Source organism: Flavobacterium fluviale (genome assembly GCF_003312915.1).
In the GTDB taxonomy this organism is placed as follows: Bacteria; Bacteroidota; Bacteroidia; order Flavobacteriales; family Flavobacteriaceae; genus Flavobacterium; species Flavobacterium fluviale.
Map to the genome: position 1 here is coordinate 4210018 of NZ_CP030261.1, position 461373 is coordinate 4671390.

At 33.9% G+C, this 461373-nt stretch carries 386 protein-coding genes, 8 tRNA genes, 3 rRNA genes, 3 other RNA genes and 1 riboswitch (2 of these 401 cut by a window edge); of the genes, 210 read left to right on the forward strand and 190 right to left on the reverse strand.

What is annotated here, in order from left to right:
• Positions 1-422, forward strand: the end of a protein-coding gene (locus tag HYN86_RS18165) for a gluzincin family metallopeptidase (RefSeq protein WP_113679997.1). The gene continues 2329 nt to the left of window position 1, outside the view; 422 of the gene's 2751 nt are visible here — the last part of the coding sequence; its start codon lies off the left edge, out of view; its stop codon occupies positions 420-422.
• 188 nt (positions 423-610) lie between these two features.
• The gene (locus HYN86_RS18170; protein WP_113679331.1) at positions 611-3022 is read left to right on the forward strand and encodes an alpha-ketoacid dehydrogenase subunit alpha/beta; all 2412 of its coding nucleotides are present in this window, start codon (positions 611-613) and stop codon (positions 3020-3022) included.
• A gap of 217 nt (positions 3023-3239) precedes the next feature.
• Here HYN86_RS18170 and kdsB read toward each other — a convergent pair whose 3' ends face one another.
• From kdsB to HYN86_RS18185, 3 genes are all read right to left on the reverse strand, one after another.
• Positions 3240-3974, reverse strand: a complete 735-nt coding sequence (gene kdsB, locus HYN86_RS18175) for a 3-deoxy-manno-octulosonate cytidylyltransferase (protein ID WP_113679332.1) — start codon at positions 3972-3974, stop codon at positions 3240-3242.
• A gap of 107 nt (positions 3975-4081) precedes the next feature.
• On the reverse strand, positions 4082-4912 hold the full coding sequence (gene ygiD / locus HYN86_RS18180; RefSeq protein ID WP_113679333.1) for a 4,5-DOPA-extradiol-dioxygenase: 831 nt from the start codon (positions 4910-4912) through the stop codon (positions 4082-4084).
• 84 nt (positions 4913-4996) lie between these two features.
• Positions 4997-6406 (reverse strand): ATP-dependent DNA helicase, encoded by a 1410-nt coding sequence (locus HYN86_RS18185; protein WP_113679334.1) that lies wholly within the window; start codon positions 6404-6406, stop codon positions 4997-4999.
• 307 nt (positions 6407-6713) lie between these two features.
• On the opposite strand from HYN86_RS18185, the gene HYN86_RS18190 reads away from it, so the two are divergent.
• From HYN86_RS18190 to HYN86_RS18200, 3 genes are all read left to right on the forward strand, one after another.
• Positions 6714-7535 (forward strand): DUF3822 family protein, encoded by an 822-nt coding sequence (locus tag HYN86_RS18190; RefSeq protein WP_113679335.1) that lies wholly within the window; start codon positions 6714-6716, stop codon positions 7533-7535.
• Positions 7532-8137 (forward strand): RsmD family RNA methyltransferase, encoded by a 606-nt coding sequence (locus tag HYN86_RS18195; RefSeq protein ID WP_057116432.1) that lies wholly within the window; start codon positions 7532-7534, stop codon positions 8135-8137. Before HYN86_RS18190 ends, HYN86_RS18195 begins: the two co-directional genes overlap by 4 nt.
• Before the next feature lie 155 nt (positions 8138-8292).
• A complete protein-coding gene (locus HYN86_RS18200) occupies positions 8293-8721 on the forward strand; it encodes a hypothetical protein (RefSeq protein ID WP_113679336.1) in 429 nt (142 codons plus the stop codon).
• A 47-nt stretch (positions 8722-8768) separates the two neighbouring features.
• Here the strand turns inward: HYN86_RS18200 and HYN86_RS18205 are convergent, their stop codons facing one another.
• Entirely contained in the window at positions 8769-9332 is a 564-nt protein-coding gene (locus tag HYN86_RS18205; RefSeq protein ID WP_162789400.1) for a hypothetical protein, read from the reverse strand.
• Between the two features lie 201 nt (positions 9333-9533).
• Entirely contained in the window at positions 9534-11648 is a 2115-nt protein-coding gene (locus tag HYN86_RS18210) for an outer membrane beta-barrel family protein (RefSeq protein ID WP_113679338.1), read from the reverse strand.
• 292 nt (positions 11649-11940) lie between these two features.
• Here HYN86_RS18210 and HYN86_RS18215 point away from each other — a divergent pair, with 292 nt between their 5' ends.
• Both HYN86_RS18215 and HYN86_RS18220 read left to right on the forward strand, forming a co-directional pair.
• Complete coding sequence (locus HYN86_RS18215; RefSeq protein WP_113679339.1) at positions 11941-13299, forward strand: sensor histidine kinase; 1359 nt, start codon at positions 11941-11943, stop codon at positions 13297-13299.
• A gap of 10 nt (positions 13300-13309) precedes the next feature.
• Positions 13310-13999 (forward strand): response regulator transcription factor, encoded by a 690-nt coding sequence (locus HYN86_RS18220; protein WP_113679340.1) that lies wholly within the window; start codon positions 13310-13312, stop codon positions 13997-13999.
• A gap of 32 nt (positions 14000-14031) precedes the next feature.
• On the opposite strand, the gene HYN86_RS18225 is transcribed toward HYN86_RS18220, so the two are convergent.
• Entirely contained in the window at positions 14032-14580 is a 549-nt protein-coding gene (locus tag HYN86_RS18225; RefSeq protein ID WP_113679341.1) for a hypothetical protein, read from the reverse strand.
• Between the two features lie 180 nt (positions 14581-14760).
• On the opposite strand from HYN86_RS18225, the gene HYN86_RS18230 reads away from it, so the two are divergent.
• The gene (locus tag HYN86_RS18230) at positions 14761-14955 is read left to right on the forward strand and encodes a hypothetical protein (protein ID WP_055096600.1); all 195 of its coding nucleotides are present in this window, start codon (positions 14761-14763) and stop codon (positions 14953-14955) included.
• A 97-nt stretch (positions 14956-15052) separates the two neighbouring features.
• Here HYN86_RS18230 and HYN86_RS18235 read toward each other — a convergent pair whose 3' ends face one another.
• Entirely contained in the window at positions 15053-16303 is a 1251-nt protein-coding gene (locus HYN86_RS18235) for a cation:dicarboxylate symporter family transporter (RefSeq protein ID WP_113679342.1), read from the reverse strand.
• A gap of 31 nt (positions 16304-16334) precedes the next feature.
• Positions 16335-16677, reverse strand: an RNA gene (rnpB, locus tag HYN86_RS18240) — RNase P RNA component class A.
• Between the two features lie 124 nt (positions 16678-16801).
• Here rnpB and HYN86_RS18245 point away from each other — a divergent pair.
• Positions 16802-17095: an SH3 domain-containing protein gene (locus tag HYN86_RS18245; protein ID WP_113679343.1), complete on the forward strand. Its 294-nt coding sequence runs from the start codon at positions 16802-16804 to the stop codon at positions 17093-17095.
• 194 nt (positions 17096-17289) lie between these two features.
• On the opposite strand, the gene HYN86_RS18250 is transcribed toward HYN86_RS18245, so the two are convergent.
• The 3 genes from HYN86_RS18250 to HYN86_RS18260 all read right to left on the reverse strand — a co-directional run bounded on the left by HYN86_RS18250 (position 17290) and on the right by HYN86_RS18260 (position 19415).
• Positions 17290-17661 carry a LysM peptidoglycan-binding domain-containing protein gene (locus HYN86_RS18250; RefSeq protein WP_113679344.1) on the reverse strand — a complete coding sequence of 124 codons (372 nt, stop codon included), beginning with the start codon at positions 17659-17661 and terminating at the stop codon, positions 17290-17292.
• A gap of 6 nt (positions 17662-17667) precedes the next feature.
• On the reverse strand, positions 17668-18147 hold the full coding sequence (locus tag HYN86_RS18255; RefSeq protein WP_113679345.1) for a BON domain-containing protein: 480 nt from the start codon (positions 18145-18147) through the stop codon (positions 17668-17670).
• Positions 18148-18266: 119 nt separating this feature from the next.
• A complete protein-coding gene (locus tag HYN86_RS18260; RefSeq protein WP_113679346.1) occupies positions 18267-19415 on the reverse strand; it encodes a DUF1963 domain-containing protein in 1149 nt (382 codons plus the stop codon).
• 220 nt (positions 19416-19635) lie between these two features.
• Between HYN86_RS18260 and dnaX the strand changes: the two genes are divergently transcribed.
• Together dnaX and HYN86_RS18270 are read left to right on the forward strand one after the other, a co-directional pair.
• Entirely contained in the window at positions 19636-20721 is a 1086-nt protein-coding gene (dnaX, locus tag HYN86_RS18265; RefSeq protein ID WP_113679347.1) for a DNA polymerase III subunit gamma/tau, read from the forward strand.
• A gap of 275 nt (positions 20722-20996) precedes the next feature.
• Positions 20997-21413, forward strand: coding sequence for a DNA polymerase III subunit gamma/tau (locus HYN86_RS18270; protein WP_113679348.1), 417 nt, complete (start codon positions 20997-20999; stop codon positions 21411-21413).
• A 15-nt stretch (positions 21414-21428) separates the two neighbouring features.
• Here the strand turns inward: HYN86_RS18270 and HYN86_RS18275 are convergent, their stop codons facing one another.
• The 5 genes from HYN86_RS18275 to HYN86_RS18295 form a co-directional block, all read right to left on the reverse strand.
• Positions 21429-22007, reverse strand: coding sequence for an NAD(P)H-dependent oxidoreductase (locus HYN86_RS18275; protein ID WP_113679349.1), 579 nt, complete (start codon positions 22005-22007; stop codon positions 21429-21431).
• A 206-nt stretch (positions 22008-22213) separates the two neighbouring features.
• Positions 22214-22774, reverse strand: coding sequence for a Crp/Fnr family transcriptional regulator (locus tag HYN86_RS18280; RefSeq protein WP_113679350.1), 561 nt, complete (start codon positions 22772-22774; stop codon positions 22214-22216).
• 99 nt (positions 22775-22873) lie between these two features.
• Entirely contained in the window at positions 22874-23764 is an 891-nt protein-coding gene (locus HYN86_RS18285; RefSeq protein WP_113679351.1) for a Ppx/GppA phosphatase family protein, read from the reverse strand.
• Positions 23765-23798: 34 nt separating this feature from the next.
• Positions 23799-25877, reverse strand: a complete 2079-nt coding sequence (gene ppk1, locus HYN86_RS18290) for a polyphosphate kinase 1 (RefSeq protein WP_162789401.1) — start codon at positions 25875-25877, stop codon at positions 23799-23801.
• Between the two features lie 5 nt (positions 25878-25882).
• Positions 25883-26368 carry a SixA phosphatase family protein gene (locus HYN86_RS18295; RefSeq protein WP_113679353.1) on the reverse strand — a complete coding sequence of 162 codons (486 nt, stop codon included), beginning with the start codon at positions 26366-26368 and terminating at the stop codon, positions 25883-25885.
• A gap of 497 nt (positions 26369-26865) precedes the next feature.
• Between HYN86_RS18295 and HYN86_RS18300 the strand changes: the two genes are divergently transcribed.
• The 4 genes from HYN86_RS18300 to HYN86_RS18315 all read left to right on the forward strand — a co-directional run bounded on the left by HYN86_RS18300 (position 26866) and on the right by HYN86_RS18315 (position 37227).
• Complete coding sequence (locus tag HYN86_RS18300; protein WP_113679354.1) at positions 26866-27417, forward strand: carbonic anhydrase; 552 nt, start codon at positions 26866-26868, stop codon at positions 27415-27417.
• A 16-nt stretch (positions 27418-27433) separates the two neighbouring features.
• Entirely contained in the window at positions 27434-34222 is a 6789-nt protein-coding gene (locus HYN86_RS18305) for a T9SS type B sorting domain-containing protein (protein ID WP_113679355.1), read from the forward strand.
• A gap of 141 nt (positions 34223-34363) precedes the next feature.
• Complete coding sequence (locus tag HYN86_RS18310; protein WP_113679356.1) at positions 34364-35272, forward strand: PorP/SprF family type IX secretion system membrane protein; 909 nt, start codon at positions 34364-34366, stop codon at positions 35270-35272.
• 11 nt (positions 35273-35283) lie between these two features.
• Positions 35284-37227, forward strand: a complete 1944-nt coding sequence (locus HYN86_RS18315) for an OmpA family protein (RefSeq protein ID WP_113679357.1) — start codon at positions 35284-35286, stop codon at positions 37225-37227.
• Between the two features lie 121 nt (positions 37228-37348).
• On the opposite strand, the gene HYN86_RS18320 is transcribed toward HYN86_RS18315, so the two are convergent.
• The 6 genes from HYN86_RS18320 to pyrR all read right to left on the reverse strand — a co-directional run bounded on the left by HYN86_RS18320 (position 37349) and on the right by pyrR (position 41889).
• On the reverse strand, positions 37349-37852 hold the full coding sequence (locus tag HYN86_RS18320) for a CAP domain-containing protein (protein WP_205334618.1): 504 nt from the start codon (positions 37850-37852) through the stop codon (positions 37349-37351).
• 173 nt (positions 37853-38025) lie between these two features.
• Positions 38026-38670, reverse strand: a complete 645-nt coding sequence (gene pdxH, locus HYN86_RS18325; RefSeq protein WP_113679358.1) for a pyridoxamine 5'-phosphate oxidase — start codon at positions 38668-38670, stop codon at positions 38026-38028.
• A 173-nt stretch (positions 38671-38843) separates the two neighbouring features.
• Positions 38844-39749: a ribonuclease Z gene (locus tag HYN86_RS18330; RefSeq protein ID WP_113679359.1), complete on the reverse strand. Its 906-nt coding sequence runs from the start codon at positions 39747-39749 to the stop codon at positions 38844-38846.
• 105 nt (positions 39750-39854) lie between these two features.
• Complete coding sequence (locus HYN86_RS18335) at positions 39855-40187, reverse strand: ribonuclease Z (RefSeq protein WP_113679360.1); 333 nt, start codon at positions 40185-40187, stop codon at positions 39855-39857.
• Positions 40188-40313: 126 nt separating this feature from the next.
• Entirely contained in the window at positions 40314-41240 is a 927-nt protein-coding gene (locus HYN86_RS18340; RefSeq protein ID WP_029273654.1) for an aspartate carbamoyltransferase catalytic subunit, read from the reverse strand.
• 109 nt (positions 41241-41349) lie between these two features.
• Positions 41350-41889, reverse strand: coding sequence for a bifunctional pyr operon transcriptional regulator/uracil phosphoribosyltransferase PyrR (pyrR, locus tag HYN86_RS18345; protein ID WP_057116460.1), 540 nt, complete (start codon positions 41887-41889; stop codon positions 41350-41352).
• Between the two features lie 236 nt (positions 41890-42125).
• Here pyrR and HYN86_RS18350 point away from each other — a divergent pair, with 236 nt between their 5' ends.
• The 3 genes from HYN86_RS18350 to HYN86_RS21090 all read left to right on the forward strand — a co-directional run bounded on the left by HYN86_RS18350 (position 42126) and on the right by HYN86_RS21090 (position 43830).
• Positions 42126-42443: a hypothetical protein gene (locus tag HYN86_RS18350; protein ID WP_113679361.1), complete on the forward strand. Its 318-nt coding sequence runs from the start codon at positions 42126-42128 to the stop codon at positions 42441-42443.
• Positions 42440-43138 (forward strand): hypothetical protein, encoded by a 699-nt coding sequence (locus HYN86_RS18355; protein WP_113679362.1) that lies wholly within the window; start codon positions 42440-42442, stop codon positions 43136-43138. Before HYN86_RS18350 ends, HYN86_RS18355 begins: the two co-directional genes overlap by 4 nt.
• 518 nt (positions 43139-43656) lie before the next feature.
• Positions 43657-43830: a hypothetical protein gene (locus tag HYN86_RS21090; RefSeq protein ID WP_166669280.1), complete on the forward strand. Its 174-nt coding sequence runs from the start codon at positions 43657-43659 to the stop codon at positions 43828-43830.
• 225 nt (positions 43831-44055) lie between these two features.
• On the opposite strand, the gene HYN86_RS18360 is transcribed toward HYN86_RS21090, so the two are convergent.
• From HYN86_RS18360 to HYN86_RS18395, 8 genes are all read right to left on the reverse strand, one after another.
• Entirely contained in the window at positions 44056-45675 is a 1620-nt protein-coding gene (locus tag HYN86_RS18360) for an ABC-F family ATP-binding cassette domain-containing protein (RefSeq protein ID WP_113679363.1), read from the reverse strand.
• Positions 45676-45998: 323 nt separating this feature from the next.
• Positions 45999-46772 carry a TlpA family protein disulfide reductase gene (locus tag HYN86_RS18365; protein WP_113679364.1) on the reverse strand — a complete coding sequence of 258 codons (774 nt, stop codon included), beginning with the start codon at positions 46770-46772 and terminating at the stop codon, positions 45999-46001.
• 218 nt (positions 46773-46990) lie between these two features.
• Positions 46991-47662, reverse strand: coding sequence for a DUF3592 domain-containing protein (locus HYN86_RS18370; RefSeq protein ID WP_162789402.1), 672 nt, complete (start codon positions 47660-47662; stop codon positions 46991-46993).
• Positions 47663-47949: 287 nt separating this feature from the next.
• On the reverse strand, positions 47950-52692 hold the full coding sequence (gene chiA, locus HYN86_RS18375; protein WP_113679366.1) for a T9SS-translocated chitinase ChiA: 4743 nt from the start codon (positions 52690-52692) through the stop codon (positions 47950-47952).
• Between the two features lie 474 nt (positions 52693-53166).
• On the reverse strand, positions 53167-55233 hold the full coding sequence (locus HYN86_RS18380; protein WP_113679367.1) for a beta-N-acetylhexosaminidase: 2067 nt from the start codon (positions 55231-55233) through the stop codon (positions 53167-53169).
• A gap of 152 nt (positions 55234-55385) precedes the next feature.
• Entirely contained in the window at positions 55386-57323 is a 1938-nt protein-coding gene (nagB, locus tag HYN86_RS18385) for a glucosamine-6-phosphate deaminase (RefSeq protein WP_113679368.1), read from the reverse strand.
• A 100-nt stretch (positions 57324-57423) separates the two neighbouring features.
• Positions 57424-58992, reverse strand: coding sequence for a RagB/SusD family nutrient uptake outer membrane protein (locus HYN86_RS18390; RefSeq protein ID WP_113679369.1), 1569 nt, complete (start codon positions 58990-58992; stop codon positions 57424-57426).
• A 10-nt stretch (positions 58993-59002) separates the two neighbouring features.
• The gene (locus tag HYN86_RS18395) at positions 59003-62041 is read right to left on the reverse strand and encodes a SusC/RagA family TonB-linked outer membrane protein (RefSeq protein ID WP_113679370.1); all 3039 of its coding nucleotides are present in this window, start codon (positions 62039-62041) and stop codon (positions 59003-59005) included.
• A 275-nt stretch (positions 62042-62316) separates the two neighbouring features.
• Here HYN86_RS18395 and HYN86_RS18400 point away from each other — a divergent pair, with 275 nt between their 5' ends.
• From HYN86_RS18400 to HYN86_RS18410, 3 genes are all read left to right on the forward strand, one after another.
• Positions 62317-63369: a sensor histidine kinase gene (locus HYN86_RS18400; protein WP_113679371.1), complete on the forward strand. Its 1053-nt coding sequence runs from the start codon at positions 62317-62319 to the stop codon at positions 63367-63369.
• Entirely contained in the window at positions 63359-64060 is a 702-nt protein-coding gene (locus HYN86_RS18405) for a LytR/AlgR family response regulator transcription factor (protein ID WP_113679372.1), read from the forward strand. Before HYN86_RS18400 ends, HYN86_RS18405 begins: the two co-directional genes overlap by 11 nt.
• A gap of 173 nt (positions 64061-64233) precedes the next feature.
• Complete coding sequence (locus HYN86_RS18410; RefSeq protein ID WP_113679373.1) at positions 64234-65703, forward strand: MFS transporter; 1470 nt, start codon at positions 64234-64236, stop codon at positions 65701-65703.
• A 138-nt stretch (positions 65704-65841) separates the two neighbouring features.
• On the opposite strand, the gene HYN86_RS18415 is transcribed toward HYN86_RS18410, so the two are convergent.
• From HYN86_RS18415 to ffs, 5 genes are all read right to left on the reverse strand, one after another.
• Positions 65842-66336, reverse strand: coding sequence for a hypothetical protein (locus HYN86_RS18415; protein ID WP_113679374.1), 495 nt, complete (start codon positions 66334-66336; stop codon positions 65842-65844).
• A gap of 90 nt (positions 66337-66426) precedes the next feature.
• The gene (gene fsa / locus HYN86_RS18420) at positions 66427-67083 is read right to left on the reverse strand and encodes a fructose-6-phosphate aldolase (protein WP_057116476.1); all 657 of its coding nucleotides are present in this window, start codon (positions 67081-67083) and stop codon (positions 66427-66429) included.
• A gap of 306 nt (positions 67084-67389) precedes the next feature.
• Positions 67390-67596, reverse strand: coding sequence for an ATP synthase subunit B family protein (locus tag HYN86_RS18425; RefSeq protein WP_113679375.1), 207 nt, complete (start codon positions 67594-67596; stop codon positions 67390-67392).
• Positions 67597-67600: 4 nt separating this feature from the next.
• A complete protein-coding gene (locus HYN86_RS18430; RefSeq protein ID WP_113679376.1) occupies positions 67601-68404 on the reverse strand; it encodes an SDR family oxidoreductase in 804 nt (267 codons plus the stop codon).
• Positions 68405-68556: 152 nt separating this feature from the next.
• An RNA gene (ffs, locus tag HYN86_RS18435) (signal recognition particle sRNA small type) lies at positions 68557-68654 on the reverse strand.
• Between the two features lie 88 nt (positions 68655-68742).
• On the opposite strand from ffs, the gene HYN86_RS18440 reads away from it, so the two are divergent.
• Positions 68743-69792 carry a glutaminyl-peptide cyclotransferase gene (locus tag HYN86_RS18440; RefSeq protein WP_113679377.1) on the forward strand — a complete coding sequence of 350 codons (1050 nt, stop codon included), beginning with the start codon at positions 68743-68745 and terminating at the stop codon, positions 69790-69792.
• Between the two features lie 92 nt (positions 69793-69884).
• A complete protein-coding gene (hutI, locus tag HYN86_RS18445; RefSeq protein WP_113679378.1) occupies positions 69885-71120 on the forward strand; it encodes an imidazolonepropionase in 1236 nt (411 codons plus the stop codon).
• 176 nt (positions 71121-71296) lie between these two features.
• On the opposite strand, the gene HYN86_RS18450 is transcribed toward hutI, so the two are convergent.
• Entirely contained in the window at positions 71297-72175 is an 879-nt protein-coding gene (locus tag HYN86_RS18450) for a hypothetical protein (protein WP_095954360.1), read from the reverse strand.
• Between the two features lie 98 nt (positions 72176-72273).
• Between HYN86_RS18450 and HYN86_RS18455 the strand changes: the two genes are divergently transcribed.
• Both HYN86_RS18455 and HYN86_RS18460 read left to right on the forward strand, forming a co-directional pair.
• Positions 72274-73311, forward strand: coding sequence for a formimidoylglutamase (locus tag HYN86_RS18455; protein WP_113679379.1), 1038 nt, complete (start codon positions 72274-72276; stop codon positions 73309-73311).
• A 135-nt stretch (positions 73312-73446) separates the two neighbouring features.
• Complete coding sequence (locus tag HYN86_RS18460) at positions 73447-74697, forward strand: DEAD/DEAH box helicase (protein ID WP_113679380.1); 1251 nt, start codon at positions 73447-73449, stop codon at positions 74695-74697.
• Here the strand turns inward: HYN86_RS18460 and HYN86_RS18465 are convergent.
• From HYN86_RS18465 to aroC, 3 genes are all read right to left on the reverse strand, one after another.
• The gene (locus tag HYN86_RS18465; RefSeq protein WP_113679381.1) at positions 74694-76877 is read right to left on the reverse strand and encodes a response regulator; all 2184 of its coding nucleotides are present in this window, start codon (positions 76875-76877) and stop codon (positions 74694-74696) included. The two genes, HYN86_RS18460 and HYN86_RS18465, sit on opposite strands and share 4 nt — an antisense overlap.
• A gap of 136 nt (positions 76878-77013) precedes the next feature.
• Positions 77014-78276, reverse strand: coding sequence for a dicarboxylate/amino acid:cation symporter (locus HYN86_RS18470; protein WP_113679382.1), 1263 nt, complete (start codon positions 78274-78276; stop codon positions 77014-77016).
• A 52-nt stretch (positions 78277-78328) separates the two neighbouring features.
• Positions 78329-79387: a chorismate synthase gene (gene aroC, locus HYN86_RS18475; RefSeq protein ID WP_113679383.1), complete on the reverse strand. Its 1059-nt coding sequence runs from the start codon at positions 79385-79387 to the stop codon at positions 78329-78331.
• Positions 79388-79575: 188 nt separating this feature from the next.
• Between aroC and HYN86_RS18480 the strand changes: the two genes are divergently transcribed.
• Positions 79576-80397, forward strand: coding sequence for a UDP-2,3-diacylglucosamine diphosphatase (locus HYN86_RS18480; protein ID WP_113679384.1), 822 nt, complete (start codon positions 79576-79578; stop codon positions 80395-80397).
• 140 nt (positions 80398-80537) lie between these two features.
• A complete protein-coding gene (locus HYN86_RS18485; RefSeq protein WP_057116488.1) occupies positions 80538-81035 on the forward strand; it encodes a hypothetical protein in 498 nt (165 codons plus the stop codon).
• A 276-nt stretch (positions 81036-81311) separates the two neighbouring features.
• Here the strand turns inward: HYN86_RS18485 and HYN86_RS18490 are convergent, their stop codons facing one another.
• The 7 genes from HYN86_RS18490 to HYN86_RS18525 all read right to left on the reverse strand — a co-directional run bounded on the left by HYN86_RS18490 (position 81312) and on the right by HYN86_RS18525 (position 88321).
• Positions 81312-81734, reverse strand: a complete 423-nt coding sequence (locus HYN86_RS18490) for a protease complex subunit PrcB family protein (protein ID WP_113679385.1) — start codon at positions 81732-81734, stop codon at positions 81312-81314.
• Positions 81735-81750: 16 nt separating this feature from the next.
• Entirely contained in the window at positions 81751-82896 is a 1146-nt protein-coding gene (gene bshA / locus HYN86_RS18495) for an N-acetyl-alpha-D-glucosaminyl L-malate synthase BshA (RefSeq protein WP_113679386.1), read from the reverse strand.
• A gap of 417 nt (positions 82897-83313) precedes the next feature.
• Positions 83314-83796, reverse strand: coding sequence for a hypothetical protein (locus tag HYN86_RS18505; protein WP_057116491.1), 483 nt, complete (start codon positions 83794-83796; stop codon positions 83314-83316).
• Between the two features lie 123 nt (positions 83797-83919).
• Positions 83920-84711, reverse strand: coding sequence for a (Fe-S)-binding protein (locus HYN86_RS18510; RefSeq protein ID WP_113679388.1), 792 nt, complete (start codon positions 84709-84711; stop codon positions 83920-83922).
• Between the two features lie 128 nt (positions 84712-84839).
• On the reverse strand, positions 84840-86174 hold the full coding sequence (locus HYN86_RS18515; RefSeq protein WP_113679389.1) for a (Fe-S)-binding protein: 1335 nt from the start codon (positions 86172-86174) through the stop codon (positions 84840-84842).
• Between the two features lie 6 nt (positions 86175-86180).
• Positions 86181-87146 (reverse strand): MlaD family protein, encoded by a 966-nt coding sequence (locus HYN86_RS18520; RefSeq protein WP_113679390.1) that lies wholly within the window; start codon positions 87144-87146, stop codon positions 86181-86183.
• A 50-nt stretch (positions 87147-87196) separates the two neighbouring features.
• The gene (locus tag HYN86_RS18525; protein WP_113679999.1) at positions 87197-88321 is read right to left on the reverse strand and encodes an N-acetylmuramoyl-L-alanine amidase family protein; all 1125 of its coding nucleotides are present in this window, start codon (positions 88319-88321) and stop codon (positions 87197-87199) included.
• Between the two features lie 82 nt (positions 88322-88403).
• On the opposite strand from HYN86_RS18525, the gene HYN86_RS18530 reads away from it, so the two are divergent.
• The gene (locus HYN86_RS18530) at positions 88404-91100 is read left to right on the forward strand and encodes a putative LPS assembly protein LptD (RefSeq protein ID WP_205334619.1); all 2697 of its coding nucleotides are present in this window, start codon (positions 88404-88406) and stop codon (positions 91098-91100) included.
• 28 nt (positions 91101-91128) lie between these two features.
• The gene (locus HYN86_RS18535) at positions 91129-91509 is read left to right on the forward strand and encodes a RidA family protein (RefSeq protein WP_113680000.1); all 381 of its coding nucleotides are present in this window, start codon (positions 91129-91131) and stop codon (positions 91507-91509) included.
• Here HYN86_RS18535 and HYN86_RS18540 read toward each other — a convergent pair.
• The 5 genes from HYN86_RS18540 to HYN86_RS18560 form a co-directional block, all read right to left on the reverse strand.
• The gene (locus HYN86_RS18540; protein ID WP_095954421.1) at positions 91490-91864 is read right to left on the reverse strand and encodes a methylglyoxal synthase; all 375 of its coding nucleotides are present in this window, start codon (positions 91862-91864) and stop codon (positions 91490-91492) included. The genes HYN86_RS18535 and HYN86_RS18540 overlap by 20 nt on opposite strands.
• Before the next feature lie 10 nt (positions 91865-91874).
• Entirely contained in the window at positions 91875-92726 is an 852-nt protein-coding gene (locus HYN86_RS18545) for an N-acetylglucosamine kinase (protein ID WP_113679392.1), read from the reverse strand.
• Between the two features lie 130 nt (positions 92727-92856).
• Positions 92857-93861 carry a type I glyceraldehyde-3-phosphate dehydrogenase gene (gene gap, locus HYN86_RS18550; protein WP_113679393.1) on the reverse strand — a complete coding sequence of 335 codons (1005 nt, stop codon included), beginning with the start codon at positions 93859-93861 and terminating at the stop codon, positions 92857-92859.
• Between the two features lie 93 nt (positions 93862-93954).
• Positions 93955-94941, reverse strand: coding sequence for a 6-phosphofructokinase (pfkA, locus tag HYN86_RS18555; protein ID WP_113679394.1), 987 nt, complete (start codon positions 94939-94941; stop codon positions 93955-93957).
• Positions 94942-95250: 309 nt separating this feature from the next.
• Positions 95251-99765: a translocation/assembly module TamB domain-containing protein gene (locus tag HYN86_RS18560; protein ID WP_230406469.1), complete on the reverse strand. Its 4515-nt coding sequence runs from the start codon at positions 99763-99765 to the stop codon at positions 95251-95253.
• 200 nt (positions 99766-99965) lie between these two features.
• Between HYN86_RS18560 and tsaD the strand changes: the two genes are divergently transcribed.
• From tsaD to HYN86_RS18600, 8 genes are all read left to right on the forward strand, one after another.
• Complete coding sequence (tsaD, locus tag HYN86_RS18565) at positions 99966-100988, forward strand: tRNA (adenosine(37)-N6)-threonylcarbamoyltransferase complex transferase subunit TsaD (RefSeq protein WP_113679395.1); 1023 nt, start codon at positions 99966-99968, stop codon at positions 100986-100988.
• Between the two features lie 2 nt (positions 100989-100990).
• Positions 100991-101695 carry a 16S rRNA (uracil(1498)-N(3))-methyltransferase gene (locus HYN86_RS18570; RefSeq protein ID WP_113679396.1) on the forward strand — a complete coding sequence of 235 codons (705 nt, stop codon included), beginning with the start codon at positions 100991-100993 and terminating at the stop codon, positions 101693-101695.
• A 149-nt stretch (positions 101696-101844) separates the two neighbouring features.
• The gene (locus HYN86_RS18575) at positions 101845-102483 is read left to right on the forward strand and encodes a DUF4159 domain-containing protein (RefSeq protein ID WP_113679397.1); all 639 of its coding nucleotides are present in this window, start codon (positions 101845-101847) and stop codon (positions 102481-102483) included.
• A 10-nt stretch (positions 102484-102493) separates the two neighbouring features.
• The gene (locus HYN86_RS18580) at positions 102494-102991 is read left to right on the forward strand and encodes a TrmH family RNA methyltransferase (protein ID WP_113680002.1); all 498 of its coding nucleotides are present in this window, start codon (positions 102494-102496) and stop codon (positions 102989-102991) included.
• Between the two features lie 300 nt (positions 102992-103291).
• Positions 103292-104251, forward strand: a complete 960-nt coding sequence (locus tag HYN86_RS18585) for a zinc metalloprotease (RefSeq protein WP_113679398.1) — start codon at positions 103292-103294, stop codon at positions 104249-104251.
• Between the two features lie 107 nt (positions 104252-104358).
• Complete coding sequence (locus tag HYN86_RS18590) at positions 104359-105450, forward strand: AI-2E family transporter (RefSeq protein WP_113679399.1); 1092 nt, start codon at positions 104359-104361, stop codon at positions 105448-105450.
• Between the two features lie 2 nt (positions 105451-105452).
• Positions 105453-106634 (forward strand): class I SAM-dependent methyltransferase, encoded by a 1182-nt coding sequence (locus HYN86_RS18595; protein WP_113679400.1) that lies wholly within the window; start codon positions 105453-105455, stop codon positions 106632-106634.
• Positions 106635-106639: 5 nt separating this feature from the next.
• Entirely contained in the window at positions 106640-107206 is a 567-nt protein-coding gene (locus HYN86_RS18600; protein WP_113679401.1) for a hypothetical protein, read from the forward strand.
• Here the strand turns inward: HYN86_RS18600 and HYN86_RS18605 are convergent, their stop codons facing one another.
• The gene (locus tag HYN86_RS18605) at positions 107207-107854 is read right to left on the reverse strand and encodes a M15 family metallopeptidase (protein ID WP_113679402.1); all 648 of its coding nucleotides are present in this window, start codon (positions 107852-107854) and stop codon (positions 107207-107209) included.
• A gap of 191 nt (positions 107855-108045) precedes the next feature.
• On the opposite strand from HYN86_RS18605, the gene HYN86_RS18610 reads away from it, so the two are divergent.
• A complete protein-coding gene (locus tag HYN86_RS18610; protein ID WP_113679403.1) occupies positions 108046-108561 on the forward strand; it encodes a hypothetical protein in 516 nt (171 codons plus the stop codon).
• Between the two features lie 121 nt (positions 108562-108682).
• Here the strand turns inward: HYN86_RS18610 and HYN86_RS18615 are convergent, their stop codons facing one another.
• Positions 108683-109786: a fatty acid desaturase family protein gene (locus HYN86_RS18615; RefSeq protein WP_113679404.1), complete on the reverse strand. Its 1104-nt coding sequence runs from the start codon at positions 109784-109786 to the stop codon at positions 108683-108685.
• 163 nt (positions 109787-109949) lie between these two features.
• The gene (locus HYN86_RS18620; RefSeq protein WP_113679405.1) at positions 109950-110279 is read right to left on the reverse strand and encodes a helix-turn-helix domain-containing protein; all 330 of its coding nucleotides are present in this window, start codon (positions 110277-110279) and stop codon (positions 109950-109952) included.
• A 122-nt stretch (positions 110280-110401) separates the two neighbouring features.
• Here HYN86_RS18620 and HYN86_RS18625 point away from each other — a divergent pair, with 122 nt between their 5' ends.
• Entirely contained in the window at positions 110402-110671 is a 270-nt protein-coding gene (locus tag HYN86_RS18625) for a hypothetical protein (protein ID WP_113679406.1), read from the forward strand.
• 12 nt (positions 110672-110683) lie between these two features.
• Complete coding sequence (locus HYN86_RS18630) at positions 110684-110890, forward strand: hypothetical protein (protein WP_113679407.1); 207 nt, start codon at positions 110684-110686, stop codon at positions 110888-110890.
• A 33-nt stretch (positions 110891-110923) separates the two neighbouring features.
• Here HYN86_RS18630 and HYN86_RS18635 read toward each other — a convergent pair whose 3' ends face one another.
• Positions 110924-111745 carry a phospholipase A gene (locus HYN86_RS18635; RefSeq protein ID WP_113679408.1) on the reverse strand — a complete coding sequence of 274 codons (822 nt, stop codon included), beginning with the start codon at positions 111743-111745 and terminating at the stop codon, positions 110924-110926.
• Positions 111746-112020: 275 nt separating this feature from the next.
• On the opposite strand from HYN86_RS18635, the gene HYN86_RS18640 reads away from it, so the two are divergent.
• Complete coding sequence (locus HYN86_RS18640) at positions 112021-112599, forward strand: hypothetical protein (protein ID WP_113679409.1); 579 nt, start codon at positions 112021-112023, stop codon at positions 112597-112599.
• A 3-nt stretch (positions 112600-112602) separates the two neighbouring features.
• Entirely contained in the window at positions 112603-114723 is a 2121-nt protein-coding gene (locus tag HYN86_RS18645; protein ID WP_113679410.1) for a cation:proton antiporter, read from the forward strand.
• 56 nt (positions 114724-114779) lie between these two features.
• Here the strand turns inward: HYN86_RS18645 and HYN86_RS18650 are convergent.
• The 26 genes from HYN86_RS18650 to HYN86_RS18775 all read right to left on the reverse strand — a co-directional run bounded on the left by HYN86_RS18650 (position 114780) and on the right by HYN86_RS18775 (position 140514).
• A tRNA-OTHER gene (locus HYN86_RS18650) sits at positions 114780-114853 on the reverse strand.
• 22 nt (positions 114854-114875) lie between these two features.
• On the reverse strand, positions 114876-115328 hold the full coding sequence (locus HYN86_RS18655) for a hypothetical protein (protein WP_113679411.1): 453 nt from the start codon (positions 115326-115328) through the stop codon (positions 114876-114878).
• 430 nt (positions 115329-115758) lie between these two features.
• Entirely contained in the window at positions 115759-115962 is a 204-nt protein-coding gene (locus tag HYN86_RS18660; protein ID WP_113679412.1) for a hypothetical protein, read from the reverse strand.
• Between the two features lie 69 nt (positions 115963-116031).
• Positions 116032-117432, reverse strand: a complete 1401-nt coding sequence (locus tag HYN86_RS18665) for an exopolysaccharide biosynthesis polyprenyl glycosylphosphotransferase (protein WP_113679413.1) — start codon at positions 117430-117432, stop codon at positions 116032-116034.
• Positions 117416-117838: a VanZ family protein gene (locus HYN86_RS18670; protein ID WP_113679414.1), complete on the reverse strand. Its 423-nt coding sequence runs from the start codon at positions 117836-117838 to the stop codon at positions 117416-117418. Before HYN86_RS18670 ends, HYN86_RS18665 begins: the two co-directional genes overlap by 17 nt.
• A 26-nt stretch (positions 117839-117864) precedes the next feature.
• A complete protein-coding gene (locus tag HYN86_RS18675) occupies positions 117865-120204 on the reverse strand; it encodes an exopolysaccharide transport family protein (RefSeq protein ID WP_113679415.1) in 2340 nt (779 codons plus the stop codon).
• A gap of 100 nt (positions 120205-120304) precedes the next feature.
• Entirely contained in the window at positions 120305-121000 is a 696-nt protein-coding gene (locus HYN86_RS18680; protein WP_162789403.1) for a polysaccharide biosynthesis/export family protein, read from the reverse strand.
• A 187-nt stretch (positions 121001-121187) separates the two neighbouring features.
• Positions 121188-121934, reverse strand: a complete 747-nt coding sequence (locus HYN86_RS18685) for a glycosyltransferase family 2 protein (protein WP_113679417.1) — start codon at positions 121932-121934, stop codon at positions 121188-121190.
• Positions 121935-122171: 237 nt separating this feature from the next.
• Positions 122172-123116: a UDP-glucuronic acid decarboxylase family protein gene (locus HYN86_RS18690; RefSeq protein WP_205334620.1), complete on the reverse strand. Its 945-nt coding sequence runs from the start codon at positions 123114-123116 to the stop codon at positions 122172-122174.
• A 2-nt stretch (positions 123117-123118) separates the two neighbouring features.
• Positions 123119-123943 (reverse strand): glycosyltransferase family 2 protein, encoded by an 825-nt coding sequence (locus HYN86_RS18695; RefSeq protein WP_113679419.1) that lies wholly within the window; start codon positions 123941-123943, stop codon positions 123119-123121.
• Positions 123936-124496 carry a DapH/DapD/GlmU-related protein gene (locus HYN86_RS18700; protein WP_113679420.1) on the reverse strand — a complete coding sequence of 187 codons (561 nt, stop codon included), beginning with the start codon at positions 124494-124496 and terminating at the stop codon, positions 123936-123938. Before HYN86_RS18700 ends, HYN86_RS18695 begins: the two co-directional genes overlap by 8 nt.
• Positions 124489-125592, reverse strand: a complete 1104-nt coding sequence (locus HYN86_RS18705) for a glycosyltransferase family 4 protein (RefSeq protein ID WP_113679421.1) — start codon at positions 125590-125592, stop codon at positions 124489-124491. Before HYN86_RS18705 ends, HYN86_RS18700 begins: the two co-directional genes overlap by 8 nt.
• Positions 125593-125595: 3 nt before the next feature.
• On the reverse strand, positions 125596-126669 hold the full coding sequence (locus tag HYN86_RS18710; protein WP_113679422.1) for a glycosyltransferase: 1074 nt from the start codon (positions 126667-126669) through the stop codon (positions 125596-125598).
• Positions 126666-127838 carry a glycosyltransferase gene (locus HYN86_RS18715; RefSeq protein WP_162789404.1) on the reverse strand — a complete coding sequence of 391 codons (1173 nt, stop codon included), beginning with the start codon at positions 127836-127838 and terminating at the stop codon, positions 126666-126668. The genes HYN86_RS18710 and HYN86_RS18715 overlap by 4 nt, the downstream gene beginning before the upstream one ends.
• Positions 127835-129133: a hypothetical protein gene (locus HYN86_RS18720; protein ID WP_113679424.1), complete on the reverse strand. Its 1299-nt coding sequence runs from the start codon at positions 129131-129133 to the stop codon at positions 127835-127837. Before HYN86_RS18720 ends, HYN86_RS18715 begins: the two co-directional genes overlap by 4 nt.
• 16 nt (positions 129134-129149) lie before the next feature.
• Positions 129150-130382 (reverse strand): glycosyltransferase family 4 protein, encoded by a 1233-nt coding sequence (locus HYN86_RS18725; protein WP_113679425.1) that lies wholly within the window; start codon positions 130380-130382, stop codon positions 129150-129152.
• On the reverse strand, positions 130379-131461 hold the full coding sequence (locus HYN86_RS18730) for a glycosyltransferase (protein WP_113679426.1): 1083 nt from the start codon (positions 131459-131461) through the stop codon (positions 130379-130381). Before HYN86_RS18730 ends, HYN86_RS18725 begins: the two co-directional genes overlap by 4 nt.
• Entirely contained in the window at positions 131458-132435 is a 978-nt protein-coding gene (locus HYN86_RS18735) for an exostosin domain-containing protein (protein WP_113679427.1), read from the reverse strand. Before HYN86_RS18735 ends, HYN86_RS18730 begins: the two co-directional genes overlap by 4 nt.
• A gap of 59 nt (positions 132436-132494) precedes the next feature.
• Complete coding sequence (locus HYN86_RS18740; protein ID WP_113679428.1) at positions 132495-133466, reverse strand: hypothetical protein; 972 nt, start codon at positions 133464-133466, stop codon at positions 132495-132497.
• Between the two features lie 3 nt (positions 133467-133469).
• Complete coding sequence (locus HYN86_RS18745) at positions 133470-134042, reverse strand: acyltransferase (protein ID WP_113679429.1); 573 nt, start codon at positions 134040-134042, stop codon at positions 133470-133472.
• Complete coding sequence (locus tag HYN86_RS18750) at positions 134035-135330, reverse strand: MATE family efflux transporter (RefSeq protein WP_230406394.1); 1296 nt, start codon at positions 135328-135330, stop codon at positions 134035-134037. Before HYN86_RS18750 ends, HYN86_RS18745 begins: the two co-directional genes overlap by 8 nt.
• A gap of 51 nt (positions 135331-135381) precedes the next feature.
• Positions 135382-136794 carry a UDP-glucose 6-dehydrogenase gene (locus HYN86_RS18755; RefSeq protein WP_113679430.1) on the reverse strand — a complete coding sequence of 471 codons (1413 nt, stop codon included), beginning with the start codon at positions 136792-136794 and terminating at the stop codon, positions 135382-135384.
• Between the two features lie 56 nt (positions 136795-136850).
• Positions 136851-137975 (reverse strand): GDP-mannose 4,6-dehydratase, encoded by a 1125-nt coding sequence (gene gmd, locus HYN86_RS18760; RefSeq protein WP_113679431.1) that lies wholly within the window; start codon positions 137973-137975, stop codon positions 136851-136853.
• A gap of 105 nt (positions 137976-138080) precedes the next feature.
• Positions 138081-139034, reverse strand: coding sequence for a GDP-L-fucose synthase family protein (locus HYN86_RS18765; RefSeq protein ID WP_113679432.1), 954 nt, complete (start codon positions 139032-139034; stop codon positions 138081-138083).
• 54 nt (positions 139035-139088) lie between these two features.
• Positions 139089-140090 carry a mannose-1-phosphate guanylyltransferase gene (locus HYN86_RS18770; protein ID WP_113679433.1) on the reverse strand — a complete coding sequence of 334 codons (1002 nt, stop codon included), beginning with the start codon at positions 140088-140090 and terminating at the stop codon, positions 139089-139091.
• Positions 140080-140514, reverse strand: coding sequence for an adenylyltransferase/cytidyltransferase family protein (locus tag HYN86_RS18775; RefSeq protein ID WP_113679434.1), 435 nt, complete (start codon positions 140512-140514; stop codon positions 140080-140082). Before HYN86_RS18775 ends, HYN86_RS18770 begins: the two co-directional genes overlap by 11 nt.
• A 606-nt stretch (positions 140515-141120) precedes the next feature.
• Here HYN86_RS18775 and HYN86_RS18780 point away from each other — a divergent pair.
• A complete protein-coding gene (locus tag HYN86_RS18780) occupies positions 141121-141591 on the forward strand; it encodes a UpxY family transcription antiterminator (RefSeq protein WP_113679435.1) in 471 nt (156 codons plus the stop codon).
• 85 nt (positions 141592-141676) lie between these two features.
• Here the strand turns inward: HYN86_RS18780 and HYN86_RS18785 are convergent, their stop codons facing one another.
• The 5 genes from HYN86_RS18785 to HYN86_RS18805 form a co-directional block, all read right to left on the reverse strand.
• Positions 141677-141880, reverse strand: coding sequence for a helix-turn-helix domain-containing protein (locus HYN86_RS18785; protein ID WP_113679436.1), 204 nt, complete (start codon positions 141878-141880; stop codon positions 141677-141679).
• Positions 141881-141957: 77 nt separating this feature from the next.
• Positions 141958-142188: a helix-turn-helix transcriptional regulator gene (locus HYN86_RS18790; RefSeq protein ID WP_091492892.1), complete on the reverse strand. Its 231-nt coding sequence runs from the start codon at positions 142186-142188 to the stop codon at positions 141958-141960.
• Between the two features lie 576 nt (positions 142189-142764).
• Positions 142765-144948: a hypothetical protein gene (locus HYN86_RS18795; protein WP_113679437.1), complete on the reverse strand. Its 2184-nt coding sequence runs from the start codon at positions 144946-144948 to the stop codon at positions 142765-142767.
• Positions 144945-145598 carry a hypothetical protein gene (locus HYN86_RS18800; protein WP_162789405.1) on the reverse strand — a complete coding sequence of 218 codons (654 nt, stop codon included), beginning with the start codon at positions 145596-145598 and terminating at the stop codon, positions 144945-144947. The genes HYN86_RS18795 and HYN86_RS18800 overlap by 4 nt, the downstream gene beginning before the upstream one ends.
• Positions 145599-145686: 88 nt before the next feature.
• Positions 145687-146112, reverse strand: a complete 426-nt coding sequence (locus tag HYN86_RS18805) for a T9SS type A sorting domain-containing protein (protein ID WP_162789406.1) — start codon at positions 146110-146112, stop codon at positions 145687-145689.
• A 1009-nt stretch (positions 146113-147121) separates the two neighbouring features.
• Here HYN86_RS18805 and HYN86_RS18810 point away from each other — a divergent pair.
• The 3 genes from HYN86_RS18810 to HYN86_RS18820 all read left to right on the forward strand — a co-directional run bounded on the left by HYN86_RS18810 (position 147122) and on the right by HYN86_RS18820 (position 157298).
• Positions 147122-152437, forward strand: coding sequence for a polyketide synthase (locus HYN86_RS18810; protein ID WP_113679440.1), 5316 nt, complete (start codon positions 147122-147124; stop codon positions 152435-152437).
• A gap of 81 nt (positions 152438-152518) precedes the next feature.
• Positions 152519-156520 carry a non-ribosomal peptide synthetase gene (locus HYN86_RS18815; protein WP_113679441.1) on the forward strand — a complete coding sequence of 1334 codons (4002 nt, stop codon included), beginning with the start codon at positions 152519-152521 and terminating at the stop codon, positions 156518-156520.
• Positions 156507-157298, forward strand: coding sequence for a 4'-phosphopantetheinyl transferase family protein (locus HYN86_RS18820; protein WP_162789407.1), 792 nt, complete (start codon positions 156507-156509; stop codon positions 157296-157298). Before HYN86_RS18815 ends, HYN86_RS18820 begins: the two co-directional genes overlap by 14 nt.
• A 93-nt stretch (positions 157299-157391) precedes the next feature.
• Here HYN86_RS18820 and rrf read toward each other — a convergent pair.
• The 7 genes from rrf to HYN86_RS18850 form a co-directional block, all read right to left on the reverse strand.
• Positions 157392-157501 (reverse strand): 5S ribosomal RNA (gene rrf / locus HYN86_RS18825).
• A 167-nt stretch (positions 157502-157668) separates the two neighbouring features.
• Positions 157669-160552, reverse strand: a 23S ribosomal RNA gene (locus HYN86_RS18830).
• Between the two features lie 158 nt (positions 160553-160710).
• Positions 160711-160784 (reverse strand) — tRNA-Ala (locus HYN86_RS18835).
• 17 nt (positions 160785-160801) lie between these two features.
• On the reverse strand, positions 160802-160924 hold the full coding sequence (locus tag HYN86_RS21245; protein WP_262512120.1) for a hypothetical protein: 123 nt from the start codon (positions 160922-160924) through the stop codon (positions 160802-160804).
• Between the two features lie 25 nt (positions 160925-160949).
• Positions 160950-161023 (reverse strand) — tRNA-Ile (locus HYN86_RS18840).
• Positions 161024-161147: 124 nt separating this feature from the next.
• A 16S ribosomal RNA gene (locus HYN86_RS18845) occupies positions 161148-162661 on the reverse strand.
• Together the 16S, 23S and 5S rRNA genes with 2 tRNA genes alongside form the textbook arrangement of a ribosomal RNA operon.
• Positions 162662-163627: 966 nt before the next feature.
• Positions 163628-165091, reverse strand: a complete 1464-nt coding sequence (locus HYN86_RS18850) for a M28 family peptidase (protein ID WP_113679443.1) — start codon at positions 165089-165091, stop codon at positions 163628-163630.
• A gap of 341 nt (positions 165092-165432) precedes the next feature.
• On the opposite strand from HYN86_RS18850, the gene HYN86_RS18855 reads away from it, so the two are divergent.
• The 7 genes from HYN86_RS18855 to HYN86_RS18885 all read left to right on the forward strand — a co-directional run bounded on the left by HYN86_RS18855 (position 165433) and on the right by HYN86_RS18885 (position 178396).
• A complete protein-coding gene (locus HYN86_RS18855; RefSeq protein WP_113679444.1) occupies positions 165433-166020 on the forward strand; it encodes an RNA polymerase sigma factor in 588 nt (195 codons plus the stop codon).
• Positions 166021-166262: 242 nt separating this feature from the next.
• The gene (locus HYN86_RS18860; protein WP_113679445.1) at positions 166263-167306 is read left to right on the forward strand and encodes a FecR family protein; all 1044 of its coding nucleotides are present in this window, start codon (positions 166263-166265) and stop codon (positions 167304-167306) included.
• 285 nt (positions 167307-167591) lie between these two features.
• Positions 167592-170900, forward strand: a complete 3309-nt coding sequence (locus tag HYN86_RS18865) for a TonB-dependent receptor (protein WP_162789408.1) — start codon at positions 167592-167594, stop codon at positions 170898-170900.
• Positions 170901-170911: 11 nt separating this feature from the next.
• The gene (locus HYN86_RS18870; RefSeq protein ID WP_113679447.1) at positions 170912-172279 is read left to right on the forward strand and encodes a RagB/SusD family nutrient uptake outer membrane protein; all 1368 of its coding nucleotides are present in this window, start codon (positions 170912-170914) and stop codon (positions 172277-172279) included.
• Positions 172280-172344: 65 nt separating this feature from the next.
• Entirely contained in the window at positions 172345-173292 is a 948-nt protein-coding gene (locus HYN86_RS18875) for an ABC transporter ATP-binding protein (protein WP_113679448.1), read from the forward strand.
• 11 nt (positions 173293-173303) lie between these two features.
• Entirely contained in the window at positions 173304-175571 is a 2268-nt protein-coding gene (locus HYN86_RS18880; RefSeq protein WP_113679449.1) for a Gldg family protein, read from the forward strand.
• Between the two features lie 11 nt (positions 175572-175582).
• Positions 175583-178396 (forward strand): M16 family metallopeptidase, encoded by a 2814-nt coding sequence (locus HYN86_RS18885; protein WP_113679450.1) that lies wholly within the window; start codon positions 175583-175585, stop codon positions 178394-178396.
• 227 nt (positions 178397-178623) lie between these two features.
• On the opposite strand, the gene HYN86_RS18890 is transcribed toward HYN86_RS18885, so the two are convergent.
• From HYN86_RS18890 to HYN86_RS18900, 3 genes are all read right to left on the reverse strand, one after another.
• Positions 178624-178697 (reverse strand) — tRNA-Arg (locus HYN86_RS18890).
• A 29-nt stretch (positions 178698-178726) separates the two neighbouring features.
• Positions 178727-178804 (reverse strand) — tRNA-Pro (locus HYN86_RS18895).
• A 15-nt stretch (positions 178805-178819) separates the two neighbouring features.
• A tRNA-Ser gene (locus HYN86_RS18900) sits at positions 178820-178903 on the reverse strand.
• 237 nt (positions 178904-179140) lie between these two features.
• Between HYN86_RS18900 and HYN86_RS18905 the strand changes: the two genes are divergently transcribed.
• Positions 179141-180319, forward strand: a complete 1179-nt coding sequence (locus tag HYN86_RS18905) for an acetyl-CoA C-acyltransferase (protein ID WP_113679451.1) — start codon at positions 179141-179143, stop codon at positions 180317-180319.
• A 70-nt stretch (positions 180320-180389) separates the two neighbouring features.
• On the forward strand, positions 180390-181151 hold the full coding sequence (locus HYN86_RS18910) for a C40 family peptidase (protein WP_057116556.1): 762 nt from the start codon (positions 180390-180392) through the stop codon (positions 181149-181151).
• An 85-nt stretch (positions 181152-181236) separates the two neighbouring features.
• Here the strand turns inward: HYN86_RS18910 and HYN86_RS18915 are convergent, their stop codons facing one another.
• Positions 181237-182082 (reverse strand): AraC family transcriptional regulator, encoded by an 846-nt coding sequence (locus HYN86_RS18915; RefSeq protein ID WP_113679452.1) that lies wholly within the window; start codon positions 182080-182082, stop codon positions 181237-181239.
• Positions 182083-182202: 120 nt separating this feature from the next.
• Between HYN86_RS18915 and HYN86_RS18920 the strand changes: the two genes are divergently transcribed.
• The 3 genes from HYN86_RS18920 to HYN86_RS18930 all read left to right on the forward strand — a co-directional run bounded on the left by HYN86_RS18920 (position 182203) and on the right by HYN86_RS18930 (position 184493).
• Positions 182203-183189, forward strand: coding sequence for an aldo/keto reductase (locus HYN86_RS18920; protein ID WP_113679453.1), 987 nt, complete (start codon positions 182203-182205; stop codon positions 183187-183189).
• Positions 183190-183606: 417 nt separating this feature from the next.
• Complete coding sequence (locus HYN86_RS18925; RefSeq protein ID WP_113679454.1) at positions 183607-184212, forward strand: NAD(P)H-dependent oxidoreductase; 606 nt, start codon at positions 183607-183609, stop codon at positions 184210-184212.
• Between the two features lie 2 nt (positions 184213-184214).
• Positions 184215-184493 (forward strand): putative quinol monooxygenase, encoded by a 279-nt coding sequence (locus tag HYN86_RS18930; protein WP_113679455.1) that lies wholly within the window; start codon positions 184215-184217, stop codon positions 184491-184493.
• Between the two features lie 39 nt (positions 184494-184532).
• Here the strand turns inward: HYN86_RS18930 and HYN86_RS18935 are convergent, their stop codons facing one another.
• Complete coding sequence (locus tag HYN86_RS18935) at positions 184533-185750, reverse strand: dipeptidase (RefSeq protein ID WP_113679456.1); 1218 nt, start codon at positions 185748-185750, stop codon at positions 184533-184535.
• Positions 185751-185879: 129 nt separating this feature from the next.
• Positions 185880-186587: a class I SAM-dependent methyltransferase gene (locus tag HYN86_RS18940; RefSeq protein WP_113679457.1), complete on the reverse strand. Its 708-nt coding sequence runs from the start codon at positions 186585-186587 to the stop codon at positions 185880-185882.
• A 204-nt stretch (positions 186588-186791) separates the two neighbouring features.
• Here HYN86_RS18940 and HYN86_RS18945 point away from each other — a divergent pair, with 204 nt between their 5' ends.
• Together HYN86_RS18945 and HYN86_RS18950 are read left to right on the forward strand one after the other, a co-directional pair.
• On the forward strand, positions 186792-187673 hold the full coding sequence (locus HYN86_RS18945; RefSeq protein ID WP_113679458.1) for a LysR family transcriptional regulator: 882 nt from the start codon (positions 186792-186794) through the stop codon (positions 187671-187673).
• A gap of 227 nt (positions 187674-187900) precedes the next feature.
• Positions 187901-189184: a DUF2130 domain-containing protein gene (locus tag HYN86_RS18950; RefSeq protein WP_113680004.1), complete on the forward strand. Its 1284-nt coding sequence runs from the start codon at positions 187901-187903 to the stop codon at positions 189182-189184.
• Positions 189185-189226: 42 nt separating this feature from the next.
• Here HYN86_RS18950 and HYN86_RS18955 read toward each other — a convergent pair whose 3' ends face one another.
• Entirely contained in the window at positions 189227-189658 is a 432-nt protein-coding gene (locus HYN86_RS18955) for an META domain-containing protein (protein WP_113679459.1), read from the reverse strand.
• A gap of 110 nt (positions 189659-189768) precedes the next feature.
• Positions 189769-190545, reverse strand: a complete 777-nt coding sequence (locus tag HYN86_RS18960) for an META domain-containing protein (protein ID WP_113679460.1) — start codon at positions 190543-190545, stop codon at positions 189769-189771.
• 269 nt (positions 190546-190814) lie between these two features.
• Between HYN86_RS18960 and nirB the strand changes: the two genes are divergently transcribed.
• The 8 genes from nirB to HYN86_RS19000 all read left to right on the forward strand — a co-directional run bounded on the left by nirB (position 190815) and on the right by HYN86_RS19000 (position 201056).
• A complete protein-coding gene (nirB, locus tag HYN86_RS18965; RefSeq protein ID WP_113679461.1) occupies positions 190815-193328 on the forward strand; it encodes a nitrite reductase large subunit NirB in 2514 nt (837 codons plus the stop codon).
• A gap of 283 nt (positions 193329-193611) precedes the next feature.
• Positions 193612-193989 (forward strand): nitrite reductase small subunit NirD, encoded by a 378-nt coding sequence (gene nirD / locus HYN86_RS18970; protein ID WP_113679462.1) that lies wholly within the window; start codon positions 193612-193614, stop codon positions 193987-193989.
• A gap of 226 nt (positions 193990-194215) precedes the next feature.
• Positions 194216-194800, forward strand: coding sequence for a DUF4202 domain-containing protein (locus HYN86_RS18975; protein ID WP_113679463.1), 585 nt, complete (start codon positions 194216-194218; stop codon positions 194798-194800).
• A 9-nt stretch (positions 194801-194809) separates the two neighbouring features.
• Entirely contained in the window at positions 194810-196618 is a 1809-nt protein-coding gene (locus HYN86_RS18980) for a PAS domain-containing sensor histidine kinase (RefSeq protein ID WP_113679464.1), read from the forward strand.
• A 335-nt stretch (positions 196619-196953) separates the two neighbouring features.
• Entirely contained in the window at positions 196954-197613 is a 660-nt protein-coding gene (locus HYN86_RS18985) for a response regulator transcription factor (protein ID WP_113679465.1), read from the forward strand.
• A gap of 98 nt (positions 197614-197711) precedes the next feature.
• Complete coding sequence (locus tag HYN86_RS18990) at positions 197712-199196, forward strand: MFS transporter (RefSeq protein WP_113679466.1); 1485 nt, start codon at positions 197712-197714, stop codon at positions 199194-199196.
• Between the two features lie 96 nt (positions 199197-199292).
• A complete protein-coding gene (locus HYN86_RS18995; RefSeq protein ID WP_113679467.1) occupies positions 199293-200552 on the forward strand; it encodes an alginate export family protein in 1260 nt (419 codons plus the stop codon).
• A 138-nt stretch (positions 200553-200690) separates the two neighbouring features.
• Positions 200691-201056 carry a hypothetical protein gene (locus tag HYN86_RS19000; RefSeq protein WP_113679468.1) on the forward strand — a complete coding sequence of 122 codons (366 nt, stop codon included), beginning with the start codon at positions 200691-200693 and terminating at the stop codon, positions 201054-201056.
• 288 nt (positions 201057-201344) lie between these two features.
• Here the strand turns inward: HYN86_RS19000 and HYN86_RS19005 are convergent, their stop codons facing one another.
• Positions 201345-202049, reverse strand: coding sequence for a Crp/Fnr family transcriptional regulator (locus HYN86_RS19005; RefSeq protein ID WP_113679469.1), 705 nt, complete (start codon positions 202047-202049; stop codon positions 201345-201347).
• 180 nt (positions 202050-202229) lie between these two features.
• On the opposite strand from HYN86_RS19005, the gene HYN86_RS19010 reads away from it, so the two are divergent.
• The 3 genes from HYN86_RS19010 (at position 202230) to HYN86_RS19020 (ending at position 208025) form a co-directional block, all read left to right on the forward strand.
• Entirely contained in the window at positions 202230-205745 is a 3516-nt protein-coding gene (locus HYN86_RS19010) for a nitrate reductase (RefSeq protein ID WP_113679470.1), read from the forward strand.
• Between the two features lie 131 nt (positions 205746-205876).
• The gene (locus HYN86_RS19015) at positions 205877-207307 is read left to right on the forward strand and encodes a rubredoxin domain-containing protein (RefSeq protein ID WP_113679471.1); all 1431 of its coding nucleotides are present in this window, start codon (positions 205877-205879) and stop codon (positions 207305-207307) included.
• Between the two features lie 139 nt (positions 207308-207446).
• Positions 207447-208025, forward strand: a complete 579-nt coding sequence (locus HYN86_RS19020) for a hypothetical protein (RefSeq protein WP_113679472.1) — start codon at positions 207447-207449, stop codon at positions 208023-208025.
• Positions 208026-208211: 186 nt separating this feature from the next.
• Here HYN86_RS19020 and moaA read toward each other — a convergent pair whose 3' ends face one another.
• From moaA to HYN86_RS19060, 8 genes are all read right to left on the reverse strand, one after another.
• Positions 208212-209219 (reverse strand): GTP 3',8-cyclase MoaA, encoded by a 1008-nt coding sequence (gene moaA / locus HYN86_RS19025; protein WP_113679473.1) that lies wholly within the window; start codon positions 209217-209219, stop codon positions 208212-208214.
• On the reverse strand, positions 209206-210120 hold the full coding sequence (gene moaCB, locus HYN86_RS19030) for a bifunctional molybdenum cofactor biosynthesis protein MoaC/MoaB (RefSeq protein ID WP_113679474.1): 915 nt from the start codon (positions 210118-210120) through the stop codon (positions 209206-209208). The genes moaA and moaCB overlap by 14 nt, the downstream gene beginning before the upstream one ends.
• Entirely contained in the window at positions 210120-210551 is a 432-nt protein-coding gene (locus HYN86_RS19035; RefSeq protein WP_113679475.1) for a molybdenum cofactor biosynthesis protein MoaE, read from the reverse strand. Before HYN86_RS19035 ends, moaCB begins: the two co-directional genes overlap by 1 nt.
• Positions 210552-210714: 163 nt before the next feature.
• Positions 210715-211782, reverse strand: coding sequence for a HesA/MoeB/ThiF family protein (gene moeB / locus HYN86_RS19040; RefSeq protein WP_113679476.1), 1068 nt, complete (start codon positions 211780-211782; stop codon positions 210715-210717).
• Positions 211783-211788: 6 nt separating this feature from the next.
• A complete protein-coding gene (locus HYN86_RS19045) occupies positions 211789-212028 on the reverse strand; it encodes a MoaD/ThiS family protein (protein ID WP_113679477.1) in 240 nt (79 codons plus the stop codon).
• Between the two features lie 2 nt (positions 212029-212030).
• Complete coding sequence (gene cobA / locus HYN86_RS19050) at positions 212031-212819, reverse strand: uroporphyrinogen-III C-methyltransferase (RefSeq protein ID WP_113679478.1); 789 nt, start codon at positions 212817-212819, stop codon at positions 212031-212033.
• A gap of 5 nt (positions 212820-212824) precedes the next feature.
• Positions 212825-213397 (reverse strand): molybdenum cofactor guanylyltransferase, encoded by a 573-nt coding sequence (locus HYN86_RS19055; RefSeq protein ID WP_113679479.1) that lies wholly within the window; start codon positions 213395-213397, stop codon positions 212825-212827.
• Positions 213398-213723: 326 nt separating this feature from the next.
• Positions 213724-214896 (reverse strand): molybdopterin molybdotransferase MoeA, encoded by a 1173-nt coding sequence (locus HYN86_RS19060; protein ID WP_113679480.1) that lies wholly within the window; start codon positions 214894-214896, stop codon positions 213724-213726.
• Between the two features lie 923 nt (positions 214897-215819).
• Here HYN86_RS19060 and HYN86_RS19070 point away from each other — a divergent pair.
• The 10 genes from HYN86_RS19070 to HYN86_RS19115 all read left to right on the forward strand — a co-directional run bounded on the left by HYN86_RS19070 (position 215820) and on the right by HYN86_RS19115 (position 234803).
• Positions 215820-218951 carry a SusC/RagA family TonB-linked outer membrane protein gene (locus tag HYN86_RS19070; protein WP_113679482.1) on the forward strand — a complete coding sequence of 1044 codons (3132 nt, stop codon included), beginning with the start codon at positions 215820-215822 and terminating at the stop codon, positions 218949-218951.
• 16 nt (positions 218952-218967) lie between these two features.
• On the forward strand, positions 218968-220440 hold the full coding sequence (locus HYN86_RS19075) for a RagB/SusD family nutrient uptake outer membrane protein (RefSeq protein WP_113679483.1): 1473 nt from the start codon (positions 218968-218970) through the stop codon (positions 220438-220440).
• A 292-nt stretch (positions 220441-220732) separates the two neighbouring features.
• Complete coding sequence (locus HYN86_RS19080) at positions 220733-222646, forward strand: arylsulfatase (protein WP_113679484.1); 1914 nt, start codon at positions 220733-220735, stop codon at positions 222644-222646.
• A gap of 257 nt (positions 222647-222903) precedes the next feature.
• Positions 222904-223962, forward strand: a complete 1059-nt coding sequence (locus HYN86_RS19085; protein ID WP_113679485.1) for a sterol desaturase family protein — start codon at positions 222904-222906, stop codon at positions 223960-223962.
• 9 nt (positions 223963-223971) lie between these two features.
• On the forward strand, positions 223972-224688 hold the full coding sequence (locus HYN86_RS19090; RefSeq protein ID WP_113679486.1) for a thioredoxin domain-containing protein: 717 nt from the start codon (positions 223972-223974) through the stop codon (positions 224686-224688).
• 43 nt (positions 224689-224731) lie between these two features.
• Positions 224732-226354 carry a sulfatase-like hydrolase/transferase gene (locus tag HYN86_RS19095; protein ID WP_113679487.1) on the forward strand — a complete coding sequence of 541 codons (1623 nt, stop codon included), beginning with the start codon at positions 224732-224734 and terminating at the stop codon, positions 226352-226354.
• 116 nt (positions 226355-226470) lie between these two features.
• On the forward strand, positions 226471-227733 hold the full coding sequence (locus HYN86_RS19100) for a YeiH family protein (RefSeq protein ID WP_113679488.1): 1263 nt from the start codon (positions 226471-226473) through the stop codon (positions 227731-227733).
• 702 nt (positions 227734-228435) lie between these two features.
• Positions 228436-231483: a SusC/RagA family TonB-linked outer membrane protein gene (locus tag HYN86_RS19105; RefSeq protein WP_113679489.1), complete on the forward strand. Its 3048-nt coding sequence runs from the start codon at positions 228436-228438 to the stop codon at positions 231481-231483.
• Between the two features lie 10 nt (positions 231484-231493).
• Positions 231494-232942 (forward strand): RagB/SusD family nutrient uptake outer membrane protein, encoded by a 1449-nt coding sequence (locus HYN86_RS19110; protein ID WP_113679490.1) that lies wholly within the window; start codon positions 231494-231496, stop codon positions 232940-232942.
• Between the two features lie 208 nt (positions 232943-233150).
• On the forward strand, positions 233151-234803 hold the full coding sequence (locus HYN86_RS19115) for an arylsulfatase (RefSeq protein ID WP_113679491.1): 1653 nt from the start codon (positions 233151-233153) through the stop codon (positions 234801-234803).
• 135 nt (positions 234804-234938) lie between these two features.
• Here HYN86_RS19115 and rocD read toward each other — a convergent pair whose 3' ends face one another.
• A complete protein-coding gene (gene rocD / locus HYN86_RS19120) occupies positions 234939-236189 on the reverse strand; it encodes an ornithine--oxo-acid transaminase (RefSeq protein ID WP_113679492.1) in 1251 nt (416 codons plus the stop codon).
• Between the two features lie 223 nt (positions 236190-236412).
• Between rocD and HYN86_RS19125 the strand changes: the two genes are divergently transcribed.
• The 4 genes from HYN86_RS19125 (at position 236413) to HYN86_RS19140 (ending at position 239819) form a co-directional block, all read left to right on the forward strand.
• Positions 236413-236865 carry an Lrp/AsnC family transcriptional regulator gene (locus HYN86_RS19125; RefSeq protein ID WP_057116602.1) on the forward strand — a complete coding sequence of 151 codons (453 nt, stop codon included), beginning with the start codon at positions 236413-236415 and terminating at the stop codon, positions 236863-236865.
• A 110-nt stretch (positions 236866-236975) separates the two neighbouring features.
• On the forward strand, positions 236976-237749 hold the full coding sequence (locus HYN86_RS19130) for a dienelactone hydrolase family protein (protein ID WP_113679493.1): 774 nt from the start codon (positions 236976-236978) through the stop codon (positions 237747-237749).
• 45 nt (positions 237750-237794) lie between these two features.
• Positions 237795-238793, forward strand: coding sequence for a DUF3667 domain-containing protein (locus tag HYN86_RS19135; protein ID WP_113679494.1), 999 nt, complete (start codon positions 237795-237797; stop codon positions 238791-238793).
• Between the two features lie 9 nt (positions 238794-238802).
• On the forward strand, positions 238803-239819 hold the full coding sequence (locus tag HYN86_RS19140; RefSeq protein ID WP_113679495.1) for a M28 family peptidase: 1017 nt from the start codon (positions 238803-238805) through the stop codon (positions 239817-239819).
• A 226-nt stretch (positions 239820-240045) separates the two neighbouring features.
• On the opposite strand, the gene rho is transcribed toward HYN86_RS19140, so the two are convergent.
• A complete protein-coding gene (rho, locus tag HYN86_RS19145; RefSeq protein ID WP_113679496.1) occupies positions 240046-241869 on the reverse strand; it encodes a transcription termination factor Rho in 1824 nt (607 codons plus the stop codon).
• A gap of 183 nt (positions 241870-242052) precedes the next feature.
• Here rho and HYN86_RS19150 point away from each other — a divergent pair, with 183 nt between their 5' ends.
• The 3 genes from HYN86_RS19150 (at position 242053) to HYN86_RS19160 (ending at position 244179) form a co-directional block, all read left to right on the forward strand.
• Complete coding sequence (locus HYN86_RS19150; RefSeq protein WP_113679497.1) at positions 242053-242463, forward strand: DUF4293 domain-containing protein; 411 nt, start codon at positions 242053-242055, stop codon at positions 242461-242463.
• 124 nt (positions 242464-242587) lie between these two features.
• A complete protein-coding gene (locus HYN86_RS19155) occupies positions 242588-243247 on the forward strand; it encodes a response regulator (RefSeq protein WP_113679498.1) in 660 nt (219 codons plus the stop codon).
• Between the two features lie 11 nt (positions 243248-243258).
• Complete coding sequence (locus tag HYN86_RS19160; RefSeq protein ID WP_113679499.1) at positions 243259-244179, forward strand: sensor histidine kinase; 921 nt, start codon at positions 243259-243261, stop codon at positions 244177-244179.
• 2 nt (positions 244180-244181) lie between these two features.
• On the opposite strand, the gene HYN86_RS19165 is transcribed toward HYN86_RS19160, so the two are convergent.
• Entirely contained in the window at positions 244182-244676 is a 495-nt protein-coding gene (locus HYN86_RS19165) for a metallophosphoesterase family protein (protein WP_113679500.1), read from the reverse strand.
• A 342-nt stretch (positions 244677-245018) separates the two neighbouring features.
• Here HYN86_RS19165 and truA point away from each other — a divergent pair, with 342 nt between their 5' ends.
• From truA to HYN86_RS19360, 37 genes are all read left to right on the forward strand, one after another.
• Entirely contained in the window at positions 245019-245753 is a 735-nt protein-coding gene (truA, locus tag HYN86_RS19170; protein WP_113679501.1) for a tRNA pseudouridine(38-40) synthase TruA, read from the forward strand.
• 88 nt (positions 245754-245841) lie between these two features.
• On the forward strand, positions 245842-247596 hold the full coding sequence (locus tag HYN86_RS19175) for an ABC transporter ATP-binding protein (RefSeq protein ID WP_113679502.1): 1755 nt from the start codon (positions 245842-245844) through the stop codon (positions 247594-247596).
• 346 nt (positions 247597-247942) lie between these two features.
• Entirely contained in the window at positions 247943-248527 is a 585-nt protein-coding gene (locus HYN86_RS19180; RefSeq protein ID WP_113679503.1) for an NUMOD4 domain-containing protein, read from the forward strand.
• A 600-nt stretch (positions 248528-249127) separates the two neighbouring features.
• Positions 249128-250516 carry a dihydrolipoyl dehydrogenase gene (lpdA, locus tag HYN86_RS19190; protein WP_113679505.1) on the forward strand — a complete coding sequence of 463 codons (1389 nt, stop codon included), beginning with the start codon at positions 249128-249130 and terminating at the stop codon, positions 250514-250516.
• A gap of 196 nt (positions 250517-250712) precedes the next feature.
• On the forward strand, positions 250713-251303 hold the full coding sequence (locus HYN86_RS19195; protein ID WP_113679506.1) for a hypothetical protein: 591 nt from the start codon (positions 250713-250715) through the stop codon (positions 251301-251303).
• 246 nt (positions 251304-251549) lie between these two features.
• On the forward strand, positions 251550-252428 hold the full coding sequence (locus HYN86_RS19200; RefSeq protein WP_113679507.1) for an AraC family transcriptional regulator: 879 nt from the start codon (positions 251550-251552) through the stop codon (positions 252426-252428).
• A gap of 72 nt (positions 252429-252500) precedes the next feature.
• On the forward strand, positions 252501-253343 hold the full coding sequence (locus tag HYN86_RS19205) for a Rossmann-fold NAD(P)-binding domain-containing protein (RefSeq protein ID WP_113679508.1): 843 nt from the start codon (positions 252501-252503) through the stop codon (positions 253341-253343).
• A 9-nt stretch (positions 253344-253352) separates the two neighbouring features.
• A complete protein-coding gene (locus HYN86_RS19210) occupies positions 253353-253592 on the forward strand; it encodes a DUF5367 family protein (protein WP_113679509.1) in 240 nt (79 codons plus the stop codon).
• An 85-nt stretch (positions 253593-253677) separates the two neighbouring features.
• A complete protein-coding gene (locus tag HYN86_RS19215; protein ID WP_113680005.1) occupies positions 253678-254427 on the forward strand; it encodes a DUF2314 domain-containing protein in 750 nt (249 codons plus the stop codon).
• 146 nt (positions 254428-254573) lie between these two features.
• Entirely contained in the window at positions 254574-255065 is a 492-nt protein-coding gene (locus HYN86_RS19220) for a TPM domain-containing protein (RefSeq protein WP_113679510.1), read from the forward strand.
• A 110-nt stretch (positions 255066-255175) separates the two neighbouring features.
• The gene (locus tag HYN86_RS19225) at positions 255176-255823 is read left to right on the forward strand and encodes a suppressor of fused domain protein (RefSeq protein ID WP_113679511.1); all 648 of its coding nucleotides are present in this window, start codon (positions 255176-255178) and stop codon (positions 255821-255823) included.
• Positions 255824-255949: 126 nt separating this feature from the next.
• Entirely contained in the window at positions 255950-256849 is a 900-nt protein-coding gene (locus tag HYN86_RS19230) for an arginase family protein (RefSeq protein WP_113680006.1), read from the forward strand.
• Between the two features lie 42 nt (positions 256850-256891).
• Complete coding sequence (locus HYN86_RS19235; RefSeq protein WP_113679512.1) at positions 256892-259243, forward strand: hypothetical protein; 2352 nt, start codon at positions 256892-256894, stop codon at positions 259241-259243.
• A gap of 7 nt (positions 259244-259250) precedes the next feature.
• The gene (locus HYN86_RS19240; RefSeq protein ID WP_113679513.1) at positions 259251-259682 is read left to right on the forward strand and encodes a GNAT family N-acetyltransferase; all 432 of its coding nucleotides are present in this window, start codon (positions 259251-259253) and stop codon (positions 259680-259682) included.
• An 18-nt stretch (positions 259683-259700) separates the two neighbouring features.
• Positions 259701-260102, forward strand: a complete 402-nt coding sequence (locus HYN86_RS19245) for a DUF1801 domain-containing protein (protein WP_113679514.1) — start codon at positions 259701-259703, stop codon at positions 260100-260102.
• A gap of 114 nt (positions 260103-260216) precedes the next feature.
• Positions 260217-260600, forward strand: a complete 384-nt coding sequence (locus HYN86_RS19250; RefSeq protein WP_113679515.1) for a YdeI/OmpD-associated family protein — start codon at positions 260217-260219, stop codon at positions 260598-260600.
• Between the two features lie 179 nt (positions 260601-260779).
• On the forward strand, positions 260780-261460 hold the full coding sequence (locus HYN86_RS19255) for a DUF4919 domain-containing protein (protein WP_230406395.1): 681 nt from the start codon (positions 260780-260782) through the stop codon (positions 261458-261460).
• A 281-nt stretch (positions 261461-261741) separates the two neighbouring features.
• Entirely contained in the window at positions 261742-262284 is a 543-nt protein-coding gene (locus HYN86_RS19260; protein WP_113679516.1) for a DUF2975 domain-containing protein, read from the forward strand.
• A 10-nt stretch (positions 262285-262294) separates the two neighbouring features.
• Complete coding sequence (locus HYN86_RS19265; protein WP_057116634.1) at positions 262295-262501, forward strand: helix-turn-helix domain-containing protein; 207 nt, start codon at positions 262295-262297, stop codon at positions 262499-262501.
• Positions 262502-262584: 83 nt separating this feature from the next.
• Positions 262585-263181, forward strand: a complete 597-nt coding sequence (locus HYN86_RS19270) for an NAD(P)H-dependent oxidoreductase (protein ID WP_113679517.1) — start codon at positions 262585-262587, stop codon at positions 263179-263181.
• Between the two features lie 23 nt (positions 263182-263204).
• Positions 263205-263669: a heme-copper oxidase family protein gene (locus HYN86_RS19275; protein WP_113679518.1), complete on the forward strand. Its 465-nt coding sequence runs from the start codon at positions 263205-263207 to the stop codon at positions 263667-263669.
• 141 nt (positions 263670-263810) lie between these two features.
• A complete protein-coding gene (locus tag HYN86_RS19280; RefSeq protein WP_113679519.1) occupies positions 263811-264296 on the forward strand; it encodes an SRPBCC family protein in 486 nt (161 codons plus the stop codon).
• Between the two features lie 102 nt (positions 264297-264398).
• The gene (locus tag HYN86_RS19285; RefSeq protein ID WP_113679520.1) at positions 264399-265295 is read left to right on the forward strand and encodes an NmrA family NAD(P)-binding protein; all 897 of its coding nucleotides are present in this window, start codon (positions 264399-264401) and stop codon (positions 265293-265295) included.
• A gap of 12 nt (positions 265296-265307) precedes the next feature.
• Positions 265308-266222 carry a helix-turn-helix domain-containing protein gene (locus HYN86_RS19290; protein ID WP_113679521.1) on the forward strand — a complete coding sequence of 305 codons (915 nt, stop codon included), beginning with the start codon at positions 265308-265310 and terminating at the stop codon, positions 266220-266222.
• Between the two features lie 57 nt (positions 266223-266279).
• Complete coding sequence (locus HYN86_RS19295; protein WP_113679522.1) at positions 266280-266492, forward strand: ArsR family transcriptional regulator; 213 nt, start codon at positions 266280-266282, stop codon at positions 266490-266492.
• 83 nt (positions 266493-266575) lie between these two features.
• Entirely contained in the window at positions 266576-267274 is a 699-nt protein-coding gene (locus HYN86_RS19300; RefSeq protein WP_113679523.1) for a hypothetical protein, read from the forward strand.
• Between the two features lie 49 nt (positions 267275-267323).
• Complete coding sequence (locus HYN86_RS19305) at positions 267324-267692, forward strand: nuclear transport factor 2 family protein (RefSeq protein WP_113679524.1); 369 nt, start codon at positions 267324-267326, stop codon at positions 267690-267692.
• A gap of 154 nt (positions 267693-267846) precedes the next feature.
• Entirely contained in the window at positions 267847-268896 is a 1050-nt protein-coding gene (locus HYN86_RS19310; protein WP_113679525.1) for a serine hydrolase domain-containing protein, read from the forward strand.
• A gap of 2 nt (positions 268897-268898) precedes the next feature.
• Positions 268899-269321 (forward strand): DUF1801 domain-containing protein, encoded by a 423-nt coding sequence (locus HYN86_RS19315; RefSeq protein ID WP_113679526.1) that lies wholly within the window; start codon positions 268899-268901, stop codon positions 269319-269321.
• Between the two features lies 1 nt (position 269322).
• Entirely contained in the window at positions 269323-270426 is a 1104-nt protein-coding gene (locus HYN86_RS19320) for an MBL fold metallo-hydrolase (RefSeq protein WP_113679527.1), read from the forward strand.
• 243 nt (positions 270427-270669) lie between these two features.
• Entirely contained in the window at positions 270670-271794 is a 1125-nt protein-coding gene (locus tag HYN86_RS19330) for a lactonase family protein (RefSeq protein ID WP_113679529.1), read from the forward strand.
• A gap of 66 nt (positions 271795-271860) precedes the next feature.
• Positions 271861-272385: a GNAT family N-acetyltransferase gene (locus HYN86_RS19335; protein WP_113679530.1), complete on the forward strand. Its 525-nt coding sequence runs from the start codon at positions 271861-271863 to the stop codon at positions 272383-272385.
• Between the two features lie 94 nt (positions 272386-272479).
• The gene (locus HYN86_RS19340; protein WP_113679531.1) at positions 272480-273040 is read left to right on the forward strand and encodes an LOG family protein; all 561 of its coding nucleotides are present in this window, start codon (positions 272480-272482) and stop codon (positions 273038-273040) included.
• 182 nt (positions 273041-273222) lie between these two features.
• Positions 273223-273690 (forward strand): SRPBCC family protein, encoded by a 468-nt coding sequence (locus HYN86_RS19345; protein WP_113679532.1) that lies wholly within the window; start codon positions 273223-273225, stop codon positions 273688-273690.
• 100 nt (positions 273691-273790) lie between these two features.
• Positions 273791-274159, forward strand: coding sequence for an iron chaperone (locus HYN86_RS19350; RefSeq protein ID WP_113679533.1), 369 nt, complete (start codon positions 273791-273793; stop codon positions 274157-274159).
• A 37-nt stretch (positions 274160-274196) separates the two neighbouring features.
• On the forward strand, positions 274197-275096 hold the full coding sequence (locus HYN86_RS19355; protein WP_113679534.1) for a TlpA family protein disulfide reductase: 900 nt from the start codon (positions 274197-274199) through the stop codon (positions 275094-275096).
• Between the two features lie 9 nt (positions 275097-275105).
• Entirely contained in the window at positions 275106-275789 is a 684-nt protein-coding gene (locus tag HYN86_RS19360) for a 2'-5' RNA ligase family protein (protein ID WP_113679535.1), read from the forward strand.
• Positions 275790-275848: 59 nt separating this feature from the next.
• Here the strand turns inward: HYN86_RS19360 and HYN86_RS19365 are convergent, their stop codons facing one another.
• From HYN86_RS19365 to HYN86_RS19375, 3 genes are read right to left on the reverse strand one after another with little or no spacing between them, the layout of a single operon-like run.
• Complete coding sequence (locus HYN86_RS19365; RefSeq protein ID WP_113679536.1) at positions 275849-276211, reverse strand: VOC family protein; 363 nt, start codon at positions 276209-276211, stop codon at positions 275849-275851.
• A 4-nt stretch (positions 276212-276215) separates the two neighbouring features.
• Positions 276216-276686 (reverse strand): DUF4348 domain-containing protein, encoded by a 471-nt coding sequence (locus HYN86_RS19370; RefSeq protein ID WP_113679537.1) that lies wholly within the window; start codon positions 276684-276686, stop codon positions 276216-276218.
• Positions 276687-276692: 6 nt separating this feature from the next.
• Positions 276693-278840 carry a cation:proton antiporter gene (locus tag HYN86_RS19375; protein WP_113679538.1) on the reverse strand — a complete coding sequence of 716 codons (2148 nt, stop codon included), beginning with the start codon at positions 278838-278840 and terminating at the stop codon, positions 276693-276695.
• A gap of 301 nt (positions 278841-279141) precedes the next feature.
• Here HYN86_RS19375 and HYN86_RS19380 point away from each other — a divergent pair, with 301 nt between their 5' ends.
• The 8 genes from HYN86_RS19380 to ypfJ all read left to right on the forward strand — a co-directional run bounded on the left by HYN86_RS19380 (position 279142) and on the right by ypfJ (position 291102).
• Complete coding sequence (locus HYN86_RS19380; protein WP_113679539.1) at positions 279142-280569, forward strand: L-serine ammonia-lyase; 1428 nt, start codon at positions 279142-279144, stop codon at positions 280567-280569.
• A gap of 122 nt (positions 280570-280691) precedes the next feature.
• Entirely contained in the window at positions 280692-281882 is a 1191-nt protein-coding gene (locus tag HYN86_RS19385) for an SH3 domain-containing protein (protein ID WP_113680008.1), read from the forward strand.
• 50 nt (positions 281883-281932) lie between these two features.
• A complete protein-coding gene (gene panB / locus HYN86_RS19390; protein ID WP_113679540.1) occupies positions 281933-282751 on the forward strand; it encodes a 3-methyl-2-oxobutanoate hydroxymethyltransferase in 819 nt (272 codons plus the stop codon).
• Positions 282752-282926: 175 nt separating this feature from the next.
• Positions 282927-283616, forward strand: a complete 690-nt coding sequence (locus HYN86_RS19395) for an RluA family pseudouridine synthase (protein ID WP_162789409.1) — start codon at positions 282927-282929, stop codon at positions 283614-283616.
• A gap of 76 nt (positions 283617-283692) precedes the next feature.
• The gene (locus HYN86_RS19400) at positions 283693-285021 is read left to right on the forward strand and encodes an aldehyde dehydrogenase (protein WP_113679541.1); all 1329 of its coding nucleotides are present in this window, start codon (positions 283693-283695) and stop codon (positions 285019-285021) included.
• 118 nt (positions 285022-285139) lie between these two features.
• Positions 285140-285931, forward strand: a complete 792-nt coding sequence (locus tag HYN86_RS19405; RefSeq protein ID WP_113679542.1) for a hypothetical protein — start codon at positions 285140-285142, stop codon at positions 285929-285931.
• Between the two features lie 90 nt (positions 285932-286021).
• Positions 286022-290074, forward strand: coding sequence for a PAS domain S-box protein (locus HYN86_RS19410; RefSeq protein ID WP_113679543.1), 4053 nt, complete (start codon positions 286022-286024; stop codon positions 290072-290074).
• A 179-nt stretch (positions 290075-290253) separates the two neighbouring features.
• Positions 290254-291102: a KPN_02809 family neutral zinc metallopeptidase gene (gene ypfJ / locus HYN86_RS19415; protein ID WP_113679544.1), complete on the forward strand. Its 849-nt coding sequence runs from the start codon at positions 290254-290256 to the stop codon at positions 291100-291102.
• 212 nt (positions 291103-291314) lie between these two features.
• Here ypfJ and HYN86_RS19420 read toward each other — a convergent pair.
• From HYN86_RS19420 to HYN86_RS19435, 4 genes are all read right to left on the reverse strand, one after another.
• Positions 291315-291388 (reverse strand) — tRNA-His (locus HYN86_RS19420).
• Between the two features lie 66 nt (positions 291389-291454).
• A complete protein-coding gene (gene bshB1 / locus HYN86_RS19425; protein WP_113680010.1) occupies positions 291455-292171 on the reverse strand; it encodes a bacillithiol biosynthesis deacetylase BshB1 in 717 nt (238 codons plus the stop codon).
• A gap of 86 nt (positions 292172-292257) precedes the next feature.
• Positions 292258-293325, reverse strand: a complete 1068-nt coding sequence (locus tag HYN86_RS19430) for a chorismate-binding protein (RefSeq protein WP_113679545.1) — start codon at positions 293323-293325, stop codon at positions 292258-292260.
• A 2-nt stretch (positions 293326-293327) separates the two neighbouring features.
• Positions 293328-293759: a PaaI family thioesterase gene (locus HYN86_RS19435; RefSeq protein WP_057117009.1), complete on the reverse strand. Its 432-nt coding sequence runs from the start codon at positions 293757-293759 to the stop codon at positions 293328-293330.
• 272 nt (positions 293760-294031) lie between these two features.
• On the opposite strand from HYN86_RS19435, the gene HYN86_RS19440 reads away from it, so the two are divergent.
• A complete protein-coding gene (locus HYN86_RS19440) occupies positions 294032-295540 on the forward strand; it encodes a hypothetical protein (RefSeq protein ID WP_113679546.1) in 1509 nt (502 codons plus the stop codon).
• A 444-nt stretch (positions 295541-295984) separates the two neighbouring features.
• Positions 295985-299638: a phosphoribosylformylglycinamidine synthase gene (gene purL, locus HYN86_RS19445; protein WP_113679547.1), complete on the forward strand. Its 3654-nt coding sequence runs from the start codon at positions 295985-295987 to the stop codon at positions 299636-299638.
• Between the two features lie 167 nt (positions 299639-299805).
• On the opposite strand, the gene HYN86_RS19450 is transcribed toward purL, so the two are convergent.
• Positions 299806-300087: a hypothetical protein gene (locus HYN86_RS19450; RefSeq protein WP_113679548.1), complete on the reverse strand. Its 282-nt coding sequence runs from the start codon at positions 300085-300087 to the stop codon at positions 299806-299808.
• 341 nt (positions 300088-300428) lie between these two features.
• On the opposite strand from HYN86_RS19450, the gene HYN86_RS19455 reads away from it, so the two are divergent.
• Together HYN86_RS19455 and HYN86_RS19460 are read left to right on the forward strand one after the other, a co-directional pair.
• Entirely contained in the window at positions 300429-300863 is a 435-nt protein-coding gene (locus tag HYN86_RS19455; protein WP_113679549.1) for a hypothetical protein, read from the forward strand.
• A gap of 178 nt (positions 300864-301041) precedes the next feature.
• Positions 301042-302820: an AMP-dependent synthetase/ligase gene (locus HYN86_RS19460; RefSeq protein ID WP_113679550.1), complete on the forward strand. Its 1779-nt coding sequence runs from the start codon at positions 301042-301044 to the stop codon at positions 302818-302820.
• Between the two features lie 54 nt (positions 302821-302874).
• Here HYN86_RS19460 and HYN86_RS19465 read toward each other — a convergent pair whose 3' ends face one another.
• The 10 genes from HYN86_RS19465 to HYN86_RS21025 form a co-directional block, all read right to left on the reverse strand.
• Positions 302875-303420 (reverse strand): 3'-5' exonuclease, encoded by a 546-nt coding sequence (locus HYN86_RS19465; protein WP_113679551.1) that lies wholly within the window; start codon positions 303418-303420, stop codon positions 302875-302877.
• Positions 303421-303570: 150 nt separating this feature from the next.
• Positions 303571-304074, reverse strand: coding sequence for a hypothetical protein (locus tag HYN86_RS19470; protein ID WP_113679552.1), 504 nt, complete (start codon positions 304072-304074; stop codon positions 303571-303573).
• 1309 nt (positions 304075-305383) lie between these two features.
• Positions 305384-305653 (reverse strand): hypothetical protein, encoded by a 270-nt coding sequence (locus HYN86_RS19475; protein ID WP_113679553.1) that lies wholly within the window; start codon positions 305651-305653, stop codon positions 305384-305386.
• A gap of 227 nt (positions 305654-305880) precedes the next feature.
• Entirely contained in the window at positions 305881-307692 is a 1812-nt protein-coding gene (locus HYN86_RS19480) for an AAA family ATPase (RefSeq protein WP_113679554.1), read from the reverse strand.
• Between the two features lies 1 nt (position 307693).
• Complete coding sequence (locus tag HYN86_RS19485; RefSeq protein ID WP_113679555.1) at positions 307694-308164, reverse strand: ABC-three component system middle component 2; 471 nt, start codon at positions 308162-308164, stop codon at positions 307694-307696.
• Positions 308157-309209 (reverse strand): ABC-three component system protein, encoded by a 1053-nt coding sequence (locus HYN86_RS19490; protein ID WP_113679556.1) that lies wholly within the window; start codon positions 309207-309209, stop codon positions 308157-308159. The genes HYN86_RS19485 and HYN86_RS19490 overlap by 8 nt, the downstream gene beginning before the upstream one ends.
• A gap of 216 nt (positions 309210-309425) precedes the next feature.
• Positions 309426-310226 (reverse strand): TatD family hydrolase, encoded by an 801-nt coding sequence (locus tag HYN86_RS19495; protein WP_113679557.1) that lies wholly within the window; start codon positions 310224-310226, stop codon positions 309426-309428.
• A 376-nt stretch (positions 310227-310602) separates the two neighbouring features.
• The gene (locus HYN86_RS19500; protein WP_113680011.1) at positions 310603-312024 is read right to left on the reverse strand and encodes an RtcB family protein; all 1422 of its coding nucleotides are present in this window, start codon (positions 312022-312024) and stop codon (positions 310603-310605) included.
• A 403-nt stretch (positions 312025-312427) separates the two neighbouring features.
• On the reverse strand, positions 312428-314668 hold the full coding sequence (locus HYN86_RS19505; RefSeq protein ID WP_113679558.1) for a hypothetical protein: 2241 nt from the start codon (positions 314666-314668) through the stop codon (positions 312428-312430).
• A gap of 248 nt (positions 314669-314916) precedes the next feature.
• Positions 314917-315033: transfer RNA gene (locus tag HYN86_RS21025), tRNA-OTHER, on the reverse strand.
• 286 nt (positions 315034-315319) lie between these two features.
• On the opposite strand from HYN86_RS21025, the gene HYN86_RS19510 reads away from it, so the two are divergent.
• The 8 genes from HYN86_RS19510 to HYN86_RS19545 all read left to right on the forward strand — a co-directional run bounded on the left by HYN86_RS19510 (position 315320) and on the right by HYN86_RS19545 (position 325193).
• A complete protein-coding gene (locus HYN86_RS19510) occupies positions 315320-315934 on the forward strand; it encodes an HD domain-containing protein (protein ID WP_113679559.1) in 615 nt (204 codons plus the stop codon).
• A 108-nt stretch (positions 315935-316042) separates the two neighbouring features.
• Positions 316043-317080 carry a helix-turn-helix transcriptional regulator gene (locus tag HYN86_RS19515; protein ID WP_113679560.1) on the forward strand — a complete coding sequence of 346 codons (1038 nt, stop codon included), beginning with the start codon at positions 316043-316045 and terminating at the stop codon, positions 317078-317080.
• A gap of 221 nt (positions 317081-317301) precedes the next feature.
• Entirely contained in the window at positions 317302-317760 is a 459-nt protein-coding gene (locus HYN86_RS19520) for a MarR family winged helix-turn-helix transcriptional regulator (RefSeq protein WP_113679561.1), read from the forward strand.
• 52 nt (positions 317761-317812) lie between these two features.
• Positions 317813-320203: a 3-hydroxyacyl-CoA dehydrogenase/enoyl-CoA hydratase family protein gene (locus HYN86_RS19525; RefSeq protein ID WP_113679562.1), complete on the forward strand. Its 2391-nt coding sequence runs from the start codon at positions 317813-317815 to the stop codon at positions 320201-320203.
• A 49-nt stretch (positions 320204-320252) separates the two neighbouring features.
• Positions 320253-320606, forward strand: a complete 354-nt coding sequence (locus HYN86_RS19530; protein WP_113679563.1) for a four helix bundle protein — start codon at positions 320253-320255, stop codon at positions 320604-320606.
• Between the two features lie 58 nt (positions 320607-320664).
• Positions 320665-321846: a thiolase family protein gene (locus HYN86_RS19535; protein ID WP_113679564.1), complete on the forward strand. Its 1182-nt coding sequence runs from the start codon at positions 320665-320667 to the stop codon at positions 321844-321846.
• Between the two features lie 233 nt (positions 321847-322079).
• Positions 322080-323885 carry an acyl-CoA dehydrogenase family protein gene (locus HYN86_RS19540; RefSeq protein WP_113679565.1) on the forward strand — a complete coding sequence of 602 codons (1806 nt, stop codon included), beginning with the start codon at positions 322080-322082 and terminating at the stop codon, positions 323883-323885.
• Positions 323886-324098: 213 nt separating this feature from the next.
• Positions 324099-325193: a glycoside hydrolase family 18 protein gene (locus tag HYN86_RS19545; protein ID WP_113679566.1), complete on the forward strand. Its 1095-nt coding sequence runs from the start codon at positions 324099-324101 to the stop codon at positions 325191-325193.
• A 64-nt stretch (positions 325194-325257) separates the two neighbouring features.
• Here HYN86_RS19545 and HYN86_RS19550 read toward each other — a convergent pair whose 3' ends face one another.
• The 3 genes from HYN86_RS19550 to HYN86_RS19560 form a co-directional block, all read right to left on the reverse strand.
• The gene (locus HYN86_RS19550; protein ID WP_113679567.1) at positions 325258-325743 is read right to left on the reverse strand and encodes a hypothetical protein; all 486 of its coding nucleotides are present in this window, start codon (positions 325741-325743) and stop codon (positions 325258-325260) included.
• 75 nt (positions 325744-325818) lie between these two features.
• Entirely contained in the window at positions 325819-326346 is a 528-nt protein-coding gene (locus HYN86_RS19555; RefSeq protein ID WP_113679568.1) for a DUF4251 domain-containing protein, read from the reverse strand.
• Positions 326347-326350: 4 nt separating this feature from the next.
• Positions 326351-326788: an META domain-containing protein gene (locus tag HYN86_RS19560; protein ID WP_113679569.1), complete on the reverse strand. Its 438-nt coding sequence runs from the start codon at positions 326786-326788 to the stop codon at positions 326351-326353.
• A 214-nt stretch (positions 326789-327002) separates the two neighbouring features.
• Between HYN86_RS19560 and HYN86_RS19565 the strand changes: the two genes are divergently transcribed.
• Positions 327003-327530 (forward strand): superoxide dismutase family protein, encoded by a 528-nt coding sequence (locus HYN86_RS19565; RefSeq protein ID WP_113679570.1) that lies wholly within the window; start codon positions 327003-327005, stop codon positions 327528-327530.
• 109 nt (positions 327531-327639) lie between these two features.
• Positions 327640-328842: an LETM1-related biofilm-associated protein gene (locus HYN86_RS19570; RefSeq protein ID WP_113679571.1), complete on the forward strand. Its 1203-nt coding sequence runs from the start codon at positions 327640-327642 to the stop codon at positions 328840-328842.
• Positions 328843-328873: 31 nt separating this feature from the next.
• On the opposite strand, the gene can is transcribed toward HYN86_RS19570, so the two are convergent.
• The 4 genes from can to HYN86_RS19590 form a co-directional block, all read right to left on the reverse strand.
• Positions 328874-329512, reverse strand: a complete 639-nt coding sequence (gene can / locus HYN86_RS19575; protein ID WP_113679572.1) for a carbonate dehydratase — start codon at positions 329510-329512, stop codon at positions 328874-328876.
• Positions 329513-329624: 112 nt separating this feature from the next.
• Entirely contained in the window at positions 329625-331271 is a 1647-nt protein-coding gene (locus HYN86_RS19580) for a SulP family inorganic anion transporter (protein WP_113679573.1), read from the reverse strand.
• An 82-nt stretch (positions 331272-331353) separates the two neighbouring features.
• Positions 331354-331635 carry a hypothetical protein gene (locus HYN86_RS19585; protein ID WP_230406396.1) on the reverse strand — a complete coding sequence of 94 codons (282 nt, stop codon included), beginning with the start codon at positions 331633-331635 and terminating at the stop codon, positions 331354-331356.
• A 122-nt stretch (positions 331636-331757) separates the two neighbouring features.
• Positions 331758-332237, reverse strand: coding sequence for a Dps family protein (locus HYN86_RS19590; protein ID WP_113679575.1), 480 nt, complete (start codon positions 332235-332237; stop codon positions 331758-331760).
• 107 nt (positions 332238-332344) lie between these two features.
• Here HYN86_RS19590 and HYN86_RS19595 point away from each other — a divergent pair, with 107 nt between their 5' ends.
• The gene (locus HYN86_RS19595) at positions 332345-333289 is read left to right on the forward strand and encodes a LysR substrate-binding domain-containing protein (RefSeq protein ID WP_113679576.1); all 945 of its coding nucleotides are present in this window, start codon (positions 332345-332347) and stop codon (positions 333287-333289) included.
• Positions 333290-333318: 29 nt separating this feature from the next.
• On the opposite strand, the gene HYN86_RS19600 is transcribed toward HYN86_RS19595, so the two are convergent.
• Positions 333319-333516, reverse strand: a complete 198-nt coding sequence (locus tag HYN86_RS19600; RefSeq protein ID WP_073416676.1) for a hypothetical protein — start codon at positions 333514-333516, stop codon at positions 333319-333321.
• Positions 333517-333681: 165 nt separating this feature from the next.
• On the reverse strand, positions 333682-334344 hold the full coding sequence (gene mnmD, locus HYN86_RS19605) for a tRNA (5-methylaminomethyl-2-thiouridine)(34)-methyltransferase MnmD (protein ID WP_113679577.1): 663 nt from the start codon (positions 334342-334344) through the stop codon (positions 333682-333684).
• Positions 334345-334649: 305 nt separating this feature from the next.
• On the opposite strand from mnmD, the gene HYN86_RS19610 reads away from it, so the two are divergent.
• Entirely contained in the window at positions 334650-335720 is a 1071-nt protein-coding gene (locus HYN86_RS19610) for a branched-chain amino acid aminotransferase (protein WP_113679578.1), read from the forward strand.
• Positions 335721-335945: 225 nt separating this feature from the next.
• On the opposite strand, the gene HYN86_RS19615 is transcribed toward HYN86_RS19610, so the two are convergent.
• Positions 335946-336326 carry a pyrophosphohydrolase domain-containing protein gene (locus HYN86_RS19615; RefSeq protein WP_113679579.1) on the reverse strand — a complete coding sequence of 127 codons (381 nt, stop codon included), beginning with the start codon at positions 336324-336326 and terminating at the stop codon, positions 335946-335948.
• A gap of 453 nt (positions 336327-336779) precedes the next feature.
• Between HYN86_RS19615 and HYN86_RS19625 the strand changes: the two genes are divergently transcribed.
• From HYN86_RS19625 to HYN86_RS19640, 4 genes are all read left to right on the forward strand, one after another.
• A complete protein-coding gene (locus HYN86_RS19625) occupies positions 336780-337967 on the forward strand; it encodes an SRPBCC family protein (protein ID WP_113679580.1) in 1188 nt (395 codons plus the stop codon).
• Positions 337968-338041: 74 nt separating this feature from the next.
• A complete protein-coding gene (locus tag HYN86_RS19630) occupies positions 338042-338584 on the forward strand; it encodes an RNA polymerase sigma factor (RefSeq protein ID WP_113679581.1) in 543 nt (180 codons plus the stop codon).
• A 33-nt stretch (positions 338585-338617) separates the two neighbouring features.
• Positions 338618-339031 carry a hypothetical protein gene (locus HYN86_RS19635; RefSeq protein ID WP_113679582.1) on the forward strand — a complete coding sequence of 138 codons (414 nt, stop codon included), beginning with the start codon at positions 338618-338620 and terminating at the stop codon, positions 339029-339031.
• A gap of 35 nt (positions 339032-339066) precedes the next feature.
• A complete protein-coding gene (locus HYN86_RS19640) occupies positions 339067-339525 on the forward strand; it encodes a sensor of ECF-type sigma factor (protein WP_113679583.1) in 459 nt (152 codons plus the stop codon).
• Between the two features lie 73 nt (positions 339526-339598).
• Here HYN86_RS19640 and HYN86_RS19645 read toward each other — a convergent pair whose 3' ends face one another.
• Positions 339599-340660, reverse strand: coding sequence for a beta propeller repeat protein (locus tag HYN86_RS19645; protein WP_113679584.1), 1062 nt, complete (start codon positions 340658-340660; stop codon positions 339599-339601).
• A gap of 111 nt (positions 340661-340771) precedes the next feature.
• On the opposite strand from HYN86_RS19645, the gene HYN86_RS19650 reads away from it, so the two are divergent.
• The 4 genes from HYN86_RS19650 (at position 340772) to HYN86_RS19665 (ending at position 346191) form a co-directional block, all read left to right on the forward strand.
• A complete protein-coding gene (locus HYN86_RS19650) occupies positions 340772-341290 on the forward strand; it encodes a hypothetical protein (RefSeq protein ID WP_113679585.1) in 519 nt (172 codons plus the stop codon).
• Positions 341291-341402: 112 nt separating this feature from the next.
• Positions 341403-342734, forward strand: a complete 1332-nt coding sequence (locus HYN86_RS19655) for a hypothetical protein (protein WP_113679586.1) — start codon at positions 341403-341405, stop codon at positions 342732-342734.
• Between the two features lie 131 nt (positions 342735-342865).
• Positions 342866-344839, forward strand: a complete 1974-nt coding sequence (locus HYN86_RS19660; RefSeq protein WP_113679587.1) for a KUP/HAK/KT family potassium transporter — start codon at positions 342866-342868, stop codon at positions 344837-344839.
• A gap of 137 nt (positions 344840-344976) precedes the next feature.
• Positions 344977-346191: an RsmB/NOP family class I SAM-dependent RNA methyltransferase gene (locus HYN86_RS19665; RefSeq protein ID WP_113679588.1), complete on the forward strand. Its 1215-nt coding sequence runs from the start codon at positions 344977-344979 to the stop codon at positions 346189-346191.
• Between the two features lie 212 nt (positions 346192-346403).
• Here the strand turns inward: HYN86_RS19665 and HYN86_RS19670 are convergent, their stop codons facing one another.
• Entirely contained in the window at positions 346404-347447 is a 1044-nt protein-coding gene (locus HYN86_RS19670) for an AMP-binding protein (protein WP_113679589.1), read from the reverse strand.
• A 4-nt stretch (positions 347448-347451) separates the two neighbouring features.
• A complete protein-coding gene (locus HYN86_RS19675; protein WP_113679590.1) occupies positions 347452-348384 on the reverse strand; it encodes a CPBP family intramembrane glutamic endopeptidase in 933 nt (310 codons plus the stop codon).
• Positions 348385-348498: 114 nt separating this feature from the next.
• On the opposite strand from HYN86_RS19675, the gene HYN86_RS19680 reads away from it, so the two are divergent.
• Entirely contained in the window at positions 348499-348843 is a 345-nt protein-coding gene (locus HYN86_RS19680; protein ID WP_113679591.1) for an arsenate reductase family protein, read from the forward strand.
• An 89-nt stretch (positions 348844-348932) separates the two neighbouring features.
• On the forward strand, positions 348933-351380 hold the full coding sequence (locus tag HYN86_RS19685; protein WP_113679592.1) for an outer membrane beta-barrel family protein: 2448 nt from the start codon (positions 348933-348935) through the stop codon (positions 351378-351380).
• A gap of 256 nt (positions 351381-351636) precedes the next feature.
• Here HYN86_RS19685 and HYN86_RS19690 read toward each other — a convergent pair whose 3' ends face one another.
• The gene (locus HYN86_RS19690; RefSeq protein WP_057116719.1) at positions 351637-351816 is read right to left on the reverse strand and encodes a hypothetical protein; all 180 of its coding nucleotides are present in this window, start codon (positions 351814-351816) and stop codon (positions 351637-351639) included.
• A 341-nt stretch (positions 351817-352157) separates the two neighbouring features.
• Here HYN86_RS19690 and fumC point away from each other — a divergent pair, with 341 nt between their 5' ends.
• Positions 352158-353543, forward strand: coding sequence for a class II fumarate hydratase (fumC, locus tag HYN86_RS19695; protein WP_113679593.1), 1386 nt, complete (start codon positions 352158-352160; stop codon positions 353541-353543).
• Positions 353544-353687: 144 nt separating this feature from the next.
• On the opposite strand, the gene HYN86_RS19700 is transcribed toward fumC, so the two are convergent.
• Entirely contained in the window at positions 353688-354890 is a 1203-nt protein-coding gene (locus tag HYN86_RS19700; protein WP_113679594.1) for an NAD(P)-dependent oxidoreductase, read from the reverse strand.
• 240 nt (positions 354891-355130) lie between these two features.
• On the opposite strand from HYN86_RS19700, the gene HYN86_RS19705 reads away from it, so the two are divergent.
• From HYN86_RS19705 to HYN86_RS19725, 5 genes are all read left to right on the forward strand, one after another.
• Positions 355131-356333: a serine hydrolase domain-containing protein gene (locus tag HYN86_RS19705; RefSeq protein WP_113679595.1), complete on the forward strand. Its 1203-nt coding sequence runs from the start codon at positions 355131-355133 to the stop codon at positions 356331-356333.
• 189 nt (positions 356334-356522) lie between these two features.
• Positions 356523-356920: a transfer-messenger RNA gene (ssrA, locus tag HYN86_RS19710) on the forward strand.
• A 247-nt stretch (positions 356921-357167) separates the two neighbouring features.
• A complete protein-coding gene (locus HYN86_RS19715; protein ID WP_113679596.1) occupies positions 357168-357560 on the forward strand; it encodes a Rid family hydrolase in 393 nt (130 codons plus the stop codon).
• Positions 357561-357819: 259 nt separating this feature from the next.
• Positions 357820-359487: an ATP-dependent nuclease gene (locus HYN86_RS19720; RefSeq protein WP_113679597.1), complete on the forward strand. Its 1668-nt coding sequence runs from the start codon at positions 357820-357822 to the stop codon at positions 359485-359487.
• Positions 359488-359850: 363 nt separating this feature from the next.
• Entirely contained in the window at positions 359851-360138 is a 288-nt protein-coding gene (locus tag HYN86_RS19725; protein ID WP_162789410.1) for a hypothetical protein, read from the forward strand.
• Positions 360139-360264: 126 nt separating this feature from the next.
• Here the strand turns inward: HYN86_RS19725 and HYN86_RS19730 are convergent, their stop codons facing one another.
• The 11 genes from HYN86_RS19730 to HYN86_RS19780 all read right to left on the reverse strand — a co-directional run bounded on the left by HYN86_RS19730 (position 360265) and on the right by HYN86_RS19780 (position 376578).
• Positions 360265-360786 carry a DUF3347 domain-containing protein gene (locus HYN86_RS19730; protein WP_113679599.1) on the reverse strand — a complete coding sequence of 174 codons (522 nt, stop codon included), beginning with the start codon at positions 360784-360786 and terminating at the stop codon, positions 360265-360267.
• A complete protein-coding gene (locus tag HYN86_RS19735) occupies positions 360783-363224 on the reverse strand; it encodes a zinc-dependent metalloprotease (RefSeq protein ID WP_113679600.1) in 2442 nt (813 codons plus the stop codon). The genes HYN86_RS19730 and HYN86_RS19735 overlap by 4 nt, the downstream gene beginning before the upstream one ends.
• A 5-nt stretch (positions 363225-363229) precedes the next feature.
• A complete protein-coding gene (locus HYN86_RS19740) occupies positions 363230-364654 on the reverse strand; it encodes a RagB/SusD family nutrient uptake outer membrane protein (RefSeq protein ID WP_113679601.1) in 1425 nt (474 codons plus the stop codon).
• Positions 364655-364658: 4 nt separating this feature from the next.
• Positions 364659-368306: a SusC/RagA family TonB-linked outer membrane protein gene (locus HYN86_RS19745; protein WP_113679602.1), complete on the reverse strand. Its 3648-nt coding sequence runs from the start codon at positions 368304-368306 to the stop codon at positions 364659-364661.
• 132 nt (positions 368307-368438) lie between these two features.
• On the reverse strand, positions 368439-369578 hold the full coding sequence (locus HYN86_RS19750) for a FecR family protein (protein WP_113679603.1): 1140 nt from the start codon (positions 369576-369578) through the stop codon (positions 368439-368441).
• A gap of 194 nt (positions 369579-369772) precedes the next feature.
• Positions 369773-370342, reverse strand: a complete 570-nt coding sequence (locus HYN86_RS19755; protein ID WP_113680012.1) for an RNA polymerase sigma factor — start codon at positions 370340-370342, stop codon at positions 369773-369775.
• 143 nt (positions 370343-370485) lie between these two features.
• Positions 370486-370725: a hypothetical protein gene (locus HYN86_RS19760; protein WP_113679604.1), complete on the reverse strand. Its 240-nt coding sequence runs from the start codon at positions 370723-370725 to the stop codon at positions 370486-370488.
• A gap of 287 nt (positions 370726-371012) precedes the next feature.
• Positions 371013-372485, reverse strand: a complete 1473-nt coding sequence (locus HYN86_RS19765) for an aminotransferase class V-fold PLP-dependent enzyme (RefSeq protein ID WP_113679605.1) — start codon at positions 372483-372485, stop codon at positions 371013-371015.
• 96 nt (positions 372486-372581) lie between these two features.
• Entirely contained in the window at positions 372582-373571 is a 990-nt protein-coding gene (locus tag HYN86_RS19770; protein WP_113679606.1) for a TlpA disulfide reductase family protein, read from the reverse strand.
• Positions 373572-373819: 248 nt separating this feature from the next.
• A riboswitch (SAM riboswitch) is annotated at positions 373820-373919 on the reverse strand.
• Positions 373920-374185: 266 nt separating this feature from the next.
• Positions 374186-374536, reverse strand: a complete 351-nt coding sequence (locus HYN86_RS19775) for a hypothetical protein (RefSeq protein ID WP_113679607.1) — start codon at positions 374534-374536, stop codon at positions 374186-374188.
• A gap of 179 nt (positions 374537-374715) precedes the next feature.
• On the reverse strand, positions 374716-376578 hold the full coding sequence (locus HYN86_RS19780) for a TonB-dependent receptor plug domain-containing protein (protein ID WP_113679608.1): 1863 nt from the start codon (positions 376576-376578) through the stop codon (positions 374716-374718).
• A 67-nt stretch (positions 376579-376645) separates the two neighbouring features.
• Here HYN86_RS19780 and HYN86_RS19785 point away from each other — a divergent pair, with 67 nt between their 5' ends.
• From HYN86_RS19785 to ligD, 3 genes are all read left to right on the forward strand, one after another.
• On the forward strand, positions 376646-378139 hold the full coding sequence (locus HYN86_RS19785; RefSeq protein WP_113679609.1) for an aminotransferase-like domain-containing protein: 1494 nt from the start codon (positions 376646-376648) through the stop codon (positions 378137-378139).
• Positions 378140-378288: 149 nt separating this feature from the next.
• Positions 378289-378744 (forward strand): hypothetical protein, encoded by a 456-nt coding sequence (locus HYN86_RS19790; protein WP_113679610.1) that lies wholly within the window; start codon positions 378289-378291, stop codon positions 378742-378744.
• 8 nt (positions 378745-378752) lie between these two features.
• Positions 378753-381314, forward strand: a complete 2562-nt coding sequence (gene ligD / locus HYN86_RS19795; RefSeq protein WP_113679611.1) for a DNA ligase D — start codon at positions 378753-378755, stop codon at positions 381312-381314.
• Here ligD and ku read toward each other — a convergent pair.
• From ku to HYN86_RS19850, 11 genes are all read right to left on the reverse strand, one after another.
• On the reverse strand, positions 381311-382090 hold the full coding sequence (gene ku, locus HYN86_RS19800; protein ID WP_113679612.1) for a non-homologous end joining protein Ku: 780 nt from the start codon (positions 382088-382090) through the stop codon (positions 381311-381313). The genes ligD and ku overlap by 4 nt on opposite strands.
• Positions 382091-382427: 337 nt before the next feature.
• Entirely contained in the window at positions 382428-383240 is an 813-nt protein-coding gene (gene metQ / locus HYN86_RS19805) for a methionine ABC transporter substrate-binding lipoprotein MetQ (protein WP_113679613.1), read from the reverse strand.
• 45 nt (positions 383241-383285) lie between these two features.
• A complete protein-coding gene (locus HYN86_RS19810) occupies positions 383286-383939 on the reverse strand; it encodes a methionine ABC transporter permease MetI (protein ID WP_113679614.1) in 654 nt (217 codons plus the stop codon).
• A complete protein-coding gene (gene metN, locus HYN86_RS19815; protein WP_113679615.1) occupies positions 383932-384963 on the reverse strand; it encodes a methionine ABC transporter ATP-binding protein MetN in 1032 nt (343 codons plus the stop codon). Before metN ends, HYN86_RS19810 begins: the two co-directional genes overlap by 8 nt.
• 352 nt (positions 384964-385315) lie before the next feature.
• Positions 385316-386320, reverse strand: a complete 1005-nt coding sequence (locus tag HYN86_RS19820) for an NHL repeat-containing protein (RefSeq protein ID WP_230406397.1) — start codon at positions 386318-386320, stop codon at positions 385316-385318.
• Positions 386321-386334: 14 nt separating this feature from the next.
• Complete coding sequence (locus tag HYN86_RS19825; RefSeq protein ID WP_113679617.1) at positions 386335-387549, reverse strand: hypothetical protein; 1215 nt, start codon at positions 387547-387549, stop codon at positions 386335-386337.
• A gap of 165 nt (positions 387550-387714) precedes the next feature.
• Positions 387715-388833 (reverse strand): N-acetylglucosamine-6-phosphate deacetylase, encoded by a 1119-nt coding sequence (gene nagA, locus HYN86_RS19830; protein ID WP_113679618.1) that lies wholly within the window; start codon positions 388831-388833, stop codon positions 387715-387717.
• A gap of 162 nt (positions 388834-388995) precedes the next feature.
• Positions 388996-390393, reverse strand: coding sequence for a TolC family protein (locus HYN86_RS19835; RefSeq protein ID WP_113680013.1), 1398 nt, complete (start codon positions 390391-390393; stop codon positions 388996-388998).
• 1 nt (position 390394) lies between these two features.
• Positions 390395-391747: an HlyD family secretion protein gene (locus tag HYN86_RS19840; protein ID WP_113679619.1), complete on the reverse strand. Its 1353-nt coding sequence runs from the start codon at positions 391745-391747 to the stop codon at positions 390395-390397.
• Positions 391748-391749: 2 nt separating this feature from the next.
• Entirely contained in the window at positions 391750-393405 is a 1656-nt protein-coding gene (locus tag HYN86_RS19845) for a peptidase domain-containing ABC transporter (protein ID WP_113679620.1), read from the reverse strand.
• A gap of 102 nt (positions 393406-393507) precedes the next feature.
• The gene (locus HYN86_RS19850; RefSeq protein ID WP_113679621.1) at positions 393508-393912 is read right to left on the reverse strand and encodes a hypothetical protein; all 405 of its coding nucleotides are present in this window, start codon (positions 393910-393912) and stop codon (positions 393508-393510) included.
• A 444-nt stretch (positions 393913-394356) separates the two neighbouring features.
• Here HYN86_RS19850 and HYN86_RS19855 point away from each other — a divergent pair, with 444 nt between their 5' ends.
• Together HYN86_RS19855 and pdxR are read left to right on the forward strand one after the other, a co-directional pair.
• Complete coding sequence (locus HYN86_RS19855) at positions 394357-394815, forward strand: DUF1810 domain-containing protein (protein WP_113679622.1); 459 nt, start codon at positions 394357-394359, stop codon at positions 394813-394815.
• 204 nt (positions 394816-395019) lie between these two features.
• Complete coding sequence (gene pdxR, locus HYN86_RS19860) at positions 395020-396432, forward strand: MocR-like pyridoxine biosynthesis transcription factor PdxR (protein WP_113679623.1); 1413 nt, start codon at positions 395020-395022, stop codon at positions 396430-396432.
• Between the two features lie 117 nt (positions 396433-396549).
• On the opposite strand, the gene HYN86_RS19865 is transcribed toward pdxR, so the two are convergent.
• Positions 396550-396813: a DUF2024 family protein gene (locus HYN86_RS19865; protein WP_113679624.1), complete on the reverse strand. Its 264-nt coding sequence runs from the start codon at positions 396811-396813 to the stop codon at positions 396550-396552.
• A 146-nt stretch (positions 396814-396959) separates the two neighbouring features.
• Between HYN86_RS19865 and HYN86_RS19870 the strand changes: the two genes are divergently transcribed.
• Together HYN86_RS19870 and HYN86_RS19875 are read left to right on the forward strand one after the other, a co-directional pair.
• Positions 396960-397691, forward strand: a complete 732-nt coding sequence (locus HYN86_RS19870; protein ID WP_113679625.1) for a YggS family pyridoxal phosphate-dependent enzyme — start codon at positions 396960-396962, stop codon at positions 397689-397691.
• Positions 397692-397721: 30 nt separating this feature from the next.
• Positions 397722-398426 carry an AAA family ATPase gene (locus HYN86_RS19875; RefSeq protein WP_113679626.1) on the forward strand — a complete coding sequence of 235 codons (705 nt, stop codon included), beginning with the start codon at positions 397722-397724 and terminating at the stop codon, positions 398424-398426.
• 296 nt (positions 398427-398722) lie between these two features.
• On the opposite strand, the gene HYN86_RS19880 is transcribed toward HYN86_RS19875, so the two are convergent.
• Complete coding sequence (locus tag HYN86_RS19880) at positions 398723-400168, reverse strand: glycosyltransferase (RefSeq protein ID WP_113679627.1); 1446 nt, start codon at positions 400166-400168, stop codon at positions 398723-398725.
• Between the two features lie 533 nt (positions 400169-400701).
• Between HYN86_RS19880 and HYN86_RS19885 the strand changes: the two genes are divergently transcribed.
• Together HYN86_RS19885 and HYN86_RS19890 are read left to right on the forward strand one after the other, a co-directional pair.
• Positions 400702-401148, forward strand: coding sequence for a response regulator (locus HYN86_RS19885; RefSeq protein WP_113679628.1), 447 nt, complete (start codon positions 400702-400704; stop codon positions 401146-401148).
• Positions 401149-401160: 12 nt separating this feature from the next.
• A complete protein-coding gene (locus HYN86_RS19890; RefSeq protein ID WP_113679629.1) occupies positions 401161-405570 on the forward strand; it encodes a PAS domain S-box protein in 4410 nt (1469 codons plus the stop codon).
• Positions 405571-405650: 80 nt separating this feature from the next.
• On the opposite strand, the gene HYN86_RS19895 is transcribed toward HYN86_RS19890, so the two are convergent.
• Both HYN86_RS19895 and HYN86_RS19900 read right to left on the reverse strand, forming a co-directional pair.
• Positions 405651-406067 carry a lipocalin family protein gene (locus tag HYN86_RS19895; protein WP_113679630.1) on the reverse strand — a complete coding sequence of 139 codons (417 nt, stop codon included), beginning with the start codon at positions 406065-406067 and terminating at the stop codon, positions 405651-405653.
• A 114-nt stretch (positions 406068-406181) separates the two neighbouring features.
• Positions 406182-407120, reverse strand: a complete 939-nt coding sequence (locus tag HYN86_RS19900) for a hypothetical protein (RefSeq protein WP_113679631.1) — start codon at positions 407118-407120, stop codon at positions 406182-406184.
• A 368-nt stretch (positions 407121-407488) separates the two neighbouring features.
• Between HYN86_RS19900 and HYN86_RS19905 the strand changes: the two genes are divergently transcribed.
• The 7 genes from HYN86_RS19905 (at position 407489) to HYN86_RS19935 (ending at position 413573) form a co-directional block, all read left to right on the forward strand.
• On the forward strand, positions 407489-407668 hold the full coding sequence (locus tag HYN86_RS19905) for a hypothetical protein (protein WP_113679632.1): 180 nt from the start codon (positions 407489-407491) through the stop codon (positions 407666-407668).
• Positions 407669-407962: 294 nt separating this feature from the next.
• Positions 407963-409426: a tetratricopeptide repeat-containing sensor histidine kinase gene (locus HYN86_RS19910; protein ID WP_317048539.1), complete on the forward strand. Its 1464-nt coding sequence runs from the start codon at positions 407963-407965 to the stop codon at positions 409424-409426.
• A 6-nt stretch (positions 409427-409432) separates the two neighbouring features.
• Positions 409433-410101, forward strand: a complete 669-nt coding sequence (locus HYN86_RS19915) for a response regulator (protein WP_113679634.1) — start codon at positions 409433-409435, stop codon at positions 410099-410101.
• Between the two features lie 138 nt (positions 410102-410239).
• Complete coding sequence (locus HYN86_RS19920) at positions 410240-411295, forward strand: type I restriction endonuclease (protein ID WP_113679635.1); 1056 nt, start codon at positions 410240-410242, stop codon at positions 411293-411295.
• An 84-nt stretch (positions 411296-411379) separates the two neighbouring features.
• Positions 411380-411790 carry a hypothetical protein gene (locus HYN86_RS19925; RefSeq protein WP_113679636.1) on the forward strand — a complete coding sequence of 137 codons (411 nt, stop codon included), beginning with the start codon at positions 411380-411382 and terminating at the stop codon, positions 411788-411790.
• 9 nt (positions 411791-411799) lie between these two features.
• Positions 411800-412009 carry a hypothetical protein gene (locus HYN86_RS19930; protein WP_113679637.1) on the forward strand — a complete coding sequence of 70 codons (210 nt, stop codon included), beginning with the start codon at positions 411800-411802 and terminating at the stop codon, positions 412007-412009.
• A 211-nt stretch (positions 412010-412220) separates the two neighbouring features.
• Positions 412221-413573: a GH1 family beta-glucosidase gene (locus HYN86_RS19935; protein WP_113679638.1), complete on the forward strand. Its 1353-nt coding sequence runs from the start codon at positions 412221-412223 to the stop codon at positions 413571-413573.
• An 80-nt stretch (positions 413574-413653) separates the two neighbouring features.
• Here HYN86_RS19935 and HYN86_RS19940 read toward each other — a convergent pair whose 3' ends face one another.
• Positions 413654-414019, reverse strand: coding sequence for a hypothetical protein (locus HYN86_RS19940; RefSeq protein ID WP_113679639.1), 366 nt, complete (start codon positions 414017-414019; stop codon positions 413654-413656).
• 1019 nt (positions 414020-415038) lie between these two features.
• Between HYN86_RS19940 and HYN86_RS19945 the strand changes: the two genes are divergently transcribed.
• Entirely contained in the window at positions 415039-415224 is a 186-nt protein-coding gene (locus tag HYN86_RS19945) for a hypothetical protein (protein ID WP_113679640.1), read from the forward strand.
• 254 nt (positions 415225-415478) lie between these two features.
• Positions 415479-416996, forward strand: a complete 1518-nt coding sequence (locus tag HYN86_RS19950) for a tetratricopeptide repeat-containing sensor histidine kinase (RefSeq protein ID WP_317048540.1) — start codon at positions 415479-415481, stop codon at positions 416994-416996.
• Between the two features lie 285 nt (positions 416997-417281).
• Here HYN86_RS19950 and HYN86_RS19955 read toward each other — a convergent pair whose 3' ends face one another.
• The 5 genes from HYN86_RS19955 to HYN86_RS19975 form a co-directional block, all read right to left on the reverse strand.
• Complete coding sequence (locus HYN86_RS19955) at positions 417282-418733, reverse strand: TolC family protein (protein ID WP_113679642.1); 1452 nt, start codon at positions 418731-418733, stop codon at positions 417282-417284.
• On the reverse strand, positions 418726-421893 hold the full coding sequence (locus HYN86_RS19960) for an efflux RND transporter permease subunit (RefSeq protein ID WP_113679643.1): 3168 nt from the start codon (positions 421891-421893) through the stop codon (positions 418726-418728). The genes HYN86_RS19955 and HYN86_RS19960 overlap by 8 nt, the downstream gene beginning before the upstream one ends.
• Positions 421894-422009: 116 nt before the next feature.
• On the reverse strand, positions 422010-423092 hold the full coding sequence (locus HYN86_RS19965) for an efflux RND transporter periplasmic adaptor subunit (RefSeq protein ID WP_113679644.1): 1083 nt from the start codon (positions 423090-423092) through the stop codon (positions 422010-422012).
• A gap of 181 nt (positions 423093-423273) precedes the next feature.
• Positions 423274-423654, reverse strand: a complete 381-nt coding sequence (locus HYN86_RS19970; protein ID WP_113680014.1) for a hypothetical protein — start codon at positions 423652-423654, stop codon at positions 423274-423276.
• A 154-nt stretch (positions 423655-423808) separates the two neighbouring features.
• On the reverse strand, positions 423809-424213 hold the full coding sequence (locus HYN86_RS19975) for a GNAT family N-acetyltransferase (RefSeq protein ID WP_113679645.1): 405 nt from the start codon (positions 424211-424213) through the stop codon (positions 423809-423811).
• 175 nt (positions 424214-424388) lie between these two features.
• Between HYN86_RS19975 and HYN86_RS19980 the strand changes: the two genes are divergently transcribed.
• Complete coding sequence (locus tag HYN86_RS19980; protein ID WP_113679646.1) at positions 424389-424952, forward strand: outer membrane beta-barrel protein; 564 nt, start codon at positions 424389-424391, stop codon at positions 424950-424952.
• Positions 424953-424995: 43 nt separating this feature from the next.
• On the opposite strand, the gene HYN86_RS19985 is transcribed toward HYN86_RS19980, so the two are convergent.
• The 4 genes from HYN86_RS19985 to HYN86_RS20000 all read right to left on the reverse strand — a co-directional run bounded on the left by HYN86_RS19985 (position 424996) and on the right by HYN86_RS20000 (position 429924).
• The gene (locus HYN86_RS19985; RefSeq protein WP_113679647.1) at positions 424996-425610 is read right to left on the reverse strand and encodes an outer membrane protein assembly factor BamD; all 615 of its coding nucleotides are present in this window, start codon (positions 425608-425610) and stop codon (positions 424996-424998) included.
• A gap of 152 nt (positions 425611-425762) precedes the next feature.
• On the reverse strand, positions 425763-427640 hold the full coding sequence (locus HYN86_RS19990; RefSeq protein WP_113679648.1) for a M1 family metallopeptidase: 1878 nt from the start codon (positions 427638-427640) through the stop codon (positions 425763-425765).
• A gap of 319 nt (positions 427641-427959) precedes the next feature.
• The gene (locus HYN86_RS19995; protein ID WP_113679649.1) at positions 427960-429540 is read right to left on the reverse strand and encodes an NADP-dependent glyceraldehyde-3-phosphate dehydrogenase; all 1581 of its coding nucleotides are present in this window, start codon (positions 429538-429540) and stop codon (positions 427960-427962) included.
• Between the two features lie 72 nt (positions 429541-429612).
• Complete coding sequence (locus HYN86_RS20000) at positions 429613-429924, reverse strand: rhodanese-like domain-containing protein (protein WP_091491996.1); 312 nt, start codon at positions 429922-429924, stop codon at positions 429613-429615.
• Positions 429925-430299: 375 nt separating this feature from the next.
• On the opposite strand from HYN86_RS20000, the gene HYN86_RS20005 reads away from it, so the two are divergent.
• Both HYN86_RS20005 and HYN86_RS20010 read left to right on the forward strand, forming a co-directional pair.
• Positions 430300-430941: a Crp/Fnr family transcriptional regulator gene (locus HYN86_RS20005; protein ID WP_113679650.1), complete on the forward strand. Its 642-nt coding sequence runs from the start codon at positions 430300-430302 to the stop codon at positions 430939-430941.
• A gap of 295 nt (positions 430942-431236) precedes the next feature.
• Complete coding sequence (locus HYN86_RS20010) at positions 431237-432022, forward strand: sulfite exporter TauE/SafE family protein (RefSeq protein WP_113679651.1); 786 nt, start codon at positions 431237-431239, stop codon at positions 432020-432022.
• 131 nt (positions 432023-432153) lie between these two features.
• On the opposite strand, the gene HYN86_RS20015 is transcribed toward HYN86_RS20010, so the two are convergent.
• The 6 genes from HYN86_RS20015 to HYN86_RS20040 all read right to left on the reverse strand — a co-directional run bounded on the left by HYN86_RS20015 (position 432154) and on the right by HYN86_RS20040 (position 437521).
• Positions 432154-432540, reverse strand: coding sequence for a helix-turn-helix transcriptional regulator (locus tag HYN86_RS20015; RefSeq protein WP_113680015.1), 387 nt, complete (start codon positions 432538-432540; stop codon positions 432154-432156).
• A gap of 232 nt (positions 432541-432772) precedes the next feature.
• On the reverse strand, positions 432773-433177 hold the full coding sequence (locus tag HYN86_RS20020; RefSeq protein ID WP_113679652.1) for a hypothetical protein: 405 nt from the start codon (positions 433175-433177) through the stop codon (positions 432773-432775).
• A 478-nt stretch (positions 433178-433655) separates the two neighbouring features.
• Positions 433656-434162: a hypothetical protein gene (locus HYN86_RS20025; protein WP_162789411.1), complete on the reverse strand. Its 507-nt coding sequence runs from the start codon at positions 434160-434162 to the stop codon at positions 433656-433658.
• A 23-nt stretch (positions 434163-434185) separates the two neighbouring features.
• Positions 434186-435262: a cytochrome d ubiquinol oxidase subunit II gene (cydB, locus tag HYN86_RS20030; protein WP_113679654.1), complete on the reverse strand. Its 1077-nt coding sequence runs from the start codon at positions 435260-435262 to the stop codon at positions 434186-434188.
• A 2-nt stretch (positions 435263-435264) separates the two neighbouring features.
• Complete coding sequence (locus HYN86_RS20035; RefSeq protein WP_113679655.1) at positions 435265-436611, reverse strand: cytochrome ubiquinol oxidase subunit I; 1347 nt, start codon at positions 436609-436611, stop codon at positions 435265-435267.
• 319 nt (positions 436612-436930) lie between these two features.
• The gene (locus HYN86_RS20040) at positions 436931-437521 is read right to left on the reverse strand and encodes an HD domain-containing protein (RefSeq protein ID WP_113680016.1); all 591 of its coding nucleotides are present in this window, start codon (positions 437519-437521) and stop codon (positions 436931-436933) included.
• Positions 437522-437729: 208 nt separating this feature from the next.
• Between HYN86_RS20040 and HYN86_RS20045 the strand changes: the two genes are divergently transcribed.
• The 7 genes from HYN86_RS20045 (at position 437730) to HYN86_RS20080 (ending at position 444662) form a co-directional block, all read left to right on the forward strand.
• Positions 437730-439145: an MBL fold metallo-hydrolase gene (locus tag HYN86_RS20045; protein ID WP_113679656.1), complete on the forward strand. Its 1416-nt coding sequence runs from the start codon at positions 437730-437732 to the stop codon at positions 439143-439145.
• Between the two features lie 95 nt (positions 439146-439240).
• Positions 439241-439804: a YeeE/YedE family protein gene (locus tag HYN86_RS20050; protein WP_113679657.1), complete on the forward strand. Its 564-nt coding sequence runs from the start codon at positions 439241-439243 to the stop codon at positions 439802-439804.
• Between the two features lie 10 nt (positions 439805-439814).
• Entirely contained in the window at positions 439815-440294 is a 480-nt protein-coding gene (locus tag HYN86_RS20055; protein ID WP_113679658.1) for a DUF6691 family protein, read from the forward strand.
• 794 nt (positions 440295-441088) lie between these two features.
• A complete protein-coding gene (locus HYN86_RS20065; RefSeq protein WP_113679660.1) occupies positions 441089-442672 on the forward strand; it encodes a glycerol-3-phosphate dehydrogenase/oxidase in 1584 nt (527 codons plus the stop codon).
• 280 nt (positions 442673-442952) lie between these two features.
• Positions 442953-443411: a MarR family winged helix-turn-helix transcriptional regulator gene (locus HYN86_RS20070; RefSeq protein ID WP_057116786.1), complete on the forward strand. Its 459-nt coding sequence runs from the start codon at positions 442953-442955 to the stop codon at positions 443409-443411.
• Positions 443412-443423: 12 nt separating this feature from the next.
• A complete protein-coding gene (locus HYN86_RS20075; RefSeq protein ID WP_113679661.1) occupies positions 443424-444056 on the forward strand; it encodes an NAD(P)H-dependent oxidoreductase in 633 nt (210 codons plus the stop codon).
• Between the two features lie 39 nt (positions 444057-444095).
• Entirely contained in the window at positions 444096-444662 is a 567-nt protein-coding gene (locus HYN86_RS20080) for a YceI family protein (protein ID WP_113679662.1), read from the forward strand.
• A 141-nt stretch (positions 444663-444803) separates the two neighbouring features.
• On the opposite strand, the gene HYN86_RS20085 is transcribed toward HYN86_RS20080, so the two are convergent.
• Entirely contained in the window at positions 444804-445052 is a 249-nt protein-coding gene (locus HYN86_RS20085) for a hypothetical protein (RefSeq protein WP_230406398.1), read from the reverse strand.
• Positions 445043-445279, reverse strand: a complete 237-nt coding sequence (locus HYN86_RS20090; RefSeq protein WP_113679663.1) for a hypothetical protein — start codon at positions 445277-445279, stop codon at positions 445043-445045. Before HYN86_RS20090 ends, HYN86_RS20085 begins: the two co-directional genes overlap by 10 nt.
• A 230-nt stretch (positions 445280-445509) precedes the next feature.
• On the opposite strand from HYN86_RS20090, the gene HYN86_RS20095 reads away from it, so the two are divergent.
• The 17 genes from HYN86_RS20095 to HYN86_RS20175 form a co-directional block, all read left to right on the forward strand.
• A complete protein-coding gene (locus tag HYN86_RS20095; RefSeq protein ID WP_113679664.1) occupies positions 445510-446790 on the forward strand; it encodes a hypothetical protein in 1281 nt (426 codons plus the stop codon).
• A 298-nt stretch (positions 446791-447088) separates the two neighbouring features.
• Complete coding sequence (locus HYN86_RS20100) at positions 447089-448489, forward strand: anthranilate synthase component I family protein (RefSeq protein WP_113679665.1); 1401 nt, start codon at positions 447089-447091, stop codon at positions 448487-448489.
• 91 nt (positions 448490-448580) lie between these two features.
• Positions 448581-449024: a hypothetical protein gene (locus HYN86_RS20105; RefSeq protein ID WP_113679666.1), complete on the forward strand. Its 444-nt coding sequence runs from the start codon at positions 448581-448583 to the stop codon at positions 449022-449024.
• 83 nt (positions 449025-449107) lie between these two features.
• Positions 449108-449674 (forward strand): anthranilate synthase component II, encoded by a 567-nt coding sequence (locus HYN86_RS20110; protein WP_113679667.1) that lies wholly within the window; start codon positions 449108-449110, stop codon positions 449672-449674.
• A 103-nt stretch (positions 449675-449777) separates the two neighbouring features.
• A complete protein-coding gene (gene trpD / locus HYN86_RS20115; RefSeq protein WP_113679668.1) occupies positions 449778-450770 on the forward strand; it encodes an anthranilate phosphoribosyltransferase in 993 nt (330 codons plus the stop codon).
• Positions 450771-450783: 13 nt separating this feature from the next.
• Positions 450784-451152 carry a four helix bundle protein gene (locus HYN86_RS20120; RefSeq protein WP_113679669.1) on the forward strand — a complete coding sequence of 123 codons (369 nt, stop codon included), beginning with the start codon at positions 450784-450786 and terminating at the stop codon, positions 451150-451152.
• Positions 451153-451213: 61 nt separating this feature from the next.
• On the forward strand, positions 451214-451993 hold the full coding sequence (gene trpC, locus HYN86_RS20125) for an indole-3-glycerol phosphate synthase TrpC (RefSeq protein WP_113679670.1): 780 nt from the start codon (positions 451214-451216) through the stop codon (positions 451991-451993).
• An 85-nt stretch (positions 451994-452078) separates the two neighbouring features.
• Positions 452079-452711, forward strand: coding sequence for a phosphoribosylanthranilate isomerase (locus HYN86_RS20130; RefSeq protein WP_113679671.1), 633 nt, complete (start codon positions 452079-452081; stop codon positions 452709-452711).
• Between the two features lie 12 nt (positions 452712-452723).
• Entirely contained in the window at positions 452724-453905 is a 1182-nt protein-coding gene (gene trpB, locus HYN86_RS20135) for a tryptophan synthase subunit beta (protein WP_113679672.1), read from the forward strand.
• 70 nt (positions 453906-453975) lie between these two features.
• The gene (locus tag HYN86_RS20140; protein WP_113679673.1) at positions 453976-454296 is read left to right on the forward strand and encodes a gamma-glutamylcyclotransferase family protein; all 321 of its coding nucleotides are present in this window, start codon (positions 453976-453978) and stop codon (positions 454294-454296) included.
• Positions 454297-454303: 7 nt separating this feature from the next.
• Positions 454304-455041, forward strand: a complete 738-nt coding sequence (locus HYN86_RS20145; RefSeq protein WP_113679674.1) for a carbon-nitrogen hydrolase family protein — start codon at positions 454304-454306, stop codon at positions 455039-455041.
• A gap of 100 nt (positions 455042-455141) precedes the next feature.
• Positions 455142-455903 carry a tryptophan synthase subunit alpha gene (trpA, locus tag HYN86_RS20150; protein WP_113679675.1) on the forward strand — a complete coding sequence of 254 codons (762 nt, stop codon included), beginning with the start codon at positions 455142-455144 and terminating at the stop codon, positions 455901-455903.
• Between the two features lie 47 nt (positions 455904-455950).
• Positions 455951-457633, forward strand: a complete 1683-nt coding sequence (locus HYN86_RS20155) for a M1 family metallopeptidase (protein WP_113679676.1) — start codon at positions 455951-455953, stop codon at positions 457631-457633.
• Positions 457634-457764: 131 nt separating this feature from the next.
• Positions 457765-458394, forward strand: coding sequence for a TetR/AcrR family transcriptional regulator (locus tag HYN86_RS20160; RefSeq protein ID WP_113679677.1), 630 nt, complete (start codon positions 457765-457767; stop codon positions 458392-458394).
• Positions 458384-459703: a TolC family protein gene (locus HYN86_RS20165; protein ID WP_113679678.1), complete on the forward strand. Its 1320-nt coding sequence runs from the start codon at positions 458384-458386 to the stop codon at positions 459701-459703. Before HYN86_RS20160 ends, HYN86_RS20165 begins: the two co-directional genes overlap by 11 nt.
• Before the next feature lie 12 nt (positions 459704-459715).
• Positions 459716-460795 (forward strand): HlyD family secretion protein, encoded by a 1080-nt coding sequence (locus HYN86_RS20170; protein ID WP_113679679.1) that lies wholly within the window; start codon positions 459716-459718, stop codon positions 460793-460795.
• A 3-nt stretch (positions 460796-460798) separates the two neighbouring features.
• Positions 460799-461373, forward strand: the 5' portion of a protein-coding gene (locus tag HYN86_RS20175; protein ID WP_113679680.1) for an MDR family MFS transporter. Its footprint extends 1015 nt past the window's final position; 575 of the gene's 1590 nt are visible here — the first part of the coding sequence; its start codon is at positions 460799-460801; its stop codon lies off the right edge, out of view.

Below are 461373 nucleotides of genomic sequence, written 5' to 3' on the forward strand. Positions count from 1 at the left end.
TTAGCTTTGGTTTAGACCGTCCAACGGATTATTTATTTGATTATAATCTGTTTGGAAGATCTGAAACAACAGGTTTCTTTAGTCAGCAGTACGTAATTGCAGAAGGTGGTTTTAAATCACAATTAGAACCTGCATTTGCCAATCAATGGATGACCACTTTAAATGCCAGTTATGCCGTTTGGAACTGGATTGAACTTTATGGCGACATTGGTTTTTTAAAAAATAAACATCAAAAAGAGTATTTTGCCTATGATACCGGAGTACGTTTAAATCTAGTTCCTGACTATTTTGAACTTTATTTTCCAGTCTATTCAAATAACGGATGGGAAATTACACAAACGAAATACAATGAAAAAATACGATTTATTATCACTTTTTCGCCAAAAACTTTAGTTACTCTTTTTACCCGAAAATGGTTTTAATCGAATAAATTTTAAACAAAAACTTGCGAAATTATCAATAATTACAAATTTTAAATAGAAATAGCATAAAAAAAATACGTAGTTTTTTGATTTTAAATACAAATAATTAAATTATATTTAGTTTAAAGAATTATGATTATTGATTGTTTTTAAGTAATTTCGCGACATAAACATGACCCTACAAGATTATGATAAAAGAAAAAAACAATACTACACTGACATTTGAAGATTTCAAAACTGAGGTATTGAATGACTATAGAATTGCTGTAACAAGCCGTGAATGTAGTCTTTTAGGTCGAAAAGAAGTATTAACAGGAAAGGCTAAATTTGGAATTTTTGGCGACGGAAAAGAAGTTCCGCAGCTAGCAATGGCAAAAGCTTTTAAAAATGGTGATTTCCGTTCTGGATACTATCGCGATCAAACTTTTATGATGGCTATTGGCGAGCTGGATGCCAAACAGTTTTTTGCTGGTTTATATGGTCATACCGATTTGGCTTATGATCCAATGTCTGCGGGAAGACAAATGGGCGGACACTTTGTAACGCATAGTTTAAACGAAGACGGTTCTTGGAAAGACTTAACAAAACAAAAAAATTCAAGCTCAGATATATCTCCAACTGCAGGACAAATGCCACGATTATTGGGATTGGCACAGGCTTCTAAAATCTATAGAAATGTTGACGGAATTACTACCAAAGACAAATTTTCTGTAAATGGAAATGAAGTTGCCTGGGGAACTATTGGTAATGCAAGTACTTCTGAAGGTTTGTTTTTTGAAACAATAAACGCTGCAGGAGTTTTACAGGTTCCGATGGTCATGAGTGTTTGGGATGATGAATACGGAATTTCTGTTCACGCCAGACATCAAACTACTAAAGAAAATATTTCTGAAATATTAAAAGGATATCAACGCGACGAAGATGCTAAAGGTTATGAAATCTTTAGAGTTAAAGGCTGGGATTATGCTGAATTAGTTTCAACATACGAAAGAGCTGGAGCAATTGCACGCGAAGAACATATTCCGGTTTTAATTCACGTAAACGAATTAACGCAGCCACAAGGCCACTCTACTTCTGGTTCTCACGAACGTTACAAAAACGCGGAAAGACTGGCTTGGGAAAAGGATTTTGACTGTATTCGTCAAATGCGTTTATGGATGATTGCTATTAATATTGCTTCTCCAGAAGAATTGGCAGAACTTGATTTTGAATTAAAGAAAGAGGTTCTTGAAGCTAAAAAAGAGGCTTGGAATTCTTTCATCAACCCAATTATAGAAGATCAAAAAAATCTTCTTAGTTTATTGGAACAAATTGCCGAAGCAAGTATTAATCATAAAGATAGAATCAGAAAGTTAATTTCTGAACTAGGCGCAATTAAAGCTCCTTTAAAAAAGGAATTATTGGTTTACGCTAGAAAGATTCTTCGTTTTATTGAAGTTCCAAACAGCAAATTGCTTTTATCGGAGTGGATTACAAATTTCATTACAGAAACACAGACAAGATTTAGCAGTAATCTGCATTCTGAATCTTCTCAAAATGTATTTTCTGTAGAAAAAGTGCTTCCTAAATATGCTGAAAATGCTAAACCAGATTTGGACGGAAGAATGATTCTGCGTGATAACTTTGATGCTTTATTTTCTAAATATCCAGAAACTTTAATTTTTGGTGAAGATGTTGGAAACATTGGCGACGTAAATCAAGGTTTAGAAGGCATGCAGGAAAAATACGGAGAACTTCGTGTTGCCGATGTCGGAATTCGTGAAGCAACTATTATCGGACAGGGAATTGGAATGGCTTTGAGAGGTTTACGTCCAATTGCTGAAATTCAATATTTAGATTATTTATTGTACGCTATTCAGATCATGAGTGACGATTTAGCTACTTTACAATATAGAACTGTTGGAAAACAAAAAGCACCATTAATCATTAGAACCCGCGGACACCGTTTGGAAGGAATCTGGCATTCTGGTTCTCCAATGGGAATGATTATCAATGCGATTCGTGGTATTCACGTTTTGGTTCCAAGAGATATGACCCAGGCCGCAGGGTTTTACAATACACTTTTAGAGTGCGACGAACCTGCTTTGGTAATTGAATGTTTAAATGGTTACCGCTTAAAAGAAAAAACACCTCTGAATTTTGGTGAATTTAAAACGCCGATTGGTGTCGTAGAAACCTTAAAAGAAGGTGCTGATATTACTTTAGTTTCTTACGGATCAACTTTAAGACTGGTGCAGCAGGCAGCTAACGAATTATTGGATTTAGGAATTGACTGCGAAGTTATTGATGTTCAATCTCTACTTCCGTTTGATATTAATAAAGATATTGTAAAAAGTATCGCTAAAACAAATCGTCTTTTAGTAATCGATGAAGATGTTCCTGGAGGAGCTTCGGCTTACATTTTACAGCAGATTTTAGAAGAGCAGGATGCTTATAAATACCTAGACAGTAAACCACAGACTCTAGCAGCAAAAGCACACAGACCAGCTTACGGAACTGATGGCGATTATTTCTCTAAACCTTCTGCTGAAGATATTTTTGAGAAAGTATATGATATGATGCATGAAGTTAATCCTTCTAAGTTTCCTAGTTTATACTAAGATTTAGAATGTTTTAGATAATAAAAAAAGCTCCAAAATTTTGGAGCTTTTTTATGTTTTTACCCAAAGTGATCACACTGTTTTGTCATTTCGACGAAGGAGAAATCTCCGCGAGAAACTCCACAATTTTAATCAATCTTTGTCGAGCTACTTACGGAGATTTCTCCTTCGTCGAAATGACAAGATTGTGGATATCTAATTTAAATTACCAAATTAATTAAATATCCTTCAACATTGCTCGAGCTCTTTCCAAATCCTCTGCAGTATCAATCCCAATACCGACATGAGTCGTTTCGACCATTTTAATGCGTTTTCCGAACTCTAAATATCGTAACTGCTCTAGTTTCTCTGAAGCTTCTAAAGATTTCATAGGAAGGCTGTAGAAATCTAATAAGGCCTGCTTTCTAAAAGCATAGATCCCGATATGCTGAAAATATCGTACTCCAACATTTTTCTCTCTCGGATATGGAATCACCGAACGAGAAAAATACAAGGCAAACTGCGATTGGTCTACGACAACTTTTACATGGTTCGGATTATTGATTTCATCTTCATTGGTTATTTCCCGCATTAGCGAAGCTAAATCAATCTTTTTATCTGTATCATTTTCAAAAACAGATAAAACTTGTGCCAAAGGTTCTGCTTCTGTAAAAGGCTCGTCGCCTTGAACATTCACCACAATATCAACATCCAGATCTGCAATTGCTTCCGCAATTCGGTCGCTTCCAGATTCGTGCTCCTTGATGCTCATAATCGCTTTTCCGCCATTTGAAACTATTTCATCAAAAATCAAATCAGAATCGGTTACAACAAAAACATCATCGAATAAGTTTGTTGCAACTGCCGCTTCATAAGTTCTTAAAATCACAGTTTTTCCTCCTAAATCCTGCATTAATTTTGCAGGAAAACGAGTTGAAGCATATCGGGCTGGAATTACCGCTATTATTTTCATTTTTCTATTTTTAAATTTATTTTTTCTCTGCGAATCTTTGTGACACTTTGCGTTATAACTTTACCACAGAGATACACAGAGTTTTCACAGAGATTCTCAAAGTTTTTTTACATCAATTTTACTGAAGTCATACTTAATGAACCTGCCAGTAATTTATCATTAAATAAACTCAATTCTTCTGATTTTTCTTTTAAACCTAAAGTGTACAGTAAAGGTAAATAATGTTCTGGTGTTGGAACTGCCAATTGAATGGCTTTATTCAATTTTTCAAAATCAATTAAAGGTTGGAAATTTCCATCAAGCAAATAATTGTTTACAGTTTCACGAGCTTCAATTGCCCAATCGTAACCGTAATTGTCTTTATCAAAATTTCTGAAATCGACCATTCTAAGATTGTGGACAATATTGCCACTTCCGATAATTAAAACGCCTTTATATCGCAATGCCTGTAATTTCTTAGCCAATTCAAAATGATACTGACCCGATTTGGTATAATCGATACTTAACTGAATTACAGGAACATCTGCATTCGGATACAAATGTTTAATCACACTCCACGCACCGTGATCTAAACCCCAATGTTCGTCTAATTCGACCATTACAGGATCTAAGATTTTCTGTGTTTCAACCGCTAGTTCGGGACTTCCTTTTGCGGGATACTGCACATCAAAAAGTGCCTGCGGAAAACCTCCAAAATCATGAATGGTTCTTGGCATTTCCATTGCTGTAACTTTCGTTCCTTTTGTAAACCAATGCGCAGAAACGCATAAGATTGCATTTGGCTGCGGCAATGTCTTAGCCAAATCACGAAAACCCGCCACAAACTGATTTTCCTCAATTGCATTCATCGGACTTCCGTGTCCCAAAAACAAAACTGGCATTTTATCAGTATTCGAAAACTTTGATGAAATGGAATGTAAATCGTTTAATGTTGTCATTGCTATATAATTTCAAACACCAATTTCACAGATTTACACAAATTGTTTTTTATTTAATTCGTGCTAATTCGTGAAATTCGTGTTTTATTCTTCAAAATTCTCGTCTTTAAATCCTATCAAATATAACTTATTTTTAGCACGTGTCATCGCCGTGTAAAGCCATCGTATGTAATCGCGGTCGATTCCGTTTGGCAAAAAAGGCTGTTCGATAAAAACGGTGTTCCACTGTCCACCTTGCGATTTATGACAGGTTATCGCGTAGGAAAATTTAACCTGTAATCCGTTGAAATATTCGTTTTCTTTTACCTTTTGAAAACGCTTGTATTTTGTAGATTCATCCTCGTAATCTTTCATTACTTCTTCGTACAAACGATTTGATTCTTCGTAAGTTAAAGATGGAGATTCACTTTTTAAAGTATCTAATATCAAAACCGTTTCAAAAGGTTTTTGATCAGGATAATCGACCATTCTTATTTTTACTTTCGCAAAAGTAAATCCGTACAATTCTTTAATTCCGAATAACTCCAAAACTTCGATAATATCTCCGTTAGCAATAAATCCAGCTTCATCTGTTTCTTTCAGCCAGAAATAATTGTTTTTTACCACCATCAAGAAATCTCCAACCGAAAGTTCGCTTTCTTTAAATAAAATTCGGCTTCTGATTTGCTCATTGTATTGATTGGCTCGTTTATTAGAACGAACAATAAAAGCAGTATCCTCAATGCTATAATTGCTATAGGCGGTATTAATCGCATCTTGGATATCGTAACCGTCTGTTAAACGAACAATATCTTTAAACTTCTTTACATTAAATCGGAACTCGGTTATAAAACTTTCTTTCAGCAATTCACGTAATTCTGTGGCGTTGTATAAAATTCCAGAGCTTTCTTCCTGACGCATTACTTCGTCTAGTTCGATATGCTCAATTTCTTTATCGTAATGAATTCCTAATGTCTGAATATCAAGTGCTGGACTAATATCTAAGTTTACCGGAGGAAGCTGCGCCGTATCTCCCAAAAGAATCATTTTACAATTATTTCCAGAATAGACATAATTAATTAAATCGTCCAGAAGTGAACCGCTGTCTAATGTGCTGTCTGAAATCATAGAGGCTTCATCGACGATAAAAATGGTGTTTTTATGTTTGTTTACCTGCTTGGTAAAAGCCACTCCTCCACCCGATGATTTTTTAGGAAAATATATTTTTTTATGAATCGTAAACGCTGGTGTATTTGAATAATTTGCAATTACTTTTGCGGCGCGTCCAGTTGGTGCCAGCAAAACAAACTTTTTATTAATATCTCCTAAATTATTGACAATAGTAGAGATTACCGTAGTCTTTCCCGTTCCAGCATATCCTTTCAAAACGAAAATGGTGTCGTTTTGAGGTTCCGTCAAAAAAATTGCAATTTTCTGAAAAAAAATATCCTGTTTGTGAGTTGGAGCAAAAGGAAATCGTTTTTGTAAAATACCGTAAAACAGTGCAGAATTCATAAAATAAAGTTGAAAGACAAAGATCGGTTTTTTAAATGGCAATGGCAAAATTCAAATTTTAAATTCCAAAATCAAATTCCAAATTCCAAACTTTTAAATTCAAAAATGCAGAATCCCTAAATAATCAGAAACAAACACTACAACTTATTCTATTTCAAATAAATAAACTTTTTCTTAACCTTAGATTAAAGGTTAATTCCATTTGTTTTTTGAAATTGCAGTTATAATTGTTCCTTTTTAATTTGTAAGTTTGTGGTCGCTTAAATTCTTTCTTGATTTAAAACAGGTAACGAATTGTAAATCAACTATGTCATTACAAAACACTAACATTACTTCAAAAAATTACAAAAAACTTTCTATTCAGGTTTCTCTGACTGGATTTTCATATTGCTGTTTTGATACTTTAAATAATGTCATTACATCGTTTAAAGAAATTCAATTTGATAATTCGAATAAATCAAGAAAAATTGAGGATTTATTTGCTGATGCATTTAAGAATAATCCTGAATTAAAAAACACGTACGATGAAGTAATGGTTATTCATACCAACAATCTTTCAACTTTTGTTCCGACTGCTTTGTTTGATGAAAATTATTTGGGAAGTTATCTTCAATACACTACAAAAGTATTTGAAACTGACTTTTTTACTTTTGATGAAATTTCTAATTATCAAATGAATGCTGTTTATATTCCGTATGTGAATATCAATAACTTCCTGATTGATAATGTTGGATCTTTTGACTACAAACATGCGAATAGTATTTTGGTCGAAAAGATTTTGGATAATTCCCGTAATAATGACGATAAGAAGATGATTGTGAATTTCAATCCGGAATATTTCGAAATCATTGTGGTTCAAAATCAGAAGCTTTTATTGTTTAATTCTTTTGAATACAATACTCCGGAAGATTTTATCTATTACATTCTATTTACTGCAGAACAATTGAGTCTGAATCCAGAAAGTTTTCCATTAGAATTATTGGGAACCATATCAGACAATGATCCGTTCTATGCTATTGCATACAAATATATCCGTCATATTTCTTTTCTAGACGTTACAACACTGCAGGAAAAGAACAATTTCACAACTGCTCAAAATCAAAAACATTATATCTTATTTCAATCATGAGAATCATTTCAGGAAAATACAAAGGACGCAGAATTTTTCCGCCAAAAAATCTACCTGTAAGACCAACTACTGATATGAGTAAAGAAGCATTGTTTAATGTTTTGAATAATCATTTTAGTTTTGACAGCTTAAAGGTTCTGGATTTATTTTCGGGAACAGGTAACATCAGTTATGAATTCGCTTCACGCGGAAGCGCGCCAATTACATCTGTTGACGGTGATTTCGGCTGTGTGAAATTCATCAAACAAATTTCATCAGAATATGATTTTGATATTGCTGCGACTAAAAGTGATGTTTTTAAATTTCTGGAAAACTGCAAAACTACCTACGATATTATTTTTGCCGATCCGCCATACGGATTGGATCAGGCTACTTTCGAAAAAGTTGTTTTAACGGTTTTTGAAAAAGGTTTACTAGAAGATGATGGCATGATGATTATCGAGCATTCAAAGTATACTAAAATGGATCATTTGAGTAATTTTTCTTTTCAAAAAAGTTACGGCGGTTCGTTTTTTAGTTTCTTCGAACTAAATTCAACCGATGATGATGAAGAATTACCACACGACAGCTCTAAAAAAGATACTGAAGAAGACGAAGGATAGTTTTCTTTTTAAGATATAGAAACCCCTTGTAATAATCTTTACAAGGGGTTTTTTATGCTTTTTTGAGACTTAAAAATTGTCTTAAACTATTACAGTTAAATCTTTTAAAGGCAATTCTATAAATCTGCGCTTCCTTTATTTGCAAAAATATCTTTATGAAAAAGCTACTTTCACTATTTACATTTATTGTTTTATGTTCATGTTCAGAGGACTATTATGAAAACACTGATGGATATTATCAGCCTTCAAGCTACATTAATCCACCAGTTTGGATTCAAGGTACATGGAAAGATGATAAAGATCGAATAATCGAATTTACTGAAGATGAATTGTACTACGGTTATCCATTGCTGCCATATAAATCTGTAAGCAGTGAAATACTTGATTATGAAAGATATTATCAGACAGAATATAATGAATACCGAGATGCAAATGTTCAAGAGGCAGAGTTAATAGATTACTACAGCATAAAGTATAATGCTGTAAATGCTCCAAGCAAGAAATTCAGATTTATTAAATTATCAGAAACAAAAATTGAATCTACGGATTTGATGCCTGGAATTTATATTAGACAAAATTATTAAAGTAAATCCCATGAAAATATGGGGCTGTATTTTTATGATTTTGTTTTTTATTCCTTTCGCTTCTTAACTCCAAAATTAAAAGAAACTCCAAATCCAAAATTGTTTACACTGCTATAATGCATATTATCTTGAGGCATTTTTTTAAACGCTTTATTAAAATTTAATCGACTAAAACTTCCAGTTAAAGCTATCGAATTAGTATTATTTTCAGAAAGAAAAAATTCGTACCCCATTTCTACTCCGAAGTAACACTGCCAGGCAGGACGACTTCGACTTTGTTGAAAAGAATTGGAAGGATAATGGTAATCTGTACTGGTGAAATCTTCTGTTGCCACAATTCGTGCTACATTTAATTTAGGCATTATAAAATAGTTAACCACACTTCTTCCATCAGATAAATCTCCTAAAAATAAATTGTAAATCTTACAGCCTAAAGCAGTATTTACTGCAAATCCTTTTGTTGACATCGTTTGTAAAACATAATTATCAAAATCATAATGTTGCTGCGTTTTACCCTCTGAAATTATGTAACTAGCGGAAAGTTGAAGTGCTACTAAAGGATCTTCGTCATCAAAATCTCCGTAGTCAATTCCTGCCTGTATTTCTCGCATTATCCCAGACATTTTACTTTTGGGATAGTGGAAATAATTTCCAAAAACTCTCATTTCTTGAGCATTAGCATTATAAAAGGATAACACTATCAAGATAAAATAAACAGCAATTCTTAATTTATTAAATTTCATTATTTGTGTATTTAATTTTTACATCAAATACACAAACATCATTCCAAAAGAAAGAATTAACTTACAAATCTAACGAATCCTGCTCTCATTTTCATTCACACTTTTTTCTTTAAATTCACTTTCTTTTATTTTTCCAAAAGAATAACGAAGTGTAATAGAAACTTCATTCGCATCAACCAGATATCTCGCTCTAGATCCTATGTCATTGATTGTAAATCTCTCTGTATAAATCGTATTTTTAAAAATATCATTATAGCTTAAAGTACAATTCCAGTTTTTACCGAAAGATTTTGCGAGAGACATATCAAAAATCAACTTTGCATTTCGTTCAAAAACACCTTCTTTTTGTTTCGTTGCTCCCCAAAAAGACAGAACGAATGTAAAATCTTTTGGGAGTTTGAAAGTATTGTTAGAGTAATAATATAAATAAGGTTTGGACGAATTGAATAATGCTTTTTCATCTTCAATTTTGTTTTTAGTAAAAACTAAAGAGTTTGTGTTCGTCCAAAATTTATAAGTAAAAGGCAGTGTCAACTCAATATTAAATCCTGATTCCTTTTGGAAATTTTTCTCCGTAAAAGTCAGCACATTATTTTGATTATCAAAAACAAAATCTTGATACACAGGATTTTTATTTTTGTATAAGGTCAGTTTTATAAACTTGTCATGATACTGAAAAACTGTTGAAATAACATCCATAAATGTCGGTCCTAAATTGATATTGCTTCCATAAATAAAGTACGGATTTATGTAAGCTGCAATCATACTTAAAGAAGAATAGTTGGGTCTCGAAATGCTTTTCGAATAATCTACACTTACACTTTTTGTACTGTCTATTGAAAACGATAATTGTGCCTTAGGAAAAAGATTGGTATAGTTTTTATCAATTAAAAAAGCATCATCTGTGCTGTATTTCCCGCTGACATTGGTGTTTTCAACTCTAAGTCCAACCGAGAATGTTGCTTTTTTAATTTTTCCAGAAAGCTGGGAATATGCTGCTAAATTGGCTTCTTTAAAGTTATAGTCAAAAGTGGTGTTTTCATTTTGATCATAATCAAAGACATCATAATTAGATTTAGATTTTGCGGCAGAATAAAGTCCGCCGTATTCTAAATTCATTTCGTTTTTAAACTTTTTTTCTAAATCAATTCTTCCCGAAAAAGCATCAACATTAAATTTTTGATCACGGTTTTGAGATAATTCTAATTCGGTTTCATTATAATTATTTTCAACCAAACTCCACAAATGCTGATTGAAATTGGAATACTGAAAACCTGCCAAAAGCTTGGTATCAATTGCTTTTATTTTTTTTGAATAATTGATAAATGAATTGATAAAATTCTTTTTACTCGAATTATCACTTAGAGTAAAAACATTATTTTGATCATTTTGATTTTGGTTGAAGGTAAAAGTATTAATATCAAAAGTATCGTTTCGAAGATTAGAATTTATATTGACCGAAACATAATCTTCTTCGTTTATTTTGTAAAACAAACCACCTCCAAAAATATACTGTTTGACGTTTGAATTGGCCGTTACATCATAATTAGAAATAATATCGGCTTGCGGAATCTGGTAAGCAATACTGTGATTTTCCCAAGGATTACGGCAATTGTAACTGAGATTGGCTTTCCATTCTAGTTTATCTTTTTTAAAACTAGAATTAAAACCCAAATAGTTATTGTAATGTTTCTTAAAAGATGCGGTTTCGGAAATTTCCGTTTTAAAGCTATCTTTTTTACTCAATTTTCTGGTAATCAAAATTACGGCACGTCCCTCAGCTTCATATTTTGAAGACGGATTTTGAATGATTTCAATCGTTTTGATATCAGCGACAGCCAAAGCATTCAACTCATTTATTCCCACTCTTTGATTGTCGATATAAATAAGCGGATTTCCCTTGCCTACAATCGAAATTCTTTCACGATTTGGATTTACCTGAACCAAAGGAAGTCTGGAAAGCAAATCAACAGGATTGGGAATTGCGCTGTAAATTGAGTTGGCAACATCCACTTTTATGTTTCCGTTTGAATTGGTAAAAGTCTTTTTGTTTTGAGTAATCACAACTTCATTTAGTTTTTGCGAAAGAGAATCTTTAGGAATTTCATTTTGCGCGTTTGCTATAAAAGAAAGGCAAAAAAGCATGAACGCAACTAAAAGTTTTAACGGCAGGTAAATATTCATTTTTGAAATAAAAGTTTTGGTTAATGACAATGCAAAAGTGCTTTGAAAAACCAATTCCGAAAGTTAATTGAAGGTTAATGCGGGGTTAATCTCCAGATTGTCTTATAAAAGCATTATTTTTGAATCGAGAAATGGCATATAGATTTTATAGGTTGGTATGCATAAGTTTCTCGCAGATCTTGCAGATAGAGCAGATTTAATATACTTGGAGATAACTTTATCTGCAAAATCTGTTAATCTGCGAGAAAAAACCAAATAATTAAGTATAAATCAATTTGATCAGCGTGCTGTAATGAAGCAAAGAATCAATTTATTAATCGCATTTTCTGTCGTGGCATTAATCGTTTTAATGACGGTACAATGCTATTTGGTAAAAACCGCTTATGAATATAAAGTGGCGCAGTTTCATACGCAGATTAAAAATGAAATTGCACAGATTAGTAATAATTACAGCGATATTGATTCGGCATTGGTTGCTAGAAAAGAAGCACTTTATAAAAATCTGTCTGAGAATTATCTTAAAGGAAAAAAATCCAAACTGGATATTAAAAACGGGATTTTAGAAAATAAATTCCAAAATGCGTTAACACAGAAAATTAAACGAAAATTTGAAAGGGATTTACCTAATTTCGAAATTGATTTTGCGATTGTTCTCAATAAATTCATACTCTACAAAAACGCTGCAAAAGTCGATACCATTTTCTCTGAAAAACCTTTTATCCAAAATAAATTATATGGTAATCTGACTTCGTTAAACCATGCTTTTTTGGTGAGAAGTTATGTTGGAACCACAAACGGAAACTTTGATAATCAAGAATATAAATTATTGACAGAAGATTCGATGTACGTCTCGGTTATCGATTGGGAAATGATTATTTTAAGACGAATGACATTTATTTTGGTTTTGTCTTTATTATCGATTCTCACGCTGATCACACTTTTTGTAATTGCGCTAAAAGCATTAATTAAACAGAAAAAAGTCAGCGATGTTAAAACCGATTTTATCAATAATATCACACACGAACTCAAAACGCCGTTGGCAACTTTAGGCATTTCAACAAAAATTCTGGAACAGAAAAACATTCGTGACAACGATGAAAATTTCAATGCAATTGTCAATACGATTTCGCGTCAGAACAATCGCCTTCAAAGTTTGATTGATCAGGTTATGGCGAATTCTCTGGCAGAAAATGAATTGGAATTACAAAAAGAAAAAATCGAAACCGAAGATTTTTTGCTTTCTATTGTAAATGATTTTAAAATTACATTTCCAAAAATCACTCTAAAAACCGATTTTCAAACGCAGAAAACTATTTTAGTTTTAGATAAATTCCACTTGACAACTGCTTTTTTGAATGTGTTGGAAAATGCCGTAAAATATGGTTCCAGCACGATTACTATTAAAACAAGAATAGTCGAAAATCAGTTTGCAGTCAGCATTGAAGATGATGGAATTGGAATTGCTAAAAACAAACAATCACTACTCTTTGACAAATTCTATCGTGTAGAACAAGGAAACCTTCATAATACAAAAGGTTTAGGATTAGGTTTGTATTATGTTTCTCAAATTATAAAAGCGCATCAGGGCTCTGTTAATATTGTGAGTGAATTAGGAAAAGGAACGCAGTTTACTATTTTATTAAAAGTTTAATTACCTTATTTTGAAAAAATTACTTTTAGCTGAAGACGATTTTGATTTTGCAGCAATTTTAAAACAATATTTAGAACTGCATCAATTTGAAGTAGTCTGGGCAGAAAATGGAGAAATAGCTTTAGAGTATTTCAAAAACCAGACTTTTGATATTTGTGTTTTTGATGTGATGATGCCTAAATTGGACGGATTTTCATTGGCCGAAAAAATAATTACAATCAATCCTGAAATTCCATTTATATTCCTGACGGCAAGAAAGTTAAAAGAAGACAAAATAATTGGATTAAAATTAGGTGCAGATGATTATATCGTAAAACCTTTTGAAGTCGATGAACTCGTTCTCCGCTTGCAGAATATCCTTAAAAGAATCGAACAAAAAAGAAGTTTGGAAGGAAATAATATTATTGAAATTGGCTCTTATATTTTTGACAATGAAAGATTAACACTCAACAATAAAAATCACGTACAGCAACTTACAGAGAAAGAAGCTTCTCTAATTGAATATTTGTATCTCAACCATAATCAGTTATTAAAGAGAGATCAAATTTTAATGTCTGTATGGAAAAAAGACGACTATTTCTCAGGCCGAAGCATGGATGTTTTTATCAGCAGACTTAGAAAATATTTCAATTCAGATCCAAAGATAAAAATAGAAAGTGTTCGTAATATTGGCTTAGAATTTAAAATAGAAAAACCTTGACGTCTCAAGGTTTTCTTTGTTTTATTTGAGAACTATTTTCCAATAACCCATCCTAAAGTAAAGTTTCCAATAGGAGCAAATTCAGTATCAAATTTGTCAAAATTTACACCCGCTCCTAAATGTATCTCGATATTGAATCGTCCCTTATACGTACGCTGCAATCCCCAAAGCGGCGCTATTGTAAAAGAAGAAACGTATTCTCCATACTTTTCGTTTGTCGAAAAAGATTTAAAATTATAATAGGCAGACGCCGCTATAAAATTACCAGAATTATGGGCTGTTCTTTTTCCTTTTGAAGCCCTCTTCTCTAAATTGTAATAGTGACGAAACTGCTCATTAATCATAGGAAAAAAATAAAAATTTCCTTCATCATAATAACTATTGTAACGATAACCTAATCCCAGACTAGCTTCAGAATATAAAGTATTTTTGGCTGAAAAACCATGTTCGTAAACAAAACCTGGAAATACTAAATTAACTTTAAATTGATTTTTTTCGACACTTATTGGAGTGTCATCCTGTGCATGGATTGCATTAAAAGAAATAATAAATAAGATTGCTAAGAGGTAATTTTTCTTCATTGTTTATCAATTGGTTAGTGGAGACAAAAATAGCAATTAAACTATGCAAAACTCGAAAGTTTTGTTTTATTTTCTTACAACTTTTCGGCTTATAATCATATAATCTTTCATCAAGAATTGTATAACAAAAATTATCTATTTCGATTATATATTTGGTAAGAACTTTTAAATCTAACAATCATGAACCTAAAAAGATTTTTCGGAGGATTATTGACAATCCTAGGAATAGTAGGACTTATATATACTGCGGTAATTTTCGCAGGCACGTCTGGAGAAACCAGAGATATCAAATCATTAATTATCTACGGTATACTAGGAATCGTTTTTTTTATGTCAGGAATCAGTTTGGTTCGTGCGACAAAAGACGAAGCTTAGTTTTCTTTTAAAGCAGCAAAGGTTCAGAGGTGCAAAGGTTCAAAGGCTTTAAAAACTTTGTGCCTTTGTAACTCTGAACCTTTGAACCTTAAAAAGGCTACTCTTCTAAAACTGGATCGAGATCCAATTCTGTAAAATCTCTTTCAGTTTTCGAAATTACAATTGTAGCAACTGTATTTCCTATAAGATTGGTGATCGCACGTGCTTCACTCATAAATTTATCAACTCCCAATAAAAAGGCCAAACCTTCAACGGGAATTTTATGAAGCGCCGTTAATGTAGATGCTAGAACAATAAATCCGCTTCCAGTAACTCCTGCAGCGCCTTTTGATGTAATCATTAGAATTCCGATGACAGTGAGGATTTCAAAAAAACTCAAATGTACATCGTAGAGCTGCGCTAAGAAAATTACTGACATTGAAAGATAAATCGAAGTTCCATCAAGATTGAAAGAATATCCAGTTGGAATTACTAATCCTACAACCGATTTACTGCACCCCATTCTTTCTAGTTTTACCATAATACTCGGCAAAGCAGCTTCTGATGAGGAAGTTCCTAAAACCAGTAAAAGTTCTTCTTTTATATATTTTAAAATCGAAAGAATACTGATTTTGTAGTATCGCAGGATACTTCCTAAAATTAAAAATACAAAAAGCGCCATAGTTAAATACACACAAAGCATTAATTTCCCAAGCGGAATTAAAGTTTCTAATCCGAATTTTCCAATTGTGTATGCCATCCCGCCAAATGCACCAATTGGCGCTAAATACATTACATATTTTAAACAGGTAAAAACAACTTTGGAAAAACGCTCTAAGACCAGAATAGTTTGTTCTCTTTTTTTATAAAAGTTCAGGACAATTCCACAAATAATTGCTGCCAGCAAAACCTGCAGCGTAAAATTGGAAAAGAAAAACTGAAGCCACGAAAAGTTCTCTGCACTGGCATTTGTATATTGACTTGCATCTCCTAGAGTCAATCCCGATTTATCAATTTTTCCCGGTTGAAATAAATAAGCAACAGCAACGCCAATTGCCAAAGCGACTGTAGAAACAACTTCAAAATATGCAAGGGCTTTAATACCAATTCGACCCACTTTCTTTAAATTTCCCATTCCAGAAATTCCCAAAACAATCGTCAGGAAAATAATCGGACCGATAAAAAGCTTGATAAGATCAACGAATCTTTTGCCCAAAACTTCCATTTTCATACCATTTTCCGGCGAAAAATGTCCGAGCAGGATACCCGCGATAATTGCAATTAAAACCCAAAAAGTCAAATTGGTAATTACAGCACGGAAAAGATTTTTCTTAGTTTTGGAAGAGGGATTTGGAGTAGAAATATTCATGAAGCAGGTTTAGATAGTTTCACAAATATATAAAAAATGCAGACCTATAAGCCGGATTCTGTTCTTGTCTCATTTTGCAGCGAGACAATACCTTATCATTTATCTAGATTCCGAATTACTTCGGAACTCAAGCTACCTACCCTTCAGCAACGGACGAGAAGCCCTTAAATGCTGATATACTTGGTATTTCACCGCATAGAGTTTACCTGTTTTCACTACAGCATTACCTGTACATACTTTCTGCTGCACTTGTCCTAATCCCGATCCCGAGACTTCGGGACGAGACCGACGGGTGTTACCCGCTATGCTTCTCTGTGGTGTCCGGACTTTCCTCCCTCCCAATAAATTGGAACGACGATAAGGCGGTCTGCGCGGCAAAAGTACAATTTTATCACTTAACTATATTGGTTTTAAATTTCCGATTTTATGAGTTTTAGCATAACTTTTTAATTTTAAAATAGTTATCTTTAAAAATCTATAATTTTAAATTCAGTTATCATGAAAAGAATGTATCATTACGCAACTGTCTCAAAGGCTTTAGATCAATTGAATGAAAAAGGATTTACCTGCGATTTTAATCGAAATGCAGACATGATTAAAAAGAATCCTGAGAAATTTGAAATTGTTCATGTGTATCGATACGAAGGGGAATCAGACCCTGCGGATGAGGCAGTTGTATACGGAATTAAATCTACGAGTGGTAAAAAGGGCGTGTATGTAGCTGGCTTTTCAGCCGATTCAGATCAGGAAACAGCTAAATTTTTATTTGATTTAAGTATTAGAGGAAGGTAATTGTATTGAACTTAGTCATTTCGACGAAAAACAAATCACGCTAAAAATACTGTAAAGTTTAAATGCGATTTCTCTTTCGTCGAAGTGACATAAAATGAAGAAGTTTGTCTGAAGATAATTTGACTTTAGAATAGCATAACACATAAAAAAAGCCCGTCTATAAAACGGACTTTTAAACAGCAGCGTAAATTAATTTATGCCGTTGGTATTTTCAATTTCCAACCAGGCTGAATCAAGTCTGGATTTGAAATAACATCTTTATTAGCTTCAAAGATGGTTTGCCATGAAACTCCAAATTCTTTTCCGATTTTCGAAAGAGAATCTCCGCTTTTCACCGTATAATCTGTTGTTGCTCCTTCCGCAACTTCGATATTCATTACAACATCTGCCGATCTGTAATCTGGATCTATTTTATTATAAGCATCCCACAGTTTTTCTTTATCTGCCGCCGATTTTGCTTTACCATCAATGTACAAAACATTATCTTGTTCTCTTACCTGCAAATTGGCAATTCCTAATTCTCCCGCCAAATCTGTCACATCTCTATATTTATCTTGTAAACTCATCATGACTTATTTAATGATTAATTTGTTATCAACTTTTTTGGGTTTCAATTCCTGAATGCTTTGCATTAAAGGCTGTAGTTTATCTCTTTTAATTTCTCCAGAAAGTGTTACAACGCCTCCTACAACCGTAGCACTTACTCCATCATAAGCATCTACCACTTTATGAATGGATTTATCTAGCTCTGTATCCGGATTAATGACAACGGCTTCTGCTGCAGGTTCTTGATTGGCTCTCGCAATTTCGCAGGTGTTTACTACAGATTTTACACCCTTAGTTGCTCTTACACTTTTTTCAATATTTTTTTTGAAGATTTCGTCGTCGCAGGTTCCTGTTATTGTCGCCACTCCGTCATGTACTGTAACTTGTATATTTGGCGTGTCGCTTAATTTTTCGCTGATTGCTTTTTCTATATCTGCATCTTTAGGTGCGCATGCCGCAAGTGAAACAAAAAGACCGATTCCCAATAAAATTGATTTGATTTTCATAATAATAATGTTTTAATAATTAACTATCTAAAATTAAACACTTTAAAAACTAAAACATTATAGGATATACAGATGGGTTTTATATTTTTTCCAGTAAGAATAAAAGTATATAACTACGATTAAGAACAATCCCAGTAACTTTCAATACTTTTTTCTCCACAATGAGTACATATATAATAGTAAATATTTCCAGCATCTCCAATCATAATTCCAAGATCAGCCTTCTTAGGAAAATCACTTGAGAGTTGAAATAAAAACTCTTTAATTCTTCCACAATTACACTTTGGATAATAAGATGATTGTGTAAAACTCGGATACCCTCCAATTTTTGTGTAAGATTTAGTAACATATTTTTCTATGCTCTCATCTAATAAACTTTCTTTTAAATTACTATCAAGCTTTGCCCAATCAGTACTCTTATAATCATCAAATTTTGGATAATCAGAAGTTACTAAAGACTTTAAATAACAATCGGGAACCTCTGGTTCTATAAGATCTCCCACATTTTTAAGTTTTATTAACACTTTATTTTTTTTGCAGTCTACTTTTGAGTAATAATGAAACATCTTTTGATCATAACGATCAGAAAAGGACTCATTACAATTATAATTAGGACAGCGAAAAAGTTGAAAAATATTAGCATCTACAGGAAAATAAAATTCCGGAAAATCTTTCTTATAAAGTTGAAAAACAAAATTTAAAGAACTTTTACAAATATCACATTTTGGATATTCTGAAAAAGATTCCATATTTGGATATCCTCCAAATTTACTTTCTTTCCAACTTATTTCACGGTGCAGGTTACGTGACTGTAGCAAAACTGTACTTTTTTTATATTTTTCTATTATAGCGTACATAGAATCTTTACTTACAATTTTATTAGATTCGACGGATTGATTTGTCAGTTGGTAATCTTGATAAAGTGAAATCTCAGACGAATCCGACAATTCAGCTTGAAATTTTGTGTAATAATTTGTTCCATAAAGAATTACAGCAAGTAAAGGAAAAATTAGAATCTTCGTAAGATATCGTACGCGTTCTCTATTTACATTTTTATTATGACTTTCGAACATAGAAGTCTGATTCTTTATTAGTAAATGAACTAATATCCCAATCATTAAAATCAAAACTCCTAAAATAACATGGTAAAAAGTTACTGCCATACCAAGACCATGATTCATTTTATAATCATAAATCCAATAGACCAGTAGTAATATTGATACAAATCGAATTGTTTCAGTAAGCTTTATTATTTCTTTGCCTTCCATTAATTTTTAAAATTTATCTGGCAACAAAAATAGTAAACTTTTTACTACAAAAAATGTGTTTGTAATTTTTAGATTAAAGTTCAACTATCACTTTTTTAAGAAAAAACACCCTTACTAACTCAAACTCAATCCACTTAAAAAACCTTTAAAAGTTTTATGATTTTCAGATTTGTGATTTGGTAATTTTCAGCCTATATTTGCTATCGAATAAAAACAGAATATGGAACAATTTGTAGTATCGGCTCGTAAATACCGCCCGCAGACCTTTAAGGATGTTGTGGGGCAAAAAGCCATTACCAACACTTTGTTGAATGCTATTGACAGCAATCACCTTGCTTCTGCCCTTTTGTTCACCGGACCTCGTGGAGTTGGAAAAACTACCTGCGCACGTATTTTGGCCCGTAAAATAAACCAGCCTGGATATGACGATCCGAATGAAGATTTTGCTTTTAACGTTTTTGAGTTAGATGCTGCTTCAAACAACTCGGTTGATGACATTCGAAGCTTGATTGATCAGGTTCGAATCCCGCCGCAAACTGGACAGTACAAAGTATATATTATTGACGAGGTTCATATGTTGTCTTCGGCTGCTTTTAATGCTTTTCTTAAAACATTAGAAGAACCGCCAAAACATGCTATTTTCATTTTAGCGACAACAGAAAAACATAAAATCATCCCGACGATTTTATCGCGCTGCCAGATTTTTGATTTCAAAAGAATTACGGTAAAAGACGCTAAGGAACATTTGGCTGAAGTTGCTAAAAGTCAGGGAATCAATTTTGAAGACGATGCACTGCACATTATTGCTCAAAAAGCAGACGGTGCAATGCGTGACGCTTTATCTATTTTTGACCGTGTAGTTTCGTACTGCGGTACAAATTTAACACGTCAGGCTGTAACTGAAAACCTAAACGTTTTAGATTACGAAACCTACATTTCGATTACCGATTTGATTTTAGAAAATAAAATTCCAGATCTTTTAATTGCATACAACGATATTCTGGCAAAAGGTTTTGACGGACATCATTTTATTGCTGGATTAGCTTCGCATTTTAGAGATTTATTAGTCAGCAAAACTCCTTCAACTATTGCTTTATTAGAAGTTGGGGAACAAGCACAACAAATGTACGCTGTTCAATCTCAAAAATGTTCTCAAGAATTTTTATTGAAAGGAATTGACATTGCAAATGACTGCGATTTAAAATACAAATTGAGTCAGAATCAGCGCCTTTTGGTTGAATTATGTTTGATGCAATTGGCCTCTATCAACTTTGATGGAGAAAAAAAAAAGTTGAGCAATTCATAATTCCGCCTACTTATTATAAAAATGGAAGCTTCTCGATAACTGAAGTTAAAACTCCAAATTTAAAATCCCAAATTCCAAATACGGAAGGAAAAATCAATATTAGTGCCAATCAAAATGGCAGTGAAAACGATAATTCTAACGTTCAGAAAACTGAAACTATTACGCCAGCAGCGGAAGCTCCGAAAGTTCAAACCCCAGAAGCTCCAAAAACTGAAAACAGTAATACCCCAAAAGTTTCTGCATTTTCTCTGGCAAGTATCCGCAAGAAAAAAGAATTGGAGGCAAGCAGTAAATCTTACGTAAAGCCTTCGTCTGTACTGCCTACTGAGGAATTTACAGAAACTGAAATGTTATTGCATTGGAATAAATATGCGGAACGTTTGGGTCAAAAAGGTTTCAAGATTATGGAATCTATCCTATTGATCAACGATCCTGTTTTGGACGGAACAAGAATTCTTTATGAACTGCCAAATGAAGGTTCAAAACTGGAATTTGAGAGTCAGATTAATGGATTATTAGGGCATTTAAAAGGACATTTACATAATCACGATATTACAATTGAAGTGATCGTAAATGAAAAAGTAGAAGCTAAAAGAAGTTATAATAATCAGGACCGCTACAATCGTTTTGTAGAAATCAATCCAAACATTGAACTTTTGCGTTCTACATTTGGATTAGATTTAAAAGATTAATTTTATTGTTTCTACTTACAGATTTCGAACTCCGAAATTATAAACTTTTTCAAGCCATTTTTTTCTCTGCTTTTCTTCAGAACCTTTTATAATTCCGATATAGCTGACTTTTACTGGACTTACTCCACAAAATTCTAAAGTTGATTTTTTAAGCTGATTCACACTTGGTCTTCCGTACAAAAATCTATAGTACCAGCTCGGCTGATCTAAAGTTGTAATAATGTGCGCTGTTTTACCTTTTAGTAATTTATCCCACCAAACCGAATTTTCTCTGTACTGAAAAGCCATTCTAGGAAGAAATAATCGATCGATAAAACCTTTTGTAATAGCGGGGAGTCCGCCCCACCAAACGGGATGTACCCAAACCAAATGATCTGCTCTTTTGATTTTCTCCCAAGATTCTACTAAATCCGGTTCTAACTCGGTTCGTTTTTGGTAACCAAATTTTAAATTGGGATTAAAGTTTAGAGATGCAACTGTAATGCTTTCTATTATAACACCAGAAGTTTCGGCACCTTTTTTATAGGATTCTGCAATGCCAAAATTAAAGCTGTCAGGGTTTGGATGTCCGTTTATAATCAGTATTTTTTTCATAAAGTTCTTTTTTCAAAAATACTATTCGAATTATTTCTTCTACTGGACAAATGTCCTGAAAGCGCCTCAAATTACTCATTTAATTTTTCTCGCAGATTTTGGAGATCAAGCAGATTTTTAGGACTGTTAGAGATTTCGAAAATTTTTATCTGAATAAAAGATTGAAAATTTGCTTAATCTGCAAGATGTGAATGAAACAAAAAAAATTATATCGCCGCTTTCCTGATTCGGCTTAAATGTCTTGGAGTTACTCCTAAATAGGAGGCCAAATATTGCAACGGAATTAACTCAAGATATTTTTTCTGATTTTTATAAAGCTCTTCATAACGTTGTGCTCCAGATAATTTCTGAAAAGAAATCATTCTCCTTTGAAGGTTCACAAACTCTATTTCTGTTAGCTTCCTTCCTGTTTCCTGCCAATTGAATCCTGACTTATATAATTCTTCTAGTCCTTTTCGATCTAGAACCTGTACTTCTGTATCTACTAAAGCCTGAATACTTTCTTCTGCCATTCGTTCTGTTATAAAACTTGCAAAAGAAGCCATAAATTCATTTTCAAAGGCAAAACAGTTGGTGATTTCATCACCTTTATGGTTTAAAAAAAAGGAACGTAAAATTCCTTTTTTTATAAACACTATTTCATTACAAACTTGATTTTCAGTCAATAAAAGTTCTCCTTTTTTAAGAGTACGAAAAGTTATTAAATCATCTAAAAGATTCAATTCTTCTAGAGAAAAATCTTGAATGGATTGAAAAACAGATTTCATTGTTTCGTTTTGCTGTGGATTGCACAAATTTTATCGAATTATTTTTTAAATTTTTTGATCTTAAAATGATTGTCAATTCAAGAAAGTCGCGGCAGAAAATTAAATTTTTCCGTAATACATTGCTTTCACTATTCCATCAGAAAGTCCGATTTTAGGAACGTAAATCTGGCGCGCTCCACTCCACTTCATCGCATTTAGGTAAATACGCGTTGCATGAATAATAACGTCGGCACGATCGGAGTTCAGACCTAATTCGGCAATTCTTTGCTCGTAAGACAATGAATTTAAGAACGCATATTGTGAATTAATGTAAATGTAAGAAAGCGGTTTTTCTTGCTGCTTTCCAGACATTTTAAATAATTTATTGATGTTTCCTCCAGAACCAATCAAAGTAACTTCCTCGTATCCAGCCGTATTTGTTCTGATCCACTTTTCGATTTCGTCCCAAACCACATCATGAACCATGTTGTTCAGCAAACGAACTGTTCCTGCTTTAAAAGACCTTGAGTTTATCATTTTTCCATCAGAAAATAATGTGAACTCCGTGCTTCCGCCTCCAACATCTACAAAAAGATAGGTTTCGTCTGTTTTTAATAAATGATGTAAATCTGTAGAAGCAATAATCGCTGCTTCTTTTTTACCATCGATAATTTCGATTTTAATGTCGGCTTTTTTCTTAATCAAAGCCACAACTTCTTTTGCGTTATAAGCTTCGCGCATCGCTGAAGTTGCAAATGCCATGTAACGTTCAACTTTATGTACTTTCATCAAAAGATTAAATGCTTTCATAGCATCAACCATTCGATCTATATTTTCGGGTGAAATTTCTCCAACTGTAAAGGCATCTTGTCCCAAACGAATTGGGACACGAACAAGGGAACTTTTGTTAAACTGCGGTTCTTTGCCATCTTGTTCTACAACGTTGGATATCAGAAGCCTCATGGCATTTGAACCGATATCTATCGCTGCAAATTTCCTAATGTTAATCATGCTCAATTTATGATTTTTGAAATTGGTTTTATTATTAATTTACTTTTTGAGGAACCTCTTCTAACATTGCAATCTTATTCTGATAATATTTATAGGTCTCAAATTGTGCTCTAAATGGGGCATGATGGTTCTTAGGCTTATATTTATTATCTAATTTGTATGAATGATATCTCACTTTCACATTTCCTTTCCAGGCAATGTTGAAATTGTCAATTAGTTCTTTCTTAATTTCAAGGTCGTAAATTGGACAGGTAACCTCAACTCTTCCGTCCAGATTTCTAGTCATAAAATCGGCTGAAGAAATATAAACTTCGGTTAAACCTGCGTTTCCAAAAATGTAAACTCTTGAATGTTCTAAGTAATTATCGACAATACTTATGGCTTCGATATTTTCGCTCATTCCAGGGATTCCGGGAATCAACGAACAGATTCCTCTTACCTGAAGCTGGATTTTTACTCCGGCGTTACTTGCTTCGTATAATTTATCGATCATTTTAAAATCAGATAAACTATTCATTTTTAATTTTATATGTGTCTTTCTACCAGCCAGCGCATGAAGAATTTCACGATCAATCAGTTTTATAAATTTAGTTCTTGTATAATGCGGCGAAACGATTAAATGTTTGTAGCGATGTACTCGATAATTAATATCAAAAAACTCAAATATTTTTGATGTGTCTTTTAAGATTCCCTGATGACAAGTTAAAAGTGTTACGTCTGTATAAATTTTAGCAGTCGACTCGTTGAAGTTTCCTGTTGAAATAAAGCCGTAACGGCGGTTTTTACCTTCTTCTGCTCTTTCGATAACACAAATTTTACTGTGTACTTTAAGACCTTTAATTCCAAAGATAAGTTCGATACCCTCTGTCTGCATTTGTTCTGCATACGAAATATTCGAAGCTTCATCAAAACGCGCCTGAAGCTCAATCTGCACCACAACTCTTTTACCATTTTTGGCAGCATTAATTAAAGAACTAATAATCTGTGAGTTCTTTGCCAAACGATATAAAGTAATTTTGATGCTTGTTACTTTTGGATCTAAAGCTGCTTCACGTAAAAATTTGGTCAAATAAGAAAAAGACTGATAGGGTGCGTGTACCAAATAATCTTTTTTACTGATTTTTTCCAGAATGCTTCCGTCTAAACTTAGTCCAGGCACGGGAAGCGGTTCATTTGGCTTATATAATAAATCAAATCTTCCCAAATTAGGGAAACTCATATAATCACGACGGTTATGGTATCTTCCACCCGGAATTATACTATCCGTTTCTACAATTTTCATTTTATCTAAGAAGAAACGCAGTGTATCTTCTTCGATCAAACTATCGTAAATAAAACGTACTGGTTCTCCAATTCGGCGGTCTTTTACAGATGTGGCGATTTTTTCGAGCATACTTTTACTCAAGTCACTGTCGATGTCTAATTGTGCATCACGAGTAATTTTGATCATATGGGCCGAAACGCTCTTGTAATCAAATATATTAAAGATGTTTTTTAGCTTGAAACGAATTACATCATCAATTAAAATCACATATTGTTTTTCATCATCAGAAGGAAGAACCACAAATCGATTTATGTTTTTTGGAATCTCGATTAAAGCATAACGAACCTCATCGTTTTTAAGTTCCAAACGAACTGCCAAATAACCTAATGTGTCTTTTAAAATAGGAAAAACTGCTAAATCATTCAAAATGATTGTTACCAGCTCAGGACTTAGTTTTTGCGTAAAAAAGTCTTTTAAAAAACATTCTTGTTTTGGCGTAATCTGATCTTCATTAATAATAAAAATATTTTCGGCTTCAAGCTCTGCTTCAATATTTCCTAAAATACGCAAACTTTCAGACTGCTGCTGAATTACGATTTCGGTAATATCTTTAATTAATTGCTGCGCAGAAACACCGCCTAAATACTTTTCGCCAGAAATACCAGAGAGACTTAATCTTCGAATGGCTGCATACCTAACTCTAAAGAATTCATCTAAATTGTTTGAAAAAATCCCAACAAAACGCAGTCGGTCTAAAAGTGGCACCGTGTTATCTGCTGCTTCTTGAAGCACTCTTGCATTAAACGCCAGCCAGCTTTTTTCTCTATCGATATATTTCTGTTCGTACACTGTAATTATTTTAAATCTTTGGGGAAAATAGTTTTATGTGTTTTGCCTTTGTCGATCGTGTTCCAGCTTTCGGCATCAAATTGCAGCGATACAAAGCCGGATGTTGGAACATTTTCTATAAAAACATCCCCAAATTTATTAACAAAATTTGTAATAGCCTCGTTATGTCCGAAAAGAATAACGCTTTCAAAACTATTATCACACGATTTGATAACTTTTTCGAGTTGTTTTTCATCAAAAGTATAAAGGTCATCCTTAAAAACGATGCTTTCTAGAGGATATGAAATATTTTGTGCAAAGATTAAAGCAGTTTCCGAAGCCCTTGCAGCGGTACTGCTCCACATTATGTAGGTTTTAGGAAGATAATCTGAAATATTTAATGAAACATCATGCGCATCTAAGATTCCTCTTTTCATCAAAGGACGATCGAAATCTTTTAATGGTGCTTCCCAACTTGATTTAGCATGACGTATTAAAATGAGATTTTTCATAAATAATAAATTTAAAAACCTGACCTGCAGGCTTATATTTTAATTAAGTTCTAATTTACAAAAGATATTTTAAACCTTTTCTATTTTTTATTTCTGTTAACACTTAATCTAAATTTTAACAAGAATTGATAGTTCTTATATCACTAACTATAAGAATATATATAGAACTCAAAATTTTTCATTTTATGTACTTAGTCTATGAAATAAGTATTTGATCGATATTATCAATATCTGTAAAATTTTAACTAAATATTTGATTATTAATATATTACAATATTTCAAAACAAGCTTTTTTAATGAAAAAAGCAGAAAAATCAATCGAAAAAAACTAAAGATTCATACTTAAAAAAGTGTTTTTTGACGCTGTTTTTTTTATAAAAAGAACACTTTAACGAGTTTTTAGGTTAGTTACAGACAAAAAAAATCAAAAATAAACCTAGCCTATAACTTTGATTCTGTTAAAATACTATTAATACTTCAAAACAAAATCCTAAGTTATGATAACTAAATCTAATCTTGCAAAAGCGGTAAAATTTGTCAATAATTGTAAGTTTATTTTTTCCTTCAAAAAGAACATTTTTCAAAAAAATATATTTTTTGTATTGTTTTTTTTAGTCACAAATTTTTTATCTGCTCAAACTCAAAATGTAGATTCATATTTAACAAGTTTAGAAAATTCGGGACAGAGTTCTACGCTTAATCATCTCAACCATTTGCTTTATGATTTACAATCTGCTGTATATGCAAACTCGGGTGAAATAAAAATTTATGACAGCCAGCCAACTGCTTTATTTACAGATATTAATTCAATCAATAGTCTTAACAATTCTGTTTCTTTAAAAACTGATATCGAAATAGCAACGATCAAAATTGAAAAATCTTCAGATTTTAATCAATCGATTGATCTGAATTCTTTCTCTGGTTTTGAAAAATTAAAATACATTTTCATCATTTCGGAAATTGAAACGAACCCTTCTGTTTTCAATAATCTGATTAAAAATAATACTTCAAAATATATTCTTCTTTACAAAATTTCTATAGGCCAATAATTTAAAAGCTATTACTATGAAAAAAATCTACTCTCCTTTTACTGCAGTTTTTTACATCTTATTGATGCTGGTTATTGGTATTAATACGGGAAACTCGCAAGTTATTAAACCGTTTAAAGAAAGAACTTCATCCTATTCTCCTGCTAAAACTATTTATAAAATTAAAGGGGATTTTACCATGATAGGAAATACTAATTTGACATTGCAGAATTATGATGTGAAAAGAACCAATGGAACAAATGCAATGGTTTATATAGATAAGGACAATGATTCTCAAACCTTTAATTCTTCTTCTGCAACTTTAGATTTATTAAATGACAGCGGTACAAAATTAACAAGCTGTTATAACATCGTTTATGCAGGTTTGTACTGGACAGGCAGAGTTTCAGACGCTGGCACGAGTCCCAATTCTTTTTCGGTTACAAAAAATGGTGTCACTAAAACTTTAGATAAGAGAAAAATTTTATTTAAAGGACCTGGTGACAGTTCTTATGATGAATTTACCGCAACGGATATTTACTTCCCAACTAATGCTGATAATAATATGTTTACGGCTTATGCTGAAGTGACGGATTATGTGAGAGCAAATGGCGTTGGAGAATATTTTGCTGGTAATATTGCCGCAACTGAGGGATCAAACGGCGGCTCTGTGGGAAAATATGCAGGATGGGGCTTGGTAGTTATCTACGAAAACTCTAATATGAAAAATAGGGACATTACTGTTTTTGACGGCCATGCTTATATACAAAATCAGACCAATTACACTTATGGGTTTGCTGTTTCCGGCTTTAACTCTGTTGCTTCTGGACCAGTGGGAATTAAACTGGGTATTATGGCAGGTGAAGGTGATGTAAATTATACTGAGGATTATTTTCAGATTCAAAAATTAGATTCCAACCAGTTTTTGAGTTTAAGCAGACCTGGCAATTCTCCCACTAATTTCTTTAATTCCTCTATCAATACGGGAGGAAATGCACGAAATCCAAATTTGGTCAATAATACGGGAATTGACATCAGCATGTTTAATCTTCCAAATGAGAATAAAGATATTATTGGAAACAATCAAACTTCTACTGGTTTTAGATATGGATCTGCTATTGATAGTTATGTGATTTTTTCAATCGTAATGGCGGTTGATGCTTATGTTCCAGAGATTGAAGGTGTTCTTACGGCTACTACAATTGTTGGAAATCCAGCAGGCTCAGGTCCGTACACTGTTTTGCCTGGTCAGGAAATGGGTTATAAAATAGAAATAAAAAATAAAGGTTCTGAAGCCATTAAGAATAGTAAGCTTGTTATTCCAATTCCCTACAATGCTTCATTTGTAGAAGGAAGTTTAGCTAAAACAGTGAATTTCAATCCCCCTCCAACTCCAAACGCGTTGACTTATGAGCCTACACTTGGGGCAAATGGCTCTATAGTCTGGGATCTTGGTACATTACCACTGCCTTCCGCACCTAATACGGTTTTAGCAGAATTAACATTCAAATTAAAATCTACGGAGAACTGCGCTTTGCTTAAAAATTCTAACTGCAGTAATATAATTCAAGTAAATGGTTTATTAAGCGGACAAGGTAAAAATTCGACTGTAACGGTTAGCGACAAACCTTTAATTTTAGGTTATACAACATCTGGAAACTGTATTGGAACATCAATCTCTGCACCGCTTGAAATGACTATTAATTCTACCAATTATACTAGTGTCAATTGCCAGACTACCTCGCCTACAATTGCTTTTACGTTCTGCAACAGTGCCTCGACAATTCCTATTACCGATGTAACAGGCTCATTTCCTCCGGGTTCAACATTTTACAATGCCTATCCAGTTGCGGCGGGAACAACTACAGAATATACTATTAACAATCCATTCCCTGCAACAGCCGGAACATCAACTTATTACGCGATTCCTCCCGGAGCTTCTAGTGGATGTTACTTTCAATTTACGATTAACATTGAAAGTATTAGCACAATGCCAACGGTAACAAATCCTGTAAATTATTGTGTTGGCGATGCAGCAGTTCCATTAACTGCAGCTCCAAGTAAACCGGAATATGCATTATACTATTACCAAACTGCGACCTCAACAGGACAGCAAACATTAACTCCTTCTACTGCTGTTTCAGGACAATTTACATATTATGTCGCTGAAGGAAAAACCAATGCTTGCATAGGTCCTAAAAAAGCAATTGTAGTCAATATCAATTCAAAACCAACCCTAACTATAACCAATCCTCTTCCTATTTGTGCGCCAGCAACGTGTGTAGATTTATCTGCTGCAAATATTACTGCTGGCAGCACATCAGGATTGACTTATACGTATTGGACTGACGCTGATGCAACAATTCCCTATACAAATTTTAACGCGGCTCTTCCTGGAACTTATTACATAAAAGGAGCAAATGCCTCTAACTGTTATGATATACAACCCGTTGTAGTTACCAAAAGTACTGTTTCCGTTACGGAGTTAACAGCTTCACATGTAGATGTAAAATGTTTTAACGAATCTACTGGATCAATTACTGTAAATAATGCTTCTGGAGGAGTGGCTCCATACACTTATTCATGGAAAAAGAATGGTTCTGTTTACGGAGGTAATTCCCAAACATTAGATAATTTAGGATTTGGAAATTATGAAGCTACAGCAACCGACGCTAATGGCTGTCAGGGAGCAGTAACAATCTTTATTGCACAGCCAAGCACAGCTTTAACTTTAGGAGTTTCTTCTAAAACAGATGTTTTATGTTTTGGAGAAAGTACTGGATCTGTAATCGCAGGAACAATTACAAATGCTGTGGGAACAGTAACGTATTCTTGGAAAAACAAGGCAGATATTGAAGTAGGAACAACTGCTTATCTATCTAATCTTCCAGCGGGAACTTACACTTTAACTGTAACAGATTCTTGTTCTTCTCAATCTAACTCAGTTACAATCGGACAACCAAGCGCTGCTTTAACTTTGGGAGTTTCTTCTAAAACAGATGTTTTATGTTTTGGAGAAAGTACTGGATCTGTAACCTCGGGAACAATTACAAATGCTGTGGGAACAGTAACGTATTCTTGGAAAAACAGTGCAGATATTGAAGTAGGAACAACTGCTTCTGTATCCAATCTTCCAGCGGGAAATTATACTTTAACGGTAACAGATTCTTGTTCTTCTCAATCTAATTCCGTTACAATCGATCAGCCAATTGCTGCTTTAACTTTAGGAGTTTCTTCTAAAACAGATGTTTTATGTTTTGGAGAAAGTACTGGATCTGTGACAGCAGGAACAATTACAAATGCTGTGGGCACAGTAACGTATTCTTGGAAAGACAGTGCAAATGTTGAAGTAGGAACAACAGCTTCTGTATCCAATCTTCCAGCGGGAAATTATACTTTAACGGTAACAGATTCTTGTTCTTCTCAATCTAATTCCGTTACAATCGATCAGCCAATTGCTGCTTTAACTTTAGGAGTTTCTTCTAAAACAGATGTTTTATGTTTTGGAGAAAGTACTGGATCTGTAACCGCAGGAACAATTAAAAATGCTGTGGGCACAGTAACGTATTCTTGGAAAGACAGTGCAAATGTTGAAGTAGGAACAATAGCTTCTGTATCCAATCTTCCAGCGGGAAACTATACTTTAACGGTAATAGATTCTTGTTCTTCTCAATCTAATTCCGTTACAATCGGACAACCTCAAAATTCATTAAGTGCAGTAAAAACACAAATAAATATTACTTGTGGTGGCGGAAATAACGGTTCTGCCACTGTTAACGTTTCTGGAGGAATTGAGGGATATACTTATACATGGAGTACAATTCCTGTGCAGACAAATGCAACTGCAATTGACCTTACTGCCGGAGACTACACTGTTAGTATTACAGATGTCAATGGATGCCAGCTTTCTGAATCATTTACTATTATAGACGGAGATTCTGTATTACCAGTTATCAATCCGTTACCGCAGGCTACTACTATAAATTGTCCAGCAACGCCTGTTTTTGAACAAGCAACCGCTTCTGATAATAATGGAACTATTTCTTCTCTTACCTTTATGGATACTATTACACCAGGAAATTGTGCTGGATCATATACAACTACAAGAACTTGGACAGCAAAAGACTCTTGTGGCAATATTTCACTTCCTGTAAGCCAAACCATAATTGTTCAGGATAATACAGCGCCAGTTTGGACAACGGCGTTAGGAACTTTAGATAAAACTATTGAATGCAGTAATACAGCAGCTTTAGCAGCGGCGCAAACTTTATTTCCAACCGCCTCTGATTCTTGTGATGCTGATGTAACAAACATTATAAAAGTAAGCGGTCCGTTTACAGCTTCTGCAGATTGTGGAAATGCCGGAACTTATACCAATACTTGGACTGTAAGAGATGATTGCGGTAATATTTCTGATACTTTCACACAAATAATTACCATTCAAGATACAACTTCACCAGTCTTTACTGGTAATCTTCCCGCAGACATGGAGGTGTCTTGTAATGCCGTTCCTGAACCAGCAGAAATGCAAGCTTCAGATAATTGTAATGGAAATTTACCAATAGTATTCTCAGAAGTAAAATCTAATATTCAAAATGGATGTGCTTCTAACTACACTTTAACGCGCACATGGAAAACCAGCGACTGCAGCGGAAACACAGCATCATATACTCAAATTATTACGGTAAAAGATACAACAGCTCCAAATGGAACAGCTCCTGCAAATGTAAATAACTTAGCAAGTATAGATTTGATTCCTGTTGGAAGTCCAGCAGATATTAAGGATGCAGTTGATAATTGCAGTTCTACTGTAAATATAAGTGTATCAGACACTACTACTGAATGCGATGGAAATATTTCAATCTTAACGAGAACCTATACTTTAACAGATTGCGCAGGAAATAGCACGCAGTTAGTTCAGACCTTCACCGTAAATTGTAAAGTTAAAAAAGTAATTATGGCAAATGATGACAATGCAGGTCCCATTGCCGGCGTAAATCATACCACCGTTAATGTTTTAAATGTATTTTCAAACGACACTCTTGAAGGTAATGCGATAAAATCAACTGATGTAATACTTACAACTGCAACACCTAATAATTATTTACAATTAAATCCTGATGGTTCCGTAGATGTATTACCCAATGCGCCAGTAGGAACATTGACTCTCGTGTATCAAATTTGCGAAACAGAACAGCCAGATAATTGTGATACTGCGACTGTTACAATTATAATTGAAGCGCCAAAAATGACTGTTACTGCAACACCTATATGTGTTAACGATGTCCCTTACATTGATTATGTAGTTACACCAATAAACTTTACGCCTGTGAGCGGTTTAACAATTGCTTGGGCAGACAGCAGTAATAATGTTATTACAACCATGACCAATTTACCATTAAATGGTCGTGTATTGTGGCCTGGAGCAGTTGTCGACGGATCTGGAAAAGGTATTGACTGGCCGGGATGGATTTTTGAAAACAATAGATGGATTCAAGGTGCTGATGGATTTGAAAAATTACGCCCTTCAGTTAATTTGACATTATCTTTAAATCCGAGTGAAACTATTACTATTAATTACCCGCCTGCTGATCCATATTGTACCGCAAGACCAACATTTTCAATTGTGGCTAGTGACGATAATCCAGCACCCATTACAGCGCCTGGAGCAGTTAAAAATATTATAAATGTGCTGAATAATGACACTTTAAACAATAATACTGCAACTCTTACAGATGTCACATTAACCCTTGTAACACCAGACCCAAAAGGAATTTTAACATTAAACTTGGACGGTTTTGTAGATGTTGCAGCTAATGCAGCTGCGGGAACTTATAGCTTAACCTATCAAATTTGCGAAAAAGCTGATTTCGGAAACTGTGATACAGCAATTGTAACAGTAACGGTTTTAAATCCTCCTACTGCTTCTCCTACTCCTGTTATTGCTAATGATGATAGTTATATTAATATAGGATGTAATACTTTCGGAGTTGTTGGTAATGTTTTAACCAATGATTTTAAAGGTACAAGTCCTGCAACGTTACAAGTAGTAAACTTTACACTTACTACAGATGATAATACTAAACCAAATCCAAATATTACAATTGACGGCTCCGGGAATGTCACTGTTTCCAGTTTAACACCAGCGGGAACTTACACTTACAGCTATAGAATTTGCGACAAATTGAGTTCTGAGAATTGCGATAGTGCATTAATAACTATTTCTGTGGTTCCAAATGGTATTACAGAAATTAAAGATACAGCATGTAACGACGATTCAACGTTAATTGACTTGACGACTTTACTTCCTGAAGGCAGTCCAATTACAGGAAATTGGATTGATAGAAATAATACCAACAGCCTTCAGGGAAGTGTATTTAATCCCTTTGGTTTAACTCTTGGCAATTATTCTTTTGAATATATAATAGCTGATGAAAAATGTCCAAGAAGCATCATTTTAAATATGGAAGTAAATGATGATTGTAGAGTACTAGCCTGCGGGAATATTATAGCTCACAATGCATTTTCTCCAAATGGCGACGGAATGAACGATATTTTTAAAATTGATAATATTGAAGATTTAACCTGTTATCCAGAAAATAGAGTTGAAATCTATAATCGCTGGGGAGTTTTAGTTTTTGAAACCGAAAACTATAATAACACAACCAATATGTTTGACGGGACATCTAGAGGCAGAACGACAGTAAAGCAGTCTGACGGATTACCAACGGGAACTTATTTCTATATCATTAATTACAAATCTTTGGATGGAAACAATAATGTTCAAGACAATAAATTGGATGGTTACTTATACCTATCTAAATAGAAAAATGCTTAAAAAATCACAAACAACTCAATTTCAACATATTAACAAAATAATTTAAAAAAAATTATTAATTTTGAATAAAATAACTAATTGATTTACAATGCCTTAAAATCAGTAGTCCTAACAAAACAAATATCTACTATGAGAACAAAATTATTTTTCTTCATTCTGTTAGTTACATATATGGGGCATGCGCAGCAAGATGCGCAGTTTACTCAATATATGTATAATACGATAAACATAAATCCTGCTTATGCTGGTTCTCGCGGTGTATTAAGCATATTTGCTTTACATCGAGATCAGTGGGTTGGATTAGATGGTGCTCCAAAAACCAATACAATTTCAATTAACACCCCCATCAACAATAGCAATATTGGACTTGGAGTATCTTTAGTTAATGATAAAATTGGTCCTACAAATGAAAATCAATTTTCTGTAGATCTCTCTTACACCATACCAACCTCGGAAACATGGAAACTTTCTTTCGGTATAAAGGGTACAGCAGATATTTTTAATCTAGACATAACGAAATTAAATCCTGAAAACCAAGGTGATCCACAATTTCAAAATCTAGATAATGATTTTTCTCCCAACATTGGCGCGGGTATTTACTGGCATTCTGACAAGGCTTACATCGGTTTATCTGTGCCAAATTTCATTCAAACCAATCGCTATGATGACAACGATGTGGCTATTTATAAAGACAAGATCAATTATTATTTAATGGGAGGATATATTTTCGATTTTTCTCAAGAAGTAAAATTTAAACCTGCAGTTTTAACTAAAATGGTTGAAGGCGCTCCCCTCCAGGTTGATGTATCAGCAAACTTTTTGTTCTTTGAAAAACTTACCCTCGGGGTTGCGTATAGATGGGACGCCGCAGTAAGTGCAATGGCAGGATTTCAAATTACTGATGGATTATATATTGGTTATGGATATGATAATGAAACGACCAATTTAAGAAACTACAATTCTGGTTCGCATGAAATTTTTCTGCGCTATGAATTCTTCAAAAACAATAGTAAAATGACAACCCCACGTTTCTTCTAAAAAAAAGTATCATGAAAAACTTTACATTACTTTTCCTTACTTTAATAAGTGTTTTTTCATTCAGCAGTTATGCACAGCAGTCAAAAATAAATTCGGGTGACAAAAAATACGATAGTTATGCCTACGTTGACGCCATTAAAACCTATGAAAAAGTCGCCAATAAAGGGTATAAATCTGAAGATATGTTTAAAAAATTAGGCAACTCGTATTATTTTAATTCAGATTTTGAAGGTGCAGCCAAATGGTATGGTGAATTATTTGCGATGAATACTGTTGTTGAACCGGAATATTATTATCGATATGCTCAATCTCTCAAATCTACTGGAGATATTGCTAAGGCAAATAAAATTTTTGATGAATTTAATACGAAATCAAAAAACGATAATAGAGTCAAGCTTTATAAAAATGATGTCAATTATCTGGACCAGATTAAAGCAAATTCTGGAAGATATAAAATTGAAGATGCTGGAATAAACAGCAAATATTCAGATTATGGAACTTTTGTTTACGATAATAAAATCTATTTTGCCTCGGCGCGAGATACTGGAAATTTTTCGCAGCGCAAACATAGATGGACAGGAGAATATTTTACCAATATTTATAACGCTGATCTTGATCCTGAGACTGGAAAAGCAGCAAAAGTTAATAAGTTTAAATCTGCTATCAATACAAAATTCCATGAAGCTTCTCCAGTATTTACTAAAGATGGAAAAACGGTCTACTTTACAAGAAATAATTTCATTGACGGAAAAAAAGGAAAAGATGATCATAAAATTACCCTAATCAAAATTTACAAAGCCACATTAGACGAAAAAAATAAATGGACTAACATTACCGAACTTCCTTTTAATAGTGATAATTACAGTGTAGGACATCCCGCTTTAAGTCCAGATGAAAAAACGTTATATTTTTCTTCTGATATGCCGGGTTCAATTGGACAATCAGACTTGTATAAAGTGAGCATTAATCCTAATGGCGGTTATGGAACTCCAGAAAACCTAGGAAATACAATCAATACAGAAGGAAAAGAAACTTATCCCTATGTAACAAATGAGAATGAAATCTATTTTTCATCAGACGGGCATCCAGGATTAGGAGGTTTAGATGTTTTTACTGCTAACATTGAAGAAAATGGAACAATCAGTAATGTGCAAAATGTTGGAGCAGATATTAATTCGCCGCAAGATGATTTCGCCTACATTATAGATCCAGTTTCTAGAAGAGGCTATTTCAGCTCTAATAAAGACGGCGGCCAAGGTTCTGATGATATTTATAAGTTCCTTGAAACTAACAGATTAAAATGTATTCAAGAACTCGAAGGTATAATAACTGATGCCGAAACAGGAATAATTCTTCCGGGAGCAACAATCACTTTATTTGACAATCAGATGGCCATCAAAAATTCAACTGTTTCTGACGGTTCTGGAAAATACTCTTTTCCTGTAGAATGCGGCAAAACTTATAATGTAAGGGCTGAAAAACCAGAATACACTACAAAAGAAGTAAGTGTGGCTATTGCTAAAACAACTGGCAAAACTACTTTACCTATTTCTTTAGAAAAATCAACCTGTAAAGTTACTGTCGGTGATGACCTCGGAAAATGCTTTGGTATTAAAATGATTTATTTTGATTTGAATAAATTTAATATAAGAACAGAAGCTGCTTTAGATTTGGAGAAAATTTTGGTTGTTTTAAACGATAATCCAACTATGAAGCTTGATATCCGCTCGCACACCGATAGTAGAGCAACGCATCAATATAATGAAGTTTTATCTGAGAGAAGAGCAAAATCAACTATTAAATGGCTAATTAAAAACGGCGTAGCTCCAAATAGATTAACCGGCAAAGGATATGGCGAAACACAGCTTGTTAATCAATGTGCAGACGGCGTAAAATGTACCGAACAAGAACACCAAGCCAATAGAAGAAGTGAATTTATTATAACCGCATTATAATAAAACTTATACGAACAAAAAAGCTGTCAAAAATTGACAGCTTTTTTGTTTAAAATTAAAAAGTCGTTGCAATTCAAAGAATTACAACGACCTCTAAAAAACCAACCTGTTCAATATTCGATTAAATTCTAACAAAAATGTTAGTGTAATATTTTTTACCTGTAGCTGCATCTGTAGTGACAGCTAATCCAAAGTGAGTAAAATCTCCTTCTATATTTTCTTTGTGCCCTGCGCTGTCCAGCCACGCTCTCAAAGCTGCTTCGGGAGTTTTATAGTTGTAGGCAACGTTCTCACCAACTTTTTTAGCTCCCAAAACATCTGTGAGATTTTTAGATCTTTCTGTAAAATCATTATGGTTCACGACATTGTTTTCGATCATATATTTATTATGTTCTTCACATTTATAAGAGATATGATTAATTATTTCCAAAGCATTTAAACCAATACTAACACGATATTCGTTTATTAACTTCATGGTTTGCAATTCTGTATCGTTGTATGTGTAACTGGTAACAAGCGTTTTTATCGGAGTATTATTCACGCTTCCTTCGGCAGTATCGGCAGAACATGAGTTCATTGCGATTAGAATCGCAATGAACAACATGATGCGCATAATCTTTTTCATAATCAACAGCATTTTAGCGGTTTAAAGTAAATGTTGGGGCAAATCCTTTAAATTTATTTTTGAATAATTATCGTCTGATTTCTTTACCAAACATATTCAATTTACCGTTAAACTACAAAAATAATCGACGAACTACACCTGATTTTTTATTTTATCTGTAAAAAACTTACAAATCAAGAAGAAAGTCGATCAATCTTCCATGAAAAATCAGATTGACTCGTATAGCGTATTCTGTCATGCAGTCGGTTCGCCCTTCCCTGCCAAAATTCAACTTGCAGAGGCGTAACTAAATAGCCGCCCCAATTATCTGGTCGTGGAATTGCTTTTCCTTCAAATTCTGATTCTAGTTTTTTCAAGTTTTCTTCCAAAAAAGTTCTGGACGGAATCACTTCACTTTGATTAGATACGATCGCTCCGAGTTTACTTCCTTCAGGACGTGAATCAAAATAATTATCGGAAATAATTTCAGAAGTCTTTTGTGCAATTCCTTTAATGATTACCTGACGTTCCATTTCCTGCCAGAAAAAAGACAAACAAACATTCGGATTCGCTTCTATCGCTTTTCCTTTTTCGGAATTATAATTGGTATAAAATATAAATCCTTCTTCAGAAAATTTCTTGAGCAAAACAACACGCGATTTTGGAAATCCGTCTAAACCAATTGTCGAAACGGTCATAGCATTCACTTCTCCGCTTCCGCCGAAATCTTCCACTTCATGAAACCATCTGTTAAAAAGATTAATAGGATCTTCTGGAATATTAGTTTCCAGTAATTCGCTTTTTTCGTAGGATCTTCTATAATTACTTAAATCATTCATAGTTTTTGATTTTAGTTTATTTTGTTTCAGGTTTCAGGTTTCAGGTTTCAAGTTTCAGGTTTGTCAGGCTGAGCGAAGTCAAAGTCATTTTTCCTAATGTGCTTTTATGTGAAATCCGTTGTTCGCGTTCCTAAACTTAGTATCTTAATACCCCAGTCCCTTAGAACCTTAGCCTAAAATTCAAAACTCACTCCATCATTACCCAAAAGTACATTTGGAAAAATGGTTTCAGCCTCTTCTTTAAAACGCTCAATTCCGTCATAACGTGTCGAATAATGACCTAAAACTAAATGTTTTACATTGGCTTTCAAAGCAATACTTGCCGCTTCTTTTGCTGTAGAATGTAATGTTTTTAAAGCTAAAGGCGCTTCAGATTCTAAAAATGTAGATTCATGGTATAAGACATCAGTATTCTCAATAATCGGAATTACATCTTCGTTATAAACTGTGTCTGAGCAGAAAGCGTAGCTTTTTGGCGGTTCAGGATCAAAGGTAAGTTTTTTATTTTCAATTACGGTTCCGTCATCTAGAGTAACATTACCGCCGTTTTTTATCTTTTGATAATAAGCGACATGAACGTTATAATGTTGAACAGCTTCAACATTCAGCTTTCGTTCTGCAGGTTTTTCTTGAAATAAAAATCCGTTGGTATAAACGCGGTGTTTCAGCGGAATTGTTTTTACAATGACTTTTTTATCTTCAAAAATAACTTCACTTTCTTTTGATTCCAATTCATGGAAAAAAAGACTGTAAGTTGTCCACGATTCTGTTAATTTTAGTTGCAGCAGAATAAGTTCTTTAATTCCTTTTGGCCCGTAAACATGCAGATCTGTTGTTCTTCCTAAAAGGGAAAAAGTCGAAATCGTACCGATCAACCCATAAAGATGATCTCCATGAAGATGCGAGATAAAAATGTGATTAATCTTAGAGAATTTAATCTTATTTTTTCGAAGCTGAACCTGAGTTCCTTCTCCGCAATCAATTAAAAACAAACGGTTTCTAATTTCTAAAACCTGAGAAGTCGGGTTAGTAAGCGTTCTGGGAGTTGCGGCATAACAGCCAAGTATAGTCAACTTCATTTTAGATTGTTGATTTTAGATTTTAGATTGATGAAATATTTTAGAATTGATAAAAGCATTTTAGATTCAGTAACAATCTAAAATCTAAAGTCTAAAATCTGAAATCTAAAATCCTAGGTCTCTTTCGATTTCTTCCATTTCAATAATATCATGTGCTTCCAAAAGAGAAGGAACCACAAGCAATTTATCTGAAATAGCATTAAAATCAAGATCTGAAGCAACAATTACGAAAGATTTTTTTGCTTTTTTGTGAGCTTTAGAAAGCGGTAAAAAAGCTTTTAAATCATTTTCTGACAGCTTAGAATCTGATGATAAATCGATTATAATATTATGTTTTTCAAAGGTTTTAAATTGCTGCGTTACTTTTTCCAAGAAAGCATTTACATCTCCTTGTGTATCTTTAATAGTAACGGTATGTCCTTTTTGATCTACTTTCATTTTATAATTTGTGGGGGCTTATATTTATTATGCTAATTTAGTAAGTTTTTTTTAGTTTCATGTTTCATGTTTCATGTTTTGTCGTTGTGGTAGACAAACATGAAACATGAAACATGAAACTAATAATTACTGAATCTTAGAAGCCAGCAAATAAATAACCGCCATTCTAATCGCAACACCATTCTCCACCTGATTTAAGATAACAGAATGATCAGAATCTGCAACTTCAGATGTAATCTCTACTCCTCTGTTGATTGGTCCTGGGTGCATGATTACGATTTCTTTTCCAAGAGAATCTAGGAGCGGCTTATCAACTCCGTACTGCTGTGCGTATTCGCGTGTCGATGGAAAGAAATTCACATCCATACGTTCATTTTGAACTCTAAGCATATTCGCAACATCGCACCATTCTAAGGCTTTTCTTAAATTTGGTTCAACTGTAACACCAAGAGATTCTATATATCGTGGAATCAGCGTTTTTGGTCCGCAAACTTTAACTTCTGCGCCTTGCATCTGCAAAGCATATATGTTGGATAAAGCAACTCTCGAATGCAGAATATCTCCAACTATCACTACTTTTTTCCCTGCAACATCGCCTAATTTTTCTCTAATAGAATAACTGTCTAATAAAGCCTGAGTTGGATGTTCGTGCGCACCGTCTCCCGCGTTTACGATACTCGCTTTGACATTTTTAGATAAAAAATAAGCCGCTCCGGGATTGGAGTGGCGCATTACAACCATATCAACTTTCATCGAAAGGATATTATTTACAGTATCAATTAAAGTTTCTCCTTTTTTAACCGACGACTGTGCTGCAGAAAAACTAATAACATCTGCAGAAAGACGTTTCTGCGCTAATTCAAAGGAAAGTTTGGTTCTGGTACTGTTTTCGAAGAAAATATTGGCAATGGTAATATCTCGTAATGAAGGAACTTTTTTAATCGGTCTATTAATGACTTCTTTAAAATGATCTGCCGTTTCAAAAATCAGGTTAATATCATTCTCGTTGATATATTTGATTCCTAATAAATGATTTACGCTTAATTCTTTCATTTTTATTGTTTATTTGTTTATTCGTTGAATTGTTTAATCGTTTTTTCTTTTTCAAATCGTTTAATCGGTCTTGCTGCCGATTAAACAATTAACCGGTTAACCGATTAAACTAATTCGTTACTAAGTGAACAACATCTTCACCATCATTTTCTTTCCAGCTCACTTTTACTTTTTCGCCATTAATAGCATCTACCTGACGGCCTCTATAATCGGGCTGAATTGGTAAATTACGGCTGAAACGTCTGTCTATTAAAACTAATAATTCGATTTCTGAAGGTCTTCCAAAAGATTGAATCGCTGTTAAAGCAGAACGAATGCTTCTTCCCGTAAACAATACATCATCAATAAAAATGACTTTTTTGTCTTCGACTATAAAATTGATTTGAGTTTTGTTGGCTTCAAGCGGTTTATCAGTACGACGGAAATCATCTCTAAAAAAAGTAATGTCCAGATATCCCAAAGAAATTTCAGGAACCTTGTATTCGTCTTCTAATATTTGTTTTAAACGTTCAGCTAAAAAAACACCTCTTGGCTGAATTCCCACTAAGATAGTATCGGAGAAATCAAGATGTTTTTCGATTAACTGACAAGCCAAACGATGGAGTATGATAGTAACTTCTTTTGAATTAAGTAATACTTTTTGGCTCATAAGTAATTGTAATGTTTGGTTTGCAAATATACGGAATCTGATTTTATTTGTTGGGGTGTTGAACCGAGAAAAAAATTATTAACAAAACTAAATTTTTTTGGAACTATTTTACTTATTTGTAGGTAATTTATAGTTTAAATTATACTTTAGCACAATAACCATTGAATTTAAAGCTCATTTAATTTGTTTGTTTTTTTTTAGAAAAAACAACTTATTTTGACTAAATATTAAGCCATATGGCAAGAAGTAGAAGAGGAAATTTTAATTTTCAAGAAATATTTGAAGAACATCCAATTAAGGCATGTTTAGGATGTTTCATTACTGGAGTTGGCATCACTTATACAATACTTGTATTTTTTTACGATAATAAAATTCAAAATATTAAAGATAGATATGATGATAAAATTGAGTTTTTAGAAAAAACTCATGCGCAAGATTTAGAAATTAAAGAAATCAAGTTAACAAAAGAGGAAGGAACAAAGTATTATCTAAATATTGAACCTAACAGTAAACTTGCGAGAGATGTAGAAAATTTAATTGAGAATAAAAAATGAAAAATACAGCTAAAAATTTTCTCATATTAATTCTCCTCCTTGTACTTGGAATTGCTTGTACCATAATTTTTGTAGAATTTAATGAGAATAAAGATTTATCAAAAGAAATAAATATCAACAAAAGGGAAAACGATAGTATTCAGAAAAAATTACTATCAAAAAATGAAGAATTAATTTATCTCTTAAAAATCAATCAAAAAGAGATATACTCACTTAAAGGCATGTCTACAGACAGAAATATTGATGGTATATTATTAGGTAACAAATCAATATCTCTAGAAGAATTAATTGATATTGCAAACAAATATCAAAATGAAAAAAACAAGCTTCAAGTTAGAGTAAAAAATGATAGTTCAACAATTCAATATTATATAAAACTATTGAATCAACTGGAAAAAGATAAAGTTTTAAAAAGTGATAAAAAAGGCACAATTACATATACCAACAATATTGACAGCTTATATAAGATGAAGACACTTGAACTTAGCAAAGTAAAAGTTGAACTTCAAGCAAAAAATACACTCTTAAACTTAATTAAGAAAAAATATGAAATAGATACTGAGATTGAATATGGAGAAGGAATTTACACTGCAAAATTGTTAAACACAAAAAAGCTTGATTCGGCACTTTGGATATTTCCATATTACAAACATAAAATAAAGACTAATAAGAAAGGAGAGACCGTTATTAGATAAATAATGGCGATAGAACATATATGTATGTATATATAACTTAAATATTTACAAAAAACTTGAAAAAATGTTTAAGATAAAAAACATATTCTTACTAGACAGCTTTGGAGCATTTCTTTCAACTCTTCTACTTTATTTTATCCTTCGAAATTTCAACGAATTTTTCGGTTTGTCTAAAGATGTTTTCGAATGCCTTTCTTTAATTGCCTTGATTTTTTTTTATTTATTCAATCAGTTGCTATTTTTTTGTCAAGCGAAATTGGAAATCGCTTTTAAAAATAATCTGTACAGCCAATATTCTTTATTGTCTTTTGACATTAAGCATAGTCTTATATAATTATGAAACAATTTCAATATATGGCATTGCTTACTTTCTAGCAGAAATAGCTGTAATTATTGGTCTTGTCTATTTTGAAATGAAATTTATAAAATCAAAATCCTAAAACATTTCCGAAAAATTCTATAACACATTTCCACGATTGTTGAAGTAATTTTATTATTGAACTTAAAAACTCAACATCATGCAAAATAAAATACTAAGATTGTTAATGGTATTCGTTATACTATTTTCATTTACAAGCTGCGAACTAGTAGGAGACATTTTTAAAGCCGGAATGGGATTCGGGATATTTATCGTAATTTTCATTGTTGCGATTATTATTTGGATTTTCGCTAAAATGTTCGGCCGTAAATAGTCTTAAATAAAAAATTAAAAAATCCCAAATTCCAAATTAAACTTGGAGTTTGGGATTTTTTTATAAGTGTAGAACAAAGCCAATCTTTGTTGAGCTTCTCGCGAAGATTTCTCCCTTCGATCGAAATGACAAAAATGAGTAAATCAATTTTATACTTTATCTTTTATCAAAGTTCCCAAAGTCAAAAATTGGAATTTGGGATTTTCATGATTGGAATTTAAAAAATTAAAGATTGTACATCTTTTTTCTTTGTTCCTGAATTTTTTCATCATCAAGATATTCATCAAATGTCATGTAACGATCGATAACTCCGTTTGGTGTCAACTCTACGATTCTGTTACCAACAGTCTGCGCAAACTCGTGGTCATGAGTTGTAAAAATTACAGAACCTTTAAAATTTTTCAATGAGTTGTTGAAAGCTGTAATAGATTCTAGATCTAAGTGGTTTGTTGGTTCGTCCAGCATTAAAACGTTTGCACGTTCCATCATCATTCTTGACAACATACAGCGTACTTTTTCTCCTCCAGATAAAACTCTAGACGTTTTTAAAGCTTCTTCTCCAGAGAAAATCATTTTTCCTAAGAAACCACGAATGAAAACCTCATCACGCTCTTCCTCTGTTTTCGCATATTGGCGTAACCAATCTACTAAAGTCAAATCGTTTTCGAAAAACTTATGGTTTTCAGCTGGCAGATAAGCTTGGTTTGTTGTAATTCCCCAATCGAAAGTTCCAGAATCTGCTTTTTGTTCGTTGTTTAAGATTTCGTAGAAAGCTGTTGTTGCACGTGAATCTTTAGAGAAAAGAACGATTTTATCGCCTTTCGCCATATTCAGGTTAATATCTTTAAATAAAACTTCTCCATCTACCGAAGCAGACAAGTTTTCTACATTTAAGATTTGATCTCCAGCTTCACGATCCTGATCAAAAATAATCGCTGGATAACGACGGCTTGATGGTTTAATTTCTGAAATATTCAATTTAGAAATCATTTTTTTACGAGAAGTTGCTTGTTTCGATTTCGCAACGTTTGCACTAAAACGACGAATAAATTCTTCCAACTCTTGTTTCTTCTCTTCTGCTTTTTTGTTTTGCTGTGCACGTTGTTTTGCCGCTAATTGGCTAGACTCGTACCAGAAGGTATAGTTTCCTGAGTAGTGATTAATTTTTCCGAAATCAATATCAGAAATATGTGTACAAACCGCATCTAAAAAGTGACGGTCGTGAGATACAACGATTACAGTGTTTTCGTAGTTTGCCAAGAAGTTTTCTAACCAAGCGATTGTCTCGAAATCCAAATCGTTGGTAGGCTCATCCATAATCAGTAAGTCAGGATTTCCGAAAAGTGCCTGCGCCAAAAGCACACGAACTTTCATTTTTCCTTCCATATCGCCCATTAAAGTATAATGATCTGCTTCTGTGATACCTAAGTTAGATAACATCGCTGCTGCATCAGAATCGGCGTTCCATCCGTTCATTTCTTCAAATTGAACTTGAAGCTCCCCTATTCTGTCTGCATTTTTATCGTTGTAGTCTAAATAAAGTTCATCCATTTCTTTTTTAACAGCGTACAGCACTTTATTTCCCATTAAAACGGTTTCCAAAACAGTATGTTCGTCGAACATGTTGTGGTTCTGGTTTAAAACCGACATACGTTTTCCTGGCTCTAAATGAATGTGGCCAGAAGTTGGGTCCATATCCCCTGAAATAATTTTAAGAAATGTAGATTTTCCAGCACCATTGGCTCCAATAACGCCGTAAATATTTCCGTGAGTGAAAGTGGTATTTACTTCGTCAAACAAAATTCGTTTGCCAAATTGAACTGATAAATTATTGACTGTTAACATGAATGTCTTTTTAATTAATTTGGTGCAAAAGTACGGAAAAAGGTTCAGAGTTGCAAAGATGCAAAGGTTCAAAGTTTTTTATGCTGATGATGGGTTCTCGCAGAGGCGCAGAGTTTTGTTTTACCAATCTGATTACTACATAATCTTGTCATTTCGAGGAACGAGAAATCTCCACAAGAAACTCCGTCCCTATAATTTCTAATCTTTGTCGAGCTACTTGTGGAGATTTCTCGTTCCTCGAAATGACAAAAATGAGGTTACTTTGCCATAAAACTTTGCGACTTCGCTCCCGATAGCTATCGGGATTGCGAGATTAATTTAACTTACAGCTTGCTTTCTTTCGCCAAAGCAACTTCTAAACTTTCAAAATTCGGAAGTACTTTAGAAATTAAACCTTCTTTATTGAGAATAAAATGTGTTGGGAATGAATTTAGCTGTAAAGCTTCATTCATATACACTTTCATATCTGGAATTACTGAATAAGACAATGGTTTTCTAGCCAAAAATATTTTTAATTGCTCTGCTGAATCTTCGGCTAAACTCATAAAAATAATATCTTTTCGATCTTTGTATTCTTCTACCAATTTATTGACTTGCGGAAATTCTTTTATACAAGGTGTACAATGAATGTACCAGCATTTTATCACGATAATTTTTCCTTTCATGGATTCATTGGAAACCAAATTTCCTTCTAAATCTTTAAATGAAAATTTTGGAAAAGCTGTTCCTTCCATCTTGTAGTTTTTGTAAGCATCAAAACCAATTTGATTGATGGTTGCTTTTATACTCGTATCTGTCTTTGGCAGAATTTTGAACAACTTATAATAATAAACCGCATCTTCTGATTTTAATCGAATTGGAATAAAATTTCCATTTGCTAATTGATTTAAAAAAGCTTCTTTAGAAATTTCTTTAGAAGAAGAATCAAGAGCTGTAAAATCTCTTGAAAGCATTATATTTTTATTTTGATAAACTGACCATTCCGTATAACTTTTCTGAATTTGAATGGGATCAACTTCGGGATTTCCTAATTTGGTTTGACTGAAGGAGGAAGTAAAAATTAAAAATGCTATGATAATGGTAATGGATTTCTTCATGAAGTTTTTATGCGATAATTCTAAAGTCAAAAGTACTGATTTTTTTTCATGCAGTCATTTGTCCTTGCGAAGAACGAAGCAATCTCATTTGGTAAATTAATTGTTAGTGCGATTGGTTCATTCCTTGCAAAGACTTACTTTAAGATTACCTTAAACCATAAAAAAACCTGGCAGCAAAATTGCCAGGTTTAATAAAAAAGTTTTAATTATAAGCAAAACTATGAGTTCAAAAATGAAATATCCATTAAATATTTTTTTTGATTTTGCGGATGTAGTATAACTATTATGTTTTTACTTTTAATAAAACCTGTAGGGTCTATTAAAATTTTAGTACTTTTAAAAACTCTGACCTTATTTGTATTAGGATCTTGATAAGTAGTACAAATTTGATAGAGTAGCTTTCCAGTTATTATGTGAGTACGTGTTCGTTTAACAGAATCAAATTGTGTTATAATACGAGTTCCGTTTTCAAAAATATATTTTGCTTTCTTTTGGCCGAGATGAAAAACTAAAAGCATTATAAAAAAAAGAAAACCAAAAGAACTCATAAATATTGGCAGACCAAATGCTGAAGTGTATTTTTTAATATTTGCTTCTTGTGGATTGGCCGGATCATAAATAATCTCGAAACTTTTTTCATTAATTGGATTTCCACTATTATATGAAGGCACAAATTTAATTTTTTCCCCTTTTTTTGTTTTGAAAGAAATTATTGGATGATAATATATGTTTAGGTTGTTCGTTGATTTAAAGGATCCAACAACTGTACCTTCAGTTGTGACTGCTCTTTCTAAAAAGGTCTTTTTATCTAAATAAATATAAAAGGCGCCTATTAACAAGGCTAAACCTATTGTAAATAAAATGTATTTGAAAATAGCTGCAGATTTCACTTCCTTAAATTTCTGCAAAAATAGTGGGCATAAATAATACGTTAACCACCTAAAAGTCTTTTTAGTATTAAAATAAGACATGTTTTAATTCAGACATTTATTTTAATTCAAAAAAAACCTGGCAACAAAAATTGCCAGGTTCATAATGCGCTACTTGAGGCAAAAACCAAATAACAAATTACCTCAATTCACAGCATTTAAGAAATAAAAATTAGGTTAAAAAATAAATAACCAAACTCAATTTTAACCGTCCCAATTTTCTATTTCTAAATTTTCAATCATTTTTATTAGTTTAAAAAGTTCATCACTTTTAAAGACTTTTTGTGACCCGATTTATCTGTTACTATCACAACAAAAATTTGTTTACTAGCAAAACTTGGACTACTAAGTAGCACTTCTTTGTTGTTTTGAATGTTTCTATGACTTGTAACAGTCTGTCCTATTGTATTAAATACATCAACTTGAGTAATATCTCCTGTTTCGTTTGCTACTGATAAGGTATTGTTTTTAAAATAAGCTACTGTCGCATTACTTTCAGCCGAAATATCTTCCACCGCTAATGTTTTTGCTGCCTGCGATGCGAAATAAGCCGCGTAAGCATTTGAGAATTGATATCCTGTACCGCAAGCTGCATCCCAGTTAATAGACCATGTCATTACTCCTCTCATATCTGGATATGGACCACCTTTTAAAGTGTATGTTCTTCCTGAGAAAGTTGTTCCGAATCTTAAATAATTAAAGGCTTGAATTCCTTTTTCTGGTGTTAAATATCCTCCTGCGGGAGCTGCAGGAGCACATGCTGGAATTGCAATTACAACTTTCGACGCTGGTAACGGCGGGAAATAAAACCCTGTAGAAGCTACATTAAATCCTTTCATTAGCATATCTGACATTGAAACTAAGAAATCTGGAGTTGCCTGAGAATAGGCTGCATTGTCTAAGGCAAGAACAGATCCTGTATTATACAATTGAACCATTAATAAATCTAGTTCGTTTCGTAAGTTGTGAATTACCGGAAGGAATGAACCCGCTCCATCTGAATAAACTGAGTATCCTACTTGTACATAGAAAGTTTCTGGCGCAGATGTTAATATAAATCCGCTTCCGTAACTTGATTTTAATTCTTTGAAAGCGTCTACAATATTTTTCAATTTTGGATAAGCTGAAATTGCCGAGTAAGAGAAATCTTTTAAAGCCCCTGCTCCAAAATTCATTGATCCACCTTCGAAATCAATATCAACTCCGTCAAAATTATATTGATCTACAATTGCTTTTAATCCGTTTACGAAAATATTTTTCTGAGCTACGGTCTGCAATTCTACGTGACCATTTTGTCCTCCGATAGAAACAATTACCGGAATTCCTTTGTCTCTCAAAAACTTAATATCATTTTTTAATAACTGCGGATTGAAAACTCCGTTTGTCATATATCTTGGCTCATTTACGACCAAGATTGGTGTGTAACCATCTCTGTTTTGAGTTTCGATAAACGAATAAACCACAACATTAAATTTTTTATCTCCTAATTGATTGAAGTATAAAAATGGAGCACTTGTATTATCCCATCCGTGAGCATAACCTACAATTACTTTTGCTGGTAATGGATTAAATGATGATGTTGAATTTGTAATAGTAAGTGCTTGACTAAACGTTTTTATACCTCCAGCATTATCTGCAGCTGTCACTACGATTGAATATGCTTTATAGGTATTTGGAGTAAAAGTGTAATTGTATGCACTTCCTGTTCCTTTTGTCATAGCATACGAAGTTCCATCAATACTGATCGAAACTGTTGAAATTGTTCCGTCTGCATCAGTAGCATTTAAACTTATTGGAATAGCTTGAAATCCAGAAGGCTGATTTATTGATGTCGATGCAGGTGTTACCCAAGTAATTACAGGAGCTGCATTTGGACAGTTTGCACCTGAACAAGTTAATGTAAAACTGTATGTTTTTGAATCTGTTGTTCCGTTTGCAGCCGTAGCTGTAACAGTTAGTGTATGACTTTGCGAAAACTGATTTGATGCCGGTGCCCAAATAGATGTATAAGTCCCTGAAGAATTAGTCGTACTCAAGGTTTGTCCATCTAAACTAAATACAACAGATGAGATTGTAGTGGCATCTGCAGCACTTAACCCAACACTTGCAACAAAATTAATCGATGATCCTAAATTTATAGCAATCGTCGAAGCTGTTGGCGCTGTAATAGCAACCACAGGCTTAGTCGCAACCACCGCTTGTGTATTGAAATTATAAACTGTCGGAGTAGTCGGAACAGCAAAGCTGGCTAAGTTATTTGGAAAATAAGCTACTTCTCCATTTTGCCATGAATTTAATTTCAAACTTAAAACCTGTGTATAACCCGCTACAACTGAATTATCAAATGTATAATTTCCTGATGCATCTGTTGTTGCTAGAACACTTTTCCAGTTATGAGTATTGTCTGTCCATGGTAAAACCAATTCAACTTTAGCATTTGCTACTGGAGTTGAACCATTTTTTACGTTCCCACTAATTAAGTTTACAGCCGCAGCTAATGCTGATTTAGCCGTTGAATTTGTATTGAAATTGTAAACCGTTGGATTGGCAGGAACAGGGAAGTTTGCAAGATTATTTGGAAAATAATTTACTTCACCATTTTCCCACGTATTTAATTTTAAGCTTGTAATAGTGTTATATCCTGCTACAACCGAATTATCAAAACTATATTTTCCTTGTGCATCTGTTGTTGCAATGACACTTTTCCAGTTGTGTGTATTGTCTGTCCAAGGTAAAACTAATTCTACTTTGGCACCAGCAACCGGAGTTGTTCCATTTTTAACTGTTCCGCTAATTTTATTTGTTCCAACTACCACTGCATCTTGAGAGAAGTTTAATGTTTTATTGGCGTTCAAATTAGAATAAACTGTAGAAGCCGGCGTATATGTTTGACCTGTTAAAGCTGCGGTTACAGTATAATTTCCGCCTGACGGTAAACTGAGTGAATAAACTCCGCTTGCATTTGTAATCGCTGCATAACTTCCTCCTGTAAAAGAAGCAGTAACAGTTACGCCAGAAACTGGAGTTGTATTATTTAAAACAGTTCCGCTTACGGTATAATTAACAACTGCTGCCCCTTGCGTGAAATTCAACGTTTTGTTTGCGTCGATCGCATTATAAACTGTTGAAGCCGGAGCATAAGAGAATCCAGTTTTTGCAGCTGTAACGGTGAAGTTAAGACCTGCTGTTAAACCTGCGATGCTGTAAACGCCGCTTGCATTTGAAACTGCTGTTAGTGTTGTACTTCCTGAAACTGCAGAAACTGTTACGCCAGAAACTGGAGTTGTTCCATTGAGAACTGTTCCGCTAACTGTATATATTGGCTGCGTTCCGTTAATAACTACTGCAGTTTGATTAACTGTAACGTTTGTTAAACTTACTGGAGTAAAAGTATAAGTAGCTTTTAAAGCTGTTACTGTATAGTTTTGTCCAGAAGTTAGGTTGTTGAATGTAAAATTTCCTCCTGTAGAAACCACAGTTTGAATAACGGTATTACTTGCATTACGCAATTCAACCGTAACATCTGGAATTAAAGCTGATCCGTTTTTTACAGAACCAGAGATACTTACTGTTCCAGTAACAATGCTTCCGAAAGAGGTATCAACCTGTGTTAATAAGGAATTTGGAACTGAACCTCTCGTATCTTGAGATAATTCCCAAACCATACCTCCAGCTAAATTTTTGGATTTAATATACTGTACTTTTAAATCCATTGACTGCTTATCTTCGTAAGAGATAAACTGTTTTAAAGTCGAATTGTACAAATAAGGAACTTTGGTTGTATTATCAAAATAACGTACCCATCCTGCTGAAGCCGCAACCGGAGTAACTAACATAGTATTTGGATCTAAATAAGGATGTGAATTCGTAACCGGATTTCCGACTAAATCACAGATTTCTATACTTCCTGATTTTTCGCACGCTGCAGGACCATCCCAAGTACCTGTTGGATTTTGCGGATTTGTACATCCTGAAACTATATATCTAGGCGCAGAAACAAACAATCCTGGTAAATTAGGGTTAGTGCCATTATTGGCCACATTATCAAATTTTTTCCCGTAGAAAGGAAGTCCCATAATTAATTTATTCGCAGGAAAACCAACTACATTTAAATATTGGTTTGTTAATTCATCTAATGATTCTGACTGCGTTGCGCCATAAAGCGGATCGTTTGTGTTTCCGCTTGAATAAAGAGGTGCATTATAGCATGTTTTATCAAACCAGTTGCCGCCAAAATCATATCCGAAATACGTAATATAATCGCAGTACGTAGAAATATCTTCTGTCATTCCGTATTGAGATCTGTTTGCTGGACCTAAATATTGCTGCGCTACTTTTCTAACATTGTTTCCAGCAGCAATTGTAACTAGTTTGTTAGGCATTGCCTGACGCATCGCTTTTAATAAGTATACCAAATTTTTGTTGTCATCAGGACTGTATTTTTGCGGAGGAATTGGAGCTCCGTTAATTACTTCAGTACCATCTGTTCCTCCAGATAGAGGATATTCCCAATCGATGTCAAAACCATCAATAAAAGGATAGGTAACAATAAAGTTTGCCATATCTGCAGCCAGAGCTGCTCTTGCTACGGGACTTGCAGCAATTGGAGAAAGATCCTGGCCTTTTGTCCAACCTCCAACAGAAATTAAAATTTTTAAATGAGGATACTTTTGCTTCAGCTTCATAAGGTCATAAAAATTACCTTTAACAGGAGCGTCCCACGGAATTCCACCTTCCATATGCTCAAAATCGGCATAGGTATCCAAGCATTGTAATTTTGTATTCTCAGGATGGGCAGGATCATAACTTGTGCCATAAAAAGAATAATTCAAATGCGTCAATTTACTTCCATCAATTTTCGGAATATTAAAATCCCTAGCATAGATAGACCATTGTGCATAATATCCCACTACTTTTTTTCCGTGAGCTGGTTGTGCCAACGCAAGCATGGGAAACAGTAACAAAAAGAGCAATCTGTAATAATGTTTCATAGTTAATAAATATTTGATTAATAGAAAATAAATAATTGGGCCGCAGACTTTAAAAAATCTGGGTTTCGCTCAACTGCAGGTTGGAAGGCTGCTGTCGACTGGAAATAAACTCAAATTACATTCTATAGATAAATATTACTATTACCGATTTTTTCATAATCAATAGCAAATAGTAGTGATTGATATTTATTTATAATTTTTAAAAAATTAATATTAAATACAAATGATAAATTTGGGACGACTCATCAATCTATACTCTTCTTTTTGTCATGTTTTTTATTCTTTTTATTTGGTTTTTTTAAAGGTTAATACTCTATTATCGGTTATTTTTTTATACTTAGTTAAGATTTAATATAGATTTGAAAATTCTAATTTGTAATTACCTCTGCCAATAATTATGACAGAGATAATCACCACTCTTAAAAAAACATTAGCAGCTTTAAAAACGTACTAAATACTAATTCAAATCCAACTTTAAATTAATTTCTTCAAACTCTCATAAACAGACAGTTCAACATCTGCATGATCTTTTGTGTTGCATTGTTCTATTAAACCTTTTAAATCTGATGCCTTTAATGTCGATTTATTATCTAAAACCAATAACAATTCTTGTGACGCATCATTTAACTTTTTTGACAAAGGCAGTAATGGCTGTACTAATGGAGCATTTGCACTTAGTTTTGTCAGCTCTTGATGTACTGCAATCCATTTTGTGAAATAGGCTGCTACTTTGGCTTTATTATCTGCCGATTTATTTGCTAAATATTGATTTACTACAGCATTGAACGCTAATGCATCTTTCGCATCTGGCCCGCATGCATCTGCAAATAATGTAAATGGAGAATACATTTGATATTCTGTTCCGCCTTTGTTACGAGTATACCCTTTTAACGGTTCACTCACATTTGAAAATTCTTCAAGCGCTTTAATATCTTGATTATTGGCAATATTTCTTAAAATCACATCCTTATTTCTAATATGTGTAAGTCCTAGTTCTTCTAATCTGAAAGAAACCGATTCTAAACGTTTACGCATATTTTCTACATCTACAACATCTTCTGCCGACCAAAGTCTTTCTGCAATTGCAGCTGTTCTTGGCCAAAGTCTAGAGTCTATTGTTGTAGAGGTTACCAATTCTGTCCACATTGTAGCTTCTCCGCCAAGGATTCGTGCTTTTTCTTCGGCAGTTAAATTTGCTCCTTTTGGCATCGGATCATTTAAATAATGACTTGCAATTGGATACATCAAATCGATATAATACCCATTTGATAAAACAGTTTTATATCCTTTTTTTACAGCGTCTACCAACGATTGTCCGGCTGCCATTCCTTCGTTTGGACCTCTCCAAGAATGTACAATAGCTTCTTTAGACAAATCTTTGGTTAAAATTTCTTCCCAGCCCATTAACTGTTTTCCGTGTTTCTTCAACATTGGAGCCAGCTGCATTGTAAAATAAGTCTGTAATTCGTGATTGGTTTTTAAGTTGTGCTTCTTTTTAAATTCTTGGATTTTAGGATTTGCATCCCAATCTTTTCCTTCGTTTTCATCTCCGCCAATATGGAAATAAGCACCAGGAAATAAGGGACAAACCTCATCAAAAACGCCGCTTAAAATTTGATATGTTTTAGGATTTGAAGGATCTAATGTCGGTGAAAAAATACCCGCATTTCTTTCAATTCCATAGGTAGCGATTGCTGTACCTTGAATATTTTTTTCGGATGTTCCTCCTGTTAAAGTAATTACTTTACTTCCTATTTCTGGATAAGCTGTTAAAATAGCCGATCCGTGACCAGGAACATCTATTTCTGGAACTATTAAAATACCACGCTCATCTGCGTATTTTACGATATTTTTAATTTCCTCTTGTGTGTAATAAAGTCCATCCGACGCTAATTCGATAAACTTTGTATACTTTTTCATTTCGATTCGCCAGCCTTGATCATCAACCAAATGCCAGTGAAAAACATTCATTTTCATAGCCGCCAAAGCATCAATATTTCTTTTGATAACATCAACTGGCTGAAAATGTCTTGAAGCATCTATCATTAAACCTCTCCAAGTAAATCTTGGAAAATCTGAAATTTTTGAAGCTGGAAAGTAAAATGAAGTTGAACTGTTTTGGAGCATCTGCAATAATGTTTCAAGACCGTGCAAAGCTCCCAAATCGCTTGAAGCATTTAGGGTAATTTTATTTGACGTAATATCTAAGTGATAACTTTCGTCTTCATACAAACCAATTTTACCGCTTTTTGTACAATTGATCTGCAATTCGGCATTCGGAACTTCATTTAATTTGGCAATAAAACCTTGTTCAAAAAATATACCTGTTCTACCATCTAAACGGCGCAAAAAACGAGTTACTCCACCAAAAATTCTTGGATTTGGATTTCCTGTAATGTTAACTTTAAAATTTTTAGTTAAAGTAAAATTACCTTCATTAATAACAACATTCTGAGGCCAAGGCATAAGATTGAGCTGCTCTTTCTGAATTTGAGCTCCTACTGATATACCTGCAAATAATAGTACAAATAGATATTTCATTTTTCTTTTTTTTTGGTTGGATAGTTTTTAAAGTATCCTAAATTTATTAAAAAAAACAAAACTCAGACAGATTTCTGCATTACCTCACTTTTGCGATGAGACCAATCTGAATTTTGTCATTTGATTCATTTTTAAATGAATCGGAAAAAATTTTAGTAATCAAAACGTTTAAAAGCTTCTATTGCTTCATATTCAGCCAAACCTAATTCATCGTATAATATGGCTGTATTTTTGTTTCGATCTTCTGCTCTAACCCAGAATTCCCTAGAATCATTTCCTTGAAACATAACCCTGTCTTTTTGAGACTGATGATATAAAATCGCATGACGTTTTAATAAAACTTCTGAAGGGCTTAATGGAACAGCCATGTCAATTTCATGAATATCCCATTCGTGCCAAGCTCCTCTGTAAAGCCATAACCAGCAATCGTCCATGTAAGGCTCAGGTTTAAGTTCTTTTAATGCAGCGAATATCGCATTTAAACACACCTCATGTGTTCCGTGCGGATCTGCAAGATCTCCGGCAGCAAACACTTGATGCGGTTTTATTGTAGCAATAATATCTTTTACAATGGCAATATCTTCTGGACCTAAGGGATTCTTCTTAACTTGTCCAGTTTCATAAAAAGGAAGATCTAAAAAGTGCGTATTCTCATCCTTCAATCCAATATATCTTGTTGCAGCATAAGATTCTCTTCTTCGAATAAGTCCTTTTAATTTTCTAACTTCAAGAGAATCAATTTGATTTTCTGATTTGTTGTTTAAAAATTTAATTACTTCTTTAAAATTGATATCAGAATCACCTTTACCAATAAAATCACTGGCAACTTCTGCGAATTTTAATGCTTCGTCATCTGTAACAGCAATATTTCCAGAAGTTTGATACACAACATGAACATCGTGTCCCTGCTTGATTAATTTTGAGAATGTTCCTCCCATAGAAATTACATCATCATCTGGATGCGGGCTGAAAAGAATTATTCTCTTTTTTGCCGGATTTGCTCTTTCGGGACGATGCGAGTCATCTGTGTTTGGTTTTCCCCCAGGCCATCCAGTAATAGTGTGCTGCAAAATATTAAACATATTAATGTTCATATCATAAGCAGAACCTTCCTGCGCCAAAAGATCAGACATTCCGTTATTATTGTAATCACGGTCTGTCAATTTTAAAATAGATTGTTTTGTTTTTTGACACAACCAAACAATCGCTTTACTTTTTAATTCAGGTGTCCAAAGGCATTCTCCAACTAACCAAGGCGTCTTGAAACGGGTTAATTCTGAAGCTGCAGACTGATCTAAAACGAAAGTTGCGTTTGGATGATTTTGTAAAAATGTTGCTGGAACTTCTGAACTGATATCTCCTTGAATAGTTCTCTTAATGATATCGGCTTTGTTTTGTCCCCATGCCATCAAAACAATACGTTTTGATCTCATAATGGTTGAAACTCCCATTGTAATGGCACGTTTCGGTACATTGTCAATACCGTTAAAAGCTGATGAAGCATCTACTCTCGTGATATGATCGAGTGTAATAATTCGGGTTCCAGAATTGATATGCGAACCAGGCTCATTAAAGCCAACATGCCCTGTACGTCCAATTCCTAAAAGTTGAAAATCAAGACCGCCGGCATTTTTAATATTCATTTCATAATCGATACAATATTGATTGATTTCATCAATAGAAACTGTACCGTCTGGAATATTAATATTTTCAGGTTTGATATCAATATGATTAAAAAGATGCTGATGCATGAAATAATGATAGCTCTGATTGTTCTCTTTAGTCATTGGATAATATTCATCCAGATTAAAAGTGATTACATTGCTAAAACTTAGGCCTTCTTCTCTATGCATTCTCACTAGTTCCTCATAAACTTTAATAGGCGAAGAACCTGTAGCAAGACCTAAAACGCAAGCTTTATTTTTTTCCTGCTTAGATCTGATTAACTGCGCAATTTCCTGTGCCACAATTGTAGAAGCTTCTATAGAACTTTTGAATATTTCGTTATGAATTTTCTCAAAACGAGTTTCTTCAAACTTTCCAGCGCTTTTGTAACTGATATCAGGTTTTATTTCTAAAGCACCTTTCATTTCTTTTCTTTTTTTGTAGTAATTACCATTTTGGTTTAAGAATGGTATAGACAGCTTTCGCCACCTATACCATACTACTAACCAAACTCAATATTTTTTTTTAGAAGTTTGCTTTATCAACATCCCACCAAAGTCTTGTAGCTCCGTTATCTGGACCGCCAAGTACAGCTACACCAGATTCCACTCCTTTAGGGTTGTTTGTAGCTTCAGACTGTGCAAACGGTAATCTTCTAACACCTAACTCAGTACTGATAATTCCGCCGCTTTTGTTATTGGTAATTCTAAATAATTTTGGATAACCTGTTCTTCTATATTCTGACCAAGCTTCTTGACCATCAGGATATGTAGCAATCCATTTTTGTGTGATAATTTTTTCTAAATTGATTTCATTTGTTGCTCCCCAAGCCACAGTTACTTTAGAAACTGCTGGTGCATTATTTGCAGCATTTACTGGATCAACATAATCTTTTGCAACTTTTACATTATCTGCAATATAAGCCGCTGCTCCTTCTACTCCATTTTGATCAAAAGATGCTTTGATACCAGCTTCATACAAATCTTTAGCTGCACCATCCATATTCCATCCTCTTAGAGCACCTTCTGCTCTTAAGAAATAAACCTCCGCTGTAGACATCCAAGTAACTTCTCCAGTTTTTGTTCTAGCTCCAGTTCTCGAAAAATTCGCATAAGTCGACGGTGTCGGATACACAATTCCTGTTCTAACCCCTCTGTATTCTCCTGGAACTTGAGTTGAAGGTTCCCAATATTTGGCTAAACGAGGATCATCATACCCTACTAAAATAGACTCCATATCGGCTCCCATTGATAAACCTACCCAAACGTGGCTCATTACATCAATAACATTTAGATCTAATGGAGATTTAATTTTGATTAAATCGTTATTAATTTTGAATACTCCTATAGAGTGGCTTACTGCTTTTTCTGCTTCTGTTTTAGCTAAAGCTGGGTCAACTTTAGAAATTCGCATTGCTAATCTCAAACGTAATGAATTTGCATATTTAACCCACTGTTCGTAGCTTCCTCCATAATTAGACTGATCTGTTTCCGTAAATTTAGAAACTTCTCCACTAGCTACTCTTGTAGTTAAGTCTGCAACAGCAAAATCTAAATCTTTAAACATCTGTGTGTAAATTTGCTGCTGAGAATCGTAAGTAGCTAAACCTTCTCCTCCAAATTTAGAATATACTGCAGGTCCATACATATCCGTAATACGCTGCATAGTTGCAACTTTGATAATTAGCGACCACGCATAAAACTGATCGTACTTTCCTTTTGCTCTTTGTTCTACTTTAAATAAATTAGCAATAATATTTACGTAGGCATCATCCCATGCATAAGTATTCCAGCCTGGATTCAAGTTGTAACTATGATTATTTATACCCCCAAATTCATTTGGAGAAGTCATGTACCCAGACCATCCATCAGCCTGTAAACTTTGCTGCAATTGGTACTGCCAAGTAACATCTGATATGTAAAGTCTTGTAAATGCTGGTTTAATTAAACCTTTAATGTTATTAAAATTTTGCTCTAAATCTGGTGTCGTTGCTCCCACGGGATTTTGATTCATCTCGTCAAAATTATCTGTACAACTAATAGCTGTCAGAAGCGAGAAGCATATCGCTGTTCTTTTTATTATATTTAATGTCATGATAGTAAGATTAGAATGTTAAGTTTAAATTAAGACCGATACTTCTTGTTGACGGCATTCCGAATACATCAACACCTTGTAAACCTTCACCTGTACTTAGTGCCACATTTGGATCAAATGGAGCATCTTTATAAATAAAGAATAAATTTCTAGCAATTAAAGAGATTGATGCAGTTTGAACAAACGGTAATGTTGCTTTATTGAATGTATATCCAATAGATACCTCTCTAACACTAACATTTGTAGCATCATAGATGTATTGACTGCTTACTCCATTTCTTCCTGCAGTATTACTGTAATATTCGTAAGGATCCATTGAAGTTACAGGAGTTCCATCGCTTGCTTTAACACCATTGATATTTACCACACCAGCATTTCTAGCGTCACCTGTTGCTTTCGAAACACCGTTAAAATCATTGATTGCTTGTGTTAAACTAAGAACTTCACCTCCAAAACGACCGTCAAGTAAAACGTTAGCCGTAAAAGCACCAATTTTGAATGTATTAGACCAGCCTAACATAAAATCAGGATTTGCGTTTCCTATTTCTGTCCAATCTGTTCTTTGTAATGTATTATCGTCATTAACTAAAATTCTACCTTGGGCATCTCTCTTGAAGTCATATCCTTCGATTACACCAAACGGTCTTCCTTCAATTAATGAATATCTGTATGAGTTAGAACCTGGATCTGTAAGAATAATTCTTCCCCCTGTAGATTCTGATGGAATATCATTTACCCTGCTTTTGTTTTGTGAGTAGTTAATTCTTGATTCCCAATTGAATTTTTCACCTCTAACAATATCTGCAAACAAAACAACTTCAAAACCTTTGTTAGAAATACTACCTGCATTAATAGCATAGTTAGTATAACCATTAGGATTTGTAGATTCTGCCGGAACTTGAAGAAATTGATTTTTAGTATCTGAAGTATAATAAGACACTTCAAAACCTAATCTATTATTAAACATTCTCCATTCTGTACCAATTTCCAATTCAGATTTTAACTCGTTTTTTAAACTTGCACCTGGTTTTGGTCCAACAGGAGGATTTACAAGATTTCCAGCTACAATTCCAGATGTCGGACTTGTAATCGTAGAAGCAATATCGTTACCAACTTGAGCAAAAGTTGCACGAACTTTACCATAGTTTATAAATTCTGGCATTGCAGCCATTTCACTAAGAATAGCAGTTGCTCCAACAGACGGATAAAAATATCCTGGACTATCAGTGTTAGCAAGTGTAGAAGACCAATCGTTTCTTCCTGCAAGATCTAAGAATAAATAATCTTTGTAACCAAAAGTTGTTGCAGCAAATACAGATTGAACTTCTCTCTCTGCACCAGTTTGAACATTTCCATTATTATTTACAAAATTTCCTAAAGTAAAAATATTATCATAAACAAGACCTCCGCCAATTCCTGAATCAACAGTTAATCCATTAGCTCTAGAGTGATTTATACTTGTACCAAGTGTTCCATTAAAGCTAAAATTTTCAGAAAATTTAGTATTAAATAAAGCAATTAAGTCTGCATAATTTTGAGTACCAATTAAATTAGCATTTATATATCTTCCTGTTGGATGTACCAAAGAACTAGCAGAACTTCCGTACATTCCTTTTTGGAAATTACTTTCGTTTCTGTTATAGCTGTATCTTGATGTTAAATGAAACCATTCAGCTATTTTATAATCTAAAGCGATAGAACCTGTAAAGAAATTATTTGTATCTACAGATTTTTGTCTGTTAATCTGCCAATAAGGGTTTTCATTGCTTTCGTTTACAGCAGCGAAACCAGGATAATTTTGCTGCATCATGTTTTTAACAGGATCAAAAACTTCGAAAGTTTTTAAGTCGTTCAAAGTAAATGCTCTTGGGTGACTGTAAACACCAGCGATTGGGTTAAAGTACAAACCGTTTGTTGGTCTGTTATTAATGGTCTGCTTAACATAATTTGCAGTTACAGCAACACTTAATTTATCATTAAAAAATTTACTTGTCTGACGAATTCCAAAGTTATTTTTCTTTAGGTGATTACCTGGCACAATACCATTAGAATCTGTGTTCGCATAACTTAAAGCAGTTGATGCACCTTCTGTAGCTTTTGAAAAAGTCATAGATGTAATTTGAGTATTACCAACTTCAAAAAAGTCTTTGATGTCTTTATCGCCTTCTACTTTTTGTTTTGCGCCCCAAGATCTTGGATCTCCTGCGTTAGAAGTATAATCCGATTGAAATTCAGGAAGATAAGCCACACTTTCAAAAGTTGTTACTGAATTTACATTGAAAGACTCTGAACCAGCTTTTACTTTTTTAGAAGATAATAAAATTACTCCATTTGCTCCCTGAGAACCATATAAAACAGAAGCAGCAGCACCTTTAAGAACTGTCATTCCTTCATAATCATCTGGATTTATTAATGAAACAACATCTCCACCATCTTTATTACCACCATTTAAATCTCCAAAAGTTCCATTTGGCTGTCCAGCTCCTCCATTATACAACGGAATACCATCAATTACATATAATGGCTGATTATTTACAAAAGAAGAATTACCACGAATAACAACTTTTGTTGTTCCACCTGCTCCAGAAGAACTTCTCGTTACTGCAACACCGGCAATTTTACCAGCTACAGTATTAATTAAGTTGGCATCTTTAACACGAGTTAATTCCTCTCCTTTAAGCTCTTGCGCAGCATATGCCAAAGATTTTCTTGATTTTTTAATACCTAAAGAAGTTACAACAACCTCGTTTAATGCATTTGACGCTCCTTGAACCAATTTTACATTAATAGTTGCAGCATCTCCTACAACAATCGTCTGAGTTTCCAGCCCTACATACGTAAAAACTAAAGTCTGACCTTTTTGAGCTTCAATTGTGTACAATCCATCAAAATCGGTAGTAGTTCCCTTTTGACCTCCTTGTACTGCAACAGAAGCTCCTGGTAATGGCATACCATCAGAATCTGTAATCACACCCTTGACACTTTTTACTTGTGCAAGCGAAACCTGCGCCGTAAAAACAATCATAAAGATTAAGAAAATTTTTTTCATGTTTATTTTATTTTGTTAGTTATGAGGTAAAATTATTCTTAAGGCTTTGTTAAAAAAAATAAATTAAACCAACGACAACAAAATTTAAACGAACGACATAAATCATTCAATAATACGCTTTACGAAAACGTTCTAATTAGAAAATAAAACATCGATATGCTTTTTTTATGAAATTTTATTCAAAAAAATTGTCGCTTTGCAGTTAATTGTTTAAAGTTGCACAATATTAGAGTATTGTTAAGAAAAACTAAGAAACGCAAATAACTTAAAACCAATTGAAAGAAATTAGAAAAGTTAAATTTGATATTAAACTGCAAAATCATATTTGGTTTTGGGGAGTCTATTTTACATTAAATTTTTTACGATGGGGAGCTTACTTTAATGATTATCCTTATGCCTTCAAATCAAACTTAATTGAATTTTCGTTAGTCATTCCTTTAGTTTATTTGAACTTATTTGTACTGGTGCCGCGGTATGTATTAAAACAGAAATATATAACCTATACCATTTTGCTTTTAGTAAGTTTGTTTGCAATTTACTTACTCAAAACAGCACTAACGTATTATATCATATCCGAAAACATTTGGCCGGAAGCAAACAGAGAATATCATCCGTTTGAAATCAATCATATTGTAGCAGTTTGTATTGGAGAATTATATGTTCTTGCAATGGCTTCTTCAGTTTACCTAACGCTTACTTGGTTAAAAGAGCGGGAAAGAAACAGATCGCTACGAGAAAATCAATTTAAGATAAAACTTAAGTATCTTGAAAATCAGATTCAGCCGCATTTCTTCTTTAATACTTTAAATAATTTATACGCGTTATCATTAGAATCTTCTAAGAAAGTTCCTGATGTAATTATCAAGCTTTCCAATTTAATGGAATATGTTTTGTATGATGTTAAAGGAACTAAGTTTGTCCCGTTAATAAAAGAAATCGACTATATCCAGAATTATATTGAAATCGAAAAACTTCGTTTTGAAAACGTAGAAGTAACCATGAATTTAGAGTCCAATATTGAAGATGTTGTTGTACCGCCGCTTATTTTCATTTCACTTGTAGAAAATGCTTTTAAACATGGAGGCGTCAATAACAAAAACCTAAAGATTAAGATCAACTGCAAAGTTATCGACAACAAAATTCTGGATTTTGAAATCTTAAATAATTTTGTAATTTCACAAAATCATAATCCGAAAAGAGGGATTGGTTTAGTAAATACAAAAAAGAGATTAAAACTTATTTATAAAAACAATTTTAGTCTTAAACACAAAACCAAACTAAATTTCTACATAATCAGATTACAAATACCTACTCATAATGAAGATTAAATGCGTGTTAATTGATGATGAGCCTTTAGCAATCAAAGTGCTGCAAAATTATTTTACTAATTTTACAGATTTTGAAGTTATAGGAACATTCAACAACTCTTTAGAGGCGCTGGATTTTATCAACAGCACCCCTGTTGATGCCGTCTTTTTAGATATCAACATGCCAATGATGACGGGTTTTGAACTTATAAGTCTTATAGAGAATAAAACCAAAGTCATCATAACAACCGCCTTTAGAGAATTTGCAGCTGAGAGTTATGATTTAGATGTTTTAGATTATTTAGTAAAACCTATTCCACTTCCGAGATTTATTAAATGTATCAACAAAATCACAACCGAATACAATCTCAAAAACAACATTAAAATTGAAACCACAAAAGGTGATTCTCATATTTTTATCAAAGTCGATAAAAAAATGATGAAAATTAATATTGAAGAAATTTTGTTTGTTGAAGGGATGAAAGAATATATAAAAGTAGTCACACCCGATAAAACGTATATTACACATAAATCTCTTACATCCTTGTCTGAGGAATTACCGGCAGACCGCTTTCTTAGAATACATAAATCTTATGTAATTGCTTTAAATAAGGTCAAATCTATAGAAGGAAACCGTGTTCAAATACAATCCTATAACATTCCGATAGGCAGAAACTACAGTAAAGAGGTTAAAAATAAAATTTTAGAGTAAATATATTTATGAATTACATTTTCTAAACAGGTTAAAATTAACACTTTGTTGAAAAAAGAGTGTCGTTGGTATAAATTTAACATTATTTATACCTTTTTATTTTTTTTTGATAATCCTAACAAATATATTTACGGTCTTCAAAAAACAATAAAATAAAAATTAACCTTATTATTATGAGTTCAGAAAATGTGCAAACCAAATGGGGGCAGTTTATCTCGTTGATAATCGTGTTCTTCTTTTGGGGTTTTGTTGGTTCTGCCAATGACATCCTGATTCCAGTATTCAAAAAAGTATTCACTTTATCTCAAGTACAATCACAATTAGTTGCTTGGGCATTTTATGCTGCATACTTCGTAGGATCTATTATTTTCTTTTTAGTATCCTTGAAAATGGACGTTTTACAAAAATTCGGATATAAAAAAACCCTTTCAGCTGGTTTACTCCTTTCAGCAGTAGGATCATTTTTATTCATTCCAGCTGCAACAATGGAAAGTTTCCCATTCTTCTTAACAGCTTTATTTACTGTAGGTTTAGGATTCTCAATACAACAAATTGTTGCTAATCCATTAGCAATTAAAATGGGAAGCCCAGCAACTGGAGCACACCGTTTAACATTAGCTGGAGGTATTAACTCATTCGGAACAACAATTGGGGCCATCCTTTTAGGAATTGCTTTATTTGGAATGGGAGATAATAAAAACACTACTCTTTCATTAGAAGACATCAAATTACCTTTCATCATTCTTGGTTTAGCATTTATTGTCGTAGCCGTTTTTATGAACTTCTCTAAAATCGAAGATCCTGAAAAAGAAGAAGTTGAAGTAGTAAAAACAGCACACGAAAAATTCAACATATTAGATTACCCACAACTATATTTAGGAATGTTAGGAATCTTTATTTATGTTGGAACTGAGGTTACTATCATTAGTAATTTACCAGCTTTACTTCATACTACAGAATTCGGAAACGTGCTAGAAGATGCCATTGCTCCATTTATTGCCCTGTACTGGGGAAGTTTAATGATTGGCCGTTGGAATGGTGGAGTTAACGTTTTCAACACTTCAAATCTTGTAAACACAGCATTAAAATTTATCGTTCCAGCTTTAGCATTTGGAGTAATTATTGGAGCAAATATCTTTGCTGCCCATGATGTTTCTTCATTCTACATTTACCCAATCTGGATTTTATTATTTATCGCAGTAAGTTTTGTAGGAGGTAAAAATGCAGGGAAAACTTTAATGCTTTTCGGAATCTCAGGTTTATTAATGATGATCTTAGGATTAGTATGGCCAAACCCAGAAATTGCTAAATTCTTCTTCATCTCAGGAGGTTTATTCTTGTCTATCATGTGGCCATCAATCTTCGATTTAGCCATTGCAGGTTTAGGAAAAAATACAGGAAAAGCATCTTCTTTCTTAATCATGATGATTCTTGGAGGTGGTGTAATTCCATTGGTTCAAGGAAGTATTTGCGACTTTGACATTTCTCATCCAGGAGGAATCTTCGGAATTACATGGACACATTTCTCATATATCGTTCCGCTTTTAGGTTTTGCTTATTTAGGTTTCTACGGCTACTACTGCCCTATCATACTGAAAAAACAAGGTATCAACCACGTTGAAGGTGGCGGCGGAGGACACTAAACTTTATAAAAATCCAAATTTTTTAAATTCCAAATTCCAATTTATAGTAATTGGGATTTGGAATTTTTATTTTAACCAATAGTAATCGACATTAATAACCTCAAAGCCTTAGCATCTTAGACCCTTAGTCCCTTAATTTCACTTTGCATTAATAATATCGCTAAGATTCTTTTTAAAAACAGCTTTATTTTCAGCCGTTAAGGAATAAACAACATCTTTATCTGCATGAACTATTACTTTGTTGATATCTGCCTTTAAAAGAGCTTCTGGGTCTTTTATTTTCAATGTGCATGCACCGTCAAAAAAACCGTCATCTTCAATAATCTTTCTGGCTTCAATAACAGATCCATCACTCAGAACTGCTGAAATAGTCATTTCTTTATTTAAGGTTTTTGAATAAAAACCATCCATAACCAAAAGCAACCTGTAACTATTCTTCATTTCGGGACCTTTAAACTCATGTCTCGTAATATTATAGCGAAGGCCTTTAGCGAGGGTTTGAAATTTCACAGAAGAATCCAACTCGTAAGTTGCGACGTCGCCTGCATCATTTACAGAAGTAATAACTTTTGCCTGAGCATTTACTGAAAAGCTAGCTGCAAAAAAAGACAACAATATCAATATAACTTTCATATTCAACTATTTAAGGTTCATATAAAAGTAAAAAAAATCGTCTCTTCTCGTTAGAAAAAAGACGATTTTAATTTTATAAGTATCTGAGAATTATTTATTTCCCTTCTCAAAGTCAGCTACGAACTGCGCTAAACCGATATCCGTTAAAGGATGTTTCAACAATCCGTAAATTGCAGAAAGAGGTCCAGTCATAACATCAGCACCAATTTTTGCACAATTTACAATATGCATTGTATGACGTACAGAAGCTGCTAAAATTTGAGTCTCGTAACCGTAGTTATCATAAACTTCTCTAATTTCCTGAATCAAATTCAATCCATCAGTAGAAATATCATCCAAACGACCAACAAACGGAGAAACATAAGTCGCACCAGCTTTAGCAGCTAAAAGCGCTTGCCCTACAGAGAAAACAAGAGTTACGTTTGTTTTAATTCCTTTATCAGAAAAATATTTTGCCGCCATAACACCTTCCTTAGTCATAGGAAGTTTTACAACAATTTGGTCATGTAATTCAGCCAGCTCCTCACCTTCTTTAACCATTCCGTCAAAATCAAGGGCATTAACTTCAGCACTTACATCACCTTCTACAAGATTGCAAATATCAACATAATGCTTTAAAATGTTGTTTTTTCCGGTAATACCTTCTTTTGCCATCAAAGATGGGTTAGTTGTTACACCATCCAAAACACCTAAAGCTTGTGCTTCTTTAATTTGAGCTAAATTAGCTGTGTCAATAAAAAATTTCATAATTTATATTATTTAAATTGTGTTGATTAACTGGGCGTGACCATATTTTAAAAAGACGCGCTCAACAAGATGCTTATGAGCGCCTTTTTTAAATCTGACTGGATTATCCACTCCGACTCTGCGGATCAGCTTCTATCCCTCACGCAAATTCAGCTGCAAAATTACGAAATCAATACCAATAACAATTTCAAAAACCAAATCAATTTGCAAATTTCATTAAAATTCACAAAATAAACTGCAAACAATAAATTTACTTAATTTTAAAAATCTGGCTTAAAGTTTCAAGTTCGGCTAAAACGCAATCTTTTATAAATTCCCCGAAGAATTTTTTCGGTTTAATTCTTTCAATTCATCTCTAATTTCTTCCAGAACCTTTAGAGTGTCTTCTTTATAAACTTCAGAATTATTAATCTTATCACTTAAAGCACTTAAAATCCTGCGAATTACAAACCAAATAAACAGAAAAATTAAAATAGTAAAAATAGTAGGCAAAAACTCTGAAATCTTATCCATAGTGTTACAATTTATAATGATTCATTAACATTTTTTCATACATCTTATCTGGAAGAGCGCGTTTTAAAACGATCGAAAACTTCTGCATAAAAGCTCCTACTTTATAATGCACGTTTGGCTTTTTAGTTTGAATAATTTTGTAAACCGCTTCAGCCATTTCATTCGGATTACTCCCTGCGTCAACATGATCATTCATTGTTGCCAAAACATCTCCGTAAACTTTTTCGTAAGCAGAATCTTTAATAAGTGGCGCATGATAACGGCCAGCTGCAATATTTGTAGCAAAATCTCCAGGCGCAACATTGGTAATTTCAATTCCAAAAGATTTAACTTCCATTCTTAAAGCTTCAGTAATCAATTCCAAAGCCCCTTTTGATGCCGAATAAACACTTCTGTAAGGAAGTCCCATGTAACCAGCAATAGAAGTAATATTTATAATAAGTCCTGAATTCTGTTTACGCATTTGCGGTAAAGCAGCTTTCATTACTTCGATCGGTCCAAAAAAATTAGTCTCAAAATTATTTCGGATTTCCTCCGTCGGAATTTCTTCTAAAGGCCCTGTAATTCCAACTCCAGCATTATTTATAACAATATCTAATCTACCAGAAGTTTCAATAATTTTAGAAACTGCTTTCTGAATAGAATCAGAATTTCGTACATCTAAAGCCACCAAAGGGAAAACTGAATTTAAAACTTTCTCAGGATTTCTGCTGGTTCCATACACAACGAAACCTTTTTGATGTAAAAATTCACCAATAGATTTTCCAATCCCTGATGATCCTCCGGTAATTAAAACGACTTTATTCATTTTGAAAAGTTATGAGTTTTGAGTTATAAGTTATGAGTTGGTTCATTGAGGTAAATTTTCAACCTCTAACTAATAACTTTTAACTTTACGAAGTCCCAAAAATAAAAAAATCCTCCTGATAAGGAAGATTACAAATTAAATTTATTCTAAAAAAATGGCAAGCGACCTACATCGCACCGCTCAACCACGTACCCTTGCTATGTTCCCATCCTGGGGGAGTCTGCAGGAGCTGGTCGTGTAGGACTTGCCGGTGCAAATATACAACCTTTTTATATTTTTGCAAGACCTTTGTTGCTATAAAAATATCGTTGTATATTGGCTTATTCAAATTTTAAACTATGAAAAAATATAACTTCCTAACTTTCATTTTATTAGGAATCACATTAATTGGATGTGGAGACACAAAAAAAGGTGAAAATTCTTTGTTTACGATCGACGATTCTGCTTTTCCGGCTCATTTAACGCAAAAAGAAGCGCTTACAATCGGAATTTTAAACCCAAATTCGAAAGAAATTGACAGCGTTGCTTACTTCATAAATGATCAAAAAGTTGGAACTAAAAAAGGTGCTGAAGAATTTAGATATGAATTGCTAGATCAAAAATTAGGTTATCAATACCTAAAAGCTACTGTTTATTTTGGCGGAGACTCTTCTGATGCAACTAAAAGAATTGAAGTAGTTTCAGATGTTGAACCAAAACTATTAAAATACAAAATCGTAAATACTTTTCCACACGATACTACAGCATTTACAGAAGGTTTAGAATTTCATGACGGAAGACTTTTTGAAAGTACAGGACAAAAAGAAGATTCATATTTTAGAGAAGTTGATTATAAAACTGGAAAAGTAATCAAACAAGTGGATCTTCCTAAAGAATATTTTGGAGAAGGAATCACTTTTTTCAACGGTAAAATCTACCAGTTGTCATGGCAGGAAAAAACTGGTTTTATTTATGATGCCAATACTTTTAAGCTAGAAAAAACCTTTAAATACGATAAAGATATCGAAGGCTGGGGAATGGCGCACGACGATAAATACATTTATCACTCGGACGGAACGGAGAAAATCTGGAAAATGGATCCTGCTAATCAAAAGTTGATTGACTATATCAATGTATATTCTGGTGCTGCAAAAATTAAAGCAATTAATGAGTTAGAACTAATCAACGGAAAATTCTATGCAAATGTTTGGCAGAAAGATGCAATTGCTGTTGTAAATCCGACTTCTGGAGCTGTTGAAGGAATATTAAATCTTTCAGATTTACGTAAATCATTAAAAGCTAAAAATGCTGAAGTTTTAAATGGTATTGCTTACAATCCTGCTACTAAAACAATTTTCGTTACAGGTAAATATTGGGATAAAATGTTCGAAATTACAGTTTCGGAATAATTAACAGACAAAAATCAAAAACACAAATTTCACAGATTACACTAATTATTAGTGATAATTTGTGAAATTTGTGTTTTATAACATTTCATTTAATGATCACTTTAATCACAAACATACAAGAACTGCTGCAAGTCCGTGAAACCTCAATTAGTAAAGTTTCAGGTTCTGAAATGGCTAAACTTCCAACAATTAAAAACGCTTTTTTAGTATTAAAAAACAATTTAATTGAAGATTTCGGCTCAATGGATAATCTCCCGAAAATAAATGCCGACAAAACAATTGATGCCGCCGGAAAAGTAGTTCTTCCTTCTTGGTGCGACAGCCACACGCATATTGTTTACGCAGGAAATCGCGAACAAGAATTTGTGGACCGCATTAACGGACTTTCGTATGAAGAAATAGCAAATCGCGGAGGCGGTATTTTAAATTCGGCTAAAAAACTCAACGAAACTTCTGAGGAAGAAATTTACGAACAGTCAAAACTACGTCTAGAAGAAGTTATGCATTTAGGAACTGGTGCTGTTGAAATCAAATCTGGATATGGATTAACTATTGAAGGAGAATTGAAAATGCTTCGTGTCATTAAAAAACTCGCTGAAAATTATCCAATTTCTATTAAAGCTACATTTCTAGGAGCACATGCTTTTCCCACGCATTACAAAGAAAACAAAGCAGGTTATATCGAAGAAATCATCACCAAAATGATTCCCGAAATCGCTAAAAATAAACTCGCACACTATGTAGATGTTTTCTGCGAAAGCGGTTACTTTTCTGTAGAAGAAACCGAAAAAATTATGCAGGCAGGAATTGATTTCGGCTTAAAGCCAAAAATCCACGTTAATCAATTCAATTCTATTGGCGGTATTCAAGCTGGCGTTAAATTTAAAGCTCTTTCTGTTGATCATCTTGAAGTTATGACATCCGAAGATATTGATGCTTTAAAAGACACCGAAACAATGCCTGTAGCCTTACCGTCTTGTTCTTATTTTTTAAGCATTCCGTACACACCCGCACGTGAAATGATTAAAGCAGGTCTACCTTTGGCTTTAGCAACAGATTTCAATCCGGGTTCTACTCCATCTGGAAACATGAATTTTGTGGTTGCCACGGCTTGCATCAAGATGAAAATGACACCAGAAGAAGCAATTAATGCTGCAACAATAAACGGTGCTTATGCAATGGGACTTTCAGAAACGCATGGAAGTATTACAAAAGGCAAAAAAGCCAATCTGATTCTAACAAAACCCATTTCTTCTTATTACCAAATTCCTTATGCTTTTGGAAGCAATCTTATAGAATCTGTTTTTGTTGAAGGTAAAATTCTATAACAAACAATTATTCTTTTTACAAAAATAGATTATTCAAGCATAACCCGTAGTTTCAGCTACGGGAAACGCATCGTTTTCCAAACAGCGGCAAAAGCATTCAAATTAACCCATAAAAAAAGGCCTGTGAAAAATCACAGACCTTTAATATCTAAGTGGTATTGTATCCCTTTGGCAGATTATCTTAAACTGAAACTAGTTTTAGAAACTAATTCGTCATTATCAAAAACATTGATAAAGTAAGTTCCTTTAGCAAAATCTTTACCTGGAAGATCTTCACTTACTTGTACCGTTTTATTTTCATATTTCACAGTAGTTTTAAAACTGTAAGTCAATGAATTATCACCAAAACTTTCTGTTTTCTTTTCGCCTAAAACATTGTTTTTAGCATCGATAACTTGTACATAGTACGTTTTATCTCCAGATTTTGCAATTTGATTTTCAGCAATTGTAAAACTAACTTTTAAAACATCAGCGCGACTTGCTTTGTCTGTTTCAATTTGTTTACCAGAGCTTCTTAATTTGTATGCTGAAGTTTTTGTATTCAATACTGATAACTTCGCTCCTTTTTCTACTGTTTTAGCCAATTCTTCGTTTTGACCAACTAATACTTCGTTATATTTCTTAGATTCTCCTAGAACTACAATAGTACTATCTCTCTGAGTAGTTAAAACACCATTTTGTTTTTTCAACTCATCATTTTCAGCAACTAAAGTTTTCATTTTGCTTTGCATTGCCTGCACTTGAGATCTGTATTTAGAAACATCTCCTTTAGACTTGTTTAAATCATCCATTAAAGCAACTACTTTATCTCTCTCTTGGATTAATTCGTCAGACATAGAAGTGTTTTCCGCAATTGCAGCATCATAAGTCGCTTTCAGCTCTTGCAAATCTTTCATAACAGATTCTTTCTCTGTTAAAGTTGTTGTAAGTTCTGTTTTAACTACATCTGTATCAGATGATAATTTAAAAATATACACTAAGCTACCAATCAGTAGGACTGCTAAAACTGCGATTATCGCCTTTAGACTTGAATTGTTGTTCTTTGGGTTTTCCATATTTAAAAAATTTTCTTTAATAACAAATTTAAGAATTAATATAAGGTAATAACGTAAGTTTCTACAATTATATTATTTTTGGAAAATAAATTTTTTTCATGGAAAAATTAATCCCTTTCACTATAAATGATTTAGCAAAAGTCACAAATCATCGAAGTGGTGAAATAAAGTTCGGAGAAAAAATGATTGTCATCCCTCCGGGCACTGACAAAGTAAGTTTTTTAAAAGACAGTGAAGCTAAATATGTTCTTCTAGGAATTCCCGAAGATATTGGCGTACGCGCCAATTACGGAAGACCTGGAGCAGCTTCTGCATGGCAGAGCGCGATAAAAAGTATTGCTAATATTCAGCACAATCGATTCTGCAAAGGAAGTAACATTATTGTTTTAGGACAGATTAATGTTGCCGATGAAATGCGTGAAGTCGAAAATCTTGACTTTAATGATATTGACGATCGTTCGAAATTAAGTCAGCTCGTAGAAAAAATTGACAAAGAAGTTTCTCATATTATTTTTACAATCATCAAAGCTGGAAAAACTCCAATTATTATTGGCGGCGGCCATAATAACGCATATGGGAACATAAAAGGTGCGGCTTTAGCCAAAGGAAAACCTGTAAATGCGATTAATTTTGATGCACATTCTGATTTTAGGATTCTCGAAGGACGCCACAGCGGTAATGGATTTTCATACGCATACGAAGAAGGTTTCTTAAAAAAATATTTCATTTTTGGATTACACGAAAATTATACTTCAAAAAGTGTTTTAGACATTATAAAAAAACTCGAAGACAGAGTTCGATACAATACTTACGACAGTGTAAATATTAGAAAAGAAAAAGATTTCAATCGAGAAATGATTGCAGCTTTGGATTTTGTTAAAAATGATGCTTTTGGAATTGAAATTGATTTAGATGCGATTCCAAATATTGCCAGCAGTGCCATGACAATAAGCGGTTTTTCTGTCGAAGAATTGAGACAGTTTGTTTCTTTTTTCGCAGAACATAAAAACGCTGCTTATCTGCATGTGTGCGAAGGCGCTCCAGATTTGGACAATGCTCCCAATAATAATTTAATTGGAAAATTAATTGGATATTTAGTAACCGATTTTATCAAAGCTAACATCGAAAAAGATTAATTAAAAGATAAAATCTGATTCTAAAACGAAGTGTTTTTCCTAAATAATCGCCAATTCAAACAAACGATTGACCGAATAAAACTATCTTTGCACGGCATTTTAGTACTTAAAACTAAAATAGTTAATACCTAAGATATGTTATTCGAAGATTTATCACTTTCAAAAAGTATACAAAAAGCCGTATTTGAAGAAGGCTATTTAAATCCGACACCCATTCAGGAAAAATCTATTCCGATAGTTTTAGCCGGTCGTGATTTAATTGGCTGCGCGCAGACAGGTACAGGAAAAACGGCTGCTTTTGCGATTCCAATTATACATCAATTACATCGAATTGTTGGTTCATCAAAAAAAGCCAAACAAATTCGTGCACTTGTAGTTACACCTACACGTGAATTAGCCGTACAAATCGGACAAAGTTTTGACACTTATGCCAAATACACCAATTTAACACAGTTAACGATTTTTGGAGGTGTATCTCAAAATCCGCAGGTTGACGCTTTAAAAAACGGAATCGACATTCTTGTTGCGACTCCAGGACGTTTACTAGACCTGCATAAACAAGGTTTCCTTGATTTAGATCATCTTCACACACTTGTGCTTGATGAAGCCGATCAAATGCTGGATATGGGTTTTATAAATGATGTCAAAAAAATCGTAAAACTGACTCCAAAAAACAGACAGACATTACTTTTCTCTGCTACGATGCCAATTGCAATTCGCGAACTGGCAGAAATGTTTTTACAAGATCCAGAAAAAGTAGAAGTTTCTCCTGTTTCATCAACAGCCGAAAATGTAGAACAACGCATTTATTTTGTAGATAAAACTGAAAAAAGAAACTTACTTTATAGTTTAATTAAAGAAGAAAATTTATCAAATGTTCTTGTTTTTTCAAGAACGAAGCATGGTGCAGACAATGTTGTTAAAGCGCTTCGTAAAAAAGACATTCCAGCAGAAGCAATTCACGGAGACAAATCTCAAAATGCAAGACAAAGAGTTTTAGACGCTTTTAAAAATAAAGAAGTTGGTGTTTTGGTTGCAACAGATATTGCCGCTAGAGGAATTGACATTGAACAGCTTCCATACGTAATCAATTTTGATCTGCCGAATATTCCTGAAACTTATGTTCACCGTATTGGCCGTACAGGCCGTGCAGGAAATGGCGGAATTGCAATTTCTTTTTGTGGAAAAGATGAACTTCCGTATTGGAAAGATATTCAGAAATTAATTAAGGTTGATGTAAAAACAATTGCAGATCACCCTTATCAATGGCATTCTGGAAGTCCCGAAGCAGGAGAAAAGCCTAAAAATTCTTCTAACAGAAGCGGAGGTGCTCACAAATCAAGAAAATCAAATACTTCTAAGAAAAATAAAAAGCGCTGGTACTAAACAGCGCTTTTTTCTTTTATTAGGTAATTGATTATTTTAAATAATTTTACCGGTTCAAAAGGCTTAATTATAATATCATTCATTCCAGATGAAATTGCTTCATCGGTAATTTCATCTTTATCAAAAGCAGTCAAAGCTACGATTGGTGTATCTATCCCTAAAAGGCGAATTCTTTTTGTGGTTTCAAAACCGTTCATTAAAGGCATATTAATATCCATCAAAATCAAATCAAACTCCTCATCTTCTAAAATTTTGAGGGCTCCAAAACCATCGTCTACTACTTTGCAGATGTAGTTGTTTTTTTCAATAATCTTTTTTGTTACCAGCTGGTTGATCAAATTGTCTTCAACCACCAAAATCCTATAAACTTCATTTGAAGTTAAATCCACTTCAATTTCATCAATAATATTTTTTGTTTTAACCAGATCATGTTCAAAACCAATTTCAAACGAAAACGAGGTTCCTTTACCAAGATCACTGTCTAAAGTAATTGTACTTCCAAAAAGCCCAAGAAGTCTTTTTACAATACTCAATCCTAATCCAGTTCCCTGATAATCTGATTCTTTTCTTCCAACTTGAACAAATTTTTCAAATATTTTACTTTGATCGACAACAGCGATTCCGATACCATTGTCCTTAATTAAAAAATGCAGAAAATTCAGTTTCCCCTCTACTCTGCTTAGCTTTACAATTATTTCAACCTGTCCGTCTTTGGTAAATTTTAATGCATTACTAACTAAATTCATTAAAATTTGAGACAGACGCAATTTATCCCCAATTAAATATTCTGGAATTTCAGGATCAATATCTATCGAAATTCTATTATTATTTTTTTGCGAAAGAAATGAAAGCGAATTTTTAATAACCGTTATTTCATCAGCAATATTGAATGTCAGATTTTCGAGTACTATTTTATTTTCTTCAATTTTATTAATCTGAAGAATATCGTTTACCAAAGACAATAAATATCTGGCAGAAAATTTGAGTGAACTTAAATGCTGGCTTCTCGAAATTTCTTTGTGCTCTTCTAATAACATATTGGTAATCCCTACCACTCCGTACAAAGGAGTACGCAATTCATGGCTTATAGTCGATATAAATTGAGTTTTGAGCAAGGAAGCTTCTTCTGCAATTTCTTTTGCTTTAAGAAGCTCTAAATTGTGTTTTTTCTTAAAACGAATATTTTTGATCAACGTAACAATTAAAAATAATAGAATAAAAGAAATAAGAATAAAAAGAATTACAATAATTCTTGATTTTTTAAGACTTTGAGACTGTTCTACTTTTTCGCTTTCGATTTTATCAATCTGCCTTTTGTATTCGTCCAATTCAAGACCAATTCCAGCAATTGAAGCTTTTTTAAGTTTCTTTTCATTATAAACTTCTGCTGAAATTTTATTATGATTAACTAATGCCTGATAAGCTTCTTTATGCTTATTAATCTTATCCAAGAATTTTGAATATTCCAAGTAAACATTCGATAAATCTGTTTTTTCACCAGATCTTTTACCCGCCTCAATAGCACTTAAGAAAAAGGTATTTGCAGCAGTATTTTTATTTTTGTGACTTAAATATACGGCGTTAAGCATATCTACAATAACTTCGGTAGAACCGTCACTGTATTTATTTTTGGTACTATTGATATATTTTAGAAAAAGATAGCCCTGGTTGTAGTTTTCAATATCGAAATATGCCCAAGTTATATTGACGTTTGTAAAGTAAACTTCTTTTAGATCGTTTATTTTCAAACTATAAGCGACAGATTTTTTATAATAGCGGATTCCTTCATCAAATTGTTTTTTTTCAAAACAATACATATTTCCCAAGTTATTGTAAAGATTGCTTTTTAAAGAATCGTTACTCGTTTTATTGGCATAATAGAGGCTTTTTTTGTAGAAGAAAATAGCTTTATCAATATCTGACAGTTCATTATAATTAGCTCCAATAATATTGTAGGAACGCGAAATCAGACAGAAGTCTTTACTTAATGTAGCAGCATTCAGCGCTGTTCGAGAAATTTTTAAAGATTGTTCAAAATTAGATTCCCTAAAGCTTATAAGTGCTTTTTTTACGAGTTTATCGATTTTAGGATCTCTGTTACAATTGGATTGGGAAATTACCGAATTGGCACAGCAATTCAGTCCAAAAAGTAAGAGTAAAAAAATCCGTATGTGGGGCATCAATCGGCTAATTTCGCCAAATATACACTTTAAAATAAAAAAAAGCTGTATTTGATTTAAAAATACAGCTTTTCTATTGTTATTTAGGAAATTAAGACTAAAAAATCATATTCTTAGTGTTAAATTTCTTATTCTTTTATTCTTGATTTTCCTCCCATTGTCCTACAACTGAAGTTGCTAATGCATTTCCAAGTACATTTGTTGCACTTCTAAACATATCACAAAAGTGATCGATTGGAAGAATCAACGCAATCCCTTCAATTGGAATATCAAACATACCGCAGGTAGCTGCAACAACAACCAAACTGGCTCTTGGAACTCCTGCAATACCTTTACTGGTTAACATTAACACTAAAAGCATAGCCATTTGTGTTCCTAAATCTAAATGTACATTGTAAAATTGCGCAATAAAAATACTCGCAAAAGTCATGTACATCATACTTCCGTCAAGATTAAAAGAATAACCAAGCGGCAGCATAAAAGAAACAATTTTATCTTTTACTCCAAAACCTTCTAATTCTTCTGTTAATTTAGGAAATACCGCTTCACTGCTTGTTGTTCCAAAAGCAATTGCCAAAGGTCCTGTAATACGTTTTAATAACTCCGTCATTCTTCCTTTTAAGAAAATATAACCAACAGCTATTAAAAGAACCCATAATGTACTTATACCAATTAAAAACGATCCGAAAAATTTAAAATACGTAATTACCAATTCTTCAGCATCTCTAATAGCAAAAACGGCTGCAATTGCACCAAAAACCCCAATTGGAGCAAAGTTCATTACATAGTTTACCATTTTTAAAACAATATGCGACAATTTATCAAAAGCATTCACAATTGGTTTCACTTTCTCACCTAAAGACGCTGCAGCCAATCCGAAGAAAATAGAAAAAACTACGATCTGCAGGATTTCATTTGTTGCCATTGCTTCAACAATACTTTTTGGCACAATATGTTCAACGAAATTCTCGAATGATAAATTTTGTGTTTTACCAGTTACCTCAGTAGCAGCTGCCATATCTACATGCTCCAGCTTTAAACCAACACCAGGCTGCAAAATATTAACGTAAAACAATCCGATTAATAAAGAAATAAATGAAGCCGTAAAAAACCATCCAATAGCTTTTCCTCCAATTCTTCCAACAGTTTTAATATCTCCCAATTTTGCAATTCCTACGACCAAAGTGGTAAAAACCAGCGGAGAAATAATCATCTGCACCAAACGAATAAAAACTGTTGCAAGCATTTTTATTTTAGTACTAAATGACTGTGCTGCTTCAGGCGAAATTGAATTGTGTAATATGATTCCCAAAATAGCTCCAAGAATCATCGCAATTATAATCTGCCCTGTTAATCCTGAAAGAAATGATTTTTTTTTAGTTTCTGTAACTTCTTGCATTAAATTATTTTTTAATTATTAAAATATAAGACCCTCACTGTCTTACCTTTTATTAATATGTTTTGTTGATTAAATAAAAATCTGCCAAAACAATTGCGGCCATCGCTTCTACGATTGGCACTGCGCGAGGCACTACACATGGATCATGACGCCCTTTTCCGGTCATTGGTGTAATGTTACCTTTATTATCTAATGAATCCTGAGTCTGCATAATAGTTGCAACAGGTTTAAAAGCTACTCTAAAATAAATATCCATTCCGTTGCTGATTCCCCCTTGAATGCCGCCAGAAAGATTTGTTTTTGTAGATCCGTCAGGATTGTACAAATCATTATGCTCGCTTCCTTTCATTTCAGAACCTGGGAAACCGCTTCCGTATTCAAAACCTTTTACAGCATTTATAGAAAGCATTGCTTTTCCTAATTCTGCATGAAGCTTATCAAAAACCGGTTCTCCTAAACCAACTGGAACATTTTGGATTACACAAGTTACAACACCTCCAACGGTATCTCCTTGCTTACGAATATCACGAATATATTCTTCCATAATCGCTGCAGATTTTTCGTCTGGACAACGAACTGGATTGCTTTCAATTTTTGAAAAATCTAATTCCTGATAAGGCGTTTCTAAATGAATTGGTCCAACAGAAGAAACATAAGCATTAAACTTAATCTCCGGAAGCATTTGTTTTGCAATTGCTCCAGCAACAACTCTGCTTGCAGTTTCTCGAGCAGAACTTCTTCCGCCGCCGCGATAATCACGAAAACCATATTTCTGATCGTAAACATAATCAGCGTGGCTTGGTCTGTAATTGTCTTTTATATGTGAATAATCATCAGATTTTTGATTGGTATTTGGAATAATAAACCCAATTGGAGTTCCTGTAGTTTTTCCTTCAAAAATTCCAGATAAGAACTGAACTGCATCTGGTTCCTTACGTTGCGTAACAATTGCCGACTGCCCTGGTTTTCTTCGAGCCATATCTAATTCAATTGCTTCAAAATCAAGTTGTATTCCTGGAGGGCATCCGTCAATAATGCCGCCTAAAGCTTCACCATGAGATTCTCCAAATGTTGTAACTTTATATAGGGTGCCGTAGCTGTTTCCTGCCATTGTATTTTGTTTTGAGCAAATGTAAGTTTTATGAATTAAATTAAAAAATTTAAAACTGGTATTATTAACTAAACATTAAACCGATTAAAAATCACAATTTGGTAAAATTATCCGCTTTTTCATAACCTTTTGATAAAATAAAAACATTCAAAATTTCTTTCATTTGTCAAACTTCAAATCAAGAAAAATTGAAAAAAAGAAATGTCGAATTGGTCGTTCTTTCTGATGTCCATTTAGGAACTTACGGAAGTCATGCAAAAGAACTAAACAACTATCTTTCAAGCATTAAACCAAAAACTTTAGTCTTAAACGGCGACATTATTGATGCTTGGCAGTTTCGTAAATCCTACTTCCCAAAAGCACATTTAAGAGTTATTCAGCGTATAATTGGAATGGCTTCTAAAGGAACAAAAGTGATTTATATTACTGGAAATCATGACGAAATCCTTCGGAAATTTAGTGATATGAATATGGGAAATTTTGCTTTGGTCGATAAATTAGTTTTAGAATTAGACGATAAAAAAGCATGGATTTTTCACGGAGATGTTTTTGATGCCTCTGTACAGCATTCAAAATGGATTGCAAAACTTGGCGGATTAGGTTACGATTATTTAATTTTAATCAATCGATTTGTAAATTGGTGTTTGTCAAAACTCGGACGCGAACCTTACTCCTTTTCTAAAAGAATAAAAGCAAGCGTAAAAAAGGCAGTTAAATTTATTTCTGATTTCGAAACTACTGCTACCGATTTAGCCATCGAAAAAAATTACGATTACGTAATCTGCGGTCATATCCATGAACCAAAAATTATGACTAAAGAAAACAAACACGGTTCTACTTTATATCTTAATTCTGGAGATTGGGTAGAAAACCTGACTGCTCTTGAATATCATAAAAAACGCTGGAAATTATTCTCATATAAAGCAGCTAATTTTGTTGAGGAAGAAAATCTGTTTGAAATGGAAGACATTTTAACTTCTCAACTTATATCTTCAATCATATTAAAATAAGCCTATTCAAAAGTCTCTTTTTTAACAATTTTAAGAATCCTAATTTCGAAAATGTGAATTATATAACAATTTTCAAAAATTTTATACGTTCTGTCTTGGACTGTAATTATACATTTGAAAAAAATTAATTTAACCATTTTATGAAAAAGATCATTTTATCAGCCCTTATGCTTTTAGGATTAGCATTTACGGCTCAATCACAAGAAATTTCAAAACACGCGTTAGGATTACGTTTAGGAGACAATAACGGATTCGGAGGAGAAGTATCATACCAATTAGGATTGAACCAAAAAAACAGACTAGAATTTGATTTAGGCTGGAGAAACAGCAGAGATGTTGATGCTATCAAAGGAGTTGCTCTTTACCAATGGGTTTGGAACATCGACGGAGGATTTAACTGGTACGCTGGTGTCGGTGGTGGAGTTGCTGCTTGGGATTATGACTATTACAATAATAACTTCAGATATAACGACAGCGGAACTTATGTTTTTGCAGCGGGAGATATTGGTATCGAATATAGATTTAGTGAAGTGCCAATTACATTATCATTAGATGCTAGACCTGAAATTGGTTCAGGATACTATGATGATGACAATTTTGGATTTGACGTTGGTTTAGGTGTTAAATTCAGATTCTAAAATAAAATTAAAAAATAATTGTAAGAAGAAACCTGTCGTTTAAGCGACAGGTTTTTTTTATTGATTAAAGTTTTTGTCAGGCTGAGCGAAGTCGAAGCCCTTTCTATATCTTAAGCTTTCGACTTCGCTCAGGATACACTTAGTTTAAAATAAATCAAAGACTAAGCACTAAAGTTTAAGTACCAAAGTCTAAACTAATCACAAGAACTAAGGACTAAGAACTAAGAACCAAAGACTAAGAACTAAAGAACTAAGAACTAAGAACTAAAAAACTAACTACTTAATAATAATCTCTTTCTTAGAATGAATTTTCACAACAGTGTAAGGATATGAAATCACCTGCATTGTCATTGCATCCTGCGCAGGGCCGGTTTCTTTTACAGTAATTATAATATTCTTATCTGTTTCTTCGACCTTTTCAACATCAATAGAATAACCGCTCGTGTTTTTCTCCCCCATATTCAAGATCACATAATTATAATCATGAACATTTGGATTCTTCATTTTATCAGCCAAAAGCGGATCGTTTTCAAGCATCTTAACCTCATTTGGTTCAGTCAAGATTTCAAAAAACTTAATATTACCGCCGCCGTCAGATTGCTTTGTTAAAACTTCGTACAAAGCATTTGAATTTTCAACTTTCTTAACACCGCACGAAACCAAAACAAAAATTGCTAAAACAGAAATTACTTTTTTCATTTATCCTTATTAAAAATTAATGCTTTTCATATTTATAATCATCAACCGCCTTTTGATACAAAGCCTCATATTTAGGGAGAATGTTTTTAATATCAAATTTTCTAGCCACTTCCAATGCATTTGCCTTAAACTGACTGAGGACTTTATCATCTCTTAAAATTTTAAGAGCATTTTCAGCCATTTCCTCAACATTGCCAACATTGCTCAAATATCCAGAAAATCCATCAAAATTTACCTCTGGCAGACCTCCAGAATTACTCGAAATTACTGGCACACCGCAAGCCATAGCTTCCAAAGCCGCCAAACCAAAACTTTCTGTTTCTGAAGGAAGCAGAAATAAATCTGTCATGCACAAAATTTTATCAATTTCATGGCTGTTCCCAAAGAAAATAACCTTGTCTAAAATTCCCAGTTCCTGACATAAAATCTCTGCTTTTTCTTTCTCAGGTCCATCACCCACCATCATTAACTTAGCAGGAATTTCTTTTTGAATACTATAAAATATTTTAATAATATCCGGAATACGTTTTACCTTTCTAAAGTTACTGATATGCGTAATAATTCTCTCGTTTTCATTTGCCATAACATAACGATGACAAGGCGCAGTTGGATCTTTTTTAACCTTATCCAACTCAATAAAATTCGGAATAACTTTAATTTTGTTCTTAATCTTAAACAATTTCAAAGTATCATCTTTCAAACTCTGCGAAACCGAAGTCACATAGTCCGATTTATTAATACTAAAAGTTACGGCAGGTTTATAAAAAGGATGATTTCCAACCAAAGTAATATCTGTACCGTGAAGCGTCGTAATCATAGGGAGATTAATTCCTTCGTTTTTAAGCATTTGTTTCGCCATATAACCGGCATATGCGTGAGGGATAGCATAATGTACGTGAAGCAGTTCAATTTTGTACAACTTCACCATATCAACCAATTTACTTGATAATGCCAATTCATAAGGCTGATAATGAAACAATGGATATTCCGGAACATTTACTTCGTGATAATGAACATTCGGATTTAAAAGTGCCAGCCTCACGGGCTGACTGTATGTGATAAAATGTATTTCGTGTCCTCTTCTGGCTAATTCGAGACCTAACTCTGTGGCTACTACACCACTACCTCCAAAAGTAGGATAACAAACAATTGCTATTTTCATGGATTAAATTTAATTCTACGAAAATACTCAAAAATAGCGTTCAATTAAGCTTTTAAATTGTTAGATTTTTGACAAAATTAGATTAATTCTAGTTAATAAATATTTTTAGAAGCAGCACAATATATACAAAAAAAGACCAGTAGTCCCGCTGTCCGTTAAATCTTTTCCTTGCTAAAGAAGCAAGAAAAAGGATATCACTCCCATCGGGGCTAGAATAGACGTTTTGGTTTTCATAAGAAGTGTTATGCGACGATCTTTGTCAAGGTTTTTAACTTTTACAAAGATTAATCCGTAAGTTTTAGCAAAACTTGAAACTTGAAACCTTAAAATTGAAACTTGAAACATTTTAACAAATGAAAATAAAAAAAAGGCATAAAACCAAAGTCTCATGCCTTTAAAATATAGTATAAATTTTTCCTAGAAAAATCTGCTATGCCAGCTGTCGGCCGCAGGAACTTCCCAAGATTCGTTAAATTCTTCGATATTGTTAACCAGATTATTAAAAACAATCGTATTCTCAGAAACCGATTTATCTTTAACCATCTTCTTAAAGTCAATTAATGGTTTATGCGCAATATGTTCTCCCAGCTTAAAAGTAACGTTCATTTTATCTAACAAATCAACATTATATTTTTTCTCCAAACTTTGGATAAACTCTACCGAACTATCGATAGAACAACCTGTAGCTGCCTGCACATCCTGATTAACAGCCAATATGATAAAACGGTTGTATTTTAGTAAAAAAGAAGCTTCTAAACTAGTTCCGTGTGCGGCCCATTGTTCTACAAAAGCTTTTAAATCTGTTTCGATTTCAGAAAACTCCTCTTCAGAAAATTTTCTGTTCGATTGATAAATCCAAACTCTGGATTCACCAGGTAAATTTTCAAAAGGTATATACATTTTTAATTTTAGATTTTAGATTGTTGATTTTAGATTTGTTTAAAGATTTAAGATTCAAGTTTAAGGTTCCATGTTCAGTTAAAAACTTAGCATCTTGGCACCTTAGAATCTTAGACCCTTTTTTTACAAATCCTGCGCATTAGCAATTAACTCTGCAACGTCCATTACTTTTACTTCGCCCTCTTTATGCGCATGTTTGATTCCGTCTGTTAACATCGTATTACAAAACGGGCATCCTGCAGCAATAATATCAGGCTTTATTTCTAACGCATCTTCTGTACGAAGAACGTTTACTTCTTTATTTCCAGGCTCGGCATCTTTAAACATTTGTGCGCCACCTGCTCCACAACATAAACCATTTGATTTAGAACGTTTCATTTCGACCAATTCAACATCTAATTTCTGAATTAAATCTCTCGGAGCTTCATAAACTTTATTGGCTCTTCCTAAATAACAAGGATCATGGAAAGTTATTTTTTTGCCTTTAAACTGCCCGCCTTCAACAGTTAATCTGCCTTCATCAATCAATGACTTTAAAAATTCTGTATGATGAATTACCTCATAATTACCTCCTAATTCTGGGTATTCATTTTTCAAAGTATTAAAACAATGCGGACAAGCTGTAACAATTTTTTTTGCTTCGTAGGCATTTAGAACTTCAATATTCATCATTGCCTGCATCTGAAATAAGAATTCGTTTCCAGCTCTTTTCGCAGGATCACCAGTACAGCTTTCTTCTGTACCTAAAACCGCAAAAGAAACATTGGTACGATTTAATATTCGCACAAATGCTTTAGTAATTTTTTTCGCTCTATCATCAAAACTCCCTGCGCAACCTACCCAGAATAAAACTTCTGGCTGTGTTCCCTGGGCTAGCATTTCTGCCATTGTTGGCACTACTAAATTTTCTGACATCTTATTCTGTTATTAAATCGGTTAATTGTTAATTTGCTTAATCGCCTAATGAGCGAAAACCAAAAACTAATACCGAAATTATTTAAAATCGTTTAACGGTTAAAAAATAACCAATTAAACAATAAATTTTAATTTTCGTTTTTCCAGTTTAATCTATCCTGCTGGCTGTACTGCCAAGGAGCACCATTATTTTCAATATTAGTCATCATGGCATTTAGTGACATTGGCGCAGCACTTTGTTCCATAACTAAATAGCGACGCATATCCATAATAATAGACAACGGACTAATATTTACGGGACACTCTTCTACACAAGCATTACAAGACGTACAAGCCCATAATTCTTCTGGAGTGATATAATCATTTAAAAGCGTTTTGTTATCTGGAACAAAAACCCCTTTATTAGCATCTATATTTTTTCCAACTTCAGTTAAACGATCTCTTGTATCCATCATAATTTTACGAGGAGACAATTTTTTACCTGTTTGGTTAGCTGGACAAGCTGCAGTACAGCGTCCGCATTCAGTACAGGTATAAGCATTTAACAACTGAACCCAGTTTAAATCCTGAACATCACTTGCTCCAAATTTAGCCGGAGCAGCATTTTCATCTGCTGGCGGTGCAGCCGCAAACGGATCGGCATTTGGATCCATCATCAACTTAACCTCTTTTGTAACCGACTCTAAGTTATCAAACTGACCTTCTGGTTTCAAGTTTGCAAAATAGGTATTTGGAAAAGCTAAAAGAATATGCAAATGTTTGGAGAAGTATAAATAGTTCATAAAAACTAAAATACCAGCAATGTGCAGCCACCAGAAAACTTCAAATAAAAGTACAACCAATTCATTTGACATTCCGTTAAAAATCGGCGCTATAAATTGACTTACTGGAAAACTTCCTGCTTTATGAAAAACGCCTCCCGGAACATTTTGCAAATGCAGATCGGCAGCATTCATCAATAAAAACAAAATCATTAAAACGGTCTCAAAATACAGAATGTAATTGGCGTCGCTTTTAGGAAATCCTGTTAAATCTGAATGTATGAATCGTTTCAATCTGATAAAATTCCTTCTGATCCAAAAAACAGTAACAGCAAAAATTACCAATATTGCCAATATTTCAAATGAAGCAATTAAAACATCATAAACAACACCTAAATAAGGAGCGAAAATTCTATGCGTTCCAAAAAGTCCATCTATAATGATTTCTAATAATTCGATATTAATTATTACGAAACCTACATATACAAAGATATGAAGTATTCCTGCTACAGGGCGTCTCACCATTTTTGACTGCCCAAGAGCAATCAATGCCATGTTAGTCCAACGAGCTTTAGGATTATCTTTTCGATCTACATCTACTCCTAAATTAATATTTCGGATGATTTTTTTTACGCTCGCTGCAAAAAAACCGAAACCTACTATAAGAAGTATTGCGAATAAAATATTATCTAAATAACTCATTTATAATTATTTTTTATCTGTTGAGTTTGTTTCTTCGGCTGGTGCTACGTATGGTTTATTTTTCTTTCCGAAAAGAGAAACATTTACGTAACGAGTTGGATAAAGACGCACATCTTGAAGCAACAATTCAAGCTCTTTTGAAGTTTTTGTTAAATTGTTATAAAGAGCATCGTCATTTAATAATTTACCAGCTGTGCCCTTACCAGAATTTAAGTTATTCATTAAACCGTCAACTTTTGCTAAAGCTTGATTAAGATTACGCACTGTTTTTCCTAAATCTGCTTTGTTTAAAGAATCTGAAATTTTGTTAAAGTTACTTGACATTTTATTCAAGTTAGTAACAGCGCTGTTAATTTGGCCTTTATTGTTGTCTAAAATATTATTAAGACTTCCAGACGCTCTATGAAACTGCTGCATCGTCTGGCTCAGCTCAGCAATTGTTTTCTTTAAATTTTCCTGCGTAGTTTTATCTAAAGTATTGTTTAGACCTGTAACCAAAACATCAATATTAACCAGCATTTTATCTAGCTTTTGTTGAATTGGTTCAATTTTTCCGCCCAAAGATTCCGTTAATCCAAGTTCTACGGTAGAAGTTAATTTCTGCCCATCTTCCGCTAATACTTTATCAGCAAAATTTGGAACAATTTTAATTTGTTTTCCTCCAATTAAACTCGGAGAATAGATAGCCGCGACGCTTGATTTAGAAACTGGAAAATCAGTTTTAAGCTGAAGTTCAACTAATAATTTACCTGTTACTTCGTTAATAGTAATTTTATTTACTTTACCAACTGCAAGTCCGTTAAGTGTTACTGGTGCTGATGCCGACAAATCTTCAACATTATCATATTCAGCATAAAATACTTTATAATTTGTAAAAAGGTCTCTGCCCTTTAAAAAACTATAACCCCAAATAAATAATAGAATCGATGCGATGACTAATATAGCCGTTTTAATTTCTCTTGTTAGTTTCAAAATTCTTAGTGTTTATACAAAATTAATATAAATATTCGAACTTATGCTTTTTATTTAATGGCGTCCTGAATACTGATTTTTTCTCCATCTTTAGTTGCTACTAAAAATGCTGCTCCATACCCTTTATTTTTAGCTTCTTGCAGGTATTTTTGCGCTGTGTCGTAACTTGAAGTTTCTTCGTAGAAATATTTATAAATATTATTTTCGTAGATCATTGTTACATTTTTGAGACCTTTAAAGTTTTTAGGTTCTAAAGGAGTCTTTTTAATACTTGCGATAAGCTGCACTTTAAAAAATGTTCCCTTTGGAGCATTTTTTACCGCTGCAACTGGCGCAGCTGCTTTTGGTTTAGCCGGAGTAGTATCTCTTACGGGCCGACTCTCAGCAGCTTCTGGCGCTCCTGAGCCAAAGTATTCTCTTTTATAGCTCAAAACAGCCTCTGCAATTGCTCTCGCAATATCATCCTGCCCTTGTTCTGAATTTAAAATATCCCCTTCCGTTGGATTAGAAACAAAACCTGTTTCAACCAAAACTCTTGGCATATAAGCTTTATGAAGTACCATAAATGGCGCTTGTTTTACACCGCCTCCGCGAAGTTTCTTTCCCAGTTTTTCAAAATTTTCTTCAATCTTAGTTGCAAGTGTTATACTGTTATCTAAATATTCTTCCTGCATTAAGGTCATTCCTATCATTGATTCTGGAGAATTTGGGTCGTAACCTTCGTATTTACGTTTATAATCTTTCTCTAGAGTAATTACCGAGTTCTCTTTTTTCGCTGCTTCAAGGTTAGAAGCAACCTTACTTAAACCCATTACATACGTTTCCGTTCCGTCTGCTGCAGTATTTTTATTTGCATTACAGTGAATAGAAACAAAAATGTTAGAATTGGCTCTATTTGCAATATTGGCTCTTTCTACCAAATCAATAAAAACATCAGTTTTACGAGTATAAATTACATTTACGTTCGGATTAAGCTCTAAAATTTTCCCCACTTTTAAAACAATAGCTAAAGCAATATTTTTTTCAATTCTGCCGCTGTAAACTGCTCCAAAGTCATGAGCTCCGTGTCCAGCATCCAAAGTTACCTTAAACACATTCGCCTGACTATGAACACTAAAAGACAGTATCGTTAGAAATAAAGTAAATATTACCTTAAATTTGTTAATTCTATTCATAAATCTAAAAGTTAATTTTAATAAAATGCAGCTGTTATAATTTTTAGAATTGATTATTTTTGCCAAAAAATTATATGTAAGTTTGACATGTCAAAAAACAAGCCATAATTTTACAAAAATAGCATTTAAACCTTTGCATACAAACTTATTTAATATCGTTTTAATATCATTTTTCCTAACTATAGGTTGTGGTAATTTATATTCGCAAGAAATAAAAAACAAAAAAAAGCCTTTACCTGCTGTAAAACAAACAGATAAAGAAGCTCCTTCAATTACAGATACTATAAAGCTTGATACTGTTAAACCCAAAAAGACTTTTTTGGATGGAAAAGTAAGATATCGAGCAAAAGATTATGCTAAGATAGATCAAAAAAGAAAACTTATAACATTGTATAATGAAGCTGAATTATACTATAAAGATGTTGAGTTAAAATCTGGTATTATTGTTCTTAATTACGAGAAAGACGAAGTTTACGCTGGTAGAATTAAAGATTCTGCTGGAGTTTTAACGCAGTATCCAAACTTCAAACAAGGATCAAGTGAAGTTCAGCCAGACTCTATTCGTTTCAATTTTAAAACCAAGAAAGCTTTAATTTACAATTCAAGAACCAAGCAGGGAGAATTGAATATTAAAGCCGCAGTTACTAAAAAAGAAAACGATTCTGTTTATTACTTAAAAGGCGCCCGTATAACAACGGCTTCGGATATTGATAATCCAGAATACTATTTCCGAACATCAAAAATAAAATTTGTTCCTGGAAAAAAAATTGTAACAGGTTTAACTCAAATGGTTATTGCTGATGTCCCTACTCCTCTGGCACTACCTTATGGTTATTTCCCTTTAAGTCAAGAAAAAAGTGTTTCAGGAATCATAGTTCCGAGTTATAACGATTCTAACACGAGAGGTTTCTCGTTACAAAATGGCGGATATTATTTTGCATTAAGCGACAATTACGACTTAACTGTTCTTGGAGATTACTACACAAACGGAAGTTATGCAATGCGATTTGAATCGTCTTACGCTAAAAGATACAAATACCGTGGTAATATAAATGTTCGTTTTGAAAACTTAATCAATAGTGAACGTGGTTATCCTGATTACACAAAACAAGGAATTTACAATATTCAATGGTCCCATTCTAAAGACACTAAAGCCAACCCGAATTCTAATTTCTCAGCTTCGGTTAACATGGGTAGTAGTAAATATTTTAAGCAGTCTATCAACCAAGCCAATATTGGATCGAATTTGAACAATACTTTAAGTTCATCTATTACTTACAACAAAACTTTTAATACGATTCCAGGTTCTCGTATTGCATTATCTGCGACTCATAGTCAAAACACACAAACAGAAGATATTATCATGACACTTCCATCCTTACAGGGAAGTATTGACCGTATCTATCCTTTTGTTGGAAAAAACGGCGTAAAAAAGGGTTTCATTAAAAACATTAACCTTCAATACAGCGTGAGTGGTAAAAACTACTTTAAAACAAAAGATTCATTGTTTTTTAAACCACAGATGTTTAATGATGCTCAGTTAGGAATGCAGCATACAATTCCGCTAAGCACTAACTTTAAGATTTTTAAATATTTTAGCGCAGGAGCTTCTACTACGTATCAAGAAACATGGGTTAACAAAACAATAAGCAAAAACTACGATTCTAGCACCGGAGATGTGCAGCCTACAACGATAAATGGATTTGATTCCTTTAGGACTTATAATTTCAGCACCAATTTAGGTACAACTATTTACGGAACTTTTAATTTTGGAGAAGACAAAAGAATCCAATCTATAAGACACGTAATGCGTCCGAGTATAACTTATGCCTATACACCAAGTTTTGAGCGTTATTACGACACTTACGCAGTTGATGCGACAGGGAGGATCACTTCTGAATATACAAGGTTTGAAAATGGTATTTTTGGCCAGCCTGGGAAAGAAAACTCTAATATTGTTGGTTTCGCATTGAGTAATACTTTTGAAGCTAAAGTGAGAGACAGAGACAGCACAAAAACAGAACCTAAAAAAATCATGCTGTTAAACAATTTAAACTTTAGCACGAGTTATAATTTTGACGCTGATGGAACATCAACGTTTGCATGGCAGCCTGTTTTAGTAAGCGGTGGAACACAATTTTTTGATAATAAAATGAATATGAATTTTGGTGCGACACTTGATCCTTATGCATTAGATAGTGGAAACCAAAAAATTAATAAGTTTAATATTGACAACGGAGGAAGTCTATTTAGACTAACCAGTGCAAACGTAACTGTCAATTATTCCTTTTCAAACAAAGGAACGGGCAAAGAGCAAAATACCCAGAGTCAGCGGAATGGAGGACGAAGCGATGATTTGTTTGGTACAAATACCGATTTGAATGACAGCCGAAACAGTCAGTTTGTAGATGAACCTGAAAAAGAGGATGTAATTACGGAATTTTTTAATTCAAAAATTCCGTGGGATATGACTTTAGCATATTCCTTGACCTATTCTAATACAGGCAGGCAAAATGAAATTTCAGGAAACTCTCTAATGGTTTCGATCAATACCGATATTACGCCGAAATGGAAAGGCGGGGTTTCTACTGGTTATGACTTTGTTCAAAAAGGTGTTACTTTTACTCAATTCCGTTTTGAAAGAGACTTATTGAGCTGGAGAATGGCATTTAACTGGCAGCCACTTGGAACAAATTCTAACTGGAATTTCTTCATCGGTATTAAATCTGGTATGCTTAGTGATATTAAATGGAACAAACGAAGCGTTTCCAATAGATAAACTACTTTCGAATCAAAATAAATTTATTATGAAAAAGATCATCTTTACCGAGAAAGCTCCGGCTCCAATCGGACCTTATAACCAAGCTGTATTATCTGGAAATACACTTTATGCTTCTGGACAGATTGCAATCAATCCTGAGTCAGGAGAATTAGTTACAGAAAACATTAACGACGAAACCCACCAAGTTATGCAAAACATTGCTGCAATTCTTGAAGCTGCAGAAATGACTTTTGAAAATGTCGTAAAGGCTACTATTTTCATTATGGACATGAATAACTTTGGAGCTATAAACACAGTTTACGGTTCTTATTTTAACGAAAAAACCGCTCCAGCTCGTGAAACGGTTCAAGTGGCTTGTCTGCCAAAAAATGTAAATGTTGAGATTTCTATAATTGCTGTGCAATAGCATCTAATAATAATTGTGCCGTTGCTTCATTTGTTGCCAGCGGCACATTATGTACATCACAAACTCGGATCAGCATATTAATATCAGCTTCGTGCGGATGACTTGACAATGGGTCTTTAAAAAAGAAAACCATTTGTGTTATTCCTTCAGCTACTCTTCCTGCAATCTGAGCATCGCCGCCCAGCGGACCAGAAAGCATTCGCTGAGTTTTAAAACCCGCTGCTTCCGCCTTTCCTCCTGTAGTTCCTGTACCAATAAGCCTTACTTTTTCATTGTGTAAAACAGCTTCATTTTTAATTAAAAAATCAATTAAATCAGCTTTTTTACCATCATGAGCAATAATGGCAATTTCCATAAAACCAGAACTATTGATTAGCGACATGGTAAGCAATTAATCCATCAATAGGTCTTCTCAAAACATTCCCTAATTGAAGTTCATATTTATTGAATGTCTCTTGTAATTCATCTTTTAAATAAAATGCAATAGAACCAACGAAATGAACCGGAACTTCTTTACAGTTATCAAACTGCTGAATGTAATTCTTAACGAAAGATTTCATTCCTTTAAAGATTATTTTTCTGCAGAACTCAGTGTCTTTGTGCTTAATTAAGAACTTCGCATACGTTGCTAAGTAAGCATTAGGATTTGGTTCTTTATATAATTTATTTTTAATAAAATCAGGATCAACGTCATACTCTTTTTCAAGTTCAACAGCTAATTCTTTAGGCATTTTATTAAAATAGTATTTTCTAATTAATTCTTTTCCGAAAACATTTCCGCTGCAATCATCCATAACAATGTATCCTAATGACTGTACTTTTTGATGCAATACTTTTCCATCAAAATAACTGCAGTTAGATCCTGTTCCTAAAATAGATACAATTGCTTCTTGTCCTTTTGGAGTCGTTGCGTAAACGGCTGCGTAAGTATCTTCCTGAACATCAACAATAGCGTTAACAAAATAGTCTTGGAAAATTTGTGATAGTGCTGTTTTCATTCTATCAGTACCACATCCGGCACCGTAAAAGAATAAATGGGTAGCATTTTTTTTGTTTTGTAAAATATCAAAACGATCGTTTAATCTTTCGATGATTTCTGGACCGTCAAGAATTTCAGGATTCAATCCTAAGGTTTGTGTCGTGAATAATACTTTTCCATTATCATCAATTGCAATCCAATCGGCTTTAGTAGATCCACTATCAACTATTAATTTCATTTTTTTTTGTTTTTGGATTAGGTCTTCTCCATTATCAATTTAAAAGTGTGTTTTTTACATTAATTATAGAGGTAACAAAATAAGAAAATCCCGTTATTTGGATAACGGGATTTTGCAAAAATATATATTATTATTTTAAACCTGCAATATGTACAGATAAATCAATTAATTTGCTTGAGTATCCGTACTCATTGTCATACCAAGAAACTAATTTGAAGAAAGTTGAATTTAATCCAATTCCTGCAGTAGCATCAACGATTGAAGTTCTTTTATCAGAAATAAAATCTTGAGAAACAACAGCATCTTCAGTATATCCTAAAATACCTTTCAATTCGTTTTCAGAAGCTTTTTTCAATACAGCTAAGATTTCTTCGTAAGTAGTTTCTTTAGCAACTTTTACAGTTAAATCTACTACAGAAACGTCAGCAGTAGGAACACGGAAAGACATTCCAGTTAATTTTCCATTTAAAGAAGGGATAACTTTTCCAACCGCTTTTGCAGCACCTGTTGAAGAAGGAATGATATTGATTGCAGCAGCACGTCCACCTCTCCAGTCTTTTCTAGAAGGTCCGTCAGCAGTCATTTGAGTTGAAGTAGTTGCGTGAACAGTTGTCATTAAACCTTCAACGATTTCGAAATTATCGTGGATAACTTTAGCTAAAGGAGCTAAACAGTTTGTAGTACAAGAAGCGTTAGAAACAACTAAATCAGAAGCTTTTGCAGTTTCGTGGTTAACTCCCATTACAAACATTGGAGCATCTGCAGATGGAGCAGAAATGATTACTTTTTTAGCACCACCTTTAATGTGCTCAGTTGCAGTTTCAATAGTTGTGAAGATACCAGTACATTCAGCAACAACATCTACATCAACTTCGTTCCATTTTAAGTCAGCTGGATTTCTTTCTGCAGTGATACGGATGTTTCTTCCGTTTACATAAAGTTTTCCTTCTTTAACTTCTACAGTTCCATCGAAACGACCGTGAACTGAATCATATTTTAATAAATAAGCTAAGTGATCAACATCTAATAAGTCATTGATTGCAACAACTTCTACATTATCTCTATTGAAAGACTCTCTAAAAACGATTCTTCCGATACGTCCAAATCCGTTTATTCCTAATTTTACTTTTGACATTTTACTAAATTTTTGCTTTTGTTTTTAATACACTATTTTCAAAGTCTAATTTCCTCACAATAAACTTCTCTTTCTTTTAAACTTTTATATGGGTTATGTCGACATGATGTCTGACACTCTTAATAATTCTCTGTCGATTTCAGATTTTCCTTTAATTGCCTGTTCAAGCGGCGTTAAAACCACTTTATCTTCTTTAAGTCCAACCATGTAATTTGATTTTCCTTCAATTAATGATTCGACTGCTTTCACACCTAAACGACTTGCTAAAACACGGTCAAAACAAGACGGAGAACCACCACGCTGCATGTGTCCTAAAACAGAAACACGTACGTCGTATTCAGGTAAATTTGCTTCAACATAATCTTTCAATTCGAATACATTTTTACCAATTTTATCTCCTTCTGCAATTACTACAATACTTGATGATTTTCCTGAAGCTTTACTTTTTTGAAGTGAATCTAACAGACGATCTAAGCCTAAATCTTCTTCAGGAATAAGGATTTCTTCTGCACCTGCTCCAATACCTGCATTAAGAGCAATATGACCAGCATCTCTACCCATAACCTCTACAAAGAATAAACGGTTATGTGAACTTGCTGTATCTCTAATTTTATCAATACAATCTACAACTGTATTTAAAGCAGTGTCATACCCAAGAGTAAAACTTGTACCATAAATATCATTATCAATTGTACCTGGAATTCCCATTACAGGGAAATTATACTCTGAATTAAAAATCAGACCTCCAGTAAAACTTCCATCTCCGCCAATTACTACCAAAGCATCAATTCCTGCTTTTAATAGGTTTTCGTGTGCTTTTTTTCTACCTTCAGGGGTTCTAAACTCAACTGAACGAGCCGATTTCAAGATCGTTCCACCTTTGTTTACAATATTATTTACGCTTCGGGGTCCCATTTCTTTGAAGTCTCCTTCAATCATTCCTTGATACCCTCTATAAATTCCGATGCATTCTATATTATGATATGCGCAAGTTCGAACAACTGATCTAATTGCAGCATTCATTCCAGGTGAATCTCCTCCTGAGGTAAGAACACCTACTTTTTTTATTGTTTTTGGCATTATTTAAGTATTAAAGTGTAAAATTAGCAAACGTTAAGCACTTTTCAGGTTACGATTATCATAAATTAATAAAATATGTTAAATTCAAACGTTTTCGTTAATAAGTTTTTTATAGGGAAAAATTTCATTTAAAATAATAAATCGCTATTTTTTTAATTAAATCGTCAAAATTAACAATACCCAAATGAAGTGTTATAAAAATTTGAATTTCTCGCTCACATGAGGAATTCGAATAGAGCCTCTAAATTTAGCACAAAAAAAACCATTATGAGAATAATGGTTTTATAAATGCCTATTTTTAACAAACTGTTAATAATCGTTGTCTGGAATCAGCCCTTGATTATTAGTTGGTTCTTGCTTTTGCTTCTTTTCTTCTTCTTTTTTCTTTTTTTCCTGCTCTTTCTCGGCTTTCTTTTTATTTTTTTCAGCGTCTTTCTTACTTGTGAAGTTCATATAATCTGGATTAAGGTAAGAATCCTGAAGATCATCTGACGAACTTTTTACGGCTCTTTCAATTTTATGGTTCTTAAACAGCTTATTAACCAACTCACTAAAAGTATCAAAATCGACTTCGTAAGATATACCCACACCCTGCGTGTATCCAATCCCTTGACCAATGTAATTGATATCATTCTCCTTATTAAACAAACGAAGATTCATTGTTCCATCTTCATTTACACGATAAAGTATTTCAATATCGCCAACAATCGCAGATTCATTCACCCCGCCAACAGGCACTCCAAGCTTACCATTAATTGTAATTCTTTCGTTAACCTGAGAAGATATATTAGCAACAAATTGACCATCGGCCTCCTGCCCCATTCTTCTGTCTGCTGCAATATAGTTTAAGTCGATATTTACCTTATCATTATCTGATTTTATAATGTTACCGAATAAACTTGATGCTGTTTCTGACAGTGTTCCTGAGAAATCTCCCTGACTAAATCCGTCTGTACTCATAAAAGAACCTGTAGACAAAAGATATAATGCCTGTGTCTGACGAATGTCTTTATCGTCCAGCTTATATTGTATTTCCGATTTTAAAACGCTGCTTACAGATGGAAACTGAATATCAAAATTAGGTTCTGGACTTGCCAAATCCCCTCTTAATCCAATAACAACTTCTACAGGCACCTTTTTATTAAATGACGAAGCATTATCTAAAAGTACCGCTGGATTTGCAGATGTTTTGTAAACCGCTTCTAGATTTAACTGGGCACGCATCGGGTTTCCTTCCCAAATAATAGAACCTCCTTTTTTAACGGAGAATTTTTTATCGATAAGTCCGCCGTATTTAAAGTTATAAGTTCCTTCGTATGCCTGGAAATCTCCCCACATATTAAATTTACCGAGCGTATTAATTTTAAATAAAAGCGATCCGTATCCTTTTCCTTTCATACCATGACCAGAATTTCGATCGAGAATAACTTCTACTTCGGCATCTGGAGTAATATCAAAATCAAATTCCAGCTCAAGTCCGTTATAGTTCCTTGTTTTTTCGACAATTCCGTTGGCTAGATTATACTTTTCTTTTGATGTAACAAAATGAATCCAACTGCTCTCTCCTACGCTTTGTACATTATTAATAGGTATCTTAACTTCGGTTCCTTTTTCAGATTTAGCATCAACTTTTATAAATAAGCCTTCCACCGGCCCTCTAATACTGGCAGATCCGTTGATAAAAGCTGTTCCAAAATATGCTGCATCATCACTATCCTTTGTATCTAGTGCCAGCAAACGCTTAGATGTAATATTTAAATCTAATTTCCAGTCTCCAAAATTTTGATGTTCAATACTTCCATTCAACAATCCTTTGGTACCATATTTAGTATCGGTAAGCTGGTTATTTCTAAATAAGAATTTTTCATTCGTCAAATCAATCACTGTTCGATCGCTTAATTCATAATCGACGTTTAGATAAGGTACAGTCATTCCTGCCTTTTCAACATACAATCGTCCGTTGATTTCTGGTTTTTTCAGATTACCTACAACAGAGGCATTTCCAGAAACCGAACCGCGCACATTAGAAAGGACATCGCCTCCAATAGTTCCTAAAGTGGCAAGATTAAATCCTTCCAATTTCAAACTCATATCCATGATCGTTTCTTTGTTCTCTACGGCAAAAGTTCCATTTGCCCTAAACGATTCTGTAAAACCATTTTGTATAGACGAATTGACAGTGAATTTCCTAAAGCTTTCGTCTCCAGAAATATCAAAATTAAGTGTTCCCAGCTCCGTCTTATTCAAAACCAAATGATCAATCTTTATGGCTGCCGTGGGCTGGTAAACATTCTTATTCTGTTTATAATTGATATTTCCATTCAAATTACCATTGAATACAAACTTGGAATTCAAGGGCGTAATTTTATTGATATCAACATCTTCAAAATTCAGCACCAGATCTTTATAATCACTTCCTTTAATAACACCGTTCAAATCAATTTTCTGATTTTCGTGAGACAAAATAATATTGTCTATCGTAAAGTTTTTAAAATACTGATCAAATACAATTTGATTATCTTCTTCGGCGTCTTCATTTAAATACCATATATAGTCTTTAAATTTCATTTCAGACTTCTTGATTCCGACAATATTGTTTTTATTCTTATCTATTGTATGGTACAAATCGAGATTAAAGTAATCCTCACCTTTGTTGCCTCCTTTAAATTCAGAACGAACAAACAATGTATCATTGGATGTAACATTAATCAAGTTAAAATCACGAATCTTATAATAAGGTGTTTTTATACTGTCTAATTCGATAAACGCATTATAAAGTGTATTTTTATTATCGATATTAATTCGAATATTATCAAATGTATTTTTTGCCGCAGTAATTTTCTGTGACCTGAAACGGAATTTAAACTCCTGCAGATCCGAATCTATTTTTCCTCGAACAACGGTAGACGAATCAATATTTATATCTGGATACAGCATTTCGACCACTTTATCGTAAACACGGAAATTAAAGCGCAAAAACTGTCCTTTTCTAACTTTGTATGGTTTATAATTAGTATATAAACTTCCAACTGAATTCATGACCAATTTATCCAATTGATCAAATCTGAATTTTCCAACAATCTTTCCATCCACAACATCATTAGAACTAATCGTAATTGTTCTCAATCGATCTGCATCAAAATTGGAATTTATAGTCAGGTCTTCAAATACATAATTAGATTTCGGGTTTTCGTATTCGGCATCTTTAATAAAGATATTCCCTTGAAGATTTTCGATAGAATTTCCTGTTACCTGAACGACAACATCTCCTTTAAAATGAGAAATGGAATCATTTATAAACTTCAGTTTTCTTAAATCTGAATTCTCGACAGTAATGTGAAAATCGTAACGGTTTTCTCTCTTGCTCAAATCTACTAAACCATCAAAACTTAAATTTAAGTTGGGGTCATTCACAGCGATTTGTCCTTTGTAATAAGGCAGTTTAAAATTTCCGTTTACAACGATATTATTATAAGTGTACTTATTATAATCTAACTTGGAAATATCTCCTTTTAAAATAGTATTCAAATATTTTTCGGTAAAACCAACTCCATCGACATCTAGATTTAAAGTTGTTCTTCCAAGATCTTTTCGATTTAAAACAGCACCTACATCAAAATTTGTCAAGATAATATTTCCCGAGTAGGAAGCTTTATCTATAAAATCCATATTATTCATATTAAGATCAACCTGCCCGTTTCCAAGATCGGTGGCCATTTTAAAATCTGTTTCTAACGCTGTAGTTGAAACTTTTGCTTTTCCGACAATATTAAACTTACCAATTCTTTTAAGTTCTTTTGGAAGTTTTTTTCCTAAAACTACTGGAAGCAAAACCACCAAATTATCATAACTGGAAAGCAGTTTATCAAATTTGCCATCCATAGAAAATTTCTGCGTTTTACTGCCTAAAAGATTTCTAAAATTTATGGTTCCATTAATTTTTGATCCGTTAGTATCACTTAATCTTAATCTAGAAAGTGTCAAATTATTAAGCGGACCGCTTAATTTTGTTTTAAGTTTAAAATGCTGATTCTTACCAAGCCCATCATAAAAATGGCGGATATCGTTTGTAGCAATAGACGCTGAGTCTAATACTACATTGAACTTAACTTTATCTGTAAAATCAAGAAAATCTTCTGGCTTGTAATTTAAAATCGCTACACCATATAACGAAGATCTTTTGGTTTTAACAGCCAGGCTTTCAACTTTAATCTGCTTTTTGTTATAGCTGAATTTTCCAGCAAAATTAGAAACATACAAACCACGATGGTCCATAAATGAAAAACGATGAATCATAGTATTTACCTCTGGCCCATACAGTTTAAAATCACTTATGTAAGCATTTAGTTTGGTAAAATCTAAGAATAATGGCGTTGCTTTATTTTCATCAACAACAGAAAATCTTCCTTTTTCGATGTACGCATTTTTGGCAGTTAAAAGGAAATGTTTTGTTGATTTTTTCTTCGGAGTGTTTTCAACTTCAAAAGCTTTTATAAATTTATTGATATTATTTTCATCTTCACCTTTGTAGGTTTTCAGATTAAATATTAGACCCGTTAAACGCAAATCTCCAAAAATTAAATCGCCGTCAAGTAATCTGCTGAAACTTGCAATATCTGTAGTGATAATATCAGAGTAAATAAGTGTTTTCTTATGATGATCTAAAATCACCACTTTTTTTAATTTAACACCTCCAAAAATATTAATGGCTGTTTTTTCAACGCTGATATTAACCTTGTAATCTTCGTTTAGCCTGTTGGTTACATAATTAGCAATCTGAGTTTGAACAACAGGAAGTGACAGCGTAATAGCAAGTATCAGCAAAAGCAAAAGTAACCCAATTAGGGTTCGAGATATTATTTTCTGTACTTTTCTGATAACTGTTTTAATTTTTGTTTTCTTTTAAATTTATTTGAACAGACAAAGAACGGCTGTTTTTGATAAAAATTCTTTAATTTTGGTCACTTCTTAAATCAAATAAATAATTTGATTTGTCAAATATAATTCAAAATTTGTGCCTTTATATGCAAAATCAAGAGGTTTTTATTCTAGCCATCGAAAGTTCCTGCGATGATACTGCTGCCGCGGTTTTACATAACGACAAAGTATTGTCAAATGTTGTAGCCAATCAATTAATTCACAATCAATACGGAGGTGTTGTTCCTGAATTGGCCTCGCGAGCGCACCAGCAGAATATTGTACCCGTAATAGATGCTGCACTTCGTAAAGCAAATGTACAAAAAGAACAGTTAAGCGCAATCGCATTTACGCAAGGTCCGGGCTTAATGGGGTCTTTATTAGTCGGAACTTCTTTTAGTAAGTCATTGTCTTTGGCTTTGCAAATTCCGTTAATTGCTGTAAATCATATGCATGCCCATATTTTAGCACATTTTATTGATGAAGAAGGATATGACAAACCTGAGTTTCCTTTTTTAGCCTTAACTATAAGCGGCGGGCACACACAGATTGTAAAAGTCAGCAGTTTTTTTGATATGGAAATCATAGGAGAAACGACAGATGATGCTGTAGGTGAAGCATTTGACAAAAGTGCCAAAATTTTAGGGCTTCCTTATCCAGGCGGACCTTTGATAGATAAATATGCTAAAGAAGGAAATCCAAAAGCTTTTACTTTTACAAAACCAAAAGTGCCTGGATTAGATTTTAGTTTTTCGGGACTTAAAACTGCTATTTTATATTTCATTCAAAAAAATAAGCAGGCAAACCCAAATTTCATAGAAGAAAATCTAAACGATATTTGTGCTTCGATCCAGCATACGATTATCGAAATTTTAATGGATAAAATAAAACTGGCGGTAAAAGAAACCGGGATTAAACAAATCGCTATTGGCGGAGGTGTTTCTGCCAATTCTGGAATTAGAAACACATTAAAAGAAACAGAAAGCAAATACGGCTGGAAAACTTTTATTCCGAAATTTGAATACACTACAGATAATGCCGCAATGATTGGAATTGTAGGCTATCAAAAATATTTATCAAATCGTTTTGAAACTTCTGCGGTAGTTTCTAAAGCGCGAATTCAATTTTAATCATGCAGTTATTTTTCAATCCAAATATAGACGAGACCACTCAAAGTTTTTCTTTTGATAAAGAAGAGAGCCGTCACATTATAAAAGTTCTTCGAAAAAAAGATTCAGATATCCTGCATGTTACCAATGGTTCTGGATTATTGTTTGAAACCCAGATTACATTGGCTTCTGACAATAAATGCATCGTTGAAGTTCTTTCAATAACGAATGCTGAAAAACCTAAATTTCATTTGCATTTAGCCGTTGCGCCAACTAAAATGAATGATCGTTTTGAGTGGTTTCTGGAAAAAGCAACCGAAATTGGAATTCAGGAAATTACACCTATTTTTTGTGATCGTTCGGAACGAAAAGTAATTAATAAAGATCGTTTCGAGAAAATTATTCTTTCGGCAATGAAACAATGCAACGAAACTTTTCTGCCTAAATTAAATGAAGCAATTTCTTTTAAAGAGTTTATTAAAAAACAGCAAAATGGCTTACAATTGATTGCCCATTGCGAAGAAACAGATAAAAAATCGCTGAAAGAAGTTTTAAAGCCAAACGAAGATGTTACCATTTTAATTGGCCCAGAAGGTGATTTTTCTGAAAAAGAAATAACACTAGCTCTAGAAAACAATTACAAGCCAGTGACTTTAGGAAATACACGTTTGAGAACAGAAACCGCAGCAATTGTGGCTTGCCATAGTGTTGTGTTTTTTAATGAATAAATTAGCAGCACAAAGTTTGTCATCCTGAGGAACGAAGGATCTCACACGTAACTAAACAATAATTGGCAACAAACTATACGGAATTTCTATTGTGATTTCTCCTTCGTCGAAATGACAAAAAATGCGAAAACAAGATATTTAAAACTTACATGAAAAAAATATTCTATTTATTGTTCCTTTTTTCAATCTCTTCTTTTTCACAAGAAATTGCTTTGCTTAAATACAGCGGAGGCGGCGACTGGTATGCCAACCCAACATCATTACCCAATTTAATCAGTTTTTGCAACGCCAATATTTCTACTCGCATCAAAAATAAACCTTCGACCGTAGAGCCAAGCAATCCAGATTTATTTTCGTATCCGTTTGTACATATGACGGGTCACGGAAATGTAGTTTTCAGCGATTCTGATGTAACTAATCTTAGAAATTACCTAACGGCGGGCGGTTTTCTGCATATTGATGATAATTACGGAATGGATCAATTCATTCGTAAAGAGATTAAAAAAATATTTCCGAATAATAATTTAGTGGAGATTCCTTCAAATCATCCTATCTTTCAAAAACCGTTTCCATTTCCAAACGGATTACCAAAAATTCATGAACACGACGGAACTCGTCCGCAGGCTTTTGGTATTTTTATAGACAATAAATTGGTTTTACTCTACACTTATGAATGCGATTTGGGCGATGGCTGGGAAGATGCCGAAGTTCATAATGATCCAGCAAATGCTAGAGACAAAGCTCTAAAAATGGGTGCAAACATCATCAATTATATTTTTACCAATTAAATTTAAAGAAGTGCAGCTTACTCACGAAGAAAATCAATTTGAAAGAAAGACGTTTCCCATCACTTTAGTTTGTGATCATATTTACTTTCAACAGAATATTGGTTCGTTATTCAGAATTTCTGAAGCTTTTGGAGTAGAAAATATTATTTTCTTTGGAAAAGATATTCCGCTGACACCGCGTAAAATCAATAAAACTTCCCGAAGCACGCATCTTCATGTCGCTCATTCTATAATTGAAGATTTTACTGAACTTCAATCTTTTCTATTAGACAATGATTTTGAAATTATTGCATTAGAAATTGCCTCAAACAGCAAACCTTTAAAAGAAGTTTTTATTCCAAAAAACAAAAAAATCGCTCTTTTGATTGGAAGCGAAATCAATGGAATATCAGAGGAACTTCTAAAACTTTCACATCAAATCGTGCATATCAATATGTTTGGAAAAAACAGCAGTATGAATGTGGTTCAAGCTGCGAGTATTGCTCTTTATGAGATCACTTCAAACTAATTATATTGAGTTCTAAAGATTTATTTTTTACAAATCATTAATTTGATTTCCAACAATTTGATTTCTAAAATAATCGTTTAACGCACAAATTTTTACGACGAAATACACTTTAAAAAACAAAAACAAAGTAAAACCTTACTAATATTTAAAGTTGTATTTTTGTAAGAACCAGTGTTTGTAAGGCACTGTAAAAATTCGCACAAAATATTCTTTATAAAATTTTTCTGTAATATAATTTTGTTATAAAATTGCGCTAATGTTTAACTAATCAACATTTTTATAACAAAAACCCAAACTATTATGAAAAAAGTTATTATTACCACATTTGCAGCATTACTGTTGTTTGCATGTCAAAATGAACAATCTGATTCTGCTAATTCAGATGCGTCTGCAGCTTCACGCCGCGGGTGCGCAACTCAAGAAGTTTTAGAAGCTCAATTAAAAGCAGATCCGATGATGGCAATCAGGATGAATGAAATTGAAGCTTTTACTGCAAAACATTCTCTTACAAACTTTACAGGCCGTTTAGTAAATGGCAAAATTGAAATTCCAGTTGTAGTAAATGTTCTTTACAGAACTGCAGCACAGAATATTTCAGCGGCTCAAATTCAATCACAAATCGATGTATTGAATAAAGATTTTAATGCTTTAAACTCAGATTACAATAATGTACCTGCTTTATTTTCAGGAGTTAAAGCAAACATAGGAATTACTTTTGTTCTAGATCAGGTTATTAGAAAATCTACTACCAAAACTTCTTGGGGAACAAATGATGCCATGAAGAAAACAGCTCAAGGCGGCATTGCACCTACTTCTCCAACTACTAAATTAAACATTTGGACTTGCAACATTGGAGGCGGTATTTTAGGTTATGCTCAATTTCCTGGCGGATCTTCCTCTACAGATGGAGTTGTTATCGACCCTCGTTATTTTGGATTATCTGGTTCTGCAAATGCTCCATTTAATTTAGGAAGAACTGCTACTCACGAAGTTGGACACTGGATGAACTTACGTCACATTTGGGGCGATGCAACTTGCGGAAGCGATCTTGTTGCTGATACTCCTACGCATAACGAAGAAAATTATGGAGTTCCTGCATATCCACATTACAGCACTTGTTCTGGAACACCTGTAGAAATGACTATGAACTATATGGATTATGTTGATGATGCAGCAATGTACATGTTCTCAACAGGACAAAAAAACAGAATTTCAGCAATTTTTACAGCTGGAGGCGCAAGAGCTTCTTTTGCACAATAGCCTATCCTAAAATATGCGAGAAAGCGAGATGTTTTTCATCTCGCTTTTTTTGTTTAAACCCATATTTTAAAATGCTTTTTGCTATATTTATAGTCTAAAATTAAAAAATGATAACGTCAAAAACTATTTCTAACGGAATTTTAAGAGCTTTAGCAACAATCTTAATAATTGGTATCGTATTATACTTTTTATATTCAATTCAAACAGTAATTGTATACTTATGTATTTCATTACTTTTATGTTTAATTTCAAATCCGTTGGTCTTATTTTTAAAAAATAAATTGAAGTTCAGCAACTCCTTAGCTGCAACAACCACTATCATTCTTTTTGTCTTTTTAATTGCAGGATTCATACTTTTATTTGTCCCGCTGATTATTTCCCAGGCCAACAATTTAGCGCTTTTAGATACGGCGCATCTTCAGACTAAATTTATGGAAACAGAAAGACATCTTGAAGAATATTTTAATGTCCAGCATATTGATTTAAATAAAGTTATAAAAGATTCTAAACTTACATCGGTACTGGATTTCAGTTATTTCACAGGATTTATCAATTCGATACTTAATTTTATGGCCGATATGGGAATGGGATTAGTATCGGTGTTTTTTATTACTTTCTTTTTTATTAAAGATCAAACTGTTTTTAAAGATCAAGCCAGAAGAATACTTCCAGATTCAAATGAAGACAAAATTATAAACTCAATTACCAAAATAAATCATTTATTGACCCGCTATTTTATTGGTTTACTATTACAATTAATAGTGGTCTTTATTCTATATCTTATTGTATTAATTATTTTCGGAAATAAAAATGCATTTGTGATTGCTTTTTTATGTGCTATCCTAAATATAATACCATACTTGGGGCCAATTATTGGAACTACTTTGGCTGGAATTCTTACTATGATCAGCATGATCGGGCAAGATTTTCAATCGGAAATTCTGCCGACTACAATTTATGTAGTAATAGGCTTTTTAGTAGTTCAGGCTATTGATAATAATATCAGCCAGCCTATAATTTCGTCAAAAAGTGTAAATTCGCACCCGTTAGAAATATTCTTGATCATTTTAATAAGCGGTATCACTTTTGGAATTGTCGGCATGATCATCGCGGTTCCGGTTTTTACAATGATTAAAGTGATTTTAAAAGAATTTTTTCCTAACAATAAAATTGTCTCCGTATTAACCGAAAGAATTTAGCTTTGAACACTTCTATTTTGCATCCAGATATTCAAGAATTTATCATTCAAAATACTGGTGCAGACTTAACGAAATTAGCGCTTCAGAAAAATCCATTTCCAGATGTGGAATGGATTTTAATTTTAAATCAAATTGAGGCTAGAACAAAAGCAAAAGAGAAACTGCCAACTTGGTTTTCGACTTCAAATATTATTTATCCAAGTAAGATTTCAGTCGAACAAACTTCATCTGAAAAAACGGCTGCGTACAAAGCCGATTTGATTTCCGGACAAACTTTAATTGATCTTACCGGCGGCTTTGGTGTCGATGATTATTATTTTTCGAAGAAATTCAAAGCTGTGACGCATTGCGAAATCAATGCTGATTTATCTGATATTGTAAAACATAATTTTAATCAATTAGAAGTTAAAAACTGTACTTTTTACAGTGGTGATTCGATCAATATTTTGGAAGAATCTGATCAGAAATACGATTGGATTTACATTGATCCATCGCGCAGAAATGACGCGAAAGGAAAAGTTTTTATGCTGAAAGACTGTCTGCCCAATGTTCCTGAACTTCTCGATTTTTATTTAGAAAAGGCAGATTCGATTTTAATTAAAACTGCACCATTACTAGATATTTCAGCTGGATTATCTGAATTAAAAAATGTAAAAAACATTCACATCATTGCGCTCGAGAATGAGGTTAAAGAATTGCTTTTTGAAATTCATAAAAATTACTCGGGAGAAATCACCATAAAAACGGCCAATATTCTAAAAGAAAAAACAGAAACTTTTGAATTTGTTTTAGGAGAAGAAATGACTTTTCCACTGTTTGATGCACCTAAAAAATATCTTTACGAACCCAACGCCGCGATAATGAAATCGGGCGGATTTGACGAAGTGGGTCTTTCGTTTGAAATTGACAAACTACATAAACATTCTCATTTGTATACTTCTGAAAATTTAATTGATTTTCCGGGACGCAGATTTGAAATCCAAAAAGCAATTTCATACAACAAAAATGAAATGAAAATCGAACTTGCTAATAAGCAGGCCAATATAACAACTCGAAACTTTCCTGAAACAGTTGAAAACATTCGAAAAAAATGGAAAATAAAAAATGGAGGTAATTTGTATTGTTTTTTTACAACAGATGTAAAAGATAACAAAATAGTTTTAATTTGCACCAAAATAATCTAAAAACAATGAAACAACTATTTACTCTAACTCTTTTTTTATTAACTATTACCGCATTTGCCCAAAAACCATGTGAATACAGCGTAAATGTAAATGACTCCATTGGAAGTTATAAAGTTACCAATGAATATTTAATGAGTGAAAAATATTTTGGAGGCAGCTTTAATTATATTTTCTTTTCTCTGGCTCAAACCGATGGTTTACCGACACTTAATCTTCAATCGATACAAAAAAGTAAAGATTTTATAAAGGCAAACTGTTTTGACAAAAATTCAAAAATATTTCTACAATTAGAAAACGGAAAGATTGTAACCTTAATGCACGTTAATCAAGAAAACTGCGGTACATTAATTCGTGATGATAAAGGTTTTGACAATCGTGTAAATACAGGGATTTTTATGTTTATGAAAGATAATTTTGAAGAACTTAAAAAATCTCCAATTTCGATTATGCGAATTAAGTACCTTACAAATACCGAAGATTACATTGTAAAAGCCGAATTGACTTCTGAATTAAGCGGTAAAGTGACGCATCCTAACACTTATTTTATCGAAAACATTCGATGTGTTGAATAATTAATCGCACTTCCATTTCTGATTGGCAACTTTATCTTTTAAACCCGATTTTAAATTATAATGCCACCACTCTGAATCAAATGAATTGAAGCCGTTTTTTATCATAACCTTTTTCAAATAGGCTCTTTTAGATAAAATTTCTTTTGAAAGCTGTTTGAAATTATGGCTGGCCTGAATTCCGAAAAAATCAAAAGGAGTACCCATATCTACTTCTTTTCCTGTTATATCAACTAAAGATATATCTACGGCTCCTCCTCTATTGTGGATGGAGCCTTTTTTTGGATCTGCCACATACTCTGGATTCGACACAATTTTCCACATTTTTTTTTGAATATCTAAAGGACGGTAGCAGTCGTATAATTTGATTTTGTAACCTTTTTTCAAAAAGTCATTATTAGCAGCAATTAAAGCTTTAACGGTTTTTAATCGCAGCATGCATTCGGCACAGTCATAAACTTTCGCTTTTAGAAAATTATCTTCAGTTGCATACTTCATGTCGTAAATAAAGTCATTGCTATAATCTCTAAGTCTTACGAATGTTGTGTCGGCAATTTCTGTTTCAACAGGAGTTGTGTATACTTCATTTTGTGCCTGTACTCCTGCCGTCAACAAAAGAAAAGTGACTAAAATTTTTGAAAAAGAATTCATTGATAGATAATTTTAAAAAATTGAAGTTAAACAAAAAAAATTAAAATTACTGATTCTTTAAAATTCAAATGGTTCATTGGTGTTTTATAAACGCCGAAAATTCCTTTCAAAACAGACATTATTTTAATATCTTTATGAATATTAGACCATTACAATATATTTTAATTTATTAATTCTAAAATCAGTTACTTATGAATTGCCGTGCCAAATCCATTTCTCTAGTAATGCTGAGTAGTTTAGTCTTTTTTTCCTGTAAAAAAGAAACCGTTAAAAGTGTTCCCACAACAGATTCGACATCAATTATAACACACGCATTACAATCAGATTCAGCTGTGATTAATCCGGCAGACACTTTAAACGATCTGACTGATAAAAGTGTCATTGGAACTCAATTTTTAACAAAGAGCAGTCTGGCCCCAAGATTACAAAAATTATTAGGTCCAGATTACAATCAAATGGTTGAATACTGGAATACTGAAACTCCGTTTGAAAAACAAGAAAATATCCTGCATGCGTGGGGATGCAAGCAGCATGACTGCAGTACGTACTCTTACGATCTTTTTATTGATGTAAAAAACAATAAAATAAATGTTTACAAATTTGAAAAATCTAAACTAACCGTTTTTAAAGAGGACGATTTTGAAATAGAAATTAAAGATCGATTTTTAAAAGATCTGGATGTAAAAAGGGAGAATATTAAGGAGTGATGGTTAATGGTTAATGGTTGATGGTTGATGGGTAATGGGTAATGGGTAATGGGTAATGGTTAATGGTTAATGGTTGATCGTTTATGGTTGACTTTTAATTTTTAATTTTTAATTCTTCTATTCAAATTTCCCCCGTCATTAAAATATTCTCTTTTACTCCTTTATTTTTCAGCATTCTGAAGTGTGAACGCACAGCGTGGTAAAAAGGATATGAAGTATATGGCAGATTATATTCTTCGGCATAACGTCTTATAATCGGGGTGATATAGGGATAATACGTGTGGCCGACGCCTGGAAATAGATGATGTGCTACGTGATGCGTAAATCCTCCGTATAGAAAATTGGCAAGCTTGCTTTCTGTACTAAAATCTTTAGTTACAATCATTTGGTGCATTGCCCACGTGTCAGAAAGATTTCCTTCTTGGTCGGTATTGGGAAAATGGGCATCTTCATCAACATGAGTAGAAACCAGCGCGACCACTCCAATTGCACTGCCGCACATATGCATACAAAGCCAGGCGAAGAGAACGATATACCAAGGCTGGCTTAAAAGCATCATGGGTACAAAAAGCAGATAAATTAGATTTATAATTTTGGCTGCAAATAATCGATAAATTTCCTGTTTCGGAATTTTTTCAACTATTTTTTTCACGTAATTGTCTTTAGTCCCAAAAAAATCTTTAAAGTCTCTTATATATATCCAGTTAAGGCTGTAAAAGGGATAAATTAGCCACATATAAATATGCTGGTATTTATGATAGTTGAATAGTGGACTACTAGGAAAAATGCGGATGATATCGCTTTGTTTTATATCTACATCCCAATCTGGAACATTCGGATACGCATGATGCAGACTGATATGCCGGCGCATCCAGAGCCAATGATTACTGCCGAAGAGCTCTAAAACATACAAGAACCACTCGTTATGTTTTGGCTTTTTAAACAAAGCTCCATGCGCTGCATCATGAAAAGCATTAATAAATAATGCGATCATTGTAATTCCAGACAAAGTGTAAAAAAGAAAGAGTAGATAAGTCTGGTTTCCAAAAATTAAAATGCATCCATAAAATAAAAAGAAAGCGGCTAAAAGTCCGAGAGACTTTACAACATTTAATACGTATAAAGATGAGTTCTTTAAGATGGTTTCATTCACTTCTAAACGCATCTTTTTAAAAAAATCATCAGTTCCGGGTTTGACATATACCGGTCGTTTTAATTTTTCCATGTGGTTACTGGCTAGAAATTGTCTATCAAATTTAATAAAAAAATCTTAACCCGCTGCAGTACATTTGTTTAACATTAAACATATCCAAATAAAAAGCCGCTCTAAGAAGCGGCTTAAAATCTATTTTTTTGTAGTTAGATATTTTTGGAAATTTTATGGAGCATTACTCCTCAAATTTTTTCTCTGCGAGACGCAGCCTAATGGTATGTATACGATCCTCGATATCTTCTAAATCGTTTAGAATATCATGTTTTTCATAAACGGCTTCTGTCTCATTCACCATATTTTGTTCATTTTGTTGAGCAAATAGGTCATTTAAATCTACATCAGGAAAATTTTTACTTAAACTAATAATAAATTCAGAACCAATATTAGCTGTACCGTGTAAATATCTCCCAATCATTGCGGGACTAAATCCTAAAATTTGTCCTACCTCTTTTTGCTTTAATCCTTTATCCTTAAAGAATTTGCTTAATTTTTCGTGATACATCATTATTTAAAATCAGAAAAAAATGTAGTTTAAATATATTTTTTAACATTCGAAAAGATAAAAAGTATAATATTATTCCTACATTTACTTTTTTATTGAAATTATAAGTTATAAATAGCAAATATATGTCAAAATTAATCAAAAATAGCAATTTTAAAGAAGATAATTCTCACAACATAAAAGCTTACGAATTTATAGACAAGTATTTACCGGCGACATATGTAGATCTAACCCTTGACTGTATGACAAAAAAAGGCCAGACAGCACCCAGTAAAGCTTTGATTAGAAATGTAAGGAACAAAACGATAGTAAGAAATGATATTTTGTTAGCATTAGTTGAAGTGGCTACCGAAAACAGGGATATGGTTGAAAGAATTAAACTTTTAACTTCTTAAAATTTAACTACGATGACAAACCAAAATAAAAATAAGGCAGGGAAATATCAAACCAATTCCAACCTAGATAAATTTGAAATCAAATCTTCTACTCTAGAAACTTTTACAAATATACCTAATTTATACGGAATGACTCTAAATCAATACATTGAAGGAGCAGAAATTCATGCTAAATGTTTTGATCAGTTAAAAGAAATTAATTTACTGGTTGAAAATTAAAAATTTATCTCATGAAAATGGCATCTCAAAAATCTAAAAAATGCCCATACTTTCTGGTTTAATCGTGAATCCTAAGCGAAGCATACTTCTATGTTCTTGATAGTCTATTAAACTTTCTGTGTAACCCACAAACCATTGCAGTGTGATATAATAATTTTCATCTTTATATGGTCTCCAGTTTAGTTGTGTCTGCAAAGATCCGTAATTGATAAGACCGCTTCCTTTTCTAAAAAGGACATCGGCACTCCATCTTCCTGGCTGAATCTGATAGGTTGCGCTTGCTTCGCCATAACCGACATATTTAGTAAGTCCTGGATTGTCTTCTTTATCAACTAATGGAAACCATCCTCTTATTCCAACTGTCCATCTTGGGGAAACTTGCGATTTTAAAGAAAAAGCAAGCATGTTCCAAGTTCGCGAATAAATAGAATCTCTTCCGTTTGATTCGTGTTCTAGAGAAATAGTTCCGTAGGTAAGTCTTCCGCCTTTTAAATAAAACGGACGAACGATGGCAACACCAGGATTAAAATTTATTTCTGAAAATGGTTTAGAACTGGCATAAATGTCCCAAAAGGCTTTTTGAGTATACATTAAATAAGGGAAAAATCCGCCCCACAAAGGTTTTGAATTTAATCGAAGTTTAAAACTGACTTGGTATTTTACATCCGCAGAATTTCGGGTAATGGGTTCGCTAAGAGGCACGCCAGTTAAGAAATAATTATCCCTATGAACAGAAAAGCTATGCTCTTTTAACAGCGAATCTGCTGCGCGAAAATTTTTCTTCTCTTCTACGATTTGCGAATTCGCAGTAATTGAAAATAAAATAAAAAAAGTAACTATGTATTTAAAATGCATTTCTATAATTTAAGCTGCAGCTTAATTGCAAGCTTAAAGACTAAAGTACACTATTTTCCATCAGCTTTAAAATTGATTTTTAGCTCTAAAAAATATTTTTTTAACTGTGTTGCATCTAATTATTTTTCTGCTAAAATCTAAACTTAAGAGAGACTTAATAGGCCAAAAACTGCATTTTCAGCAATTAATTCAGTATCTTAGAAAATCTTTTTTACACTTTCAGCGGTGTAATTCTGTTTACTTGTCCAAAAATGTAAATCCACAAAACTGTTTTTATGAAAAAAATGCCTCTATTATTATTTCTTGCATGCTTACTTATTTCATGTGAAAACAAAAAAGAACTAGAACTCCAAAAGAGAGAAAAGGCTTTAAATTTAAGAGAAGAAAAAATAGCCGGAAAAGAGTCAGATTATCAATTACTGCTTTCTTTTCGCGACAGCATTTATGCTTTGAAAGATAGTGTTACCAAAAATCCAGCAATAGCAGTAAAAGAATGGCCCGATGCTATTAAAGGTATTTGGAACAGTAAAATGCTGTGCCGTGAATCTAACTGCAGCCAATATGTAATAGGAGATCAGCGTAATGAATCCTGGCAATTTTTATCTGATTCTACAGGAATTTACACGAATGTCTTAAATAATAAAAAACTGACCCGCGTTTTTACAGCAAAATATATTGAAGATAAAATATTGCTCGAATTTAAAGGTGACAGTACTTCTAAAAATAATATAAAGATGAATGTGGTTCTTGATGATATCAAACCCAATGTCATTAAAGGGACTCAGACAATAACGGGACAGGATAATTGCTCTGCCAGATTTTCTGTAGAACTTAATCTTCCTCAAAAAAAATAAAATATGTTATTAAGTATACAACACCTCAGCCTGCCTTTAGAAGATCCCTTGCTAAAATTCCTAATCGAACTTATTATAATATTGTGTATTCCGCTATTATTAAATAAGATAAAAGTACCTCATCTTTTAGGGTTGATCATAGCTGGAGCTGTAATTGGCCCAAACGGATTTAATGTGCTTGCACGAGACAGCAGTATTGTGGTAACTGGAACTACAGGACTTCTGTACATTATGTTTTTGGCAGGTCTTGAGATTGATATGGGCGATTTTAAAAAGAATAAATGGAAGAGTATTACTTTTTCAATCTACACTTTTATAGTCCCATTTGTGCTTGGATTTATAGGCGGTTATTATATTTTACATTTTTCGATTTTAACTTCGGTGTTATTTGCCAGTTTGTTTTCTTCTCATACGCTTATTGTATATCCTATGATAAGTAAATTAGGAATTGCGAAAAAACTGGCTGTTAACATTACTGTGGGCGGAACAATGATTACAGATGTCCTTTCACTTGTTGTACTAGCAGTTGTCGTAGGAATGTCACAAGGAGAAGTAGGAACTGCGTTTTGGATCAAATTATCATTTTCTATGCTGGTATTTGCTTTAATTGTTTTACTAGTATTTCCAATTATAGCACGCTGGTTTTTTAAGAATGTAGAAGATAAAATTTCTCAATATATATTTGTTATCGTCATGATCTATCTTGCTGCTTTACTGGCAGAACTAGCAGGAATTGAAGCTATTATTGGAGCCTTTTTTGCTGGTCTTGCTTTAAACAGACTTATTCCGCATACTTCGTCATTAATGAACCGTGTAGAATTTGTTGGAAATGCTATTTTTATTCCTTTCTTCCTTATTAGTGTCGGGATGCTTATAGATTTTAATGCTTTTATCCAAAGCTGGGAAACTTTGGGTGTGGCTTCTATTATGCTTATAGCTTCTATTGGAGGGAAATATGCAGCGGCTATTTTGACTAAAAAAACATTCCGTCTAACTAATGACGAGGGTACGCTTATTTTTGGAATGAGCGCTGCTTCTGCGGCTGCAACATTGGCTTCGGTAATGGTGGGTTATAATATTATTTTATCTGAGACGGAAGCAGGAGAACCTATCCGTCTTTTAAATGAACATGTGCTTAACGGAAGTATTTTACTAATATTGGTTTCATGTACTATTTCATCATTTGTTTCCATGGCGAGTGCGCAAAGAATATCAGATTCTGATAAAGAAGAAACTGTTGCCGGTACAAGTCACGAAAAAGAGAACATTCTTATGGCATTAAACCATGAAGAAACTGTTGAAAAAATAGTTAATCTTGGACTTCTTATAAAAACAAAAACGAATAAAGACGGCATATTTGCTTTGAATATTATTAATGAAGAAAAAAGCGAATCTTCGTCAAAAAATGCAGAAAAACTACTTGGCTCGGCTGTAAATATGGCAGCTGGAGCAGATGTCAAAGTGAATCCAATTACCCGACATGATAATGATGTGGTGTCTGGGATAAACAATGTCGTTAAAGAACAGAATATAACAGATCTAATCATTGGTTTAGAAGGAGAGAAAGGCTTTTCACCTTCTTTTATTTATAATCTTTACAATGGATATTTGCGTAACAAGGAAATAAATGTAATTATATATCATACTGTGCAGCCTATTGCTACCATTAAAAAATATACCGTTGTTATTCCGTTTAATGCAGAACGTGAAGCTGGTTTTTTTCATTCTTTATTGAGAATATGGAACATTGGTAAAAATTCGGGTGCCAAAATGAACTTTTATGCGAACAATAAAACAATTGAAGTTTTAAAAAGAATCATTAAAAAAGCAAATATTGAAGCCGTTTTTAATAATGTAACTTCATGGAAGGAATTACAGGAAGTTTCATATAATTTGGAAACAGATGAAGGTTTAATTTTATTAATGCCAGACAGAAACATGCATTCTTATTTTTTTCAGATGCAAAACATACCCGAACTTTTAAATAAGACCATGAAAAATCATAATTATATGCTTATTTATCCTTTTACAAAAATTGATAAAACCGTTACTGAAAAAAGGGCGGTAAGTAATCTAGATGATTTTGCAGATATTGGAAATATTATCGGAAAACTGTTTAAATAAGATACACTATTTAAGGAATCAATAAAGAAGCCGCTTTAAATAAAGCGGCTTCTTAGCGAACGCAGAAGGGTTCGAACCTCCGACCGTCCCGAATAAATTCGGGGACTCTAACCAGCTGAGCTATGCATTCGTGTTTTCATTTATCGTTTTCATTACATCATAAAATATAAAGCTCTTTGAAGAACCTCCAGCTGCTTCTTGGGCATTTTTGATTTTACAAATCGCTTCTGGGGTATTTTCGGAATTAAATTTGAAGATTTTTCGAAGCACATTCTCAAATCTTCAAAAATTTCGTTTTTACTTTTAGATGCATCGATCAAAATTAAATCTTTGATTTCTTCGATTCTCGCCAAACTGTTATAGAGATGTTTACTAAATAAGCAAACCATAAAATTTGTATTTATTCCTTCTAATTGAAAAAAATCCAGCAGCTCCGAATATTCATATACTACGAATACAGAATGATCATAACTAGTTGATTTATTCTCATTTTTCAGCAAAAAGGAATCTTCAGAAAATTCAAAATCAGCTTTGAACTTTCTTTTAAACATCTTTAAAAAAATCCCTTTATTATCTCGAACCAATACTTTTTCTTTTTTAATCATCTCTTAAGAGTTAGCATCTTTTTTAATGGATTACACTTTGATAACTTAAAACATTCTTAGCAGCAACAGAAAATCCCAGATAGAACTGTATCAAGATCTTTTATTAGCATAATAATTTCTTCCTGCTTCAGCCTTTTCATTAAACCTATTTAATGCATTAAATAAGCCCTGAAAAAAGCAGTTCTAACAAGAAGAATTTGTAATATAATAAGATTGGGAGCTGTAAAAGTGTAGGATGAAAACTGGTGCTTATCTACAAATAAATTAAAAGATAAACTCCTAAGATAAAGGGAGTATTAAAGTGCGGCATGCAGCGACGGGAAATGGACTAAGCTCGATACCTATCGAGCTTAGTCCATTGAAATGCCTGACTTATTAATTTTTACAAATCAATAAGCATTTTAAGGAAATTAAATTAGAAAAATCGGTCTTAGACTCCAACATTCACGTTTGGACTTTCTGACGGACTGTAACTTTTTAGTTTTTTAATTTTATCGTTCAATTTTAGAACACGATCTAATTGCTTTTGCTGAATAGTATATTTTGTATAATATTTATACCATTCTTTTCCAATAAAAAAGGTTGTCACAGAAACTCCTGTGAGTAAACCAATAAGGTAATTAGTAATATCCATGATTATCAGTTATTAGTTTATTTTTAAATTTATTTTTGGTTTCTATTTTTGAGTTTAATATCTATTCTTTTAAAAAGCATTTTTATCTCCTTTTAAGGTAACTATGACTGTTAAAAAGCAAATTTTAATATCCTTAATTAAGCTCCAGCGCTGTACATATTCGATATCTGTTGTAACGCGTCGTTTCATGTCTGATACTTTTTTGGTTTCGCCTCTTAAACCAGAAACCTGAGCCAGACCGGTAATTCCCGGTTTAACGAAATGACGCACCATAAAATTATTAATATGGTCATTGTAGTCTGACGTATGTTTAATCATGTGAGGGCGAGGTCCTACAACACTCATATTTCCTATCAAAACATTAAAAAATTGAGGCATTTCGTCTAAACTGGTTCGGCGTATAAATTTTCCTATCGGCGTGATACGGCTGTCTCCTTTTTGGGCCTGCTGGGTTTCGTCTCCAACATTTATATACATGCTTCGGAATTTATAACACCAAAAGTGCTGATTCTTTTTTCCTGTTCGCATTTGTTTAAATAATACTGGCCCTTTACTTTGTTTTTTAATGAGAAAAGCCAATAAAGGATATAACCAGGACAAGACAAAAACAATAACCAAAATGCTGAAAGCAAGATCAAAAACTCTTTTTGCTAATCTGTTATAAGCATTTTGTAAAGGCTCAAAACGGGGCTTAATGACATGGAAATTATTTAAATGAGTTGAATTAAAATGTTTTTTTGAAATGGATGAAAAATCTGGAACAAATTTTAAACGCATGCAGTGCTTATCACCAAGTTCAAAGAAATAATTCAAATCTGAAATAAAATCAGGCTTTGTAACAATGTATAACTCATTTATATTGTTTTCAGATGCATTATGAATCGCATCAAAAAGCGCTAAGGAAAAATCTTCATTGCTATTATATTCTACAGATGAATTTTCATTGAGAATCCCCACAAAATTGATAAAGAACGAATTGTTTTCTAAATGGGAAGCCAATTCTATACTTGTCTTATTAAATCCCCATATTGCAACAGTATATTGTTTAAAAACCCAGCCTTTTATTTTTCCAATTACTACGGTAAATATGATTCTCGACAATAGAAAATATGACAATAGAAAACTTAACTGAATTAAATTGGCTTTGCTGCCAAAAAAATACAACACATCATCCTGAAAAATGAAAATATAACTATGCCATAGAATTCTTTGTGTAAAGAAAGCCCGCCAGCTGTTGCGAAAAAATTCATCTAAACTAAAAAGAACGTCTACTCGATACAGTTGAAAATAAGTAACTGAAAATAACCAGCTTAAAATTGTTATAGGAATCATTTTATTTAGAAATAAACCATTCCAGCCAATATTCTCTTCTGTTGCAAAATTCAAAAATAGAATTGTACCAAAGACCATCGCAATCATGTCTACAATAGCACAACACATTATGAAAGTAAATTTATGTCTGTTTCGCATTTTTTAATTTTTTCAATAGATTGTAACCTAGTGCTCCTATTATACTTCCTGCAATTCCAAAAAAAACATCTGCTAAATCGGGACTTCTTCTTTGAATTACAAACTGCCCTCCTTCGGCTATACAAACAATAATTGCTGCGAAGACTATGTTTTGTATGAAATTCAATTTTCTGTTACTATTATTACTTAAATCGTTTACATCGCTATGTTCTGTATAAACTTCCAGTAGAAAACCTAAAGCTAAAAAAGGAACAGCTGTTCGCAGATTGTAATATTGATTACTCCAGTTTAAAAGCCATCTCGGCAGATAAGTTTCTCCCCCAAAACCGGGATCTGATAACCAGGAAAAATAAAAAACAGCGCCAATAACTAAGAATAATAACAATAGAACTATTTTATGAAACATTTTACTTTTTTTTATTTAGTATTTTCTCAGGCTTCTTTTATAGCAACGTTTCTTTTGTACCAAGGCCGTTTTACTTTTGGTGCCTGATATTGATAGCCATAGCTAACTCCGTATCCATATCCGTATGCTGTCTTCATGTTCACTCCGTTTATAACAATGCCCACATTTTTTAATTGCTCTTTTTTAATAAAATTACTTACCTGTTCCAAATTGCTCTTGTCGGTGTAATCATATTTTACCACAAATACTGTAACATCTGCCAGATAACTAAAATTTAGTGTATCAGATACTATTTGTACTGGAGCAGTATCTAGAATTATAAAATCGTAAATCTCTTTTGCTTCTTCAATTAATGATTCAAAATTAGAATTGGTAATTAATTGAGACGGATTAGGAGGTGTTTCTCCCGCAAACAGAACATCAAGATTTTTAGAAAATTTGGTGTCTTTCTGCAAGAATTCTTTCCAGTCATCAGTTTTATTGGCTAAGAAATTAGAAAGGCCTCTTGCGTTTCTGCTTACATTAAAATAATCATGTAACTGAGGGTTTCTTAAATCGACACCAATTAACAGTACTTTTTTGTTGAGATTACTTACCGTAATAGCATTATGAAACGCGCAAAATGATTTTCCTTCTCCTTGAATTGATGATGTAAATAATATCACACTTCCTTTATTATCCTTTTTCCTAGGCAGTAAGTAGGAAATATTAGAAACTAATGCCCTTGAAGCCTCTGCAATTAAAGAACGTGAAGTAGCCGTATTATCTAATTTTTCGCTGACATTTATTTTCGGAATATGACCTAAAATCGGAATATCAGTAATTACTTTCTGAATATCTTCTTCGTTATGAATTTTGGTATCCAAGTATAAACGAACATAAGTTATTCCAAAAGGAACAAGTAGACCTAACAAAAATGCACCGAGCATAAATGCTTTAGGCTGAGGGAAAATTGCAGAATAATTTGTTTCGGGCGCATTAAGCGTTTTTAGGTTCGATTCTAAAATAGCGCCATTTAAAACTGCTTCTTCCTTCTTTTGCAGTAAAGCCACATAAGTTTCTTCTTTTGTCACAAGGTTGCTGTTGATATTTCCCAGCACCTTATCTTTTGTTGGAATACTTTTTACTTTGGCATCTGCAATACTTTGTTCAGATCTATTGGTCCTGCTTGTTTGATTCAAAAAGTTTAAATAACCTTCCAGACTATTTAGTATTTCCTGCTTTTGGATTTTTAATTGAGTTACTAAGCTAATATATGCCGGATTATTACTTTGTGCTCTTTGCAGTATTAATTGACTGTCCATAAGTTTTGCATTGTAATTTACAAGCATTTGATTGACAGTACTGGATTCTAAATTGTAATTGGCACCTAAACTTTGAGTAGCACCAGATTGTCTAATATCATTAATCGCAAAATTTGTCAGCGCTATTTGTTTTTCGTTGAGCTGCGAGCTTTCTTTTTTCTGACTTCTATCTGCAGTTTGTTCTACAATATAATTGTCCATTACGCCAATATCATTATTTTGCAGGTATCTTTCCTTTACGCTTTCAATAGAATCTTTTTCTTTTGTGAAATTTTTTATCCTTTGATTTAAGTAGGAAACGGTATTTCTAAAGACTTTTTGTTTGTTGCTGACAATACTTTTATCCAGCTGAACAATGATTTCGCTTAATATTTTTCTTGAGCGGTCAGGACTTGATCCGATATGTTTAAGTTCTAATACGCCTTTTGCATTTTCATCAGATAAAACAACAAGAGATGATTTTAATTCTTTCAAAGCCTCGCTTGTTGGCTGCAGACTTACTTTATATTCATTTTCAAAATAGTAAGAAGGACTTTTCTTTGCTTTGGCAGATAATTGAATTTTAAAAGGCAGACCATATACCGTTTCTTTTCCGTCATACCCTTTTACATTATAAATCCTTTCTGAATTTGGATCTGTTATAATAAATCCGCTGTTGTTTATTTTAATTTCATAGGAAATCTGCGGTAAGGAATCTTTTGAAACCGTTGGTGTTAAAACAAAAGGAACTTCATTTATATAATTATTTTGTACTGTAAATACCTTTTCATAATAAGTGAAATTTAAATTGAGATTCTTTACAACATCCAATAAAAATTCATTTGATGTTATTAATCGAATTTCATCTTCCAATTTATCTTCATTACTTTTTTTGTCTGTGCTGATGGTAATTATTTTGGTTTGGTCTTCCTGTTTTTTGTCCAAAAAGATCATAGCAGAAGTTTCGTAAGTTGATGGCACTACTTTGATAAAAATAAAAGCGGCACCAACAAATACAATCAAGCTAACCAAAAACCAAGGCCAATATTGAAAATACTTTAAAAATTCTTTCTTTAAATCCATAACTATTTAATTAATTAAATACAGTTGCATTGTTAACAATTAGTGCATTTAGTCTAAACATTAAAAAACGTATTTACTCTAATTTCACTATATCAATTCCTTAATTTGCAATCACAATAACAAGCGCTGCGAGAGAAGCTGCTATTCCCAGCAGTTGTAATGGATCTTTTATTACTCCCCCGCTATTTACTTTTAGTTTATTTGGGGTTACGACAATAACATCATTTTGTCTGATTCTAAAATTTGGGTTGGACATCCAGGAAGCAGTGGTCAAATCTATATGGTAAACCAAACGTTTTCCGTCTACCTCTCTAATCAGTTTTATATCTTTTCGAATTGCCGAATAAGTTAAATCTTTTGCCAGTCCCAAAGCATCTAGTAAACTGATAGATTCTTCTGTAAAGGAGATTACTCCAGGAGAATTTACTTCTCCTAATATGGTAAACTTATTGTTTAAAACCCTTACCTGTACTGTAGGATTTACGAGGTAATTTTCGTTTATCAATCGTTCTTTTATTTTGATTTCTGCGTTGGCAGGCGTTAGACCTCCTACTTTAACTTCATTTAAAATAGGCATCATAATAGTTCCTTGAGGATTAACCAAATAGCCTGAGAGTTTCATCATTTCTACAGAGCTTTGCTGGTTACTCGTACTACTTGTAATATTAAAAGGTGCCGCAACTAATGGATTGAGGTCTCCGACATCAATTTTTAAAATATCGTTTGGCTGTATTTTAGGCGAAGTATAATTTATTGTGGAATTTGCATAACTATCCAGATCTTGTAAATAAAGCATCTGTTTTTTTGTAGTGCAGGACTCCAGTATCAATAAAGGCAATAAAATTATCAAAAGGAAAATTTTCTTCATGTTAATTGTGGTATATATTAGTATTCTTTAACTACTTTCTAATTCCGCGAATTCAAATTTTACTGATGCCTATACTTCTTAAAAAACAATTATTAAAACGAATTAATCATTTCTTTTAATGAACTATGTACTGTTTTAAAGCAATTGTTTTCTTTAAAAAGACAGTGCCCATTGCAGCTAAACCGTGAAATTTGTAAATTCTATAGTCTTCCTTCAAAACCTCAAAAGCACGTTTGAAACTAGTGCTCATGCCTCCCATTCTCATTTTGACGATATAAGAATTGATGTAACTCATTCTAATTTCGTATTTGTACAGATAACGAAGCAAAAACTCTGTATCTGAAGCAATTTTAAAATCAAGATTGTAAAGACCATTTTTGTCAATTATGTTTTTTTTCAAGTACACTGTAGGGTGTAATGGAAGCCAGCCTTCTTTAATTTTTTTGAGACTAAAAACACCTCCAATTCTATTTCGAATTAAGCGTTCATTTTTATCGTTTGAAACATAAACTCCATCGCCGTAAACTCCGTCTATACTGGGGTCAAAATTAAAACGGGCCGCGATTTTTGAGATGGCGTTTTTATCATAAAATTCATCATCAGAGTGCATCAAACCGATAACATCTCCAGTAGCCAATTTTAATCCTTTATTTATCGCATCGTACATACCTTTGTCAGGTTCTGAAATGTACTGGCTTAGTTTATCTTTATAAGACTCAATAATTTCTTTTGTACCGTCTGAAGAATTTCCATCAACAATGATATATTCGATATCATTATAATCTTGTTCCAGCACACTTTTGATTGCTTGCTCAATAGTACTTTTGCGATTGTAACAAACTGTGATTATAGTAACTCTCATAATAAGTATTTTTTAAATTATAATTATTTTTCATAGTGTACTGTCTTTCACAATTTCAAGTTAAAATTAAAACAAAGGTGTTTTACTAAAAAATGTTCTCGATGAAGCACCACAATACTCGTTAAAAGCACAAAAAAGAAGGCTTGAAAATATAGTGTGCAAAAATCTGTTTCCTTAATAAGGAAATTGAGAGAAAAAAACAGTCGAAATAGAAGTGTATTTTGTAAAAAGAAGTCTCTATTGATTTAACAATAGTGTGTCAAAATAATTAATAGTTGTAACTAAACCCTCTTTTAATTGTATTTTTGGTTCCCAGCCATTAAGTTTATTCTTCGCTAAAGAAATATCTGGCTGTCTTTGTTTTGGATCGTCCTGAGGCAGATCCAAATGAATGATTTTTGATTTTGAACCTGTCAATTCAATAATTGCTTCGGCCAATTCCAGCATAGTAAATTCATTTGGGTTTCCTAAATTTACAGGTCCTAGAAAAGATGGTTCAGAATTCATCATCCTTACCATACCTTCTACCAGATCATCAACATATTGAAAAGATCTGGTTTGCAAGCCGTCTCCAAAAATCGTGATATCTTTTCCTTGTAAAGCCTGCACAATAAAGTTTGAAACTACTCGTCCATCTGCAGGATTCATATTAGGACCATAAGTATTAAAAATTCGAATGATTTTAATAGCTACTTTATTTTGATTGTGATAATCCATAAACAATGTTTCGGCACATCGCTTTCCTTCATCATAGCACGAGCGGATGCCAATTGGGTTTACATGCCCCCAATAACTTTCGGGCTGAGGATGTATCAATGGATCACCGTATACTTCACTGGTACTTGCCTGTAATACTTTTGCATTTACACGTTTTGCTAATCCTAATACATTGATTGCTCCCATTACAGAAGTTTTTATCGTTTTTATTGGATTATACTGGTAATGTACAGGAGATGCAGGACAAGCCAGATTGTATATTTCATCAACCTCAGCATAATATGGTTCTGTAATGTCATGTCTTACCATTTCAAAAAACGGATTTTCTAATAAATCTATAATATTGGATTTTGCTCCAGTAAAATAATTGTCCAGACAAATCACTTCATTACCTTCATTTAATAATCTTTTACACAAATGTGAACCTACAAATCCAGCTCCGCCAGTTATCAATATTCTTTTCATATTTATTCTATGTTATTTTTGATTGAATCTACTTTAGTTTGAATTTGAAAAAAGTAATGTGATTTAAAACGGGCTAAATAAAATCCTTCTTTACCATCAAGAAAGCCAAGTTTTAAAAAGTAAGCTCCCATAAAATACACTGCTGGAAGAAGTCCAGTATTAAGAAGACCGTATTTAATTTTTTGATTGAATGATAGATGTTCGTTTTTAGAATCTTTTAGCTGCAGATACCTTTGCGCTTCCCAAGAAGAATACGCATTGTGTTTGGCTATATAATGTTCTAAATTTTTAAAATCTTTATGAATAACTTTTGCTTTAATAACTCCAACCTTACCTTCTATAATTGGATGTTCGTGAACTTCCATGTCTAAATGACTCCACAAATCTTCTTCGATTTTTTCGTATGCTCCTTTAGATTTCTTAAAAAGAGCCGACTTTTGAAAGCCATAACCATATTTAAGTTTTCTGCCCATAAAATAGTTTTCAAACTGTATGGTAAAGCCATTATAACTCGGGTCTTGGGTTTTAAATGCTACCTCATCAACAAATTCTTCGGTAACAAATTCATCTGCATCTAAAAACAAAATCCACTCGTGGCGCAGGTTTGCATTTTGAAGAGCCCAATTTCTTTTTTTCGGAAATCTGCCATTCCATCGAAACTGCAGTACCTCAGCTCCTTTAGCCTCTGCTATAGTTGTTGTATCATCGGTGCTTCCAGAATCAACCACTATGATTTGATCAAATCGCTTTAATTTATCCAGACAAGATGGCAAATTCAAAGCTTCGTTTTTAACAGAAACGATTACGGTAATTGGAATTTTATTCAAAGCTTCTAGTTTTTATAAGTTTGGCAGGATTTCCTGCTACTATGGTATTTTTCTCAACATTTTTGGTAACTAAACTTCCTGCACCTACAATAGCATTTTCTTCTATTGTTATTCCCGGCATTACAATGGCTCTAACTCCAATAAAAACCCCTTTTTGGATTGTTATTTTTTTAGTTATTAAATTCATAGTCGGATTATCAAATGCATGTGTTCCGGTGCATAAGTATACCTCCTGCCCTACGGTGGCGTGCTCAAATATTTCTATGACTCCTAGGGTATAAGCGTTGGCTCTATCACCTAGACATGCGTGATCATGCAGTATTAGGTTCCATGGAATTTGAATTCTTGCTCTCTGGTGCACAAATGGTTTTCCATAAATAGTGCATCCAAATAATTTAAGCCAGAACAATCTCCAAGAATTAGCTGGTTTTGGTGTCCAGCTGCAGAATAATAACCAGGCATATTCCCAAAGCAGCATTTTTACGCGATGCGATAGAGTCCAAGGTGAATCATAAGGCGAATTTTGACTGTATTCTATAGTAGTACTATTCATTTAATACGGATTGAAAGTCCTCAATAAACATTTTGGCAATTTTAACGGTAGAAAAATCATCAAAAACTTTTCTTCCGTTTAAAGAAATTTTTTCACGAAGCTCAGAATCAGTCATCAGCCTGATTAATTGGCTGGCAAGCTGCGCAGTCTGGTCTTCACTGCTTTGATTAAATCTTAAACAGTTTATTTCATCAACTGCATATTCATTAAAACAATCGTGATTAGAAAGAACTGTTGCGCATCCGTAGGACATTGCTTCTCGAGGTGCTACGGGGCCGGCATCCCCTGTTCCGTCTTGTATTGGGTAACAAAAAATTTTAGATTCAAAATAGAATTTAGATAAAGTATCTTGATCGTAAACAGAACCTGCAAAATTTACATTTCCTTTTTTGTTTTTTAAGTTTTCATAATAAACCAAGCCTCCCCCGCCTTCTGCTGCTTCCCATGGACCTACAATATTTAATGTCCAATTTTTAGAAATATGTTTTGGAATACTATTAAAAGCATCAATTAAAATATGTACTCCTTTTTCTTTATCGAGACGGCCTACAAATAAAATGCTGTTAGTTTTTTCTGTACTAAAATCTTTTAATTGAAATGGAACAGGATTAGGGATATAAGAAACTTTATTATGATATTTTGGTTTTATTTTTTCTTTGACCAGATCAAAAATCATTGGAGAACATGCTCGAAATTTGCTAACGTTTGTGTAAAATTTCATCTGCCATTTTGGTCTTCTCTCTACACTAACATATATTTTACCTTTTGTTTTACTTCTAAAAAATATAGGCAGCCAAAAAGTATTAGATACTACGATGTCACTGTCAATATGTTTTAATGTTCTTAAGGTGTATATTAAATCGTAAAATTTTAAAACCAATAAACTTTTTGGGGCTGCAAAACCTTTAACACGAATATGTGACACACCGTTTATAGTTTCTTTTTTTTCTAATGATGGGTGTGTTCTACTAATGTGTATTACTTCGTGGCCTAGATTTACAAACTCCTGCCCTAGTTTAAAGTATATTTTTTCAACTGCCCCGCCTAGTATTGGTGGAACTGGAATAAAAGCGCCCTGAACTATAGTTATTTTCATATCTTAAATAGTGTTATATAATTCAATCATATTTTTGCCTATTGCTTTTATATCGTATTTCTCTCTGACGAGATTTTTTCCGTTATTACCCATTTCTTCTAACTGGGTTGTTGATGTATGAAACACATTTAGTAATGTTGATTTTAAATTTTCAATCGACAAATCGATCCACCACCCGCAATTATGTTTTTCTAGATCCTGCCAAGGTGTTCCGGTAGTTGTTATCACAGGAACGCCAACTGCTAATGCTTCTGCCACTACGATACCAAAATTTTCACTATATGTTGGCAGAACCATTACATCTGCAGAACGCAAAAAATCCCATTTTTCCTCTTCGTACAAAGCACCAACAAAACGTACATTTTCCATATCCTCAGCACTCTGTATTAAACTGATCATATAATCTTCATCTCCATTTCCGGCAATTTCCAGTGTCCATCCTGCGGTATCAGAATTTCGCCAGGCTTCTAAGAGAATTTCAATTCCCTTTTTAGGATGAATGCGGGATATAAATACCATTTTTCGAGTTCCATATTCTTCTTTACTGCTTTCTAATTCACTTAAATCTATACCGTTTGGAATAATGGTGATTTTATTACTGAATTTTAGTTTTCGAATACTGTCTTTTTCCATTTGGGCAGTTGCATGAATATGGTCTACTCTTTTAATCGCCTTATTCTGAAATAAGAAAAGGGCAGCTTTTTTTTTCAAAGGATTGTGTTGAATAATCCAAGATTCCAGCATACCGTGCGGCGATAAAACAACTTTTATTTTTAACTGCTGCGCCGCTTTCTGAAAACCCCAATTTTGAGGACTCCAGATTCCGTTAATATGCACAACATCTGGTTTTTCATTTTTAAGGAAAACACGAAATTCTTTGATTAAAGAAAACCAGCGTAACAAGTTTCCATCGAAAAATTTTACTGAAACTCCATCTATTGTGATCGGCTCTTTAGAAATTCCGGTAGCAATAATAAATGACGTATCTTTATTTAAAGCCTTGCTTAACAGACGCATATATTCTGTTGTACCACCTCCGCTTTTGTCAATACTGGCTATGTAGTGAATTACTTTCATTTATCTTGTAAAATTTCTTGGTAAATGGCTTCGATTGAATCAACAAAACCTTGTGCTGAAAATTCTTTTGAACGCAAAATTGATTTGCAGACAGCATCTCTGCGTTCTTTTGGACTAAAATGAATTACTCTTTCTAATTCTTTGGCCGTGATCATTTTCCAGTCTAATAATTTTTCTGAATCGGTAGGTTTTTTAGGAATATAAAAGCCTGCGTCTGCAGCTACTTCTTTCATAGGGTCTTCATTAGTTGTAATAACTAGACTTCCTGAAGCCATCGCTTCAACTATCGGCCATCCAAAACCCTCATATAATGATGGAAAGAGCATTACAGAAGCACCCTGATACAACTGCTTTAATTGTAAATCGTCAATGTTATTTATGAAAAAAATAGATTGAGATGCAGGTGACTGTTCTTTAAAGGCAATCATTTCTTTTGTTGGAGATTCTCCAGCCAGAACCAGTGGTATTTCTACTTTAAAATCTTTTACTAGTTGATCGTAAATCTCCAAAACACCTAGTTTATTTTTATAAAAAGCATTACCACCAACATGTAAAATATATCCTTCCGATAAGTCTATCTTGTATTGATCTGACAATTCTTCTCGTACGATATGATAGTCTTTTGCCGGCTCAAAATTTTGATTCATTCCATTGTAAACTACCCTTGATACTTCTGGATTTTTATCTAATAAAGCGTGTAAGTCAACTTGTGTTTTTTTAGAAATCGATATAAAATTTCTTGCTGTACGATATCCAGAAAAAATAAATTTTTGATAGTATTTTCCAGTTACTCCAGTTTTATTTTCCTGCAGTAAACCAAATGCGGATTTTTGTGCCAAAAAATCATGGCAGTGCACCACATGATATCTTTTTTTTACCAGTGGTACCCAAGGTCCCAAAGCATTATCTGAAAAAACAAATAATGTCTCTTTACTGCAATTCAATAATCTCAATTTGACCTGAAGTGGAAAAATTACATACTGATCCATATAACCAAACCACTTTTCGAGAATTGGTTTTTTAAAGGAAAGTCTGAAGAAAAAAGCTTTTGGACTCCATACTGTCAAATCATGTCCTTTTTGTTTCATTCCTGCCGTAATCATTTGAGCAAATCGAGGCATGCTTTTATGACCTAAGAAAGAAGGATGCGTAAACAATATTATTTTCATTTTTCTGGTTTCAAATTCATATTTAAGCTCGCCACTAAAAGACCTACTGTAAGAACAGAGCAGCCTAACATGCTTGGCTGCGCCCATTGTCCCAAAATAATTAGATACAAGGCTGTACCACAAAATGTTATTGGTAATATTTTATCTTCTTGAGGCAGTCTTATTGATTTTAAAAATAAATTGACTGCCAAAACCAATCTTAAGAAAATGAGTCCGCCTCCTAATAGTAGACCTTGTTCACCACCTACTCTTCCTAACTCATCTTCAGCAATTAAAAAAGTATTGGTTCCAGATAACATCTGTGCGCCTGCATTGGTCCCCATTCCTAATTTACCAACAAACAACGGCATGTTTAAGAGGTTTACTATTGGTCTAACAAAATCGCCTAAAACCCTTGAAAAAAAAGACTCCTCAAATCCGCCGCTTTGACCGCTCGCAGTATCTACCCTGCTCATAAAAACCTCAGTCCCTAAATTAAAAACAGTTGTAGTACTTTGTAAAATGGCAAACAGTCCGACCAAAACGACAATCGTTAAAGCCACTTTCATTATCTTTTTAAAACTGGTTGCAGAACCAATAAAAGCAAAAACTCCAACTAATATAACTCCTCCAACGGCGGTCCTGCTTACTGTTAATGGCAGACTAAATATTAAAGCGAGTGTACTGGTATAAAGCAAAATCCTAGAAACACGCTCTTTGGACAGCCAGAAATAAAACACAAAGACAGATACCAAAATGTAAAAAGACGCCAGCCCTGTAATAAATGAAAAAGTACCAGGAGGTCTAAAATATCCCATTGCGCCAGAAAAGCCAGCGCTGCCTTCTCCTCCTATACCTCTATTGATCAAAGCAGATTGAGGACTTATAAATTGCAGATAAACAATTAAGGTCATCAAGATATTTACTGCGAGCAATGCATATCCCATTTTGAGAATGTCTTTTTTTGTAAAGACAGCTCCAATAATAAAAATTAAAGGAAAATGAAGCAGCATTATACGAGCACCGTAGATTCCAACAAACAAATTAGCATGTCCAAAAGTAAGCGTGACAATTAGTGCTAAAAGTGTAATGATGCAAGAGAAAACTACATATCCATTTAAAAATTTTACATTCAGGTAAATAGCTCTGGCGATAATGAAGATTGCAATAGGATCGCGAACAACAAGTAATGGTGTTGCTAAACTTGGCAAGACCCATTTACGTAAAGCACCTTCAAAAATCCACAAGAAAAAATACAGCCAAATTGCCGTTTTTATCGAGTTCAGCTTTTTACTATTTGTGGTAGTATCTTTCATTTATAATCAAATTATTTTAAGAACTTAAAACATTACAAATTTTATCGGCATAATTGTCCCAACTGTAAGTGTCTGCTAATTGTTTGGCTTTTTTTCCCATTTGAAAAATTTCATTTCTATGGTCAACAAACCAATTTATCTTTTCTGCAATAGCCTGCGGATTTCTAATTGGCACTAAAAACCCAGTTTCTCCGATTACTACCAAATCTTCTGCTCCTGTATTTGCCGTAATAATGATTGGCAGACCTTGACTCATTGCCTCTTGAATTACCAAAGCCCTGCCTTCAACAATAGACGGAAGGCAAAAAACATCACAAGTCCTCATCAATTCTAAAACTTGATCATGAGATCGCGTTGGCTCGTAAGTAAAATTTACTTGATCAATGTAAAAAGAAAGCGGTGCCGCTAATGATCCTAAAACAACTAATTCAACTTTTGAAGAATCAACTAATTTTATGGCGTCAAATAAATCGCTCAAGCCTTTGCGCTGCGTCATTGAGCCTACAAATAAAATCCTCAATCTTTTGTTTGATTTTTTTTCTTCTACATCAAATTGATTGGCTGAAAATGGTGTTCCAAATGGAGATTGAATAATTTTCTTTTTATTGGCCCAGTCTGGCAGTGACTGGCGAACAAAATCACTTGCCACAACAATCGTGTCTGCTAATTCTAATTCTTTTCTTTTCCTTTCTAACTTTTGAGGACTATCATTTATTCCACCGCCGAGCGTAAATGCCCATTTGGGTTTTCTAAGGGCTTCCTCATGCAATAATTCTTGTAAAAGAGTATGATAAGCAATTGGCAGGTCGTAAATACATTCTAAACCTAATTCTTTAGCAGCAATAAAAGTTTCTAGTGCACCATCTTCATAAGCATAAACAGCGGTTAGTCCGTTTTTTTTTGCGCTTTTAAGTTTACCTGCAATTTTCCTGTCTAAATTTTGATAAATTCTATCTACACAAAAAAAACCAGTTTCTGATTTGGTCAAAGAGCTTAAACTCAATTTGGAAGCTAACATTCTCCCCAATTCTTTTATCGGATAAACTTCTGTATACGACTGTAAACCAGAATCAAAAGAGCGTCTTTTTATATCTCCTAAACCTTTTAATTTTGCTATTTTGTGCCAAAAATTATTGGGAAACACAGCAATTGAAGTGTGAAATTGATATAGTAATCCTTGAGTTAAAAATCCTTTTGCTATAGCACGTACATTACTATTTCCAGAAGGATGAGAAATAAGAATTTTCATGAGGTTGATATTGATTTTATAAACTGATTTGCCAAAGAATTCAAATCAAAAACTTGAACAGTCATTGGTTTTAGTTTCAAATTGTTTTTTTCGTATTTAATGATGTTTGGTATGCTGTAGTGTCCTTTTGTCGGAGTCCACTCGCGAGAAACACAAATTGTGTTTAGCTGATGTTCTTTGTACGCTGCAAAAACACCGCTTTTTTCAGTCTGAAAATAAGGTGTTGTCGATATGCCAAAATCACTATCAATGAGCACTTGAGAGATTACAGTTTCAGGCTGAATACCCATTACTTTATAATCAATTCCTTTATTTTCTAATACATTTATATAGTTGTAAAGTTCAGGACCATTTTTTCCTATAAAAACGAATTTTATAGGCTTTCCTAACTTGCTTTTCAAACTTACCAGATCATTAATAAAATCTTTAAAAAAAGCTCCTCGATGAATTGTACCAAACAGTACAAGCTGTGTAAACTCATTTTCCCTGCTCTTTACTGCTGTTAAAGGTATGTTACCGCAAATGGGCAAAATATCTGCCCTTATATCGTGTGACTGCAAAAAATACTGGTAAAGTTTATTTTGCGTATTTACGTAATAAGGATTTGTATTCTGAATTACTTTTTTTACTATATACTGCTGCACTTTGCCTATACATTTTTGTTTGAAAGAAGACTCTGTATCAATTCCTATCCATAATTCGTGAAACATAATATGCCATTTGTGGTTTCCTGTTATCTTTTTAAAAAAAGAAGGCAGCCAGAAAGGCAGTCCCTTTGGGTTAAAACTGTACGGCACATATTGTAAAGAAATCCATTGTGGTTTAAAATTTTTTAAAACATGCTGCGTCAATTTAAGTCTTTGAAGATTTGTTGCTGCCAAAGGAATGCGGTTTACGCTGACTTTAGTTCCTTCAATTTCCTGAAACTCTGATAAAAAAGAAACGGCTTGATGGTCACACAGTGATAAAATATTTGCTTCATGTCCTATTCTTATGAGTTCCCCACACAAGCGCCGTGTATAATCTCCTACGCCATCTTTTCCTGGTTCGAGAGATCCGCAGATGAATAGAATGTTCATTTTATATATTTTTTTTTGTAGTATCTTAAAAGATTTCGAAAGTGAAAAGGTTCAAAAAACCTTAAATATTCATTTAAATAATCACGGAAAGAAAGATCATTTCTTAATGCATGCAATTTGGCTGCAGCATCTGAAAGAAAATGAAACTGATTTTCAAATGACATGTATTTCTCGTAGTTTTTTCTAGCATTAATTCCTAGTTCCAAGCATTCATCTTCTCTTTTTTTAAGGATATTTTCAATCTGATCTACGTCTTTTTCCTTAATTCTAATAGAACAGCTGTTCCAGTCAATTTCTTCACATTCTACCCATTCGTCAGAAATAATTACTGGGGCAATTCCCATTTTCATACTTTCATATTGTCTATAAGAACTGGGACCAATACCACGGGGGCATAATATAAATTTACTTTGAAATAAAATTTCAGCGTACTTTTCAAAATACCTATTACGATCTTCCTCATTCAAGTCCCAAGAATTGTAATCTTTAGTATCATGTATGTTTTCATCTCCCTTAAAACGCTGTATAATTTCTTCTCTTACAGCTGGATAGGTTCTGGAAGCTCCCATAAAAGAAAACAAATATTTTTTTTCGTCATTTTTATTTGGAACATATTCAATGTAAGGGTTTGTCGAAATCTGCTCCAAATAGTGATAGGGATGATGCATTTTTTTATTAAAACTGGAATTGCAGACCGAAGGCGAAATTGTAGGCATTAGTGTAAGATGCTCATCACTATCATGATATAAATAGCATTTCTTTTTATATAGCTTATATACGGGATGTTTTAAGACTTGAAAAAAATAGGGATCATCTCCAGGATGGTGCTCAACAAAGATTATTAGGTCCGCTGACTCAGGATTATCTGCTAAAACATATTTTTTAAATGGATCGTAAAGGCTCGATTTTTTTAAATTTTGAAATGCAAAATTATACTGGCTTTCATCATAGGCGGATAATATATATACTTTCATAAAATATATTTTTGTTAAATCAATTTATAAATATGACATTCTCGAACTAAGAAATTCTTTTAAACTTTATAAAATCTTCCGATGAACTTAGCGGCTTTAATACTTGCCTTTTTTTGACTAATTTTCCATTTCGAATGTGCGGCTATTGGACTACTTGTGTTTTCCCAGTAAACCACATCTTCTTTTCTAGGTATTCTTCCGCTTAAGGCTCTTAAAAAATGTCCGGTTTTCCATGGTTTCGGGCTTCCTAAAGCATGATACATGGTGATGTGTTTAGATTCGAAGCCCATTCCTTCTTTTCCTAAATAGCTGACTATTCCAGGATAGGCTTCTATCGTCGCATTAAGAGCATCTTGATCTGATTTATCAAAAATGGTAAATCCTTCCATTTTCAATATTGTTGAATTGTAACTTTGATTTGAAAATATAGAATTCTCTAAACCTCCAATTGCAGCAGCCATATATTTTTGAAGCTGAACCCACAAACTCAAAAAATTGATGTCTTTTTTAAGAAGTCCTATGAAACCGCCGTTTACATATATTTGATTCTTAAATTGTAACTCAAGATCATATTTCTTAAAATATTTTCTCCAGCCAACTCTTCTGGGATGAAATTCCTGAAAAGGCGAATCGATATCTTCAGAGAGTGCTACACCGCAATTGACCCATTGTTCAAAACAAACCCAAGAATCGTTAACTACAATATCTGGATCGAAATAAAACATTGCTTCGCTATTTTTTGCTGGGCCTTCCCACAAATCAAGCATAAAATCTGGTTTATAATTTGTTAGGCTGTAAGTTGTTTCTAAGGGTAAAAAAATAAGCTGCATACCTTCACTTGGAGTCAATATCACTGCTTCTTTCCATTTTCCAATTAATTCTCTTTTTCCGTTTATTGCCCATTCTGGTAATTCTCCGCGGTAGCCTACGTAAATGTTTCCACGAAAACCGTGATTGAAAAGCGAATTTGAAAGTGAAGCAACTCCAAAGTGGTAATGTCCCTCAAATAAGGTGCAGATAGATGAAACCATATTTTATATTCTTTTTTTTATGAAACGTGCAGGTACTCCTGCCCAAACTTCATTTGCAGGTATTGATTTGTTTACGACTGAACCTGCGGCAACAATAGAACCTTTACCAATTGTAACTCCTTGCAATATTACACATGAGGTTCCAATCCAGACATCATCTTCTAAAATTACTGGCTCACTAGTAGTGGGTTGTGTGTTTATAGCTGCATTACCTTTATATTCATGTCCTGTATTATTAATGGTTGTTTTACTAGCAATTAGGCAGTTGTTTCCAATTATAATTTTTTCATTACAGACAAATTCGCAGGCATGTCCAATAAATACTTTGTTTCCTAATTTTATATAACAGTTATCATTAAACGGGTGCCATATTCTAAAATCTACACCATTTTGTATTTCGCATTGATTTCCAAGTAATAATTTGTTGGGCCAATTGCAAGTAATGCTTTCTAGTTTTGAATCCCTTCCTCCCTGCAATCCCCTGATTTTTAGAAACAAGAATGATAGTGAGTGGCCTATATTAATAAATTTATTATAGGTCAGCGAGAATTTATTGGGCCGTTTCGTATTATTCATTTTTTACTAATAGAATGTTATACGTACAAAACAAAACGGTTTGAATTAATGCAACTAGTCCTAAAGCAATATTGAAATACAAAACGCCTCTTAAACTTCCAAGATCCAACATACTTGCAGAAATAATAATGGCCAGAAGATTGATGAGAATTAATGCAATGGGTGACATGGCCCATCCTCTTGAACTATATAAATTAAAAACGATTCCCCCCAATAGTCCAATGCAGCTGCTAATGATACTGAGCAGTAATTCAAATGGTAAACCTTTATAGGCATCGCCCAGCAGCCATAAAATTGGTGTAGGCAGTAAATAAACAATGAGAACAATAATACTTAGTAAAATAATCAAAAGTCCCATTATTTGAAAAAAACGTTTCAATAAGAGATGCTTATTTGCTGTTAATTTTGCAAAACGAGGAATAATCAATGTTGCAATTATTGCGCTAAAAATAGAAAGCATTACACTTAATCTACTTAGAGCCCCCAATTGTGCCAATGATGTCGTGTTACCAAAAACAGAAATTAACCATATAGTAATTTGTCCTGAAAGGCAATAATAAATAGATGTCGGCAGGATACGTTTAACTAAATTTAAAATCTCTTTTCTAACTTCGATATCTGTTTGTTGCTCTTTAGCAGCCATAGTGTAAACAATTTTTCTTAATCCAATATTTCCCCAGATTCTGGGAATTCCCGCAGCTATAACAGCGACAAAAGCCCAAGGAAAAATAAACATAGTTAAGCCTGATAATAATAGTCTTCCAATTCCAACTTCGATTTGATTTTTTTGTAAAGGCAGAATTGTTTGGTTTAATTTTGGAATAATTTCCAACAGAGAATCAGACAAAGCGGCATAAAAAGCTGGAATCACTGCTATTGCAATAAGTAATGTAACCATCCAGCTGGCTCCATTATGCAATAAAAGATAAAATAGAATTGGCATAGAGACAATTAAGCTCACAATCGCAAACTTTTTTCTTAAATCTAAACCTGTCGCTAAAACGACTCCAATTTTCTCTTTATCCTCCCAAACTTTACCTCCCAAAGCCATAACTCCTGAGGTAATCCCACCATCGGCAAGAACTGTCATAGTTCCTAACATCGTATTGGCTAAGGTGTAAAAAGCATATTCCTCAACAGGCAGCAATCGAATTATTAAGATCCCAGAAGCAAATCCCAAAGCTTGTATAATAATTTGTGCGCTTCCGGTTATCGAAATCAATTTTCCCCAGTTGATGAAATTATCATACTTAGGATGCTGTTTGAGTTTTATTAAAATATTTTTCAAGTAATTGAAATAAAATGATTAAAAAATAAATTCTCTTTACACTAGATCAGTTTAACCTTTTCCAATTCCTTTAATTTGAAAACCAATTGATGCCAGTTTCTCTGCATCCAGAATATTACGCCCGTCAAATACAAAAGCCGGTTTATACATATTGATATAAATGGAGTTCCAATCGTATGTTTTAAATTCGTCCCACTCTGTTAAAACAGCAATTGCATGTGCTTGATGCGCTGCTTCTAGTGGTGATTGATAGACAAAAATTTGTTTTAATTTGGATTCAATTTTCTGATCTGTAAGGCCTTTTTCTTCCCACAAATAGCGCATATCAGCTTTAATTTTTTGTTCAGAAACTTTAGGGTCGTAAACGTGAATTTCTGCACCGTCTTCAATTAAATGTTCTGCAACATAAATCGAAGCAGATTCACGGGTGTCATTTGTATCTTTCTTAAATGCCCAGCCCAAAAAAGTTATTTTCTTTCCGCTTACTGTATTAAAAAGTGAGGTAATAATTTTCTTTGCAAATCGATATTTTTGATAATCGTTTAAAATGATAATCTGTTCCCAATAATTGGCCACTTCGGGCAAATTAAAATAGCGGCACAAATACACTAAGTTTAGAATATCTTTTTGAAAACAAGATCCTCCAAAACCAACCGAAGCTTTTAGAAATTTAGAACCAATTCGGCTGTCAGTTCCAATAGCTGCAGCAACCTCATCAACATCTGCTTCTGTTGCTTCACATAAAGCTGAAAGTGCATTAATTGATGAAATTCTTTGTGCTAAGAAAGCATTCGCCGTTAATTTTGATAATTCTGAAGACCATACGTTAGTGGTTAAAATCTGTTTTGGCGAAAGCCAGTTTGCATAAATATCAACTAGCGATTGAATTGCTTTTTGACCACTTTCTGTTTGTTTTCCTCCAATTAACACACGGTCAGCATTAAGCAAATCATTAATAGCTGTTCCTTCGGCTAAAAATTCAGGATTAGAAAGCACTTCAAACTTATATCCGTTTCCTGTATGATCTAAAATAGTTTGTAAAGTCTCTGCGGTTCGAACTGGAAGCGTCGATTTTTCGACAATAATTTTATCACTTTTCGCAATTCTGGCAATTTGTCTGGCGCATAATTCTACAAATTTCAAATCGGCTGCCATTCCTTTACCTTCTCCATAATTCTTAGTTGGAGTATTAACTGCAATAAAAATCATATCTGCAGCTTCAATAGCACTGTCAACATCTGTAGAAAAAAATAAATTACGTCCTCTTGCTTCGTTAACTACCTCTGCTAAGCCAGGTTCATAAACCGGAAGATTGTCTAAGTTTTCTTCATTCCAAGCGGCAATACGACTTTCATTTAAATCTACAACAGTCACTTTAATTTCTGGACATTTCAATGCGATAACAGACATTGTTGGTCCTCCTACATAACCAGCGCCTAAACAGCAAATATTTTTAATTTTCATTTATTTAATATTAGAGGGGAAAAAATGTTGTTTTTTTTTGTCAGTACCGTAATCTGTTATTCGAAATAATTTAAAACCGTAAACCCGCATTCTTTTAAAAGCTGTTCTTTTCTCATCAGTTTTAAATCTGACTGCATCATTTCTTGTACCAATTCAGCTAGTTCATATTGACATTCCCATCCTAATTTTGTCTTTGCCTTAGTTGGATCACCTATAAGTAAATCTACTTCGGTTGGTCTAAAATATTCTGGATCTACTGCTAATACTTCCTGCCCCAATTCAATTTGATAATCAGGATTACTGCATGATACTACGTATCCTTTTTCATCTATACCGTGACCTCTAAATTCTAATTCAATGCCAACTTCTGCAAAACTCATTCGCACAAATTCGCGAACGGGAGTAGTTTTCCCTGTGGCAATTACCCAGTCTTCTGGTTGTTCGGCTTGCAGAATCATCCACATCATTCGAACATAATCTTTTGCATGTCCCCAATCTCGTTGTGCGTCAAGATTTCCCAAGTATAATTTGTCCTGCAGTCCTAATGCTATTCTCGAAGTTGCTCTGGTAATTTTACGAGTTACAAAAGTCTCTCCTCGAATAGGTGATTCGTGATTAAATAAGATACCGTTGCAGGCATACATTCCATATGCTTCTCTGTAATTTACAGTAATCCAAAATGCGTACATTTTTGCTACTGCATAAGGCGATCTTGGATAAAAAGGCGTAGTCTCTGACTGTGGCACTTCCTGAACTTTACCGTACAGCTCTGAAGTTGATGCCTGATAAATTCGAGTCTTTTTTTCTAATCCGAGCAGGCGTACTGCATCTAAAAGACGTAAGGTTCCTAATGCGTCGACATTTCCTGTGTATTCAGGCGTTTCAAATGAAACTGCTACATGGCTCATAGCTGCTAAATTGTAAATCTCATCTGGCTGAATTTCCTGAATAAGACGAGTCAAATTAGTACTATCAGTCATATCGCCATAGTGCAAAATGAAATTTCGGTTTTTAGTATGAGGATCCTGATATAAATGGTCAATTCTATCGGTATTAAATAAAGAGGAACGTCTTTTTAATCCGTGTACTATATAGCCCTTTTCTAATAAAAATTCACTCAAGTAGGCTCCGTCTTGTCCTGTCACTCCCGTAATGAACGCTGTTTTTCTTAATAGAGTCATAATCTAATTATAAGGCACAAAGGCATTATGCTGCAATGTTGCAATGTTTATAAAGTCTTAACTGTAAGGTTTTTGTGGAGATTTCTAAATCAAAAGAATGGCTTCTTAATAAGTCTTTTCTTTTAAATTTTCTATGTTTTCTAGAAACCAATTGTAGGTTTTTTGTATTCCTTCTTCTAAGTTTACTCGATGTTTCCAGCCAATGTTGTGCATTTTAGAAACATCCATTAATTTTCTTGGTGTTCCATCAGGTTTGCTTTCGTCCCAGATAATATCTCCAGTATGACCTACAGTTTTTTGTATTGTTGCTGCTAAATCCTTAATGGTTAAATCTTCACCTGTTCCTACATTGTATAAATACCCAGGAAGTTTATTTTCTAAGGCAAAAACTACTGCTTCTGCCATATCATCTACAAAAAGAAATTCCCGCATCGGTTTGCCAGTGCCCCAAAGTATTACTGAGGCATTATTATTTTCTTTAGCTTCATGAAATTTTCGAATCATTGCTGGCAGAACATGTGAACTATTCAAATCGAAATTGTCGTGAATGCCATATAAGTTGGTCGGCATTAAACTCACAAAATCTTTTTTGAATTGTTTACGAATAGCCTGGCACAATTTCACCCCAGTTATTTTTGCTAAAGCATACCACTCATTAGTACTTTCTAAAGATGCAGTTAGTAAATATTCTTCTTTTAAGGGCTGAATTGCTAATTTTGGATAAATACAAGAACTTCCTAAAAAGATAAATTTTTCTACCCCTAGATTGTGGGCTTCGCTAATCAGGTTATTCTGAATCTGCATGTTCTCCATTAGAAATTGATATGGAAAATCATTGTTTGCCAAAATGCCGCCAACTTTTGCAGCAGCATCTATAATAACATCTGGCCTTACCTCTTGAAGAAAATCGCGAACGTCGTCTTGTTCCCTTAAATCCAATTCTTTACTTGAAGCTCCAATAAGATTATCATAACCTTTTGCTTTTAAGGTTCTCCAAATGGCACTTCCAACCATTCCCTTATGTCCAGCAATATATATTGTAGAATTTTTATCAATCATTGTAGGTACTTTTAATTGTATAACACTTATGATTCACTCTTTTATGAGTCTCTTTTATAATAATGGCGATGCAATAGATTCTAACTGCTGGTAAACTTGTTTCACTTCTTGAGAATTTTCTTTTTGTAAAACCATTAAAGCATCGGCAGTATAAATCAAGATGCAATTTTTAACCCCTATAAAAGTGGTATGTAATGAAGTTCCGATTGTGATATTTTTATTTGAATCCATCGGATGTCCTTTCTGAACCAAATAATCATAAACCGACTCAAAAGATCCCAAATCAGACCAGTCAAAATGAGCGGGAACGACTTTAATATCTTTGCTTCGTTCCATAACAGCATAATCGACACTTATTGACGGAATATTTAAAGACAAATCGTAGTCTAGGAAACCATCTTGATTGGCATCCCAAACTGTTTTTGATGCCCAATAAACTTCTGGCTCCTGCTTTTCCAGCTCAATTAAAAACCTTCCTGCTTTGAAACAAAAGAGACCGCTGTTCCAAAAATAATTTCCCTTTTTGAGATAATTCTCAGCTTTCTTTGAGCTTGGTTTTTCATGAAATGCGATAACATTTTCTTTATCAAATTCAATATAGCCGTAACCTGTTTCTGGTTTTGTTGGTTTGATTCCAAAAGTTACAAGATAATCTTGATTAGCCAATCTTATGGCTTGCTGCAAAGCTAATGTATAGGAACTCTTACCTTCTATAATGTGGTCTGATGGTGTAATGAGCAAAATATCTTCTGGTTCTGATGCAAATGCTGCAAATGCAATCGCTGCTGCCGTATTACGTGGAACTGCTTCTATAATATGAGTAAATGGCTTACTGAATTTAGACATAATGGCGTTACTCATTTTGTAATTTTCAATATTACCCACTACAATAGTTTTACTTGAAACATTTTTATTGCGAACTACAGTTTTCTCAAAGAGTGATTCTCCTTCAAAAAGCTCAAGATATTGCTTTGGCAGTGTCTTTCTGGAGAGCGGCCACAATCTGCTGCCGATTCCTCCAGTTAAGACAACATGAGTAACAGTACTAATTGCCATTCGAATGCATTAAAATTTCTTTTTGATATACTTCATTACGAAGATTAGTGCTCGAAAAACGGTGATCTCTGGTATTAAAATACAATTCGATTCCTTTTTCTTCACAATACGTTCTACCGGTAAAATCTCTGTCCTTGTATTCATCACCTACGATGCGCACATCAAGAGTAAAAGATTTTAAAATATCTTCTAAATCCTGTTCTGTAGCATACGGAACAATTTCATCAACAAACTTGCACGCTCTTAACTGTATGTAGCGTTCTACCACAGTTTGTGTCGGTTTATTTTTAGTTGGGCGATCTAATGTTGGATCTGTTTGTAGACCTACAATTAAATAATCACAATGTTGTTTTGCTTCTTCCAGCATCTTAACGTGCCCTGCATGTAACAAATCAAAAGCACTAAAGGTTATTCCTGTTCTCATCTGCTTAATGTTTTAAATTAAAAAATATGTTTGTTAATGTAGATTGTCTCTGAAAATTTAAAAAACCATTTTATTGGGGTTTTGAAGGTTTTTTTAAAATTTAGAAAAAGGGTTCCCCGTGAATAGTTACACTTTAACTACTCAAAAAAGAAAAAAAATATAGGTTTGAAATCTAAAAAATTATGGTTTTTGAATACTCTTGAAAAGACCAAAATTTGTTCTTTAAAAAACAACAAAATTTTAGGCAATTACTTGATTTTTCTCTAACAATAATTTAAGATAAAATTATGATAATACAGTAGATGCGAAATTGCATTTTTGTTGCTAAATGTCCTAAATAAGGAAATTTTAGGATAAAAATCCTCTCATATTTTAAATGGTCAGAATTAAATTTACCACTTAGTTTATATAAGAACCATCTACCATCTTTAGTATGGATTTCTATAAACTACTACTATTAAATTGTATTCAAGATACGCTTGTTTTAATAGAATGAACTGTAACTGTTATCCATAAATAAGGAATGCATTTTTGAAAGAGAAATTGACAGTTTGAACTATTTTAAAAAAAACTTATTTACAAATACGAAAAAATAAATTAAGGATTATGAAATGGTATGTAGTATACACAAAACCTAAATGGGAAAAAAGAGCCGCAGAACAATTAACTAAGTTTAATATCAACTGTTATTGTCCTGTGATTAAAAAAATCCAACAAAGATCAGATAGGAAAATAAAGGTAGAAGTGCCATTGTTTAATCATTATATATTTGTACAATTGGCAGAGAAAGATAGAAATCTTGTATTTCATTCTCCAGGAGTGGTGCGATTTTTATTCTGGCTTGGAAGGCACGCTGTAGTAAAAGATCAAGAAATTGAAACTATTAAAGAGTGGCTTAATACTGGTGATACTTCTTCGGAGATTTCTGTAATGCAATATCAAATTGGAGACAAAATTCATTTAAACTCTGGTCCATTTTGCGATCAAAATGCAGTGATCAAAGACATTACAAAAACACACTATGTTTTAATTTTAGAATCTTTAGGGTATGTTTTAAAAGTAAAGCATAAATCTTAAAACGAAAAAAGAGTTTTTTAAGATATCCCCTATCTTAAGTAAACTCCTTTCTTTGAATGCAAAATACGGCTGTGATGGATAAATATTAACTGCCTAATTGAAAAATCTGGCTTTTTTTGATCCCTAAAATCTTAACTAACTGATCCAGTTTTGACAATTTAAGATCAACCATTCCCTGTTCAATTTTTTCATACTTTTTGACACTAATTTCCATTTGAATAGCAACATATTCAGGGGTGTGATTATTTTGCAATCGATACTCTCTAATTTTTAAATAGTAATTTTCCATAACTAAATTTTTTATTACTAATTCTAATTTATTTAAAGCTTGATTAATTAATATTCAATTACTTACTGTTAATTATTCTATCTGGTTTCGCTAAAAAAAATGGAAACATCGAATTTAAAAATGAACTCAATTGAGACTTCTAAAACCTTTGAAATTTCAATCAATTTCGAAACAGTTAAATCTACATCTCCTCTTTCAATTTTACCATAACCGCTTGTACTCATTTTTAATTCAGCAGCTACATATTCTCTGGTCAAATTTTTTAATTCTCTTATCTTTCTAATATTTTCGTATACACTATATTTCATAAAAAGTAAAAAATTTAAATAATTCTGTATTTTTAAATTATTGCAATAATCATGAATCAATTTTATAACAAAAGGTAATTTGTCCTTTTTATCTTATTTGTAAAAAAATCATGTTTTGACAACAACTATTCAATTATTAATAAGGTTTAAAGCTAAATGACGATTTTTCTTTATCATTCATTTTAAATTTTGATCAAAAATATATAATGTTTCGAGTTTATAATAATAAATCTGTTCAACGTATTTTAAAATCCGATAAAATACAACTTGTTACATTTTTAAGCTGCCAGATATACGTAAAAACCTTATTTTATAAGATAATAATCACGTACTTCTACGTGCTTTAAAATCCTATTCAGGAGATTGAGGTAAAAAAATGCCGGAAAATTGAGTTGATTTAAAGATGAGTTCTTTTATAAATCAAAAAAAAGATCTTTATAATAGTATTTCGTTTTAAAACTATTTTAAAGTTAAAGATCTGGAAGAAACAAATACATTTATTAGATTAACAGCCAAAAAAAATAAGGCTCAGATTAAGTTGATTAACCTGAGCCTTATTGCTATATTTTGTTTTACTTATTGTGTTACCAAAAGCTGTGGGTAAGAATTTGAATTTGTATTAATAATTACCGTTGGAACACCTGCTTTTACATTAACTAATAATTTACTTAAAGCAGGGTTTGACAAAAATGTACTGTTCACATAAACAGCAGATTCTAATCCATAACCTTTATTGGCAGGAATATCTGTTACGACATTTCCTGTAATTGTAGAGTTTACAATATGATTGTTTAAAGGGTTGAATAATACTGGCGAAAATGGAGGCGTACTATCTAAAAATTGACATCCCTCAATATTGGTACTAATTGAATTTATTGTTGATCCAGTAACTCTGTTATTGTACAAATTCGAATTATACAAAGAAAAAACATTACTTGTTATAACATTTACTCCTGTATAATTGGTAAAATCACAATTGGCAGCTAAAGGAGCATTTTGACCGCCTAAAGCCAAGGCAGTTTTTCCACCGTCAAATTTACAATCTACCCAAGCATCCAAATTATCTGCTCGTGTAGCCATCATAGAAACTGCGGTTGTACAATTAATGAATTGGTTTTTATAAAACATTGTTTTGTCGACAAAGCTGGAGGTATCAATATCATTGGCATATGGTGTAAGAGGATTTTGAAAAAATCCAATATTACAATCAACAAAACCTAAATTATCAAGGAAGTTATTATCAAATCCTCGAATTTGTTTTAATTGTATGCCATAATTTTGATTTCTAAAAACGACAAACTTAATGTTTTGATAAGACATATGCTGTGTCCCAAAATCTTGCGAAGAGTATATTCCTATACTTCCTCCTTGAAGTGTCAAATAACTCAAAATAAAATTGGCGTCCTGACCTCCGGTAAGAGATATTAAAGGAAAATCATCTGTTAAACCAACGATAACTGTTTTACCAGTTCCCTGGCCCACAATTCCATGATTAGAATCAATAGGAAGTTTTAATGTCGATCCTATATAAAAAACTCCTTCTGGTAATTCAGCAACTCCTTTAGTATTGATTAAATTTTGAATATAACTTGTCTGGTCAGGTTTACCAGCCCGCTCTGCTTTCCAGTTAGCACCTAACGGATTGGGCAGCGTCTCCCATGATGGTCGGCTCCAAGGCGTAAATTTAGTTCCTAAAATGGCACTAGAAACAGTATTAATAGTTGTACTATTTGTCATTGCAGATGTTTGGTCTACTCCATTGTATCTTACGGTGTTGGTCGCATTTAAATTTGCCTGAAGATCAAATCCTGTAACTGTTCCAGATTTTCTAATGTAAGTTCCTCCTCCATTTACCACAAACATATTTGCTCTTACAGAAAGGGCATCTGTTGGAAAATTCATTGATTTATCTAAAAAGAAAACATTTGCTGCATCAATATCAAAAGATGGGGTTCTCACAGCAGAATAACTGTTCGCTCCATTAAAATCGGTAATTTTTACATCACCTATATTAGCAGCCGCAATCATAGCCTTATTTCCTTCTCCTGTAAGGTTCCATCCTTCAGCATCTAAGCCTACAAAAGTAAGTGATCGCAGACCATCAATATCAGTTGTGTTTCCGTGAGGCGTTAAAAAGTTAGTATGCAGACTTACGTTTCCGTAGCTTGGAGTACTGCTGTTTCCTTTTAAAACCAACATGTTAGAACCTCCCTGCGATTGATGCTTAATTATTTTACTATTTCTTATATATCCAGACTGACTGCAATCAATGCGGATTGGTCCCATAAAATTTATAAACGAATTATTCTCCAGTGTCACATTTGTCCCCACCAATGTAGCCCATTTAATAGATTTGAACGTGCAATAGGAAATTACTCCTCCAGACTGCAATGTTATTGTTTGATCTGCCGGCAGAAGTGATTCTAAAACAACTCCCGTACTCCCTGCTGCTATCGTAATATTAGATATTTTATTTAATGAAGCGTGACCATATAACTTTTGATTACTTTTCATTACAATATTAACTCCAGAATAATCTCCTTTCTCTAATCTTACTGCACCATATTTATCTAAAGCTGACTGAATAGTAGCTTTTTGAGTAATAGGCAGCAAATATGCTTTAAAGTATTCGATTTCCTCCAATTGATTATTTACTCCAGGAGTTTCTGGAGTTTTAACAGGAGCCTCGTCAAGTGCATATTGATAGTTTTGCGAAAAAACAGCTGTCGAAAAAAATAAAAAATAAATTAGATGTTTCATTGTCCCGAAATAATATAGGAATTAGCGCCTGTTTTTCTTAAAAACCCAAATCTTACGTTGCCTGCAGTACTGGTAAACCGGGCACTTGCTCCAGCAGTATAATTTAGAGTTACCCCAGAAGCAGCTTGTATTGTTAATATTGCACCATTGTGAGCTTCTAAATTGATTGTCTCACCAACAACCATATTACCAAAATCAGAAGTGAGCGTTAATGTAGCAGACGATGTACATTCTATAGTATTATTTATATCCGAAACCGCAATATTTCTCGTAGTAGTAAATGGTACGATCACTGCTCTGCTTGCCGCACTGACAGTTGAACCTGCTGTTTTTGCATATAAGGCATATGGTACACTTAAAAGTTGTGTAACTCCAGTGATATTATAATTTGTTCCTCCTTTGACATCCACTTGTGTTTCTATAAAATAAGGTCCTTTGTCCCAGGCAATTTTGCTAAAATCTCCGACCGCAACTGTTCCTGTTCCAATTTCAAGAGAAATTAATCCATTGCTATTCGTGTTAACAGCATGAGTTTCTTGGTATACATTTGTTCCAGATGCATTGCCTTGATGCACAACAATCTTAAGACTAACTCTAGAATTAACGACCAAACTGTTATCCTGTGCTCGAATAATTGCCTGATAGCTCATTTTTTCCGGTGATTGTGCAAATACCTTAGGCGTAACAGTCACAAATAATAATAAAAGGGTATGTGCAAGTTTCATTAGATCTATTTTTTTAATTTTTTATTATTTTAAACGATTTTAGAATTTTATTGTCATTATATACTACCAGTATATAAATAGATGGACTTAAATAATTAAAACTGACTTGGGCTTCTGTTTGATCAATTGTATTTTGTTTTAAAAGTCTTCCTTGAATATCATAAAGCTTATAAGATCTCTGGCCGCTTTCGAACTCTAAACCAATCATACTTATGGTAACAAAATCAATTGTCGGATTTGGGAAGACAAATATTTCTGTTGTAGGTTTTTCAACTTCTGGTGTCCCTAGATTTCCATCTTTTTCTTGGTGCTGGATTCCCTGAGCCACATTATAAACTGATTCTACTCCTATGTAAGTATAAAACACTTGTCCGATTGAGTAGGTAATTGTTCCATAACTGCCAGTTGCATTACTTCCAGATGTAATTATTGTCTCCATAAGATCGCCGGACTGCGTCTGACTATTTCCCAAAAAAGGAAAAAATAACATTGTAATTATAAGTACGTTAATGTATTTTAATCTTAGATACTTCACAGTTTATATTCTCTATATTTGTTTATACTGCAAAAATATTTAATTTCAAAAAATAATCGATATAATTTATTTTATTTCCGATAAAACGCACCAAATGTAGTATTTTAGTGATGTTTTACTTACATCAAAAAAGTTAAAAATGTAATTTTACTATTTGAAGATGAAAGGAAGATAAAATTAAATATAGGCGAAAAAATAAAGATGAAAATAATTATGGATCGCAAAATGTAAACAATGGTTATCTAAAAAATAACGTTTATTTATTTCATAAATTATATTTACATATCCTTTTTATCTAATATTCAATCCAGCTGCCTATAAAATTTATATTTCATAATTATTACCCATAAAAAAAATCAATACGTTAGCACAAACATACTTTATATTACTGATTTTTAAATAATTAAACCACAACTATATTGATTTTTTCTTAAAATGCAACTATTTAATATTGTAAATTTTCTCCAGCAATAAAGTATAACTACTAACGACTACTACATTCGATTGAAAATTCCAAAAAAGAGCATATAAAAAATGATAATGAAGTAAAATTAACCTTCAAAGCCTATCATCAATTTTAAATAAATTTTGTGGAATTCAATTTAAAATATGCTTTTCATCGATAATAATAGCTTTATACAGAAAATACAAGTATTACTGAAAAAAAATTCCTTTTTTTGATCAACTTATTGAATAATAAGCTGTAAATACTATTTTAATATAAAGACAAAGTAAAGGCTAAAACGAATTAAATTCTTACATCTAATTTATTTATTAAACGAATAAGTTGAAAGAGAAAATGTAAGATTCCCTACTAATAAACTATAAGCCAATAATCTATACTTTGTTCTTTCTAGTTCAACGCTGATATTATCATATTATTTTGCTCACTTTAATTTTAATCTAATTTAAAATGAAAAGACCTAACAAAAATCATCTAGAAAACGAGATCAAATGGACAAAAATGGATTATCCATCAAGTCCGCTGCACGAGCTTTTTACAGAACAGGCTAAAGTATCTCCTAATTCGATAGCTCTTGAATTTGAAAACCAAAAAATCAGTTATAATGAATTAGATAAAATGGTAAATCAAATTGCGAATTACTTTTCGTTTCAAGGTTTATCATCTGGACAAATTGTTGCGGTTTCAATGGAACGAGGTTCTAATTTAATTGCCTCTCTTTTAGCAATTTTACAATGCGGAGCCGCATATCTTCCGTTAGATCCTAAATTTCCTTCTGAGCGTTTGGAATTTATGCTGAAAGATTCTGAAGCAAGTTTTTTATTAACCACAAAAGCGCTTTCAGATTCATTGCCAAAATGTTCAAAAAATATAATAATCGAAGAGGTATTAACTTCAATTAATCAATATCCTGCTTTGCCGCTTTCTGCTGTTGTTTCTAATAAAGCTGCAGCTTATATGATGTATACTTCTGGTTCTACCGGAAAGCCTAAAGGAGTAACTGTTACTCATAAAAATTTAGTGAATTTCCTTTTTAGTATGGCAATTGAGCCTGGTATAAAAGCAGAAGACAAATTATTATCGATCACCACAATCTCTTTTGATATTGCCGGATTAGAATTATTTCTTCCACTCATAAGAGGTGCTGCAGTAGTTTTTGCAGATTATGAAACTACTCGAGACGGTCAGTTATTGCTTAATCTTTTAAACAAAAAAGAAATTACAATAATGCAGGCGACCCCAACCACATGGCAGATGCTGCTTGATTCTGGCTGGGAAAAACCGCTTGCTTTAAAAGCCCTTTGCGGTGGCGAAGCCCTGCCATTAAACCTTGCAAGACAATTAACTCAAAGATGCGATTCACTCTGGAATATGTATGGACCTACAGAAACTACTATTTGGTCTGCCGTAAAAAAAATTCAAAAAAACGATGAGTTAATTACAATTGGACATCCTATTGCAAATACACAAATTTATTTACTAGACGAAAAGGGTCAAAATGTGTCTCGTGGCGAAATTGGAGAAATAGTTATTGGCGGGGATGGAGTCGCAGAAGGTTACTGGAATCGTCCCGAACTTAACGCTGAAAAATTTATCCCTGATGTGTTTTCTAATGAACCAAATTCTATTTTGTACCGCACGGGAGATTTAGGAAAATTATTGCCGAATGGCGAATTTCAATGTTTAGGACGAATCGATCATCAAGTAAAAATTAGAGGTCATCGTATTGAATTGGGCGAAATAGAAGCTGTCTTAAATACTTTGCAAGGAATAAAACAATCTGCTGTAATTGTGAGCGGTCATTTTGGCAATGAAGATAAACTTGTAGCCTACTTGAAATCTAGTGAAAAATTGCCAGATGAAAAAGTAATACAAGAAACTCTTTCTAAAGTACTTCCGGAAATATTAATTCCTTCGAAATATATTTGGGTTGAAGAATTTCCTATAACACCTAATGGAAAAATCGACAAAAAAAATCTTCCTTTACCAGAATTTACAAGACCGGATTCAGCTCCTCTTTTTAAAAAACCCAATAGTCAATTAGAAAAGGATATTGCAAAAATATGGAGTGAAGAATTAAAAATAGAAAGTGTTGGTATCGATGATGACTTCTTTGATATGGGCGGAAGTTCTGTCCTTGCTCAAAAAGTAACCACATCGATGAGACAAAAGTTATCGAAAGATGTACCTGTTTCAAAAATCTATATTCATCCTACAATTCGAGAACTTGCAGCTTCCTTTGAACAGAATACAAATGAAGAGAATCCGTTTAGTTTTAAAGACAGGACTGAGAACAAAATAAATTCTTCAGATATAGCCATAATTGGTATGGCTGGAAGATTTCCGGGTTCTGACACTATAGATGAATTATGGGAGAATTTAAGAGATGGAAAAGAAACAATTTCACTTTTTACAAAAGAAGAATTAGATAATAGCTTACCTGAAAGTCTTCGTAAAGATCCGCTTTACATTGGAGCAAGAGGAATATTGCCTTCTGCTAAAACATTTGATGCTAATTTCTTCGGATTGAATCCACAGCTTGCGGCCGCAATGGATCCGCAGATTAGAATATTTTTAGAAATTTCTTTTGAGGCTCTAGAACAAGCTGGACATCTTCCTAAACATTATAAAGGAAGCATTGGTGTATATTCTGGAAGTGAAATTAATTCTTATTACGAAAACAATATTTTTTCCAATAAAGAATTAAAGAGTTCCATAGGCGACTTACAAATTTATACAGTAAACGGAAAAGATTTTATTGCCCCGAGAACTTCCTATCATTTAAATTTAAAAGGACCTTCTGTAAGCGTTCATTCTGCTTGCTCTACATCACTTTTGGCAGTTGCTGAAGCTGTAAAAGCAATTAGAACTGGAATGTGCGATATCGCTCTCGCAGGAGGATCCAGCGTAACTGCTCCTATAAATAGCGGCCATCTTTATGATGACGGATTCATAAAAAGCCCTGATGGTTCTACAAGATCTTTTGATGCATCTGGAAAAGGAACTGTTTTTAGCGACGGGGCCGGAGTCGTTTTACTTAAAAAATTAGAAGAAGCCGAAAAAGATGGCGACATTATATATGGTGTAATTAAAGGTGTTGGCGTAAATAATGATGGCGGCGAGAAAGGCAGCTTTATGGCACCAAGTGCAAAAGGCCAGGCTGGAGCAATAGTTAATGCCTTTAATGATGCGCAAATATCACCTTCAACTATTAGCTACATGGAAGCGCATGGTACAGCTACACCAATTGGCGATCCAATCGAAATAGAAGGACTTAAAATAGCGTACGGCAGACAAGAAAAAAATAATTACTGCGCCTTAGGTTCTATTAAAAGCAACATGGGGCATACAACAGCTGCTGCAGGTGTTGCGGGATTAATTAAAATATTGTTGGCCATGCGTTACAAGCAAATACCGCCTATGGTTAATTTTACCAAACCAAACCCAAATATAGATTTTGACAACAGTCCTTTTTACATCAATAATAAATTAATTGACTGGAAAGCTGACGGCATAAGAAGAGCTGGAGTAAGTTCTTTTGGTATAGGAAGCACAAATGTTCATGCCATTGTTGAAGAATATGAAGCAAAACCAAAACAAACTTCAAGCGGTAGACCAATTGACATATTAATGTGGTCAGCAAAAAGTCAAAATAGTCTTCTTGGCTATGAAAATGCATTAGGGCATTTTATTGATAGGTCAAAAGATATTCCATTGGCCGATATTGCATATTCTTTGAATATGACAAGAGATGAATTTAATCATAGAAGTTTTTTAATATCCAATTCTACTAATGATGCTGCTGAAAAATTACTTTGTCTAAAAACAAAAAGTTCCAAAACCTCAATACTAAAAAGTGTACCTAGCGAAATAGGGTTTCTTTTCCCCGGACAAGGAGCACAATATTTACAAATGGGCAAAACTCTTTATGATAACGAAAAAGTATATCGTGAGTCCATAGATAAATGTGCAACGTTATTAATGGAAGATTTAAAATTAGATATTCGAGATATAATTTATCCCAAAACTAATTCTATTGAAGCCGAAGAACTTTTAAAAGATACACGATTCACCCAACCAGCTCTATTTGTAACTGAATATGCATTGTCTCAATTGTGGCTGAGCTGGGGCATAAAACCAACATTTCTCTGTGGCCATAGTATTGGTGAGTTTGCAGCTGCACATTTGGCTGGAATTTTAAGTCTAAAAGATGCTTTACATATTGTTGCTGTAAGAGGAAAATTGATCAGCGAACTCCCTGGCGGATCTATGCTAATTGTTCGAGTATCGATCGAAAAACTAAAAGAACTGCTTCCTGACACGCTTTCAGTCGCGGCAATTAATGCTAATCAGTTCTGCGTTGTTTCAGGTACAAAAGAACAAATTGAAGTTTTCAATCAACAGCTTGACAGCCAAGATATTCCAAATAAATTACTAAATACAAGTCACGCTTTTCACTCTTTTATGATGGATCCTGTTTTAGATACCTTCAAAAAAGAAGTAGAAAAGATAAAGCTGAATATCCCTCGATTACCAATTATTTCAACTGTAACCGGAACTTGGCTTACAGACACAGAAGCAATAAATCCAATGTACTGGGTAGATCATTTAAAAAACACAGTGAGATTTGCAGACGCAATGGATACTGCTTTTGAATTAGAAGATTTTGTTTTACTGGAAGTTGGTCCAGGCCAAACACTTACTACTCTAGCTCGTCAACAAGCGTCAGGTAAAATCATTGGGGCATTTCCTAGTTTGACTTTCCCGAAAGATGAACAAGAAAATGAATACTCAACAGTCTTAACAACTTTAGGCGATTTATGGTTGCGAGGAATAAATCCTGATTGGAAATCTTTTTACGGTCTACAGCAACGACAAAAAATAGAACTCCCAAGTTATGTGTTTGATCGGAAGCTTTGCTGGATTGAACCTTTACATACAATCGATGCAACAATTCAAACATCAGCGGCGGTAGAAAGTCCAGCAATTCCAATAGAAATTAACAGTAAGAATATAAAAAGCGAAGATTCAAAAAAAGACTCCATACTTTTTAAGATTTCAGAAATTATCCAAAATGCATCGGGTATAACGTATGACGCTGACTCAGCTTCTTATACTTTCTTAGAACTTGGTTTAGATTCACTATCACTTACACAACTATCAGGAAAACTAAAAAAAGAATTTGATCTGCCTATTACTTTTAGACAACTTAACGAAAGCTTTTCATCACCTTCTCTTTTAGCTGATTACATAGAACTTAATCTGCCTGAAGAACATTTTATCAACATAAATAATAAGGAACCCGAAATAGTTAATCATCAATCTGCTAACTCGAATATTTCTTCTAATGCTATACAATTATCTTCCAATCAAAATCAAATTTCATTAGAACAAATTGTTCAGCAAATTCAGCTTTTGAGTCAAAAAGTAGATCAATTACAAAATTATCAAAGTTCTTCAACAAACGGGAATGGATCTTTTGCTAATCTGAAAATAGAACATTTTGATGCTGTTAAATTTAACTCTAAAAATCGAGTCGAGACCAACGGCACAAATGGTGTTCATAAAAAAGAAAAGTCCTTTGACATTTCAAAACTGAACAACCAAAAGCTATCTGAAAATAATACTATTGAAAAAAAGTATACAATATTGGGAAATGAACCGCCTGTAGAAGGAAGCAGACTCGGAAGGGATGAAAATGGAAACCCTGCATGGTTTATTAAAGATCCTAATCAAAACGGAGATTATATAAAGATAAAGCTTTAAGGATCAGACAAAAAAAGAGATAAGTAATATTTTAAATTGTCAATTTAAAAACTGGGCAATTACATTTAAAATAAAGTAATAATGAAAAATCAACCTCAAACACAAACAGAAATGGAAACTGAGATTCAATTTAATCCATTTTCACCTGAAGTTGAACGCGTAATTCATACAACAAATTCGCAACAGGAAATATGGACAGATTGTATTTTTGGAGGCAGTGATGCTAACAGAGCTTACAACCTATCTGTATCTATTGAATTTAAAGGTAATTTTGTTATAAATACATTTGTGCAGGCAGTAAACACCTTAGTACAGCGTCACGAAGGATTGAGATCTGTATTTAGTCCCGACGGACGATTTATGTGTATTTATAAAAATGTTAATTTTGAAATTTCTCATAATGATTTTTCTAATCTATCAGAATCAGAAAAAGAGTTTTCAAAAAATTCTTTGGTAAATGAACAGGTAAATGCTCTTTTTGATCTGGTTAACGGTCCTTTATTCCGAATTAATCTGCTCAAAATTGACGATTTTGAGTACATAACAACTTTAACAATCCATCATATTGTTGGCGATGGACTAAGTATTGATATTATATTGGAAGAACTTGGCACACTTTATTCTGCATTTTTAGAAAATAAAGAACCAAAACTTCCAACTCCCGAACTTTTCAGTGAATTTGCACAAAGAATAAATTCATTTATGGAAAGTAGTGATTATAAACCTCTAGAAGACTTCTGGATAAATATTTATAAAGAATCGGTTCCCACAATTGAATTGCCGCTTGATTATTCTCGTCCTGCATTAAGAACTTATAACAGCGCCCGTATTGATTTTCCTTTAGATGATGCGATTATAAATAAATTAAAAAATATAGGAATAAGTGCTGGATGCAGTTTAGTTACAACACTGCTTGCTGCTTTTGAAGTATTTTTATGCAAAATTACAGGTCAAAATGATTTAGTGGTAGGATTTCCTTCTTCTGGAAACACACTTTATGATATGAGACAATTGGTTGGGGATTGTGTCAACCTGCTTCCTTTACGCAGTAAAATCAACCCAGAAATCAGTTTCATTGATTATTTAAAACAAAGAAATTCTGAGCTGTTTGATGCATATGAACATCAACAAGTTAGTTTTGGCCATTTACTAAAAAGTTTTGCTATTGCCAGAGATCCTTCACGAATTCCTCTCGTACCTGTGATACTAACTGTTGATTTAGCTAGAACGATAGAAAACGAGTTCGCATTCAAGGGGCTTTCTCATGAGTTCAATGCCAATCCTAGAGAATATGGAACTTTTGAAATTCAACTTCATATCTTTAGAACCAAGAATGGTCCTTCTTTTCAGTGGTCGTATAATACTAAATTATTTAAGCCAGAAACTATAAAAGAAATGATGACTTCATTTGAAGAAATCATTAATAAAGTCATATCCGATGCAAATAATCCATTATCAGATCTTGTAGGCGGAAATTATTTAGCAGATTATATTGCTTTAAATGATACCGAAATGCCCTATCCTGATGTAAGCTTAAATGAATTACTAAGAAAACAGGCAGAAATTACACCTGAGAATATAGCTTTAGAATTCCATGATTTTAAGATAACCTACTTCGAATTACAGAAAAAAACAAATCAACTGGCACAATACTTAAAAGCTCAAGGTGTTGAATCGGGCGATTTTATAGCAGTTTCGTTTTCGCGAAGTCCTGAACTGCTTTACACATTATTAGCCATAATGCAATGTGGTGCAGCTTATCTACCACTAGATCCCGAATATCCAAAAGAACGTTTAGAATTTATGCTAAATGATTCTGGCGCTAAAGTCTTAATAACCAGTAAAACTTTATTTGCCGCTTTACCTTCTTGGCCGCAGACGCTTTTTGTAGAAGATATTATTGAGTCATTAGATGAATACTCTACATTACCACTTTCCTATACTGTTAGTCCTGAAAACATGGCGTATATACTGTATACATCTGGATCGACTGGTAATCCGAAAGGTGTGCCTATTACGCATAAAAATTTAGTGAATTTTCTTTGCAGTATGGGGCAAGAGCCAGGTATTAGTGAAAATGACCGACTTCTTTCAATAACCACTATTTCCTTCGATATAGCAGGTTTAGAATTGTATTTACCTCTAATAAAGGGTGCAGCATTAGTAATGGCAGATCATGAAACGGCTAGAGATGGAAGACTTCTACTGGAATTGGTAAAAAGCGAAAAAATTAATTTTTTACAAGCCACTCCAACAACTTGGTCGATGCTTTTAGATTCTGGATGGTCTGAAAAATTACCAATAAAAGCATTATGCGGCGGTGAGGCAATGCCTGCAGATCTTGCAAAAGAACTTCTTACTAAATGTGATACGCTTTGGAATGTCTACGGTCCAACAGAAACAACTATATGGTCGTCTTTAAAACAAATAAAATCCGATAAAAAACTCATAACTATCGGAAAACCAATTGGAAACACCCAAATTTACATAATCAATGAGCAAGGGAATCTAGTAGCTCCTGGAAATATTGGTGAAATTGTAATTGGTGGTGATGGTGTCGCGAAAGAGTATTGGAACAGACCAGAACTTACTGCTGAAAAATTCATTAAAAATAGATTTTCTACTAAAGAAGATGTAATTTATCGTACCGGTGATTTAGGAAAACTACTCCCAGACAGTGAAATAGAATGTTTAGGACGAGTAGATCAACAAGTTAAAATTAGAGGTCACCGCATTGAACCCGGCGAGGTCGAACAAGCCTTACTAGTACTTGATGGAATAAAATACGCAGTGGTCCTAGCAAATGAAAACTTTCTTGTAGCTCATATTGTACCAGATACAAGTGTAAAAAATGCCGAAATTCAAGTACCAATGTGGCGTGAAGCGTTGGCATCTAGACTGCCTGCGCAATTAATTCCTCATGATTTTAATGTTTTAGAAAAAATTCCAACAACACTTAACGGTAAAATAGATCGCAAAGAATTATTACAATATAAAGCAAATAAAAAAATATCTTACACAGCACCTCGAACAGAAGAAGAAAACATAGTTGCATCAATATGGAAAGAAAGTTTAGGTTTAGATACTATCGATATCTTTAGTGATTTCTTCGAAATGGGTGGACATTCAATCAAAGGAGTTAAAGTAATGGTTGAAATTGAGAAACATACTGGTAAAAGAATACCTTTATCTGCTTTATTTAAATATTCCACGGTCGAAAAATTTGCTAAATTATTAAATACTGGAACCGAAATCTATTCTGATTGCTTGGTTCCAATAAAACCTAACGGAAATAAAGCACCGCTTTTTATTGTGCACGGAGCAGGACTTAATGTTTTAAATTTTATCAATTTAAGCAAACATTTTGACGAGGATCAGCCTATTTATGGTATTCAAGGGACTAAACCAAAAGGTTTTGACGGATGGTATGAATCAATTGAAGCAATGGCAGCTCACTACATAGATGCTGTTACAAAAGTAAATCCAAAAGGTCCGTACGCTTTAGCAGGTTTTTCTTTTGGAGGCATTGTAGCTTTTGAAATGACACGTCAATTAAAACAACAAGGTAAAACTGTGAGCCTTACAGCACTTCTGGACTCCTATGTCGATTCCTCATATTATTATGGAAATTACAGACGAAAACAGCTTGTAAGATATTTCGATATTACACATAGAAGATTAGACTTCTTAAAGGAAATGTTATTAAGTTGGAAAGCTTTTAAAATGCGAATTAATGGAAAAAAAGATTACTTATTACAACGACATTTTGGGAAGAAAAAAATAATGACTGAACAAGAGGAACTAGCTCTACAGCAATTTATAGAAGCCGACGGAATGGTTAAAAAAATTGTTGACCGTTATCACCTTAAGCCGCAAAGTTTTAAAGTAGATCTATTCCGATCAAAAGATGACGATAACTATAAATTAGACCCAACACATCTTGGTTGGAAAAAAGCCGCATTAGGAGGAGTTACAATTCACAATATCTCAGGTAATCACTTAGATATTGTAGCGCCTCCAAATGATAAAGTTTTAGCGAGATTACTTCAGGACATTTTAGATGAGAAACATGAAAACATCTAAATCTGTAATTGAATATTTAACGATTGAGGATTTAAAGCTTATCCATACTCAAACCATCTCTTTAGATAGTAATGAAATAATTATTTACACAATCTATTTACCTGATTTTATTAATTTAAAATCTGACCTGTCGCAATTTTTAACATCTAAAGAACTTAAGAAAGCGCAGCGTTTTTTTAAAGAGATAGATAGAAACCGCTTTATTATTTACAGATCTATACTAAAATTTATTTTAGCAGCTCACACTAAATTGAATGTGAAAAACATTTATCTTGATTATCACTTTAATAAAAAGCCATATTTAGCCTCGCATCCGTGGCTTTTTTTCAACATTTCACATTCAGAAGATTTTGCTGCAATTGCAGTTTCAAAAAAAAATGTCGGCTTAGATATTGAATACATGTCTAAAGATTTCAATTTTACCAGTCTTCTTCCAGATGTTTTTGATGATAATCAAGTTTTAGAAATTCAGAATGCAATTGATAAAAAACATGCTTTTTATACATCATGGACTCGTAAAGAAGCTTTTGTAAAAGCATTAGGAAAAGGTATTGATGAAGATTTCAAATATATTCCAAGTCTAGATGGACAGCATACTATAGATTTCAATCTCACAAAAAACTCAAAAAGCTGGCAGGTATACAGCTTTAATCTTGCTGATCATTATTTAGGAGCAGTAGCTTCTGAAGCTTTGCCTACAATTTCAAGAAATATATTATTATACACTGTACCCAATAATATGGAAAATCTGTTGGATATGATTAAATCAAAAAAATAATTAGATTGACGAGAAGTACAATACTCTTCGTTATTACTTCTAACAAATATCTATAAACGAAAAACCCTATCCAAGTTGGATAGGGTTTTCAAAGAAAGGCGACGACATACTCTCCCACAATACTGCAGTACCATCTGCGCAGGCGGGCTTAACTACTCTGTTCGGGATGGGAAGAGGTGAGCCCCGCCGCAATAACCACCTTAAGGTTTTTAGTAATTAGTGCTTAGTGCATAGTCCTTAGACTCTTTACCAGTTACTTTCACTAGTTACTGCTCTGCGTCGAGCAAATATTTTAACATACTGAGATAAAGAAAAGTAAATATATTTTAGAAAGTTTCCTCCTCCCGTCTTGCGGCGGGAGGAAAAGGGTGTACATAAGCTTACGGATTATTAGTACTACTCGACTATGACATTACTGCCTTTACATCTATAGCCTATCAACGTGGTCATCTTCCACGATCCTTAAAAGAAATCTCATCTTGTGGTGGGTTTCGCGCTTATATGCTTTCAGCGCTTATCCCTTCCAAACGTAGCTACTCTGCGGTGCCCCTGGCGGGACAACAGATACACTAGAGGTTTGTCCAATTCGGTCCTCTCGTACTAGAATCAGATCCACTCAAATTTCTAACGCCCGCAGTAGATAGAGACCGAACTGTCTCACGACGTTCTGAACCCAGCTCGCGTGCCACTTTAATGGGCGAACAGCCCAACCCTTGGGACCTTCTCCAGCCCCAGGATGTGACGAGCCGACATCGAGGTGCCAAACCCCCCCGTCGATATGAGCTCTTGGGGGAGATCAGCCTGTTATCCCCGGCGTACCTTTTATCCTTTGAGCGATGGCCCTTCCATGCGGAACCACCGGATCACTATGCTCTACTTTCGTACCTGATCGACCTGTATGTCTCTCAGTCAAGCTCCCTTATGCCATTGCACTCTACGCACGGTTACCAAGCGTACTGAGGGAACCTTTAGAAGCCTCCGTTACTCTTTTGGAGGCGACCACCCCAGTCAAACTACCCACCAAGCAATGTCCCCCGCAAAACGGGGTTAGGCCTCAGATAAACAAAGGGTTGTATTTCAACAATGACTCCACAACGCCTGGCGACGCCGCTTCATAGTCTCCAACCTATCCTACACATCATTTATCCAAGGTCAATACTAAGCTATAGTAAAGGTGCACAGGGTCTTTTCGTCCCACTGCGGGTAAACGGCATCTTCACCGTTACTACAATTTCACCGAGCTCATGGCTGAGACAGTGTCCAGATCGTTACACCATTCGTGCAGGTCGGAACTTACCCGACAAGGAATTTCGCTACCTTAGGACCGTTATAGTTACGGCCGCCGTTTACTGGGGCTTCAATTCAATGCTTCTCCGAAGATAACATCTCCTCTTAACCTTCCAGCACCGGGCAGGTGTCAGGCCCTATACTTCATCTTACGATTTTGCAGAGCCCTGTGTTTTTGATAAACAGTCGCCTGGACCTCTTCACTGCGGCCCCGATTGCTCGGGGCGACCTTTCTCCCGAAGTTACAGGTCTATTTTGCCTAATTCCTTAGCCATGAATCTCTCGAGCACCTTAGGATTCTCTCCTCAACTACCTGTGTCGGTTTACGGTACTGGTTCTTACTGCCTGAAGTTTAGAGGTTTTTCTTGGAAGCCCTTAGGCGCACTATCTCTTTGTCCGAAGACTCCGAGTACTATCGTATTTCACCAAGCTCTACGGATTTGCCTATAGAGCCTATAGCTAGGTACTTTAACGAACTATTCCGTCAGTTCGCGGCGCTTTCATCACTCCGTCACCCCATCACAGCAATAAGAAGTACGGGAATATTAACCCGTTAGCCATCGACTGTCCCTTTCGGGTTCGCCTTAGGACCAGACTAACCCACAGCTGATTAGCATAGCTGTGGAAACCTTAGTTTTTCGGTGTGCGGGTTTCTCGCCCGCATTATCGTTACTTATGCCTACATTTTCTTTTCTGACCGGTCCAGCATACCTTACGATACACCTTCTGCCCTGTCAGAATGCTCCCCTACCACTTACAGTAAACTGTAAATCCATAGCTTCGGTAATATGCTTATGCCCGATTATTATCCATGCTCGTCCGCTCGACTAGTGAGCTGTTACGCACTCTTTAAATGAATGGCTGCTTCCAAGCCAACATCCTAGCTGTCTGGGCAGACAAACCTCGTTCTTTCAACTTAGCATATATTTGGGGACCTTAGCTGATGGTCTGGGTTCTTTCCCTCTCGGACTTGGACCTTAGCACCCAAGCCCTCACTGTTAGTGAACATTATACAGCATTCGGAGTTTGTCAGGAATTGGTAGGCGGTGAAGCCCCCGCATCCAATCAGTAGCTCTACCTCTGTATAACTTTATAACTAACGCTGCACCTAAATGCATTTCGGGGAGTACGAGCTATTTCCGAGTTTGATTGGCCTTTCACCCCTACCCACAGGTCATCCGAAGACTTTTCAACGTCAACCGGTTCGGTCCTCCACTGTGTGTTACCACAGCTTCAACCTGCCCATGGGTAGATCACACGGTTTCGCGTCTAACACTACTGACTAAAGCGCCCTATTCAGACTCGCTTTCGCTGCGGATCCATGTCTTAAACACTTATCCTTGCCAGCAACGTTAACTCGTAGGCTCATTATGCAAAAGGCACGCCGTCACCCCACGAAAGGGCTCCGACCGCTTGTAAGCGTATGGTTTCAGGATCTATTTCACTCCGTTATTCACGGTTCTTTTCACCTTTCCCTCACGGTACTGGTTCACTATCGGTCTCTCAGGAGTATTTAGCCTTAGCGGATGGTCCCGCCAAATTCAGACAGGGTTTCACGTGCCCCGCCCTACTCAGGATACCACTATCTATTATACTTGTTACCCATACGGGGCTCTCACCCTCTATGGCGTTACTTTCCAGCAACTTCCGGTTCCTTGTACATAAAATGTCGTGGTCCTACAACCCCAGCACTGCCGTAACAGCACTGGTTTGGGCTAATCCGCGTTCGCTCGCCACTACTTACGGAATCACTTTTGTTTTCTTCTCCTCCGCCTACTTAGATGTTTCAGTTCAGCGGGTTTGCCCACCTATCGGTGTGTTATGCCTTCAGCATAACGGGTTGCCCCATTCAGGTATCTGCGGATCAATCGGTGTGTGCCCGTCCCCGCAGCTTTTCGCAGCTTATCACGCCTTTCATCGCCTCTGAGAGCCTAGGCATCCCCCATACGCCCTTATTTTGCTTATTGTACCAATCTTGTTTCTTAAAACAAGACCGTTTTTTTTGTTCTTTGTTATTGCTAACAAAAAACGCTTTCTACTTTCTTATTATTTTCTTATCTCAATATGTCAATGAACTTTGTTTCGCTTTAAGCCATAGGCTGTAAGCTGTAAGCTTTCGCTTTTGTGGAGAATAACGGAGTCGAACCGTTGACCTCCTGCGTGCAAGGCAGGCGCTCTAGCCAGCTGAGCTAATCCCCCATTTTAAATCTTAGATTTTAGAATTCAGATTTTAGATTTCTTAATTCTTCTCTAATTTCCTTTGGTGAATCCCAGCTTCCAGAATTTCCTTTAATCAAGCTTACAGTCTTTTTTTTCTGCTTTTGTAATTTACAATTCATAATTTACAAGCATCATTTTAAAAAGTAGTCCCGGGCAGACTCGAACTGCCGACCCCTACATTATCAGTGTAGTACTCTAACCAGCTGAGCTACGAGACTCTGTTTTACTTAATTTTCATTTCTTTTAAATTAACAGCAAGAGTAATACAATCTCCAATTCAGATTCCTTTAAATAAAAACCTTTTTTCCTAAGCGTGTGCAGGCACTAACACTCAGGCTCTAGAAAGGAGGTGTTCCAGCCGCACCTTCCGGTACGGCTACCTTGTTACGACTTAGCCCTAGTTACCAGTTTTACCCTAGGCAGCTCCTTGCGGTCACCGACTTCAGGCACCCCCAGCTTCCATGGCTTGACGGGCGGTGTGTACAAGGCCCGGGAACGTATTCACCGGATCATGGCTGATATCCGATTACTAGCGATTCCAGCTTCACGGAGTCGAGTTGCAGACTCCGATCCGAACTGTGACCGGCTTTGTAGATTCGCTCCTGGTCACCCAGTGGCTGCTCTCTGTACCGGCCATTGTAGCACGTGTGTAGCCCAAGGCGTAAGGGCCGTGATGATTTGACGTCATCCCCACCTTCCTCACAGTTTGCACTGGCAGTCTTGTTAGAGTTCCCGACTTGACTCGCTGGCAACTAACAACAGGGGTTGCGCTCGTTATAGGACTTAACCTGACACCTCACGGCACGAGCTGACGACAACCATGCAGCACCTTGTAAATTGTCTTGCGAAAGTTCTGTTTCCAAAACGGTCAATCTACATTTAAGCCTTGGTAAGGTTCCTCGCGTATCATCGAATTAAACCACATGCTCCACCGCTTGTGCGGGCCCCCGTCAATTCCTTTGAGTTTCATTCTTGCGAACGTACTCCCCAGGTGGGATACTTATCACTTTCGCTTAGCCACTGAAATTGCTCCCAACAGCTAGTATCCATCGTTTACGGCGTGGACTACCAGGGTATCTAATCCTGTTCGCTACCCACGCTTTCGTCCATCAGCGTCAATCCATTAGTAGTAACCTGCCTTCGCAATTGGTATTCCATGTAATCTCTAAGCATTTCACCGCTACACTACATATTCTAGTTACTTCCTAATAATTCAAGTTCAGCAGTATCAATGGCCGTTCCACCGTTGAGCGATGGGCTTTCACCACTGACTTACTAAACCGCCTACGGACCCTTTAAACCCAATGATTCCGGATAACGCTTGGATCCTCCGTATTACCGCGGCTGCTGGCACGGAGTTAGCCGATCCTTATTCTTACGATACCGTCAAGCTCCTATACATAGGAGTGTTTCTTCTCGTACAAAAGCAGTTTACAATCCATAGGACCGTCATCCTGCACGCGGCATGGCTGGATCAGGCTTGCGCCCATTGTCCAATATTCCTCACTGCTGCCTCCCGTAGGAGTCTGGTCCGTGTCTCAGTACCAGTGTGGGGGATCTCCCTCTCAGGACCCCTACCCATCGTTGCCTTGGTAAGCCGTTACCTTACCAACAAGCTAATGGGACGCATGCTCATCTTTCACCGTTGTGACTTTAATAATTAAACCATGCGGTTTGATTATACTATGAGGTATTAATCCAAATTTCTCTGGGCTATCCCTCTGTGAAAGGCAGATTGCATACGCGTTACGCACCCGTGCGCCGGTCTCTATCTCCGAAGAAATATACCCCTCGACTTGCATGTGTTAAGCCTGCCGCTAGCGTTCATCCTGAGCCAGGATCAAACTCTTCATCGTATATTGTAATATTATATATCGGTGAATATCTATCGGTTCTTTTCGAATCTTGCAATTCTATTACTCTTATTCTTTTGTCCTAACATCTCTGTTAAAACGGCTGTCAATTCAATATGTCTACGAACGTGTCTTCTTTTCTCTTTTCGCTTGTTTCTCAAAGCGGGTGCAAAACTAAAAATTATTTTTGTTTCCTGCAAGAAAAAATTAATAAAATTTGAAACTTTTTTTTCGTCTCTTTTTCTTCATTTTCTCTCTCAGTATCTCAAGGAACATTCCGTGTTTTGCGGGGTGCAAATGTAATATCCGTTTTCCATTCTCACAAGCTTTTTCTAATCTTTTTTGAAAATTTCTTTTCGCATTTAATTACTTTTCTTGCCAGTCTTTCAGGGAACGTTTATCGCTTCTGCGGGTGCAAAAGTACCACCTTTATTTACATTTACAAGACTTTCTTTTATATTTTTTCCATGTTTTTAAACGCTTTTTTCTTAACAGACTGATAACTGATTCTTTACGCATGAAAGTTTTTTTTGGCAATGTGAGGTTTTTCTTCTTTCAGCTGCTGTTCCCTCAGTTTAGACCAGCTTTCTTCTTTCAATTTTGCAGATTTTTTAGTTTTCGGCACCCTTTTTAATGCTTTTTATTCAAATGTACTATTGAAAACTACTGCTTCTGCCGCGACAGCAGTGTAAAAGCTTCTTATTTATACCAAAATACCAATTCTTAATTCCAAATTTACTGTACAGGGGCTTCGACTCCGCTCAGCCTGACAGATGTTTTCTTCTCTTATATATATGTATAAAAATTAAACCCGACAGGTTTCTGAAACCTGTCGGGTTGGTATTATGAAATCTACTCTTATATATTGTACTATATTTTTCTACTTATATATAATGTATCTATAAAAAAACAAACATGGCAGGTTTGTCATCCGTCTCTTTAAAAAGATCTGAACTTTAAAAGAAGCTTTTAGATTTTCTTATCAATAAGCTTAGGTCGCTCCGTATTATTAGATAATATCCAGCCAGTGCGGTAAATCCAATCTGTCATTTTATAGAGTTTTGTAAAATCTATATTTTCGGATTCGTCCATTGGTGTATGATATTGACTATGGAGTACGCTGGTAAAAAAAACGGCTGGTATTCCTTTTTGAGCATAAGGAAGATGATCCGATCTAAAATAAAAGAATTCAGGATGCTCTGGCCTATCCCAAAGTTTATCAAGCTCGAATTTCGGACCTTCGTCATTTGCTTTTTTAGCAATACTGACTAGGTCTGAAGAATTTTGATGAGGATCACTAGAACCTAATAATGCTGCCTGATTGATATCGTTTCTTCCTATCATATCTCCGTTCAAAACTGCAATTATATCTTTTTGAAACACAGTAGGATGTGAAGCATACCAGTACGAACCTAATAATCCACGTTCTTCTGCTCCATGAAATACAAATAAGGCAGATCTTTTAGCTGGCTGTTTTTTGAATGCCCTTGCAATGGCAAGCATGGCAACACAGGTACTTGCATTATCATCTGCTCCATTGTAAATCGAATCTTGACCATATTTTTGACGCACACCGTCATGATCTTGATGTCCGCTAAAAAGAATGTACTCATTTTTTAATTTCGCATCAGTCCCTTCTACTTTTCCAACAACGTTTACTGAAGGATATTTATAGGTTTCAGAAATTACCTCGGCTGATAAATTATCTTTTGTATTTTTTAGAAAGTCAATCTGATCGTTATGAAGCCAAAAAGCAGGCATTCTGGCAGGCACAGGCATTTTATCGCGATAACTTTCTATTCCGTATACGCCACGCTTCATTTGAGGCTCTACTTGAGACCAGCTTTTTTCACCAAACTCATCTGCAACAATAATTAGAGCAGCAGCACCTCTAGAAGCTAAATCTTCATAATATTTTTGTTTAACAAATCCTGGGTATCTACGATCAAAAAGTGAAATATCTTCTGAAATACCATCTTTCGAAGCTAATAAAACAACAGCTTTCCCTTTTACATCTATTTTTTTAATTTCTTCTGTTGAAATTTTTCCTAAATAAAGTAACGGCGCTTCCACTTTATTGGTTGTTGTTTCGGCTATCAAAACTTCGCTCCATAATTTGAAATCTTTTTGTCCAATTTTAAATTTGGTGTAGCTTGTTACCTGATGTCTGTACAAATCGAAAAACTGGAAAAAAGTACCATCATCTCCTGCCGGAGACATTCCAGCTTGCTTTGCTTTTTCTGCCAGCCAAACTGAGACTTTTAATTCGTCTAAAGTACCGGCTTCGCGACCATTAAAATGATCTCCTGCCATTTGGTACATATCTGTTTTAAGATCTTTTACCGTAATTGCAGAAACTAAAGGTTTTTTAACTGACTGCGAAAAAGTTGCAGTGCAGTATAAACTAAGTAAAATAAATAAGTTCTTTTTCATTATTAAATCAAATTAAAAAATTAAAATAATTTTCTTAAAAAAAAGAAGGGCTTGAAAAAAAATCAAATCTATACTTTTTATAAATATCCTTCAATATAAAAATACTTTTTTTCTTCCATTTTATTCAATCCGCAATAAAAACAAGACTTAACCTACAATATTTTAAACAGCTCTTTAAACAGTGTTGTGTCTTATGCAAAAGAGTGCGCTTAATTTTTACAATAATTTAATATTTTATTCATTAAATAATAAATTAACATTTTTAAGAGGGTATAATAGATAAATATTCTCAGTTTGAAAAAAAATAAATAATATTGCTGCATTGATTATAAAGTAAAAACATGGCTCAAAATTCAAATATTGCCGAAAAAAAACTTCTTCTTGAGTTATCTCAAGGAAGTGAGCTTGCTTTTACAAAAATTTACAATCAATATAAAGATATCGTCTACTCTATTGCTTTAAGAATTACAAAATCAAAAACTTTATCAGAAGAAACTGTTCAGGATATATTCTTGAAAATCTGGCAGAATCGCAAAAGTCTGGCTGAAGTAGAGCATTTTGAGAATTACATATATATCATCTCGCGCAATCACTTATTCAATTCAATTAAAAAAATTGCAAGAGAATCTAATTTGGCATTAGAAGTTAATTCTAAAGATGCTGGATTTATAGATACTGATACTTCAATTAAAGATGAGCAGTACAATACTATTCTAAATCAGATTGTAGAACAGCTTCCTCCGCAACAGCAGAAAGTCTATAAAATGGCTAAATGGGATGGAATGAGCCACCAAAAAATTGGTGAGGATTTAGGAATTTCTACAGAAACTGTCAAAAAACATATGGCGCAGGCTTTAAAATATATACGCTTGAAGATTTCGCCTTATATGAATATGTTCATGACAATCTTTTTATTTCTGAAATTTTAGATTAAAGTTTTTTCTTTCAAAAAAGACCTTTTCGCTATTATTTTACATTTTTTTTATATTTTTTTAATATTCCACTACTCCCTCCCCTTTTTTAAATGGTCTTTATAATAAAGAGACACAATTTAACATCTCTTATCCCTAAAATCAGAAGGGCTGAAAAAAAAAAAAAAAAAAAAAAAAAAAAAAAAAAAGGATAACCCAATCTATCAATAACAACAAGTACTAATTTAATTTACAAACTAATGCAGCAAAAAAAATTCGAAGAGTTATTTGAAGGCTATCTGCAAAACAATCTATCTGATGCTGAACAACAGCAAATGATGGAAATTATTCAGCAGGGAACCCATGATGATTTTCTAAAAGAAAAACTTCATGATATGCTGAAAAACGATTACGTTACTGAAGTAATGGATAAAAAACAGGGAGATGATATCCTGAATTACATTTTATCTAAACCTCAAAACGAACCTAAAGTTTTGAATTTACATCCACAGAAAAGAAGCAGAAAAACTGTTGTGAAATTGGTATTTGCAGCCGCCAGCATTATTGCTTTAATAGCTATTGGAAATTCATTGTTTTTTAAAGAGAATAATTTAGTGTCATCGCCTGCTGTTCAGCCAGAAGTTATAGCAGAAAACACTTTAATTGATTTTAGCGGTAAACAGTTGGTACATCTTCCGGATGGCAGTACGGTTCTTTTAAATGACAACAGTAGTTTAAAATACGATCAAAATTCTTTTAACAGCAAAACTCGTGAAGTAACACTTACTGGAGAAGCTTTTTTTGACATTAAACACAACGAAAAAAAGCCTTTTATCGTACATACTGGTAAAATCCAAACTAGAGTTTTAGGTACAGCTTTTAATATCAATGCCAAAAATTCTTCAAGTAATATAGAAGTTACAGTTGCACGTGGTAAGGTTCAGGTTGGAGACACGCAAAAAGTCTATGCCGTGATTACTCCAAACCAGCAGATTAAGGTAAATAAAACTACTTTGAGTTTTGAGCAGAATACTATCAATGCTGCGATAGTAACGGAGTGGAAAAGTAATTACTTGATTCTGGATGATATCAATATGACCGAAGCTGCCGCTTTAATTTCTCATAAATATAAAGTTCAGATTTTAATACAGAATGAAAAAATTAAAAACTGCAGAATAACGGCGAGTTTCTTAAATGAAGAAGATTTAGATCATGTTTTAAAAGTAATCTCGAGTGTTTTAGAAACGGACTACCATTATGACAAGGCTGGCGCTGTTATTTTAGATGGCAAGGGATGCGAGTAAAAAAGAGTAAAGAGTAAAGAGTAAAGAATAAAGAATACCGAAAAGGCTGACTAACCTCCTACTTAGAAAGCTTAGAAAATAAATATTAACCTTAAAAAACGAAGAAAAACAACCAAAAACCAAACTAAAAAAGCCATCTAGCTCCTACACCAGATGGCCAAGATTTTTAACAATTAATCCAGTAACCATTAAAAAACAAGCAAATTTATGAAATTACGCTGTAAAACAACCATGTTTGACAGGGAAAAGAAATCATCTTTTTTTCACTTGTCAAAAAAAACCATTATGATCATGCGAATCAGTTTATTCCACATTTTCTTACTGACCTGCGGTACTCATATGATCTTTGCTACCGAAATGAGCGGTCAGAATTTAGAATCGATATCTGTTGATATTGAGCTTCATAATCAAGACATTAAGACTTTATTTAAAACAATAGAAAATAAAACAGGATTACTGTTTGCTTATCAGCCGCAAATCATAAAAGATTTTCCAAAAGTAACTACACCACGAGGACGCCGAAGTGTTAGCGATATTTTGAATACCGTATTTCAAGGCAGTAATTTAGTTTACAAACAAGTTGACAAAAACGTTGTCATTTATAAAAAAGAAACTCCAAAAACCGCGGTATCAAAAACAGAAAATGAGAGTGAAGCAAATTATATGCTAAGCGGAAAAGTTTTAGATGAAAATGGACAACCGCTTCCTGGCGTATCTATTGCACTTGTTGGAGGTAATAAACAAGGGGTTTCAGATTTTGATGGTCAATTTTACATCGAATTACCAGCAGGGAAACACGTGTTGAAAGTATCTTACCTTGGCTATAAAACACAAGAAGTCACTGTACAGAATCAAACTTCTATTACTATCAAAATGCAGCCCGATCTGGCTAAATTAGATGAGATAGTTGTGATTGGTTATGGCACAACGACAAAAAGAACTTCGACTGGATCTGTAGTTAAGATTACATCTGAAGATATTGAAAAACAACCAGTAACCAATATTTTACAAACGCTGCAAGGAAGAACTCCAGGAGTTTTTGTAACACAGACTTCTGGATATGCAGGCAGCGATATGAATATTAGTATTCGCGGTCGAAACTTTATTGAAGGCAGTAATATTCCTCTATATATCGTAGATGGAGTTCCGTATATTGGAGACGACATTAAACAGCAAGTACAAGATCAAAATGTAATTAGAGGTGCTCAAAAATCGACGAGTCCGCTAAACATTATTAATCCAAATGATATCGAAAGCATCGAAATTTTAAAAGATGCAGATGCAACCGCTATTTACGGTTCAAGAGGTGCAAACGGTGTTGTACTTATTACTACTAAAAAAGGTAAATCTGGAAAAACAGAGTTTACTATAACTACCAACTCAGGAGTTTCGGAAGTAGCACATATGGCAAAAATGCTAGATACACCCGCTTACCTCAACATGCTGCAAACTGCTTTGAATAATAGTGGAAATACTGCAGATGTAGATAGTAACGGTATTGCTATTACAGATTGGGATCCTAATGCTTCTACTAATTGGCAGAAAAAATTAATTGGAGGAACTGCTAATTTCAACAACTATTCAGCGTCCTTAAAAGGCGGGAACGAAACGACGAATTTTCTTTTGAGCGGTGCTTACCATAAAGAGACTACTGTTGTTCCTGGAGATTTCAGTTATGATAAATTCTCTACTAACTTCAATATTAATCACAGCACATTAGACAGAAAATTAAAAATTGGTGCTTCTGTAATTTTTGCTGCGGATAATAATAAATTACCATTTTTTGACATCACAACTTATGCGCTGGGTACCGCCCCTAACCGTCCGTTATATAATGCAGACGGAAGTTATTACTGGTCACCGGATTACTTTAGTGACATTAATCCGCTTGCCGCTTTAGATAAGAGAGTAGACGATAAAGGACTGAATTTGATTACCAGCTTTAATCTTCAATACGAAATTGCAAAAGGGCTATCTTTTAAAACAGATTTAGGATACGGAAGAGCGCAGATGCAGACCAAACAATATATGCCTGGATCGGCAGTTAACCATGTTTATGCTGAAGCAAACGGTACTAATGTGAACTTTCAGCGCTCTTATACGGTTTCAACCAATAATACCAATAATTTTACTGTTGAACCTCAGTTAAATTACACAACAGAATTATGGAAAGGAAACTTAACCGCACTTGTTGGAGGTTCATGGCAGAATAGAAAATCAGAGATGCCTTCGTATGTTAATTCAAGCGGGTATAGTTCAGATAATTTAATTGGCAACTTAGGAACAGCAGAAAACATAACTGCCAATAATGGAACTGTCGAATATAAGTACATTTCTCTTTTCAGCAGACTTAATTATAATATTCAAAACAGATACATTCTAAACGTCAACTTTAGAAGAGATGGTTCATCTCGTTTTGGAGCGAATAATCGTTTTGGAAATTTTGGATCTGTAGGTGCTGCCTGGGTTTTTACTCAGGAGAAATTCTTAAATAATCTTGCATGGTTAAGCTTTGGAAAACTGCGTTCTAGCTATGGAGAAATTGGAAGTGATGAAATTGGAGATTATCAATATGCTGAAACTTTTGACACTCGTACATATGGAAGCGGAAATGCTTCTATGTCTGCTGCTAGAATTGCAAACCCTAACATTAAATGGGGATTAACAAAGAAATTTGAAGCGGCTCTTGATTTGAGTTTCCTAAACGATCGTATTTCTTTTACTGCAGCTTATTATAAAAACACTTCAAGCAATCAATTAGTAAGTTATACGCTTAGTGCACAGGCTGGTTTTACAACTTATACAGCAAACTTACCGGCGGAAGTAGAAAATAAAGGCTGGGAATTTACTCTTGGCACAACAAATATTCATACTAAGAATTTAAATTGGTCGACTTCTTTTAATATTTCAACTAATTCGAACCAATTAATATCATTTCCTGGAATAGAGTTTACCAGCTATTACTCTCAATATGTGGTTGGAAAGCCTTTAGGCGGTAGATATTTATACAACTTTACCGGTGTAAATGCCAGCGGTATTGCTCAATTTGAAGATGCAAACGGAGACGGAAGAATTTCCAGCGGATTTGCTGAAACTGGCAGAGGAGACAGAAAATATTTTGGACCTACTTATCCTCAATATTATGGCGGTATTTCTAATACAATTAGTTATAAAGCTTTTACTCTTGATTTCTTATTTCAATTTGTAAAACAAGACGGTAGAACTTTAATGTCAGACACTGGAGCACAGCCTGGTTATCCTTACAGCACTGCAAATTTTCAAGTGGATGAGTATAATGATTATTTAGCGCAGGGAAATATTTTAAGTTCAGGATTTCAAAATAGTTTTTTCAATTATATAGGGTCAACTGCTTCTATTGTAGATGCATCTTATATTAAACTTAAAAATGTAAGTGCTTCATATCAAATTCCATTAGATGAGGCAACAAAGAAATATTTACAGAGTGTCCGACTTTCGATTCAAGGACAAAACTTAGTAACATTTACTAAGTATAAAGGTCTTGATCCTGAAACGCAGGGACTGGCACTGCCGCCATTACGTACTATAACTTTTGGAACTCAGTTTACATTTTAAATCTTAAAATCATGAAAAATATTTCAAATAAATATACCTATATATTTTCGTTTTTCCTTTTGTTAGGAATTACGAGTTGTGACGACGCTCTAGATGTTGACCTTCCAAGTAATCAGTTGTCATCAGAAAGTGTTTATTCTTCAGAAACAACTGCTGAAGCTGCGGTAAACGGAATCTACCAAAGTATGGTTACAGATTTTTATTACAACAGAGTCCACTCTATTCTTGGACAAACTGCCGATGAATTGGTGCCAACAACAGGTATTGCTAATGTTTACAGTTCGAATGAAATTCCAGAAACAGACGGTACTATAAATACTAATTGGGGCGAATTGTATAAAACTATCTATAACGCCAATAACGTAATAGAAGGAATCACTAAAAGCACTTCTCTTAATGCTGTTAAAAGCAGACAATGGATTGCCGAAGCGAAATTTTTAAGAGCCTATTGTTATTTTTACCTGACTAATCTTTGGGGCAATGTGCCTTTGATCCTTACAACAAATGTAGATGTCTCTGCATTGTCACCGCAATCTTCGCAACAGGATGTTTACGCACAAATTTTACTGGACTTAACAGATGCATCTAAAGATCTTCCAACAGATTATAGCAATTATGATCAGGAAAGAATCAGAGCTACAAAATGGGCTGCAGAAACTTTATCAGCAAGGGTAAATCTCTATTTGGGAAGATGGACAGAAGCTGCTGCCCATGCCACTACGGTAATAAACCAAACAGGAATTTACAAAATCACTGATTTAGGAAGTGTCAATAGTCCGTTTATTGCAGACAATGATGAATCTATATTGCAAATACCTTACTATAATGTTAATTATACATACGAAGGATCTTCTGTATTTACAACTGGTGGCACATTTTTGCTAAGAAAAGGAAATTCACTCTTTGAAACTGGCGATGCCAGAAAAACAAATTGGACAATTGATATTAGAAATAGAGCCGGAGTATTTTTAGGTATTGCACCTTATAAATATCACAACGGATTTGGTAATTCTCCTATAGAACGCTCTACTGTATTAAGATTAGCAGAACTTTATTTAATTAGAGCAGAAGCAAGAGTAAGATCAAATGATATTATAGGTGCACAGCAAGATATTAATGTGATAAGAAACAGAGCTTTACTAGATGGTACTAATTTAACAGATGTAAATCAATTGTTAGACTTAATTGCTCTTGAAAGACAACGCGAGTTCTTTGCAGAAAACGGACATCGATGGCTGGACCTTAAAAGAACGGGAAAACTAGATGAGACACTCTCTGTTTTATCTGATAAAATCTGGAAAACTTCAGATAATTTATATCCAATACCAGAACCTGCTATTCGTTCTAATCCCTTTTTAACCCAAAATTTAGGATACTAAAAATTAAAAGCAACGCAAGAATGTGTTTTCAGTAAAAATACATTCTTGCGATTTTAAAAAACACTATGGAAACAACAATTGTAAGAGTTGAGGATTTGTCGCATCAATACAGTAAGGATTGGGCAATACAAAATATTAGTTTTGAAATTAAAGAAAACAGAATTTTAGGCCTTTTAGGATCTAATGGTGCAGGAAAATCGACTACAATGAATATTCTTTGCGGCGTATTAAACCAAACCAGCGGTAATATTTCTATTGACGGAATTAATCTAAAAGAAAATCCTGTTGAAGCAAAAAAACTAATTGGTTTTTTACCGCAGACTCCGCCTTTGCACTTAGATTTAACGGTAGATGAATATTTAATTCACTGTGCAGAACTTCGTCATGTAAAAAAAGAAGATTTAAAAAATGCTTTAGAGAAAGCAAAAGAACAATGCGGTATTTCGCATTTCAGCCATCGATTAATTCGAAACTTATCTGGAGGATACAGACAGCGTGTAGGTATTGCTCAAGCTATTATTCACGAACCTAAATTAGTAGTTTTAGATGAACCTACAAACGGACTTGATCCTAACCAGATTTTAGAAGTTAGAAAATTAATCAAAAAAATATCAAAAGATAAAGCCGTTATTTTCTCTTCTCATATTTTATCAGAAGTTCAGGCGACCTGCCAGGATATCAGAATGATTGAAAACGGACACATGGTTTTTGCCGATACACTTGATGCTTTCAATAATTATATCGAAGCAGATAAACTGACAGCAAGTTTTGAAAATCCGCCGCAAGTTGAATCTCTTATAGCTATTCCAGAAGTAACAAATGCCGTTTATCTTTCTCCGAAAAAAGTGCAGATAACATTTGAAGGAACGCAGGAAGTTGCAGAGAAAATCATTTCGTTAAGCGTACATAACAATTGGAAATTACGTGAAATTCAATTCGAAAAAGTTTCTCTAGATGAAATCTTTGCACAATTATCTAAAAAAGCCCCTTCTAAAAACTCTATTCCTTCTTAAAAAATAAACAAATGAAAACAATATATAGAATTGCTAAAACAGAGCTCAACACTATGTTTTACTCACCTGTCGCATGGGTTGTTTTAGTAATATTTTCAATCCAGTCCAGCTGGAAATTCTTCGGTACAATCGAGCGTTTTGAAAAATCACAGAAAATTGGACAAGGACTTGATAATTTGTCCCAAGTCATTTTTTCAGGCTTCATCGGTTTATATACCGAAATGCAGAATTATTTATACCTGTACGTCCCGCTTTTAACAATGGGATTAGTAAGCCGTGAAATTAACAGCGGATCGATCAAGCTTTTACTCTCTTCTCCAATTAAAATTAAAGATATTGTATTGGGTAAATATTTAGCTATTGCTGCTTACTGTCTTTTATTCATTGTAATATTAGGCTTGCAGGTTGGTATTGCTTACTTTTCAATTGACAATTTAGATTTAAAATTTGCTATTTCAGGACTTATTGGGTTGTATTTATTAGTTTGCACCTATGCTGCAATCGGACTTTTTATGTCTTGCCTTACTTCGTATCAAGTTGTTGCGGCTATCAGTACTTTGGTAGTTTTGGCAGGTTTAAATTTCATCGGAAAACTTTGGCAGGATGTTGAAATTGTAAAAGACATAACCTATTTCCTTTCAATCGCCGGGCGCGCAAATGAAATGCTGGAAGGACTTATCATCAGTAAAGATGTATTTTACTTCGTTTTAGTAAGCAGTCTTTTTATTGTATTGAGTATCTATAAATTACAAACTGGAAGAGATGCACAAACAATCTCAAAAAGAGTATTAAAATACACTTTATTAATAACAGGTGTTTTGTCCCTTGGTTACATTACTTCTAGAGCTTCTCTTACCCTGTATCACGATATGACTCGTACAAAAGACAGAACATTAACAAAAACCAGTTTAGATATTGTTAAAAAAATAGACGGTCCTATAAAGTTAACAACTTATGTAAACTTGTTAGACATCAACTATTATATGGCAATGCCTTATTCTCAAAACTCGGATATAGCAAGCTTTGAAAAATATACGCGTTTTATACCCCAGATGGAAATGGAATATGTGTATTATTATGATACTTCAAACAATGAAGCTTTATATGCCCAAAACCCTGGACTGAATGACAAGCAGCTGGCGGAGAAAATGATCGAAACACAGGATTTGAAACTAAAAAAACTTTATTCTCCAGAAGAGATTAAAAAAGTGATTGATTTAAAACCTGAGCAGAACAGAGTTGTCCGTACAGTAGAATATAATGGCAAGAAAACATTCTTAAGAATGTACGACGATATGTTTAAAGTACCAATGGAAAAAGAAATCTCTGCTGCGCTGAAACGCTTAGTAATTCCTGCTCCTAAAATTGTTTTTGCAACCGGCAACATGGAAAGAAGCGTCGATAAGATTGGAGATAAAAATTATAAAACTGGTTTTAATGAAATCACCTTCAGATATTCGCTTATCAATCAAGGATTTGATGTTTCTTCTGTAGATATTAATGCGCAGAACATTCCGGAGCAAACGACTATTTTAATAATTGCCGATCCGAAGACACAATTGAGTCAAGGAGCTGTAGACCGCATCAACAAATATATTGACGAAGGAAAAAATTTAATGCTTTTGGCAGAACCCGAAACAAATTCTGCTTTGGCTGGCGTTACAGATAAATTAGGTTTAAGTTTTACAAAACAAGCTTTGGTTCAGGAAAGTGAAATTAATTCACCCGATTATTTAGTTACAGAAGTTTCAAAAAACATAGATTCGACTGTAATCAAATTAACTAAAAATAAAAACAACAATCCAATTCCGTTTTTAGGAAGCAGCGGTATTAAAACCGTAAAAGATACTGGATTTAAAGTAATACCACTTTTAAAAACAAATAATGAGCCAGCTTGGGAAGCACAGACCGGACTTACTTCTGTTCCAGAAGATCTAAAAAAACAACCTGCTGTAACTGCTGTTCCGCTTGCTGTAGCTTTAACTAGAAATGTAAATGGTAAAGCGCAAAAAATTATTGTTGCAGGAGATGCAGATTTCATGGGCAACGCCGAGCTAAGCCGTGGCGGGTCGGGAACATTTCAGTTTGTAACTGATATCTTCAGCTGGTTTACCAATTATGAATTTCCAATTGATACCACTCGTCCAAATCATACAGACAACAAAATAACAATAAATGCCAATCAGGTTTTCATCAATAAAATTGTATTTATTGCGCTGTTTCCTTTATTGATTATACTAAGCGCTGCTTTCATCTTGATTAGAAGAAACAGAAGATAAAAAACATCAAAATGAATACAAAAAAAAATATCATTATTGCGATTCTCGCCTTGTCTTTTCAAGGGGTGTTTTCCCAGTTCAAAACCAACATTCCGCTGGATAAAAACGTGACAACTGGAAAATTAAAAAACGGACTGACGTATTATATTCTCCACAACGAAGAACCAAAAGACAGAGCCAGTTTTTACTTTGTTCAAAATGTAGGTGCCATTCTAGAAGATGATAATCAAAACGGATTGGCACATTTTCTGGAACACATGGCTTTCAACGGAACAGAACATTTTAAAGGAAAAGGAATTATTAAAATGTTAGAGAAGAACGGAGTAAGTTTTGGTAAAGACATTAATGCTTACACTGCTCACGACGAAACAGTGTACAATATTAGTACAGTTCCTGTCAGCAACGAAAAACTGATCGATTCTACACTTTGGGTTTTACACGACTGGTCTGGTTCTCTTTCTTTAACCAATCAAGAAATTGATGCCGAAAGAGGCGTAATCAGAGAAGAATGGAGAACGAGACGTACAAGCGGTTTTCGTTTAAAAATGCAGACAGATCCAGTTTTATACAAAGGTTCAAAATACAGTAAAAGAGATGTTATTGGTGATTTAAATATCATCAATAACTTCAAATATCCTGAACTAAGAAACTATTATAAAAAATGGTACCGTCCAGATTTACAAGCCGTAATCATTGTTGGGGATATTGATGTAAAAGCAATGGAGCAAAAAGTAAAGACCATTTTTTCAGGAATTCCACTAGCTAAAAAAGCGGCTGCAAGAACATATACAGAGATTCCAAAACACGATGAATTATATTTTGGCACCGCATCAGACAAAGAGGCGTCTTCTTCTTCCATTACACTTCAGTATGTTTTAGACGAGCCATTATTAAAAGACAGTATCGTTACACGTAAAAACGTAATGAATTCATTTTATACCAGTATTTTAAACAATCGTTTCAAAGAATTGCTTTTAAAAAATCAAGGTGGTGCTTTAAACTTAAAAACGTATTTTGAACCCATTTCAAGATTAAATACTTCGTTTAATATTTCGGCTCTAGCCAAAAAAGGAAAAATAATACAATCATTTGAAGAAGCTTACACTGAGGCAGAGCGCCTAAAACGTTTTGGCGCTGCTCAAGCAGAATTAGATCGAACTAAAAAGATTTTTATAAGCTCATATGATGATTTTATAAGCAATAAAGATAAAGTTGACAACGACAGCTGGGCAGAGAAACTGACCAATTATTTCTTAAAAGCTAAGCCATTCCTTTCCCCTGAAGATGATTATAAATTAATTGTTGGTATCATAAAAAGTATCACTTTAGAGGAATTGAATGCTTATGCGAAAACAATTCAAAAACCCACAAACCAAGTGGTTTTAGTAACTGGTTCAGATCAGGATAAAAATGATTTTCCAACAAAAGAAGCTGTTGTAAGCGTAATGAAAAAAGTCGAAAACATGACTTTGGAACCTTACACTAAAAAAGAAAACAACGCTCCGTTAATTGATAAGGAACTAAAACCAGCTGCAATTAAAAAAACATTTGAAATAGCTGGAGTTAAGGATGCAAAAGGTTATATTTTAGAAAATGAAGCTAAAATAATTGTTCTCCCAACCAGTTACTCACAAGATCAGATTGTGTTCTCGGCATTTTCAAAAGGAGGTAAATCTTTGGTCAAAACCGAAGATCTGGCTTCTGCCGAAATTGCAACGACAATTGCAAGGTCTTCTGGTCTCGGTAATTTTGACAATATTGGTTTAAAAGAAAAACTGACTGGAAAAGTTGCGCAGGCAGCACCGTTTATTGGCGAAAATACGCAGGGATTTCAAGGAAGTTCCAATAAAGCTGATTTCGAAACCATGCTGCAAATGGTTTATCTTTCTTTTGAGTCTCCTCGATTTGACCCCAATATTTTTAATATCCTTAAAGAACAATATAAAAATCGTTTAGAAACAATTAAAAAAGATAACGGAAACGCCTTTAAAGATTCTATTGATTTAGCAAATTCAAATCATAGTAAGCGTACTTTTATTTTCAATGAAAAATTTCTTGAAACCATTGATCTGAAAAAAGCAGAAAACATCTACCGCGACCGAATTAAAAATGCCGGTGATTTTACTTTTATTTTTGTTGGAAATATTCCTGAAAAAGCTTTAGAATTAATTCAGAAATACATCGGAAATATCAACTCAAATCCAGCCTTAAAGGAAAATTATGTCGATCATAATATTGAACCAAAAAAAGGAAAAACAGAAGTTCATTTCAAACGTCCTATGGAAGTTGCAAAAGCGACTATTTACTTAAACCTAACAGGAAAAATAGAATACAGTAAAGAAAATGCCTTGACAATGTATATCATCGGAGAGCTGTTGTCGAAAAGATTCTTACAGACCATTCGTGAAGAAGAAGGCGGCAGTTATGGCGTAAATGTAGGCGGGAATCTGGAACTTATTCCAAAACCAACCTTCAGTCTGGCTCTTACTTTTGACTGTAATCCTGACAAACAGGAAAAGTTAATGCAGATTGTATGGAAAGAATTAAACGATTTAAAAACAACTCCAGTCAATGCAAATGATTTAGACGACATTAAGAAAGCACTTTTAAAAAACAGGGAAGAATCGCTTAAAACCAATTCTTTTTGGAACAATACACTTTACAACAACAGCTTAAATCAGATTCCGTTTTCGACAGATGAAGAATATAAAAATTTAATTTCTAAAATTAATCAAAAAACTATTCAACAGTTTAGTAAGCACGTTTTGGATAGTTCTAGTAGTGTCGAAGTTATTATGAGCCCTGAAAGCCAATCAGGAAAGTAAAACTTTAGAATACATTTTTATTTTATTAGTCATTAAAGGTTGTCTTTGCCAAGACAGCCTTTTTTGATTTGAGGATTTTCGTATTTTATTATTATGGACATCAAAGGCTTGCAAGGCTTTAATAGTACTTAAAAAAACCTCTTTATATGCTAAATTCTCTTTGCTTTTTGATAGAAGTTGAAAACAAAGTTAAAACAAAAAAGCCACTCAATATGAGTGGCTTGTTGTGATCCCAGAAGGATTCGAACCTTCGACCTACGCATTAGAAGTGCGTTGCTCTATCCAGCTGAGCTATGGAACCATTTGTTTTAAAACTTTATGGCAAAGTTTTGGTCGGGGTGGCAGGATTCGAACCTGCGGCCTCCTGCTCCCAAAGCAGGCGCGATAACCGGGCTACGCTACACCCCGAAGGCAAAATTTAAGCGGAGAGACAGGGACTCGAACCCTGGCGACGGTTACCCGTCGACAGATTAGCAATCTGCTCCATTACCGCTCTGGCACCTCTCCAAGCTCAAGAAACGTGTTCTGTTTTGCGGTGGCAAAGGTAACACAACATTCCATTTCTCACAACTATTTTTGCGCTTTTTTTTTAGTTTTTTTAATCTTTTTTCTAAAACACTTCACAATCAAACAAATAGAATTAACAAAAATTTCATCTTAAATTTAAAATCGCCCTATTCTACACAAAATTTGAATTTATTCAAATAAAGAGTAAATTTGCTTTATTAACTAATATTACAGAAAATGAACAAAAGAGTTGTTATCGTTTCTGCCGTTAGAACACCTATCGGAAGTTTCATGGGAGGGTTATCTACCGTACCCGCACCAAAATTAGGTGCTGCCGCTATTAAGGGAGCGCTTCAAAAAATTAACCTAGACCCAAAATTAGTTGATGAAGTTTTTATGGGTAACGTTATTCAGGCCGGAGTAGGACAAGCTCCAGCTCGCCAAGCAGCTCTTTTTGCTGGTTTGTCTGAAGAAGTTGCCGCTACAACTGTAAACAAAGTTTGCGCTTCTGGAATGAAAGCGGTTATGTTTGCTGCACAGGCAATCGCGTGTGGAGATGCTGAAATCGTTGTTGCAGGCGGAATGGAAAGCATGAGCTTAATTCCTCACTACGTACAAATGCGTGCAGGAAATAAATTTGGTCCAGCTGCAATGCTTGACGGAATGCAGAAAGATGGTTTAACAGATGCTTACGATAACAAGGCAATGGGAGTTTGCGCTGATTTATGTGCAACTGAATATAACATCAGCCGTGAGGAGCAGGATAATTTTGCTATTCAATCTTATGAAAGAAGTGCAAAAGCCTGGGATGCTGGAAAATTTGACAATGAAGTCGTTCCTGTTGAAGTTCCACAAAGACGCGGAGAACCAATTATATTTTCAAAAGATGAAGAATATACTAATGTAAAATTAGATAAAATTCCATCTTTAGCGCCAGTTTTCACAAAAGACGGAACTGTAACCGCTGCAAACGCTTCAACAATTAATGACGGAGCTGCTGCATTAGTTTTAATGTCTGAAGAAAAAGCAAATGAATTGGGATTAAAACCTCTAGCCTATATCAAAGGATATGCAGATGCAGCACAAGAACCAAAATGGTTTACTACAAGTCCAGCAAAAGCATTACCAAAAGCCTTAGACAAAGCTGGAATTTCAATTTCAGATGTTGATTATTTCGAATTTAACGAAGCATTTTCTGTAGTTGGTTTAGCCAATGCGAAAATCTTAAATTTAGATAACGATAAAGTAAACGTTAATGGAGGTGCTGTTTCATTAGGACATCCACTGGGTTGTTCAGGAGCGCGTATTATTGTAACTTTACTAAATGTTTTAGAACAAAACAATGCTAAAACCGGTGCCGCTGCAATTTGCAACGGAGGCGGAGGCGCATCTGCAATTGTTATCGAAAGAGCTTAAATAATATTATCTAAAATTAGGAGTTATCACAATTTATAACTCCTAATTTTTAACTTATAAATTTCCTTAAATGTTTGGAATTTGCAATTTAGCTATAGTACCCGTTCGATCTGAACCAAGTGACAGAAGTGAAATCGTTACACAACTTTTGTTTGGCGAACATGTCGAAATTTTAGAACGCCATAATCAATGGGCTAAAATAAGAATTCAGTTTGATGACTATGAAGGCTGGGTAGATTCGAAACAATATCAGGTAATTTCTGAGGCAAATTTCAATCAATTGAGTAAAGAGGCGATTATCTTAAATGCCGATTTAATTGATTACATCACCGCTCCCGACAATCTATTACTTCCAATTCCACTAGGAGCTTCGTTATCATTTCTAAATAACAGCGAAATCAATGTTTCTAATTTTGATTTTGAAGGAACAAAAACAAGCGGCATTAAACCTAAAAGTGCACTGATAAACACAGCTTTTATGTATTTAAATGCTCCATATTTATGGGGCGGAAAAACACCTTTCGGAATTGATTGTTCTGGTTTTACGCAAATGGTTTACAAATTAAACGGCTATAAAATTCATCGAGATGCCTCACAGCAGGCGCTTGACGGGGAACCTTTAAGCTTTATTGAAGAAAGTGAAGCGGGAGATTTAGCTTTTTTTGATAACGATGAAGGAAACATTACTCACGTTGGAATTATAATGGATAACAACTACATTATTCACGCAAGTGGAAAAGTTCGCATTGACCGTTTAGACCATACTGGAATTTATAATCCTGAATTGAATAAACACACTCACAAATTAAGAGTAATCAAGAAAATTATTTAAAACACAAAATTAACAACGATTTAAACAAAGTTTACCATCATTCCAACGGTAATAAATAATTCGTGTAAATTATTGCAATTAGTGTTTAAGCACTTAATCTAATCGTCTTTCTAAATTCAGAAGGGCTATACCCTTTTTGTTTTCTAAAAAACTTATTGAAATGGCTTTCATCCGTAAAACCAAATTCGTAAGCAATTTCATTAATACGCTTATCGCTGAACTGTAAACGATGTTCAATCAGTTTTGTTTTGTAATTACTGATATATTGCTGCATGGTTTCACTCGCATGCTTCTTAAAATAACGTCCTAAATACGTATTGGAGATTCCGAAATAATCGCTGATAGATTCTGCCTTAATCTTCTCAGGATAATAAATATTATTCTGGATATATTGCAGAATATCCATTGCTTTACCTTCAGTGCCAATATTCACTTGCTCAGGAAGATATTTTGCAATATTTCTTGCTACAATAATAATCAAAGTATTTACCAGTTGCTGAATCAATTCCTGATTGTAAACATCTTTATCGTTATGTTCTCGGCAAATTGCTTCGATCATTACTTTTACCAGACATTTATCGGCATCATTTTTTAAAATACAGCCCGGCTGATGATTAGCATTTTGCAGAATGTATTCTAAACGCTGAATATTTTCATTCTGCAGACTTGAATTCTTCAAATAAATATCATTAAAACGCAAAAAGAAAAACTTCGTTTCGGTTTCAATCGTAAAATTATGACAATCTTCAGGCGTCAATAAAAACATATGTCCAGCATCATATTCAAAAATATTTTTGTTGATACACTGCCTTCCTGTTCCGCTTAAAATATAGACCAATTCAAAGAAATTATGACGATCTCCAACATCTGGATATTCATCTAAAGTCTCAAAAGAAACCGTAAAGGGTTCGTATAAATTCTCTTTTTTCATGACAATGATAATTATTTGAAGTTGCAAATTTACATAAAAAAGACAAATATATACAAATTAATAGTCGCAAAAACAGTATAATTTTGCCAAATGAAATTTAAGATTTAAAAATACAATATCATGGAATATAGAAAATTAGGCAGCTCAGAACTTGAACTATCAACCATTACATACGGCGCTTTTGCTATTGGAGGAACAATGTGGGGTGGAAATGAAAAGAAAGATTCGATAGATTCGATCCACGCTTCAATCGATCATGGTGTTACAACAATCGACACCGCTCCTTTCTACGGATTTGGTTTAAGTGAAGAAATGATTGGTGAAGCAATTAAAAGCGTAGATCGTTCTAAAGTTCAGTTATTGACCAAATTTGGTTTAGTTTGGGACGGAAGTAATAAAGGAAAAGGAGATTTCTTTTTTGACGCCGATGATAATGGCAAAAAAGTTCCAATTTATAAATATTCATCAAAAGCGAACGTAATTAAAGAAGTTGAAGAAAGCCTAAAACGCCTCCAAACTGATTACATTGACCTTTTACAAATTCACTGGCCAGATGCTACAACACCAATTTCTGAAACAATGGAAGCGGCAGAAAGCTTAATTCAGCAAGGAAAAATTAGAGCATTTGGAGTAAGCAATTACAATGTTGCACAAATTAAGGAAGCACAAAAAACAATTCAAGTGTCTTCAAACCAAGTCGCTTACAGCATGCTAAACCGTAAAATTGAAGAAGAACTAATTCCTTTCACCGTCGCAGAAAACATCGGAATCATTGCTTACAGTCCAATGGAAAGAGGTTTATTAACTGGAAAATATTTCACAGACGGTAAACTAAAAGAAAACGACCATAGAAACGGTTACTTCAATCAATTTGATCTTCAAAAAGTTAAAACTTTAGTTGAAGAATTAACTTCTTTAGCACATGCAAAAGAAGCAAGCTTATCTCAATTAGTTTTACGTTGGACATCTTTACAAAAAGGAATTGCAATTGTTTTAGCGGGAGCAAGAAACGCAGAACAAGCCATTTCAAATGCCAAAACAATGAATTTCGATTTATCAGCTTCAGAATTGGATTTTATTAATCAGGCAATTGCTAAAATAAAATAATTCTCTTTTTAAACACATAGAAACATAGTTTTCACTTTGTCTGCAAAGACATTTCACTTGAATTCACAAACATAATCTGCGTAGTCTTGTCATTTCGAGGAACGAGAAATCACACTAGAAACTCTGCAAACTAAGGCGCCATTCTTTGGCGAGCAACGAATGGGATTTCTCGTTCCTCAAAATGACACACTTTGAGAACTATATGTTAGAAACTAGTTTCTTTCCACTCCCTTTTACAAGAAAAAAAACCTATGTTTCTATGTGTTTAAAAACAATCTCAAAATTTAAATAATTAGAATTTGGGCGTGCCCCTCTGGGTCGGGCTTTCGGCTATATCTTTTGCTCCATTTCATTACGCAAAAGGATACCGCCTCAATCCCTCACGCATTCATTTTCATAAGAAACAATAATTTTAAAATGAAAAAAATATTTATAATCAACGGCGGGCAAAAATTCGCACATTCAGGCGGGCAATTCAATAAAACAGTTCAAGATTGGACAGTTGAATTTCTTTCAAAAAATAATAATTATGAGATAAAAACAACTCATATCGAAGACAATATCGATCTTCAGGAAGAAGTAGAGAAATTCGTTTGGGCAGATTTAATCATCTATCACACACCCGTTTGGTGGTTTCAACTGCCAAATCTTTTCAAAAAATATATCGATGATGTTTTTACACAGGGACACAACAACGGAATCTATAAAAGTGACGGAAGAAGCCGCGTAAATCCAGACATTAACTACGGAACAGGCGGACTTTTACATGGCCGTAAATACATGCTGACTACAAGCTGGAATGCTCCAAAAACAGCGTTTACATTGCCGGGAGAATTCTTCGAAGAAACTTCTGTTGATGATGGCGTAATGTTTGGCTTTCATAAAATGAATAAATTTACAGGAATGGAACGCGTAAACGGATTCCATTTTCATGATGTAGAAAAGGGCGCAACACCAGAAAATATCGTTATCTTTAAAGAAGATTACACGAAACATTTGGAAGAAACTTTTAAAAACTTATAATTATGATTTCGATTACCGCAATTTTAAAAAGTAAACCAGAGAACTTAATTCAAGTTCAAAATATGCTGACACATTTAGTAACCGAAACTAGAAAAGAAGCAGCATGTATTCGTTACGATTTACATACTTCCGACAATGTATTTATTCTTTGGGAAGAATGGAGGGATCAAATTGGTCTAGATTCACACAATGCACAGACGTATTTAATTGACTTTATTTCAAAAACCGAAAGCTTAGTCGCAAGCCCAATTCAAGTTTACAAAACCGCTCAGATTTTATAGAATGCAAAAAAGCCGTTAAAAATTTTAACGGCTTTTCTTTTAATGTCCTTTTGTTGCTGCATCAAATATTCGGCAATAGTTACCACCTCCAACTTTTGCAATTTCTTCTTCTTTATAGCCTGCGTTTAATAAAGCTTCAACAACAGTATAATAAAACCCTGCTTTTGATTCTCCCCAAGCCAGATTAGTTCTATCACTGCCCTGCTTTTTACCGCCAGGACCTTTTGGTTCATTTTCCTTTTTTGGCGGACCATCCTGACCTTGAGGCTTTTTATTGCCTTCCTGTCCCCATCCTTTATCATTGGGAGAACGATAAGCTGGAGTTAATTTAGTATCAGTTCCTATACAAACATGATCTACTCCCACAACATCAACCATCGCTTTAATATTGTCTGCAAATGCAGCCGGCGAATCAGCGAGATGAGTCCAAACGCCTATTAGACCTTTATTATCAGCTACAATTTTAGCTTGTTCTTTACTGATCAGTCTCGGCATCATCATTTTAGACATAAACTCATTGCTTCCTAAACGACTATTTAATCCTGTATGAGAAACCAATATAGGTTTTGCAGCTACTTTCAAAGCTCCGTTTACCGTGTTAGTATCACAATGTGACAAATCAACCAAAATACCTAATCTTTCACATTCCTTAATTGTTTCAGCACCAAAATTTGTCAATCCGCCCCATTGCGGTGTTTTAGTAAAAATATCTCCAAGCGGTACCGAAGCATCATTATCATGAAGCAGTCCTAAATGTCTTAAACCTCTATCATAAGCAACTTGCAGGCGCTCGATTTTACCTTCTAAGAAATGCCCGCCTTCAACTGACTGAATCACTATTGGCTTTTTAGCTTTATGAGCTTGCTGCAAATCAGCATAATTAAGAGCGCGTTTCATACCATTCGCTTTTAAAATTTCATCCATCGCAGTAAGACCATTTAAAAATCTTTCGTAGGCATCTCCAGGATTAATTAACTTCTGATAATCAACAGCAAACGTCATGCAAATAGCCGATAAACCAGATTTTTTCATTTCACCGGTCAAATCAACTTTTGGGCCTGGAAGCTCCGATTTTATCAAAGGAACATCAATATGATTATGCGTATCGATTCCGAATGTTCTGGCAACAATAGAGGCAATTCTCGGATCTGAATCTGTTGACGCCCATGACAAAAGCGGATTTAACATTAAAGCTGCTCCTGCTCCACCCATTGTAAAGAGAAAACTTCTGCGATTCCATTGTTGATTATTGCTCATCTGTAAATATTAAGTGACGAAAGTTTAATTTGAATATACAAATCAACACATTTTTTAGATTCAAAAAATAAATATTATACCGATCGAAACTAACAGCCGACCAAAAACATAAATCAGTCGATCAGTTTCTTACTTTATTCCTCCAAAAGCCCCGAAACACATATTCTTATGTAAAATTTCGACTTTTGAAAAACCTACTTTTTTCATTAAATCCAATTGATAGTTCATTGATCTAGGCGAATCTTCTTTCTCAATATAATTTAAAACTTTCTGACGATACGCTGCCCCTCCTATACCTTCCAAATATTCTCCATAACGCTGCCAGGTATATTCATTTAACAAATCGGTATCTTGCGTTATTAAATCAGAAATCATTAAACACCCGCCTGGTTTCAATAATTTAAATAATTTTGTAAAAGTAGTTTCCCAGTCCTGATCGTCTCTCAAATGATGCAAAACAGCACCAGCTAAAATAATGTCAAAACTGTTTTCTTCTAAATCTATTTCTCTAATATCTCCTTGTTTCACAACAACTTTTCCGTTTGTTTCTGCTGAGACTCTTTCAAAAGCTTTATCTAACATTGGCAAACTCAAATCGACCAAAGTGCAGCTTAAGTTTGGCACTTTAGACAACATCTTTAAAGTATAATTCCCAGCACCGCATCCCACATCCAAAACAGTTACAGCATTAGGAACAATTCGTTTTGAAGCTTCGGTTATTAATTCTAAAGAAATTGTAGCATCGATTGTTGCCACTTGACCCGTTTCTAAATTTGAAAATCGTTCGACATCATTGTCAAATCTTTCCTTGATTTCTTCAATAGTTGATTTTTTCATTGTCTTTTGTCTTTTTAATCTCTCGCAGATTTCGCGAATCTTTATGCTATTATAGATTGGAAATATTATGGTTTAGACGATTTGATCTAAATTAATAATCTGCTTTATCTGCGAGAGACTTATTTTTTGATTTTTCAAAACTATTTATTTCATAAATACTTTGAAAATACTATTTTTATCAATTAATAATACTTTTAAAGTATCATGGAATTACGTCACTTAAAATATTTTTTGGCTGTAGCCGAAGAACTGAACTTTACCAAAGCATCAGAAAAACTGTTTATTTCACAGCCACCGCTGAGCCGTCAAATTGCTGAATTGGAAGAAGAACTTCAGGCAAAGCTTTTTATTCGAAACAATAAAAAAGTAGAATTAACCGAAGCTGGAAAATATTTTGAAAAAGAAACAAAAGAACTTTTTCAGAATTTGGAACGTATTTCTACTAAAACAAAAAAGATCGCAGAAAACGTGTCGGGCGAGTTCAGAATTGCTTATATCAGTTCGATTTATTCGTCTGTTATTTCAGATTTAATACAACATTTGAAAGCGCAGTTTCCATATGTCAATTTCAAACTTTTTGAAGTTTCAACAACAAAACAAATCGATGCTTTAGAAAAAGGAAAAATCGAAATGGGAATTATCCGATCACCTATTCATTCACCTAAAATAAAATCGCATTTATGGTTTAAAGATGGCTTTTCTTTAGTTTACAATAAAAACACGATTCAAATAAAATCAGAAAATGATATTTTAAAACTGAAAGATGAAACGTTTGTTTTCTTTAATAAAGATTACGCACCGCATTATCATGAAGTTCTATTGGAACTTTGTGCATTTTATGGCTTTTCGCCGAAGATTATTCACGAAGCGAATAATATTAATTCGATAGTGCAATTGGTGAAAAACGGTTTAGGAATTTCGATTGTTCCGTCAAACATTGCTAAAAATAATCCCGATTCGGAGATTGGTTTTATCGAATTGAAAAAGGTTAATTTATTTACGAATGTTTCAATTATCACTGCAAAGGAAGATGAATCGGAAATTACAAGATCAGCTGTTGAGTTTTTATTGCCGCAAAGGCGCTAAGGCACAAAGCTTCTTATACTCATTTTGAGTATGCGTGTAATCTGTCATTTAGTCGAAAATGAAAGAAATCCTATTTAATCATTACAATCTGTGGCAAAAAAAAACTTTGCGCCTTTGTGGCATATAAAAAAAAATCGTTACAATTTAGTACAGAAATCCACATTAGAAAAAGAGAACTTTTAAATATCTTAGCAAATTCAAATTCTACAATAAAATTTCAATATAAAATGGCCGAGCAATCTTCAATTCAGTGTCCAAACTGCGGAACTCCTATCGATGTCAATGATGTTTTAAAACATCAGTTGGAAGACAGCATCCGTAAAGAATTTCAACAAAAAGCCAGTATTCAAAACCGTGAAATTGAGCTTAAAAACGAACAGTTTGAAAAAGCCAAAGCCGAGTTTGAAGCCAAGAAAAAACAAGAAAACGAACTTTTTGCTGAGCGTTTGGAGCGAGAAAGAAAAATAGCCGAAAAAGAAATTTCTGAAAAGCTTAAAATAAAACTTGACGAAGAAAACAAAGATCGTTTGATTTTAATGGAAAAAGAGCTTTCTGAAAAATCAGATAAAATTAGGGAATTGAATAAAATGCAGGGTGAAATTGCCAAATTACAGCGTGAAAAACTGGAAATGAAAGAAGCAATTGAAGCCGAAGCTCAAAAGCAGTTAAATGCAACTTTGGTTTTAGAGCGTGATAAAATTCGTAAACAGGAAGAAGAAAAAAACGAACTAAAAATTAAAGAATACCAAAAGCAGTCTGACGATCAGAAGAAACTTATTGAAGAAATGAAACGCAAGCAGGAACAAGGTTCTATGCAATTGCAGGGCGAAGTAATGGAATTGGCGATTGAAGAATGGCTGGCCAATAATTTTCCGCTTGACAGTATCGATGAAGTTAAAAAAGGCGCAAATGGTGCCGACTGTCTTCAAATTGTAAATACACGAGAACTGCAAAATTGCGGTTCTATTTATTACGAAAGTAAAAGGACAAAAGCTTTTCAGCCATCATGGATCGAAAAGTTTAAAAATGATATTAGAACCAAAAGAGCCAATATTGGTGTTCTAGTTACCGAAGTAATGCCTTCTGGAATGGAAAGAATGGGAATGCGTGATGGAATCTGGATTTGTACCTACGAAGAATTTAAAGGTCTGAGTGCCGTTTTACGCCAGTCCTTAATTCAGGTTAGCCAAGCTGTACAAGCGCAGGAAAACAAAGGCGATAAAATGTCAATGTTATACGATTTCTTGACAAGCAACGAATTCCGATTACAGATTGAAGGAATTGTAGAAGGATTTACGCAAATGCAAAACGACTTAGATTCTGAAAAAAGAGCGATGCAGCGAATCTGGAAACAAAGAGAAAAACAAATTGAAAAAGTAGTTCATAACACTTTAGGAATGTACGGTTCAATTCGTGGAATTGCTGGAAATGCTGTGCAGACCGTTAGAGCTTTAGAATTAGATTTTATTGAAGAAGACGAAAGTGAAGATCCTAAGGAATTATTTGAATAAATAAAAAAAGGCTTCAATTAATTTTGAAGCCTTTCTCTTTAATTATCCTTTTTTAAAAGACATTGTCAATCCAAACTGATTAGAAAGATAAAGTTTATTATTTTCGATAGAATAACCAGAAGTTGTTCTTAACAATTGCAGAAATTCACCTTCTTTTTTTGCATCACATTTTTTAGTTTCTGAAGTAAGTTCTAAAAACTGAATTTTTCCTTCTCCTTTAGAAAGTAAATTTCCTTTAATAGCATTGCACCCAGTTGATCCCGAAAAATTTGATGAAGTCATTTGGACTTTTGGAAAATTTGAGAAATCTTTTTCAGTAATCACTTTTCCGTTCAAATTCTCTAAAATCCAAGTTTGTTGTAATTTCTTTTCAACTGATTTTTCATTTGTGGCAGCGACCGATGCTGCTTCTTTACTCGATTTGCAGCTAAAAGCCAATGATCCTGCAATAAATAACATTAAAATCTTTTTCATGTAAAATAAATAATATAAGTTTTATTTTACAAAAATATCTTGTCGTTACAGCATTATTGTTTCCCTAAAAGTTATTTTTAAACCATTTTAAGACATTTTAGAAATAAATATTAATCTACTTTTCTAAAAACCAAAAGCTTTGCAGAAGGATTGGAAAGCGTTAATCTGTTATTTTCAATAGAATAAGTAGTTACACTTTGAAGTGCTTTAGTAAATTCTCCTTCTTTATTTCCTTGAGGACAAGCCATAAGGGTAGAAAGAACTTTTGTGAATCTCAAGATATCTTTTTCATAAAAAAACTGCCCGCTGACAGCATTACAGCCGCCATAACCAGAAAATCTATTTTCTGTCGAATTAATCTCGATTCTAGGGAATTCCTTCTGAAAATCGGCTGCAAAAACTTTATAACCGTTCAATTCTTCTAAAACCCAAATATCATGAAGGCGGTAGTCTGTTATATATTTACCGCATCCGCTTAGCTTTTGAAACTCTAACTCAGCATTATTTTTAATTTCAACTTTTACGCTGTAAGGCGAAATTGCCCCAGACATTGAGTCTTGACAGTCTAACTGCTGGATTGTGATAAGTATCGATGCTGTTTCGTTACTGCTTTTATACATCTTGACATTGGCATCCATTGCTCGTATCGCATCAACAGCAGGAAAAGTGATACTCTCCTTACCTGTTATCAATGAAGTAAAAACAATTTGATCATTGCCTATCTTAACTCCCCAAAAAGGTTCATTTCCAGTAGCCTTAAAATAAAAATTTAAATCGTCTTGTGAAGTTCCCGATGTCGATGCGCTTGTCTTAGACTCCTTATTTTCTGCTGTTTTACAGCTTATTATCAAAACAGATAATAACAAAAGTGAAAGTATTTTTTTCATAAGATCTTTATTTTAAAAATGTTACCAATATTAAACTGGTATAAAATTCTTATGAATTTACGACAATTTTTTGAAAACCTTATTTAGAATCTTTTCAAATTTAATGCTTTTAAAATTTTATAAATCAGTCCAAAAACTGGACTACGTATGAGATTACGCCAAAATACGTAGTTCAAAAAAGTTACAACTTACCTAAAAATTTAAAAAAATACGTAATTAAATAAGTATAAATACTTATATTTGCGTAGTAATACTTAATTAAAGAAATCATGATTAGAGTAATAGTAGTTGGAAACGGCATGGTTGGTTATAAATTTTGCGAAAAATTCGTTGCAAAATCAGGACAGGAAAAGTATCAAGTTACCGTATTTGGTGAAGAACCTAGACGAGCTTACGATCGTGTTCACTTAAGTGAATACTTCGGAGGAAAAACAGCAGATGATTTATCTCTATCAACAAGTCAATGGTACGCTGAAAATAACATTACTCTAAATACATCAGAATTAATTACTGATATAAATCGGGAACAAAAAACAATACATACACATTTAGGAAAAACACATACGTACGATTACTTAGTTTTAGCAACAGGATCTTCTGCTTTTGTTCCTCCAATTGAAGGAGTAGAAAAAGAGGGCGTTTTTGTATACAGAACTATTGAAGATTTAGATGCGATTATGGCATATGCCAGAAAAATTAAACAAAAAGGCGCAACCGAAGCTGCAGTTTTAGGCGGAGGTTTATTAGGGCTTGAAGCAGCAAAAGCTGTTAGGGATTTAGGACTCAATCCGCACGTTGTAGAATTTGCACCTCGTTTGATGCCGAGACAATTGGATCAAGGCGCAAGTGATATGCTGCAGTCTAAAATAGAAGAATTAAATATCGGAATTCATCTTAATAAAGCTACGCAATATATTGACGGAAAGGAAAGTATAACAGGAATGATGTTTGCCAATGAAGAATTGTTAAAAGTAGATATATTGGTTATATCTGCTGGAATTAAACCTCGCGACGAACTGGCCAGAGTTTCTGGGCTAGAAGTCGGTGTAAGAGGCGGAATTGTGGTAGATAATCAAATGCGAACATCGGATCCTTCTATTTTTGCTATTGGCGAAGCTGCATTGTACAATCAAAACATTTACGGACTTGTGGCTCCAGGTTACGAAATGGCAGATGTAGCTGCTGAGCAAATCTTAAATGGTGACAAAACCATGAGAGAAACCATCGATATGTCAACACAATTGAAATTAATTGGTGTTGAAGTGGCGAGTTTTGGTGATCCTTTTATTGAAAATAGTGACGTTACAGCTATTATTTATGAAAATAAATTAAGTGGCGTTTATAAAAGAATCAACGTTACCAAAGATTCTAAAAAGCTTTTAGGCGGAATATTAGTTGGAGATTCCAGCGATTACAATTCACTTTTCCAGATTTACATCAACGAAATGGCATTGCCTAAAAATCCTGAAGATTTAATTCTTGGCTCAAGAGACGGATCTGAAGGTTCAAGTTTAGGAAGTGTAATGGATTTACCAGATACTGCTGTAATCTGTTCTTGCGAAAATGTAACGAAAGGTTCTATTTGCTGTAAAATCCTAGACGAATCTTGTGCTACACTTTCAGATGTTGTAAAAGCAACAAAAGCCACTTCTGGTTGTGGCGGCTGTAAGCCAATGGTTTCTGATTTGGTAAAAGCGACGCAAAAATCACTTGGAAAAGAAGTAAAAGAAGTTATCTGCGAGCATTTCAGCTACACACGTCAGGAATTGTTCGATTTGGTAAAAATCAATAAATATGAGAATTTCTACGATGTTCTAGATCATCACGGAAAAGGCGACGGATGCGAAATCTGCAAACCAGTTGTTGCTTCAATTTTTTCTAGTATTTATAATGATACAGCCAACAAACATGTAACAACACAAGACACAAACGATAGATTTTTAGCAAACATTCAAAGAAACGGAACGTATTCTGTTGTTCCAAGAGTTGCAGGAGGTGAAATTACTGCCGAAAAACTAATCGTAATCGGAGAAGTAGCTAAACAATTCGATTTGTACACTAAAATAACTGGAGCACAAAGAGTTGATTTATTCGGAGCACATTTGAGTGATTTGCCAAAAATCTGGAAAATCTTAATCGATAACGGTTTTGAAAGCGGTCACGCTTACGGAAAATCGCTTCGTGCCGTAAAAAGCTGTGTGGGAAATGCTTGGTGCCGCTACGGAATGGACGACAGCGCCGGATTTGCTATCGAACTCGAAAACAGATATAAAGGAATCCGCTCTCCGCATAAATTAAAAGGCGGTGTTTCGGCCTGCATCCGCGAATGTGCCGAAGCCCGCGGAAAAGATTTCGGATTAATTGCTGTTGAAGGCGGATGGAATTTATACATCGCCGGAAATGGCGGTGCAAATCCCAAACACGCTGTTTTATTGGCGGAGAAAATCGAGAAAGAAACCGTGATCAAATATATGGATCGTTTCTTAATGTATTACATCCGCACTGCTGGCCCGCTGATTCGAACTTCAACTTGGTTAGAAAAATTGGACGGAGGTTTAGATTATCTAAAAGAAGTCATTATCGAAGACAGTTTAGGAATCTGCGAAACCCTTGAAGCCGAAATGCAGACTTTGGTAAACACTTTTGAATGCGAATGGAAACAAGTGCTAGAAAAACCAAGATTATTGAAACGTTTCAATCACTTTATAAACTCAGACGAGAAAGACGATAATGCTGTTTTTGTTCCGTTAAGAGATCAAAAAGCACCAAAAGCCTGGTCATAAAAAGCTAATCGGAATTGGCCACAAAGACGCTAAGTCGCAAAGCTTTATTGTAAGAATCAAAAAAAGAAAAAAACTTTGCGCCTTCGCGTGAGATTAAAAAAACAAAGAAGAGAAAGAAAAACTTTGCGTCTTCGCGCCTTCGTGGCAAAATAAAAAATCAGCTCCAAAAAAAAAAAAAAACATTTAACGTTTGCTGTCCTTCTTACCCTCTTTTTTACTGCGCCATCATAACTCTCATGATTGTAAAAAGAGGGATAAGAAACAGGAACAAAAATTTATTACCATGGAAGAAATCTTAAATCAATACGAAACAGTTCATGCAAGCGATGCAACAATTTGGTTTAAAGCAGGTAAAGTAGAAGATTTTCCAACCAACCGAGGCGGCTGCATCAAATACAAAAACAAGCAGATTGCTATTTTCAATTTTACACGCCGCAACGAATGGTACGCTTGTCAAAATGCCTGCCCGCACAAAATGGAAATGGTACTTTCAAGAGGAATGACAGGATCTGCAGATGACGTTCCTAAAATCGCCTGTCCGATGCATAAAAAAACATTTTCACTTGTTGATGGATCGAACCTAAACGGAGATGATTTTAAAATTGCAACGTATCCGATTAAGGTTGTGGAGAATGAAGTATTTGTTGGCTTTGTGGATTAGTTTATAAGTCATAGATTTCGCAGATTAAATAGATTATTTTTTCTCGCCACGAATTCACGAATCATTGTGTTCAATTTGTGCAATTAATTTCACTAATCTAATTCGCTTTAATTCGTGAATTCGTGGCGGAAAAACTTTAATCTGCAGCAAAAAAATCATTCGTGAATTCGTGGCAGAAAAAAAATCATAATTCCTTATCTTTGGATTCTATTATCCGACCAAAAAAATGACAACACCTTTCCAAAAAGCAAGCGAATGGATTGATGCCGAAAATGCACAAGATCCGAACATCGAAATCGATCAAAACCAGGAATATCCTAAAGAATTATTGTATTCGAACAGGATGTACGAAAGACTGATGCAATTTGAACCAAATGCATCTGAAGAAATTCAAATCGCATCAAAAGCACAGCATATCTGCCGATGGAAAGTTGCCCGAGAATCGTATCCGATGGATCGTGTTGGTTATTTGAAATGGAGAGAAGAACTTAAAAAATTCCACGCCAAAACTACTGCTGAAATTCTCCAAAAAGCCGGTTATGATCAAACGTTTATTGATCGCGTTTCCTTTTTAATTGAAAAAAAACTGCTTAAAAAAGACGCTGAAACGCAATTATTGGAAGATGTAATTTGTCTTGTTTTCCTTGAATATTACTTAGAACCTTTCGTTCATAAACACGATGACGAAAAACTAAAAAATATCATCAAAAAAACTTGGGATAAAATGTCTGAGAAAGGACATCAGGCAGCACTGCAAATCAATTATTCTGAAGAAAATTTAAATCTTATAAAAGCCTCTTTAGGATTGTAATTCAATTATATGAAAAAAAGCAGTCAGGAAGAAGATAAAATCACTTTCAAAAATTTACGCCGTCTGTATTTTTTTGCACTTCTTACTATTGCTTTAACTATAATTGTAAGTCAGTTTCTAGTACAATACAATCTGAACCAGCAGTTAAGCGATTCTAAAATCATTAATTTTTCTGGTAAACAAAGAATGCTGAGCCAGAAAATCGTAAAAGAAGTCCTGATTCTGCATTATGTTTCTGATACCGCTTCTGCTAAACAAATTTCACATTTAAAAAGCGTTTTAACTCTGTGGAAAAAGAACCAAAATGCCCTCGTAAATGGCAGTGACAGCTTGGCTTTTCCAAAAGAGAAATCAGAAACACTTCATCAATTATATTTGGAAATCAATCCGATATTCAATAAAATTGCACAGACAGCCGATTCGTTTTTATTGAATTTACAGCAGAAAAAACAAGCTTCTGAAAATCAAAAGCTAGTTCAGGTTATTTTACAAAACGAAGGCATCTTCCTTTCTAAAATGAATCAGATTGTAACCCAATATGATCTTGAAGCACACGAAAAAGTAACCGAACAACGCCGAATCGAATATTGGATTTTTGGATTTACGCTTTTGGTTTTACTATTAGAATTCTTCTTCATTTTCAAACCAACAAATAAGAAAATTGAACGCTTAATTGCTAAACTTGTTTCTTCCGAAAAGAAAGCTTTAAAACTGGCATACGATACCGAAATACTTAGCGAAATCAAGGAAAACTCGGTTAAAGAACTAAAATCGCTCAATTATGCGATGGAAAATACTTTATTGTATTGTAGAATTTCGCCAGAGGGTTCGATCATACATATTGGCGAAAAATTTGCCAAACTGCTCAATTACACCAAATTTTCATCCAACAAAAAATTCTCAGAAGTTTTAACCGTTGACGAAAAGGAACAATCCAATTTTGAGCGTTTGATATTTGAAAAGCAAAGAAGCGGCTGGCAGGGTGAAATAAAAATTATCACCAAAGAAGATTTCGAAATCTGGCTTGATCTGTCTATGGTTCCCGTTATGATTAAGAAAGATGAATTAGAACTCCTAATCGTCTGCTTCAATATTACCGAACGCAAAAAAGCACAACGCGAAGTCGAGCGCTTAAATCTTGAAAACACCACCGAAAAAATCAATCAGCAAAAGATTATTTCAAGCAAAATTGTCGAAAATCAAGAAAACGAGCAAAACCGAATCGCCAAAGAAATTCACGACGGAATTGGCCAGATGCTTACTGGTTTAAAATTCAGTTTAGAAAGCATCAATTTAGACGACAGAGAAAAATCCGAACAAAAAATTGAATATTTAAAGAAACTTTCACTTGATATTATAAAAGGTGTCCGAACGGCAACTTTCAACTTAATGCCGCCAGAATTAAGCGATCACGGAATCGTTTCTTCGCTGGCAAAACTCACGCAAGAACTTTCAAAGCTAACCGGAAAAGAAATCCTTTTCTACAATAAAACAGATTTTGACCAGCGTTTAGATTCCCTAATCGAGATTAATATTTACCGTCTTACGCAGGAAGCCATCAACAACGCTATAAAATATGCCGAGTCGTCGCATATCATTGTCCAGCTTTCTCACAGTGAAACACTTTTAAGCATCATCGTAGACGATAACGGAAAAGGTTTCGACATCAATTCAGTCGACAAAAAACGAAACAGCGAATCTGGAATGGGATTACTATTTATGAAAGAGCGCATACAATACGTCAACGGCCGTGTCTTCATCAATTCAATTCCTGGCGAAGGAACAAGGATTACTTTTAATATTCCGATACTTAAATGAGATAATGCGACAATTTGATAATTAGATAATTCCATACAAATTTCTAATAATACAATTGTCAGGCTGAGCGAATTTAAAGCCCCCTCAATCTAAATCGACAATTTTTGCAGACATTCTTTGCACGGGCTTCGACTTCGCTCAGCCTGACATACTTTATGTTGGCCAAAAATCTAAACACAATCTTATCATTGATATTGCATTTTTTTCTAATGATTTTTTAATATTGGAACTTGGAATTTCAAAAAATTGGAATTTTAAATAAAAAAAGTACGTATATTAGCGTCTTCTTTATAGATGAATATACGTAAATATCCAGAAATCAAATTAAGTAAATTATGAGTAATAACATTCGTGTAGTGCTGGCAGATGATCATGTTTTTGTTAGGGACGGAATCAAATCTTTACTAGAAAACGAAGCAAACATTGAGGTTGTTGGCGAAGCAATAGATGGTGCCGATGCCCTTGAAGTAGTTGAAGAAAGCAAACCAGACTTACTTATAGTAGATATTCGTATGCCAAACTTAACTGGTATAGAGGTAGTAGAAAAACTTAGAAGCGAAAATAACGACGTAAAAATTATAATGCTTTCGATGCACGAATCGGAAGAGTATGTTTTGAAGTCTATAAAAGCTGGCGCCGATGGTTATTTACTAAAAGGTTCGAGCAAAGAAGAATTTCTAAAAGCGCTTCATAGTGTTGCTGCAGGAGGAAAATACTTCAGCGGTGATATTTCTTCTATTTTAATCAGTCAATTGACAAATTCATCTCCATCATTAGAACCTAAACAAAATTTAGGAGAAGAAATGATGATTACTAAAAGAGAAAAAGAAATTCTAACCCTTTTATTATCTGGAAAAGGAAATAAAGAAATAGCCGAAGCACTTGACATCAGCAAACGTACAGCTGAAGTTCATCGTTTTAATTTGATGAAAAAACTAAAAGTTAAAAACTTGATGGAACTTTCTAATAAAGCCGCGGAGTATTCACTTATCTAAAAAAATAAGTATTAATACGTAATTATTTTTCAAAAACTGCGTTTTGGCATCTTTTAACTAAGTTATAGTACTTATTTTTACTAAAAAATATAAGTGCTATGAAAAATACAAACTCATTATCGAAATCACACAAAATTTTATTTTTGAACACATTGGCTTTTACAGCGTGTTTTGCCTGCTGGACATTAAACGGGGTTTTAGTAACCTTTTTGGTAGATAACGGAATTTTCCACTGGAGCGTTGTTCAGGTTGGATGGTTACTTGGAATTCCAATTTTGACGGGATCAATCATGCGACTTCCAATTGGTATTCTGACCGATAAATTTGGAGGAAAATATGTTTTTTCACTTTTACTATTGCTTAGTTCAATTCCGCTATTTCTCCTTCCCTACGCCGACAGTTTTTTTATGTTTGCATTATTAAGTTTCTTTTTCGGAATGGTCGGAACCAGTTTTGCAGTCGGAATTGGCTATACATCAATCTGGTACCCAAAAGAATGGCAGGGGCGCGCTTTAGGAATCTTCGGAATGGGAAATGCAGGTGCTGCCATTACTACCTTTCTGGCACCCTCGCTATTAAATCACTTTTCAATTGAAGATCCGCAAAATGGATGGAAAATACTTCCTGTAATTTACGCCGTTTCTTTAGTTGTCATCGGAATCTCATTTTTAATTTTTGCTCAAAATAAAAAAATAGAAAACAGCAACAAAACTGTTTCACAAATGCTCATTCCATTAAAATCGGCTAGAGTTTGGCGTTTTGGTGCTTATTACTTTTTAGTTTTTGGCTGTTTTGTAGCGTATTCGCAATGGCTTTTACCAAATTTCATGAATGTGTATCAAACCAGTCTTGTAATGGGCGGCCTGTTTGCTACTATGTTTAGTCTTCCTTCTGGTGTTATTAGAGCCTTTGGAGGTTATTTGTCTGATAAATATGGAGCTAGAAAAGTAATGTACTGGGTTTTGGGTTCTTCTGTAATTTTAAGCGCCTTACTAATGGTTCCGAAAATGGAAATCACTACTGCGGGCCCTGGAATACTAGCTGCAAAAAAAGGAGTTGTTAACGAAATCAACGAAAACACTGTAAAAGTGGGTGACAAAGAATATCCAATTATGCAGAAAGCTTCACTTGTAAGTGAGAACGCCATATTTCCAACCACTTCGAGCTGGCAGAATGTTGTAGTATCTCATAATCAAAATGTTGCAAAAAAAGAATTAATCGCAAAAGGAATCACAGTTATTAAATTTGATGCCAATATGTGGGTCTTTTTAGTTTTAGTGATTTTAATCGGAATTTCGTGGGGAATTGGCAAAGCGGCAGTTTACAAACATATTCCAGAGTATTTCCCGACTGAAGTTGGCGTTGTAGGCGGAATAGTTGGAATGATCGGCGGTTTAGGAGGCTTTTTCGGTCCGATTATTTTCGGATATCTATTAACTGCAACTGGAATATGGTCGAGTTCATGGATTTTTATTTTGCTTTTTTCTATAGTATGTTTGGTTTGGATGCATTACACTATAACACAACTAACTAAGAAAAAAGAACTTACAACAAGCAAAGTAATGCTAGAGGCTGCAGCTTAATCATACATTAAAAAATAATTAGAAATATGACTTAGATCATAGAAAACAACGGCTTTTTCTTATAAATTTACCTTCGATAAAAAACATAAAAACTTTATGAAAAAACTTAAACTAATTTTAATACTTATCGTAGGATTAAGTTTCGAAATTCAGGCGCAGGAGTTAGATGTAAATCTGCAGATTCGACCACGTTTTGAATACCGTAATGGTTATAAAACCCTTATACCTGAGGGACAAAAAGGAACATCTCAAATATCACAGCGTTCCCGTTTAAATTTCAATTATAAACAAGAAGATTTAATTGTAAAATTGACTCTTCAAAACACCAGAACTTGGGGAGACGTTGCACCAACAGCGGTTGCCGATAAAAATGGAGTTGCCGTTTTCGAAGCTTGGGCACAATATAATTTCACAGAAAAATGGAGCGCAAGAATGGGACGTCAGGTTCTTTCTTATGATAATCAGCGTATTTTTGGAGAACAAGACTGGGGACAGCAGGCACAAAGTCATGACGCGCTTACTGTAAGTTATCATACAGAAAGTCAAAAATTAGATTTTGGAGGTGCCTATAATTCTACTGCCGAAAATACTTTTCAAACGCCTTACACTGTTGCCAATTATAAAGCTTTGCAATATGCCTGGTATCACAATCAATTCAATGAAGATTTAGGTTTGAGTTTTTTATTGCTGAATACAGGTTATGAATATGCCAACGCCGATGCCAAATTACTAGTAGATTACAAGCAGACGTTTGGACCTTACCTAACCTATAAAACGGGTAAAATAGACAGCAGTTTCTGGGTATACGGACAAACTGGAAAAAGCACAGATTTACAAGTCAGCGCCTGGAATGCGGCAGCAAATTTTGGATATCAAATTACCGAATCTTTCAAAGCTGGATTAGGATATGAATTTTTATCTGGAAAAGATTCAAACGACGGAAGTTCAGTTATAAAATCTTTCAACCCGATATTTGGAACCAATCACGGCTTTAATGGTTATATGGATTATTTCTACGTTGGAAACCATTTAAACAATGTCGGTTTACAAGATGCTTTCATCAAATTAAATTACAATATTGAGAAATGGCAGTTTGCTTTAATGCCTCACGTATTTTTAGCTGCTGCTGATGTAGTTACGCCTTTAAACGAAAAATTAGATTCGTATTTAGGAACTGAGGTTGATGTTACTTTTGGTTATAATTTCAAAAAAGACATTACAGTTACAGGAGGTTATTCTCAAATGTTTGGCTCAAAAACAATGCAATTTATTAAAAATGGAGATGCAGGTCATACTAACAATTGGGCTTGGTTAATGGTTTCTGTGAATCCAAGAATTTTTAGCTGGAAAAAATAATTTTTCCTCAAAATTAATTTATATTTTTTACCCTTTTCCTATTTCGGAAAAGGGTATTTTTTTTTCACCTAAAAGAAACTTGTTATATAGTTTAATTAATTATATTTGAGCCGATTATGAACCCCAAATTCTATCCTAATGAAACCATTTTTAAAGTTATCAATGTTAACTTTCATTGTAGCCCAGTCTGGCATTGCCCAAAAATACAATGATGATTTAATTTCTAAAAACTCAGAAATAAATTTTGCCAAAACGCAAAAAAGAGGAATTAAAAAAAACAACATAGTTTATTATGTTGAGAACGATTTACAAACTATATCTGCCTACAAAAGAAGCAAATTGAAATGGCAGACCAATGTGATTTCCGTTTGTGGAGAACCCAAAAAGGGACAACCTGAAATTAGATATGTAGGTTATAATTCAGACAAACTGCTTATCGTAATGGGAAAACATCATTTTGCAGAAATTGACATAAACAGCGGCGTAACAACAATCGTTGGTTAAGATTAAAATAAAGAGATTTTTATAAATCTAAATTATACACTACCCTTTTTTCTGTCTGGAAGAAGGGTATTTTTATTTGATCTTGGAAGAATTTATTTTGTTCTGTACGTCGTCTGGAATTCACAAAAAAAACAGTATTTATTCCTGCTTTCATTGCACAACGGAACGGGTTCTGTAATTCGATTTGTGGGAAGAAAAAAATAATCCATTCGACGTCGAAACGCACTGCACTGCGTCTCGACAATAAGAAACCTATGCAACTTTGTACCTTTGTAACTTTGTCCCTCACTAAAAATATTTATGCTCCAAAATTTCTGAGCGCAATGCTGCAACTTCCAGAATTCCAATTCGTTTTCCAACTGTTTTAATCAGCGTTTCTTTTTTAAGACTTGAAATAATACGAATGGCCTGTTCTTCGGTAGTTCCTGCAAAATCGGCTATTTCTTTTCGGGAAAGATCGATATCAATTAAACCATCGATTTGTCCAAATTTTCGATGTATGTAAAGCAGTAAATCGATAACACGTTCACGGACATTCATATGTGCAATTTTGCGAATGTTGTTTTCACTTTTGTTTAATTCATCGGCATAAAACAACATAAGAGCGTATGTAAATTCAGGAACTTCTTTTAAAATTTCCAGCATTGTTTCGTTACTGAAATTACATAAAACAGTATCTTCTAAGGCATAGGCTCCAATTAAATACTTTTGCCCAGTTCCAAATCCCCGAAAGCCAATTATATCTCCATTTTTTGTCAGGCGGACAATTTGCTCACGGCCGTTAATTCCCGTTTTTACGGTTTTCACTTTTCCTTTGCATATAAAATAAAGTCCGTGCAGTGGAGAACCTTCCGTAATAAAGCGATCGGATTTTTTACAGACTATATTTTGTTTTTTCGAAACATACTGCGTCATCTGCTCTAAATGCAGGTGTTTCTTTATAAAACAATTTTCGTTGGCACAGGAATAACAACTTATTTGCTCTTCTTTCATGACTTCTAATTTTTAGCAGATTAAAAAACTAATTTGTTGTTCGTCATTTTATTATCATCAAAAATAAAAAAATAAATTCAAAAATTAAGTATTTATACGTAAAAAATACTTATTTTTGTTTACGTAATTCATCTAGAGTGAAGCAGATTCGTTAAAGTAGTATTCAAAAACAGAACTGTAATGCAAAATACAAAGATCAAAACCACTTGTTCCTATTGCGGCGTTGGATGCGGCATAATCGTAACTAATGATGCCAAAAATGGTGTAATGGTTGAAGGTGACAAAGACCATCCTGTTAATAAAGGAATGCTGTGTTCTAAAGGAATGAATCTGCACTACGTAGTTAACGACACATCTGATAGAATTCTGTATCCCGAAATGCGCGGAAGCAAATCATATCCGCTGGAACGTGTCACCTGGGATACTGCTTTGGACCGCGCAGCTGCTGTTTTTTCTTCTATCATTAAAAAACACGGACCAGACAGCGTTGGTTTTTACATTTCTGGACAGTGTTTAACAGAGGAATATTACTTGGTAAACAAACTTGTAAAAGGTTTTTTGAAAACCAATAATATTGATACCAATTCAAGACTCTGCATGAGTTCAGCTGTCGTAGGTTACAAAAAAACTTTTGGAGAAGATTCTGTTCCAATTGCTTATGATGATATTGAATTGGCCGACACTTTTTTAATTACAGGAGCCAATCCAGCTTGGTGCCACCCTATTCTATTTCGACGACTTGAAAAACATAAAGAGAAAAATCCTAAAATAAAAATAATTGTAATTGATCCAAGGCGAACAGATACTGCTGCTTTCGCCGATTTGCATTTGCAGATTATTCCGGGTTCCGACATTATTTTATATCATGCCATTGCCAAACGAATCATCGAAAAAGGATATGTCGATCATGATTTTGTAAAAAATAATGCAGAAAACTTTAAACAATACAAAGACCTAGTTTTAAACACGTCTTTAGAAAAAGCTTCTAAACTCTGTGGAATTTCTGTAAACGATATTAAACTGGCTGCAGACATTATTGGTAAAGCAAAAGGTTTTATTTCGCTTTGGGCAATGGGTTTAAATCAAAGTGCAGTTGGCGTTGATAAAAATACGGCTTTACTCAATTTATCTTTATTAACGGGACAAGTTGGAAAACCAGGATCTGGACCCTTTTCACTAACAGGGCAGCCCAACGCAATGGGCGGCCGCGAAGTGGGCGGAATGGCGACACTTTTGGCAGCGCATAAAGATATTGCAAATCCGACGCATCGAAAAGAAGTTGCGGATTTTTGGGGTGTTGACGAAATTTCAGATAAACCTGGATTAACCGCGACTGAAATGTTTGAAGCATTAGAATCTGGAAAAATGAAAGCAGTCTGGATCATTTGCACCAATCCGTTAGTGAGTCTACCCGACTCCAGAAGAGCCGAAAAAGCGCTTAAAAATGCAAAATTTGTTGTAGTTCAGGATATTTCGCACAATGCAGACACAGCCAAATTTGCCGATTTATTACTTCCTGCAGCAGGATGGCTGGAAAAAGAAGGAACGATGACCAATTCTGAACGTCGTATTTCTTATCTGCCAAAAGGAATTAATGTGCCGGGAGAAGCTCTTCCAGATATTGAAATTCTAATTCGCTTTGCAAAAAAAATGAATTTCAACGGATTCAATTTCAATGGCGCCGAAGAAATTTACAAGGAACATTGTGCACTTACGAAAGGAACTAACATCGATATTTCCTTCTTAAATTACAACCGTTTAAAAACCGAAGGGACTTTTCAATGGCCGGTTCCAGATTATGGACATCCAGGAACACCGAGATTATTTACCGATAAAAAATTCTACACGCCTTCTGGAAAAGCTATTTTCAACCTTCCTGTTTCTATCGAAAATACATCCGTGCAGCCAAATGCAGAATTTCCTTTTATACTAACCACAGGAAGAATTCGCGATCAATGGCATACGATGACCAAAACTGGAAAAGTATCGAGGTTGCTAACGCATATTCCGAGTCCGGTTTTAGAAATAAATCCGATTGACGCTTTTAAAAACGATATTAAAAATGGTGATATTGTTACCGTTACCAGTAAAAACGGAGAAGTCCGCGTAAAAGCAAAAGTGACAGATTCTATCAAAGAAAAGGTTGTTTTTCTGCCGATGCATTGGGGAAAGCAATTAGAAAATGATCTAAATCGAACCAATAATCTAACCAATACAGTAGTCGACCCAATTTCAAAAGAACCTGATTTTAAATATACTACCGTTTCGATTACCAAATATGTAAAACCTTTCCAGAAGATTGCAATTGTTGGCGCCGGCGCTGCTTCTTTCCGATTCATTCAAAATTATCGTGAATTCAATTCAACCGATGAAATCATTGTTTTTTCGAATGAAGTAAATCCGTTTTACAACCGCGTTTTACTTCCAGAATATATGACGGGAGAATTCAGCTGGGAACAATTATTAAAAGTAAAAGACGGCGAAACTTTTAATAAACTAAAAATCACCATGAAAGCTGGAGTTTCTATTGATAAAGTAGATACTAAATTAAAAACAATAATAGACAGTCACGGTGAAACACATACTTTTGATTCCCTAATTTTAGCAACTGGAAGCCGTCCTTTTGTTCCCGAAAATGCACAATTACATCTTCCAGGACGATTTACCGTAAGACGTAAAGAAGATGCAGATCGTTTAAAAAGACATCTCGACAGCACCAATCTTCCTCCAGAAGAACAACACGTTGTGATTATTGGCGGCGGATTGTTAGGTTTGGAATTAGCGGCAGCTTTAAAACATAAAAAAGTAAAAACTACAATTGTTCAAAGGGCTTCGCGTTTAATGGAACGTCAGCTGGATCGAATTTCAAGTAAGCTTTTGGCAGAAGAAGTACAGCTTCGCGATATTCAGATTTATTTTGATAATGAAGTAAGCACGGTTTTCGAAACTGAGAATCCGAATGAGATTGAAATAGCTTTAAAGAGCGGTAAAATCATCACTGCAAATGCAATTGTGTACACGATTGGAACAATTCCGAATATTGAAATTGCGCGCGAAAGCGGTCTTGCCTGCGGACGCGGTGTAAAAGTCAATCAGTATTTACAAACTTCAAATCCTGATATTTTTGCTATTGGAGAAATAGCTGAATTCAATAATAAGTTATTCGGAATCACCTCTGCTGCCGAGGAACAGGCCGATATTCTGGCTAACTTTTTGGCAGGCGATATCAGCAGTTATTACAAAGGTTCGATTTTAATGAATATTTTAAAATTAGAAGATATAAATCTTTGCAGTATTGGCGATATTGAAATTCCCGAAAACGACGATTCGTACGAAGAAATTGTTTTTTCAGACTTGAAAAAACGTTACTATAAAAAATGTATTGTAAAAGATGATCTTTTGGTTGGCGCGATTTTGATGGGCGATAAAAACGAATTTGCCGAATTCAAAACGATGATCGAAAGCAAAATAGAATTATCAGACAAACGAAATTTATTGCTCAGAGGAAGTTCAAATGCAAAACCTGTTTTAGGAAAACTAGTTTGTTCCTGCAGTCAGGTTGGTGCTGGAAATATAGAAGAAACTATTAAAAGCGGCGTAAACGATTTTACCGATTTATGCAAAAATACTGGCGCTGGATTAGGCTGCGGCAGCTGTAAAACAGAAGTTAAGGAGATTCTTGCTAAGTGTAGATGAGTTTTTTTGTTTGAGGTTTCAAGTTTCAAGTTGTTGGAACGTGCACCTGAAACCTGAAACCTGAAACTTGAAACCTGAAACCTGAAACTTGAAACCTGAAACTTGAAACCTAAAACTTGAAACTAAAAAAAATGGAACTAACAAGATTAATAGTAAAAGGAGGCGTTATTTCGCCGGGGGAATTACGAGAAGTAATTGATATTGCATTGGAAGAAGGTCTCGATTCAATTTCTTTTGGTTCCAGACAGGATATTATTTTTCCGCATGGCTTTAAATCATTGGACAAAACGACTTTGGGCAAACATCACTTTGTTTATCCAGATCAAAAAAGCGGGAATAATATTGTTTCTTCTTATGTTTCGACAGATATTTTTAGAAATACAAACTGGCTTACTGGAAATCGTTTTTTATATATTTTAGAAGAATTTAAAGAACAGCCCAAATTAAAAGTCAATATAACAGATCCAAAACAGCAGCTTGTTCCCTTATTCACAGGTCATATAAACTTTATTGCTTCAGAGCACGAAGATTACTGGTATTTGTATATTCGTCTTCCCCAATGGGAAAAAATGCAGGTTTATCCTGTTTTAATTTACAGCTGGGATCTGGCGAAAACCTATTACGAAATTGAAAAAATAACCGACGAAACTGCCATAGATATAGAATTACTTTTTACTTTGGTCAGCGAAGCATTAGATACTAATAATCGAACAATTGATAAACCTTTAAAAGTTCCTTTTTATCCGTTTCCGTATTACGAAGGAATGAATAGAATGGGGATTGATCAATATTGGCTGGGATTATACTGGCGCAATAATCTGTACGATCTCGATTTTTTAAAAGAAATGTGCGATTTGTGTTTTGAATGCAAAATTGGTAAAATCTGTATTACACCTTGGAAATCATTCATTATTAAAGGAATTCCGAAAGACCGTAAATTAGAATGGGAAAAATTTTTAGGTAAAAGAGGAATCAACGTACGTCATTCTTTACTAGAATTAAATTGGCATTTGCCTGTTGCAATGGAATGGGCGCTAAATCTCAAAACGTTTTTGGTACGCACACTCGACCAGTTTGACATCAGCACCTACGGATTAAATTTTGGAATTGCAGAATACAATCGTGACGGCCACTATTTTACTTCGATTGTAATCGAAAAAAACGAACTTCCTGCAGCTTTAGAATCCATCAAAATTAGAGACACTTATAATGTATTGTCTGCTAAGAATTTTGATCCCAATACAAGAGAATACATTGTTCACTCACAGGATATTGACAAACTGGAACTTCCGACAATTTTAATTGAATTAAGCCGAAAATATTTTGAAGAGCTTGGAAATTCAACTATAGAAACAACCGAAAATCCACAGAAAAAAGAAAAACCACAATTGGATATTTATCAATGCCAAGAATGTTTAACGCTTTACAATTCTGAGTACGGAGATGAAACTCAAGGAATTCCAAAAGGTATTTTGTTTGAAAATCTGCCAGAAACATATTGCTGCTCTCTTTGTGAAGCTCCTAAAAGTAATTTTAAAATTTTGGAAGCCGTTGAGCATTAGCTTTTTCTATAAAAAACTTAACATATCGGTATTCAAAAATTGCGTATATTTAGCTTAACTAAGAATTTATACCAAAACATTGTACTTCAGCTGTTGTTTAATTCTTAGCTATCGTCTATTACTCAATAAAAATACAGTTATGATAAAGAGAACAACTAAAACCCCTGCTGTAAATACAACCGATATTCCAGCAGAAACAATTGTAGAACAAACTACAGAAACGCAGCCAGACGCAAAATCAACCGTTAGAAGAACAACCAGAACTGCTGCAAAAACGACAGCTGTAAAAACACCAGCAACAGTTAAACCAGCTGCAAAAACACCTGTGAGAGCGGCGGTCAAAGGAGCACCTAGAGCAACCGTAAAGAAAGAAGCAATAACACCTGAAAATGCAGAACCTATTGTTTCTGAAATTGTTGAAATCCAAACTACTGATATTCCTGTTCCTTTTGAAGAAAACCAACCCGTTGTGACAGTTGAAAAAATTGGCAAAAAAAACGATATAAAATCAAAGCTGAAAGCCAAACTTAAAGCGAAGAAAGAGAAAGAAAAGAAAAGAGAAAAAGCGATTAAAGCTGTTATCAAAAAATTAGAAAAAGAGAAGAAAGCAAAACTAAAAGAAGCCGAAAAGAAAAAAGAAAAAGCAAAAAAAGCTAAAAAAGCAGCAGAAAAAAAAGCTAAATCCAAGAAAAAAGCAAAGGCTAAAAAGAAAAAATAATTACTAAAGAAAAGGTTTAACTTTAGGGTTGAGCCTTTTTTTTTTAAACAGAAATATGTATTAACATCACATAAAGGAAAAATTTAGCGTTCCTTAAAGGCTTCGACTCCGCTCAGCCCGACAATCCTTAAAACAATTTGTAAGTCACAACTTACAATTCACAATTCACAATTCACAACTAAAAACCTACCCCCCAATCGCAATCATACTACGATTATCAAAGTGTTTTTTTGGATCGTCCATTTCGTCAATGGTAACCATTCCAGCGCGGACTTTCTTTTTATTTTGAATGGATTCTGAAATCAAATCTGCGATTGATTCTCCATTTCTAAAAGCAGTCAATAAATCAGTTTCTGAATTAGAAAAAAGACAGTTTTTTATTTTGCCATCTGCCGTCAAGCGGATTCGGTTACAGCTGTCACAAAAAGGATTTGTAATAGAACTTATAATTCCGAAATCACCTTGAAAACCTTTTATTTTGTAATTTCTAGAAGTAAAGTTTTTTTCGTTTTCTAATTTTTGAATTTCATCTGCAGAAAAAGCATTTTCTACCAAAGATAAAATCTCTTTTTGCGAAACCATTTTGCTTCTGTCCCACTCATTTCCTGCAAAAGGCATGAATTCAATAAATCGGACAGAAATTGGCAGAAACTGGGTCAGCTTAACAAAATCTACAATTTCGTTATCATTAAAACCCTTCATTAAAACGACATTTACTTTAACTTCAAAATCATTATTTAAAAGTAAATGCAAATTGTGAATTACCTTTTCGAACTGGTTTCTAAGCGTTATCGAATGAAATTTCGACGAAACTAAAGTGTCTAAACTCAAATTGATTTTTTTTATTTTAAACTCTTTTAAAACTTCAAGATAACGATCAATCAAAATACCGTTTGTGGTTATCGAAAGTGAGATATTTAATTCGGATAATTTAGAAACTATTTCAGGAAAATCTTTTCTCAGCAGAGGTTCTCCGCCCGTTAATCTTATTTTGTCAACACCATTTTTTACGAAAGTCTGAGCGATACCAAAAATCTCTTCCGCCGTCATTAAACTGGCTTTTGGAGAAAGCGCAATTCCGTCTGCCGGCATGCAGTACGTACAACGCAGGTTGCATTTTTCCAACAGCGAAATGCGTAAATAATTGTGTTTACGCCCAAAACCATCCGTCAAAATAGTGTTAGAGGCTGTCATGATTTTTTCCTTTTAAAATATGAAAGACGTGCATAACGTGTGGAAACACAGCGTCCATCGATTCTTTTACTCCATTAGTTGACCCCGGCAGTGCCAAGATCAAACTTTTCCCCAACGTTCCAGCGACACTTCTTGAAAGCATTGCATAAGGCATTCTCTGTTGTCCGTAATTGCGTATAGCTTCTTCGATTCCAGGAATTCTGCTTTCTAAAATAGGCGATAGCGCTTCTGGCGTTACATCTCTTGGCGATAAGCCTGTACCTCCAGTAAAAATAACTAACTGGTGTTCTTTTGCGAAAGCCTTTGTCTTCTCTTGAATTATATCCAGTTCATCTGGAATTATTTCATAATGAGAAGTTTCCACTCCGTAAGCATCTAATTTTTCAACAATTGCTTTTCCAGAACGATCTTCTTTATCACCCGCAAAAATTGAATCAGAACAAACAAAAACAGCTGCTTTTATCGCATTTGGAAATCTATTTTTGAAAGAAGATTTTCCACCTTCTTTATTAACTAATTTAATTGTCGAAATTTCAATTTCTTTATCAATTGGTTTCAGCATATCATACATTGTGAGTGCTACAATAGATGCTCCGTGCATGGCTTCAACCTCAACTCCCGTTTTATAAACGGTTTTTACGTTGAATATTATCTGAATTTCTAAACCTTCAATTTTATATTCCACCGAAGTATATTCAATTGGAATTGGATGACAATCTGGAATAGATAAATGTGTGTTTTTAACCGCAAATAACCCAGCGGTTTTTGCCATTTCAAGCACATTCCCTTTTGGAACCAAATTATTCACCACAGCATCAATCGTTTCCTGTCTGCTGACTTTTACAATTGCGGTTGCGGTCGCTTTTCTTAATGTACTTATTTTATGTGTAATATCTACCATTAACTATTTTGTTTCCAAGTAAATGTATCGTTTTCAAACATTTCTTTGCCAAAAATTGGAACGTCTGTTTTAATCCAATTTACAATTGCTTCTGTCGCTTCATAAACTTGTTTTCTGCGTGTTGCCGAAACAAATACGAACAAACAAATTTCGCCTGCTTTTACAACTCCCAGACTATGGTAAATGTGCATGCAGGTTAAATCAAATTTAGCGAAAGCTTTTTCGCGAATTGTGTACAAAGCTTCATTTGCCATATCGGTGTACGCTGAATAATCAATCGCTACCACAGTATTATCGTGAATAACATCGGCACGAACTTGTCCTAGAAAAATATTATGTGCTCCAATCGTATGTTTGGATTGATGTTTAGCGATAGATTCCGCTATAAATTCAGGAGTAATTGGTCCTTGTACAAATACATTTTTACTCATTTTTTATGTTTTTTTATGCCACAGATTACACAGATTAGAGGGATTTTTACTTTGTCACGAATTTTCACTAATTTTTATTAAAGTAATAATTTTATTCTTGTAATTAGTGGCAGACAATTTTACACAATTCATAAAAAATCCTTTTAATCTGTTTAATTTGTGGCTAAATCTTTTCTCCTATTAATAATTGTTTCATTGCTAAAGCGCCTCCAGCAATACTTTTTATATTTTTAAATTGATGTTTTTGAAGTAATTCTACTGCAATTTTACTTCTAATTCCCGATTGGCAGAAAATATAAATGGTTTGATTTTTATCTAATTTTTCAATCTCATTTTCTAAATTCATTAAAGGAATCTGGATTTGATTTTTTAAATTGATTTTCGGCGATTCATCAGTATTTCTAACATCCAGAAACAAAACTGAATCGTCTTTTATTTCATTCAAAACCGATTCAAAACTTACTTCTTCGGTCTCCAATTTATTATATTTTTCGTCGAATACTTCTCTGGTTATTATTTGAAAATCACTTTTTTCAAAATCATATTTCTGCTGCTCGTTATTTAGAATATTATAAACTAATATTTTACCGCTTAAAACTTCTCCAATACCAAGAATCATTTTCAAAACTTCATTTGCCTGAAACATTCCAATAATTCCCACCGAAATTCCGATTACTCCGGCATCTTCACAATTCAAAGCATTATTGTTTTCATCAGGATATAAACATCTGTATGTTGGTCCGTTTTGATAATTGAAAACCGAAACCTGTCCCTGAAATCTAAAAATCGATCCATAAACCATTGGTTTATTTAAAGCCAGACAAGCATCATTAATTAAATATTTAATCGAAATATTGTCTGTTGCATCAACAATTATATCATATTTTTCAAATAAATTAAAGACATTCTTTCCTGACAATTTCTCTGAAAACGCTTTTACTTTTACCTGCGGATTCAATTCTGAGATCATCAGTTCGGCTTCTTTTGCTTTTGATTTTCCAACGGCCGAACTTTTATAAATTACCTGACGATGCAAATTTGATAATTCAATGACATCATCATCCACAATTCCGATTTCCCCTACTCCTGCGGCAGCCAAATAAGGCAGAATTGCCGCGCCTAAGCCTCCAGCCCCAATTACCAAAACTTTCGCATTCAGCAACTTATACTGACCATCTTCTCCTATTTCAGGAAGAATTATTTGTCGGTTATATCGATTTGATGTTTCCATAGGTATTTATCCTCCTGCAAATGGCGGCAATAATGCAACGATATCGCTTGCGATCAAAATGCGGTCTTTAGTTTTTGAAACTATTTTTTGGTTCACAGCCACGCTAAAACTCAATGATTCAAACTCATACTTTTCATCTAAATCCTGCAGTAATTTCTGCAGTGATAATTCTTCGGAAAAAGACAACTTTTCGAATTCACACTTTGTTTTTTCAGCAACAGCTCCAAAATATTTTACCTCGATCATTCTTATAAATTTAAATTCTGAAAAATAAATTCGTCATCAAAATGTTCCTGAAAATACGAAATCCAGCTTGATGTATTTCGCACTACTTCACCAATAACTATAATTGCAGGTGATGAAATCTTTTTTTCAGATACCAATTTACTAATTGTATTGATAGTTCCAATTACTTTTTGCTCTGAATTTTTAGTTCCGTTCTGAATAATTGCAATTGGCAGGTCATCATTCCTGTTTTCCTGATAGATAGAAATGATTTCCCCTAATTTATGCATTCCCATTAAAATGACAACGGTCGCAGCCGATTTTGAAGCCAATTGAACATCTTTTGATAATTTATGATCTGAAGTTGTCCCAGTAATTACCCAGAAACTTTCGGCAACTTTACGCTGCGTCAAGCTGATTCCGACCGATGCAGGAACTCCTAAAGCAGATGAAATGCCGGGAACAATTGCCGTTTCGATTCCAAATTGTTCTGCAAATTCAATTTCTTCGCTTCCTCTTCCAAAAACAAAAGGATCACCGCCTTTTAAGCGGACAACGTGTCCGTAGGTTTTTGCCATACTTACAATCAAATCGTTGATCTGATCTTGCGTATAAGCGTGGCATCCAAGACGTTTTCCAACAAAAACAATTTCTGCATCTGCTGCATACTCCAATAATTCTTCATTAACCAAAGCATCGTACAACACTACATCTGCATTTTTCAGTGCTTTTATGGCTTTCATTGTGATCAATTCGACGTCTCCAGGACCTGCGCCTACAATCGTCAATTTTGGTGTTTTTAAGTTTCGCATAGTAATTAACTTAAATTGATATTGAGATCATTTAATTCATCTATTGAATTAATATTGGTTAAAGGAAAATTTTCGTTTTCCTCTATCTTGATAATTTGATGCGGTAATTTGGCCAGCAAATCCATCATTTTCAATTCATCAGAATCAATTGATTCTTTTATTACAGAAAGAATATTTTTCGAGTAAATACCAATTAAAGGATGTGTTTTACTTTCTGACGCAAAAATTGTTATTCCAGCTTCTTTGGTATGTTTTGAAATTAATTCCTGAAGTAATTCGGTTGAAATCAACGGAATATCACAACTTAAAATAAGATTAAATTCGGTTTCAGAATGCGATAATGCCGTGTAAATTCCTCCCAGCGGACCTTTATCTACAATCAAATCTGGTATTTTTTCATATTCCAGATAATCATATTGTTTCGATGCTGTTATTAGCTTTATTTGATTGGTAATGGGCAGAATTGCCTGAATAATGTGATCAATGAACGGTTTATCCTGAAACAAAACCAATCCTTTTTCTGACTGCATTCTGGAACTTTTTCCACCGCAAAGAATAAATACTGTTAGTGCTTTCATGATTTTGTTTTTTTGTTTCAGGTTTCGGGTTTCAGATTTCAGATTTCAGGTTTCAGGTTTCAGGTTTCAGGTTTCAGGTTGCCAATCTTTGTCCCGACGGTTGAAACCGTCGGCTATATTTTATATAGCAGTCGCTTTACATACGATTTTAAAATAACCTGAAGTTTCAACCTAATCAACCTCAGGAAACGTGGTTATTTCAATGATTTAAATCACCAGCTATGTTTCGTACAGCGATCTTTAGATAATGTCTACAGAATAATGAAGGCCCGTTTTCCTTTATTTAATCTTGTATTTATTTAATCAATTTTTTGATCTATATCAAACTAATCAATTGGTAAAATAGTTACTAATTGACCATTTTTTATATTTTCTGCATCCTGTTCTACAATTACCAATCCGTTTGCGATGGCAAAAGAATTAAGCATTGCCGAGCTTTGCCCCTCTAGAATCGTTACGTCTGTTTCGTCGTATTTAGCTTTTAGAAACAATGTTTTTCCGGTATTATTTTTTATCTCAGCATTTAGCTTTCTAACTACTTTTGGTTTATGAATTTCAGAAAAACCCATTTTGTTTTTCACAGCCGGCAAAACATAAATATAAAAATTAGTCAGCGAAGAAGCTGGATTTCCTGGAAGTGCAAAAACTAAGGTTTCCTTTTTAGATCCAAAAAACATTGGTTTTCCCGGCTTCTGATTGATTTTATAAAAAAGTTCTTCTACTCCATTTTTCAACAATTCCTCTTTTACAAAATCATAATCTCCTACAGAAATTCCGCCCGAAATTAACACGATATCATTCTTTTTTAAAATTGATTTAAGTGCATTTTTCGTAGCTTTTAGATTGTCTTTTACTCTGTAAACTTTTGTTTTTTTGATTCCAATTGTTTCGAGCGCTGCCTGAATCATAATCGAATTACTTTCGAATATTTTCCCTTTTTTTAGTTTTTTCCCAGGTTCTGTTAATTCATTTCCAGTAACTAAAATGCCGACTTTTGGCTTTTTATAAACTTCAATTTCTGTAATTCCTAAGCAGGCTAGAAATCCAATTGCAGCTGGAGTCAGCAAAGTATTAGGTTCGAAAACAACATCTCCCTTACCAATCTGCTCTCCTTTCGGGCGAACATTTGTATTTTTCTCGGGCATCTGCGCAATTAGAATTGAATCTGTATTGGCCATTACATGCTCCTGCATTACTACTGTATCTGCATCGTCTGGCACGTAGGCACCAGTAAATATTCTGATAGCTTCGTTTTGTTTTAATTTAATATTGGAGTGATCTCCAGCTTGAGAAATCCCAACAATATCATATTGATGCCTTATACTGTGCGTAAAAGCATATCCATCCATTGCCGATTGACGAAAAGGAGGCATAGAAATTGGCGAATAAATTGTTTCTGCCACCACATGACCGAGCGCTTTATGCACTTTAATTTTCTGCATTGGCATAGCATTACTATTTGCTGCTACAATTTCTAAAGCTTCTTTTACTTCTATCATTATTTATTTAGTTAAAACTAAGTATAAATACTTATTACAAATATAAGTATTTATTATTAGCAGGGATGAATTTTTGAAATTTCTTTTTCTTCTTTATAAAATTACTCTAATTTATTCAAAATCAACTTTAAAATTTAGTTACAATTTTTCTATTTTTTATATCAAAAGAGCTTTAAAGATTGTTTTTATGTTCTTTTAGCTAAATGTAAAACGTTTAAAACCTTAAAATTAGGGCTTAAAATAATGTAAAATACTACAATTTAGGTTTAGAATTAAAATTTATTTTAACACTTGTTGGCATCATACATTCTTTGCAGGCTCATTAAAATAAGGATGTCACAAAAAAATCATCGTTATGGATGCATACGAAAATGAAGTTTTTTCAAAAAAAAATCGGCAAACTTTTGGTTTTTATTATATAAAATTTAACTTTGTCTATAGGATTAGTAGAGTATAAAATAGTATTTCAAACCTAAAAACTATTATTGTGAAAACAACAGAAAGCATATCGCATTACATTCTTCCTAAAATGTACACTTATAACACTTGCTGTTATATGTGTTTCTGTTGCTAAAATTCTACTTTTATTTATTTGCTGTTTAATTATTTGATAAAGCAAATTTCTTAAAAAACACCACCGAAAAATATTTACTGAATTTACCCAAAAATCTTTCTGAGGCATTTTTTGCGTTGGACGGATTCTTGAAACCATACCTATTATTCAATAAATTAAATAACTAACAACTAAAAAAACTAAAATGAAAACAATGCAAACCTGCTGCTGTAAATAAAAAAAGCCATTTCTGCGGCAACAGAAATGGCAAGGCTTAAAGAACATTTATCACTAAATCAAGAACACTTTAGAGTGCTGTAAAAACAGTGCTCAGGGCGTCTTGTTAATTACTTAAAACCAATACAAAGAAATGAAAAAAAAGTTAAACATATACATACCTCTGTTTATCCTCTTAATAACGGCGGGAATAAATGCCCAAAATACTACTCCTTTAATCCAATCTAAACTCGACGGAACAGTTGTCGATGACATTACAAATCAACCCATTATAGGCGCTTCTGTTAATATCAAAGGAACGACCCATGGCGTTGTTACCGATGCTGAAGGAAAATTTTATTTTCAAACAGGTCAGAAATTTCCATATACATTAATTGTAAGTTACATAGGATATAAAAAATTAGAAATTATAGTTGAAAAAAATCCCGTAATTATTCATTTAAAAGAAGAAAGACAAGAATTAGACGAATTGGTGGTTGTAGGTTACGGAACTCAAAAAAGAAAAGACATTACAGGTTCTGTTGCTTCTGTCCCTAAAGCCAATTTATCTCAGGTAACTTCTTCTGCAGACAATCTTCTTAGAGGCGCAATCTCTGGAGTGGTAGTTACGCAAAGTTCTGGGCGTCCCGGCGCTTCTTCAAGTGTTCGTATTCGTGGAGGAAATTCTATAACTGCAGGTAACGAACCTTTGTATGTTGTAGACGGAATCTTAATTTATAACGACAATTCAAACAGTTCTGCCGGAGTAGCTTTTTCGGGTGCAAGCGTTAACGTTTTGTCTACTATTAACCCTGCAGATATCGAGTCTATAGAAGTATTAAAAGATGCTTCTGCAACTGCAATTTATGGTTCTCGCGGTGCAAACGGTGTTGTAATTATTACGACTAAAAAAGGAACAAAAGGACAAGATAATATTTCGTACCAAGGCTATTTTGGATTTCAGAATATCTCAAAAAAACTTAGACTGATGAATGCCAGCGAATGGGCTAGCCTGAGAAATGATGTTCAAGCAAGTATTGGTCAGGCGCCATCTTTTTCTGCTGCGCAGATAGAAGCCTTAAAAACCTCTGGTAATTATGACTGGCAGTCTGCAGCTTTTGTAACTGCAGCGCCAATACAAAGTCACAACTTGTCTTTTTCTGGAGGTGATGAAAGATCCAGATACGCAATTTCCGCAGGTTATTTTGATCAGGACGGAATTGTTTTGGGCAGTGACTTTAAACGTATTTCACTTCGAGCTAACTACGAAAGAAATTACTCTCAGAACTTCAAATTTGGCGTAAATGCGAATTATACTAATTCCATTTCTAATGGTGTTGGTACAAACGGCGGTGCGGCAGCAGGAAGAAATCCGAATCCATTGGTCAGCGTTTTGCTACTAGCGCCTGTTGTTCCCATCAAGAATGCTGATGGAAGTTACAACGTAACCAACAATCCTTACGCAACTTCTGTAAATGGTTATATTCAAAATCCTATTAATGATTTAGAAAATACCATTAACGAAACTAAACTTAATCGAATTTTAACCAGCTTATTTGGTGAATATAAAATCAATAAAAAATTGACTGCTAAAGTTGCTGTAAGCGGAGATGTATTAAATACAAAACAAAACTATTATGCACCCGCAAACACTACTACTGGAGCAGGGACAAAGGGTTTAGCTTCTATTGGAGAAAGAGTTGTAAGTTCTGTTTTAAATGAAAACACATTAAACTACAATACAAATTTTGGCGAAAATCATAGGTTTTCTGCTTTAGGAGGTTACACACTTCAATATACAAAAGGCGAAGTCGTGAATGCTGGCGCTCAGACATTTGTAAACGATGCCAATACCTATAATGCACTGCAAGATGGTGTACCCGTAAAACCATACAGTGATGCTTACGAAAGTGTTTTAAAATCATGGCTGGCAAGAGTAAATTATTCTTATAAAGGAAAATATAATTTCACATTATCCGGCCGTGCAGATGGTTCTTCGCGATTTGGTTCTGAATCACTTTGGGGTTATTTCCCCTCAGCAGGATTTTCTTGGAATATTACTGATGAAGAATTCGCCAATAATATAAAAGGTGTTACCGAAGCCAAACTTAGAATTACTGCTGGAACAACAGGAAACCAAGAAATTGGAAATTATCTTCCGCTGGCATCTATGGGTTCTGTAAACTATTCTTTTGGAGGTACACTTTACACAGGACTAGCTCCTACCCGATTGGCAAATCCAGATTTGAAATGGGAAAAAACAGATCAGTACAATGTTGGATTGGATTTATCATTACTAGACCGAAAAATCAATTTTGTTTTTGATGTCTATTACAAAAAAACAAACGATTTATTAATCAATGTTCCAGTTCCATTAAGTTCTGGTTATGCCACTGTTCTTCAAAATATTGGAGGAGTTGAAAATAAAGGTATTGAAGTTGGTTTGACCACAGAAAACATCAAAACAAAAAATTTTGCATGGAATTCAAACATAGTATTTTCAGCTAACAAAAATAAGGTGACAGAAATTGGAAATGGTGTAAATGAGTTTTTTCCAGTAGTTCCAAACGGTTCATTATTACAGCAGCAGCCTGTAATTGTAAAAGTAGGTCTTCCTCTAGGAAGCTTCTGGGGATATCGAACTAACGGAATTTTCCAAACGCAGGAAGAAGTTAATACACAGCCAAAAATCAACAGTTTAGCCAACACACGAGTGGGAGACAGAAAATATGTCGATGCAAATGGCGACGGTGTAATTAATGCTTTGGATAAAGGAAATTTAGGAACTTCTCAGCCAAAATTTGTTGGGAGTTTCAGCAACACGATTTCATATAATGACTTTGACTTGAATTTTTCTTTCCAAGGATCTTATGGCGGAAAAATCTTCAACGCTTTAAATCAGCAGTTGGAAATCTCTACACTGGGAACCAATGCAGCATCGACTTTAAATGACCGCTGGACACCAACAAATCCAAGCAGTGAAATTCCGAGAGCAACAAGTTCTCCATTAGGAATTGTTTCAGAGCGTTATGTAGAAGATGCTTCTTTCTTACGATTAAAATTAATCACATTGGGGTATACTTTACCAAAAAGTGTTTCTAAAAAACTGGGAACCAAAAGTGTAAAATTCTACATCTCAGCAGAAAACTTAATTACATGGACAAAATATACTGGTTATGATCCAGAGGTAAGTTCATACGAACAAAACAACTTATATCCGGGAATCGATTTTGGTTCTTATCCAAATTCAAAAACATTCATCTCGGGCTTGAACGTAACTTTCTAAGTAAAAAAAATATAAAATGAAAAAGATTATTATAACATTCCTTTTTAGTGCAGGTTTACTTGTATCGTGCACGGAACTAGAGGTAACGCCTACCTCTTTTGTAACCGAAGACAATTATTTTATCACGCAAGATGATGCTGTTGCGAGTGTCACTGCTGTTTACGCTTCTTTAAGTATTGATCCCGGTGAACAGAGTTTGTTTGGAAGAAACCTTTATTTCTTAACCGATATGGGTTCAGATTATGCTGCTGCAGGGGTTTCGGCTACCAACCCACAGGTTAGGGCATTGAGTGCCTTAACTCATGATGCAACAAGCGACCGTGTTCAAGTAGCTTGGAGACAAATTTATAACGGAATTAACAGAGCGAATGTTTCTATTGACAATATCCCGAAAGTATCTGGTAATGAAGTTATCAAAACACGATTGATTAACGAAGCTAAATTTATAAGAGCGCTGCTTTATTTTCAGGCAGTTCGACTTTGGGGCGGTGTTCCGATTGTTTTACACGAAGCAAAATCTATTAATTTAGGAGATTTAAAAACCAACCGAGCAACTGTAGAAGAAGTCTATGCTCAAATCATTACCGATTTAAGTGATGCCGAAGCTTTACCTCCAACTTATACTGCTTCAGATGCAGGTCGTGCTACGTCTGGTGCTGCAAAAGCAATTTTGGCAAAAGTTTATTTGACTAGAAAAGATTGGCCGAATGCCATTTTAAAGTCAAGAGAAGTAATTAACGGTGGATACGGATATGCTTTATTCGAAGAATTTCAGGATATTTTTACTAAAACGAAAAAGAACGGAAAAGAACATATTTTCTCTGTTCAGTTTGAGCCCAATCAAGCAGGAAACGGTTCTAGCGGCAGTACTTTTCAAGCAACTTCTTTTACTGGATTTACAGCTACAGAACCAGCAGATATTATCTCAGATGTCGCATTGTTTTATGATATTTATGCGTCTGGGGATAAAAGAAGAGATGTAAGTTATGCCAAACAATTATTGAATCCTACAACTGGAACACTTTACACATTTCCGAAACCAATTTTTAAAAAATACTTGGATTTAACCAATCTGGCAACGCCTGGAAATGTCGCTATCAACTTTCCAATTATTCGTTATGCTGATATTTTATTGTCATTAGCGGAAGCGATAAATGAACAAGGCGGACCAACTGCCGAATCTTATGAATTGATCAATCAGGTACGAAGAAGAGCTTTTGGAAAACCAATCACCACAGCTGATGCGACTGTTGACTTCGCTGGATTAAACCAAACTTCTTTTAGAGCTGCAATTCAGGAAGAACGCAAGAAAGAATTTGTTCAGGAAGGACAAAGATGGTTTGATTTGGTAAGATGGGGAACTTTGGTTACTGAAGTGAAAAAAGTAACGGCTAAAAACTCGGTTTCAGAAAGAAATAACCTTTATCCGATTCCGCAGAGCGAAAGAAACATCAACCCTGATGGATTACCTCAAAACCCAGGATATTAATGTTGGATGATATTTAAACACGTAATCTTGTCATTTCGACGAAGGAGAAATCTCCGCAAGAAACTCGGCAAAGATTTGCTAAGCGTTATGGAGCCAGTCACGGAGATTTCTCCTTCGTCGAAATGACAAATAGAGACGAAAACAATCTTTTGAAAATGAATATCCTAGCCCCGATAGAAGTGGAAATCCTTTTGTGGCGGGGTTCGCCACAAAAGATTGTAGCGGATAGCGGGATTAGCTTCTAAAATTAAGAACCATTATTTAAAACCACATAACTAAAAAACTATAAACAATGAAAAAATTTAAAAATAGCATTGCAGTCAAAAGTCCGAAGAAAGGACTTTTGATTACTGCTTTTCTTGTTGCACAACTGGGAATGGCGCAGGAAAAACAAGAGTTTAAAGGCACAATCGGCAAAACTTTGGCTGATTCTAAAGAATACTGGCCAGATCCGGTAACGGCTCCAAAAGGTGCTCCGAATGTAGTTTGGATTTTGTTGGATGATGTTGGATTTGGAGCTTCAAGTTCTTTTGGAGGATTAATCAATACGCCGACTTTTGATAATCTGGCAAATAACGGTCTACGTTATACCAACTTTCATACAACAGCTATTTGTGCTCCTACCCGAGCCGCTTTATTGACTGGAAGAAATTCAGGAAGAGTTCACGTAAGCGGATTTTCCCACACTATTTTATCGGCAGGATTTCCTGGCTGGGATGGAAGAATTCCTTCTGACAAAGGGACAATTGCAGAGATTCTTCGTGCAAACGGTTACAATACTTTTGCCGTTGGAAAATATGGCGTAACACCAGATGAAGAAGCGTCAGATGCAGGTCCGTTTGACAGGTGGCCAACTGGAAAAGGTTTCGATCATTTCTACGGATTCTTAGGTTCGCAAACCGACCAGTACAATCCTGATCTAGTAGAAGACCAAGTTCATATTAAACCTGATTGTCGCCATTTAAATGAATTAATAACTGACAAAGCCATCAGCTATATTCAGAAACAGCAAAAAGCCGCTCCGGGAAAACCTTTCTTTTTATATTATGCACCAGGAGCTGTACACGCACCTCATCAGGTTGCTGAAAAATGGGTCGAGCCTTATAAAGGAAAATTTGACGAAGGCTGGGATGTGTACCGCGAAAAAGTATTGGCCAACCAAAAGAAATTAGGAACTGTTACTTCAAATGCTGTTCTGCCAGAACGTAACGCGCTTATAACAGAATGGAAAAAATTGAGTCCAGACCAAAAGAAAGTATATGCAAGATTTATGGAAGTGTACGCTGGATTTTTAACTTATACCGATTATGAAATTGGAAGAGTAGTTAATTATCTAAAAGAAAGCGGACAGCTGGATAATACTTTAATTTTTGTGGCAATTGGAGATAATGGAGCTAGTAAAGAAGGAACTTTACAAGGAACTATTAGTCAAAGTTTGTTTTCACAAGGAAAAACAGATGAAGAAAATTTTCAAAGTAATTTGAATAATATCGGAGAGATCGGAACAGCAAAAGGTTTAAATACCAACTATCCTTTAGGATGGGCACAGGCAACAAATGTTCCTTTCAAAAACTGGAAACAAGACGCACATTCAGAAGGAGGAACTCGTAATCCTTTAATTGTTTTTTATCCAAACGGAATTAAAGATAAAGGCGGCATTAGAAATCAATACAGCCATGTAACCGATTTGCTTCCAACTACATTAGCTATTGCCGGAATTAAAGCTCCAGAATATATCAAAGGAATTAAACAAGACATTATTCAGGGTTCTTCTTTCCAAGCTTCTTTGGATAATCCGAAAGCAGAATCATTACACAAAGTGCAGTATTACTACATTTTCGGAAACAGAGCAATTTATAAAGATGGATGGAAAGCCTCTGCAGCACATTTACCAGATTCATTTGCTGTGAAAAAATCTTTGGGTAGCAACGAAAAACCTGCTCCAAGCAACTTCGATACAGATGTTTGGGAATTATACAATCTAAACGAGGATTTTAACGAACGTAACAATCTTGCTAAAAAATATCCTGAAAAACTAGCCGAACTTCAAAAACTATTTGACGAACAAGCCAAAGAAAATAACGTCTATCCATTGATTGACTGGCAGGATGTTTACAACAGAAGAATTCATAATACAGGCGCCGACAAAGGAAAAACAGTTTCAGATCTAATTAAACAAGCCACCAAACCAGGAAGTACGAATTAACTAGATCATCACAACCTGCAAGGTTTTGGAAACCTTGCAGGATAAAAACAAAGAATAAAATTCTACTAACTCCATAGAATTAGTAATTATTTTATTTAATTTTACAATAAAGCATTTAAATTCAGAAAGATATGAAACGAGTAGATTATGAAATAATAGGAAAAAAAATTGTCGTTGGGACAATACTATTTTTAGTTCCGCTGGCAATTCTGGCTGGAGGATTAGCATTAATTAATCAATTTTTAAAATAAGAAATCATGGCAATAGTTCAAAAAGAAAAATTAACAAGAGACTTAGCAATAAGCTTTTTTATTTATTCATTACCGGTAATAGCAATTTACCTTTATTTTAAACTAACAGGCGGATCTGTAAGCGAATCGCATTTAACATTACCTTCTTGGCTCGAATTTGCGCAGCCTGTTTTTGCAAACATTAGAACATGGGGATTAATAGTTTTTATGCTGGTTTTGGGAGTAATCGAATTTGCAGCAGGTTTGTACGACGACGAATGGACCGGCGAAGAACGCAAAATAGATATCGTATCCTTCTTAGCACCAAAGCTGCTTTTACCGCCGGTAATTGCTTTTTTCAGTTTAACTGCATTACCTTATTTACTTCCAAATGCGGCAAATTCACTTTCGTGGGTTCCGTTTTGGGGAGGCTTTTTCTTAATTGCAATTGCCGATGATTTAACGCAGTATTGGTATCACAGATTGCATCACCAAGTGCCGTTTTTATGGCGTTTTCATAGAACACACCATTCGGCTCCGTATATGGGAATGGCGATGGCGTCCAGACAAAACTTTATTTACACGGTTTTCTTCTCTCAAATTTATTTAACAGCAACACTAACTTATTTAGGTTTAGGGCTTCCTGCTTTATTTGTTTTAGTAATTAAAAGTTTTATCACTTTGGGAGCGCATTCTAGCATTCCATGGGATAAACCTTTCTACAAATACAGAGTATTGCATCCAATTGCATGGGTTTTAGAAAGACTGATTTCTACTCCTGCCACACATCAAGCACATCACGCAGATACAAGCGGAGATGGTGTCGGACACTTTAAAGGCAATTTCGGAAACATGTTTTTTATCTGGGATATCATTTTTGGAACGGGATTGATTACTCGAAAATATCCTAAATCATTTGGAACAAAATCGTACAAACAAGAAGAGTGGTACGCGCAATTTTTATGGCCAATATTTAAATCTAAAAAAGAAGGAAGCGCATTGGCTGAAGGCGTCTTGTCACTTCCATTAAAATCAAAACCAGTTACTGCAGAGGAATCTCCGTCACCAGTATTGGAGCAAGCTTAGTATTTTTATATGAAAAATAAAATCTTAAAAACCAGTATAACAGCAATTGCCTTTTTATGGGCAGTTGCTGCTTTTTCGCAAAATGAAAATCATTCTTCATTATCGTTAGACTCATTTTATTCGAAAATAAAAAGCCAAAAAAATCCGCAGATTGTCGATGCGCGAACTCCAGAGGAATTTGCTTTAAATCATATTGAAGGCGCTGTAAATTTCAACCTTCAATCTGAAAATTATGAACAATATACCGCTCAACTAGATAAATCCAAACCTGTATTTATTTATTCAATTGGCGCGGGCAGAAGTGTTGCTTTAGAAAAAGAATTATTAAAAAATGGTTTTTCAGAAGCCTATAGTTTAGAAGGCGGAATTGCCAACTGGATTGGAAACGGAAAGCCTTTTTATTCCAATCTAAAAAGCAAATTATCGTTGGCAGAATTCAATAAAATCATTGCCGATAACAAGACCGTTCTAGTAGATATTGGTTCCAAATACTGCGGGCCTTGTAAAAAAGTAAAACCTGTTTTAGAAACCATACGATCAGAATACGGAACAAATTTAAAAATCGTAGAAATTGAACTGGAAGACAGCCCGCAAGTTATTGCCGATTTAAAAACGGTAAAAGTTTTTCCGACCTTGATTTTATATCAAAACGGAAAAATTGTGTTTAAAAAAGAAGGCATCAATGATTTGAAAAATGAAGTTGATGTTGCATTGGCTTCTAAATAGACACAATACTGTCATTTCATCAAAATAACTAACCAAAACCAATATGTCAACCAAGAAAAAAATTACCAAAGTTGCTATAACAATTTTAATTATACTGCTTATTCTGGCCGCTTTTCTATTTTGGCCCATAAATATCAATGAAACCTTAGTAAAAGAAGATCAAAAACTAGCCGAAGGCAAAAAGCAATTTCTAGCATCAAAAGCTCCGTCTGATTCAGCATCAAGCAAAAAGACGAATATCATTATTCTACTTGCCGATGATTTAGGTAAATATGATATTTCGCTCTACGGCGGAAAATCTACTCCAACACCGCAGATTGATTCTTTAGCGGCTTCTGGTGTTACATTTACAGATGGATATGCATCGGCTGCTATTTGTTCGCCTTCGAGAGCTGGATTAATTACAGGAAGATATCAGGAACGTTTTGGACATGAATATCAGCCGGGAGATCGTTATCCTAAAAACAATTTAGAATATTACGCTTTCAAATATTTACTGAATACCAACAATTGGAGATTAAATGATAAGATCGAATATCCAAACGATGCCTCAATTGCAACGCAGGGTTTACCAAAATCTGAAATCACATTTGGCGATTTAGCCAAAAGGCAAGGTTACACTACAGGTATTATCGGAAAATGGCATTTGGGCCACAATAAAGGATTTTTTCCTTTGGACCGAGGTTTTGATTATCATTACGGATTTTATCAGGCGTTTTCTCTATTTGCTCCTGAAGACAATAATCCAGATATTATCAATCATCATCACAAAGATTTTACCGACAAAACCATTTGGGGAAAGGGACGTGTCGGAATCGGACAAATTCGCCGAGACAATACTATTATTGATGAAAAAGCCTATTTAACCGAAAAATTTGCGGATGAAGCCGAATCTTTTATTGATAAAAATAAAGACAAACCTTTCCTGTTGTACATTCCTTTTAATGCACCGCACACGCCATTTCAAGTTCGTAAAAAATATTATGATCGTTTTCCGAATGTGAAAGACGAAAACAAACGTGTTTATTTTGCGATGATCAGCGCTCTGGATGATGCGATTGGCAGAATTCGGGCAAAAGTAAAAAAAGAAGGACTTGAAGAAAATACTTTAATTATTTTCGCCAGTGATAACGGCGGTGCCGATTATACTTTTGCGACCACAAATGCACCTTTAAAAGGTGGTAAATTTTCTCATTTCGAAGGCGGTATTAATGTTCCTTTTGCACTTTCGTGGAAGGGAAAAATAAAACCTAATACAGTTTATAAACAACCTGTCAGCACTTTAGATTTTTTCACCACAATTGCAGCAGCCATACATTCTGATTTACCAAAAGACCGCGTTTATGACGGAGTTGATTTGGTTGCTGTAGTAAATAAAAATAAGACTGCTCATAAAGATCTTTACTGGCGTTCGGGCGATGCAAAAGCGATTAGAAGCGGCGAGTGGAAATTAGTCATTAGCGGCAAAACACACAAAAATTGGCTGTACAATCTTGCTTCTGATAAATTTGAAAAAACAGATCTTGCGCAGAAAAATCCAGAAAAGGTAAAAGAGTTACAAACTGCTTTACAAACTTGGGAAAAAGGCCTGATTAAACCGCTTTGGCCAAATCTAACCTATTATGAATTTGATTTTGGTAAACAAAAATACTTTGTCGATCTCTAATTATCCTTTATAAAAACCCAACAGGTTCTAAAAACCTGTTGGGTTTAATCTAAAATTCAAATCTATAATTAATACCTACAAGGTTTTGGAAACCTTACAGGAAAGAAAACAATTCAATGTCAACCTCAACAAAACAATTTACAATACACGAAGACTGGACCGTCGTCATTCTCGGTTTTATCATTATCGGAATTTCTCTTTTTATTTTTATTCCACAAGTTCCTGTCTTCAAATGGACAAATGAAACTGATTTAGTTAAAAATGTATTCGAAATAAAAAATCTTCAAATTATTGGTTTTCAATTCCTTTATTTTCTTTTGATTGGAATAATTGGAACCTTCTTCGTTGGAAAATCAGTTAAAAATTTCATTTTCGGATTTCCAATTATTTATATACTCACGATCATTGCTTTAATCATTGCAGGAAATACAGAAGTAAAAGCTCTAAATCTGGAAGCTGTTATTTTCAGTTTAGTTATCGGATTGATTATCGGAAATTTTTTCAAGCTTCCCGAGTGGTTTCGTTCTGCAATGTCAACCGAGCTTTTTGTCAAAATCGGACTGGTACTCTTGGGAACAAGTGTCATTTTTTCGGATATTCTAAAAGCAGGATCTTTAGGTTTAATTCAGGCTTTGGTGGTTGTTTTGTCTGTTTGGTATTTTGCATTCTGGTTGTGTAAAAAACTAAAAGTCGATGACGAATTAACGATGATGATTTCGAGCGCGGTTTCTATCTGCGGTGTTTCTGCAGCAATCGCAACTTCTGGGGCTATAAAAGGAGATTCTAAAAAATTATCTTATGTAATTTCGATGGTTTTAGTTACTGCGATTCCAATGATGATTTTTATGCCGATAATTGCCAGTCATTTTAATTTTCCGGAAGAAGTTACAGGAGCTTGGCTTGGAGGCAGTATCGATACTTCTGGAGCAGTTGTCGCTTCTGGAACTTTGGTTGGAGAAACTGCTTTAAAAATAAGCACGATTGTAAAATTTTCTCAAAATGTTTTATTGGGTTTAGCCGCTTTTGCCATTTCCATATATTGGACTTACACGCATAATGAATCTTCTGAAGTAAAGGATTCTAAACCAACGTTTAGCATAATTTGGGAACGCTTTCCAAAATTCGTCATAGGTTTTATTGCCGCGTCAATTGTCTTTTCGTTTTTCATTTCTCCTGAAACTCGAGAGGGCTTGAAAGACAGTTTAAAAAATCTACAGGGACTTTGGTTTGCTTTGGCCTTTACGAGTATTGGTTTGGAAACTAATTTTAGAGATTTGCTCCAGCATAATAGCAAAAAACCTTTAATCGCATTTTTGACCGCTCAATTATTCAATATCATCATTACTTTGATTATAGCTTTTTTGCTTTTTAATCCTTGAAAATAATCTCGATATTTATCTAAACCCGAAAGGTTTTAAAACCTGTCGGGTTTACTCTTGTAATTCAAGTAACAGACCTTAAAAGCAAGTAAAAACTGTATAAATCCAATCAGTTTTTATTTGTTCTTTTAGTTTCCAAATTCAAAATAAAATAATTGATTATCAATACCTTACATGTTTTTACTTTTTACTTAAATCATTTTTATATTCAATATTTCCAAAAAAATTAAATAATCTTTTGGTTTTCATTATAATAAATTTAACTTTGTCTATAGGATTAGTAGAGTTATAAAATAAAAGAACTACATTTTGAAAACAACAGCTTACACATCGCATTACATTCTTCCTAAAAAAATCACTTATAACACCTTAAGTTATATGTGTATGTGCTGTTAGAATCCAATCTTAATTTTCGCTTCAATTCGAAATTAAATTCACAAACTAAAATCATATTGACAATACTTATTAATGTATCGCTGCATTAAGAGAAGAACTATGTCAAATTATAATAACTAAAAAAAAAGCAATAACTAAATCAAGACTAAAATGAAAATAATGCACTGCCCTACTCTTTCATAGTAAAAAGCATTTCTGCGGCAACGGAAATGGCAAGACTCAAAGAACATTTATCACTAAAAAAAAGCCTTCGGAAATTGAAAAATCAGTTTCGAGAATCGCTTTATTATTTAAATCCAAAAAGTAATGAACAAGCAATTACAAGCCTTTTTGTGGATTTTTGTGTTCTTAATTTCTACGGGAATTAAAGCGCAAAATACACAACCCTTAATTAATTCGACCTTAAACGGTACCGTTATCGATCAGGTAACCAATCAGCCGCTTCCGGGAGTTTCTGTTCAAATTAAAGGAACAACTCATGGAGCAGTAACAGACTTAGACGGAAAATTCTATTTCCAGACAGGACAAAAATTCCCATATACTTTAGTAGTAAGCTATTTAGGTTATGTAACAACCGAACATATTGCAACAAAAGATTTTGTTCAAATTTCTTTAAAAGAAGACGTAAAAGAATTAAATGAAATCGTAATTATCGGATACGGAAGTACTTCTAAAAAAGATTATACAGGAGCTGCAGAAACTGTAGCCCAAATGTCCTTAAAAGCCACACAAAAAACATTAGAAAGTTCGCTTCAGGGTTCTGTTGCGGGGGTAAACGTAACGCAGACTTCGGGTGCGCCAGGCGCAGGAATGAGTATTCGTATTCGCGGGGGGAGTTCGATTCAAGGAGGAAATGAACCTTTGTATGTAATTGATGGTTTTCCTTTATATAATTCAGAAGTGACTTCTGGAGTTTTGAGCGGTACGCCGACAAATCCACTTTCGACTATAAATCCGGCAGATATTGAATCGATTACTGTTTTAAAAGATGCTTCGTCTACTGCAATTTATGGTTCTAGAGGAGCTAACGGAGTTGTTATTATTACCACAAAAAAAGGTTCAAATACTGCTGCAACTGTCAATTACGATTTTACAATTGGTCAGCAGGAAGTTCGCAAAAAGATTGATTTATTGGATGCCCAAGGTTTTTCCAGACTAAGAAATGCGGCTTTATACGATTCTAATCCCGCTGGAGGAACAAATCAATATTTAAGTGATGCTCAGATTGCTGCACTAGGTAAAGGAACTGACTGGCAAGACGCAGCATTCCAAAAAGGATTAACACAGAATCATCAATTGAGTATTTCTGGCGGCAATAACCAGACTAAATATGCTGTCTCTGGAAATTATTACAATCAGGAAGGAATTATTAAAAATACAGGTTTCGAGCGTTTCAGCGGACGTGTAAATTTAAATTCAAAAATAAGCAGTAAAGCCAGATTTGGTTTAAACTTAACGATCGCAGAAACAAAAGCAAAAGTGGCTCCAACTGGTTTGGTAACTGCTTTATTGAGCATGCCTCCTACTGCAACGATTTATGAGCCAGACGGAAGTTATACGTTAAGAAATCCGTTTGAGAATATTTTTGCCAACCCAATTGCCACTCTAAACGAACGCAAAAATCAATCTATCACCGACCGTATTCTGGGAACTATTTATGGCGAATATGATATTTTGAAAAATTTAGTTTTCAAAGTTTCTTTTGGAACTGATATGATTTTCAATAAAGAAAAAAGTTATCTGCCATCAACTATTTACGAAGGTTCGATTACAAATGGAGAAGGAAAAATTGGAAATGCAGAATCTAGAAGCTGGTTAAACGAAAATACTTTAACCTATACAACCGTAATTGGCGAAAAACATCACTTAAACGCTCTGGCTGGTTACACACAGCAAAGTTCTACGAGAGAATTCAATAACGCAGGATCGCAGCAATATGTAAATGATATTACTTCTTATTACAGTTTACAAAGTGGTAATATCGCCTTAATGCCTTCTTCTGGCGAAAGTACTTGGGCATTGAATTCGTACTTATCGAGAGTCAATTACAATTATGATTCGAAATATTTCTTAACAGGAAGTATCAGAGCCGATGGTTCTTCTCGTTTTGGAAAAGACAATAAATGGGGTTATTTCCCTTCTGTCGCCGCGGCTTGGCAGATTAGCAACGAAGCTTTTTTTAGTCCTGTGAAAAATATAATTAATAGTCTAAAAATTAGAAGCAGCTGGGGCGCAACAGGAAATCAGGAAATTGGAGAATACCAGTCTTTATCTACTTTAACGAGTGTAAAATATCTTTTTGGAGATCAAATATATACTGGTTTTACGCCTACGCGAATTGCAAACGACAATTTAGGATGGGAATTAACTAACCAGTTTGATGCCGGTCTTGACGTCGGATTCTTCGAAGATAAATTGAATTTAACTATTGACGTCTATCGTAAAACAACCAAAAATTTATTGTTAGATGTACAGCTTCCATACACAACTGGATTTACTTCTTCATTACAAAATTTTGGTTCTGTCCAAAATCAAGGTTTAGAAATTGGTTTGAATGCTTCTCTTGGAAATACTGCTTTTTCTTGGACATCAAATTTCAATATTGCCTTCAATCAAAACAAAATTATTGCATTAGGAAATGGTGCTGAATTCTACACTTTCGGAAACTACATTTTAAAAGTTGGTGAGTCTTTGGGAACTTTTTATGGTGCAGTTACAGACGGAATTTTACAAACAGATGAAGTTGCCACAAAAGGCGTTTTTACGGGAAATGCAGCACCAAAAGCTGGAGATCGTTTGTACAAAGATATTAACGGAGACGGCGCATTTACAACTGCAGCCGACAGAACAAGTATTGGCGATGCACAACCTGATTTTGTCTTCGGATTCTCTAATAATTTTACATACAGAGGTTTTGAATTGGCGGTTTTAGTAAATGGTTCTGTTGGAAATAAAATCCTGAACGGAAACCTGCAGGCTTTAGAATTGTACAACGGACAGCAAAATGCTTCTACATCTGCATTAGATGCATGGACACCAACAAATCCGAGCAATACAACACCTCGAGCTAAATTAGATCCCGCACCGGTTTTCTCTAATCGTTTTGTAGAAGACGGTTCATTTGTAAGATTAAAAAACATCACTTTAAGTTACAATCTGCCAAAGAAATTATCCGAAAAACTAAGGTTAACGTCAGTGAAATTCCGTGTAATTGGAGAAAACTTATTGACATGGACAAAATACAGCGGTTACGATCCTGAAGTGACTAACGGAACCACAATTTCTCCAGGAACAGATACAGGGATTTATCCAGCATCTAAAACTATTTCAGGCGGATTAAGTGTAACATTCTAAAAGATTTATCATGAAAAAGACAATTATATACAGTTTGGCAGTTCTCTTTTTAATAAGTGCCTGCAATCCGTTGGACGAAGATCCTAAAGCATTTATTTCGTCTGGCAATTTTTATAAAACAACTGAAGATGCAGATGCGGCCGTGATCGCGATTCATAATGCGATAAACAGTTCTACACATACTTTGTACAATCGATTAATCCAAATTTCAACTGAAATGGCAACCGACGATTACGAAGCAGGACCAAGAGCTAGAAATGCGCATGTTAGAGCTTTGTCCAATTTAACGCACGATGCATCAAACGATCGTATGATCGAACTGTGGAGACAAAGTTATGACGGAATCAATAGAGCGAATGTAGCTATTGATAATATCTCGAAGAATCCAAATCTTAATTCACAGAAAGACAAAGATTTAATTAACGAGGCAAAGTTCTTAAGAGCCTTATTATACTTTAACTTAGTACGATGGTTTGGAGATGTTCCTTTGGTTTTACACGAAACGACTGTTTTAAATCCAGATGCTATTAATGTGAGTAATACTCCAGAAGTTGAAGTTTACACACAAATCGAAAATGACCTGATTGATTCCGAAGCACTTCCAGTTGTGCAGCAAAACAAAGGACGCGTAACGGCTGGCGCTGCAAAAAGCATTTTAGCGAAAGTATATCTAACCGAAAAAAAATGGCAGAAAGCAGCCGAAAAAAGCAAAGAAATCATTGACAGTAAAGTTTATGATTTGTTCGAAAATTATGCTGATGTCTTTAATGTGGCAACCAAAAACGGAAAAGAACATATTTTCTCTGCACAATTTAAAGGTCTGACGAACTGGAACGGAAATATGCTGGCTTCGACAGCTGCACCAACTTCTGTTCCTGGAATTGCAGGTGATCAAGCTGATGCGTTGCATAAAGAAGGCGGACTTTTTGAAGCTTTCGCCGAAACAGACAAGAGAAAGTACATCACTTTTGCTGTAGAATTTGTGAGTCCAACCGATGGAAAAACATATAAAGTAACCCCTCATTTTAATAAATATTTTGATCCTGCAACACCAACTTCGCCTGGACAGTCTTCTAAAAATACGCCAATTATAAGGTTTGCAGAAGTATTACTGATTTATGCAGAAGCTTTAAACGAACAAAACGGAGGACCAACTGTAGAAGCTTATGCGGCAGTTGACCGAGTGAGAACCAGAGCCGGCGTTGACTTATTAGCGACAACATCGCCTGCGTTAAGTCAAGATGCTTTTAGAGAAGCGGTTTTTGAAGAAAGAAGAAAAGAATTGGTTTATGAATATCAGCGCTGGTTTGATCTAGCTAGAAGAGGTCCAGATTATTTTGTCGCAAAACTAAAAGCGGCAGGAAAAACAAATGCACAGCCAAAACACGTTCACTTTCCTATTCCGCAAAGAGAATTGGATTTGAATAAGAATTTAAAACAGGTTCCGGCTTGGAGATAATTTTTTTAAATACCTACAAACATAGTTTTTAAATGCTGTGTAAAGGCGTTTCACTTGTTCAAATAAAGATGGATTAAGATTTAGTATAGCTATGTGTTGCGAAATGTATTTCTCTTTTACATACTACTTAAACCAAAAAAAATCTATGTTTCTATGTGTTAGAAACCTTTAAAAAAATAAAAATATACTAACAGTAAATTATTATAAAATGAATAAAAGAATAAACATTTTATTTTCTGTCTTATTGACGGGAATAATTGGTTCTTATGAAACCGAAGCTCAAACCGCATCTTCTAAACCAAACGTAATTTTGATTATGGTGGACGATATGGGCTATTCGGATTTGGGAAATTATGGATCTGAAATTAAAACGCCAAATCTAGACCGTTTAGCGAAAGAAGGAACGCGACTTCGCGAATTTTACAACAACTCAATCTGCGCGCCTACGAGAGCTTCATTATTGACGGGGCAGTATCAGCACAAAGCTGGGGTTGGTTATTTTGACGTCAATCTGGGTTTACCTGCCTATCAAGGTTATCTCAACAAAGAATCTTTAACCTTAGGAGAAGTTTTCCGTTCTGGTGGTTACAGCACCTTAATGTCTGGAAAATGGCACGTAGGTTCTGAAGATCAAGCGCAATGGCCAAATCAAAGAGGTTTTGATAAATTTTACGGAATTTTAAAAGGTGCTGCGAATTATTTTGATACAAAACCGCTTCCTTTCGGAAAGACGGCTTATCCTGTAAAAATGATCCGTAACAATGAAGAATTGCATCCAAAAGATGATTCGTACTATTTCACAGATGAAATCGGAAATAATGCCGTTACTTTCTTAGACGAACAAAACAAAGAAAACAAGCCTTTCTTTTTGTACTTAGCATTTACAGCGCCTCACTGGCCATTGCAGGCAAAACCTGTTGATATTGCCAAATACAGAGGAAAATTTGATGAAGGCTGGGATGCTTTAAGAGAGAAAAGAATTCAAAAGTTAAAAGAAAACGGAATTCTGCTTCCAGGTCAAACTATTGCTCCTCGTGACCCAGAAGTACCAGAATGGGATAAATTGACGTATGACGAAAAACAATTTTGGAAAGCCAAAATGGAAGTGTACGCGGCAATGGTAGATAACATGGATCAAAATGTTGGAAAAGTCTTAGACAAATTAAAAGCTTTGAAAAAAGACAAAAACACTCTGATTATTTTTATTGCCGATAATGGGGCTCAAGGCGGTTTCAATACTTACAATCCATTGAGAAGAGGTTTGGTTCGCAACGATGGACCAATTGGAACTTCTGGTTCTTTTGATTATCAGGAACAAAACTGGGCATATCTTTCTAATACACCTTTGCAGGATTATAAAAACAATATGCACGAAGGCGGTTTCAGCTCTCCGTTTATTGCTTGGTATCCATCAAAAATAAAAGCAGGAAGAATTGACAAAGGAACTGGACATATTATTGACCTTGCTCCTACTTTCTACGAATTGGCTGGAATTGAATATCCTAAAAATTTAAACGGAGTAACTGCTAATCCACTTCCAGGAAAAAGTTTGCTTCCTGTTTTATTTGACAATGCTTCTGAAGTAAACAGAGGCGCGCCGCTATTCTGGGAAAGAGCTGGAAATAGAGCAGTTAGAGAAGGAAAATGGAAATTGGTTTCTATTTATCCGTCTTATCAATGGGAACTTTACGATCTTGAAGCAGACCGTGGAGAAACAGCCAATGTTGCTGCACAAAATCCAGGAATTGTAAACGATCTTTCTGCAAAATATTTTGACTGGGCAGATAAAACCGGAGTTGTAGAATACAGCAAATTCAAACAAAAAAATGAGTTGATTCCAGGTGCTGCTGCTAAGAAATAATTACTTTTTTTGATATTTTTAGTAATTATAACAAAAAGCGATTGTTGTAAAATAGTCGCTTTTTAAAAACAAAAAATGATGTACAAAAAAAGCAGCAATTTATTTGCTGCTTTTTTATTTTATATTTCCATTCGATTATCTAAAATCATTCAAAGATTTTTCAATAATCTCCAGACATTCATTAATTTGTTCTTCTGTCATTACCAAAGGCGGAGCCAATCTAATTTTATTTCCGTGAGTTGGTTTTGCCAATAATCCGTTATCTCTAAATTTTAGGCAGATTTCCCAAGCCAAATCAGATTCTTCATCTGTATTGATAACGATTGCATTTAAAAGTCCTTTTCCACGGACAAGCGTAATTAAATCATTTTTCTCGGCAATTTTATTTAATCCATCTCTTAAAATAACTCCTAAACGCTCTGCATTTTCAGCTAGTTTTTCGTCTTTAATAACTTCAAGAGCTGCAATCGCTACGGCCGCTGCAACTGGATTTCCTCCAAAAGTAGAACCGTGCTGTCCAGGTTTAATTACGTTCATAATTTCGTCGTTACATAGAACAGCCGAAACTGGATAAACACCGCCAGAAATTGCTTTTCCTAAAATTAAAACATCAGGCTGCACATTTTCGTGATGAACGGCTAATAGTTTTCCTGTACGTGCAATTCCCGTTTGCACCTCATCTGCAATAAAAAGTACATTGTGTTTTTCGCAAAGCGCTTTTGCTTTCGCTAAATAACCTTCAGATGGAACATAAACTCCTGCTTCACCCTGAATAGGCTCAACCAAGAATCCAGCGATATTTTTTGAAGAATTTAAAGCGTTTTCAAGAGCTTCAAGATTATCGTATTCAATCTTTATAAAGCCGTCTGTAAAAGGACCGAAATTTTTACGCGCTGTTTCATCATTTGAAAATGAAATAATGGTAGTAGTTCTTCCGTGAAAATTATTCTCGCACACTATAATCTGTGCTTGGTTTTCAGGAATTCCTTTTACTTCGTAAGCCCATTTTCTAGAAATCTTCAAAGCGGTTTCAACCGCTTCAGCTCCCGTATTCATTGGAAGAACTTTATCGAAACCAAAATAATTGGTTACGTATTCTTCGTAGTTTCCTAGTTTATCATTGTAAAAAGCACGAGAAGTCAAAGTCAGTTTTTGAGCCTGTTCAACCATTGCATTTACAATTTTCGGATGGCAATGCCCTTGATTCACCGCAGAATAAGCTGAAAGGAAATCAAAATATTTTTTTCCGTCAACATCCCAAACATATACTCCTTCTCCGCGTTCTAAAACTACTGGAAGCGGATGGTAGTTGTGAGCTCCATATTTATTTTCTTTTTCAATCAAAATTTCTGATTTTGATGAAAGCGCTTTTTCTGTACTTATCATAATCTGCTTTTTATTTCTGCAAAAATATTAAAAATTAAATTAATTAAGCTTGTAAATTTATATTTTGACTTAAAAATAACAAAATTAAAGTCAAAAATTACATTTTAAGATCAATAAAAAGCTATATTTATTTTGAGTCAAATTTAATTTTATGACTGTTTATTAAAAAAATTAATTACTTTTATGAATACCAAAAACCGAATTTTTTAAACAATTTAATTGAATGGAATTATTAGACGAATTTGATATTAGTATTATAAAGGAATTAGAAAAAGATGGCAGAATGGCTTTTTCTGCGATCGCTGCTAATTTGAAAATATCAAATACTATGGTGCATCAGCGTATTAACAGAATGATAGAACAAGGTGTAATCGGCGGTATAAAACCTATTATTCAGGAAAAGAAAATCGGCTATGACTGGGCTTCTTTTACGGGAATTACACTAAACAAAGATTCAGATTCTGACCGCATAATTGAAGCTCTTAAAGAAATTCCAGAAATCACAGAATGTTATTATGTTACGGGTTCATTTACTTTGTACATTAAAATAATTGCCAAAAATCATGAACATATGCGACGCATTCTTTATGAAAAAATAGACGGAATTCCAGGCATCGCTAAAACCGATTCGATTGTTGAATTGGGCTGTGCTTTTAAAAGAAATATTTCATTATAAGAAGATCTTTTATTCTTTTTTAAAATAATAGTTACAAACCTCACAGGAATTTACTTGTGAGGTTTTTTTGTAACATAATATTTCTGATATTTGTTAAAAATTGTAGAATTATGAAAAATGCAGTATTAATTTTATTCAGTGCAATCTTATTTTCAAACCTTATGAACGCACAATTAAAACCCGTAAAATACACCGAAGGCACGCAGCAGCTAAACGGCTTATTTATAAAATCTGCTAAAAAAAGCACCAATAATCCAGGAATTTTATTATTACCAGCCTGGCTCGGAATTGACAATGCTTCTAAAGGAATTGCAACAGAATTATCTAAATTGGGTTATCACGTTTTCATCGCAGATATTTACGGCGAAGGAAATTACCCGAAAAATACCAGCGAAGCTGGAAAACAAGCTGGCTTTTACAAAACTAATTATGAAGCATACCAAAAGCGTATCGATGCTGCTCTGAAAGAATTGGTAAAATCTGGAGCAAACGCCGATAATATTGTCGCTATTGGTTACTGCTTTGGAGGAACTGGGGTTTTAGAAGCTGCTAGAGGTCATTTAAACGTAAAAGGAGTTGCTTCATTCCATGGTGGCTTAGGTAAAGATGCAAGTCGTAAAACAGAACCTTTAACTGCTAAAGTTTTAATCTGCCATGGGGCTGATGATCCGTTTGTACCAAAAGACGAAATTACAGCATTCCAACAAGAAATGCGTGATGCAAAAGCAGACTGGCAGATGATTTACTACGCTGATTCTGTTCACTCTTTTACTAATCCAGAAGCAGGAAGCGATAATTCTAAAGGAGCAGCTTACAATCCTGTTGCAGCAAAAAGATCTTTCGATCATTTACAACTGTTCTTAAATGAAGTTCTAAAAAAATAATACCTATTATAACCCTTACCAAAAACAAATCAACTAAATAAACCAATGTCACACAGCAAAATTAGAGAAGACAAAACCTGTTTGAACTGCAGGCACGTTGTCGAGCAGAAATTCTGTCCAAACTGCGGACAGGAAAACAGCGACAGCCGAAAAACTTTTCATCATTTATTTATTCATTTCTTTGAAGATTTAACGCATTATGAAAATGCATTTTGGAAAACGATTCGTAACCTGCTTTTTAAACCTTCAACTCTAACCAAAGAATATCTTTCGGGAAAACGATTGTCTTATCTGGCTCCTGTGCGTCTTTATATCTTTATTAGTTTTATAACTTTTCTTTTAATTGCATTATTTCCAAATAAAATAACTGAAGACCTAGCAAAAAATGACAAGGAAATCACGTCTAATTTTGAAAAAGCTGAGATAAAAGAAAAGAAAAGCTGGAATGAAAAATCGTACTTAAAGTCAAAAACTGTAGACAAATCATATTTTCATTTGAAAACAATGAAAGAAATTGATTCCATTCAGAAGTATGGAAAGGAAAGCGAAAAACTATCAACATTGGAATATTGGATGTATGAAAAAGCTGTCCACGTAACAGAGAATAATACTAAAAAGCAAATTATTGAGAAATTTATAGAATCGTTTTTTCATAACATACCCAAAATCCTATTTATTATAATGCCTTTTTTCGCCTTTTTCTTATGGCTTTTTCATAATAAAAAACGCTGGTACTATTTTGACCATGGTATTTTTACCCTCCATTATTTTTCTTTCCTTTTATTGATATTCCTCATCATGTTTATTATAAACAGATTAATAGGCCTGTTTGGCGACAGCCCGTTATCATATATATCAGGAATAACTACTTTTGTGGGAACAATATGGATGTGTTATTATTTTTATCCGGCACATCATCGTTTTTACGGCGAATCTAGAATAGTATCGTTTATTAAAAGTTTTTTCTTATTCATTATAAACTCACTATTTATTATGTTTTTATTAACCTTTTACGTTCTTTACACATTTATTAATTTACACTAACTATAAAAAATGAAAAAATTACTCATTTTATTATTGGTTGCATCTGCGTATTCTTGTAAAACTGCGCAGTCAACTGTTTCCAAAGACAACTCCGATCCTACCAAGTACGTAAACGTCATTAAAGAAAAGGATCTTAAAAAAATGCTTTATATCATCGCTTCTGACGAAATGGAAGGCCGTGATACAGGTTCAAAAGGACAAAAAAAAGCAGGTAAATATATGATTGAGCAGTACAAAAAAAATGGTGTTTCTTTTCCAAAAGGAGCTTCAGATTACTATCAAGCAATTCCAGCTTCCTACTTAAATGCAAAACGCAACAAGAATCTGCCTGATTCTGAAAACATCTGGGCGTTTATTGAAGGTACTGAAAAACCAGACGAAGTTTTAGTAATTTCTGCTCATTACGATCACATCGGAATTAAAAATGGTGAGATTTATAATGGTGCCGACGATGATGGTTCTGGTACTGTAGCAGTTATAGAAATGGCTAAAGCATTTACAAAAGCTAAAAAACAAGGACACGGACCAAAACGTTCTATTTTATTTCTTCACGTAACTGGAGAAGAGCATGGTTTGCACGGATCTCGTTTTTATTCTGAAAATCCTTTATTTCCAATTGCAAATACTATCGCCGACATCAATATTGATATGATTGGACGTCGTGATGTAGAACATGCAAATTCAAATAACTATGTGTATGTAATTGGTGCTGACAGATTATCTTCTGATTTACACAATGCTGTTGTGGCTCAAAACGAAAAATACATCAAAATGGACTTAGATTATAAATTTAATAATCCTAAAGACCCAAATCATTTTTATGAGCGTTCTGACCATTATAACTTTGCCAAACATGGTATTCCGTCTGTTTTCTTATTTAACGGAGTTCACGCAGATTACCACGGAAAAGATGATACTGCAGAAAAAATTGAATACGACGCTTTAACTAAAAGAACAAAACTTGCTTTTGTAATCGCTTGGGATCTAGCTAATAGAGAAAATAGACCTGTGGTTGATAAGAAGTAAATTGCTTATTTAGGCACAAAGGTTCAAAGCCGCAAAGGTTCAGAGGTTTTTATAAAAGACAGAATCTTTTAACAACTACACTGATTTTGATTTAGTAAATAACCTCAAAACCGCTAGAATTTTAAACATAAAAAGGGATGAGTTAAAACTCATCCCTTTTGGTTTTTTTATAGACTATAAAAGGAAAACCTTTGCACCTTAGTAACTATGAACCTTTGCACCTTCTTTAGTCATTCATCGAAATCAAAAACTCTTCGTTGTTTTTGGTTTTCTTGAAACGGTCGTTTACAAAATCCATAGATTCTACTGGGTTCATATCTGATAGATATTTACGCATAATCCACATTCTTTGTAAAGTTTTTTCATCTAACAATAAATCATCACGACGCGTACTTGACGATGTAAGATCGATTGCAGGGAAAATACGTTTATTAGCTATCTTACGATCTAATTGTAATTCCATGTTACCTGTTCCTTTAAACTCTTCGAAGATAACTTCGTCCATTTTAGAACCTGTTTCTGTCAATGCAGTTGCGATAATACTTAAAGAACCACCGTTTTCTACATTTCTCGCCGCTCCAAAGAAACGTTTTGGTTTTTGCAATGCATTTGCATCAACACCTCCACTTAATACTTTTCCAGATGCCGGCTGAACTGTGTTGTAAGCTCTTGCTAAACGTGTAATAGAATCTAATAAAATCACAACATCGTGACCGCATTCTACCAAACGTTTTGCTTTTTCAAGTACTATATTAGCGATCTTTACGTGTTCTTGTGGTTCTCTGTCAAAAGTAGAAGCGATAACTTCCCCACGAACACTTCTCTGCATATCTGTAACCTCTTCTGGACGTTCATCTATTAGAAGAACAATTAAATAAACTTCAGGATGGTTTGCTGCAATTGCGTTTGCAATATCTTTAAGAAGCATTGTTTTACCAGTTTTAGGCTGTGCAACGATCATACCACGCTGTCCTTTACCTATTGGTGAAAACAAATCGATAATTCGGGTTGAAACAGAACTGCCTTTTTCTGCTAGTTTGAATTTTTCTGAAGGAAAAACTGGCGTTAAGTGTTCGAAAGAAACTCTATCGCGAACAACTTGCGGATCGTGCCCATTAATTTTTAAGACACGAACCAAAGGAAAAAACTTCTCACCTTCTTTTGGCGGACGAACCACTCCTTTTACAGTGTCTCCGGTTTTTAGACCAAATAATCTAATTTGTGAAGTTGATAAATAAATATCATCTGGAGAAGCTAAATAATTGTAATCTGATGAACGTAAAAATCCGTAACCGTCGGGCATCATTTCAAGAACGCCTTCACTTTCAATAATTCCGTCAAATTCAAAGTCTGAATCTCTGAAATTATTGCTTTTTTTATTTTTATGATTAGGATTTTGATTATTGTGATTTCCGTTTCCGTTTCCATTCGCGTTTTGATTCTGATTCGAATTCGGGTTTTGATTTTGGTTTGGAGTCTGGTTTTTATTTTGATTCGGATTAACCTTTTTTGCAGGGGTAATTTGTGCAGTTTTCTCAGCCATTTCAGCTGTTGGTTCAGGAGTAACTGTTTCCGACGGCTCTTCGGCTGCGATCTCACTTACCACTTCCTTGTCTTTTTTAAGAGCTACTTTTTTCTCGTATGCCGATTTATTGAATTTTACGATTTTAGGCTCTTTTTTTCCTGCTGTTGCTTTATTTTCCTGCACTTCCGGCACAGCTTCTGCAATTGGCTGAGCTGTTGCAGCAGTATCGTTTTTTTGAACAGTTTCCTCTACTTTATCAAATTCTAAAACGGGAGTATTTTTGGTATTTGCTGCTTTGGTTTTCACTGGAGCAATTCTCGCTCTTTTTGGTTTTTCATCCTTAGATTCAGAAACTGCTTCTGTTTGAGGAGTTTCAGCAGGGGCAAGAGTACTTTCTTGATGTGCTAAAATCTGACTAATTAAAGTCTCTTTTTTGACACCATTAATCTTTATTGTTTTAGCTAACTTAGCTATTTCTTGAAGCTCAGCAAGCTTCATTTCTTTTAATGCAGAAATATCAAACATGAATGTTCTATGAATTTAATTATTTTAAAGGAAATACTGTAAAAAGAATAGGTAGATAATTAATTTGAATTGACCGCAGTATGAAGTGCTTACGGTATTATGATGCAATAATACGAATAAAATTTTATCATACAATAGTATTTTAAAAAAAGAAAATATATTTTTGTAAAACATTTTTAGACCATGATACAAAGAATTCAAACTGTATATTTATTTCTGGCTTTTGCTGCAACTGGCATTTTAATGCTTTTTGTTCCGCTATGGACAACGACAGCAGGAAAAGAGTTCTTTTTTATGCAGGACCAAGTTTATACTGTCTTGTTAGGCTTAACAACAATGCTTAGTATTATCAGTATTATTTCATTCAAAAAAAGACAAAATCAGTTTGTATTAAACAGACTGAACATAATATTAAATTTAATTTTATTAGGATTATTTGTATATCGATCACTAAATTTATCTGGAGAGGCTGAAGTCTCTGAGAAAGGTATTGGGATGTTTCTGCCGATTGTTGCTATCGTATTATTAGTTTTAGCTAATAAGGCCATCAAAAAGGATGAAGATCTTGTAAAATCTGTTGATCGTTTGAGGTAAACCTATAATCTTAATTTATGTGCGAAGAAGAACCCGAATTTTATTCGGGTTTTTTTTCGTCCTAAAACGAAATAATTGTAAGATAATTTTCATAATTTTGTCCTTTAATTTAGTTTCCCGAAAAATGACTCCAAAAATAAAAATCCATCTTGCAGATGATCATCAGGTTTTAATTGATGGACTGTCCAATTTATTACAGACAGTTCCCAATTTTGAAGTCGCTGGAAGCTCGCTTGACGGAACTACTGTTTTTAATGATGTGGTTCTAGACGAAGCTGACATTTTAATTTTAGATATCAGCATGCCTAAAAAAGACGGCATTGAAACTCTAAAAGAATTCAAAGAAAAAGAATCACCTTGCAAAGTCATTATTTTATCCAGTTATGATGATTTAAAGATCATTAAGGAAGTAATGAAACTTGGCGCAAAAGGCTATCTCACCAAAAATTGTGCTGGCGAAAACATTATTGAAGCTGTCGAAGCAGTCTATCAAGGACAAGAATATTTTAGTGATGCCGTTAGGGAAAAAATCTTTAATACTTTTAAAGATAACCCGAAATTAAACCAAAATGCAGTTATAGAAAATCCAATTTTGAGTCCGCGTGAAATGGAAATTATCATTTTAATTGCATTGGAATACAGCGGCAAAGAAATCAGCGAAAAGCTTTTTATAAGTTCACATACTGTAGAGACACACCGCAAAAATATCATGAAAAAACTAAACATAAAAAGTACGATTGGCTTGGTAAAATATGCTCTTAAAAACAATTTGATTAATCCATAAATCAGTTTTATATGTTTGGGCTTAATTTTTTTATATCACTTCTTTTTTCTTTTGCTTCTAAAGGAACTTTCTGTTTAGAGAAATCTAATATTGCAAACGGTCAAAATGAATCTTTAGCAATATTTATTGAAAGCCAAACAACCACAAACCAACTTAAAACAATTGATCAATTTCGAAATAAAAAAATAGTAAGCTTAGCCATATTACTCGTAATCATTATTTTTTTTCTATTTTATTTTCTATATCAAAACAACAAACTCAAACAAAAAATAAAGCGAAAAGATACCAAACAAAAAATCCTTCTCGACATCATCAATTCCAGCATTGATACTCAGGAAATAGAACGAAAAAAAATTGCCTCTTTTTTACACGACAATATTAACTCTCTTCTATCCTCTGCTGGACTGCATTTAAATACGTTTACTGCACAAAACGACATCAAATCTGATGAGATACAAAAAGCAAAAGCCATTTTATCTGAAGCACACGAACTTTTACGAGATATGTCTCATGATCTTGTTCCTTCTCTTTTAGTTCGTTTTGGTTTGATTTATGCATTAGAAGATTTATGCGAGAAAAACTCTAATTCTGCCATTCAATTTGAGTTTTCAAGCTCTATTTCGACAAGTAGAAGATATGTTGAAAAATTTGAAATGAAAATCTATTTCATTGTCAGCGAACTTTTCAGCAACATCATAAAACACAGTGACGCTAAAAAAGCACGGCTTTCTTTGGTTGAAAAAAACAATCAATTTCTCCTAACTATTCACGATGACGGAGTTGGATTTAGAACTCAAAAGCTAAAAGATTCCGAAGGTTTTGGTTTAAACCGAATTAGAGCAAGAATTAAGAAATACAAAGGTACTTTAACTATTACATCACAAGAAAATAACGGAACCAAAATCAAAATTCAGATTCCACTTCCGCATTAAGTTTATTTTGCGCCAATTTCTACGATTTCTAAATCTTTAATTTTATCATCATCAATCACAAATCGAAGCATAGTTCTCACTTTATGAAAACCGCTTTTTCCCGCCGCGCCCGGATTCATGTGTAAAAGATTGTTTTTCTTATCAAACATTACTTTTAAAATATGAGAGTGTCCGCAGATAAAAAGCTTGGGTGGATTCTGTGCCATTTCCTCTTTTATATTCGGATTGTATTTTCCAGGATAACCGCCAATGTGCGTAATCCATACAGAAACATTTTCGCAGGAAAAGCGATTATTTAAAGGAAATTCCATTCTTGCTTTTGCATCGTCTATATTACCGTAAACAGCTCTGAGCGGTTTTAGTTTTTTTATGGCATCGGTAACATTCAAATCTCCAATATCGCCGGCGTGCCAAACCTCATCGGCCTGATTAACATATTTTAAAATAGTATCATCAATATGGCTGTGCGTATCAGAAAGCAGAAGGATTTTTGTCATTTTTTTTTAAGGTACAGAGGTTCAGAGGCACAAAGTTACAAAGGTTTTTCTAATCTGGCGTTAGAAGAAGTTCTGTCTATTTCTACAGAACAGCATTCTAAAAAATCTTAGAACCTTAAAACCTTAAAAAATCCCAATCTGTTGCTAGATGCACTGTGGTTCGATTCTACAGACAAACATCATAGAAAAACCTTTAAAACTGTGTCCCTTAGAATCTCAGAACTTTATAAAATCCAATCTTGCGTTAGACGCACTGCAGTGCGTCTCTACAGATATATATTACGGAAAAACCTTTAAACCTTTTTTCGTACCTTTGCACTTCTGAACCTTTGAACCTCTACAGTGAGATATTTTATTCAATTTGCTTATAACGGAACACATTATCATGGCTGGCAGATACAGCCTAACGCCTCTTCTGTTCAGGAAACTTTAAATAAAGCTTTATCGGTTTTACTGAATGAAACTATCAGCATAATGGGTGCTGGAAGAACAGATACTGGTGTGCATGCTACTGAAATGTTTGGCCATTTTGATACCGAAAAGACTTTAGACATTCAAATTCTGATTCATAAACTGAATTCATATTTACCAAAAGATATTGCCATTTTTGATATTATTCTGGTTCATGATGATGCGCATTGCCGATTTGACGCAACTAAAAGAACATACGAATATCATATCAATACCGTTAAAAATCCGTTTTTACAGGAACTAAGCTGGTATGTAAACCAGAAATTGGATGTAGATTTGATGAATGAAGCGGCTCAATTATTATTGAAGCATACCGACTTTCAATGTTTTTCAAAAGTACATACAGATGTAAATACTTTTGACTGCACTATCTTTGAGGCATTTTGGAAACAAGAAAATTCAAAACTGATTTTCACTATTTCTGCAAACCGTTTTTTGAGAAATATGGTTCGGGCAATTGTCGGCACTTTAATTAATATCGGTTTACACAAAATTACGCTGGCTGATTTTGAAAATATTATTGCCAGCAAAAGCAGGGAAAAAGCTGGATTTTCTGTTCCGGCACATGGTTTATATTTAACCAAAATAGATTACAATTATTTATAGCTGTAGGCTATAGGCTTTAAGCATTCAGCTTTAAGCACTTTATTAAAAGCCTACTGCCTAAAGCTTATAGCTTAAAGCACCAAAAAAAATGAAAGCAAAAGCATTTGATACTGGATTATTCAAAAGAATTTTAAAATATACCAAGCCTTATAAATGGCGTTACTACGGTGTCATTATTTTTGCCGTATCGCTGTCTATTTTCGCGGCACTCCGCCCCTATTTACTTAAAGAAACCGTAGATGGATATATCAAAACTCATGACAAGATGGGATTATTGATGTATATCATTTTAATGGGTGTAGTTTTATTGATGGAAGTTTTCTCGCAGTTTTACTTTGTTTATTGGGCAAACTGGCTGGGACAAGATATTGTTAAGGACATTCGAACGAAGCTTTTTAAACACATTTTGAGTTTCAGAATGAAGTATTTTGATTTGGTTCCAGTTGGGCAGCTGGTTACTCGTGCCGTTTCAGACATTGAGTCGATTGCCCGCATTTTCAGTCAGGGATTATTCATGATTATAAGTGACTTGATGAAAATGTTTGTAGTGCTTATTTTTATGTTTTACATGAATTGGAAGCTGACTTGGATTGTAGTTCTTGCCATGCCAATATTGGTTTTCATTACTAGAATTTTCCAACGTAAAATGCAGGTAGCTTTTGAAGAAGTAAGAACTCAGATTGCCAACATGAATTCTTTTGTACAGGAACGCGTGACTGGAATGAAAATCGTTCAGCTTTTTAACCGCGAAAAAATCGAAGCCGAAAATTTCAAAGACATTAACAATAGACATCGCGTGGCTTGGATCAAAACGATTTTATACAACTCGATCTTCTTCCCTATTGCAGATATCATTTCATCTATTACTTTGGGATTGGTAGTGGTATACGGCGGTTTTAGAATTTTAAATGGAGATCATTTTACCACTTTTGGAGATTTATTTTCGTATACCATGTTTATTGGAATGCTTTTTAACCCTTTAAGACAAATTGCGGATAAATTCAATGAGATGCAATTGGGAATGATTGCGGCCAATCGTGTTTTTGATATAATCGACACACAAGATCATATTCAGGACACCGGAAAAATTGAAGCGCCAGTTTTTAATGGAAGTATAGAATTTGAAGCGGTTCGTTTTAGTTATATTCCAGAAGAAGAAGTTATAAAAGGTATAAATTTATCTGTTACTGCAGGACAAACCGTTGCTATTGTTGGTTCTACAGGCGCAGGAAAATCTACTATAATTAATCTGTTGAATCGTTTTTACGAAATTAGCAGCGGAACAATATCTATTGACGGAGAAAATATCGAGAACTATACTTTGGCTTCTCTTCGAAAACAAATCGCTGTGGTTTTACAAGACGTGTTTTTATTTGCCGATACGATTTATAATAACATCACTTTGCATAATCCAGAAATTACCCGCGATCGAGTAATTGATGCCGCGAAGAAAATTGGCGTTCATGATTTTATTATGAATCTGCCGGATAATTACGATTTTGATGTAAAAGAACGAGGTGTAATGTTATCATCTGGACAAAGACAATTGATTGCATTTTTACGTTCGTATGTAAGTAATCCGAGTATTTTGATTTTAGACGAAGCGACCTCTTCTATCGATACCTATTCTGAAGAATTGATTCAACGTGCTACTGAAACAATTACAAAAGGAAGAACTTCTATAATTATTGCACATAGACTGGCAACAATTGTAAATGTAGATAAGATTGTGGTAATGGATAAAGGTTTGATTGTCGAACAAGGAACGCATCAAGAATTACTCAATAAAGCTGACGGTTATTACAAAAACTTGTACGATTCGCAATTTTCAGTAGCTAATTAGCGCTGCCAAATTTTCAAATATCATGATATAATAACTTACAGACATTTCACATGGTTAGATGATCCGTCTCTCATCACCAAAAAAAAGAATTTACTAACTTAGAAAATTGACCTAATCAATAATTTAATGATCATTTATCTTAAATTTTACAATTTCTTTTAAAATAAAAATCTACATAATTCACAATTTGTGATTTAAAATCCGATTAAAAACTATCAAAATCGTTTTAAAACGTTAAATTAGCGTTATAGAAATCATAAAATTGATCTTTCATAATCACGAACATAGCGGTAATTTTTCGTTTATTATTTATCTTTGAGAATATAGAAATCAAATGTAAAAGAAAATGCCACAAAATAGATTTTATCCGAACGAACAGTTTAAAGAAATAGAAATAAACGCCTCATTACAATTAAGATATGCCATTTCAAACAGAGGAAGACTTATAAGTTTTACCGATGAAATTGAAAACGGACGCCTCCTGAAAGGCGGATTAAGCGACGGATATCCAACCTTCCGTTTCAAGGTTAAAAAAGACGATAAAATCGTTAATAAATATCTCTTCTTATATAAATTAGTAGCGCAGTATTTTATTCCGAAAGAATCTGAAGAACAAACTTATGTACTTCATTTGGATTATAACAGAAGCAACGATGACGTAAGCAATTTACGCTGGGCAACCAAACAAGAAATGATGGCGCACAGCCGTAAAAGTCCAAGAGTTATCCAAGCCAAAAAAAATCTAATCGAACACAATGTAAAAGCCGACGGACGAAAATTAACAACAACGAAAGTCATGTTAATCAAAAAAATCCTTGCGAGACCAGAACAAAAAACTCGTCTTAAAATGATCGCCAAACAATTCGGAGTAAGCGAAATGCAGATCAGAAGAATTGCCAGCGGAGAAAACTGGGGACACGTTAAGATTTAATTGTTAATGGTAAATGGTTAATGGTTGATGGTTGATGGTTGATGGTTGATGGTTGATGGTTGATGGTTGATGGTTAATCATTAACAACTAACAACTAACAACTAACAACTAACAACTAACAACTAACAATTAACAACTAACAACTAACAGAGTTTGTCAGGCTGAGCGAAGTCGAAGCCCACGCATAGGATTTCACATAAAATTTAAAATTATAATAGCCACAGATTATACAGATTAACACTGATTTAAAAATCTTTTTAATCCTAATAATCTGTGGCTATATGTTTTTTGAATTTTAGTGCTTTTTGAAATTGATGTTGACATTGTTATTGAAATTGAAATTGAAAATTGACATTGATAAATTTTCAGATTTAACTTCTAAATCTCAATTTTCAATTCATAATTCACAATTTACAATTAACAATTACTCCAGTTTCTGTGAAAAGACCAAAATCTGTATTGCTAAAAGCAAATTTTCGAACGTTGATTTAAAATAAATCCTTAAATTCGCAAGCACAAATAACAAAAGAGTAATAATCGAAAAATGAGTTTCGGAAATATAAACTTCATTTTCGGTAGTTAATATTAAAAACCAAAAAAATGAAATACGACGTTATTGTTTTAGGAAGTGGTCCTGGCGGATATGTTACAGCAATTAGAGCTTCACAATTGGGCTTTAAAGTAGCTGTAGTTGAAAAAGAAAACCTTGGTGGTGTATGTTTAAACTGGGGATGTATCCCAACTAAAGCATTACTTAAATCGGCTCAGGTTTTTGATTATTTAAAACACGCTTCTGATTACGGATTGAAAGTTTCAGAATTTGACAAAGATTTCCCTGCAGTAATTCAACGCAGCCGTGGTGTTGCTGAAGGAATGAGCAAAGGAGTTCAATTCTTAATGAAAAAAAACAAAATTGACGTTATCGAAGGTTTTGGAAAACTGAAACCAGGAAAAAAACTTGACGTTACTGATAAAGATAATAAAGTTACAGAATACAGCGCTGACCACATTATCATCGCTACCGGTGCTCGTTCTCGTGAGTTACCAAATTTACCTCAAGATGGTGTAAAAGTAATTGGGTACCGTCAGGCAATGACATTGCCAACGCAGCCAAAATCTATGATTATTGTTGGTTCTGGAGCAATTGGAGTTGAGTTCGCTCACTTCTACAACTCAATGGGAACAGATGTTACGATCGTAGAATTTATGCCAAACGTTGTTCCTGTAGAAGACGAAGATATCTCAAAACAATTTGAGCGTTCTTTGAAAAAATCAGGAATTAAAGTTATGACTAACTCATCTGTTGAGCGCATTGACACAACTGGTGCAGGAGTAAAAGCTTTCGTTAAAACTGCAAAAGGAGAAGAAGTTCTTGAAGCTGACATCGTACTTTCTGCAGTTGGAATCAAAACAAACATTGAAAACATCGGATTAGAAGAAGTTGGAATCGCTGTTGACAGAGATAAAATCTTAGTAAACGCTTACAACGCAACTAACATTCCAGGATACTACGCAATTGGAGATGTTACTCCAGGTCAAGCTTTAGCTCACGTAGCTTCTGCTGAAGGAATTAACTGTGTTGAAAAAATTAAAGGTCTTCACGTAGATCCAATTGATTACGGAAACGTTCCTGGCTGTACATATGCAACTCCAGAAATTGCTTCTGTAGGTTTAACAGAAAAACAAGCTAAAGAAAAAGGATACGAATTAAAAATTGGTAAATTCCCATTCTCAGCTTCTGGAAAAGCAAAAGCTGCCGGTGCTGCAGACGGATTCGTAAAAGTAATCTTCGATGCTAAATACGGAGAATGGTTAGGATGCCACATGATTGGTGCTGGTGTTACAGACATGATTGCTGAAGCAGTTGTAGCTCGTAAACTAGAAACTACAGGACACGAAATCCTTAAATCTATCCACCCTCACCCAACAATGAGCGAGGCTGTTATGGAAGCTGTTGCTGATGCTTACGGCGAAGTAATTCACTTGTAAAAACATACAATGTAAAGATTCAACATCTTTACGGAGTTATATATAATTTTCAATTTATAAAATCCGATTTGCGAAAGCGAGTCGGATTTTTTTATACCTATTTTTCGTAAAATTAAACTGTTTTATAAATTAGGAATTTTATATTTTAATACTATTTTCGTGCTAAAATTTAATCTAACCAATTACAAAAAAAAGTATGAAAAAATTAATCCTATTTATCATCCTAGGAGTAACTATTAATGCAGCTGCCCAAGAAGCCAGTGTAGAAAAATCAATCTTTTCAGCCCAGACAGGATTTGCAGGACTTTGGCTTAACAACGAATTAAAACTTTCTAAATCAATCGCTTTGAGAAGTGAAGTTGGTATTGAATACGATTTTGCTGTTGGAGATCATTATGATGAAGCTGGTTTTATATTACAGCCAGTATTAACTGCAGAACCTAAATTTTATTTTAATCTGAAAAAAAGAAACGCTAGAGGAAAAAATATCTCAAATAACAGCGGTAATTATATTTCACTAAAAACAAGTTATCATCCTGATTGGTTTGTTATTAATTTAGATGATAATATCACTAAAAATGCAGATTTATCTATAACACCAACCTGGGGAATGAAAAGAGCGATAGGAGATCATTTTACTTACGAAGCTGGTGCAGGAATTGGATACAGAATGGTTTTTATTAAAGCAAATTCTAATTTTGGAAATGCACAAAGTGTAGATGATTTTGATTACACAAAAGAACAATTCTTGCTCTATTTACATTTGAGAATTGGTTATACTTTCTAAAAAACAAAAACAAAATTCTTAGAGTCATAAATCCGATTTGCGAAAGCAAGTCGGATTTTTTTATGGCGTTACCCTTCGGGTCAGTCTGTCCGCTGTATCTTTTATGGCTCTCGAAGCCTCGGGGACCGCTGAAAAAGGATGTCGCTTCTATCCTTCACGCTGAATCATTTTCAAATGATCAATTTTGTATATTTGATTCAGCAACAATTATCTAATTGACTAATTTCCAAATTATCGAATTAAGAAATGACTACTGACATCATAGAAGTAAACAATTTTATCGTCCTTATAGAACAATCTAATTCTGATAAAGAATTTGTGCAAAAATGCGAGATTGACGGCGATGCAGTAGGTTTTGCTTTTTATGGTTCTGGAAATGTAGAATTAGAAATCAAACACAACAATCAGATAAAATATTTGATGAATACAACTGGTTTGGCGATTTCATTTTTTGGAAATCAGAAAGTTGGTTTTGCTCATAAAATTGCTCCAGAAAAACCCCTGCAATCCATTAGTATTTTTGCCAAACTAAAAACCATTCAAAATTTACCACAGACCGAAAAAGAGATTTTCGAAAATCAATTACCAGAACTAGTAAACCCAAAAGCGCATTTTGTAAAAGGTCCTACTCTATTTATGACACTCGAAATGCAATTGGCCGTTCAAAAGGTATTTAATACAACTTACACAGGCAATACAAGGCTTCTGTTTTTAAAAAGTCAGGTAAATGAATTACTTGCACATTATTTTGCACTTTTATCAGCCGAAAAGAAAAACGAATTGACCGAAAAAGACAAAGAAAAACTTTTTCAGGCAAAAGATATTGTAAGCACAAACTATTCCAAGCCTCCAACTATTACAGAATTATCCAAACTGATTGGCTTAAACAGCAGTAAACTTAAAAAGAACTTCAAAGAATTATTTGGCATTCCAGTTTATAAATTCATTCACGAAGAACGTCTCAACAAAGCTTACGAATTACTTTGCAGAAGCGAAAAAACGGTTCAGGAAACTGCCTGGGAAGTAGGTTATGAAAGTCTAAGTTCATTCTCCAACGCCTTTCAGAAAAAATTTGGATCAAGACCAAACGAAGTCAAAAAACAATTCCTTTCAAACAAATCTTAATTCTTTTCAGACAAATGTTTTCATGATGATTTATGCAGCTTTGTATCATCATTAATTAAAAAATCATTAATCATGAAAACAAACAAAATCTTAGTAATCGGCGGCAAAGGAAAAACCGGAAGTCGTGTAGTAAAATTATTAAACGAAAAGCCAAATATAACAATCAGACTTGGTTCGAGATCTTCAGAAATTCCTTTTGACTGGGAAAAACCAGAAACTTGGTCTCTTGCTTTAAAAGATATCGACAGCGTTTATATTACTTTTCAACCTGATTTAGCCATTCCGTCTGCACCTGAAACCATTCAAAAATTCGCCTTATTAGCAACAAAACTTGGCGTAGAAAAAATGGTTTTACTTTCTGGAAGAGGCGAAAAAGAAGCTCAAATCTGCGAAGAAATTCTAAAAGCAGCGGCACAAAAATGGACCATAGTAAGAGCTAGCTGGTTTAATCAGAACTTTAGCGAAAGTATATTTTTAGAACCTCTTTTAGCAGGATTTGTAGCATTACCGCAAGCCAATGTTCTGGAACCTTTTATAGATGCCAATGATATTGCAGAAGTCGTGACTGAAGCACTTTTAAACGATAAACATAATGGTCAGACTTACGAGTTAACTGGTCCGCGTTTGCTGAGTTTCGAGCAAGCTGTAAGCGAAATAGCAAAAGTTATTAAGAAAGAGATTGTTTTTGAGTCTTTAACTGTAGAAAAATATATCAATATGCTTCGTGAATATCAGGTTCCTGAAGATGAAATCTGGTTGATAAATTATCTTTTTTCTGAAGTTATGGATGGCCGAAATTCGAGCACAACCAATGACATCGAAAAAGTTCTCGGAAGAAAAGCAACTGATTTTTCTGAATTTGTGAAAGAAACGGCTAAAACTGGAGTTTGGAACGAAGTACGCCAATTATCATAAATTATTTAAATGCATTTGTATCAGGGACAATACTCTGGATTTATCAAAAATCTATCGAGAATTCAAGTTAGTTTAATCATGTCTCTCATTGCAATTTTAATGGATATTTTAATATTTGTTCCTCTTGTAGAAATTCCTAAAGGCAACACACATAGAGATTTTTTCAACAATCCGCTAAAATGGATTTTAGCCATTTTAAATGCCGCAACAGTATATTTTTATTGGAAAAAGAGATTTAAAATTAAATAATAGTAAAAGAGGTTTTAAATTTTGTAATCCGGCTTGCAGAAGTAAGTCGGATTATTTATCTTACAAGAATATAAAAATAAAAATCATGTCAGAAACAAAAATATTCTACGCCGACGGAGAAAATCCAAAAATGATTGAAGCTTACAAAAAAGCTCAGGAAACCTTTAAATATTTCTGGAGAGAATTATCTTGGGAATACCGCCGAATAGTCCCAGGACTTGATGTTGCATGTGTAAAGCTGGCTTTTACGCAGGAAATCGACAATGAAACCGTTGTAGAACACATGTGGATTAACGATGTAAATTTTGACGGCGAAAACATATACGGTGTTCTAGTAAATGACCCAGACGAATTAACGAATGTAAACAACGGAGATGAAGTACAAATTCCTGTAAATCAAATTAGCGATTGGTTATTTGCTATTGATGGAAAGACCTACGGTGCTTTTACAATTCAGGCAATGCGTTCTGAAATGAGCGAAGAGGAAAGAGCTGCACATGACGAAGCTTGGGGACTAGATTTTGGTGATTTTGATGATGTTTTAGTGGTTAATGAACAAAAAGAAAAACCAGAAAATATCATTGAACATCCGATGAGCAAAAACATGAAAGAAAGTCTTATCGAATTTGTACAAAATAATCCAGAAGAAGTAACCGCTCAAGACGAATTGGGCTACACTTTTTTACATCGTGAAGTAATTGCCGGAAACCAAACTTCTGTAGAAGTTTTACTAGAATCTGGAGCCGATAAAAATGCCAAAACTGAGACTGGGAAAACAGCACTCGATTTCGCTAAAGAACTCAAGTGGGAGCATTTAGTAACTGTTCTTCAATAACAAAAATTCAAAATCCGATTTATTATTTAAATCGGATTTTTTTTGATTTTATATGATGAATAAATATCGATTTTTAATAACCTTTTAAAGAGTTAATTTTAATAATAAAGAACTAGTTTTGCAGCGCCTCAAAACATATATCTGCCATGAAAAAATTAGTACTTATTTTTATAATTGTTCTTTTTTTACCCACTCTTTCTTTTGCACAGACGAAAACAGAAAATCAGCCTGTTTTTGCCAAATCCTATGATTATGTAAATGATTTCGAAAAAATTCTTACTCCAAATCAGGTCAAAAATTTAAATGACTTTTTAAAATCAAGCGAAGCCAAAACAAACAGCAAAATACTTATTGTAACAACTCCCTCTATTCTTCCTCATACAGATTTAACTAATTATTCGTTAGATTTAGATAAATATTTAGTTTCAAAGCTAAAAATAGACACTTCAATTTTAATTGTAATTAGTAAACAATTGAGGCAGATTCAGGTTCATGGAGTCGAAAAAATCCGGGCTAAAATGAGCGATCAGGAAATGAAAGATATTGTATCGTCGTATATAGTTCCAGAATTAAAAAAAGGCGATTACTACAAAGGATTACAGCAGGGCGCTCTGCAGCTGGCTAAAAAAATAGAGTAAAAAAACAAAGTCCGACCTGCAAAACAAGTCGGACTTTTTTTATATCATAAATTGCCTTTTTGCAATAAAAATAATATATTGTATACACTTTAAACTAGAAAACGATACATATGAATTTAGAAGAATATAAAAAACAATTTACGGAAGATGATGCAGTGGGCTGGTTAGAAATCGATAAAGAATTTGACCAGCTTTATCCAGGTCAGGAACCCAAACATTTTGCGCCTGCGCTCAGCTATATGCTCGGTGGTGATAGTCCGCTGGATGGTGTGAGTTATTACGAAAGTCAAAAGCAGGAACATCATTATCATTTTATCACTTACGGTTTTTCAGAATTGTATTATAACGAAGAAAAAGTAGACGGAGAATTTAGCAAATGGGGTTTCGAACTTACTTTTAGATTAAAACCATTTGAAGCCGATAACGGCAATCCAAGCTGGGCAGTGGCATTACTTCAAAATATTGCCAAATATGTTTTTAACAGCGGTAACTGGTTTGAAGAATTTCACTACATGCCTGCAAACGGACCGATTCGTCTGGATACTGATACTGATATTACAGCACTGCTTATTGTAAACGACCCAGAAGTCGAAAAAAAGCAGACTCCTCACGGCGAAGTTTCGTTTTTACAAATAGTAGGAATTACTTCGGCAGAATATGAGCATATCAAAGCAAATCCGGGAACAGTCGAAGAATTGGTCAATAAACTAAAAGAAAACAATCCTTTATTAATTACCGATTTAAATCGAAAAGATTAAGATCTATTAGAATTTAAAAATGATCAATCCGATTTGCAGAAACAAGTCGGATTGATTTCTTTTGGTTTGTTAAAAAACATTCAAAAGGCAATTATTTTAATAACTTTAGGTCTAAATAGTAAAGTCATGAAAGAAATCTGCATTGTTGAATTTACTTCTAATTTAGGATTAAAGGAACCAAAGCCAGGTAAAGAACCAGGCGTAAATCGCTTACCCGACTGGTTATGGAAAAACAATCTGCATAAAGCACTTAAAGTAGATAATATAATTAGACTCGATCCGCCGAAATACTCCAGCGTAAAAGATCCCGAGACTAAAATTTTAAATGCAGATTCACTTGTTACTTACGCCAGAGAACAGGCTTATTTGATCAATAATTTGATTAGCGCAAATAAATTCCCATTTATTTTGGGAGGCGACTGCAGTATTCTTTTAGGAACTGCAATAGCTTTAAAACAGAAAGGAAATTATGGCTTATTTTATCTTGACGGTCATACAGATTTTATGGATATTTCCTTGTCTGAAACTGGAGGCGCTGGCGGCATGGCGACGTCAATAGTTACTGGAAACGGTCACGAAAAACTAACCAATATTCTGAATCTTTCGCCTTATATCAAAGAAGAAAATCTTTGGTGCGTTGGCAATCGGGAATATGATGAGGAGTATGAAAATGAAATTCGAAATTCTGCTGCGGTGTATATCAGCCTGAACGAACTCCGAAAAAAAGGCATCAGCAATTGTATTCAATCTTTTCTTTCGGATGTTGAAAATAAAAAACTCGACGGTTTTTGGCTTCACATTGATGTTGACGTTCTAAACGATTCGATAATGCCGTGTGTAGACAGTAGAACTCCAGACGGGTTAACGTATGATGAATTTAATAATCTTACCGCCCTCCTATTTCAAAGTGAAAAATTAAGCGGACTAGAGATAACTATTTTAGATCCCGACTTAGACGAAACAGGACAATACACAAAAGATTTTGTAAACAACTTAAGCAGTACTTTTAATTTGTTCAAAAAATAAATCATTTAAGCAGCACTCGAATATTTAAGAAGAACTTTTCCAATGAAATTGAAGTTTATCACATTTATAATTACGATATGTTTTTACGGCATTGTATGTTCGCAGACAAATGCAGTAAAAAATCAAGAAATTTCTTTTTTACAAAAAGAATCATTTCTTGACAGCGTAATTGAGCCGCTTCAAAAAAATCCATTGTACTTTGAAAAAGTATTTCTTCACACCAATAAAACCTCTTATTTCATTGATGACGTTGTCTGGTTTAAAGCTTATGTTGGTGATAATTCCAATAAACCTTCGCTAAAAACAACACGTCTGAATGTAAATCTTTTTGATGGAAAAGGCACAAAAATTCAAAGCCAGCAGATTTTTATTCATAAAGGAACAGGAAAAGGACAACTTGTACTAAACGATACTCTAAAAACGGGAGTTTATTATCTCGAGGCCGCTACAAATTATATGCGAAATTTTGGTGATCAAAATACCTTCGTCCAAGAAATAAATATTTTGAATAATACTTCCGTAAAACAAACCACTTCAAAAAAAAATTACGATGTTCAATTTTTTCCTGAAGGAGGCTATTTATTAGAAAATGTTGAGAATACAATTGGCGTGAAATCATTATTGAATGGAAAAGGAATTGATTATTCTGGCAGAATCACAAATACAAAAAATCAGGAAGTTGCCAGTTTTAAAAGTCAGTATCTAGGAATGACTAAGTGTAATTTTTTCTATGAACCCAACGAAACATATACTGCCATTGTCACTATAAATGACACTATAATAAAGATAAAACTTCCTGCAGCACAGCAAAATGGTATTCTTTTAAATCTCGATAATAACGCCGCTGAGCATATTAAACTCAATCTTAAGACAAACAAGAACTCTGCAGATGCATTAAGAAACAACCGTTACAAACTCTTATTTCATCAAAAAAATAATATTATAGATTATCTCGAAATTCAAAATCCAGAATCATTAAGTTTAGAAATCGACAAAAAAAATTTCTTCAATGGAATTAATACGATTACCCTTTTTAAAGATAATCAGCCAATTGCAGAAAGAAAATTTTATATAGAAAAGGAAACGGAACCAATCTTAGCATTAGAAAAAACAAAAACTGAAAACGATTCCATAAGCTATAAGCTAAAAATTTCTCAGCTGGACAAGAGCATAAATGCAAATTTGAGCACGTCAATTTTACCTCTAAATTCATCAAATTATACAGAGACTAATAGCATTAAAAGTGCTTTCCTGCTATCTCCTTACATAAAAGGCTATATTGAAAATCCTGCCTATTATTTTAATACAAAAAACGAGAAGCGAAAGGAGTACTTAGACTTACTTTTATTAACGCAGGGCTGGACTCAATTTTCATTAAAAGAGATGATTGCTGCGCTAAATCCGGTGTACAAATATGATTTTGAAGCGGGATTTAAACTAAAGGGAAATGTATCATCTCTGCCTGCCAATCAGCTGGCGCTTTTAACACCAGATAATGTAATTATTGATAAAATTTTCTTGAACGGAAAAAAAGATTTCAGCTTTAATAATCTGCTCATTTATAAAGGAGATGCCGTTAAAATTTCATTTGTAAACAATCAGAACGAAGCTGTAAAACCAGAAAAAATTCACTTTGATACATTAAATAATGCATCGGATATTAATTTTAAAATTCAAAACAGCCACAAACAGACGACTATTTTAAACGAGGACTTATGGAATGATCTGTATGTCTCAGGTTCTATAAAACTACAGGAAATAACCGTTACAGCCAAAAACAAAAGATATACCGACCGCAAAAAGCTTATAAATAAATACAAACCACTGGTGTTTGATATTGGAAAATATTTTGATCTGGAAATTGCTGAACATTTTAAGAATAAAGATTTAATGTATTTTTTGAGTTTTGATCAGGATGTGAAAATGGTTAATTGGAAAGGTCAGGAAACTTATTTGGAAACTGGAATAGATAAAGAAGCAGCCTTGTATATTGATGGCAGATACATTACATCTGGCGAACTCTCGGGCGTTTCATTACAAATGAGCGATATCGAAAACATTATGCTTCAGCCGGTTAGAGGAAACAAAATTTTTCAGGTTTTTACAACACAAAACTATAAGAATGACATCGTCGAACTTTTTAATCAATATATCATTACGGACGGATTTGATAAAGAGAAAAAATATTATTCGCCAATTTATGCTTTCAACACAGATAAATACAGCAATTGGACAGAAATTGACTGGAAACCGGATTTACAAACAAATAATAATGGAGAGATTTTTCTTAAAGTTAAAACAGATCCTCAAATTCAAGGTTACTTATTTTCAATTCAAGGTTTTACAAAGGAAGGTTCTTTAATTTCAGAAAGTATAAAAATCAATAAATCGTAAATCTTTTATGCAAATAGTTGAAGTCCAAAATAAAGATTATCCAATTTTAAAAAAATTATTCTTAAACGAAAGAATAAAAACTTTTTCATGGCTGGATACGTCCGAATTTCAATTAGACGATTTTGAAAAACTTACGCAGGGCGAATACATTCTCGCTGCAATTATAAATGATATTCCCGTTGGTTTTATTTCAATCTGGGTGCCGAATAATTTTATACATCATTTGTATGTGGACGAAAAGCATCAAGGCAAAAAAATTGGAACAGAATTATTAAAAGCTGCTATTGATGTAACGAAATCTGCCGTAACTTTAAAGTGTCTGGAAAACAATATAAAAGCCGTTGAATTTTATAAAAGAAACGGATTTATAGAAAAAGAAAAAGGACATTCTGAACATGGCTGCTATATTTTGTTTCAATCGCCAAGAGAAATTGTTTAACCACCTAAACTTTAAATTATGAACCAAGAAATTCAGGCATACAACGATTCGCAAAGCGAAGAGAATCAAAAGATATGCAATATTTTAAGTGCCGAAATTAACCATTTTCTGCCTGAAACCGAAAGCAAAATCTGGCATGCACATCCAGTTTGGTTTTTAGATGGAAATCCGATCGCGGGCTACAGTAAACTAAAAGGTTCTGTGAGATTGCTTTTTTGGAGCGGGCAGTCTTTTGATGAAGAAAAACTGCAAACCGAAGGTTCATTTAAAGCCGCAGAAATTCGCTACACAAGCCCTGACCAAATCAACAAAGACGATTTGAAACGCTGGCTGGCAAAAAGCAAAGAAATTCAGTGGGATTATAAAAACCTCATAAAACGCAAAGGCGTTCTTATTCGGTTACTGGACAAACCTTATTAATACATGTTCAAATAACAACACAACTCGTTCTTTTTCAATTTTTTAATATTAATTTTATTATTGACATACTGTTGTCACAAGGTCATTTTACCTTTGAAAAATAAAAATTAAGTTATGGAAACGAAAGATGGAAAATTAGCCGTTTACGCCGCAACCAGACAAGACTGGCGCAAATGGCTCGAGCAAAACAGTCAGATTGAAAAATCGGTTTGGCTTATTCTCTACCACAAAAAAAGTAAAACGCAGAGTGTTAGTTTAATCGAAGCCACAGAAGAAGCGCTTTGTTTTGGCTGGATCGATAGTCTTTGCAAAAAACGCGATGCCGAAAGTTACTATCTTACCTTCTCGCCCCGAAATCCAAAAACCAGTAAATGGAGCAAACCCAATATCGAAAGAGCCGAACGAATGATTCAGCAAAATTTAATGACAGAACACGGTCAAAAACTAATTGATATTGCCAAAGAAAAAGGAAAGTGGATTACAGATAATGAAGCATAATATGGGCGTATCTCTCTTGGTCAGGCTGTCCGCTATATCTTTTATGGCTCCAGAAGCCTCGGGACTTTCAAAAAAGGATGCCGTTCGTATCCTGTACGCATTGCTTTCAAAACAAGATTTTGCATTAAATTAATTTGTATTTTAGTAAGATCAGAACTACAACCTAAAACCTTCTAATCATGCTGAAACAAATTTTTCTTCTCCTAATTTTTTGCTTGGGAATTCAAACCTATTCTCAAGAACTTGCTTTCACAATTCCAGATTATAAAGCAATCGAAAAAGAAATTACTGATAAGAATTCTCAATTCTTTTATCCCAAGTTAATGGAAAGGCTGACGAAAAATGACACTTTATTATCGCATGATGAATACCGTCATTTATATCTTGGTTATGTTTTTCAGCCCAAATACAATGCGTTTTGGAAATCGCCGGATGAGAAAAAACTAAACGAATTATTCGGAAAGGAAAAACTTGAAAACGCAGATTATGATGAGATTATTAAATTAATCAATCATTCTTTAAGTGAATTTCCATTTGACCTCAAACAACTTAATTACCTCTCTTATATTTACCATTTAAAGGGCGACGAAGCTTCATCTAAAATAACTTCTTTCAAATTTCACAGTATCATGAATGTGATTTTATCTTCTGGTGATGGAAAAAAATGCGAAACTGGTTTTCATGTTTTACTGGTCGAACACGAATATGTTCTTTTGAACGTTTTCGAAATCGAATCGAAAGGTCAGTCTCTTGTCGACAACTGCGATTATCTAAGTTTTGAAAAAGGTGCTTACAATGTTGACGGTATTTACTTTAATATCGAAAAAATGCTGGAAAACGAAAGAAAAGCAATTCGATAATTTTTTTCAAATTTTGCTCTTATGAAAAATTAAATTTCTCTTTTAGCCCCGATGGAAACGGCATCCTTTTTTGGCTCTCCACTCCTATTGTCTGCCAAAAAAGATATAGTGGACAGCGGGACAAGTGGTCTTTTGGAAAACTAAAGTCCTGCTTCTAAAAAATAAAACAACAACTCCAGTAGGTTTTTTCTACTGGATTTTTTTTTGATAAAAATTATATTTTTATTGTTTATCAATAAATATTTATTATTTTAGCAGCATAACTTTTAATCTAATTTACAATGGAAATTAAAATTGGAACAGCACAAATCCTCAAAATATTAAATATTTTGTCTTGGATTATTTTTATTGGTTTATGCGTAGAAGCTGGTATTTATTTATTTAACGGAACTTATACCATGACTATAAATTCGTACAACGCGCGTTTTCTCAATTTACTGGATCTTTACAATTTCAGTCCGAGTTATTATATTCAGGAAATGATTTTTATGAGTATAGTAGCTATTTTAAAAGCGATTATGTTTTATTTAATTGTAAAAATGCTGCACGAAAAGAAACTAAATATTACACAGCCTTTCACTTCAGAAATGGGGCGTTTTATTTTTTATTTGGCTTATTTATCGTTTGGAATCGGTTTGTTTTCTCTTTGGGCGGCAAAATTCAACACTTGGCTGACAGCGTCGGGAGTTCAAGTTCCAAATTTGGAAACTTTAAATCTGGAAGGCGGGAGTGTCTGGATATTTATGTCAATCATTCTATTTGTAATTGGACAGATTTTTAAAAGAGGAATCGAAATTCAATCTGAAATCGACTTAACTATTTAAACGAAAAATTATGCCCATAATAGTAAATTTAGATGTGATGATGGCAAAAAGAAAAATGTCATTAAACGAACTTTCCGAAAAAGTAGATTTGACGTTATCTAATCTTTCGATTTTAAAAACAGGAAAAGCAAAAGCCATTCGTTTTAGCACGCTTGAAGCAATCTGTAAGGTATTGGACTGCCAGCCCGGAGATATTTTAGAATTTTCGGAAGAATAAAGTAGATCGTTTTTTGGATTTTATTTGTATGTTCGTACAAATTTATCCTATTAAAAAAGGTCGTAAATCTAAATAATTTAAAAATGAATATTTTAATTGTTTACGCACATCCAAGCAAAAAATCGTACACGTTTCAGGTTTTGGAAAAATTAAAATCTGTTTTGGCTGTTGAAAAATGGAATGTAGAAATTTCCGATTTATACGCTTCCAATTTCAACAGTGATATGTCTGAAGAAGAATACGAACGTGAAGGTTTTGGAAGGACAGAGCTTCCGATTTCGGCAGATGTTTGGAGTGAACAAGAAAAAATAGAACGAGCAGACTGCATTATTTTTCTTTATCCTGTTTGGTGGAGCGATTGTCCTGCCAAACTAAAAGGCTGGTTTGACCGCGTTTATTCTGTTGGATATGCGTACGGCCAAAATGAAATTTCAAGAAAGATGAAAACTATTCCGCTTGGACTTGTAATCTGCACAGCCGGACATCCAAATGATTTTTTACATGAAATCGAAATTGCACAAAGCATGGAAAAAGTAATGCTGGAAGACCGACTTGGAAAACGTTTTAAAAATAAGGAAATGATTATTCTAGGCGGTACTTTGGACTTGGAAAATGTGATCGAAAAGCACTTTCATGAGATTGGAAAAATCGTCGAAAAGATTAAAAATTTTTGTAATTAATAAATATATTCAATTAAATAAAAATGAACCTAAAAAAAATAAAAGTTTACCTCTTGTTCTGGATTGTTGCTGTACTAATTATAATGATTGGAATTGTACAAAATAATAATCCAAAAGTTTTTTTTGACATTAATATACATGATACTTATTATGTTATGTCGAATTTTGATTCCACTATTTTTATTTCGGTTTGTTTCTTTTTAATGGGGGCTGGATACTGGATCGTGCAAAAGCTATTCAAAAAAAAACTCGTACGATTCTTGACTCTAGTTCATTCTATTATTTTGATGGGAAGCTTTCTTCTTTATTGGATTATTTTCTTCTTTAATCGAAGAACACAAATCGATCCCAATTTTCCATTGTTTGATGACTCTCAAAGTGTAAATATAGTTTTAGTTTCTGAGTTACTTTTGATTGTTTTTGTTGCAACTCCAATTTATATTATCAATCTATTAATTGGAATTTTTAGAAAAAGTAAAACAGAATAATTCAAAATTCAATCTAAAATCTAAAATCTAAAATCCGCCCCTACTTGTCCGAAACAAGCCGTAAAATTGTCTTTTAAACACCTCAACTAATTGATTTATAGATTGTAAATTTACTTTTTACTAATTTATAAATCACTAAAAATGAGCACACAAAGTTTTACTACAAAAATAATAGTAGATCAATCTCCAGAAGAAGTTTTTAAAGCTGTACAAAATGTTAGAGGCTGGTGGTCTGAAGAAATTGAGGGAAAAACCGAAGAACTTAATGACCAATTTAATTATCATTATGAAGATATTCATCGATGCAAAATAAAACTGGTTGAAGTTATTAAAAATGAAAAAATAGTCTGGCTGATTGAGCAAAACTATTTTAAATTCACAGAAGATAAAACCGAATGGACGGGCACAAAACCAACTTTTGAAATCGCAGAAGAAAACGGAAAAACGGAACTGACTTTTACGCACTTTGGCTTAGTTCCCACATACGAATGCTTCGAAATATGCCGTGATTCTTGGACAAATTATATTCAAAAGAGTCTTAAAAATCTAATTGAAACTGGAAAAGGAACTCCAAACGCAAGCGGAAAACCACAAACCGAAAACGAAAAGAAATTATCTGAAAAATAAAAACACAATTTCATAATTCTATTTTAGACTACATCAATAATAGATTTGACTACATCTCTTCGATAGATGCTTCGCAACTTTGTATCATCAAAAAATAGAATTATGAAAATTATAATCACAGGTTCTTTAGGGAACATCAGCAAGCCTTTAACTATAGCTTTAGTACAAAAAGGACATTCCGTTACGGTAATTGCAAGCAGCTATGCAAGACAAGAAGAAATTGAAAAATTGGGTGCATCGGCAGCAATTGGTTCTGTAGAAGATTTGAGTTTTTTAACCGAAACTTTTACTGGAGCAGATGCCGTTTATTGTATGATTCCTCGAGCGAATTATTTTGATCCGAATCTTGATTTGGATGCGTTTACACGAAAAATAGGAAATAATTACGCCGAGGCTATCCAACAATCTGGCGTAAAACGTGTTGTTTTTCTGAGCAGTATTGGGGCACATTTAGAACAGAATTCTGGAATTATCCAGCGTTATAACGAGATTGAAGCGGTTCTGAATAAACTTTCAGATGTTTCGATTACGTTTATGCGTCCAACTTCATTTTATTACAACTTGCTGGCGTATATTCCGATGATGAAAAACCAAGGATTCATTGCAGCAAATTACGGAGGAGATCAATTGATTCCGTGGGTTTCTCCAAACGATATTGCCAGCGCTATTGCAGAAGAAATCACAACTACGCTTGACGGAAGAAAAATTCGTTATGTTTCTAGTGAAGAATTAACCGGCGATGAAACGGCTAAAATTCTGGGCGATGCTATTGGAAAACCAGATTTAAAATGGCAGTTAATCAGCGACGAAGAAGTCCTAAACGGATTAATTTCTGTTGGGATGCAGCCAAAAATTGCCCAAGGTTTAGTTGAAATGTATGCCGGACTTTATAACGGTACACTAGGTGAAGATTATTATAAAAATCGCCCTTCTGAATTAGGAAAAACAAAACTGGCTGAATATGCCAAAGAATTCGCTTCTGTATACAACCAAAATTAAGTACTTTAGACTATGGCAAATCAACAACCCGTTCGAATAAAAAGTATCAGCGAATTTCATCAATTTAGAAATCTTCCTAAGCCGGAACATCCTCTTGTAAGTGTTTATAATTTTGAAGATTTAAAATACTTAAATGAAGATGAACCAAAAAGCCTTATGCTTGATTTCTACTCCATTGCACTCAAAAGAAATGCAAATGCCAAGATGCGTTACGGCCAGCAGGAATATGATTTTAAAGAAGGTGTTTTGTTATTTATTTCGCCGGGTCAAGTTTTTTCTATAGAAGGAAATTCCGAAATGCAGCATACAGGATGGTCATTATTGATCCATCCTGATTTTTTATGGAATACACCGCTTGCGCAGAAGATTAAACAATATGAATATTTTGGATATGCCGTTCATGAAGCGCTGCATCTTTCTGATAGGGAAGAAAAAATGATTATAGATATCATTAAAAATATTCAGCAGGAATATCAATCTAATATTGATAAATTCAGTCAAGATGTGATTATTGCACAAATCGAATTACTGCTTACTTATTCGGAACGTTTTTATAACCGTCAGTTTATTACAAGAAAAATAAGCAATCATCAGATTCTGGCGCGTTTAGAAAAATTACTTGAGGATTATTTCAACAACGATTCCCTGTCTAAAAAAGGTCTGCCAACCGTGCATTTTATTGCCGAAAGCCTGAATGTTTCCCCAAATTATTTGAGCGGTTTATTGAAACATCTTACCGGACAAAGCACGCAGCACCACATTCACAATAAACTGATAGGAAAAGCAAAAGAAAAACTTTCGACCACAAACTTATCTATAAGCGAAATTGCTTTTGAATTAGGTTTCGAACATCAGCAGTCTTTCAGCAAATTATTTAAAACCAAAACGAATATTTCCCCGCTAGAATTTAGACAATCCTTCAATTAACATTTATCGAAACGATTCATTTATTTCATAAATTCGTTATACTAAAGACGAAAATAAATGAGCACAAAATCTACAATAAAACCTGCCAAAAAATGCTATGAACATCTTGGCGGTAAGCTTGGTGAACTCCTTTTAGAAAACTTTGCAGACAAAAACTGGATTGCTAAAAAATCACCTTCAGACAAACATTTTTACATTACAGAATTGGGCGAAAAAGAGTTTTCTAAGTTGGGGCTTGATCTCACAAAAATTAAATCAGAAGAAGTTTAACCACGAAATAAATTATTCAACTCTGTTAAAAAGTAATAAAATTACTATAAATTTACCTGATATTAAATTTACAATTTATAATTATGTCATACTTTGGAGGATTAGGTGCTGGAAGAGGTTGGAATACATTTAAATTTATACTTACTCCTAAAGAATTTGAATCTATTTTCAATGAACAAAAATTTCATTTCATTATAACAAATTCTCGAGTTTATATTGATTATAAAAAAACAGACGAGCAATTTATTTTTAATAGTTATGAAGATTTTTTTAATTCGGTAATAATTGCAAAAAGCAAACTAGGAAGGAAAGAACAATGGTTTTTTGAAAGTAAAATCAGAATCTCAATTACTGATGACCTAAGTAAAATAGATTTCGAAAACATTAGAGATAAAAAAGAAAAAATTTCAAAAGATTTTAAACTAGTCAGACCGACAGAACCTGTACTAAACATCAGCCCCTTTTATCTCACCTATTCTAAAACTAAAGAAAGTATAAGTGTTGCGAATATGAATGAAGAAGGGACAATTGGATTAGAACTAACATATCCAAAATTTGTTAGTTTTTCAAATGACAGTTTTAATTCTATAGTAGATGCCCACACTTTCACAACTTATAATTTGTTTGATGACTTGATGAAAAATATAAAAGCAATTTCAAGCAAAGCCAGATTACAAAGCAATACAAAGTTATTCCGTCCAAATTTCTGGATTAGCACAGAATCAAAAAAAATCATTAATACTAATCCGTATTTAAAATCCAATAATCTTATTATTATTTAAATCTTAAACACTTAATTTCTTACCTTAGTTTGCTTTTAAATCTCGAATTATGACTAGGAAAGAAATTGCAGAAAACTTCTTAAAACTTGCCGCAAGCGGACATCCGCACGAGGCATTTAGACTTTATGTTGGCGAAAATTTCAAGCATCATAATGTTCATTTTAAAGGTGATGCAGAGACGTTGATGCTTGCCATGGAAGAATCTGCCAGAACAAATCCAAATAAGATTTTCAAAATTCATCATATACTAGAAGACGGAAAATTAGTCGCGGTACATTCGCACCTCAAACAAACACCCGCAGATATTGGTTTTGCCGTTGTTCATATCCTTAAATTTGAATCGGATAAAATCATCGAGCTTTGGGATTTAGGCCAGCCGATTCCTAAAGAAACTATTAATGAAAATGGAATGTTTTAGATTAATTGTTAATTGTTAATGGTTAATGGTTAATTGTAATTGTAATTGTAATTGTAACCGTAATTGTCAATCATAAATTTTTAATCTTTAATTTTTAACTTTTAATTCTAATTGTAAATAAATAAAACGCTAATCATCAATCTTTAATCCATCAATGAACTCATTTTTTAAACTTTCGTCTTTTTTATTTTTATTAATTATTTTATCCAGCGGTCATTCGACGGCACAAAAAAAGGAAGATTACAAAAAAAGTATTGACAGTTTAATTCAGAACGCTGATCCGCTTTTTAATGGCGTTGTTCTTATTTCGCAAAAAGGAAAAACTTTATATTCAAAAGCGAAAGGGTATTCTGATTTTGATTCTAAAAAAGTTATAAAACCAGAAAGTCAGTTCGAAATAATGTCCAATAGCAAACAGATTACAGCTGTTTTAATTTTATTGGAAGTTGAAAAGGGAAAAATTGACCTTCAGTCTCCAATTAAAAAATATCTGCCTCATCTTAAACAGACTTGGGCAGATTCGGTTACGGTTCATCAATTATTAAATCATACTCACGGAATTGTCGATTTAGAAAAACCACTCATTTTTAAACCTGGAACCGATTTTAAATACGGAAATTTGAGTTTTAATTTACTTGGCGAAATTGCTGCGTTTTCGGCACAAAAAAAAGTTTCGGCATTACAAAATGAACTTTTTCAAAAACTAGAGATGAAGAACACTTTTTCTTTTGATAAAAGTAAAACACCAAACTTAGTGTCAGGATATTTTAATGAAAATAATGTTTTAGAAAAAGTAACCCAAAGCCAGATCACACCGCAAAGTTTAGGCGCAGACGGAGTTGTATCTACGGCATCAGATTTGGTAATTTGGAATAATAAACTTCATAACGGAAAAATCTTAAAGCCAGAAACCTATCAATTAATGATTAAATATAATGTTTTGTCGCAGCATAATGTTTTCGGAAAAGACAAAAAAGGTTACGGTTACGGCATTAGAGTTATGGATAATGAACCCATAAAATATTTGGGACACACAGGTTTAGGAGATGGATTTTCTTCTCTTAATTTATATTTTCCTGATTCTGGAATTAGTTTAATTATTTTAGAAAATCAGATGAATGCGAAATCTGATCTTTTTTATGCTTCAGAAATTAAAATCAAAGATGTTTTGATGAAGAGCAGATTATTAACTTCAAAACCATAAAAATGGCAAAAAATAAAACTATCGAAACGCAGCAAAGTGTAACTGATTTTATTAATGCTGTCGAAAATGAAGCCAAAAGAAATGACGCTTTTGAACTCGTAAAAATAATGCAGGAAACCACTGGTTTTGAACCAAAAATTTGGGGCCCAAGTATTGTTGGTTTCGGAAGTTATCATTACAAATACGAAAGCGGACACGAAGGTGATGCACCTCTTGCCGCTTTTTCTCCCAGAAAAGCTGCCACCACCGTTTATTTTTATTTGCCCGAAGAAAATAGAGAAGAGCTTTTGTCTAAACTAGGAAAACATAAATCTTCAAAAGCATGCATTTATATCAATAAACTAACTGATATTGATCTTGAAATTTTAAAAAAGATAATTTCAAGTTCAACTGAATATACTCAAAATTTATATCCCTCAAAATAAAATGATCCCATCCCTAATTGCGTTATTTCTAATTACCCTTCTCGTTTACAAATTTCTCCAGCATCCAAAATTCGGAAAAACACCTTATGGTCCAAGATTAACTGCAATTCAGAATTCACCTCACTATAAAAATGGAAAATTCGAAAATCAGAGTTTCACGCCAGATCTTGCCGAAGGAGCAAGCTTTGTGGGAGTTTTGTTTGAATTCTTCTTTAAAAAAGTAGATCGAAAAATCCCAACTGATTTGATTCCGTCCGTAAAAACTAATTTACACGAATTACCAATTAATCAGGATGTTTTGGTTTGGTTTGGGCATTCGTCTTATTTCATTCAGCTGGAAGGAAAGCGTTTTTTAATTGATCCCGTTTTCAGCGGCAACGCCTCTCCTATTCCCGGCACAACAAAATCGTTTAAAGGTGCTGATATTTACACCGTTGATGATCTTCCAGAAATTGATTATTTATTGATTACACACGATCATTACGATCATTTGGATTATGAAACTATCCTAAAATTAAAATCCAAAACTAAAAAAATAATTACTGCTCTTGGAGTGGGTTCTCATTTTGAATTTTGGGGTTTTTCTGCGGATAGTATTATTGAAAAAGATTGGTACAGCACAATAGTATTAGATGAAAATCTAACTATTCACACGACGCCTTCCAGACATTTTTCGGGCAGAAGTTTTAAACGCTGCAATACGCTCTGGACTTCTTTTGTTTTAGAAACGAAAGATTTTAAAATGTATCTGGGCGGAGACAGCGGTTACGATTCGCATTTTGCTGAAATCGGCGAAAAATATGGACCTTTTGATGTTGCGTTAATTGATAACGGCCAATACAACGAAAAATGGAAATACATTCACAACATGCCAAATGATGTGATAAAAGCCATGAAAGATTTAAAAGCCAAAAGAGTTTTTCCAGTTCATTCCTCTAAATTTGCATTATCACTTCATTCTTGGGATGAACCGCTAATCAGAGTGACAGAATTAAATAGTTTATCTGAAAATCCAATTCCGTTAATTACACCAATGATTGGCGAATTAGTTGAATTGAAAAATGAGAATCAAGTATTTAAACAATGGTGGAAAGGGGTTAGGTGATTTTTAATGGTGAATTGTGAATTGTGAATTGTTGATTTTACTTGAAACTTGAAACCTGAAACTAAATATTTTCAATGTCACCCTGAGCGTCCCGAGAATTCGGGCACCACGCAAAGGGCTTCGACTTCGCTCAGCCTGACAATGCGGGCAAAAACCTCAAACCTCAAACCTGAAACTTGAAACCTGAAACTTGAAACCTGAAACTTGGAACCTGAAACTTGAAACCTAAAAATTTCAAAAGAAATGAAACAAAAAATAACTTTCTTAACCATCATCTTTCTCCTAACGTTTAACCTGTTTGCTCAAAGTAATTATGTCTTTTTAGGGTCTTACAATCGTGATAAATCGGCAGAGGCTATTCAGGTTTATCAGCTCGATACTTTAAGTGGTAAATTGGTAAAGTTTGCTTCAGTTAAGAACGTTGTTAATCCTTCTTATTTAACTGTTTCTCCTAACGGTAAATTTGTTTACGCGTGTACCGATACCAAAACGCCGAATGCGGGAAGTATCAGCAGTTTTGAGTTTGATCCTGCTGCTAAAAGTCTGACTTTTCTAAACAGTCAGAGAAGCGGGGGCGAAAATCCTGTTTACGTTGCTGTTCACAAAAGCGGCAAATGGATTGCCAATGCCAATTATACAGAAGGAAGTGTTTCTGTTTTCCCGATTTTAGAAAACGGAAAAATCGATTCTATTGCACAGAATTTTCAATATATGGAAGGAAGTACGAACAAAGAAAGACAAACAAGATCTCACGTTCATTCCTCTGTATTTTCTCCTCAATTTGATTATCTGTTTTTACCCGATTTAGGTGCCGATAAAATTCGTTGTTATGCATTTGATGAAAATCAGAAAAAGCCATTAGTGGAAACAAAAAATCCATTTACTAAAACCGATTTAGAAGCCGGCCCAAGGCATTTTGCTTTTCACCCAAATCAAAAATTTAGTTATTGTATTGAAGAAATGGCGGGACAAATAAGTGTTTATCAATATGAAAATGGCGTTTTAAACAAAATCCAGCGCATCGCCGCTCATCCTGATAAAATAAAAGAAGGTTTTGAAAGTTCTGACATTCATATTTCACCAGACGGAAAATTTCTTTATGCCACAAACCGCGGTAGAGAAAACAATATTGCTATTTTCTCTATTGACGAAAATGGTCTTTTAAAAAATATTGGTTATCAATCAACTTTAGGAAAACATCCTCGAATTTTCGCCATTGATGAAAATGGTAAATTTTTGATTGCATCTAATGTTCTTACGGGCAATGTAATTGTTTTTAGAAGAGATTCTAAAACTGGATTGCTAAAGAAAGTGGGGAAAGAAATTAAAATGGAAAATGTTTCCTGCGTGCAGATTAAAAAGATTTAATTTATTTTATAATGAGATACTCTACGATTAATCTCAACTAAAAAACTAACTATAAAACCTCAAAAAATGACAACATCATATTTCAACTTACAGCCCGATTTTTTAGAAGATGAAATCATAAAATTAATTCCGTTAGAAGAAAAACATTTTGAAGAATTATTTGAAGTCGCTTCAGATCCATTAATTTGGGAACAGCATCCTGCAAAAGAAAGAAGTAATAGAGAAGGTTTTAAAACTTTCTTTGAAGCAGGAATAAATTCTAAAGGCGCTTTTTTAATCTTAGATAAGCAAACCAGCGAAATTATCGGAACTACACGTTACTACGATTATAAACCAGAAAATTCAAGTATTGCAATTGGATATACTTTTTTGGCGAGAAAATTTTGGGGCGGACCTTACAATAAATCCTGTAAAAAACTATTAATTGATTATGCTTTCCAATATGTAAATTCGATAATATTTCATGTTGGAGCAGAAAATTTCCGTTCGCAGAAAGCCGTTTTAAAACTTGGAGCAGAAAAAATAAACACTATGGTGGTTTCAAATAATGGTGTAAATTTGCCGCACTTTGAATATGAGCTAAAGAAGTAAAGTTAATTTGAGCTTACAGTGTTCCATAAATAGTCATCGAGTAACAGATCACACGTAAACTTTAATTTTAAATTTTAAATTTCCAACAAAATAAATGAATAGAATTACAGTTTTCTGTGCCTCTAGTTTTGGCACTGAAAAAATTTACGAAGAACAAGCAATTGCATTGGGCAAAACTTTAGCCGAACAAAATATAGAATTAGTATACGGAGGCGCAAATGTTGGATTGATGGGCGCTGTTGCAGATGGAACTTTAAACGCGGGCGGAAAAGTAATTGGGGTACTTCCTAACTTTTTAAGATCTAAGGAAATTGCGCATCAAGGTTTAACCGAATTGATTTTGGTTGAAAGCATGCACGAGCGCAAAACTAAAATGAATGATTTATGCGACGGTGTAATTGCACTTCCGGGCGGTTTTGGAACTCTTGAAGAGCTTTTCGAAATGCTGACTTGGGCTCAATTGGGACTTCATAAAAAACCAATTGCAGTTTTAAATATAAATGGCTTTTATGATCCTCTATTAGAATTACTTCAAACTATGACTGAAAAAGGTCTTTTGAAAGAAGTAAATCAAAAAATGCTATTGGTAAGCGAAGATATTGATGATTTATTAGAACAAATGAAAAATTATACCGCTCCTACTGTAGGCAAATGAATCGATAAAGAGAAAGTTTAACTTGGATACAATATACTTCAATCATAAAAGAGTTACACTTTTAATTAATTTTTGACAGTTTTCCTACAGCAATTTCATAATTTAGAGGTCACAAGAAAAAACTATAGTTACGTTGTAAAAATCATATTACATTTAACTTATAACATCTAACCTTCAAGCAAATGAAAACAGAAAATAACAAATTTGCAAAAGCTGAAATGCTGATTCGGAAACCGGTTTCAGAAGTTTTTGAGGCTTTTGTAAATCCACAGATTACTAGTAAATTTTGGTTTACAAAAGGCTCTGGAAAGCTGGAAGAAAACCAAAAAACAGAATGGACTTGGGAAATGTATGGTTTTTCACTTACGGTTCAAACATTGGTTTTACAGGAAAATAAAAAGATTGTTATTGAATGGGGAAATCCAGACGAAATTACTTTAGTCGAATGGGTATTTAGTCCGTTAAACGAAAATGAAACTTTTGTAAGTATTATAAATTCGGGATTTCACGGAGACTCAGACAAAATAATCGATCAGGTTCGCAATTCTACAGAGGGTTTTACTTTGGTTTTAGCAGGTGCAAAAGCGTATTTAGAGCATAACTTACAATTAAATCTAGTTTTAGATCGTTTTCCAAAAGGATTAGCTTAAATTTTGTTTCATGTTATTTTAGTTTCATGTTTCAAGTTATTACAGAGAACCTCAAACTAAAAAAACCTGAAACCTGAAACTTTAAACTTAAAACAAAACCATGGAAGTAAAGAAACCTGAAAACATAGACGAATACATTGGCGGTTTTCCAAATGAATTTCAAGAAATTTTGGAGAAAATCCGAATGACGATTCAGAAAGCTGCGCCCGATGCTAAGGAAAAAATCAGTTATTCTATGCCCGCTTTTGAGCAAAATGGAATTGTGGTTTATTTTGCCGCTTTTAAAAATCATATCGGACTTTACGCACTGCCAACAGGCCACGAAGCTTTTGCTGCAGAACTTTCTAAATATAAATCTGGAAAAGGTTCTGTTCAATTTCCATTGAAAGAAAAAATGCCTTACGATTTAATAACCAAAATTGTAAAATTCAGAGTAAAAGAAAATCTCGAAAAATCGAAAAAGAAATAAATTTATCAATTGTGTTTTTGAAAAACTTGACCAGCCTATGAAAATCTTAAACCTTTTTTTTATTGGACTTTTAGTATCAATTAGCAGTCTTGCCTCTGCACAAAGCGACGCAGAGATAGAAAAAATGATTGTAGAACTGCACAAACCAACAAAAAAGATTTCAGATTCAATAGGGAAATTAATGCAAGAGACTAAATCAAAAATTGAAACTGAAATAGATTCTGTTGTCAAAGAGAATTTAAAACTACGTTCAGACACATTATTTAATGCATTTGATGATAATGCAATAAATGAATTGAAACAGGATTTTGTTTTTGCTAAAAAATATCCAAATTCACTAGCTGCATTAAAGTTACTAAGAAGGCACGTTAATCGGTTCATTGGTATGAATTTTTACGACACTTACGTAGAAGTTTTCCAGAACTTTTCTCCAGAGATTAGAAATTCTGAAAAAGGAAAAGAAATGGCTCAAAATCTTCAATATTTTAAACAGAGCAAAGTAGGAAGCACCGCGCCAAGTTTTAGTTTAGTAGATAGTAATGGAAAAACAATTTCAATTGATGATTTTAAAGGAAAACAATATGTTTTAATAGATTTTTGGGCAAGCTGGTGCGGACCATGCAGGGAAGAACTTCCATACATTAAAGAATTGTATAAAAAATACCATCAGCAGGGTTTTGAGATAATAAGCGTTGCAAAAGATGACAAACAAGATCTTTGGAAAAAAGCAATTGAAAAAGAGCAAATCGAAAGCTGGAGACATATTTTTACGTCTGAAGACAACAAAAACATCATCAAAAACTATAATGTTAATGGAATTCCTCATAAAGTTTTAATTGATAAAAATGGCATTATTATTGGGAAATGGAAAGGCAGTGGAGAAAACAATAAACATGATTTACAACAGCTTTTAAAATCTATTTTTGAAGCCGAATAGTACAATAAAATGAATTTATCCGAACACTATAATCAGCTTTATAAAACCTCTTGTGAAACTATTACAGCAGGCAAATATGGTATTGATGCAGAACTTAAAAACGATTCTGATTCTCGTTTCGGGATTACATTGCTTATTCGTCCAAACGAAGAAATTAAAGCCAATATTCAAAGATTTATAAACGAATTAAAAAAAGCAGAACCTGAACAGTATTTCTATCCTGATTCGGATATTCATATTACGGTAATGTCGATTATTTCTTGTTCTACAGCATTTGATTTAAATCAGATTTCGCCAAGCGAATACATCGAGATTATTTGCAGAAGCCTTGTAGATGTCGATAAAATAAAAATTCATTACAAAGGTGTAACTGCATCACCTTCGGCTATCATGATTCAAGGATTTCCATCTGATGAAACTTTGAATAATTTAAGAAACAGACTCCGCGAGAATTTTAAAAAGTCTGGTTTACAACAAAGTATTGACAGTCGATATGAAATTTTCACCGCACATTCTACGGTAATGCGTTTTCAGGAAAAACTTCATGATCCCAAAAAACTAATGGAAATAACAGAAAAATTCCGTGATTACGATTTTGGAGATTTTGATGTAAAAAATATAGAATTAGTATATAATGATTGGTATCAGCGTAAAAGTACTACGAGTATTTTGGGTGATTTTGGTTTGAGGTGATTTTGTTCGTCAGGAAATACACTATTCCTTATTTCAACTAACAAGCAGCTCTTCAAAATTTATTTGAACTTCCCAAAATGCCATAAAACTCCAGACGGATCATGCAAAAAACATTCGCTTCCCCAATCTAAATAACGAATTGGAGTTACTTTTACACCTTCATATTTTTCTTGAAGATTTAAAACTTGAAGATCATTATAATAACGCTCAACATCATCTACTTCAATAAAAATCATAGTATTGTCAATCCAGTCTTTGACGTACGCATCTTGCAGGTAGAATGCAATTTCATTGGATTTAAAAACAGACATTTTTGTATCTAAAACTGTCTCTTCAAATCCCAGATCACGATAAAAACTTCTCGAAATTTCGAAATCTTTAGAACCTATAAATGGTCGAATTGACTTTACATTGTGATTCATATTCCTAAATATTTATGTCGTTATAATAAATTAAAAACCATTTATTTCCAATCAATTTAAACTGCCTTTCGACTTCAAAACCGCTGTCTTGAATCCAAAATCTTTCGGTAATTAAAGTGTCGGTTTTCACCAATGAATGTTGATATTCTCCAATTTCAGTTTCTTCAGCGACAGGAATGACTTGAAACTGCCAGTTTTTTCGATTCCAGCTGTATTGTTCAAAACCAGAAACATGCTTACCTTCAATAGGAAAATCAACTCGTGAAACCTGAAAGAGAGAATCTGAATGAAATTTTTTGTTGAATTCTTCAAAGTTTTCGACTACTATCTTTTTCTTTGCTGAAGTAGTATCTACTGCATGTTCAATATTTTTTGGTTGAATTTCCGAAACTGAATTTGCAGAATCTCTATTTTTATTACAGCTGCTAAAAAGTATCAAAAAAATAAAACAAATTGTAAGTATAAGTGATTTCATGAATTTTTAACTTTTCTTCAAAATACTACCTAAACCGCGTCCAATTTGTTCAATGGCCTCGATACCTTTTGCCAGTGGCGATGCTGTAAAATCTTCGTAAGCGTCCATAGCACTTTCTTTACGATCGTCTTGCGGATAAACTAAAATAACGTTATTCTCTCCAAAAGATTTCTCAAATTTCTGAGGCAGTTTATCAAAAATTGATTGGTAAGAAACAGAACCTTTTCTAGACAAATTGAAAACGACTAAGTCAGTTGGTTTTATTTCGTCTGAAATAGCTTCAAAATCTTCCCAATCCATAACGCTTTTGAAAGCTAATTTTGCATTCAGTTTTAAATTATTAGCAATCTGCTGAATCGATTGGTGCGTTTTGTATTCGGCATAAACTATAATTGGAATACTCAATTCCTGAGACAAACGACAGATTTTCTGAATTAGTAACTGAAAGCCAACGCCTCTTTCTGAAAATGGCGGACAAACAAAAACCAATCTTTTTTCTTCAATAAAGTTTCTTTGAAAACGGCAGATAAATAAATTTTTATCTACATTATTAATTATCGAATCAACATTTTCCCCAAAGATTTTATCAATAAATCCTGTTTTTCTCGGCCATCCTACAATCACAATATCCGACATGATTTCTTTTGAAGTTCTTGCAATTCCACTTGCAGGATTGTGGTCGATTCTGGCAATTGTATTAATTTTCACTTCCGAGGCAGAAGCTTGAACCACAAACTTATCAACTGCTTTTCGGTACTTCATAATATTCTTTTCGGCTTGACCGTTATTCGGAACAATCGTCAGCAATGTAACGGGATTAGACGATTTTTTATCTTTTATCAATAAGGCAAAATCCAACAAACTGGCTGCCGCAGAAGTTTTTGCTAACGGAATCAAAATATGTTCATCTAAAATCTGATCTCTTTCAGTATCTTCATGTGAAATTTCTTCTTCGCAGATCGCAATTTTTTTAGCTGCTTTTTCAGTAGCAAATGAAGCTACAATACAGGTTATCAGGATTAAAATAATAGTTCCGTTTAAGATATTTTCGTCTAAGATTTTGGCTTTAAAACCAACTAAAATCACGGCTAGAGTTGCAGCCGCGTGCGCACTGCTCAATCCGAAAATAAGCTGTCTTTCTGTTTTGGTATATTTAAATACAAGCTGTGTAAAAAATGCTGCGATCCATTTTCCAAATATGGCAACAACGCTTAGAGTTCCCGCAACGATCAAAGCGGTTGGACCGCTGAGGATTACGCTTACATCAACCAGCATTCCTACTGAAATCAAGAAAAACGGTATAAACAAAGCGTTCCCAATAAACTCAATTCTATTCATCAAAGCAGAAGAATGCGGGATTAACGGATTTAGTGCCAAACCTGCAACGAATGCTCCAATAATAGGCTCTACTCCTGCTACTTCGGCTAAGAAAGCCGCAAAGAAAACTACAGAAAGTACAAATATATAATGGGCGTGTTTCTCACTTTCTAATTTTTTGAAAAACCATTTGGCAATTCTTGGAATAACCAAAAACATAATGGCAGAAAAAATCGCTAATGAAACGCCTAATTTGATCCAAAAAGCCTGATTTAGATTTCCTTGACTGCTTCCCATAATTACGGCAAGAATTATCAAAACCGCGGTATCAGTCAAAATTGTTCCGCCGACAGTAATAGCAACAGCCTGATTTTTAGCAATTCCCAGTTTACTCACAATTGGATACGCAACTAAAGTGTGCGTCGCGAACATACTAGCTGTTAAAAAGCTGGCATTAAAATCATATTTCAATAAATAAAAACAAACTGGAAAACCAATGGAAAGCGGAAATATAAAAGTAAAAAAACCGAATAGTAAACTCTTATTTCGATTGGCTTTGAATTCATTCATGTCCAACTCTAGACCCGCAATAAACATAATATACAGAAGTCCGATTGTGGAAAATAAATCTACCGCAGAATTTTTTGCCAGGATGTTTAATCCGTGAGGCCCAATAATCACTCCCGAAATAATAAGTCCGATAATTCCAGGGATATTGATTTTTTTTAGTAAAATCGGCGAAAGCAGGATTATAAAAAGTATTAAAGAAAAGATTAACACGGGATTGGTGAGCGGTAATTCGAATTCTTGTAATAGATGTTTGAAAAATTCTATCATATTGTAACTTTATCTTCTTGTGGCATTATAATTTGTAAAAAGACATTTTTCAGAATTAGAACAAAATCCCTGAAGTATTAATAATTGGAAAGAATCGCGCTGCTATTAACAGCTTAATTTACTACAAAAATACCTAAAAAACGCTAACTTTCTACGAAAACTGCATATTACGGATTTAAATTTATTTCGTTGACAAATTATTAATATTTAATATTTATTTTAACAAATACGCAAGATTAACAATCAAAAATAAAACATCATTGCATTATTCAATTATCTTTGTCTTAACAAAAATTGAACAATGGAAGAATGTATCTCTGTTTTTGATATGCTTAAAATTGGCGTCGGCCCTTCAAGCTCACATACTTTGGGTCCTTGGCGCGCTGCCGAACGCTTTTTGGAAGAACTGAAAGACGAAGCAATTTTAGAAGATATTACAAGGGTAAAAGTTGATTTATACGGTTCTCTTTCTTTGACAGGAAAAGGGCACGCAACAGATCTTGCCGTTATGCTCGGATTGAGCGGTCAGGATCCTGAATATATTCCGGTTGAGGATATCGCTGGAATTATCAAAAAAATAGAAACTACAAGCGAAATCAATTTGGGAAACCAAAAAGTAATTCCGTTTTATTTTCTCCAAGATATCGTTTTCAATAAAGACTTCCTTCCTTTTCATGCTAACGGATTGAAATTTACGGCTTACAAAGCTGATAATTCCGAATATGAATCTACTTTTTATTCAATCGGAGGCGGTTTTGTGGTAAAAGAAGAGCGAATCAATGCTAAACTGAAGGAAGTTATCAAATGTGCTTTTCCATATCCAATTCAAAAAGCTGCAGAATTATTGAATTATACAATTTCTGAAAACAAATCGATTTCTGAAATTGTGTATGAAAATGAAATTTCAATGCGTCCTGAAGCAGAAGTGCATTCTGAATTAATGCGTATTTGGAATACGATGTTAGAATGTATGTACATTGGCTGTCATTCTGAAGGAATTCTTCCAGGCGGACTTCATGTGCGCAGAAGAGCTTTTGACATGCATCAAAATCTTATCGGATTATCTAATTATAATGATCCGCAAAGCTGGCTGGAAGAAATAAGAAAAACGGAAGTTAAATTTCGCCAGATCCTAAAATGGGTTAGCTGTTTTGCACTTGCCGTGAACGAAGTAAATGCGTCTTTAGGTCGTGTTGTTACTGCTCCAACCAACGGAAGTTCTGGTGTAATTCCTGCTGTTTTAATGTATTATATGGTTATTGAAAACCACAATGCAGGCGAAAAAGAAATCAAACAATTTTTATTAGTTGCCGGCGAAATTGGAAGTATTTTCAAAAAAGGGGCGACAATTTCAGCTGCAATGGGAGGATGTCAGGCAGAAATTGGCGTTTCGTCATCGATGGCTGCAGCGGCGCTTTGCGAATTAATGGGCGGTACTCCTGCTCAGGTTTTAATGGCTGCAGAAATTGCGATGGAACATCATCTTGGTTTAACTTGTGATCCAATTGGCGGTCTGGTTCAGATACCTTGTATCGAAAGAAATACAATGGGTGCAATAAAGGCTATAAATGCGGCTGAATTGGCATTAGAAACTGATTCTAAAAATGCTAAAGTACCATTGGATAAAGTTATAAATACGATGTGGGAAACAGCAAAAGACATGAATTCCAAATACAAAGAAACCTCAGAAGGCGGACTTGCAATTGCCGTTAATATGGCCGATTGTTAAAAATATTTATTTGCCACAGATTAAAATGATTTTTTATGCAGATTTTTTTAAATCTGCGTAAAAACAAAATAAAAAAATCTGTGAAAATCTTTTTAATCTGTGGCAAAACCAAAATTAACTTCATGAAAAAACTTTACTTTTTACTTTTTTTCTGTTCGCTTTTACTGTATTCTCAAGAACGTTATTTTCTAAATTCTGATACCAGATTATACACTTCTCCAAACTCATCTGCTGCCTTTTTAGGTTATTTTAAATACGGTGCAGAAATTCGTTTATTAGGTGAAAGTCAAAATGGCTGGCGCAAAGTAAAAGCCGATAATTTTAATGAAGGATTTATTGAAGAGAAATATGTAGCTGCGAGATTGAATGCCAAAGACGTAAAAATTAAAGATCCTCAAAATCCAATTCTTGAAGGCGGCGCCTATTATGGTGGCAATCATCTTTTTATTTTAGCTGCCGGACTCAAAGCCAGGGCATTACCAGATAAAAATGCAAAAATTCGCGAAATTCTTTTTACCGGCGATGCTGCTGCGGTAAATTATCTTCCTGTAAATCCTGACGAATGGGTAAATATTAACGGTAGTTTTTCTGAAGAATATGCCAAATTTACACTGAGAAAATTTCTTGGTTTAAGACCTAATTTCGACGCTTTAATAAAAGATTTCGACAAACTGGACGTTAATGCAGTTGCTGAAAGAAAAACGCTAAGCGAAAGAATTGTAGAATTAGCTTGGAACAGCGGTTATTCTAGCTTAGTTCCAGCTTATAAAAGATACTCCGAAGTTGTTACGCAGTTAAACGATCCCAAATTAATCGCTGAAACCGAATTGAATATGGCTTTAGCCAAAGGTTTATCACAGCGCAAAAAGCTTGAAGATATTATCGCATTTTCGAAAAAATCGCATTATTCGTTAAGAGGATTTATAACTAATTCAGTGTATATATCGCAGACTGATTTGCTTAAAACATTTGGAAACCCTCCCAAGAAAACTCATATTTCAGATGAATGCGGTCTTTATTTAAGTGATTTATTTTACTATTATCCTGATTTAGAAGTTTCTGTAGATGAAAAACAAAACAAAGCTGAAATCATTAAAGTTTTCATCAACGAAAACAACAAATTCATCATAAATCAAAATGCCATTTTAGATTATACGCTGTCTGAAAAAGCTTTCATTGAAAAATATGGAACTTACATTGAAGCTTCTCTAAAATATCCGCACAAATACTTTATTATAATGGAAGACAGTCAATTTACATTAGAATTTAAAAACGGGAAGCTATTTTCTGTCGAAATATTCTATTATTGCTGATTCCCAGTTTACAATTATTCAATACTTTTACAATATCAAAAAAAAATAAAATGTCAGTAGCAAAGAAAGATTATAAAAGAATCACAACAAAGTCATTAATTGAAATGAAAAGCAACGGAGAAAAGATCTCTATGCTGACAGCGTATGATTACACAATGGCAAAAATTGTAGACACTGCGGGTGTTGATGTAATTTTGGTTGGTGATTCGGCATCAAATGTTATGGCTGGTCACGAAACGACACTGCCAATTACACTAGATCAAATGATCTATCATGCTTCGTCTGTAGTCCGTGCTGTCGAAAGAGCTTTAGTCGTAGTTGATTTACCTTTTGGAAGTTACCAGTCGGATCCTAAAGAAGCTTTACGTTCTTCTATCAGAATCATGAAAGAAAGCGGCGGACACGCAGTTAAACTAGAAGGCGGAAAAGAAATTAAAGAATCAATCAAAAAAATATTGCACGCTGGGATTCCAGTTATGGGACATTTGGGTTTAACACCTCAATCGATCTACAAATTTGGAACTTACAGCGTTCGCGCCAAAGAAGAAGAGGAAGCTGAAAAGCTGATTGAAGATGCTCAAATGTTGGAAAAAATTGGATGTTTTGGGGTTGTACTTGAAAAAATTCCAGCAGATCTTGCTAAAAAAGTAGCAGAAAGCATTTCGATTCCTGTTATCGGAATTGGTGCCGGCGGCGGTGTTGACGGTCAGGTTTTGGTTATTCACGATATGTTAGGAATGAATAATGAATTTAGTCCGCGTTTTTTACGTCGTTACTTAAATCTTTACGAGCAAATGACACAAGCAATTGGTCAATATGCTGCTGATGTTAAGTCTAGTGATTTTCCTAATGAGAAGGAACAATATTAATTTTTGAGGTTCTAAGTTGCTAAGGTTCTGAGATGCTAAGGTTTTAGGCACAAAGGTTCAAAGCAACAAAGATTCAAAGGTTTTCTCAATAGCCTCCAGCTTTAGCTGGAGGTTCATTTTTAAGCCTATAGGAAGGCTTTAGCCAAACTTTTTGCCATTTAAATTTCGCATCAAAATGAAAATTCTTTCTAACAAAAACAATCTCCAAATTCTACACGAAGACAATCACATAATTGTGGTTAACAAACGTGTTGGCGATATTGTACAGGGAGATAAAACGGGGGACAAACCATTGTCAGATATTGTAAAAGAATACATTAAAGAGAAATACAATAAACCTGGAGATGTTTTTTTAGGAGTAATTCATCGTTTGGATCGTCCTACAACGGGAATTGTTGTTTTTGCCAGAACCAGTAAAGCATTGACACGCATGAACGAATTGTTTAGCAATCGTGAAACGAAAAAAACATATTGGGCGGTTGTGAAAAATAAACCAAAAGAAGCATCAGCTAAATTGGTTCACTACTTAAAAAGAAACGAAAAAAATAATACTTCAAAAGCACATTTAAAAGAAGTTCCAGATAGTAAACTGGCAAGTTTAGATTACACTATCATTAAAGAATTACAGAATTATACGGCACTTGAAATCAATTTGCACACTGGGCGTCATCATCAAATTCGCGCACAATTAAATGCGATTGGTTCTCCAATTAAAGGCGATTTGAAATACGGCGCAGATCGAAGTAATCCTGACGGAGGCATTCATCTTCATGCTAGAAAGCTCACTTTTGTGCATCCTGTTTCTAAAGAAAACATTACCATTATTGCGCCAACTCCAGAAGATCCAATCTGGAATGCTGTATGATTTTTATGATTTAATTCGTATTTTTTAAATTTTTATCGATTAACTTGCAGAGACTAAAAAACAAGCTAATCACAAAATGGATTATAAAAGTGACATCGGATATCGAAAAGAAACACTGAAAAAGTTATTGTACAACATTCAGAAAAGCGAAGATTTAATTATTAAAGCTTTATACGATGACTTTAAAAAACCAGAGTTTGAGGCTGTTGTTACAGAAACAAGTTATGTTATTTCGGAACTAAAAGATGTTATTAAAAACATTAACAAATGGGCCAGACCCAAGCGCGTTTTTCCCTCGTTATTAAACTTCCCTTCTACTGATAAAATTTATAAAGAACCCTATGGAAGCGTTTTAATAATTGCTCCTTGGAATTATCCCTTTCAATTAGCATTATGCCCTCTTATTGCCGCTGTCGCTGCAGGAAACAAAGTTACTTTGAAACCATCAGAACTTACCCCGCATACATCTGCTGTAATTGCAAGGATTATTGAAAAAACATTCCACATCAATCATGTCGAAGTTTTTGAGGGCGGTGTTGAAGTTTCGAATCAATTATTAGCACAGCGATGGGATTATATCTTTTTTACTGGAAGTGCTGCGGTTGGAAAGATTGTTGCAAAAGCTGCTGCCGAAAATTTAACTCCCGTTACGTTAGAACTAGGCGGAAAAAACCCATGCATTGTTGACGAAACTGCCGATCTAAAACTAGCGGCAAAACGAATTGTATGGGGAAAATTCATTAATGCCGGACAAACCTGCATCGCTCCAGATTATATCATGGTGCAGAAAAACATGAAAGTCAATTTTATTACCTATTTAATGGAAGAAATCATTAAGGCATATGGAAAAAAAATAGACAAATCACCAGATTTAGCGCGTATTATCAATACCAAAAACTGGTATCGTTTGACCAATATGATTCAGAATGAAAATATTCTTTTTGGCGGCGAAAGCGATGCTAACAAACTCTACATTGCTCCCACTTTACTAGAAGAACCAGATTTAGACAGTCCGGTCATGAAAGAGGAAATCTTTGGTCCTATTTTACCCATCCTTACTTATGAAAATGAAAATGACATCGAAAAGGTTGTTTCCCGTTATGAGAAACCTCTGTCATTTTATATTTTTAGTGAAAATAATTCGTTTACTAAAAAATTAATTAAGAAATACTCTTTTGGAGGCGGATGCATCAACGATACAGTTGTTCATTTTTCTAATAAAAGGCTTCCTTTTGGCGGTGTCGGCCACAGCGGAATGGGCGCATACCACGGCCAGCTTAGCTTTGATACATTCTCACATCATAAATCCGTTGTTAAAAAAGGCAATTGGCTGGATCTTCCTATGCGTTATGCACCTTACAAAGACAAATTAGCTTCTGTAAAACGAATTTTAGAATGGCTTTAAACCCGTAAAAACTGTTCGTAATGTTTTGTAGATTTTTATACGGAATTGATTAAAAATATTATATTTACGTTAAGATACTTTCAAATACAAAAGTCTATAAAACAATTTTACAATAAAAATGAAATCTACACTTGCCCAAATTGAGGACATTAAAAAAAATGGCTATTCCCTTGATTTTGCTACAGTTTTCAATCACGCCTTTGAAAACTATAAAAAAATAGCGCTTTATTCTGGACTTATTATCTTGGTTTTCTCCATCATCGCTCTTATGATTTACATGGGAGTTATGATTGCTTATTTTGGAGTAGAAAGTCTGACAAGAGATTTTTTAACAGAATTTAGCAACCAAAAATTTACAGGTGTAGAACTTGTAATACAAACAGTTTCTGTTTCTGTTTTGGCAGGACTACTAGCTCCTTTTTCTGCAGGTTTTCTAAAAATGGCTGATAGTGCAGATAGAGATGTTGAATTTAACGTATCTACAATTTTCACGTATTACAAAGGAAAATATTTCGCGCAGCTTTTCGTTGTGGCTTTTATTCCATCAATTATAGGAACTGCACTTGCCAATCTTGTAGATAGTTACGATATCTTGTATGTTGGAAATGTAATTTCGTTTATGGTATCTTATTTCATGTATTTGACGCTTCCGCTAGTTATTTTCGGGAATTTGAATGCAATAGATGCTATAAAATCAAGTATTATTATTGTCACTAAAAATCCGCTTAACTTATTTGCATTTTTTATTCTAGGCTTTATTGGCTCATTGATTGGTATTTTCGCGTGCTGCGTGGGGATTATCTTTACTTTCGTTTTTAACAGCTCAATGATTTATGCATCTTATTTTGCGATTTTAGGAATACAGGAAGAGGATACAATTGATTCAATTGGAAAATCGAATGTAGATTAAAATAGAAAAATCTTATCGGCAAAAGAACTTAACCAATTCTTTTTAAGATTTTTCAAAAGGCCGTTTACTAAACCAACATACCTAAAATCTATGGCGTCAGACTATAGTATTTTCACTTCGGTTATTGCAGGAATTTCCAGCATTGGAAATATCATGGAATCAATTATGACCGGATGGTATGCCTCTAATTCGGATATCATTTTTTACAACAATCCTAAACTTATTGTTTTAGGATTGTCATTGCTTGCCTTCCTTTCGCTCTTAGTTTACCAGTTTTTTAAGATCAAAGCTAAAATTGGCTATTTCATCGAAAAAAAGAAAGAGCAGGAAACAATAAGTAAAGAATATCAGCTTTATATTCTATTTTTTGGAATTGCAGTTATTGTAATCGAAATCATTAATGAGATATTCAAAATCAGGCCTAAAAGCCTTTTAGTGGTAAATGTTTCAATTGGCGTGTGCGTACTTCTCTTGTATGCTGTAACCAATAAAATCAAATGGATTCGGGATAAAATTCAGCAGATTTTTATTTGCTGTTTTTTTATTTACATGGCTTATGTAGCATTCAATATCGTTACACTTTCCAATGATGTTGTCCCGATTATCGTTTTCTTGATTTCTTTTTTCTTTTCTTACAGCATTCTTAAACCTATAAAAATCTATTGGCTTTTTGCAGCACTGACTTTTTTGTTTTTAGTTGCAACCGTAACTTTTCAGCTGATTCCAGTAAAATCTTCTATTTTACTGCTGAACTTCTGCATTCTTATTTTCATTATAAATCAAGTAAAATACGCTGTTTTATTAAACAACCGCGACAATTTTAGATTTGCAAGTGAAATTGTGCATAAAGGAAATTCACTTACCATTGCCTTCAACAAAAAAGGCGAAATTCTATTCTGCAGTGAAACGGTAACACCAATTTTAGGCTATCAGCCAGAAGAAGTAATGGGATTAAATTTTTGGGAATTAACTCAGGATTCAGAATTTCTAGAAAAATTAAATCCGTTTAAAAACCATGAAAACAAACTTTACATCAGAAAATTAAAAAGCGGGAATGGAGAGTTTAAGTACATTCAATGGAAAGACAAAAAATTTTCTGATGATTTAATTATTAGTATCGGACAGGACGTTACAGAGCAGATTATTGTTCAGGATCAATATAAAAATCTAATTCAGACAGCAACGGATATTATTTTTGAAATTGATGCAGAAGGACATTTTACCTTTATAAATGAATTTGGTTTTTCTATTCTTGGTTATTCTAAAAAGGAAATTATTCAGAAACATTATTCTAATTTTATTCAAGAACATTACATTAAAAGCGCTGTTGATTTTTACGAAAATTTAGCTCTGAATGAAAACAATTATCCAATAATTGAGATTCCGATATTAAAGAAAAATGGAGAAGAAATATGGGTTTCGCAGAAAATTATTGTTCGCAGAAATGATCTCGGAATAACAACAGGCTTTTCTGGAATTGCAAGAGATATCACTGAGAAAAAGAATATCGAAAATGAGAAAAAAAGACGTCTTAAAAAAATTGAGGCGTATAATAATTCAACCAAAAAATTATCAACTACCGATTTTAGCAAATACGACAAACTAAACACTGTTATAGACCTAATTATTAAAGAAGCGGCAACAATAAGTAACGCCAATCGTGTGAGTTTTTGGAAATATCACAAAGATTTAATTACCTGCAAAAATCTTTATAGCCTGGATAACCAAAATTTAAACGACAAAAACATTTTAAATAAAGAATCGTATCCAATTTATTTCGAAACTTTAAGCAATAAAGCGATTATCAATGCTCCGGATGTTTTTAATAAACTAGAAACATCTGAATTTGAAAAAATATATTTTACCAAAAACAATATCAAGTCAATGCTTGATGTTCCCATTTTCTTCACAGGACAATTGGCGGGCGTTGTCTGCTTTGAAAGCACCGAAAGAAAACGCGAATGGGATAATGAAGACATTAACTACGCCAGAACTATATCTGATGTAATTTCGCTGGCTATTTCCTCTCAAATGCGCTTGGAAGCAGAGAGAAGACTAGAATTCAAAAGCCATCTTTTATCTGCTTTATCTTTATGCACCGAAAAATTCCTGCTGAGTAAAACAACGCAGCAAATGTTTCAGGAAACGTATGACATTATCGGAAAAGCGGCCAAAGTAGATCATATGTATTACTACGAAAAAGATCCGATTTACAATACTGTCAGCCAAAAATACAAATGGTCGCGTGAGGGAATTGAACACCAAATTACGCCTCTGCGCCACATGACCGAAGATAACTTAAAAGAAATCTACGAGGCGGCACAGCAAAAGAAAATTCTAAATACGTTTACCAGAAAACTTGATGAAGGATTTTTTAAAACACTATTGATTAATAATGAAATCAAATCTATTTTAATTTTACCGCTTTATATCAACGATATTTTTACTGGTTTTATAGGTTTTGATGATTGTACCAAAGAAAAAAGATGGTCCGAAGAAGAAATTTATATCTTTCAAGTTTTAGCGAATAACATTTCTTCTGCATTGGAAAGAAATCGAAATGAAAATAAAATTCTGGAAAGTGAAGAAAAATTTAAACTTATTGCAAACAACATTCCTGGCACGGTTTATTTGTCCAAATTTGATGCTTTTTCAACAAAAATTTTCCTTAATGATGAAGTTTTAAATTTAACCGGATATTCAAAATCTGAATTCATAGAAAACAATTTATCGTTTCTGTCTCTAATTCATCATGATGATAAAGAAGAAGTTATAAACAGCCAAATTGATAATCTTCAAAAAGGAATGCCTTTGCATAATGTTTATCGCATAAAGCGCAAATCTGGCGAATACATTTGGGTAGAAGAATTTGGAGACGTGATTAAAAGAGATGATGAAATTGAATTTGTCGGCGGAATTTATTTTGACATCACCAATAAAAAAGAAATAGAAGATGCTATAAAAGCCAAGCAGTTAGCAGAAGCGGCAAATAAATCTAAGTCGGATTTCCTGGCCAATATGTCGCACGAAATTAGAACGCCGCTCAACGGAATTATTGGTTTTACTCATTTATTGATGAAAACTGATCTTGAAGAAATTCAGGAAAAATACATGACCACTATCAACCAGTCGGCGCATTCGCTGCTCGAAATTATAAATGATATTCTGGATTTCTCCAAAATCGAAGCAGGAAAACTAGAGCTGTTTATTGATCTTTATGATATCAAGAAAGTACTAGGACAAGTTTTTGATTTAATTGTCTACGAATCCAATCAAAAAAACTTGGAACTCGAATTGAATATAGATCCCGATGTTCCAAAATATATCTGGACAGATATTGTAAGAATCAAACAAATTTTGATTAATCTTCTCTCGAATGCAGTAAAATTTACGAGCGAAGGTTCTATAAAATTAAATGTGTCGGTATTAGAAAAAAAGAAAAACAACAATTGTGTCATTCGCTTTGCTGTTATTGATACAGGAATAGGGATTTTAGAAAAGAACCAAAAGAAAATCTTTAAAGCGTTTTCGCAGGAAGATAGTTCTACAACTAGGAAATTTGGAGGAACAGGATTAGGTTTAACGATTTCTAATCAGCTTCTTGCTTTGATGGAAAGCCGTTTACAGCTTGAAAGCAAAATTAACGAAGGAAGCACTTTTTACTTTGATTTAAACCTAAAAACGAGCAACCAAAGTATTAGTGATAAATACAACGCGGAACTTAAAAGTTTAAATATCGAATTGGACCATGAGGACAGCGAACCAAACGATCATGATATTACATTTTTAATTGTCGAGGACAACAAAGTAAATATGCTTCTTCTTAAAACAATTATTAAAAATCTTTACAGTAAGGCTTACATCTGCGAATGCGAAAATGGTTACGAAGCAATCCAGCAGTTTGAAAAAATTAATCCGACGATTGTTTTTATGGATATTCAAATGCCAATTATGAATGGTTACGAAACTACAAGAGCCATTAGAAACACCAAAAAAGGACGAGATATTCCGATAATTGCGGTTACAGCCGGAGCAGAAAAAGACGAAAGAAACAAATGTATTTCTGCTGGAATGGATGATTATATTTCAAAACCTATTATGAAAGGAAGTGTTGAGGAAACATTAATTAAGTGGCTTGGGTAATTTTTTATTCAGTAATAGTCGCGGTTTCTGAAAAAAATTAGAATTTAAAAAGCAGTCTTTTACACTAAAAATTTAATAAAATCTTTTTTAAAAACATTCATCTCCGATTGCAAAATTTATCATAAAAAATATATAAATTCGTACAATCAATTCGATAATAAGTTTAAAAACAATTCAATATGAAGTGGCTCGGCAGAAGACAAAGTGACAATGTAGAAGACAGAAGAGGTTTATCCGGCGGGAAAGTAATCGCAGGAGGCGGTGTTATTGGTATAATTATTTTATTACTTAATGTTTTTGGCGGCGAAACCGGCCAGCAGATAGCACCAATTCTAGAACAAATGCAGGGCGGACAGTCACAAACTGAAACTGCAGTTCCTTTAAGCAAAGAGGACGAAGAAATGGGAAACTTTGTAAAAGTTATTTTGGCCGATAATGAGGACATCTGGAGCAAAATTTTTTCAGAAAACGGAATGACATACGAGAAACCAAAATTAGTTCTTTTTAAAGGCTCTGTACAAACTGCCTGCGGTGGTGCATCATCAGCTTCTGGTCCGTTTTATTGTCCTGGAGACCGTAAGGTTTATATGGATTTAGCTTTTTTCGAAGAATTAAAAACAAAATTTGGTGCTAAAGGAGGTGACTTTGCGATCGCATATGTTATTGCGCATGAAATTGGTCATCACATTCAAACCTTATTAGGAACATCCTCCAAAATGCGTCAGGACCAACAAGGAAAAAGTGAAGCAGAAGCCAATAAATTATCGGTTGCGCTAGAACTGCAAGCTGATTTTTACGCAGGAGTGTGGGCTCACTACAATCAAGAAAATTTAGACCCTGGAGATATTGAGGAAGCATTAAGTGCTGCGAATGCGGTTGGAGATGATGCCATACAAAGTAAAATGCAAGGCCACGTGGTTCCAGATTCTTTTACTCACGGAACTTCAGAACAAAGAATGTATTGGTTTACGAAAGGCTTTAAAAGCGGTGATATTAAACAAGGAAATACATTTGATGAAATTCGATAATACATAAACCAAATATATTAACCACCAGAAAAGCACAACCTAACAGTTGTGCTTTTTTTATGAAACTCCAATAAAAAAATTCCAAATTCCAATCTCTCACGGATGAAACCATAAGTTATATCAAATTGGAATTTGGAATTTAAAATATTGAAATTTTCCCGAAGGGATTATAAACAAAAAAAGCCTTGAATTTCTTCAAGGCTTTAAATCTGGGTGGCTGACCGGGTTCGAACCGGCGACCCGCGGCACCACAAACCGCTACTCTAACCAGCTGAGCTACAACCACCATTTTTGCTTAGCGAGTGCAAATATATAACAAAGGTTTACTTCTACAAAGAAAAAAATGAAAAATTTACAACAAATTTTCTAAGCTATTGACTGCCAAACATCTTTCAACAGTAAAACCTTCAGCAAAATCTTTCCCAACTAATCTTCCTAAGTCCTGCGCGCGGTAATTTAGACTTTCAAAGAAGTTTTTACTGGTAATTGGCGTAGCAGGTTCTTTTGAATTCGGATCGTAAAATTGTGTTTTATATGCCGAGATCGCTTCTACTTTTTTATTCTCAAAACCTGTAATGTCTACGACAAAGTCAGGAGTAATGTTTTTCCACTGGATGTAGTGGTATACCACTTTAGGTCTCCAAGCCTCTTGTTTCTCTCCATCAATGGAAGTTTCTATTTTCATTAAACCAGATAAAAAGCAAGAATCAGAAACTAATTTGCTTCCCTTTCCGTGATCAATATGGCGGTCATCAATTGCATTACACAATACAATTTCTGGTTTATACTTACGAATCATTTTAATGACTTCTAATTGGTGTTTTTCATCATTCACAAAAAAACCATCACGCATTGCTAAATTTTCACGCACAGCGACGCCTAAAATCTTTGCAGCATCTTTCGCTTCCCGGTCTCTTATTTCTGCAGTTCCGCGCGTTCCTAATTCGCCGCGCGTTAAATCAACAATACCCACTTTTTTACCAAGTGATACTTCTTTTAAAATTGTTCCCGCACATCCCAATTCTACATCGTCTGGATGCGCGCCAAAGGCCAATATGTCTAATTTCATTGTCTTTATTTTAGTCACAGTTTTCAGTCGCACTTCTCAGTCTCAGCAAAACTGAAAACTGTGACTGCGACTGAAAACTTATTTTTTTAATCTCTTTTCAAAACTCTCTTCATCGTCATCGATTTGTTGACGCTTTCCTCCCATTCTTTTTCTGGAATACTTTCTTTGGTAATACCGCATCCCATATACAAAATGGCTTTGTCTTCCTGAATCTGCATGCTTCGTAAATTTACAAATAAATCAGAACTTGCATTATTTCCTGAAAAACTGCTGTTCAATTCGCCTAAAAAACCTGTGTAGAAAGTTCTATCGTAGTTTTCATTTTCAATAATAAATGCTTTTGCTTTTTTCTTTGGCAGACCGCAAACGGCAGGCGTTGGATGCAAGGTATCAATAACTTCTTCTAAAGTGGAGTTATCATTTAAAACTCCAGAAATATCTGTTTTGATATGCCAGATCGATCCCGCTTTAAGACTGTACGGTTCTGAAACCACAACCGAAGCCGCAAATTCGCGAAGTCTTTTTACAATAAAATCGGTTACATACTGCTGTTCGTCTTTTTCTTTTTGCTGCCAGACAATTTCAGTTTCTAAATTATCTTTCTGCGTTCCCGCCAAAGCCATTGTTTCAAAAACATTTCCATTTGCTTTTAAAAGCTTTTCAGGTGTTGCTCCCATCCAAAGTCCAATTTTTGGATGAAAAAAGCAATAACAGAAAGTCGCTGGATACAATTGAACCAAATGCTGAAAGGTTTCAACAAAATCAAATTCCGTTAACGGAACTTCTTCGCATCTCGATAAAACGACTTTTTTGAATTCTCCATTTTTAATGGCATTGATTCCCTGCGCAACCAAATATTCATATTGAAATTTCGGTTCAGGATTAAAATTTAAATCATCAATTTTGACAGGTTCAAATGCTGTAACTTCTTTTTCTGCAGTAATAATTTCCGATTCGCTTTCTGGAATTAAAATCAATTGCTTTTCATCAAAAGAAGCAAAAACAAAGCCTTTTTCGCTGTAATCCGAAACGGTGTACAAAGTATTATTCTGCTGTAAAATCCCAATAAGATTAGTAGTATTGGGTTTGGAATAAAGTACAAATGGTAAATTTTGTTCTTTATGATTTTTAATTTTTAAGAAAAATGGATTCATAATTATTCACTTTTCTTTCTATCCAAAACCATATTCGTCAATTTGCAAAGCGAAATCAAATTTCCAGCTTCATCTGTAATTTTAATTTCCCACAAATGAACCGTTCTTCCTTTATGGATAATTCTGGCTGTACCAAAAACATAACCTTCACGAATACTTTTTAGGTGATTTGCCGAAATTTCGATACCTCTTACCTCCTGCTCTTTCGGATTGATAAAAAAGAAAGAAGCCGCACTTCCTACACTTTCTGCTAAAGCTACAGAAGCTCCGCCGTGCAGCAATCCCATTGGCTGGTGAACACTTGGATTTACAGGCATTTTTGCAGTTAAAAAATCTTCTCCGGCGTCGATATATTCTATTTTCAGCGTTTCCATCAAAGTGTTTTTAGAAAACTCATTGCATCGCGCCAAAATCTGCTCTTTTGTATGATTCATTAAAATAAACTTTAAAAACGTAAAATTAAAGAAAGATAAGACACAAATCGAAAAATCGGATTCTAAATTGAAAATCATTTATGAACTTGTCAGTTTTTTGCTATTTTTACAAAATCAATCTTTGGCGTTAATTATTTTTTTTGCCACAGATTACACAGATTTTATGGATTTAAAAAAATAACAGTCAGGAATTGAATTGAATTAAAATTCGTGGAGTTCGAGGCAAAAAATCATTTTAATTCTTTAATCTGTGGCTAAAAAAAACTATTTAAATGCGTCAATACTTTACAATCTTTATTCTGGGTTTAATTCTAGCTTTTGGTTCATGTCGAACTGATTTTGATACTGTTGCTAGTACAGGAGATTTAAAGTTTTCAAAAGACACTGTTTATTTAGATACTGTTTTTAAAAATATTGGTTCCAGCACTTATCAGCTTAAAGTTTACAACCGAAGTAAAAACGACATCTCGATTCCAATTGTACAGTTTAAAAAAGGTTTAAGTTCTAAATACCGCATGACCGTTGACGGAATGACCGGCACTAACGGCAAGATCTTTAAAGATGTTACGCTTTTAGCGAAAGACAGTTTGTATATTTTTATAGAAACAACAGCAGATATTACAGATGCCAATCCGACTGATTTTCTATATACGGATGAAATCCAGTTCGACAGCGGGGCTAATCTTCAGGAAGCAGCTTTAGTTACTTTGATTCAAGATGCTGTTTTCTTATACCCTAACCAAAATCCTGATGGAACAAAAGAAAAAATTAAAATCGACGGCAAAGATGTTGATGGATTTTATTTGAGTGAAAGTGATGCAGTTAACGGAAACGAATTGATTTTTACCAAACAAAAACCTTACGTAATCTACGGATACGCAGGAGTTCCAGATAATAAAACCGTAACTTTTGAAGCCGGCGCAAGAGTCCATTTTCACGCTAATTCTGGTTTATATGTTGGCAATAATGCTTCATTGCAGATTAACGGAACAGCGTCAAAAACGGATCAATTAGAAAATGAAGTTATTTTTGAAGGAGACCGTTTAGAATCTTTATATTCTAATATTCCTGGACAGTGGAAATCGGTTATTTTTTCTAACGGAAGTGCTAATCATTCTATCAATCATTTGACTTTAAAAAATGCGGTTACTGGGTTAGACTTTAAAAATCCATCCAACACGGTTGAAATTAAAGATACGCAGATTTACAATTGTGTTGAATACGGAATTTTAGCTGAAAACAGTCATATTATTGCTGAAAACATCGTAATCAATTATGCTGGTATAGCAAGTTTATTATGCGTTTACGGCGGCGATTATAGTTTCACGCATTGTACTTTTAACAATAATTGGTCAAACCCTTCGCATTTTGCAGTCAGTTTAAGCAATAGCTTAACCGGCAAAACTCCTGAGACAAATGCGCTGACAAATGCAACTTTCAATAATTGCATTATTTTCGGTTCTAATTTTAACGAATTGAATTTGAGTAAAAACACAAGCGCTGCTTTTGTCTATCAGTTCAATAATTGTTTACTGAAATTCGGAAATACGTCAAATCCTGATTATCAATTCAAATCAGATACACAGCATTACAACAATATCATTTTAAATGAAAATCCGAAGTTTTATAATGTCGCTCAGAATAAATTTAACATTGATAAAACTTCTGCCGCTTTCGCGAAAGGAAATCCGGCATATATAATTCCGTTAGATATTTTAGGAATTACGAGAACTTCTCCGCCAGATTTAGGTGCTTATCAGAGTCAAGATTTTCCTAAATAGCTGCTTTTGCCGCGAAGACACAAAACTCTAAGTTTTTTTATGTCATTTTTCTAGCAGATCTAGCAGATTTTGCAGATTTCTAGAATAAAACCCGATAAAAATCTGCCTTAATGCGAGCAAATCTGCATGAAATAAAACTTTTGAAGCCATCCAAAATGAAAAAAATCCGCAAAATCTGCAAAATCTGCGGGATACATTTTTTTCTAAATTTATAGTTTTTTAAATAAAATTGAAAAAGAAAAACTTTTGCAATCTATTAAAAATAAAAACCTTTCCAACTTCAGAATTAGAAAAAAAATTGTGTCTCAGCAGTATCATGGCAAACCCCAAAATCTGCCAAAAAAAAGCAGTTTTAATTTTTTTCTAAAGACTTTGTTATCAAATTTGCGCCTGCTATTTATTTAAACTAAATTTGCAGCTCAATACAACAAACTACACAAAAAAATGATCCATTTCTTTGAAAACCAAAGCAAAACTGTTTTTGCCGTACAAACGCAAAACGAAATTTCAGCTCAAGACATTTCAAAATTAAACTGGCTTTTTGCCGACGCGAATAAGATCGAAAAATCTGCATTGACAGGTTTTTTTGTTGGTCCTCGCGCTACCATGATTACACCTTGGAGTACAAATGCTGTAGAAATCACTCAAAACATGGGTGTTCCGGGCATTATAAGAATCGAAGAATTTCACCCGGCAACGGAAGATTTTACAGATTTTGACCCAATGCTTTTTCAAAAATTCAATGAATTAGATCAAGAAATTTTTACTATCAATATTCAGCCGGAACCAATTCTGGAAATTGATGATATTGCGACTTACAACAAAGTTGAAGGTTTAGCTTTAAGCGAAGAAGAAGTAGATTATTTAAATAATCTTGCTGCAAAACTAGGAAAAAAATTAACTGATTCTGAGATTTTTGCATTCTCGCAAGCCAATTCAGAACACTGCCGTCATAAGATTTTCAACGGAACTTTTGTAATCGATGGTGAAGAAAAAGAAACTTCTCTTTTCAAATTAATCAAAAAAACATCTCAGGAAAATCCTAACGATATTGTATCTGCTTACAAAGACAACGTTGCTTTTGTAAAAGGACCAAAAGTGCAGCAATTTGCACCAAAATCAGCTGACAAACCTGATTTTTACGAAATAAAAGAATTTGATTCGGTTATCTCATTAAAAGCCGAAACACACAATTTCCCAACAACTGTAGAGCCTTTCAACGGAGCTGCAACAGGTTCAGGAGGAGAAATTCGTGACCGTTTAGCTGGAGGACAAGGTTCATTACCATTAGCAGGAACTGCAGTTTACATGACTTCATACTCTCGTTTGAACGATGACAGAAAATGGGAAAATGCTGTTGAAGAAAGAAAATGGTTGTACCAAACGCCAATGGATATTTTAATCAAAGCTTCAAACGGAGCTTCTGATTTTGGAAATAAATTTGGACAGCCGCTTATTACAGGTTCTGTTTTAACTTTCGAACATTCAGAAAACGACCGTAAAATTGGTTACGATAAAGTAATCATGCAAGCTGGTGGAATTGGATACGGAAAACTTGATCAATCCATTAAAAAGAAACCACAAGAAGGCGATAAAATTGTAATTCTTGGTGGAGAAAATTATAGAATCGGAATGGGTGGTGCTGCGGTTTCTTCTGCAGATACTGGTGCTTTTGGTTCAGGAATCGAATTAAACGCGATTCAGCGTTCAAACCCTGAAATGCAAAAACGTGCTGCAAACGCGATTCGCGGTTTAGTAGAAAGCGATAATAATCCAATTGTTTCTATTCACGATCACGGAGCTGGAGGGCACTTAAACTGTCTTTCTGAATTAGTGGAAGAAACGGGAGGTTTGATCGATTTAGATAAATTACCTGTTGGAGATCCAACGCTTTCTGCAAAAGAAATTATTGGTAACGAATCTCAGGAAAGAATGGGATTGGTTATTGGTCAAAAAGATATTGATACCTTACAAAGAATTGCCGACAGAGAGCGTTCGCCAATGTATCAGGTTGGAGATGTAACGGGAGATCACCGTTTTACATTCGAATCAAAATCAAATGGTTCAAAACCGATGGATTATGCTTTAGAAGATTTCTTCGGCAGTTCTCCAAAAACGGTTATGACAGATAAAACTATTGATAGAAAATATGCTGACGTTGCTTACAACGCAGGAGATTTTGAAAGCTATTTAAAAGATGTTTTACGTTTAGAGGCTGTTGCTTCAAAAGACTGGTTAACAAACAAAGTTGACCGTTGCGTGGGCGGAAAAGTAGCGAAACAACAAAATGCAGGTCCGTTACAATTGCCTTTAAATAATGTTGGGGTTATGGCTTTGGATTATTTAGGTAAAGAAGGAATCGCGACTTCTATTGGCCACGCTCCTATTGCTGCATTAATTGATCCGGTTGCGGGTTCTAGAAATGCTATTGCAGAATCGTTATCAAACATTATCTGGGCACCAATTAAAGATGGTTTAAAAGGAATTTCACTTTCTGCCAACTGGATGTGGGCTTGTAAAAACGAAGGGGAAGACGCTCGTTTATATGCTGCTGTTGAAGGTTGTTCTGAATTTGCAATTGAATTAGGAATCAATATTCCGACAGGAAAAGATTCACTTTCAATGAAACAAAAATATCCAAATGACGAAGTGATCGCGCCGGGAACGGTTATTATTTCTGCTGGAGGAAACTGTACAGACATTAGAAAAGTAGTTGAACCTGTTTTACAAAAAGACGGAGATTCTATTTATTATATCAATTTGTCTCAAGATGATTTCAAATTAGGAGGTTCATCTTTTGCACAAATTAGAAACACAATCGGAAACGAAACTTCTACTATTAAAGACGCTTCTTTCTTCAAAAATGCATTTAACACGATTCAGGAATTAATCGGCGAAAGCCAGATTTTAGCTGGTCACGATATCGGAAGCGGCGGTTTAATTACTACGCTTTTAGAAATGTGTTTTGCTGATGTGAATTTGGGTGCTAAAATTGATTTTAGCGCTTTCGCGGAAAAAGACTTATTGAAAATCCTTTTCGCAGAAAACATCGGAATCGTATTCCAGGCAAAATCAGATGCAGCTGTTGAAGCTAAATTAAAAGCTAACAATATCCAATTTTTCAAAATTGGATCTGTAACTTCTACAGAAACTCTGGAAGTTGGAAGTTGGAATTTAGATATTAAAAATTATCGTGATGTTTGGTTCGAGACTTCTTATTTATTAGATCAAAAACAATCTAAAAACGGAAGAGCTCAAGCACGTTTTGAAAACTATAAAAATCAGGTTTTAAATTATACTTTCCCAACACATTTTACAGGAAAGAAACCAGAAATCGACAATTCTAAGCCAAGACCAAAAGCTGCTATTATCCGCGAAAAAGGAAGTAATTCTGAACGTGAAATGGCAAATGCAATGTACTTAGCAGGTTTTGACGTAAAAGACGTTCACATGACGGATTTAATTTCTGGTCGTGAAACTCTTGAGGATATTCAGTTCATCGGAGCTGTTGGAGGATTCTCTAATTCAGATGTTTTAGGTTCTGCTAAAGGCTGGGCTGGAGCTTTCTTATACAATGAAAAAGCAAAAACAGCTTTAGATAATTTCTTCAAAAGAGAAGATACTTTATCTGTCGGAATTTGTAACGGATGCCAGTTGTTTATGGAATTGGAAGTGATTAATCCAGAACATGAAGTTCACGGAAAAATGCTTCATAACGAAAGCCAGAAACACGAAAGTATCTTTACTTCTGTAAAAGTTCAAGAAAACAATTCTGTTATGCTATCAACTTTGGCTGGAAGTACTTTAGGAGTTTGGGTTTCTCATGGAGAAGGTAAATTCAAATTACCTTATGCGGAAGACCAATATAATATTGTTTCTAAATATGCTTACGAAGGTTATCCTGCAAACCCTAACGGTTCTGATTACAACACAGCAATGATGTGTGATAAAACAGGAAGACATTTGGTTATGATGCCTCATATTGAGCGTTCGACTTTTCAATGGAACTGGGCTCATTATCCAAAAGACAGAAATGACGAGGTTTCTCCTTGGCATGAAGCTTTTGTTAATGCCAGAAAATGGATTGAGAAAAACTAAAAAATATATTTGTATTAAAAGCGCCCGAATTTATCGGGCGCTTTTTTTATAACCACAGATTAAAAGGATTTTTCCAAACTTTAAAAAATAATCTGTTATAATTCTTTTAATCTGTGGCTATAAAAAACATCCTAACGCTATCCCCAAATAGTCAGGACATTGATATTTTAATCTTTAAATGCCGAAGCAATTCCAGTAACAATATTAGCAGTTCCAAAGGCAAACAATCCAGAAGCAATTGCTGTTTGTCCAGCAAAATATTGGCTTTCGCGGGCAACAATACTAAAAATTGTTCCACCGGCCAGTCCAGCAATTAAACCTAAGCCAATTGTCGAAATAATCCACCACGGCTCGGGTTCAGGAATTGGCGGTTTCTTTAAGAATTGGCGCCACCAGCCTGGGTATTTTGTACCACACCAGCCCATGGCTAAGAAAAAAGCAGTTTCCATAAATAATTAGTTTTATATGCCGCCTACTCGTTTGCTTTTCGGCTTCCGCATTTTGACGGAATAAAAGTAAGCTTAACGTATTTCTAAGAATCAATGAAATTTCCTGTTTTTAAAGGGGAAAAACACCCTTTTTTAAAAAGTAATTCTATTGCTGCTTTTTAAAGAAAAATTACTAGGAAAATAACTTTCTGGAAAGTAAAAACTGATCAAAAATAAATAAATCGTAAAAATTTCATTCTTGTATTTTTAACCCTCCTTTCTCTTGAAAATTTGGATTATATTCGCCCAAGAAAATCAGCCGCTAGATTTTTTAAAGCCCAAAAACATTAAACCTACATAGCATGAAATTTTTAAAATTACTTTTTATCTGCAGCCTGTTTTTTGCTGCAGCACAATCACACGCACAAGTTCACGTAGATCAAATTACACACAATTCTAAAGATCGTTTTATCACAACTACAATTGGTTATCCAATTCCTGGAACTTTCGCACCAATAGGACAAAAACAGCCCATTACGGTTTTAAATCCAGATGGAACTGGTTTTATTCAGGCAGAAGATCTTAGCAAACAAAAAATTAATTGGGGAATTGAGTGTACGGAGGAAGGTGTTCCTGTTTTTAAAGAAGGTTTCAACAGCGCTTCTTATACGTTTTGGTACCGTACAAACGATAGTGAAGAATGGTATTACTCTCAATTCTCTATTCATTTTGCCAAGAAAAAAATGTTCTTAATGGGAGAAAGGGTTAAAGAGTACGAAGATTATAATGTTCAATAATCTGGCAAAAAAGGACTTCCCATTAAACATTTCTTGATTTTTATTGAAATTTACTATAAAAAAGAAAACGTTTTCGTTGATTTTTAATAGTCTCTATAAATTTTCCCATAAAATTCGATAAAATAAAAAATCATACCCAAATTTTATTTAATTTGCAGTAAAATTCAATATATTAAACATGGTTTCAATCACACGCCTTTTTGATTTTCCCTATTATCAACAAGAAACTTATAACCTCTCAGTTGCTCTTGCAACCAAAAAAAATGGAGTCTGGGAAAAAACATCCAGCCAGGAATATATTGCTAAAGCAAATGCTGTTTCGAGAGCATTATTGCGAATGGGCGTTAAAAAAGATGATAAAATTGCTTTAATTACTTCAAATAATAGAACCGAGTGGAATATCATGGATATTGGTATTTTGCAGACAGGTGCGCAGAATGTTCCTATTTATCCAACTATTGCTGAGGAAGATTACGAATATATTTTAAACCATAGCGGCAGTATTTACTGCTTTGTGTCTGATGATGAAGTATATCAAAAAGTGCAGGCGATTAGAGCTAATGTACCTACTTTAAAAGAAGTTTACTCTTTTAATGAAATTCCAGGCTGCAAGCATTGGTCTGATTTATTGTTAGCAGGAGAAGACGAAAGCAACCAAAACGAAGTTGAAGCATTAAAAGACAGTATTAAAACTGAAGATCTGGCTACTATTATTTATACTTCTGGAACTACAGGAAAACCAAAAGGTGTTATGCTTTCGCACAAAAATATTGTTTCAAATGTTTTAGACAGTGCGCCAAGAATTCCTTTTGATGCTGGAAAAAGCACCGCTTTGAGTTTCTTACCGATCTGTCATATTTTTGAAAGAATGATTTTGTACATCTATCAATATTATGGGGTTTCGGTTTATTTTGGCGAATCTATTGAAAAAATCAGTGATAACTTAAAAGAAGTTCGACCAACAGTTATTACAGCTGTTCCTAGACTTCTGGAAAAAGTTTACGATAAAATTTATGCTAAAGGTGCTGAATTAACCGGCATCAAGAAAAAACTATTTTTCTGGGCTATTGATTTAGGATTAAAATATGAGCCGTACGGAGCAAACGGATTTTGGTACGAATTCCAATTAAAAATTGCCCGCAAACTTATTTTCAGTAAATGGAAAGAAGGTTTGGGTGGAAATTTAGATTTAATGGTATCTGGAAGTGCGGCGTTGCAGCCTCGTTTGACAAGAGTTTTTGCTGCTGCAGAAATTCCAGTAATGGAAGGTTACGGTTTATCTGAAACTTCTCCGGTAATTGCCGTAAACGATCAGAGAAACAAAGGTTTTAAAATTGGAACCGTTGGAAAACCAATTCGCAATCTTGAAGTTAAAATTGCCGAAGACGGTGAAATTTTATTAAAAGGACCAAACGTAATGCTGGGTTATTACAAAGACGAGGAAAAAACTGCCGAGGCTATAATAGACGGTTATTTCCACACGGGAGATATTGGAGAAATTGACAGCGAAGGTTTCTTAAAAATTACCGATCGTAAGAAAGAAATGTTCAAAACGTCTGGAGGTAAATACATTGCACCGCAAATGATCGAAAATGCCATGAAACAGTCTCGTTTTATTGAGCAGATTATGGTTGTGGGTGAAGGCGAAAAAATGCCGGCGGCTTTTATTCAGCCAAACTTTGAATTTGTAAAAGAATGGGCGAAAATCCATAAAATTACTTTAGGAAATTCAACAGCTGAAATCGCTTCTAATCCAGATATCATTAAACGTATTGACAGCGAAATTGAAGAAATCAATAAAAAATTCGGACATTGGGAACAAATCAAACGTTTTGAACTTACGCCAGATGTTTGGTCGATCGACGGCGGGCAATTGACTCCTACGCTGAAATTAAAACGTAAAATCATCAAAGAGATTTATAAAGATCTGTATGCTAAAATTTATGGTCAGAATTAAATCAGAATAATATAACCAAAAAGAAAACGGCTGTCGATAATTTGACAGCCGTTTTTAATTTTGAAGACACCAACGCAAAATCTTCGCGATGTTTTTGGCATCATCAATACCGCGGTGATGGGTTCCTTCCAGCGGAATATTCAGCAACTGAAGCGCACCATTCATTCCGGTTGGTTTTACTAATCCGAACTTTTCGGCAAAATGGGTTTTTACATTAATATGTTCATCTGCCATCGGATAAGGCACACCAAACGATTTACACTGCTTTTTAAGCATGTTTAAGTCGTACTGACCGTAACTTGCCCAAGTATATAAATCGGGGTTGTATTGGTCGATTAACTGATTCACGGCTTCTTCAAAAAGAACTCCATTTTTATCCAGTAAATCTTGAGTTATAGTGGTTAACTCTGTACAAAACAGACTCACACTCGAACGCTGGGGCCTAATCAAAATCCCTTGATTCTTCGTAATTTCTCCCGTTTGCGTATCTAAAACCGCTAACCCGATTTCGATAATTTCATTTTCCTGTCCTTGTGGGACCGCACTCTGCCAGCATGTGGCTTCTAAATCGATAATAATAATTTTATCTGTTTTTTTCATTTTTTAATTTTTAAATATTGTTTTTTTTTAACCGCTAATAACACTAAGATTAATTTCACACAGATTTAGCAGATTTGTATAATCTTTTTAATCCTTTTAATCTGTGGCTAAAAATATTCCTACCGATAGCTATCGCGAGTGGTAGTAAACCTAGAAGAACATGCTTTTAAAATCTAGAAAGAAACTTCTTTTCTTAGACTTTTTTTCATGCTTCTCTTTTTTCGCAGCACTTTTCTTTTTCAAAATTTCTTTAGCTTTCTCCATCCGTTTAACTGGTTTTGCTTCCTCAGTTTTAGAATTTTCGTAAAACTTTTTGAAAGGACGCGGTTCGAAATCAACCAAAATTGCTGCCATATTTATAGCATCAAGGTTTGACGGATCTGTCTCACCTTTAAAGAAAGTCTCGATAGGTCTAAACTTATCTTTCTTCTCCTTAAACTTATTCTTTTTACTATGATCGAAATCTAAGCCCAATAGATTACTGAAAACATTCAGATCGTCTTTTGTTGGGTTATTTTCGAAAATCAGCCAGCACAAATCACGAAGTTTTCCACGAGAAGGCTTGTACAAATAATCAAAGTATTTACCTTCTTTTTCGGTCTCGTATTTTTTTCTAATTGCTTTTTTGTATTTTTCTAATGTATTGTTTTGCATGGTATTTTTTTTTTTTGCAATTCTTGGGAATCTCAGGAAATCGAAGGTTTTTCTAGGAAATCCAATATCACAAAAGTTAAAAGCACCCTTGCTTTATCAGAGAAATATCTCTAAATGATATATGTAATCTCCCTAAAATTCACCCTTTCATTCCATAGGTTAATCAGTTTCAAATCCATTTTTTTACTTGAGGCAAATGACGACTCGCTAAACTCCACTGTTTCTGTTTGATCACTATGATCCGACCTAAGTCCACTTTTTTGATTCATCCTTAAATTTTTATTATTAAACTAAAATTTTTTACGTCGCGACGATTTCTTTATGAACAAATATTACAATCGCCCTGCGCATTTATTTTGCGTACTTCTCTAAGATTCTATCCCGAAGCTTCGGGACTGAGTTACTAAGGATCTAAGTTTTTGCCTTTGTCACTTTGTACCTCTGTACCTTTGAACCTTGCACCTTTGCACCTCAACAAAAAAAAAGCACCCAATTAAAGGTGCTTCATAACAAATACGATATAACTATCCTATTGCCTATATTGATGCACCAACATGTAAAAGCATTCACGCTCCGAAGGCGCGGCTACTAATCCTGGGTTGTGTATGTATAATTTAAAACTCATTTTATTTATTTTTTAATTGTTGTTGTTGTTTTCTGAAACTCATTGTTTCGATTTTGTCTGGCAAAGATATGATCGAAAAATTCATATTTCCAAATATTTTTTAAGATTATTTTTCTGACTATCAAATAGTTACACCAAAAATTAAGACAAAGAAATTCCTGTCCGCAAACTGCTGCAGATCTCTATTTTACATCAAATGACTGTTACTCATTAGATTACTTTCCAAGACTATATCTCTCTATTTTGATTAATCATTAAACATATTGGTTAAATATTTTTTTAGTTTTTTTTAGTTCTGGTTTGTTTTCTTTATCATTTTGTTATCACGTTGAACAATTTCATTGTCATACTGAGCGTCCCGAGACTTTGGGAGAAATGCTTTTAAACAAAAAAAGCGTCCCGAAATAGGACGCTTTTTATATTTTATGATGAGTTACACTCTAAAATTACATTTCAATTTCATAAAAATACATATAGCGTCCTGCCATCTCAGCGGGAAATCTCCTGCTAAAAGTTCAAAACTTAGTTTTACTGAAAGTATCATATGTATTTTTCTATTTTTATTTACAGATACAAATGTAGTATAATTTATATTAATTTAACAAAATGTATTTAAAATATATTTTTTACAACAAAAGACCCCACAAATACCGATTTGCGGGGTTTCAATTTTATTGGAATAATTTATCTATTACTGGCGCAAGCCTTATAAATCTGCTTTTCTGAAAATGGCGATAAGGTTTCTGCCAGATTACGGCTGGTTCTTAAACAGCTTAGTATTTTTTGCCTTAAATTGATATCGTCGCCAAACTCTGTATGCATTAAAAGCTCGAAGATTTCCTGCAAATACATGGGCTGTTCTTTGTAATCTCCCTCAAACAATTCGTCTGAAATCAAATTAATTACGGATGGCACTACATCACGATGTGTTGGTTTTTGATTTTCTTTTGACATTTTCGAAAATATTTAAACGCACGAAGCCCTTCATCTTCGGTTGTGTCAAAACACTACAAGGAGTGGAATTAGGGCTATCACTAGCTCCAGCAACGTGGATGAGGGCTTGTTTATGTTAACTTAAAATTTAAGTTTCGGATTTCTCCTTGTATAGTATTTTGACTTTACAAAGATATATTTTTATTTTAAAAAAGTAATTTTTTACCTACAAAAATATTTTTCAAAGCTTATTTTGGAATAAAACCAAATCTTCCAATCCCAACTTTTTTTGTAAATTTAATATGGTGTATTACTTTCAAAATATCAGATGGAGGTTCTTCATTTTCAAAAATTATTACTTGTGGGCAAGAAGTTTTACTTGCACAATAACGATAAAAATCCATTGCTAAATCTTCAGTTATTCCTTCTCCATTTGAATCAGGCTTTTTATATGTAACCAATGGAGAATCAAAAATTGGAACCCCCATTTTATATTCTTTTTTTTCTAAGTACTCTGACAAAGCTAAAACAAATGTGGCATAAGTAATTGCTCTTTCTCCTTTACCAGACAGATTTCTATTTTTAGAACCAATAACAAAATCATTTGTTTTTTCGCTAAATGATATCGTGGAAATCTCTGAGTAATTACACTCTTCTAAAATTTTATAGATGTTTTCTGAAATTGGATTCATTACCGCAGTAGACAAATCATCATAAACATTTTCCTCTTTATTCTCGAATGTATCTGATATTTCAGATCTATATTGAGTAAATTTACCTATGCTTTCTTTTATAAAATTTTCCTCTAAAACTTTATCTCTTTTTTTGTATAAAAATTCTAGTTCTTTTTTTAAATCAACTAAAGATGAATTAATATTTTTTTCAATTAAAATTTCGACATTATCCAATAAATCCTTTTCGAAATATAAATTAGTTTGCAACTCATCCTTCTCTTTATTTAGCAATAATAAAGAGGATTTTAATTCATCTTGTAAAAAAATTATTTTTCCAATTTCCTTATCACATGATAAAATAGTTTTTGATATTTCATCATTACTTGATAATGAATTAATTTCGTTATCACAATATGGACACGAATTTAGATTTTCACTATTCTCTAATAATAATGAGCCCGCTTCAATTGTTGATTTCAATCTTTTCGTATCACTTGAGTAGTATTCATTAAGTAACTCAGATCTTGAAAGAGTTTCTTGTAGCGTTTCTATCTTTTTTTCAAACTCAAAAATATTTTTGCTATACTCTTTCCTTTGATCGTCATAGATAGAAAATTGCTTCAATAATTTATCTTGTTCATTTTTTACAAATGAAATTGTCTTATCTAATGAATCCAATTTAACGCCTACAGTTTTACCATTGGAAATATCAAATGTAAATTTTGCTATCAATTCATCTAATATTTCAACTTTTCCCTTTTTGAAATTAATTATTTTTTCATCTGGTTCAGTAATAATAGAAGAGTCATCTTTTCCTGTTACTAAAAATTTAACTACGTTTAATTCCTTTGTTTTTTGAAATCCACCTTGAGCAAAAATTGGTGATTGAGTTTTAGTTATTTCAGTTTCTGATATTAAGCATAAATGACATAAATCCCTAAAAGATAATGAACTCTTAGTTCCTTTAGTTTTATTTTTTCGAATAGCTTTATTATCCAAATTACAAAGTCCTAAAAAAAAAGTTGAAATATTATTATCGTTCCCTTTTTTTAATTTTGTTAATAAGACTGTCGGTTGACATTCATTAATTTTATCATAACTCTTTTGATATAAATTAAATTGTCCCCCACTTATAGAACGTTCTAATGTATAAGATTTCTTTTTTGCTTCTATTTCTAAATAAATACTATTATAATTTTTCGCTTCGGGTGGAACTCTTTCTAAAGTTTGCCCTCCTAACATATAGTTTAAGCAGTCAAAAATAAAAGATTTACCTGTACTAGTAGGGCCACTAATAACATTTAATCCTTTCTTAAATTCAATTTCAGCAGGCTTTAAATTACTTCCTGTCAGTATCAATTTACTAATTAAAAATCCTTCCTTCATTTTAAATAATATCTAAATTAGAATTTCCATTTTTAATAAAATCCATCATAATTTCTTTCAGTGTCTTAGAATTTAAATTTTCTAAATATTCATTAACCCATATCGATCTTGTCTGAAGGTTTAATAAATACTCTTCACTTAGAGTATCTAAAAAAGTAGTAGATTGATCAGATGCAATATACTCTATTCCTTGATCTGTATATAGTTTTTCAATTAGTCCTTTTTCAATAAATAAATCAATACTTGAAAGAATCATTTCTCTTCGAATTAGCAATTCTCCTTTTCTATTTTGAACCGAGGGATGAAGACTTATCATTTTAAAATCAAAATCCCCACTATGAACGGTTAAGTAATCGAGATAGACTATTGATTGTAAATCATATGACTTTGGATAAGTAGCATTTAAAACAGATAAAATTCTTAACCCTGTTTCTATTTTGTTGTTAAAAGGATGTATTATGTAATTATTCATTTTCCCAATTTATTTTTCCCATATTGGAAAGTTGATGACAAATACCTATTCTATCTTGCGGTTTACTTACGTCCTTTAAAGGATTTGATGTTATTTGAATTTGTTGAGCTTTATCTTCACTCATTTTGACCTTCTCATAACTATCAACATGGTTAGTCAATAGTGTATTCGCAATTCCACTAAATATTTCTTCTTGAAAATCCTCATACGTATTTATTGGAAGACTATCTCTATACAATACTCGAAGTTGCTCTGCAAAATGAAAACCTTCTCTGGCTTTTTTAAAATGAATTAGGTAACTTTTATCTATGTCACTCGTTTTTATAAATTTGCATTTACCTGTAGAATTATATGCATTTAAGAGGTTATTCACATACACAAGTTCATGACTTTGAACATTAATAGGAATATCTTTTTCAGTAACTTTTGGTCTATCGGGTAAGCTCCCTCCAAAACGTGCTAAATGATTTGAATGATTGACGTGTTCTTTTAAGACATCTTTTCTTTGGACTTTACCGAAAATTGAAAAATCAAATTTTTCAAAATATTCTAGTAGTTTTTCTTCTAACAAAATAGTTTTGTTTGTAATTTGGTTTGCACAATGTTTTTCCCAATTTTCTTTGATTTCTGATTTTAGTTTTTCGGGATTAATAAGTAATTTAGATAGTTTTGTTCCACAATCTTGTGGCGCAACAAAATAATATTTTTGAGGAACTGGGTATTCTTTAATAAATGAGTAGTAAATAATTTTAGCAAATTCGCAATATACATTTGAAGGTGTTATAGGTGCCTTATAATGCTTACACTGATAACAATCCCAACGATAGTCTAAATTTCCAACAGGATTATCTATATAAGCAACAACATCTCTTCCCATATCTCCAGCACCTCCAAATTTTTCAATTGAGTGATACACAGATTTTTTTAAATCTAACCATTCTTCAATAAATTCTTCCCATTCATCTGGATAAAAGCTTTCAATACGCTTAATAGGAATAATATGTTGCCCATAAATTATTCTACTTGAAGAAGTATATTTAATCATAATTTTGTAACTGGTTTTATCTAGATCATAAATCTTCTATTGCATCCAAATTTATATTCTACAAATAATTAAATTATTTTATCTAAGAAATTTCAAATCTAATTACTTATTTTTTAGTTATTTTACGGATAACCGTATTCTTATTTTTTTATTTCTCAAAAGTAAAAATTAACTTATATTTTGGTACAGGTATTTATACCTGTTAGGAAAACAAACTTAAATCCCAAAAAAGCTTTTAGCATTCCTCGTCGTTTCCTCCGCAACTTTATCCAAAGCAATTCCTTTAAACTGTGCAATTGTTCCGGCAACATACGGCAGAAAAGCAGGTTCGCAACGGCGTTCGTGGTATTTCTTTAAAAGGCTGTTCGGGACATTTTTAGGAAGCATAAACGGCGCATCGGTTTCGATCATCATTCGGTCGAGCGGTACGTACTGAATGACTTCTTTTAAATGGCTGAAACGTTTGGCATCTGAAATCGCTCCCGTAAAACCGAGATAAAATCCGTTATCGAGATAGGTTTTGGCTTCCTGCAACTTTCCTGTAAAACAATGCACAACGGCTATTGGCAATTGCGGTAAATAGTCTTTGGTGATATTCATAAAGCTGTCAAAAGCGGCTCTTTCGTGCAAAAACAAAGGTTTCTGTACTTCGATCGCCAATTCTAATTGGGCTTTATAACATTCTTCCTGTTTCTTTCTGGGCGAAAAGTCACGATCAAAATCGAGTCCGCATTCCCCAACCGAAATGACTTGTTTCTGTTTTAATAAATTCCGCAGTCGTGAAATGCTTTTTTCATCAAAACTCTTCGCATCATGCGGGTGAATTCCGGCCGTCGAATATAATATTCCCGGATATTGTTTTGCGATTTCTAATGAAGCTTCGCTGTTTCGTACTCTTGTGCCCGTGAGTATCATCTGCGATACGTCGGCGTCGAGCGCGTCTTGTACGACATCGTCTATGTCGTTTTGGAATTGTTTATTGGTCAAATTAATTCCGATATCTATGTATGTTTTCATTTCTTTTTTGTTTTTGCCACGAAGGCGCTAAGGCACAAAGTTTTCTATTCTTTGGTGTGGTTAGTATTATTTTTTAAGCGTAATATTTGTCATTTCGACGAAGGAGAAATCTCCACAAGTAGCTCCGCAACGTGAGTCCTATCTTTGTAGAGTTTCTCGTGGAGATTTCTCCTCCGTCGAAATGACATACGGTGAGGAAAAACCTTTGCGAACCTTGCGTATCCCGAGGCTTCGGGATTGCGTCCTTTTCGGTTAACATCAGTACAAAGTGTTAGACCCACTGCAGTGCGCCTCTACGCTGAAAACTGCGACTGCGACTGAACATTAGAAATGAGCCTCTATACTCAAAACCGCGACCGCGACTGAAAACTAAAAATCAATCCTCTCGGCTTCCGTCATCAGCCATTCTCACCAACTTCGGTGTAAACTTCGCAACCACATCAACCAAATCTTGTTGTGCTTCCATCACTTGGTTGATATCTTTATACGCCATTGGCGCTTCGTCCAGACCTGCACCGATAAGCGTCACGCCATGATCTTGCAGGATGGATTTCATCTCCGTTTTGGTAATGTTTTTTATGGCTTGGGTTCTGCTCATTTGTCGTCCTGCTCCGTGTGAAGCCGAATTAATGGCGTTCTCCTCGCCTTTTCCTCTCACCAAAAATCCTGGCGCAGTCATACTTCCCGGAATGATTCCCATAACGCCTTTTCCGGCTGGAGTTGCTCCTTTTCTATGCACGATCACTTCTTCGCCGTTCCAGATTTCTTTCCACGCAAAATTATGGTGGTTTTCGACTTTGGCTAAAATTGTCGCACCCAAAGCGCGTTCCATTTTGTTATGAATAATCTCGTGACAAGCCGAAGCGTAATCGCCCGCCAAATTCATCGCCATCCAGTATTCCTGACCCAATTGTGAGTTCATATCCAGATACGCTAAGTTTTTGGCCACTTCTGGAAGTTTACATTCCTCTTTGGCGATTTTTGTATAATGTCCTGCGATTGTGGCACCCATTCCGCGTGAACCAGAATGCGTTAACAAAGCGACATATTTTCCTTTTGGGATATTCAAAACCGCATCGTCTTTAGAAAATTCCATGATTCCAAATTCCACAAAGTGATTTCCACCACCTGAAGAACCTAATTGTGACCAGGCTTTATCCTTCAAATTCTTCACAAACGGATTCATATTGAAAGTCTCGTTCTCCAAAACCGCATGATCTGATTTGTACTGACCGTGAAATCCGTGACCCGCTCCAAAAATCGAATTGGCTATTAATTCTCTTTTGAATTTGGCTTCGTTTTCAAAGTAAAAAGCTTCAGGAATATCATAAACCGACAACGCCATTCTACACCCAATATCAACTCCAACACCATACGGAATAATGGCATTTTTTGTGGCTAGAACTCCGCCAATCGGCAGTCCGTAACCTTGGTGCGCGTCTGGCATTAAAGCTCCCGCAACTGTCACTGGCAATTTCATCGCAACTTCCATTTGTTTTCTGGCTCCGTCTTCGATATGATCTAATCCATACGCCGAATACGCATTCGGATTCTGATTTAAAGCGATAAAATCTTCTGGTTTTTCATTTGATTTTTCGATTAAAGCGACAGCCAATTTGCTGAAGATTTTATCGTCTATATAATTCTCCGGAGTTTCTAAGACGTTTTTGAAATTGGCAATCATTTCGTCTCTTGTGAATCCGTTTCTTTTGCTGTTTATTTTTAAGGCAATCCCAATTATTTTTCCTTCTGGAAATCCTAATTCTAGTATATCTGTACCGTTTATTTGTGTTTTCATTGTTTCTTTTTTAAGGGACAAAGGTCCAAAGGTTCATAGGTGCAAAGGTTTTATATAAGTGCGCAGTTATTTTGCGTAGGTTTTTTTTTAAGGGACAAAGTTGCAAAGGGACAAAGGAACAAAGGTTTTGTTAGCCACAGATTAAAGGATTAAAATGATTTTTTTTGTCATTTTTTGTCATTTCGACGAAGGAGAAATCTTCGCAAGCAACTCCGCAACGTGAGTCCAATCTTTGTCGAGCTTCTTGTGTAGATTTCTCCTTCGTCGAAATGACAAATATTGCTCAGAAAAATCTTTGCGACTTTGCGACTCTGCGAGATTAAATTTACCAAACTTTGCGGAGACGCACAGCAGTGCGCCTCTACAAAAACCTTTGATCCTTTGCCTCTCTGAACCTTTGCACCTAATCCACTAATAATTGCGTAACAACCGCTGGATTCATCGCCCATTGCGCCGTATACACCTCATCGGCATTTTGATCTTCGGTGATTGTTAAGCCTTGAGCTTCAGCTTTAAGCTGCAACAAACTACCAATATTCAATTTGCTGTTTAGTTTTGCTAACAACGCCTGAACGCCTTTGAAATCCAAACCGCCTACAACCTGACCTCCGAAAGTCATCTCTAACCAAACGATTTCTCTTTTGGCTACATCCAACACTCCAAAAACCAAACCTTTGGCAACATTCTGAGTCACACGAACCTGATGATCTACACACGACGGATCGTATGCAACTCCTGTTTTTTCCGAAATTTTCATCGGGTGTTTACTGTTCATCCAACCAACAATTAAATTTGGCGTAATACTTCCGTTGCTGTACGCATTACAGGTAAAAGTTACAAATTTTGCTTCGGCTTTCGCCAATTCGTCAATGTTGATGTTGATATATTCGGCCGTTCCAATTTTATTCGGAATACTTCTGATATCACCACTATGCTGACAACCAGTTGTAGTCAATCGGCTGAAAGAACAAATATCGGCTTTATCTTCATAAGCGATATGACAGCTCAAATCCATATCTAAATGCTGTGCTGGCAAATCTTTACCCCATTGCATAAACAATCGCACTTCGTTTCCTTCAACCGGGAAACGTGTTCCCATTAAAGCAACCGGCAAATCCTGAACCGTTTCGCTTCGATCTCCTATAGAAACCGGAATATTAAACAACTGCGGATCGATATACATTGTTTTGTTGGTGTTCGCAATTTTTGCAAATCGTTTTTTCATGGCCAAAAGACACAATTCTTCAATTTCATTTTTCATCGCTTCCAACTGCACATCATCATACAATTTCAATAAACCGTTTGGTTCAATTCTTTTGTTTGTTCCGCCCAAAGGTTTCACACTTCGCTGAATGTTTTTATCAAAATAATTTTGAGCATACATATTTAAAGTAAACACCAATCGAGCCGGAACTTTATTGATGATTTCTTCAAAATGTGCAATTGTTTCTTCTGCTCCAAACCATAACATATTCGAAAATAACGAACGTGCAAACAATCCCGGACGCTGTTTTAATAAGGCAAATGTTTTATCGGCATCAAATTTCAATCTTGACGAATCTACTTTGCTTTGCCAAACATCATACACTTGATTGTAGAACACATCCATTAAAAAGTTCAATTTCTCAAACCCTTTTCTTTTGCTGTATTCTGCCAAACGAAGCGCTCGGATAAAGCGAACCCACATTCCTCTTTTTGGATGCATGATTTCGCACATGGCTTCAACGTCCATGTTCATATTGTTTAACCAATTTGCCACCATCAAACATTCTTTTCTAGAATATTTAAGTTTCAAATCTTTTGCAGATGCAATTCTTGCCTGCACACTTGTATCTAATGCATAATGAAAATGCTGATTGTTTTTAGACGCTCTTTTGATGATTGTTTTTGGTTCGATAATCTGTAATAGTCCTGTGTTTTTATACCACAAATAACGCAAGATATCTGTTGGTGTTTTCAAAAATTGAGAAGCCAGATCTTCATTATCGTTTTCAATCAAAAGATCGATTACCAGCATTAAAGTTTCCTTCATTGCAACATCAACTTTTGGCAAAGGCAAATTTTGCATCGCCATTTTTAAACTATCTACCTGAGTAGCGTCCAAAGCCGTTTTAGATTGCAATAATGATATATAGAAATCATTTAAATCTTTTTCTGTCCACAATTCAAGTACTTTCAATTTGCTTCCCTGACCGAAATTTTCGATTTTTCCAAATTCAAACGGAGTTCCGCAGAACGGACACCCGTTGTATCTTTCTAATGGAAAAGTATTATCTGGGATAATATGACCGCATTGTAAAGTTGTTCCGTTTTTCACACCTAAAACATTCCAGAAATAAGTTAGAATATGATCTACAATAGATTCTCCCGTTGGGATATTCCATTCTTTCACTAAAGGCGTCCAGTTTTTATCTGTTCCTAAAACTTCTCTCAGCACTTCTAAAACCTCGATTTTATAATTTGGGTTTACGTTGTTTAAAGCGTGCGATAACGTTTCAGAAAATGTAAATCCAAGTTTTGAAACATTGGCTAATAAAACTGATGTTGTTCCTGATAAATTTTTAACATCATTCGTAATCATTTGTGATGGAATGAAAATCGCATTTTGACGTAAACTGATTTTTAATAATTCTCTTGTTTTCATTTTTTTTTAATTTTTAAAATTTAGATAATGGTGTTTCTGAGTTCTACCTAAAAGATTTTGAAGTAAGAAACACTTGACCTGAAATTGGAGTGTAATGGATTAACTAACAAATTATCGGATTGGAAGAAGTAAGTTAATCTTGACCCTCTATTTTTATTAATGATAATCTTAAAACTTAATAACCAGCAACTTCCTTTCGGAAGTTAGGATTCGAACCTAAAAAGTAAGTTTTAATTGACCATTAGTTGTGGAACAGGTGGGATTCGAACCCACGACCCGGACATTAAAAGTGTACGAAGTAAGTTTTAATTGACCTTTGAAGGATAATTTCAAAACTACCTGCTCTACCGCTGAGCTACTGTCCCCATATAATAGTAGAATAAAAAGGTAATGGTGTAAGTGTTTACGTGGAAGGTATTTCGAAGTAACTCCAACTTGACCTGTTTTATTCTTTCTTTATCTCTATGAACGTTTGTTTTTATTTCTGAACAAAGATTTTAAAACTAGTGCGCAGTTATTTTGCGTAGTAAAAATTTTGTTTTAATTGTTGAGAAATAGTATTCGTTTTATTTCTTGAACAAATATTTCAAAACCACTACGCAATTATTTTGCGCAGTAAAAAAAGAATTTTAAATTTGAGTAAAAAACAACATGAATTTAGAGAAAATTTATTCTGAATTACTCTCAAATATTGGCTTTTCAGCAAATGAAATTCAGCAGAACTGGTTGGATTTAGAAAAGGCATATTCCAAAAAATCAAGGCATTATCATAATCTCACACATTTAAAAGAAATGATAGAAAGCTTTGAAACCTATTCTAATAGGCTTCAAAATCCGAATGAAATATTATTTTCTATTTTTTATCATGATTATGTTTATTCGGCTTCAAAAAAAGACAACGAACTCAAAAGTGCTGAGTATGCTTTGTCGATTTTACCTGAAAATGTCGATCTAAATAAACAATTGGTTTTTGATGCCATCTGCGCTACACAAAAACATCAGCAAAATGAAATTGAAGATATCAATTGGTTAATCGATTTTGATTTGAAAATCCTTGCGAAAGATTGGGACGATTATAAAATCTATTTTGAACAGATTAGAAAAGAATATCGCATTTATCCTGATTTTCTATACAAACCCGGGCGTGCCAAAGCGTTGAAACATTTTCTGGAAAATGAGTTTATTTTTCAAACTGAAGAATTCAGGAGTTTCTATGAGGAAAAAGCTAGACAAAATATCGAAAAGGAAATTTCAATATTAACATAAAGTATATCTGTAGAGACGCACTGCAGTGCGTCTACGCAACGAATATCCACAATACGTAGACGCACTGCGGTGCGTCTCTACAATACAAACCGAAAAACAAACATTTTTATGTCACAAAACAAAAACGCCTTAATCCGCTATAAAACAATCGATAAATGCCTCCAAAATAAATACAGGCAATGGACACTCGAAGATTTAATAGAAGAATGTTCTGAAGCATTATTTGAATACGAAGGACGCCAAAATCCAATCAGCAAGCGAACGATTCAAATGGATATTCAGCTGATGCGAAGTGAAAAACTGGGTTACAATGCGCCAATTGTCGTTTACGATAAAAAGTTTTATAAATATGAAGACGAAGATTTTTCGATAACCGATATTCCGCTGACGGAAACCGATATGAATGTTTTAACTGAAACCGTTTCGATGTTGAAACAATTCAAGGATTTCTCTTTATTTAATGATGTATCCGATATTTTACAGCGTTTAGAGGATAAAATCTATTCTGAAAAATCACATACCAAGCCCGTAATTTATCTGGATAAAAATGAGAAACTAAAAGGACTGCATTATCTGGATGAAATATATCAGGCGATAATCAAAAAAATGGTCCTGATTATTACTTATAAGTCTTTTAAATCTGCAGAAGAAACCAAATTTCATTTTCATCCTTTTATATTAAAGGAATTCAATAACCGCTGGTTTCTAATCGGAAAGAAAAAAGCCTCACAGCCGATTACCAATTTAGCTTTGGACAGAATCATTTCTATTGATTATGATTTCAATCTTCCTTATCTGGAAGAAGATTTTGATGCCGATTCCTATTATAAAGATGTAATTGGGGTTACTGTGAATTCAGGGTTAAACGCAAGACGAATCGAAATCTGGGTAGATGCGTCGAATGCCCCTTATGTATTGACAAAACCTTTACACACTTCCCAGCGATTAATTAAGGAAAATGAGGACGGAAGTATTATTGTGCATTTATATGTAATACCTAATTATGAAATGGAAAGACTCTTATTAGGTTTTGGAAGCTGTCTTGAAATTTTAAGACCTGAAAGTCTGAGAAATCGTATGAAAAAAATACTTCAAGATGCCATTTCGCGCTACGATTATGAAAATTCAACTGAAATAAATGCATAATTTTTTAAAGAATATCGAATTAAATTCGATTTAAAAACCAAAAAGAGATTTTTACAACACTAAAAATGTTAAAATCTAAAAAAAGAATAGTATATTTCACTTAAAATAAACCACCAAAACCCTCTAAATCAGGGATATTTTATAACTAACCAAAAAATTATTAAAAAATTATATGCATGCATAGTATTTTTTAATTATATTTGAAATCGATATAGTTACCTATGAAAGACAAAACGATAGATTATATTTTGAGAGCGACATGGCAAGCTGTTTCAAGAATGTATAATGAAGAGGCTGCCAAATATGATGCGACAATGGCAACAGGATTTGCTCTTTTAAGTATGGACAAGGAAGAAGGAACTCCATCAACCGCTTTAGGTCCGAGAATGGGCATGGAAGCCACCAGCTTAACTAGAACACTTAAATCTATGGAAGAAAAAGGTTTAATTGTTCGCAAAAAGAACCCAAGCGATGGTCGAGGCGTACTAATTTACCTGACCGATTTTGGAAAAGAAAAAAGAGATTTATCTAAAAATACAGTTCTGAAGTTTAATGAAAGCGTTAGAAAACATGTTTCAGACGAAAAACTAAAACATTTTATCGAAGTTTCTGAAATCATAAACGAATTAATTCAGGACAAAAATATTTTCAATCATACAGAAAACACAGAAAATGAATAATCTTCTTTAAAGAGAAAATTCAAATTCTACCCAAAAAACAAATTTTACAAATATGAAACGCACAATTAAAAAAGTTGCTGTAATTGGATCCGGAATTATGGGTTCAGGTATAGCTTGTCATTTTGCTAACATTGGTGTCGAAGTTTTACTTCTGGACATTGTACCGCGTGAACTGACCGAAGCTGAAGCTAAAAAAGGATTAACACTTGAAAGTAAAGCCGTTCGCAACCGTGTGGTAAACGAACATTTGGCGAATTCATTAAAATCGAAACCCTCTCCTATTTACAGCCAAAAATTCGCTAGCCGAATCACAACTGGAAATACAACTGATGATATGGCAAAAATTGCCAATGTTGACTGGATTATCGAAGTTGTAGTTGAACGTTTGGATATCAAAAAATTAGTTTTCGAACAAATCGAGAAATTCCGCAAACCTGGAACTTTGGTTACTTCTAACACTTCTGGTATTCCAATTCACTTTATGAGTGAAGGAAGAAGCGAAGATTTCCAACAGCACTTCTGCGGAACTCACTTTTTTAACCCTGCGCGTTACTTAAAATTATTTGAAATTATTCCTGGTCCAAAAACTTCTACGGAAGTATTGGATTTCTTAAACGAATACGGATCTAAATTCTTAGGAAAAACTTCGGTTGTTGCTAAAGATACTCCGGCGTTTATTGGAAACAGAATTGGTATTTACGGAATACAGAGTTTATTCCATTTGGTTAAAGAAATGGGATTAACGATTGAAGAAGTTGATAAATTGACGGGGCCTGTAATTGGTCGTCCAAAATCGGCTACTTTCCGTACGGTTGACGTTGTTGGTTTAGATACTTTGGTACACGTTGCCAACGGTATTTACGAAAATTGCCCGAATGACGAACAACATGAATTGTTCAAACTTCCTGATTTCATCAACAAAATGATGGAAAATAATTGGTTAGGAAGCAAAACTGGACAAGGTTTCTACAAAAAAGTAGATAAAGATATTCTTTCTCTTGATTTAGATACATTAGAATACCGCGCTGCTAAAAAAGCAAATTTTGCTACGCTTGAACTGACAAAAACTATCGATAAACCAATCAATCGTTTTAAAGTTTTAGTAAAAGGAACAGACAAAGCGGGAGAATTCTACAGAAAAAGTTTCGCTGGAATGTTTGCTTATGTATCAAACAGAATTCCTGAAATCTCAGACGAATTATACAAAATTGACGATGCCATGAAAGCTGGTTTTGGATGGGAAAATGGTCCATTCGAAATCTGGGATGCTATTGGTGTTGCCAAAGGAATTGAAATCATGAAAGCCGAAGGTTTAGAGCCTGCTGCATGGGTTAACGAAATGCTGTCTTCCGGAAGTGAAAGTTTCTATACTGTAAAAGAAGGAGCAACTTATTTCTATAACATTCCAACAAAATCACAAGTAAAAGTTCCTGGACAAGATTCATTCATTATTCTGAACAACATTCGCGAAAGCAAAAAAGTTTGGAGCAACAGCGGTGCAATCATTCAGGATTTAGGAGACGGAATTTTGAATTTAGAATTCCAATCTAAAATGAATACCATTGGTGGCGACGTTCTACAAGCCATCAATAAAGCAATCGACTTATCTGAAAAAGAATACCAAGGTTTAGTTATTGGAAACCAGGCAGCGAATTTCTCTGTTGGGGCCAATATCGGAATGATTTTCATGATGGCAGTTGAGCAGGAATACGACGAATTAAACATGGCGATCAAATTGTTCCAAGACACGATGATGCGTGTTCGTTATTCTTCTATTCCAGTTGTAGTAGCGCCTCACGGAATGACTTTTGGTGGTGGATGCGAAATGAGCTTACACGCTGATAAAGTTGTAGCTGCTGCAGAAACGTATATGGGATTAGTTGAGTTTGGTGTTGGTGTACTTCCTGGTGGTGGTGGATCTAAAGAAATGGCTTTAAGAGCTTCCGATTTATTCCGCAAAAACGATGTGGAGTTGAATGTTCTTCAAGAGTATTTCTTAACTATCGCTATGGCAAAAGTTTCGACTTCTGGTTACGAAGCTTTTGACACTGGACTTTTACAACACGGAAAAGATATTATCGTAGTAAACAAAGATCGTCAGATTGCCGAAGCTAAAAAACATGCTTTATTATTGGCAGAAGCTGGTTATACACAGCCAATTAGAAGAACTGATGTGAAAGTATTAGGAAAACAAGCACTTGGAATGTTCTTAGTAGGAACGGATCAAATGGAAGCTGGAAAATACATTTCGGAGCACGACAAGAAAATCGCTAACAAACTGGCTTACGTAATGGCTGGTGGTGATTTATCTGAAGCGACTTTAGTATCTGAACAATATTTATTGGATATCGAACGTGAAGCTTTCTTGAGTTTATGTACAGAGAGAAAGACATTGGAGAGAATTCAATATATGTTAACTAAAGGAAAACCGCTTAGAAATTAGTATTTGAGTATTAAGATTTGAGTATTAAGTATTAAGATTAAAAAGAATTATGCATCAATTTGAAAAGTTGAAAATCTGGCAGAAAGCAATGGATATAACTGAAAATGTTTACAAAGTTTGTTCAGAATTACCCTCAGATGAAAAATTTAACTTAATAAGTCAAATAAAAAGATGTGCGTTCTCTATTCCTTCAAATATAGCGGAAGGCTCTGGTAGAAATTCTAATAATGAGTTTGCTCATTTTTTAGGAATTGCAAATGGTTCAACTTATGAATTAATCACTCAATTAATGATTTCAAAACGTTTGAAATTAATAGCTGAAGAAAAAATATCAACTATAATAAATGAATTAGTAGAAGTCAGCAATATGAATTTTGCGCTTCAAAGATCTCTAAAAAAATAATAACTATATCGATTGGCAGTCTTAATACTTAATACACCAATCTTAATACATTTTATAAATGAAAACAGCATATATAGTAAAAGCATACAGAACAGCAGTTGGAAAAGCTCCAAAAGGTGTTTTTAGATTTAAAAGACCTGACGAATTAGCTGCAGAAACGATCCAGTTTATGATGGACGAACTGCCTAATTTCGATAAAAAACGTATCGATGACGTTATGGTAGGAAATGCAATGCCAGAAGCAGAACAAGGACTAAACGTTGGACGTTTGATCTCTTTAATGGGATTAAAAGTAGAAGATGTTCCTGGTGTGACCGTAAATCGTTATTGTGCATCTGGACTAGAAACTATCGGAATGGCGACTGCTAAAATCCAATCAGGAATGGCAGATTGTATCATTGCGGGTGGTGCAGAAAGCATGAGTTTTATTCCGATGGGAGGTTACAAACCAACTCCGGATTATAAAGTTGCCGCCGCAGGTCACGAAGATTACTATTGGGGAATGGGTTTAACTGCTGAAGCGGTGGCTAATCAATACAAAATTTCAAGAGAAGATCAGGATGAGTTTGCTTATAACTCTCACATGAAAGCCTTGAAAGCACAAGCAGAAGGAAAATTCGATAAACAGATCGTTCCTATTACTGTTGATCAGACTTTCATCAATGAAAATGGTAAAAAGGAAACTAAATCTTATGTTGTAAAACAAGACGAAGGACCGAGAGCTGGAACTTCTATCGCTGCTTTATCAGGTTTAAAACCAGTTTTTGCCGCTGACGGAAGTGTAACTGCGGGTAACTCTTCTCAAATGAGTGACGGCGCTGCTTTTGTTTTAATTATGAGCGAAGAAATGGTAAAAGAATTAAACCTTGAGCCAATTGCACGTTTGGTAAACTTTGCTTCTTCTGGTGTTGAACCAAGAATTATGGGTATCGGTCCTGTAAAAGCAATTCCGAAAGCATTGAAACAAGCTGGTTTAGAGTTGAAAGATATTGACTTGGTAGAATTAAACGAGGCTTTTGCTTCTCAGTCTTTGGCTGTAATTCGCGAACTAGGTTTAAATCCGGATATCGTAAACGTAAACGGTGGAGCAATCGCTTTAGGACACCCTCTAGGTTGTACAGGAGCTAAGCTTTCTGTTCAGTTATTTGATGAAATGAAACGCAGAGGAAGTAAATACGGAATCGTGAGTATGTGTGTGGGAACTGGGCAAGGTTCTGCGGGGATTTACGAGGTGTTATAAAAAAGTATTCCTATAGTTTGTCATTTCGATCCCGAGGCTTCGGGAGAGAAATCGCACTACTATTTCGACAAAGTAACCATCTAGTTTGTCATTTCGACGAAGGAGAAATCTCCACGACAATTGTCCACATAGCTGATAATCTTTGTAGAGTTACTTGCGGAGATTTCTCTCCCGAAGCTTCGGGATCGAATGACAAGATTAAACAAAAACAAAATATAAAAAAAAACATAATCATGGCAGATACAATCGAAAAAAACGTGACTCGTGGTGGTCAGTTTTTAGTTAAAGAAACAAAATGCGAGGACATCTTTACTCCAGAAGATTTCTCTGAAGAGCAGTTAATGATGCGTGACTCTGTAAAAGAGTTCGTTGACAAAGAATTATGGGCGCACAAAGATCGTTTTGAGAAAAAAGATTACGCTTATACAGAATCATCTATGCGTAAAGCGGGTGAATTGGGACTTCTTGGAGTTGCAGTTCCTGAAGAATACGGCGGATTAGGAATGGGATTTGTTTCTACAATGTTGGTTTGTGACTACATTTCTGGCGCAACTGGTTCGTTCTCAACAGCTTTTGGTGCACATACAGGTATTGGAACAATGCCAATTACACTTTACGGTACTGAAGAACAAAAGAAAAAATACGTTCCTAAATTGGCTTCTGGAGAATGGTTTGGAGCATATTGCTTAACAGAACCAGGCGCAGGATCTGATGCAAACTCAGGAAAAACTAAAGCTGTTTTATCTGAAGACGGAACTCATTATTTAATTACAGGTCAGAAAATGTGGATTTCTAATGCAGGTTTCTGCAGCGTTTTCATCGTTTTTGCCCGTATTGGAGATGATAAAAATATTACAGGTTTCATCGTAGAAAATGATCCTTCAAACGGAATTTCTATGAATGAAGAAGAACATAAATTAGGAATCCGTGCTTCTTCTACTCGTCAGGTTTTCTTCAACGAAACAAAAGTTCCTGTTGAAAACATGTTGTCTGAAAGAGGAAACGGTTTCAAAATTGCGATGAATGCTTTGAACGTTGGTCGTATTAAATTGGCTGCTGCCTGTTTAGATGCTCAGAGAAGAGTTACTTCCGGAGCTGTAAAATATGCTAACGAAAGAATTCAGTTTAATACTTCTATTTCATCATTTGGAGCTATTCGTTCTAAATTAGCTGAAATGGCGACTAGTGCTTATGCCGGAGAAAGTGCTTCTTACCGTGCTGCAAAAGATATCGAAGACAGAATTGCTGCTCGCGAAGCTGAAGGAACTTCTCATCAAGAGGCAGAATTGAAAGGTGTCGAAGAATATGCTATCGAGTGTTCTATCTTGAAGGTAGCAGTTTCTGAAGACGTTCAAAACTGTGCTGATGAAGGAATCCAGATTTTTGGTGGAATGGGATTCTCTGAGGATACTCCAATGGAAAGTGCCTGGAGAGATGCTCGTATCGCGCGTATCTACGAAGGAACAAACGAAATCAATAGAATGCTTTCTGTAGGTATGCTGATCAAAAAAGCAATGAAAGGACACGTTGATTTACTTGGACCAGCAATGAAAGTTCAAGAAGAATTAATGGGAATTCCATCTTTTGATACGCCTGATTTCTCTGAATTATTTGCTGAAGAAAAAGGAATTATCGCAAACCTGAAAAAAGTTTTCTTAATGGTTGCCGGAAGCGCTGTTCAAAAATATGGTCCAGAATTAGATTCTCACCAACAATTATTAATGGCAGCTTCTGATATCTTAATCGAAATCTACATGGCTGAAAGTACAATTTTGAGAACTGAAAAATTAGCAAAAGCTCAAGGCGAAGATAAAGTTCAGGAGCAAATCGCTATGGCAAAATTATACTTGTACAAAGCGGTTGATATCGTAAACTTAAGAGGAAAAGAAGGAATTGCTTCTTTTGCTGAAGGTGACGAACAACGTATGATGTTAATGGGATTAAAACGTTTCACAAAATACACTAACCTGCCAAACGTTGTGGCATTGAGAGAAAAAATTGCAGAAAAATTAGTTGCAGAAAATTCATACTGCTTCTAATACAAAAATAGTTTTTAGCTTTTAATTTGTTTAAACCCGCGCAAGTCCGAAACTGCGCGGGTTTTATTTTTTCTCAGACGAAAAGGCAATCCGCAATATTTTTGCAACGATTTGCAAAATTTTCGTTAAAATTACTTTTTTATAGCTATTAAAGGCTGAAAATTGGATGTATTGCTTTAATTTTAGCATTCTAAAAACGCTAAAAACAAAATAATGAAACAAATTACTCTAATCGCATTATTTTTAATGTGCTTTGGTATCTCCAATACTTTTGCACAGAAAAATAAAAAAATGGACATTATTGCCTATTACACTGGTGATTCTAAACTTATTGATGAATATGAGGTTGGCAAATTAAATCAAATTATCTTTAGTTTTCTTCATTTGAAGGATGGAAAATTAACCGTAGATTCTCCTAAAGATTCAATTACAATTAAGCATTTAGTATCTCTAAAAGCTAAAAATCCGGAGCTTAAAATTATTTTATCTCTTGGCGGCTGGGGTGGCTGCGAACCTTGTTCTGCTGCTTTCTCAACTGCAGAAGACCGCTTAAAGTTTGCTAAATCCGTAAAAGAAATCAGTGATTCTTATAAAGTTGACGGTCTAGATTTAGACTGGGAATATCCAGCGATCGAAGGACTTCCAGGCCATTTATTCCAAGCTGTTGATAAACCTAACTTTACGGAACTAGTTAAAATACTGCGTTCTACATTAGGTAAAAAATACGAATTGAGTTTCGCAGCAGGTGGTTTCCAAAAATATTTAGATGAATCTATTGACTGGAAAGCTGTAACTCCATTGGTAAATCGCATCAATATTATGAGCTATGATCTGGTAAACGGATATTCTAAAGTTACTGGCCTCCACACCCCTCTTTATAGCACAACTCCTAAAGAAGAATCTACAGACAGAGCAGTTGAGTATTTACTAAAACAAGGTGTTCCTGCTGAAAAATTAGTTATAGGAGGTGCTTTTTACTCTAGAACATGGAAAAATGTAGAAAATGTAAATAATGGTCTTTATCAAGCTGGAGAACATATTGAAGGTGTGAATTTTAAAAACTTTGCTACAACGTACACAGAAGCAAACGGCTGGAAATATTTTTGGGACGACAAAGCAAAAGCACCTTATTGGTATAATGCTTCGACCAAAACTTTCGCAACATCCGATGATCTTAAATCCATAAAAGCTAAAGCTGAATACGTTAAAGCTAAGAAGTTAGGCGGTATTATGTTTTGGGAACTTACACTAGACAGCTTCCGCGACGGAATGGTAAATGAAATTTACAAGGTAAAAACAGCTAAATAATTTCAATTAAAAACACAAAAAAGGCAGTTAAATACTGCCTTTTTTGATTTATAATAACGTCTCTTTATTGAACTTTTGATTTATCTAATTCTCCAATAAAAGGAATTGATTCTAAAGTTTCACTGCGGATAATTGTTTGCAGATAAACTTCAAGCTGAATAAATTTAGCCGCATTTATTGCTCCAATTGCTTTTTTGGCTTGATTATAAGTTTTAGAGTAAAGTTTTTCATAATCGATATGATTTTTTAATGTTCCTTTTGCCAATTCATCAGCTTTGGCATCCGTTAAAGTTTCGTAATTGGCAGCATAATCATTTATCAATTGAAATTTCGTTTGACCAAGCGCTTTACGCTTTGCTTCGTACTCATCATAAACTTTAGTAAAAGCTGCTGTTTGCGCATCTGAAAGATTCATGTACTGTTTCACCAGTTCGCTTTTAGATTTTCCGTAAACACTTTGTAAAACATCTACATCTTCCTTAAAAGAAGACTGTGCATAAGATGAAAACGTGGCAACAGCCATAATAAAAATAAGACTTAATTTTTTCATAGTTTTAATTTTAAATTTGTTCCTAAATAATTATGCATTCTAAACTTAATTGATTTTTAAAATCCAATTAAAAAATCAAATTTTCTTTTTTTTCTCTTCAGATTTCGGAGCGTATATTATTCCGTCATATGTAATTGTTGACCTGTTATTACTATTGACATTCAGTGTCGTGCTTCCATTAAAAAAAATAGTAAAAGTTAAATCATAAACATCCGTTCTTCCGCGTACTGTAGCTTTAAGAACTGTATTTTTCTTTTTGTTTTCAACTTTTATATTTGTTGGTCTTCCTTCAAATTTAATTCCACCGTCGCTATTATATGCAACATTAAATCCACGTCCAAAAAAAGGAAGATCACAAGTTGTTGTATCAGTCTTAAATTTTAGGAAATAAATGTTATAATCAAGCTGAATGAGCCTTCCTCCCTGTGGTGTTACTTTCTGCGCCTCAAAGACAAAATTACGCGCGTCTATCAGCGCTTTAATTTCGTTTTGTTTGGTTAGTTCCCTTTCTTCTTTGAGTTCCTTTTTTGTTTTTTCCTGTCCTGTAATTGAAAAACTCCAAACAGTCAAAAACAGAATCAAAGTATATACTTTAGTTTTCATACATTTATTTTTTAGTAAAACGCATCATTGCAATATCTCCCGAAATAAAATTTAAAGTTTTCCCATCATCGGTAATATCATATGAAGTTATTTTTTGAAGTGTACTCATATAAGTCTGCTCTCCCTGCTGTCCGTCTAAGCACATCATTTTAGTAACTGCCATGGGTTGTGTAAAATCAATTTTATTTCCGTCTATCGCTAGTTTTCCTGTGTAGGAGTTACAGCTGTTATTTCCAGAAACTTGATTTTCTTTCGTATTAAAAATTATTGTAGGCTTTTTATTTGGATATAAACCCTCAAAAGTAATTTTTGGACCAGTTATATAATTGAGTTCCCAAGTTCCGTCGAGTTTAGAAACTGCATCCTTTTTTTTGCATTTAAAAACATTGCAGGAAAGCAATATAGAACTAACAAAAACGAGAGTTAAAATCTTTTTCATCATAACATTAAGAATTAAATGTGAGCGAATTAGAGAAGATTGGTTCCGAAAAATTGTTCTTAAAACCCTTACGAATTTAAGCAATATTTTTGTGTTATGTGCTCAATCGATATTAAATTATACCGAATAGTTTGACTTTTTTTTAACTTTTAGAGTTAAAATATTCCGTTATTTTATGTTAAATTTACTTAATTTTTAATTTAAAATGCCCATATATATGAAAAAACTAATGGTTTCTTTCGCTATAATTGCAGCCGTAGTCATTGGCTGTAAGACCAATACAAAATCTGGTGATGCCAAAACTTTGACTGTTGCATTAGAACCAAAAAGCAACAGTACTGTCGCTGGAACTGCTGTTTTTACAGAAAAAAATGGTAAAGTTACTTTTACGGCTAAAATGACTGGATTAAAGCCAGGAGTTCACGCTATACATATTCATGAAAAAGCTGATTGTAGTGCAGCCGACGGAAGTTCTGCAGGCGGACACTGGAATCCTACCTTTAAAAAACACGGAAAATGGGGAGTTGGCGAATATCATAAAGGTGATATTGGAAACTTTACTGCCGATGCAGAAGGTAATGGTTCTATAACTTTTACTACTGATGAATGGTGTGTAGGATGTGGAGATTCTAACAAAGATGTGTTAGGAAAAGGTTTAATTGTTCATGAAGGAACGGATGACTTTACAACACAGCCAACCGGAAATGCCGGCGGAAGAGCTGCTTGTGCAGGAATCATTAAATAAGAAAAAATGCAATAACCACTATTTTTAACAAAATCTAGTGGTTATTTCATTTTAAAATGAATTCTAAAACGAGAAAAAGACATAGCTTTGCATTAGCAAAATAAAGTCAATGATTAACCCATCAGCACCAGGCTGGATAGATAAGTTTTTTAACGAACAGAAGTTTTCAGAAGCAATTCCTTTTGAAACTGTAGATTACTTTTACTATAAAGTAAGAGAGACTGGATTTATTTATGGTCATATTATTGCTATAGATTCGCAGTTTCCTATTCCTATAAAAGGGTGGTTTAAAACCGAAATTTCTAAAGTGGCTTTGCTTAATACGCTCTATCATGTTTTTTGTTTAGAGAAAAGAAATTCGGAACCTAAAAATTTTATATCAGAAGTTTTAAAGTTTTACAAACGAATGAATCCGGAAGGATTTAACTTGTTTAAAATTTTACTTCCAAAAGATACTCCTTCTCTTTCCTTAGAAACTATTATTGATCAAAGGGTTCAGACAAATGACAGCATTATCAGCAAAAACTTTTCGCATTTGGTAACCAATGCCTTGTTGTTTATTGATGTTCTGGCTTTTAGACAATATTTGGAACACGGCGAAATTCCAGAGAAATACCTAAAACGTATTGAAGAAACGGTTCTGGGTATTGTTGGCTTAGCGCTGAAAACCAAAACAGTAAAATCAGTTCACGACGATTTATTGATTAAATTGTTCGAAGCCTCTATTCGATATTCGAAATTTTCGAAAGTTACAGTCGAAACTTTAGAGACTTTACAATTGGATTATTTCAGCAACAAACTAGAACAATATTATTTGATTGATATGGCTGGAATGGCTCTTTGGAGCGATGGTGTTGTTGAAAATGAAGAAGCCTACTTTCTATATTCTTTAGGTTCGATGATGGGCGTAACCGATGAATTTACAGCTAAAAGTATTGCTACAACAAATACTTTTATCACAACTCATAAAAGTAAAATTCCATACTTCAATTACTCGAATCCGGTTAAACACTTTTACGATCAAATGACGCACAGCGTTATAAAATTGATTACAAGAAACAAAAACCGATTGGTAAGAGAAATTATGCAGAGTAAAGAATTAGTAGTTTTACTAGCATATTCTACAACGAGAGATTTGGATGCAAAGGAAAAAAAGAAAGTCAAGAAACAGCTTTTGGACATTTGTAAAACCATTCCATCACTTACTATATTTTTACTTCCTGGCGGAAGTTTATTATTACCGATATTAATCAAGTTTATCCCAACAATGCTTCCCTCTGCATTTAATGAGAATCTTGACGAAAACGAATAAAAAAATCGCCCTTTTGAGGCGATTTTTATTTTTATAAATTACTAAGCTGGTAAACTTCGTCTAATTCATCATTCGAAGAGATATTCACATTTAAATCGGTTACAAAACCAGAATTTAAACCGTAAACCCATCCGTGAAGCATTAAATCCTGACCGTTTTTCCAAGCTCCCTGAACAATTGAAGTTTTAGCTAAATTGTAAACTTGCTCTTTTGCGTTGATTTCTACAAAAGCATTAAAACGCTCTGTTTCATCTTCTATTGAATTCAAATATTTATCGTGCAAACGGTATTCATCTTTAATATGGCGAATCCAGTTGTCAATAATTCCAACAGACATATTTCCCATTGCTGCCTTTACACCTCCACATCCGTAGTGCCCGCATACGATAACGTGTTTTACTTTTAATACATTTACCGCATAATCCAGAACACTCAGCATATTCATATCAGAATGCACAACCATGTTTGCAATGTTACGGTGAACAAAAACTTCACCTGGCTTTGCACCTACGATTTCGTTTGCTGGAACACGGCTGTCAGAACATCCAATCCATAATAATGGTGGTGACTGTCCTTTTGCTAAATCAGCAAAATAATTTGGATCCAAAGCCAATGAATTCTCAACCCACTTTTTATTGTTTTCTAATAACTGCTCATAAAATTTTCTCATTTTTTTTATTTTTTGCGTGGTAATTTCTAAGTGATAATAGTCTCAAAAAATGAACTTGATGTAAAGTTACCTAAATTTAGACATTTTTTCGGCCTCAAAAAACCTATTTTTTTTATTCTCCTTTAACAACTTCTTTTACAACTACTTCTCTTTTCGCCACATCATAATAGTGTTCTATAGTAACATGATTACTATTATCAGGCGTGTTTTCTAATTCGTATGCTTCTTTAAAACCTTTCAGTTTCACTTTAATATTTTCATCAACTGCTCTGGTTTCTTTAAATTCACGAATTAAATCCAAAACGTCATGTGCAATATACTCCGTGTCGTGCGCATTGATAATTACTTTTGAATTTTCAGGAATTTCACTCAAAGTTTGCTTAATCGCAGCTTTATTTAAAAACGAAACTTCCTGCGCTAAATCGATGTGAATAATATCGCCATCTTCGTATTGTTCCTTTTTAAAGATATATGCTCTTTTTAAGTTTCCTCTCAAAACAAAAATGATACTTATGATTATTCCTAACGCAACACCTTTTAGCAAATCTGTCGCAACAACAAAGACCAAAGTTGCAATAAAAGGAACAAACTGGTATTTCCCCTTTTTCCAGAAATGCATAAAAGTTGCTGGTTTTGCCAATTTATAACCCACCAAAATTAAAACCGTTGCCAAAGTTGCCAATGGAATTTTGTTTAAAATGGCCGGAATAGATAATACACTTATTAATAAAAGGACACCATGTATAATGGCAGACATTTTAGATTTTGCGCCTGCATTATTATTTGCTGATGAACGAACAACAACAGATGTCATTGGAAGACCTCCTAAAAGAGAACTTATTACGTTACCAACACCCTGCGCTCTAAGTTCAACATTTGTATTTGTGTATCGTTTTTGAACATCCATTCTATCAGAAGCTTCAATACATAAAAGTGTTTCAATAGAAGCGACAATGGCAATTGTAACAGCAACTACCCAAACCTGCGGATTTGTAACCGAAGCAAAGTTTGGCATAATTATAATTGATTTAAAATCATCAAAAGATTTTGGAACTGGCAAAGAAACCAAATGTTCTTTTGCAATTGCCAAAGTGCTTCCTGTTGACACAAATATTTCGTTTAAAACAACTCCAGCAATAACTGCAACTAGTGCACCAGGAACTAATTTTATTCTTTTTAAAAATGGTACTTTCTCCCACGAAAGCAATATCACGAAGGAAATTAGTGAAACTACAACTGCCCCTAATTGAATGTGATTTAAAACATCAAACAAAAATGAAAAAGAGTTACTCCCATCATTTTGTATAAATGCCTGATCTCCCTCAAAATCGGCATCGTAACCAAAAGCGTGAGGAATTTGTTTTAAGATGATGATAATTCCAATACCAGCTAACATTCCTTCAATTACGTTTGTTGGAAAATAGTTCGATATACTTCCAGCTTTTAAAAATCCTAATGCTAATTGAATTAATCCAGCAATAAATACAGACATTAAAAATACATCGAAAGCTCCCAAATCAGTAATTGCGGTTAAAATGATAGCCGTTAACCCAGCTGCTGGACCTGATACACTAATATGTGACTGGCTTAAGTATCCTACGACAATACCACCCACCACACCAGCGATGATTCCAGAAAATAATGGAGCTCCAGAAGCCATTGCAATACCTAAACACAATGGAAGAGCCACCAAAAAAACCACTAAACCCGAAGCAAAATCAGATTTAAGGTTGGCAAAAAGATTGATTTTTTTTGTCATAATACAACACTAAAAAAATTATTCATTAAAGATTTACCCCATTTGTTTCAAATGCGGCTAGAGATCAAAATAATCGGAAGTATTATGCGAAATTGGGAGGTGGAGCAAATATGCTCGGAGAAATATTGTCAAGTTTTACAATATTCTCAGATATGATAGTTTTTTTCTCGATATAAACCGGAATTATAACTTCATGTTCAAGAATTGTAGGATGCATTACGTTTTTAAGTTCTTTATGTACTTCTTCTTCAGCAATACTAAAAGACACAGCCGTACTATTCCCCTTCTTTATCGCCTGAACAATAGTCGGGGTCGATAAGAAAGCAATAAATATGAATAATAATATACGTGCTAGTAATTTCATCGAAACAAAAATAGCGTTAAACAAATAAAAACAAAGCGATTTTTATAGAAATTTAACATAAACAAAAAAGCAGAACGCAATTTTTATCACGTTCTGCTTATAATTCATTAATAAACAATATTTTAAAGAGTCTCTTCTAACCAAGCATTCATCATCCAAATCGTTTTTTCCTGCTCCGCAATAAAGTCGCTCATCATAGAATTAGTACCTTCATCACTAATTTCGTCAGATTTGTTTAATATTTCTCTTTCAATTTTCAGCAGATCTGATAAGGAATTAACAATTAAATGAACGGCTTTTTCGTCATTAGAAATATTCTTTCCAACAGTTAATTTATTATTTTTAATATAGTCTTCAAAAGTGTGCAGCGGCGTTCCTCCAATTGTCAGAACTCTTTCAGCTATCATATCTATTTTTAATTGTGCATCTGTATATAACTCTTCGAATTTTACGTGTAAGTCAAAAAAACGTTTTCCACGAATGTTCCAGTGAATCCCTCTTAAGTTTTGATAATATACTTGAAAATTTGACAACAGTACATTCAGCTCTTGCACTAATAATTCTGATTCTTTTACAGGTAATCCTAAAATATTTGTTTTCATAATCTAATTTTTTACACTAATTTACTACAAATTTAAAGTAAGTTTCATAAATTTTATATAAATAAAAATTATATTTTCTTATTTTTGCATCAAAATTTACTATCAACATGACTATAACTCAATTACAATATGTGTTAGCAGTTGCTGAGCATAAAAACTTCACACTTGCTGCTGAAAAGTGCTTTGTAACGCAGCCAACCTTAAGTATGCAAATACAAAAGATTGAAGAAGAACTTAATATTTTAATTTTTGACAGAAGTAAAAAACCTATTCAGCTTACCGACATTGGTCAAAAAATAGTGAATCAGGCCAAAAATATTGTAAACGAAGCCGATCGTATAAAAGATATTGTAGAACAGCAGAAAGGCTTTATTGGCGGAGAATTTCGTTTAGGAATTATTCCGACTATTATGCCTACTCTTTTACCAATGTTTTTGAATAATTTCATTAAAAAATATCCAAAAGTAAAACTCTTAATCGAAGAGCTTAATACTGACGAAATTATTGTAAAGCTAAAAAACGGACATCTGGATGCTGCAATTGCCGCAACTCCGTTAGAAGATGAAAAAATTAAAGAAATAGTTTTATACTTCGAACCATTTGTGGCTTATATCCCTGAGCATCACGCTAGTTTTCAAAAAGAAGAAATCGAAGTTGCCGACTTGAATTTAAATGAAATCCTTCTTTTACAAGATGGACATTGTTTTAGAGACGGAATTTTAAATTTATGCAAAAATGGTTCCGACATCGATCAGACTAATTTTCAGATTCAAAGCGGTAGTTTTGAAACTCTGATTAAATTAGCAGACGAAGGCCTTGGTACAACTTTACTTCCGTACTTGCACACCTTAGACTTAAAAGATTCCGACAAACTGAAACTACGTAATTTTAAGGAACCAAAACCTGCTCGTGAGGTAAGTTTAATTTACCCTAAGAGCGAATTAAAAATGCAAATCATTGACGCAATCAGATCTACAATTGCCGGCGTTGTAAAAGGTGCAATTGTTTTTCAGAATGTTCAAATCATAAGTCCGCTTCAAAAGAAAGCATAAAAAAAGGAGCCAATTGGGCTCCTTTTCTTTTATACTTTAATTAGCTGTAGACTTGGTTTTAATTCTGGTTTTTCAATAATGAAATTTAATAACCATTCTTGCAATTGTTCCATTTCGTAAGGTAACAGTGTTTTGATAGCTTTTTCTAACTCCTTGCAGAAAAGTACCGGGTCGAAACTTACTCTTTCAAGTATTGATTTCGTGTAATCAAACATCATTTTTGACATAATAAAATAAGATTTTCGGGGGTTATCTATTTTTTTAAACTCGAGCAAATTTAATCAAATATCCAACATAAATACTACTTTTAACTTATTTTTTTAAAAAATTTAGCAACGAATACGTTTTCTTAAAACATATAAATCAATCTAGAATAATTCTAGATAGTTCATTTAAACCTTTTTAAAAGCTCGAAACATTTCTCTTTTCCCTGGAGGCCCTGCCAATTTTTCTACTGTAAACCCAACTTCGATCATGCTTCTTTTAACAACTCCACGCGCTGCGTAAGTTACAAGAACACCGTTTGGCTTTAAACTATCGTACATTTTCTGAAAAATTTCAGTACTCCAAAGCTCCGGCTGTACTCTATATCCGAAGGCATCAAAGTAAATCAAATCAAAAATTTCAAAATCGTTTATTTCGTGAAAAAATTGTTTCCTTTTGGTTAACGAGAACAGATCGCAAATTTCTACTTTTTTATCCCATTCACTTTTATGCATTTTTTCAAAAATGTTCTCAAATTCCAATGCTTCCAGTTCTTCGGCATAATTCATTTCCAAAATTTCATCGGCATCCACTGGGTAAGCTTCTACTCCAACGTAATCAATATTTTGATTTTTACGAACAGCTTCTAAAAAAGTAATAAATGCATTTAAACCCGTTCCAAAACCTATTTCTAATATATTTATTGACTGCTCAAATAAATCAAGTCCATTTTTAATAAATACATGTTTTGCTTCTTGAATGGCACCATGTTTAGAATGATAACATTCATCCCATTCAGGCAAACGAATTGTAGTTGAGCCGTCTAGCGTTTTAATTATTTCCCTTTTCATTTTTTCGAAATTTGTAATAGCTTTTTCTTGATTTTCAAGCCATTTTAATATTCAAAATTAGTCAAAACTAATGCGTAAAGCCTTAAAAATCGATAGTTTTTTCATAAAATCTTTATAAAAACGAATTAAATATTTGAGTTTATTATAGGATAAACAAATCTCAATTAAAAGCAGTAAATAATGAATTTTCACTAAGCTTTTTACATAATTTTACTTAATTTTGCATTCAATAAATTCTATTTTACATGATATTATCACGTTAGATTTTCTACAGTGAAAATATCTCACAAAAAACTTACATAACTATGAGTACAACTCAAACAAGCAAAATTGAAATCATAAAAGCTGCTTCTACAAAAATAAACGAGGTAGATTTTGACAACTTAAGTTTTGGCGCTGTATTTACAGACCATTTATTCGAATGCGATTTTAAAAACGGACAATGGCAAAATCCTGTCATTAAGCCTTATGCTCCTATTTTAATGGATCCATCTTCAAAAGTCTTCCATTATGGGCAGGCAATTTTCGAAGGAATGAAAGCTTATAAAGATGACAATAATGATGTTTGGTTGTTTAGACCAGATGAAAACTTTAACCGTTTCAATAAATCTGCTGTAAGGATGGCAATGCCAGAAGTTCCTGAAGCTGTTTTTATGGATGGTTTAAATGAATTATTGAAATTAGACAAAGACTGGATTCAGAGAGGAAACGGAGCTAGTATGTACATTCGTCCATTTATGATTGCAACAGGTCCTGGAGTTATCGCAAATCCTTCTGATGAATATAAATTTATGATTTTACTTTCTCCTGCAAAAGCATATTATGGAGGCGAAGTAAAAGTTATTATTGCTGAACATTACAGTAGAGCCGCGAATGGTGGAATTGGTGCTGCAAAAGCTGCCGGAAACTATGCCGCTCAATTTTACCCAACTAACTTGGCAAACAAAGATGGTTTCCAACAAGTTATCTGGACAGATGATGCAACGCACACAAAATTAGAAGAAGCGGGAACAATGAACGTTTTCTTCAGAATCAACGATACTTTATTAACAGCTCCAACAAGCGAAAGAATTTTAGATGGTGTTACCAGAAAAAGTTTGATCGCAATGGCTGAAAAAGAAGGTCTCAAAGTAGAAGTTCGTCCAGTAATTGTATCAGAATTAGTTGAAGCCGCTAAAAACGGATCTTTAAAAGAAATTTTTGGAGCTGGAACTGCCGCAGTTATCAGCGTAATCAAAGGATTCTCTTATAAGGATGAATATTTTGAAATGGATCCGATTGAGAATTCTTATGCTTCTTTCTTAAAAGAAAAACTAACAAGTCTTCAAAACAAACTTTCTGAAGATACTTATGGATGGACAGTTAAAGTTCAATAATCCATAACCATATTAAAAGACAAACCCGATAAATTTAGTTTTTATCGGGTTTTTTATTTTACTCTACTATAACAGTATCACTATTTACACACAATATTGTCATTTCGACCAAGGAGAAATCTCCGCAAGTAACTCCGCAACGAGAATTCAATCTTTGTCGAGCTTCTAGCGGAGATTTCTCCTTCGTCGAAATGACAAACTACACTCAAGAATAGCAAGTTTTTTTTACAAAAGCTTCGAAAAATCAGGTTTAAAATAATTTGGACCTTTCATTACCTTACCGTCTTCACGATAAATTGGTTTCCCATCTTCACCAAGCTTACTCATATTACTGCGCTGAATTTCATCAAAAACAGCTTCAATTTTATCCTGAAGACCATGTTCTATAATTGTACCGCACAAAATATACATCATATCTCCAAGTGCGTCTGCAATTTCAACTAAATCATTATTTTGAACAGCCTCATAATATTCTTCATTTTCCTCTTTCATTAAATTGTAACGAAGTAATTTTTTCTCACTTCCAACATCTGCAAGCGGCGTTGCACTATGTCCTATTTTAAAAGCAGTGTGAAATTCGGTTACGGCGTCAAGTTGTTTTTTCATAAAGTTGTTTCTTTTTTTTTGCTAATTTAAGGTACTTCAGCATAAATCTAAAATAAAATTGAACTAAATGAAAAAGCAATTTAGCCGTAAATCGTCTGCAATTCTCTAAATTTGCCAAAAATAATTTTAAAACTATGTTTAGTCAGGGACAATTAATATTTGGAGTATGTTTTTTTATTGCATTTGTAATCGTAATGATTTTTGCTTATCGAAAAGATTTGGCATTACATAAAATCTTTTACAAAGGAAACTATAAAGTACTGCTTGTTTTTCTGCTCTTTATTGCAATTTTGTTTTTGATTAAAATATTTTTTAAAAGATAATTATCATCAAGGTTAAAGGATGTTTTTTCAATAAAAAAGTACATCGCAGCAAAATAAAACCTAATAATTATTGGTTATTAGTAAGACTCACAATAAAATTTATAACTTTACGAAACCAAACAATCTACCAATGAAAATTCTTAAGTATTTATTTCTTTTTGCGTTATTAAGTCTTGTTGCCCTTACTGTCTTTGTTGCTACACAAAAAGGAATTTTTGATGTAGAAAGAAGCAAAGTAATCAATTCGCCCCGCGCAACGGTATACAATTATCTTAATGACTTTAGAAATTACGAAGATTTTGAATCTTGGTCGGTTGAAGATCCTTCAATACAAATGACGTTTCCCAACAAAACAAGCGGCAATGGCGCTTCATTTTATTGGGATGGTGCTGATGGAAAAGGAAATGCTATTACTCTTAAAACAAAAGAAGGCGAAAGTATTGACCAAAAAATGAAATACGATGGAACAGAGGCTGATGTTCGCTGGATTTTAAAAGACACTTTAAACGGAAAAACTAAAGTTACCTGGAAAGGAAAAGGAACGATGAGTTTCTTATTTAAAATATATACTGCATTACACGGAGGCTCTGATAGAGTTATTGGAACCATCTACGAAAAAAGTTTGGCAAATATTGACAAAAATTTAGATTACGAGACCAAAACTTATGCTGTCAAAGTTGACGGAGTAGTTAAGAAAACTGAAACGCCTTATATCCGCCAGACTTTTACAAGTGAAATAGAAAAAGTGAACAAAAATGCTCGAATCGTAATTCCGAAGCTTATTCATTTTAGCGAAACAAACGGCTTATCTGCAAACGGAAAACCTTTTATTATTTATCACACTTACGATACTAAAACAGGCTTAGCTAAAATTTCGATTTGTCTGCCAATCAACAAAGAGATTTTTATTAGTTCTGGAAGCGATATCCTATCTGGAAAACTAAACGCGTTTGATGCCGTTAAAACCACTCTTACTGGAGATTATTCTCATAGAAGTGAAGCCATTGCAAAAACAACTGCATTTATAAACAAAGAAAAAATTACTCCAGAACTGGGCTGGTCGCATCTTGAAATTTGGACACTTAGTAAACTGGATGTTAAAGGTTCGTCTAAATTAATGACCGAAATTTACTTTCCAATTAAACCTAAAGTAGAACCTGTCGTTACTACACCTGCATCTTCAGCAGAAGAACCAGCGGCTGAGCCAGTACAGAAAAAACCTGCTCCTGCAGCAACTCCTGCTCCTGCAACAACTCCTGCTCCTGCAAAAGAGAAAGAAAAGGAAAAAGAAAAAGAGGAAGAACAGTCAGAATTCTAAATTTTAAGGTTCGTTAAACCTTTTGTTTTAAATTCAGTCTAACTTATATTAAGAAAGTTTACAAAACAAAAAGTTTGATAGACGAGAAGGAATTTATAAAACAATTATTAAACCCTAAAACGCAAAATACTGCGTTTCAAAAACTCCTGTCTGATTATCAGAGACCTTTGTATTCTCATATTCGAAATATTGTTTTGAATCATGATGATGCAGATGATGTCTTGCAGAATACTTTTATAAAAGTTTTTCAATATCTAAAAAACTTTAAAGGTGAAAGTAAACTTTTTTCCTGGATGTATCGTATTGCCACAAACGAAGCATTGACTTTTTTATCTCAAAAAGCAAAATTAAGCGGTATTTCATCTGAAGATCTACAGAATAAAACAATTGATAATTTAAAAGCTGATCTTTATTTTGATGGGGATGAAATTCAAATTAAACTTCAAAAAGCAATTGTAACACTTCCAGAAAAACAACAACTTGTTTTCAAAATGAAATATTTTGAAGAATTAAAATATGAAGAAATCGCAGAAATTTTAGGAACTTCTGTGGGAGCTTTAAAGGCTTCATATCATCATGCAGTAAAAAAAATCGAATTATATGTTACATCAAATTAAACCTTTTGTAACTAAAACTATCTTATAGGTATTATGAAAACATTTAAATTAGAAAACGAACCAAAAATAAAATCTGGATTTAAAGCGCCAGAGCATTATTTTGATGATTTTTCGGAGAAAGTTTTACAGCAGTTAAACGAAAAAGAAGTAAAAGTAATTCCATTTTACAAACGTAAAAGATCACTTTCTTTAGCAGCCGCAGCAGTAATTGGTTTTGCCTTATTAATTCCGATAGTGAATAATTACAGAGCAACATCAAACGATCTTGATGAAGCAACTTTAGAAACGTACTTAGCTTATCAGTCTAATTTAAATCAATACGATTTAATTCAAAAATTAGACAACAGCGATATTGAAAAATTAAACAATAATATTACACTTGAAGACGAAACTATAGAAGATATTTTATCGACAAGTCCAAACATAGAACATTTAATTTCAGAATAAAACTAAATTAAACTTAACTCCAACTTAACTTAACAATGAAAATAAAAAATATCTTACCGCTCCTGCTCTTTCTGACAAGTTTTTCATTTTTTGCGCAAAATGGAAAAATTGATGAAAAGCGTGAAAAAATTAAAGCTTTTAAAGTTTCATTTTTAACAACAGAATTAGAACTGACATCTACGGAAGCTGAAAAATTCTGGCCTATTTATAATGCTTACGACGACAAGCAATTCGACTTAAAGCATTTGAAAATGAAAACTTATCTGCGAAAATTAAACGATGACAACATCAATAATCTTTCTGAAAAAGAAGCTGTAACATTATTATCTCAAATAGAAAGCACAGACAAGGAACTGTATTCACTTAGAGAGAAATACATGGCGAATTTAAAAAAGATACTTTCAGCCAAAAAGATATTAAAGCTTAAAAAATCTGAAGACGATTTTAATCGAAAATTACTACAGCAATACCGAGATAAGGCTGGTAAAGATTAAATTCAAAACGAAACAACAGCGATAGGAACCCTATATAATAATACTTACTTTATTATTTAGGGTTCTTATTATTTTATTTAAAGTTTAATCGAACTACTTTATTGTGACCAGCGGCTATTGCAGTATTTCTATTAACGAATCGAATGGTAAATAAACTTGAATCTGTAGACAGCTGTGTCCAGTTTTCGCCTCCATTTTGAGAGTATTGTATTCCTTCAGAGCCTACACAAATAATCTCTCTGCCGCTTCCTCCTGGCACGTACTGTACGCATGACGCATAACCAAAACCTAAATTCTGACCTATCAGTTTCCAAGTTTTACCTCCATCTTCTGTAAAAGCTTTATTATCTGACTTTTTTTGAGGAAGATCATAATCACCGCCTGCAATAAATCCGTGTTTAGAATCGTAAAAATCAGCAGTGAAAATTCCTGTCATTTCTTTACCTTGAACGATCGGGGTTTCAATTACTTTCCATGTTTTTGCTTTATCCGGAGAATAAAAAACACGTGCTTTTTTTCCACCAGAAACCAGCCAGGTATCATTTCCTTTTATTACGATATTCGTATTACTTGCAGCAAAAGCAGCTTCGCCGGTTGCATTTGTCGGTAGTTTATCAGACAATAATTTAGTCCACGTTTCTCCGCCGTCACGCGTAACAATAATAGAGAAAGTATCTTCAGTTGGATCACCAATTGCAATTCCTTCTTTATCATTCCAAAACTGCATGCTATCATAAAAAACCTTCGGATTAATTTCTTTGTATACTAATCTAACTTTATGATCTTTTTTTGAAACTGAATAAAGCAAAGCAGGATTTGCAACGCTAAGCAGAAAAATATCTTTAGAAGTCTGGGCAATGCTTCTAAATTCTAATTTAAGCGTATCGCGATAAATATGCTCTTCAAATTTTTCCTTTTTATCGAGATCGTAATATCCAAAACGCGAATTATCAGCGCCGTACCAAACTTTATTTTTATCTATTACAATTGCTCTTATACTAATTCTATCTTTAAATAAAGTGTCTACTGTCATTGATGTAAAACCGCTGCTGTAAGAAACTTGTGTTTTATAATTAAATGTTTTAAAAGACATCAATAAAATAAAAATACCACAAAATAAAGCTAGTTTTTTCATAAGAATCTAAAATTTGGTTAATGCTAAAATACGATTATTTATAAAATATCAAATGATTTTTTTGGCATTATAATTGAAGTATATTTCTTACAATTATAAAAATACTAAAATATGAGAATTACAATTTTAACTGGAATTTTAATATTATTAATGAATTCGGCTCATGCTCAAAAGGTTAACGTATATCCGAAGAATAATTACGTAAAAGAAAATTTAGATTTAGACGCAGTCGCAGCAATATTTGAACAATCTACCGATCTTGCAGAATTTGAAGAAAAATTAAATTATCCTCAAGATCGAATTTCCAATCTTGATTTAAATGACGATGGAAAAGTTGATTTTCTAAAAGTATCAGATAAAATCGAAAATAACATTCAAATAATAAAAATTCAATCTGAAGTAAGTCCGAATATATTTGAAGATGTGGCTTCTATCAATATAATATTAAAGAATAAAAGCAGAGCTTCAAACTCTGCACTTCACGCAGAACGATCGGACGTAGACAGTAAGAAGAATTTAAACAATGAGAGAGGTTCCTATTATAATGATTCGGGTCTGCGCGCTAGAGACATCATAATTCCTTTTATATATACTGCTTTGGATGTTTTTCTAGCATTACGCAGAAATTGAAAACTCATAATCAACAAAATATCAATTAGTTATATTCACAAGACAGTATTATAAATTTTGTGGCACAGTAATTGGATATCTACTAATACAAATAATTTAATATGATTTAGTCATGAAAGCGAAATTACTTTTAATAGCCTTGATTACATTAGCAATCAGTTCTTGTCAAGCACAAGCTGGAGCTACTGTTTACGCAAAAAACTCAGATATAAGCGATAATTTAGATTTAAGAGCAGTTGCTTCAATGTTTGGAGAATCTGCAAATCTTCAAGATTTTGAAAGAAGATTAAATGATCCTAAATATCAGATTTCAAACCTTGATTTAAATGGTGACAACCAAGTTGATTATTTACGTGTAATCGAATCTGTAGAAGACAGAACACACGTTGTAATTATTCAAGCAGTTTTAGATCGTGATGTTTATCAGGACGTAGCAACGATAGATGTAGAAAGAGACAATTACAATAAAGTAAACGTTCAAATTGTTGGAAACACATATTTATATGGAGACAATTATATTTATGAGCCTGTTTACAGCGTTGTTCCAGTAATTTATACTTCCTTCTGGGTTACTAATTACAGACCATACTATTCAACATGGTATTGGGGCTATTACCCTACATACTATACAGCTTGGAGACCTTACCCTGTTTACAGATATAGAAACAACATAAATGTATGCATCAATGTTCATAACAGCTATAATTATGTAAATACTAGAAGAAGCTATAGAGCTCCAGCAATTTATGAAACAAGACGTTCTTACGGTTACGAAAGAATGAAACCAAACTATAGTTTTGCTCAAAGAAACTCTAATATAAGTAATAGACATGATCTAGATCAAAGAAGAACTGCAAGTAGAGAATCTAACAGATCTCAAAGTACTTACAATACCAACAGATCATCAAATACAGGACGAGTATCATCAGCAGAAAACAGAAGTACAAATAGAAACTATAACACCAACAGAACTGCTTCTGATAGAAATTACAACACTAACAGAACAACAACTGATAGAAGTTATGGAAACACTAATCGTGTAAGTACTAATAGTAGAGAAAACAGTTCACAAGTAAATACCGCCCCTGTAAGAACAGAAAATACACAAAGAGCAGAATATGGTAGGAATAATTCGACTGCATCTGCGCCACGAGTAAATTCAGAAAACAGAGGCTACAGCAATAGACAGTCTTCGCAAACAAGTGAACCTTCAAGAACTTATTCTGAAAACAGAGGAAGTTCAAATAGAGGAAATGCGACTCAATCTGCTCCAGTACAAAGAGCAGAATCATCAAGAAGCAGTTCTGAAAGCAGATCATACGAATCTAGACCTCAAAGTACACAACGTTCTGAAGCTCCGAGAGCAAGTCAGGAATCTAGAAGCAGTCAGCCGCAGCGTGAGAGCGGTTCTAGCTCAAGAGGCGGCGGTGGAAGAAGAGGTTAAGAATATCTCAATTTATAATTAAATTTAGAAGCACAATTTTAGGATTGTGCTTTTTTTTATCTTTTTAATTATAATAGCTGCTAATTTGTTTTAAAACAGTAAATTTGCAACCGTCTTTTATAAAAATATACATGAGCGCATCGCATAAAAACTTACATAGTAAGTTGTCTATTGGGGGTTTATTGATTACTTTAGGAATTATTTATGGAGATATCGGAACTTCTCCATTGTACGTAATGAAGGCAATTCTGGGCGATCACACGATTAATGCCGACATTGTTTTAGGAGGTATTTCTTGTGTATTTTGGACCTTAACATTACAAACTACAATTAAATATGTACTTATAACCTTAAGTGCAGACAATCATGGAGAAGGCGGAATCTTTGCACTATACGCATTAGTCAAGAAAACAAAAATTCAATGGCTTATTGTGCCCGCAATTATTGGGGGAAGTGCGCTTCTTGCTGACGGAATTATAACCCCTCCTATTTCAATTTCATCTGCAGTAGAGGGAATTAGGGCGTTCTATCCAACAATGGAAACACAAACCATTGTCTACATTGTAATTTCAATCTTATTTGTTTTATTTACAATTCAGCAATTCGGAACTAAATTGGTGGGTAAATTCTTTGCCCCAATGATGTTAATTTGGTTTGCGATGCTGGGGACTTTAGGTACTATTCAAGTAATAAATTATCCAGAAGTAATTAAAGCAATCAATCCGTATTACGCTTATCATTTACTTTCGATTCATCCTGATGGTTTCTTTGTTCTTGGTTTTGTATTTTTATGTACTACCGGAGCTGAAGCTTTATATTCTGACATGGGACACTGTGGAAGAAAAAATATTCGAATCAGCTGGATTTTTGTAAAAACAACATTGGTTTTAAACTACTTCGGACAAGCCGCTTATTTAATTCACCATGAAGGAAGTACGTTACAGCAATTAGGCGGAGAAAACGGAAACCCATTTTACTTAATCATGCCGCATTGGTTTTTACCATTTGGAATTGTAGTAGCAACTTTAGCAGCGGTAATTGCATCTCAAGCGCTTATCAGCGGATCATTTACTTTGATAAATGAAGCTATGCGTTTGAATTTCTGGCCGAAAGTAAAAATCAAATATCCAACAGAAGTAAAAGGTCAATTATACATTCCGTCAATCAACTGGTTATTGTTTTTTGGTTGTGTTGGAATCGTTTTACATTTTGAAAAATCTGGAAACATGGAACATGCATATGGACTTGCCATCATTTTATGTATGATTATGACCACGATTTTATTGAATTATTACTTAATCATGAAACGTGTAAAATTATACTTCATGGTTCCGTTGATCACGATTTATCTTTTGATTGAATTTAGTTTCCTTTTTGCTAACATCACGAAATTTGCCGAAGGCGGTTATGTAACTTTGATCATTGCAAGTATGCTGATTTCTGTTATGACGATTTGGTATTTGGCTAAGAAAATCAACAAAAACTACACTAAAGTGGTTAAAATTGATGACTACAAACAAGTTTTAGTAGAATTGAGCCAAGATTTATCGATTCCGAAATACGCAACACATTTAGTTTATATGACGAATGCCAATCGCGTGGACGAATTGGAACATAAAATAATTTACTCTATTCTGCAAAAGCGTCCGAAAAGAGCTGATATTTACTGGTTTGTTCACGTAAATATCTTAACAGAGCCTTATAAAACGCAATATAAGGTAACTGAAATCGCAAAAGACGACATCTACAGAATTGACTTTAATTTAGGTTTTAGAGAGCCGACGAAAATTAATTTAATGTTTAGAGAAGTTATCAAAGACATGGTAAAACGCGGCGAAGTGGATATTACTAGCCGTTATGAATCTTTAAACAAAAACAATATTATTGGTGACTTTAAATTTGTTTTATCAGAGAAATTCTTATCCAACGACAACGACCTAAGATGGCATGAAAATATTATCATGAATTCTTACTTCTTTATCAAGAAACTAAGTTTATCTGAAGAAAGAGCTTTTGGACTAGACAGCAGTTCTGTAAAAATAGAGAAATTCCCAATGGTGCTTCATGCTCCAGAAAATATTGGATTAACGCGTATTATTAAATAAAAACGCTTTTAAACAATTCAAAAAAAACACTCTAAATTAGAGTGTTTTTTATTTTAATGAGAATCAGAGTTAAGATTCAGTATTAAAAATTTAACTTTCAATCAATTAATAGTACCTTTGCAACTCAAATATTAGAAATGAGATTACACAGAAATTTAGTTTATACTACCATCGACTCTTTAAATGCAATTTTCAATGAAGGAGAATATGCGGACAAAGTGGTAGCAAGAGCATTAAAAAAAGACAAACGTTGGGGAAGTTCTGACAGGAAATTTGTTGCTGAAACGATATACGAAATTGTTCGCTGGAAACGATTATATGCTGAAATTGCAGAAGTTAAGGAACCGTACGACAGAGACAATTTATGGAGAATGTTTGCTGTTTGGGCTGTACTTCGCGGTTACCCAATTCCAGATTGGAGACAATTGGAAGGAACTCCAGAGAGAAAAATAAAAGGCCGTTTTGACGAATTATCTAAAAATAGAGCACTTAAAGAATCTATTCCAGATTGGATGGACGAATTGGGCGTAAAAGAATTAGGCGAAAAAGTCTGGTCAAAAGAAATTGCTGCACAAAATCAGCCGGCGAAAGTTATCCTTAGAACCAATACTTTAAAAGGAACTAAAGAAAGCCTTAGAAATACTTTGATGGACTTAAATATTGAAACAGAATATTTAAAAGACCAGCCGGAAGCTCTTGTTTTAAAAGAAAGAGCCAATGTGTTTTTAACAGATGCTTTTAAACAGGGACTTTTTGAAGTTCAGGATGCAAACTCACAATTGGTTGCAGGATTTCTAGATGTAAAACCTGGAATGCGTGTTGTGGATACGTGCGCTGGAGCTGGAGGAAAAACATTGCATATGGCTTCTCTAATGGAAAACAAAGGACAGTTGATTGCAATGGATTTGTATGAAAGCAAATTAAAGCAGTTAAAATTAAGAGCTAAAAGAAACGGCGCGTTCAATATCGAGTACCGTATTATTGACAGCACAAAAGTGATTAAAAAACTGCACGAAAAAGCAGACCGTGTTTTAATTGACGCGCCTTGCAGCGGTTTAGGAGTTTTAAAAAGAAATCCAGATTCTAAATGGAAATTACAGCCTGAATTTATCGATAACATTCGTAAAGTTCAGAGTGAAGTTTTAGAAAGTTATTCTAAAATTGTTAAACCAGGCGGAAAATTAGTTTATGCAACTTGTTCCGTATTACCATCAGAGAATCAAGAACAAGTGGAGAAATTCTTAAAAACAGAAATCGGACAGCAATTTACTTTTGTTGAAGATCGTAAAATGCTGGCTTCAGAATCTGGTTTTGACGGATTTTATATGGCACTTTTGGAACGTAAGGCTTAAGTTAAATTCCAATATTTTTAAATTCCAAATTCCAATCTTTTAACGGAATAACTCAATATTTAAAATTCCAAATTCCAATCTTAAAACTTGGAATTTGGAATTTTTTATTTTCTGGTATTCGTACTACTTCGTTATCCAACTTTGCCAAAGTTCTAAACTCAAAGCATTGGAATTTGGAATTTTTATTTGAAATTTTTTATTTGGAATTTAAATCAAGATTGCAAAGTCGGCTTTCGCAGTAACTTTCCGTTTTCGTTTTCTTTAAATTTTGAAACAAAAACAATTTCTTTTGGTTTTTCGAATTTGCCTAAAACGTCAAAGAAATCGGCTGGAAAATCTTGTTTTTCGCCTTCAATGACCAAAACCAATTTTTCTCCCAAGACAGTATCAGGAAGTCCGGTCACGAAAAATCTGCTATTTATTTTTCCGATTAATTTAGCTTCAATCTGTTCTGGAATAAGCTTCACTCCTCCACTATTAATTACATTATCAATTCTTCCCAAAAATATAAACTGCTGTTCGTTTACTAATTCTACCAAATCGTTAGTCACAATTGGCTCATCAGAAATCGTAGCAACATTAATTACTAAACACTGACGATCGTCTTGAGATATTTTTACGTTTGGCAAGATTGAAAAAACAGAATCACCAAGACGTTTTGCCGCGATATGTGTGATAGTTTCTGTCATTCCATAAGTTTCGTAAATTTCTGTTTTAAGAGGCAAAAGCTTTTCTTCCAGAGAAGAATCCATTTTTGCACCTCCAATTATCAGTTTACGCACTTTTGAAAGTTCTTCAATTGAATTTTGAACCTGAAGCGGTACCATTGCAACAAAATCATATGTACTAGAATTAAAAGCCAGCGGATGAAGACTAGGCGAAACTACATCTAATTCTAATCCTAAAATTAAACTGCGCACCAGCATCATTTTTCCTGCAATAAACTGCGTAGGAAGACATAACAAAGCTTTATCGCCAGGCTTTAAATCGAAGAAATCGCCCGTTGCTAAAGCAGAATGTATCATTGCCTGTTTTTGTAATCGAACCAGCTTAGGAAGACCTGTGGTCCCTGAAGTTGTCATTTCGATATAGTCTTTTTTGTCGAACCAATCCAAAAAGAATTCCCCTATTGATCGTTCGTACGCATCTCCCTCTTTAACGTAGCTGTAAGCGACACGGCACAAATCTTTTGCATTTAAATGGTACCCATTTAACTTAAAATAATTGTGCACATTTCTATGGGTTAAATTTTGCATGACTTTAATTTATTACTTCAGTATTATTAATATTTCCAGTTAATCTTTCTTTCCAATTTGTCCAGCCGTATTTTTTACTAAAAATAAAAAGCAAAATAGGATATATAACTACAACAGGCAGAATAACATCAATTCCTGCCGATGGTTCTGAAAGATCTTTAAATAGAGAATTTGTTTGAAAAACCGACCAATCTGAGGTTACTAATAATGCTCCTATGAGATTGTTAGCGGCGTGAAATCCTAGTGCCAGCTCCATTCCTTCATCCATTAAAGTAATAATTCCTAAGAAAAGTCCAGTTCCTATATAATAAATCATAATTACATTGCCCATTTTAGCGACTTCAGGATTAGCCCAATGCATTGAACCAAAAATAACAGAAGTCATTAACAGCGGAAACCATCTATTACGGGCCAAATTGGCAAATCCCTGCATCAGATATCCCCTAAAAACGTATTCTTCTGTACTGGTTTGAATTGGAATTAAAATAGAACCTAAAAGAACTAAAATCAAAAAAGGAACTACTTTAAAATTGAAAACAAATTGTTCTGGAGATCTTAAATACACAAATAAGAAGCTGGCCAAAGAAAAAAATGTCCAAATAAAGAAAGAAAAACTAATTCGCTTCCAATCTACTTTTGGTCTTGAAGTCGTTACTGACAATAAAGTTTGATGATGAATGTACTTGACAACAAAATATATTCCAGCAAAAGCAAAGACAAACGAAATCATAACCAGAAAAAGAGTTACGTTAGGTTCAAACATTTTCATAATCGCTTTATCAGTCGTTGGAAAGGCTTTTTTTTCAACAAATGTTTTATAAAATACAGCAGCAGTAATCGGAATCTGCCCTACGAAAGAAGCTGCAATAATAAAAACAGATCCTATCAGATATTTCCAAAACTTATTTTCGGGTTTAATTCCTTGCTCTAAAAACATACATTAAAAATTTAAAAAAATGAGAATTCAAATTTGGTAAGTTAGCCTTATTTTTGACAGTGCAAAAATACTTCTTTTTGCTACAAGACTATTTGAATATCTAAATATAAGAAAATGATACAAATTTACCATAATCCGAGATGCGGAAAATCCAGAAACTGCCTAGCTTTTATTGAACAATCTAACCAAGAGTTTGAAATTATTCCTTATTTAACAGAAACGCCGTCTGTTGACGAGCTCAAAATTCTATTAAAACAACTCAATTTAGAGCCTCTTCAATTAGTTAGAACCAAAGAAAAAATCTGGATCGAAAATTTCAAGGGCAAAACATTAACTGACGATCAAATTATTAAGGCAATGGCAGAAAATCCAATTTTAATAGAACGTCCAATTGTTGTTAAAGACGGAAAAGCCATAATTGGCCGTGATCCCGATCTTATAGCTTCTTTTTTAGATTGATTCTAAAATACAGTATTAACATATTTTTGTGATTTTTCTCTTTAAACCAAAAACTACTTTTGCCGTCTAAAGAGAAAAGAAAACCAGAAATGAAAAAAATCAAATTTGCCGTATTACTTGTATTCTTGTTTACAAGTTTTTACAATTACTCTCAACAAGGCCCAGGTGGAAATAAAGTGAAGGTCACCGGAAAAGTTTTTGAAAAAATAAGCAAACAACCTTTAGAATATGCTACAATTTCTATAACTGCCCCAAACGATACTAAAGTTCTTGCTGGAGGTATCACCAATCCAAAAGGAGAATTCGAAGTTGCTATTGCTCCTGGAACTTATGATATTAAAATTGAATTTATTTCATTCAAATCAAATGAAATCAAACAAAAGAGCATTCAGAGTGATACAAACTTAGGAGTAGTAAATTTATCTGAAGACGCTGCACAGCTTAACGAAGTTGTGATTCGTGCTGAAAAATCATCTGTAGAAATAAAATTAGATAAAAAAGTTTACAATGTTGGTCAGGATATGATTGTAAAAGGCGGAAGCGTAAGCGACGTCTTAGACAACGTTCCATCTGTTTCTGTTGATACGGAAGGAAATGTAAGTTTAAGAGGAAGCGACAACATTCGTATTTTAATTGACGGAAGACCTTCTCAGGCTATAAACATGGCAGAAGCTTTAAGACAGCTTCCTGCAGATGCGATTGATAAAGTAGAAGTAATCACTAATCCATCAGCGCGTTACGATGCAGAAGGTGGATCTGGAATCATCAATATTGTTCTTAAAAAAGGAAAAAACCAAGGCTTTAACGGAACTGTTATTGCTTCAACAGGTTTACCAGAAACTTATGGTTTAAGTGCCAATGTGAATTATAAAACTGAAAAATTAAACTATTTCACAACTGCTGGATATAACTACAGAACAAACGAAGGAGCTGGTAAAACAAACTCTGAATATTTAAATCCAGACGGAACAACAAAAAGTTTCTTAGACGAAGATCGTGATACTAAACGTACGCGAAACGGATTTAACGGAAGAGCTGGAGTTGAATGGACAATTACTCCAACAACTTTCTGGACAAATGCCATCAACTATCAAAAAAACAATGGTGAAGACCGAGATTTAATCAACTATTATAATTACGATGCTGACAGAGTTTTTACAGGAACAACTTACCGTTTAAATAATGGTGATAGTGATAGTGAAAATGTAGAATTTACATCGAACTTAATTAAAAATTTCAACGATAAAGGACATAAATTGACTGCCGATCTTTCTATTTCAAGAAATACAGACGACAGCAATAGTACCATTACAGATTCTCCAAGATTTGACACTACTTTAAACGATCAAATCCAGAAACAAGTTTTATTACAAGCCGATTACGTACTGCCATTAGGTAAAGGCGGTCAGTTTGAGGCTGGTTATAAAGGAAGCTTTGGAGATTTGAATAATGTGTACAATGTAACAGACAGCGAAGGTGTAGTAAATACTAATTTGTCTAATACATTAGAGTACAAAGAAAACATCAATGCGCTTTACACACAATATGGTTTTAAAGTAAATAAATTCTCTTATTTATTTGGTTTAAGATGGGAAGACACTAATATCGAAGTTAACTTATTAGACAACAGTGATTTCAACACTAAAAAATACAACAACTTGTTTCCAAGTGCTTTTGTAAGTTACGAAATCTCAGATCAAAGTAATTTCTCTGCAAGTTACAGTAAGCGTTTATCTAGACCAAGAGGACGTTTCATGAACCCTGCAGTAAACTATGCAAGTAACATCAATATCTTTCAAGGAAACCCAGATTTAGACCCGTCTTTAACAGACAAATATGATATTGGATATATTAAAAGATGGGACAAAGTAACTTTTAATACTTCGGCTTATTTTGAAGATACAAAAGATGTTTTCAGCTTTGTGAGATCTCCTACAGGAGACGAAGTTAACGGAGTTCCGGTGATCAAAAGTTCTCCTATCAACTTAGGTAAAGAGCAAAAATTTGGTTTTGAATTTACATTTAACTACACTCCATTCAAATGGTGGAAATTAAACAGTAACTTCAACTTTTTCAACGTAAAAACAACTGGAGAAAACAGTTATACAGATACACAAGGAAATCTTATTGTTCAGAATTTAGATAATCAGGCTAATTCTTGGTTTGCAAGAATCAACTCTAAGGTTACGCTTCCATACAAAATTGACTGGCAATTGACAGGAATGTACAATGGCGAGCAAAAAACAGCTCAAGGTAAAAACCTAGGAATGTTCGGAATGAATACTGCTTTAAGCAAAGATGTATTAAAAGATAAAGCTACAATTGCATTCAATATCAGCGACATCTTTAATTCTAGAAAAATGAGATCTTATACGTATTTGGATAATGTAAATTCATACAGCGAATTCCAATTCCGTAAACGTCAATTTAATTTATCATTCACTTACCGTTTCAACAAAGCAAAAGGTGAACGAGATAAAAATATGCCAAAAAACAATGAAGGCGGCGGAGAAGGCGGCGGAGAATTTCCTGGATAACATTAGTTAAATTCCAAAATTCAAATTCCAAATTCCAATCTCTTCGAGATAAATTATAATACAAAAAATCCCAAATCCCAATCTTATAAATTGGAATTTGGGATTTTTTATTTAACCTTTTATATCTGGAATTTAGAATTTCAAGAATTGGAATTTTCCAAATGAAATTGGAATTTGGAATTTATAGTATTGGAATTTATTTTTTTTGTGCAGCAAAAAAAAGAACCCAAAAGGGTTCTTTTCTTATGACATCAATCTAGTATTTAATAGATTGTTCTTCTTGTCTTTTTTTAGCTCTCTTTTCTTTGAACATTTCCCAGCTTGCTCCCGTAACCCAGTAAGATACGAAACCAACTAAGAAAAACATTAACCAAAACCCTATAGTTAGTATGGTTAAGAAAAGTAAAAAGCCTAAGTACTGTGAAAATTCAAACATGTTTTCCGGAATTTTTGAATGTTACGACAAATGTAGGGTATATATTTTTTCTCAGCAATAAAATCTAAATCAATTTTCGTTAAATAACATTTATCCGTATATTTATACTCATTTTAAATAAGCTTTTTTTTGAACGTGAAACCTTTTAAACAGAGAGTTCATTCAAATCATAATAATTTTCAGAAGCTGTTTCCTGCTGTCCGCTGTATCTTTTTGTTTTTAAAGAAAAAACAAAAAGGATGCCGCTTCCATCAGGGCTAGGGCACTCATTTTCAAAAGAAGTTTCAATTTTTAATTCACAAACATTTCAAATTTTCAAATAACATTTTACAAACAAAAAAATGAAATACCGTATAGAGAAAGACACCATGGGAGAAGTTCAAGTCCCAGCCGATAAATATTGGGGTGCACAAACAGAACGTTCTAGAAATAATTTTAAAATTGGGCCGTCGGCTTCAATGCCAAAGGAAATCATAGAAGGTTTTGCTTATCTAAAAAAAGCTGCAGCTTATGCAAATTACGATTTAGGAGTTCTGCCAATAGAAAAAAGAGATGCTATTGCTGCTGTCTGTGATGAAATTCTAGAAGGAAAACTGGATGATCAATTTCCTCTGGTAATCTGGCAGACAGGTTCTGGAACGCAAAGTAACATGAATGTAAACGAAGTTATTGCAAATCGCGCACAGGTTCTTAAAGGTTTTGAAATTGGCGAAGGCGAGCAATTCATCAAAGCCAACGACGATGTAAATAAATCACAATCATCCAATGATACTTTCCCAACCGGAATGCATATTGCCGCCTATAAAATGGTTGTTGAAACAACTATTCCGGGTGTTGAAAAACTGCATGCTACCTTAGCTAAAAAAGCAGCAGAATATGCAGATGTTGTAAAAATTGGACGCACGCATTTAATGGATGCAACACCTTTAACATTGGGTCAGGAAATTTCTGGTTATGCAGCACAATTAGCTTTTGGCTTAAAAGCCCTTAAAAATACTTTATCACACTTATCTGAAATTGCCTTGGGCGGTACCGCAGTTGGAACGGGATTAAATACGCCAAAAGGCTATGATGTAAAAGTTGCCGAATATATTGCTGAATTTACGAATCATCCTTTTGTAACAGCAGAAAACAAATTTGAAGCTCTTGCTGCACACGACGCAATTGTTGAAACTCATGGAGCTTTAAAACAATTAGCCGTTTCATTAAATAAGATCGCAAATGACATCAGAATGTTAGCTTCTGGTCCGCGTTCTGGAATTGGAGAAATCCATATCCCAGAAAATGAACCTGGTTCTTCTATTATGCCAGGGAAAGTAAATCCAACACAATGTGAAGCCCTTACTATGGTCTGCGCGCAAGTTATCGGAAATGATATGGCAATTGCCGTTGGAGGCATGCAGGGACATTACGAATTGAATGTTTTTAAACCAGTTATGGCTGCGAACTTTTTGCAATCGGCACAATTATTAGGCGACGCTTGTGTTTCTTTTGATGAGCATTGTGCGAAGGGAATCGAACCGAATCACAAACGCATTAAAGAATTAGTAGACAATTCATTAATGTTAGTAACTGCTTTAAATACCAAAATAGGCTACTACAAAGCTGCCGAAATCGCTCAAACCGCGCACAAAAACGGAACTACTTTAAAAGACGAAGCTGTTCGTTTAGGATATGTTTCTCCCGAAGATTTTGATGCTTGGGTGAAGCCTGAGGAGATGGTTTAGTTTTTTTTGTTTCAGGTTTCAGGTTTCAGGTTTCAGGTTTGAAATCATGGATGAATAGAAATGACTTATTATTAAAAAAGGGAGAAAATTAAAATTTTCTCCCTTTTTTAATAACGTGACACTTGAAACCTGAAACAAAAACTCTTATTTCCCGTCGACATAATCTTGCAGATAACTAAATCTCGCCGTCAATTTACCGTTTTCTGTGATTTGTGCACGCTTTAGGATTCCCTCTTTATCGCCGTTGAAGAAGGCTGGAATTACGTGTTCCATAAATTGTTCGCCAAAACCTTCGCTCGCATCTTTCGGAATTTCACATGGAAGATTATCGACTGCCATCACTGCAACTGCTGCTGGATGGAAGAAATCGACTTCTTTATCTTCTAAAGGAAAATATCCGTACAAAGGTTCTGCAATTGTCGAAGAACGAACTGTACAGGCAATCGGGCCATTTACATCGCAGGAAATATCTGCTACAACTTTTAACTTACAATCGCTGGCATTCAGCATTTCCTTAGTTAAAATCATTGGTGCATTGCTTGCATAAAAATGACCAGAAAAATAGATATCAGAAACTTTAGTAAATCTTTCAAAATCAGATTCGTATTCTTCTGGATGATTTACAAAATCTGTAAAATCCAAAACCTGTCCGTCTTTTCTTTTATTATATTCTAAAACATCAAGCTGTACATAAACAGCCTGAGCATATTTTTTCGTCAAATAATTGTCAACTGTAATTTCTTTTACTTTTATCGCGTCCAAAATTTCTTTTGCTCCGCTCCCAACCTTTCCAGTTCCCGTAATCACAAATTTTAAAGCAGGCATTGTAATACGTTTCAAATGCATGATCATCGCTTCTTTTCCAGAAAGTGTTTCAGCTTTAGGCAGTTTGAACAATTCAAATTTAATTCCGAATGCACGAATTCCGTTGTAAACGCCAACCATTCCAGCATATTTTCCAAAACCAATTAAGCGGCGGTCATTTTCATCAACAATAGTTTCGTGATCATACAAATCAATATTTTTTTCTAAAATCGCCTGAAGTAGTTTTCTATTATGAGGCTGTTTTTTAATTGTATGAGAAAAAAAGAAATAAGCCTTGTTTGGAATCAAGTCCTCAACTGGAACTTCCTTCACCCCAAATAAAACATCACAATCCGAAACATCATCAGAAACCGTTATTCCCATGTTTTTGTAATCGTCATCCGAAAATATTCTAATATCTGAACTTTCGACCTTTACAACAGCTTCGTGATATAACTGCTTTAATTTTGTAAGTTCATTTGGAGAAAATACAACTCTTCTATCTGGCGGATTTTTTCTTTCTTTTATGATTCCAAACTTCATTTAAAAATGATTTTAATATTCAATAATATAACTTTTTACATTGTATTTGTTTCAAATATAACAAATTTAGTTAAATTTTTCTTTCCAAAATACTATTTAGAATGCTTCAAAAACGTTACAAGCTGAAAAACAAACAAGTAAAATTTACAATTCTTAAAATTATGTTAAAAAAAGTAATTTAAACCGTCTAAACTGAGAAAACAACAAAATTGAATTCGATATATTTGTTTTTAAAGAACGATGCAAATGATTTTCCTTAAAAAAACAAAGATACCACAAATACTTTTCTCAATCCTAGTTTTGAGTTCATGTGGCAAAGACAAAAATAAACAAACCGCTAATACCCCTGCAGTCGAAGATACATTACCTAAAATGAAACCGTTAGGTCCTGAAAAGAAAATTTCACAGGCTTATAAAAATTCGGTTACTGGCAGAATTAACCATTTCTATAATAAAAACTGGCCGAATAATTCGATGAACGGAAGTTTTTTAGTCGCTAAAAACGGACAGATTATTTTTGAAAAATACAACGGATTTGCCAATAAAAATGAAGGTACTAAAATAACTCCAGATACACCTGTACAGATTGCCTCAGTAAGTAAAGTTTTAACAGCAACGGCGATTTTAAAATTGGTAAATGCAGGCAAAATTGACTTAGACCAAAAGGTAAATACGATTTTAAAAACATTTCCATACGAAGACTGTACGATCAGAATGCTTTTGAGCCACCGTACAGGAATGCGTAATTATGCTTATTTTACAGACCGTGACAAATCGGTTTGGGACAGACATAACCAATTAACTAACAAAGATATCCTGGATATTTTGGCCACTAAAAATATTGGTTTGGAATCTAGAACTGGAACTCGTTTTAGTTATTGCAACACCAATTATGCTATGCTGGCACTTATTATCGAGAAAGTTGTTGGTTTGAGTTTCAAAGAAGCAATGGCTGAGATGATTTTCAAACCTTTAGGAATGACTCACACCTATGTTTTTGACGATGATAAGGACAGAAAAAAAATTGTTCCATCATACAAAGGGAATGGTGTAGAAATTGGTTTTGACTATTTAGACAATGTGTATGGAGATAAAAATGTTTTCTCAACGGCAAGAGACCTTTTAAAATTTGACCGCGCGAGACAATCACCAGATTTTTTAAAACCTGCATTATTGAAACAAGTTTACACTGGTTACAGTAACGAGCGCAAAGGCACTAAAAACTACGGTCTTGGAATTCGAATGATTAACTGGGAAACTGGGCAGAATTTTTACTTCCATAACGGATGGTGGCATGGTAATACCTCATCTTATATCACTTTAAAGAAAGAAGGAGTTACCATAATTGCACTTTCTAATAAAATGACAAGAAATACTTATGCTGTTCGAAAACTAGCGCCAATTTTCGGAGATTACCCATTTAATTTTAAAGACGAAGAATAAAATAGTCATAAAGTCAAAAGTCGAAAGTCTTAAAGCAAAAAGACATAACAGCCCTCAAATATTTGACTTTTAAAAAGTTACAGTTTTCGACTTTACAACTTTCGACTTTATGACTTTTGACTTTCTAATTTTTCTGAAAATTTTAGCATAAAGTAATTTCAAATAGCATAAATTTGCAATCCTATTTTTGGGGTCGACTGGTTTTGACAGCAAGTCGAATTGAACAGTAAGCACGTCGAGCATTGAGACCTTGCTCGTAAATATAAGATCTCGAACTTTTACACGGCGAAAATAATTACGCTTTAGCTGCATAATCCGAATCATAGTAAGATTGCGCCACGTCTCTACAAGGTAGAGAAGCTGGATTCTCCTGGAAAGCCTTGGTTTGTGGCGTTCCGTCAAGGAGAACCGTAAAAATAAACCTAGAAATCCATGAGCTTCGGGTGGGTTTCGAAAATTAAGAAGATAAGTGTTCGGTGGCTGTTTCTGGCCTAGCTTAACATCGAAAATCTAATCAGGAAATAAGCGTGTAGAAAGCTCTTTAGTTGCTTGTTTGGACCCGAGTTCGATTCTCGGCGACTCCACAAAAAAGCCTGTAAACTTATTGTTTACAGGCTTTTTTTATTTTAAATCCTTATTAAATAACGAAACTAAAATCAGACTTAAAATTTGGTTTCTTTTTAAGGGTGTAGATTATCTATAATCCACTTAATAATATTACGAAATATCGAAAAATTTATTTTCTCTTTATTTAGTTTTTTCACTGAAATTAAACCACTTGCAGCATTGGTGTAATAATTGGCATAAGGAAATAAAATTTTAAAAACCTTAATTATGCTAAACGTGAAAAAAGAATTGGGAACATTAAGTATGCCATGGGAAAAAGAATATGGTTATGCTCAAGCAGTAAAGAATGGAGACACTCTTTGGATTTCTGGACAATTGGGTCACGATACTGAAGGAAATCTTGCTGAGGGAATGGAAAATCAGTTCGAGAAAACTTATGACAACATTAGAACTTTGTTGAATAATTTTGGCATGAATGAGGATGACATTGTAGAAGAAGTTATCTATGTAACTGACATGGCAGCTGCATTTCAGGCAAGAAAAAAAATAGGGAAAGACTTTTATCCAGATCCACAGAGAGTTGCCAGCAGCATTGTTGGAGTAACTGAACTTGCTTTACCGGGACAAATGGTAGAAGTAAAAATTGTTGCAAAAAAATAAAGTTTAATAAAGACATAAAGCATTTTGCACTTAATAAAGTTCTCCAGACAGCTCAAAGTCTGATTTTATAATATCTACAAAAAGCCTGTAAAGTTAGTATTTACAGGCTTTTTTTCAATTAACAATGTTACTTAAATATTTTAAGTGTTAATAAATTTAATTTGCCACATAATAATTACAAATCAACCAAATCAAGTAGTTTTGCTCTAAACTAAATAGTTATAAAGTTATATTTTTAGAAATTAAAACCTAACTATTTATGAAACTACAAAAACTTATCATTAAAAATTTTCGAGGACTAAAAGGAGAAAATAACATCATTGACTTCTCATCCTCAAACATTATTTTTCTTATAGGACTAAATAATGTTGGTAAATCTTCTTTTCTACGTGCATATGAATTTTTTATTAACTCTGCTCAAAAAGCAAATACCTCAGATTTCTACAATTATGACATCAATATACCTATTGAGATAGAAGGTGTCTTTCTAAAAGATGAATATGACGATGATGATGACGAATTAGCAGCTGCTTCTAAAGGCAAAGGCACAGATCCAGACTGGATTAAAAAATGGGTTGATGAAAATAATTTTATTCGAATAAAAAAAATCTGGACAGAAACTAATACTGCAGATAAATTCACATTTTCTCCTGAAACTGACGAATGGGTGCTAAACGGTTTTGGCGGAATGCCTTCACTATTCCAAAAACATTCTCCAACACCTATTTTAATAAGTGCAATGGAAACTGAAAACAGTCTTGAAGAAAAAGTTAATAAATTAATTCAAGATGAAATTCTGAAAAAATTAAAAGACGACTATGGCGAAGACTTAAATGAGCTGGTCACTGGCGTTAAAAGGTTGCAACAAAAAATAGCAGATTCAGAAATTGTTACTAAATACAACGAGGAAATAAATGAATATTTTAAAAAGGTATTTTCAGATCTCACTTTAAAACTTTCACCTAAAGATGATGATAATATAAAACTGGAAGATTCATTTAAAAAAAATCACAGTGTTACAATTAGTAAAGATGGAATTGATAGAAATGAGGTTTTTACACAATACGGACACGGTGTAATTCGTCAGGCATTATATAATTTTTTAACTTTCCTAAAAAGATCTCGTGAAGGAAAAAAGAAAGAATATATTATCTTATATGAAGAGCCTGAATTATTCTTACATCCTGAAATTACTTTTAAATTGAGAACAAGTCTATATGATCTAGCTGACAACTCTCCATTTCAAGTTATATGCGCGACTCACTCACCTCTTATGATTGACATTTCTAAACCACACTCCTCATTAGTAAGAGTAATTAAAAAAGAGGACGAAACAACATTTACTTACCAAGTGGGAGATGAAGTTTTTAGAAGTGATTCAGATCGGAAGCAACGTATTCAAATGATAAATAGATTCAATCCCCATGTATGTGAATCATTTTATGCGAAAATGGTAATTATTGTTGAAGGAGATACTGAAGCTATAGTTTTCAGGGATTTAATTAAACGCTTCTATAACGACTACGAAGTTTACGTTCTAAACTCAGGTTCAAAAAACAACATACCATTTTTCCAAGAGATTTTTACGGCATTCCATATAAACCACTGTGTAATACATGATTCAGATACACGATTAAACAAAAATAATTCAATTAATAGTGCCTGGACTTTAAATAGTTCTATCTGGAACAAGATCGTTTCCGCAAATCAAATTATGGACGGAATGGCTAGACGATATGTTCATGTGGAAAACTTTGAAATCGCACATGGAATTACTTCAAATGGTAAAGACAAACCTATAAGAGCATTTAACTTCGCTCAAGGTTTACAGTTTGATTCCGATGTACCTTGCCTCGCTTTACTAAAAGATCTTTTAGGGGATAAAATTATACTCCATGACAATAATTACATTGAGCAGTTAAATTAGTTCGAAACCAAAGAATTATTACTTTTAAGACAAAAGAAATCCTGCAAACATTTAGTTTGCCGGATTTTTGTAAAAATTGGATTTGCAATACGTGCTCGCAAAGTCTAGCTCAACATATTAAAAAAAATCCAGTATTTAACTATAGAAACGCAAACGGAAAGAATTTTCGAGTAATCGTTACAAATATCCGAGCGATCGGGATTCAAAAGTTATCCAAACTGCATTATACCAAAAATACCTTCAAAATACCAATAACAACCGATATTTCCCTTCATTTCTATTGGTATTCGCTGAGGCAGGAATTTGTCTTGAATGAAATCTATTCCCACTCAATTTTCGTATATACAAGAAAAAGCTGTTGTCATGGAAACATTACCAACCTTTCTTGTAAAAATTCTGCAGATACTTGCCGACAGATACGGCATGAGCTGTACTTTAGAAGAACTAACAAGTCTCTTAACTCCGGTTTTTAATACTTACACACTCCTGCAAAACAGTATAGCTGATCAAAGGAAAAAACAAGCGAGGGTACTAGATGCTTTACTACTTTTGGATAAGGAAGGATATATCTTTTTAAGTTCAAGTTCTGATGAAAGTACAATAAGTATAAAAGGTCTAATTTTAGTAAATAATAAAGTTATTTGCAATTAGATTACTATCACCCCAACAATCCCATTAACAAATCAACAATAACGGATATTCTTCTTTATTTAAAAAAACAAATGCAGCTCCTTTTCAGGAAACTGCACTTATCAAAACTAATTCAATTAAAAAAAATTATAAACTTGCTTTCACCTCACCACAGGTCAGCATATTTTTTGGATAGTATGGATTTTTGATTTCTTTACTGTCACTTACCCATTCTGCACTTGTCATTGGACAAACCTGCAAAAATAATGCGGTATCTTCTGCTTTGAATTTAGGAGCAAGATCCCAAAATTTAACAGAAAGTGATTGAAAAACTTTGCGCTGCTTGTTGATGTTTTTGGTTGCTTCAATTGCAGCTGCAAGCTCTATAATTTCTTTTCTTGCTGCTGTCGCTTCATTCATTTTTTGAAGAGTCAGTTTTTTAAACTTAAAGTTCTTTAATGAAGCTTGTAATGCCACGGCGTTTTTAACTACAGCCAGACTATCTGAAATTAATAGGTTGTTTTTTAAAGCCAGATAATTACTTGTGATTTCCTTTTTCTGCGCTTCGCGTTTTGACGCTAATTCTGGTGTTACTTCTTCTTTAGAAGTTAATTGCGCCTGCGCTAAAAAGCTAAAGAAAACAAAGGTTATAATGAATAAATTTCTCATGATGTAGGTTTGTCTAATTTTGTAATAATTTTATCGATGTCTATCAGAATGCTTTCAAAGTGATCTTTGTTGATTCCGGCTGCAGAATCTCTCATTTTTTCGATATCTGTTTTTAATTTTAGCAGATGTTGTTTTCCATAAAGTTTTACATCGCTGCGCTGTGCTGCATTAGAAGCTCTTCCCGGCTCTAGTTCTTTTGGCAATAAAAGCAAGCCTAATTTTTCGATATAACCGCGCTGAAATCCTCTTCTGTAAAAATCTTGTTTTTCGTCGCCGCTAAATTTTACCCAAACGGTTTGCTGTATATCGTTTAAAAACTCTGGAACTGTATAAGCTCCTTCAAACTGCATTGATTTTAGGTTAATATTATAAAGCATTCCTGAGCTAAGGAGCATATTTAAAACTTGATTCTGCTGGTCAGAAATCTGCTCTTCTCTTTTCAAGGCAATAAGATCGTCGATTTCCTGCGGATACATCCAAAGCGGCGAAACAAACAATTGTCTTCCTAAATAATCTATTGCCGCTTTTACTTTTGCTTTAGGAACCGGTCTGTAAACAGCACCTTTTTCGTCAACTGTTCTTTTGGTAACATAATTGCTTCCGATATTTTTCAGTACGTGGTACAAATACAAATTATACTGCGATACGACTGCTTTATGCATATCTGCTAAATTATCATAAGCATCATTTGGCTGATAAGTCCACGTGATAAGATTGGGCACTACACGTTTTAAATTCTTAATTCCGTAATCGCTTGCCTTTACTGCATCATCTCCAATATCTTCTTTTTGACTGCGCGGGTCTTCGTCTTTTCCTTCTCCTCCAAACCATAATTTCGGATTAGCTGTTAAGCTGTCTGTTGTTAATTTGGCCAGTAATTTTTCTTCTTCAAACTCGTCTTTCGCATTTGGATAATAACCATACCCCCATTGAACAGCCCATTTATCATAACTTCCAATTCGAGGGTATATTCCTTTTGGACTAATATTATCTTCTGGCTGTGCCACATAATTAAAACGAGCATAATCCATTATAGAAACTGTATGCCCATTTGCTTCTACCCATTTTTTATCTCTAAGTTTTTCTACCGGAGTAGCACTGCTCGCTCCCATATTGTGACGTAAACCAATAGTATGTCCGATCTCGTGAGAAGAAACAAAACGAATTAACTGTCCCATTAATTCATCATCCAAATGCATTTTTCTTGCTCTTGGGTCTAAAGCTCCAGCTTGGATCATGTACCATTTCTGCACTAATTTCATCACATTATGATACCATCCCACATGACTTTCGATGATTTCGCCGCTTCTTGGATCACTTACTCGTGGCCCGTAAGCATTTGGAGTTTGTGATGCATAATATCTTACTACAGAATATCTTGCATCTTCTAAACTCATTGTTTTATCATCTTCCGGCCATTCTTTACCTACAATTGCATTTTTAAAACCAGCCGCTTCAAAAGCTTTCTGCCAGTCGTTGATTCCTGCAATTAGGTAAGGTCTCCATTTTTTTGGTGTTGCCGGATCAATGTAGTACACAATTTGTTTTTTAGGTTCTACCAATTGACCGCTTAAGTATTTCTTAATGTCTTTGTCTTTTGGTTCGAGGCGGTAACGCTGGATAATATATTTTGTTTGAGCACGCTGTTCATCGTCATCAAACAGAACATATTTATTAGCAAAAAAACCTACTCTTTCATCGGCAAAACGTTTGCGCATTGGAGTTTTTGGAAGCAGTACAATCGATGTGTTTAAGCGAAGTGTTACACTGCCGCTGCTTGCTGTCGAATTGGTATATGTTTTTGTTGTTTTTACCTCAATATTAATAGGATATGTATCGATAGATTCGATAAAAGATTTATCATCTGCAAGAGAGGTTAATTTTTTTTCTGTTTTCTCTTTACTTTCCAAAGAGAACATAGCGTTATCTTTCTTGAAAGCATCTGTTACTTCAATAACAACATCTCCCGTAGTGGGATTAGTAGTTTTGACAGGAAACGCAGCCACAATTGGATTTTCGTTACTGCCAGCAAGTGCTTTTGCCAGCATCGAGTCGGCATTTTTTACATCTTGTCTGTATTGTAACGATCTTAAAAAGACAGTGTTATTTGCTCCTTTTTCAAAGTAAATAGTCTGTTCATTGGCTTTTTCTCCGCCAAAAATCCCAATTCCCTCAGGAGTAGAAAGATATCTCGTTACCACCAGCATATACCTGTTGAACAAGCTGTCTGGAATTTGAAAATAATATTTAGTATCTACCTGACTAACCGTAAAAAGTCCGACTTTGTTTTTAGAACTTTCTTTAATGATCTTTTCGTAGGCTTGTAAACCTTTTTGCGGTGCACTGGCACTATCCGCTTTTTTTTCAACGGGTGTTTGTGCAAAACCATGCTGGTTGGCAAAAACCAGCATGATTATTAAAATAAATAATTTCTTCATTGGAATTAAAATGGAACCTTTTCGTCTGTGTTTAAAGTAAGTTTAGGATTCTTTTGCAGCACAGATAAAGGAAATGGTATAATGTATAATCGAGAATTTGGCTGTAACGTATACGTTTTTTGAGGAACGGTTTTGTTTACAATTGGAAAAACTCTTGTAATTGTTTTTGCATATTCTGTTTCCGTATTCAATCTTTTTAAATCGAAAAAACGATTAAAACCTAAAAGCAATTCCTTTCTGCGTTCGTTAATAACCAGTTCCATTGTTTCTTTTCTTGTTGCCGGAACAGCTAAATTTACAGTACCAGATAAGATACGTTTTGCTCGTAAAGTATTTAAGACCGAAACTGCTTCATTAAATTGGTTTTCTCTTGCATAACATTCGGCCAGAATTAAATATACTTCGGTTGTTTTCATTCCAACTGTAGGATAAAAGAACCTTGTGTATTGAGTTCCCCAATATGCTGTGTTTGAGCCTTGATCTAAGTTGGTTGTACTTGTAGAATTGAAAAACAAATTGAAACGTGCGTCATTAGTACCAAACAACGTTCGTAACTCTGGACTGATAATATAAAGCTGTCCAAAATTCATTTCGTTATAACCCGTCATATACATATAACTCAGCACTTCAACATTATTTGCTGCAGGAACAGCAAGCGCAGTTGGTCCGCCCTGCGTGTTATAAGCTACCATATCAAATATCTGATTGTTGTAGCTCAATGATTTTTCTGCTGCTTCTTTCGCTTTGGCAATTTCGCGTTTAAATAAATGAACTTTAGCTTTAAATGCATAAGCAAATGCTAATGACGGATGATAAACATCCATAGGTTTTTCTTGTAGAAACGGCAGCGCGTCTTCAATATCTTTCTGAATAAAATCGTAAACCTGGGCTACGGTAGATTTTGAAGGCTGTGCTTCTAAATCAAATTTATCCATAATGCAGATTCCTCCGTCTGTAGCAGCCGTCTGCGGATCGTAACCTTTTGCATAGGTATTCACCAATAAAAAGTGATCGTAAGCTCTATAAATTTTGGCTTCTGCTTTTGCCAGACGTTTTGTGTTTTCATCGCCTTTACTTTCATCTACTAATGAAATAATGGTATTCCATCTGTTAATGTAAGTGTATGCCTGATTATAAAAACTTGAAGTTCCAAGTAATGAAACCCTATCCACACTTTCATCAAAAGTAAAATTGATGATATCAACGTTTGGAGTTCTTCCTATTACGTTTGCTTCACGCATCCATTGGTCATCTGATAAATATTGAAAGTTATTGATTGGATAACCTCTTCCTGGCAGTGAAACTAATTCCAGAAATTGTTCAGGTGTTTCAATAACTAAAGCTCCTTTCGGTGTAATATCTGTATAATCTTCGCATGATGATATTGTCAGCATCATGAACGACAGCAGTGTTATATATATCTGTTTCATTTTTTTAAAGTGTAAGGTTAAAGCCAAGTAAATATGTTTTTGGCGATGGCAGATTACGTGTAGCTGAATTTGCGCTATAAACTTCTGGATCAATACGATTTCCGGCTGCACTCCAATACCAAATATTGTTCATTTGGAAAGTAAATTTAGCCGATGAAATATTCATTTTAGTCGCAAAGGTTTTTGGCAGATTATATCCTAATGAGATGTTTCTCAGTTTGATATAATCTCCATCTACAACATTTGCACTTGAATTTCTCCATTGGCTGCTGATTGTAGATGCGTAATTTCTAACACTTTCGTCTAAGTCTACGTATAAACGAGTATTCCCATTTGGATTGGCATCTGTATAACGATCAGCAATCCCTGATAGGTTTACCACATCAGTATCCATAGCCAGAACTTCTTTACGCATTACGTTTCCTCCAGAGAAAACAAACAAGAAGTTTAAATCAAACTGCTTATAAGAAAATCGTTGTGACAACGAACCTGTATAAGTTGGTATTAAAGTTCCCATGTTTACTAATGCATCCGGATTTGTAACCGTTTTTATACTGGTAGAAATTGGATTGCCATTTGCATCAAAAGTGATAGACGGATTTCCATTTTCATCTAAAACATAAGGGTATCCATTAGTTGTTCCGCCATATTGGTATGCATATAAACTATTGTACAATTCATTTTCTTGAAAGAAATCGATAGGTGAAGAAATATATACAGCAGCTGATGACTGTGCTCGTGTCACTTTTCTAACAGTTGTTTTGTTGTAAGCAAATACAATATTAGAAGCTACACGAAAACTACCGTTGTTGTACCATTCAGATCCAACTGTAAATTCTACCCCTTTATTTAATAAGGCTCCAGCGTTAATTCTTCTTGTCAAAGCCCCCACTGTAGGATCTAAATCTGTTGTAGCTAATAAGTCGCTGCTATATTTACGATATAAATCGATACTACCATTTAATTTTGCTCTAAACAAACTATAATCCAGACCAACGTTTGTGCTTTGCGTTTTCTCCCATCTCAACATCGGATTTGGCTGCGCTGTAATATTGGTATACTGTAAAGATTGGTATAAGTTATCGTTTCTTCTTGTAGCGGTAATGTATGGAGTTGTACTTTGGTCTATATTTCCGTTAATACCATATGTCGTTCTCAATTTCAACATGCTTACCCATTTGACAGGTTTCATGAATTCTTCATTGCTTACATTCCACCCTAAACCTGCAGACCATAAAGGACGATTTTTATATTTTGGATCTACTCCAAATAAATCGGCTCTATCTACACGGTAACTTCCTGTCACGTTATATTTTGATAAATAAGTATAACTCGCAGTACTAAAAACTGAAAAATAACGGTGTAATATTTCTTTTTGTGTTCTGGCTAAAGCCCCTAAAGTTCTATTATTTCCGAATATATAACTTGAAACTCCTGTTTGACTTAATGCAAGATTATTCATTACAGCCGAAGTAAGTGTTACAGGGTCGTAACCATAACGCAGCGACTCAACAGTTCTTGGAAGAAATGTTTCGCGCATTTCAAAACCAGCCAAAGCATTAATAGAATGTTTGCCTTCCCCAAATTCCTCAGCATAATCTAACTGATTTCTAAAAGAGTAATTAGTAGCCTGACTACTGGATTGTTCGAAACGTCCTCCTGTAGAAAAACCTTCTACTGGTGTATACACATTTGTAGCTGCATTATATCCTGTCAGGGTATTAATTGCATAGCGCATTTTATAAGAGTTAATGTCATAATACTGCTCATTATCGTTTCTTCTTACCTCATATTGAAACTGCGTATTATAACTTAGACCTCTCCAAATTTTGGCTTTTATGTTGGCAAATGCTCTTAAACTTAGTGAATTTTGTTTTTCGATTCCTTCCTGAAGCGAGTTTAAAACATTAAAAGACATTGGTTTAAACCCACTTAAACCTGCTAATTTTTCGGCAACAGCCGGATTAATAACACCGCTCGAAGTAAAACCATCTCTAATTCCGACAAAAGGTGCTATAACCAGATTCCCGTTATCATCTGTAATGCGCTCGTATCTTTTTTGAATAGTCAGGTAATCGTTATAATCACCATCGGTTACGTCATCATTGCTGTAAGTTCCGTTAACTCCAAATGTTGCATTCAGCCAGTTGTTGATCTGAAAACTGCTTTTTGCATATAGATTAAATGCTCTGCTTTGGTTGAATTTCACGCGATTTTTTGATTCGTCATAATTTAACGACACGTAAGTATTCTGTTTACTTGTACTACCAGAAAAGGCTACATTGTAACGCTGTCTGAATTCATTCTGCCATACATTATCGTGATAATCTTTTATGTAGTCGTTTTTTCTCCATTGCGAAAGCGTACTGTCATAATCAGCATTACTAATTTTTCCTTCTTCCAAATTCCTGTTAAGCTGGTAAAGCGGACTGTAGTATTTCATACTGCTGTTCCCAATATCTCCATAATTGCTAAACATGGTCGATGTGTTGGCAAATCTTGCTCTTTCTCTATTGTAAACAGCCTGTTCAAGATCGATTATATCGCCTGTAGAAGCGTAATTCATATCTCTCATGTTCGGTTTTTCCGCAATAAAGAAATCAGAATTGATACTTACTTTTAATTTTCCATTTCCTTTTTTGGTCGTTAATACAATGATACCATTTGCCGCTCTCGAACCATAGATAGAAGCTGCAGCCGCATCTTTAAGAACGTCTACACTTTCTATATCATAAGGATTAATATCGTTTAGAGTCAATTCTGTTGGTAAACCATCAATTACTAAAAGCGGACTATAACCAACTTGGTCACTAGAGAAAGTACCGATACCTCTTAAAATAGGTTTATCGGCAGCTGCGCCGCTTGGATTTTTCTGAAACATCAAACCTGCAACACGGCCTTCAAGCGCGCTTGATAAATCAGCATTGATGTTTTCATTTAATGTTTTCTCATCAACTTTGGCAATTGCTCCAGTAAAGTTGCTTCTTGCTATGGTTTGATATCCCGTTACCACAACTTCTTTCATTGCAGCCACTTTGTCCTCCACAACTAGAGTCAACTGGGTTCTGCCTGTGATACCAAAAGATTTTTTCTCAATAGTCAATCCAGAACATTCTAGAATACCATTTTCTGGAACATTATCAAAAGTAAAACTTCCGTCAAAATCGGTTATACTATTTCTGTTGGTTCCTACAAGGGTAACAATGACTCCAGGAAAAGGCTCGTTTTTATTATTTAATACTTTTCCTCGGACGTCGATTAGTCCGTTTCCCAAATTTTCGGTTTTTTCTTTTCCCGCAGTTACCACAATAGTTTGATTGGTAATGGAATATTTTAAATTTTGGGAATTAAAAATCCGGTTCAATGTTTCTTTTAAACTCGAATTCTTTACATTAATAGTAACTGGACTTGCATCTTTAAGCAGTTTCTGAGTATAAAATACTTCGTAGTTACTTTGTTTGGCAACTTCTTTCAAAACCGTTTCAAGTGATGCGTCTTTGAAATTAATGCTGATATTCTGTGCCTGTCCCGAATAACTGCAAAGCAGTATAACAAGTGCACCGAAGATCTTTAAACAAATAGAAAAATTAAATCTGGGGATCTTTTTTTCAGAATTTTTGTAAGGTTTTTTTGGTTGTAAATTTAATTTCATACATTTACATTGGTTATAGTTAAACAATAGGTGTACAACTTATACTGGCTATAAACCTTTATAACAACCAGAAGCATCGCAACTGCCTCTGGTTTTTTAGTTTATAGACCAATATATACGGTAAATTTCGATCTAGGGATATACAATAATTGTTTTTCCTTCAACCTTAAATTTTATATTACTAAGCTCAAGTACCTTTAATACTTCAGACAAATTTTTATTCATAAACGTTCCTCCGTTAAATCTCACATCCGAAACATCGCCGCGGTATTCTACTTTAATTCCGTACCAGCGTTCCAATTGTTTCATGACCGTTTTTAAGTCGGCGTTATCAAATTTAAAACGGCCGTTTTTCCAAGCGACTGCGGCTTCGGTATCCACTTCTTTAATTTTAATTTTACTAAAGTTGTCAGATATACTAGACTGCTGTCCTGGTTTTAAAATTGATTTTTGATTTTTATAAGAAACCGCAACGCTCCCCTCTAACAATGTAGTTTTTACAACCGATTCGTTGGTATAAGCATGTACGTTAAAATGAGTTCCCAGCACTTCAATAGATTGACTGCCCGATTTTACAATAAAAGGTTTGTTTTTATTTTTGGCAACTTCAAAATAAGCCTCTCCTTCTAATTCTACAATTCTTTGATCGCCGTTAAACTGCGTTGGATATTTAATTGAGGAAACTGTATTAAGATAAACTTTGGTTCCATCTGCCAAAACAATATTGTATTGACCGCCTGTTGGTGTCGAAAGTGTATTAAAAGAATCTGGATCGTTTTTTGAATTATCAGCATTTGGATTGATCACGTATGTAATAACACCATTTGCCCCCATTTTAATGGTCACTTCTTGATCGTCTCCTTCTTTGGCAATGGTATCTTTTCCAGAAATAGCCGAAAGAACAATTTGTTTTCCGTTAGAAAGGGTCAAAATACCTCTTGTACCGCCGGGAGCAATTTCTTGCGGTTTTGCTGCAACCTCAATATTTTGTTGTTTGGGTTTGGTGAAATAAAATATTCCAGAACCTAGTAGTACTGCTATTGATGCAGCCACAGCAATGCGCGGCCAAAGAGAAATGACTTTTTTATCTTTCTCTAACGGCAGATTCGATTGTAAATAATTATAACTGTCTTCCAGTTCGTATTCGCTGAGCTGTAAATTGCTGCGAGAAGCTTTATTCAGATACCATGCATCAAGCTTGTCGCTTTCTTCATTCGATAAAGTACCTTTCTGATATTTTTTCAGCAATGCTAAGATTTCAGTTTCATTCATAATTACAACACGAAGTTTTGTCCTGTTTTAAGTAAGACAGTTAGAAATGACCTTTGTCATAGACAATGACAAAAAAAAATTAAAAAATTATTATTATATCATTAATAAAGCCGGAATAGTATTAACTCTTCTTTACGGATTACAACGATATAGCTAGATTTTATCACAGAAATTAACAAAAACACAATTCTTTGTTACCACACAAAAACACCCATAAAATTCTTGAGTTTTTCGCGTAATATTTTAACGGAATTATATACCTGCTGTTTGGCTGTTTTGTCTGTAATATTCAATTGAAGTGCAATTTCATCATACGAAAGTTCTTCTACTTTTCTTAAAAGAAAAACTTCGCGCATTTTTTCGGGCAGTAAAGCAATTTCTTTTGCAATAATCGATTCTAATTCTTCTTCCCTAAGTTTAGAATCAGCGAAGACATAGTCGTTTTCTACGAAATTGGAAATGGAATCAGCGTAGCGTGAAACCACTTTTTCATGAGCGATATAATTGAGTACTCTATTTTTTACCGCTTTGTATAAATAAGAAGAAAGAGATCCGGTTACTGTTAATTCGTTACGTTTGTTCCAGATCGAGAGAAAGACCTCTTGGACAACATCATTGGCCTCATCTTGATTTTCAAGAATTTTATAGGCATGATTAATTAGAAGTTTAGAATACCTTTTAAAAATTTCTGTATAGGCCGATTGATCATCTTCTTTAAGAAGACGTAATAAAATATCATCAGCATATTCGCTATAGAGAGGCATTAATAAAAAGGGTTGAGGATCAAAAAACGCAATATTAAACATTTTTTATGTTAAAAACTAAAACATACAGAAAAGGGTGACATTATCTGATGTATTTAAATTGGGTTTAAATGGAATAGACTGAAACCTTTTCTGAATAAACCTTAAGTGCTTCTAACGACAAAAAACAAGATTTCTTCTTCTAATTCTTTAGATAAATTTTCACATTCTAGTTTACGGCGGAAATTTTTCTCGAATTTTTTCTTATAAATTTGAGCATCAACTACGTTGGTGCAGTAATCATCGCAAATTGATCTGAACTTCTCATTGGTTAAGTACAGTACTTTGATCGATTCAAAGTATTCCGCAAATCTGATATTATATAACTCTTCAGGTACAGACATAATTTGGAATTTAGCAGGTAAAATATTTACGCGATTAAACACTTTCTAAGCGAAGAAATTAATTCCTAAGATACCTCAGCAATTATTTGTAAATCATTTCACCTCTAAATTATAAATTTAAAAGACTGTTTTTTTTAGAAAGAGGTTGCAAATTATAATTTGCAACAATATTCAATTTGACGAACGTTATTTGAAACATGTTTTACAGCTGTGATTTAAATATTTTTAAAGAGAAAATAAAGTAACCTAACAGTTTTTTATAACCTGTTAAGTTACTTTATAAGATTTTAATCCAGTCTAAACCATTCATTTACTTCTTCTGTAATTGTTTCTTTTATTTCGGGATTTTCAAATTCATTTGAAGCTGAATTGTATACATAATCATGCTGCCATTTTTTATAATGCAGCGTGATTTGCTCAATTGCATCGCATATAAATGTAACCTCATCATTTGTCATGATTGGATGCAGTGACAAACGAACCCAGCCTGGTTTATTCGTTTGATTTCGTTCTAATAATTCATTTGTAAGTTCTGCCGATTTATTTTCATCTATATTGAAAAGATAATGCGCATACGTACTCGCGCAAGACCATCCGCCTCGAACCTGAATTCCGAAACGGTCATTTAAAAGTCTTACGATTAAGTTGTAGTGAATATCTTCGATTACAAAAGAAACACAGCCGATTCGTTCTGTTTTAAGGTCTCCTAGAATGGACAAACCTTTTATTTTTTGAAGTCTTGAAAAACAAAGATCAAGCAGTTCTTTTTCTCTGTTTTTAATGTTTGAAACTCCCATTTTATCTTTTAATTCTAAAGCTAAGGCAGTTCTTATTACTTGTAGAAAGCCTGGCGTCCCGCCATCTTCTCTAACTTCTATGACCTCGCTATAACAATATTTACCCAGCGGATTGGTCCATTTTACATTTCCTCCGCCTGGATTATCCGGAAAATCTGATTTGTATAATTTCTCATTAAAAACCAAAATACCGCATGTTCCGGGTCCGCCAAGAAATTTATGAGGCGAAAAGAAAACAGCATCTAACTGCTGCTCTGGATCTTTTGGATGCATGTTGATTTTAACATAAGGTGCCGAAGCTGCAAAATCTACAAAGCAAAGTCCGCCGTTTTGATGCATGATTTTAGCCAGTTCATGATAAGGCGTAATAATTCCAGTAACATTAGAACAGGCCGTAAAAGAACCAATTTTCAAGCTTCTGCCAGCATATTTTTTAATTTCTTCGGAAAGAATTTTAGGATCGACCAAATTATTTTCATCTGCAGGAAGAATCACAACTTCTGCATTTGTTTCGTACCAGGAAACCTGATTCGAATGATGTTCCATATGTGTAATAAAAACTACTGGTTTATCTTCTTCATTACTTGTTCGCAGTCCCATGATTCTTTGCAGCTTCGATAAAGCAGCAGTCATTCCCGTTCCTGTTGTAATTAAGACATCGCACTCATTTGCATTAACCGATTTTTTAATACTATCTCTGGCATATTGATATGCGTAAGTAGACGTTTTCCCGGTCTGACTTGAAAGCGAATGCGTATTGGCAATCATCGGTCCCATTTTATTAAGCATAATATCCTCGATCGGACTGTATAATCTTCCGCTGGCAACCCAATCTGCGTAAAGCAGATTTTGTTTACCATATACCGATCTATACGTATGATTTACACCTACTGTATTTTCTCTAAACTTAGAGAAGTAACATTCTAACTCAATTGGTTCTTTTGTTGTCTCAATTGCATTCATTTCCTGATCATTTTAAATTAACTAATTTTTTTATTGATGAACTTTAATCTTTTGGTGAGTAAAGCATTTTGACTTGACTCTATGTGTTTAAAACGTTCATATTTTTTTTTCTAAAAGCGATTTAAGTGTAGACTGTAACTCTTCGCCCTGAAGATTTTTGGCTACGATTATTCCGTTTGAATCGACTAAATAATTTCCAGGAATTGCTCTTATTCCGTATAACTTCGCAACGGCGCTGTTCCAAAAAAGTAAATCAGAAACGTGGAGCCAAGTCAAATTATCATCCTGAATTCCTTTGATCCAGTTTTCTTTCTTTTTATCCAAAGAGATTCCAACAATATTGAATCCCTTATCGTGAAATTCTTTATAAGCGGCTACGATATTTGGATTTTCTCTTCGGCATGGGCCGCACCACGAAGCCCAAAAATCGACTAAAGTGTAACCTTTTAAATTTTCATAAAAACGGATTGGTTTTCCCTCTGGATTATTGGCTGTAAAATCTGGAGCTTTTTTCCCCACTGCCAATCCGTCCAAAACAAGGGCAAGATCTTTTAGCTCTTTCACGTAAGTAGTATTTTGCTGGGTTTTATCGAGCAAGGCAATATTTTGTCTAATTTGTTCTGGTGATAATCTGTAAGACCAATTTCTGTACAATACATAAGCCGAAACAATTGAATTAGGATTTTCTGTAATGAATTTACTGATTTCTACATCTTTCGATTTTTTGTAAGTTTCAAATAAATCTTGAGAAGCAGAACCTTCGACTACTGAATTGCTGTAATATTTCTTCGGATTTAATTTTACTGTAATAGGGCTTTTTTCAAGAAAAATATACAAAGGACTGCTTTCTGTATTCACACTTAAACCGTACAATTCGGGCGTTTTCACTTTAGTTTTAAAACTAAAATTTCCGTCTTTCACTTTTACCGAATCAATTGTGGTAAACATTTTATTATGAAACTTTTGCAGGTAAACATAGTTAACAACTGTATCTACAACAGTTCCTTTTAACTGCAAATTATTTTCCTGTGCCTGAGTTTGGCTAAAGCCAAAAAGGAAAGCAAAGCCTAATAGTATTTTTTTCATTGTATTTTGATTTTGGTTAATAATGGATATAAAGATATTCAAGCCCAAATGTGAAAAGGCTTCTAGAAATTGTCGAATAATAAAAATATTGGGAGAATTTAATTTCTTCACATTCGGAAAAAAGCAAGACTATTTTCTTCGAAAATTAAATTCAAAAGTTCGTAACCTGAGTATAAGATTGATTCGGTTTTCATTTTAAAAAAATAAAAGTTTAAAAATATGACCTTATTCAGATTTGGAGGAAATCTTTCTTATCTGTCCACTATAGTGGAAGGATTTAGCACCTTATTCGGTAACAGGTTGCTAAGACGTCAATGGGCCTATTCCCTCGGTCTTTCTGGATAAGTATCATTCAGAAATTTTCTGTGGTACAAATATACATACTAATTCTATCAAATTAGTAGTATTTAATAATATTTTTTTCAATTTTATTTTAAGAATTGCTCTATACCCTTGTAAAAACACTGAATAACAACAATTTAAAATGAAAAATAAATTTAAAGAATTTTAATTTTTACAAAGAATTTCCAAAAGAAAATTAGTTTTAAATTCTTTACGGCATAAAAAAACTCATTTCGTTTTGAAATGAGTTTATAATTGTTCTGATTGAATAATTATTTATTCTTTCTTTTTTTAGCACTTTCTGTCTGCAGTTTAACGCTGTCTTTTTGCACTCCTTTTGCAGGCGTATAGGTCGAACCATCTTGTACACTTTCTCCTGGCCCGCTTCCTCTGCCGGCAGTACTTAAAGAATCTGTATTACCATTTGCAGTTGTTGGAGTTTGAGTAGTTACAATATTTGTCGATGTAGTGGCAGTATCAGAAACTTGTTCTGTTTGTGTTGTGTCAAGAGGAACGCTGGAAGTTTCTATTTGATCACTGTAACCGTCGTTCTTTTTACAAGAAAACAGGACTCCAGTTACAAATACAAAAAGTATGACTTTTGATTTCAATAAAGCTTTCATAATAAATGTTTTAATGTTTGCAAAAGCTAAGTAACTACTTATAAAACAGTTAATCTTACAGTATTTTTAGAAATTTTTACATAAACATTCATATGAAAACTAATTTTTTAAAGCACAAAAGCCTGAAAACAATTAAGTTTCCAAGCTCTGTAACTAACTAAAGTAAAATGATATTCGTCTTAAAAAGTCACTAATTTCACTCCCAAAGTAAACCATCTTGACGGCAGAGGCACCGCTCCTACTTCATAATAAGTGGCATTAAATATATTCTGCGCATCTAAAAAGATTGTAAATTTTTGAATGGACTGACTTACTCTAAAATCATTAACCCAGTAAGAAGGCCCAGTAATTCTTTCGTTAAAACGTGTTGCAAACAATACTGAAAAATTTCTGTATTGATAATCTATTGTATTGGTTATTTGATGTTTTAATGAAGAAATAAGATACTTAGAATATATTTCTGTTCGAGAACTTTCAAACTGAGAATCTAAATACGTATAAGCTAGAAGGATATTCAATCTTGAATCTTTAGAAAAATCAAATCTGTAGTTCCCTCGCAGGTTGATTCCGTTTGTTTTTAAATCTCCTGTATTTTGACTCTGCCATGGCTGCGTTGTCAAATCACGCATCCAATCGATGTAATTGTCTATTTTTCTGTAAAAATAATTAGCATTAAAGCTTAAAGCTTTTTTGTTGTATTTAAAACCAATTTCACTTTGAAAAGCATTTTCCGAATCTAAGTCGGCGTTGCCAATATTTCCTGTCTGCTTTAAATATAAATCTGTAAAAGATGGAATTCTCTGGCTTGTTCCAACATTTCCAATGATTTTAAAGGCATCTGTAATGGCATAACTAGCATCAATTCCAGGATAAACCTGCCATTTATAATCGGAATTATAATTCAAATAAGTTCCTAAATTCACATCAAGCTTATCTGTAAAACTCGTTCTGTATTCTGCATAGATTCCAACATTCTCACGGTCATGATCTCCAATATTAGACGAATGAATATTTTCATTTCTAAATTCAGCTCCAAAACCAATTTCGCCTTTAGATAATTTAACCGTCGAATTCAATTCTCCAGCGATAGAATTAGTATAATGCTGACTTCTTCCAACATTTAAATTTGAGTTTCCTAAGTAACGATAATCATCATAATTATATCGGTATGTTACTCTCGGCATAATTTTCCAATTTTCTGTAATAGCATGTTTAGATTGAATATTGGCAAATGTAGTCTGGACAATTTCAGTAGAATTTAAATCTCCTGGTGCTGCATAAAATCCGTTTGCTCCAAATCCGTTGTTGATGTAACCCGCTGAACCTAAAATTTCATTAGAGTCATTAAGCTGCACATTTCCTTGATAGAAAATTTTATTGTTTTCGAATGCGGTGTTGTATCGGTAGCCATTGCTTTTATCGTGAGAAGCAAAAATCAAATGCTGTTGTTTTTCTTTCCCCAAAACAGCACCAGCCTGAACGCCGGTTCCGTAAAAAGTGTCTCCTGTATCGCGGGTATCTTTTTCAAAATTAGAACCAGCGTAAGTGCTTACCAAAAATCCAGAATCTGTTGGTTTTTTAGTGATTATATTAATTGCTCCCGTTAAACTGTTGATACCGTAAATTCTTGCTGCCGGTCCGCGAACTACTTCGATTCTTTCAATAACTTCAACCGGAAGTGGAAGATTTAACATATTGTGTGCAGTCTGCGAATCGATTACTTTTGCTCCATTTAGCAAAACAACAGTTTGTTCAAAACTTCCTCCGTCTACACTTATATCTGCCTGAGTTCCAAACGGACCTCTTTGTCTAATGTCAACTCCGTTTGCGTATTGCAGTACTTCCTGAAGCGTTCTTCCTGGAAGTTTTTTAATGGTTTCACTTGAAATTACATACACATTTCTATTTTGTTTTGAAATTGGTGTATTAAATCGGTTTTCATTAATTATAACTTCCTCCATATTATTAATGGAATCTTTTTGGGTCTGTGCGTAAAAATTGGTACAAATTACTGTAAAAACAGCAAAATAGATTTTTTTCATTTGGTTATTGTTTTTTTGGCAAAAGTAGTACCTTGCCGTACCAATAAAGTATACCAGTTTTATAATTATGGATAGTCCGGTTGAAATTCCTTTTAGAAGCTTTATTCAGCTTAAGCCAGAAGAAAACACAGCAATTTATCTGCAGCTTGTTTTTGAATTTATCAAAGCCATACAAACTGGTTTTCTGCCTGAAGGAACCAAACTTCCCGGCACAAGAATACTCTGTAAAGTATTGTCTGTTAATAGAAATACATTAATTAAGGCTTTTCAGGATCTGGAATCGCAGGGCTGGATTGAAACGCTTCCTAATAAAGGAACATTTATTTTATCACAGCAAAAACAAAAAAGCCAAACTCAATATACTTTTGCAAAAGATCAAAATCAATCTGAATTAAATTTAAACACTGGTTTTGCATTTCAGCGTTCTACAATTCTCGAAAATCCAACAGAAATTAGTAATCTGCCTTATCAATTTAATGACGGAATGCCCGATTTGCGATTGGTACAAACAGATGTTCTCGCTAGACTTTACGTCTCCAAATTAAAAAGACGAAAAACTTCCAAAACATACGAACAAATTCAGCTGCGTTCCCACTTAAATTTTAAAACCCATTTTTCCAATTATTTAAATCTTACTAGAGGAATTCGAATTTCGACTTCAAACCTGCTCACAGCCAGCAGTCACGAAATCAGTTTATATCTGGTAACAAAAGTTCTTATCAGTCCTGGCGATAAAGTTGTGGTGGCTTCTCCCGGTTACTACATGTCTAATATGACTTTGACCAATACTGGAGCGCAGATTATTTCTATTCCAGTAAATGAAGACGGAATTGATACCAAACGACTAAAAGAAATCTGCGAAACTTCTGCAATTAGAGTGTTGTATCTTACTTCAAATTACCATTATCCTACGACAATTTTGCTCAGCGCTAAAAAAAGAATTGAGGTTCTGGAATTGGCAAATCAATATGGTTTTGTGATTCTCGAAGATGATTATGACTTTGATTTCCATTATGATAATAATCCAGTTCTGCCTTTAGCTGCATTTGATTCTAACCAGCGTGTGGTTTATATAGGATCTTTTGGAAAATCGCTTCCGTCGGGATTCAGCTACGGATTTGTTGCCGGCCCATCAGACTTTATTAAAGAACTCGAAAAACATCAAAACATACTTGAACCCAGCATCGATGTCCTTAAAGAACAGGTTTTAACAGAATGGATTACGGAAGGCGAAGTGCATCGTCTTTCGAAAAAAAATAAAAAGATTTACAAAGAACGAAGAGATTATTTTGTTTCGTTACTTAACGAAAAACTTGCAGACAAAATTAAATTTAAAGTACCGCCAAGAGGTCTGGCAATTTGGGTAGAATGGCTTGCTGATTTCAATCTTATAAAATTTCAAAAAGAATGTTCGAATAATGGATTATTCCTGCCGAAGACTATTTTGTACCAAACCAAAAATCTTACCGCCACCCGTTTGGGATTTGGACATTTAGAAAAAGAGGAAATGGAAAAAGCCGTTTCAATCCTCAAATTAAGTTTAGAAACTGTTCTTTCTTAAATTTATAAAAATTACAATTTAATATTTATAATTTCATATAAAGTATCTCATATACTGTCAATTATGTAATTTGTAAATCTAATCCTATAAGCAGAAGAGGTACTTTGGAAACTAACTTTGATATCAGTTAATCTCTAAATCACCTCGTCATGCTTTATACTTTTTTAGAATTACTATTAGTATCTATTGCAGCAACATCAGCCATGACATGGTTTAGTTATGCAATGTCACAAAATTTCAGGGAATTGTATAAAGAGCCGGTGCTTTTGAGCTACGCTATTGACAAAATGAAAATTGATCTTTCGACGCAGGCAAAAATAAATTGGGGCTGGATATTGCATTATGCAATCGGACTTTGCTTTGTAGTCGGATATCATATTATTTGGGTAAAGGATATTGCTCCAATTTCACCGCTAAGCGCTCTGCTACTAGGGGCAATCAGCGGTGTAATTGGCATAATCAGCTGGATAATTATTTTCAAAATGACTCATCATCAACCCCCAATTGATTTTAGAGGCTATTATATTCAGCTGTTCTTTGCCCATATCATTTTTGCTATTATCGCGACAGCACTTTATGCTGTTATGTTAAATCTTCAAATCTAAGAAAACTTATGTCACTGTCTAAATACAACCAGAAAAGGGATTTTAAACAAACACGTGAGCCGAAAGGAGAAATCGCGAAATCGGCTGATAAGTTAATTTTTGTGGTTCAGAAACATGCTGCATCACACTTGCATTATGATTTTAGATTAGAAATGGATGGTGTTTTAAAAAGTTGGGCAGTTCCAAAGGGGCCTTCAATGGATCCTGAAGTAAAACGCCTTGCGATGATGGTTGAAGATCATCCGTACAGTTACAAAGATTTTGAAGGCACCATTCCAGAAGGAAATTATGGCGCAGGAAATGTAATTGTTTGGGATAACGGAACTTATACTTCAGACGAAAAAACAGCCTCTGCTGAAAAGCAATTAGCATCCGATCTTAAAAAAGGACGTTTGAGTTTTATATTAAAGGGAAAAAAACTTAAAGGCGAATTTTCTTTGGTAAAACTTCATGGAAAACAGGAAAATGCCTGGCTGCTGATTAAAAAACAAGATAAATATGCAACTGATTCTGATATTTTAGAAAACGATAAATCGGTTATTTCTAAAAGGACTTTGGAGCAATTAGAAGAGAAATCTGAAAAGTTAACTGCCAAAATTGAGGAAAAGAGCAAAACTAAAAGTCCCGCAAAAAAAAAGGCTATCACAAAAGCAGAGGAAGCAGTATTTTTAAAACCAATGCTGGCCAATACCACTGAAAAACCTTTTGATGATGAAGAATGGATTTTTGAAAACAAATATGACGGCTATCGTACAATTGCTGTAATTAATCCGCCCAAAGTAGAATTATTCAGCAGAAATAAAATTTCGTTTGATACTAATTTTAAACCAATTGCCGAGGAATTAAAGAAGATTGATCATACGGTGATTCTCGACGGCGAAGTTGTAGTTGAAAATGAGTCTGGCCGAGCCGAGTTTCAAATGCTTCAAAATTACATTAAAACAGGAATCGGTAATTTAAAATATTATGTTTTTGATTTACTAAATCTTGACGGAAATTCAATAACCGATTTATCCCTTCTTGACCGAAAAGAACTGCTGAAGATCTTATTTAACAAATATGATTTCTCAAATATTTTTTATTCTGAACATACAATCGGAGATGGAATCAAACAGTTTGAAAATGCCAGAAAAAGTAAGAGCGAAGGCATTATTGCTAAAAAAGCAGAGAGCTCTTATTCTGTTGCCAATAGAAGTAATAATTGGCTGAAAATTAAAATTTCTAACGAAGAAGAAGCTATTATAATTGGAGTAACAGAACCTAAAAATTCCAGAAAATATTTTGGCGCTATTCTGCTGGGGCAGTACAATGGAAAAGAACTGCAGTATATTGGAAAATGCGGCACCGGTTTTACAGAATCGGTTTTAAAAGAACTTTACACCAAATTAGAGCCTCTTTTTACTGACCAATCACCACTTAAAGAAAAAGTTCCGTTACGTGATAAAATTCAATGGGTTAAACCCAAACTGGTTTGTCAGGTAAAATATTCTGAATGGACGCAGGATAAAAATTTAAGACATCCCGTTTATTTAGGATTGAGAATAGACAAAAAAGCCAGCGAAGTCAATTTCATCGGCAATATGAAAGAGAATAAAAAAAGCAATGATAACACAACTGCAATGGAAGATTCAAAAGAACATAAAACTGAAAATGATTATGATTTGAAAATTGGTAAAACGACCTTGCATTTAACCAACCAGAATAAAATCTATTTTCCGAAGGACGGAATTACAAAAGGGGATGTTATTCAATATTATAATGAAGTGGCACCGCTTATACTTCCGTATCTAAAGGACCGCCCAGAATCTATGAATCGTTTTCCAAACGGAATTGATTCTCCAAGTTTTTATCAAAAAGATATTGATCTGGATAAAACACCAAAATGGCTGAAAACCAAAAAAATATTCTCTGAGTCGAACGATGCCGATGTCAATTATTTGATTTGTAATGATAAAGAAACGCTTTTGTATATGGCAAATCTCGGCTGTATAGAAATGAATCCGTGGAACTCGACTATAAAACATATTCAAAATCCAGACTGGCTGGTAATTGATTTAGATCCTGCGACAGAAAATGATTTTCCGATAGTTGTACAAACAGCATTAGTAGTAAAAGAAGTGATGGATGAACTGGATACAGAATGCCTCTGCAAAACCTCTGGCGCTACCGGACTTCACATTTACATTCCGCTTGGAGCGCAGTACGATTATGATTCGATTAAAATTCTAGCCGAATTAATTGCAAAAGAAGTTCATGCGAGACTTCCAAAAATTACTTCGATTGAACGAAGCATCAAGAAAAGAAAAAATAAATTATATATAGATTTTCTGCAAAACCGCCGAGGACAAACTTTGGCTGCGCCGTATTCTGTTCGTCCAAAACCTGGCGCTACAGTTTCAACACCATTAGAATGGAGTGAAGTCACAGAAAAACTGCATCCTTCACAATTTACCATTAAAAATGTATTGGGACGTTTTGAGAAAAAAGGTGACTTGTGGAAACCTGTTTTATCAAAAGGAGCCAATATTAAAAAGATTATTTTAAAGCTGGAAGAAATGAAAAATAGTTAAGATGATTTTTTCTTTTTAGTTTCAAGACTTGCTTTCAGCATTTCCATTAAATCATCACTTTGTTTGTGTACGACTTTAAGTTTTGGAGAAGCTTTTTGAGGTTTTCCTTTGGCTTTCTTTTTAATGATATCCAAAAGTTTGGCAGTGTATTCGTCTTTAAATCCTGTGATGTCAAATTTCTCTGTAAGCTGATCTATTAGTTTTTCGGCCATATCCATTTCTTTGGTAGATTTTTTGGACATTGGCGGTAATTTTAATTCGCTTGTACTTCTAATTTCCTGTTCAAACCGAATTCGATTTAAAACAATTACATCTTTATAAGGTTTTAAAATCGCAAGACTTTCTTTATTTCTTAAAACAAAACGTGTCACGCCCACTTTTCCTGAAGCCTGAAGCGCATCACGAAGCAGTCCGTAAGCATTCATTGCACCTTTGTCTGGTTCCAGATAATACGGCTGTTCATAATAAATACTTTGAATTTCTTTTTCAAGAACAAAACTTTCAATATCGATAGTTTTCGTTTTGATGGCGTCCGCCGCTTCAAAATCTGAATCGTCTAGAATGACATATTTGTCATCCAATTTATAGCCTTTCACTATATTGGCAAAATCAACTTCTTTACCAGTGTCTTCGTTGACTCGTTTAAACTTAATATGGGCATGATCTTTTTTATCAAGCATATCCATATCAAGATTGCTTTCCTCTACTGCAGAAAAGATTTTTATCGGAATATTAATTAATCCAAAACTAACTGAACCTGTCCAAATTGATCTCATGATTTTTGTATTAGAAATATCTCCCTAAATTAAATGAGATAGGATATATAAACGTTACAAAATGAATCGATTAATTTATAAAATAAAGACTAATTTACATCGTGACAATTAATTTTTCATCAAGTCCCATAGGGACGAAATATTTATAGATAAAAAATACATTGTGTGTAAAAGAGCTCCAGAGGAGCGAAATATTTCGCTCCGCTGGAGCTTCTGTTTTCAAATCTTACATTACATTCTATAAATATTTTGCTCCGCTGGAGCTCTCAATAGTGTTTAAAAAAAAAGACTGCCCCAAAAGACAGTCTTACTATAAGTAAAGATTTTAATTTTAATTTTACCATCCTTTAACAGCTCCTCCTTTAAATTCCTGCTCAGCAGCTTTTTCTACTTCAGCAGATTGAAACGCTTGTAAAAACTGTTTTACTTTTTCTTCGTTTTTATTGTCTTCACGGCTTACCACTAAATTTACATACGGAGAATCTTTATCTTCAACAAATAAAGCATCGCGCGAAGGAACTAATCCTGCTGCAGAAGCAAAAGTATTATTGATAATAGCAATAGAAACATTTTCGTCGTCTAAAGCACGAGGCAATTGCGGTGCTTCTAATTCTAAAATTTTCAAGTTTTTAGGATTACTAACAATGTCTGTAACTTTAGGAAGCAGCCCTACATTCTCTTTTAATTTCAACAAACCATTTTTTTGCAAAAGCAATAAAGAACGTCCGCCGTTTGTTGGATCATTTGGGATAATGATTGTGCTTTCGTTTTTCAATTCCGAAAGACTTTTTATTTTTTTAGAATAAGCTGCAATTGGGTAAACAAACGTTTTTCCGATGATTGCCAATTTGTAACCGCGTTGTTTCGATTGTTCGTCTAAGTATGGTTTGTGCTGAAAAGCATTCGCATCAATATCTCCTTGACTTAAAGCTTCATTTGGAATCACATAATCGTTAAAAGAAACCAATTCCACTTCTAAACCGTATTTTTCTTTTGCTACTTTTTTAGCTGCTTCTGCTACTTTTAATTCTGGTCCGGAAGCCACGCCAACTTTTATAAAATGCGGATCATTGTTTTTGCTTTTTCCGCAATTTGTTACAACAAGAGCTAAAGCTAAAATTCCGGCTGTTTTCAAGAAATTTATTTTCATGACAATTCTATTTTTAATTTTTAATTCTAATTTTTTAATTGATAATTATCTGTGATCAAATCGCTTTGATAATCTGTCTCCTGCAAACTGAATCAGGAATACTAAAATTACCAGTAACGCCAGAACCGAATTCATCGTTACGGCATCATAACCAATATATCCGTACTGATATCCCACTTGTCCGAGTCCGCCCGCACCAACAGCGCCGCCCATTGCAGAATAACCTACAAGCGTAATTAACGTAATCGATGCAGCATTTATTAATGAAGGTAAAGCCTCTGGAAGTAATACTTTGTAAACAATTTGAAGCGGCGTTGCTCCCAATGCTCTTGCAGCTTCGATTAATCCAGAAGGAAGACTTAATAAACTATTTTCGACCAATCTGGCGATAAATGGCGCCGCGCCAATGCTTAATGGAACTAATGCCGCGCTGACACCAATTGAAGTTCCTACAAGGGCACGCGTAAACGGAATCATCCAAACGATTAAAATAATGAATGGAATCGAACGAAAAATATTTACTATAACAGACAATGTTCTGTTTAAAGCCGGCTGTTCTAAGATTTGATCTTTACGCGTAAGGAACAATAAAATTCCTGTTGGAAGTCCTAGTAAAAAACCAAAAAATCCCGATACAAAAGTCATAACAATGGTTTCCCATGTTCCTTTTAACAATAATTCTATAATGGAATCAGACATAACCTATAATTTCTGTTTTAATATGTTTTGAATTAAAATATTGAATCGCAGCACTATAATTTTCGCGTTTTCCTGATAATTCAATCAGCATTACACCAAAATTTACGTCGCCTGCCTGATCCATTTGTGCACTGACAATTTTAAAATCAGTATCAAAAAGTCTTGATACTTCAGAAATTACAGGTTCGTTTACCGATTTTCCAGTCATTTCTAATTTCAATAACGGGTTCAAAGTTCCGTTATCTTCTTGTTTTAGTTTTTCCTGATAAACGGATGGAATATCAATATGTAAAGAAGATGAAATAAACTCTCTAGTCAATTCATGTTTCGGATCGGCAAAGATTTCGCCCACACTTCCCTGCTCTATTAGTTTTCCGTGACTGATTACCGCCACTTCATCACAAATAGATTTTACAACTTCCATTTGGTGCGTTATCAATAAAACGGTAATATTCAGACGTTTGTTAATGTCTTTCAATAAATTTAAAATCGATCTGGTAGTTGCAGGATCCAGCGCGCTTGTAGCTTCATCACACAAAAGCACTTTCGGGTTATTGGCTAAAGTTCTTGCAATTGCAACTCTTTGTTTCTGGCCTCCCGAAAGACTTGCAGGAAAATCATTTGCTTTTTCTGCTAAACCAACTAATTGAAGCAGTTCTAAAACACGCGTTTTAATTTCTGTTTTTGAAGTTCCTGCTAATTCCAATGGAAAAGCAACATTTTCAAAAACAGTTCGCGAAGAAAGCAGATTAAAATGCTGAAAAATCATTCCGATTTGTCTTCTTTCAATCGCCAGTTCCGAATTTGATAACTGCATAAGCGCTTTGCCGTCTACAATAATTTCTCCAGAAGTTGGTCTTTCCAATAAATTCACACAGCGAATTAAAGTACTTTTTCCAGCACCAGAAGTTCCAATTACACCAAAAATCTTCCCTGGAGGAACTCTAAGCGAGACATCAGATAAAGCAGCAACAATTCTGTCTTTCTGATGAAATGTTTTGGTTACATTTTTTAATTCAATCATTATTTAATTAAGTTTTAAAATCAAAAAAGCCTTTCAAATAGTTATGAAAGGCTTTTCGAAATAAATGTATCATTTATATATAAGCCAGATCCATACGATTCATAACAGCATCACAGCACATACTGCCGCTATAATAATTCTTCATATTCTGGTTACTATTTTTCATTGCCGCTGCAAATTTAAGTAGTTATTTTCAATTTTTCTGTAAAAACTATCAAAACTTTTATTAACCTATCAATATAGTAGACTTTTTGAAAATAAAAAAATTCAAATTCCAAATTCCAGAGTGAATTGGAATTTGGAATTTAGAATTTGGAATTTTATTTAAAGTTTTTGATTTGGACTTTAAACCCTAATTATTCTGCTCTGCAATAACAGCTTTATTCAGTTTTATAATCCTGATTTTTTTATTGGTATTGTCCGATAGAAAAATAACATCATTAAGCTGTGCCGTTCCAACAATAGTTCCGAATGGATTTTGTCCTAAAATATCCGAAGCGTTTACAACCGCTTTGTAATTTTGTTTGATAAAATCTTCTTTTGGATATAATCTTAAATACGACGCACTTCCCACATTTTCTGAAGTTACTGCCCAATCTTTGCTGAAAGAAACAGCAATTGGTTTTATATCTAAAAATTGTGTTTTCTCAGGCTCGATAGGAGTTGTTAAAGATGCCGCTGCATTTGCTTTAATATTGGCAATATTATAGTACAAATAGCTTTTCGCATCTCTTCCTGCTACCACAAGACTGCCGCCGTAAACATCCATAGAGTATACTTCTGTATAACCGTTTAAAGTATTTAGTTTGGCAATAGGCTGTAAATCCCAATCACTTGTCTCTGTAATTTGAGAGGTTTCAAATACTTTGATGAACTTTTCTTTTTCTTTCACGAATATCAATCCGTCTTTTACAACTACGCCAAAAACGTGTACAAAAGTCTTCCACCATTGTCCGTTTCCAACAGTACTGATTCCTGCATTTGTTATTTCATCAAAAACAAACAATCTCGATTCGGTGCTTCCAACATAAATACGTCCATTGTCAACAGCAACAGAAGTCAAACTCGTTAACGGAATTGTAGTTGTTCCTTTTACATATTCTTTTATCGTTTTAATATGAGCGAAAGTAACAGCATTAAAAATCTCCAAAACGTTTCCATTAACAACATATAATTTCTCGTTTGAGACTGCTATTCCTTTAGGATCAAATGCTTCTGTGCTTCCTGGAATATTTTCTGTATTAAGAACAGCTTCTTCAGTAGGATAATAATAATCGTAATTTTTAGATTCGATATCATCTTTGCTGCAATTGGTAAAAAAGCAAAGTACAAGAATTAAGGGCAAAATATTTTTCATATCTATTTTATATTTTAATTCCATTTTCCGTCGCCTTTGTATTTAAGCAAAAATGGATTTTTTGGATTAACGGTGAATACTGGCTTTTTATAAGTTCCTTTTACATAATTTGTTTTAGCATAGGTTTTTAAAACATCTGGATCTGTAAAAGGAAGGTCATTTAAATAAATCAAATATTTATAAAAATGAGTCAGCATTTCCTGCTGTCCGCCTCCTTCTCCGCTATTTGCCAAATTACTGCTGTGGCTGAAACCAATGTGATGCGAATATTCATGCGACCAAACTGACATTTCTCCTAACCAATGTCCGGTAACATATCCAGATTCCCACTGCGATGCCAATGCGCCCCCGCCCCATGCAGAGTCTCCGCCAACCATTGCCATATAAACGGCTCTTTTGTCCAGATAATTCCAATATATTTTTTCAATTTCTTCTTTTGAAAGATAATCGTAAACTCCGTCAACGTCATCAGCATTTCCGTGCCAGTTCAACGCTCCGTTTACAGCAGTTCCCGCCAAAGCAGCCTGCTCTTCTTTGTATTTATCAAAATTGGTAAAAGTGCTGTAATATAAAGGATGACTCAAAGCATAAGAATAATTGATAATCATTGTGATAGCTTCTTTTGCCAAAGCTGGGTTCATTGGAAGATATTTGCCAAGTTCGTTAATATGATAACCATCATGGAACTGAACCAAGTGATTTGATTTTATTTTTTTGAGTTTTTGAAATAGAGGATCTTCAGATTCAACCGAAAATTGAATTGCGCCCGAAGAGAATCCTGCGATTTTGTCAATTGTTACCGTGTTTCCAGTTTCTAACAAATAATCATTTTTCTGTTCTGTTAAAGGTATTTTATGAAACGAACGGTGAAAAGCAGGAACTTTTGAAAAGCTGTAAAGCAAAAATCTCTTATCGTAATTTGGCAGTTTTGCATAAATTTTTACATCAGTAAGTCCAACAGGCGAATAAAGCGAAATCTGTACAGAATCTTTTCCTTTTTGAATCACCTGCAGCGGCTCATTTACTCTAAACCATCGATCTGTTTTATCGTACATTCTTGCTGGATCTTCGTCATCAGCAAACATGGTCATCGGGTGATTTTCTGCGGGTAAAGCTGCAGCATCAATGCTTGGAAGGTAATTTGGTTTGTACGAATCTCCATCGTCACTGCAGCCAAAAATTATACTTGAAAGTAACGCAAGTACAATGTAGTGAGTTTTTTTTCTCATTTTAAGTAAGTAGGTTTGGGGTTAAATATGCGCACAAAACTATCAATATGCTTTTTAAAAACAAACAGATTGAAAGAAAAGTATGAAATTAATTGTACTAAAAGTAAAATTATCCAGACGCTACAGTACTTAAAAGTTATATTTTAAGCTTAAAAAAAATGTATTTTACGTTAAATCTAACGTTTCGATTCTAGATAAATCAGCATTAAATTTTACAAATGATGCAGGAAATCCAACTTTAATTTTTCCGATTTTATCCTGCATCCCAATTGCTGCTGCAACTCTTGAAGATGCCATTTTTACAGCTTCATCTGCTGTAACATGAAGATGATTATAGGCATTTTGCACTGCTTCTGCCATTGATATTGCCGCACCGGCCAGATTGCCGTCTTCATTTCTGTAGAAACCATTTTCTAAATGAGCATCAAAATTTTCCCATTTAAAATTGGATACTTTTCGGCCTAAAAAAGTTGCATCGCTGATTAGAAAGAATTTGTCTTTTTTAAGTTTGTAAGCCACTTTGGCCGCTGCATAATCACAATGTACGCCGTCCAGAATAACTGGAGCGTAAACTTCTTCGTTTTCAAAAACTGCCCCAACCAAACCTGGTTCGCGATGCCCAAACTGTGTCATGGCGTTAAATAAATGCGTTACAAGATTTATTCCTTTGGAAAAATAAAACTGTGCTTCTTTATGGGTTATGGTCGAATGTCCTATTGAGATTGTGATACCGCTTTCGATGAGCATATTTAACTGTTCTTCTGTAAAACACTCGGGAGCGATGGTAATTACTTTTATGACATCTTTTCCTTTTTCGATAATTTCTTTCAGTTCCTCATTTGTTGGTTTTCGAACTTGATCCATACTGTGAGCGCCACGCCTTAACGGATTTAAAAACGGACCTTCCAAATGCATTCCGATAACGCCATTATTATACTTTTTCATGTACGCACGAACGGCTTCAATTCCTTCTAAAATGGTTTCTCTTGAAGAAGAAATCAAACAAGGTAAAACATGTGTTGTGCCGTATTTCAAGCTTGAATCGTAAATATCCTGAATAGTTTCCTCGTTTGGAGTCTGACTGAAATAAAACTTTTCGCCGCCATTAATCTGAATATCTATAAAACCAGCTGCAAGATGACTGCCGCCTAAATCAATTTTTTCGATATCATTTGGAATTTTATTTTGAACCGAAATAACAATTCCGTTTTCTACAATTACAACTCCATTCTCCACTATTTCGTCACCTGTATGCACAACAGCATTTACAATTGCCTGCTTCATCTTTAATTGATTTCTTTTAATTTTTAACTCAGAAATGAAAAGAGAAAGGTCGCATTATTTCTCTAAATAAAAAAGCTTCAGAAAAAATCTGAAGCTTTTTTGAATTTAAATTCTGAAAATTAATATAGTACAGCTATTGCAAACTGCATATTTGAATAGGTATTAGTCTGGATTTGCCAATATTTTGTACAACTCGGCATTAGAAAGATAAAACTGATTTTCTAAACTGATTTGAGATAACTTGGCACTTACCAGATTATTTTCTCTCGAATTAATTAAGAAAATAGAACTTTCTCCAAATGAAAACAGTTTCTCTTCTGAATCCAGCATTGTCATATAATCGTTAACAAGATTATCGATTACAGTTTTCTGTCTTCTTAAAGATGCGATTTCTGTCTGCTGTGCTTTTATTTTATTTTTAAGTTCCAATCGCTGCTGTCCAATGTCGAACTGCAGATCCTGAATTTTAATTTTAGCCATTTTTAAATTTCCTCTTTCTTTTCTTAAGAAAATAGGAAAACTAAAATCGATATTAAACTTATAATCATCTGCATTAAAAGTATTCCAGTATTGCGGTTCTGAAATATAATTGTAACCAACATTTACTTTAGGCAGAAGTGAATTTGCTTTTAACTGCCTGTTCACTTCCAAAATAGACATTTTAGTTTCTAACGATTGTATTTTCGGATGCGAATCCAGCGATTCAACATCAACCATCATAGCATCTGTTCTTAAAGTTTCTTCAATCGTCTGACCTAAATTCTGCTCTGGTTTTACAAAATCTCCTAATTCAACCGGAACATTTTCGATCCACAAATAATTAGCCAGATTAAGTTTTGCTTTTGCCAGTTTCAGATTTGCATTTTCTACATTTAATTCTCTGTTTCTTACCGTAATTCGAGCTTCAACGCTGTCAATTGCAGGCGAATCTCCAGATTCAATTAATTTTTTAACGCCAGAAAAACGTGTACTTGCAAAGCCTAAGTAATTTTTATACAATTCCGCTTCGTTGTAGCTTCTTCTCCAGTCGAAATAAGCTTCACTAGCTTTGTACAAAACGGCGATAGCTCTTAGTTTTCTTTCGGCATCACTTAATTTAACCTGAAGTTTTCCTTCTCTCAAATCAGCCATTCGCTGATTGATAAACATTCCCTGTCCTAAAGCAACGCTGATTCCGAGCGATGTTAAACCTGGTTCCGGCGTACGATTCTGCGGGTTGTAATATTGTCCGTCTGTGTCATCAAAACCAGCTTTAATTTCTATTCCGTACCAAGTTGGAATTTTGAAACTGCTGTTTAATAATGAATAATATTCGGTTCCTTTAAATTCTTTCTTATTATAATCTACTTCAATTTTTGGATCAAAGCCCCCACGCGCCGCCATTAATCTCGCCTGCGCATTGCTTACTTCAAGATTGGCTTGTTTTACGAGCGGATGGTATTTTTTAACGTATCCTAAGAACTCGCTGAAACTCAGCTCTTCTTCGTTAAAATTCTGACTTTGAAGCGAAGAAAAACTCAGTAGAAATAAGAAAGAAAGCAATTTTACAAGATTTCTCATTTTATTTTTTCTCCTTTCCTTTTTCTTCTTTTTCACCTGAATTGTAATAGTTTGGCGGGAAACCATTTAAGTTTCGCCAAATTTCATACCATACAGAAACCGTTTCGAGCAAAGCAATACTTTGTGCTCCGGCACCAATACTTAATTCTTTTGGCCAGTGACGATCTGCTCCATCCGGCGAAACCAAAATTCTGTATTTCCCGTTTGGACTAATAAAGTTTTCTATCGCCACGACTTTACCTCCATAAGTCCCGTATGATAATCCCGGCCATCCAGAAAATACGATTCTAGGCCATCCGTCAAACCAAACACGAACTTTTGCACCGCGGTGAACAAGCGGTAAATCGATAGGATCTACGTAAGTTTCTACCGCAATATCATATTTAGACGGCATAATACTGACAACTGGTGTTCCTTCTTTAATAGTTTCTCCAAGACCAGCCAGCAAAGCACGATTGACATAACCGCTCTGAGGTGCTGTAATGTAATATAAACCATTTCTCAATCTGTAATTGGTATACTGATTTTCCAGTTTATTTACCTGAGCTTCTGTATCGTACTGTGTACTTAAAGCTGTAAATTTATCACTTCTTGATTTTGATATTTTTTCAGCATATTCAGCCGTAATTCTATTGATTTCAACTTTAGCGTTTATCAGTTCGTTTCTGCTGCTTAAAAGTTTGTTTTCCTGTGTAATAATATATGCTTCAGATTCTTGCAGTTTTAATCTTTTCTGCTCGACATCTGTCATTGGTTTTAAACCTTCTTTATTTAATGCTGTAGAACGATCGAATTGTGTTTTTGCAATTCGCAGCTGCGTTCTTACTGCAACAAGGTCCATACTGTCACTTTTTATTTTCAGCTGTGCCTGACGAATTTTATTCTGCGCCTGCTGCAATTTCAATTGTCTTTCTGTTGTAAGCGACTGTGCCTGAACGTCAAGAGAACCTACTTTGTCGCCGTAAGATTCTGCTGCCATTTTTTTAGCATCAACTTGTTCTTTGGTATTTGCAACCAAATTTGGATCTAAATAATCTTCTTTGATCTCTGAAATGAAAAGAACAGTATCTCCTTTTTTTACATAATCACCTTCTTTTACATACCATTTTTCAATACGGCCTGCAATCGCATTGTGAACCGTTTGCGGTCTTTGATCTGGTTTTAAAGTTGTCACAGAACCGCTTCCTGAAATATTCTGTGTCCAAGGCAGAAAAAGACAGCAGACAAGAAAAATCAAAAATCCGATTATGACTTTATTTAAAATTCTATAATGTGGTCTGCGGGCAACGCTTGTAATCGATTTGTATTTGCCCGGAGTTATAAGTACGTTATTATCTTTGGATATATTGAGCATGATTAAAGCTTTATGTCGTTAATAATTTTTCCGTCATCAATCGTGATCATACGGCTGCATTTGCTTTTCCAAATATCACTTTTAGAAGTTACAATTACAGTCCAGTCGTTTTCATCAGAAAGTAAAAAATCAACAATTTTGTTCGAAGTTAATTCGTCCATTTTATCAACAGGATCTTCCAAGAATAAGATATTCGGTTTCCCAACTATACTTCTGGCCAAAAGAATCTTCTGTACATCTGAAGCAGAAAGTTCGCGTCCGCCTGGATGAATTTGATTATCGAGTCCGTTCTCAAAAGTTTTAATATATGGCGTTAAACCAACATTATCTAAAGCCCATTTTAAATCATCACTGTTTAATGTCTCGTTTCCGAAAACAATATTCTCGCGGATTGTACCCGCAAAAAGTGTATCGCCTTGAAGAAAAGTCCCCGCCTGAGCTCTGTAAGTATCTTCGTTAAGACGGTTCATATAATTATCGGTAACATACATAGCGCCGCTTTCTGGCTCTAAAACTCCAGAGAGAAGTCGCAATAAAGTACTTTTTCCAGCTCCGTTTGTTCCTGTAAGAATAATTTTTTCGCCCTGAGAAATTTTCAAATTAATATTCTTAAGCGATTTTTTGCCATGTTCTGGATAATGGTAACTGATGCTTTCTGTTTCGATATTAATTCCTTTTTCCGTTTTATCAGAAGTCTGCGGAATACATGAAATCTCCATGTCAGTAACCTGTCCAATTTTTTCAACAGAAGTCAAAACATCGTAGAAAGATTCCAGTCCGAAGATAATTTTCTCAACAGAGTTAATCAATAATACGATTACAATTTCAGCTGCTACGAACTGCCCTATGTTCATTTGGTGGTGAATTACCAGAAAACCACCGATAGACAATAAGGCAGCGGTAACAATTACTTTAAAAATAGTCAGCTGTATATATTGTTTTTTCATTACCTGAAAGTGCTTTTCACGGTAATTTACATATTGGCTTACATAGCCGTCATTTCTATCTAAGGCATATTCAAAAGCACCTTTTCTGCGGAAACTTTCTCTATTGCGGGCAATTTCCTGAAGCCATGCTGCCACCTTATATTTAAACTTCGATTCGTTCAAACTGGTTTCGAGACCATCTTTGTACGAAAACTTAAAAATGACATATAAGATAACAATGAAAAGAAGTCCGATAACCATAAAGAATGAATGGTACAGTACTAATAAAATAATACCCAGACCCACTTGAAGAAATGCTGTACAGAAATCAAGCAGTAATTTTGCCGTTCCTTTCTGCACCATAAGAGTATCAAAGAAACGATTGGCTTTTTCGGGCGCATATTCAGAATACATTTCTTTAAATTTAATTAAAGGCATTCTGTATGCAAATTCAAATGAAGAACGAACGAAAATTCGCTGCTGCAGATTTTCTACTATACGAAGCTGTAAGATCGTTAAAATCCCGCCAAAACCAACTCCAATTGTAACTAAAACTACGAGAACGATCCAAGAAACGCTCAGCTGTCCGCTTTGAATAAAATTAATAATAGCCTGGATTCCCAAAGGGAGTGAAAGGTTGACTAACCCTCCAAAAGCAGCATAGAAGATAATTTGATATACATCGCGCTTATCGAGCTGCAATAAGTTATAAAAACGTTTTAATGGTGTCATGAATGTAAGTATAAATACAAGATTATTACATAGAATAAATATACGGCAAAAACCGCATTCGAGATTAAGATTTTTATCCTAATCCCTAAAAAAAACAAGTATCTATGAATTCATCCGAGGAGGCGGTAAATGAATTTTACCATGAAAACCAAACGAGAAAATGGGGTTATTAATATAGTTTTTCCCTTTTGTTTCGATTTGAAAATAAAAATTAGGCATCATTGATTCTATCGAAATCAAGTATTCCATTGCTGGAATTCCTTTCGCTAATTTCGCCGTTTTTGTGTCTTTTGTTTCGTAGTCATCCAATTCTTCTGGAATTCCGTCACACTTAAAAACTTTCTTTAGAAAATTACATGCAATTCCCTTTACGGTATAGGTTTCGGCATTATCGCTTATAATTCTTCCGAAACTATTAGAAATGTTTACACTGCTGATTAAAAAATAGCCGACTAGTAACACCTGAAGGCATTTGCTAAAAAAGCTATTTTTAATCTTATTCAACATTTTCTAAAAAATAAAAGTTACATCGCCAATAAAATTCCCGAAAGACTTTAACCAAACACTTTAAATATTCTTAAGTCTTTTTTGCCTCTAAATTTACTTTTCAGTCTAAAAAACCACTTTCGATTTTATCCAAAACCTCAGTGATTTAGAGCAATCATCCTAATTTTTATGAGCGCGCAATTTAGAGCCATTTTTTTTGCAGAACATTAAAATAACATTAGAATTTAACTGTTTTTAAAACTTTAAAAATAAATTAACAGGACATTCCTACACTTTGTAAATTATCGAAATTATATAACACCACGCTGTAATTCTATAACTCCCAAATAGATATGAATTCTACTTTTGATAATCGAAATTTTCGATAAAATTTAATAAAAGATTAAACAAGTGTTACCGATTAAACAAACCCGATTCATAAACCATTTAATATATAATCAAGAGATGATCTACGCAAAAAATGATTTGACCCGATTTTTAGATGCACAAAATAAACTTTATCTGACTGCTCTTTCTGAGATAAAAAAAGGAAAAAAAGAAACACACTGGATGTGGTTTATTTTTCCGCAGATAAAAGGATTGGGAAAAAGTGCACTCTCTGATTATTATGCAGTTGCAGATCTTAAAGAGGCAACTGAATTTTTAAATCACCCGATTTTAGCCAAACATTTAATTGAAATCTCAAAATTACTTTTGACTTTAAAGAAAAAGTCAGCAGAAGGTATTTTGGGAGAACTTGGTGCAAGAAAACTTCATTCGTCAATGAGTTTATTTGTTCAAGTAGAAAATGCTGATCCTGTTTTTCAAGAAGTTCTGGATACTTTTTTCTACGGACATTTAGATCAAATGACTTTAAACTTTACTAAAAAAGCCGTTAGACAGCCAGAAGCTGTTCTTTCTTAATACTCTCTTAGGTCTCTAAAAATCGGTTATTTCAAAATTGAGATAACCGATTTTTTTTTACGCGCAATATAAGTCAGATAGCGACTATAATATTGAATTCCATATTCAAATTTTTCCTTAAACAAAATTTAAATCATTCCTTTTATAATTATTGTAAATTTGGACTACTTTTATTCAACAGTAAACCAATAATAAACAGTCCAGATGCTTCGTCCTTGGTCCTTAGAAATTCAGCTAGACAAAAAATCAGATAAAGCAGTTTATCTGCAAATTGCCGATGCTGTAATTGATGCCGTAAAAATAGGAAAATTGGTAAGCGGTAATGCGCTTCCGGGAAGCAGGCAGCTTGCCCAACTTTTAAAAGTCAATAGAAATACTGTTGTGGAAGCTTTGGATGTATTGACTGCAGAAGGCTGGCTGATAACCATTGACCGAAAAGGAACTTTTGTAACAGATTCACTTCCACAATTAATTCCTTCTTCCAAAACTAAAAACGATATAAAAACTACGGTTGAAGAACCCAAAAGTTTTTTAGTTTTTGATGACGGACTTCCAGACAGCCGACTTGCCCCAATGAATGATTTGGCAAGAGCCTATCGCGAATTGTTCAGTCGGAAATCGCGCTGGCAGATTATGGGCTACAGCAGTGAATTGGGAAATTTGGAATTTAGAAAATCGATTGCTCAAATGCTGAATTTTAAACGCGGCATGAGTATCTCTCAAGATCAAATCTGCATTACTCGCGGCAGCCAGATGGCGATGTATCTTGCTTCGCATTGTCTTCTGAATTCTGGAGATGCTATCTTAATCGAAAATCCTGGATATAAACCCGCTTGGGATGCCTTTGAAAATGCAGGCGCAAAATTGCTTCCTGTTGATGTGGATTCTGACGGATTAAATATCGAGCAAGTCGAAGACTATCTTCAAAAACATTCTAATATAAAAGCGATTTATGTTACACCTCATCATCAATTTCCGACTACTGTAACTTTATCTTTAAAAAAGAGATTAAAATTGATCGAATTATCCAATCAATATGGTTTTACTATTATTGAGGATGATTATGATAATGAATTTCATTTCGGACAAAGACCAATTCTTCCAATTTCCAGTTATTCGGGTTTGAGAAACTACATATATATTGGGACTTTTAGTAAGATCGTTGCTCCCGCGCTGCGGATTGGTTATTTAGTGAGTACTGCTGAAAATATTCAGAAAATAGGAAATCATAGAAAAATTATCGATGTCCAGGGCGATAATATTATGGAAGAAGCGATTTTAAATCTTATTAATGAAGGGAAAATAAAACGGCATCTTAAGAAAGCCAATTTAGTTTACAAAACCAAAAGAGATTATTTCGAAAGTATTTTAAATCAATATCTTCAAAACAAAATCACTTTTACCAAACCAGAAGGAGGTTTAGCTTTTTGGATCGTTCCTAAATCAGAAATAAATGTTTTGGAAGTTTACGAAAAACTAAAATCACAAGGCATTCAGATTATGAGTCCAGAAAAATTTAGTTATGAGAAACCTATTAAAGGATTTCGTCTTGGTTATGCTTCTCTTTCAGAAAAACAAATGGAAGAAGGTTTAAAAGCGCTTTCAAGATTACTATAAAATTAAACGCAGATTTCACGGATTTGCTATCGCAAAGACACAGATAAAACTGATTTTAAAATCAGCGTAAATCAGCGTTTTCGCGAGAGCAATCCGTTTTATCTGCTTGCAATTATTTTAATTACAATTTTCCATTTCAATAATAGAAAATCCATTTTCCCGAATTTGATTTTCAACTTCAATCGGTGCTTTATCGATGTGACAGAAACGGCATTCTTTAGAAGATAAAGTCTGTCCTTCCTGCGCTACACTTTTCAGGTATTTTTTTCCGTATTCATAAACTTGTTCCGCATCATTAATATTTTCATCTACCAAAATATCAAAATGCATAATTTTTCCGTCTTTGCGGGTTACATAAGTATCCCAAACTGCTATTTTCATAATTTATTTTTTTTAGTTGTTAACGTTCTTCCTTTATTATAGTACAAAGTTATAACGGGTTTCAAGTTACTGGATCATCCAGTTTTTTCATTTTTTGAAATGTACTGGTCCAGTAGAATTTTGTGGTTTAGATTTAATTTTGCATTATGAAAAACGATATAATTTTTAATTTACTAAAGGTGCATCAGCGTATTGAAAATGCCTGTAAAATCTCCGGACGAAATCCGAAAGATGTACAGCTTTTATTGGCCACAAAGACAGTTCCTGCTGCAAAAATTAAAATTGCAATAGAGGCTGGTGAAACTTTGATGGGCGAAAATAAAATGCAGGAATTACGGGATAAAGATTTTGAGTTGAAAAATATGCCTGTCGAGCGTCATTTTATTGGTCATCTTCAAACTAATAAAGTCAAAGATGTTTTAAAATATGTAAGTTGCATTCAGTCTGTTGACCGATTAAATCTTGCTGATGAACTGCATAAGCAATTACAAAATCAAAACAGAAAACTGGACATTTTTGTGCAGGTCAATACTTCTTACGAAGAGAGCAAATTCGGATTACCGCCAGATGAAGTTTTGTCTTTCATTAAAAAAATTAAAAGCTACGAAACCTTAAATATCAAAGGTTTAATGACAATTGGTTTACTAGATGTTGAAAAACAAAAAATGATTCCATCGTTACGACTTTTAAGAACAATTCGCGACGAAATTTATGCGGAGGGAATTGAAGGATTAACCGATTTAAAACTTTCTATGGGAATGTCTCAAGATCTTGAACTTGCGATTGCAGAAGGCTCCAATATAGTTAGGATTGGAACGTCTATCTTCGGAAACCGTTTCTTAGGAAAGGAAATCTGGAATGAAAACATTGCAGAATAAAACTTAATTTTGCAGCAAATTAAACAGCAGATGAACCTGAATGATCTTACCGTAATCGATACCGAAAAAATTGCTTTAGACGATTTGTTTTTTACTGATGAAAATAAATTGGCACTACTCCAAATTATTAAAGAGCATGAATATATGGAGGAATTAAAGAAATACAATCTTAAAGTTGACAATAAGATTTTATTGCACGGAAGTTCTGGATGTGGTAAAACGACGACTGCAAAAGCAATTGCAAATACTTTAAATAAGAAAATTATCATTGTAAACCTCAGCACGGTAATCGATGCGAGAATTGGAGAAACTTCAAAAAATTTAAAAGCAATTTTCGACAAAGCTATTCGAGAAAGAGCTGTTTTATTTTTGGATGAATTTGATCAAATAGGCAAAAGCCGAGACAGCGATGATAAAGATGTAGGCGAAATGAGACGCTTGGTCAATACTATCATTCAGCTTTTTGATTATTTCCCCGCTGATAGTTTATTGATTTGTGCCACGAATCATTATGAAATTATTGACAGCGCTTTATTAAGAAGATTTCAGCTTCGTTTGAAATATGAAATGCCGTCTGAAAAGCAGCTGGATATTTATTACGATAAAATTGTAAGTCAATTTCCTGTTGACTATCAAAATATAGAAAGACGTTATGCTATTTCTTACGCTGAAGCTTTAGATTATATTCATACTTCCATGAAAAAGCAGATTATTGCCGCTTTAGAAACAAAATAAAAAAAATTAAATTGGAATTATTTTTTAAAGTTCCATAGAAACGTTTGATTTTAATATCTTTTTTAATCATCAGAAGTAACAAACATTCCAACGGAACGTTTTTGTAATGGCTATTATATTTTTTCTACCAATGAAACGTTCCGAGGGAACACATAACTGCATGACAAATTTTAATTTTACATACACTTTACTATGAAAAGAGCTGCTGTAGAATTAAAAAACCCGCTGTAAAAAAATACAACGGGTTATTGTTCACTTGGGTGGAGTTTTATAGTGAAATAAAAAGTGTTCGAAATTTATAAGCCTCTTGTTAACCAACCTCTTTTGCTAGCTGTTGCTATGGCATAAGGTGCAATCCAGAATAAACTGAAAGTATAAAAAAGACTGTATGAATAGGCCCAGAAAGATTCTGAAAGCGTATATCTTTTTGCATAAAACAACATAGTAAAACTTGAGAAAACCAAGATTGCTAATAATGTTGAGCTTAAAAATAATATTGGATGAACCACAATAAAGAACAACATAAATAATAAGAACGGGTACGTCATTATAATTTTAAAAGACTGATTTAAAAAGAAAAGTCTTGCTCCAAATTTTGATTCTTTTCTAAAATCTTTAAAAGCATATTTAGCCATCATAAGATTTTCACGAACGTTACTTCTGCTCCATCTGATAAACATTTTGTATAATCCTTTGTAATCTTCCGGCACGTTTGTTAATACAACTGCATTTCTTTGAAATAATACATGGAAACCTTGTTTCAAGATCATGTTGGTCATGGCACGGTCTTCACCAATATCAGATGGCTGTCCCATAAAAGTCTGGTTGATCCATTCTGGGAGACAGTTAAATACTGCATCTCTTCTATAAGCTGCTAAAGCTCCTGGAGTACATAATACAGATCCTGCCTGACTTTCTGCAGAACGCTGGAATTCAAAGCTCATTACGAAACTTACATTAAGCATTTTTGGTAAAATTGCCTTTTTATTGTTCAAAACCTGAACGTTTCCTGCAACAGCACCACATTTTTTGTTTACTACAAACGGACTTACTAAGTTTCTTAAAGTATCTTTTTTAACAATAGAATCACTATCTACAGTTACAAAGATTTCTCCTGTTCCTAATTTAAATCCTCTGTATAAGGCGTGGCGTTTACCTGCATTTTTAGGCTGTTGAAAAATGGTTACTCTATCTCCTAATTTTGCTTTTGCTTCCTGCATCCAATACCAAGTATCATCTTTACTTCCATCGTCAATAGCTAAAAGCTGTAATTTTTCTGCTGGGTAATCACTTTCTGCAAGGCTCATTAAAGTATCCCATACTAGTTTACCTTCATTATAAGCAGGAACGATGATGGTACACGTTGGCAGTAAATCGTCTGAAACAGATGGAATTGATTTATATCTTAAGTATAAATAAGAGCTGTACAAGAAAACTCCTGTTTGATAAAAGAATAAAATTGTAGTTATAATTAAAAATGGCAATCCCCATGTTGAAGCAATTCTTTCAAAATGAAATTGCTCAAAATCGTCTTGCAGTTGAAATACTAAATATACACCTGCAATCATCAATAAAAATGTTGCAATAAGAACCGCTAATCCAAACGGACTTGTTGGTCTTTCTACGTGTACTTTTTGTGTTTTTTCTTTAGTTCCAAAAAAAGAACTGTTTAATGATTTTTCGCTGATAGCCGAACTATTGTTCGAGTAAAATTGTTCTGAGATAATTGTTTCGCTTTCCATGCTTATACCTGTTTGATTTCTTGAATATGGCTTTTAGTAAAAATCTTTTCTTTCTTAATTTATTTGTAACTCGTATGGGTGAGCAACAATAAAAACAAACGCATCAAAGATTTTGACATAAACACAATTTGCAAGCGTCGTGCCAATACGGTTTAAAACTGGTGTAGAGGCTTTTAGCAAAAACAGGCAGAGAAATAGTGTGTAATTATTTTACACTTTGTGCATATAGTATACAGCAAAAAACAAAATTAAGGAGCAAAAAAGCCAGATTCTAAAAGGGATTTGAGAGTTTATTGTTCCCTTCTGTTTAAAAATTTCTTTCGATTAAAAGCTTAAAAGAAATAGCTCTAAAAAAATCATTTTAAGCAAAACAATTCTATAGTATACTAACGTAAAATTTTGAATTTAATTGTATGATGTGATTTTTTTCACCAATCAAAAAAACATTCTTGATAAAAAAACAGGAATTCTTACTTAAAAAAGTTAAATTTATCGAGATATAATTAACAATAAATTTTAGGAGACTAAAAACAATGAATACAAAGCATTACAATCTTTTGTTAGCTGATGATGATGAAGATGACTGTGATTTTTTTAAGGAAGCCCTCGATGAAATTTCCATTGAGACTAGCCTTAACATGGTTCACGACGGCGTACAATTGATGGATTATTTAAAAGCGAACGAATCAAAACTTCCAGATGTTGTTTTTCTTGACTTAAATATGCCTCGAAAAAACGGTCTGGAATGTCTGGCTGAAATCAAAGATGATGAAAAGCTGAAAGAACTTCCAATTATAATTTTCTCGACTTCCTTAGACAGCGAAATTGTAAATAATTTATATAAAAACGGGGCTTCGTTCTACATTCGAAAACCTGGTGATTTTTCCAAACTTAAAAAAGTAATTGAAAACGCACTGACAAACGCATCCGAAAATAATTTTAAACAGCCTGAAAGAGCTCATTTTATACTGCAACCCTAAATCTTCTTTGGAATGAACCGTAAAAAAAAGGAACATTATTTTCTGTCCGAAGGAGGAGAAATGGGCGATTTAATTCGTGATGCCGACTGGAGTAAAACGCCTTTGGGAGATCCAGAGAAGTGGCCTCAGAGTTTAAAAACGATGACTGCCATGATGCTCAGCAATCCTTTTGGAATGTATATTGCGTGGGGGAAAAATCATACGCAGTTGTACAATGATGCCTTCCGACCAATTTTAGGTGCTTTAAAACATCCAGACGCATTAGGAGGAAATTCGCGGGAAACATTTGCCGAAATCTGGGATACCATTGGTCCAATGTTCGCAGATGTAATGAAAGGAAAATCGGTTAGTTTTCCAGACTTTAAAGTTTCGCTTCACAGAAATGGATACACAGAAGATTGTTTCTTTGATTTTTCGTACACTCCAATTAAAATCGAAGACGGTTCAGTTGGCGGTATTTTGGTTACCGTAATAGAAACTACAGAAAAGAAAATTGTTGCAGATGCCTTACAGGAAAGTAATGCAAGATTTGTCAAAAATATTATGCAGGCGCCTATCGCGATGTGTATTTTTAGAGGAAAAAATCATATCGTTGAAATCGCCAATCAGCAAATGCTGGAACTTTGGGGAACAAAGGCAGAAACCGTTATTAACCAGCCCATTTTTGAGACTCTGCCTCAATTAAAAAAACAAGGTCTTGACAAAATTCTGCATACTGTTTTTAGTAACGGCGAAAAAATTACAACTGACGAACTGTTTGTTCAACTAAATCGAAATGGGCAGACAGAAAACACCTATATCAATTTTGTTTATGAAGCTTTAAGAGAAGCAGACGGAACAATTTCTGGTGTCGCAGCAATTGCAACCGAAGTTACAGCGCAGGTTCTCGCACGTTCTAAAGTTGAAGAAAGTGAACAAAAAATACGACAATTGGTTGAAAATGCCCCATTTCCTATCGCAGTTTATACTGGTAAAGAAATGCGTATTGAACTTGCCAATGAATCGATTATAAAAATTTGGGGAAAAGGTCCAGACGTAATAGGAAAAACATATAAAGAAATTCTTCCCGAATTACACAATCAATCTATTTTTGAACAGGTTGCCACTGTTTTTGAAACAGGACAATCCTTTCATTCCAGAAACAGCCGAGTTGACATTGTAGTCGATAATTTATTACAGCCCTTCTATTTCAATTACAGCTTTACGCCTTTGTATGACGTAAACGGAAAAATCTATGGCGTAATGAATACCGCCGCAGACCTTACAGATTTATATTCGGCCAAACAGATAATAGAAGAAAATGAGCAGAATTTAAGCAGTATCGTTCTTCAGGCGCCAATCGGAATTTGTTTAGTTGATGCAGCTACGTTGATAAGCGAAATTGTAAATGATAGTTTTGTCGAAGTTGCCGGAAAACCTTATGAAGAAATTGCTGGAAAACACTATTGGGATACTTTTGCCGAAGTAAAACCGTTTTACGAAAAAGAACTTCAAAAAGTAATTGATGAAGGAATTCCGTTTTATGCCAACGAGGTAGAAATGGAACTTATCAGACATGGCAAAAAAGAAAAAATATTTGTCACTTTTGTTTATTCTCCCTTAAAAAATATAGATAATAAGGTTACCAAAATAGCGATTTGGGTTCTAGACAACACTCCGCAAGTTACTGCCAGACAAGAAATTGAAGAAGCAGATAAACGTTTTAGAAATACCGTAAAACAAGCTCCCGTTGGAATTACAATTTTACGCGGTCCCAACCACGTAGTAGAAATGGCCAACGAAGCTTATTTAAAATTAGTGGCCCGCGAAGAAAGTACTTTTGTAGGCAGACCTTTATTTGACTCTTTGCCAGAAGTAAAAGATTCTGTCAGTGATCTTTTGAATACTGTTTTTACCACTGGAATTCCGTATCATGGAAACGAAATGGCTATTCCTTTAAATCGATATGGCAAACAAGGAATCTGGTATTTTGATTTTCTTTATCATCCGCTGAAGGAAGAAAATGGCGAAATTACTGGTATTATCGTAACGGTAACAGAAGTCAGCGAGAAAGTAGAAGCTAGAAAACAAATAGAACTAAACGAAGACCGTCTTAAAATTGTTGTAGAAGCCAGCGAATTGGGAACTTGGGAACTGAATGTTAAAAACAGATTTCCAATTTATTCTAAAAGATATCTCGAAATTATTGGCGGTTATACAGAAGACGTTACGCTTACTCATGAAGAATTACTGGCACATCTTCACCCAGATGATATGCATATTCGAAATAAAGCATTTAAAGATGCATTAAGTTCTGGTGTACTTCATTACGAAGCACGAGTGATTTGGAAAGATCAATCGGTGCACTGGGTAGAAGGAAAAGGTAAAGTTTTTTATAATGAAAATAAAGAAGCTGAAAAACTCATTGGAACTGTTAGGGAAATAACGGAAGAAAAAAAATATCAGCAGCAAATTGAAGAAAGCGAAAAAAAATTACGCAATCTGATTATGCAGTCACCTGTGCCTAAAGCAATTTTACGAGGAGATAATTTTGTAATCGAAATGGCGAATTTTGCCCTCTTAAATAATATTTGGAAAAAAAGGGAAGCCGATGTTGCAGGACAAAATATTTTAGAATTATTTCCTGAACTTGCAAAACAAAAATACGCACGCTTGTTAAAAGAAGTGTATGACTCTGGAATAACTTATTCAGAATCAGAATCGCTTCTTTATATAAATGACATCAATTCTGTCTCACAATTTTATGTTGATTTTGAATTTGCGCCCCTCCGCGAAAGCGATAATTCAATTTCTGGAATTAGATTGACGCTTATTGACGTTACAGAAAAAGTTGAAGCCAGAAAAAAAATCGAAGAAAGCGAGAAGAGATTTCGTTCTTTAACAGAAAGTATTCCGCAGCTGATTTGGGAAACAGATGCTGAAGGAAATTCCCTTTTTACATCGGCAAAATGGCTTGAATATACTGGTATTGAACCCGAACATGAAAGATCTTGGCAAGATATGATTCACCCAGATGATTTTGAGGAAAATATCAAAATATGGAAACATTCCCTTTCCACTGGAGAAATGTATCGATCTGATGTTAGAATGCGAAGAAAAGACGGAACATACAGATGGCACACTGCTATTGGAGAACCAATTTACAATCTGGACAATAAAATTATAAAATGGGTTGGTGCTTTTACCGATATTCATACCGAAAAAGCATTTACACACGAGCTGGAACAACAAGTTACGGCTCGAACAAAAGAATTAATCCAAATGAACGAATCACTCCAAAAAAGTGAAGAACGTTATCATTTAATGGTCGAAGAAGTTCAGGAATATTCCATTTTATACTTAAACTCTGAAGGAGTTGTTGAAAATTGGAATGTGGGAGCCGAAAAGATAAAAGGTTATAAAGCAGAGGAAATTGTTGGAAAATTCTTTGCTGTTTTTTATACCGAAGAGGATCAGAAAAATAAACTGCCGCAAAAGCTTTTAGAACTGGCTAGAGAAAAAGGCAAAGCAATTCATGAAGGCTGGCGCGCCAGAAAAAACGGAAACTTATTTTGGGCAAGTGTTGTTATTACTGCTGTTCATAATAAAAAAGGCGAAGTGATTGGTTTTTCTAAAGTGACGCACGATCTAACGGAGAAAAAAAGAGCCGATGATACCTTAAAAATGAACGCTTTAGAATTGGAGCAAAAAAACAATGAACTGGAAGAAATGAACAAAGAACTTCAGTCATTTGCTTATATTTCTAGTCATGATTTGCAGGAACCGCTGCGTAAAATCCAGACTTTTGCGTCTCAGATCATGGAGAAGGAATTTCAAAATTTATCGGAAAATGGAAAGGATAAATTTAAAAGAATGCAAAACGCAGCACAGCGTATGCAGACTTTGATTAATGATTTACTTGCTTATTCGAGAACAAATGTTCAAGAACGTGTATTTGAAAAAACAGATCTTTCTAAAATAATTGAAGAAGTAAAAGAAGATTTAAAAGAAGAATTGGAACAAAAATCTGCTGTTATTGAAATACAACAGACTTCGGAAGTTGATATAATTCCGTTTCAATTCAAGCAATTATTATACAATTTGATCAGCAATTCGTTGAAATTTTCAAATCCAGAAGTTCCAACTGTGATTAAAATTAACAGCGATATTTCTCTGGGTGAAAATTTTGAAAATGAAAAATTGATTCCGGCGAAAAAATACTGCCACATCAAAGTATCTGATAACGGAATTGGTTTTGAACCCCAATACAACAAGAAAATATTTGAAGTTTTTCAACGCTTACATGGACGAGACCGGTATAACGGAACTGGAATTGGCTTAGCAATTGTGAAAAAAATTGTAGAAAACCATAACGGAATCATCAGCGCTTCAGGAGTACAAAATGAAGGAGCTTCTTTCGATATTTATATTCCGGTAAGCTAAAATTTTAAATTGAGTTCATAAAAAAAAACGGAAATAACTTTAAAGCTATTTCCGTTTTTATTTTCTTAAAAGAAAACTAATTATCTAGTATAAACAGTAATTACACCAGTTGCTTTATCTTTTAATTTTAGTTCTTTGTTTGTAAGGTTCATGATATCACTAGTTGTAGTAATACCACCAATAGTAACAGTTAAATCATTATGAGATCTTACATAAGTTCCTGTAGTTTCTACTAATGCACAGTTACTTCCATCATAATCACCATAAACTGCCGCATTACTTAATCTTAGATCTAAATAATCTCTGCTGCATCCTGGTGCATTTTCTATAGCGTCAATTAATACTTCTTCAGTACCAACCATTGTACCTGTTTTGCTTAAGTTGTATTTTCCTTGTAATGGAACAATTGTTTCTCCTTCGTTATCATCGCTGCTGCAAGACGTTGCAAACATTCCTAAGCCTAAAGCCATTGCAAATAATATGTTTCTACTTTTCATGTTGATTTGTTTTTTTTATTGAATTAATTTAATAATGCTAAATTACAGGGATACACTTACAAAAAATTCTATGATTTCAACAAAATCTTACATAAATCGCATTTTAACGAAATTTTATTTTTTTACATATTTGGAGATAATGTACTTTGTTACAGGCTTTAAAGGACGATTATTCTCTGGATGCCTTCCATGACCATTAAAAAAATCGACTCCATTTTCAGTTTTTGCATACCAAATTATTGCATCTCCGTTCTTATCAAAACAGGATGTTGTGTCACAAACTTGCACTTTTTTTAGATTAATTAAACTTTCATCCAGCAATTCAACAGGGGTCATAATTCCTAAACTATTTACCTTTAAATCACAGTCTACCATTTCATAATGATCGTTTGACCATTGCATACATTCTTTTTTGGGTAGGGCTAAGTAAATGATTAATCCTAATCCCATCAGAATTGCTATAATCGCTGCATATCTCATTTTTTTAGATTTTGGTTTGTCATCCTCATTATGGATTTCTGTTGGTTCTGAATCTGGGATTTGAGACGCTTCTGATTCTTGATCATCTGCAGTTGGTTCTGGATCGTTCGAACTGTCGATTTCTATAACATCACTCATTTCATTAGAAGAAACTTCTCTAGAAGATTTAGTATCTCTTAAGTCTTCTATCAATTTCGAATCTTCTTCATCAATTTGTTTCCTAAATTCACTAAAAGGTCTTGGTTGAAGATCTACAAGTATTGCAGCTAATTGAATAGTATCTTCTGCTGGTCTCTCAGTTCTTCCTAAAAGAAATCTCTTAACCGCTTCTAACTTATTCATCTCATCATCTCCAAACAAATTTTTTTTATCCTTATCAAATGGAAATTCAAAAAAAGATTCGAAAGTATTTAAGTCATCTTTATTAGTATTTGACATGAATCTTTTGATACATAAATTTCTAAGATTTGCAGTAGTTGGCGAAATTAAATTATTTGCATATTCCCCTTCTATTTCCTCTTCATATTTAGCTTTAATAGCATTTCTATAATCTTCAAAAGTAAACTTTGACATAGGCATTTGAACTTTTTAAAACTTTTTATAAAGTACTTTATTCTACTTTTTATGACTTATTAGAACTTATCTCGACTTTATAAAAATAAATTAAACTTTCCTGACTTTCTGATTAATACAGCCTTAAACCCCACATAACTTTGCCTCAACAAAATTAGTTATCGTTTTGATCTGCAGGTCAAAAACAAATGTACAAAACTAGTTCAGTCACTAAGTGCGGAAAACCGTAAAACGGAGTTTATCCGGGAAGTACAAATAAAGTTTTATAGTTCTACGCACTTCACTTCCCAACAAATGGCATCGTGCTCAAAAGTTTCAGAATAGTTCTGAACGGCCATGCCTGTATTCACCTTTTAAATTTTAAAAAAATGAAAACATTATATCTATTGGGAGCGTGCGCGCTATTGTCAACTACATTATTTTCTTGTACTGCTGACGAATTTGAAACTGAAACAAAAAAAACAGAATTAAAATCAGTTAAAGCAATGGCAAGTCCAGGTCCAGACGATGATCCTGTACCTGTTACACCTCCACCTCCAAAAAAATAACAAATAAAATCTGTAATAATCATTTTATTAGTAATTTCGGGGAAAGTAGTATTCATGTTACGATCCCCGTTTTTTTGTGCATTTATTTTTCTTCTTTTTTTCTCTTGCCAAGAGAAAAAACCTTTATCGCCTAAGGATGATTCCTCTTATAAAGAAGCAAGACTTTTGCAGCAAAACGCTGTGAATCATTTTCAAAAGAACAATTATAATACGGCTTTTTATCAATTTAATAAATCCAAAATATTATTTGAAAAAATTAAAGACAGTATTGATATTGTTTTTAATTGCATTCAAATGGCTAACATTCAGCAAATAAATGGTGATTATTACGGAAGTAAAGAAACCTTAATTGAAGCACTGCCTTATAGCAAAAATGACAAAAATTATGCTGTAGCAATTAATAATTTCTTCGGAATTGCTTATAAAGAACTATCTCTTTATAATGATGCGGTTTTTTATTACAATCAAGCCATTAAAACATCAAAAGATTCTGTATCAATACAATCTCCTTTAAACAATATTGCAGTTGTTTACATCAAACAAAAAAAGTACGATAAAGCAATTCAGCTTTTAGAATCTATTTTAAGCAAAAATGTTTTTGATGATAAAATTTCATCCTTAAAAAGTAAATCTAGAGTAATCGATAATCTTGGCTTTGCTTACTTTAAAAAAGGAATGAAAGAAAAAAGCCTGCAATTTTTAAATGAAGGTTTAAAGCTAAGAATCCAAATCGATGATGATTATGGTACAATTGGCAGTTATCTCCACTTAGCCGAGTTTTATTCCCAAACAGATATTTCGAAATCAAACAACTACGCGCAAAAAGCGTATGAAACCGCAACTCAATTTAATAGTGTCGATGAACGCTTAAAAGCATTGTCTTTTTTAATTTCAAATGGTTCTGGAACAAAATATGCCCAAAAATATATTTCGATCAGCGATAGTATTATTAGTATTCGAAACAATTATAAAAACAAGTTTGCCAAGATTAAATACGACTCTAAAAAAGAAAAAGACGAAAACCAGAAACTACGATTAGAAAAAGCGGAAAATTTGCTGGCCCTCCAGGAAGTTAAATACCAACGGATATTCTTTATAATTGGCATTGTCTCTCTCTTCTGTTTATTGGCTTACTTGAGAAAAAGATATGAAAACCGAAATCGCGTAGAGAAAATTAAAGCAGCTTACGATACAGAAACAAGAATTGCAAAAGACATTCACGACGAATTAGCAAATGATGTCTTCCATACCATAACCTTTACTCAAACACAGTCTTTAAACGCGGAAAGCAATAAAGATACGTTGTTACAACAACTGGATGACATATATGTTCGAGTTCGTGGTATTTCCAGAGAAAATAATGATATCGATACTGGAATCAATTATGCTGCTAATCTAAAAGAGATGCTTTCTACTTATAACAACAATACTACAAATGTGATTATTAATGGTATTGAAAAAGTAAATTGGGACTTAATTGAAGATCTAAAAAAGATCACAATACAAAGGGTTTTACAGGAATTAATGGTCAATATGAAAAAACACAGTCAGGCTTCTGTAGTTGTTTTAAAGTTTGAAAGTTACGCTAACAAAATTTTCATAAACTATACCGACAACGGAAAAGGCTGCGAAAAATCAAAAATTATTAAAAATGGCCTCCAAAATATGGAAAACCGTATTTTGTCTATAAAAGGAACAATTACTTTTGACACAGAACCTAATAAAGGTTTTAAAGTAAAAATATCCATGCCTAAATAAAAGCCTATGTTTAAAAAAGTAATTATAGCTGAAGATCTTGATGCAATGAATTTAGGAATTCAACAGGTTTTAAAAGATTTAAATATTGAAAATTTTCAACATTCGAAATTCTGCGATGATGCATTCCTAAAAATACGCGCCGCAATTAATCAAAATGAACCTTTCGATTTACTAATCAGTGATCTTTCGTTTAAAACAGATCATCGTAAAGTTACAATTTCGAGCGGAGACGAACTGGTTGAAAAAGTTCGTGAACTTCAGCCTGATATTAAAATCATAACTTACTCTGTCGAAGACAAAAGTTTCCGAATTAAATCGCTTTTTGAAAATGCCGAAATCGATGCTTTTGTTTTAAAAAGCTTAAATAGTATCGAAGAATTAAAAAAGGCAATTCATCTGCTTTCAACTTCAGATCAAAAATTTATTTCGCCCGAAGTTGCTTCTGCCCTTCAGGAAAAAAACAATTTCGAAATTGACGACGTCGATATTAAAATTCTAAAATATTTATCTGACGGAACTTCTCAAGATGAAATCATAGAAATTTTTAAAAGTTCAGATATTAAGCCTAATAGTAAAAGTGCCGTAGAAAAAAGATTGTCAAAATTAAAAGATTTTTTTAAAGCCAATAATACCGTCCACTTGGTTTCTATTACAAAAGATATGGGGATTATTTAAATCCTGTTTCATTATAATTCTAAAGCTCCTTCGGGAGCTTTTTTTATTTACTTAAATTAAATTTTCGGATTATGGATTTCCGTAAAATACTGGTTTTTATTGGTTTTACATTTGGTTAATAATTTAAAACTACAACCAATGGAAATGAATATTCAACTTAAATCTTTAGCCGATAAAATAAATCAGCTGAAAAGTAAAATCGAAACTGAAGAATCTACTAAACATGCCTTTGTACTGCCATTTATTCATATTTTGGGGTACGATGCTTTTAATCCGCTTGAAGTTGTTCCAGAATTTACGGCAGATCTTGGCTTAAAAAAAGGAGAAAAAGTAGATTATGCTATTTTTCAAAATGGAGAACCTATTATAATCGTTGAGTGCAAAAGCTGGAAAGAAAAACTGACTGTTCATAATTCGCAGTTATTTCGATATTTCCATGTTACAAAAACTCGATTTGCACTTTTAACTAACGGAATCACTTATCAATTTTTCACTGACTTGGATAATCAAAACAAAATGGATGAAAAACCATTTTTAGAATTTGACATCTGCAATCTAAAAGAAAATACTATAAATGAAATTGCAAAATTTCATAAAGCCAATTTCGATGTAGATAATATTGTAAGCAATGCCAGCTCATTAAAATACATTAAAGAAATTAAGAAACTGATAAATGCAGAATTAGAAAGTCCGTCAAACGATTTTACAAAACTATTTGCAGGTAAAATCTATACCGGAAGATTAACAGAAAAAGTTGTTGATGAATTTAAGGATTTGGTTCAGAAATCTGTCAGCCAATTTATTAATGATAAAATTAATGACCGGCTAAATGCTGCTTTAACTAAAGAAACCATAAAACAGCAAGATGAACAAATTACTATTGTGGAAGATGACAATAAAATTGTAACAACTGAAGAAGAACTGGATGGCTACCGCATTGTAGTTGCAATTTTACGCAGAAAATTACCCATTAGCAGAATCGTCTATCGCGATACGCAATCCTATTTTGGAATTCTATTAGATGACAATAATCGCAAACCTTTGTGCAGGTTACATCTTAATAGCGGGAAAAAATATCTAAGCTTATTCAATGATAATAAAACAGAATCCAAAGTTTCTATTACAACAATCGATGATATTTATCAATTTGAAAAAGAACTACTTGAAACTGTAAATATTTACGAAACAGAATAAATCACGTGTAAGTACGCATTTTAAAGAACTGAATTCTAACTAGATTTATCACAAAACTGACTAACCAAAAAACCACAAAAGCCTATGCTAAAAAACTACCTCATCTTACTTTTATTAGTAACGTTTTATTCCTGCAAAAAAGCATCTGCTCCGCCTCCACCGCAAATAAATTCATTTTACAAAACGGCAATTACAGCAGATGATCGTAAAACGATAACTCCAGATGAAGCCAGAACATATCATGTTACTACTACTCACAAATACGAGTACCGAACGGGAAATCCCGGGCATTACAAATATAATTATGATGTAAAGGGAATTAATACCAAAGGCGATTCTGTTTTTGGAAATATAAATGTTCAAGGGAAATACGGCGCAGGAATTTTAATAAGCGACACCGTTGCAGAAACAGAAATTAATACGGAGTGGATCTCTTACGGAAAATTAAAAGCCGTCGATAAAAAAGGAAACGAATACAGTTTAATTGTCAAATAACGCAACCGAATGAAATATACTTTACTCTTACTATTTATTTTTTTCAACTCTTTTCATCCGCCGGAAACCAATGTTTTTATCTGCGGGCCGACTGGTGCAAAAAAATATCATTTCAATGAAAATTGTCGAGGTTTAAGTTCCTGCAGTCATGGAGTGGTCAAAAAAACGCTTAAACAAGCACAAGGTCTTGGATTAACAATTTGTGGATGGGAAGATTAATTAGCTTCCCTTTTTTTTATTTAATTATTTGATAATAATCACTTTACAATAAATTCACATTAGTTTTATTAATTTGATATAAAACTAATCGTTATGAAATTCTTTAACCTAAAATTCCTGGTATCATTCAAAGAATGGCTTTTTTTAAGAGCTATGCAATCTTCTTTCCTTCATTAATAAATCATGTAAAAATAAAGGAAAGTACCATTGAATGAATAAAGTTGAAAACTCATTTTTGAACAAAAACCAATTTGGTGAAGATTTCTTGTGGGGTGTTTCTACCGCCGCTTTCCAAATTGAGGGTGCACATGATTCTGACGGAAAAGGTTCTTCTATTTGGGATGTTTTTACTTCTCAAAAGGGAAAAATAAAAAACGGACATCATGCACTGACCGCCTGCGATTTTTACAATTCTTACCAAAATGACATCAATCTGATTAAGGAGTTAAATATTCCGAATTTTAGATTTTCAATCAGCTGGACTAGAATTATGCCTACAGGAATTCATCCTGTAAATCAAGCCGGAATAGATTATTACAATAAAATCATAGACTCATTACTGGCGTCTGGAATCGACCCCTGGGTTACACTTTATCACTGGGATTTACCGCATGCTCTTGAAGTCAAAGGAGGCTGGACAAACCGTGAATCGATTTCTTGGTTTTCAGCATATGTTGAAGTCTGCGCGCAGTATTTTGGCGATCGTGTTAAAAACTGGATGGTAATTAATGAACCTTCTGTTTTTACGGGTGCAGGTTATTTTTTAGGAATTCATGCTCCAGGTAAAAAAGGCATTACCAATTACCTAAAAGCCATGCATCATGTTACTTTGTCAACGGCTGCGGGCGCGAAGATATTGCGAAACAAAATTCCTGATGCGAATATCGGAACTACATTTTCCTGCACTCATATTGAACCTGCAACCGAAAGTTCGAAAGATATCGAAGCCGCAAAACGTGTGGACACTTTACTGAATAGAACTTTTATAGAACCGATCTTAGGATTAGGTTATCCGCAGAAGGATCTTCCTGTGCTAAAAAAACTCAATAATTATATTCTTGAAGACGATTTAGACAATCTCGATTTCGATTTTGATTTCATCGGACTTCAGTGCTACACTCGAGAAGTTGTCAAATCGGCCATACTGATTCCGTATATTGGCGCCGAATTGGTCAGTGCTGCAAAAAGAAATGTGATTGCAACCGAAATGGGCTGGGAAGTTTATCCGCCTGCCTTGTATCATGTCTTGAAAAAATTCAACGAATACAAAGGAATTAAAAAAATCATCATTACCGAAAATGGAGCTGCTTTTCCCGATACAGTAACAAACGGAAAGGTATTTGACATCAAACGAACACATTACATTCAGGACCATTTAGAGCAAATCTTAAAGGCAAAAGAAGAAGGTTTAAACGTTGAAGGCTATTTTGTATGGAGTTTAACCGATAACTTTGAATGGGCCGAAGGTTACAACGCCAGATTCGGCTTAATCCATGTCGATTTTGAAACACAAAAAAGAACCATTAAAAACTCAGGATTATGGTTTAAGGATTTTTTATCGTAATCCTGAATTCCATAAATACGAAAAAGCCTTTTGCAGCTAAATTGTAAAAGGCTTTTTTGTGTTTAAAATTCATTAGTTTCCTAACGAATTCTGAATTTATAATTCTGTTTTAAGATTCCGACATGAACTTTTCCATTCTTTTTTAAATGGGCCGTAACTAGAATATATTTTTCTTCTGGATATTTTACTTCATAACTAAAGATCGTATCTCTCACTTTGAACTGAAGCAGGTGTTTTCCATCATCTGAAATGGACAGCGCCGTTGTTTCATAACTAGGCATTGCATTTGTTGCTTTTAAGTTGATTTCTTGAACTTTTTCTTTATCAACAAGTATTTCCAGCTTTAAGTTATCAAGTTCCATATTTGTCGGCTGCTCAAACGAAACAACATATTTTTTACAGCCAAAAGTGCATAAAACAATTAATAGTAATAGAAGCTTTTTCATAAAAGGTATTTTAAACTGATAGTTATTAGAAGTCGAAATATGTTTTTATAAATATAAATAAATTTATCACAATCGCTAGAAAGAAAAGTGAACTTTTAAAGCGGAAAAAAACAGTCGTTGAGACAAAAAACTGCATCAAAAAACTTCAAAAAAAAGACTAAAAAATTTGGCTATTTCATTGATTTTATTAGGTTTATCGGTATTTTTTTCTTATCTTTATAGAGTAAATAACAGTACCTATATGCCGAAAAACAAACTATTTAAAAGCCTCAATTACACTTTAAAAAATTATTCTTTTTACCACTTCAAGCATCTCATTTTTCAGAATGCTTTTACATTTCATTTAGAAATTATTCTAAATAATCTTTTCTCTGTACAAATATTAAACGTGCAGCATAGACCGAAACGACCGTTTCAATTTCTTTCGTAAATTATTTTATTGTTTAAAATTTAAAAGATTTCCTTTTTTCGGGATATTCTTTCGCCTCTTCATTTTTAGTATTCACCAAAACACTTTTTATATGCCAGTATTTTCAACTTCGACACTCAAATTCTTTCCAGCACTTTCAATTCATTCTACAATTCTATATTATTTATATATTATTTAAAGTCCGAAACCAACTTTTTATTGAGTTGTTACATCTATAATAATAGAGACTATCTAAACTTAAATAATAATTTAAAAAACTCAAAGCAGGCTTTCTTATTTATTGAATTGGGAATTCACGGGAATCTTAAGGAAACGCGGGAATTCTGGGAATTCCTTATCTACAATAGCTTGAAACGCCATTCCTTTGCCAAAGAAATTAGTACCAGTTTTGTCTGCAGACTAAAACAAATTAAAAACTAGTTCTAATTATCAGCGTGAAAAAACGTAAGACCGAGTTTATTCGGGAAGTATAAAATACGTCTTACGGTTCTACACGCATCACTTCCCAAAATCAATTTGGTGTCGCCTTAATATTCTCTGGATCATTCCAGACAGCCACACCTATGTCTAATTTCTAAATTAAATCAAAATGAAAAAACTAATACTATTGTTCGCTTTTGCGTCATTGTTCTCTATATTTTCTTGTACTCCTGATGAGTATGAAACGCAGCCAAAGAAGAATATCAACTTCTCACCGCCAGCAGATCCGGAGCCTCCAACACCAGACCCTGATGGTCCTGGTGACAAAGGAAATAATCCTCCACCAGCTCCATGATAAAAAAATATTTTTAGTGTTTAATTAATTACTATTTTCGGGGAAAGTAAATTTATATGTTACGGTCCCCGTTTTTTTGTTTTATCATATTTCTTTTTCTTTTTTCGTGTAAAGAAAAAAAGACGATTAACACTAATACAGAATCTATACGAAAAGAGGCACTTACCTTACGTAATAAGGCTATTGAAAGTTTTGACAAACAAAATTATAACACTTCTTATTCCCAGTTTAATAAAGCTAAGGAACTTTACGAAGTGATAAAAGACAGTATAAATATCTCGTACATATTTATAAAAATTGCAGAAATTCATCAGAGAAATGGCGATTATTACGGCAGTAAAGAGATCGTGACTGAAGCATTGCCATACACAAAAGAAGATGTTTATGCTGCAGGCGCTAATAATTTTTTGGGTATTGCTGATAAAGAACTTGCTCTTTATGATGATGCCATTTTATATTACAAAAAAGCAGCAAAGCAATACAAAGACCCTCTCTTAAGACATAATCCTATACAAAATATTGCAGTTGTTTATATTCATCAAAAAAAATATGATAATGCAATCCGTATCTTAGATTCTCTTCTACAATCTCTTTCAACTAAAGAAATAAAAGAAAAAGCTCAACCAGGAGATAAATCTATTCTTCAGGATAATTTGGGTTACGCGTATTTTAAGAACGGATGGGAAGATAAAGGTTTTCATTTAATGAATGAAGGTCTTCAAATCAGACTTGATACTAAAGATATTTACGGCAGCATTGAAAGTTATCTTCATCTTGCGGATTACTATTCTAAAAAGAATGTACAAAAATCAGATGAAAATGCTCTTTTGGCTTATAAAACTGCTACAAAACTTAATAGTGTAGACGAAAGATTAGAAGCTCTTCAAATTTTAATCTCTAATGACAACAGTCCAAATACAAACAAATATATACAACATTATTTTACGCTAAATGACAGCATTATCAAAGTTAGAAACAACTTTAAAAATAAGTCCGCTAAAATTAAATATGATGCTAAAAAAGAAAAAGATGAGAACGAAAAGCTTCGTTTAGAAAAGGCAGAAAATCTCTTATCTCTTCAAAGAGCAAAATATATGCGAATTGTATTTGTAATTGTCTTTATATTTTTAGTGATTTTAATAGCCATTTTAATCCGCTATTATAAAAACAAGAACAAAGCCATTGAATTCAAAAGTTCGTATGACACTGAAACCCGTATTGCTAAAAAAATCCATGACGAGCTGGCCAATGATGTTTTTCAAGTCATTGCTTTTGCCGAGTCTCAGCCATTAGCTAAAGAAAACACCAAAGAAAACCTGCTCCAAAAATTAGATGATATTTACGGGCGTGTAAGAGGTATTTCAAGAGAAAACAACAGCATAGATACGGGGGCAAATTTTACAAAAAGCATTAAAGAAATGCTTTCTGCCTATAATACAGCCGAAAGAAATATTATGGCCACTAATATCGAAAATGTAAATTGGGAAGTAATGGATGAAGTAAAAAAAGTTACCATCAGCCGAATTTTACAGGAATTAATGGTCAATATGAAAAAACACAGTCAAGCGAGCCTTGTTGTAATAAAATTTGAGAGTGACCAAAAAACAATCGTAATAAACTATACCGATAACGGAAAAGGCTGTGAAAAAAGTACGATTGCAAAAAACGGACTTCAAAACATGGTAAACCGTGCGCAGGCCGTTAAGGGATCTATAGATATCGATACAGAACCCAATAGAGGCTTTAAAGCAAAAATAGTTATTCCTGAGTAAATATCGAATAATACGATAAGAATTGCATTTAAACACATTATTCCATATTCCGTAGCAATATGTCATCGGTACAAAAAAACAGAATTGCGTTGAATTACGTTCCATAGGAACGTTTGGCTGACGGCATAGGATTATAAGGCGTAAAACAAGTGTCCCTACAGGACACAATGAAAAAAAATCCGTTTTTTTTACCGATCAAACATTCCTACGGAATGTTTTTTGAATAAAAAAGCCTTTCCAGATTTTACTCTCGAAAGGCTTTTTACTACAAATTAACAGGCAATATTATTTCCATCCGCCGCCTAAGTCTCTGTAAACATGGACTGCAGCGTTTAATTGTTCTTTTTTAGTGTCAACTAATTCTAATTTTGCTTCTAAAGCATCTCTCTGTGTCATTAAAACTTCGAAATAATCAACTCTCGCGGATTTAAATAAATCGTTAGAAACATCAATAGAAGTATTTAAGGCGTCTACTTGTTTCGATTTAAGATCATATCCTTTCTGAAGATTCTCAATCTTAGACAATTGATTTGAAACTTCTAAATAAGCATTTAAAACCGTACGATCGTAATTGTATAATGCTTGAAGTTGTTTTGAATTTGCACTCGCAAACTCAGCTTTAATTGCATTTCTATTAATCAATGGCGCAACAAGATCTCCAGCCAACGAATATAAAAGTGATTCTGGCATTGTAAATAAATAAGAAGGTTTAAAAGCCTGCACACCGATAGCCGTAGAAATATCCAAAGAAGGATAAAACTCTGCTCTAGCCACTTTTACGTCTAGTTTCGCTGCTGCTAACTCCAGCTCTGCCTGTTTCACATCTGGACGATTCGCTAATAATTGGGACGGAATTCCAGAACTTACTACAGCTGGCAGCAAGCTTAAGAAATTATTGTTGTTTGTTCTTTTAATTTCCTGCGGATATCTTCCCAATAAAAAGTTGATTTTGTTTTCTGTTTCTTTTATTTGCTGCAAAATGTCAAACTCCATGCTTTGTGAAGTTAAAACTTCTGCTTCAAACTTCTTAACTCCCAATTCTGTCGCTCTTGCAGCCTGTTTTTGAACTTTTACAATTTCTAATGCGTTAGTCTGCAGTTTGATTGTTTGTTTAACAATATCCAGCTGATTGTCTAAAGCTATTAATTCATAATATGAATCAGCAACTTCGGCAATAAGGTTCGTAATCACAAAGTTTTTACCTTCAACAGAAGCTAAATATCTGTTTAAAGCTGCTTTTTTAGAATTACGCAGTTTTTTCCAGATATCTACTTCCCAATTCGCATAAGCCGAAATGGTAAAATCACCAAGAGGATCAGGAGTTTCTACACCTGGTTTAATCTCGGTTGTAGCATCACCCGCACCTTGACTGGTATATCTACCCACTTTTTCTACTCCTGCTCCCGCACGAATACCAGCTGTTGGCAGTAAAAGCCCTTTTCTAACACGAATGTCATTCTTTGCGATTTCAATTTCTTGCAAAGTGATATTAAGTTCTTGATTGTTTTTCAGCGCTGTGTCAATTAAATCTATAAGATTTTGATCTTTAAAGTAATCTTTCCAGTTTAACGATGCTGTATTATTGTCTGCATCCTGAGCTTGGGCAGTTGTACCAAAAGACTCAGGAACTGGTGTGCTTGTGGTTATTGCTGCCTCAGGTGCAGGGGTTTTACACCCTGCAGCAATAAGACAAATAGCTAAAGCAATACCATATTGGTAGGTTTTGAATTTATACATGATTGTTATCAATTTCTTCTGTTAATGGATTTTCTTCTTCATGTTTTACTAGTTTGTATTTTTCGGCAACTTTAGCGAATATGAAATACAAGCCCGGAATTACAAACACACCGCAGATAGTTCCGATAAGCATACCTCCTGCCGCTGCTGTACCAATAGTTCTATTACCAATTTTACCTGGTCCAGTTGCAAAAGCAAGCGGTAATAAACCTGCAATAAATGCAAACGAAGTCATCAGAATTGGACGGAACCTTGCTTTTGCTCCTTCCATGGCAGATTGTAAAACAGATAATCCTGCAGCATGTCGCTGAATAGCAAACTCAACAATTAATACGGCGTTTTTACCTAGTAATCCAATAAGCATTACCATTGCCACCTGAGCGTAAATATTGTTTTCTAATCCCGTTAATTTTAATAAAAGGAAAGCTCCAAAAATACCCGCTGGCAAAGAAAAAATTACTGATAATGGCAGAATAAAACTTTCGTACTGGGCAGCCAATACTAAGTAAACAAATCCTAAACAGATTAAGAACACCCAGATTGCCTGATTACCCTGTGCTACCTCATCGGCAGAAATACCCGCCCAGTCAATATCATATCCTCTTGGTAATTTTTCAGCCGCAACCCTCTGAATAACTTTAATCGCAGTACCAGAACTGTAACCCGCAGCCGGTGAACCGCTGATTTGTGTTGAGGTATACATATTATGTCGCGTAATTTCCGAAAGTCCGTATACTTTTTCTAATTTCATAAAGGCAGAAAAAGGCACCATTTCATCACGATCGTTTTTTACATACAATTTTAAGATATCATCTGGCTGCGCACGATATTCTGGCGAAGCCTGAACGATTACTTTATAGTTAATACCAAATTTAATAAAACTGATTTCGTAGTTACTTCCCACAAGAGTTGACAAAGTATTCATGGCATTTTCAATAGAAACACCTTTTTGCTGTGCCAAGTCATTATCGACTTTCATCATATATTGAGGGAAACTAGAACTATAGAAACTAAATACGTTTGATAATTCCGGCTGTTTATTCAATTCAGCAACAAAGTCGTTATTTACCTGTTCCATTCTCTTATAATCAACAGAACCCGTTTTATCTAACAAACGAAGCTCAAATCCTCCTGCCGCTCCATAACCAGGTACAGCAGGCGGTTGGAAAAATTCGATATTCGCTCCTGTAATATCTTTACATTTTTCCTCCATTTCATGCATAATCTCCACAACAGATTCTTTTCTGTCACTCCAGTCTTTCAGGTTCACCAAACAAGTTCCTGAGTTGGCTCCTGTACCTTCAGACAGAATCTCATAACCAGCTAATGACGAAACCGATTTTACTCCATCAATATCTTCAGCAATTTTTTGAACTTTTTCTGCAATATTGTTCGTTCTTTCTAAAGATGAACCTGGAGGCGTCTGAATTACGGCGTAAAACATTCCCTGATCCTCATTCGGAATAAATCCTGAAGGAACAGAACTGCTTATTAACCATGTTCCAGCACAGAAACCTAAAAGTGCCACAATTGTCACAACTCTTCTGTCAACAATTTTAGCCAACAGATTTTGATATTTACCTTGTGCTAAATTGAATTTTTCGTTGAAAGCATCAATAAATCTATTTGCAGGTGTTTTCTTTTTAGGCTGGCCATGATTATTTTTTAACATCATTGCACAAAGTGCTGGTGTCAATGTCAAAGCCACGATACCAGAAAGAATAATCGCAGTGGCCATCGTTACAGAGAATTGTCTGTAAAATACCCCAACAGGACCAGACATAAATGCAACGGGAATAAATACAGCTGCCATTAAGAATGTAATCGCAATAATTGCCCCTGCAATCTCATGCATTGCTTTTTTGGTTGCTTTAAATGGCGAGAGATGTTCCTCTTCCATCTTGGCGTGGACAGCCTCGATAACCACAATCGCATCATCGACGACGACCCCGATTGCCAATACTAAAGCAAATAATGTAATTAAGTTTAATGAAATATCGAAGAATGTCATGAACACAAAAGTTCCTACCAACGATACTGGTACCGCAATTGCAGGAATAACGGTGGAACGCCAGTCTCCTAAGAAAAGAAATACTACCAGCCCCACCAAGATAAACGCTTCAACCAAAGTGTGAATTACTTTTTCGATAGAAGCATCAAGAAATTTAGAAACGTCATACGAAATTTCGTAATCCATTCCTTTTGGAAATCTCTGTTTGATTTTTTCCAATTTAGTTTTAACTTCCTCAATAACCTGATTCGCGTTACTTCCAAAAGATTGTTTCAACACAATAGCGGCAGATGGCCTTCCATTCAAATTAGAATAGATATCGTACATCGAACTTCCAAATTCAACTTTTGCAACATCTTTTAATCTCAAAAGCTCTCCGTCTGGACTTGCTTTTACTACAATGTTTTCATATTGCTCTTTTGTTGTAAAACGCCCAGAATATTTCAATACATATTCGAATGCCTGAGAACGTTTACCAGAACTTTCTCCTGTTTTACCCGGAGAAGCCTCCAAACTTTGACTAGATAATGCTTCCATTATCTCATCAGCAGAAATTTTATAGGCTAACATACGATCCGGTTTTAACCAAATACGCATAGCATATTCACGTGTTCCTAAGATATCTCCAGAGCCAATACCATTTACCCTTTTCAATTCAGAAAGAACGTTGATATCGGCATAGTTGTACAAGAACTTCATGTCGGTATTTTTATCTGTACTGTAAAGATTCACGTACATCAACATACTCGGTACTTCTCGGGTAATTTTGATCCCCTCTCTAATTACCAGTGGAGGTAACTTATTGGTAACCGAAGCCACACGGTTTTGCACATTAATAGCCGCTTGGTTTGGATCTGTGCCTAAGTTAAACACTACTTTAATCGTAGCTTCACCATCATTTCCGGCGTCAGAAGCCATGTATTTCATTCCTGGAACTCCGTTTAAGGCTCTTTCTAAAGGAATAACCACCGCTTTAACCATCAATTCACCGTTAGATCCTGGGTAATCTGCGGTAACATTCACCATTGGAGGTGAAATGGTAGGGAATTGTGTAATTGGTAAATTCAATACAGACAAAACCCCTAAAAAGACAATTATCAGCGATATCACTATCGACAATACTGGTCTTTGAATAAATTTATTAAACATTTTTATATTTTTTAATGATTAAACTTATTTGAAGTTTAAAAGTGTTTCAGGTTTCAAGTTTCAGGTTTGCAGTACTAAACTTCAAACCTGAAACCTGAAACTATCAAAACAAAGACCTATTCCGCTTTTAAACGAAGGTTATTAATTACCTTTTTAGGAGATTCAAACTCGTATTTAATTTTGTCGTTTTCTTTTACTTTCTGAACGCCTTCAAGTAAGATTTTGTCATTTTCATTAAGGCCGCTTTTAATCACATATAAATCCGGAATTTCTCCTGTAATTGTGATTTCTCTTGAGCTTACTTTGTCATTTTTATCTACAACAAAAACATATTTTTTATCCTGAATTTCGTAAGTAGCTTTTTGTGGAATTACGATAGCATTTTTTAACGGAACATTCATTTGAACTTGTCCTGTTTCACCATTTCTAAGTAGTTTACCTGAATTTGGGAATCTTGCTCTAAAAGCGATATTTCCAGTTTCACTGTTAAATTCACTTTCTATAACTTCAACATTTCCTTTATCTTTGAAGATTTCTCCATTTGCTAAAACCAGATTCACTTTATTATCAGCACGATCTTTAATATTTGTTTCATAGCTGATATATTCTGGCTCCGAAACATTGAAATAGGCAAACATCTGACTGTTGTCTGAAAGACTTGTCAGTAATTCTCCTTCATCAATTAAACTTCCTAATTTTAACGGAATTCTGTCGATTGTTCCATCAAAAGGAGCTCTGATTTCTGTAAATGATAAATGTAATTTTGCTAATGCAACTTCAGCTTTTGCAGATTGTAATTTTGCCTGAGCTACAGTTAGTTCGTTTTTAGAAACGATATTTTTATCCGCCAATAATTTTGAATTTTGTAATTCAATTTCTACTGACTTTTGTTCTGCCTGCGCTTTAAGCAATTCAGACTGATACATGTTTGGCATAATTTTAAACAACAGCTGTCCTTTTTTTACAAACTGCCCTTCATCAACATAAATGTTTTGCAAAAAACCTTTTTCCTGGGCACGGATTTCGATGTTTCGGACAGATTTAATCTGCGAAACGTATTCCTTCGTAAACGAAGTGTCAATTTTTACGGGATTAGTCACAGTGAACTTTTCCGCTTCTTCTTTTTCTTCTTTTTTTTGTGTACAACTGGTTAAGCACACCAAGGCCATAAAGCCTGTGAACAAGATGATTCTTTTCATGATTTTTAAATGGAAATTAAGCGATTGAATGCTTGGAATACAGAGATTCCTTAAAGATGGATAAAAACATCAGTAAGCCGTGGTCTGACCTTAATTGTCATATAAGCGGAAGTAAGAAAAAAAATATACAGCAGCAAGATATGCAGGATCGCAACTTAGGCAACCGATGTATATTTTAAAATCAAATTCTTAATACTCTCTGAGTAATATAGATAGGATTTGAATGCCCAAATAAAGACGTAGAAATTTTTAAACGATTGGAATCATTTGCAGCTGATTGATCTGATAAAGACAGATATAAGTCGTCTACAAGGCTGTAAGACGCTGCAAAAATTTTATTCGTAAGTCCATCAACATCATCATTTCCTAGAAAATCTTCTTCAACATCAATATCGGCATCTTCAATTATTGAAGATCCTCTGTCTTGACTGGTAAATTTAACTCGATGTTTCTTTTCAAGATTGTGGTGCTGAGGTAAGCCGTAAGTATTAGCATTAAGATATTGGCCTCCGCCGAACAGAAGCATATTCATGAATACTAAAAATACTATTAACTTTCTCATTTGGGTGCGAAAGTAATAAAAGATTGGAATAAAAAAAATAAAATAAGAAAGTCTTAACATGTAATTTTAAACGAAAACGTTTTCACTTTAAAATAAATTTAAGAGTATCATATTTTCAGAATAAAAGCAATGCAAATTACTACAAACCAACAACTTAAAACACCAATTGCATAATTATAAATTCCTGTCCTGCCTTGGTAAAAGCATCGCCAATAACCACCATTCCGAACTTTTCGTAGAATTTCTTTTTTTCGGCTCTGGCATTGCACCAAACTCTTTTGAGTTTTTTTTCTCTGGCAATATTAAAAATATAATTCAGCAATGACGAAGCAATTCCGCTGCCTTGATAGTCAGGTAAAGTTGCTAACTTTCTAAACTGCATCTCGTCGTCGTTTATAAAACAAGAAACAATAGATACTAATTTGTCGTTTTCAAAAACTCCATAATGAAATCCCAAATTGTCTTCTTCAAGCTGAACAAATTCAAAAGGCTGATCCGGCCACATCACCTCATGCCTGATCTGCCATGTATCGGATGCATTGATTGGTTTAATTTCCATTTTTAAATATTAGAAGTTATCCAAAAGTAATGCATTTTACGATGAACTTATAAAATCCAAAAGAACAAAACTATTAATGGTGATTCAAAAATTAGCGTAAAATAAATCAGACAAATCGTTCAATTTAAATCAATTATCATTATTTTTATAGTACCAAAATCAAATTTATTCTGTTATGAAAAATTTCTTTTTAGCATCATTTTTATGTATTTGTGTAAATGGTTTTGCACAATTGATACAAATTGGACCTCAAATTTCGACTAATATAACTTCTGTAAATGCCAAAAATTTTAGTTCGGATCATACTAATACAGGAATTGGTTTTGCTGCATTTGCCAGAGTAAATCTTTTACTTTTTTATGGTCAAGGCGAATTTGGATATTCAAAATCTAATTTCAGCGTTTATCAAAATGGTGTCGGAGAAACAGAGTTTAAATTGGGAGGAACAGATGCGTCATTAATTGCTGGATACAAACTTATTCCGCTGGGAAAAGCCGGAAATATAAGATTGTTTGTGGGTTACAACTGGAAAAATTATTCGGACATTAGTAAAAGTAACAATCTTAATTCTATCGCATTAGAAAAAAATAATCACAGCATTCTTGGAGGAGTTGGCGCTGATATCTGGAGACTTACTTTTGATGTAAGATATCTGGCAGGATTAACCGATATTGATTCTTCAAACGGAGAAATTAAAACTGGAATTACCAATTTTTCGCTAGGATTTAAATTCTTATAAAATATAATTCATAAAAAAAGGGAATCAAACGATTCCCTTTCTATTATATCTTAGTGTAATAACTTTCTAAGTTATCATTGTCTATTTTTTCGATGCCCTCCTCTGTTTCTACAGCTACATTGATAACATGTAAAACATTTGATTTTTCGTTAATACTGCAATTCCAAATAGTTCCATCTGAAAGTACAATTTCAGAAAATAAGGAAACTGCACTTTTTTTGTCATTGTAAACTAAATTCTCTGTTTTAAGAACTTTCTTTTCTTTAGTTTTTCGATCAACTTCATAAAACAAGATTTCATTTTCACTTATTTCAACAAATTCATCTGAAGAAGATTGATCATCTTTCTTTGTCGCGGTTGTTGCCCAAACAGGCTGATTTCCTGCTTTTTTCCAAGTTCCTTTTGCTTGATTTAAAATTTCTTTTCGTAAAACTTCTTTTAAAGTATCTACTTTTTTAGATGCTTCCTGAGCGACTTCGCTATCAGGTTTAATTTTCGCTGCTAAAGAAAATAATTCAATAGCCTTAACGAAATCGGCTTTTTTATAGTACGAAACAGCCAATTCGTATTTATTCTTCTGGAATGCAGTTTTTTGATCATTCTGTCCGAAAAACTGAAGAGTAATCAAAAAAACAATTAGGGGTAATGTTTTTTTCATCAAATTAGTAGGTTTTTTGTTTTTGCAAACGTAATTTATTTTGACGAAAGTTTCTTACTTTTTTTTAAAATCATGAATTATTTTTAATCATTCAAAATAAAAAAACGCCTTCTTTCAAAGAAAAAAGACGTTTAGAAATTTAAAAAACTTTATTATTTCACACGCAAAATATTATTTTCCGGCGTTGCATCCATAAAAATACCGCCGTCCAATTCTATCTGCTCAATTTTTTTAGTGCTTTTTAGAGCAACTTTTGCTGTTTTTTGATTTTTCTCCCAAACAGCTGGTGTTTGATGCAATGTAATTTTCGTTTTATCAGCGTAAGTAATAATAACATCAAAAGGAATAGCAAAACCTCCAATATTTTCTACAGTGACAACTTTCTTGTCTGCAGAAACATTTTTAACTGCAAGGTCCAAGTAATTATTGGTAAAAAACCAATTGTTAAAAAACCAGTTTAGATTTTTTCCTGTTGAGGTATTAAATGAATTAAAATAATCCCACGGAATTGGGTGTTTTCCGTTCCAAGTATCCATATAATCGTGAAGCGCTTTTTTAAACAAATCATCTCCAAGCATATCTTTTAATGCCAAGTAAGACAAAGAAGCTTTTCCGTATGAATTGTTACCATAACCTGCTCCAGAAACTTGAGTAGACATTGAAATTATCGGCTGATCTTCCTCAGCAGAACGATCGTTGATATATCCTTTTACTCTAAAATTTTTATAAAATCTATCCGCAGATTCTTTACCATGCTCTGCAATTCCAATTAAATACTCAAAAGTTGTTGCCCAGCCTTCATCCATAAATGCATAACGTGTCTCATTTATTCCCATATAAAAAGGGAAATAAGTATGTGCAACTTCATGATCCTGTACCAATTGTGCAAAAACAGGATCTCCCATTTGTGAATCGTTACACATCATTGGATACTCCATATCTGCAAAACCTTGGAAAGCCGTCATTTTAGAAAACGGATAAGGAACTCCAGGCCAGTTATTTGAAAACCAATCTAAAGCATATTGGTTGTTTTTTACTGAATTTACAAAATCTGTTCCTGTAACATTATATGCTGCCTGAACGCTAGCACGGCGATTTGTCTTTTTATCTACTACAACACTGCTTGCATCCCATAAATAATGATCGCTTAAACCGAAAGTTACATCTGAAATATTTTTAGCTTCAAACTTCCAAACATTCCAATCGTACTGTTTGGTAACAATGCCGCTTTTCATTTCTTGTTCATTTGCAATATGCAGAATTTCATCTGTTGTATAAGACTTTTTCAATCTTGCTGCAAATTCTGGTTGTAAAACCTCATCTGGATTTAGTAAATCTCCAGTAGCATACACCACATAATTTTTTGGAGCTTTTACAGAAAAAACATAATCATTAAAATCATTATAAAATTCCTGACGATCAGTATGTGGTAATCTATCCCATCCGTTGTAATCATCAAAAACTGAAACACGCGGATAGCTGTAGGCAACAAAAAATGTAGTTTCATCTATTTGTCCTTCTCTGCCGCTTTCTTTAGATAAAGGATAATTCCATTGGATATTTAAGACAGCTTTAGAATGCGGCAAAATTGGCTTTTTTAATTTTACATTTCCAACAGTTCCCCAGTTTTTGGCATCTTCTTTATAGACTTCATTTTCAATTTTTAAAGAAGTAATCGTCAAACCTTCACTTAAAAAATCATCGCTTACACTGCCGCCTCTAGGAGATGATGGTTTATGCAGATTATTTACAAAACGAATTACCAAGTTCCGTAAAGTATCTTTACTATTATTCTCGTAAACAATTGTTTCTGTTCCGCTTACCAATTTAGTTTTCGGATCAACAGCAATCTCCATGTTGTATTTTCCGTGATTCTGCCAATAGTTTTTTCCTGGTTTTCCGTCTTTAGAACGTGTTCCTTCTGCGTACGCTTTTTTTATATTTCTTGGCATATAAAGTTCTTGCGCAAAGTTGCTTTGGGCAAAAAAGACAAATGCTATTACTGCAAATTGCAATATATTCTTTTCCATAAGTTATTCTTAGGTCTTTAAAATTAGTTTTTGATAAGAGATTAGTGTGCTTTTTTATGCTAATGTTACAAAATTAATTATTAATTGTGAATTGTGAATGGTTAATTAGTTAGTAGTTTATAGTTAATGGTTGATGGTTGATGGTTGGTGGTTGATGGTTGGTGGTTGATGGTTGGTGGTTGATTCTTCGTTGCTAGTGGATAACTCATAATTCATTACTCATAACTCTAAAAAACTTAGAGCCTCAGCATCTCAGAAAAAAAACCGCCTGCTCCAAGAGAAACAGACGGTATCTACAATTAATATATAACCTTGATTACTACAAAATATAGTCGGTATTAATGAAGTTCGATTCTTTGCTATTTAGCAATTCCTGCAGAATTTCATTATTATAATCGATATCTTTTGAAGCTACAAACGTACGGATTGAGAAAGAACGCAAAGCATCTGGAATACTCAAAGTTCCTACGGCCGAATCTTTACGACCTGTAAACGGAAATGCATCTGGTCCTCTTTGACAAGAACTGTTAAGGTTTACTCTGCAAACTAAATTTACCAAGGAATCAATAAGCGGTGCAAGTGTTTTTATGTCTTTACCAAACAAACTCACCTGCTGTCCGTAGTTAGATTCGGCCATATCAATTAAAGGCTCTTTAATATCTTTAAATGAAAGAACCGGCACAACTGGTCCAAATTGCTCTTCATGATACACGCGCATTTCCTTGTTCACTGGAAATAAAACTGCTGGAAAAATATAATTATCAGTATGTTTTCCTCCTTTTTCATTAATGATTTTCGCTCCTTTGCTTGTTGCGTCATCGATTAATCCCTGAATGTAGCTTGGTTTTTCGGTTTCTGGAAGCGGTGTTAAGGAAACTCCTTTTTCCCATGGATTTCCGAAAATTAAACTATCTACTTTTTCAGAAAAGCGTTTATTGAATTCTTCTCTAACAGATTCATGAACATATAATACTTTTAAAGCCGTGCAGCGCTGTCCGTTAAAAGACAAACTTCCTGTAATACATTCCTGAATAGCCAAATCTAAGTCGGCATCTGGTAAAATGATTGCTGGATTTTTAGCCTCCAAACCTAAAATCAAACGTAATCTATTTTTGTTTGGATGCTGATCTTGTAAAGCAATAGCCGATTTACTATTTCCGATTAATGCCAAAACATCAATTTTTCCAGATTTCATAATTGGAGAAGCCACTTCACGTCCTCTGCCGTAAACGATATTGATCACACCTTTTGGAAAACTGCTTCTAAACGCTTCTAATAATGGTGTAATACATAAAACGCCATGTTTAGCAGGTTTAAAAATCACTGTATTCCCCATAATTAAAGCTGGGATTAACAATGAAAAAGTTTCATTCAACGGATAATTGTAAGGTCCAAGACACAATACAACCCCAAGAGGTCCGCGGCGAATCATTGCGTTTACACCCTGCACCTTTTCAAAATGCGAACTGCGTCCGTTTAATTCCTTATAACTGTCAATAGTATCGTGAATATATTCTACTGTTCTGTCGAATTCTTTTTGCGAATCGCCAAGATTTTTTCCAATTTCCCACATCAGAAGTTTAACCACTTCTTCGCGGGTTTCTTTCATCTTTTTCACAAAATTTTCCATGCATTTAATACGATCTGCTACTTTCATAGTCGGCCATAAACCTTGTCCCATATCGTATGCATTGGTTGCAGCTTCGACAACTTCTGCTGCTTCTTTTTCTCCCATAAAAGGAATAGATCCTAATAAAGTCGGCGAATATTTTTCTGTTGAAGAAATAGTAGAAAACACAGGTGTGGTTTGCCCTGTCCATTGTTTCAATTCTCCGTTTACAAGATAAGAATCTTGATTTATCAGCGTATTAATCTGATATTCTTCTGGTATAAAACTCATAATTTGGTTATTTAATAGTCTGGTAATTCTATCTCAAAAGAAAAAAGAGGCTTTTAGCTGCCTCTTCTTCTTTTACGGTTGTACTGTTTCGCCTTCCCAATCCAGGATGCCGCCAAGCAGATTGTAGGCATTTTGAATACCCAGTTCGTTCATGATCTGACATGCTTTTGCACTTCTAGCTCCAGAACGGCAGTATACATAGTAATTTTTATTTTTGTCTAATTCTTCGATTTCGTAAATAAACCCCTGCCCTTTATTGATATCAATGTTTAAAGCATTTTCAATATAGCCGTCATTAAATTCGTCTTCAGTTCTTACGTCAAGTATAACTGCATTTTCGTCAGCTTCTAACTGTGCAACCCAATCTTCTTGTGATAAATTCATAATAAAATGTCTTTTTGTAAAATTACGACGTTTCTTTCTATAAAAAACGTACCAAATGCGATTTCGATTATTATTCTCAGAAAACGTTTTAGAGAAAGTATTATAATCAGTGTTTTACAAATTTACTTACTATTTTTAAAAATTCAGTCTACAAAATCGGTAGAAAATAGGATTTTTTCATTTACACAAATTACATCTTAAATCTAGTTTTATGACAATGAATACCAAATCAAACTATTATCTTTGCAAACAATTACAATTTTTAATCTCTTTTTGATAAAAATTTAAAAACCAAAAGTACCATCTGCCAGTTTGAGCAGACTCGAGAACCGTAAACATCTCGACTCCGATCGATGCGGCAAAATTATTATAGCAATGCAAAATTCCTTAAAAACCATCTTTCCAAATTTCTCCAACGAACTTATTGCCACTATAGAAGAAAACGGAAGCCTGCAGGATTTTGAAGCTGGAACAATATTAATGCGAATGGGTCAGTACATTAAAAATACCGCATTAATAACCAAAGGCAAAATCAAGATTTATCGTCAGGGCGAAGATGGCGGCGAGTTCTTAATGTACTACTTACAGCCGGGCCAAGCCTGCGCCATTTCTATGATCTGCACTGCAAAAAGTGAGAAAAGCCAGATTATGGCAAAAGTGGTAGAAGATGTTTCTGTTATGATGATTCCGCTGCAATTAATGGACAAATGGATGATGGAACACAGAAGCTGGTACGAATTTGTTATCGAAACTTATAGAAGCCGTTTTGAAGAAGTGCTGGAAGTAGTCGATAATATTGCTTTCCGCTCTATGGATGAACGTTTGGAATTTTACCTAAAAAGACATTCTGATGCCTGCGGCTGTTCTGAAGTTAATCTTTCACACCAAGAAATCGCAACCGAATTAAATACTTCACGCGAAGTGATTTCGCGATTATTAAAAAAAATGGAACAACGCGGTCTGGTGAAACTAAACCGAAACCAGATTGAGTTATTAAACACGAATTTCACGAATTAACACTAATTCCAATAATCTATTTCTGAAAATGATTTTCTGTTCGAACGTCCCGAGGCTTCAGGAGAGAACCCACATAGCATTTCGACTTCGCTCAATTTGACAAACTTTATATTTATTATTAAACACATAGAAACATAGCTTTAGTACTAATAAAGCAATGTTTCTATGGTTTTAAAATTTATGCAGACAGCATAATTCGTGAAAATTTGTGAAATTCGTGTTTAAAATTCCTTCTGTGATAAATGTTACTGTGGAATTCTAATTTCCGAAGCAACTTTGCATCAAAAGAAATGCAATGGAATATTTAGGCTTTTTTGCTTCAATCATAATCGGAATTTCGCTTGGTTTAATTGGCGGCGGCGGTTCTATTTTGACTATTCCTATTCTAGTTTATTTATTTAAAGTAAATCCAGATCAGGCAACTTCTTATTCCCTGTTTATTGTTGGATTAACAGCTTTATCAGGAAGTTACAGCCATTATAAAATGGGAAATCTGAAATTGAAATCGGCCTTATATTTTGCAGTTCCGTCAGTTATTTCAATTTTAATAATTCGCGAAGTCATATTTCCTCAAATTGCTGCAACTTTATTCTGTGTGGCTTCTTATACCGTTTCCAAAGATTTTCTAATCATGATTATCTTTTCGATATTGATGATTACGGCAGCAATTTCGATGATCAAAAAAAATCAGCCTGAAATAAAAACAACAGAAACCAATTATCTGCAGCTGAGTTTAATTGGATTTTTAGTGGGAATCGTTACGGGATTTCTTGGCGCCGGCGGCGGATTTTTAATTATTCCTGCTCTTCTTTTCTTTGCCAATTTACCTATGAAACAGGCAGTCGGCACTTCACTATTAATTATAACAATTAATTCCTCAATAGGTTTTGCAGGCGATTTATATATTGGAACACCAATCAATTATACTTTTTTATTAAGCGTTTCTGCAATGGCTTTAATCGGAATGGTTATTGGAAGCCAGCTTTCTAAAAAAATCGACGGTGCAAAACTCAAACCTCTCTTTGGATGGTTTGTGCTTGTAATGGGAATTTACATTATTGCAAAAGAAGTTTTGTTTTAACTTTTAAAATTGACACAGATTGCCAATCTGTCTAGATTTTTATTTAAATATTTTGAATTTAGTTTTACTTGTAGAGTAATCTTTGTCAAAGTTTTTACACTTTGACAAAGATGAAACTAAAAAGTATTTATTTAAATCTCTCCAAACCTGTCTTTATAGCGTTCAAGCTCATTTTCGGTTCTATTGAGAAGTTTTTCCAGCAGTTGAATTTTGTCTTCGTAAAGCTCTTTTAAAATGGCAGTGTTATCAGTATTAATTAAAATACTTCCGTTATTGTTACCAGTAATTTTATTATAATTATTGAAATATTTATCGTAGTCAAAGCTTATAATATCTTCAACCCTAACATCCAAAATTCTTCCTATTTCAACCAATTTTTCGTAACTCAAAGAAGTTTTTCCTTTTTCAATTTTACTGTAACCTGCCTGCGTTACACCTAATCTTTCTGCCATGTATTCTTGAGTATAATTTTTTAACTCTCTAATATTTTTAATCTTGTTTTTAATCGTTGCGGCCATAATTTTTTCTGATTTGGAGGTCATGTATAGTTAAAACAGCCAGCTGTTAAACTCTTTAACAGCATACCTATACTTATTTTTGGGTATTCTAAAGCTACTCTATAATTGGGAATTTATAAAGGAGCAGTTCGTTAATTTTTTTTTAGTACTGAAATAACCATACATCAAAGCTGCCATTATGAAAACTATATCATAAGGGGAAATAGTATGTACAAATATTTCTCAACTTTATTTAAGCAGTTCTTTTTATACTTCTTTCAAACTGAAGTTCTAAGTAATAATCTATCTGTTTACCAATCAAAGTACGGTCTTTTGATTCTATTTTGGTTCTTATTTGATTTTTATAAATGTCTTTTACAAAAACAAAATATATAGATTCTGTTTTATCATTAAACATGGCAGCTACAATAAGACTGTAGCATAAAATTGCAGGAATAATATAATAGAGATTCTCTAGATCAAAGAAAATCATGCAGTAATAAGCTGCTGCGGTTACGGCAATAAAAGCGCCATTTTCCAAAAAGTATTTTTTCTTTTTTTTAAGCAGTCCAATCTCTTTTATTTCATCAAAATTGTACTGCCAACTTTCAGATTTGTAGTGAAATCTGATCTTGTCGGGAAGAATTGTTAAAGGCATAATGATTTGTAGGTAAAAATAAATTTAAATGTTTTTTGTATAAATTATTTTTTAAGAATCTTTGGGGGGAAATTCTTAGCTACGCAATATTAAGCATTAACTTCTTGTTTTTCTTACAACTCAAATTATAGAATATAACTGTTAGTTGTAATTAAATCTTTATTGATCGTTTATTTAAATTATTAGTAATAAAATGTCCTGATTCAGGAGATTTTTAATATGGGCGTTTCCTTCGGCCGGGCTATCCACTTGTATCTTTTCCTTGTTAAAGAAACAAGAAAAAGGATACCGCTCCTATCCCTAACGCACACTCAGGTAAAATGACGTTTTTGGTTTAAAATTTTCAATGAATTGCCTCCAGCTTTAGCTGGGATAAACAAATTTATACAAATAAAAGGCTTTAGCCAAAGCCTTATGATCCATCTAAACAAAAACCTCTAGTTAAAAACTGGAGGCAATAATATGTTTTTTAAAACGATTAAACCTCCGCAATAATTGTATTTGTTGATTTAAAGTAATCTTTAATTTCTTTTAAGTTATCTTCTTTTTCCTGATGAACATCTTCAATTTGTCCGGGATAAAAATCAATCCATCTATTAAAATTCTGGTACATTTTCTGTCCTTCAGTCAAATCAGCATTTCTTCTTTCTTCCGATCGAATAAAAATGGTGTGAATATGCAAATTTTCTTTAGCAAGTAAAGAATTAATTATCTTAAAATCACTAACATTGTAACCAGCATTTGCAACTAAAATATGGTTTTCTGAAGCTTTAATTTCTTTTATTAGATATTCAAACTTACTTATTAGCTCATCTGTAAAAACATCAAATTGATATTTTTTGGCAATATCATGAATACTAGTTTTATAAAAATCTTCCAAAACATCAAATGCATATTCATTTAAGGACAAGTCAATTGTAAAACAAATGTTCTTCTTGTTATCAAATTGATTTCGACTATGTTTTATAAAATCGAATATATTCATTTAAAAAAATATTAAAAATAAAATCAATGTTCCCCATACCCAATATCATCCATTTTTCCGCTGAAAACACGATATTGAATAATAAAATAAACAATCACCAAAAACAAAGCGACAAAAAACCAGCTCAAACCTGCGTTTAATCCGTATTCGTGTGCTGCGGTGTTGTAAATTGTTAAGGACGGATTTACTTTATTGGTTGAAGGCAGTACATTTGGGAAAATAGAAACCGCTGTCGAAGCGAATCCGCCGAGTAAAAACAGCGTCGAAAAAATAAATCCGTGACCGTCTTTTTTAAACGAACGAACTTTGAATAATCCTAAAATTCCAACAAAAGTTAGTAAAGGGAAAAACCATAAAATCGGATTTTCGACAAAATTATGAAATGGCTTTGGCTCGATAAAATGCCAAATCTGCAATGAAATACAAACTAAAACCAGCAAAACAATATTCAAGGCAAAAACTACTTTTTTCAATTTCGGATTTAGTGTTGAATTGGTTTTATAAATAATCCAGTTTGCTCCATGAATAGTTAAAGCGACAGTACTTACAATTCCTAGGAAAAGCGTAAACCAATCGATAATTCCCAACTCATTGGCCTGCGGACTAAAAGTTGGATTCCACAAAGGCAGAAAGAAGTAATGTGCTTCCTGTGTAGAAACACCATTCTGCACCATTCCGAGATTGACGCCGCGAACAATATTTCCTAATGCGATTCCAAAAAACAAAGCCAAAAGCAAACTGGCAATTCCGAACGCTTTATCCCAAATACTTTCCCACATAGGATGATGCACTTGTCCGCGCATTTCTAACCCAATTGCACGAAAAATCAAAAGCCATAAAATCATAATCAAAGGCAGATAAAATCCGCTGAAAGATGATGCATAAAGTGTTGGAAATGCAAAAAACAAAACACCTCCAGCAGCAATCAGCCAGACTTCATTAGCATCCCAAAACGGTCCAATTGAGTTTGTAATTACTTTTTTATCTCGCTCTGTATCTGCAAAAAATAAATGAATAATTCCTGCACCAAAATCGTAACCGTCTAAAACCAGATAAACAGCCAGAATTCCCATTAAAACTACGTACCAAAAAAATTCCATACTTATATTTTTTCTGTTGAAAGTTCCACATGATGCGGTCCTTTATTGATAATTTTTCCAATTAAAAGTAAAAACAGCATTCCAAGCAAAAGATACAACCCTATGAATCCAAGCAATGTGAACAAAGTATTTCCAGAAGAAACCGTTGGCGAAGCTCCTGCAGATGTTCTCAGTAAATTATAAACCAACCAAGGCTGTCTTCCTAATTCGGCCGTGTACCAGCCTGTTGTATTTGCGATGTAGGGAAATGGCATCATGAACATTAGTGACCATAAAATCCATTTGGTTTGAAACAATTTGCCTCTAACCAATTGAAAAAGGGAAATTACCATTAAACCGATAAAAACTGTTCCAAGTCCAACCATAATATGATATGCATAATACAATCCTGAAATATTTGTTGGATGGAGATCTTCTTCAAACTGATCTAAACCTTTTATTTCCTGATCCCAATTTCCATAAGTCAGGAAACTCAAAATATTAGGAACCGCAATTTTGTTATCCAGTTTTTTGTCTTTTACATCGGGCTGACCAATTAAAACAATTTCAGAACCTCTTTTCTCGGTATGAAAAATCCCTTCCATTCCTGCAAAAGTTACCGGCTGGTATTTTACCACATTTTTTGCCAGTAAATCTCCGGTCGGTACTGCCACAATTATGCTCGAAATCAATCCGAAGATTACACCTGTTTTCAAGAACAATTTCCCAAAAGAAACATTCTTCTGACTCAAAATATAAAAAGCCCCAATTCCAGCCACAACAAAAGAGCTTGTAACCAAAGAAGCGGCTTGATTATGCAGATAAGAAGGCCAAAGCCAAGGATTTAAAAATAAAGCTTTAAAATTGGTTAGTACAAATTTTCCGTTTTCCAGAATTTCATATCCAACAGGATTCTGCATCCAGGAATGTGTTGCGATAATAAGATAACCACTTGCCCAAGAACCAATCATGATTAATACTCCAGTTACAAAATGCCATTTATGTCCGAGGAGTTTTTCTCCAAATAAAAATATTCCGAGAAATGAAGATTCGAGAAAGAAAGAAAACATTCCTTCCATCGCGAGCGTCTGACCAATAATTCCGCCTGTTAATTCAGAGAATTTTGCCCAGTTGGTTCCAAATTGAAACTCCATCGGAATTCCCGTGACAACGCCCATTGCAAAATTCAGGGCGAAGATTTTCATCCAGAAATGGGTGGCGTGATTGTATTGTTCGTTATTGGTTTTTAAGTATTTCCATTTGAAGTAAACAATGATGAGCGAAAGACCCATTGTAAGCTGTGGAAAAAGATAATGAAAAGTAATGGTGAAGGCAAATTGCATTCGATCATAAAAGAGCATTTCTTCCATAATAGGTAATTTGTTTATGAAGTTCCACAAATTTACCCATTAAAACCCGAATTAACGCGCTTTAAAAAAAGTTTATCGCCCGATATTTGTTAAACTTTTCAACAATCTAAAGGGTAGAAATGACACTTGTTCTTTTTTAGAAGTACATACAGTTTGTCATTTCGATCCCGAGGCTTCGGGATCGAAATAACAAGATTAGATTTACGTGATAAAACATAACCCGCGGTTTCAACCGCGGGAAACGTATCGTGATTATGCATGAGTTCCTGCGGTTGAAACCGCAGGCTATTTTTGATTTTGATTGCGTGATTATTATTGATTATTTTTTCAAAATCCCTTTTTCTACACTATCATTAATCAAACCTTCGGCATAATTCCACAATGATTTCGAACCATTTTTAATTACGCTCTTTTTCTCATAAACCTTGTCATACTTCACATCAAATTCTCTCCAAGTTCCGCCATTGTTAGAAGTATTTTGTAATAAAGGCTCTAGCCTGTCCATAGATTTTGCAAATTTGGCTTCGTTGGTTTCGCCAGCTTCAAATTCTTCCCAAATACTAATAAATTCTTCAGCTTGTTTTTTAGGCAGTAAACCAAAGATTCTAGCAGCAGCTAATCGCTCTTCATCTGTATTTAAATGATTTTTTAACGTATCGTACATGAAAACGTCACCAGCATCAATTTCGACAATGTCATGAATGAGAACCATTTTAACGACTTTCAAAACATCAATCGGCTCATCTGAATGTTCTGCTAAAACAATTGCCATTAATGCCAAATGCCAGCTGTGTTCAGCGTCATTTTCGCATCGGTCGCTGTTAAATAACTTTGTTTTACGCTGAATGTATTTTACTTTATCAATTTCTTTTATAAAAGCAATTTGATCTAATAAGTCTTTTGTGTTCATATAAATGATTTTTTTTCTTAAAATGACATTCGTCATATGCAAAATTAGAAGTAAAAGCTTAATTGCTCAACTTTAAATCACTTTATATAACCTGTATGATAAAATCAATGTTATTTTTTAACAGAAATCAAATTTCTGTAACATTAGTCACCTATTTTCTGAGAAAACAGCATTACATTTGTATCCCACATATTTTAGATTTCATATCATGAAAATAGAACAAATTTACACCGGATGTCTAGCACAAGGTGCTTATTATATTACTTCAGATGGCGAAGCGGCCATAATTGATCCGCTTAGAGAAATACAGCCTTATTTAGATCGCTTAGAACGCGATGCAGTAAAATTGAAATACATTTTTGAAACACATTTTCACGCCGATTTCGTTTCGGGCCACGTTGATTTAAGCAAAGAAACCGGAGCTCCAATCGTTTACGGACCAAACGCAGCCTGCGAATTTGACTGCATTTCTGCAAAAGACGGACAAGAATTTAAAATCGGAAAAGTGACTATTAAAGTATTGCACACACCTGGGCATACTATGGAAAGCACCACTTTTTTATTGATTGATGAAAACGGAAAAGATCATGCAATTTTCTCTGGAGATACTTTATTCATTGGAGATGTCGGCCGTCCAGATTTAGCACAAAAAGCTGCGGGAATGACACAAGATCAATTGGCTGGAATTTTATTTCATTCTTTAAGAGATAAAATTATGACTCTAGCTGATGATGTAATTGTTTATCCTGCGCATGGTGCCGGCAGTGCCTGCGGAAAAAACATGAGTAAAGAAACTGTTTCGACAATCGGGAACCAAAAAGCAACAAATTATGCTTTGCGCGCCAATATGACCGAAGCTGAATTTATTGAAGAAGTAACGGATGGATTATTGCCTCCTCCTGCTTATTTCAGCATGAACGTTGCTATGAATAAACAAGGTTACGAAAGTTTTGAATCTGTTTTAAACAACGGAATGAAAGCTATAAATGTAAAAGAATTTGAAGCTGTTGCAGAAGAAACGGGCGCTTTAATTTTGGATACCAGAAGTGCTGCCGATTTTAGCAAAGGATTTATACCTCAGTCTATTAATATTGGAATCAACGGTGATTTTGCTCCGTGGGTTGGAACTTTAATTGCTAATGTAAAGCAGCCAATCGTATTAGTTACAGCTAATGGAATGGAAGAAGAAACCGTAACACGTTTAAGCCGTGTAGGTTTTGATACTATTATCGGGCATTTAGAAGGCGGATTTGAAGCTTGGCAAAATGCAGGTTTTGAAACAGATACCGTAAACCGAATTACAGCCGAACAATTTGCAAACGAAGTAAATATCGAGACAGATAAAATTATCGATATTCGTAAAGAAACCGAATACGCAGCCGAACATATTGATGATGCTTACAGCAAACCTTTGGCTTATATTAATGACTGGGTGAAAGATATTAATCCGAATGAGCATTTTTATCTGCATTGTGCAGGCGGTTACCGCAGTATGATTGCCGCTTCTATTTTACAGGCACGCGGATTTAGAAATTTTTCTGAAGTTGATGGCGGTTTTGGAGCCATTTCAAAAACGAATCTTCCAAAATCAGATTTTGTTTGTCAGAGTAAAGTATTGAAATAAATAAAGATGCTAAGCTACTAAGATTCTAAGGTTCTAAGATTTTCAACCTTAAGCTTAGTACCTTAGAATCTTAGCAACTTAGAACCTAAAAAAATATGTTAGAAATCATCAAAGAACCATGGCCTTGGTATGTTGCAGGTCCGTTGATTGGATTGACTGTTCCAATTTTATTAATTATCGGAAATAAATCTTTCGGGATTAGTTCTTCTCTTCGTCATATTTGCGCGGCTTGTATTCCGTCAAATATTTCGTTTTTTAAGTATGATTGGAAAAAAGAAAGCTGGAATTTATTTTTTGTTTTCGGAATATTTCTTGGCGGCGTAATCGCAGCTTACTTTTTATCGAATCCGAATCCTGTGTCGATTACTCCAGAGCTTTCAGAACAATTGGCCGGTTACGGAATTACAGATCATACTGGTCTAGTTCCTTCGCAATTATTTTCTTGGGAAAGTTTATTAACGCTTCGCGGATTTATCATGATTGTCGTAGGTGGATTTTTAGTTGGTTTCGGAACTCGTTATGCGGGCGGATGTACGAGCGGACACGCAATTATGGGAATTTCAAATTTACAATGGCCTTCAGTTGTGGCTACAATTTGTTTTATGATTGGCGGTTTTGTAATGTCTCTTTTGATTTTACCTTATATTCTTTCACTTTAAAATTTCAAAAATGAATAATTTAGAAAATAAAAATATTGATACAGAAGGAATCAACGCAAGTCAGAAAAAAGAAACTGGATTTGCAAACCTTAAATATTTAATCGTCGGAATCTTTTTCGGGATTGTGTTTGTAAAAGCAGAGATTATCAGCTGGTTTCGTATTCAGGAAATGTTTCATCTGCAGTCTTTCTTTATGTATGGTGTAATTGGAAGCGCGGTGGCAGTCGGCGTTGTTTCTGTTTTCATCATTAAAAAATTCAATACCAAAACGCTTCAAGGCGAAAAAATCGAGATCCAGCCTAAAACTTTCAATAAAGGGCAAGTCTACGGCGGACTTATGTTCGGTTTTGGATGGGCGATTACTGGCGCTTGCCCAGGTCCGCTTTTCGCGCAAATTGGAACTGGAGCAACTGTAATTGTGGTTACTTTATTAAGTGCTATTGCTGGAACTTGGTTTTATGGTTTGATTAAAGATAAACTGCCTCATTAAAAATTTTTGTTTCAAGTTTCAAGTTTCAGGTTTCAGGTTTCAGGTTTCAGGTTTCAGATTTCAGATTTCAGATTAACTTAACATAACGTAAACCCGACAGGTTTTTTAAACCTGTCGGGTTTATTCTTTTAAAAAAGATTCATTCCGTAGGAATGTCTTGTCGGTAGAAAATTAGATGTGATTGCGATTATACGTTCCGTAGGAACGTTTGATACATTATTTCAAATGCATTATTTTCATAAATCAAGTGTCCCTACAGGACACAATGCAAAACAATATTATGATTTTTCTACCAACGAGATATTCCTACGGAATACAAAAGATTCGTTTCTTCATAGAACTCCCATTTAGTTATATCTTCCACTATCACTTCAAATCCGAAACCTGAAACTTGAAACCTGAAACAAATAAAAACCAAAAACTTTTCTTCATTACTTTTTAATTTCATTCCGTAGGAATGTCTCGTCGGTAGAATTTTAAAATTCATTACGATCATTATGTTCCATCGGAACATTTGATTAATAAACATATATATTCTAAAAATCAAGTGTCCCTACAGGACACAATGCAAAACAATACTATCATTTTTCTACCGACGAAATATTCCTACGGAATAAAAAAGATCGTTTCTTCATAGAACTTCCCATTTCGTTATAGCTTCCAAGTATCACTTAAAACCTGAAACTTGAAACCTCAAACCTGAAACAAATAAAACCAAAAATTTTTTCTTCATCACTTTTTAATTTCATTTCGTTAAGTTTGCTTTCGAACAACATTTCCTAGAAAATAAAAATATGATCCGTTCCGAACAGTTATCTCAATTACAAAATACACAAGAATGGGACGTAATTATAATTGGCGGCGGTGCCAGCGGTTTAGGAACTGCAATTGATGCTGCCAGCCGAGGTTATAAAACAATCTTATTAGAAGCTGTAGATTTTGCAAAAGGAACCTCAAGCAGAAGTACAAAACTGGTTCATGGCGGCGTGCGTTATTTGGAACAAGGAGATATTCATTTGGTAAGAGAAGCTTTAAAAGAAAGAGGTTTAATGATTCAAAATGCCAATCATTTAGTAAAAAATCAATCTTTTGTTATTCCAAATTACCATTGGTTTGGCGGTTATTTTTACACTTTCGGATTAAAAATTTACGATTTATTATCAGGACGTTTGAGTTTAGGAAGTTCTAAATATCTTTCGAAAAAGAAAACAATTGAACTGCTTCCTAACGTTGAGGAAAACGGATTGAAAAATGGTGTTATTTATCACGATGGACAATTTGATGATTCTCGTCTAGCAGTCAACATGGCTCAGACCGCTGCAGAAAATGGAGCCTGTATTTTAAATTATGTAAAAGTTGTCAATTTACTAAAAGACAATAGTAATCAAGTAATTGGTGTTCAAGCTCAAGATTTAGAAAGCGGTATTAAATATGAGCTACAAGGTTCTGCCATTATAAACGCAACTGGAGTTTTTACAAACGCTATCATGAAACTCAATGATAATATTTACAAAAAATATATTGTTCCAAGTCAGGGAATTCATTTAGTATTTGATAAATCTTTCTTACCCGGCGGAAATGCCTTAATGATTCCGAAAACAAAAGATGGAAGAGTTTTGTTTGCTGTTCCGTGGCACAATCATATTGTAGTGGGAACGACAGATACTTTAATTAAAAAACAAAGTTTAGAACCAATTGCATTAGAAAGTGAAATTGAATTTGTTCTGGATACAGCACAACGATTCTTAGCCAAAAAACCAACACGAGCCGATGTATTATCAGTTTTTGCAGGTTTACGCCCGTTAGCCGCTCCGAAAGAAGAAGGTAAAAGTACCAAAGAAGTTTCCAGAAGCCATAAAATAATTGTTTCAGAAACGGGACTAATTACTATTACTGGAGGAAAATGGACAACTTACAGAAAAATTGCCGAAGACCTAATAGACAAAGCTATTAAAACGGGAAAATTAACAAAAAAGGAATGCGTTACAGAACATCTTTCTATTCACGGAAATAAACCTACAACTTCTCTCGCTAGAGAAAATCACCTTTATATATATGGTTCTGATATTCCAAAAATACTCGAATTACAGCAAAGCAAACCTGAGTTAAAAGAAAAGCTGCATCCTGATTACGAATTTACAATGGCTGAAGTTGTTTGGGCGATTCGTTATGAAATGGCAAGAACTATTGATGATATATTGGCAAGACGAGTACGATTATTATTCTTAGATGCCAAAGCTGCAATTGAAGCTGCAGAAAAAACAGCAGAAACAATTGCCAAAGAACTTGGTCATGATGAAGCTTGGATTACGACAGAAATTGCTAATTTTAAACAAATTGCGAAAGGTTTTCTCCTTTCTGAATTCCAAAAAATTTAAATTATCTTGACTTTGAGGATTTTTTAGCTTAAAACTATCTTACAAATATGATTTAGTGTTTTTTCTAATCAAAAAATTAGTTTCTGATTTTAAAAAATCATTAAACATCATAAAACCAATAGTTTACACTAAAAAAATATCTTACTTTTATATCCAAATTGATACATTTAGTTCTTAGAAAAAGCGTATTTAGCTATATTAACAAAAAATTAACACAACATTTGTATATACAACTATTAAAAGTTATACATTTGTATATACAAATTATACACTTACGACTATGACAATTGAAGAGGTTATTAAGAGTACGGTTAAGATGGATAATGCGAAAAAAGTTATTCTGAATATCATGTACACGCAGAATGTGATTCAGGATCATTTCAACGAGTTAATTAAACCGTATGATTTATCTGGAGAACAATATAATGTGTTACGTATATTAAGAGGGCAAAAAGGGAAACCTGCCAATATGTGCGTAATACAAGAGCGAATGCTTGCTAAAACGAGCAACACAACACGGCTGGTAGACAAATTATTATTGAAAGAATTTGTAACTAGAAATGTTTGCCCGGATAATCGAAGAAAAATTGAAGTTTTGATTACCCAAAAGGGATTAGATGTTTTGAAGGAATTAGATCCAAAAGTAGACGAACATGAAAAAACGTTTGCCGACAATTTAAAACCAGAAGAATTAACGTTCTTAAATCAATTATTAGAAAAATACAGAACCAATAAATAAAATTATATAACTATGAGCAATTTCTTAGAAAATCAAAATTGGCGTTATGCAACGAAACAATTTGATGCTTCAAAAAAAATATCATCAGATGCTTTAAATACTCTGAAAGAAGCAGTTAGATTAAGCGCTTCTTCTTACGGATTACAACCTTATAAAGTAATTATCGTTGAAAATCCAGAATTAAGAGAGCAGTTAAAAGGTGCAGCTTACGGACAGACACAAATTACTGATGCTTCTCACCTATTTATTTTTGCTAACGATTTAAACCTTGACGCAGGTTCTGTTGACAAATACATCAACGCTATCAGCGAAACAAGAGGTGTTCCTGCAGATGCATTGGGTGGGTTCAGCGATATGATGAAAGGTGTAATTTCAAATTTACCTGTAGAAGCAAAACATATCTGGACTGCAAAACAAACATATTTAGCTTTAGGAAACTTATTGAACGCCGCTGCTGAATTAAAAATTGACGCTACTCCAATGGAAGGTTTCAATGCTGCTAAATTCAACGAAATTTTAGGTTTCGATAAGTTAGGTTTAAATGCTTCTGTAATTGCAACTGTAGGTTACAGACATGAAGAAGACAGTACACAGCACTTTAAAAAAGTTAGAAAATCTCACGAAGAATTATTTATCACACTATAATTATTTATTAATCAAATTCAAATTTTAATTTTAACAAACATGAAAAATTTAAAAACTATTGCAATAGCATTATTCGTAGCAGCAGCTGGTATCTCAGTAAACGCTCAAACAAAAAAAATCGACGTAAAAGCGTCTTCTATTAAATGGGTAGGTAAAAAAGTAACTGGAGAGCACTCTGGAACTGTAAACTTTAAAGACGGAGCTGTTGTTTTCAAAGGAAAAAAATTAGTTGGTGGTAGTTTTACTGTTGACATGACTTCATTAACTGCAACTGATTTAACTGGAGAATACCAAGGAAAATTAAACGGTCACTTAAAAGCTGATGATTTCTTCGGAACTGAAAAATTCCCAACTTCAAAATTACTTTTCAAAACTATTGGTGCTAAATCTACTGACGTTTACACTGTAACTGCAGATTTAACTATCAAAGGAATCACTAAACCAGTAACTTTTGATATTACTGTAAAAGGAAACACTGCTACAACTGCTTTCAAAGTTGACAGAACTAAATACGATATTAAATACGGATCAGGTAGTTTCTTCGAAGGTTTAGGAGACAAAACTATCAATGACGAATTTGAATTGACTGTTGCTTTAAAATTCTAATATTTCAAGCTTACTAATTCAGAAATACAATAAACCCCAACAGTTTAAAGCTGTTGGGGTTTATTATTTATGTACTTCTTTTAATTTTTATTGGGTTTTGTCTTGTATCAAATACATCTAAAATTTCAATTGAATTTTTCTTTAAATTAATCCAATAAATAATTTTATAATTTTTATAAACCAAATACGTATCTCTTCGGAGTAACTTTCTAAAAGTTCTTCTTTTTGTCCTATCGCATTTGTTGAGTTTGGTTTTAATTTCAGAGTCTCTCTGGTAATTCCGACTACAAGTTTTTTTGCAACAGTTACACTAGCTTCCTTCTTATAAAAATCAAAAATCTTTTTTAATTCAGCTTTAGCAAAATCAGTCCAATAAATTTTCAACTCCATTTCTCAATTTCAGAAATTAATTCATCAACATCTGTAATTCTTCCGTTTTTTGAATCATCTATAGAAGTATCAATTCGTTTATGAAATTCGGCAATAGACATTGGCTTTAATTCTAAATCTGCTTTAATTTCCTTTTTTAACAGTTTCTCAAATTGAGAAATTGCTTTCTCACTTTCAAGTTTAAGAAAGTCTCTAATAAAAATCACTTTTCGAGTATCTAAATCCATTTCTTTTATTTTTATCAAAGTTACAAATTATCTTCAAATGAAAATTTAATTGCATACAATTTTGAAATAGGCATTTACAACCTAAAAAAAAAATTAACTCTTTTCAAAAACTTAACGTTCTTAATAGTAACATAACCCTTTCGTAATAAGCATCAGGACTTTGATTAACATACGGCTTCTAATTTTGGGGAAATTAAAAAAATCAACAACTAGAAATTAAAATCATAGTTATGAAAACAAAATTACGTATTGCCTCTATTCTATTCACTATCAGCTTTTTTTTACAAGCACAAAACCAGCCAAAAGGAATTGTTGGAAATACTAACTGGATGAACAATTGGACCAACTTTAAACCTGCTGCTAATGACTATAGCGAAGCAACCAATATAATTGCCGGAACTATAGACAAAGACACTAAATTATTAAAACGAAATACTTATCATTTAGTAGGTGTAGTATACGTTACCAATAATGCGACTTTGACTATTGAACCTGGAACTGTAATTCGCGGAGACGACAAAACATGCGGAACTCTTGTTATTACATCAGGTTCAAAAATTATTGCAGAAGGACTTGAAACTGATCCTATTATTTTTACTTCTGAAAAAGAAATAAACAACAGAAAACCAGGCGACTGGGGCGGAATTATTGTTTTAGGAAAAGCTCCTATAAATTCTTTGGGCGGTGTTAATACTCTGCCTTTTGATTTAGAAGCAAACTTAAATCATTACGGAGGTGCCGACGTCGAAGATAATTCTGGAATTTTAAAATATGTTCGAATTGAATATGCTGGAAGAAAATTAAGTGCATCAAAAGAACTAAATGGTCTTTCGCTTGCAGGTGTAGGACGAAAAACAATCATCAGTAATGTACAAATTAGTTATTCTAATGATGATTCTTTCGAATGTTACGGTGGCGATTTGAATATGAATAACTTAATTTCTTATAGAACAACTGATGATGATTTTGATTTTACACAAGGAGCTCAAATTAATATCAGCAACAGTATTGCTATTCGTCATCCATTTTCTTCGGATATTTCGGGTTCAAGATGTTTTGAGGTTGATTCTTATGAAAAAGTAGCCAATACTGATATGACCAAAAAAATGACCAAAATAAATGCCTCCAATATTACATTAGTTAATTTGGAAGAAAACAATCAGGGACTAGTTAGAGAATCTGCTTACATCAAAGAAAACACATTTTTTAATCTTACGAACAGCATAGTTTCTGGTTTCACTCCTTTCATTTTACTGGAAGGAAATATTGGAAATGGAGAAGCTAATTTAGCTAAGATTAATCTAAAAAATGTTGCTGCCAACAATTGCACGGGTGAGATTGAAAGCGAATCTGCAAGCAATAATCCTGGCATAAAAAGCTATTACAGCAATCCTGGAAACGGAATAGAATTTACTAAAATTAAGCTTAATGACTTATTTACACTTCCTAATATTAAAGGAAATCCAGATTTTAGGTTGAATGTAAATAACACGATAGCAATTGGAAATTAAGAGATTATGATAGCTGGTTTGATTAAAATTTAACAAATTTCGCAGTTTCGAAAAGATTTTTTTCAAATTTTATGTACTTCAATTCAAATTACATTTATATCTTTGTCTCAACAAAAACAGAAATGAGAACAATATTAAACAATACTTGGTGGTGGAACAATTTACGTCAGACGTCGTGAACAAAGCTTCCTATGGTATTGTAAAACTATAAATATAAAAGGCTTGTCATCACGACAAGCCTTTTTTTTTGGTCAAAATTTAAATTGAAAAAACAACGAACTAAATAAAACTATACATTTTGAAACCTTTTATTCTTAATACATATTACAAACAAATTCTGGCAGATACGGTTACTCCAGTAAGCATTTATTTTAAAATTAGAGACAAATTCCCAAACAGTCTGCTATTAGAAAGTAGTGATTATCACGGAAATGACAATAGTTTCTCCTACATCTGCTGCAATCCGATTGCTACTATAAAAATTGAAAACGAAGTTATCTCCAAAACTTTTCCTGACGGAACTTCAGAAAAAATCAATATAGATGCTTCTACAAATATTCCGCAGGTAATTCAAGAATTTTCAAGTCAGTTTAAGTCTGAGAAGAACGATTTCAAATTTATCAATAACGGCTTGTTCGGATACATTTCTTATGATGCTGTTCGTTATTTCGAAAAGGTTTCTATTGCAAAAAAAGACAATGCAACTGCAATTCCAGATGTTTTTTATGCCGTTTATCAAAACATCATTGCAATCAACCACTTTAAAAATGAGGCTTATATTTTCTGCCATAGTTTAGACGGAAAAAATAACATTGCAGAAATCGAACAATTATTACAATCTAGAAATATTGCTTCATACAAATTTGCCAAAGAAGGCGAAGGATTTTCAAATTTAACCGACGAAGAATTTAAAGAAAATGTGGCTTTAGCAAAAAAACACTGCTACAGAGGCGATGTTTTTCAATTGGTTTTATCACGCCGATTTACACAAGGATTTAAAGGCGATGAATTCAATGTTTACAGAGCTTTAAGAAGCATCAATCCTTCTCCATATTTATTCTTTTTTGATTATGGCGATTTTAAAATATTCGGTTCTTCGCCAGAAGCACAGATTATAGTAAAAGATAGAAAAGCCGAAATTCACCCAATCGCTGGAACTTTTAAAAGAACGGGAGATGATGAACGTGATGCTCTTTTGGCCAAAGAACTTTCTGAAGACAAAAAAGAAAACAGCGAACACGTTATGTTAGTCGATTTGGCGAGAAATGATTTAAGCCGAAACGGACATGATGTAAATGTTGAAAAATACAGAGAAGTTCAGTTCTTTTCGCATGTAATTCACTTAGTATCAAAAGTAACTGGACATCTACACGACAAAGCAACAACCATGCAGGTCGTTGCAGATACTTTTCCAGCGGGAACATTAAGCGGCGCTCCAAAACACAGAGCCATGCAGTTAATCGAAGACTGCGAAAAAACCAATCGTAATTTTTACGGAGGCGCAATAGGTGTTATGGATTTTGATGGAAATTTTAACCACGCCATTATGATTCGAACTTTTCTTTCTAAAAATCACCAACTCCATTGTCAGGCTGGTGCTGGAATTGTAGCAAGTTCAGACGAAGAAAGCGAAATGCAGGAAGTTTATAATAAATTAAGAGCTTTAAATACAGCCCTGGAAATGGCGGAGAAAATTTAGTCATCAGTGTTCAGTTTTCAGTAGCAGAACTTGAAACCTGAAACCTGAAACTTTAAACAATTAACAACAAACCACAAACTATCAATAATCCATGAAAAAAGCAATTTCAATTTTAGTTTTAATCATTATGATCACAGCTTGTAATTCAGAAAAAAAGCAAAATTCCATTGAAGGAACCTGGCGTCTTATTTCTGCTGAAACCACCGAGAAAGATTCTACTTTTTCGACTTTCAATGCCAACACAAAAATGATTAAAATAATAAATGACAGCCATTTTGCTTTTTTGAATCATGATTTGAAAAACGGAAAAGATTCAGCAACAGCCGTATATTTCGCGGGAGGAGGAAAATATACTTTGAAAGACAGCATTTATACCGAAAACCTAGAATATTTTAATAACCGCGATTGGGAAAATGGCAAATTTGAATTTGTTGTGAAAGTTCAAAACGACACCTTAATACAAAAAGGTGTTGAGAAAGTAGAAAAATTAGGAATCAACCGAATTATTACAGAAAAATACATTCGAGAAAAATAAAATTGGTTTCAAGTTTCAGGTTTCAAGTTTCAAGTTGTTGGAACGTGAAACTTGAAACATAGAAACCTGAAACAAAAAAAGACATGAAAAAAATACTAGTTATAGACAATTACGATAGTTTCACTTACAATTTAGTGCACTATTTAGAAGATTTAAACTGCGAAGTAACGGTTTACAGAAACGACGAATTCGAAATTGACGAAATCGCTTCTTTTGATAAAATTTTACTTTCTCCAGGACCTGGTATTCCAGATGAAGCGGGTTTATTAAAAGCTGTAATCGAAAAATACAGTCCGACGAAAAGCATTTTGGGTGTTTGTTTAGGACAACAAGCCATTGGAGAAGTTTTTGGAGGAACACTTTCAAATCTTGACAAAGTATACCACGGAGTTGCAACAAATGTAAAAACGGTAGTTTCAGACGAGATTTTGTTTGAAGGTTTAGGAAATGAATTCGAAGTTGGAAGATACCATTCTTGGGTTGTCGACAGCAATTTACCAGATGATCTCGAAGCAACTTCGGTTGACGAAAACGGACAAATTATGTCACTAAGACATAGAACCTATGATGTAAGAGGCGTTCAGTTTCATCCAGAAAGTGTTTTGACACCAAACGGAAAAAGGATTTTAGAGAATTGGATCAGGAGTTAGTTTTTTTTTGTTTCAGGTTTCACGTTTCAAGTTGTTGAAACGTGAAACTTGAAACTTAAAACTTAGAACCTTAGTACCTCAGAACCTTAGCAACTTTAAAAAAATGAAAACTATATTAAACAAATTAATCAACCACGAAGTTCTTACTAAAGAAGAAGCAAAAAACGTACTGATTAATATTTCGAGCGGTCAATACAATCCAAGTCAGATTTCGGCATTTTTGACTGTTTTTATGATGCGAAGCATTACAATCGATGAACTTTCAGGCTTTCGCGAAGCTTTATTAGAATTATGTATTCGTGTTGATTTATCAGCTTATAACACCATCGATTTATGCGGAACGGGTGGTGACGGAAAAGATACTTTTAATATTTCCACTTTAGCTTCTTTTGTATCAGCAGGAGCTGGAATAAAAGTAGCAAAACACGGAAATTACGGCGTTTCGTCAATCTCTGGATCGAGCAACGTAATGGAAAAAATGGGAATTAAATTCAGTAACGATGCTTCGTTTTTAGAGAAATGTATTGACCAAGCTGGAATCTGTGTACTTCACGCTCCCTTATTTCACCCAGCAATGAAAAATGTTGGGCCAATTAGAAAAGAATTGGCAGTAAAAACATTCTTTAATATGCTTGGCCCAATGGTGAATCCCGCATTTCCACAAAATCAATTAGTTGGAGTTTTCAACTTAGAATTGGCAAGAATGTATGCCTATTTATATCAAAATACAGATACCAATTTTACGATCCTACATTCGCTTGACGGATATGACGAAATTTCATTAACAGGTTCAACAAAAACAATTTCCAATCATATGGAGGGAATGTTAAATCCAGAAGATTTTGGTGTTCGTCTTCTTTCTCAAACCGAAATTGAGGGAGGAAAAACAATTGAAGAATCTGCTGAAATCTTTACTAATATCATTTCTGGAAAAGGAAATGAAGCGCAAAATAATGTAGTTTGTGCTAATGCAGCAATGGCAATTTCAACCGTTACAAAATGTTCTCCACAAGAAGGTTTTGAACTGGCAAAAGAAAGTTTATTGTCTGGAAAAGGATTGAAAGCATTAAACAAATTGAAAGATTTAATGATTTAAAGATTTAAAAATTATGACAAAATCTTTTGAAGAATTTCAAGTCTATAAAAAAGGAATTCTCTTAGCTAAGTTAATTTTTGAATTAATGAATAGCCAACCTTTTGAAAGAGAATTTGGATTCAAAGATCAAATAAAAAGAGCTGTTGTTTCAATCACAAATAATATTGCTGAAGGATCAGAATATAATAATAACAAACAATTAATACGGTATCTTAAAATTTCAAAAGGGAGTTGTGCAGAAGTCAGAAGTATGCTAATACTATGCAGAGAGTTGAATTTTTGCAGTCAATTAGAAATTCAAAAAAGTTATGATTTAAGTATTGAAATATCTCAAAACTTATCAAACTTCATAAAATATTTAAACACTAAAATAGATGCTTAATTTATAGATCGATTTCAATTTTTCAATCTTTAAATTTTTCAATCTTTGAATTACAAATAATATGAACATTTTAGATAAAATAATAGCTGATAAAAAACGAGAAGTCATTCTAAAAAAATCAATCATTCCAGTTTCTCAATTGGAAGCTTCTGTATTTTTTGGAAAACAAACCATTTCTCTGAGTCAAAATTTAAGAGAAAGCAATTCTGGAATTATAGCAGAACACAAGAGACGTTCGCCTTCAAAATCAGTTATCAACAATAATTTTACAGTTGAAGAAGTAGTTAAAGGTTATGAAAGTGCTGGCGCATGCGGAATTTCAGTTTTAACCGACGGAAAATATTTTGGCGGTTCTCTAGACGATTTGCTTTTGGCTCGAGCTTCAGTAAATATTCCGCTTTTGCGAAAAGAATTTATTGTAGACGAATATCAGATTTTAGAAGCAAAAGCTCACGGAGCCGATTTGATTTTACTAATCGCAGCGGTTTTAACGAGAGAAGAAATCAAATCTCTGTCTGAATTTGCAAAAAGTTTAGATTTAGAAGTTTTGCTTGAAGTTCATAATCAAGAAGAATTAGAAAAATCAATTATGCCAAGTTTAGATATGATAGGCGTAAACAACAGAAACTTAAAAACATTTGAAGTTAGTTTAGATTTCAGTAAAGAATTGGCTTCACAAATTCCGAATGATTTTGTAAAAGTATCCGAAAGCGGTATTTCATCAATTGAAGCCATTCAAGAACTTAAACCTTACGGTTACAAAGGTTTCTTAATTGGAGAAAACTTCATGAAGACCGACAACGCTGGACAAGCAGCTGTTGACTTTATTAGTCAGCTATAGGCTTTAAGCCGTAAGCAATAAGCCTTTTTTAACATTACTAATTTAGCCGAAAGCCTAAAGCTTAAAGCTTAAAGCATCAAAAAAAATGAAACTCAAAATATGCGGCATGAAATATCCCGAAAACATTCTCGAAGTAGGTGCACTCCTACCCGATTATATGGGATTTATTTTCTGGAAAAAATCCGCTAGATATTGCAATGAGAATGTCCCCGAATTGATAAAAACAATCAAAAAAGTGGGCGTTTTTGTTAATCAAAGTCAGGAAGAAATTCTAGAAAAAGTCGAAAAATACAACTTACAAGCAGTTCAATTACACGGGGAAGAATCAGTTGAATTTTGCTCAGCATTAAAAGAAAAACTTCCTAAAAAAATTGAAATTATCAAAGTCTTTTCGGCCGATGAGAATTTTGATTTTGAAATCATTAAACCTTTTGAGAATGTCTGCGATTATTTTCTATTTGACACCAAAGGAAAACTTCCAGGCGGAAATGGAACAACTTTCGACTGGACGATATTAAAAAAATACAATTCAAAAAAGCCTTTCTTTTTGAGTGGCGGAATTGGAATGAATGAATTAAAAGCCATTGAAGAAATTTCAAAAAGCAATTTGCCTATTTATGCTGTAGATGTAAATAGTAAATTTGAAATCGAACCAGGGCTAAAAAATAAAAATCTATTAAGCAATTTCAAGCGTAAATTTGATGTTGCCAACTTTTAAAATTTAAACAAAATGAGTTTTAACGTTAACGAAAAAGGATATTACGGAGAATTTGGTGGTGCTTACATCCCAGAAATGCTGTATCCAAATGTAGAAGAACTACGCCAAAAATATTTAAGTATAATGGATGAACCTGATTTTAAAGCAGAGTTCAACCAATTGCTGAAAGATTATGTCGGGCGACCAAGTCCGTTGTATTTTGCAAAACGTTTATCTGAAAAATACAATACAAAAGTCTACTTGAAAAGAGAAGACTTAAATCATACCGGAGCACATAAAGTAAACAATACAATCGGGCAGATTTTATTGGCAAAACGTTTGGGCAAAAAAAGAATTATTGCCGAAACTGGCGCCGGCCAGCACGGTGTGGCAACGGCAACTGTTTGTGCTTTAATGGGAATTGAATGTATTGTTTATATGGGTGAAATTGACATTGCGCGCCAAGCACCAAACGTTGCCCGCATGAAAATGTTAGGTGCTGAAGTTCGTCCTGCACTTTCGGGTTCAAGAACACTTAAAGATGCCACAAACGAGGCGATTCGCGACTGGATCAATAATCCTGTAGATACACATTATATTATCGGATCTGCGATTGGGCCACATCCTTATCCAGATATGGTAACGCGTTTTCAGAGTATTATTTCAGAAGAAATTAAATGGCAGTTGAAAGAAAAAGAAGGACGTGAAAACCCTGATTATGTAGTGGCTTGTATTGGCGGAGGAAGTAATGCTGCGGGAACATATTATCATTTTTTACACGAGCCAGAAGTTGGAATTATCGCTGTTGAAGCAGCAGGAAAAGGTGTTGACAGCGGACATAGCGCAGCAACTAGTAAACTAGGTAAAGTGGGCGTTATTCACGGTTGTAAAACACTTTTAATGCAGACTACAGACGGACAAATTACCGAACCTTATTCTATTTCTGCAGGATTAGATTATCCTGGAGTTGGACCTATGCACGCACATTTGGCACAAAGCGGAAGAGGTGAATTTTTCTCGGTAACAGATGATGATGCTATGAATGCTGGTTTACAATTGACTAAATTAGAAGGAATTATTCCGGCAATCGAAAGTGCACACGCATTTGCAGTTTTGGATCAGAAGAAATTTAAACCTACAGATATCGTTGTTATAAGTCTTTCTGGCCGTGGAGATAAAGATTTAGATAATTATATAGATTACTTTAAATTGTAATAAAAATTGTAATTTGGACGTTCCAATCCCGATATCCAAACTCAAACAAATAACGAGAAAAATCATAATTATGGAACTATTATTCTCATACGGAACATTAAGATCGAAACAAATTCAGATGCAGATTTTTAATAAAGTTTTAAGCGGTACCCAAGATCAAATTTTGGGTTATAAGCTAAAAAGCTTACAGATAGAGGAAGAATTTGGAATGGCAGATTATGTTGTTGCAGTGCCAAGCGAAAACCTGGAAGACAACATACATGGTGCTGTTTTTGAGGTTACTAACACCGAGTTATTAAAAGTTGATCAATTCGAATCGAATTCATATAAAAGAGTCCAAGTCAAACTAAAATCTGGAAGAACAGCTTGGGTTTATACAGAAAACAAATAATTAAAAAATGATTTTAGCGGCCGCACAGACCAAACCAAAACGTGGAAATATTATTTCAAATTTATTAGACCATTATCGTCTTATTGAATTGGCTGCTCAAAATGGTGCTCAATTAATAGCTTTCCCTGAAATGTCAATTACGGGATATGAAAGGGAAAATGCTGCGGAAATGGCTTTCGCCGAAGATGATTATAGAATAGACCACCTGAAAGATTTGGCTGCTGACAACAACATTATCATTGTTGCCGGAGCTCCAATTTTAATTGAAAATCAATTATTTATTGGTGAATTTATAATTTTCCCAAACGATTCGGTTTCTATTTACACAAAGCAGTTTTTACACGAAGGCGAAGATGAATTTTTTGAGTCAACATTCGATTATAATCCGATGATTACCATTGACAATCAAAAGATTTCCTTTGCAATTTGTGCTGATATAGACAATCCGAAGCATCCAGAAAATGCTTCAAAAAACAAAACAGATGTTTACATCGCGAGTATTTTCTTTTCACCAAATGGAATTCCAAATGCTTATCGTGATTTGCAAAGTTATGCTGAAAAACACAAGATGAATGTTTTGATGTCGAATTTCAGTGGTGAATCTTGGGGTTCTCCTTCAGCGGGTCAAAGTGCTTTTTGGAATCATAAAGGAGAATTAATCGGTCAGATGAATGACTCAGATTCTGGATTATTGTTGGTTGAAAAACGAAATGATAATTGGACAAGTAAAATTATTGTCGCTTAGCAGAACTTCCTGCAAGGTTTTCAAAAACCTTACAGCCTACAAACAATTAATACAAATACCTGCATGATTTTTAAAACCTTGCAGGAAAAAAATAAATAAAATGAACAGAATAACTCAGAAATTACAAGAAGATAAAAAGATACTTTCTATTTATTTTTCTGCAGGATATCCAAACTTAAACGATACTGTACAGATAATTCAGGATTTAGAAAAAAATGGTGTCGACTTAATCGAAATTGGTCTGCCTTTTAGCGATCCTTTGGCCGATGGGCCAACCATTCAGGCAAGTTCTACACAAGCGCTTCATAACGGTATGACATCTCAAATTCTTTTTGACCAGCTGAAAGACATCCGCGAAAGCGTAAAAATTCCATTAATTATTATGGGATATTTTAATCCGATATTACAATACGGAGTTGAAGCATTTTGTCAAAAATGTGCTGCAATTGGTATTGACGGTTTAATTATTCCAGATCTTCCGGTTGATGTGTATGCTGATGAATACAAGTCAATTTTCGAGAAATATGGATTAATCAATGTATTCTTGATTACACCGCAAACTTCTGATGAAAGAATCCGTTTTATTGACAGCGTTTCAAACGGATTTATTTATATGGTAAGTTCTGCGAGCGTTACAGGTTCTCAATCTGGTTTTGGAGATGTTCAGGAAAGTTACTTCGAAAGAATATCGAATTTGAATTTAAAAAATCCTCAAATTGTTGGTTTCGGAATTTCTAACAAAGAAACTTTTAATCAGGCTACTAAATATGCAAAAGGCGCTATTATTGGAAGTGCTTTTATCAAACATTTGAGTGAAAGCGGGAGTTCAAAAATCAAAGATTTTGTGAGCGAAATCAGATAAAAAACTGTAATTTACACGGATTTTATAATTCTTTAAAAAATCCGTGTATGCAGATTTCTTTTATAGTAAGTAAAAAAATAGTTTTTCTATTTGTTCTACATTTGCTGTTTTATCCACTTCTAGCACAGCAAAATGAGACTTTAAGAACCCCGACAAAACAAGACACTTTAAACGGCTCCATTACTCCAGAAAGAGTTTGGTGGGATATTCAGCATTACGCTTTAAGTGTAAAACCAGATTATTTAAATAAATCCATTACTGGAAAAAACGAAATTGAATACAATGTAATCAATTCAAAACATTCTGATTTAATGCAGATTGATTTAGTCAGTCCGCTTAAAATCGATAGTGTTTTTCAACAAGGAAAAAAGATTGAATATACGCAGAATCAAAATATCTGGTATTTAAAACTGCCTCAAAAGCAAGCTTCAAAGAACAATAAAATTCTCATTTATTACTCCGGAAAACCCACAGAATCTATTAAACCGCCTTGGGACGGCGGTTTGGTTTGGGCAAAAGATTCACTAAATCGACCTTGGATTTCTGTTGCCTGCCAATATAAAGGAGCCAGCCTTTGGTATCCTTGCAAAAATACTATGTACGATGAACCCGATAAAGGAGCTTCAATTTCGATAACTGTTCCAGACACTTTAACCGCTATAGGAAACGGACGTTTAGTCAGCCAAATAAAAAATCGCGATAATACTGCAACTTATAATTGGGAAGTAAAAAATCCAATCAGCCATTATGGAATTTCATTTTATGCTGGTAAATATGTAAACATCAGTCAGACTTTTAAAGGAGAAAACGGAAAATTGGATATGGATTTCTGGATACTGGATTACAATAAAGCAAAGGCAGAATCACATCTAATTCCTGGTACTATTACCGCAATTAAATCATTAGAACATTGGTTTGGTCCCTATCCTTTTTATGAAGATGGCTTTAAGATTGTCGACGCACCTTATATTGGTATGGAACATCAGAGTGCCATTGCGTATGGCGGCGGATATAAAAACGGTACCAATAAAAAAGGCGGTGATATTTCGAATACTGGCTGGGGGAAAAAAACAGATAAAATTATTGTTCACGAAATTTCGCATGAATGGTTTGGCAATAATATTACGGCAATAGATATTGCAGATAGATGGATTCAGGAAGGTTTTGCAGGTTTGGGAGAAGAACTTGTAATTGCCGACCTGCACGGCCGAAAAGCTGGCAACGAATTTATGGCTGGAAGATTCAGAACGATCCAAAATGATAAACCTGTTATAGCAAGATATGGAATAAATGAAGACGGAAGCAACGACAATTATGTAAAAGGATGGGCAGTTCTGCACATGATCGACACTATAATTAATAACGATGATAAGTTTCGAAAAATACTGCGTGGCATAAATCAAGATTTTCATAATAAAACTGTGACAACAAATGAAATCGAAACGTATATAAGCAAAAAATCAGGAATTGATTTTGACTATTTATTCGATCAATATTTAAGAACCAATAAGGTACCAGTTTTAGAATATAAATATAAAAACGGCGAATTAAGTTATCGTTATTCAAACTGTAATTCAAACTTCTCTATGCCTATTAAAACTAATTATTCAAAAGACAACTGGCTTTTTCCATCTACTTCTTGGAAGACTTTTAAAGTTGATAATGAACATTCTAGCTCTGATTTTAAAATTGACATCAACTTTTATCTCACTTTAAAACAAGTCGAATAATTATATAAAACGGTAATTTAACAACTTCAAATTTACTACACCGTTTTATGTTAATATTATGTTAAAATAAAATTAAACAAGCGTTTAAATTAAACAAGTGTTTAATTTTGCATTCGATTAGAAACAATATCATGTCACAAATCGAATTAAACGAGAAAAAAATTCAGATTCTTAATGTTGCAGAAAGGCTATTTTCTGAAAAAGGATTTGAGGGGACATCTATACGGGACATTTCAAAAGAGGCAAAAATTAATATTGCCATGGTTTCGTATTATTTTGGTTCAAAAGAAAGATTACTGGAGTCTTTAATTATTTACAAAACTTCTGACCTAAAATTAAAACTTGAAAATTTATTACAGGAAAATATCGAGCCTCTTGATAAAGTTAATAAATTAATCGAAATTTACATTACTCGAATAAGTTGCAATAAAGGGATTTTCAGGGTTTTACATTTTGAAATTAATTCAAAAAACAGAGAAAAAAGCATGGCTGCTTTTACAGAATTGAAGAAAGGAAATTTAAAATCTGTAGAAAGCATTATTAAACAGGGACAGGAAAAAGGCGTTTTTAGAAAAGATGTTATTATTCCGCTGATAACCCCGACCATTATTGGAACTTTTTTTCACTTTCACATGAATAAATCTTTCTTCGTAGAATTACTGAATTTGAATACAGAAGAAATGTATAATAATTATATTAAAACCAGTCTTACAAAGCACATTCAACAAACTATAAAAGCGCTACTTGTTTATGAAAATTAGTCAATTAATGCTCTTTGGAGTTTTCTTTATAGGAATATCTTCAATTGAAGCACAAGAAAAAACAAGTTTAACTTTAGATGAAGCCGTAAAAATGGCTTGGGAGAAGAGTAACGAAGTTACGCTTGCCAATACTAAGGTAAACACAAAAAAACACGAGTTAACAACCGTAAAAAACAATCAATATCCTGACCTTAAAATTTCTGGTCAATATCAGCGTCTTACAAAAGCTTCTATAGATCTGCCAAATCAGGAAGAAAGTGCTTCTTTGGCATCTCCTGACCGTGCGATGTTAGGAATGGCGAATTTAAGTCTTCCAATTTTTGCCGGATTTAAAATTCAAAGCAGTATTGATGCGTACGATAACTTATATGAAGCTGAAACCGCAAATGCTGCAAAAACAAAGGAGGATGTTGCTTTAAGAGTAATCACTTATTATACAGCATTATACAAAGCACAAAAAACTTTAGATGTTTTAAATGAGAATCAAAAAAGTGCTAAACAGCGTGTAACAGACTTCGTAGAATTAGAGAAAAACGGAATTATCCCGAGAAACGATTTATTGAAAGCACAATTAATGGTTTCAAAAACTCAATTATCTATTGATGAAGCAACTAACAATTTAAACAACATCAATTTTTATTTGACAACTTTATTGAAATTAGCTCCTGAAACAAGACTTCAGGTTAATGAAGATGATTTCTTTAATTTAAAGACAAATAATGCCCCAACCACTGATGCACTTGCATTAGAAAGCAGAAAAGACTTAGAAGCCATTCGTTTACAATCTAAAGCTTCAGAAGCTAACGTGAAGATAGCTAAATCTGGTTACTACCCAACTCTTTCATTATTGGGAGGTTATACTGCTTTAGATCTTAAAGATATTATCACTGTAAAATATGCTATGAACTTTGGTTTAGGTTTATCTTATGACTTATCTGGAATTCTAAAAAACAGTGCACATGTAAAGGAAGCAGAAAGCAGAGCTTTGGAAGTAAAAAACACAGAAGCTATTATGACGGATCGTATTAAAGTTGAAGTTCAGAAATCTCTTGAAGATTACGACTTGGCGATCAATCAAAGTGTAGTTTATGAAGAAGCACTTCAGCAGGCTGCAGAAAATTACAGACTTGTAAAAGATAAATTCGATAATGGTTTAGCAGATACCAATGACTTGGTTGAAGCTGATGTTGAGCAATTAAGCGCAAAAATTAATACTGCCGTGGCTAAAGCAACAATCATCCAAAAATATTACGAATTACTTTCAGTATCAGGACAATTATCACAATCATTCAATCTTTCTAAAATATAATCGATATCTCTCATGGAAAAGAAAAAGACAAATAAAAAATTCATCATCATACTAACCGTTTTGGTTTTAGTGGGGGGAACTTACGGAATATCAAAATACATGCACTCATTGGCTCACGAGGAAACGGATGATGCTCAAATCGAGAAAAAAATGAATCCGATTATCCCGAGAGTTTCAGGATATATCAGCAAAGTATATGTGAAAGATAACGATTATGTAAAAAAAGGAGATACTTTGTTTACTATCGATAAGAGAGATTATCAGTTGAAAATTGATGAAGCTAATGCTGCATTACTTGGCGCTGAAGGTCAATTCGAAGCTGCAAAAGCTGATATAGGAAGTGCATATGCAAGTATTTCAGTTTCTGATGCTCAAATGAGATCTGCAGGTGGTTCTATTGAAAGTGCTAAAATTAGATTGAGACAGCTTACAAACGATTTTAATCGTTACAATAACTTGTACAAAACACATACTATTACGAAACAACAATTTGAACAAGCTCAGGCTGCAAAAGACGAAGCTGAAAACCAAGTACGTGTTTTAGAACAACAACAAAGAGCAAGTTCTTACCAAAAATCGGTAATCCAGTCAAAATCTAAAGTTTCAGACAAACAGACAGAAGTTGCAGCAGCAAACATCAAAAAAGCTAAAACAATGTTAGATGTTGCGCATTTAAATCTTTCTTATACAGTTGTAACTGCAGCTATTGATGGTCAGGTTTCTAAAGTTGATATTCAGCCGGGACAATTGGTTCAGCCGGGACAATCTTTATTCTATATCATTAACAATACTGAGGCTTGGGTTGTAGCTAACTTTAAAGAAACTCAATTAAATAAAATGGTTGTGGGACAAAAAGTAAGCTTAAAAGTTGATGCTTATCCAAACTATGAATTTAAAGGAACTTTAACTTCATTTTCTCCAGCTACAGGATCTCGTTTTTCATTGTTACCTCCTGATAATGCAACAGGAAACTTCGTAAAAACAATTCAAAGATTACCAGTAAAAATTAGTTTAGATCAATCTAATGATCCTGAAAAAGTTAAACTTTTAAGACCAGGAATGAATGTTGATGTAGACGTACATTTAAAATAAATAATGGCAGCAGCAGTACAAGCAGACGACGATTTAGTAGAATACGGTTTCAGACGTGTTGTAATTACGATTACCGCAGTACTTTGTGCATTGCTGGAAATTGTTGATACCACGATTGTAAACGTAGCGCTGACAGACATGCGCGGAAGTCTTGGTGCTACCTTGACCGATGTGGCGTGGGTTATTACAGCATACGCAATTGCGAATGTTATTGTAATTCCGATGACGAGCTGGCTATCGCAGCAATTTGGTAGACGTAATTATTTTGTGGCTTCTATCATAATATTTACGGTCTGTTCTTTTTTGTGTGGTAATGCCAGTAATATTTGGGAACTTGTAGCCTTCCGATTCGTACAAGGTATGGGTGGAGGTGCGCTACTGGTAACAGCCCAAACGATTATTACAGAAAGTTATCCCGTTGCCAAACGTGGAATGGCTCAGGCTATTTACGGAATGGGTGTAATTGTTGGTCCAACTTTAGGTCCGCCTTTGGGAGGATATTTAGTAGATAATTATTCTTGGCCGTACATTTTCTATATCAATATCCCATTAGGGATTATTGCTACAATTTTGGCTTT

Coding starts and splice junctions, on each gene's coding strand:
- HYN86_RS18765 (WP_113679432.1), bottom strand. CDS start 139,034: ATGATTGATAAAAATTCTACAATATATATTGCTGGACATAAGGGAATG.
- HYN86_RS19105 (WP_113679489.1), top strand. CDS start 228,436: ATGAACAAGCAATTACAAGCCTTTTTGTGGATTTTTGTGTTCTTAATT.
- HYN86_RS19635 (WP_113679582.1), top strand. CDS start 338,618: ATGAAAACATTTAAATTAGAAAACGAACCAAAAATAAAATCTGGATTT.
- HYN86_RS18690 (WP_205334620.1), bottom strand. CDS start 123,116: ATGAAAAGAATATTGATAACTGGCGGAGCTGGATTTGTAGGTTCACAT.
- HYN86_RS20005 (WP_113679650.1), top strand. CDS start 430,300: ATGCAAAATTCCTTAAAAACCATCTTTCCAAATTTCTCCAACGAACTT.
- HYN86_RS18985 (WP_113679465.1), top strand. CDS start 196,954: ATGAGTAATAACATTCGTGTAGTGCTGGCAGATGATCATGTTTTTGTT.
- HYN86_RS19775 (WP_113679607.1), bottom strand. CDS start 374,536: ATGAAAGCTTTATTGAAATCAAAAGTCATACTTTTTGTATTTGTAACT.
- trpC (WP_113679670.1), top strand. CDS start 451,214: ATGAACATTTTAGATAAAATAATAGCTGATAAAAAACGAGAAGTCATT.
- HYN86_RS18350 (WP_113679361.1), top strand. CDS start 42,126: ATGGCAAGAAGTAGAAGAGGAAATTTTAATTTTCAAGAAATATTTGAA.
- HYN86_RS18185 (WP_113679334.1), bottom strand. CDS start 6,406: ATGAATTCTGCACTGTTTTACGGTATTTTACAAAAACGATTTCCTTTT.
- HYN86_RS18255 (WP_113679345.1), bottom strand. CDS start 18,147: ATGAAAATCAAATCAATTTTATTGGGAATCGGTCTTTTTGTTTCACTT.
- pyrR (WP_057116460.1), bottom strand. CDS start 41,889: ATGAGCCAAAAAGTATTACTTAATTCAAAAGAAGTTACTATCATACTC.
- HYN86_RS18980 (WP_113679464.1), top strand. CDS start 194,810: ATGAAAAAAAGCAGTCAGGAAGAAGATAAAATCACTTTCAAAAATTTA.
- HYN86_RS19565 (WP_113679570.1), top strand. CDS start 327,003: ATGAAAAAACTAATGGTTTCTTTCGCTATAATTGCAGCCGTAGTCATT.
- HYN86_RS18310 (WP_113679356.1), top strand. CDS start 34,364: ATGAGAACAAAATTATTTTTCTTCATTCTGTTAGTTACATATATGGGG.
- HYN86_RS20065 (WP_113679660.1), top strand. CDS start 441,089: ATGATCCGTTCCGAACAGTTATCTCAATTACAAAATACACAAGAATGG.
- HYN86_RS19755 (WP_113680012.1), bottom strand. CDS start 370,342: ATGCCTCTCTATAGCGAATATGCTGATGATATTTTATTACGTCTTCTT.
- HYN86_RS18850 (WP_113679443.1), bottom strand. CDS start 165,091: ATGAAAAAGAACTTATTTATTTTACTTAGTTTATACTGCACTGCAACT.
- HYN86_RS18790 (WP_091492892.1), bottom strand. CDS start 142,188: ATGAAATATAGTGTATACGAAAATATTAGAAAGATAAGAGAATTAAAA.
- HYN86_RS19135 (WP_113679494.1), top strand. CDS start 237,795: ATGTCACACAGCAAAATTAGAGAAGACAAAACCTGTTTGAACTGCAGG.
- HYN86_RS20075 (WP_113679661.1), top strand. CDS start 443,424: ATGAGCAATTTCTTAGAAAATCAAAATTGGCGTTATGCAACGAAACAA.
- ygiD (WP_113679333.1), bottom strand. CDS start 4,912: ATGACAACATTAAACGATTTACATTCCATTTCATCAAAGTTTTCGAAT.
- HYN86_RS19360 (WP_113679535.1), top strand. CDS start 275,106: ATGAATTTATCCGAACACTATAATCAGCTTTATAAAACCTCTTGTGAA.
- HYN86_RS19350 (WP_113679533.1), top strand. CDS start 273,791: ATGGAAGTAAAGAAACCTGAAAACATAGACGAATACATTGGCGGTTTT.
- HYN86_RS19265 (WP_057116634.1), top strand. CDS start 262,295: ATGCCCATAATAGTAAATTTAGATGTGATGATGGCAAAAAGAAAAATG.
- bshB1 (WP_113680010.1), bottom strand. CDS start 292,171: ATGAAATTAGACATATTGGCCTTTGGCGCGCATCCAGACGATGTAGAA.
- HYN86_RS18425 (WP_113679375.1), bottom strand. CDS start 67,596: ATGGATAAGATTTCAGAGTTTTTGCCTACTATTTTTACTATTTTAATT.
- HYN86_RS18600 (WP_113679401.1), top strand. CDS start 106,640: ATGAAACAACTATTTACTCTAACTCTTTTTTTATTAACTATTACCGCA.
- HYN86_RS18275 (WP_113679349.1), bottom strand. CDS start 22,007: ATGAAAAAAATACTGATTATAAACGGACATCCAAACCCTGACAGCTTT.
- HYN86_RS19770 (WP_113679606.1), bottom strand. CDS start 373,571: ATGAAAAAAATACTATTAGGCTTTGCTTTCCTTTTTGGCTTTAGCCAA.
- HYN86_RS18295 (WP_113679353.1), bottom strand. CDS start 26,368: ATGAAAAATCTCATTTTAATACGTCATGCTAAATCAAGTTGGGAAGCA.
- can (WP_113679572.1), bottom strand. CDS start 329,512: ATGAGAAAATTTTATGAGCAGTTATTAGAAAACAATAAAAAGTGGGTT.
- HYN86_RS19160 (WP_113679499.1), top strand. CDS start 243,259: ATGTTTGGGCTTAATTTTTTTATATCACTTCTTTTTTCTTTTGCTTCT.
- HYN86_RS18260 (WP_113679346.1), bottom strand. CDS start 19,415: ATGGAAGGCAAAGAAATAATAAAGCTTACTGAAACAATTCGATTTGTA.
- moaA (WP_113679473.1), bottom strand. CDS start 209,219: ATGACAGCCTCTAACACTATTTTGACGGATGGTTTTGGGCGTAAACAC.
- HYN86_RS18340 (WP_029273654.1), bottom strand. CDS start 41,240: ATGAAAGAATTAAGCGTAAATCATTTATTAGGAATCAAATATATCAAC.
- HYN86_RS18355 (WP_113679362.1), top strand. CDS start 42,440: ATGAAAAATACAGCTAAAAATTTTCTCATATTAATTCTCCTCCTTGTA.
- HYN86_RS19080 (WP_113679484.1), top strand. CDS start 220,733: ATGAAAAAATTTAAAAATAGCATTGCAGTCAAAAGTCCGAAGAAAGGA.
- HYN86_RS19740 (WP_113679601.1), bottom strand. CDS start 364,654: ATGAAACAGATATATATAACACTGCTGTCGTTCATGATGCTGACAATA.
- metN (WP_113679615.1), bottom strand. CDS start 384,963: ATGATTGAATTAAAAAATGTAACCAAAACATTTCATCAGAAAGACAGA.
- HYN86_RS19520 (WP_113679561.1), top strand. CDS start 317,302: ATGAAAGACAAAACGATAGATTATATTTTGAGAGCGACATGGCAAGCT.
- HYN86_RS19865 (WP_113679624.1), bottom strand. CDS start 396,813: ATGAAAATAGCAGTTTGGGATACTTATGTAACCCGCAAAGACGGAAAA.
- HYN86_RS19570 (WP_113679571.1), top strand. CDS start 327,640: ATGATTAACCCATCAGCACCAGGCTGGATAGATAAGTTTTTTAACGAA.
- HYN86_RS19845 (WP_113679620.1), bottom strand. CDS start 393,405: ATGACACCATTAAAACGTTTTTATAACTTATTGCAGCTCGATAAGCGC.
- HYN86_RS19175 (WP_113679502.1), top strand. CDS start 245,842: ATGAAAGCAAAAGCATTTGATACTGGATTATTCAAAAGAATTTTAAAA.
- HYN86_RS18960 (WP_113679460.1), bottom strand. CDS start 190,545: ATGAAAAAAATACTTTCACTTTTGTTATTATCTGTTTTGATAATAAGC.
- HYN86_RS20050 (WP_113679657.1), top strand. CDS start 439,241: ATGTTAGAAATCATCAAAGAACCATGGCCTTGGTATGTTGCAGGTCCG.
- HYN86_RS18210 (WP_113679338.1), bottom strand. CDS start 11,648: ATGAATATTTACCTGCCGTTAAAACTTTTAGTTGCGTTCATGCTTTTT.
- HYN86_RS18335 (WP_113679360.1), bottom strand. CDS start 40,187: ATGAAAGTAGATCAAAAAGGACATACCGTTACTATTAAAGATACACAA.
- fumC (WP_113679593.1), top strand. CDS start 352,158: ATGAAATACCGTATAGAGAAAGACACCATGGGAGAAGTTCAAGTCCCA.
- HYN86_RS20035 (WP_113679655.1), bottom strand. CDS start 436,611: ATGGAAGAAATGCTCTTTTATGATCGAATGCAATTTGCCTTCACCATT.
- HYN86_RS18570 (WP_113679396.1), top strand. CDS start 100,991: ATGCAGTTATTTTTCAATCCAAATATAGACGAGACCACTCAAAGTTTT.
- tsaD (WP_113679395.1), top strand. CDS start 99,966: ATGCAAAATCAAGAGGTTTTTATTCTAGCCATCGAAAGTTCCTGCGAT.
- HYN86_RS19585 (WP_230406396.1), bottom strand. CDS start 331,635: ATGAAATTACTAGCACGTATATTATTATTCATATTTATTGCTTTCTTA.
- HYN86_RS19680 (WP_113679591.1), top strand. CDS start 348,499: ATGATACAAATTTACCATAATCCGAGATGCGGAAAATCCAGAAACTGC.
- cydB (WP_113679654.1), bottom strand. CDS start 435,262: ATGGAATTTTTTTGGTACGTAGTTTTAATGGGAATTCTGGCTGTTTAT.
- HYN86_RS19720 (WP_113679597.1), top strand. CDS start 357,820: ATGAAACTACAAAAACTTATCATTAAAAATTTTCGAGGACTAAAAGGA.
- HYN86_RS18585 (WP_113679398.1), top strand. CDS start 103,292: ATGAAAAAAGTTATTATTACCACATTTGCAGCATTACTGTTGTTTGCA.
- HYN86_RS18635 (WP_113679408.1), bottom strand. CDS start 111,745: ATGCATTTTAAATACATAGTTACTTTTTTTATTTTATTTTCAATTACT.
- HYN86_RS19340 (WP_113679531.1), top strand. CDS start 272,480: ATGAATAGAATTACAGTTTTCTGTGCCTCTAGTTTTGGCACTGAAAAA.
- HYN86_RS19140 (WP_113679495.1), top strand. CDS start 238,803: ATGAAAAAATTACTCATTTTATTATTGGTTGCATCTGCGTATTCTTGT.
- HYN86_RS19430 (WP_113679545.1), bottom strand. CDS start 293,325: ATGAATCCATTTTTCTTAAAAATTAAAAATCATAAAGAACAAAATTTA.
- HYN86_RS19015 (WP_113679471.1), top strand. CDS start 205,877: ATGGAACTAACAAGATTAATAGTAAAAGGAGGCGTTATTTCGCCGGGG.
- HYN86_RS18930 (WP_113679455.1), top strand. CDS start 184,215: ATGATTTCGATTACCGCAATTTTAAAAAGTAAACCAGAGAACTTAATT.
- HYN86_RS19045 (WP_113679477.1), bottom strand. CDS start 212,028: ATGATCGAGGTAAAATATTTTGGAGCTGTTGCTGAAAAAACAAAGTGT.
- HYN86_RS18225 (WP_113679341.1), bottom strand. CDS start 14,580: ATGAAGAAAAATTACCTCTTAGCAATCTTATTTATTATTTCTTTTAAT.
- HYN86_RS20170 (WP_113679679.1), top strand. CDS start 459,716: ATGGAAAAGAAAAAGACAAATAAAAAATTCATCATCATACTAACCGTT.
- HYN86_RS19785 (WP_113679609.1), top strand. CDS start 376,646: ATGGATAGTCCGGTTGAAATTCCTTTTAGAAGCTTTATTCAGCTTAAG.
- HYN86_RS18360 (WP_113679363.1), bottom strand. CDS start 45,675: ATGTTAACAGTCAATAATTTATCAGTTCAATTTGGCAAACGAATTTTG.
- HYN86_RS19255 (WP_230406395.1), top strand. CDS start 260,780: ATGCTGAAACAAATTTTTCTTCTCCTAATTTTTTGCTTGGGAATTCAA.
- HYN86_RS18465 (WP_113679381.1), bottom strand. CDS start 76,877: ATGCCCCACATACGGATTTTTTTACTCTTACTTTTTGGACTGAATTGC.
- HYN86_RS19205 (WP_113679508.1), top strand. CDS start 252,501: ATGAAAACAAACAAAATCTTAGTAATCGGCGGCAAAGGAAAAACCGGA.
- HYN86_RS18800 (WP_162789405.1), bottom strand. CDS start 145,598: ATGAGCTATCAGGCAATTATTCGAGCACAGGATAACAGTTTGGTCGTT.
- HYN86_RS19965 (WP_113679644.1), bottom strand. CDS start 423,092: ATGAAAAGAATCATCTTGTTCACAGGCTTTATGGCCTTGGTGTGCTTA.
- nirB (WP_113679461.1), top strand. CDS start 190,815: ATGATTAGAGTAATAGTAGTTGGAAACGGCATGGTTGGTTATAAATTT.
- HYN86_RS19200 (WP_113679507.1), top strand. CDS start 251,550: ATGACTACTGACATCATAGAAGTAAACAATTTTATCGTCCTTATAGAA.
- HYN86_RS20010 (WP_113679651.1), top strand. CDS start 431,237: ATGGAATATTTAGGCTTTTTTGCTTCAATCATAATCGGAATTTCGCTT.
- ku (WP_113679612.1), bottom strand. CDS start 382,090: ATGAGATCAATTTGGACAGGTTCAGTTAGTTTTGGATTAATTAATATT.
- HYN86_RS19880 (WP_113679627.1), bottom strand. CDS start 400,168: ATGGAAAGCGAAACAATTATCTCAGAACAATTTTACTCGAACAATAGT.
- HYN86_RS20110 (WP_113679667.1), top strand. CDS start 449,108: ATGAAAAAAATACTAGTTATAGACAATTACGATAGTTTCACTTACAAT.
- HYN86_RS19295 (WP_113679522.1), top strand. CDS start 266,280: ATGAGCACAAAATCTACAATAAAACCTGCCAAAAAATGCTATGAACAT.
- HYN86_RS19165 (WP_113679500.1), bottom strand. CDS start 244,676: ATGACAAAAATCCTTCTGCTTTCTGATACGCACAGCCATATTGATGAT.
- HYN86_RS18415 (WP_113679374.1), bottom strand. CDS start 66,336: ATGAAAGTTATATTGATATTGTTGTCTTTTTTTGCAGCTAGCTTTTCA.
- HYN86_RS19400 (WP_113679541.1), top strand. CDS start 283,693: ATGGATTATAAAAGTGACATCGGATATCGAAAAGAAACACTGAAAAAG.
- nirD (WP_113679462.1), top strand. CDS start 193,612: ATGGAAGAAATCTTAAATCAATACGAAACAGTTCATGCAAGCGATGCA.
- HYN86_RS20105 (WP_113679666.1), top strand. CDS start 448,581: ATGAAAAAAGCAATTTCAATTTTAGTTTTAATCATTATGATCACAGCT.
- HYN86_RS19640 (WP_113679583.1), top strand. CDS start 339,067: ATGAAAATAAAAAATATCTTACCGCTCCTGCTCTTTCTGACAAGTTTT.
- HYN86_RS18855 (WP_113679444.1), top strand. CDS start 165,433: ATGGCTCAAAATTCAAATATTGCCGAAAAAAAACTTCTTCTTGAGTTA.
- HYN86_RS19765 (WP_113679605.1), bottom strand. CDS start 372,485: ATGAATGCAATTGAGACAACAAAAGAACCAATTGAGTTAGAATGTTAC.
- HYN86_RS18490 (WP_113679385.1), bottom strand. CDS start 81,734: ATGAAAAAAGTAATTTCTGTTTTAGCAATTTTTGTTTTGGTTTCGTGC.
- HYN86_RS19700 (WP_113679594.1), bottom strand. CDS start 354,890: ATGAAGTTTGGAATCATAAAAGAAAGAAAAAATCCGCCAGATAGAAGA.
- HYN86_RS19690 (WP_057116719.1), bottom strand. CDS start 351,816: ATGTTTGAATTTTCACAGTACTTAGGCTTTTTACTTTTCTTAACCATA.
- mnmD (WP_113679577.1), bottom strand. CDS start 334,344: ATGAAAAGGGAAATAATTAAAACGCTAGACGGCTCAACTACAATTCGT.
- HYN86_RS19330 (WP_113679529.1), top strand. CDS start 270,670: ATGAAACAAAAAATAACTTTCTTAACCATCATCTTTCTCCTAACGTTT.
- HYN86_RS20160 (WP_113679677.1), top strand. CDS start 457,765: ATGTCACAAATCGAATTAAACGAGAAAAAAATTCAGATTCTTAATGTT.
- HYN86_RS18245 (WP_113679343.1), top strand. CDS start 16,802: ATGAAAAGAATGTATCATTACGCAACTGTCTCAAAGGCTTTAGATCAA.
- HYN86_RS20155 (WP_113679676.1), top strand. CDS start 455,951: ATGCAGATTTCTTTTATAGTAAGTAAAAAAATAGTTTTTCTATTTGTT.
- HYN86_RS19240 (WP_113679513.1), top strand. CDS start 259,251: ATGCAAATAGTTGAAGTCCAAAATAAAGATTATCCAATTTTAAAAAAA.
- HYN86_RS18440 (WP_113679377.1), top strand. CDS start 68,743: ATGAAAAAATATAACTTCCTAACTTTCATTTTATTAGGAATCACATTA.
- HYN86_RS19935 (WP_113679638.1), top strand. CDS start 412,221: ATGAATAAAGTTGAAAACTCATTTTTGAACAAAAACCAATTTGGTGAA.
- HYN86_RS19870 (WP_113679625.1), top strand. CDS start 396,960: ATGAAAAACGATATAATTTTTAATTTACTAAAGGTGCATCAGCGTATT.
- HYN86_RS19820 (WP_230406397.1), bottom strand. CDS start 386,320: ATGAAAAATATTTTGCCCTTAATTCTTGTACTTTGCTTTTTTACCAAT.
- trpB (WP_113679672.1), top strand. CDS start 452,724: ATGAGTTTTAACGTTAACGAAAAAGGATATTACGGAGAATTTGGTGGT.
- HYN86_RS18535 (WP_113680000.1), top strand. CDS start 91,129: ATGAAAAAGATCATCTTTACCGAGAAAGCTCCGGCTCCAATCGGACCT.
- dnaX (WP_113679347.1), top strand. CDS start 19,636: ATGGAACAATTTGTAGTATCGGCTCGTAAATACCGCCCGCAGACCTTT.
- HYN86_RS18770 (WP_113679433.1), bottom strand. CDS start 140,090: ATGGCAATTAGTACTGTTACTCATGTTGTCTTAACTGGAGGAATCGGC.
- HYN86_RS19260 (WP_113679516.1), top strand. CDS start 261,742: ATGGAAATTAAAATTGGAACAGCACAAATCCTCAAAATATTAAATATT.
- HYN86_RS19825 (WP_113679617.1), bottom strand. CDS start 387,549: ATGAGAAAAAAAACTCACTACATTGTACTTGCGTTACTTTCAAGTATA.
- HYN86_RS18250 (WP_113679344.1), bottom strand. CDS start 17,661: ATGAGTTTACAAGATAAATATAGAGATGTGACAGATTTGGCGGGAGAA.
- HYN86_RS19940 (WP_113679639.1), bottom strand. CDS start 414,019: ATGAAAAAGCTTCTATTACTATTAATTGTTTTATGCACTTTTGGCTGT.
- HYN86_RS18590 (WP_113679399.1), top strand. CDS start 104,359: ATGATAACGTCAAAAACTATTTCTAACGGAATTTTAAGAGCTTTAGCA.
- HYN86_RS19320 (WP_113679527.1), top strand. CDS start 269,323: ATGATCCCATCCCTAATTGCGTTATTTCTAATTACCCTTCTCGTTTAC.
- HYN86_RS20085 (WP_230406398.1), bottom strand. CDS start 445,052: ATGGAGTTGAAAATTTATTGGACTGATTTTGCTAAAGCTGAATTAAAA.
- HYN86_RS19665 (WP_113679588.1), top strand. CDS start 344,977: ATGAGATTACACAGAAATTTAGTTTATACTACCATCGACTCTTTAAAT.
- HYN86_RS19835 (WP_113680013.1), bottom strand. CDS start 390,393: ATGAGAAATCTTGTAAAATTGCTTTCTTTCTTATTTCTACTGAGTTTT.
- HYN86_RS19215 (WP_113680005.1), top strand. CDS start 253,678: ATGTCAGAAACAAAAATATTCTACGCCGACGGAGAAAATCCAAAAATG.
- HYN86_RS20055 (WP_113679658.1), top strand. CDS start 439,815: ATGAATAATTTAGAAAATAAAAATATTGATACAGAAGGAATCAACGCA.
- HYN86_RS19285 (WP_113679520.1), top strand. CDS start 264,399: ATGAAAATTATAATCACAGGTTCTTTAGGGAACATCAGCAAGCCTTTA.
- HYN86_RS18860 (WP_113679445.1), top strand. CDS start 166,263: ATGCAGCAAAAAAAATTCGAAGAGTTATTTGAAGGCTATCTGCAAAAC.
- HYN86_RS20140 (WP_113679673.1), top strand. CDS start 453,976: ATGGAACTATTATTCTCATACGGAACATTAAGATCGAAACAAATTCAG.
- HYN86_RS19475 (WP_113679553.1), bottom strand. CDS start 305,653: ATGTCAAAAGAAAATCAAAAACCAACACATCGTGATGTAGTGCCATCC.
- HYN86_RS18510 (WP_113679388.1), bottom strand. CDS start 84,711: ATGTCAGAAAATTTAGTAGTGCCAACAATGGCAGAAATGCTAGCCCAG.
- HYN86_RS19095 (WP_113679487.1), top strand. CDS start 224,732: ATGTCAACCAAGAAAAAAATTACCAAAGTTGCTATAACAATTTTAATT.
- HYN86_RS18670 (WP_113679414.1), bottom strand. CDS start 117,838: ATGTTTCATAAAATAGTTCTATTGTTATTATTCTTAGTTATTGGCGCT.
- HYN86_RS18680 (WP_162789403.1), bottom strand. CDS start 121,000: ATGCTTTATTTACAAGATCTGGATAGTTATGCAAATTCCACAATAAAT.
- HYN86_RS19705 (WP_113679595.1), top strand. CDS start 355,131: ATGCAAATGATTTTCCTTAAAAAAACAAAGATACCACAAATACTTTTC.
- HYN86_RS19910 (WP_317048539.1), top strand. CDS start 407,963: ATGGCTAACATTCAGCAAATAAATGGTGATTATTACGGAAGTAAAGAA.
- HYN86_RS20080 (WP_113679662.1), top strand. CDS start 444,096: ATGAAAAATTTAAAAACTATTGCAATAGCATTATTCGTAGCAGCAGCT.
- HYN86_RS19955 (WP_113679642.1), bottom strand. CDS start 418,733: ATGTATAAATTCAAAACCTACCAATATGGTATTGCTTTAGCTATTTGT.
- HYN86_RS18450 (WP_095954360.1), bottom strand. CDS start 72,175: ATGGAAAACCCAAAGAACAACAATTCAAGTCTAAAGGCGATAATCGCA.
- HYN86_RS18205 (WP_162789400.1), bottom strand. CDS start 9,332: ATGCGAGAAATACAGGCAGGAATTGACTACGGAGATTTTGATGACGAA.
- HYN86_RS18235 (WP_113679342.1), bottom strand. CDS start 16,303: ATGAATATTTCTACTCCAAATCCCTCTTCCAAAACTAAGAAAAATCTT.
- HYN86_RS18630 (WP_113679407.1), top strand. CDS start 110,684: ATGACAAACCAAAATAAAAATAAGGCAGGGAAATATCAAACCAATTCC.
- HYN86_RS18795 (WP_113679437.1), bottom strand. CDS start 144,948: ATGAAACATCTAATTTATTTTTTATTTTTTTCGACAGCTGTTTTTTCG.
- HYN86_RS18405 (WP_113679372.1), top strand. CDS start 63,359: ATGAAGATTAAATGCGTGTTAATTGATGATGAGCCTTTAGCAATCAAA.
- HYN86_RS18170 (WP_113679331.1), top strand. CDS start 611: ATGATAAAAGAAAAAAACAATACTACACTGACATTTGAAGATTTCAAA.
- HYN86_RS19550 (WP_113679567.1), bottom strand. CDS start 325,743: ATGAAAAAATTAAGTCTTATTTTTATTATGGCTGTTGCCACGTTTTCA.
- HYN86_RS18285 (WP_113679351.1), bottom strand. CDS start 23,764: ATGATTAACATTAGGAAATTTGCAGCGATAGATATCGGTTCAAATGCC.
- HYN86_RS18995 (WP_113679467.1), top strand. CDS start 199,293: ATGAAAAAACTTAAACTAATTTTAATACTTATCGTAGGATTAAGTTTC.
- HYN86_RS19085 (WP_113679485.1), top strand. CDS start 222,904: ATGGCAATAGTTCAAAAAGAAAAATTAACAAGAGACTTAGCAATAAGC.
- HYN86_RS19625 (WP_113679580.1), top strand. CDS start 336,780: ATGAAAATTCTTAAGTATTTATTTCTTTTTGCGTTATTAAGTCTTGTT.
- HYN86_RS18430 (WP_113679376.1), bottom strand. CDS start 68,404: ATGAATAAAGTCGTTTTAATTACCGGAGGATCATCAGGGATTGGAAAA.
- HYN86_RS19535 (WP_113679564.1), top strand. CDS start 320,665: ATGAAAACAGCATATATAGTAAAAGCATACAGAACAGCAGTTGGAAAA.
- HYN86_RS18730 (WP_113679426.1), bottom strand. CDS start 131,461: ATGAACATTCTATTCATCTGCGGATCTCTCGAACCAGGAAAAGATGGC.
- HYN86_RS19670 (WP_113679589.1), bottom strand. CDS start 347,447: ATGCAAAATTTAACCCATAGAAATGTGCACAATTATTTTAAGTTAAAT.
- rocD (WP_113679492.1), bottom strand. CDS start 236,189: ATGATAAGTACAGAAAAAGCGCTTTCATCAAAATCAGAAATTTTGATT.
- HYN86_RS18330 (WP_113679359.1), bottom strand. CDS start 39,749: ATGAAGTTGACTATACTTGGCTGTTATGCCGCAACTCCCAGAACGCTT.
- nagB (WP_113679368.1), bottom strand. CDS start 57,323: ATGAAAGGTGCTTTAGAAATAAAACCTGATATCAGTTACAAAAGCGCT.
- HYN86_RS19280 (WP_113679519.1), top strand. CDS start 263,811: ATGAGCACACAAAGTTTTACTACAAAAATAATAGTAGATCAATCTCCA.
- HYN86_RS19580 (WP_113679573.1), bottom strand. CDS start 331,271: ATGACAAAAAAAATCAATCTTTTTGCCAACCTTAAATCTGATTTTGCT.
- HYN86_RS18740 (WP_113679428.1), bottom strand. CDS start 133,466: ATGGTTTCATCTATCTGCACCTTATTTGAGGGACATTACCACTTTGGA.
- HYN86_RS19315 (WP_113679526.1), top strand. CDS start 268,899: ATGGCAAAAAATAAAACTATCGAAACGCAGCAAAGTGTAACTGATTTT.
- HYN86_RS19970 (WP_113680014.1), bottom strand. CDS start 423,654: ATGAGAAAGTTAATAGTATTTTTAGTATTCATGAATATGCTTCTGTTC.
- HYN86_RS20165 (WP_113679678.1), top strand. CDS start 458,384: ATGAAAATTAGTCAATTAATGCTCTTTGGAGTTTTCTTTATAGGAATA.
- HYN86_RS18940 (WP_113679457.1), bottom strand. CDS start 186,587: ATGAAAAAATCAACTATTGAAGAAATCAAGGAAAGATTTGACAATGAT.
- HYN86_RS19210 (WP_113679509.1), top strand. CDS start 253,353: ATGCATTTGTATCAGGGACAATACTCTGGATTTATCAAAAATCTATCG.
- HYN86_RS19180 (WP_113679503.1), top strand. CDS start 247,943: ATGCCACAAAATAGATTTTATCCGAACGAACAGTTTAAAGAAATAGAA.
- HYN86_RS20000 (WP_091491996.1), bottom strand. CDS start 429,924: ATGAATTTATCACAAGAAGATTGGGTTGCACAGTTAGAAGCTGACGAA.
- gmd (WP_113679431.1), bottom strand. CDS start 137,975: ATGACTCTATTAAGAAAAACAGCGTTCATTACGGGAGTGACAGGACAA.
- HYN86_RS19790 (WP_113679610.1), top strand. CDS start 378,289: ATGCTTTATACTTTTTTAGAATTACTATTAGTATCTATTGCAGCAACA.
- HYN86_RS19150 (WP_113679497.1), top strand. CDS start 242,053: ATGATACAAAGAATTCAAACTGTATATTTATTTCTGGCTTTTGCTGCA.
- HYN86_RS19230 (WP_113680006.1), top strand. CDS start 255,950: ATGAAAGAAATCTGCATTGTTGAATTTACTTCTAATTTAGGATTAAAG.
- HYN86_RS19005 (WP_113679469.1), bottom strand. CDS start 202,049: ATGAAAGAAGAGCAAATAAGTTGTTATTCCTGTGCCAACGAAAATTGT.
- HYN86_RS19975 (WP_113679645.1), bottom strand. CDS start 424,213: ATGGAAATTAAACCAATCAATGCATCCGATACATGGCAGATCAGGCAT.
- HYN86_RS19655 (WP_113679586.1), top strand. CDS start 341,403: ATGAAAGCGAAATTACTTTTAATAGCCTTGATTACATTAGCAATCAGT.
- HYN86_RS18910 (WP_057116556.1), top strand. CDS start 180,390: ATGTTTGGAATTTGCAATTTAGCTATAGTACCCGTTCGATCTGAACCA.
- HYN86_RS18545 (WP_113679392.1), bottom strand. CDS start 92,726: ATGAAATTAATAGTTGATAGTGGATCTACTAAAGCCGATTGGATTGCA.
- HYN86_RS19410 (WP_113679543.1), top strand. CDS start 286,022: ATGGCGTCAGACTATAGTATTTTCACTTCGGTTATTGCAGGAATTTCC.
- ligD (WP_113679611.1), top strand. CDS start 378,753: ATGTCACTGTCTAAATACAACCAGAAAAGGGATTTTAAACAAACACGT.
- HYN86_RS19235 (WP_113679512.1), top strand. CDS start 256,892: ATGAAATTGAAGTTTATCACATTTATAATTACGATATGTTTTTACGGC.
- HYN86_RS18700 (WP_113679420.1), bottom strand. CDS start 124,496: ATGAATAGTACTACTATAGAATACAGTCAAAATTCGCCTTATGATTCA.
- HYN86_RS18865 (WP_162789408.1), top strand. CDS start 167,592: ATGATCATGCGAATCAGTTTATTCCACATTTTCTTACTGACCTGCGGT.
- ypfJ (WP_113679544.1), top strand. CDS start 290,254: ATGAAGTGGCTCGGCAGAAGACAAAGTGACAATGTAGAAGACAGAAGA.
- trpA (WP_113679675.1), top strand. CDS start 455,142: ATGAACAGAATAACTCAGAAATTACAAGAAGATAAAAAGATACTTTCT.
- HYN86_RS21090 (WP_166669280.1), top strand. CDS start 43,657: ATGCAAAATAAAATACTAAGATTGTTAATGGTATTCGTTATACTATTT.
- HYN86_RS19960 (WP_113679643.1), bottom strand. CDS start 421,893: ATGTTTAATAAATTTATTCAAAGACCAGTATTGTCGATAGTGATATCG.
- HYN86_RS19440 (WP_113679546.1), top strand. CDS start 294,032: ATGCGTCAATACTTTACAATCTTTATTCTGGGTTTAATTCTAGCTTTT.
- HYN86_RS19725 (WP_162789410.1), top strand. CDS start 359,851: ATGGAAACATTACCAACCTTTCTTGTAAAAATTCTGCAGATACTTGCC.
- HYN86_RS18625 (WP_113679406.1), top strand. CDS start 110,402: ATGTCAAAATTAATCAAAAATAGCAATTTTAAAGAAGATAATTCTCAC.
- HYN86_RS19890 (WP_113679629.1), top strand. CDS start 401,161: ATGAACCGTAAAAAAAAGGAACATTATTTTCTGTCCGAAGGAGGAGAA.
- HYN86_RS19090 (WP_113679486.1), top strand. CDS start 223,972: ATGAAAAATAAAATCTTAAAAACCAGTATAACAGCAATTGCCTTTTTA.
- HYN86_RS19385 (WP_113680008.1), top strand. CDS start 280,692: ATGAAAAAACTTTACTTTTTACTTTTTTTCTGTTCGCTTTTACTGTAT.
- HYN86_RS19925 (WP_113679636.1), top strand. CDS start 411,380: ATGCTAAAAAACTACCTCATCTTACTTTTATTAGTAACGTTTTATTCC.
- HYN86_RS18780 (WP_113679435.1), top strand. CDS start 141,121: ATGAAATGGTATGTAGTATACACAAAACCTAAATGGGAAAAAAGAGCC.
- HYN86_RS21245 (WP_262512120.1), bottom strand. CDS start 160,924: ATGAATTGTAAATTACAAAAGCAGAAAAAAAAGACTGTAAGCTTGATT.
- HYN86_RS18365 (WP_113679364.1), bottom strand. CDS start 46,772: ATGAAGAAATCCATTACCATTATCATAGCATTTTTAATTTTTACTTCC.
- HYN86_RS18215 (WP_113679339.1), top strand. CDS start 11,941: ATGAAGCAAAGAATCAATTTATTAATCGCATTTTCTGTCGTGGCATTA.
- HYN86_RS19505 (WP_113679558.1), bottom strand. CDS start 314,668: ATGAAAACAAGAGAATTATTAAAAATCAGTTTACGTCAAAATGCGATT.
- HYN86_RS18735 (WP_113679427.1), bottom strand. CDS start 132,435: ATGAAAGTATATATATTATCCGCCTATGATGAAAGCCAGTATAATTTT.
- HYN86_RS18955 (WP_113679459.1), bottom strand. CDS start 189,658: ATGAAAAAGATTTTAATGTTATTTATTGCAGGATCATTGGCTTTTAGC.
- HYN86_RS19275 (WP_113679518.1), top strand. CDS start 263,205: ATGAACCTAAAAAAAATAAAAGTTTACCTCTTGTTCTGGATTGTTGCT.
- HYN86_RS19035 (WP_113679475.1), bottom strand. CDS start 210,551: ATGAGTAAAAATGTATTTGTACAAGGACCAATTACTCCTGAATTTATA.
- HYN86_RS18230 (WP_055096600.1), top strand. CDS start 14,761: ATGAACCTAAAAAGATTTTTCGGAGGATTATTGACAATCCTAGGAATA.
- HYN86_RS19460 (WP_113679550.1), top strand. CDS start 301,042: ATGGTTTCAATCACACGCCTTTTTGATTTTCCCTATTATCAACAAGAA.
- HYN86_RS19645 (WP_113679584.1), bottom strand. CDS start 340,660: ATGAAAAAACTAGCTTTATTTTGTGGTATTTTTATTTTATTGATGTCT.
- HYN86_RS20025 (WP_162789411.1), bottom strand. CDS start 434,162: ATGAATATATTCGATTTTATAAAACATAGTCGAAATCAATTTGATAAC.
- HYN86_RS18195 (WP_057116432.1), top strand. CDS start 7,532: ATGAGAATCATTTCAGGAAAATACAAAGGACGCAGAATTTTTCCGCCA.
- HYN86_RS18605 (WP_113679402.1), bottom strand. CDS start 107,854: ATGAATTCTTTTTCAAAAATTTTAGTCACTTTTCTTTTGTTGACGGCA.
- HYN86_RS19020 (WP_113679472.1), top strand. CDS start 207,447: ATGATAAAGAGAACAACTAAAACCCCTGCTGTAAATACAACCGATATT.
- HYN86_RS19075 (WP_113679483.1), top strand. CDS start 218,968: ATGAAAAAGATTATTATAACATTCCTTTTTAGTGCAGGTTTACTTGTA.
- HYN86_RS19125 (WP_057116602.1), top strand. CDS start 236,413: ATGGAATTATTAGACGAATTTGATATTAGTATTATAAAGGAATTAGAA.
- HYN86_RS19850 (WP_113679621.1), bottom strand. CDS start 393,912: ATGTTGAATAAGATTAAAAATAGCTTTTTTAGCAAATGCCTTCAGGTG.
- HYN86_RS19495 (WP_113679557.1), bottom strand. CDS start 310,226: ATGAAAACATACATAGATATCGGAATTAATTTGACCAATAAACAATTC.
- HYN86_RS18925 (WP_113679454.1), top strand. CDS start 183,607: ATGAAAAAAATATTTATAATCAACGGCGGGCAAAAATTCGCACATTCA.
- HYN86_RS19465 (WP_113679551.1), bottom strand. CDS start 303,420: ATGAAAAAAACAGATAAAATTATTATTATCGATTTAGAAGCCACATGC.
- HYN86_RS19735 (WP_113679600.1), bottom strand. CDS start 363,224: ATGAAGAAATTATTTATTTTAATAATCATGCTGGTTTTTGCCAACCAG.
- HYN86_RS19920 (WP_113679635.1), top strand. CDS start 410,240: ATGGAAATGAATATTCAACTTAAATCTTTAGCCGATAAAATAAATCAG.
- HYN86_RS18710 (WP_113679422.1), bottom strand. CDS start 126,669: ATGAAAGTAATTCACTACATAGCCAGTATTGACAAAAGCGGAGGTGGT.
- HYN86_RS18305 (WP_113679355.1), top strand. CDS start 27,434: ATGAAAAAAATCTACTCTCCTTTTACTGCAGTTTTTTACATCTTATTG.
- HYN86_RS19375 (WP_113679538.1), bottom strand. CDS start 278,840: ATGATAGAATTTTTCAAACATCTATTACAAGAATTCGAATTACCGCTC.
- HYN86_RS19930 (WP_113679637.1), top strand. CDS start 411,800: ATGAAATATACTTTACTCTTACTATTTATTTTTTTCAACTCTTTTCAT.
- HYN86_RS19480 (WP_113679554.1), bottom strand. CDS start 307,692: ATGAAGGAAGGATTTTTAATTAGTAAATTGATACTGACAGGAAGTAAT.
- HYN86_RS19660 (WP_113679587.1), top strand. CDS start 342,866: ATGAGCGCATCGCATAAAAACTTACATAGTAAGTTGTCTATTGGGGGT.
- pdxR (WP_113679623.1), top strand. CDS start 395,020: ATGCTTCGTCCTTGGTCCTTAGAAATTCAGCTAGACAAAAAATCAGAT.
- HYN86_RS18755 (WP_113679430.1), bottom strand. CDS start 136,794: ATGAAAATTAAAAATATTTGCTGTTTAGGCGCTGGTTATGTAGGAGGA.
- HYN86_RS18775 (WP_113679434.1), bottom strand. CDS start 140,514: ATGAGAACAGGAATAACCTTTAGTGCTTTTGATTTGTTACATGCAGGG.
- HYN86_RS18875 (WP_113679448.1), top strand. CDS start 172,345: ATGGAAACAACAATTGTAAGAGTTGAGGATTTGTCGCATCAATACAGT.
- HYN86_RS18200 (WP_113679336.1), top strand. CDS start 8,293: ATGAAAAAGCTACTTTCACTATTTACATTTATTGTTTTATGTTCATGT.
- HYN86_RS20040 (WP_113680016.1), bottom strand. CDS start 437,521: ATGAACACAAAAGACTTATTAGATCAAATTGCTTTTATAAAAGAAATT.
- HYN86_RS19995 (WP_113679649.1), bottom strand. CDS start 429,540: ATGAGTTTTATACCAGAAGAATATCAGATTAATACGCTGATAAATCAA.
- HYN86_RS19000 (WP_113679468.1), top strand. CDS start 200,691: ATGAAACCATTTTTAAAGTTATCAATGTTAACTTTCATTGTAGCCCAG.
- HYN86_RS19380 (WP_113679539.1), top strand. CDS start 279,142: ATGGAAGAATGTATCTCTGTTTTTGATATGCTTAAAATTGGCGTCGGC.
- HYN86_RS18685 (WP_113679417.1), bottom strand. CDS start 121,934: ATGAGAGTTACTATAATCACAGTTTGTTACAATCGCAAAAGTACTATT.
- HYN86_RS19485 (WP_113679555.1), bottom strand. CDS start 308,164: ATGAATAATTACATAATACATCCTTTTAACAACAAAATAGAAACAGGG.
- HYN86_RS18990 (WP_113679466.1), top strand. CDS start 197,712: ATGAAAAATACAAACTCATTATCGAAATCACACAAAATTTTATTTTTG.
- HYN86_RS19985 (WP_113679647.1), bottom strand. CDS start 425,610: ATGAAAAAAACATTACCCCTAATTGTTTTTTTGATTACTCTTCAGTTT.
- gap (WP_113679393.1), bottom strand. CDS start 93,861: ATGTCAAAAGTAAAATTAGGAATAAACGGATTTGGACGTATCGGAAGA.
- HYN86_RS19840 (WP_113679619.1), bottom strand. CDS start 391,747: ATGCTCAATATATCCAAAGATAATAACGTACTTATAACTCCGGGCAAA.
- HYN86_RS19685 (WP_113679592.1), top strand. CDS start 348,933: ATGAAAAAAATCAAATTTGCCGTATTACTTGTATTCTTGTTTACAAGT.
- HYN86_RS19810 (WP_113679614.1), bottom strand. CDS start 383,939: ATGTCTGATTCCATTATAGAATTATTGTTAAAAGGAACATGGGAAACC.
- HYN86_RS18905 (WP_113679451.1), top strand. CDS start 179,141: ATGAACAAAAGAGTTGTTATCGTTTCTGCCGTTAGAACACCTATCGGA.
- HYN86_RS19915 (WP_113679634.1), top strand. CDS start 409,433: ATGTTTAAAAAAGTAATTATAGCTGAAGATCTTGATGCAATGAATTTA.
- HYN86_RS20090 (WP_113679663.1), bottom strand. CDS start 445,279: ATGGATTTAGATACTCGAAAAGTGATTTTTATTAGAGACTTTCTTAAA.
- HYN86_RS18575 (WP_113679397.1), top strand. CDS start 101,845: ATGAAAAAAATATTCTATTTATTGTTCCTTTTTTCAATCTCTTCTTTT.
- HYN86_RS19365 (WP_113679536.1), bottom strand. CDS start 276,211: ATGAATCACAATGTAAAGTCAATTCGACCATTTATAGGTTCTAAAGAT.
- HYN86_RS19530 (WP_113679563.1), top strand. CDS start 320,253: ATGCATCAATTTGAAAAGTTGAAAATCTGGCAGAAAGCAATGGATATA.
- HYN86_RS19745 (WP_113679602.1), bottom strand. CDS start 368,306: ATGAAATTAAATTTACAACCAAAAAAACCTTACAAAAATTCTGAAAAA.
- HYN86_RS19675 (WP_113679590.1), bottom strand. CDS start 348,384: ATGTTTTTAGAGCAAGGAATTAAACCCGAAAATAAGTTTTGGAAATAT.
- HYN86_RS19250 (WP_113679515.1), top strand. CDS start 260,217: ATGGAAACGAAAGATGGAAAATTAGCCGTTTACGCCGCAACCAGACAA.
- HYN86_RS18675 (WP_113679415.1), bottom strand. CDS start 120,204: ATGGATTTAAAGAAAGAATTTTTAAAGTATTTTCAATATTGGCCTTGG.
- moeB (WP_113679476.1), bottom strand. CDS start 211,782: ATGGAAACATCAAATCGATATAACCGACAAATAATTCTTCCTGAAATA.
- HYN86_RS18380 (WP_113679367.1), bottom strand. CDS start 55,233: ATGAAATATCTATTTGTACTATTATTTGCAGGTATATCAGTAGGAGCT.
- HYN86_RS19100 (WP_113679488.1), top strand. CDS start 226,471: ATGTCAACCTCAACAAAACAATTTACAATACACGAAGACTGGACCGTC.
- HYN86_RS19395 (WP_162789409.1), top strand. CDS start 282,927: ATGAAAATTCTTTCTAACAAAAACAATCTCCAAATTCTACACGAAGAC.
- HYN86_RS19115 (WP_113679491.1), top strand. CDS start 233,151: ATGAATAAAAGAATAAACATTTTATTTTCTGTCTTATTGACGGGAATA.
- HYN86_RS19945 (WP_113679640.1), top strand. CDS start 415,039: ATGAAAAAACTAATACTATTGTTCGCTTTTGCGTCATTGTTCTCTATA.
- fsa (WP_057116476.1), bottom strand. CDS start 67,083: ATGAAATTTTTTATTGACACAGCTAATTTAGCTCAAATTAAAGAAGCA.
- HYN86_RS18880 (WP_113679449.1), top strand. CDS start 173,304: ATGAAAACAATATATAGAATTGCTAAAACAGAGCTCAACACTATGTTT.
- HYN86_RS19525 (WP_113679562.1), top strand. CDS start 317,813: ATGAAACGCACAATTAAAAAAGTTGCTGTAATTGGATCCGGAATTATG.
- HYN86_RS18640 (WP_113679409.1), top strand. CDS start 112,021: ATGAAAAAAATGCCTCTATTATTATTTCTTGCATGCTTACTTATTTCA.
- HYN86_RS19305 (WP_113679524.1), top strand. CDS start 267,324: ATGACTAGGAAAGAAATTGCAGAAAACTTCTTAAAACTTGCCGCAAGC.
- HYN86_RS19540 (WP_113679565.1), top strand. CDS start 322,080: ATGGCAGATACAATCGAAAAAAACGTGACTCGTGGTGGTCAGTTTTTA.
- HYN86_RS19370 (WP_113679537.1), bottom strand. CDS start 276,686: ATGAAATCACTTATACTTACAATTTGTTTTATTTTTTTGATACTTTTT.
- HYN86_RS19905 (WP_113679632.1), top strand. CDS start 407,489: ATGAAAACATTATATCTATTGGGAGCGTGCGCGCTATTGTCAACTACA.
- HYN86_RS19345 (WP_113679532.1), top strand. CDS start 273,223: ATGAAAACAGAAAATAACAAATTTGCAAAAGCTGAAATGCTGATTCGG.
- HYN86_RS18610 (WP_113679403.1), top strand. CDS start 108,046: ATGAATTGCCGTGCCAAATCCATTTCTCTAGTAATGCTGAGTAGTTTA.
- HYN86_RS20045 (WP_113679656.1), top strand. CDS start 437,730: ATGAAAATAGAACAAATTTACACCGGATGTCTAGCACAAGGTGCTTAT.
- HYN86_RS18705 (WP_113679421.1), bottom strand. CDS start 125,592: ATGAAAATAACTATAGTTCAGGGCGCTTTTATTCCAGTTCCACCAATA.
- HYN86_RS19895 (WP_113679630.1), bottom strand. CDS start 406,067: ATGAAAAGTAGAAACATATTATTTGCAATGGCTTTAGGCTTAGGAATG.
- HYN86_RS19335 (WP_113679530.1), top strand. CDS start 271,861: ATGACAACATCATATTTCAACTTACAGCCCGATTTTTTAGAAGATGAA.
- HYN86_RS18525 (WP_113679999.1), bottom strand. CDS start 88,321: ATGAATAGAATTAACAAATTTAAGGTAATATTTACTTTATTTCTAACG.
- HYN86_RS19220 (WP_113679510.1), top strand. CDS start 254,574: ATGAAAAAATTAGTACTTATTTTTATAATTGTTCTTTTTTTACCCACT.
- HYN86_RS18720 (WP_113679424.1), bottom strand. CDS start 129,133: ATGAAAGATACTACCACAAATAGTAAAAAGCTGAACTCGATAAAAACG.
- HYN86_RS19900 (WP_113679631.1), bottom strand. CDS start 407,120: ATGTCAAAGTTTACTTTTGAAGATTATAGAAATGCTATTAAAGCTAAA.
- metQ (WP_113679613.1), bottom strand. CDS start 383,240: ATGAAAATAAATTTCTTGAAAACAGCCGGAATTTTAGCTTTAGCTCTT.
- HYN86_RS18615 (WP_113679404.1), bottom strand. CDS start 109,786: ATGGAAAAATTAAAACGACCGGTATATGTCAAACCCGGAACTGATGAT.
- aroC (WP_113679383.1), bottom strand. CDS start 79,387: ATGGCAGGAAACAGCTACGGCACCCTATATAAAGTTACAACATTTGGA.
- HYN86_RS19980 (WP_113679646.1), top strand. CDS start 424,389: ATGAAAAATTTCTTTTTAGCATCATTTTTATGTATTTGTGTAAATGGT.
- HYN86_RS19885 (WP_113679628.1), top strand. CDS start 400,702: ATGAATACAAAGCATTACAATCTTTTGTTAGCTGATGATGATGAAGAT.
- HYN86_RS18300 (WP_113679354.1), top strand. CDS start 26,866: ATGATAACTAAATCTAATCTTGCAAAAGCGGTAAAATTTGTCAATAAT.
- HYN86_RS20095 (WP_113679664.1), top strand. CDS start 445,510: ATGAAAACAAAATTACGTATTGCCTCTATTCTATTCACTATCAGCTTT.
- HYN86_RS18945 (WP_113679458.1), top strand. CDS start 186,792: ATGGAATTACGTCACTTAAAATATTTTTTGGCTGTAGCCGAAGAACTG.
- HYN86_RS20020 (WP_113679652.1), bottom strand. CDS start 433,177: ATGCCTTTAACAATTCTTCCCGACAAGATCAGATTTCACTACAAATCT.
- HYN86_RS19760 (WP_113679604.1), bottom strand. CDS start 370,725: ATGTCTGTACCTGAAGAGTTATATAATATCAGATTTGCGGAATACTTT.
- HYN86_RS18540 (WP_095954421.1), bottom strand. CDS start 91,864: ATGGAAATTGCCATTATTGCTCATGATGGTAAAAAAGCTGATTTAATT.
- pdxH (WP_113679358.1), bottom strand. CDS start 38,670: ATGAATGATTTAAGTAATTATAGAAGATCCTACGAAAAAAGCGAATTA.
- HYN86_RS19715 (WP_113679596.1), top strand. CDS start 357,168: ATGCTAAACGTGAAAAAAGAATTGGGAACATTAAGTATGCCATGGGAA.
- HYN86_RS19730 (WP_113679599.1), bottom strand. CDS start 360,786: ATGAGAAATTTATTCATTATAACCTTTGTTTTCTTTAGCTTTTTAGCG.
- HYN86_RS18470 (WP_113679382.1), bottom strand. CDS start 78,276: ATGCAAGAAGTTACAGAAACTAAAAAAAAATCATTTCTTTCAGGATTA.
- HYN86_RS19110 (WP_113679490.1), top strand. CDS start 231,494: ATGAAAAAGACAATTATATACAGTTTGGCAGTTCTCTTTTTAATAAGT.
- HYN86_RS18810 (WP_113679440.1), top strand. CDS start 147,122: ATGAAAAGACCTAACAAAAATCATCTAGAAAACGAGATCAAATGGACA.
- HYN86_RS19070 (WP_113679482.1), top strand. CDS start 215,820: ATGAAAAAAAAGTTAAACATATACATACCTCTGTTTATCCTCTTAATA.
- HYN86_RS18785 (WP_113679436.1), bottom strand. CDS start 141,880: ATGGAAAATTACTATTTAAAAATTAGAGAGTATCGATTGCAAAATAAT.
- HYN86_RS19195 (WP_113679506.1), top strand. CDS start 250,713: ATGAAAAAATTAATCCTATTTATCATCCTAGGAGTAACTATTAATGCA.
- HYN86_RS19270 (WP_113679517.1), top strand. CDS start 262,585: ATGAATATTTTAATTGTTTACGCACATCCAAGCAAAAAATCGTACACG.
- HYN86_RS19310 (WP_113679525.1), top strand. CDS start 267,847: ATGAACTCATTTTTTAAACTTTCGTCTTTTTTATTTTTATTAATTATT.
- HYN86_RS19490 (WP_113679556.1), bottom strand. CDS start 309,209: ATGATTAAATATACTTCTTCAAGTAGAATAATTTATGGGCAACATATT.
- lpdA (WP_113679505.1), top strand. CDS start 249,128: ATGAAATACGACGTTATTGTTTTAGGAAGTGGTCCTGGCGGATATGTT.
- HYN86_RS18815 (WP_113679441.1), top strand. CDS start 152,519: ATGAAAAATCAACCTCAAACACAAACAGAAATGGAAACTGAGATTCAA.
- HYN86_RS19555 (WP_113679568.1), bottom strand. CDS start 326,346: ATGAAAACTAAAGTATATACTTTGATTCTGTTTTTGACTGTTTGGAGT.
- HYN86_RS18935 (WP_113679456.1), bottom strand. CDS start 185,750: ATGAGCAATAATCAACAATGGAATCGCAGAAGTTTTCTCTTTACAATG.
- rho (WP_113679496.1), bottom strand. CDS start 241,869: ATGTTTGATATTTCTGCATTAAAAGAAATGAAGCTTGCTGAGCTTCAA.
- HYN86_RS19590 (WP_113679575.1), bottom strand. CDS start 332,237: ATGAAAACAAATATTTTAGGATTACCTGTAAAAGAATCAGAATTATTA.
- HYN86_RS19470 (WP_113679552.1), bottom strand. CDS start 304,074: ATGCAAAACAATACATTAGAAAAATACAAAAAAGCAATTAGAAAAAAA.
- HYN86_RS18190 (WP_113679335.1), top strand. CDS start 6,714: ATGTCATTACAAAACACTAACATTACTTCAAAAAATTACAAAAAACTT.
- kdsB (WP_113679332.1), bottom strand. CDS start 3,974: ATGAAAATAATAGCGGTAATTCCAGCCCGATATGCTTCAACTCGTTTT.
- HYN86_RS18460 (WP_113679380.1), top strand. CDS start 73,447: ATGTTATTCGAAGATTTATCACTTTCAAAAAGTATACAAAAAGCCGTA.
- HYN86_RS20120 (WP_113679669.1), top strand. CDS start 450,784: ATGACAAAATCTTTTGAAGAATTTCAAGTCTATAAAAAAGGAATTCTC.
- HYN86_RS19990 (WP_113679648.1), bottom strand. CDS start 427,640: ATGGAAAAGAATATATTGCAATTTGCAGTAATAGCATTTGTCTTTTTT.
- HYN86_RS19055 (WP_113679479.1), bottom strand. CDS start 213,397: ATGAAAGCACTAACAGTATTTATTCTTTGCGGTGGAAAAAGTTCCAGA.
- HYN86_RS18715 (WP_162789404.1), bottom strand. CDS start 127,838: ATGAAAATAATATTGTTTACGCATCCTTCTTTCTTAGGTCATAAAAGC.
- HYN86_RS18915 (WP_113679452.1), bottom strand. CDS start 182,082: ATGAAAAAAGAGAATTTATACGAACCCTTTACGGTTTCTTTTGAGACT.
- HYN86_RS18870 (WP_113679447.1), top strand. CDS start 170,912: ATGAAAAATATTTCAAATAAATATACCTATATATTTTCGTTTTTCCTT.
- HYN86_RS18665 (WP_113679413.1), bottom strand. CDS start 117,432: ATGCGAAACAGACATAAATTTACTTTCATAATGTGTTGTGCTATTGTA.
- HYN86_RS19225 (WP_113679511.1), top strand. CDS start 255,176: ATGAATTTAGAAGAATATAAAAAACAATTTACGGAAGATGATGCAGTG.
- HYN86_RS18725 (WP_113679425.1), bottom strand. CDS start 130,382: ATGAAAATTCTTATTTCTCATCCTTCTGGAAATAGTAATGTACGTGCT.
- HYN86_RS20015 (WP_113680015.1), bottom strand. CDS start 432,540: ATGGCCGCAACGATTAAAAACAAGATTAAAAATATTAGAGAGTTAAAA.
- purL (WP_113679547.1), top strand. CDS start 295,985: ATGATCCATTTCTTTGAAAACCAAAGCAAAACTGTTTTTGCCGTACAA.
- HYN86_RS19455 (WP_113679549.1), top strand. CDS start 300,429: ATGAAATTTTTAAAATTACTTTTTATCTGCAGCCTGTTTTTTGCTGCA.
- HYN86_RS18745 (WP_113679429.1), bottom strand. CDS start 134,042: ATGAATAATACGAAACGGCCCAATAAATTCTCGCTGACCTATAATAAA.
- HYN86_RS18315 (WP_113679357.1), top strand. CDS start 35,284: ATGAAAAACTTTACATTACTTTTCCTTACTTTAATAAGTGTTTTTTCA.
- HYN86_RS20145 (WP_113679674.1), top strand. CDS start 454,304: ATGATTTTAGCGGCCGCACAGACCAAACCAAAACGTGGAAATATTATT.
- panB (WP_113679540.1), top strand. CDS start 281,933: ATGTCAGTAGCAAAGAAAGATTATAAAAGAATCACAACAAAGTCATTA.
- HYN86_RS18320 (WP_205334618.1), bottom strand. CDS start 37,852: ATGAAAAAGATTATGCGCATCATGTTGTTCATTGCGATTCTAATCGCA.
- HYN86_RS18950 (WP_113680004.1), top strand. CDS start 187,901: ATGGCCGAGCAATCTTCAATTCAGTGTCCAAACTGCGGAACTCCTATC.
- HYN86_RS18645 (WP_113679410.1), top strand. CDS start 112,603: ATGTTATTAAGTATACAACACCTCAGCCTGCCTTTAGAAGATCCCTTG.
- HYN86_RS19610 (WP_113679578.1), top strand. CDS start 334,650: ATGAGTACAACTCAAACAAGCAAAATTGAAATCATAAAAGCTGCTTCT.
- HYN86_RS19875 (WP_113679626.1), top strand. CDS start 397,722: ATGAACCTGAATGATCTTACCGTAATCGATACCGAAAAAATTGCTTTA.
- HYN86_RS19450 (WP_113679548.1), bottom strand. CDS start 300,087: ATGGAAACTGCTTTTTTCTTAGCCATGGGCTGGTGTGGTACAAAATAC.
- HYN86_RS19545 (WP_113679566.1), top strand. CDS start 324,099: ATGAAACAAATTACTCTAATCGCATTATTTTTAATGTGCTTTGGTATC.
- HYN86_RS19060 (WP_113679480.1), bottom strand. CDS start 214,896: ATGATAGAAGTAAAAGAAGCTTTAGAAATTGTAGCAGCAAATAGTAAT.
- HYN86_RS18820 (WP_162789407.1), top strand. CDS start 156,507: ATGAAAACATCTAAATCTGTAATTGAATATTTAACGATTGAGGATTTA.
- hutI (WP_113679378.1), top strand. CDS start 69,885: ATGATCACTTTAATCACAAACATACAAGAACTGCTGCAAGTCCGTGAA.
- moaCB (WP_113679474.1), bottom strand. CDS start 210,120: ATGGTAGATATTACACATAAAATAAGTACATTAAGAAAAGCGACCGCA.
- HYN86_RS19595 (WP_113679576.1), top strand. CDS start 332,345: ATGACTATAACTCAATTACAATATGTGTTAGCAGTTGCTGAGCATAAA.
- HYN86_RS19300 (WP_113679523.1), top strand. CDS start 266,576: ATGTCATACTTTGGAGGATTAGGTGCTGGAAGAGGTTGGAATACATTT.
- nagA (WP_113679618.1), bottom strand. CDS start 388,833: ATGAAGCAGGCAATTGTAAATGCTGTTGTGCATACAGGTGACGAAATA.
- HYN86_RS18485 (WP_057116488.1), top strand. CDS start 80,538: ATGAAAAAGATCATTTTATCAGCCCTTATGCTTTTAGGATTAGCATTT.
- bshA (WP_113679386.1), bottom strand. CDS start 82,896: ATGAAAATAGCAATTGTTTGTTATCCTACTTTTGGAGGTAGTGGTGTA.
- HYN86_RS19855 (WP_113679622.1), top strand. CDS start 394,357: ATGATCTACGCAAAAAATGATTTGACCCGATTTTTAGATGCACAAAAT.
- HYN86_RS18505 (WP_057116491.1), bottom strand. CDS start 83,796: ATGTATATACCTTTTGAAAATTTACCTGGTGAATCCAGAGTTTGGATT.
- HYN86_RS19355 (WP_113679534.1), top strand. CDS start 274,197: ATGAAAATCTTAAACCTTTTTTTTATTGGACTTTTAGTATCAATTAGC.
- HYN86_RS18390 (WP_113679369.1), bottom strand. CDS start 58,992: ATGACATTAAATATAATAAAAAGAACAGCGATATGCTTCTCGCTTCTG.
- HYN86_RS19290 (WP_113679521.1), top strand. CDS start 265,308: ATGGCAAATCAACAACCCGTTCGAATAAAAAGTATCAGCGAATTTCAT.
- HYN86_RS18655 (WP_113679411.1), bottom strand. CDS start 115,328: ATGATTAAAAAAGAAAAAGTATTGGTTCGAGATAATAAAGGGATTTTT.
- HYN86_RS19750 (WP_113679603.1), bottom strand. CDS start 369,578: ATGAATGAAACTGAAATCTTAGCATTGCTGAAAAAATATCAGAAAGGT.
- HYN86_RS20130 (WP_113679671.1), top strand. CDS start 452,079: ATGAAACTCAAAATATGCGGCATGAAATATCCCGAAAACATTCTCGAA.
- pfkA (WP_113679394.1), bottom strand. CDS start 94,941: ATGCCAAAAACAATAAAAAAAGTAGGTGTTCTTACCTCAGGAGGAGAT.
- HYN86_RS18515 (WP_113679389.1), bottom strand. CDS start 86,174: ATGAGTTATTTAGATAATATTTTATTCGCAATACTTCTTATAGTAGGT.
- trpD (WP_113679668.1), top strand. CDS start 449,778: ATGAAAACTATATTAAACAAATTAATCAACCACGAAGTTCTTACTAAA.
- HYN86_RS19510 (WP_113679559.1), top strand. CDS start 315,320: ATGAATTTAGAGAAAATTTATTCTGAATTACTCTCAAATATTGGCTTT.
- HYN86_RS19515 (WP_113679560.1), top strand. CDS start 316,043: ATGTCACAAAACAAAAACGCCTTAATCCGCTATAAAACAATCGATAAA.
- HYN86_RS18920 (WP_113679453.1), top strand. CDS start 182,203: ATGGAATATAGAAAATTAGGCAGCTCAGAACTTGAACTATCAACCATT.
- HYN86_RS18620 (WP_113679405.1), bottom strand. CDS start 110,279: ATGATGTATCACGAAAAATTAAGCAAATTCTTTAAGGATAAAGGATTA.
- HYN86_RS18455 (WP_113679379.1), top strand. CDS start 72,274: ATGGAAAAATTAATCCCTTTCACTATAAATGATTTAGCAAAAGTCACA.
- chiA (WP_113679366.1), bottom strand. CDS start 52,692: ATGAAACATTATTACAGATTGCTCTTTTTGTTACTGTTTCCCATGCTT.
- HYN86_RS18660 (WP_113679412.1), bottom strand. CDS start 115,962: ATGGATATTACTAATTACCTTATTGGTTTACTCACAGGAGTTTCTGTG.
- HYN86_RS18410 (WP_113679373.1), top strand. CDS start 64,234: ATGAGTTCAGAAAATGTGCAAACCAAATGGGGGCAGTTTATCTCGTTG.
- HYN86_RS19435 (WP_057117009.1), bottom strand. CDS start 293,759: ATGAATCATACAAAAGAGCAGATTTTGGCGCGATGCAATGAGTTTTCT.
- HYN86_RS18805 (WP_162789406.1), bottom strand. CDS start 146,112: ATGGAGACAATAATTACATCTGGAAGTAATGCAACTGGCAGTTATGGA.
- HYN86_RS19650 (WP_113679585.1), top strand. CDS start 340,772: ATGAGAATTACAATTTTAACTGGAATTTTAATATTATTAATGAATTCG.
- HYN86_RS18395 (WP_113679370.1), bottom strand. CDS start 62,041: ATGAAAAAAATTTTCTTAATCTTTATGATTGTTTTTACGGCGCAGGTT.
- HYN86_RS19010 (WP_113679470.1), top strand. CDS start 202,230: ATGCAAAATACAAAGATCAAAACCACTTGTTCCTATTGCGGCGTTGGA.
- HYN86_RS18280 (WP_113679350.1), bottom strand. CDS start 22,774: ATGAAATCTGTTTTTCAATCCATTCAAGATTTTTCTCTAGAAGAATTG.
- HYN86_RS18885 (WP_113679450.1), top strand. CDS start 175,583: ATGAATACAAAAAAAAATATCATTATTGCGATTCTCGCCTTGTCTTTT.
- HYN86_RS19405 (WP_113679542.1), top strand. CDS start 285,140: ATGAAATCTACACTTGCCCAAATTGAGGACATTAAAAAAAATGGCTAT.
- HYN86_RS20070 (WP_057116786.1), top strand. CDS start 442,953: ATGACAATTGAAGAGGTTATTAAGAGTACGGTTAAGATGGATAATGCG.
- HYN86_RS19130 (WP_113679493.1), top strand. CDS start 236,976: ATGAAAAATGCAGTATTAATTTTATTCAGTGCAATCTTATTTTCAAAC.
- HYN86_RS19245 (WP_113679514.1), top strand. CDS start 259,701: ATGAACCAAGAAATTCAGGCATACAACGATTCGCAAAGCGAAGAGAAT.
- HYN86_RS19500 (WP_113680011.1), bottom strand. CDS start 312,024: ATGAAAACACAAATAAACGGTACAGATATACTAGAATTAGGATTTCCA.
- HYN86_RS19155 (WP_113679498.1), top strand. CDS start 242,588: ATGACTCCAAAAATAAAAATCCATCTTGCAGATGATCATCAGGTTTTA.
- cobA (WP_113679478.1), bottom strand. CDS start 212,819: ATGCGAAACTTAAAAACACCAAAATTGACGATTGTAGGCGCAGGTCCT.
- HYN86_RS19780 (WP_113679608.1), bottom strand. CDS start 376,578: ATGAAAAAAATCTATTTTGCTGTTTTTACAGTAATTTGTACCAATTTT.
- HYN86_RS19600 (WP_073416676.1), bottom strand. CDS start 333,516: ATGTCAAAAATGATGTTTGATTACACGAAATCAATACTTGAAAGAGTA.
- HYN86_RS19560 (WP_113679569.1), bottom strand. CDS start 326,788: ATGATGAAAAAGATTTTAACTCTCGTTTTTGTTAGTTCTATATTGCTT.
- HYN86_RS19615 (WP_113679579.1), bottom strand. CDS start 336,326: ATGAAAAAACAACTTGACGCCGTAACCGAATTTCACACTGCTTTTAAA.
- HYN86_RS18975 (WP_113679463.1), top strand. CDS start 194,216: ATGACAACACCTTTCCAAAAAGCAAGCGAATGGATTGATGCCGAAAAT.